Source organism: Micromonospora sediminicola (assembly GCF_900089585.1).
GTDB classification, from domain to species: domain Bacteria; phylum Actinomycetota; class Actinomycetes; order Mycobacteriales; family Micromonosporaceae; genus Micromonospora; species Micromonospora sediminicola.
Genome location: NZ_FLRH01000003.1, coordinates 3,353,162 through 3,799,980 on the forward strand (window position 1 = coordinate 3,353,162; position 446,819 = coordinate 3,799,980).

Consider the following 446,819-nt stretch of genomic DNA (forward strand, 5'->3'; position numbering starts at 1 on the left):
GACCGCCTCGCGCCACCCGGCACCCGGGCGAGCAACCTGCGCTGGTCATCGGTGTTCCGGATCAGCCACGGCATCGTCGACCGCTACCGCGACGGCCGGGTCTTCGTCGCCGGGGACGCCGCCCACCTGCACCCGCCCGCCGGCGGTCAGGGCATGAACACCGGCATCCAGGACACCTGGAACCTGGCCTGGAAGCTGGCCCTGGCGGTACGCGGGCTCGCCGCGCCCGGCCTGCTGGACAGCTACGAGACCGAGCGGCGCCCGGAGGGCGAGGAGATCGTCGGCCGGGCGGTACGGATGGCCGGCACCGAGGAGGTGGACCGCGCCGACCTGGAACGGCAGTTCCTCCAGGAGATGTCCATGCTGCTCAGCTACGCCGGCAGCCCGCTGGTCGGGGAGACCGTCGCCGACCCGGCCGCGCTCGGCGACGCGCCCCGCCCCGGCGACATCGCGCCCGACGTCGACGGCCTGCGCCGGCGCGGCGTCGGCCACCCGCTGCGGCTGCGGGACCTGACCCGGGGCACCCGGCACACGCTGCTGCTCTACGCCGACGCCACGGCCGACCCGGCGCAGCTGGCGGGGTTCACCGACCTGTGCGCCGACGCGCGTCGCCTCGCCGGTGGCGAACTCGACGCGTACCTGCTGCTCGACCCGGAGGCCGACGAACCGCGCCTGGCCGACCCGCCGGTGGTGCGCGACGCCGACCGCCGGTTCCGGGCCGGGTACGGGCTGACCGGCACCGGGCTCTACCTGATCCGCCCGGACGGGCACGTCGGGTTCCGGGGCGCGCCCGTCGACCCGGACGCGCTGCGCAAGCACCTGCATCTGATCTTCGGGAGCGCGCGGTGAGCCGGGTGCGCACGGTGCTGACGATGCGGACCCGCCAGGGGTGCGAGGCACAGTTCGAGGCGGCGTGGCTCACCGTCGCCGAGGAGATCCGGTCCCTGGACGGCTGCCTGCACCAGGACCTGGTCCGCGACGCCGACGACCCGCGCAGCTATCTGGTGATCAGCGACTGGGCGGACCGGGAGCGGCTGGACGCGTTCGGCCGCAGCGCGCACCGGGACCGGCTGCTGACCCTCATCCGCGAGCTGCGCGAGTCCGCGCAGCGCCACACCTACCAGGTGCTGCACAGCGTGGCCGGCGAGCCGGGGGAGGGGCGATGACCGACGACGACAAGGTGCCGGCCGCCGAGTTGTACACCGAGGCGTTCGCGGCCGACCCGTATCCCACGTTCGCCCGGCTGCGGACCGAACGGCCGGTCTGCCCGGTCGGCTCGCCGCGGTTCGACTCGTGGCTGATCACCGGCTTCGACGACGCGCGCGCGGCGCTGACCGACCCGCGACTGTCCAAGGACCTGTACGGGCCGGACCAGCACTACCTGCGGATCTTCGGCCCGAACTCGGAGGGGTTGAACCGCAACATGCTCAACTCCGACCCGCCCGAGCACACCCGGCTGCGCCGGGTCGTGTCGCAGGCGTTCGCGCCCCGGCGGATCGAGGCGTTGCGTCCCCGGGTGGCGGTGATCGTCGACCAGCTCATCGACAAGATCATCCCGCAGGGCGAGTCGGACCTGATGCACGACTTCGCGATCCCGCTGCCGATGACGGTCATTTGCGAGCTGCTCGGGGTGCCGCCCGCCGACCACGGGCGGGTGCTCGACTGGACCCAGGTCATCCGCACCTCCGGCTCGACCAGCCGGCCCCCGGCGGAGGAACGCGCGGCGGTCCAGGAGGCGCAGCTGCGGCTGCACCACTACCTGGCCGACCTGGTCCGGGCCAAGCGCGACGACCCGGCCGACGACATCATCGGCGCGCTCGTGCGGGCCGTCGACCAGGACAGGACGCTGTCCGAGGCGGAACTGGTCACCACCACGTTCCTGCTGCTCTTCGCCGGGCACCAGACCACCGCCGACTTCCTCGGCAACGCCGTGCTGGCCCTGCTCACCCACCCCGAGCAGCTCGAACTGCTGCGCGCCACGCCCCGCCTGCTGCCGGCGGCGATCGAGGAACTGCTCCGGTTCGACGGCCCGCTGCCGGTGGCCAGCCCGCGCATCGCCACCGAGGACATCGACTACCAGGGGGTACGCATCCCGCGCGGGTCGATCGTCGGGGTGGCGATCAACGCGGCGAACCACGACCCCGGCCACTTCGCCGACCCCGACCGGCTCGACGTGCGCCGGGTCCGGGGACCGCACCTCGGCTTCGGCCACGGCGTGCACTACTGCCTCGGCGTCTCGCTGGCCCGGATGGAGGCGGAACTCGCCCTGTCCGCGCTGCTGCGCCGGCTGCCCGGGCTGCGGCTCGGCGTCCCGCTCGCCGAGGTGCGCCGGCTGCCGGCCGCCTCGCCGTTCCGCGGCCTGCTGGAACTACCGGTCACCTTCACCGTCTAGCCCGTCCCACCCGTCTTCGAGGAGCAGTCATGGTCTTCCGGAACGTGATCGTCTGCCACATGGTCCCCGGCAGCGAGCAGATCGTCGGCGACGTCTTCGGCCACTACGACCAGGTCACCCGGCCGCAGGACCTCGGCGTCATCGGCCGGTACCTGCTGTCGCACCACGACCTCTACATCCACGTGATCGAGCGGGAGCAGGACCCGCGGATCTCCGGGCAGACCCGCGGGCTGCCCGCGTTCCAGAAGATCGCCGAGGCGATCGGCCCGTATGTGACCCCGTACCCGCGCTACTGGAAGAACCCGTCGGACTCGGTGGCCAAGGAGTTCTACCACTGGGCGCCCGAGGGTGAGCCGCCGGCGGACACCACGCTCACCGTGATCGTCGGGCGGATCAAGCCCGGCGCCGAGCCGGACGTGGCCCGGGTCTTCGGCGAGTCCGACGCCGGGTCGCTCCCGACCGACCTGGGCGTGACCGGGCGCTGGCTCTACTCGATCGACGACGTCTACGTGCACCTGCTGGAGCAGGAGTCCTCGGCCGCCGAGGCGACCCGGGACCAGCACGGCGACGCCCCGTCGTTCGGCAAGGTGATGCAGGACCTCGGCCCGTACATCGAGCCGTACCGGCCGGAGGCGTGGCACGGCCCGCAGGATTCGGTGGCCACGGTCTTCTACCGCTGGCAGGCCCAGGACTGAGCCACCCCGCGCGCTCCCGCCACCGGGTGGCGGGAGCGCCGAATCCCCCTGCCGGTCGCGGTCCGTGCGTCAGGCTGGACCCGATTCCGTACGGGGGTGTCGGGTGCCGACCAAGGAACTCATCCAGCACGTCGGCGCGCTGCTGGACCTGGCCGGGGTGCTGGTCATCGCGGTCGGCGTGGCGGTCGCCACGGTGGTCTTCGCGGTGCGCTGCGGGCGCACCCGGCAGGTGGTGGCGAACTACCGGGCCTACCGGCAGGGCGTCGGCCGGGCGATCCTGCTCGGCCTGGAGTTCCTGGTCGGCGGCGACATCATCCGCACGGTCGCGGTGTCACCCACCTTCACCAGCGTCGGCGTGCTCGCGCTGATCGTGCTGGTCCGGACGTTCCTCAGCTTCTCGCTGGAGGTCGAGTTGGACGGCCGCTGGCCCTGGCAGGGTCGCCCGCCGGTGAGCCGGCCGAGCGTGGGCGCCCGGCCGCAGCGCTGACCGTCGCACCCCCGGGGCAGGATGACGACCGTGCGCACGCTGCGGATCATCCAGGGAGACGCGACCAGCCCGCAGGCGAAGGGCCCCAAGGTGATCGCCCACGTCTGCAACGACCTGGGCGGCTGGGGGAAGGGCTTCGTCCTGGCGATCTCCCGGCGCTGGCCGGAGCCCGAGCGTGACTACCGCGACTGGCACCGGCACCGGGCCGGCAACGACTTCGGCCTCGGCGCCACCCGGCTGGTGCGGGTCGCGCCGGACCTGTGGGTGGCCAACATGGTCGGCCAGCGTGGCATGCGACGCGGCAGCGGCGGGCCGCCCATCCGCTACGACGCGGTGGAACGCTGCCTCACGGCCCTGGCCGACCACGCCGAGGAACTGGGCGCGTCGGTGCACATGCCCCGCATCGGGTGCGGGCTGGCCGGCGGCTCGTGGCAGCGGATCGAGCCGCTGGTGCTGCGCACGCTGTGCGCCCGCGACATTTCCGTGACCGTCTACGACCGGTCCTGAGCCGCACCCCGGTGGCACGCAGGTGCGCCGGCCAGGTGGCGTAGCACCTCGCGCATGCGAGGTCCGAAGCCCCTTCCCGGCCGCACGTGCGTGCCGATAGGGTGGCCGGCGTGACGGTGTTCCGGATTGGCGAGGCGGCCGAACTGCTCGGGGTCAGCGCGGACACGGTCCGGCGCTGGATCGACGCCGGTCGGTTGCCGGCCGCCCGCGACGAGCACGGCCACCGGGTGCTCGACGGCGCCGACCTGGCCGCGTTCGTCCGCGCCCCCGGCCACCCCGAGCTCACCTCGGCCCGCAACCGGCTGCGCGGCATCGTCACCGCCGTCGTCAAGGACACCGTGATGGCCCAGGTCGACATCCAGGCCGGGCCGTTCCGGGTGGTGTCGCTGATGAGCCGCGAGGCCGTCGACGACCTCGACCTCCGGGTCGGCTCCGTCGCCGTCGCCGTGATCAAGTCGACCACCGTGGTGGTGGAGCGCGCCCCCGCGCCCAAGGGAAGGACCAACCCGTGACCGTACGGCGGCCCCGCGCCACCCTCGCCGGCGCGCTCGTGGCGGCGCTCGCCCTCGCCGGCTGCGGCGGCGGGCCGGACGAACCGGCGGCCGGGCGGGACGGCGGCGGCCGGGTGACCGTGTTCGCCGCCGCCTCGCTCACCGAGTCCTTCACCCGGCTCGGCACGGACTTCGAGGCCGCCCACCCGGGCAGCACCGTCACGTTCAACTTCGCCGGCAGCTCGGCGCTGGCCACCCAGATCACCCAGGGCGCGCCGGCCGACGTGTTCGTGGCGGCGTCCCCGGCGACGATGAGGACGGTCACCGACGCCGGCGACGCGGCCGGCACGCCGGTCACCCTGGTCCGCAACCAGCTCGTCGTCGCCGTGCCGAAGGGCAACCCGGGCCGGGTCGCCGGCCTGGCCGACCTCGCCCGGCCCGGCGTCAAGGTCGCGCTCTGCGCCGAGCAGGTGCCGTGCGGCGCGGCGGCCCGGACCGCGTTGGACGCCGGCGGCGTCCGGCTCACCCCGGTCACCCTGGAACAGGACGTCAAGGGCGCGCTGGCCAAGCTGCGCCTCGGTGAGGTCGACGCCGCGCTGGTCTACCGCACCGACGTCCGCGCCGCCGCCGCCGACCTGGACGCGGTCGAGTTCCCCGAGTCCGCCCGGGCGGTCAACGACTACCCGATCGTGGTGCTGCGCGGCGCCGGCAACCCCGAGGGCGCCCGCGCCTTCGTCGACTTCGTCCGCTCCGACGCGGGTCTGGCCGTGCTCACCGCCGCCGGTTTCCAGGCCGCGTCCGGGTCGTGAACCGCGCGGTACGCCGGCAACGGGTCCCGGCCGCCCTGCTCGTCCCCGCCGGGCTGGGGCTGGTCTTCCTCGTCCTGCCGTTGGTCGGCCTGCTGGTCCGGGCGCCCTGGACCACGCTGCCCCGGCGGCTCGGCGAACCGGGTGTGCTCACCGCGCTGCGGCTGTCCCTGGAGACCGCCACCGCCGCCACCCTGCTCTGCGTCGCGCTCGGCGTACCCCTGGCCTGGCTCCTGGCCCGGGTGGAGTTCCCCGGGCGGCGGCTGGTCCGCGCGCTGGTCACGGTGCCACTGGTGCTGCCGCCGGTGGTCGGCGGCGTGGCGCTGCTGCTGGTCTTCGGCCGGCGCGGGCTGCTCGGGTCGTGGCTGGACGACACGTTCGGCGTGACGCTGCCGTTCACCACCGCCGGGGTGGTGCTGGCCGAGGCGTTCGTCGCCATGCCGTTCCTGGTCATCGCGGTCGAGGGGGCGCTGCGCGCCGCCGACCCCCGCTACGAGGAGGCAGCGGCCACGCTCGGCGCCGGCCGCTGGACCACCTTCACCCGGGTCACCCTGCCGCTGGTCGCCCCCGGCGTGGCGGCCGGCGCGGTGCTCTGCTGGGCCCGCGCGCTGGGCGAGTTCGGCGCCACCATCACGTTCGCCGGCAACTATCCCGGCCGGACCCAGACCATGCCGCTCGCCGTCTACCTGGCCCTGGAGACGGACCCGCAGGCGGCCATCGTGCTCAGCCTCATCCTGCTCGTCGTCTCCGTGGCCATCCTCGCCGGCCTGCGCGACCGCTGGGTCGGCAGCGCGTGAGCGCGAGGAGTGAGCCGGGGTTGCGAGCCCCGCAGTCGCGAACGAATGTGGTCCCGTGAGCGCGAGGAGTGAGCCGGGGTTGCGAGCCCCGCAGTCGCGAAAGAGGGTGGGCTCGGTGAGCGGGGAGGTGCTGCTCGACGCGCACCTGGTCGCCGAGCGGGACACGTTCGGGCTGGACGTGCGGCTGCGCATCGCCGCCGGGGAGGTGGTGGCGCTGCTCGGCCCGAACGGCGCCGGCAAGACCACGGCGCTGCGGGTGCTGGCCGGGCTGCACCCGCTCGCCGCCGGGCACCTCACCCTCGACGGCGTCGACCTGGACCGGCCCGACCGGCGGGTGTGGACGCCGCCGGAGCGGCGGCCGGTCGGCGTGGTGTTCCAGGACTACCTGCTCTTCCCGCACCTGAGCGCGCTGGACAACGTGGCCTTCGGGCCCCGCCGTCGGGGCGCCGACCGGCGTGCCGCCCGGGCCCGGGCGCAGGGCTGGCTGGACCGGGTCGGCCTCGGCGAGCAGGCCCGACGGCGGCCCCGGCAGCTCTCCGGCGGGCAGGCCCAGCGGGTGGCGCTGGCCCGCGCGCTCGCCGTCGAGCCGACCCTGCTGCTGCTCGACGAGCCGCTGGCCGCGCTCGACGCCCGGACCCGGCTGGACACCCGCGCCGAACTGCAACGCCACCTCGGCGCGCACCCCGGCGCGACGCTGCTGGTCACCCACGACCCGCTGGACGCCCTGGTGCTGGCCGACCGGCTGGTCATCGTCGAGCACGGCCGGGTGGTGCAGGAGGGCGACGCGGCGACCGTCACGGCCCGGCCGCGCACCGACTACGTGGCCCGGCTGGTCGGGCTCAACCTGCACCGCGGCCGGGCCGACGGGCGCAGCGTCACCGTCGGCGGCCTCGCCCTGACCACCGCCGACAGCGTGCACGGGGAGGCGTTCGTCGCGTTCCCGCCGGCCGCCGTCGCGCTGCACCCGACGCGTCCCGAGGGCAGCCCGCGCAACGTCTGGCCGGCCACGGTGACCGGGGTGCAGCGGCACGGCGACAACCTGCGGGTGCAGCTCGCCGGGCCGGTCGAGGTGGCCGCCGACGTCACACCCGCCGCGGCGGCGCAACTCGGGCTGCGCCCCGGCCAACCGGTCTGGGCGGCGGTGAAGGCCGCCGAGACGCGCGCGTACCGGGCGTGAGATATCCCGCTGGTCGGAGAATGTGCGCAGGTGGGAGGTTTGACGTCGGCTCCTCCGGTCACTGGGACGGTGAGCCACGACGGAAGGGGGACACCGGTGCCCGACGCGATCCGGACCAGGTCCAGTCAGGACGCCGCCCTGCCCGAGGGCGTCACCGATCCGCTGCTGTGGCGCGCCGCGTACGACGTGGCCGCCGCGCACCGGCCCGACCCGGCCGGCCGCTGCACCAGCCTGCTCTGCGCCGGCCGCCCGGCGCCCTGCGAGCCGTTCACCGCGGCGCACAAGGCCATGCGGCTGGCCGGGGACGCCGGCCGTCGCGCCGGATACGACGGGTCCGCCGGCCGGGCGACCCGCGACCGGCGGCGCGCCGCCTGAGCGTCGCGGGGCCGGGCGGTTCGAACCGTGGACGCCCCGCTTCCGTGTTTATGATCGACAACTCGGTCGGAATGCGGGGAAGAGGAGAGTTCGTGACGGTCGACGCCCACGCCTTCTGGCTGCGCGCTCCCGGCCAGGGCGAGATCCGGCCGGTCCGGCTCGCCCCGCCCGGACCCGACGAGGTGCTGGTCCGGGCCCGGTTCTCCGGCGTCAGCCGGGGCACCGAGACGCTGGTCTTCAGCGGTCGGGTCCCGGTCGACCAGTACGCCGCCATGCGTGCCCCGTTCCAGGAGGGCGACTTTCCCGCGCCGGTCAAGTACGGCTACCTCAGCGTGGGCACGGTCGAGGAAGGCCCGGCGGAGCTACGCGGTCGTACCGTGTTCTGCCTGCACCCGCACCAGAGCGCGTACGTGGTCCCGGCCGACGCCGTGGTGGTCGTGCCGGACGGGGTGCCGGCGGCGCGCGCGGTGCTGGCCGGCACCGTCGAGACCGCGGTGAACGCGCTCTGGGACGCCGCGCCTCTGGTCGGCGACCGGGTCACCGTGATCGGCGGTGGCATGGTCGGGTGCGGCGTGGCCGCCCTGCTGGCCCGCTTCCCCGGCGTCCGGGTGGAGCTGGTCGACGCCGACCCGGCGCGGGCCGCGGTGGCCGCGGCGCTCGGCGTCGACTTCGCCCTGCCCGCCGACGCGACCGGCGAGCGCGATCTGGTGGTGCACGCCAGCGCCACCGCCGACGGGTTGCAACGCGGCCTGGAGCTGCTCCGCCCGGAGGGCACCGTGCTGGAGCTGAGCTGGTACGGCGACCGGCCCGTCACCCTCGCGCTCGGCGGCGCGTTCCACGCCCGGCGGCTCGGCATCCGCAGCAGCCAGGTCGGCACCGTGTCGCCCCGGCGTGCCGACCGCAGCTACGCCGACCGCCTCGCCCTCGCCCTGGACCTGCTGGCCGACCCCGCGTTCGACGCGCTGCTCACCGGCCGTTCCCGCTTCACCGACCTGCCCGACGTGCTGGACCGGCTCGCCTCGGGCGAGCTGCCGGCGCTGTGCCATCTCATCACCTACGGCGAGGAGTGAACGTGTTCAGCGTGACCGTCCGGGACCACATGATGGTCGCCCACAGCTTCCGCGGCGAGGTGTTCGGCCCGGCCCAGCGGCTGCACGGCGCGACGTTCGTCGTCGACGCCACGTTCCGCCGGCCCGACCTGGACGCCGACGGGATCGTGGTCGACATCGGGCTGGCCACCGAGCAGCTCAGGGCCGTGCTCGGCGAGCTGACCTACCGCAACCTCGACGACGAGCCGGCCTTCGCCGGGGTGAACACCACCACCGAGGTGCTGGCCCGCACGGTGGCCGACCGGCTCGCCGACGCGGTGCACGCCGGCCGGCTGGGGGAGGGGGCACGAGGGCTGGCCGGGATCACCGTCACCCTGCACGAGTCGCACGTCGCCTGGGCGAGCTACGAGCGGTCGCTGTGACCGGATGACGGCCGTCCACGTGGTGCTGCCGGGCGACATCGACGACCCGGCGAACCCCAGCGGCGGCAACGCCTACGACCGGCACGTCTGCCGGGGACTGGCCGCGCTCGGCTGGGCCGTGCGCGAACACCCGGTGCCGGGTGGCTGGCCGCACCCGGCGCAGCGCGAGCGGGCCGAGCTGGCCGGGCTGCTCGGCGGGCTGCCTGACGACGCGGTCGTGCTGCTCGACGGCCTGGTCGCCTCGACCGTGCCGGACGTGCTCACCCCGCACGCCACCCGGCTGCGCCTGGTGGTGCTGGTGCACCTGCCGATCGAGGGCGAGGCCGAGGGTCGGGCGCTGGCGGCGGCGACCGCGGTGGTCGCCACCAGCGACTGGACCCGGCGGCGGCTGCTCGACCACCACGGGCTCGCCGGCGGCCGGGTGGCGGTGGCCGAGCCCGGGGTCGACCCGGCGCCGCTCGCCCCCGGCACGCCCGGCGGCGGTCGGCTGCTCTGCGTCGCGGCGGTCACCCCGATCAAGGGCCACGACGTGCTCGCCGCGGCGCTGGCCCGGGTCGCGGACCTGGCCTGGACGTGCGACTGGGTGGGGCCGCTGGACCGGGACCCGCGTTTCGTCGACCGGATGCGTCGGCGGCTGGTCGACACCGGCCTCGCCGACCGGGTGCGACTGACCGGCCCCCGTACCGGCGACGAGCTGGCCGCCGCGTACGCCGCCGCCGATCTGCTGGTCCTGCCCTCGCGGCGGGAGACGTACGGCATGGTGGTCACCGAGGCCCTGGCGCGGGGCGTGCCGGTGCTGGCCGGCGACACCGGCGGTCTGCCGGCCACGCTGGGGCACGCCCCCGACGGCGACCGGCCGGGCCTGCTGGTGCCACCGGAGGACCCGGGCGCGACCGCCGACGCGCTGCGCCGCTGGCTCACCGAACCCGCCCTGCGGGAGCGGCTGCGCCGCGCCGCCCGGCAGCGGCGGCACACCCTCACCGGCTGGCCGGTCACCGTGGACCGGCTGGCGACCGCGCTCAAGGAGGCGACCGCGGCATGACCACCTCACTCCCGCCCGACTTCGCGGACTGGCTGCGGCTGCGTGAGCCCGCCGACGCCGCCGCCCGCTCGACCGAGCTGGCCGACGCGGTCCGGGACCGGCTGCCCGCCGACCGGCCGCTGGTCGTGCACGACCTGGGCAGCGGCACCGGCTCGATGGCCCGCTGGCTGGCCCCCCGGCTGCCCGGCCCGCAGCACTGGGTGCTGCACGAACGCGACGCCGACCTGCTGGCGCTGGCCGGCGCCGGGCGGCTGACCGCCGCCGACGGCGGCCCGGTCACCGTGACCACGCGGGGCTCGGACATCACCCGGTTGACCGCCGCCGACCTGGCCGACGCCCACCTGGTCACCGCGTCGGCGCTGCTGGACATGCTCACCGCCGAGGAGATCGACCGGATGGCGGCGGCCTGCGCCGGGCACCCCACGCTGTTCGCGCTCACCGTGCTCGGCCGGGCGGAGTTCACCCCGCCGCACCCGCTGGACGCCGAGCTGACCGCCGCGTTCAACGCCCACCAGCGGCGCACCGTCGACGGGCGGGTGCTGCTCGGGCCGGACGCGGTGGACGCGACGGTGGTCGCGTTCGCCCGCCACGGCGTCGAGGTCGCGGTGCGGTCCACCCCGTGGCGGCTCGGCCCGGAGCAGGCCGCGCTGGCCGCCGAGTGGCTCGCCGGCTGGGTCGACGCGGCCGTGGAGGAACGACCGCATCTGTCCGGGCCCGCCGCGACGTATAGGAAGTGGCGGCTCGACGAGGCCGCCGCCGGCCGCGTGGAGGTCGTGCTGCACCACGCCGACCTGCTCGCCGGCTGAACCGTACGGCCCGCCGACACGTGACATCCGGTGGGAACGAGGGAGGACCGCTTGTCACACGTCGCCGTCGCCGGGTCCGTACCGGCCGTCATGCCCGCGCCCGTCGGGGCGCGCCGGGCCCGGGCCCGCCTCGCCCGGGTGGGCCGGGCCTGGGTACGTCCGCTCGCCGGGCTGGCGGTGCTGGCGGTGCTGGTCGCCTCCGTGGGCACCGGTCCGTTCCTGGCCGGACTGCGGCTGATCGACGCGCCGGCGCTCGCCGCCGCGCTCGGCATCGGCGTGGTCACCACGGTCTGCTGCGCCTGGCGCTGGTCCCTGGTCGCCGGCGGGCTGGGCGTACGGCTGCCGATGCGGGCCGCGGTGGCGCACTGCTACCGGGCGGTCTTCCTCAACTCCACCCTGCCCGGCGGGGTGCTCGGCGACGTGCACCGGGCGGTGCGGCACGGCCGCGACGCCGGGGACGTGGCCCGGGGCGTACGGGCGGTGGTCTGGGAGCGCACCGCCGGGCAGGTGGTCCAGGTGGTCATCGCGGTGGGGCTGCTGGCCGCGTTTCCGTCCCCGGTCCGCCCGTACCTGCCGGCGCTGGCCGCCGGCCTGGCCGTGGTCGCGCTGGCGCTGGTGCTGGCCGCCCGCGCGGTGCCCCGCTCCGGTGCGTCCCGCTGGGCCCGGGCGGCGCGGACCGCGCTCGCCGACGTGCGCTCCGGGCTGCTGGGCCGCCGGACCTGGGCCGGCGTGGTGGTGGCCTCGACCGTGGTGTTCGCCGGCCACCTGGCCACCTTCGTGGTGGCCGCCCGCACGGCCGGCGCGGACGCCCCGCTGTCCCGCCTGCTGCCCCTGACGCTGCTCGCGCTGCTCGCCATGGCGGTGCCGCTGAACGTGGGCGGGTTCGGCCCGCGGGAGGGGGTGGCCGCGTGGGCGTTCGCGTCGGCCGGGCTGACCGCCGCGCAGGGCGTCGCCACCGGCACGGTCTACGGCGCGCTGGTCCTGGTGGCCAGCCTGCCCGGCGCCGCGGTGCTGCTGGTGCGCCGCCTGCCGCGCCGGGAGCCCGGCAACTGTCGGTGATCCCGCCTACGGTGAGGGTGCGAGGTGTGCGTCGTCGGGTCCGCCCGGCGACCGGACGGAGGAGAACCATGGACGAAACCCTGCCCAACGCGACGGTCCGGACCCGGGTCACGGTCCCGCTCAGGTTCCCCGACGGTTACGTGACCACCGCCACGGTGCACACCTTCCACGGCCTGGTGGACGGCCGCGAGCACCTGGCGTTCGGGCTCGGCGACCACGAGGCCGCCGAGCCGCCGTTGGTCCGTCCGCACAGCGAGTGCCTCACCGGGGACGTGTTCGGCAGCCAGCGTTGCGACTGCGGCCCGCAGTTGCGCGAGGCGGTGGAGCGGATCGCCGACGCCGGCGGCTACCTGCTCTACCTGCGGCAGGAGGGCCGGGGCATCGGCCTGTACGCCAAGCTCGACGCCTACGCGCTGCAGGACGACGGCCTCGACACGTACGAGGCGAACCTGGCGCTCGGGCGGGGCGCCGACGAGCGGGACTACACCGTGGCCGCGCAGATGCTCGCCGCGCTGGGGGTGGACCGGGTGGCCCTGCTCAGCAACAATCCGGACAAGGCGGCCCAGTTGGAGCGGCTCGGCGTCCGGGTGGCCGACCGGGTGACCACCGGCGTGCACCTGTCCCCGGCGAACGCCGGCTACCTGGCGGCCAAGGTCACCCGCGCCGACCACGCCCTCGACCTGCCGTTCGTGCCGTGACCAGCCGCCCGTACGTGCTGCTCAGCTGCGCCATGTCGATCGACGGTTACATCGACGACGCGACGACCGAGCGGCTGCTGCTCTCCAACGACGACGACCTGGACCGGGTGGACGCGACCCGGGCCGGATGCGACGCGATCATGGTGGGCGCGGCGACGGTCCGCCGGGACGACCCGCGGTTGCTGGTGCGCAGTGAGCGCCGGCGTGCCGATCGGGTGGCGCGGGGGTTGGCGCCGTCGCCGGTGAAGGTCACGGTGACCGGCAGCGGCGACCTCGATCCGGCGGCCCGGTTCTTCACCGCGGGCGACGGCACGAAGCTCGTCTACTGCCCGAGCGGCGTGGTGGACAAGGCCCGGGAGCAGGTCGGCGCGGTGGCCACGGTGGTCGACGCCGGGGAGCCGGTCACCCCGGAGGCGGTCGTCGCCGACCTGGCCGGGCGTGGGGTGAGCCGGCTGATGGTCGAGGGCGGCGGCTCGGTGCACTGCCAGTTCCTCACCGCCGGGCTGGCCGACGAGCTGCACCTGGTGGTCGCGCCGTTCTTCGTGGGGGACCGGCGGGCGCCCCGCTTCGTCGGGGACGGCCGGTTCCCGTGGCACCCGGGCCGCCGCGCCCGGGTCGTCGAGGTCCGCCAGATCGGCGACGTGGTGCTCACCCGCTACGCGCTCTCCGATCGCTGCCTGGCCTGACCCGCCGTCAAGGTCCGCCCTTGTGCGAGACCACGGTCGATATTAGTTTGTTGATAATCCATACGAACTAATGTCCCGTGGACCCTTTCCGAAGGGGGACCGATGACCCACCCCGACCCGGGCTCCTCCCGTCGCCGCTTCCTCGGCCTGATGGGCCTCGGCGTGGCCGCGACCACCGCCGGCCCGCTGCTCGCCGGCTGCTCCGAGAAGCCGGCCGGTTCCGGCGGCGCCCAGCAGCTCGACGCCGTCTCCGACCTGTTGCCGACGCACAAGGACCTGACCGGCGGCGTCAAGCCCGACATCGTCGGGACCCGGCCGGTGGCCGACGGTTACACCAGCTATCCGGCCACCCTGGTCGACGCCGTCAGCGGCAAGCCGGGCACCAGCGGCAAGCAGGTCACCGCGATGACGCCCGCCTGGGGGGCGGCGCCGCCCGGCATCGCCCAGAGCGCCTACCTCCAGGCCGTCAACGCCGAACTGGGCACGCCGGTGACCTTCACCATCCAGGACGGCGTCACCTACGCCGACAAGCTCAACGCCATGCTCAGCGCACGGGACGTGCCGGAGCTGCTCTGCGTACCGGGGTGGGAGGTGGAGAAGATCCCGCGCTTCGCCGAGGCGATCAAGGTGCTCTTCGAGGACCTCACCGACCACCTCAGGGGCGACGCCGTCGACGCGTACCCGATGCTGGCCAGCTTTCCGACCGGCGCCTGGCGCGAGGCGGTCTGGAACGAGCGGCTGGTGTCCGTGCCCAACCCCACCGACTCGCCGTTCCCGTGGGTGCTGTTCACCCGCAAGGACCTGCTCGACGCGCGCGGCCTGGCCGTGCCGTCGAACCTCGACGACCTGCTCACCGTCGCCAAGCAGGTCACCGACCCGGCCCGCAAGGTGTGGGCGTTCGACGACGTCTTCGCCATGATCCAGATGTTCCACCGGGTTCCCGCCTCCAAGCAGGGCTGGCGGCTGCGCTCCGACGGGACGCCGGAGTTCAAGTACGAGACGCCGGAGTTCCGCCAGGCTCTCGAAGTGATGGCCAGGATTTACTCCGACGGCCTGGTCCACCCGGACGTCGTGGCCAGCCGGGGCGCGGACGCCAAGCAACTGTTCGCCAAGAACGGCGCCATCGTGTTCAAGCAGGACGGCATGGGCATGTGGCAGGGCGCCCAGGCCGAGCACCAGAAGACCAATCCCACGTTGAACATCCAGGCGGTGCCGGTCTTCTCCGCCACCGGCGGCGACCCGCTGGTCTGGCGGGCGGACAAGCCGATCTCCTACACCTTCGTCCGGAAGGGCCTCGGCAAGGACCGGGTCCAGGAGCTGCTGCGGATCATCAACTGGTGCTCCGCGCCGCTGGGCAGCCAGGAGGCCCAGCTGCGCGACTTCGGCGTCGAGGGCCGGCACCACACCAGGTCGCCGAACGGGCCGGTGAAGACCGACCTGGCGTTCAAGGAGATCGCCAACCAGTACTTCTTCATCAGTGGTCGCAACCCCACCATCGGGCCGTTCCCGGACACCCCCCGCTACGTCCCGGACGTGCTGACCTACTCCAACCAGATGGTCAGGTTCCTGGAGAAGGACCCCTGGGACGGGGTGAAGCTGGAGATGCCGGCCGCCTACAAGGCCAACCAGGTGCCGACGGAGGACAAGTTCACCGACCTCCTGCGCGGCCGGCGTCCGATGAGCGACGTGGACGCCATCGTCGCCGAGTGGAAGGCGGGCGGCGGGGAGGAAGCCCGCAAGCTGCTCGCCGACTCGCTGCCGAAGGCGGCCAGGTGAGCGAGCCGGCCGTCGTGGTCGGGCCCGAGCGGACCCGACCCGACGCCCCGGCCCCACCGGCCCGTGCGCCCCGCCGTCGCCGCGTGCCGCTGGGCACCCGGCTGCGCCGCGACTGGCAACTACTGGCGATGGTGGCACCCGGTTTCGGCATCCTGCTGGTCTTCAGCTACCTGCCGATCGCCGGCAACGTCATCGCGTTCCAGGACTACAACCCCTACCTGGGCGACAACCCGTGGCAGGCGTTCACGCACAGCAACTGGATCGGCTTCGGCCAGTTCCAGCTCCTCTTCGACGACCCGGCGTTCTGGGACGCGTTCCGCAACACCCTCGCCATCACCGCGTTCCAGTTGGTGTTCTTCTTCCCGCTGCCGATCGTGCTGGCGGTCATGCTGCACAACCTGCTCTCCAGCCGGCTGCGCGGGCTCGTCCAGACGGTCGTCTACCTACCGCACTTCTTCAGCTGGGTGCTGGTGGTCACCTTCTTCGTGGCCATGTTCGGCGGCGCGGGACTGCTGGCGCAGACCATGCGCGACGCCGGCATGCAGCCGTGGAACGTGATGACGAATCCGGACACGTTCATCGTCCTGGTCACCGCCGAGGCGGTGTGGAAGGACGTGGGCTGGGGCACCATCGTCTTCCTGGCCGCCCTGTCCACCATCGACCAGAACCTCTACGAGGCGGCCGCCGCGGACGGCGCCGGGCGGTGGCGACGGCTGTGGCACATCACGCTGCCCGGCCTGCGCCCGGTGATCGTGCTGCTGCTCATCCTGCGTCTCGGCGACGCGCTCTCGGTCGGCTTCGAGCAGTTCCTGCTGCAACGCGACGCGGTCGGCCGGCAGGCCGCCGAGGTGCTCGACACCTTCGTCTACCACTTCTCCATCGCCACCGGAAACTACGGCTACGGCGCGGCGGCCGGGCTGTTCAAGGCCGTCGTCGGCCTCGTGCTGATCCTCGCCGCGAACCGGGTGGCGCACCTGCTCGGCGAACGAGGGATCTACGCGAAGTCATGACCGCGACCAGCCGCCGGCCGACCGGCACGCGACCCCGCCGCCCGGTGTGGGAGGAACGACCGAACCCGGTCGGCCAGGCGCTCAAGGCCGGCCTGCTCACCCTGCTGGTGGCCGGGGTGCTCTTTCCGCTCTGGGTGATCCTGGTGACCAGCCTCTCCTCCCGCGAGACGATCGCCGCCGCCGGTGGCCTGGTGGTCGTGCCGAAGGGCATCGACATTTCGGCCTACCGGACCATCCTGGCCGGCGGCGCGGTCACCCGGGCGCTGTGGATCAGCACGCTGGTCACCGTGCTCGGCACGGGGATCGCGCTGACCGTCACCGTGCTGGCCGCGTACGGGCTGTCCCGGCCGGGCTCGCTGGGCCACCGCTGGCTGCTCGCGTACTTCCTGATCCCGTTCCTGGTCTACCCGCCGCTGGTGCCGCGCTACCTGGTGGTCACCGGGCTGGGCCTGAAGGACACCGTCTGGGCGCTGGTCCTGCCGCCGGCGATCAGCGTGTTCAACCTCGTCGTGGTGCGTGGGTTCTTCCAGGGCATCCCGCAGGAGCTGCTGGACAGCGCCCGCATCGACGGCGCGAGCGACTTCCGTACCCTCGGGCGGATCGTGCTGCCGCTGTCCCGCGCGGTGATCGCCGTGGTCGGCCTCTTCTACGCGGTCAGTTACTGGAACGTGTGGTTCGACGCGTTGCTGTTCATCGACCGCAACGACATGTACCCGATTCAGCGAGTGTTGCAGAGCTACCTGCTGGCCGGGCAGGCGCCGCACACCTCGGGCGGCACCACCGGGGTGACCATGCCACCGACCGAGGCGATCAAGATGGCGGTGGTGGTGCTGACCGTCGCGCCGATCGTCGCGGTCTACCCGTTCGTCCAGCGGCACTTCGTCAAGGGCGTGCTGATCGGCGCGGTCAAGGGCTGACGCCTGCGCTCACAGCACCTGGGACAGGAACCGCCGCAGCCGCGGGTGCTCGGGCGCCTCGAACACGGCGGCCGGCGGCCCGGCCTCCAGCACCACGCCGGCGTCCATGAACGAGACCGTGTCGGCCACGGTGCGGGCGAAGCCCATCTCGTGCGTGACCACCACCATCGTCATGCCGGCGGCGGCGAGGTCCGCCATCACCGCGAGCACGCCCTTGACCAGCTCCGGGTCCAGCGCCGAGGTGGCCTCGTCGAAGAGCATCACCTGCGGGCGCAGCGCGAGCGCCCGGGCGATGGCGACGCGCTGCTGCTGGCCGCCGGAGAGCTGCGCCGGCCGGGAGTCGGCCTTCGCGGCCAGCCCGACCAGGTCGAGCTGGGCGCGGGCGAGCGCCACCGCCTCGTCCTCGTCGAGCTTCTTCAGCCTGCGCAGCGCGAGCGTGACGTTGTGCAGCACGCTCAGGTGCGGGAAGAGGTTGAACTGCTGGAACACCATGCCGATCCGCTGCCGCAACGCGTCCGGGTCGTCGCCCAGCACGCTGCGTCCGTCCAGCAGGACGTCGCCCCGGTCCGGCTCGATCAGCCGGTTGATCGTGCGCAGCAGCGTGGACTTGCCGGAGCCGGACGGTCCGATCACGCAGGCCGTGCCGCCGCGGGCCACGTCCAGGTCCGCGCCGCGCAGCACCCGGTGCGCGCCGAAGGCCAGGTGCACGTCGCGCACGGTGAGGCTGACCGAGGTGACGGTGCCGGTGGTCATCGTGGTTTCCCTCCGGTCGGGCTGACGCCGGCCGGCGTCAGGTCGGGCTCGGGCTCGGGCGGCGCGGCCGGGCGGCCCTGCCGCAGCCGCCGGTCCAGCCAGTTGACCGCGTGCGTCAGGGGCACGGTCAGGAACAGGTAGAACAGGCCGGCAAGCAGCAGCGCGGACTGGTTGCCGGTGTTCGCGGCGTAGTCCTGGCCGATCCGGAACAGCTCGCGCTGGCTGGCCAGCAGGCCGAGGAAGTAGACCAGGCTGGAGTCCTTGATCAACGCGATCAGCTGGTTGACCCAGGCGGGCAGCACCCGGCGGACACCCTGCGGGATGACCACCAGCCGCATCGACTCGGCCCAGGAGAAGCCGAGCGCCCGAGCGCCCTCCAACTGGGCCGCCTCCACGCTCAGGATGCCGGCTCGGAAGATCTCGCCCAGGTAGGCGGCGGCGATCAGGGACAGCGCCAGCACGCCCAGCGGGTAGGGGTTCGGTCCCCACACCTCCATGCCCAGCGGCGCCAGGCCGACGCCGATGAGCAGGATGGTCGCCGCGGCCGGCAGGCCGCGGAACACGTCGGTGTAGACCCGGGCCGGCCACCGCAACCACCGGGTACGCGAGATGCCCGCGACGGCCAGCAGCATGCCCAGCACCGAACCGAGCAGGGCGGCGGAGACCGCCAGGATCAGCGTGTTGGGCAGCCCGACGGTCAGCATCTCGGGCAGCGCCTCGCGCATCGAGTCACCGTCGAAGAAGGTCTCCCAGAGGGTGCTCAGTGGATCCATCGTTCCTCCGTCCGCTCCGCTCGAATCCGGTCGTCCGCTCAGGAGGCGGCCGACGGCGACGGCACCGGGACCGAGCCGCTGCCGGGCGTGAAGTCGGCCGGGATCGGCCGGCCCGGGTAGTACTGCGCCTGCAGGCGGCTCCAGGTGCCGTCGGCGATCACCTCGTCGAGCCCCTTGTCCAGCGCCTCGCGCAGCTTGTCGTTGCCCTTGGCCACGGCGTACGCGGTCGGGGCCGGGCTGAGCTGCTTCGCCGCGACCGTGATCTTGCCGTTGCTGTCCGCGGCGGACTTGTCACCGATCTCGGCGGGCGCGATCCAGGCGTCGGCGGTGCCGGCCTTGAGCTGGTTGACCGCACCGTTGTAGTCGGGCACCCGCACCGGGTCCAGCTTCTCCCGGGTGGCGAAGTCGTCCTGCACGGTGCCCTGGACGACCACGACCCGCTTGCCGGCGAGCTGGTCGAACCCGGTGATCGGGGAGCCGGCCGGCACGTCCAGGCCGAAGTAGCCGAAGTCGTAGCCGTTGCCGAAGTCGACGGTCTTCTTCCGCGCCTCGGTGACGGTGATCGAGGAGCTGCCGACGTCGAACTTGCGGTTGTTGACCTGGGACAGCAGGGCGGAGAAGTCGGTGCCGACGAACTCGACCTTCAGGCCGACCTTGCCGGCGACGGCGGTGAGCAGGTCGTTGTCGAAGCCGGTGAACTTCCCGTCCTTCAGGTAGACGTTCGGCGGCGCGTCGGTGAGCGTGCCGGCCCGGATCACCCCGGGCTGGAGCAGGCCGTACGGGTTGGCGGCCCCGTCGGTGGAGTCGTTCCCGCCGCACGCGGTCAGCGCGGTCGCGGCGAGCACGGCGGCGGCGCCGACGACGGCGGCGCGGGTCAGGACGGTACGGATACGCACGATGTCTCTCCAGAGTGGACGGACACGCGGGGGCGTGCCGGTGCCGGCGCCGCCGGGCACGGCGGGGCCGGGAAGGGTGGATCGGGGAAGGGGGAAGCGCTCGCTCAGCGCGCGTCGCGACAGGCGTCGCTGCACACCCGCATCAGGTCGACGTGGCGACGCTTGACCAGCGCGACGCCGGCCGGGTGCGCGGCGGTGTCGCCGGTGCGGGTGGAGGGTGGTGCGAACATCGGTCTCCCTGGTCGGTCGGGCTGACCTGGGTGCCAGGCCACGCTTGCGCCGACGGCTGCCGGCGCCTGGTCCTCACCCGGAGCACCCCACCGTGGAGGAGGGTTGCCGGCCAGCGAGCCGGGGCTTGACGCTGGCGCTCATGACCTGCCCGGAAGGCTAGCAGCAGGTCCGTGCCGGCCGTCCAGCCGTTATGACCACCCTCACGCACCGCGCCTCACCCGACCGGACCTGAGGGACTTGCTATGCAACAAAGTGCATAGCATGATGGCCGGCATGTCGCTGGAGCACGCCATCCTCGTCTCGCTGCTGGAGCGGCCGGCCTCCGGCTACGAGCTGGCCCGGCGCTTCGACCGCTCGATCGGCCGCTTCTGGACCGCCACCCACCAGCAGATCTACCGCGTGCTCAAGCAGATGGCCGAGGACGACCGGATCACCGGCGAGGAGGTCGGTCAGGAGGGCCTGCCGGACAAGAAGGTCTGGTCGGTCACCCCGACCGGCCGGGCCGCGCTGCTCGGCTGGTTGCACGCCCCGGTGCGACCGGAGGCGGTCCGGCACGAGCTGGCCGTCAAGATCCGCGGCGCCGCGTTCGACGACGCCGCCGGGCGCGCCACCCTGGTCGCCGAGGTCGAGCGCTACCGCGCCGACCACGCGACCGTCCTCGCCGGCTATGTGGCCGGCGAACGCCGCGACTTCCCGGGCGCCGTCGCACCCGACGCCCGGGCGGCGCTGCAGCACGTCGTGCTGCGCGGCGGCATCGCGTACGAGCGGATGGTGCTGGCCTGGCTGGACGACGTCCTGGCCACCCTCCGCGCCCTCGACCCCGACCCGGAAAGGCCACCCGCGTGAGCGACCCGCTGCTGTTCCACCCGCACCACTACGACCCCGCCGACCTCGACGAGACCTCGCGCCGGCTGCTGCGCGCCACCGTCGACTGGTTCGAGACCCGGGGCAAGCGCGCCCTGGTCGACAGCTACAACACGCACGAGTGGTACGCCGACTTCCTCGCCTTCGCCGCCCGGGAAGGTCTCTTCGCCACCTTCCTCACCCCGTCCGCCGACGGCGGCGACGACAAGGACAAGCGCTGGGACACCGCCCGCAACGCGGCACTCAGCGAGATCCTCGGCTTCTACGGCCTCGGCTACTGGTACACCTGGCAGGTCACCGTGCTCGGCCTCGGGCCGGTGTGGCAGAGCGGCAACGCCGCCGCCCGGGCCCACGCCGCCGACCTGCTCGACCAGGGCCACGTGATGGCCTTCGCGCTCTCCGAGCGCTCACACGGCGCCGACATCTACGCCACCGACATGCTGCTCACCCCCGACGGCGAGGGCGGTTTCCGGGCCACCGGCGGCAAGTACTACATCGGCAACGGCAACGTCGCCGGCCTGGTCTCGGTCTTCGGCCGGCGCGCCGACGTCGAGGGCCCGGAGGGGTACGTGTTCTTCGCCGCCGACAGCCGGCACCCGGCGTACCGGCTGGTCCGCAACGTGGTCAACGCCCAGATGTACGTCTCCGAGTTCCGGCTGGAGGACTACCCGGTGCGGGAGCGGGACGTGCTGCACACCGGCCCGGCCGCGTTCGACGCCGCGCTGAACACGGTGAACATCGGCAAGTTCAACCTCTGCACCGCGTCCATCGGCATCTGCGAGCACGCCATGTACGAGGCGGTCACCCACGCCCACGGCCGCGTGCTCTACGGCCGGCGGGTCACCGACTTCCCGCACGTGCGCCGCGAGCTGACCGACGCGTACGCCCGCCTGGTGGCGATGAAGCTGTTCAGCGACCGGGCGGTGGACTACTTCCGCTCGGCCGGCCCGGACGACCGTCGCTACCTGCTGTTCAACCCGATGACCAAGATGAAGGTCACCACCGAGGGCGAGAAGGTGATCGACCTGCTCTGGGACGTGATCGCCGCGAAGGGCTTCGAGGCCGACACCTACTTCGACAAGGCCGCCAAGGACATCCGCGGCCTGCCGAAGCTGGAGGGCACGGTGCACGTCAACCTGGCCCTGATCCTCAAGTTCATGCCGAACTACCTGTTCCGGCCGCAGCCGCACCCGGCGGTGCCGACCCGGCGGGACGCGGCCGACGACGAGTTCCTGTTCCGCCAGGGCCCGGCCCGGGGGCTCGGCGCGATCCGCTTCCACGACTGGCGGGCCGCGTACGACGCGCACGCCCACCTGCCCAACGTGGCCCGCTTCCGGGAGCAGGCCGACGGGCTGGTCGCGTTGCTCGCCGCCCACGCGCCGGACGAGACGCAGCAGCGTGACCTGGACTTCCTGCTCACCATCGGCCAGCTCTTCGCGCTCGTCGTCTACGGCCAGCTGATCCTGGAGCAGGCCGAGCTGACCGGCCTCGACGCGGCCCTGCGCGACGAGATCTTCGACCTGCTGGTCCGGGACTTCTCCGGGTACGCCACCGAGCTGCACGGCAAGGCGGCCACCACCGACGAGCAGGCCGCCTGGGCGCTCGCCCACGTCCGCCGGCCGGTGGTCGACGCCGACCGCACGGCCCGGGTGTGGCAGCGGGTGGTCGACCTGGCCGGCGCGTACGAGATGCGACAGTGACCGGCGGAATCCGGGCGCGCGCCGGCCGGTCCGGCCGGTAGGTTGCACGGATGTTCGCGCTCGCCCTGACCGACGACGCCGAGCTGCGCCCGTTGCAGCCCTGGCACGCCGACGAGTTCCTCGCCAACCTCGACCGCTGCCGCGAGCACATCGCGCCCTGGGTCGGCGCGTCCTTCGTCGCCACCGACGCCGCGTCGGCCCGCACGGTCCTCCAGGCGTACGCCGACCGCTGGGCCCGCGACGACGGCGGCATCTGGGGCATCTGGCAGCGCGGCACCCTCGTCGGGGGAGTGCTGCTGGTGTCGCTGAGCACCGTGCGCGGGGTGTGCGAGGCCGGCTGCTGGCTGGAGCCGGCCGCCGAGGGGCAGGGTCTGGTCACCCGGGCCGCCCGGGTCGTCATCGACTGGGCGGTCCGGGAGCGCGGCATCCACCGGGTCGAGTGGGTGACCCGGGCCGGCAACGAGCGCAGCATCGCCGTGGCCCGCCGGCTCGGCATGCGCCGCGACGGGGTGCTCCGGGGCGCCGCGCCGGTGCCGGAGGGGCGGGCCGACATGGAGGTCTGGTCGGTGCTGGCACCGGAGTGGACGGCCTGACGCGAGTTCTTGTCGTACCCGGACGTCAACATGTGTCCATGGCTGTCCCCGCACTGGCCGACCGGTCTCCCCAGCCGCGCGCCCTGCCGCTGCGCGAGGTCCGCACCCGGCTCACCCAACTCGTCTCGCTCGCCGAGCTGACCGACACCGTCACCGTGGTCACCCGCGACGGCGACCCGCGTCCGATCGCCGCGATCGTGCCCGCGCCGGCGGCCCGCACCGCGGCGCAGGCCCGCGCCGACGCCGACCGGGTCACCGCCGTCAGCGCCGGATGGGCCCGCCGCCTGGAGGAGCTGCACCGGCAGTCCGGCCGGCGGCACGCCGCCGAGCTGCGCGCGCTGACCGACGCGCTCGCCGAGGCCTGGGCCGAGCTGGAGCGGCGGGCGCCGGCCGGCGATCCGGCGCTGGCCCGGCTCCGCGCCGCCCACGCCGACCTCCTGCGCCCCTGACCCGGCGTCGTCGTGCCGCGCACACCCCCGTGGCGCGCGGCACGACGACCGTCCGAGCGGCGGCCCGCGCGAGCGGCGACGCCCGGGTTCGGGTCGCTCCGGCTCAGGACTCGACCGGCCCGGCGGCGGCGTCGGCGCGCAGCCCGTGCGCGGCGATGTCGTCGGCGACCTCCAGGCCGAGGCGCACCCCGCCGACGTTGCGGCCGAGGTCGACCCGCCCGTCGTCGTCCAGCGCGAACGCGTCGAACGACCAGTGCACACCCAGGTAGACCCGGCTCAGGCCGTTCTCCTCGATCATCTGCCACAGGCCGTCGGGGAACCGGCGCGCCCAGCGCGGCCGGACCGTGCCGGTGTTGTCCACGCTGACCCCGTTCAGCTCGTCGGAGACGAACTCCAGCCCGTCGGCCAGGTCGTCCGGGCCGTGGTCGCCCTGGCCGTAGAAGCGCCGGACCGACTGCAACGCGGCGGCCCCGAAGCTGGCGTGACCGGAGGGGTACGCCGGGAAGTTCGGCGTCCGGTTCTTCTGCCCGACGCTGTTGGTGTGCGGCGCGCCGAGCGGCAGCCAGCCGATGTCGGCGGCCCCGTCGAGCGCCGCGTCGCCGGCGCCGGTCGGGCCCAGCGCGCCGTCGTGCTCCCGGATGCCGACCACCGGGCGCCACAGGTCGTGGCGATACTTCTCCGTCCAGCAGAGGATGCCGGCGTCGGCCATGGCCACGTTGACCAGCGCGAAGAGCCTCGCGTTGGCGGTCACGTCGTTGCCCCGCGCCCGGGCCACGGCCCGGACGATCTGGTTGTAGAGCCGGGGCGGGGTGCCGATCCCGCGCGCGCCGTCGTACGCCCAGAACAGCCCGACGGCGGTCTCGGCGGCCGTGCGCCGCGGCAGCCGCTCCGGCAGCGTGCCGGCCAGGTGCGGGGCGATGCCCTTGCCGCGCACCTGGCGCAGCGCCCGCTCGTACGCCCGGTCGCCCGGCCGCGGCGGCTCGTCGAGCTCGTGGCGGGTGGTGACCGCGAAGCAGCGTGACCGGGCGCCGTAGAAGGGGGCGTGGAAGCCCTGGCCCGGGTTGTCCGGGTCGACGCGGTGGCGCTGCCGGGCGAGCGACGGCACGTACCCGTCGTCGTCGAGGCCGGGGTCGGCGGCGCGCCGGCGCAGCACCTCCTCGGCGACCCGCCGGCCGTAGTCGTGCCCGGCCGCGTCGTGCTTGCCGGCGACCAGCCCGGCGGCGAGGTGACGTGCCTCCAGGAACCCCCGCTGCGCCGGGTGGAGGGCGGCCAGCGCGGTCCGGGCCGCGGCGGCGACGGCGGCGTCCGGGTCGGCCCCGGCCGGCGGCTGCGGCAGCCGGTCACCCAACCACGGCTCGTACGCGCCGGTGAGCCCGACGAGCGCGTCGTGCATGGCCAGGTGCGCCACGGCCAGCGCGCGGGCGCTGCCCACCGGGCCCTGGGACCGCGCCTCGCCGGCGTCACCCGTGGTGTGGGTGACCCGGTTCGCCTCCAGGGCGACCTCGTTCCAGTACAGGATCTGATCCACGACTTCCCCCGATGTGATCCGTTGGTGAATGGCGGCGGGGAAATGCCGTCTCCACAACGGATCGCAATTCGGGAAATGGGCGCGATCAGCGCCTGGATGCCGTCCGGATCGGCCGTCGGATCCGCCGGCGCGCGCCATCATCGGGCGCACGACGTGCGGAAACCATTCCCCGTTGGGTCCCCGTGGTCGACGGCGGCCACCGGAGGGGTGGCCCGCCGCGCCGACGTCGGAATGCGAATCGATGTCGGCTCGTCCATGGTTGCGGCGCCCCGCCGGGCGGGTCAAGGCGGGCGCGGCGGAATTGTGTCCACTGTCGGGGAATGGGCACCCGACGATGTCCTTGCAACCATGACGGGGTCGTGCGTACCCGCAGGTCACGACGGCGCCCGGGCGGAAGACCGCCCGGGCGCCGTCGGTCGGGTCAGTTCCGGCCGCGTTCGGCGCGGTAGCGGCGGATCAGTTCGGCGGTGGAGGTGTCCACGTCGGCCAGGTCCGGGTCGGGGCCGGTCAGCTTCGGCGCGAGCTGGTTGGCCATGACCTTGCCCAACTCCACGCCCCACTGGTCGAAGGCGTTGATGTCCCAGACCGCGGCCTCGGTGAAGACGATGTGCTCGTAGAGCGCGATCAGCTGGCCCAGCGTCGCCGGGGTGAGCTTCGGCGCCAGGATCGAGGTGGTCGGGTGGTTGCCCGCCATCACCCGGTGCGGCACCACCTCGGGCGCGGTGCCCTCCGCCTCCACCTGCTCGCGGGTCCGCCCGAAGGCCAGCGCGGCGGTCTGGGCGAAGAAGTTCGACATGAACAGGTCGTGCATGTCGCCCAGGTCGTGGTTGGGCCGGCTGAACGCGATGAAGTCCGCCGGGATCAACCGGGTGCCCTGGTGGATGAGCTGGTAGAACGCGTGCTGCCCGTTGGTCCCGGGCTCACCCCAGAAGATCTCCCCGGTCGGGTAGGTGACCGGGGAGCCGTCGACGCGTACCGACTTGCCGTTGCTCTCCATGGTGAGCTGCTGCAGGTACGCCGGGAACCGGTGCAGGTACTGCGCGTACGGCAGCACGGCGTGGGTCTCCGCGCCGAGGAAGTCGGTGTACCAGACGTTGAGCAGCCCGAGCAGCGCCGGCACGTTGCGCTCGACCGGGGCAGACCGGAAGTGCTCGTCGACCGCGTGGTAGCCGGCCAGCATCTCCCGGAACCGGTCCGGCCCGATCGCCAGCATCACCGACAGGCCGACCGCCGAGGGCAGCGAGTAGCGCCCGCCCACCCAGTCCCAGAAGCCGAACATGTTCTCCGGGTCGATGCCGAAGTCGCGGACCCGCTGCTCGTTGGTGCTCACCGCGACGAAGTGCCGGGCCACCGCGTCGTCGTCGGCGTCCAGCCCGGCGAGCAGCCAGCGGCGCGCCTGGTCGGCGTTGGCCAGCGTCTCCTGGGTCGAGAACGTCTTCGACACCACCACGAACAGGGTGGTCGCGGGGTCCAGGTCGGCGGTCTTGTCGTGGATGTCGGTCGGGTCGATGTTGGACACGAACCGGCAGCTGATCCCCGCGTCCCGGTACGCCTTGAGCGCCTCGTACGCCATCACCGGGCCCAGGTCAGACCCACCGATGCCGATGTTCACCACGGTGGTGATCCGCTCGCCGGTGTGGCCGCGCCACGAGCCGGAGCGCACCCGCTGCGCGAAGGCGGACATCCGGTCCAGCACGGCGTGCACGTCGGCGACGACGTCCTGGCCGTCCACGGTGAGCGAGGCGTCGCGGGGCAGGCGCAGCGCGGTGTGCAGCACGGCCCGGTCCTCGGTGACGTTGATGTGCCGCCCGGCGAACATGGCCGCGATCTTGTCGGCCAGGCCGACCCGCTCGGCGAGCGCGCCGAGCAACGCGACCGTCTCGTCGGTGACCAGGTTCTTGCTGTAGTCCACGTGCAGGTCGGCGACCTCACCGGTGAGCCGTTCGCCCCGCTGCCCGTCGGCGGCGAAGAGGTCGCGCAGGTGCGTGCCGCGCATCGCCTCGGCGTGCTTGCGCAGCGCCTGCCATTCGTCCGTGGTGGTGACGTCCACAGCCATCGGGTCGATCTTCTCCTTCGCGACGGGGCGGTCGGCGGGCCCGCGCCCGCGACCCCACCAGCCTGCCACCCGGGGCCGGTACGCGCGACGCGACGCGACATCGCCCACCCTGTGGGCTCACGCCGGGCGGGGTGGGACACACCGTTGCGACACCTGTTCGACACGCCGAACACGGGGAGACATCGAGCGGTAGCTCACCGTAAGCTCCCTCTGGCTGGCCGTGCGGAGGAGGCGTGTATGGCAACGGTGATCGGCCCCCGGCCCCCGTCCGACGGGGACGCGCCGGCGGAGGACGCGGCGGCCGGGGAGTCTCCGCTGCCGGAGCTGGCCGACGGGCACTGGATGAACCGGGCCACCGAGTTCGCGCACACCAGCTTCTGGGCGGTGGCCCGCCGGCTGCCCGCGCTCGTCCGCGAGGCCGTCGGCCTCGCCTGGGCGACCAGCCGCCGGGACACCGCCGCCTCGATCGGGCTCAACATCGCCGCCGGCGTGCTCACCACGTGCGGCCTGCTCGCCACCACCGGCGTGCTGCGGCAGCTCTTCGCCGCCGGCCCCACGCCCGACCGGATCCGCGCGGCCCTGCCGGCGCTCCTGCTCGCGGCCGCCGCCGTGACCGGCCGGGGCGCGTTGACCGTGGCCGCGGGCTGGGCCCAGGCCCGGCTCATCCCGCAGATCAACTACCAGGTGGAGCTGCGGCTCTTCGAGGCGACCACCGCCGTCGAGCTGGCCGCCTTCGACGACGCGGGCTTCGCCGAGGAGATGGACCGCGCCCGCGACCGGGGCATGGCCGAGGCGGCGTCGATCGTGGACCACACGGTCAACCTGGTGACCGGGGTGGTGGGCGTGCTGGCCACCGCCGCCGCGGTCACCGTCATCCAGCCGGTGCTGTTGCCCTGCCTGCTGCTCGCCGCGGTGCCCGAGGCGGTCACCGCGGTCAAGCTGGCCCGCCGGCAGTACCTCGCGATCCTGGCCTGGATCACCCGGCGTCGCCGGATGTTCATGCTGGCCCGGCTGATGGCCGACCGGCACACCGCCGCCGAGATCCGGGCCTACCAGATGCGCGACTTCCTGCTCGCCGAATACCACCGGATGATGACCGTGGAGACCCAGGCCCAGCTGCGGCTAGCCCGCTCGCAGACCGTCACCCGCGCGATGGGCCTGTCGGTGACCGGCGTCGCCGCGTTCGCCGTCTACGCGGTGCTCGGCGGGCTGCTGCTCACCGGCGTGGTGGCGCTGGCCGCGGCGGCCACCGCGCTGCTCGCCCTCCAGTCCGCCCGCAGCAGCCTGCGCACCGCCGTCTTCGCCACCAACTCGCTCTACGAGGACGCCCTCTACTACCAGGACTACCGGGACTTCCTCGACCGGGCCGGGCGGCGGATACCGACCGGGGGGCAGCAGGCGGTCGACGGGTTCGAGCGCATCGACCTCGACCGGGTCAGCCTGCGCTACCCGGACACCGACGGCGCCGCCGTCGACGAGGTCAGCCTCACCATCCGGCGCGGCGAGGTGGTCGCGTTGGTGGGGGAGAACGGGTCCGGCAAGACCACGCTGGCGAAGCTGATCGCCGGGCTCTACCGACCCACCGGCGGCGCGATCCGCTGGGACGGGGTGGACGCCGCCGAGCTGGACCCGCGCCAGGTCGCCGCCCAGGTGGCGGTGATGAGCCAGGACTGGTGGAAGTTCCCGTTCACCGCCCGGCAGAACATCCGGGTCGGCCGGCACGACCGGGCCGACGGCCCCGGCCCGAGCGTCGAGTCCGCCGCCCGGGAGGCCGCCGCGCACGACATGATCAGCGAACTGCCCTTCGGGTACGACACGCTGCTGGACCGGCAGTTCAAGGACGGGCAGGACCTGTCCGGCGGGCAGTGGCAGCGACTGGTGGCCGCCCGGGGCCTCTACCGCGACGCCCGACTGCTGATCTGCGACGAACCCTCCGCCGCGCTGGACGCGCGGGCCGAGCACGCGCTCTTCCAACACCTGCGGCGGCGTCCGGACCGGGCCGTCGTCCTGATCACCCACCGGTTGGCCAACGTCCGGCACGCCGACCAGATCTTCGTCCTGGACCACGGCCGGCTCGTGCAGCACGGCGACCACGACGCGCTGATGGCGCAGGCCGGGCCCTACCGGGAGCTGTTCGAACTCCAGGCGGCCGGCTACCTGGCCGGCGCCGGGGAGGCCGCCGCCGACCGTTGACCTCCAGCGCACTCGAACTCCTACGGTGACCGGACCGGCCGCCGCCCGGTCAGCGCGGCGTCACCCACCATGGAGTCCACATGCGCTATCGCGTCCTCGGCGGCACCGGCATCGAGGTCAGCGTCCACTGCCTCGGCACGATGATGTTCGGCGCCGTCGGCAACCCCGACCACGACGACTGCGCCCGCATCGTGCACGCCGCGCTCGACCGCGGCGTCAACATGGTGGACACCGCCGACATGTACTCGGCGGGCGAGTCGGAGGTGATCGTCGGCAAGGCCCTGCGGGGCCGGCGCGACGACGTGGTGCTCGCCACGAAGGTGCACTTCCCGATGGGCGAGGGACCCAACCGGGGCGGCAACTCACGCCGGTGGATCGTCCGCGCCGTCGAGGACAGCCTGCGCCGGCTGGGCACCGACTGGATCGACCTCTACCAGGTGCACCGACCCGATCACACCACCGACGTCGAGGAGACGCTCGCCGCGCTCAGCGACCTGGTCCGGGCCGGCAAGATCCGGGCGTTCGGCTGCTCGACGTTCCCGGCGGAGGAGATCGTCGAGGCGCAGCACGTCGCCGAACGGCGCGCGCTCGGCCGGTTCCGCACCGAGCAGCCGCCGTACTCGATCCTGGCCCGGGGGATCGAGGCGTCGGTGCTGCCGGTGTGCCTCCGCCACCGGATGGGCGTGCTGGTGTGGAGCCCACTGGCCTCCGGCTTCCTGTCCGGCCGGTACCGACAGGGCCAGCCGGTGGACCTCACCTCGGGCCGCCCGGCGCGGACCCCGGCCCGGTTCGACCCGGCGCTGCCCGGCAACGCCGCCAAGTACGCCGCCGTCGAGCACCTCGTCGCGCTCGCCGACGAGGTGGGCTGCACGCTGCCGCAGCTCGCCGTGGCGTTCACCGCGGCGCACCCCGCGGTCACCTCGACCATCATCGGGCCGCGCACCATGGACCAGCTGGACGCGCTGCTCGCGGGGGCGGCGCTGACGCTCGACGACACGGTGCTCGACCGGATCGACGAGATCGTCCCGCCCGGGGTGAACCTCTACCAGCCCGACGGCGTCTGGTCCCCGCCCGCGCTGACCGACCCGTCCCGACGTCGCCGCCCGATGCCGGAGCGCGCCGCCGCCTGACGGCCCCCAGCGCTGCCTACGCGGAGGGTGCCGCAGCCTGGCCGCTCATCGGCCCGTCCCACCCGGTCGCTCCGCTGGCCGAGGACCAGCCCTTCGCCAGCGCCCCACCCCATCACCGGTCCCCGCACAACCCGCGCGCGCTGACGTCTCCGCCTCCGCGCGTAGATCTTGGTAGCGAACGGCCCCCATAGGGGCCCTTTCCTACCAAGATCTTCGCGATTCCTGTGTGGTGGGAGGCGGTTCCTGGAATGCGGGAGCGGAGTCGGCCGGTGCGTGGTTGAACGGCGCGGTGTCGAGCGGGGGCGGTGAAGGGGTGGGTGGTTGCTGGGGAGAGCGGGCTGGGGCAGGATCGCCGGAATGCTCCGCCTCCGCCCTCGCCGCGCCGCTGTCGTCGCCGTGCTGGCCCTGCTCACCGCCGGGTGCTCCACCTCCGGCGCCGATCCCGACGCGTCGGGACCCGGCACCAGCGCATCCGGCAGCAACTCGTCCAGCACCGACGCATCCGGCGCCGGCGCACCGGGCGCGGCGAGAGGCGGCGCCACCATCGCGCCCGGTACCGCTGGCACGACGTCGGTGGCGCCGTCACCGGCCGCGCGTACCGGGATCGGGGCCCGGCCGAGCGCGTCGGCCGGGCCGTGCGCGGTCTTCCCGGCCGACAACGTCTGGCACGCCGACGTGACCCGGCTGCCGGTGCACGCCCGGTCGGCCGCAATGGTCGGCGCTATCGGCGCCGACGCCGCCGTGCACGCCGACTTCGGCTCCGGGACGTGGGAGGGCGCGCCGATCGGCATCCCGGTCACCGTCGTCCCGGCCGGGCAACGGCGGGTGCCGGTCACGTTCGGGTACGCCGACGAGAGCGACAGCGGGCCGTACCCGATCCCGCCCGACGCGAAGGTGGAGGGCGGCCCGTCCGGCACCGGCGACCGGCACGTGATCGTCTGGGACCGCGGCGCCTGCCGGGCGTACGAGCTGTTCGACGCGCACCGCTCCGGGGCCGGGTGGCGGGCCGGCTCGGGCGCGGTGTTCGACCTGCGGTCCAACCGGATGCGCCGGGCCGGCTGGACCTCCGCCGACGCGGCCGGGCTGTCCGTGCTGGCCGGGCTGGTGCGCTACGACGAGGTGGCGGCCGGTCGGATCGACCACGCGATCCGGGTGACCGTGCCGCGTACCCGCACCGGCTGGACGTGGCCGGCCAGCCACTCCGCCTCGTCGGCCACCGACCCGGCGCTGCCGCAGCTCGGCCAGCGGCTGCGGCTCAAGCGTTCGGTCGACCTGTCCGGGTTGCCCCGGCAGGCCCGGATCGTGGCCGAGGCGATGCGTCGCCACGGACTGATCGTGGCCGACCACGGCTCCGCCTGGTACATCTCCGGAGCCCCGGACCCGCGCTGGGACAACGACGCCCTGCACGCGCTGGACCGCCTGCGCGGCGGCGACTTCGAGGTGGTGGACGCCGCCGGCCTGATGGTCGCCCCGACGTCGGCCGCCACCCGCTGAGCGGAACGTCGACCACCGAGCCCGCCCCCGGCTGGGCGCGCTGGTCGGCCCGTCGCCGGATGAACCCGGTCGACGCGGCCGGGCCGGGCGCCCACACTGTCCGGATGGAACATCGTGACCTGGTCCGGGTGAGCAAACGCATGTCGCTGGCGCTGCGCCACCGCCCCGACCGGTTCCAGCTGACGCTCGACCGGGCCGGCTGGACGCCGGTCGCCGACCTGCTCGCCGCGCTGCGGATCAGCCGCGCCGACCTCGACGCCGTGGTGGCCGGAAACGACAAGCAGCGTTTCGCCGTCGAGGCCGGCCCGGACGGCGCCGACCGTATCCGGGCCAACCAGGGGCACTCCGTCCCGGTCGACCTCGGCCTGACCCCGGCGACGCCGCCGGGCCGACTCTTCCACGGCACCGCCGAGGACGTGCTGCCCGCCATCCGGGCCGAGGGGCTGCGCCGGGGGCGCCGGCACCACGTACACCTGTCGCCGGACGTGGCGACGGCCCGGCGGGTCGGCGCGCGCCGGGGCGGCGCGGTGGCCGTGCTCGCGGTCGACGCCGCAACCATGGCCGCGCACGGCTACCTGTTCTACCGCTCCGCGAACGGGGTGTGGCTCACCGACACCGTGCCGCCCGGCTACCTGACGGTCAGCATGCCGTGACCGGGTGCGCCACCACGGCGTCGAACAGGTACGCGAGGTCGTTCGGGGCGGCCCGGTCGGGCTGACCGGCGCCGGTGCGGTCGGTGGCGCGGGCGCGCAGCACGTGCCGGCCGGCAGCCGGTGGACGCCAGCGCGCGGTCCAGCGCTGCCAGGGGCCGCCCCGGTCGGTCGCGACCAGGTCGGCCGGTCGCCACCCGTCGCCGGTGTCCACCTCGACGCGCTCGATCGGGCCGTTGCCGGACCAGGACCGGCCGTGCAGCAGCACGTCCTCGCCGGCCGGGACGCGGGCGTCCCACGCCAGCTCGAACGCGCTCTTCACCGGCTGCGCGCCGAGCACCGTGCCGTCGGCCGGGTGCCCGGGGCCGAACAGCCGGTAGAACTGGGTGTTCCACGGTGAGAACAGGGGAGTGGTGGAAACCTCGACCGGTCCCACCCACTTGATCGAGGAGATGCCGATCCAGCCGGGCACCACCACCCGCACCGGGAAACCGTGGTCGGCCGGCAGCGGCTCACCGTTCATCTCGTACGCCAGCAGCACGTCGTCGAGGGCCTTGGCCACCGGCAGCGGGCGGCGCACCGGTCCGAGGTCGACCCCGCCGGTCACGTAGTGCGGATCGAGGCCCTCGGGCATCACGTCGACCGCCTCGTCGCGCAGCCCGGCCAGGCGCAGCACCGTGCCCAGCCGCACGCCGCGCCAGCGGGCCACGCCGACGCCGCCCAGCCCCCAGGCCACGCCGGGGGTCGGTTGGTCCTGCTGCTCGGCGAAGAACCGCCGCCCGTTGCCGGCGCACTCCAGCAGCGCGGGGCGCTCCTCGGCGGGCAGCCGGCGCAGGTCGTCGAGGCCGAACTCGACCGGGGCGTCGCGGGTGGGCGCGCCGCGCAGGCCGTCGCCGAACAGGCGCAGCCGCCAGGTCGTCGGGTCGAGGTGGGGGGTGACGGTGTGGTTGCGGACGAAGAAGCGGTCGTTGGGCACCACGTACCCCTGGCCGGCCATCGCCGACCAGCGCATCTCGGCGTTGGTGTCCAGCGGGCGCAGCAGCGCCGCCGGCAGCGGCTTGGCGATCGGCGTACCCGGGTCGACGCCGACCGGGGCCGGCGCCACCGCGACCGGCTCGCGCTCCGCGGCGGCGGCGGTCACCGCGGCCATGGCGGCACCCAGCTCCAGCAGCCGCGCGCGGTCGACGCCCGCGCCGTGCGCCTGCCCGGCGAGCCACTGCCGGCTCCGTTCGGCGTCGTGGACGGCTTCGGCGGGTGACGGGGAACGGCTCACGGGTGACCTCCGGGCTGGGCGACGCTGCCTTTCCTATTCAATCAGTAGGACTTTGCGTCGATCCAGCCCAGGTGTCGGCTCAGGTCGCGCCGATCAGCGTCACCACGCCGGCCGCCACCAGCACACCCGCCCAGAGCCGGTCGACGTTGAACCAGGCGCGGCGCAGCACGCCGACGCCGAGCACCTCGTACACCAGCAGCGCGACGGCGAGCGCGACGCCGAGCATGGCGCCGGTGTGCACGGCCGCGGCGGCCAGCCCGGTCAGCGCGCCGGCCGGCGCGGCGGACAGGTGCCCGGCGTGCGGGCCCGCGCCGACCGCCGGCTCCGCCAGCAGCACCGGCAGCAGCATCAGGCCGGCGCCGTGCGCGGCGGACATCAGGAACGACCAGGCGGTGAGCTGGGCGGCCGACAGCCGCATGCCGGCCCACCGGAAGTGCCGGTCCGACAGCAGCCGCCACATCCCGAACCCGACCAGCAGCACTCCGCCGGTCACCGCGACCGCCGTGCCGGCCGTCACCGAGCGGGTGGCGCTGACCAGCGCGGCGACCACCGCCACCGACGCCAGGTGCCCGGCCGCGATCGGTGGCAGGGCCGCGAGCAGCGCGGCCCGGCGCCGCTCCTGAAGGCCCCGGGCGACCGCGAACAGCCATCCCATCGCCGGGTTCAGGCCGTGGAACGCGCCGAGACCGGCCAGCGCCGCCCAGGTCGCGCCGGTCACGGGAAGCAGTACGAGTCGGACGAGGCGTCGCCGCCCTGCAACCGGGTCTGGTGCACGCGCAGGCCGCGGAACTCCTCCCCGCGCGGGAAGAACCGCGGGTCGGGCACCAGTCCGCCGTTCTCCGGGTCGACGTCGAGCTTCGCCACCCAGGCGCCCACCCCGTCGGGATAGAACTGGTCGTCCCAGGCGCCGTAGAGCGAGTTGCTGACGTAGACGCGGCGGCCGTCGCGGCTGATCTCCACCATCTGCGGCCCGCCGGCCAGCGGCTCGTCCGGGAACGCCGGGTGCGGCGTGCGGTTGACGATGCCACCCAGGCGCACCGATCCGACGCGTACCGGGTGGAACGGGTCGCTGACGTCGTAGCGGATCAGCTCGCCGGTGCCCCAGCAGGAGACGTGCAGGAACCGGTCGTCCACCGACAGGTCGATGTCGGTGACCAGCGGCGGCACCGCCCCGAACGGCTTGAGCAGGTCCGGCAGGTCGGCCGCGTCGGCCGGCTCGGCCGGGATGTCGATCACCTTGGTCACCGCCCAGGCGTCGCCGTCGCGGTGCCACAGCCAGATCGAGGCGGACAGGTCCTCGACGCTGATCACCACGCCGACGAAGCCGTACGACTTGGTCGGGTCGTGCGCGGGGCGCAGCTCCAGCGGCATCTGGTACTGGTCGCCGAGGTCGACGCGCTGCACGTGCCGGCGCTTGGCCAGGTCCCAGAAGTGGATCGCGTGCCCGTACCGGCGGCCCAGCAGCAGTTCCCCGACGATGCCGTCCTCGATCATCGACGGCGTGCCCCACTCGCTGGTGACCAGCACGTCCTGCGTGTAGTGCCACCAGAAGTCGTATGCCAGGAACTGCGGCCCCCGGTCGGCCTCCCACGCGCCGCGTACCTCGAACGTGGTGTGGTCGAGCACCGCGATGCCGCCCGGCCCCTCCTGCCCGTCCGCGCCGCCCAACGCGGAGACGTAGATGCCGTCCGGCCCGCAGTGCACGGTGTGCGGGCGGGAGTAGCCGGTTCGCTTGCCGAGTTCCTCCGCCTCGATCACCTTGACCAGCTCGGGGCGGCGCGGGTCCGGCTTGGTGTCCAGCACGTGGATCCGGGACGAGCGCAGGCCCGGCACGATCAGGTAGCGGCGCTCCACGTGCGGGTGCGGCGCGGTCGGGCAGAGCGCGCTGCTGCACGCGTTCCAGCCGAAGTGGTGCAGCTCGTCGCCGGTGTGCGGCAGCTCGGTCCAGCCCACCACCCGGCCGTACGAGCCGGAGTCCGGGTCGGTGTCGAGCACCGCGATGGCGTCGGGACGCTGCCCGGAGCGGTCGAACGCGGCGACGTACGCGAGCTTCTCGGCCGGCGCGGCGGCCGCCAGCGTCGGAGAGGGGTAGAACGTCGGGTCGGGGGTCCAGCGGGTCATCGGGTCTCCGTAACGGTCATGCGGTGGGTACGCCGAGGCGGTCGAGCAGGTGGCGGCGCAGCGCGCCGAGGGCCGGGTCGTCGGGGCTCGGGGCGGGGCCGAGGTGGACCGGGATCTCCTCGGCGATGACGCCGTCGTCGAGCAGCAGGACGCGGTCGGCGAGCAGCAGCGCCTCCTCCACGTCGTGGGTGACCAGCAGCGCGGCGAAGCCGTGCTGGGCGCGCAGCCGGCGCAGCAGCCCCTGCATGCGCAGTCGGGTCAGCGCGTCCAGCGCGCCGAACGGCTCGTCGAGCAGCAGCAGGTCCGGTTCGCGGACCAGCGCGCGGGCCACCGCGACCCGCTGCGCCTGCCCGCCGGAGAGCTCGGCCGGCCAGGCCCGGTCCCGGTCGGCGAGCCCGACCTCGGCCAGCGCGCGGCTCACCCGCCCGGCGACGTCCGGCCCGGTGAGCCCGAGTGCGACGTTGTCGGCCACACGTTTCCAGGGCAGCAGGCGGTGCTCCTGGAACACCACGGCGGCGGTGCCGTGCACCCGGTGCGTGCCGCCGGCGTCGTCGTCGAGCCCGGCGAGCACCCGCAGCAGCGTGCTCTTGCCGGAGCCGCTGCCACCCAGCAACGCGACCGTCTCCCCGGCGGCGATGGTCAGGTCGACCCCGGCCAGCACCACGGCGGGGCCGAAGGCCCGGGTCACCGCGCGCGCGGTGAGCACCGGCGGCATCACGTCGCCCGCAGCCCGCGTCGCCACGTCAGCGTCCTCCTCTCGGCGTACCGGAGGGCGAGGTCGGAGGCCAGACCCAGCAGCGCGTAGATGAGCAGGCCGAGCACCACCACGTCGGTCTGGCTGAACTCGCGGGCCTCCATCATCAGGAAACCGACGCCGGTCTGGGCGTTGACCTGCTCGCCGACGACCAGGCTGAGCCAGGCCGCGCCGATGGCCAGCCGCAGCCCGAGGAACAGGGCGGGCAGCGCGCCGGGCAGCACCACGTGCCGCAGCCGGGCGGCCGGGCCGAGGCCGCACGTGCGGGCCGCCTCCACCAGCCGCTCGTCGATGTCCCGGATCCCGGCGTAGGTGTTGAAGTAGATCGGGAAGAACGCGCCGAGCGCGACCAGCGTGACCTTCAGCGACTCACCGATGCCGACCCAGATGATGAGCAGCGGGACCAGGCCCAGGTGCGGCAGCATCCGGGCCATCTGCACCGGCGGGTCGACCAGGTCGTCGCCGAGGCGCAGCAGCCCGGCCGCCGCGCCGAGCACCAGCGCCAGCCCACCGCCGACCAGCAGGCCGAGCGCGGCGCGGGTGAGCGAGTCGAGCAGGTGCACGCCGAGCGTGCCGTCGGCGGCGAGCCGCCACCCGGTGGCGAGCACCGCGCTCGGCGCGGGCAGCTTCTCCGGGGAGAGCAGGCCCGACCGCGCGGCGGCCTCCCAGGCCACCACCAGCACGACCGGGCTGAGCACCCGCCGCCACCGCCGGACGGCCCGGGTCCGGGGCCGCCGCGGCGTCACCTGATCCGGTACGACCGGGGCGGACGCCTCGGCGAGCGCCGGGCCGCTCACCGGAACGCCTCGTTGAACCGGCCGTCCACCCGCCCGGCGATGTCGACCGGCCCGGGCACCAGCTTCAGGTCGACGAAGCTGTCCGCGATGGCCTGCAACTCGGCGCCGATCTCCGGGGTGACCGGGGCGAGCGGCTTGGCGCTGCGGGCCAGGGCCCGGGTGGTCACGTCGAGCGGGATCTTCAGTTCCGGGGCGAGCACGGCGGCCCGTTCGGTCGGGTGGGCGATGCCCCAGTCGGTGGTCCGCCGGTAGGTGTCCAGGAAGGCGCGGACGTCGTCGGTGCGGTTCTTCACCGCCTCCGGCGCGGCCAGCACGTACTCGCGGTTGCCGGCCAGGCCGGTGGCGTCGGCGAGCACCCGAACGTCGGGTCGCTCGGCGAGCGCGAAGTAGGGGTCCCAGATGATCCACGCGTCGACCTGCCCGTTGTCGAACGCGGGTCGTCCCTCGGCCGGCTTGAGGTACTTGACGTTGATGTCGGCGAGCGTCATCTTGTTCGCCTCCAGCAGCTTCACCAGCAGCCAGTGCACGTTGGAGCCCTTGTTCAGGGCCACCGTCCGCCCACGCAGGTCGGCGAAGCTCCGGTACCGACTGCCCGCCTTGACCAGCACCGCCTCGCCCTGGGGGATGGGCTGGGAGGTGCCGACCACGGAGAAGGGGATCTTTCCGGCGGCGGCGAAGACCGGCGGCGCCTCGCCGGTCTGGCCGATGTCGATCGAGCCGGCCTTGAGCGCCTCGGTGAGCGCCGGCCCGCTCTCGAACAGCGACCAGGTCACGTTCTTCGCGTCGCCGCGCGCCTTGACCAGGCTGAGGCCGCCGAAGCGTTGGTAACCGATCCGCAGTGGCGCGTCGTCGCCGCGGGCGTCGGCCGCCTCGCCGCCGCAGGCCGTCAGCGCCGTGGCGGCGACCAGCGCCAGGGTGGTGAGCAGCGCGCCCAGGCGGCGGCGGGGTCTCGACGGGGTACGCATGACGACTCCTCGGGGAGGGGATGGGCCCGGCCATCGGCGGGCGTCAGCAACCTACCAACCCGATAGGTTTTATGGGTAGTCTGTCGGCGCGGTCGTCCCACCCCTCAGGAGACGGCCCGACCGACCCGCGCCGGAGGCCGCCCATGTCGCTCACCTTCCACTGGTTCCTGCCGACCTACGGCGACAGCCGGGACATCGTGGGCGGCGGGCACGGCGTGCCGATCGGGACCGCCGGCGGCGCCCGCCCGGCCAGCGTCGCCTATCTGGGGCAGATCGCCCGCACCGCCGAACAGCTCGGCTTCGCCGGCGCGCTCACCCCCACCGGCGCCTGGTGCGAGGACGCCTGGCTGAGCACCGCCATGCTCACCGAGGTGACCGAGCGGTTGAAGTTCCTCGTGGCGTTCCGCCCGGGGCTGCTCTCACCCACCCTCGCCGCGCAGATGGCCTCCACCTTCCAGCGCCTGTCCGGCGGCCGGTTGCTGCTCAACGTGGTCACCGGGGGCGAGTCCGCCGAGCAGCGGGCGTACGGCGACTTCCTGGACAAGGACGCCCGCTACGCGCGTACCGACGAGTTCCTGCACGTGGTGCGGTCGCTGTGGCGCGGCGAGACGGTCGACCACGACGGCGCGCACGTGCGGGTCGAGGGCGCCCGGCTGACCCGGGTGCCGGACCCGGTGCCGCCGGTCTACTTCGGCGGGTCGTCCGCCGCGGCCCTGCCGGTGGCGGTGCGGCACAGCGACGTCTACCTGACCTGGGGCGAGCCGCCCGCACAGGTGGCCGGCAAGCTGGACCGGGTCCGCGGCCTGGCCGCCGAGGCCGGCCGTGAGCTGCGCTACGGCATCCGGCTGCACGTGATCAGCCGGGACACCGCCGAGGAGGCGTGGGCGCAGGCCCGCAAGCTGCTCGACGGCATCCCCGAGGCCGACGTGCGGGCGGTGCAGGAGGGGCTGCGGCGCAGCGAGTCCGAGGGGCAGCGGCGGATGCTGGACCTGCACGGCGGCTCCCGCGACGGCCTGGAGGTCTCGCCCAACCTGTGGGCCGGCTTCGGGCTGGTCCGCGGCGGCGCGGGCACCGCCCTGGTGGGCAGCCACACCGAGGTCGCCGACCGGATCGCCGAGTACCACGCGCTCGGGCTGGACGAGTTCATCCTCTCCGGCCACCCGCACCTGGAGGAGGCGTACTGGTTCGGGGAGGGCGTGCTGCCGATCCTGCGCCGCCGGGGGCTGTGGCGGCACCCGGCCGGCGATCCGACCGCCGACGCGCCGGCGGCCGTGCCGTTCTCCCCGCAGCCGGTGCCGGCCCGGGTCTGACCCGTCAGTCCGGGCGTTGCCCGGCGAGGAAGTCGGCCAGCACCCGGGTGTGCGTGGAGAAGGCCAGCTCGACCGGCTCGGTGAGCACCAGCCACTCGGTCGCCTCCTCGGTGGGCGCCGACGGCGGCAGGTCGCCCACCGGCCGCTCGGGCAGCACGCCGAAGACCATCATGGTGCCGCCGGCCGGGGCGCCGTGCACCGCGAACAGCCGCGCCTCGTCGGCCTCGGCGAGCAGCCCGGTCTCCTCACGCAGCTCGCGGACCAGCGCCTCGGACCACTCCTCGCCGTACTCGACGAAGCCGCCGGGGAGGGCGAGCTGCCCGCGCGCCGGCTCGATGTCCCGGCGTACGACCACCACGCCGAGCCCGTCGGGGGTGCGGACCGGCAGCACCGCCACCGCGACCGGCAGCGGGTTGCGCCACACCGTCTCGCCGCAGGTCGAACAGACACGCGGCCAGCCGGCGTCGGCCGGGTAGGCCGCGCCGCAGAACGAACAGTGCGAGTACGCGGTCACGCCGCAGCACGTTACCCGGCCGGCCGGTCGGGCGCTCGGCTGCTCGGGCGCGCGAGCGCGTCGCGCGCCTCCATCAGGGCGAAGCCGAGCAGGTTGGCACCCCGCCAGGTGGCCGGGTCACCCGCGCGCGGGTCGTCGGCGGCCAGGCCGATGCCCCAGATGCGGTCCGTCGGGCTGGCCTCCACCAGCACCCGGCTGCCCGTGCCGAGCAGGAACCGCCGCAGCTCCTCGTGCTGCCCGAACTTGGCCACGCTGCCGGCCACCACGATGTCGTAGCGGCGGGCCGTCCAGGTGGCCTCGTCGAAGTCCCGGACCTGCCGGCCGAGCGCCTTGGCCCGGTGCGGGTGCGTGGCCGTCAGCACCCGCCCGGCGATCTCGTGGTCGCCGAAGAGCGTGGCCTTGTGCCACATCATCCAGTGCTCGGCAGTGGCGTACTTTCGACCGTCCACCGTGAACGCCGCCGGCCACCACTGGCTCAGGCAGCCGGCGCCGACGCTGCCGTCGCGCTGCGGCCGGTGCCCCCAGAAGTGCAGATATCTGACCGTCTCTCCGGTGTCGAGCGTGGCGATCAGGTCGGTGACGGAACGGATCGGCATGCCCGGCAGTCTGCCCCACCCCACCGACATCCCGCCGATCTTGCAGTTTGGGACCTGGCAAGCTCCGCCAACCGGACATCCTGGGAGCCGAAACTGCAAGATCGGCGAGGGTGGGGATGGTCAGGGGGTGGGGGCGCCGGTGTAGAACGCGGTGACCCGCTCGCCCGCGGCGTGTGCCTGGTCTGCCGGGGTGCCGGCGGCGACGCTGGCCGCCGTCCACCGTTCGCCGGCCGCGATCACGAACCGGCGTCCCTCGTCCGAGGCCATCCAGTCGGCCGCCGCAGCCGGGTCCACGCCGACGCCGTCGGGGGCGAAGTGTGAGGCCAGGCCGACCAGGGCCAGGTCCCAGCCGATGCCGACCGCTCCCGGGCCGTACTCGGCCCACCGCTGGTCTTCGACGTGGGCGACGTGTTCCAGCTCGAAGCGGGTACGCCCCGGCCCGGCCTCGCGCAGGCGCACCTCGATCCAGCTGACCTCCCCGCCGAACTCCCAGGTGGCGGCGAACCCGTGCGGCGGGTCGCAGCGCTCGACGGTGCCGGCGGCGTTGCCCTCCAGCTGGTACCGGCCGCCGAGGCTCAGGTCGCCGGAGACCGGCAGGAACCAGCGGGGGATACGCTCCGGGTTGGTGCAGGCGTCGAAGACGTCTTCCACGGACGCGTCGTACGTCTGGCTGATGGTGAGCACCCGCGCCTTCCCGGCGGGGAGCGTACGGTCGCCGATCCGGCGCTCGACGGCGCTGATCTGCCCGGTCACGTCAATCATGGGTTGGTCCTCTCGTCGTCGGGTTCGTCCTCGCGCAGCCGGCGTTCACGGCGGCCCCGGGCCAGCTCGGTGGCGAGCGCGGCCAGCGGCGGCGCCCAGAACCGGCGGAAGCCGGCCAGCCACGCGTCGATCTCCCGCAGCGGGGCGGGATCGACCGCGTAGAGCCGGCGGGTGCCCACGGCGCGCACGGTGGTGAACCCGTGCTCGCGCAGCACCTTGAGGTGCTGCGAGACGGCGGGCTGGCTGATGCCGAACTCGCGCCGCACGGTCTCGCCGAGCGCCCCGGCCGGCTGCTCGCCGGCGGCGAGCAGCTCCAGGATGCGGCGGCGGACCGGATCGCCGAGGACGTCGAAGGCGTGCACGACCTCTTTATATCAGGACGAGCTTATATAAGCGAGAGGTGACGGATAACGTGGGGCGCCCGTCGCACCCGGGCGCCCCACGTACGCCGGGTTCAGCCGCCGAGCCGGGCGGCGACGGTGCGGCGCAGCTCCGGCAGCCGGTCGTGCAGCAGGCCGGGGCACTGGGTGCTGTTGAAGTCCTTGTGCCCGTAGATCTCGGTGGGCGCGATGCCGTACTGCTGGCAGGTGAACGCGCAGAACGCGACCAGGCTGTCCCAGAGCGCCTGCGGCGGCTGCACGTCCAGGTAGATGCCGTCGTTCTCGATGCCGATGGCCTGGCTGTTCTGCCCGACGCAGTGCGCGCCCTGCACCATGGTCTGCCCGTGCAGCAGGGCGTAGAGGCTGCCGTGGCGTCCCTCGGTCAGGTGGCCGCCCCGGCTGTTGGTGAAGTGCTGGCCGGAGTCGAGCCAGCCGTTGGTGTCCATGTGCAGGTTCTGGATGTCGCGGGAGTTCCGGTACGCCTGGGCGAGGCTGTAGTCGGTGGTGTTCGGGAACGCGGTGTGGTGGACGATGATCTTGTTGGGTCGGCTCTGCACCACGCTCACCGGCGACGCGGGCGGGCGGGCGCTCCAGGTCGCGCAGTTGGCGATGGTCGGTTGGTCGACGCGCGCGGCGGCGGCCCGCGCGTCGCGGCCGGGACCGGCCTGGGTCAGCGCGCCGGCGCCGGCGGCGGCGCCGAGCAGGACCGCGCCGCGCAGCACGGCCCGCCGGGGGAGGGGAACGGACATCGGGACCTCCTCGTCGGGTACGGACGGCGGGGCGGACCGGTGCGGCCCGCCCCGCCGGCGTGGGTCAGCAGGGTCCGTTGCAGGCCAGCACCCGGAGGCGGTCCAGGGTGCCGTTCCAGACGTTCTGGTCACCGGGGAAGGTGCCGGAGGAGGCCCACTGCCAGAACGAGTACGTGCCCCAGCCGGCCGGCAGCGTGCCGACGCTGCTGGAGTAGCGGGCGATCCACAGTGGGTTGTTGGCGGCGAACTGCGACGTGTTGCCGGTGCAGGTGCTCCACCAGTCGGTGGTGGTGTAGATGGTGGCCCACCGGCCCGTGCGGGCGTAGTACTGGTTGACGAACGAGGCGATCCAGCTGCGCATGGACGCCTGGCTCAGCCCGTAGCAGGTGGCGCCGTAGGGGTTGTACTCGATGTCCAGCGCGCCGGGCAGCGTCCGGCCGTCCTTGGACCAGCCGCCCCCGTGGTCGACGAAGTAGTTGGCCTGGGTCGCGCCGCTCGTGGTGTCCGGCCGGGCGAAGTGGTACGACCCGCGGATCATCCCGACGTTGTAGGAGCCGTTGTACTGCTGGGCGAAGTACGGGTTGGTGTAGTAGGTGCCCTCGGTCGCCTTCACGTAGGCGAACCGGGCCCCGTTGGCCCAGGCGCCGGACCAGTTCACGTTGCCCTGGTAGCTGGAGACGTCCATGCCGGGCAGTCCGGCCGGGGCGGCGTGGGCGGGGGCCGCGCCGAGCAGGGCCGCGGCGACGACGGTGGCGGTGGCCAGCAGCGCGGCTCCGGCCGCGCGCAGCGCCGATCGCATCGGACGGTGCATCTTTCCTCCCTGGGGGTTGCCGCCTCGCGGGCGGCGGGAGTATGACGAAAGGAACTGTCAACATTAGGTCACAGGGCGGAGAAACTTTTCAATAGAGGCATCGAAGATTTTCTCTGAACCGGGGGTGTTCAGAGCCCGGCGAGCACCTCGGCGGCGGCACGCTCGCCGGCCGTCACCGCGCCCTCCAGGTAACCGCTCCACCGGGTCGCGGTCTCCGTGCCGGCCCAGTGCAGCCGGCCCACCGGTGGCCGCAGCTGCGGGCCGTAGTCGCACCACGAGCCGGGCGGCAGGATGCCGCAGAAGCAGCCCCGCGTCCACGGGTCGGCCGACCAGTCGTACTCCACCAGGTCGTCGGGGCGGGCGGCGGCGGGCCCGAACAGCGCGGCCAGCGCGTCACACAGCGCGTCCCGGCGCTGCCCGGCCGACAGCCGGCGCAGCGCCCGGGCCTGCGCGCCGTAGCTGAACGCGGTGAGCACGCCGCCCGCGAGGCCGGGCAGCGAGTTGTCCACCGTCTCGGTGAGCGGGCCGGTGTCCGTGGTGGCCACGCCGGAGCGGCCGTCGGCCCCCCAGAACGGCTCCGGGTAGAGCGCGTGCACCTTGAACGCCGAGCCCATCGGCATCCGCTGGGTCAACCCGTCGCGCAGCGCCGGCAGCGGCGGGTCGTACCGGATCCGGCCGGCCAGCGCCGGCGCCAACGCCACCACCGCCGCGTCGGCGCGGTGCGCCTCGTCCCCGGCCCGGACCCGCACGCCGCAGGCGTCCTGGACGATCGCGTCGACCGGGGCGGCCAACCGCACCGACCCCGACGGCAGCGCGGCGGCCATCCGCTCGGCCAGCGCGGCCGGGCCGCCGACGATCCGGTCCTGCTGCGCGCCGCCGGCCATGCCCAGCAACGACCCGGTCCCCCCGCCGCTGCGCAGGTAGAACAGCAACTGCAACAGCGACACCTCGTCCGGCGAGGCGGCCAGCAGGCCGCCGGCCAGCAACCGTCCGGCGTAGCGGGCGGTGACCGGATCGGGCACGGTGGCGGCGAGCCAACCGCCGAGCGTGGTCCGGTCCCACTCCGCCGCGCCGTCCGCGCGCCACGGCGCGGCCGGGTCCAGCCCGTCGGCCAGCGCGTCGAGCCGGCCGAGCAGCCCGGTCAGCCCGGCCGGCTCCCCGGCCGCCGACCGCCCGGCCAGCCGCAGCGTCGACGCGCCCCGCGCGGGCGACGGGAACGTCTCCAGGCCGTACGCGGCGACCAGCGCGTACATCCGGTCCTGGGTGGGGCCGATCCACTGCGCGCCCAGGTCGAGCCAGCCGCCGCCGGGCAGCGGCCGGCTCAGCGTCCGCCCGCCCACCCGGTCCCGGGCCTCCAGCACCGACACCTCGACGCCGGCCGCGTCCAGGGCGAGCGCGCAGGCCAGGCCGGAGAACCCCGCCCCCACCACGATCACCCGGCCGCCGCGCACGGCCCGGCATACCCGGATCCCGGCCGGATTCTCCCGCGCCCGGCGTGTCGAAACCGGCGTCCGCCGTTCGTGTGAAGGGTGAAGGGCGGCACCGGGCCGCCCGGGACGAGGAGGAGCCGATGAGGCAGTACCTGATCAGCATGTACCAGCCGGCCGGCGCGGTCCGGCCGGACCCGGAGTTCCTGGCCGGGGTGATGCGCGAGGTCGAGGCCATCGGCCGGGACCTGCGGGAGGCCGGGTGCTGGGTGTTCGGCGACGGGCTGCACGCGCCGGAGACCGCCACCGTGCTGCGCCCGGACGGCGACGCGGTGCTGGTCACCGACGGGCCGTTCACCGAGGGCAAGGAGTACCTGGGCGGCGTCACCGTCATCCGGGCGCCCGACCTGGACGCCGCGCTCGACTGGGGTCGCCGCTACGCCCGCGCCACCACGCTGCCGATCGAGGTGCGCCCGTTCCAGGGCGAGGGATGACCGCTGTCGAACGCGTCTTCCGCGCGGAGTACGGCCGCGCGGTCGCCGTCCTGGTCCGCCTCCTCGGCGACATCGACCTCGCCGAGGAGGCGGTCCAGGAGGCGTTCACGGTCGCGGTGCGGCGGTGGGCCGTCGACGGGCCACCGCCCAGCCCGGCCGGCTGGATCGTCACCACCGCCCGGAACCGGGCGATCGACCGGCTGCGTCGCGAGTCCACCCGGGCCGCTCGCCACGCCGAGGCCGCCCTGCTGCACGCCGCCGACCCGCCCGTCGAGGAGGGGCCCGTGACCGACGACCGGCTGCGCCTGATCTTCACCTGCTGCCACCCGGCGCTCGGCGCCGCCGCGCGGGTGGCGCTGACGCTGCGCCTGCTCGGCGGCCTGAGCACCGCCGAGATCGCCCGGGCGTTCCTGGTGCCGGAGCCGACCATGGCCCAACGCCTGGTCCGGGCCAAGGCCAAGATCCGCGACGCCGGGATCCCGTACCGGGTGCCCCGCGACGCCGACCTGCCCGACCGGCTGCGCGGGGTGCTCGCCGTGGTCTACCTGATCTTCAACGAGGGGCACACCGCCAGCGCGGGGGAGCGGCTCGGTCGCGCCGAACTGGGGGCCGAGGCGATCCGGCTGGGCCGGTTGCTGGTGGCGCTGATGCCGGACGAGCCGGAGGCGCTCGGCCTGCTCGCGCTGATGCTGCTGGTCGAGGCGCGGCGTCCCGCCCGGACCGGGCCGGACGGTGTGCCGGTGCCGCTGCCCGAACAGGACCGTGACCGGTGGGACCGGGCGCTGGTGACCGAGGGGCAGGGCCTCGTGCGGCGTTGCCTGCGCCGGGGTCGGCCCGGTCCCTACCAGATCCAGGCCGCGATCAACGCGGTGCACGCCGATGCGGCCACCGCCGCCGGCACCGACTGGACCCAGATCCTCGCCCTCTACGACCAGTTGGCGGCGTGCGCGCCCGGGCCGGTGGTGGCGCTGAACCGGGCGGTCGCGCTGGCCGAGGTACGCGGACCCGCGGCTGCGCTGGCCGCTGTGGACCGACTGGACCTGGCCGGCTACCACGTGTGGCACGTCGTCCGCGCCGACCTGCTGCGACGGCTGGGCCGGCCGGGGGAGGCCCGGGCCGCGTACGAGGCGGCGATCGCCGGCACCGCGAACGAGGCGGAACGGACGTTCCTCGGTCGGGCCCGGGACCGGCTGCCGGGGCATTGACGAACGACCGGAGAAAAGTACACTCCCGATGTAAATAGATCGCCCGCGCGCCGTCGACCCGACGAGGTGACGATGAGCCCACCGGCCACCCCCAGCGACGGTCCCGGTCTGGCGCTGCACCACGTCGGCGTCCACTTCGGTGGCCTGGTCGCGTTGGACGACGTCTCGCTGCGGGTGCCGCCGGGCCGGGTGGTCGGCGTGATCGGCCCCAACGGCGCCGGCAAGACGACCCTGTTCAACGTGGTCTGCGGCTTCGTGCGGCCGGGCACCGGCACGCTCACCCTGGACGGCCGGCCGTTCCGACCCCGCCCGCACCGGCTCACCCGACTCGGCATCGCCCGCACGCTCCAGGGCGTCGGCCTGTTTCCCGGCCTGACCGTGCTGGAGAACGTGGTGACCGGCGCCAGCCACGACGCCCGGGCCGGCTTCGCCGCCGCGCTGTTCGGCCTGCCCCGCAGCGACCGCGACGAGCGGCGGCTGCGCGCCCGGGCCCTCGACCTGCTCGCCGAGCTGGGCGTCGACCGCCACGCCGGGGCCGCGCCGGCCACCCTGCCCTACCCGGTGCGCAAGCGGGTCGCGCTGGCCCGCGCGCTGATCGCCCGGCCCCGCCTGCTGCTGCTCGACGAGCCGGCCGGCGGGCTCGGCGCCGACGACGTGGCCGAGCTGGCCGACCTGGTCCGGGCCCTGCCCGAGCGCGACGACGGCTGCGCCGTGCTGCTCGTCGAGCACCACATGGACCTGGTCATGTCCGTCTGCGACGAGCTGGTGGTGCTCGACTTCGGCCGGGTGATCGCCGCCGGGCCGCCGGAGCGCATCCGCGACGACCCCCGGGTCACCGAGGCCTACCTCGGCGCCGACGTGCCGACCGGGGGCACGGCATGACCGCGGTGCTGGAGGTCGAGGCGCTCAGCGCCGGCTACGGCCCGGTGCCGGTGCTGCGGGACGTGGCGTTCACCGTGCCGGCGGGCACCGTCGCCGCCGTGCTCGGCGCCAACGGCGCCGGCAAGACCACGCTGCTGCGGACGCTGTCGGGGCTGCTGCGGCCCACCGGCGGCCGGATCCGGTACGCGGGGGAGGACCTGCGCGGCGTCCGGGTGGAGCACCTGGTCCGGCGCGGGGTGGCGCACGTGCCCGAGGGACGCGGCGTGGTGACCGAGCTGACCGTCGCGGAGAACCTGCGCCTGGGCGGGCTGTGGCGGCGGGACCGGGCCGACGCCCGGCGCGCCCAGGACGAGGTGTACGCGCTCTTCCCGGCCCTGGCCGACCGGCGCGACCACCTCGGACACCAGCTCTCCGGCGGGGAACGGCAGATGCTCGCGATCGGCCGGGCGTTGATCGCCCGCCCCCGCCTTCTGCTGCTCGACGAGCCGTCGCTCGGGCTGGCTCCCCGGGTGACCGCGCAGATCATGGCGCTGCTGCGGCGGCTGCGCGACGAGCGGGGGATGACCGTCCTGCTGGTCGAGCAGAACGTGCGCACCGCGCTCTCCGTCGCCGACCAGGGGATCGTCATGTCACTCGGCCGGGTGGTGACCGCCGCGCCGGCGGACCGGCTGCGTGACGACGACCGGCTGCGGCACGCCTACCTCGGGTTCTGACCGGCGAGCAGAAGGGTCGCGGATGCAGCGGTTCTGGTTCCTCACCTTCGACGGGCTCGCCGCGGGCGCGGTCTACGCCGCGTTCGCGCTCGCGCTGGTGCTCATCTGGCGGGCAGCCCGGGTGGTCAACTTCGCCCAGGGCGCGATGGCGGTCGCCACCGCGTACGTCGGCTACGCGGTCGCCGGCGCGACCGGCTCCTACTGGCTGGGCCTGGCCGCCGCGGTGCTGTCCGGCCTGGCCCTGGGCGCGCTGGTGGAACGGGTGCTGATGCGCTTCGTCGGCTCCGCCGGCCCGCTCAACCAGGTGATCGTCGCGCTCGGGCTGGTGCTGCTGATCCAGGCGGTGCTCGGCATGGTCTTCGGCAACGGCTACCGGCCGGCGGCCACCCCGTTCGACACCGACGCGCTCACCATCGGCGGGGTCGCCGCGCTGTCCCCGTACGACCTCTGGGTGCTCGGCGCGGCGCTGGCGGTCGTGGTGCTGCTCGCGCTGCTGTTCACCCGCACGCCGGTCGGCCTGCGGATGCGGGCCGCCGCGTTCGCCCCCGAGGTGTCCCGGCTGCTCGGCGTGAGCGTCGGCCGGATGCTCACGCTGGGCTGGGCGCTGGCCGCCGGCGTCGGCGCGCTCGCCGGCATGCTGGTCGTCCCCACCGGCCTGGGCCTGCACCCGCACGCCATGGACCTGGTCTTCGTGGTGGCGTTCACCGCCGCCGTGGTCGGTGGCCTGGACAGCCCGGTCGGCGCGGTGGTCGGCGGCCTGCTGGTCGGGCTGATCCTGTCCTACGTCACCGGCTACCTGGGACCGGACACCACGCCGCTGGCGGTGCTGGTGCTGCTGCTGGCCGTCCTGCTGGTCCGTCCCGGCGGGCTCTTCTCCGCGGCGAGAGCGAGGCACGTGTGACCACCACCCGCACCGAAGAGGCCCCGCCGTCGGCGTTGCGCCGGCTGCTGCCCGGCGCGCCGGCCGGCGCCGGCCCGCGCTCGGCGACGCTGCTGCGGCACCTGGCCGTGGCGGTGTTCGCCGGCACGCTCGTCGTGCTGCTGACCAACCAGCTCCCGCCCTACCAGAACCTCCAGGTGGCGCGGGTGTGCGCGTTCCTCTGCGTCACCGCCGGCTACACCGTGCTGGTCGGGCTCAACGGGCAGCTCTCGCTCGGCCACGGCGCGCTGATGGCCACCGGCGCCTACACCGTCGCCCTGGTCCAGCAGGGGTTCGACGACCGGGGCGTGCGCGGGTGGTGGGTCCTGCCCGGGTCGCTGCTGGCCGCCGTCGCGGTGACCGCGCTGGGCGGGCTGGTCGTCGGGCTGGCCGCGGCCCGGCTGCGTGGGCCGTACCTGGCCGGCGTGACGCTCGCCGTGGCCACGCTGGTGCCGGCCGTGACCACCATCTTCACCGGCGTGTTCAACGGCGAGCAGGGGCTGCGCTTCCCGGCGCAGACGCCGCCGGCCGGGCTCGGCGCGTACTTCCAGCCGGAACGCTGGCTGGCCTGGATCGCGCTGGCCGCCGCGCTGCTGACCATGGTGCTGCTGGCCAACCTGGTCCGCAGCCGGTTCGGCCGGTCGCTGCGCGCGGTCCGCGACGACGAGGTGGCGGCCCGGCTCGCCGGCATCCCGGTGGCCCGCACCCAGGTGCTCGCGTTCGTGGTCAGCGCCGCCTGCGCCGGGCTCGGCGGCGGCGTCTACGCGGTGCTCACCGCCACCGTCGCCCCGGGCAAGTTCCCGCTCGACCTGTCGCTGTTTCTGCTCATGGCCATCGTGATCGGCGGCCTGGGCAGCCTGGCCGGGGCGGTCTGGGGCGCGCTGCTGCTGGTTGCCCTCCAGGACCTGCCCGGCCTGCTCACCGACCACCTCGACCTGCCCGCCGCGCTGGCCCAGCGGCTGGAGGGCAACCTCGCGCTGGCCGTGTTCGGCCTGATCCTCATCGTCGTCATGCTCGCCGCCCCGGGCGGCCTGCAGGCCGGCGTACGCGCCCTCGCCACCCGGCTGCGCGCCACCGTCCGGCGTGCGCCGGACCGCTGATCCACCGGTCCCACCCACCCGCACCGGATTGGAGAACCATGCGCCCCACCACCCGCCGCGTTCTCGCGGCCGCCGCCGGCCTGGCCCTGCTGGCCGCGTCGACGGCCTGCGCCGACGACGCCAAGCAGGCCGCCGAGAACGTCCCCGGCGTCACCGACGGCGAGGTCGTCATCGGTACCCACCAACCGCTCACCGGCCCCGCCGCGCCCGGCTACTCGAAGATCTCCGCCGCCACCAAGGCCTACTTCGAGCACGTCAACAGCAAGGGCGGGGTGCACGGCCGGAAGATCGTCTACAAGGTCATGGACGACGGCTACAACCCGGCCAACACCGAGAACGTGGTCCGCAAGCTGGTCCTCGACGACAAGGTCTTCGCGCTGCTCGGCGGGCTGGGCACGCCGACGCACACCAACGTGCTGGAGTTCGTCAAGACGCAGAAGGTGCCGGACCTGTTCGTCTCCTCCGGCAGCCGCAACTGGAACCAGCCGGAGAAGTACCCGACGACCTTCGGCTGGCAGCCCGACTACACGGTCGAGGGCAAGATCCTGGCCAGCTGGGTCAAGCGGGAGTTCCCCGGCGCCAAGGTGTGCCACTTCGGGCAGAACGACGACTTCGGCCGCGACTCCCTGGCCGGGGTGGAGCAGGTCCTCGGCGCGGTGGCGGCGAAGCAGACCTACACCACCACCAACCAGCAGGTCGGGCCGGCGATCGGCGCGTTGCGGGCGGCCGGTTGCCAGGTGGTCATCTCGGCCAGCATTCCCGGCTTCACCGCGCTGGCCATGGGGCAGGCCGCCGGGCAGGGCTTCAAGGCGCAGTGGGTGGTGTCCAACGTGGGCGCCGACTACACCACGCTGTCGGCCCAGCTCGGCGACAAGAAGGTGATCCTGGAGGGCATGGTCGCCGACAACTACCTGCCCATGGTGGGCGACACCACCAACCCGTGGATCCAGGAGTTCACCAAGATCCACCAGAGGTACAACGCGGGCAACCCGGTCGACGGCAACGCCATCTACGGCTACTCGATGGCGTACACCTTCGTCCAGGCGCTGCTCGCCGCCGGACCCGAACCCACCCGGGAGAAGCTGGTCGCGGCCGTGCGCAAGGGCGGATTCCGAGGGCCCGGCCTCACCCCCTTCCGGTACGCCGAGAACGTGCACGCCGGCTACAGCGGGGTACGCCTGAGCCGGGTGACCGGCGGCGCGCAGACGTACTTCGGTCCCACGTACACCACCGACGACGGCGACGCCCCGGTCACCGAGTTCACCGAACCGCCGACCACCCCGCCGGCGGACGCCGTTCCGACCGCCTGACCAGCACGTGCACCGGGCGGCCGGGTGACGGCCGCCCGGTGGCGCGCCCGTAGAGTGGCCGCCGTCGGTCGAGAACGGGGGAGCCGTCCCATGATCGAGGTGGATACCGACCCGCCGGCCCGGGTGGACGGCCGGGCGGCGCGGGCGGAACGGACCCGGGCCGCGATCGTCGAGGCGCACCTGGCGCTGATCGACGCCGGCGACCTGCGACCCACCGGGGAGCGGATCGCCGAGCGGGCCGGGGTGTCGCTGCGCACCCTCTGGACCAACTTCAAGGACATGGAGACGCTCTTCGCGGCCACCGGCCGGCGCATCGGCGAGCGGCAGGCCAGGATCTGGCGGCCCGTCCCGCCGGGGCTGCCGCTGGCCGCCCGCATCGCCGAGTTCACCGGCCAGCGGGCCCGGATGCTGGAGGTGCTGGCGCCGTCGGCCCGTGCGTCGGCGCTGCGGGAGCCGTTCTCGCCGCAGCTGCGGCGCAACCGGGAGGCGGCCATCGCCCGGGTCCGGCAGGAGATCGAGGCGGTGTTCGGCGCCGAGCTGGCGCACGCCGGGCCCGGCCGGGGGCAGTTGCTGGACGCGGTGACCGTGGCCTGCACCTGGGCCGCCTGGTCGATGATGCGCGACGCGATGGGCCTCGACGTCGAGGCCGCCCGCGCCGCCATGGCCCGTACGCTGCACGCGCTGCTCACCGCGGGCCGGGGCTGACCCGGCGGTCTACTCCTCGCGCAGCCGGCGCAGGATCCGGGCCAGCTCCGCCCGGTCGTCCGGGTCGAGCGCGCCGAAGAAGCGCTCCGCCTCGGTGGCCCGGGCCGCCCGGATCGCGGCGCCGACCCGGTCGCCCTCGGCGGTCGGCGCGACCAGCGTGGCCCGCCGGTCGCCCGGGTCGGGGCGTCGCTCGACCAGCCCCCGCTCCTGGAGTCCGTCGACCACCTCGGTGGCGGAACGGGGCGCGATGCGCAGGTGCTCGGCGAGCGCCCCGGGCCGCAGCGCGCCGTGCCGCAGCAGGACACCGAGCGCCCGCGCCTGCCCGGGGCTGATCTCCCAGGGCTCCAGCGCGCCCTTGGTCTGGTGGCGCAGTCGCCGGGCCACCGCCCAGAACGTCTCGGCCAGGCTCTCCTCGTCGGTGCCGGTCACGGGAATACGGTAACAGCAACTCCTGTTGTTCCCTCATGATGAGGTAACCTCAGCATCATCCCCGGGACAGAGGAGCACCCCCTTGGATCGCATCCCCGACGGCCGCGGAGCCGGCCGAACCGTGTCCGCCGCCGAGAAGGCCCAGGCCCGCGACGTCTCGCTGCGCCGCATCGGCGGCCTCTTCACCGCCCACCGCCGCCCGCTCGCCGCCGTGGTGGCGATCATCGTGGCGTCCTCGGTCATCGCGATGGCCTCGCCGTTCCTGCTGCGTACCGTCATCGACCGGGCGCTGCCCGACCGTGACCTCACGCTGCTGGCCTGGCTGGTCGCCGGCATGGTCGCGGTCGCCGCGGTCACCGCGGTGCTCGGCGTCGCCCAGACCTGGATCTCCACCCGCGTCGGTCAGGAGGTCATGCACCGGCTGCGCAATGACGTCTTCGCCCACCTCCAGCGGCAGTCGATCGGCTTCTTCGTGCGCACCCGCACCGGCGAGGTGCAGTCGCGCATCACCAACGACATCGGCGGCATGCAGGCGGTGGTCACCTCCACCGCCACCTCGATCGCGGCCAACCTCACCACCGTCGTCGCCACCACCATCGCCATGCTGGCGCTGAGCTGGCGGCTCACCCTCGTCTCGGCGGTCGTGCTGCCGCCCGCGCTCTGGCTCACCCGCCGGGTCGCCCGGCTGCGCCGGGAGATCACCGCCCGGCGCCAGCGGGAGCTGGCCGACCTCACCGTGACCATCGAGGAGGGGCTGTCGGTCAGCGGCGTACGGCTGGCCAAGACGCTCGGCACCGGCACGGCCCTGGTCGACCGGTTCACCGCCTCCTCGGCCCGCCTGGTCGACCTGGAACTGCGCTCCGAGCTCGCCGGCCGCTGGCGGATGGCCGCCATGACCGTCGTCTTCGCGGCCATCCCCGCCGTGATCTACCTGGGCGCCGGCCTGCCCGGCACCGCCGGCACGCTCACCATCGGCACCCTGGTCGCCTTCACCGCGTTGCAGGGCAACCTGTTCCGGCCGCTGATGGGCCTGCTCAACGTGGGCGTCACGCTCACCGCCTCGCTGGCGCTGTTCGCCCGCATCTTCGAATACCTCGACCTGCCCGTCGAGGTCGCCGAGCCGGCCCGCCCGGTGCCGCTGGACCCGGCCACGGTCCGCGGCCACCTGCGCGTCGAGGACGTGACGTTCAGCTACCCGGGCAGCGACACCGCCGCCCTGGCCGGGGTCAGCCTGGACGTGCCCGCCGGCACCAGCCTGGCCCTGGTCGGCGAGACCGGCTCCGGCAAGAGCACCCTCGCCGCGCTGGTCAGCCGGCTGCACGACCCGGACGCTGGGCGGATCACCATCGACGGGATCGACCTGCGCGACCTGCGCCTGGCCGACCTGGCCGCCGTCGTGGGCGTGGTCAGCCAGGAGACCTACCTGCTGCACGGCACCGTGCGGGACAACCTCCGGTACGCCCGGCCCGACGCCACCGACGCCGACATCGAGGCCGCCGCGCGCGCCGCGCGCATCCACGACCTGATCGCCGCGCTGCCCGACGGCTACGACACCATGGTCGGCTCGCGCGGCCACCGCTTCTCCGGCGGCGAGCAGCAGCGCCTGGCGATCGCCCGCACACTGCTGCGCGACCCGCGGATCCTGGTGCTCGACGAGGCGACCAGCGCGCTGGACACCGAGACCGAGCGCGCGGTGCAGCGGGCCCTCGACGAGCTGACCCGGGGCCGGACCGTGGTGACCATCGCGCACCGGCTGTCCACGGTCCGCGACGCCGACCGGATCGCGGTACTCGACCACGGCCGGATCGTCGAGTCCGGCACCCACGACGCGCTGCTCGACCACCAGGGCCGCTACGCCACCCTGGTCGGCTGACCCACCCAGTCCCCGGCCCCGCCCCGCCCCGCCCCGGCCCGGCCCCGCCCCGCCCCGGCCCGGCCCCGCCCCGCCCCGGCCCGGCCCCGGCCGGCCCGGCCCCGGCTCGGCGATCTTGGACTTGTGGTGCCTCGGATGTTCCATTTCGACTGGTATCGGAGGTGCCACAACTCCAAGATCGACGTCGGTTCAGGGCTTGTGGGGTCTCGGCTCGTCCGGGGGTACGGGGCGTGGGCGTTGGCCGGGGGCCGGGCGCGGGGCGGGTGGGGGCAGCAGCGGCTCCAGCGGCGTGAACGCCTCCGCCTGCGTGCCCGGTCGTGGTCCGCGCCGCCCCGCCGGAGTTCCCTCCGACGGTCGCGCCGGCTCCCCGGCCGGCCGGCTCTCGCCCGTCGGCCGGCTCTCGCCCGTCAGGCCCGGCTCCGGTGGGTTGCGCCGGCTCTCGCCCGTCCGGCCCGGCCCCGCCGGGTCGCGCCGGTCGCGCTCCTGGGCGTACTCGCTGCGCCGGCGGGCCAGGTCCCGCTCGCACTCCAGCGCGATGCGCTGCTCCCAGTACGGCTGGAGCAGCCGGCGGACCCGCTCGTCCAGGTGCACCGTCACGTCCGGCTCGCAGGTGAACGTCACCTCGCCCCGCGCGTACGTCCACGGGGGCGGGTCGTCCTGCGCCAGGGCCGCCGACAACGCCGTGTGCAGCTCGCGCGGGCGGTGCGGCGGCACCTCCACCGAGCACCGGACCGCCAGCCGGTGCAACCGCTGCGTCGCCTGCGGCTGGAAGTAGTCGACGTACCAGCCGAACAGCTCCGGTCGCGCGGTCTCCGACGACCAGGTGAACGTGACGCGGACCAGGAACACGTAGACCTGACCCTGCGCCGGCACCACCAGCGGCTCCGGGAAGCGCCGGTCGACGGTGGTCACCGGCGTCGCCGGCTCCTCGGTCCACCACAGCTGCCGTAGCGTCGGCTGCGCGCCGGCCCAGAACCGGCGGGTCCGCGAACGGGCCGCGCCGCCCAGGGTGCGGGCCCGCTCGGCCCAGCGCCGTCGCCAGCCGTCCACCGGTTCACCGGGCCTCGGCCGTCGGTCGGTCGGACCCAGGTCCTCCGGCACGCCGGTCATCGCACCCCCTTTCGCCGGGCGGCAGCCGTCGGCCCGGGACGGACAGGGCCTCCGGGACGGCCGGGCGAGGGGTGGACGGATCGTCGCGTGCGGCGACCCCGATCCACGCTAACAACCGGAGCCGGCCGGAGCGGGCCGCCGCGCGGACGGCCCGACCACCCTGCCGGTCGGTCGGGGCGGCGCTCAGGCGGGAACCGGAGACACCGCAGCGGGCCGGGTAAGCGGTCATACTGTGGGCGATGAGCGTCACCGTGCGCACCGACGACGACTGTCTCCTGTGGGCCGAACAGACCGGGTCCGGGCCTCCGCTGGTGCTCTGTCACGGGGGCCCCGGCCTCTGGGACCACCTCGACCCGATCGCCCGACTACTCGGGGACCACGCCCGCGTCACCCGGTGGGACCAGCGCGGTTGTGGCCGCTCGCAGCGCCGTGGGCCGTACGCGGTCGCCCGCTCCGTCGCCGACCTCGACGCCGTCCGCGACCAGTTGGCCGGGCCCCGCACGGCCCTGTTGGGGCACTCGTGGGGCGCGCACCTGGCGTTGCGGTACGCCCTCGACCACCCCGAGAGGGTCAGCCACCTGATCTACGTCTCCGGGACCGGCATCGACGCCGACCGCGGCTGGCACCGGCACTACGAACGGAACCTGCGGACGCGGCTCGGGCATCACCGGCCCCGGTGGGAGGCGCTCGGCTCCCGGGACCGCACGCCGGAGGAGGAACGCGAGTGGGCGGTCCTGCAGTGGTCGGCCGACTTCGCCTACCCGGACACCGCCCTGCGGGACGCCGAGCGGATGGCCACCCCCTGGCTGGGTCTCAACCGCGACTGCAACCGGGCCGTCAACGCGGAGGTCAAGCGCGAGCTCGCCAGCGCCGAACTGGCCGAGCGGTGCCGGGCGCTCGACGTGCCCGTGCTGATCGTCGACGGCGCCGAGGACATCCGTCCCCGGTGGGGCGTCGACTCGCTGCACCGGGCCCTGGGCACCTGCCGACGGGTGGCCATCGCCGGGGCCGGACACCTGCCCTGGGTCGAGCAGCCGGAGGAGTTCCGCCAGGCGGTCACGGACTTCCTCGCGCCGGAGCGGGGAGGACGGGGCCGGTGAGCGTGTGGGGGAACCTGGCGACGCAGCTGCCCGCGCTGCTCGGCGTCCTGGTCGGTACGGCGGGCACGATGCTCGTCACCAGCCTGAACGAACGGACCCGGTGGCGGCGGAGTCAGACCGTCCGCTGGGACGAGCGGCGTCTCGACGCGTACGTGGAGCTGACGAAGGCGGTCAAGGAGATCCACGCCGTCGCCACCCAGATGCTCGGTGAGCATCGTCCGGAGGCGCGGCGGCCGGCGCTCGACCGGGCCGAGGGGCTGGCCCGGCTGGCCGAGGCGGACGTGCGGCACACGCTGGCCTGGGAGGCGGTGCTCCTGCTCGGTGACGAGGCCACCGTCGAGGCCGCCGCCGAGTGGCGGCACGCGGTCCGCGACATCGAGTCGGCGGCGCGTGGCCTGCCCCGCCCGCCGTCCGACGTGCCCGGGATGATCCATCGGGCCGACGTGGGGCGCGACCGGTTCTACCACGCGGCCCGGCGGAGCCTCGGCGTCCGCGGGGGCTCGGTGGCACAGGTGAGGCAGCTGCTCCCGGGATCCGGTGGGGCGGAGCCGGTCACGATCGCGCGGCGACGCCCGGCGGGTCGGAGAGCGGCGGACTCGGGCCAGCCATAGACAGACTGTCATTAATGGATGTTCGGCTGGTGTCGGTGCGTCGATCGTCCTGATCGGATGGCGGAACGGACATCGCCGTTCGACGATGACAGGAGGGACCGTGCGCACACCATCCCGTGCGTTGACGGGGACCACCGCGCTGCTCATGGCAGCCGGCATGGTCCTGACCGCCGCAGCCGGCGGCCAGGCGGCACCCCGGGAGGAGACCGCCACCCAGGCCTCACCCGACCACCTTCCGGGGGACCGGCACGACACCAAGGCCAAGGACAACCGGAAGGGTCGGGTCGCCGCCACCGAGCGGCAGCGGGACCGGGCCGCCGCGCTGGGCGCCCGGGTCCGCTGGACCGACTTCGGTACGCCGGCCACGCTCACCTCGACCGGCAAGCCGCTCGCCACCGGCCTGCCGGCCGACCCGGCGGCCGCCGCCCGCGCCTACGTGACGGCGAACCGGGACGTGCTCGGGCTGACCGCCGAGGGCGCCGCCGGCCTGGAGCAGCTGACCGTCGCGCCGATGGGGCAGGGCGCGACCGTGCTGTTCCGGCAGCGCTTCGGGGACCTGCCGGCCGCCGTCGACGGCATGCTGGCGATCGGCGTACGCGACGGGGCGGTGTGGCACGTCAGCTCTTCGCTGGCCCGCGACGCCGGGACACCGGCGGCGGCCACGATCGACGCCGAGCAGGCCCGGCGGGTCGCGATCGCCGACGCCGGCCGTGCCGACGCGCGGGTGATGCGTACCTCGCTGGTCGCGGTGCCCACCGCTGACCGGGGGCCGCGCGCGGCGTGGGAGGTGGTGCTCGGCGCGGACACCACCGGCGCGGACCCGGCCGCCTACTCCACCTACGTGGACGCCCGCGACGGCGCCGTGCTGGTCCGCGAGGACCTGATCGACCACGACGCGGACCACCCGTCCTGGGACGTCTTCCCGAACTCGCCGCGGGTCGACCGGTCCTCGGTCGACACCCGGGTGCGCTGGTGCGCCACACCGGCCCCCGGCTGCCGCGAGGTGGTGGGCGTGCCGGGGCACCCGGCGTGGGACGTGGACCCGGCGACCGGGGCGTCCACCACGACGACCAAGGGCAACAACGCGATCGCGGTGCAGAACTGGTTCAGCAACGACCCGTTCAGCGTCGGCACCGAGACCGCCACGCCCCGGCCGGACCGGGTCTACGCGTACCCGTGGACCAACCAGTGGCAGGAGCGGCGCTGCGACCCGGAGGTGTTCACCTCGCCGGAGGCCAACGACATCGACGCGGCCCGGGCCAACCTGTTCGCCATGCACAACCGGATGCACGACTGGACCTACCACCTGGGCTTCACCGAGGAGACCTGGAACCTCCAGCAGGACAACCTCGGCCGGGGTGGCCTCGGCGGCGACGCCGAGCAGGGCAACGCCCAGGCCGGCGGTGTCAGCGGCGGCCCGCCGACGTTCGCGGCGCGTAACAACGCCAACCAGATCACGCCGCCGGACGGGGTCGCGCCGACCACCAACATGTACCTGTGGCAGCCCATCGCCGGGGCGTTCTACGCACCCTGCGTCGACGGCGACTTCGACATGTCGGTGATCGCCCACGAGTACGGCCACGCGGTCACCAACCGCATGATCGCCGGCCCGAGCGCCGGCGTCAGCTCGCCGCAGGGCATGAGCGAGAGCTGGTCGGACCAGCTCGCCATGGAATACCTCTACGAGCACGGGTACGCCGCACCCGGCCGGCGCGGTTTCACCATCGGCGAGTACACCACCGCAGATCCGAACGCGGGCATCCGCAACTACAACATGAGCGCCAGCCCGCTCAACTACGGTGCGGTCGACTACGACCTCGTCGGCCTCCAGGTGCACGCCTCCGGCGAGGTCTGGAGCGCCACCAACACCGACATCCGCGCGGCCATGATGCGCCGCTGGGGCAGCGGCACGCCGGCCGTGCAGAAGGCCTGTGCGACCGGGGCGCGCGAGGTGACCGCCTGCCCGGGCAACCGGCGCTGGATCCAGCTCGTCTTCGACTCGTTCCTGCTGATGGCGGTCAGCCAGGTCAGCATGGTCGACGCCCGGGACGCGATGCTCGCCGCCGACCGGATCCGCTTCGGCGGGGACAACCAGGACCTGCTCTGGAACGCCTTCGCCGAGCGCGGCCTCGGCGAGACCGCGGCCAGCGTCGGCCACACCGACCCCGACCCCACGCCGGGCTTCACCTCGCCGTACGCCCGCGAGGGTTCGCTGCGGTTCCTGCCGATCGGCGAGCGCGGGCCGGTGGCCGGCGCGCAACTGTTCGTCGGGCGCTACCAGGCGCGTGCGGTGCCGGTCGCGGACACCGACGCGGCCACCCCGCTGACCGACCGGGTGGACCTGGTCCCCGGCACCTACGAGTTCGTGGTCCGGGCGCCCGGGTACGGGCACACCCGGATCGGCCCGGTGACGGTCAGGGCCGGCAAGACCCGCCCGCTGGCGGTGCCGCTGCGGCCCAACCTGGCCTCGGTCACCGCCGGCGCGACGGTCGGCGGCGACGGGATCAACCTGCCGCAGATCGCCGACGACGACGAGGCCACCAACTGGGCGTCGCTCGGCGTGCCGGTCGCCGGCCGGCAGGTCACCGTGGACCTGGCCGGCGGCCTCCAGCAGGTACGCCGGGTGCAGGTCAGCGCGATGCTGCGCCCGCCGGTCGCCGGTGACCCGGACGCCGGCACCCAGAACAGGTACTCGGCGCTGCGCCAGTTCCGGGTCCTGGCGTGCACCGCGAAGGGATCGGTGACCTGCGCCGACGCGGCCGACTTCCGGCCCGTCTGGACCAGTCGGCCGGACGCCTTCCCGGCCGTGGCGCCGCGTCCCCGGGCGCCGGAGCTGATCCTGCGGTCGTTCGACATCCCGCGCACCAGGGCCACCCACCTGCGGGTCGAGGTGCTGACCAACCAGTGCACCGGCGCGCCGGACTACGCCGGTGAGCAGGACGCCGACCCCCGGGCGGCGACCGACTGCGCCACGGCCAGCCCGCAGGCGCAGAACGTGCGGATCGCCGAGTTCCAGGCGTTCGCGCGCTGACCACGCGGCGGGTGTGGACGGTTCCCGTCCGCACCCGCCATCGTGTGTTCACCAGCGGTTCGGGGCGTGGACGCCGGACCGGGCCTGTACGCCGGGCAGGATCCTCGGCAGACTGAGCGCCGACCGTCGAACGACGTCGGTCGATGTCCAGTCGGCTCGCTCAAGGAGGATCCCTTGACCCCGTTCCGCGCCGTCGCCACCCGCGTCCGCCGGGCCCTGGCCGCGTCCGCCCTGGTCACCGCCGTGGCCGCCGCCGCGCTCGTCGCCCCGTCCACCGTCTCCACCCGGCTGGCCGAGCCGGCCCGGGCCGCCGTCTACAGCTCGTGCACGCTGTCCCGCTGCGCCGACGCCCGCACCGCCCGCTCCGGCTGGTCGGCGAAGAGCTTCCCGACCAGCCGGGGCTGGTACTCCTGGAGCGGCGGCCAGTGCAACTTCGCCGGCGGCCGGTTCTACAACTACGAGGGGCAGCTGCCCGCCAACGCCACCTACTACGAGTACGACGTCTACCCGCGCGCCTGCAACGCCTCCCGCGACGCGTACCGGATCGTGGTCAACAAGAGCACCGGGGCGACCTGGTTCTCGCCCGACCACTACGCCAACTTCTACCGGCTCTGAGCTCCGTCGGCGCCGGCCCTCCCGGCCGGCGCCGGCTCCGGAAAGGACTGACCCATGGGTGTCGCGCCCCCGCAGCCGCCGGCCTGGCTCACACTGGACGATCAGGCGGCGTCCGCGCCGGCCGGCGTGCCGGTCCCCGGCCCGGCCACCCGGACCCGGGCGGCCCTGCACGAGACGCTCGCCGACGCCCTGGCGCTGCCCTCCTGGTACGGCCACAACTGGGACGCCCTCGCCGACGCGTTGGCCGACCGGCTCGACACCGGGCCGCTCACCCTGGTCGTCACGGGCGCGGCGAACCTGCTCGCCGACGAGCCACCCGCCCAACTCGGCACGTTGCTCGACGTCCTCGGCGCGGTCGCCGCCGGTGGCCACGAGACGCTGCGGGTGGTGTTGCGTGAGCAGCCGGACCGGCTGCCCGCCCTGCGTGCCCGGATCGCCGCCGCCCTGGGCGGCCACGTCGGCGCCCCGCCCTCCGACGCGACCTGACCGCCTCGGCCGACGCTGTCCGCGGCGCCGCCGTCTGCGGCCGGGGTCCGGTCCGGCTCAGCCGCGGCTCGGCCCGACCCGGCCGGCCATGGCCCCGGTCCGGCCCGGCCGCGGCCACGTTGCCCTCGGTCCAGCGCGGCCTCTGATCCCGGCCTCACTGGTCGTCGACCCGGTCCGGTTCCGGCGCCTGATCCCCCCGGCTCTCGTCCGGAGGCGATGCCTGGTTCTCCTGCGGCCACAGCCCGCTGCCGAACCGGCCCGAGGGGCTGCTCGGTGGAGCTGAGTGGGCGGCATGATCGCGCCTGCGGGTGACCTCGCCCCGCACGCCAGAGCCCTCCGGGAGAATGGGCCGACGTTCAGTCGATATACCGCTGGGTCATAACTATGACCCAGCGGTATATCGCTCTCGATGAGTGTGTCCAGCTGCGAGGCTACGGACAGTGAGTTCTCGGCCCGGAGTGCCGTCTTCGTGCGGTGTCCGTCCTCGCCCAGCAGCGCCGTTGCCGTGCGGCGGTGCCGGGTCAGTTCGGCTGGTCGAGGATGGCGCTGAACCGCTCCTCGGCGAGGTCGAGCTGGGCGAAGATGTGCCGCTTGACCGGCGCCGAAAGCGGCGTGTCCGGCCGGGCGATCAGATCGCGGAAGACCGGCACCAGCGGCCGGTACTTGGCGGCCGAGGTCGCCACCTTGGGCCCGACCGTGTGGATCACGCCCACGCCGTTGTCGGTGAAGTCCGACACCTTGATCACCCGCGCCCAGGGCTCGCGGTCGAGGCTGGCCGCCACGTGCTCCCGGTACTGCGCGTGCCGATCCCGACCCGGGTCGTACGCCGGGTTGGTCACCGCCGCGACGAGCCGCGCCACCCGCGGGCCGAAACGGGCGGCGAGCGTGGCCAGTGCCGCCGCCGTCGGATCGCCCGCGCCGGCACCGGCCAGCTCGGCCGGGTGGTCCTCCACCGCGTCGTGCAGCAGCCCCGCGACGATCACGTCGACGTCGCGCACCTGGTAGTGGTGCATCATCCGGATCGCCACCCGGAGCAGGTGGTTGAGGTACGGCTCGCGGACCCGCCGGTCGTCGCGGTGCAGGTCGGCGGCGAGGTCGAGGGCCTCGGTCAGCCGGTCGCGGGCGGCCTCGTCGAACGCCTCGATCTCCAGCCGGAAACGGGCCAGCAGACCGGGCTCACCGTGGATCTCGGTGATCGCGTGCATCGGCATCGTGGCGAGGTACGCGGGGAACTCCATGCGTCCCTTATAGCTGATCTTCGCTCGCCGTGGATGTCGGCTGGCCGACGGCGGACTCACCACCTGCGTCGCCGGGGTAGGTCACGCCACGACATCTGCCGCCAGAACCGCTGCAGGCCGGAGGTGCGCACACCCTGCCACGGCGTCCGGGCCCGGAGGGCGTACCACCGACTCGCCAGGTCGGCCTGCCGGGCGCAGAAGTTCTGATCCATCCGATAGCGCAGCGGTTCCCCCTTCGCCGGCAGGGGACAGAGGCGGAACGCGCAGTCGTCGAGACAGGTGCCGCCGGGCGCGCAGGGCTCGGCGCTGTGCACGCTGCGGTTCGGGTCGAGCGGGTCCCGGTCGCTGGTCAGGCAGGGTGGGAGGTCGCACCGGTCGGCCCGCCGCAACCGGGAGTCACGGGCCCCGGGTGAGCCACCGCGGTCGGCGAGGTTGAGCAACAGCATCACGTCGGCGAGGAGCCGCTCCGCCGTCGGCGTCAGGACGCTCCACCCCATCGAGTCCGGAATCCACAGCCGTTGCAGGCGGCGTACCTCCGGGGACGGGCTGCACGAGCCGACCCGGCTGGCCGTCTCACCCTCGTCGATCCAGCAGAAGCGCTCGGGCTCCCGGGTGACCAGCGCCGAGACGCACAGCCGTCCCACGGCGAGCAGGAAGGGGTGGGCGTCGCACCGCTTCCGCTCCGGCACCCCGCTGCCGGCGATGCGCAACCAGTGCTGGACCAGGCCGACCGGGTCGGCGCCGTGGCCACGGGCGGGGAGTGGCTCACGCGGGTCCAGCGGCAGCGAGAGCAGGGTCAGGGCCTGGACCAGGACGAGCTGGCTGTACCAGAACCGGGAATGGGTGAGTGCCTCCTCGGCCTTCTCGACGAGGAAGCTGCGATCCGTGTTCGGTCGGCCGAGCGGCAGCCGGCGGACATTGGCCGCGAGTCGGAACCCCTGCGCCAGGGCGATCTCCCCGGCGAGGCGCAGCCGGCGGCCCGCCCGGTGCGCGGCCAACTCGTCCAACCACTCGCGCAGGTAGCGCCCGGTCTCGGCGGTCAGGTCCTCGGGGGCCTCGACGTCGCGTTGGACCGACAGGTGCAGCAGGGGCGCCAGCCACCCCCGAAGCTGCTGGTCCCGTGCCAGCACCTCGCTCGCGGTGACGTCGAGGGACAGCGGCCCGAGGCCGTCGAGGGCCCGCAACGCCCGCGCGGCCGGCTGTCCACCCAGGCCTATCTCCCGGGCGGCGGCGAGTCGAACCCGGTAGGAGCCCTCCGCGCGAGCGAGGCGGAACAGCACGTCGTACGGGGGCGGTGGCGAGCAGATCGAGCCGCCCTCGCGGCGCCGCTGCTCGGCGACGAGTCGGGCCGCGTCCCCCCACCGTCGGACGAGGCTGAGCTTGGCCTCGTCGAGCGGTCGGTCACCGAGGTCGCCCTCCTCGAACGTTCGCCAGCGCGCCTCGATGTGCCGGGTGATCCTGTCGTGATCCGGCGGGGAGGCCGCCACGTCGATCTCCAGGGCGGCGCCGTACATCTCCAACCGCCAACAGCTGTTCGGCTCCCGGTCGGCCTGCGTCATCAGCCGGTGGACCAGCCCGCCGACCGGGCCTCCGTCCGGCAGGCCGAGGCGTCGCCCCAGGCGGCGGACGCCGCGTGCCGGCGGATCCCTGTGCTTCCATTCGCCGGGGTCACGGGACAGCAGCGTCAGCGCGATGAGCAGTTCCTTGCTGGGCTGCCCGCGGAAGGACTCGTCGAGCAGGCGGGTCCGCACGTCGGACGCCGTGAGGAACTGTTCGGCGAGGAACGCCTGGACGACCCCGTGCTGGAAGCGCAGGCCCTGCGGTTCGAGTCCGATCAGCGAGAACTCCGCCGCCGTGGTGACCGTGGTGACCAGATCGGCGCGTTCGGTGACGTCCAGCCGATCTCCGACCCGGTCCCGCAGCTCCCGGAACAGCACATGGTGCAGGTGGCTCGCACTGGCCCAACCGCCCAGGTCGTCGTAACTGACGCTCAACGAGTTCCGGAGCAGGCCGACGCAGGCGAGGGCCGAGACCACATCGAGGACGTGCTGGCGTTCCGTCCGGTCGTGGGCGAAGTCCTCGCAGACGTACCCGTCCTCGACCGCGCTGCGCCAGGCGTGCAGCAATCGCAGCCGGACGGCCGACCGGTCCACCGGTCGGCTCGCCTCACCCGGGCCCGGCGTGCTGTCCAGGCCGTGCGGGAGCCGGCGGAAGCGGTGCAGGTCGCGGATCACCTTCAGGTACAGCGGGGACTCGGTGGCGTCGGCGTCGGCGATGAGCGTGGCGACGAGAGCCGAGCCGGCCACCTGGTCGTCGCTGCCCAGTCCGAACGTGAGGGCATGCCCTTCGCTCAGCGGCTCCAGGCCCACCACCACGGCCGGCATGCTGCGCAGCGGATCGTACGGACGGGCGGTCGCGACCAGTGGCAACCGGTTCTCGGCGGCACGGGTGAACGCGTCGCGCAACACGCTGTCGTGTTGACCCTCCCCGCCGTGGCCACCGGTCTCGCCGAGCTCTTCCAGCCCGTCGGCGAGCACCGCGACCTTGTTGCTCCAGCGCAGCTGTCGCCAGAGCCGGTCGCCCTGACCACCGCTGTACAGGTTCGGATCGATCCGGTCGATGAAGCGCTGACGTGCCTCCTTCTCGAAGTCCACGTCTGTCGTGACGTCCAGATCGCGGGCCCGCAGCGCGATCGGCACGATCCCGCGTCGGGCGAGTTCGTGAGCCAGCTTGACCAGGACCGCGCTCTTGCCGGCCCCGACGCCGCCCACCAGAACTATCGGGCATCGCACGTCCGGGTCGCGGATACGTTCGATCAGCACCTCGCACAACTCGTCGCGCCCCACCACGTCACCGAGCAGGTCGTTGGAGGTGCTGATGAGTTCCTCCGGCGTCCGGCGGGCGATGCGCTGGTAGGCCGGATAGACCCGGAACCGGGTGAAGAGGTAGAAGAGTGACAGCCCGATCGGCACCGGGAGCAGCTTGCCGAGCCCTTCGGTGAGCTTCTGGCACTGACCAGCCGCGTCGTCGTCGAGACAGAACTGTCGTGTCAGCCACCGTGTCGGGGGAAACGACCGGGGCGTCGGGTCGTGCGCCAGCAGGTTCCACAGCGGCAACAGCACCTGGGTGAGGAGCCAGACCAGCAGGAACCCGGCCGTGAAGAGGAAGAGCGCGTACCACCACCACGGCCGGTGCCACCAGCGGGCCGCCGCGGCCGGCCGGGCCGCCGACATCCGCTGCGCCTGCTGGGACCGGCCCGCGTACCAGGTCGTCGACCGGCGGACGGCGACGCCGACCCAGCTGCGCGGCGTCCACAGCCAGCCGCGCCAGAGCGGACCTCGCATGCGTCGCACCCCCGTCCGCGCGCCGCCGTACGGGCAGGAGCGAACAACCCTCGCCTCGGGCCGAGGCTAACCCGCGTCGGACCTGCGCAGCGGGGGTTTGCGTCAGCTGCTCGGGGTGAGGTGTTTGACCAGGCGTACGCAGGTGCCCTCCGGCGTACCGACGATGGTCGCCTCGTCCATCACCCGGGACATGATCAACCGCCCCCGGCCCCGGTCGCTGCCGTCGTCGCCGTCGGTCGGCCGCCAGCCGCCGTGGTCGCGTACCTCGATCTCCAACCGGTCGTCGTGCAGTTCCACCCGCAGCGTGGTGATCCCCTCGGGGGCGAAGCGGTAGCCGTGCTCGATGGCGTTGGCGCAGGCCTCCCCGGTGGCGATCAGGACCGTCTCGACGTCCCACTCGCCGACGCCCTGGTCGTGCAGCCAGGCACGCAGCCGTTCCCGCGTGGGTGCGAGCCGTCCGGGGTCGGCCGGCAGGTCGATGGTGAGGAGCCGGCCGGTCCCGCCGGTTGTCCCACCCGCCACGTCCGGCCCTCCGTCCCGTGCCCGCCGCCGGGCCTGGGCACCCACTCGCGCTCTCACCGCCCGATTCTCACCCTGTTGTCCCCGATCGCCGCCGAATCAATCCTCCGGCGGACAATCCGCAAAGGTGATCATCGCGCATCCGGCCTCGCATGTCAGCCGACCCCTCCGGGAACGGCGCCGGGCCGGCGCCGCCGGGGGAGACGCCGGCCCGGTCGGTGCGGGGATCAGCGGTCTGCTCAGAGCGGCAGCCGACCGGCGCCGGACCAGGCGCCGACGACCAGCGGGACCAGCGGCGTCGGCAGCGGCGGGGCGGCCCGCAGGGTGGGTGTCCAGCCGGCGTCGCCGCCGAGGTCGGGGTCGTGCGCGGCGTTGTACGCGGCGCGCAGGTCCACCGGCCGGGGCCGGCGCTCGCCCTGCCGCACCCAGCTGCCCCGCTCGGTCAGCGCGGTGCCGCCCCAGTCGTGGAGCAGGTCGGCGGGGTCCACGTCGTCGGCGAGGGTGAAGAAGTTGTTCTCCGCGTGGATGGCGGACTGCACGCCGACGCCGAGGGCGTACGCGAAGTCCGGCCCGCCGAGCCGGTAGTGGTTCTCGTGCACGTCCACCTGGCCGAACCGCACCCGGGGCAGCCGTTGCAGGTCGCCGTCGAAGAGGTTGTGGTGCACGCTGACCTTGAGCCGGCCGACGTCCGGGCCGACCGTGTTCGAGGAGCCGATCAGCATCAGCTTGTCCCGGCCGACGAACCGGTTCCAGGAGGCGGTGACCAGGCTGGCGGTGTGCGTGACGTCGAGTGAGCCGTCGTGCACCTGGTAGGGCCGGCCGAAGTGGACGGGCTGGTCCCGGTCCGGGTTGTCGCCGTCGGTGAACGTGTTGTGGTCGACCCACACGTGCTCGCTGCGCCGCACGGAGATCTGGTCGTACTGGGAGTTCCAGTTGCCGGCGTCGCCGTCGGTGGGGGACCAGGCGGGGAAGCAGTCCCGGGCGTCGGCCAGCTCCAGGTTGCGCACGATGACGTTGGCGACCCGGTCGATCATCAGGGTCAGCCCGGTCAGCCGGGCGCCGCGCAGCCCGACGATCGTGGTGTTCGAGCCGACGTTGATCTGCGTCTGCCGGGTCTGGGCGGCCACCGACCGCACCCGGGCCGCCTCCAGCGGGCCGCTCGGGTCCACCCGGCCCCAGACCGCCGGGTCGTACGCGGCCAGGTACGCCGGCAGCGAGTACTCCGGGTCGGCCAGGTCGGCGCAGTCGAGCGTCGTGCCGTCGGGTCCCTCGAAGCCGTCGACGGTGCCGGCCACGTACACGATCTTGGGGGTGGCGTCGGCGGCGTTGGTGGCGTTGTCACCGCCGAGGGCGGCGACCAGCTCGGCGCGGGTGCGCACGACGCGTACCCGGTCCGGGGTGGCGGCCGCGCCGCCGGTGGTGCCGGCGCCCTCGGCGGCCCAGCCGTCGTTCGCCGGGAGCGGCTGGCGACCGAGCAGCTCGGCGGCGCGGGACAGCCCGGCGGGCGCGGCCGGCGCCGGGGCGGGGACGGTGATCGTGAGCGCCGCGGCGAGGAGCGCGGCGGCGGCGGTTCGGGTTCGCATGACTCGTTCCGATCTCTCGACGGTGTTCACGGCAGATCCACCACGTACGGCCGGACCGCCCACGGGACGCCCGTCTCGGAGGGCAGCGCGCCGGTCCCCGCGGCGGTGCGCAGCACCGCCCCGACGCCCCGGATCACCCGGACCCGCTCGGGACCGTCGCCGACCGTCCGGACCAGGTCGCCGCCGAGCAGCGTCGGAACGGGTGCGTCCCGCAGCGCGTCCAGCACGGCGGTGAACGGCTCGGTACGCGCCAGCGGCGCGATCAGCGGCGCACCCGTCGCCCGGTGGTCCAGCAGGTTCGCCAGCAACCCCCGCCGGCCGGGCACCGCGCGGGCGGCGGGGTCGCCGGGCAGCCGCAGCCGGTCGGTCGGGTACTCCAGCAGCGCCTGTCCGCGCTCGCCGGTCACCAGCACCTCCCCGGGGACGTGTTCCTCGGCGGCGAGGGTGAGCGCGGCCAGCACCGGCGGCCCGGTGTGCGGGGTCAGCCGCAGCACCGTGGTGTCGTCCACCTCGATCGGGCGGACCCGGTAGCGCTCCACCTCGACGCGGGCCGGGCGCACCGGCGCGCCGGTCACCGCCTCGGCGACGGCCAGGCACTGCATGAGCGCGTGCGCGAGCGGGTTGGCGAGCGCGCCGTCCAGCGCCGGGCGGCCGTCGACGGTGCGCCGTCCGGCCCAGGGGGAGCGGGCGTAGTAGGCGTCCGGACGCTGCCACGCGGCGAGCGCGGCGATGCGGTCGACCGGGCCGAGCCGCTCGAGCGCGCCGGTCAGTTCGGTCAGTGCGGCCGACCCGAGCGCCTGGAAGTTGACCTGCACGGCCCGCCCGGCGGACGCGGCGAGCAGCGTGCGGTGCTCGGCCAGGTCGAGCACCGGCGGCTTCTCCAGCAGCAGGTCCGCGCCGGCGTCGAGCGCGTCGAGCGCGATCGGCAGGTGGGTGTGCGGCGGCGTGCAGACCACCACCACGTCCGGCCGGGTCGTGGCGAGCATCGCCCGGTGGTCGGTGAGGACGGCCGCCCGCGGCGGGACCGGCGCGTCCGGTTCGACCTCCGGTGGGCGCACGTCGACGAGCGCGACCAGGCGCAGCCGCCCGGCCGCTTCCAGCTCCGCGATCGTCCGGCGGTGCCACCGGCCGTGCCCGTTCGCGCCGACCAGCGCCACCCGGGGCGGCCCGCCGCCGGTCACCGGGCACCCCCGGCCCGTCGCCGCCGGCCGGGCACCCGCCGCGCGCCGCCGGTCACCGGGCACCCGCCAGCGTGGCGCGGACGCCGTGCCGCTCCAGCGCGGTCAGCCAGCCGGTGACGTCGGCGCGGACCTCGTCGTCGGCGGCCAGGTCGGCCGGGAACACCTCGCGGACCGCGAAGACGGCGTCCACCACCCCGGCCGGGGTGTGCGCTCCGGCGGCGAGCGCGGCGCGCAGCCGCTCGGCGAGCGGGTCGTCCAGCGGCAGCGGCCGGCCGTCGTCGGCGTACCCGAGCAGGAACCGCAGCCACGCGGCCACCACCAGCGCGCTCCACCGCGCCGACCGGCCGGCCGCCCGCAGGTCGGCCACGGTGTGCAGCACCCGTTGCGGCAGCTTCTGCGAGCCGTCCATGGCGACCTGGAGGGTGCGGTGCCGGATCGCCGGGTTGCCGAAGCGGGCGAGCACCTGTTCGCCGTAGGCGGTCACGTCGACGCCGGGCGGGGGAGCGAAGCTCGGGGCGACCTCCTCGACGACCAGCCGGCGCAGCACCGCGTCCAGGTGCGGCAGCGCCAGCGCCTCGGCCACCGTCTCCGCGCCGGCCAGCGCGCCCAGGTAGGCGGTGGCGGAGTGCACGCCGTTGAGCGCCCGCAGCTTCAGCCGCTCCCACGGGCCGGCGTCGTCGGTGAGCACCGCACCGGACCGCTCCCAGGCCGGTCGGCCGCCCGGGAAGTCGTCCTCGATCACCCACTGCGACCACGGTTCGGCGGCCACCGCCGCCAGGTCGGTCACGCCGAGCGCCCGCCGCGCGGTGTCCCGGGTCGCCTCGGTGCTGGCCGGCACGATCCGGTCGACCATCGTGCCGGGGCAGGTCACCGCCGCCAGCGCCCGGTCGGCGGTCGCGTCCGGCACCCGGGCCAGCGCCAGGCACTGCTCCACCAGCCCGCGCAGCCGCCTCCCGTTCGCGGGCAGATTGTCGCAGCTGACCAGCGCGACCGGCCCGCCGTCGGCGGCGGCCCGGGCGAGCAGTCCGCGCACCAGCAGGCCGGGCACCGTACGGGGTGGCCGGTCCGTGGTGAGGTCGGCGGTCAGCTCCGGGTCGACGGTCAGCGCCGCGGTCACCGGGTCGAGCCGGTACGCCTTCTCGGTCACGGTCAGCGTGACCACCCGGATCGCCGGGTCGGCGAGCAGCCGGACCACCGCGTCCGGGTCGGAGGCGGCGTGCCGGACGCCGGCCAGCGCGCCGACCACCCGGGTCGTCGGGCCGTCGGCGGCGAGCGTGGTGACGCTGAACAGCGCGTCCTGCGCGGCCAGCGCCTCGACCACGTCGGTGCTGCGCGGCGCGACCCCGACGATGCCCCAGTCGCCGCCGGCCGCGCCGACCGCCGCCTCGGTGTGCACCGCCTGGTGGGCGCGGTGGAACGCGCCGAGCCCGAGGTGGACGATGCCGGCCGGCACGGTGCCGGGGCGCAGCAGCGGCCGGGACTCCTGCGGCAGGTGGCGCAGCGTGGCCAGACCGAGCCGGTCGGCGGTCAGCGCCATGCCGGGCCGTCCGGGAAGCGGAACCGCGCGATCGACTCCGGCCGCATGGTCGCGCTGTAGCCGGGCACGGTGGGCAGCAGGTAGCGCCCGCCCCGGGTGCGGACCGGGTCGGTGAAGTGCTCGTGCAGGTGGTCGACGTACTCGACCATGCGGCCGTTCAGGCTCGTGCCGACCCGCAGGTGGTCGAAGATCGCGAGGTGCTGCACGTACTCGCAGAGGCCGACGCCGCCGGCGTGCGGGCAGACCGGCACGCCGAACTTCGCGGCCAGCAGCAGTTCGGCGAGCACCTCGTCCACGCCGCCGACCCGGCAGGCGTCGATCTGCATCACGCCGATCGCCTCGGCCTGGAGCAACTGCTTGAAGATGACCTTGTTGGCGGCGACCTCGCCGGTGGCGACCCGGCAGCGTCCGCCGGTCAGCTCGGTGACCGCGCGGGCGATCCGGGCGTGCCCGAGCACGTCGTCGGCGTGCGTGGGCTCCTCGATCCAGTACGGGTCGACCTCGGCGAGCACGCCCATCGCGGCGATCGCCTCGTCCACGTCCCACACCTGGTTGGCGTCCATCATGAGCAGCGCGTCCGGGCCGATCTCGGCCCGGATGATCCGGGCCCGCCGCAGGTCGTCCTCGATCCGCCCGCCGACCTTCATCTTCATCGCGCGCCACCCCTGCGCGTACGCGTCGCGGGTCAGCGCGCGCACCTGCTCGTCGGGGTAGCCGAGCCAGCCCACCGACGTGGTGTACGAGGGGAACCCGTCACGTTCCAGCCCGGCCAGCCGGTCGGCCAGGCCGTCGCGTCCCTTGTCCAGGATGGCCGCCGCCTCGTCAGGGGTGAGCGCGTCGGTGATGTGGTGGAAGTCGATCGTCGCGACCAGTTCGTCGGTGGGCGCCTCGGCGAGGAAGCGCCACATCGGCTTGCCGGCCAGCTTGGCGCGCAGGTCCCACACCGCGTTGACGAGCGCGCCGGTGGCCATGTGGATCACGCCCTTCTCCGGGCCGAGCCAGCGCAGTTGCACGTCGGCGGCCAGGGAGCGCCAGAACGCCACGGGTTCGGCGGCGATCTCGGCGACGGTGCGTCCGCGCACGTGGTGGGCGAGCGCGCAGACCGCCGCGCAGGTGATCTCGTTGCCCCGGCCGTTGGTGAACGTGAACCCGGTGCCGGTCGGGCCGCCGTCGGTGGTCAGCTCCACGTAGGTGGCCGAGTAGTCGCCCCGGTTGATCGCGTCCGAGCCGTCGCCGCTGGCGGCGGTGGGGAAGCGCACGTCGTGCACCTCGACGTCGACGATCGTGGTCATGCGGGCCCGCCTCCGAACTTGAAGACCTGCTTCGGCAGCCGGTACGCCAGGTCGACGATGGTCTCGGCGGCCTCGTCCCCGGTCAGCCGGTGCTCGGCGACGAGGCGGGCGAGGAAGCCGGCGTCGACCCGGCGGGCCACGTCGTGGCGTACCGGGATGGAACAGAACGCGCGGGTGTCGTCGACGAACCCGGCGGTGTTGTAGAAACCGGCGGTCTCGGTGACCGCCTCGCGGAACCGGCGCAGCACCTCCGGGGAGTCCAGGAACCACCACGGCGCGCCGAGGCGCAGCGCCGCGTAGCCGCCGGCCAGGGGGGCGAGTTCCCGGGTGAACGTGTCCTCGTCGAGCGTGTAGAGCACCACCGTGAGCCGGGGGTCGTTGCCGTGCGCGTCGAGCAGCGGCGCGAGGGCGTGCACGTACTCGGTGGCCTGCGGCACGTCGCCGCCCACGTCGCGGCCGTGCCGGGTGTGCAGCCAGCGGTTGTGGTTGCGGACCGCGCCGGGGTGCAGCTGCATGACCAGGCCGTCGTCGAGCGACATCCGGGCGAACTCCAGCAGCATGTGCGCCCGGAACGCCTCGGCGTCGGCGGCGTCGGCCAGGCCGCGCCGGCCCTTGTCGTACAGCGCCGCGGCCTGGGCCGGGCCGAGATCGAGGGTACGGGCGGTCGGGTGGCCGTGGTCGGACGAGGTGGCCCCGGCGGCGGCGAACGCCTCCCGCCGCGCCCGCAGCGCGGCGAGGTATCCGGCGTACGTGCCGGTGTCCTCCCCGGAGACCTCGGCGAGCCGGTCCACGTTGGCCGACCAGTTGTCGAACTCCATGTCCACCACGTCGTCCGGGCGGAACGTGGTGACCACCCGCCCACCCGGCCCGCCCCACCCGTCGGCGGCGAGCTTGGCGTGGCGGCCCAGGTCGTCCAGCGGCGACTCGGTGGTGGCGAGCACCTCGATGCCGAAGCGCTCGAACAGCGCCCGGGGCCGGAACTCCGGCTCGGCCAGCCGGGTCGCCAGTTCGTCGTAGACCGCGTCGGCGGTGGCCGGGCCCAGCGGGGTGCTCACGCCGAACACGTCCCGGAACGTCTGCTCCAGCCACAGCCGCGACGGGGTCCCCCGGAACAGGTGCCAGTGCGCGGCGAAGCGCCGCCAGATGGTCCGCCCGTCGGTCTCCACCGGGCTGCCGTCGACGCTGGGCACGCCCAGGTCGGCCGGGGGTACGCCCTGGCTGAGCAGCATCCGGGTCAGGTAGTGGTCGGGTACGACGAGCAGCCGGGCCGGGTCGGGGAAGGGCTGGTCCTCGGCCAGCAGCCCGGGGTCGACGTGCCCGTGCGGGGAGATGATCGGCTGCTGCGCGGCGAGCGCGTACAGCTCGCGGGCCAGGGCGCGCAGCCCGGGCTCGGTGGGCAGCAGCAGATCGCTGGGGGAGATGATCGGCACGGGTGCGGGCTCCTCGGTCAGGGCAGGGTGAGCAGGTCGGCGACCCGGACGGGCGCGCCGGTCTCCAGCGAGCGGTTGGCGGCGAGGCCGGTGAGCAGCGCGAGTGCGCCGTCGCGGGCGGTGGCGGCGCGGCCGAGCGGGTCGGGTTCGCCGCCGAGCAGCACCCGGGTCATCCGGGCGTCCGCGCCGCCGTGCCCGCGCCGGGTCCAGCCCTCGACCGGGATCTCCACCGGCGGCGCCCAGAACGGGCGCAGCGTGAGCCGGGCCGCGCCCTGCTCGGCGGCGGCCTCGTCGCCGTGCAGCGCCGCGCCCTTCAGCGCGCCGGCGACGGCCGGGCTGACGTGGTCGCTCTCGGTCACCTCCAGTTCGAGGCGGCCCCGGCTGCCGTTGACCATGACCCGGTAGCCCTCCCAGGGGGCGTACGCGGTCAGGTGGTAGGTCATCGTCGCGCCGGTGTCGTAGCGGGCCAGCACCGCGAGGTCGTCCTCGATGGTCACGCCGGGGGCGAAGACGTTGCGGTCGCGGTGGTAACCGTCCTCGGCCTCGGCGTCCAGGTACAGCTCGCGCAGCCTGGGATGGTCAGCCAGGCGCAGCGCGAACGGGTCGCCGTCGGCGGCGGGGGAGCCGTGCGCCCGGTCGTAGTCGCGGGCGTAGCCGTGCCGGCGGCCGTCCGCGCCGTAGAAGAACAACCGGCCGTACGCGTGCACCTCGACCGGGCGGGCGTCCAGCCACCAGTTGACCAGGTCGAAGTGGTGGCCGGACTTGTGCACCAGCAGGCCGCCGGAGGTGGCCTTGTCGCGGTGCCAGCGGCGGAAGTAGTCGGCGCCGTGGCGCACGTCGAGCAGCCACTCGAAGTGCACCGACCCGATCTCGCCCACCGCGCCGTCGGCGAGCACCCGCCGGACCTGCTCGTGCAGCGGGTTGTAGCGGTAGTTGAAGGCAACGGTGACGTGCCGGCCGGTTTCGGCGACCGCGTCCAGGATGCGCCGGCACCGCTCTGCGTCGACGGTCATCGGCTTCTCCACGACCACGTCACAGCCGGCGCGCAGGGCCGTCGTCACGTACTCGTCGTGGGTGACGTCGACGCTCGTCACCAGCACCACGTCGACCCGCTCCTTGGCCAGCATGGCGGCGACGTCGGCGGCGTCGTACGTGGGCACCGGCGGGTGACGCAGCTCGGCCAGCCAGCGGTTGTGCGCGTCCATCCGGGTCCGGTTGACGTCGGCGAGCGCGACCAGCTCGGCGGTGTCGGCGTGGTCGAGCGCGAGCGCGCGGACGAACATCTCGGCGCGCGCCCCGGCGCCGACCAGGGCGTGACGGACCCGTTCCCGGGCCGGTGGTGACATGACGTCGGCCTCCCCGGCGATCGACTGCAAAGGTTTGCAGCCGAAGAAACCATGGCGATGGATGCGTCGTCAACGCCTCCCGACGAAGCCGCACCATCCATCCGCATTGATGCGCTTTTGAGTACCCGGCCGGTGTCGTGCCGAAATCGAGTCGCAACAATGGACCGTTGACACGGGAGCAACCGTTTGCATTAATGGGCGACACCCCCGTGACCCCCACCACATCGGACGAGGGAGCCCACCGTGCCAGCCACCATCCGGGACGTCGCCCGGGCCTCCGGTGTGCACATCTCCACCGTCTCCCGCACGTTCTCCGCCCCGCATCTGGTCAACCCGGAGACCCGGGTCCGCGTGCTGGCCTGCGCCGAGGACCTCGGCTACCGGCCCAACCGGGCTGCCCGGGCCCTGATCACCGGCCGCACCCACAACATCGGCCTGATCGTGGCCGACATCGCCAACCCGTTCTTCCCGCCGCTGATCAAGGCGGCGGAGGGGCAGGCCCGGCACCGCGACTATCACGTCTTCGTGGCCGACACCAACGAGGACCCGGCCGCCGAGGAGGACCTGGTCCACGCGCTCGCCAAGCAGGTCGACGGCGTCCTGCTGTGCAGCCCTCGGATGAGCAACAGCCTGATCGAGCAGGTCAGCCGCGAGGTGCCGGTGGTGGTGATAAACCGCCAGGTCGCCGGTCTGCCCTGCGTGATGATGGACGTCGGGCAGGGTGCGCGGGCCGCGATCGAGCACCTGCTCGGCCTCGGCCACCGGCGGATCGCGTTGCTCGGCGGCCCGCGCGGCTCGTGGACCGCCCGGGAGATGCGCCGCGCCGCGTCCGCCGCGGCCCGGGGCGGGGGAGCGGAGTTGACCCTCCTCGGGCCCAACCAGCCCACCGAGACCGGCGGCGGCGCGGTCGCCGAGCAGGTGCGCCGCAGCGGCGTCACCGCCGTGCTCGCCTACAACGACCTGATGGCGATCGGCCTGATCGAAGGGCTGGACGCGTTGGGGCTGCGGGTGCCGCAGGACGTCAGCGTGGTCGGCGTCGACGACATCGCGCTGAGCCGGCTCACCCGCCCCAAGTTGACGACGGTGGCCACGCCGACCGCGGCCGCCGGCCGGACGGCCGTCGACATGCTCCTGCAACTCGACTCCGACGCGCCGCGCGGCGCCCGGGGTCGGGGCGCGGCATCCGGCGACCGTCGCACCACCGCACAGGTAATGCTCCAGACCGCACTGGTCGTCCGTGACTCGACCGGGCCCGTCCCCGCGCCCGGTCGGGACGGCACCGGGGCCTGAGCAGGTGGCCCGGGCCCGCACAGCACTGCGGACCCGGGCGGCCCGTGGACGGCCGCCGGTGACGTCGTCGCCTCCCACATCCGAGGAGTGAGCGCAGATGCACCCCGCAACGTCCCCCACCGCCGGCGCACCCGCCGGGCGGAATCACCGTACCCCCCTGTCCCGACGCCGATTCGTCCGCGGCCTCGCCGCCGTCGCGCTGGCCGCGCCGCTCGCCCTGGGCGCGGCGGCCTGCGGCGGCGACGAGGGCGGCGGCGACGGCGGCCCGGTCAAGCTCTCCGTCTTCTGGTGGGGCGGCGAGGCCCGGGCCAAGCTCACCGAGGACGCCCTGGCCCTCTACACCAGGAAGCACCCGGACGTGACGTTCGAGAAGACCTGGCAGGCCAACCAGGGCTACTTCGACAAGCTCGCCACGCTGACCGCCGGCGGCAACCCGCCGGACCTGTTCCAGATCGACGACAACTACCTGGCCGAGTACGCCGGCCGCAGCACCACGCTCGACCTGGGCAGCTACCGCGACTCCGGCAAGCTCGACGTGTCGAAGTTCCCCAAGAGCCTGCTGGAGTACGGCGTGGTCGACGGCAAGCTCGCCGGGGTGGCCGCCGGGGAGAACACCCAGGGCCTGGTCTACAACAAGACGCTGCTCACCAAGAACGGGCTGCCCGAGCCGACCACCGGGATGAGCTGGGAGGAGCACATCGCCTGGGCCGAGCAGGTGGCGAAGAAGACGAAGGTGCCCGGCACCCAGGACCCGAGCGCCGACTACAAGGCGCTCTGGGTGTGGCTGCGCCAGCAGGGCAAGGACTTGTACAAGGGCGAGGAGCTCGGCTTCACCGCCGAGGACGTGACGAAGTGGTTCGAGCTGTGGAAGGGCGCGCGGGCCCGGGGCGCCACCCCGACGCCGGACGTCATCCACGAGGGCAACTCCAGCGACATCACCAAGCAGCTCGTGGTCACCGGCAAGTCGGCCACCTCCTGGGTCTGGGTCAACCAGATGCCGGACCTGAAGAAGAACACCAAGGACGAGCTGGGCGTGGTCGCCTACCCGGGTGACCCGAGCGCCCAGTGGGCGCGCGCCTCGATGTACTGGTCGGTGTTCAAGGGCAGCAAGCACAAGGACGTCGCCGTCGACGTGATCAACTTCCTGAACAACGACCCGGAGGCGGTGGCGCTGCTCGGCACCGACCGCGGTCTGCCGTCGAACATGGATCTGCGCGCCAAGGTCAGCGAGACCGCCACCGACCCGGCCATGAAGCAGTCCATCCAGGTCGAGTCCGACCTGGCGCAGAAGTTCGGCGCCTCGCCCCAGGTCCCGATCAAGGGGCACAGCAAGGTCAAGTCCGAGCTCGTAAAGGCCGCCGAGAACGCCCAGTACGGCCGCGCCACCCCGGCGCAGGCGGCGGAGCAGTTCGTCGCCGCCTGCAAGTCCGCGATCGCCTGACCAAACGAAAGGACCGGTCCCGTGGCCCTCACCACGGCGCCCGGCCGGACCCCGCGCACCGGACCGGCCGGCCCTCGCCCCACGCGGCGTCGGGCCGGCCGGGCCCGGCTCGGCGAGGGCCTGGCGGGGTACGTCTTCCTCTCGCCCTGGCTCATCGGACTGATGGGCGTCACGGCGATCCCGATGCTGCTGTCGCTCTGGCTGAGCTTCACCGACTACGACATCCTCACGCCGCTGTCCGAGGTGCGGTGGGTGGGGCTGGCCAACTACGAGCGGATGTTCACCGCCGACCCGTCGTACTGGCACGCGGTCCGCGTCACGCTGACGTTCGCGCTGATCGCGGTGCCGCTGAAGCTGGCCGCCGCGCTCGGCGTCGCGCTGCTGCTCAACCGGGCCTGGCGCGGCGTCGGGCTGTTCCGCAGCCTGTTCTACCTGCCGTCGCTGCTCGGCGGCAGCGTCGCGCTGGCCATCGTCTGGGTCAACATGTTCAACCGGGACGGCGCGTTCAACTCGTTCCTCGCCCTGTTCGGCGTCGAGGGGCTGCCCTGGGTCAGCGACCCGGACTGGGCGCTGGAGACGCTGATGGTGCTGGCGATCTGGCAGTTCGGCGCGCCGATGGTGATCTTCCTGGCCGGGCTCAAGCAGGTGCCCACCGAGCTGTACGAGGCGGCGGCGGTGGACGGCGCCGGGGCGTGGCGGCGGTTCCGCGCGGTCACCCTGCCCATGCTGTCCCCGGTGATCTTCTTCAACCTGGTGCTGGAGACCATCAACGGCTTCCAGGGCTTCACCGCCGCGTTCGTGCTCAGCAACGGCACCGGCGGCCCTGTCGACTCCACCCTCATGTACACGCTGAAGCTCTACATCTCCGGCTTCACCGACCTGGAGATGGGCTACGCGTCAGCGATGGCGTGGGTGTTCCTGGTGGCGATCGGCGTAATCACCGCCGTCTTCTTCAGCACCGGGCGGTTCTGGGTGCACTACTCGGACGGAGACGACTCATGACCGCGCTCACTGTCGCTCGCCGCCGGCCCGGCAGCGGCCGGAACGTGCTGCGGCTCGTCGTGCTCGTGGCGATCGTCGCGGTGGTGCTCTATCCGCTGTTCTGGATGCTCGGCACGTCGGTCAAGTCGCAGGCCGAGATCGTCAACAACGTCGGCCTGCTGCCGGAGGAGTTCACCCCCGGCAACTACCTCGACGGCTGGACCAACTTCGACATCAGCTTCGGCCGGTTCTTCCTCAACAGCGTGCTGGTCAGCGGGCTCACCGTGGTCGGCAACGCGCTGTCCTGCCTGCTCGCCGCGTACGCCCTGGGCCGGCTGCGGTTCCGGCTGCGCAAGCTGTGGTTCACCGTGATGATCGGGACGCTGCTGCTGCCGGGCCACGTGCTGATCGTGCCGCAGTACATCCTGTTCCGCAGCCTCGGCCTGGTCGGCGGCGACTGGCCGTACCTGCCGCTGCTGGTGCCGCAGTTCCTGGCCACCGAGGCGTTCTTCGTCTTCCTCATGGTGCAGTTCATGCGCGGTATCCCGCGCGAGCTGGACGAGGCGGCCACCATCGACGGCGCGTCCCCGTACGGCGTGTTCCGGCACGTCATCCTGCCGCTGAGCCGCCCCGCGCTGGTCACCACCGCGATCTTCTCGTTCATCTGGACCTGGAACGACTTCTTCCGCCAGCTGGTGTTCCTGTCCAGCCTGGAGGACTACACGGTCCCGGTGGCGCTGACCCTGTTCATCGACTCGACGAGCCAGAGCTCGGTCGGCCCGATGTTCGCCATGTCGGTGCTGTCGCTGCTGCCGGTGTTCCTGTTCTTCCTGGCGTTCCAGCGGATGCTGGTCGAGGGCATCAACACCAGCGGGCTGAAGGGATGACCGCCGTGTCCGCCCCCACCGACGTACCCGCCCACCCCGCGCCGGCCCGTGCCGACTGGCGGGACACGCTGCGCGAGGCGAGCGACCTGGCGCTGCTCGGCTTCGCCGTGGCGGCCGCCGCGCTGCCGGTGCTCACGCTCGCCCCGGCGGTCGCCACCGCCAGCGCCGCGCTGCACGACCGTTCCGTCACCGGGTCGTGGCCCGACGCGCGGACCAGCCTGAGCCGGTTCGGCCGCGCGCTGCCCGCCGGGCTGGCGGTGAGCGCCGCCGCGCTCGCCGCCGCCGCGGTGCTCGCGGCCGACCTGCTCGCGCTCGCCGGTGGCCGGGTGCCCGGCGGCGGCCCCGCCCTGGCGCTCACCGCCGTCGTGGTGGCGGCCCTGCTCGGGTACGCGGGCCTGGTCGCCGTCGCGGTCGGGCGCACCGGTGGCCGGGGCTGGCGGGCCGCCGCCCGGCGGGTGGCGCGTGCCTGCCCGCGGCGCCCCGCCGTGTGGGCCGCCGCCTCCGGCGTCTGCGTGCTGGCCGTGCTGCTGGCGGTGCTCGTCACACCGGTCGCGGTGCCGATCCTCGGCGGGTACGCCCTCGCGGCGCTGCACGCCGTCGACGCCCGCCGCCCGCCGGAGCCGTCGTGACCGCCGACCGCCGGCCCGCCGCGCCGCACCGCGCGGCGATCGTCCGGGAGACCAAGGATGCAGGCCCGGCCGAGGTGGCACGCGACGCCGAGGAACGGCTGGTCGTGGCCGGCGTCGAGGTGGCCCGCTACGTGGTCCGGCCCGACCTTGACCCGCGGCACGGGCCCCGGCCCCACCTGCACCCGGTGCGGACCCGGGCCGGCACACCGGTCACCGACGCGCGCCCGGCCGACCACGTCTGGCACCTCGGCGCGTCCCTCGCCGTGCAGGACGTGGACGGCGCCAACCTCTGGGGCGGCCGGACGTACGTGCGCGACCTCGGCTACACCTGGCGCGACGACCACGGCGTCATCGCCCACACCGGCTGGCGGGCACGGACCACCGACCGGCTCGAGCACGACCTCGACTGGCGCGACCGCAACGGTCGGACGCTGCTGCGCGAGCACCGCACCGTCACCGCCGGGCCGGCCGGCGACGACGCCTGGTGGCTCGACCTGTCCGCCACCCTCAGCTCCGCCACCGGAGCCGACGTCCACCTGGGCAGCCCGGCCACCAACGGCCGCCCCGGCGGGGCCGGCTACGGCGGGTTCTTCTGGCGCGCGGCGGCGACCGGGGAACCCCGGGTGCGCACCGCCGACGCGGTCGGGGAGGAGGCGGTCAACGGCTCGGCCGCGCCCTGGCTGGCGCTGCTCGGCACCGGGCCCGGCGGCGGCGCGTACACCCTGGTCTTCACCGGCCTCGGGCCGGGCGACCGGTGGTTCGTCCGCACCACGGCGTACCCGGGCGTCTGCGTCGCGTACGCGTTCGACCGGCCGGCGGTGGTCGCCGCCGGGCGGCCCCGCCGCAACCGGCACCGGGTGCTGGTCGCCGACGGTCACCTCGATCCGGCGGACGTCCCGGCCCGGCTCGGCCCGGTGGGCGGCGCGTGAACGGCCCGCAGGTCGTCTGCGCGGGCGAGACCATGGCGGTGCTCGCCCCCGCCGACGGCGGGCCGCTGGAACACGCCGCGCTGCTCGCGGTCGGTGTCGGCGGCGCGGAGTCCAACGTGGCCACCGGTCTGGCCCGGCTCGGCCACCGCGTCGCCTGGGTCAGCCGGGTCGGGGACGACCCGTTCGGCCGTCGCGTGGTCGCCGAGGTCGCCGCCGCCGGGGTCGACGTCTCCCTGGTCGCGGTCGACCGGGACGCCCCGACCGGCGTCTACCTCAAGGACCCCGGACCGTCGGGCACCCGGGTCCACTACCACCGCGCCGGGTCGGCCGCGAGCCGCCTGCACGCCCGGGACCTCGCCCACCCGCGCCTGGCCGGGGCGCGGCTGCTGCACCTGTCCGGGATCACCGCCGCGCTCTCCGACTCCTGCCGGGACCTGCTCGTCCAGGCGCTGACCGGGCGGGCGCTGCCCGGCGCCCGGGTGAGCTTCGACGTGAACCACCGGCCGGCGCTCTGGCCCGCCGACCGGGCCGCCCCGGTTCTGCGGGACCTGGCCGACCATGCCGACGTGGTGCTCGTCGGGCTGGACGAGGCGGTGACGCTGTGGGGCGTCACCGCGCCGGCGGCCGTCCGCGACCTGCTGCCCGGGCCGGACCTGGTGGTGGTCAAGGACGGGCCGGTCGGTGCGACAGCGCTGCCGCGGACCGGACCGGCGGTGTTCGTGCCGGCGGTGTCGGTGGACGTGGTCGAGCCGGTCGGCGCCGGGGACGCGTTCGCCGCCGGCTTCCTCTCCGGGTCGCTGCGCGGGCTCGACCTGGGATCCTGCCTGCGGACCGGCCACCTCACCGCGGCCCGGGTGCTGGCCGTGCCCGGCGACACCGCGCCGCCGCCCGACCCGATGTGGACGGCGCGGGCGCTGGCGCTGTCGGACGCGCAGTGGGCGGCCGGGGCGTACCGGCACGACGGAGGGAGCGGCGGATGAGCGCGCACGACTTCACGCCGGTGTTCGGCGACGCGCGGGTGATGGTGATCCTGCGCGACCTGCCGCCCCCGGAGACGGTCCGCCTGGCGGAACTGGCCTGGGACCTGGGCATCGCCGTGGTGGAGGTGCCGATCCGGACCCCCGGCGCGGTGCCCGCGCTGCGCGCCGCCGTGACGGCCGGCCGGCGGCGGGACCGGATCGTCGGCGCCGGCACGGTCCGCACCCCGGCGCAGGTCCGCCAGGCGGTGAGCGCGGGCGCGGCGTTCACCGTCGCCCCCGCCCTCGACCTGGCGGTCGCCGACGCGGCGGTCAGCTACGGCATCCCGCACCTGCCTGGCGTGGCCACCCCGACCGAGGCGCAGCAGGCGCTCGACCACGGCCTGGTCTGGCTCAAGGCGTTCCCGGCGGTCAGCCTCGGCCCGGCCTGGTTCCGGGCCGTCGCCGGCCCGCTGCCGGAGGCGCGCTTCGTGGCCACCGGCGGCATCGACGCCGGCAATGCCGCCGACTTCCTGGCCGCCGGCGTGCGCGTGGTGGCGGTCGGCTCGGCGCTCACCGACCCGGCGCAGCTGCCCCGCCTGGCCGCGCTTGCCACCGCCGGCCCGGTCAGCTGACCGTCCGGCCGGACATGGTCGCGGTGGTGCGGACCGCCTTCACGATCGCCGGGATCGAGCCGATCAGCAGCACCAGCGCCCAGATCAGCGCCACCACGGCGAAGACCACCGCGCCCAGGTCGTCGAGGATGCTGACCAGGATCACCGGCACCAGACCGTGCAGGAACTGCAGCACCACCGTGCACAGCAGCGTGGTCAGCGCCAGCAGCACCAGCCCCTTGTTGCGCAGGAAACGCGGCTGGGCGGCCAGCAGCAGGCCGGCCCAGACCAGCTTGAGCAGCAGCGCCAGCCCGAGCAGCACGGCCGCGTCGCCGACCGGGAAGAACCCCCACACCGCCAGGTACGCCAGCGTGCCGAACGGCGGCGCCAGGAACAGGGAGACCATCACCGTCAGCTCCACGAACGCGACGACCAGCAGCACCAGCGACACCAGCAGCAGCACGATCGAGAAGACCAGCGTGGCCACGCCCTGCACCCGACCCTGGACCCGGTCCGGCAGCACCAGGCTCAGGCAGAACAGCCCGGTGGTCCACAGCGCCACCACGTCGATCAGCGCGAGATATCCGGTGCCCCGCCCGGACGGCTCGCTGACCCCGCCCACGTCGCCCAGTTCGACGCCGAGCTGTCCGGCGCTGTCGCGCAGCGCGCCGCCCGCGTCCCCGCCGCCGGTCAACGCGGCGGCGCCCAGCTCCACCGCTACCACCAGCGCCACCGCGAACAGCGCCAGCAGCAGGAACGGCTTGCGCAGCTCACCCATCTCGCGCCTCCACCCCGGTCAGGACCGGGCCAGCGTGACCGCGCATCCGCCACCTCCCGGACAGCGCAGGAGCACCTCGGTCTCCCGGTCCACCGCCACCTTCGCCACCGCCGCGCCGTCCGGCCCCGGCGTCACCTCGTCGGTGACCGTGACGTCCGCGTCGCCGGGCGCGCGGGCGGTCACCTCGAACGGCGTCGCGCCCCGCAGCACCAGCGTGCGCAGCGCGCCCGGATCGGCGACGCGCAGCCGGCAGGTGGCGCCGAACGCGACCACCACGCCGTCGGCGGTCGGGGCCGGATCGGCGGCCGGCGGCAGGCACGCCACGCCCACCGTCGCCGGGTCCACCGCCCCGGCGCCGCGCCCCAGCCGGCCCAGCGGCCCCGGCCCGGCGGCCGGGTCGCCCCGGTCGTCGCCCCGACCGGCGACCGCCACCACGTAGAGCCCCACCAGCAACACGGCCAGCGCGACCAGCAGCACCTTCTGCCGCCCGCTCACGGTGTTCCCTCGGTTCGCGGCTGCGGGGCTCGCAACACCGGCTCACTCCTCGCGCTCACGGTGCCTTCTCTGTTCGCGGCTGCGGGGCTCGCAACACCGGCTCACTCCTCGCGCTCACGGTGCCTTCTCTGTTCGCGACTGCGGGGCTCGCAACACCGGCTCACTCCTCGCGCTCACGGCTGCCCGGCGGGGGTGAAGCGGATCTGGTCCACCCCGGCGAAGTAGCGGTCGGTTCCCTGGGTCTTGCTCACCGCCACCAGCGTCAGCTTGTGCGTCCCCCGGGTCAGCTCCACCGTGCCCACGTCCACCTCGTCGGTGCGGACCACCGTCGGGGTGAACCCGAAGAACGTGTCGCCGACCTGCCGGCCGTCGACCAGCCAAATCGTGTTCGCGTAGTCGAACGAGGTGGTTCGCACGGTGGAGAACCGCCAGGTGCCGTCCGTCGGCAGGTCCACCTGCACGGTCACCCGGTCGCCCACCGCCCGGCCCAGGAAGAACAACTGCGCGTCGCCGGACCAGACCACGTCGCAGCAGTTCTCCTGCGCCACCACCTCCGCCTTCGCGGCGGTGGTCGACTGCACGGCGGCGCCGGCCACGAGCGTCTCCGCCTCCACCGTCACCGCCGCCTGCGGCGGCGGCTCGGTGTCCGGGCCGCGGGTCACCAACCACACCACCACGCCGGTCACCACCAGCAGCAGCACCGCCGCGGCCGCCAGCCACGGCCACGGGGAACGCTTCGGCGGTACGACCGCGCGCACGTCGTACGTCACCCGGCCGCTGGAACGGGAACTCTCCTCCGGGGCGGTGTTCGCCGAGTACGCGAACCCGGTCATGTCGTAGCGCCGCGGCGGCGTGCCGGGCGGCACGGCGAGCCGCACCAGGAACGACACCGAGCCCTGCCCGGGCACCACCCGCTGCGGCTCGGCCACCGTGAACCAGGCGCGCTGGCTGCCCTCGCCGGGCGCGACGTCGAACACCACGGTGTCCGGCGCGGTGCCCGGGTTCGACACGGTGAAGGTCAGCTCCCCGGCGTTGCGGGCGTCCAGGGTGAACTGTTCGGCGGCGGCGACGACGGTCCATTCGGTGGTCATGACGGCTCCTCGGGCGGCTGGTGGGGCGGGGGTGGGGGCACGTGCGCCCGGCCGACCGCGCGCACCGACGCCACCCCGGTCGCGCCGTCCGGGGCGGTCTCGTCGGCCTCCGGACCGGTCGGCACCGGGTCGGCCGGCCCCGGACCGGGCGGGTCGGGGTCCGGCGGCGCGGGGTCGGACGGCGAGGGGTCGGACGGTGCGTGGTCGGACGGTGCGGGGTCGGACGGTGCGGGGTCGGACGGCGCGGGGTCGGACGGCGCGGGGTCGGACGGCGCGGGGTCGGACGGCGCGGGGTCGGTCGGGGGCGGGTCCGTGGGCGGCTCCGGGTCGCCGGGCGGCGCGGCGGTGGCGGCGAGCACCTCGACGGTGACCGCGGCCGGCTTCTCCGCCTCGACGATCCGGGTGACCAGCGCGATGCGGTCCACGGCGGCCGGCGGCACCCGCACCACCAGGTGGAACGGCCGGTCGGCCGGCTCGTCCAGCACGAACCCGGTCACCCCGGTGGCCAGTTCCAGGGCGGTGCGCATCCCGTACGGGGTGCCCCGCCACCGGGCCAGCAGCGCGCCGTGCGCGACCAGGTCCCGCAGCCGGCCCACCGGCAGCGGCAGCGGCGCGTCGACGCGCGGCGCGGCGACCACATGGTCCATCGCCACCCACCGGGTCAGGTACGCCACGAACCCGTCCGGCGTCCGGTACGGCCCGAACAGCGCGTCGACGTCGGCGAGCACCGCCTCGTCCGGGGCGTGCAACGCCTCCATCACGTCCAGCAGCGCGCCCAGCACGCTGCCCGGGCCGGCGGCCCGCTGGTAGGCGGCCGGCAGCAGCCGCTCAATCGCCGTTCGACGCATCCTGCCGCACCACCTCGATGTCGTGCTCGCCGGAGCAGAGCAGCCAGGTGCCGGGAACGGTGACCACGTCGGCGGTGGCCTGGTTGGCGCTGGCCGCCCAGTCCTCGGCGTCGCCGCTGCGGAACACGCCGCGCTCACCGCCGGCCAGGACCAGTCGCCCGGCGCCCGACGGACCGGACGGCGCGGTCGCGGCGATGGCGTCCACCGGCACGAAGCGGGTCCGGTCGCGCAGCGGCAGACCGCAGTTGACCATCACCGACTGCCACTGCGGCTGCCCGGCCAGGGTGTCCAGCCGCACCACGCCGCCGCTCTGCGTGGCCGCCAGCGCCAGCGGGCCGCTGAACGCCAGGTCCCGGCAGGTGCCGCCGATCCAGCCGGCGGCCATCGACTGCCACTTGACGTCCGACTCGAACAGCCGGGTGCGGTGGCAGCCCTGGCCGGGTTTCTTCGGGTCCGGTTCGCCCGCGCCGCACCACAGCAGCGTGGCCGGGCCGTCGTACTGCACGGCGAGGACCCGGTTGTCCACGTTGGCCAGGCCGACGTGGGCGAACGTGCCGGGCCGGCCGGCCGCGGTGGACAGGTAGACGCCGAAGCCGGCCTGCGCGGCCACCGCCACCCCGGGCGCGCCGCGCTCGGAGACGAAGGACCGGACCGCGTAGAAGCCCCGGTCCGCGTCGGCCGGGTCGACCAGGATCTGCAACGGCACCGCGCCGGGCAGCAGCGGCACCTCGTAGAGGCCGGCGTCGGTGGCCAGCAGCAGCGCGCCGGTGCCGTCCCGGTCGATCCAGGCCAGGTCGCGTACGCCCGAGTCGAGGTCGGTGAGCAGCGTCCACGTCTCGCCGAGGTCGGTGCTCAGCCGTACCCGGGAACCGCCGGCGTCGCGGGCGGTCACCACCGCCACCGAGCCGGCCCGGGGCACCACGCCGGGGCGGGCCGGCGCGGGGGCGGGGACCACCCGGACCACTGTCTCGTCGTCGTCGAACCGGCCGGCCGGTTCCCAGCCCGCGCCGGCGTTGGTCGAGCGGAACAGCACCGGGCCGCCGCCGGCGTACCAGGTGTCGGGCTGGTACTGGTCCACCGCGACGGTGCGCACCCGCGCGTCCGGCGCCTCGTCGACCACGAACCGCACCGACTCGACGTAGCGCACGCCCGGCTCGGCGTGCTCCAGCATCCGGTAGACGTTCGAGGCGCGCAGCGGCTCGCCGAACGCCCACCCGGTCGGGTTCAGCGGCGTGGGCAGCGGGCTCAGCGTCTGGTGCAGCCGGTCGTGGATGCGGCGGCGGACCGCGTCGACGTCCTCCTCGCGGCGCACCACCACCCGGGCCCGGATGGAGACCGCCTTGTAGCGCGCCCAACTCGCGCGCACCGCCGTACCCAGGGCGCGCCGCCGCTCCAGGTCGGCCTCGACCCGGCGGCGGGCCTCCTCCACCTCGTGCTCGCGCAGCACCGCGACCGGCAGCCGGCCACCGGGCCGGGCCTGATCCGGCACGTACGGCACCAGCACCACCTCGACCTCGCCGGGGCGGGCGAAGCTGTAGACGGCGGCGCGGGTGAACGCCCGGGCCCGCGCCACCGCGCCCGACCCGGCGGCCAGGATCTCGAAGTCCCGGGCAGTGACCGCGCGCTGCTGGGCGAAGAACTCGTACGGCCCCCGCGCCAGCACCGACTCCAGCGACTCCAGCTCCCGGCCGCCGGTGGCCGGCTCCGGGTTGTCCACCCTCACCCCGGGCAGCGGGTCGCGCAGGCTGGTGAGCACGCCCGCCGCGACGTTGCCGGCCGGCCCGCCGCCGCACCGGTACCAGAGCCGCACCTGCCGTCCGGCCGGCGGCACCGCCGCCACCGTGGTCACCCCGGCCGCCCCCTCGACGGCCGGGGCGCCCCCGTCCGGGCGCAGGTCCAGTGCCGGGGCGAAGGTGAGCACCCCGGCCGCCCGGTCGACCAGGTAGACCTTCGCCTGCGGGCCGAGACCGGCGAAGCTGTCCACCGGCCGCCAGATCTCGTACGTGCGCCCCTCGTGCTCCCGGGCGGCGGCGCCCAGTTCCACCGAACCGGTCGGCACCTCCACGCCGAGCAGCAGGTCCAGCGTCTCCGTGGTGCGGGTCAGCGGGGCGCGGGCGGCCCGCAACACCTGACCGGGCTGGCCGGTGCCGGTGCCCAGCAGCTCCGCCTCGACCGGTTCGCAGTGGTGCACCCGTACCGTCACCGTGGTCTCGCCGGCGGGCAGCACCGCCGGTTCGGTGGTCACGAAGACGACCGGCCGGGGGTCCGCGCCCCGGGCGGCGGCGACCCGGGTGCCGGCCGGCACCCGGACCGCGCCGCGGTCCGCGCCGGTGCGGGTGAAGCGCACGTCCGCCCAGGCCGCCGCCGGTGGGTGCCGGCTCACGCCGAGCAGGTTCAGGAACGCCACGTACGCCTTCTCCGGCAACTGGTTCAGCCGGTAGATCATCACCTCGGTCAGGTAGGCGAACGCCTCCAGCAGCGCCACGCCCGGGTCGTGCGCGGACAGGTCGGTCCAGTCCGGGCAGGACCGGCGGATCCGTTCCCGGGCCTCGGTGACCAGGTCGAGGAAGGCGCGGTCGTCCAGGTGCGGCACCGGCAGCGTCATGGCGTGCCCTCCTCGTCAGGGGTGTCGCCGGGTTGCTCGTCGGCGGGGAGCAGGTCCACGGAGAACACGAGCTGGCCGGGGGAGAGGCTGGCCCGCACCCGGTAGTCCAGCCGGATCACCAGGCGCCACGGGTCGTCCGGGTCCGGTCCGGCGTCCACGTCGAGCACCTCCACCCGGGGCTCCCACCGCCGGATCGCCTGCCGCACGTAGTGGATGGCCAGCCCGGCGGTGGTGTCGTCGTTCGGCGCGAAGACCAGGCGGTGCAGCCGGGAGCCGTAGCCGGGACGCATCAGCCGCTCGCCGGGTGTGGTGGACAGCAGCAGGTACAGCGCCTGGCGTACCGTCTCGTCGCCCTCGGTCATGGCGAGGCCGCCGGCGGCGGTCAGCGCCAGGCCGCCGGCGCGACCCGCGTCGAAGCCGGCGCCGACGAAGCGGAAGGCCCTCATGCGTCCGCCCCCAGGAACGCCTGCCGCGGGTCGCGGACCTGGTGGTGCACGGTGCCCGGCGGGGTGCCGTCGGTGAGGCCGTCCAGGTGCGACAGCACCACCGGCTGGCGGTCCACCCGCAGCCAGGTGCTGTATCCCTTGGTGACGGTCTTGGTGTGCAGGCACGGTTTGATCGTCGGGCCGTAGTTCGGGCAGGCGGTGATGTCGCGCTCCTCCGGGTCGGGTCGCACCAGCACCGGGACACCCCGCACGGTGACCCAGTGCTGCGACGGGCGGTTCGCCACCCGCCCGTCGTGTCCGCAGGTGATCAGCGAGTCGCGGTGGATCCAGCGCATCAGCCACCTCCGTGGGCGCGGGCGAGCGTACGGGCCTGGGCGGCGGCGGTCTCGGCGTCCTCCGCCGTCGGGGCGTGCAGGAAGTCCACGGTGCGGGCGCGCACCACCATGGCCCGTCCGGGCGCGGAGAGCACCAGGTCCCCGGCGGCGTGCACCGTGGTCAGCTCGGGGCGCAGCTCGACGAAGCTGCCGGCGTCGGTGGCCAGCCGCAGCGTGCGCCCGTCGTCGTCGATCACGATCGACTGGCCGGTACCGGTCCGCATCGACCAGCGGCGGGACCGCCCGGAGACGATCCCCGTGTCGTACGGCTCGATCGCGCCGAACAGCGAGCCGAGCACCACGCCCGAGGCCGGCTCGCCCCCGGGCAGGGCCACCAGCACGGTGTCCTCCGGGTCGGGCAGCGCGACGATCCCCTTGCCCCGGCCCGCGCCCGGGCAGAGCACGGCGAGCCAGCCGGCGTCCAGGTCCCCGTACGCGGGCAGCGTCACCCGGGCCCGGCCCAGCCCGTCCGGGTCGTCCACGTCGGTGACCGTGCCGAGGGTGACCGTGGCCGGGGGCGGCGCGGCGGCCGAGGACGGGTCGGGCGGGACGGTGGAGAACCGGGTCAGGTGTCCGTCCGCGTCCACGGTGTGCACCACCTCGGTCAGCACGTACACGCCGGCGACCGGCTCGGGCACGCCGGCCAGCGCGATCCGTCGACCCGGCCGCAGCGCGGGATCACCCTCGGCCGTGCCCTCGGCGGTGACCAGCGCGGCGACCCGGGCGTCCAGCCCGGCCTGGGCCAGCGCGGCCAGCTCGTCGTCGCTGCGCCCGGGCTGGTCCACCGCCGTGCGTACCCCGTCCGCGCCCACGTCGCCCGGATCCGGGCGCAGCGGGATGCGCCGTCCGCTGCGGGCCTCGCCGGCCCGCTGCGCCAGCGGCTCGGCGCGTTGCGGGTGCCAGCCCAGCGCGGCGCACTCGCGGCCCGCGCGGTCCAGGTTCTCGGTGACCCGCAGCGCGTGCACGCTCTCGCCGAGCGTCAGCGCGACCGGGTCCCCGTAGCCGTCGAGGGTGAACAGCCGCAACCGGTCGCCGTCCACGGCCAGCCGCAGCCCGGCCCGACCGGCCACCTCGCGCAGCAGCTCGAGGTCGGTGTGCCGGTGCTGGAGCAGCCGGTCCAGGCGCGGCCCGTCGTCCTCGGCGGCCACACTCAGCCCCAGCCCGGCGCACAGCTCCCCGGCCAGCTCGGCGGCGGTCACCGACTCGAACACCCGCAGCTCCTGGCGCTTGCGCAGCCGATGCAGCGGGTCGTACGCCCGGATCCGGAGCAGCGCGGCGCCGTCGCCGGCGTACTCCACCTCCACGGCGGTCACCTCGCCGGCGAACAGGGTCTCCGGTTGCCCGTCCAGGCGGACGTCGACGGCGGCGCCGGGGCGTACCGGCGGGTCCAGGGCGCCCGCGCCGGGGGCGGTGGCCAGGGCCAGCTCACACTGGGTCGGCTGGTCCAGCCGGGCGGCCACCCGGATGCCGCGCAGCCGGACCGGGTCGGCCAGCGGCCGACCGTCGACGGTCACCGCCGCGGCCCGGATCACGGCCGGCCCGCTCTCGGCGTGCGGGGCTGCGGTCGCCGGTCGGCGTGCCTCTCGTCCGCGGCGCGCAGGGTGACCGGGCCGAGGGTGGCGCCGGCCCGTGTCGGGGCGGGTGGTGGTGTGGTCACGGGGCGCCTCCGGTGGTGGTGGCGTCGGGTGGTGGGCCGGCGACGCCGGTCGCCGGCACCGCCAGCGCGGTGCCGGCCGGCACCGCGAGCGGGTCGGTGATCCGGTTGTGCTCGGCGAGCAGCCGCCAGCGCAGCGGCGAGCCCAGCGCGTCGTGGGCCAGCAGGTCGAAGCGCACCCCGGACCAGCCCGGCTCGGCCGCGCCGTCGGCGGCGGCGACCACCGCCGACCCGGGCGCCACGGTCGGCGTGCTCGCCGCAGCCAGTTCCTCCTCGAAGCCGGCGCGGGCCGCGTCGGCGGTCTCCGCCACCCGCACCAGGCGCAGGCGCAGCCAGGAGCGCCGCGGTGTGCCGGTGAGGGTGAACGCGTCGAAGCGCTCCGCGATCGCCGTGATCACGCCGGGCACGTTCCAGGTCTTGCCCCAGACCAGCCGGACCAGCGGCGGGCGCGGCCAGCCGTGCTCGACGGTCGAGTTCTCCGCCAGCATCCACAGCGGACGGGTCAGCGCGCGCACGTCGGCCGGGCGGGTCGGTGACTCCACGAAGTCGATGTCGAAGAGCAGGTCCAGCACCAGCTCGGTCCGACCGCCGCCGGTGAAGACCAGTGGATCGTCGGCCCGGCCGGCGCCGACGAGCGGCCCGTCGGGGCCGCCGCGCGGGCGTACCCCGGCCAGCCGGGTCACCTGCACGGTCTCCGGGTTGAGCAGGCAGTCGACCCGGGTTCCGGACTCGTCCACGAGGAAGGCGACGCGCTCCATCAGCCACCCGCCTGTTCCCGGTCCAGCCGGGCCGTGTCGCCCCACGGCACGGCCCGCGTCACCGGGGTCCACCGCACCGGCTCGCCCGGCAGCGCCGGCCACGGATCCGCGTGCGCCGCGCCGCCCTCGGTCGCCCGGCCCGCGCCGGTCGGCGCCGGGGCAGTGGTGCGGATCGGCTCTGCGTCGGTCGGCAGGGCGGGCCAGGGGCCGGCGGACGCGGGGCGGGCGGGTCGCTGCCCCGGTCGCGCCGGGAACTCGCCGCCGGGTGCCGCGTCGTGTGCGTCCGGGTACGGCGAGCCCGTGACCTGCCCTGGGTGATGGCCGGCGGACTCGGCGAGAACACGCCGGCCGTCGCGGGTGGCCGGTGCCGGCCGCAGCGCCGGTAGCGCGGCAGCGGTCACGAACGGGTGTCCGTCCCCCCGGCTGGGCGGGAGGTCTGCACCGGCGACGTCACCCGGGTGCGGTCCGCGGCCCTGGTTGGCCGGCGCGAGGTCCTCGCGGTCGGACCGTCGGGCGGGTGACGATGTCCGCTCCGGTCCGCGCAACGGCCTACCGCCGCGCGACACGACAACGCCGGCTGCGTCGACCATGCGTGCCGAACCGACCGTGCCGGTCGTGGCCGCCGAGCCCGCGTAGCCATCCGGTCCGGTTGCGCCGGTCGCACCGGTCGCACCGGCTGCACGGGTCCCGCCGGTCGCGCCCGCGCCGCCGGCTGTGTGCGCCGTGCCGGCGATGCGCGGCGTTCTCTTCGGGCCGCCTGACCCGGGCACCGACCGGTACACCGGCGCGATGGAAGGCGCCGCGGGATCGCCCGGCCGCTCGTCACCGCCACCGCGGAGCCCGGTACCCCCCGCCGAACATCCCGTCCCGGCCGGTTCGTTCCCCACCACCGCCCAGGTGGACGCCGATCCCGGCCGCGGCGATCCCGTGTCGGGTGGTGCCGTGCCCCGTTGCGCCGGCCCGCCGTCGACCCCCGTCTCCGGCCCACCGATGGGGCCCGCCGGTGCGGCACCCCGTCCACCGATGTCCTCCCGTGCCCGGCCCTCGCGCCGACCCGTCCCGCCGCAGTCGGCACACACCCCCGACGACGCGGACCTCCCACCACCCGAGACCCCTGTCTCGCCGTCCGGGAGCTGTGGGAGATCTTGGTAGGAAACGGCCCCTCCAGGGGCCTTTTCGTACCAAGATCTCGACGGATCGGGAGCGAGGGAGCGCTGCCGGGATCGGGGCAGGCCGCGCCACAGTGCCTTCCAGCTCCGCCGCAGCCGACTCGCCCGAGCCCGTCGCGCCGGAAACCGGTCCGCGTTGCCGCGGGCAGACCGGTCCGCGTCTCCGCTCACCGGCCGACCGGCACGGGAGGAGGCGCCGGTCGGATCGGCGAGAGGTGCGTGCTCGACCCGGGGCGGGGGAAGGTCGCGCAGCAGGCCGGGCGCGTGCGCCGCCACCAGACGCCGCCAGTGCTCGGGCGGCTGGCCGGGCGGGGGCGGCACGTCCTCCGGTGACGACGGTGAGCCCGGCCCGGACAGGCGGTCGGCGGCGGCCCGCAGCGCGCGGGCCAGCCGGTCACGCGGTCGTCGGGGCGGCGGCACCGCCGGCCTCCAGCTCCAGCCCCTCGTACGCCAGGGTGAGCGCCTCGATGGCGATCTCCTGCGACAGGGTGTTGAGGTGCGCGCCCCGCCACCGGGTCGGCCAGGCGTTGATCATGTTCCAGCGCAGCACCTCGGCGGTGCCCGCCGGGTCGAGCAGCACCACCGAGACGTTGCGCCGGTTGACCGTTCCCTTCGCCGCCGCGTTCACCCAGTCCCACAGCTCGCGTGAACTGGTCAGGCCGAAGTGGAGGGTCACCGGGGCGTACTCGACCTGACCCGGCACGGCCCGGATGCGCTCGTTGCCGGCCTCCCGGTACGACAGCGCCGGTATCGCCACCTCGAAGCCGCTGACCTCGGTGAAGTGCCCGTTGGTGATGCCGTTGATGAGCAGCTTGAAGTGGTACGCGCGGTACGGGTCGACGGGTGCGCCCGGCTGCGGCGTTGCCGTGGTGGGCATGTCAGCCTCCGATCGTCTCGGTCTCGGTGCCGCCGGCCCACTGGCTCAGCTTGAACACCACGAACTCCGCGGGCTTGACCACCGCGATGCCGATGTGCGCCACCACCATCCCGGCGTCGCGGACGTCGGCCGGGTTGGTCTCCTCGTCGCACTTGACGAAGAACGCCTCCTCGGGGGTGCGGCCGAGCAGCGCGCCGTCGCGCCACACCCGGGTGAGGAACGCGCCGATGTCGCGCCGGATCGAGCGCCACAGCGTGAAGTCGTTCGGCTCGAACACCATCCACCGGGTGCCGTTGGCGATCGCCTGCTCGATGGAGATGGAGAGCCGCCGCACGTTCAGGTAGCGCCACTCGCTGGCCTCGGCGGCGAGCGTGCGCGCGCCCCAGAGCCGGATGCCCTCGCCGGCGAAGAACCGGATCACGTTGACGCCCTTGGGGTTGAGCACGTCGTGCTCCGGCCGGGTGACCCGGTACGCCAGGTCGACCGCGCCGCGTACCGGCTCGTTCGCCGGGGCCTTGTGCACGCCGCGCAGCGCGTCGGTGCGGGCCCAGATGCCGGCCACGTGCCCGCTGGGCGGGGTGAGGACGAGGTCGCCGCTGAGCGGGTCGCGGACCCGGATCCAGGGGAAGTAGAACGTGGCGAAGTCCGACTGCCGGGGCCGGTCGCCGCCGGTGCCGGGCGGCTCGTCGTCGCCGTCCTTCGGCGGGTCCTCGGCGGGCTTGCCGGCAGACGGCTCGGCCGGCTTGGCGGGCTTGCCGGGGGTGGCGACCCGGGTGAGTCGGGAGACGTCGGCCACCTCGGGCGGCGGGTCGCAGATCGCCACCATGGTGCGCAGCCGCTCGGCCATGCTGATCAGGGCCTCGTGCGAGACCGGGTCGTGGTAGCCGGGGGCGGCCAGGATGGAGATCTCGTCGATCGCCTCCAGCAGTTGCAGGCCGCCGCGCCGCCCGCCGGTGCCGGTGAGCTGGCCGCCCTCGCCGACGTTGACCACCCAGCAGCGGGTGCCGCCGTTGTCCAGGAAGCCGAACACGGCCCGGGCCAGCGGGGTGCTCTCCAGGTGCTCGCCGTCGGCGTACAGGCGCAGGAACTCGGTCCAGCTGTTCACCGCCAGCGCCCGGCCGACGTGGGCGCCACGGTTGGGCGCCACCCCGACGAACGCGGCGGTGCTCATGCCGACCGGGCCGATCGGGCGGGCCCCGCCGGGCACCTCCTCGACGTAGATGCCGGGGGAGAAGTAGGTGGGCATCGGTCCTCCTCGGGACGTCAGTCGGGGGCGCTGACGACGACCAGGTCGTCGCCGTTCGGGTCGAGTTCGGCGGTGTGGACGCGCCCCCGGCCGATCAGCCGGATCCGCACCGGAGCGTCCGGGGCGTCGGGGTCGAGCGGCACGCCGACCAGCCGGAACCGGCCGGCGGCGTCGGTCTCGGTGGCCTGGGCGGTGCCGACCAGCTCCACCCGCAGGGCGGCCAGCGGCTGGTCCTGCGGCCCGACCACCCGGCCGGCCACGGTGCGCATGTCGAGCTGCCGCAGCCGCAGCGGCTGCCGCACCGGCGGCGCGGTGGGCGCCGGCCGGTCGATCCGGGCCGGTACGTCGAGCAGCAGCGCCGGCCGGGGCGCCACACCGAGCGCCCGCCACAGCGCCGGGTCGCCGGCGGCCAGCACCAGCTCCGGCCGCCCGGCCGCGGTGGCTGCGGCGAGCACCCGGTCCAGCGCCGGCAGCGCCGCCGGCCCGCCGCCGCTGACCAGCAGCCGGACCACGAACCGGTACGGCTCGCGGGCCGCGCCGCCGGTCGCGGTCTGCCGGGCCGGCCGCAGCTCCAGCGGCCAGACCGTGAGGCCGCCGTCCGGGTCGTCGCGCGGCGGGCCGACCGGGACGGGCGCGCCCGCCGTCCCGGTCAGCCAGGCCGCGACGTCCGCGACGGCCGCCTCGATCGCACCGGTCATCGCGGCGGCGTCCCCTGGATCCGGTACGCGATGGCCTCGTTCCAGACGTGCGGGTAGACGCCGATCTCGAAGTAGCGGGTGAAGCGGTTGATCGGCGCGTTGGTGTGGTCGTGCCAGAGCAGCCACACCGGGGCGATGGTGAACAGCGCGTAGTTGAGCGCGACCAGCGGCAGGTAGAGCGGGCCGAGCAGCCGGGCCTGGAACACGTGCACGTCCTCGTGCCGCTGGATGCCCGGGCTGGACCCGGCGCAGACCGTGCCGATCGTGGTGGCGTACCGGGGGGAGACGCCCTCGACCACGTTGACCCGGCCGCTGGCGGCCGAGACGACCCGGTCGAGCTGGTGGCCGAAGACCAGGTGCAGGGCCAGGTAGAGCGCGCCGGCGAACGTGTTGAGCAGGCTCCAGGTGTGGTCGACCACGAAGAGGAAGATCCCCTTCGGGTCGGCGCCGTACGTGCCGGCGGAGGCGACCGCCCAGCCGAAGGGCGCGCCGACGAGCAGCCCGACGACCGCGCCGACCAGCAGGCCGACGGTGCCGGCGGCGGCCTGCCCGAGCACGGCGCCGAAGACGATCTGGACGGCGGCGCTGATGATGCCGAAGACCATGGGGGTCACCTCTCTCAGACCCAGGAGCGGACGAAGCGGGGCTCGTGCCCCTGGGCGAGCTGGGTCGGCGACGCCTGTGTCGCCTGCCGGTTGCCCGGGGGCAGCTGGTTGATGCCGAGCGCGGCGGAGAAGATGACCAGGCCGTTGAAGAAGGCGATGATCCACTTCTCCGGTCCGGCGTCGGCGGCGAACGCGGCGGTCAGGTAGGACAGCAGGAGCGCGAAGCCCAACGCGATCCACTTGCGCGCCTTGTCGCCGCTCGGTCCGATCAGGCCGCCGATGACGTTGGTGGCGAGCAGGGTGGCGGCGCTGGCGCCGGTGAGACTGCCCAGGGCGGCCCAGGTGAAGAGATCGTTCACGGCGATCCCCCTTTTCGATCGTGCGGTGGTGCGGTCGGGGTGGGATGGTGCGGCGGTCCGTGGCGTCGCCACGGTCGCGCCCGGGTCGGCGGTGGGGGACCGGCGAGGCCTCGCCGGTGGTGGGAGGGCCGCTGCGGCGGGACTCAGGCGGGTGGGCCGGTGGGAGGCGTCGGCGCTGCCGGGGCCGCGGGTGCGGGCGTGGCGGCGACCGGTGCGGGGGCGGCGCCGCCGCGGGAGCGACGTCGCAGCAGGACGACGACCGCCACCGCGACCAGGAGCAGCAGCACCACCACGCCGCCGATGACCAGCAGCCAGGGAAAGGAGCCGCCGGTGACCGCGGCGACGGCCGCGCTGGTGGTGGGCGCGGGTGGCGCCTCGGCGACGGCGCGCAGCTCGGCCGGCTTGGGCTGGTTGGCGACGACCTTCCAGCTCACCGAACGCCCGTTGATCGCGCCGTTCGTGTCGAGCACCCGGCCGGGGAACGTCACGGATATCTCGAACGACATCAGCGTCATGAACGCCTGCTGGTTGCGCGGATCCTGCTCGGCCACCTTTCCGCCGTATTTCTTCGGATCCAGCGGCAGCGAGAAGCGGTAGAGATCGCCGTCGCGGACAAGATTCACACTTTCGCTGGTGAATTGCGACAGCGGTGTTTTCCGGTACGCGATCTGAATGCCGTAGTAGGTGGCGTCCTCGTACCGGCTCTCGGTGCCGGCGGGAAGCGTGGGAATGTTCTGCCGCAGTTCGGCGAAGGCCGCCGCGACGTCCGGGTTCCGCTGCTTGAGCACGGACTTCTGGGCGGTCAGCAGGAGCTGGCCGGAGACCGTGTCGTCGGTGTTCACGGTCAGCCCGAGGTTGAGCTGCATGCAGCCGCTCAGTGTCGCCACGAGGGCGAGACACACCGCGAGGCGGAATGCCCGGCTGCGGCGGAGTCTCGTATTCATGCGCCCAGTGTGGGCGGTCGCGTCACGGCCGGCAGTCAGCGATCAGCCAGCGCTTTGTCGCCGATCTTACCGGCCGGCTCTCCCATTCGGACGACCCCGGATTCCCCGGCGATCGATATTCTGGAAGGTTGTTCGCGAATATCATTCCGCCGCGATGATCCGAAAGACCGGGAGGTCGGCGGCGACCCGGGTGAAGTCGGCGAGCGGGGCGTCGCGGTCCACCGGGACGTGCGGACGCGCGCCGGGGGCCAGCGCCAGGTGGCGGCGCAGGATCGGCGGCCGCTGCGCCACCGGCACCTCGACCAGCCGCACCGGTTCCCGGCGGCCCCGTCGCAGCACCGCGCGTCCGCCGGCGGCGCGGACGTTGGCCACCCAGTTGACCCGTTCGCCCAGCATGGACACCAGGTAGCGCTCGCCCTCGTGGTCGGCGACCACGAGCGGCACGGCGACGGTCCGGCCGGTGCGCCGGCCCGGCACCTCCAGGGTGACCCAGTTCCGCGGACCCAGGCCGGCGGCGTACTGCGCCGCGGTCAGGGCGTTCATCGCCCGGGCGAGCCGGTTCGGCCGGCCACCCCGGTACATCCACCTCAGCTGTCGGTGCCACGGCCCCGTACCCATCGGGATCTCCCTCCGTCCCCTCCATTACGGACCCGGCCGGGTGGCGCCGGCCAGGGTCGTCCGGCCCCGGTTGCCGGGCCCTTTACCGGATTGAAATCGACTGTTATCTTTCCGGCAAAACTTGCAAGGTCTTGCAGCAACCGGAAGTCGGCCGGCGTCCGTACGCACCATCCACCCCCGCGTCCCGTCGGAGACCGCCATGTCCAGACCCCGTCCGGTCCTCGCCCTCCTCCTCGCCACGGTGCTGGCCGCCGTGGGCCTCACCGCCGCCGCCCCACCCGCCGGCGCCGCCGTCGAAGCCCGCGCGCTCGGCGCCCGCTACGACGCCACCGGCTCGACCATCACGTTCCGGGTCCACTCGACCGCCGCCACCCGCATCGCCGTCTACCTGTACGCCACCCCCGCCGGCGCGGCCGAGAAGGTCAGCCACGTGCTGACCCGGGACGCCTCCGGCGTCTACGCCGTCACCGTCGACGTCGCCACGCTGCGCACCACCCACGGCATCACCGGCACCGTCTGGTACGGCTACCGCGCCTGGGGGCCGAACTGGCCCTACAGCAGCGCCTGGACGAAGGGCTCGGCCGCCGGTTTCGTGGCCGACGTCGACGCCGCCGGCAACCGGTTCAACCCCAACAAGCTGCTGGTCGACCCGTACGCGCGGGAACTGAGCCACGACCCGCTGCGCCCGGGCGCGACCGACGACTCGGTGTACGCCTCCGGACCGGCGTACCGGACCGTGGACAGTGGCCCGTACGCGCCGAAGGGCGCCGTGCTCGCCGCCGCCCCGACCGGCGCCACCGGCGTCAAGCCCACCCGCCCGCTCAAGGACGACGTGATCTACGAGGTGCACGTGCGCGGCCTCACCCGCGACGACCCGAGCGTGCCCGCGGCCTGGCAGGGCACCTACCGCGGCGCCGCGACGAAGGCCGGCTACCTCGCCTCGCTCGGCGTGACCGCGGTGGAGTTCCTGCCGGTGCAGGAGACGCAGAACGACACCAACGACGTCGACCCGACCGGCACCGCCGGGGACAACTACTGGGGTTACATGACCCTGAACTGGTTCGCCCCGGACCGGCGCTACGCCGCCGACCGGTCGCCGGGCGGGCCGACCCGGGAGTTCCAGGCGATGGTCAGGGCGTTCCACGACGCCGGCATCAAGGTGCTGCTCGACGTGGTCTACAACCACACCGGCGAGGGCGGGGCGCGCACCGCCGGCGGCGCGACCGTCTACGACCTGTGGTCCTGGCGTGGCCTGGACAACCCGACCTACTACTCGCTGACCGCCGACCGGCAGGCGCCGTACGACAACACCGGCGTCGGCGGCAACTACAACACCTACCACCCGGTCGCCCAGGACCTGATCGTCGACTCGTTGGCCTACTGGAAGGACACGCTCGGCGTCGACGGGTTCCGGCACGACCTCGCCACCGTCCTGGGCAACACCTGCCAGCACGGCTGCTACCGGTACAGCCGCACCGACCCGGGCACCGCGCTCAACCGCATCGTGCGGGAGATGCCGCCCCGGCCGGCCACCGGGGGCGCCGGGGTCGACTGGATCGGCGAGCCGTGGGCGATCGGCGACGGCACCTACCAGGTCGGCAACCTCCCGGCCGGCTGGTCGGAGTGGAACGGCCAGTACCGGGACACCGTGCGCAGCGACCAGAACCGGATGGGCTACGACCCGGTCACCCCGGGCCGGCTCGCCACCCGGATCGCCGGCTCCGCCGACCTCTACGGCGACGACGGCCGCCGGCCGGGCAACTCGGTGAACTTCCTGGTCGCCCACGACGGGTTCACGCTGCGCGACCTGTACGCCTGTAATGCCAAGAACAACACCCAGCCCTGGCCGTACGGCCCGTCGGACGGCGGCAGCGACGACAACCGCTCGTGGGACCAGGGCGGCGTCCCGGCCGACCAGCGTCGGGCCGCCCGCACCGGGCAGGCGCTGCTGCTGCTCTCCGCCGGCACCCCGATGCTGACCGGCGGCGACGAGGTGCTGCGCGGGGTGCGCTGCAACAACAACCCGTACAACCTGGACTCGCCGGCGAACTGGCTGAACTGGAGCCCGGACGGCAACCAGACCACGTTCCGCACCTTCACCTCGCGGCTGGCCGCGTTCCGGGCCGCGCACCCGGCGCTGCGCCCGGCGACCTTCTACTCCGCCGGTGACGGCAACGGCAACGGGATGGCGCAGCTGAGCTGGTTCACCCCGGCCGGGGCCGCGCCGGACGCCGCGTACTGGGACGACCCAAACAACCACGCGCTCGGCTGGCGGATCGACGGCACCGAGTTCGGCGACCCGGCGCCGGCGGTCTACGTCGGCTACAACGGCTGGTCCGGCGACGTGAGCTTCACGCTGCCCGCGCCCGGCCCCGGCCGGCAGTGGTACCGGGTCACCGACACCTCCACCTGGGCGGAGGGGCCGGACCAGGTGGCTCGTCCGGGCGCCGAGGTGGCGGTGGGCGGCCAGGGCACGACCTACCTGCTGCGCGGCCGGGGACTGCTGCTGCTGGTCGCCCGCTGAGCGGCGGGGCCCGGTGCGCCGGTGGTCAGCCCGGCGGCTGCCAGTCGGCGTACCGGGCCATGCCGCGCAGCGCCGTCCGGGACGGGGTCAACCGGATCGCCGTGTCGCGCAGGGCGAGCGCCACCGGGTTGCGCAGCTGCTGGCCGAACCGCGCGGTGCGCAGGGCCGCGCGGGCGACGGCCTGGGTGCGCGGTCGCCGCTGCCGGTCGTACGCGGCCAGCGCCGGCGAGGTCCGCCGCGCCGGGCACAGGCACCGCCCGCCCGACCCGGTCGGAGCGCGAGACCGGAGGATAGGTGCCGACGGCACGGGAGGTGGGCGATGGCAGCGGGAACCGGTGGCCGGACCGCGACGGCGGTCCGGGAGGCGGCCGGAAGGCTGCGGCGGGGTTGGGTGCCGGTGGTCGAGGCGACGCTGGCGGCCACCGTCGCCTGGGTCCTCGCCACCCGGATCGTCGGGCACCCGCAGCCGTTCTTCGCCCCCGCCGCCGCCCTCATCGTGCTCGGGCAGGCCCGCGGCCAGCGGATGCGCCGGGCGGTGGAGGTGGTGCTCGGCGTCGCCGCCGGCGTGCTCGTCGCCGACCTGGTGGTGCAGGCGCTCGGGCCGCGGACCACCTGGACCGTGCTCACCGTCATCCTGCTCACCGTCGCGCTGGCGGTGGCGGTCGGGGCCAGCTCGGTCACCGTGGTGCAGGCAGCGGTCTCCGCGCTCTACCTGGTGGTGGTCTCACCGCCGACCGAGTCGCTGGTCCCGTTCCGGTTCGTCGACGCGCTCATCGGCGGCGCGGTGGCGGTGGTCGCCAGCCAGCTCGTCGACGCCCGCCGGCCGCTCGCCCCGCTGGTCGCCGAGTTCCGGCACACCTTCGCCGAGCTGGCCGGCGTGCTCGACGACGTCGCCGCCGCGCTCGACGACACCGACGACGAGGCGGCCCTGGCCGCGCTGGAGCGGGCCCGGCACGCCGACGCCGGAGTGGAGCGGCTGCGGGGCGCGGTCCAGGCCGCCGGCGAGGCGCTGCGGCTCAACGTACGCCGCCGCCGGCACCTCGGCCGGCTGCGCTCGGTGGAGGGCTCGATCCGGCAGATCGACTACGCGGTCCGCAACGTGCGCGTGCTGGCCCGCGCGGCGGTCACGCTCACCCGCAGCCCGGCGCCCGTCCCGGCCGACCTCGGCGCCGCGGTACGCACGCTCGGCGACGCCGTCCGCTCGGCCGGCGACGCACTCGCCGCCGACCTCGACGGGCAGGAGCAGATCGCCGACAGCCACGCCGCCCGGGTCGACGTCGCGGCGTTGGAGGCGGTCCGGTCGGCCGGGCGGCTGTTCACCGCCGGCCCGACGCTGCCGCTCGCGATGATCATCGGCCAGGTCCGGGCCACCGCCATCGACCTGCTGCGCGGTGTGGGCGTGGACGACGACGCCACGGTGCTCAGCCGGGTCGACACGGCGGTCGGCGGGCCGGAGCGCTGAGCGCCGGTCAGGCGCTCTCCCGGGTCACCAGCGTGGACGCGAAGGCGGTCGTCGGCGCGACCGGCGCCCGGGTCAGCACGGCCGTGGCCGCGGCGGCGGCGATCCGGTCGACCGGGTGGGTCGCGGTGGTCAGCGGCGGGCTGCTCACCGCGGCGTACGGCAGGTCGTCGAAGCCGGCGACCGCGACGTCGTGCGGCACCCGCAGGCCCCGCCCGCGCAGCGCCGCGATCACCCCGAACGCGGTGGCGTCGCTGGCCGCGTAGACCGCGTCCAGCTCCGGCCACCGGCGCAGCGCCTCCAGCGCCGCCCGGCCGCCCCGGGCCGTGGTGAAGTCGCCGGTCACCACGCGCTCCGGAAGCCCCGCCGCGCGCATCAACCCCCGGTACGCGGTCACCGAACGCTCCGCGCAGACCAGCCAGCGCGGACCGGTGACCATGGCGATGCGGCGGCGGCCGGTGGCGTGGAGGTGGCGCAGCACCGCCTCGGCCCCGGCCGCGTTGTCCACGTCGAACGAGGGCACCGTCGCCGAGCCGGTGCCGATCGAGACGACCCGGCCGCGTAGCCGGGCCGGCACCGCCGCCAGCGCCGTCGGGGTGGTGTTGACCAGGATCACGCCGCAGACGCCGCGGTCGGCGCCGAGCCGGACCAGCCCCGACGGGTCGCCCAGCGGCAGCCACTCCAGCGCCACCCCGACGCCGTGCGGCGCGCACACCCGCGACGCGGCGCTCACCACCCGGTGCACGTACGGGTCGTCCAGCACCGTCCCGGCGCGGCCGATCACGGCCACCACCAGTCGTACCCCGGCGCCGCGCACCAGCGCCCTTGCCGTGACGTCCGGCACGTAGCCGAGCCGGTCGGCGGCGGCGCCCACCCGCGCCCGCGCGTCCGCCGAGGCGAAGCCGTAGCCACCGAGCACCCGGGAGGCGGTGGCCCGCGACACCCCGGCGGCGCGCGCCACGTCGTCGAGCGTGGCGGGTCGTGCGGTCGGCGTGCCCATGCCCGCATCATGCCCCGTCGGGGTCGACCGGGGTAAGGGGTGGGAGCGCTTGTGGTGGTAGCGCTCTCAGGTGTGCGATGGTCGTCGGGACCACTTCGGGGAAGGGACGACCGCACCGTGAGCAGCACCCTCGACGCACCGGCCGGGCAGCGGCCACCGGTGCCCCGGCCGGTTCTGGCCGCCCGCACCGGCGTCGCCGTCGTGTTCGCGCTCAACGGGCTGGCGGTGGCGAGCTGGTTCTCCCGGGTACCAGCGGTCCGGGAGGCGCTCGGGCTCAGCCCTGGCCGGCTCGGCCTGCTGCTGCTCTGCATGTCGGTGGGCGCGCTGCTGGCCATGCCGACCGCCGGTCTGGTCACCCAGCGGCTGGGCCCGGCCCGCACGGTGGCGGTGGCGACGCTGCTGGTCGCGCTCGGCATGACCGTGGCCGGGCTGGCCACCGGGCTGGCCGGCTGGGCGCCCGGCGTGGGGCTCGGGCTGGCCGCGTTCGGCTTCGGCTCGGGCCTGTGCGACGTGGCCATGAACGTCGAGGGCGCGGCGGTGGAGAAGCGGATCGGCCGCACCATCATGCCCCGGTTCCACGCCGCCTGGAGCCTCGGCTCGGTGGCCGGGGCCGGGCTGGGCGCCGGCGCCGCCCGCCTCGGCGTACCCATCGAGGTGCACCTGCCGGTGCTCGCGGTGCTGATCCTCGCCGGCACCCTGCTCGGCGCCCGGGCGTTCCTGTCCGCGCCGGCCGAGGCGGCCGGCGCGGGCGAGCCGGCGGCCCGCCGGCGGGCGTTGCTGGCCGCCTGGCGGGAGCCGCGCACCCTGCTGGTCGGCCTGCTGGTGCTGGTCATGGCGTTCACCGAGGGCAGCGCCAACGACTGGCTGGCGGTGGCGTTCGTGGACGGGTACGGGGTCAGCGAGGCGGTCGGCGCCGCCGTGTTCGGCGTGTTCGTGGTGGGCATGACGCTGGGCCGCACCGTCGGCACGGTCGCCATCGACCGGTGGGGGCGGGTGCCGGTGCTCTTCGGCACCATCGGGCTGGCCGCCGCCGGCGCCACCCTGGCCGTGCTGGCCGGCTCGGGCCCGCTGGCCGTGGTCGGCGTGGCGCTGTGGGGGATCGGCGCGTCGCTCGGCTTCCCGGTCGGGATGAGCGCCGCCGCCGACGACGAGGACAAGGCGCCGGCCCGGGTCAGCGTGGTCGCGGTGATCGGTTACACAGCGTTCCTCGCCGGCCCGCCGTTGCTCGGCTTCCTCGGCGACCACTTCGGGGTGCTGCCGGCGCTCGGCCTGGTGCCGCTGCTCCTGCTGCCCACGCTCGCGCTGGTCCCGGTGCTCCGCCAGCCGGCCCGCTGACGGCTCAGCCGACTCCCACCCCGCTCCCAGGCGGCTGCCAGGCCGGCGTGCTGCACTGGGACGGACGCCGAGGAGAGGAGGCGGGCATGGGCTGGTTCAGCCGACGGGCCGCCGACCCGACGACCCCGACGAAGCTCGACCGCGAGGCGAACCGGGAGGACCTGGCCCAGCTGGAGGCGTTCGTCACCAGCCGCAGCGGGGTCGAGTTCTATCTGGAACCGGAGACCACCGCCACGGACACCACGGTGGTCGCCATCGCCCACGACGGCGAGTGGATCCGCCGCCGCACCGGCTCACCCCGGGCCGCCGGCAAGATCGCGCAGCGGTACGCGGTGCCGCTCTACGAGGCGGCCCGCACCGGCTACCCGGAGCGGATGCGGGCGTGGAACCGGGCCCACCCGGAACGCCACGCCCGCTGACCCCGGCGGGTCAGAACGCCGCGACCACCGCGTAGCCGAGGAACGCCGCGCCGAGCCCGGCGACCACGCTGGCCAGCACGTTCGCGTACGCGTGCCGGCGCGCACCGGAGCGGGCCAGCCGCAGGGTCTCGTAGCTCAGCGTCGACCAGGTGGTCAGCGCGCCGCAGAAGCCGGTGCCGACCAGCGCCGTCACGCCGGGGTCGGCGGGCACGGCGAGCACCGCGCCGAGCAGCAGCGACCCGACCACGTTGACGGTCAGGGTGCCCCACGGGAAGGCCGAGTCGTGCCGGGACTGCACGGCCCGGTCGGTGAGGTAGCGCAGCGGCGCCCCGAGCGCGGCCCCGAGCGCGATCAGCAGGACGGTCACCGGGCCGCCCCGTCCCGGGCGGCGAGCATCCGGGCGGTCACCGCGTCCCCGACCGCCACCGCGACCAGCGCGCCGAGCACGGTCAGGGCCAGGTAGGCCAGCGCCGTCCCGGCCGCGCCGGCGGTGACCAGCCGCTGCGCGTCCACCGCGTACGCGGAGAAGGTGGTGAACCCGCCGAGCACCCCGACGCCGAGGAACGGGCGGGCCAGCGGGCCGGCCGGGCGGGCGGTGAGCACCGCCATCAGCACGCCGATCAGCAGGCAGCCGGTGACGTTGACGCCGAGGGTGGCCCACGGTAACCCGGTGGGCGGGTGCGGGACGGCGGCCTGCACGCCGGCGCGGGCCAGCGCGCCGAGCACGCCGCCGGCGGCGATCACGGCGAGCACCGCCGCCGGGTGCGCGGTCAGTTCACCCCGGTCCGCGGGTACGCGGAGATCGACATCCGGATCGACGCGGGACTCGGGCGGTCGTGACACGGTGCCTCCCACCAGGACGGGCATCACTGGCAGGGACCGTTGGCGTGTCCGCGGTTCTCCCGGCGCGTCCCGGGACGGCGGGCCCCACCGCCGGCTTCGTTCCCGAGCATAATCGCCCGCGTCCGGTCCCGCCGCGCCGGCGGCGCGGGACCCTCGGCGATCGTCGGCGGCGCCCGGGCCCTCTGCTGTCGTCGATCATGGAGTTGTGGCACCTCGCAAACGTCGCACGGGCGGACATCGGAGGCGCCACAAGTCCAAGATCGGCGGGCCGACCCGGACGGGGCCGGGTGGGGCGGGGTGGGGTGGGGTCAGCGGGTGGCGCCGGCCAGGTCGCGGGGGGCGGGCGTGGGGTCGTGCCGGGTGTGGCGGGCGGCGCGCTCGGCGACCAGGAGCACCGCGAGGCCGAGCAGGGTGAGCGCGGCGCCGGCCCAGATCGGGGCGGTGAACCCCAGCCCGGCGCCGATGGTGAGGCCGCCGATCCAGGCGCCGAGCGCGTTGCCCAGGTTGAACGCGGCGATGTTGGCGCCGGAGGCGAGCGTGGGCGCCTCGTGGGCGTACCGCATGATGCGCATCTGCAGCGGCGGCACGGTGGCGAAGCCGAACGCGCCCATCAGCACCAGCGCGACGACCGTGAGGGCCGGGCTCGCGGCGGTGAGCGCGAAGCCGACCAGCACCAGCGTGAGCACCGCGAGCACGGTGACCAGGGTGGTCGACAGCGAGCGGTCGGCGGCGCGCCCTCCGGCCAGGTTGCCGGCGAACAGACCGACGCCGAAGAGCACCAGCAGCCACGGCACGGTGCCGGTGGCGAAGCCGCTGACCTCGGTCAGCGTGTAGGCGATGTAGGTGAACGCGCCGAACATGCCGCCGAAGCCGAGCACGGTGACCACCAGCGAGAACCAGACCTGCGCCCGGGTGAAGGCCCGCAGCTCGCCCCGGAGCCCGCCGCCGGTGGCGGCGTCGGTGGCCGGCCCCCGGCCGGGCACCAGCAGCGCCAGCCCGGCCAACGCCAGCACGCCGATGCCGGTGATCGCCCAGAACGTCGACCGCCAGCCGAAGTGCTGGCCGAGGAACGTGCCGAACGGGACGCCGAGGACGTTGGCGACGGTCAGGCCGGCGAACATCATGGCGATCGCGCCCGCCCGGCGGGCCGGCGGGACCAGGCCGGCGGCCACCACCGCGCCGATGCCGAAGAACGCGCCGTGGCGCAGCGCCGCGACGATCCGGCCGGCGAGCATGGTGGCGTAGTCGCCGGAAAGCGCGGAGAGCAGGTTGCCGGCGATGAAGAGCACCATCAGCCCGAGCAGCACCGGCTTGCGGCGCAGCCGGGTGACCGCCGCGGTGAGCGCCACCCCGCCGACCGCGACGCTGAGCGCGTACCCGGAGATCAACCAGCCGGCGACCGACTCGCTGACCGCGAAGTCGGCGGCGACCTGGGGGAGCAGCCCCATGATCACGAACTCGGTCAGTCCGATGCCGAACGCCCCGATCGCCAGGGCCAGCAGGCCGCCCGGGAGCGCGGAGGTACGTGGTGCCATGACAGTCCATTCCATGCGTGAGAAGACAGAATGCGCGTGCAACTACCCGCGCCTGCAACGAAATAGTTGCACGCGCCTGCTACCGGCGCAAGCGTGCTAGGCTGGCGGCCGTCCAGGTCACAGCGGAGGAGGGCCGGATGGGCATCGGCGACGACGCGGTCGAGATCCGCGCCCAGGGGTGGCGCACGCTCGCTGCGCTGCACGGCCTGATCGAGACCGCCCTGGAGCGCGCCCTCCAGACCGAGCACGACCTCTCCGTCGTGGAATACACGGTGCTCGACGCGCTCTCCCGGCAGGACGGCTGGCACATGCGCATGCGGCAGCTGGCCCGCGCCGCCGCGCTCTCCGGCAGCGCCACCACCCGCCTGGTCACCCGCCTGGAGGAGCGCGGGCTGCTCACCCGGATCCTCTGCGCGGACGACCGGCGCGGCATCTACACCGAGCTGACCCCGGCCGGCTCGGAGCTGCTGGCCCGGGCCCGACCCACCCACGACCGGGTGCTCGCCGACGCGCTGGCCGAGGGCGGGCGCACCCCCGAGCTGGCCCCGCTGGTCGACGCGCTGCACCGGCTGCCGGCCGCCCGCTGAACGCGCCCGGCCCCGCCGATCCCGACGGCGCTGACCTGGCAGCACGGCCCGTACGGGCGTACGGTGATCGGCATCGCCCGGCGCGGCGGCGTCCGGGCCCGTCGCGCCAGGAGGCAACCGTGCAGGACCGCACCCCTCGTCCGGACGAGCTGGATCCCGTCGAGCGGATCGGCGTCGACGAGCTGCGGGCCCTGCAACGCGACCGGCTGCGGCACTCGCTGCGCCACGCCTACGCGCACGTGCCGCACTACCGGCGCGCGTTCGACGCCGCCGGTGCCCACCCCGACGACCTGCGGGACCTGGGCGACCTGGCCCGCTTCCCGTTCACCACCAAGGCCGAGCTGCGGGAGAACTACCCGTTCGGCATGTTCGCGGTGCCACGCGAGCGGGTCGCCCGGCTGCACGCCTCCTCGGGCACCACGGGACGCCCGACCGTGGTCGGCTACACCCGCGCCGACCTGGACACCTGGGCGACGCTGATGGCGCGCTCGATCCGCGCCGCCGGCGGTCGCCGGGGTGACCGGGTGCACGTCGCGTACGGCTACGGGCTGTTCACCGGCGGCCTGGGCGCGCACTACGGCGCCGAGGAACTGGGCTGCACGGTGATCCCGGTGTCCGGGGGCATGACCGAGCGCCAGGTCATGCTGATCCGCGACCTCGCGCCCGAGGTCATCATGGTCACCCCCAGCTACATGCTGGCCATCGTCGACGAGATGGAGCGGCAGGGCCTCGACCCGCGCGCCACGTCCCTGCGGGTGGGGGTCTTCGGGGCCGAGCCGTGGACCGAGGACATGCGTCGGGAGCTGGAACAGCGCCTGGACATGCACGCGCTGGACATCTACGGCCTCTCCGAGGTGATGGGTCCCGGCGTGGCCGTCGAGTGCGTGGAGACCAAGGACGGGCTGCACCTGTGGGAGGACCACTTCTACCCGGAGATCATCGACCCGGTCACCGGCGCGGTGCTGCCCGACGGCGAGCGGGGCGAGCTGGTGCTGACCTCGCTCACCAAGGAGGCCATGCCGGTGGTCCGCTACCGCACCCGCGACCTCACCCGCCTGTTGCCCGGCACCGCCCGCCCGATGCGCCGGATCGAGAAGATCACCGGGCGTACCGACGACATGATGATCGTGCGGGGGGTGAACGTCTTCCCGACCCAGATCGAGGAGCTGATCCTGCGTACGCCCGCCCTGTCGCCGCACTTCCAGTGCGTGCTCGACCGGCGGGACCGGCTGGACACGCTCACCGTCCACGTGGAACGGCGCGCCGGTACGGCGCCGGACGAGGCGGAGCGGGCCGGCGCGGCCCTGGCCGAGCAGGTCAAGAACACCATCGGGGTCTCCGTCGCGGTGCGGGTGATCGAGCCGGACGGGGTGGAACGCTCGATGGGCAAGATGCGCCGCATCGTCGACCAGCGGCGGGAGCGCTGAGGTGGCGGGCGACCACGGCCGCACCGCCGCGCACGACATGTTCGACGCCGACGTGGCGTCGAAGGGGCTCGGCATCGAACTCGTCTCGGCCGGCGACGGCGCCGCGGTGGCCCGGATGCGGGTCACCCCGGCGATGCTCAACGGCCACGCGATCGGCCACGGCGGCTTCGTGTTCCTGCTCGCCGACACCGCGTTCGCGCTGGCCTGCAACAGCCACGGACCGGCCACCGTGGCCGCCGGCGGCGAGATCTCCTTCCTCCGCCCGGTGCGCGAGGGCGACCTGCTGGAGGCGTACGCCAGCGAACGGGTGCGTCACGGCCGCAGCGGCATCTACGACGTCACCGTGCGGCGCGGCGACGAGGTGGTCGCCGAGTTCCGGGGGCGCAGCCGGACCATCGCCCGCGACTGACCGGCGCGCCCGACCGGGACGGGCGGCCGGTTGCGCGACGATGGGTCGATGGCCGACGTCCTGCTCCTGCACTCCGTCTACGGGCTGCGGCCCGCCGTGCCGGTCGCCGCGGACCGGCTGCGGGCCGCCGGGCACCGGGTGACCACCCCCGACCTGTACGGGGTGCCGGCCGCGCGGACGGTGGAGGCCGGGTTCGCGTTGTTCGGCGCGATCGGGCACGAGGCGGTGCTGGACCGGGCTCGCGCGGCGGTCGCCGCGATGCCCGACGAGACCGTGCTGGCCGGGTTCTCCATGGGCGCCGGCATCGCCGGGGCGCTGCTGGCCGAGCGGCCGCGGGCGGCGGCGCTGCTGCTGATGCACGGCACCGGTGGCGCGCCCGAGTCGGTCCGCGCCGGGCTGCCGGTGCGGCTGCACCTGGCCGACCCCGACGAGTACGAGACCAACGCCGAGGTGGACGAGTGGCGAGCCGCCATGGGCGACGCCGGCGCGGAGGTCGTCGTGCACCGCTACCCGGGACCGGGGCACCTGTTCACCGACCCGGACACGCCCGACTTCGACGCGCTCGCCGCCGCCCTGGCCTGGGACCGGGTCCTCACGTTCCTCGCCGACGTGTGACGCATCGGCGCCGGCCCCGGTGACGGCCGGGCCGGAGTGGCCCCGTGCCCGCTCCGACCCGGACGCACCCGCTCAGGCGGCGAGCCCGAGCGCGGCGGGCCGCTGCGACGCCGCCGTTGCCGGCCGCCGCCCCGCCCGTTCCGGCGGCCCGGTGGCCGACCCGGACCGCGCCACCGAGCCGGCCCCGAGCCGACGCACGGGCCCTGCGTCGGAGGACGCCCCGGCACCTGCTCCGAACAGCGCCACGGCAGCCGTTCCGGACCGCGCCACGGCAGCAACTCCGGACCGCGCCACGGCTGCTCGGGACGGCGCCACGGCTGCTCGGGACGGCGCCACGGCTGCTCGGGGCGGCGCCACGGCGGCCGTGCCCACTGGCATCGCGGCGTCCGGCGGCGGTGCGGCGGCCGTCGGGGGCCCGGCGCCGGACGCGACCGGCGCGGCGTACCCCGGCCGGTGCGACGCCGCCCGGATCGGCGGGACGGGCGCCGGTCGGGCCCCTCCACCCGACCGGCGCGACCGCCCCACCCCGAGCGGGCAGGTCGCCCGCCCGTCGACGTCCCCGCGGGGAACGTCGAGCCTCGACGCGGCGCCCGGCCGGCGCGTGGCGGGGACAGCCCCCGGCCGGCCGTTGGTCCCGTCGCCGCGTAGCCGCCGGGCGAAGTCGGCCCGTGCCGCGCGGGGCAACCGGTACGCGGCCATCCGGGCGACCACCGGCTCGGCGATGGTCCAGCCGCCCGCGCGGGTACGCCGGAGCAGGCCCGCCGCGGCCAGGGTGCGCAGCACCGGCCCGGCCCGGCCGGCCGCCCAGCCGAGCATCCGCTCGACCGTGGCGGGGGCGAGCGCGCCGCCCGCCGTGGCGCCGGCCATCAGCACGGCGCGCTGGGCACCGTCGAGCCGGTCCAGTCGCGCGTCCACGAGCCGGCGCGCCGCGGCGGGCACCCCGGCCGGCTCGTCGCCGGAGTCCTCGGCGGCGTACGCGGTCGCGACCGCCGGGTTGCCCCCGACCAGCGGCAGCAGCCGCGCGGCCAGCGCCGCCGGCCGGTCGGCCCGGTCGAGCAGGTGCCGCAGCAGGCGTCCGCTGTCCCGGGCCCCCAGCGGCGCCAGCCACACCCGGCGCCACCGCTCGCCCGGACCCGGTGACGGGTCGGCCCGTCCGGCGCTGTGGGTGGTGACCACCGCGAGCGCCAGCCGTCGTTCGCCGGCCGTCGCGTGCAGGTGACGCAGGAACCGGTGCAGCGCGGGCGCCGCGCGGTCCAGGTCGTCCACCGCCACCACCACCGGCGCTCCGGCGGCCCGGTCGAGCAGCAGCTCGCGGCACGCCGCCACGGCCCGGGACGCCGCGGCGGGATCGTCCGGGGCGGCGAGGAACGCGGCCAGCGCGGGGCTCGCCGCGGCCCACCCCGGGCCGCCGGCGGTGGAGCCGGGCAGCGGACGTACCGCCGGGTCCGGCGTGAGCAGCGCGCGGACCAGGTCGGCCAGCGGCGCCAGCTCCCCGTCCGGGTAGGGCGGGCAGTGCGCCACGCACCAGCGCACCTCGGCGCCGTCCACCCGGGACACCGCGCGGGTCAGCTCGTGCAGCAGCCGGCTGCGACCGCTGCCCGGCGGGCCGGCCAGGGAGATCCACCCGGGACGTCGCTCGCGCAGCGCCCGGACGACCTCGTCGGCCGCGCCGGCCAGCTCGCGCCGGCGGCCCACCAGGGGACCGTGGTGCCGGGCGGGTCGGTGCCGGGATACCCCGGTCACCCGCCACACGCCCACCGGCCCGGCCTTGCCGGCCATGGTCATCGTCGCCAGTGGACGCTGCTCGACCAGGCCGGCGACCGCGCGTCGGGTGCTCGGGCAGACCACCACCCCGCCGGGCGGGGCGTACTCCTGCAGCCGGGCGGCGGTGGTGATCACCGCGCCGCTGGCCGCCCCGTGGCCGCCGTCGCGCGCGCCGGTCAGGTCGACGAGCACCTCACCGGTCGCGACACCGACGCGGACCCGCAGCCTGGTGCCGCCCGCCGGCCGCCGGTCGAGCGCCGCCTGGATCTCCAAGCCGGCCCGCACCGCCCGGTACGCGTCGAAGCCGTCGCAGTCGTGCGCGCCGAACAGCGCCATCACCGCGTCGCCGACGTACTTCTCCACCACGCCCCGCCACCGGCGCAGCACCCCGGACACGGTGCCGAAATAGGCGCGCTGCAACGTCCGCACGTCCTCCGGGTCGAGCCGCTCCACCAGACCGGTCGAGCCGACGATGTCGACGAAGAGCACCGTGACGGTGCGGCGTTCCTCCGGCACCGGCCAGCGTGCCGCGCTGACGGCTTCCCGACTCGCCACGGGCGTGGTGATCAACATCGCACCCACCCTTTCCCTGGTCCGGTGCCTGACGACCACCGGAGACTTTCACCACCGGGTCCTCGGGGGATCGGTAGGACGACGTATGTCGACCACCCGCAACCGTTAGTCGTGTTGTCGACGCGAGGAGTACGAGTACGCCCGTAAGCCCGTAGAACGGTGCGGGGACCTGTGACTAGGCTGCGTCCCATGGCCAGCGATGTGGACACCGCACCGCTCGTCGGCCGTGTCGGGACCCTGGCGACGCTGCGGTCGGCGCTGCTCGACGACGTCGCCCCCGGGCAGACGGCCGCGGTGTTCCTCACCGGCGAGAGCGGCGTGGGCAAGACCCGGCTGCTGGCCGAGGTCGGCGAGCGGCTGCGGCAGTCGGGCGCCCTGGTGCTCACCGGCACCTGTCTGGACATCGGCGACGCCTCGCCGTTGCACCCGGTGCGCCAGGCGCTGCGCCGGCTCGACACCGACGTGGCCGAGGCGCGCACCACCTCGGCGGTCCGCGGGCTGTTGCAGGTCTTCGACGAGGAGACCCCCGGCCCGGACGGCGCCGGCGCGCTGCTGGAGCGGGTCTCACAGGGCCTGCACCTGGTCGCCGGCGGTCGGCCGCTGGTGCTCGTCCTGGACGACCTGCAGTGGGTCGACCGGAGCACCCGCCAGCTCCTGCTCTATCTGCTCGCCGGCCTGGGCGACCTGCAACTGTCAGTGCTCGCCGCGATCCGGGCCGAGTCGCTGCGCGGCGCGCACCCGCTGCGCCGGGTGCTCACCGAGCTGCGCCGGCTGCGGTCGGTGCGGGTGATCGACCTGCTGCCGCTGGACCGCGCCGGCACCGACGAGCTGGCCGCCGCGATCGTCGGTGCGCCGTTGCCCGCCGAGGCCGCCGACCAGGTGTGGCAGCGCAGCGGCGGCAACCCGTTCGTGGTGGAGGAGCTGGCCCGCGACCGGCGCGACGGCCGGGACGGGCTCTCCGACACGCTGCGCGAGGTCTTCCTGGACCGGGTCGACGCGCTGCCCCAGCCGGCGCACGCCGTGGTGCACGCGGTCGCCGCCGGGGTGGAGCCGGTCGAGCACTGGCTGCTGGCCCAGGTGGTCCGGCTGCCGGAGGACGAGCTGCTCGACGCGGTCCGCGAGGCGGTGGCGCACCGGCTGCTGGTCGGCGCCGACGACGGCTACCGGCTGCGGCACCGGTTGGTCGCCGAGATCCTCGCCCACGAGCTGCTGCCGGCCGAGCGGGCCGCGCTGCACCGCCGTTACGCCGAGGCGCTCACCGCCGCGCCGGCCGAGCTGCACCAGGCCCGGCTGGCCCACCACTGGCGGCAGGCCGGCGAGCCGGCCCGCGCGCTGCCGGCCGCGATGGCCGCGGCCCGCGAGGCGGAGCGGCTGCACGGGTACGCCGAGGCGCACCGCCACTGGTCCGTCGCGCTGGCGCTGGCCGCGACCCCGGCCCCGGTCCCGCCGGACGGCGGCCGGCCCGCACCGGTCGAGGTGGACCGCGCCGAGCTGCTCAGCCACGCCGCCGAGGCCGCACACCACAGCGGCGAGCACGCCCGGGCGTTGACCCTGCTGGAGGAGCTGGCCGCCGACGCGTCCGGCCCGCCGGCCTGCGCGCTGCACATCCGGCGGGCCCGCTACCTGGCCGCCGCCGGCCGCTCCGCCCCGGCCGAGGAGGAATACCGCCGGGTGCTGGAGTCGGCCGACTGCACGCCGCGCGAGCGGTGCACCGCCGCCGCCCGGCTGGCCGAGCTGCTGCTGCACCTGGGCCGCTACGCCGAGGCCGGCGGCCAGGCCCGGGAGGCGCTCGACCTCGCCGCCGACGTGCCCGGCTCCACCTCGGAGGTGGTGCTGGCCAGCGCCGCGCTCGGGTTCAGCGAGGCGTTCCTGGAGGACCAGACCGCCGGCCTGGCGGTGATGCGCCGGGCGCTGGAGACCGCCGAGCGTTCCGGCCGGCCGGAGGATGTGGCCTGCGCCTACCTGCACCTGGCCGAACTGCTCACCGGCCCGCTGAACATCCTCGAGGAGGGGGTGGTGGTGGCCCGCCGCGGCGCCGAACGGGTCGCCGAGCTGGGTCTCGGTCGCACCTGGGAGACCCGGCTGCTGGCCGTGGCCACCAACGGGCTGTTCCGGGTGGGGCAGTGGGCCGAGGCGGAGAAGGTCGTCGCCACCGCGTTGCGGCACCGCCCGTCCGGCGCCGACGCGGTCGAGCTGCTGCTGGCCCGGTGCCGGCTCTCCGTCGGCTACGGCGACGTCGAGGCCTCCGACCGTGACCTGGAGGCGGTCGCCACGGTGCTGGCCGGCGGTGGCGCCCGGCACGTGCTGCCGATGCTCATCCTGCGCGCCGGGCTGGCCATGTGGCAGGGCCGGCACGACCTGGCCCGGCAGGCCGTCCAGCGGGGCCTGACCGAGAGCCGCTCCGACGACGTGATCGTGCTGGCCACGCTGGCCTGGCACGGGCTGCGCGCCGAGGCCGAGGCGGCGGCCAGCCGCACGGTCGAGGTGGACCCGACCGCGGTGCGCCGGTTGCGCGAGGTGGTCGAGCGGGTGACCCGCAAGAGCGAGAAGGCCGGCGCGCCGGTGCGCTACGTCGCCGACGGCTTCCTCGCGCTCTGCGACGCCGAGCTGAGCCGGCTCGACGACGGCCGGGGCGACCCCGAGCTGTGGGGCCGGTCGGCCACCGAGTGGGACCGGCGCAACCATCCCTATCCGGCGGCGTACTCGCGGTTGCGGCAGGCCGAGGCGTTGCTGGCCCGGCGCAGCCGGGTGGCCACCGCCGGCAAGCTGCTCCGCCAGGCCCACGCGATGGCGCAGTCGCTCGGCGCGGTGCCGCTGAGCGCCGAGATCCGTACCCTCGCCGGTCGGGCCCGGGTGACCCTGGACGACGCGCCGTCGCCCGCGCCGGTGCCCCGGCCGCGGACGGCGCCGGCCGCGCCGACGGTGGACGAGCTGGCGGTGCTGACCGCGCGGGAGCGGGAGGTGCTGGCCGCGGTCGCCGAGGGGTTGACGAACAAGGAGATCGGTCAACGGCTGTTCATCAGCGAGCGGACCATCGGCGTGCACGTGTCGCACATCTTCGACAAGCTCCAGGTCCGCACCCGGGTGCAGGCCAGCGCGATCTTCCTGCGCAACCGCCCGGAATAGACGTACGTCGGCAATACGTCGTTCTACTGATCCGGCGCGTGTGCGGCGGCTGGCAGGCTGTGCCGCGGAATCGGGTGGCGTCGTGGGGGGCGCCGACCATCGTGGAGGAGAGATGACCGAACCGGTCTGGGGTCCTGTGCACCAGGACATCGTCGGGTTGCTCGCCGACCACCCCGCCGACGTGCCGGCGGTCGTCGACCATCTCACCAAGCTGCAGGACATGCTGGTCCGGCTTCCTCCGCTGGAGGCGAGCTGCCCGCTGGCCGACTTCAACAAGCTCTACCTGGTCATCACCAGCACCGTGCTCGACGGTCTCTACGAGGACCGGTTCGTCGACCCGGCCTTCCTGGCCCGGCTCGACGTGGAGTTCGCGGCGCGCTACTTCGAGGCGCTGCGGTTCTGGACCGACGCCAGCCCGAGCACGCCCAAGGCCTGGTCCTGCCTGTTCAAGCGGATGCGCGGCCCGGACGCCCGCCCGCTGCCCTCGGCCGCCGCCGGGGTCAACGCGCACATCAACTACGACCTGCCGTTCGCGTTGGTGACCACGCTGGAGAGCCTGGAGTCCGAGCCGGTCGACGGCAGCGACCAGCACCGCGACTACCTGGAGATCAACAAGATCTTCGCCGAGCGGATCCCGGAGCTGCGCCGTGGCTACCTGGACCACTGGCAGCTCATGATCGACATGGTCAACGGCGACATCGACGACTGGTACCAGGGCGAGCTGGTGGAATACACCCGGAACGTGGCCTGGCGCAACGCGCAGAAGATCTGGCGCTGCCGGCACGACCCGGACGCCCGCGAGTGTGAGCGGACGCGGTTGGACGACAACGCCGCGCTGCTCGGCCGGCTGCTGCTGTCGCCCCTCGGGGCGTTCCTGCAGTAGCCGGGACGGGGGGTCCCCGCGTCCCGCCGTCCGGGCGCGGGACGCGGGGACACCGTCCGTCGGGGTGTCGAGCCCGTCCGGCCGGGTACGACGTGGCCGTGCCGCATCCCGTCCCGACCGGCCCGCCGGGCCCGGTCCGCCGTTTCCCGTTCCGCTTCGACCCCGCGTTCCGGGCGCCGCTGGCCCTGCTCGGCGTGCGGCCCGAGACCGCCGCGGTGGAACTCGCCCCGGACGCGCTCGTCGTCCGGTTCGGCCCGTGGCGCCTGCGGACCACCCCGGGCAACGTCGCCGGTGTCGAGCTGAGCGGCCCGTACCGCTGGTGGCGGGCGATCGGCCCGCACCTGTCGCTGGCCGACGGCGGCGCGACGTTCGGCACCAGCGTCGCCGGCGGCCTCTGCCTGCGGTTCGCCGAGCCGGTGCCGGCGCTGGCGCCCGGCCCCTGGCCGCGACACCCGGCACTCACCGTGACCGTCGCCGACCCGGCGGCGCTGCGCGACGCGCTGGCTCCCGGCACTTCCGGCGGCGCTTGACCGGTTCCGCCGGGCCACGCCCCGGCCACCGCCTACCGTGATCAGGGGGCCGGAGGGGAGCAGATGGCGCAGGCAGGGGACGGGGAGCAGCCCCGGCGTACGCGGGACCGGCGGCGCGAGGCGCACGCCGCCGCCGCGGCCCGGGCGGGCCGGCACGCCGAGCACGGCGACCGGTCCGGCCGCGCGCCGGGCACGCTGCCGGAGCGGGTGGAGACGCCGGCCCGGCCGACGGCGCCGGCCGACCGCCTGCACCGCTGGCTGTTCCAGCACCGCGTCGAGCCGGTCGGCCCGGAGATACGGGAGCACCAGGCACGCGCCCACCCGTGGTGGCAGGTGATGTGCCTGACCGGCGTCGACTACTTCTCCACCCTGTCCTACCTGCCCGGCATCGCGGCGGTGGCGGCCGGCGCGCTGAGCCCGCTGGCCACCCTGCTCATCGTGGCGCTGACGCTGTTCGGGATGCTGCCGATGTACCGCCGGGTGGCCCGGGAGAGCCCGCACGGGCAGGGGTCGGTGGCCATGCTGGAGCGGCTGCTGCCGTTCTGGCGCGGCAAGATCTTCGTGCTGGTGCTGCTCGGGTTCGTCGCCACCTCGTGGATCATCACGATCACGCTCTCCGCCGCCGACGCCAGCGTGCACCTGCTGGAGAACCCGGTCCTGCCGGCGTCGTTCCCGCACGGCGCCACGGCCGCGGTGGCGGTGACCGTGGTGCTGCTGCTGGTGCTGGGCGGCGTGTTCCTGCTCGGCTTCAGCGAGGCGGTGCAGGTGGCCATCCCGCTCGTGGTGGTCTTCCTGGCGCTGAACGCGGTGGTGGTGGCCGTCGGGGTGGCCGAGATCGTCGCCGACCCCGGGCTGCTCGGCGACTGGACCGACCGGCTCACCCGGGTCGGTGGCGCGGGCGACGTGCTGACCACCAGCGTGCTCGCCTTCCCGCTGCTGGTGCTGGGCCTGTCCGGCTTCGAGACCGGGGTGAGCATGATGCCGCTGGTCCGGGGCGACGGCGACGACCCGGAGCGCCGGCTGGCGGCCCGGATCCGCAACACCCGGCGGCTGCTCACCGCCGCCGCGCTGATCATGTCGGTCTACCTGGTGGCCACCACGTTCGTCACCACCGTGCTGATCCCGCCGGAGGCGTTCCAGCCCGGCGGCGGGGCCAACGGCCGGGCGCTCGCCTTCCTCGCCCACGAACACCTGGGCGAGGCGTTCGGCACCGTCTACGACATCAGCAGCGTCCTCATCCTCTGGTTCGCCGGCGCCTCGGCGATGGCCGGGTTGATCAACATCGTGCCGCGCTACCTGCCGTCGTACGGCATGGCGCCGGAGTGGGGACGTGCGGTCCGCCCGGTGGTGCTCGTCTACACCGCGATCAGCATCGCCATCACCGTCGCCTTCCGGGCCGACGTCAACGCCCAGGCCGGCGCGTACGCCACCGGCATCCTGGCCATGATGGTCTCGGGCGCGATCGCGGTGACCATCTCGGCGCTGCGCGCCGGGCACCGGGGCGCCGGCGTCGGGTTCGCGGTGCTCACCGCCGTGCTGCTGTACGCACTCGCGGAGAACGTCGTGGCGAAGCCCGACGGCATCACCATCTCCGGGTTCTTCATCGCCGGCATCGTCGCGGTCTCGCTGATCTCCCGGGTCACCCGGACCACCGAGCTGCGCGCCGAGCGGATCGAGTTCGACGCCGCCGCCCGCCGGTTCGTCGACGAGTCCGTCGCCCGCGACCGGCGGCTGCACCTGATCGCGAACAAACGGCAGAGCGGCTCGGTCAAGGAGTACCGGGTCAAGGAGCGGGCGCAGCGGTCCATGAACCCGGTGCCGGGCGCCGCCGACGTGCTCTTCCTGGAGATCGACGTGAGCGACCCGTCCCAGTTCAGCCAGGTGCTCAAGGTGCACGGGGTGGAGGTCGGCGACTATCGCATCCTGCGGGCCAGCAGCCCGGCCGCGCCGAACGCGATCGCCGCCATCCTGCTCGCGCTGCGCGACGCCACCGGGGTCCGCCCGCACTGTCACTTCGAGTGGTCCGAGGGCAATCCCATCGCGCACCTGCTGCGCTACCTGATCCTGGGCCGCGGCGACACACCGCCGGTGGTCCGGGAGATCATCCGCAAGTCCGAGCCGGACCCGACCCGCCGCCCCGGCATCCACGTCGGCGGCTGAGCCGCGACAGCTAGCCGAGCGCGCGGACCCGGGCGAGCAGGTCGCCCGCGCAGAAGTCGAGGAAGCCGTCCGGGTCCGGGCCGGCGTTCTGCAGCACGATGTGGTCGTAGCCCGCCTCGACGTACGCCCGCGCCTTCTCCACGTGCGGCTCCGGCGCCGGGCCGACGGAGAACTGCTGCCGGATGTGATGGTCCTCGACCCAGGCGGTGGCCGCGTCGAAGTTCACCGGGTTGGGCAGCTCGCTCATCACCTTCCACCCGGTGACCGCCCAGCGGCTGGTCTCCTTCGCCGCGCGTACCGCCTGCTCCTCGTCGGTGGCCCAGGCCATCGGCACCTCGGCGTAGCGCGGGCCCTGACCGCCGGCCTCCCGGTAGTGCCCGACGATGGACGCCTTCGGCTCGGTGGCGAACAGCCCGCTGCCCAGTTCGGCGGCGAGTGTCGCGGACGCCCGGCCGCTGGCCGCGACGGCGATCACCGGCGGTTGCGCGGGCAGGTCCCACACCCGGGCGTCCTCCAGCTGGAGGTGCCGGCCCTCGTAGGACTGGTAACCGCCCTGCCAGAGCAGCCGGATGATCTCCAGCGCCTCGCGCAGCCGCTCGTGCCGGCCCCGTACGCTCGGGAAGCCCAGCCCGACCACGTGCTCGTTCAGCCGCTCGCCGGCGCCCACCCCGAGCGTGAACCGACCGTCGGAGATCAGCGCCAGGGTCGCCGCCGCCTGCGCGACGATCGCCGGGTGGTACCGGACCGAGGGGCAGGTGACCCCGGTGGCCAGGCCGAGCGTGCTGGTGCGGGCGGCGATCGCGCCCAGCGCGCTCCAGGTGAAGCAGGAGTGCCCCTGCACCTCCAGCCACGGGTGGTAGTGGTCGCTCATCTCGACGAAGTCGAAGCCGGCCTCCTCCGCGCGGACCGCCTGCCGGATGAGTTCCTGCGGCCCGAACGCCTCCGAGGCGAGCTTGTAGCCGATCTTCATGCCGGGGTTCTCCGTCCCGTCGTCAGCGGACCGCTGCCGTTCCCCCCTGGCCCCACGGCAAACCCGCACGAGCCCAGCCTCCTAGGACGCCTGACAGATGGTGCGGCTCGCGGCTCCGGGCACGGAACGGCCCGCGCTCGCCAGGCGGGCGCGGGCCGGGGAGTACGGGGGTGCCGGCCTACTTGGACGGCTCCGGGAGCTTGCAGTCGATCTTCGGGTTGGCGCCGATGTAGTTCAGCGGGCCGGCCACGATGGTGACCAGGATCGTGCCCGCCTCCGCGCAGTTGGTGTCGTCGTTGCCGTAGTAGCCGCGCTGCCCGGCGGCGATCGCGCCGATGATGAGCCAGATGACGACCAGAACGCCGACTATCGAGGTGCCGCGCATCAGTTGCCTCCACTGGGGTTGTGGTGGATTCGAGGTGGAGGGCATGTACCCCGCGCGGGTGATCCGCCAAACGGAACACCGGTGCCGGCACGGCCGATTCCGATTACCTGCCGGCGCGCTGACTCAGTGCGGCGGCGCCGGCTCCTCGGGCGGACGGCCGCGGCTGCGACGGTGGTCGGCGACGGCCACCCCGGCGAGCACCAGCATCGCCCCGACGGAGGCGTAGAGCGGCGCGAGGAACAGCGCCGCCGGCGCGATGCAGAGCAGCGCCAGAACCCCGCCGGGGCGCGACAGCGACACCCGGCTGAACACCTCGTACTCGAAGGCGGCCCGACCGGCCAGGAACAGCGCCGGGCCGCCGAGGATGATCGCCAGCCAGGCCGGCGGGGTGTGCCCGGTCGGCTCCAGCAGCACCAGGTCGAAGCCGGCCGCGCTGGTCACCACCCCGGCCACCATCAGCAGATGCGTGTACGGGGCGGTGTTCAGGAACCGGCTCGGCTGCGTCGACCGGGCGATGGCCTCCGGCAGCAGCTCACCGGACTTGTGCACGTAGATGCGCCAGAGCAGCAGCGTGGTGGCGAACGCGGTGCTGAACGCGAGGAGGTTCTCCACCTCCGAGTGGTGCAGGCTGAACACGGTGCCGGAGACCAGCACCGCGTCGCCCAGCGCGATGATGAAGAACTGCTGGTAGCGCTCGGAGAGGTGCTCGGCGGTCACGTTGCGCTGGGCGTCCGGCACAGAGCCCAGGCCGGGCACCGGATAGGCCATCCGGAAACCGAGGTAGTCGATGGCCAGTGCCAGCGCCCAGAACCACAGCCGTGCGGCGCCGTGCGCCGCCACCGCGCCGATCAGCCAGGGCACCGCCGACACCGCGAACCAGATGAAGATGCGGATGGCGCGGCGCCGGGTCTGCGGGTGGCGGCGGACGGCCGGCATGAGGAACAGGCCGCGTCCGAGATGGATCGCCACGTACGTGCCGGCGAAGACCAGCCCACGGGCGCCGAACGCCTCCGGGATGGCGGTGGTCATCAGCAGCGCGCCGAACATCACCGCCACGATGAGCAGCTTGATCTCACCGCGCTGCGGGTCGTAGAGGTCGGTGACCAGCGTGGTGATCGCCCAGGTCCACCAGATCGCCATCAGCATGACCAGTGACTGGGCGGCCCGCTCCCAGCTGACCTCGCCCATCAGGTTGCGCGAGATCAGGGCCAGCGCGACCACGTAGACCAGGTCGAAGAACAGTTCCAGCAGGGTCACCCGGCGCGGCGCCTCCGGATCGCGGACCGGCGGCCGCCGGCCGGCGGGCTCCGGTGTTCCGGTGGGCACGAGCTGCTCCTGCGGGCGGGATCGGGCGCGGCGGGCCGTCCGTCCCGGCCCTTCACCGACCGTAGCGACGCCCGTCCGTCTCCGGTCGGCTTTCCGCCATTCCGGGCAGGTGACGGGGTCCGGTACGGGACGTCGGCGGGGACGTGGGCGAACACGTCGGGCCGGCGGCGACCATCGGTCACCACCGGCCCGGTACGGGTGCGGACTACTCGCCCGCGGGCAGGACCTGCTCGGCCTCGGCGCGGGCGCCGGCGAGCACCTTCGCCTGCTGCGGCCAGGTGGCCAGCCCGGGCGCGGCCCGCAGCCCGGCGGCCTTCACGGTCTCCCGCAGCGCCGCCTCGTCCAGCTCGGCGAGCTGGCGGTAGGTGCGGATGCCCGCGTCCTGCAGCGCGGTGGCCAGCTTCGGCCCGATGCCCTGGATACGCCGGAAGTCGTCCGGCGTCGCGCCGTCCGACAGATCGTTCTCGGTCGAGGCCCGCGGCGCCGGCACCACCGCCGGCGCGGTGTCCGATCCGGTCGGTCCGGCCACCGGCTCCGCAGCGGCCACGGTGGCGGGTTCCGGCTCGGCAGCGACCGGCTCGGTGACGGCGGGCGACCGCGGGTCGGTGGTGGCGGGTTCGGCGTCGACGCCCACCGGCACGGGCTCGACGGGCGCGGAGTCCGCGGCCGGCTCGGGCGTGACCGGGGACGGCTCGGCGCTGATGCCGACCGGCTCACGGTCCGGTTCGGCCGCGGCGACCGGCTCGTCGACGGTCACGGGCTCGGCAGCGGGGGTCACGGGCTCCGACGCGGTCACGGGCTCCGCGGCGGTCACGGGCTCCGCGGCGGTCACGGGCTCCGCGGCTTCCACCGGCTCCGACGCGGTCACCGGCTCCGAGGCGGCGGCCGGCTCCGTGGTGGTCGGCGCGGCCTGGTCGGTCACGGCGGCCGGAGCCGGCGTCTCGTCGACCACCGCGGCCGGACGGGGCTCGTCGACGACGGCGGTCACCTCGGGGGCCGGGGTGGCGGCGGCGTCCACAGTGGGCGCGGAGCTGCCGGCGCCGGCCCGACGGCCGCTCACCACCCAGCCGACGACCAGTCCGATGAGCAGGGCCAGGATCACGACCAGCCACTGCCCGAAGCTCGACGGCATGGCCTACCTCCTTCTATGTGCGTGCACGACGGTCACGAGAAAACTCGGGGCAGCTTCGCACACGCGCGCACGGGGCGACAGGCAGGCCGGGGGTCGGGCGTCGACGGTGGGATCGGCCGTGTCGGCCGGTGGTCGGTGGATGACCGAGCGTGTGCCGTCGGCGATGGGGAGGGCGCCCCGGGACCTGGTGCCGTGCGGGGTCCCGGGGCGCCCCGTCCGTCGCCCGTGGCCGGTCAGCGGATCCGGTCGGGCGTGGGGGTGCCGGCGGCGTCCCAGCTGTAGAAGCAGCCGGCCACGGCGTCCCGGGGGGAGTGCCAGGTCGGCAGGTACGGCGAGGTGTGCGCGGAGAGCCGCTCGTTGACGCGTTCGTAGAGCGGGTGGTCGCGCAGGTCGGCGGCGAGGTCGGGCGCGACGTCGCCGGTCTCCATCAGGTGCACGCACAGGTCGTGCAGGTAGTAGAGGGACCGGTGCCGGATCCCGGTGAGGTGGGGCAGCTCGGTCGCGTCGGACTCGGCGAAGATCTGTGCCACCCGGCCCTGCGACCCGGGCACGATCCGGCTGACCACCAACAGTCGACTCATCGGGACCCCTCTCGCCGCGCTGCTGCTGCGTCCACGGTGCCGGCCCGGCTGTCACCTCGCCGTCACGGCGTACCCCTGGGTATTGATGGCGGTGGTGCGGCGCGTTGCGGGCGGGCGGGGCCGGCGGGCCGGCCGCGGTCGGCCCGCCGTTGCGGCGGTTCCGGCCGGCTGGCCCGGCGGATCGGGGCGAGGGTGTCGTCCAGCAGGGCCGTCATCGCCGGGGAGGGTTCCAGGCGCAGTTCGCGCAGGAGCAGGTCCCGGTAGACGTAGAAGGAGTGCACCGCCTCGAACGCGTTGCCCTCGGCCAGGTGGATGCGGACGACCAGGCGGTGCGGGGTCTCCCGCAGCGGCTCGGCCGCCATCGCCTCCAGCGCGGCCTCCAGGGCCTCGCCGTGGCGGCCGGCGGCGAGATGGTTGCCGGCCAGTTCCTCCAGCATGTGCAGGCGGAGCTGGCGCAGCCGTTCCCGTTCCAGCAGGACCCAGTCGTCGTACCAGCCGGGGAGCAGGTCGTGCCGGCCGGCGCCGGCGGCGCCCCGGGGGGTCGCGCCGTCGCGGACCCGGGCGGCGGCCACCACCAGCTCGTCCACGTCGAGGTGCACGGTCGGTCCCAGGCGTACGGTGTCGCCGTCGGTGCGCAGCGGGCAGCACGGGTCCTGGCGCAGCCGCCACAGGGCGGTCCGCAGGGAGGAGAGCGCCCGTTCCTCGGAGGTCTCGGGCCAGAGCAGCCCGGCGAGGTGGCTGCGGGTGGCGCCGGGGCGCAGCCCGATGAGGGCGATGACCCGTTGCAGGCCCCGGGGCACCACCACGGGCACGCCGTCGTGCAGCAGTTGGAAGCCGCCGAGCAGGTGCAGTGACACCCGGGGGGCGGGGTCGCCCGCCGTCGGCATCCTCGAACCACCGGACACGGCGCACCCCCCTGCACCGGAACAATTCGTCCCGACCGTCCTGTGTGTTGCCCGGCTCTGCTCGCCCGCGACCCCGGTGTCGGAACGTTCCGCCTCGGCCGGAGAGGTCCGTCGCGGCCGGGCTGACCGAGACGAAGAATATCAACGCCTGTTACTCTCAGTCAACGGCCCGCAACATCGATGACAGTCCGTAACTGACTCGTAAGTCGCCCGTGATCTGCGAAAAAGTGTCGCCAACGAGAAGCGGAATTCGATCTTCCCATAGGTCACGCACAGTTTGCGTCAACGCAGCGTCACCATGATTGCGCTCTGATCGTGCCTGGTTGACGCCCGGGTGACGCCCCCGGCGGCACCGTGAGCCATCCGTGCGGCGCGACCGGTTCGCCGCGCACCGGGACGTACGCAGGGGAGGCCGCGAATGGACCGTTCGCTCATCGTCGCCAAGGTGGTGCCCACCGCCGAGGACCGGGTCGCCGAGATCTTCGCCGAGTCCGACGCGACCGAACTGCCCGGCCTGGTCGGCGTGCGGCACCGCTCCCTCTACCGGCTGCACGACCTCTACGTCCACCTGCTGGAGACGGAGTCGCCGGCGCAGGGCGCGGTCGAGGACGCGCGGGGGCATCCCGAGTTCGTCCGGATCAGCGAGCGGCTGCGGCCGTACATCTCGCCGTACCTGCCGACCTGGCGCTCGCCGCGCGACGCCATGGCGCACTGCTTCTACCGGTACGACGCCCCGGGTCACCAGGCCCACCGGTACGACGCCGCCGGGCGGCGGCCGTGACCACCACCGCGCCCCGGGACGAGCAGCTCTGGTCGCGGTGCGACGGCTGCGCCTCGCTGCTCTACCGCAAGCGGCTGCGCCGCAACCTGGACGTCTGCCCGGAGTGCGGCTCGCACACCCGGCTGGACGCGCCGGACCGGGTGGCGCAGCTGGTCGACCCGGACTCGTTCACCCCGCTGCCGGACCGGGCGGTACGGGTGGACCCGATCGACTTCGTCGACGCGGTGCCGTACCCGCACCGGCTCGGCGCGGCGCGCGCGGGCACCGGCCTGGACGAGGCGGTGCTCTGCGGCACCGCCCGGCTGGGCGGGCACCCGGTGGCGCTGGCGGTGATGGACTTCCGGTTCCTCGGCGGCAGCCTCGGCTGCGCGGTCGGCGAGCTGATCACCCGCACCGCCGAGCGGGCGTTGGCCGACGGCTGCCCGTTGGTGCTGGTCACCGCGTCCGGCGGGGCGCGGATGCAGGAGGGCGCGCTGTCGCTGATGCAGATGGCCACGGTCAGCCAGGCCCTCGCGGGGCTGCGCGAGGCGGGACTGCTGACGGTCAGCGTGGTCACCGACCCCACGTACGGCGGGGTGGCCGCCTCGTTCGCCACCAACACCGACGTCGTGCTCGCCGAGAGCGGCGCGCGGTTGGGTTTCGCCGGTCCGCGGGTGATCCGCCAGGTGACGGGCGCCGCGTTGCCCGAGGGCTTCCAGACCGCGGAGTACCTGCTGCGCCACGGCCAGGTCGACATGGTGGTGCCCCGGCACGCGCTGCGGGGACGCCTGACCGCGCTGCTCGCCGCCGCCGACGCCGGCCGGCGACCGCCGGCGCACCGGCCCGCGCCGGCGCCGCCGCCGCGTCCGGCCGCCTCGGCGCCCCGCGACGCCTGGGAGACGGTACGCGTGGCCCGGCACCCGGGCCGGCCGACCACCCTCGACTACCTGGAGACCGCGTTCGACGGGTTCGTCGAGCTGCACGGCGACCGGCTCGGCGCGGACTGCCCGGCGATCGTCGGCGGCATCGCCCGCCTGGACGGGCGGCCGGTGATGGTGATCGGCCACCAGAAGGGACACACCACCGCCGAGCTGGTGGCGCGCAACTTCGGCATGGCCAGCCCGGCCGGGCACCGCAAGGCGTTGCGGCTGGCGCGCCTGGCGGCCCGGCTCCGGCTGCCCGTGGTGACGCTGGTGGACACGCCGGGCGCCGACCCGGGGGTGACCGCCGAGCAGCAGGGCCAGGCGGCGGCGATCGCGGAGAACATCCTCGCGCTGAGCGTCCTGCCCACCCCGGTGGTCGCGGTGGTCACCGGAGAGGGCGGCAGCGGCGGCGCGCTGGCGCTCGCGGTCGCCGACCGGGTGCTCATGCTGGAGCACGCCGTCTACTCGGTGATCAGCCCGGAGGGCTGCGCCGCGATCCTCTGGCCGGACAGCTCCGCCGCGCCGCAGGCCGCCCGGGCGCTGCGCCTCACCGGCGCCGACCTGTGCCGCCTCGGCGTGGTCGACGAGCTGGTGCCCGAGCCGTACCCGGCCGCGCACGGCGACCCGGTGGGCGCGGCGGAGCTGCTCGGCCGGGCGGTCGCGGCGAACCTCGCCCCGCTGCTCTCGGTGCCCCCGGCCACGCTGGTACGCCGCCGCCGGCAGCGCTTCCGCCGCTTCGGCGCGGCCCGCTCCACGGCGACCCCGCCGGTCGACGGCCGGGCGGAGGTGGCGTGATGGCGGACGCCGGACCCGAGCAGGTGTTGGACGGGCTGCGCCGGCAGGCCCGCAAGCTGGTCGCCGACCTCGACGGGCCGGTGCGCCGGGTGCGGCTGCGCAGCGGCGAGGCGCTGCTGGAGGTCGAGTGGCACGATCCGGTGCCGCCGCCGAGGACGGGCGCCGACCCCGCCGCGCCGCCCGGGGAACCGGCCGCGCAGGCGGCGCCGGCGACCGACCGGGCGACGGTACGGGCCCCGGTGGTCGGCACGTTCTACCGCGCCCCCGAGCCCGGGGCGATGCCGTTCGTCGCGGTCGGCGACCTGGTCCGGCCGGGCCAGGTGATCGGCATCGTCGAGGCCATGAAGCTGATGAACGAGGTGACCGCCGGCCAGGCCGGACGGGTGGCCGAGGTGCTGGTGGAGGACGGCAAGCCCGTCGAGTACGACCAGCCGCTGATCGCCCTGGACCCGATCACCGGACGGGACGCCTGATGTTCGACAAGGTGCTGATCGCCAACCGCGGCGAGATCGCGTTGCGGGTGCTGCGCGCCTGCCGGGAGATGGGCGTACGGACGGTGGTGGTGCACTCCAGCGCCGACGCCGACTCGCTGCCGGTGCGGCTGGCCGACGAGGCGGTACGGATCGGGCCGGCGGCCAGCCGGCGCAGCTACCTCAACGCCGCCGCGATCGTGGAGGCCGCCCGGCAGACCGGCGCGCAGGCCGTCCACCCCGGCTACGGCTTCCTCTCCGAGGACGCCGACTTCGCCGAGATCTGCGCCGAGAACGGGCTGGTCTTCATCGGCCCGCCGCCACAGGTGATGGCCGCGCTGGCGGACAAGTCCACCGCCCGCGCGTTGATGAGCGGCGCCGGCCTGCCGCTGCCGCCGGGCAGCGTGCGGACGCTGCCGACCGCCGCCGAGGCCCAGGAGGTGGCCGCCGAGGTCGGCTACCCGGTCATCGTGAAGGCCGCCGCCGGCGGGGGCGGGCGCGGGATGACGGTGGTGCGCACGGCCGCCGAGCTGCCCCGCGCGTACGCCCGCACCCGCGCCGCCGCGCAGGTCGCGTTCGGCGACGACCGGGTGTACGTCGAGCGGTACCTCGCCGACGCCCGGCACGTGGAGGTGCAGGTGCTCTGCGACGCGCACGGCAACGGCGTCCACCTGGGCACCCGGGACTGCTCGGTGCAGCGCCGGCACCAGAAGCTCATCGAGGAGGCGCCCGCGCCCGCGCTGCGACCGGCCACCCTGGACACGCTCGCCGAGGTCGCCCTGCGCGGCGCGCTGTCGGTCGGCTTCACCGGTGCCGGCACGGTCGAGTTCCTGGTGGACGAGGCGGAACGGGCCCACTTCCTGGAGATCAACTGTCGGATCCAGGTGGAGCATCCGGTGACAGAGATGATCACCGGCGTCGACCTGGTCCAGGAACAGTTGCACGTGGCCGCCGGCACGCCGTTGCGCCTGCGACAGTCCGACGTGCGGCCACACGGGGTGGCGATCGAGTGCCGGGTCAACGTGGAGGACCCGGACCGCGACTTCGCGCCCGCACCCGGCCGGCTGGAGCGGTTCCGGCCGCCGGGCGGCCCGTTCACCCGGGTCGACACGCACGGCCACGTCGGCTACCTGGTCAGCCCGCACTACGACTCGCTGCTGGCCAAGGTGGCGGTCTGGGCACCCGACCGGGACGCCGCGCTGGACCGGCTCGACCGGGCGCTGGCCGAGTTCGACGTGGCCGGCCCGGGGGTGCGCACGACCATCCCGTTCGCCCGGCGGGTGCTGCGCGATCCCGCGTTCCGGACCGCCCGGCACACCACCGGCCTGGTCGAACGCCTGCTCGCCCCGCCCGCCGAGAACACCGGCGGCGCCGGGCCCGTCGAGATCGCCGACATCTCCCCGCCGGGGGACGCCGACGGCGCCCCGCCCGCCCACGGCGCCCCGCCCGCCCACGGCGCCGCGGCCGACGCCGCCCTACCGAGGTTGCGCTCGGCGGTGCCCGACCCGCGCGCCGAGACCGACCCGGCCGGCCGTACCCCCGTTCCCGCCGCGCCCGCCGCCGGCCCGACCACCTGGAGGAACCGATGACCGTCGCCCCCGACCGCCCGCTCGCCAGCGAGATCACCGACATCCTGGTGACGCACTGCGGCCTGGACCCCGACGCCGCCGCCAGCACCCCGGCCGCGAGCCTGGAGGAGCTGGGCATGGACTCCCTGGCGCTGCTCGAACTCTCCGCGGTCGTGGCCGACCGGTGGCGGGTGAAGATCCCCGAACAGGCCGGCCAGCTCAGCATCGCCGGCGTCGCCGACCTGGTGGCCCGCAGGGCGGACCCGCCCGGGCACACCGAGAACGCGATCGACATCGACGCGCCGCTGCCGCTGGTCTGGGACATCACCAACGACGTGGCCCGGTGGACCGAGCTGTTCACCGAGTACGCGCTGGTGGAGATCCTGCACGCGGAGGGGGACACGGTCCGCTTCCGGCTCACCATGCACCCGGACTCCAACGGCGTGGCGTGGAGCTGGGTCAGCGAGCGCACCGCCGACCCGGCGACCCGGCAGGTGCACGCCCGCCGCGTCGAGACCGGGCCGTTCGAGTACATGCGCATCCACTGGCGGTACGAGGAGGTCGACGGCGGCACCCGGATGACCTGGGTGCAGGACTTCGCGATGAAGCCCACCGCGCCGGTCGACAACGCCGGCATGACCAACCGGATCAACACCAACAGCAAGGTCCAGCTCGCCGTGATCAAGGAGCGGATCGAGCGGGCGCACACGGGAGGCGCGCGATGACCGACATCACCACCGCCCGGGTCTCCGTCCACGACGTGTCCGCCGACCGCCGTCGCGGCGGGGAGCTGCGGGTGCTGCTCGGCCCGAAGACCGTCGGCAGCACCTCCGGCTTCATGGGCGTGGCCGCGCTCGCGCCGGGGGAGCGGATCGCCGAGCACTACCACCCGTACAGCGAGGAGTTCCTCTACGTGGCGCGCGGCGCGATCACCGTCGACCTGGACGACGTCGAGGTGCCGCTGGCCGCCGGGGAGGCGCTCTACGTGCCGAAGTACGTGCGGCACCGGCTGCGCAACACCGGCGACGAGCCCGCCGAGGTGGTCTTCCACCTGGGGCCGCTCGCGCCCCGACCGGAACTCGGCCACGTCGACACCGAGAGCGCCGCCCCACCACCGCGGGAGCCGTCGTGACCGGCCGGCGCACCGTGGTCACCGGCGTCGGCGTGGTCGCGCCCGGCGGCGCCACCCGGGACCGCTTCTGGAAGACCATCACCGAGGGGCGGACCGCCACCCGACGGATCAGCTTCTTCGACCCGTCGCCGTTCCGCTCGCAGATCGCCGCCGAGTGCGACTTCGACCCCGACGCCGCCGGGATCACGCTGGCCGAACGGCAGCGCGCCGACCGGTACGTGCAGTTCGCGCTCGCCTGCTCCGCCGAGGCGCTCGCGGACAGCGGGTTGACGCTCACCGACGCCGAGCGGGAGCGGGCCGGCGTGGTGCTCGGCACCGCCGTCGGCGGCACCATGGCCCTGGAGCAGGAGTACGTCCGGGTCAGCGACTCCGGCCGGCACTGGCTGGTCGACCACGCCCTCGGCGGGCCGTACCTCTACCAGGCGCTGGTGCCCAGCAGCCTGGCCGCCGACGTGGCCTGCCGGCACGGGCTGCACGGCCCGGCCCAGGTGGTCTCCACCGGCTGCACCTCCGGCATCGACGCGATCGGCTACGCCCACCAGCTCGTCGCTGACGGCGAGGCCGACGTGGTGCTCGCCGGGGCCGCCGACTCGCCGATCTCCCCGGTCACCGTCGCCTCGTTCGACGCGATCGGCGCGACCAGCCCGGACAACGACGACCCGGAGCACGCGTCCCGGCCGTTCGACGCCGACCGGCACGGGTTCGTCCTCGCCGAGGGCGCGGCGGTGCTGGTGCTGGAGGAGGCCGAGCACGCCCGCCGCCGGGGCGCGCACGTCTACTGCGAGGTCGCCGGCTACGCCAGCCGCAGCAACGGCTTCCACATGACCGGCCTGCGTCCGGACGGCGCCGAGATGGCGGTGGCCATCACCGATGCGCTGCGCCAGGCCCGGCTCGCCCCCTCGGCCGTGTCGTACGTCAGCGCGCACGGCTCCGGCACGCGGCAGAACGACCGGCACGAGACGGCCGCGTTCAAGCGGGCGCTCGGCCCGGCCGCGTACCGGGTGCCGATCAGCTCGATCAAGTCGATGGTCGGCCACTCGCTCGGCGCGATCGGCTCGATCGAGATGGCCGCCTGCGCGCTGGCCATCGAGTACGGCGTGGTTCCGCCGACCGCCAACTGGGCCACCCGCGACCCGGAGTGCGACCTGGACTACGTGCCGAACGAGGCCCGGGAGGTGCCGGTGGACGTGGCGTTGTCGGTGGGCAGCGGCTTCGGCGGCTTCCAGTCCGCGATGGTCTTCCGTCGGATGGCGGTGGCGCTGCCATGACGGCGCGGGCGGTGGTGACCGGCATCGGCGTGGTCGCGCCGAGCGGCGTCGGCACGGACGCGCACTGGGCCACCGTGCTGGCCGGCACCCGGCGCACCGGCCCGATCACGCTGTTCGACCCGGCGCGCTACCCGACCCGGGTGGCCGGCGAGGTGGTCGACTTCGACCCGGCCGGGTTCACCGACCCCCGGCAGCGGGTGCAGACCGACCGCTGGACCCACCTCGGCTTCGCCGCCACCCGGCTGGCGCTGGCCGACGCCGGCCTGCCCGAGGTGTCACCCGACCCGTACGGCTGGGCGGTCACGCTGGCCAGCTCGTCCGGCGGGAACCTGTTCGGGCAGCGGGAGCTGCAACGGCTCTGGGGCGGCCCGACCCGCACGGTCGGGGCGTACCAGTCGATCGCCTGGTTCTACGCGGCCAGCGTCGGGCAGCTGTCGATCCGGCACCAGTTCAAGGGGCCGTCCGGGGTCACCGTGTCCGAGTCGGCCGGCGGGCTGGACAGCCTGGCGCACGCGGTGCGCACCATCCGCCGGGGCACGCCGGTGGTCGTCGCCGGGGCGACCGAGTGCCCGCTGAGCCCGTACGCGCTCGCCTGCCAACTGCGCTCCGGGCTGCTCAGCGACGTCGCCGACCCGGAGCGCGCGTACCGGCCGTTCGACGCCGCGGCCAGCGGGTACGTGCCGGCCGAGGGCGGCGCGGTGTTCGTGGTGGAGGAGCTGGGGCATGCGCTGGGTCGGGGCGCGCGGATCTACGGGGAGATCACCGGCTGGGCGGCCACCCACGACGCCGCCCCCACCGACCCGGAGGCCGGACCCGACCCGACCCACTACGCCCGGGCGCTGCGCCTGGCCCTGGACCGGGCCGCGGTCCGCCCGCACGACGTGGACGTGATCTGGCCGGACGCGCTCGGTGTGCCGGCGTACGACCGGGCCGAGGCGAGCGCGCTGCGGACCGTGTTCGGCGACCGGACCCCGCCGGTGACCACGCAGAAGCCGTTGACCGGCCGGGCCCACCAGGGCGGGTCGGCGCTGGACGCGGCCACCGCGCTGCTGGCGTTCCAGCGGGGCGTGCTGCCCGTCTCCGCCGGCCCGGACGACCCCGCGCCCGGGTGCGAGCTGACCTTCCTGCGCGAGCCCCGCCGGCCGCGCAGCCGGATCGCGCTGGTCGGCGCGCGCGGCTTCGACGGGTTCAACAGCGCGCTGGTGCTGCGCGGCGCCGCGCCCCCGCCGACCGGGGAGGGCTGACCGGGCAGCCCGCTCCGGTGTGCCGGGTCACGACGGCCGCGCCGCCAGGTAGGCCGTCTTGGCGTCGCCGGAGAACCCGCAGGCCCGGTAGAAGGCGTGGGTCGCGGGCCGGCGTGACCCGGTCATGAGCATCGCCTTGTAACAACCGGCGTCCCAGGCGGCCTGGAGCGTGCCGGCCATGATCCGCTTGCCCAGACCGGTGCCGCGCCGCGACTCGTCGACGACGACGTTCTCGATGACCGCGTAGGGGGACGCCGATCGGCTGATGTTCGGGATCACGTTGAGGTACGTGGTGGCGACGACGGCCCCGTCCAGCTCGAGCACGAACAGGTACAGTCCCGCGGTGGCCAGGATCCGCGCGAAGGCCTGCGCGTCGGAGCCGTCGGTCAGGTGCGGGTCGTCGGGGTTCAACTGCCGGTAGAGGCGGACGATCTGCGCGAAGTCGTTGTGCCGGGCCACACGGAACATGCCCCGAGCGTAGCCATCGGCCGGACCGCGACGCACTGCGCGCAGCACAGCGTCGGGCGGCCGGCGGGCTACCTTGCCGGCGTGCGTCCGATCCTGCCTGTCCGATCGATCCTGGGCAATCCACCAGCCGCTGTTTTGGATCTAGCCATTTGCATCTGGCGATGCCGAGAAGGGCCGCCGTAGGGTTCCGTCAGCACCCCGAAAGACGTACCCGGTGGGCGGATCAGCCCACATCGAGGCTGGGCGGTGGCCGGTCGTGAGTGCACATCCCGTGGCGGACGATCCCGCGTCGACGACGGTGGACTGGGTGGACGACATCCTGTTCACCGGCCGCGACTCCGACGTGTGTCTCCGCCTGCCGGAGCCGGTCGACAAGGGCACGCTGCGCCGCCTCGTCGGCGAGGCGCAGGCCCGGCTGACCGGGGCCGGGCTGCGCCCGGGCGGCGCCGCGGCGCTGCGCCTGCCGCCCTCCCTGACGTACGTGGCGCACCTGCTGGCCACCTGGCGCGCCGGCGGCCAGGCCGTGCTGCTCGACCACCGGCTCACCGACCACGAGGTCGACCGGGCCCTGCGCCGGCTCACCCCGCAGGTGGTGGTCGCGCCGGTCCGCACCGGCGGCGGCGCGCTGCGCGTCTTCGTCGACGTCACCGCCGGCGTCACGTCCTACTCCGACCGTCCCGCCGGCAGCCCGCACGCGGTGATCCAGCTCAGCTCCGGCTCCACCGGCCCGTCCAAGGTGATCGGCCGCACCGCCGCCGACCTGGTCGCCGAGGTGCGCCGCTACACCCGGATCGACGGCGTCGCGCTGCCCGGCGAACGGATCATCCTGCTGCCGTCCATGGTGCACGTGCTCGGCCTGGTCGGCGGCCTGCTCTACGGCCTGCACGCCGGGGTCGAGCTGTGCCCGCCGGAGCGGCTCGGCGGCGACGCGATCCTCGCCGCGGTCGCCGCCCAGGACACCCCGGCCACCGTGCTCGGCGTGCCGTTCCACATCGGACTGCTCGCCTCCACCGTGCCCACCGGCCCGCTGCCGCAGCTGCGTCGCATGACCACCGGCGGCGAACTGGTCCCGGCCGCGGTCGCCCGGGCCTTCACCGACCGGTACGGCGTCCCCCTGGGCAACATGTACGGGATGACCGAGGTCGGGGTCATCGGCACCGACCTGTACGGCGCGCACCGCCCCGCCGTCGCCCCCGCCCCCGGCATCGAGGTGCGGGAACGCGACGGCGAGCTGTGGGTCAGCTGCCCGGCGAACCCGTACGTCGGGCTCGCCGACCCGACCCGCTGGGCCGACGGCTGGCTGCACACCCGCGACGCCGGCGCGGTCGACCCCGGGACCGGGCTGGTCACCGTGCGGGGGCGGCTCGACTCGCAGGTGTCGGTCGGCGGCCTCAAGGTCGACCTCACCGAGGTGGAGGCCACCGTGGCCGGGCTGCCCGGCGTCACCGCCGCCGTGGTGGTCTGGGACGACGGGATCAGCGCCTACGTGCAGACCGACGGCACACCCACCGAGGAGACGCTGGACATCCTGCTCGCCGAGCGGCTGGCCGGGTTCAAGCGGCCCCGCACGCTGCACCTGCTCGAACAACTGCCCCGCACCACCACCGGAAAGCTGGTCCGCGCGGTGCCGACCCTGCGCGAGGCGGCGTCGTGACCGGCCCGCTAGGCGAGCACGACCCCGACCGGCCCGGCGGCGCCGAGCACCGCGACCGCGAGCACCAGCTCGCCCCCGCCGGCGGGATGACCGACGCGCGCGTCCGGACACCCGGGGACCGGCCACAGCTCGCCGCCGCCCTGCGGGGGCGGCATCCGGCGGCGCAGCCCACCGCCACGCAGCCCCCGACCGAGCGCCTTACCGACCGCCTCCTTCGCCGTCCACAGGCGCAGGAAGTCCAGCTCCCGCCCGGTCTCGTCACGGGCCGCCAGCCAGTCCGCCTCGTCCGGGGCGTACCAGCGGCGGGCCAGGGACGTGGCGGGCAGCGGACGGCGCCGCTCCACGTCCACCCCGACCGGGCCGGCCGCCCGGGCGGCCACCACGACCACCCCGTCGATGTGGCTGACGCTGACCGGCAGCGTCCGCCCGTCGTCGGCGCGCACCTCCGGGCGCCCGCCGGGCCCCCGGTCCACCCCGATCCCCGCCTCGGGCCGGCCGAGCAACGCGCCACCCGCGCGCCTGAGCAACCGCCGCGTCAGCTCCCGCTGGTCGCCGGTGGCACGGCCGGTCCACACGTACACGGTGTCCCGACCGGGCACCGGTAGCTGGTTCACGGAAAGAGGTTAACCCCATGCGCGACGAGGTCCGCACCTTCGTCATCGAGCAGCTGGCCGACATGAACTACGACGTCGAGGACCTCGACGACGACACCACCCTGGGCCCGTCCGGCGTCGACCTGGAGTCGCTGGCCCTGGCCGACCTCGCGGTCCGGGTCGAGGACCGCTACGGCCTGAAGTTCGCCGACGACGAGTCGGAGAAGCTGGCCCTGATGACGGTCGGCGAGTTCACCACCATGGTCGCCGACCGCGCGGCCGCCGACGGCGACGACTCCTGATGTCCGGTCGGCCCGACCTGGGGCGAGCTGACCTGGTGAGCATGCTCGCCGAACTGACCGCGAAACCCGTCGACCGGGTGCCCGACCGGATCGGCTCCATGGAGCTGGCCTGGCTGGTCCACCTCGTCGAGCAGCGCTACGACCGCCGGCTGGAGCTGAGCGACGACCAGCTCGCCGGCATCCGCACCGTCGACGACGCGTTGGCGGTGTTCCGCAGCTCGCTGACCGCTCCCGCAGATGGCTGAGCGGGAGACCGTACGGATCACCGGCACGCACGCGCTCAGCGCCCTCGGCAGGGGCGCCGACGCGCTGCTGTCCGGGGTGCTCTCCGGCACCCCGGCGTTCGGGCCGGTGCGCCGCTTCGACACCGCCGGCCGCCGGGTCACCGTGGCGGCCACCCTGCCGGAGGTCGGCACGCTCGCCGCCGAACTCACCGACGCGATCGACGCCGCCGCCCGGGCCGCCGGGCTGGGCCGGGCCGACCGGGCCGGGTGCGCCCTGTTCCTGGCCACCCACGGCGGGCCGCACTCGCTGCCCGTACCCCAGGGGCGGGACGAGCCGACGGTGCCGGCGCTCGCCGGTCACCTGGCCGCCCGCTGCGGGCTCGGCGGGCCCACCCGGGTCTACACCACCGCCTGCGTCTCGGCCAGCACCGCGGTCGCCGACGCGGCCGCGCTGATCCGCCGCGGCGACCTGGACCGGGTCGTGGTCGCGGCCGGCTACCTGGTCGAACCCGACCAGTACGCGCTCTTCGACGCCGGCCGGGCGCTCGCCGCCGACGGCGCGGTCCGGCCGTTCAGCGCCGGCCGCACGGGGCTGCTGCTCGGCGACGGGGTGGCCGCGGTGGTGCTGGAGTCGGCGGGCGCCGCGGCCCGGCGGGACGCCGAGACGCTCGCGACGGTGGCCGGGTGGGGCCGGGCGGGGGACGCGTACCACCCGTGCCAGCCGCATCCGGACGGGACCGGGCTGGCCCGGGCGGTCGAGGCGGCGCTGCGCCGGGGCGGGCTGCCCCCGGACGCGGTCGGCTACGTCAACGCCAACGCCACCGGCACCCCGTTCAGCGACGCCTCCGAGGCGGCGGCGCTGACCCGGGTGTTCGGCGCGGACGCCGGCCGGCTGCCGGTCAGCTCCACCAAGTCGGTGCACGGGCACGCGCTGGAGGCGTCCGGGCTGCTGGAACTGCTGGTCACCGTGCTGGCCCTGCGGCACGGCAAGCTGCCGGTCACCGCCGGCTGGCTCGGCTGCGACCCGCGGTGCCCGCTGGACGTCATCCGCGACGCCCCCCGCCCCGCGCGTACCGCACACGCCCTGACCCTCAACGCCGCCTTCGGCGGCGCCAACACGGCCCTCCTGGTGAGCACCTCATGACCACCCCCACCCCCACCCCCCACCCTGGCTCCCCGCGATCTTGCACTTCCGGCCCCGGCGAAACGGGCACAACGCCCGCCGAGGGGGCACCAACCGCAAGATCGCGCAACGACGGGGTGGTGGTGCTCGCGGAGGCGCGGTGGCCCGAGGACGGGGGCGGGGGCGCGGGGGCGGCGGGGGTGCCGGGGTTCGTGCACTCGCCGTTCGCGCCGCTGGTGGTAGCGGTGGCGGAGCGGTGCCTCGCGCGGCGGTACGGGGACGGGCCGCTGCCCCCGGGCAACCGGACGGCGGTGGTGCTGGTCAGCGCCGGCGGGGACTCCGTCAGCGCGGCGCACGTGCGCGCCACGGTGGCCGCCGGTGGGCGGGTCGGGCCGCTGTTCTTCTTCCAGTCGGTGCCGAACAGCGTGGCCGGGCACGTCGCGGCGCGCCGGGGACTGGACGGGCCGGTGGTGTGCCTGAGCCCCACGGGGGACCCACGGGCCGAGGGTGAGGCCGAGGCGGACCTGCTGCTGCACGACGGCGACGCCGCGCAGGCGTTGCTGATCCTGATCGAACTGGCACCGGACGGCACGTCGGGCGAGGCGACCGCGGTGCTGCTGGGGGAGGAGACACGTCAATGAGGACGAAGGGACTGCGCGGCGCGCTCGCGGCCGACGCCGAGCTGGGCGCGGGCAACGTGCTCGCCCGGGTGCTGGCCCACGGCGCCGACCCGGACGGCCCGGGGCTCACGTTCGACACCGAGGTGGACGGCCACCCGGCCGAGACCCCGCTGACCCTGGGCCGGCTCGACCGGATGGTCGCCGCCCGGGCGGCCTGGCTGCACGAGCGCGGGGTGAAGCCACGCGACCCGGTGGCGGTCTGGGCCGGCACCGCCGCCGACATGGTGCTGTCGTTCCTGGCGCTGACCCGTCTCGGCGCGATCCCCGCGCTGATGAACGGCAGGCTGCGCCCGGAGATCGCCGCCGAGTACATCCGCCGGCTGCGGGCCGCCGGGGTGCTCGCCGACGCCGACCGGGCCACCGCCCTGGCCGGCCACGACCTGGGCGCGCCGATGCTCGGCGAGCCGGCACGGGCCGGCGCCGGCGACCCGGACGCCGCGCCCGCGCACTACCGGCACCACCCCGACGACCCGATCGTCATCACCCACACCTCCGGCACCACCGGCGTGCCGAAGGCGGTGCTGCACTCGCACGCCAGCCTCTTCGCCGCCACGCGGCACCTGCTGTCCATGCCGCAGGCGCAGGGCACCGGCCGGATCCTCAACGCGCTGCCCGCCCCGCACACCGCCACCGTGCTCATGGTCAACCAGGCGCTGGGCAACCGGGCGGAGATGTACCTGCTCTCCGAGCAGGGCGGCGAACGGGTGCTGGACGCGATCCAACGCTGGCGGCCCGACGGCGTCTTCGGGTTCTCCGTGACCTGGGCCGAGCTGGCCCGCTTCGACCTGTCCGGCTACGACCTGGACTCGGTGCGGCTGTGGTTCAACACCGGCGACTGCTCGCACGAGCCGCACGTGCGGCGGCTGGTCGCGGTCGGCTCCCGGGACGTGGTCACCCGCGACGGCGTCACCCGGGTGCCCGGCTCGGTCTTCATCGACGGGCTCGGCTCCAGCGAGATGGGGCATTCCATGTTCCACGTCACGCACACCGTCGACACCAACCGGTACGGGCGCTGCGTCGGCCGGCCGTACCGGTTCACGAAGGTGGCGGTGCTCGACGCCGAGGGCAACGAACTGCCCGCCGGCCAGGTCGGCTGGCTGGGCATCGACTCGCCGTCGCTGTTCCGCGGCTACTGGAACGACTCGGCCACCACCTACCGGTTCCGGCTGCGCGGCTGGTACCTCACCGGCGACCTGGTGTACGCCGACGACGACGGCCGCTACTACCACCTGGACCGGGCGGTCGACTCGGTCGAGGTCGGCGACGGGAAACGGTTCTTCACCGCGCTGTCCGAGGAGCGGATCCTCGCCGCCTGCGCCGACGTCACCGACTGCACGGTGGTGATCGTCAAGGCGGACGACGGCACGGTCACCACCGACGTGCTGCTGGAACTGGCCGCCGGGGCCGACCCGGACGCGGACCGCACCGCGCGCATTCGCGCCGCGCTCGGCCCGGACGTGGCCGCCACGCTGCGCCGGGTGGTGCCGGTCCGCGCCGACGACATCCCGGTCACCGTCACCGGCAAGGTCCGCAAGGTGGCGCTGCGCGAGCGCTACCTGACCGAGGCCCCGTCGTGACCGCGCTGATCACCGGCATGGGCCTGTTCACCCCGGCGGGGCGGGGCGTCGAGGAGACGTTCGCGGCGCTCCTGTCCGGCCGCTCCGGGCTGCGCCGCCCACCCGAGGGCCACCCGGCGCGGGACAGCCTGGAGGTCGCCGGGGTGCTGCCGGAGATCGACCCGCGCACCGTCGCGTCCGGGCCGGAGACCAGGGTGCTCGACCGGATCGTGCTGCTCGCCCTGCTCACCGCCGCCGAGGCGCTCGCCGACGCCGGGATCGAGGTGGGGCGCGACGTCGACCCGGACCGGATCGGGGTGATCATCGGCGGCGTCGGCGGGATGTCCACCCTGGAGAGCCAGGTGCTGGCCCGGGCCGCGCGCGGCCGGGCGGCGGTCAGCCCGTACCTGCTCACCGGGATCCTGCCGAACATGCCCTCGGCCCGCGTCGCGATCGCGCACGGCATCCGCGGCTACAGCTCGGCGGTCGGCACGGCCTGCGCCTCCGGCGCCCAGGCCGTCGCCGACGGGGTACGCCTCATCCGCGCCGGCGAGGCCGACGTGGTGGTGTGCGGGGCGAGCGAGGCGCCACTGTTCCCGACGTTCGCCGACACGTTCGGCAACGCCCGGGCGCTGGCCCGGGGCTGGGACGAACCCACCGAGGCGAGCCGGCCGTTCGACAAGCGGCGCAACGGGTTCGTGCTGGCCGAGGGCGCGGCGCTGCTGGTGCTGGAACGGGCCGGGCACGCCGCCGCCCGGGGCGCGACCGGCTACGCCGAGGTCGCCGGCTACGGGGTGAACACCGACGCCTACCACCCGACCGCGCCCCGGCCCGACGGCGCGGGCGCGGCCGCGTGCATGCGTCGGGCGCTGGCCGGCGCCGGTGTCGGGCCGGACGACGTCGGTTACGTCAACGCCCACGGCACCGGCACGAAACGCGGAGACGTCGCCGAGACCACCGCGCTGGCCGAGGTGTTCGGCGTCGGCGCGGTGCCGGTCAGCTCCACCAAGGCACTCACCGGGCACCTGCTCGGCGCCTCCGGGGTGCTGGAGGCCGCGGTCACCGCGCTGGCGCTCGGGCGCGGCCTGCTGCCGCCCACCTACCACCTGGACGACCCGGACCCGGAGTGCGAGGCGGACCACGTCCGCGCCGCGCCCCGGCCCACCCGGACCGACCACGCGCTGACGAACTCGTTCGGGTTCGGCGGCCAGAACGTCAGCCTGCTGCTGCGCCGGCTCCCGGAGCCGGCCCGCCGGGCCGCCACCCCGGTCGCCGCCGGCTGACCGTACTCCATCCCGGGCGTCCGCCCGGGTCGTGATCACGGGGGGAACAGGGGGAAACCCGTCCATGCACATCAACGGCATCGACCATCTCGAACTGTACGTGGGGGACGCCCGGCAGGCGGCCTTCTACTTCGACACCGCGGTCGGGTTCCGGCTGCGCGGCCAGGGCGGACCGGAGACCGGGCTGGCCGGGCAGCGCTCGCTGCTGCTGGCCCAGGCCGGCATCCGGCTGCTGCTGACCACCGGCCTGTCCGCCGAACATCCGGCCGCCACGTACGTGCACCGGCACGGCGACGGCATCGCGGTGGTCGCGCTGGCCGTCGACGACGCCGCCGGGGCGTACGCGGAGCTGGTGGCCCGGGGTGCGACCGGGGTGACGCCACCGCGCACCTTCACCGACGGGAAGGCCGAGGTGGTGCTCGCCGAGGTCGGCGGCTTCGGCGACGTGCTGCACCGCCTCGTCGAGCGGCGCGGTGACCACGACGTGTTCCTGCCCGGCGCGATCGAGCCGGTGGCCGCCCCGGACGGCGACGCGCTGCTGGCCGAGGTCGACCACCTGGCGGTCTGCGTGCCACCCGGGCAGCTCGACGAGACGGTCGCGCACTACGAGAAGGTGTTCGGCTTCGCCGAGATCTTCACCGAACACATCGAGGTCGCCGGCCAGGCGATGAACTCCAAGGTGGTGCAGAGCCCGTCCGGGCAGGTCACCTTCGTGCTGCTGGAGCCGGACACGGGCGCCCGGGCCGGGCAGATCGAGGACTTCCTGCGCTGGCACGCCGGCGCCGGGGTGCAGCACCTGGGGCTGCGCACCGACGACATCGTCACCGCGGTCGGCGCGCTCGCCGGCCGGGGGGTGCGGTTCGCCCGCACGCCCGGTGCCTACTACGACCACCTGGAACAGCGGGTCGGTCGGCTGGACGCGCCGGTGGACCGGCTGCGGGAGCTGAGCATCCTGGTCGACTCCGACCACGACGGGCAGCTGCTGCAGATCTTCACCGAGTCGATGCACGTGCGCCGCACCCTCTTCCTCGAACTCATCGAGCGGCGCGGGGCGCGCACCTTCGGCAGCGGCAACATCAAGGCGCTCTACGAAGCGAAGGAACGCGAACTGACCGCGGCGGGGGCGATCCCCGCCGCCGCGGCCGGAGGGGTGACGGCATGAGGGAACGCACCGAGCGAAGCGAGGGCCGTGAGGCCATGCCCGGCCGGCACGGCATGACCACCATCGATCCCGGACTGACCGCCGAGGAGGAGGCGCTGCTGCCCTCCGACGACGACGTCCGGCACTACGCCGAGCACGGCTGGTACCTGTCGAAGAAGCTGCTCACCGACGACGAGGTGGACGAGCTGGTCGCCGCCACCGACCGCTACTACGCCGGGGAACGCGACCGGCGGCTGCCGGTGCGCCCGCCGAAGCTCGCCTACTGGGAGCCGGCCAAAGGCGACGTGCAGCGGCACAACGACTACGTGCACCACGAGCACGACGGCATCGCCCGGATCCTGCGCAAGCCGCTGATCGGGGCGGTCGCCGCCCGGCTCGCGCGGGCCGCCGAGATCCGGGTCTTCCAGTCGACGCTGATCTGGAAGCCGCCGATCGCCGGCGAGCCGTCCAACATCGTGCCCTGGCACTTCGACAAGCACTACTGGGCGTCCTCGTCGTCGGAGCGCATGCTCACCGCGTTCATCCCGTTCCACGACTGCGGCGAGGAGATGGGCACCATCACCATGGTCGACGGCTCGCACCGCTGGCGGGAGATCGGCGCCGACGACACCGTGGTCCGGCACTTCGCCGACCGGGACCGCGGCCAGCTCGAGGCGATGCTCGCCGAGAACGCGGCCCACAACCACGCCGAGATCCGCAAGATCCCGATGGTGATCCCCAAGGGACACATGAGCTTCCACCACTGCCGCACCTACCACGGAAGCGGCGCGAACGTCAGCGGGCGCCCCCGGCGGGCGATCTCGCTGCACCTGCAGGACGGCGACAACGCCTGGCGGGAGTATCCGCTCTCCGACGGCACGCTCGCCGCGTACAACCACGACGTGCTGGTCCGCCGCACCCACGAGGGGCGGCCGGACTACGCGGACCCCGATTACTGCCCGGTCATCTGGCGCGACCGCGCCCAGCAGGGAGGCTGACAATGTCACGGTACGACTGGGGTAGGACGCACCCGGGCATCGAGCGGCTGGAGCGGGCGGTGACCGAGCGCCGCGACGTGGTGGTCAAGCACCCGCTCTACGCCAACCTGGACACCCACGACGCGCTCGTCACGTTCATGGAGCACCACGTCTTCGCGGTCTGGGACTTCATGTCCCTGCTGAAGTCGTTGCAGCGCCAGCTGACCTGCGTCACCGTGCCGTGGATCCCGACCGGTCCGACCGGCAGCCGCCGTCTGATCAACGACATCGTCATGGTCGAGGAGAGCGACGAGCTGGGCGAGGGCTACATCAGCCACTTCGAGCTGTACGTGCGGGGCATGACCGAGGCCGGCGCGGACACCACGGCGGTGGAGAAGCTGGTCGAGCTGCTGCGGGCCGGCCGGCCGGTGACCGAGGCGCTCGGCGCGGCCGGCGTGCCCGCGCCCTCGGCGGCGTTCGCCGGCACCACCTGGCGGATCATCGAGACCACCCCGGTGCACTGCCAGGCGGCTGCGTTCGCGTTCGGCCGGGAGGACCTCATCCCGGAGATGTTCACCCAGGTCGTCGCCGTCAACGAGCGCAGCAACCGGTTGAACACGTTCGTCGACTACCTGGAGCGGCACATCGAGGTCGACGGGGAGCAGCACACCCCGATGGCCATGCAGATGCTCGCCGACCTGTGCGGCGACGACGACACGAAGTGGCAGGAGTGCGCGGACACGGTGAACGCGGCGCTGACCGCCCGCGCCCGCCTCTGGGACGACATCCTCGCCGCGATCAAGGAGGGCCGTCCGGCGTGACCGACTCCGACCCGGTCCGGCTCTACCGGACGGTCCGGCTGATCCGCCGCTTCGAGGAGCGGGCGATCGAGCTGGTCGACTCCGGGGAGATCGTCGGCGGCATCCACCCGTACCTCGGGCAGGAGGGGGTGGCCGCCGGGGTCTGCGCGGCGCTCGCCGCCGACGACCTGGTCACCGGTACCCACCGCGGGCACGGGCACGTGCTGGCCAAGGGTGCCGACCCGGCCCGGATGCTGGCCGAGCTGTGCGGCCGGGTCACCGGGCTCAACCGGGGCCGGGGCGGGTCGATGCACGCCGCCGACTTCGGCGTCGGTGTGCTCGGCGCCAACGCCATCGTCGGGGCCGCCGGCGCGATCCTCACCGGTGCGGTGTGGGAGCGCCGGCGGCGCGGCGCCGACATCGTCGGCGCGACGTTCTTCGGCGACGGCGCGGTCAACGAGGGCATGCTGCTGGAGGCGTTCAACCTGGCCGCGCTCTGGCGGATACCGGTGCTGTTCGTCTGCGAGAACAACGGCTGGGCCACCACCATGCCGGTCGCCGGCGCGGTCGCCGGCACGATCGGCGGCCGGGCCGCCGCGTTCGGCATGCCGGCGGCCGCCGTCGACGGGCAGGACCCCGAGGCGGTACGCGAGGTCACCGCCGCCGCCGTCGCGCGGATGCGCGCCGGCGGCGGCCCCGAGCTGATCGAGGCGCACACCCACCGGTTCGACGCCCACCACACCTTCGAACACCGGGTACGCCTCGACTACCGCCCGCCCGAGGAGGTGGCGGCCGGGCGTTCCCGGGACCCGGTCGACATCCAGGGCGCCCGGCTGCCCCCGGCGGTACGCGCCGACGTCGACGCCGCCGTCGAGGCGGTCCTCGACGCGGCCGTCGACTTCGCGCTGGCCGGACCGCACCCCGACCCGGCGACCGCCCTGGACCACCTGTACGCCAGCGGGCTCACCGCCCGGACCGGAGGTGGCTGATGCCCCGGCTCTCCTACCGCAGGGCGCTCACCCGGGCGCTCGCCGACGAGATGACCCGCGACGAGTCGGTCGTGGTGCTCGGCGAGGACATCCGGGTGGCCGCCGCCAACGTCACCACCGGCCTGCTCAAGCGGTTCGGCCCGGACCGGGTCCGCGACACACCGCTGTCCGAGCAGGCGTTCACCAGCTTCGCCACCGGCGCGGCGCTGGCCGGGGCCCGCCCGGTGGTGGAGTTCCAGATCCCGTCGTTGCTGTTCCTGGTCTTCGAGCAGATCGTCAACCACGCGCACAAGTTCCCGCTGATGACCGGCGGCCAGTGCGCGGTGCCGGTCACCTACCTGGTGCCCGGCTCCGGCTCCCGTACCGGCTGGGCCGGGCAGCACTCCGACCACCCGTACGCGCTGTTCGCCCACGTCGGGGTGACCACCGTGGTGCCGGCCACCCCGGCCGACGCGTACGGCCTGCTGGTCTCCGCGATCCGCTGCGACGACCCGGTGGTGGTCTTCGCCCCGGCCGGCGCGCTCGACCTGCGGGCGGACGTCACCGACCTCGCGCCGGTGCCGTTGGGCCGGGGCGTGGTCCGCCGGCCGGGTGACGACGTCACCGTGGTCGCCGTCGGGCACCTGGTGCACGACGCGCTCGCGGTCGCCGACGAGCTGGCCGACCAGGCGTCGGTGGAGGTCTTCGACCCCCGCACGCTGTACCCGTTCGACTGGGACGGGCTGGTGGACTCGGTGACCCGTACCGGGCGTCTGGTCGTCGTCGACGACGGCAACCGGTCCTGCGGCATCGCCGGGGAGATCATCGCGACGGTGGTCGAGCGGGTCCGGCTGGCCGCGCCACCCCGCCGGGTCACCCGGCCCGACGGCGCCGTGCTGCCGTTCGCGCCGGCCCTGGACCGGGCCGTGCAGCCCGGCCGGGACCAGCTCGCCGCCGCCATCCAACTGACCCTCAAGGACGGATGAACCATGGACCCGAACTACCCGTGGCCGCCGCTCGGCCAGGCGTGGACCGACCTGCCCGAGTCCACCCGCGCGGCGATGGTGGCGGCCGGCGCCGAGACGTGGGAGAAGATCTTCCACGGCCGGGCCACCTACAACAGGCAGTGGCGGCTGGCCCGCCCGCCGGTGCTCACCGCGGACGCGTTCGGTGAGCTGAACGAGGTCTGCGACCGGATCGCCCAGCTCATCCTGGAGGCGTGCCGGCGCCGCGCCGGCACCGCCGGTGAGCTGCGCCGGCTGCTCGACGTGCCGGAGGGGGAGACCCGCCTGCTCGACCCGGACGAGGCGCTGCACGACGGGCTGCTCGCCGCGTACCGCCCGGACGTGCTCTTCTCCGGCGGCGTGCCGTGCATCGTGGAGTACAACATCGACAGCAGCCTCGGCGGCGGCTTCGACGCCGACACGGTGATCCAGCGCTACGCGGAGCTGTACCGCTCGCGCGACCTGCTCGACGGCCTGCGGCCTGCGCCGTCCCTGCTGGACCAGCGGTTCGTGGCGATCCGGGACACGCTCGGCCTGCCCGAGGGCGCCCGGGTGGCGCTGCTGATGGACTTCGAGGCGGACTATCCCGGGCTGGACGATCCGGAGACGTTCATCCGGATCCTCTCGCCGCTGGTCGACCAGGCCCGGCCGTTCGGCATCGACCTGGTCATCGCCCCGCTCGCCACCGCCACGCTGGACGAGGAGAGTCGGCTCGTCGTCGGCGGCGCGCCGGTGGACGCGCTGTTCCGGTTGTTCGTGCCGAACCGGGTCACGCCCAGCGCCGGCCTGGACGCGGTGGCCGGCGCGCTGGCCGCCGGGACGCTGCCGATGTTCGTCAGCAGCGCGGCCTGGCTGCTCAGCAACAAGCTCAATTACGCCTGGCTCTGGGCCGACCTCGACCTGCTGCCGGAGCCCGACCGGGCGTTGATCCGCCGGTACGTGCCGCACACCGTCGCGCTCACCGCCGACCAGCTCGACCGGGCGCTGGCCGGGCAGGCCGACCTGGTCGCTAAGCCGGCCGGCGGCTCGGCCGGGCACGGGGTGCTGATTGGCCGGGAGATGAGCGCGGTGGCCTGGGAGGACGGGGTGCGCGCCGCGATCGACGCGGGCGGCAACATCCTGCAGCGCTATCACGAGGCGGACCGGGTGGCGATGGACTTCGTGCAGATCGAGACCGGGGAGACGGTCAGCGCCGAGGTGCCCTGGAGCCTCGCCCCCTACCTGTTCGGGCGCACCGGCTCCGGCGCGCTGGCCCGGGTCGGCTATCCCGGCTGCGAGGGTGTGCTCAACCTGGCCCGGGGTGTCCTCATGACCGGCGTCCTCCTCACCGACTGACCCCGCCGGCGGCCGGGGTGGTGAAGAAGGCGGCCAGCGGGGTGGTGAGGGCCGGCGGGGCGACGGCGATGCCGTTGTGCGGGCTGCCGGGAACGCGCAGCGTGCGGGCCCGGGGGAGGACGGTGGCAAGGAGGTCGTTGGTCTCGGTGAAGAACGGTGCGGCCTTGGCTCCGCTGATCAGCAGCGTCTCGGCGGTGATGCCGGCGTACTGCTCGGCCGGCCCCTCGTGGGCCACGATCTGGCGTGACTCGACGAGCGTCATGCCCACCAGCGAACCCATCGTCCGGCCGACCTCGGTGCGCAGGAACGCACGGGTGAGGGCCGTGCGCACCGCCAGCGGAAGCCGGGACGCGGCGGACTGCGGGTTGACGGCGGCGGCCACGATCGCGAGGGCGCGGGCGGTGTCGCCGGCCCGGACGGCGGCCTCGGCCGGATCCAGGAACGCCGTCGACATGCCGTGGCCGTCGAGTCGCAGCGGGGCGTCGTAGACCGCGATCCGCTCCAGCGGCAGCCGCAGCGCGGCGCGCAGCACCACGAACGCGCCGTAGCTGTGCCCGATCGCCCAGTGGGTGCCGGTGTGCGCGAGCACCGCGCCGAGGTCGTCGATCTCCTGCTCCACCGTGTACGGCTCACGCCGTGGCGGCGCGTCCGCCCGACCCCGCCGGTTGTACAGGTGCACGGTGAACCGGTCGGCGAGCCGGGCGGCGAGGCGACGGTACTCCGCGATCGTCACCCCGCCGCCGTGCACCACCACGAGCCCCGGCCCGGTGCCCGTGGAGTGCACGACGATGCCCGCGCCGTCCGGCGCCGTGATCCGGTGCATGACTGTCCCCTCTCCGACCCCTCAAACTGCGAACGACGTTTGCAGTTTACAGTGGGAGGGTGAGCGACGCATCCACCGGAGGGTCGATCTGGGCCCGGCCCCGGCGCGGCACCCGCGGCCCGACCCCGACGCACGGCCGGGACGAGATCGCCGCCGCCGCGGTCGCGCTGGCCGACGCCGACGGGCTGGGCGCCGTGTCGATGCGGGCGGTGGCCGGCGCGCTCGGCATGGCCGCCGGCTCGCTCTACCGGCACCTGTCCTCCCGCGACGACCTGCTGGACCTGATGGTCGATCGGTGCGTGGGAGAGTTGCGGCCGTACCCGACCGACGACGGGAGCTGGACCGACCAGTTCCTCCTGCTGGCCCGCCGCCAACTCGCGCTGCACCGTCGCCACCCGTGGCTGCCGGACGCGCTCTCCCGACGGGCGGTGCCCGGGCCGAACACGCTCGCCTACTTCGACGTCTGTCTGCGCATCCTGGCGCCGGTCCCGGCCGGCGTCGCCGCGAAGTTCGAGGCGATCGCCATGGTCACCGGCGTGGTCTCGCTCTTCGCCCGCAGCGCGGCGGCCACCGGCACGGTGACGTTCGACCACGTCGACCTGGCGGACCACCCGCACCTGGCGGCGGCGTTCGCCGCCCCCTCGCCGGCCCCGCCGCCCGGGGACGACCTGTTCGCCCGCACGCTGCGCGCGCTGCTCACCGGCCTCCTGACCGCCGACCGGCCCTGAGGTGCCCTGCCCCGGCCACCGATGGGCGGTTCCCGGTGTGCCCGACCGTGCCTGGGCCGTGTCCGGCGTCGGTGGTGGTGTTCGGGTGGGGCGGTGTGATGTGTCTTCGACTGTCTTTCGAGGGGGCGGTTCCTGGTGTCCGGCCGCGCCTGGTCGTGTCCGGTCTCGGTGGTGGTGTTCGGGTGGGGCGGTGTGATGTGTCTTCGACTGTCTTTCGAGAGGGCGGTTCCTGGTGTCCGGCCGCGCCTGGTCGTGTCCGGTCTTCGTGGTGGCGTTCGCGTCGGGCAGCGCGATGCGTTTCCGCTGCCTTTCGAGCTGATATCAGAAACGACTCAGAGCGTGCCGGCCACGGGCGGATCCCGGCGACGGCGTCGGTGAGTCGTTGGTGATATCAGCTCGAAAGGCACTCGCAGGCGATCAGTCTCCGCCACAGGCTCCGGGAGTCGTCCAGCCCTGTCGGGCCCGGCGTGTGTGCTCGCGCGAACCCGGCCGTGCCGGAGTCGCCGGCCCGACCGAGCAGCGAGCCGCACGCCTGAGCCGCGCCGCGAGCCGCACGCCTGAGCCGCTCACGTTCGGACCGGACCGGCGCGCAGAGCCGCGCCACGGACGGCGTCGGGCCGGGCCGGTGTGGCCGGCTATGTGGCGGGGGTCGGTCCGTGCCGGAGATCGTCGCCGGCGGGTGGCCGGGAGGTCTCGCGGGTGGCGAGGACGCGCAGCGTCTCGGCGGTCGCGATCGCGTCGCTGCGAGCGCTGCCGTGCCGGCCGTCGCCGCTGTAGAGCGACGGGTCCGCGACCAGCGGATGGTCGGTCAGGTGCACGTGCAATGTGCCGAGGCGCTGCGCCACCACCCGGGTGTGCGTGGACAGCCGGCGCATCCGCTCGCCCAGGCCGGCCCGCAGCGCGTCCGGCACGGCCGGGCTGTGCGACACGTCGAACATGCCCACCGTGATCACGTCCGCCCCGGCGTCGCGCAACGCGGTGACCATCGCGGACAGCTCGGCGTCGACCGCGTCCGGGTCGTACCCGGGCCGGAACGCGTCGTTGCCGCCGCACACCACCAGCGCCAGGTCCGGGCCGAAGGCCAGCGCGTCGGTCAGTTGGGTGGCCCGTACCTCGTGCGCGCGCAGCCCACGCCGACCCAGGTTCAGGTATGCCAGATCGGGCCGCACCCCGCGTAGCTCGGCCGCGATCCGGTCGGCCCACTGGACGTCCGGGTAGCCGTCGACCGGCTCGCAGAGCCCTTCCGCGACGCTGTCGCCCAGCACCACGAACCGGTGCCACGGATGCCCGCGCAACAGCTCGCCGGCCTCACCGGGGCGCAGGCACCACGGGTCCGTCGCCTCGGTCAGCGTCGATGGCATGCCCGGCAGGCTAGCCGAGCCGACGCGCCGGAGGAAGACCGTCAGGCGCCGGCCCGGTGCGCGGCGGCGAGCCGCTTCGGGGCGCGGGCATACCACGCCTCGGTGAGCAGCTCGGTCAGCTCGACCGCCCCGATCCGGTCGAGCCGCACCAGCACCGCCGGATAGCCGTCGAGGTGGGGCACGGTGAAGTAGACCGCCGGGTCGTCGGCGAGCAGCGCCTCCTTGGCGCCCAGGTCGGGCACCCGGGCGGCGAGGATCGGCCCGTCGGGGGCGGCGTCGCCGAGCGCGTCGAGGTCGGCGCGGCGCAGCGGCCGTTCCCAGGCGAACATCTTGTCGCGCACCCGCCAGGCCGGCAGGTCGTCGTAGGACCCGCGCTCGGTGGTCTCGGGCAGGGCCAGCGCGACCCGCCGGACGTCGTCCCAGCTCGCCATGGGCCGACCCTACGCCCACCCACCGACACCGCCGGTCAGGCCGGCGTGGCCGCGACCGGCTCCGACGCCGGGCGGTCGGTCGACGAGCGGGTGAACAGCAGCGGCACCACGGTGAGCACCAGGCAGGCCACCGCCATCACCAGCAGCGCCCGGTGCAGCCCGAGCACCGCCACCGACCAGCCGCCGAGCAACGCGCCCACCGGAAGGCCGAGAAAGGCCACCGAGCCGGAGATGCCCAGCACCCGGGTCTGCAACGTCTCCGGCACCCGCTGGTAGAGCGCCGCGCCGAGCAGCGGGTTCACCGCCGCGATCCCGATGCCGGACAGGAACGTCACCACCAGCACCACGACCAGGTCGTCGCTGAGCGCCAGGGCGAGCAGCCGGGGCGTGCCGCTGAGCGCCAGCCCCAGCGCGAACACGGCCTGCCCCGGCAACCGCGTGCCGAGCACGGTGAACAGCAGGTTGCCCAGCAGCGCGCCGGCGGAGAACACACCCAGCAGCAGCCCGAACCCGGCCGGGTCGCCGAGCACCTCGCTCACCCAGAGCGGAATCCAGACCGCGACGCTGGCGTTGGCGAACATGTTGGACGCCGACACCACGATCAGCATGGTCAGCAGCGTCCGGTCGGTGCGCAGGTACGCGAAGCCGCCGCGCAGCGCCCGCAGGTAACGCTCCCGGGGCGCCGGGTGCGCCGGCGCCTGCGGCCGGACCAGGAGCCCGATCAGCAGCGCGCACACCGCGAACGTGGCCGCGTCGATCCAGATCGCCCGGGTCAGCCCCACCCAGTCGATGAGCAGACCGCCCAGCACCGCGCCGAACAGCGTCATCCCCCGGGCCAGCCCGTCGTAGGCGGAGGTGAGCCGGATCAGCGGCACCCCGGCCCGCTCCGCGGCCGGTTTGAACAGCACGTGCTTGACCCGGTCGCCGATGCCGCGCAGCCCGCCCGCGACGGCCACCAGCACCAGCAGCGTGCCGAACCCCAGCCAGGGCGCCAACGCCACCACCGCCATCGCGGCGGCGCTCGCGGCGTCCACGACGACGGAGGTACGGCGTACCCCGAACCGGTCCGCCCACGGGGTGGCCAGCGCGCTGGAGAGCATGTACGGCAGCGTCTCCGCGGCCGCGACCAGGCCCATCCGGGTCGGGCTGCCGGTGGTCTCCAGCACCAGCCAGGGGATGGCGACCACCGAGATCCGGGTGCCGAGGTTGGACAGCAGGTCGGCGCCGACCAGGGTGTACAACTCCCGGCGCGGGTTCACGCCGAGGTCCCCACCGCGTCGGTGTCGGCCGGGTGCGCGGCGGCGTACCAGGCCCGCAACGCCCGTTTGTCGACCTTCGCGGACCGGTTCAGCGGCAGTGCGTCGACGAACTCCACCGCGCCCGGCGCCCACGTCCCGCTCAGTTCCCGGGTCACCAACGCGATCAGCTCGTCGCCGGTGACGGTCGCGTCCGGCGCGGGCACCACGTACGCGTGGGGCAGTTCCCCGGCCACCGGGTCCGGCACGCCGATCACCGCGGCGGCGCGGACCTCGGGGTGGCCGGCGAGCACGTCCTCGATCGGGCGGGAGTAGATCGGCCAGCTGCGCTGCCGGGTGAGGATCCGGTCCTGCAGCCGGTCGACCAGGTAGAGGAACCCGTCGGCGTCGAGGTGGCCGATGTCGCGGGTGCGCACCCAGCCGTCGACGAGCGACTCGGCGGTCAGCTCGGGCTGCCCGTGGTAGCCGGCGAAGCTGAGCTTCGTGCGCACCCACACCTCGCCGTCGACGTCGGCCGGCAGCACCCGCCCGTCGGCGTCGCGGATCTGCACCGTCACGTCCCCGTACGGCCGGCCGCAGGACCGCAGCCGCTCCGGATGCTCCGGGTCCTCGGTGAGCCCCGGCAGCGCGCAGATGACCACCGCCTCGCTGAGGCCGTAGACGATCCGCAGGCACGGGCCGAACCGGGCGATCGCCTGACGCAGCCGGGCCGGCGCGGCCGGCCCGGCACCCACGTTGAACATGAACATCGCGGAGAAGTCGGCGCCCGGCAGGTCGGGGTGGTCGAGCACCTCGTAGAGCATCGGCGGGGTGACGAACGTGGAGGTGAGCCGCTCGGCGTCCACGGTGGCGACGAACGCGGCCGGGTCCCACCGCTCGCGCAGGAACAGCACCCCGCCGGTGAACAGGTTGAACAACGTGGTGATCTGGCCGCTGGCCAGCCACATCGGCGAGTGCGACAGGTGTCGCAGCAGCGGGAACCCGGCGCCCCGGAAGTCGGCGGCCAGCGCGAGCACCTGCCGGTAGAAACTCTCCCGGTGGTGCACCAGCTTCGGCGTGCCGGTGGTGCCGCTGGTCTGCAGGAACGACTCCGGCGCGGGCACGTCGGCCGGCGGCGGCGCCGCCGGCTCCGCGCCGCCGGCGGTCAGGTCCGGCCCGGCGCCGCCCGGCCCGAGGCAGAGCACCGGTACGCCGGCCAGGCCCGCGGCGAGTTGCCCGCCCAGCGGGTCGCGCGGGTCGTGCACGAAGACCTCCGGTTCGGCCAGCGCGACGAACTCGTCGATCTCGCGGCGGGAGGTGACCGGGGCGATCCACATGCTGCGGCAGCCGAGCAGGTGCAGCGCGAGTTGCAGCAGCGGCCCCTCGAGCGTGTTGCCGAGCATCACCAGCACCGCCGCGCCCGGCCGTACGCCGTGCCGGCGCAGCGCGGCGGCCAGGGCGCGCACCTCGGCGGCGACCTGGGTGTAGGTCAGCCGGCGGTCACCCGCGACCAGCGCCTCCCGGTCACCGAATCCGGCGAACAGGTCCAGCGCCTCGTGCACGTAGTTCGGGCGGTCGGTCATGGCAGCCCCCATCGTGGTCCGCGAACGGCGTCCGGGCAGGTCGGAGCCGGGATACGACGGCAGGTGCCAGGGTCGGCGACCGCACCGCCGCCGGTTCCGAGCCTAGGCAGCGACGGTCCACCGCGGACAGAGCCGATCGGCGTCGCCTCACGTCCCCCGGGCATTTGATCAGGTCGATCAGGTTGATTGACGCTCGTCATCGCAGACGGCTAGTTTCCCGTCCATCGACCGGGCGGTGGCGCCGACCGCGCCACGCCCGGGGCTGCCGACCATGGAGGATCGATGCCGACCCCGAAGAGATGGCACGTCATAGCTTCCGCCGCAACGCTGCTGCTCGCCGGTACCCCGGCGGTCACCGCGAGCGCCGGTCCCACCGACACCGACCGCGCCGGGCACGGGCGCGCGGAGTGGGCCGGGAGCTGGGCCGCGGCGGTGACCCGCGGGAACACCGTGGGGCTGACCAACACCGGCCTGAACGACCAGAGCATCCGGATGACCGTGCAGACCACGGTGGGCGGTCCCCGGCTGCGGGTCCGGCTCACCAACCTCTACGGCGAGCAGGCGGTGAAGGTGGGCCACGCGACGATCGCCCGGCCGAACACCGCCACCACCGACGACCTGTCCGACGTCGACCCGGCCAGCGTCCGCGAGCTGCGGTTCTCCGGCGGCACGTCGGCGACCATCAACAAGGGCGCGGAACTGCTCAGCGACCCGCTGCCCTATCCGGTGGCCGAGCAGGAGGACCTGGTGGTCACCCTGTACTTCCCGGTGCTCACCGGCCCGGTCACGTTCCACGGCCAGTCCCGGGTCACCAACTTCATCGGCGCGACCGACCTGACCACGACCCCGGGCGGCGCCGGATTCACCATCAAGCCCAACTGCTGCTGGATGTTCCTCTCCGGCATCGACGTCGAGCGGCGGGCCACCCCGGGCTCGGTGGTGGTGCTCGGCGACTCCATCGGCGACGGCAACGGCAGTACGGTCAACGCCGACCAGCGGTGGCCGGACCTGCTCGCCGAGCGCCTGATCGACGCCCGCCCGGAGGTCCGCACCCCGGGTGTGCTCAACCTCAGCCTGGCCGGCAACCGGCTCAACCACGAGGGCACCGAGCCCGGCGCGGGCGGCTTCCCCGGCTACTACGAGCTGGGCCCGAACGCGTTGGCCCGGCTCAACGAGGACGTGTTCCCGCAGACCGGGGTGCGCACCGTCATCACCCACCTGGGCATCAACGACATCTGGATGAGCGGCGACAGCGCGGAGGCGATCATCGCCTCGCTGCGGCAGCTCAACCAGCAGGTCAAGGCCCGCGGCCTGACCAGCCTGGTCGGCACGATCACGCCGTACGAGGGCAACGGCGGGCCGGGGGTGTGGACCGAGGAGAAGGACGCCACCCGCAACGCGGTCAACGCCTGGCTGCGTGGTGCCGGGCGGGCCGAGTTCGACGGCGTGCTCGACTTCGACGCCGTGCTGCGGGACCCGGCGCGGCCGAGCCGGCTGCTGCCGGCGTACGACGCCGGGGACCACATCCACCCGAACGACGCGGGCGCGCGGGCGATGGCGAACGCCGTCCCGTTGCGGCTGCTCGGGCTGTGACACCGGGCGGGGGCGGCGTCGGCACGGCGGCCGCCCCCGCCGCCTTTCCTGGGGAGGAACGACCGCCGTGGACGTCAGCGAGATCCTCACCGGCCTGTACAGCGAGCAGGGCCGGCAGAACCCCTATCCCTTCTACGCGGCCCTGCACGCGCACGGGCCGATCAACCACATTCCCGTCCGGGCCGAGCACAGCACCGTGACCGCCGTCGCCGGCGGCTACGACGTGGTGGACCGGATCCTGCGCGATCCCGGCTGGTACAAGGGCCTCCCGCCGGGCTGGGAGGAGCAGGAGATCCTGCGCACCTTCCTCACCTCGATGATGTTCGTCAACCCGCCGGACCACACCCGGATGCGGGGCGTCTTCGCGAAGACCTTCACGCCGCGTCGGCTCGGCGCGCTGGAGCCGGTGGTGGTGCGGATCGTGGAGGAGCGGCTGGACCGGATGGCCGAGGCCGGCGGGCACGGCGCGGAGGTCGACTTCGTCGCCGACTTCGCGTACCCGGTCCCGGCCCTGGTGATGGCCGAGTTCGTCGGCCTGCCGGCGGCGGACCTGGCCTGGTACCGGCAGCGGGTCGACTGGATCGACGAGTACATGGACGTCTCCGGCAAGACGCCGGAGCGGCTGGCCCGGGCCAACCAGGCCGCCGAGGAGCTGCGGGTCTACTACCGGGACCTGATCGCCCACCGGCGCCGCTCACCCGCCACCGACCTGATCAGCGGGCTGGTCGAGGTGCTCGACGCGGGCGACGTCGACCTCACCGAGGACGAGCTGATCAGCAACCTGATCGTGCTGTTCAACGCCAGCTTCGTCACCACCGTCTACATGTTCAGCAACGGGCTGCCGCTGCTGCTGGACCACCCCGAGGTGACCGCCGCGCTGCCCGGCGACGACGCGCTGGCCCGCGGCTGCGTGGACGAGGTGCTGCGGATGGAGAGTCCGGTGCACTTCCTGGCCCGCTCCGCGCCCGCCGACGCCGACGTGGACGGCGTCCCGGTCGCGCGCGACGACAACGTGCTGCTGCTGATCGCCGCCGCCAACCGCGACCCGGCCCGGTTCCCCGACCCGGACCGCTTCGATCCGCGCCGCGACGGCCCGCCGTCGCTGGCGTTCGGCGTCGGACTGCACTTCTGCCTCGGCTCGGCGGTGTCCCGGCTGGAGGGACGGATCGCGCTGCCCCGGCTGTTCGCCCGGTTCCCCCGCCTCGCCGTCACCCAGCCCTACACCTACAGCGGGAGTCTCTTCCTGCGCGGCATCGACAAGCTCTTCGTCACCACCGGGGAGGCCGGATGACGCTCGACCCGCAGGTCCTCGCGTGGCGGGCCGCGCGCGCCGCCACCGGCGCCGCGCCGCTCTACACCCAGACCCTCGCCGAGGCCCGCGCCGCCGACCTCGCCGCGATCCGCGCCGGCTCCGGCGCGGTCGAGCCCGTCGCCGAGGTACGCGACACGCAGGTGCCCGGCCCGGGCGGGCCGCTGCCGGTGCGGATCCACCGGCCGCCCGGCGACGGCCCGCTGCCCACGCTGGTCTGGTTCTTCGGCGGTGGCTGGACGCTCGGCAGCGTGGACACCGCCGACGGGATCTGCCGCCGCCTGGTCAACCTGGCCGGCTGCCAGACCGTGACCGTCGGCTACCGGCTCGCCCCGGAACACCCGTTCCCGGCCGCGGTGGAGGACTGCCACGCCGGGCTGCGCCACGTCGCCGCGCGGGCCGACGAGTTCCGCGTCGACCCGGACCGCCTCGCGGTCGGCGGCGACAGCGCCGGCGGCAACCTGGCCGCCGCGGTGACGCTGCTGGCCCGCGCCGACGGTGGTCCCCGGCTCGCCGCCCAGGTGCTGGTCTACCCGAACACCGACCAACGCCCCGGCGAGCGCCCGACCGACGACGAGGACCCGCTGCTGTTCAACCGGCACTCGGTGCGGTGGTACCGGGACCACTACCTCGCCGACCCCGGCGACGCGGCCCACCCGCTCGCCTCGCCGCTGCTCGCCGAGAACCTGTCCGGACTGCCCCCGGCGCTCGTGGTCACCGCCGGGCACGATCCGCTGCGCGCCGAGGGCCGGCGGTACGCCGAGCGGCTGCGGGAGGCCGGCGTGCCCACCGAGACGGCCGACTACCCGGGCATGGTGCACGGCTTCTTCGTCATGCCGGGCGTGTTCGACGCCGGTCGCGAGGCCCAGGAACGGGCCGCCGCGTTCCTGCGCGAGCGGTTCGGCCCCGACCCGGCCGCTCCGCCGGCGGGCGGGACGTCGGCCGGGAGCGCGGCGGGGGTGGGCGCCCATGGCTGAGGCGCCCGGCGCGGCGACGGGCGGGGCGCCCCGGGTGGCCGACCCGGCGCCGGGGTTCGTGCCGCCGGTCAGCCTGGCCGACTTCGCCGCGTTGGCCCGGTCGGCGCTGCCGGCCGACGTGTGGGACTTCGTCGACGGCGGCAGCGGCACCGAGACCGCGCTGGCCGCGAACCGGGCCGCGCTGGACCGGGTGGCGGTGCTGCCCCGGATGCTGGCCGGCGTGGACGACCCGTCCACCGGGGCGGCGCTGCCGGGCGGCCCGGCCGCGCTGCCGGTGGCGGTCGCGCCGATGGCGTACCAGCGGTTGCTGCACCCCGACGGCGAGCCGGCGCTCGCGGCGGCGGCCGGCGCGGCCGGCGTGCCCTACGTGGCCAGCACGCTGTCCAGCACGCCGATCGAGGAGATCGCCGCCACCGGCGCGACGGTCTGGTTCCAGCTCTACTGGCTGCGCGACCGGGGTCTGGTCGCCGATCTGCTGGACCGGGCGGCGGCCGCCGGCTGCGCCGCGCTGATGGTGACCGTGGACGTGCCGGTGCTCGGCCGCCGGCTGCGCGACGCCCGCAACGGCTTCGCGCTGCCGCCGCACGTCACCGCCGCCAACCTGCCCGGCGACCGGGACGACCTGGCCCACCAGGGCACTCCCGGCGTGTCCGCGGTGCAGGCGCACACCGGCGCGGTCTTCGCCCCGGCGCTGGGCTGGGCCGACCTGGCCTGGCTGCGGGCGCGTACCCCGGTGCCGTTGCTGGTCAAGGGCATCCTGGACGCGCGCGACGCGGTCCGCGCGGCGGACGCCGGCGTGGACGCGGTGGTGGTCTCCAACCACGGCGGCCGGCAGCTCGACGCCGCCCCGGCCACCGCCACCGTGCTGCCGGAGGTCGTCGACGCGGTGGCGGAGCGGTGCGCGGTGATGCTGGACAGCGGCATCCGCAGCGGCACCGACGTGCTGCGGGCGCTCGCCCTCGGCGCCACCGGTGTGCTGGTCGGCCGGCCGCTGCTCTGGGCGCTCGCCGCCGGCGGCCGGGCCGGCGCCGAGGCCGCCCTGGCGCTGCTCGCCGCCGAGCTGCGCGACGCCCTCATCCTCAGCGGCTGCCCGGACCCGGTCGCGGCCCGGCGGCTGCGCACCCGGATCGGAGGCTGACGTGGAGCCGGTGGACCTGGCCGTCACGACGCTGCACGGCAGCGTCGACGACCCCGCGCTGAACTCGATGAACTTCCTCAACGAGGTGGCGCAGCACTACCCGGAGGCGGTGTCACTGGCAGCCGGCCGGCCCTACGAGGAGTTCTTCGACTCGGCGCTGCTGCACGCGCACCTGGACCGGTTCCGCCGGCACCTCGCCGACGACCTCGGGCTGGACCGGGCGCAGGTCGACCGCACGCTGTTGCAGTACGGGCGGACCAAGGGGATCGTGCACCACCTGATCGCCCGACACCTGGCCGTGGACGAGCGGATGACCGTCGACCCGGAGACGATCGTGGTGACGGTCGGCTGCCAGGAGGCCATGTTCCTGGTGCTGCGCGCGCTGCGGGCCGACCCGGCCGACGTGCTGTTCGCGGTCGCACCCACGTACGTCGGGCTCACCGGCGCGGCCCGCCTGGTCGACCTGCCGGTGCGCCCGGTGGCCGGCGGGCCGGACGGGGTGGACCTGGCCGACCTGCGCGCCGGGGTGCGCCGGGCCCGCGCCGAAGGGCTGCGGCCCCGGGCCTGCTACGTGATGCCGGACTTCGCCAACCCGTCCGGGGTCAGCATGGACACCGCGCACCGCCGCCGGCTGCTGGACCTGGCCGCCGCCGAGGACCTGCTGCTGATCGAGGACAACCCGTACGGCCTGTTTCCGGCGGCCGGCACGGACCGGCGGCCGACGCTCAAGGCGCTGGACACCGCGCGGCGGGTGGTCTACCTCGGCTCGTTCGCCAAGACCGTGCTGCCCGGCGCGCGCGTCGGCTACGTGGTCGCCGACCAGCGGGTGGGTGGCTCCGACGGCACGGTCGGCCCGCTCGCCGACCAGCTCGCGAAGATCAAGAGCATGGTCACGGTGAACACCTCGCCGATCAGCCAGGCGGTGATCGGGGGCGCGCTGCTGGCGCACGACTGCTCGCTGGTGGCCGCGAACGTGCGGGAGCGGGCCGCGTACGCCCGCAACCTGGGTCACCTGGTCGACGGCCTGGCGCGGCGCTTCCCGGCCGGCGGGCCGGTGCGCTGGACCGTGCCGGCCGGCGGCTTCTTCGTGGTGGTCACCGTGCCGTTCCCGGTGGACGACGCGCTGCTGCACCGCTCGGCCCGCGAGTACGGCCTGCTCTGGACGCCGATGGCGCACTTCTACGACGCCGGCACGCCGGTGCGCGCGCTGCGCCTGTCGGTGAGCGCGGTCACGCCGGCGCAGATCGACCTGGGCCTGGACCGGCTCGCCGCGCTGGTCGGCGACGTGACGGCCGGCGTGGGCGCACCGGCGTGACGGCGCACTGTCGCCGTTCCGGCACCACCCGTGTTCCCCGGGACGGTGCGGTCCGTTGATAATGGACGGATGGTTGCCTGGGAGTACGCGTTGCTGGTCCGTCGCTATCAGGGGCAGGGCCGCAATTTCCACGTCACGTTCGTCTGGTACGGCCCGGACGGCTCGCGCTCCGACGTGACCGCGTACGGCGACACCGCGATCGCCCACCTCAACCGGGTCGGCCGCGAGGGCTGGGAGCTGGTCTCCGCCGCCGAGGACGTGAACAACGTGCAGGGCAGCACCGAGGTGCACCGCTACCACCTCAAGCGCCCGCTGCGCTGACCCGATAGCGTCTCCCCGCCGGCAGGGGAGGGGACAGCCATGGGTCGGTTCGTGGTCGGGGTGGACCTGGGCACGCTCTCCGGGCGGGCCGTCGTGGTCGACGTGGTCGACGGCGCCGAGCGGGGCAGCGCGGTGCACACCTACCGGCACGGGGTGCTGACCGAGCGGCTCCCCGGCGGGCCGGCGCTGCCGCCCGGCTGGGCGCTGCAGGACCCGGCCGACCACGTGGAGGTGCTGCGGACCGCCGTGCCCGCCGCCGTCCGCGCCGCCGGGATCGACCCGGCCGAGGTGGTCGGCGTCGGGGTGGACGCCACCTCGTGCACGGTGCTGCCCACCCTGGCCGACGGCACCCCGCTCGCCGAGCTGCCCGACCTGCGGGACCGGCCGCACGCCTGGCCGAAGCTCTGGAAGCACCACGCCGCCCAGCGGCAGGCCGAGCGGATCACCGCCCTGGCCGGGGCGCGCGGCGAGGGCTGGCTGACCCGCTACGGCGGCCGGGTGTCCGCCGAGTGGCAGCTGGCCAAGGCGCTGGAGGCGCTGGAGGAGGACCCGGCCGTGTTCCACCGGGCCCAACACTGGGTGGAGACGGCGGACTGGCTGGTCCGGCGGTTGTGCGGGCGGGCCACCCGCAACGCCTCCGCCGCCGGGTTCAAGGGACTGCGGCAGGACGGCCGCGACCCGGACGCCGGCTTCCTCGCCGCGCTGCACCCGGAGCTGCCCGACCTGCTGGCGAAGCTGGACCACGGCCCGCTGCTGCCGCCGGCCGCCCGCGCGGGCCTGCTGACCGAGGAGGCGGCCGGCTGGACCGGCCTGCCCGCCGGCGTCCCGGTCGCGGCCGGGGCCATCGACGCGCACGTGACCGCGGCGGCGGCCCGGACGGTCGCGCCGGGCCGGATGCTCGCCGTCCTCGGCACCAGTACCTGCCTGATCCTGAACGCGGAGCACCGGCACGAGGTGCCCGGCGTCTGCGGGGTGGTCGCGGACGGGGTGACCGCCGGCCACTGGGGGTACGAGGCCGGGCAGAGCGGGGTCGGCGACATCTTCGCCTGGTACGTCGAGCGCGGGCTGCCCGCCGCGTACGCCGAGGAGGCCGCCCGGCGCGGCCTGTCGCCGCAGGACCTGCTGGACGCGCTCGCCGCCGACCAGCCGGTCGGCGGGCACGGGCTGCTGGCGCTGGACTGGCACAGCGGCAACCGTTCGGTGCTGATGGACCACGAGCTGAGCGGCGTGCTGGTCGGGCTCACGCTGGCCACCCGGCCGGAGGACATCTGGCGGGCGTTGCTGGAGGCGACCGCGTTCGGCGCCCGCACCGTGCTCGAGGCGTTCGGGTCCGCCGGGCTGGCCGTGGACGAGCTGACCGTGGCCGGTGGTCTCACCGCGAACCGGTTGCTGCTGCGCGTCTACGCCGACGTGCTGCGCCGCCCGCTGCACGTGCTGGCCACCGCGCACCCGGCCGCGCTGGGCGCGGCGATCCACGCGGCGGTCGCCGCCGGCGTGTACCCGGACGTGGAGCGCGCCTCGGCGGCCATGGGCGCTGCCCACCGCGAGACGGTCCAGCCGGACCCGGCCCGCGCCGACGCCTACGACGACCTGTACGCCGACTACCGCGCCCTGCACGACCACTTCGGCCGGGGCGGCACCGACCTCCTGCACCGCCTCCACGCCCGCCGCGCCCCCCGTCCCGCCCCGGCCGACCCGTCCTCCCCGGGGTGACCAGGGAGTTCGGGTCGGCGGCGGCGGTGGCTGGTCGGGTCGAGGTCAGGCCAGGTCGACGGTGGGGTAGAGGGGGAAGGGGGTGAGCAGGTCGGCGGCCTGCTTGCCGACCTGCTCGGCGACCGCCGGGTCGAGGACGTACTTCGCCTTCGACGCGGCGCCGTCCGGGCCGGTGCCGGCCGTGGTCTGGCTGAGCACGGTGTGGATCAGCTCGGCGGTGGCGTCCATCTCGGTGGTGCCGAGCCCCCGGGTGGTCAGCGCCGGGGTGCCGATCCGGATGCCGGAGGTGTACCAGGCGCCGTTCGGGTCCTGCGGCACCGCGTTGCGGTTGGTCACGATGCCGGAGTCGAGCAGCGCCTGCTCGGCCTGCCGCCCGGTCAGCCCGTAGTTGGACACGTCGATGAGCACCAGGTGGTTGTCGGTGCCGCCGGTGACCAGCGTCGCGCCCCGGCGCAGCAGCCCGTCGGCGAGGGCCTGGGCGTTGTCGACGATCCGCTGGGCGTAGTCGGCGAAGTCGGGGCGCCGGGCCTCGGCCAGCGCGACCGCCTTGGCGGCCATCACGTGCGGCAGCGGGCCGCCGAGCACCATCGGGCAGCCCCGGTCGACCTGGTCGGCCAGCTCCGGACCGCAGAGCACCATGCCGCCGCGCGGGCCGCGCAGCGACTTGTGCGTGGTGGTGGTGACGATGTGCGCGTGCGGCACCGGGTCGAAGTCGCCGGTGAAGACCTTGCCGGCGACCAGCCCGGCGAAGTGCGCCATGTCCACCATGAAGGTGGCGCCGACCGAGTCGGCGATCTCCCGCATGATCCGGAAGTTGACCTTCCGGGGGTACGCCGAGTAGCCGGCGACCAGGATCAGCGGCCGGAACTCGCGGGCCGCCTCGGCCACCCGGTCGTAGTCGATCAGCCCGGTCGCCGGGTCGGTGCCGTAGCTGCGCTGGTCGAACATCTTGCCGGAGATGTTCGGCCGGAAACCGTGGGTGAGGTGGCCGCCGGCGTCCAGCGACATGCCGAGCATCCGCTGGTCGCCCAGCTCCCGGCGCAGCGCGAACCAGTCCGCCTCGGTGAGGTCGTTGACGTGACGGGCCTGGGCCCTCTTCAGCGCGGGGGACTCGACCCGGTCGGCCAGGATCGCCCAGAAGGCGACCAGGTTGGCGTCGATGCCGGAGTGCGGCTGCACGTACGCGTGGGTGGCGCCGAACAGCTCCCGGGCGTGCTCGGCGGCGAGCGCCTCGACGGTGTCCACGTTCTGGCAGCCGGCGTAGAAGCGCCGACCGACGGTGCCCTCGGCGTACTTGTCGCTGAACCAGTTGCCCATGGTCAGCAGGGTCGCGGGGGAGGCGTAGTTCTCGCTGGCGATGAGCTTCAGCGACTCGCGTTGGTCGGCCAGCTCCGCGCCGATGGCGTCGGCCACCCGCGGCTCGACGGCGCGGATCACCTCCAGCGCGCTGCGGAAGGCGGTGGACTCGGCGTTGGGCGACATGCGACCTCCTGGTGACGTGCGGAAGGCCCAGGCGCTCGGCATGCGTCCTCATGACGAGGCCGCTCCCCGATGGTGCTCCATCTCCGCGCGCCAGTCACGGCCCGCGCCGATCCTACCGGGTGGGCCCGCGCCGGACCTGCGGGGTTGGGCCGCCCCTCGTGGGGCACATCCGGTGCGGGGCCGGTCCGCGACGGCGGGTCGCCCCGCCGGAGAGGAGGCACGAGCATGACCACACCGACCACCGGGCGGCCGCTCGCCGTGGTGACCGGCGCGTCCAGCGGCATCGGGTACGAGTTGGCCGTCCAGTTCGTCGAGCACGGGTACGACGTGGTGGTCGCCGCCGAGGACGCGGCGATCGAGACTACGGCCCGCGACCTGCGGCGCGACGGCGGCCCGGAGGTGCATCCGGTCCGGGCGGACCTGGCCACGCCGGAGGGGGTGGAGCAGCTGGCCGGGGCGGTGACCGGGCAGGGGCGTCCGGTCGACGCGCTGGCGCTGAACGCCGGGCGGGGCGCGGGCGGGGACTTCGTCGGCGGCACCGACCTGGCCGACGAGCTGACCGTGATCGACCTGAACGTGCGCTCGACCGTGCACCTGGCCAAGCTGCTCCTGCCGGACATGGTGCGCCGGGGCGCCGGGCGGGTGCTGTTCACCTCGTCCATCGCGGCCACCATGCCGGGGGCGTACCAGGCGGTCTACAACGCCTCGAAGTCGTTCGTGCAGTCCTTCGCCGAGGGGGTGCGCAACGAGCTGAAGGACAGCGGCGTCACGGTGACGTCGTTGATGCCGGGCCCGACCGACACGCAGTTCTTCGACCGGGCCGACATGGAGGACACCCGGGTCGGCCAGGGGAAGAAGGACGACCCCCGGAAGGTGGCCGAGGATGCGTTCGAGGCCCTGATGAAGGGGGAGCACAAGGTGGCCGCCGGGTCGCTGGTGAACAAGGTCCAGGTGGCGGCCGGCAAGATCGTCCCGGACCGGTTGAAGGCCGAGCAGCACCGGAAGATGGCCGAGCCCGGCTCGGGCGACTGAGCGATCGGATGCAAGGAAGGGTCCCTTATTAACGCCAGGCGTTAATAAGGGACCCTTCCTTGCATTCTCAGGCGACCACGGCGTCCCGCGACTTCTTCAGCGCCTTCGGCTCGGTCGGCGTCGTCGGGGCCTTCGGCCGCAGGTCGAGCATCCGCTGGCCGATCTCCTGGAGCTGGTTACGCCCGAGCGCCTCCCGGACCTTCGGGAACCACTCCTGCTCCTCCTCCTCGACGTGGTGCAGCACGTTCTCGATCAGCACCGTCGTCTTCGCCACGTACCGTTCGTCGTCGGCGTCCATGGTGAACAGCTCGAAGCAGAGCACGTCCGCGACGTGGTGCTCCTCGTACGACTCGAGGATGTCGTCCTCGACGTCCGGCACCAGCTTGCGGACCTCGGGGTACATCACCTCGTTCTCCAGGTAGGTGTGCACCGTCAGGGCTTCGAGGATCTGCGTGACGATCTTCCCGCGCGCGCTCGCCGGGCCGTCCTCGGCGTCCTGGAACGCCTTGAACAGGCGGCGGATCTCCTTGTGGTCCTCCTTGAGCAGGACGATCGCGTCGGTGGACACCGGTGCCTCCTAGGGTCGACTGATGTCGGCCCCCCTACCCCCGACCGGATCGGCACAAACCGCGCGGATCACACCGTGGCCAGCGTGTACGGGATCTCGTCGAGCAGCTCGCGGGCGAGGAAACCGATCCGGCCGTAGCGGGGGACCAGCCGCTGCCCGCTGACCGCGTGCGCGAACGCGGCCCAGCAGGCGGCCTGCGCCGGGTCGGCGCCCCGGGAGAGCAGCCCGGCCAGCAGGCCGGCGCGCACGTCGCCGCTGCCGGAGGTGCCCAGCCCGGCGTCCCCGCTCTCCTCCCGCCAGGCCCGGCCGTCCGGGGTGGCGATGTGGCCGTAGAGCGAGACCACCGCGTCGTAGCGGCCGGCCAGCTCGATCGCCTCGGCGTCCAGGTCGTCGCCGGGGTCGCGGTCGAGCAGGTGACGGGCCTCGGTGAGGTTGGGGGTCAGCACCACCCTGCGGCCCGAGCCGACCAGCAGGTCCGGCTCGTGGCTGAGCGCGCCGAGCGCGTACGCGTCGAGCACCAGCGCGGTCTCCGGGCCGGCCGCGTCGAGGACCAGACGCAGCAGCTCCGTGGTGGTGTCGATGTCGTTCAGCCCGGGGCCGACCGCCACCACGTCCGCGTCGGCGACCAGCCCGCCGAGCAGGTCGCCGGGATCGCCCCGGACCGCGCCGTCGCGGTTCTCCGGCAGGCCGACCACCAACGCCTCGGGCACCTGGATGCTGAGCGCGGCGGCGGTGGACTCGGCGGCGGCGAGTTGCAGCACGCCGGCGCCGGCGCGCAGCGCGGCCACGCCGGCCAGCAGCACCGCCCCGGGCGTGAACCGGGAGCCGCCGACGACCAGCACCGTGCCCCGTGCCTCCTTGCCGCCGGTCGGTACGGGCAGCGCCCAGTCCCGCAGCAGCGCGGGGGTGATCACGTCAGACCGGCTCGGCATGGACCTCGTCCTCCCTGGTGGGTTGCGCCCCCTGCCGGTGCAGGTGGGTGACGTCGTTGAACAGCTCCGGCGTGAGGCGGCCGGACTCGTCGGCGCGCCAGCCGGTGACCGAGCAGTTGGCGATCACGTGGTCACGGGTGAGCGCCATCAACTCCTCCTCGGTGAGCCCTTCCACCAGGTAGCGCAGCAGGAACACCAACGCGTCGTGGCCGAACAGCAGCACCCGTCCGCCCTCGTGGTCGCGGCGCAGGTCGCCCAGCAGGGCCCGCAGCCGCAGCGCCACGTCGGTCCAGGACTCGCCGCCCGGCGGGCGGTAGTAGAACTTGCCGAGCCGGGCGCGTCGCTCGGCCTCCTCGGGGTGGCGCCGGCGCACGCCGTGGCCGGTCAACCCGTCGAGGATGCCCAGCTCCCGGTCGCGCAGCCGTTCGTCGCGGCTCATCGGCACGCCGGTCCCGGCCAGGGCCAGCTCGGCGGTGCGCACCGCCCGCAGGTACGGCGACACCACCGCCACGTCCGGCCGGCGCCCCTCGGGCAGGCCGGCCAGCCACCGGCCGGTCGCCCGGGCCTGCTCCTCGCCGGTCGACGACAGCGGCACGTCCGCGTCCCGGTGGGTGAGGTCGATCAGCTCGGCGCCGGACGTCTCGGCCGCGGTGGCCGCCACGTTCGCCGTGCTCTCGCCGTGCCGGACGATCCAGAGCGATGCCAACTCCGCCATGCGGCCTCCGGTACCCGGGGTCCGGGACGGGTAACCGTGCCGGTCGCCACCGTGCGTGAACGGGGCGGGAAGGGGTAAGCGGCCGGTTCCGGAAGTCGACACAGGGAGGTGTGCCGTGGCGACCATGGTCCGTGAGCCGATGAGCCCGGTGAAGGACAAGAACTACGACCTGATCCACGCGCTGCAGATGTCACTCCAGCACATCTGGCAACTGGAGACGTACATCGCGGACGCGGAGGACCGGGGCGACTCCGAGCTCGCCACCTGGTTCCGCAAGATCCAGGAGAACAACCGCAAGGCCGGCGACCAGGGCAAGAAGCTGCTGGCCGAGCGCCTGCAGCGGGAGAACGGCTGACCGTCTTCCCGATCGGCCGGGTGGGTGCGCCCACCCGGCCGACGCGTGCCCGGGCGAGGGACAGCGCGGCACGCATCGATCCGGCAGGATGTCCGGCAGGCCGGGGCGGTCCCGGTCGCCGGGGGGCTGGCATGTCGACGGTGGTCCGGGGTCTGCGCGAGGCGCTGGTGCTCTTCGTGATCGCGGCGGTGGTGATCGCGGTGGCGGTCGGCGTCTGGGTCGCGGTCGCCGGTGGCGACTTCACCGATCGGCTCGGCTTCTCGTTCATGCTGGTCGGCCTGCTCATCGGAATGACCGGCGACCTGACGCTGAGCCGGATCGGCATGCTGGACGCGCGGTCCGCGTTCGGCCTCGCCCCCGAGCGCGACGACGCCGGCGGCGGGCGGGTCCTGACCGGGGTCGGCGTCTTCCTCTTCGTCTCGGTGCCGCTGATCGTGGTCGGGGCCCTGCTGATCACCTGACGAGATGCCCGCGTGCGGCCGGTCCACGTCGTACGGTGTGGGGCGTGGCGACCACGGCGGCCGAGGAACTCCGGGTGGGGGAGCGGCTGGTCCGCGTCTCCAGCCCCGACAAGCCCTACTTTCCCGAGCGCGGGCTGACCAAGCTGGACGTCGTGCGCTACTTCCTGGCCGTCGGTGACGGCATCCTGCGCGCGCTGCGGGACCGGCCGACCATGCTGGAACGCTGGCCGCGCGGGGTGTTCGAGGGCGCGAAGGTGGCCACCCGGCAGACGAACAAGGGCGACGCGTTCTACCAGAAGCGGCTGCCGGCGGGCGCGCCCGACTGGGTGCGCACCGCGCACATCACGTTCCCCAGCGGCCGGACCGCCGACGAGGTGGCCCCGAGCGAGCTGGCCGTGGTGATCTGGGCGGCCAACCTGGGCACGCTGCGGTTCCACCCCTGGCCGGTGTCGAAGGCCGACGTCGAGCGCCCCGACCAGCTGCGCATCGACCTCGACCCGATGCCGGGGGTGGACTTCGCGCAGGTGGTGCCGGTGGCCCACGAGGTGCGGGCGTTCCTCGCCGAGCTGGGCATGGAGGGCTTCCCGAAGACCACCGGCGGTCGTGGCATCCACGTCTACCTGTCGATCGAGCCGCGCTGGAGCTTCGGGGAGTGCCGGCGGGCGGTGCTGGCGCTCGGCCGGGAGATGCAGCGCCGGCTGCCCGACCTGGTCACCACCACCTGGTGGCGGGACCAACGCGACCGGCCGGTCTTCGTCGACTACAACCAGATGGCCCGCGACCACACCATGACCTCGGCGTACTCGATCCGGCCGACGCCGCGGGCGCTGGTCTCGGCGCCGCTGGACTGGGCCGAGCTGGACGACGCCCGCCCGGAGGACTTCGACGTGGTGAGCATGCCGGCCCGGTTCGCCGAGCGGGGCGACCCGCACGCCGGCCTGGACACACGGCGATATTCCCTGGAACGCCTGCTGGAGCTGGCCGATCGCGAGGGCCTGGAGTCCCCGCCGGAGCGTTGAGCGCTCAGGCCCAGGGGCTCAGCGTGCCGTCGAACTCCTCGAAGACCAGCCAGGTGCGAGTGGAGAGCACCCCGGCGATGCTCTGCACCCGGTCCAGCACCACGTCGCGCAGCGTGGCGTTGTCCGGCGCGCGCACCAGTGCCAGCACGTCGTGCTCACCGCTGAGCAGCGCCGCGTGCTCGATGTAACGCACCTGGGCCAGCTCGGCGGAGACCTCCCGCCAGGTGTTCTGCTCGATGGTCAACGCGATGTAGGCCGACGTGCCCAGGCCGGCCGGCTCCGGGGCGACCCGCGCGGTGAAGCCGGTGAGCACGCCGTCGCGCAGCAGCCGCTCCACCCGGGCGTACGCGTTGGTGCGCGAGACGTGCACCCGTTCGGCGAGCGTCCGGATGGACAGCCGGGCGTCGGCGACCAGCTCCCGCAGGATCCGCCGGTCGACCTCGTCGAGCGGCCCGACCGAACGTCCCGTTCCGCCCGCCCCGCCCGGTGTGGTGCCGGTCTCCTGGCTCACCCCGCCCACCTCCCCGCGCCATTCGTCCCGCGTTCATCCCGGATGTTGAGTCAATCATCCCTGAGCAGGAGCATAGGGCCACCACACGTCCAGGAGGTCCCCGCCGTGACGACCACACCCCAGGCGGTCCGCAGGGCATCCCCGCGCACCCGCCGGCCGGCCACCCCGGCCGCTCCCGACCCGACGGCCGGCCTGCTGCCGCAGTCCGAGCCGGTCCGGCTGCTGAATCCGGACGGCACTCCGCTGCCGCCCCGCGACGACTACCCCGAGCCGCCGGTCGAGACGCTGCGCGAGATGTACCGCCGCATGGTCGTCGGCCGCCGCTTCGACACCCAGGCCACCGCGCTGACCAAGCAGGGCCGGCTCGCCGTCTACCCGTCCGCCCGGGGCCAGGAGGCCTGCCAGGTCGGCGGCGTGCTGGCGCTGCGCGACACCGACTGGGTCTTCCCGACCTACCGGGAGTCGATGGCGCTGACCGCCCGCGGCCTCGACCCGGTCGAGGTGCTCACCCTGCTGCGCGGCGACTGGCACTGCGGGTACGACCCGGCCGTCACCCGCACCGCGCCCCAGTGCACCCCCCTCGCGACCCAGTCCGTGCACGCCGCCGGCCTCGCCTACGGCGAGTCGTACCAGGGGCGGGACACCGTCGCGCTGACGTTCATCGGCGACGGCGCCACCAGCGAGGGCGACTTCCACGAGGGCGTCAACTTCGCCGCCGTGTTCAAGGCCCCGGTGGTCTACCTGGTGCAGAACAACAAGTACGCGATCAGCGTGCCGCTGTCCCGGCAGACTGCCGCGCCGACCCTGGCCTACAAGGGCGTCGGCTACGGCGTGCCCAGCGAGCAGGTCGACGGCAACGACCCGGTGGCCGTCCTCGCGGTGCTGAACCGCGCCGTCGCGCACGCCCGCGCCGGCAAGGGCCCGTACCTGATCGAGGCGCACACCTACCGGATGGAGCCGCACACCAACGCGGACGACCAGACCCGCTACCGGGACGCCGAGGAGGTCGAGGCGTGGCGCGACCGCGATCCGATCGCCCGCCTGGAGGCCTACCTGCGAGCCCGCGGCGTGCTGGACGACGCGGCCGTCGCGGCCGTCGCGCAGGAGGCCGAGGAGTACGCCGCAGCGCTGCGCCGCCGGATGGACGCCCAGCCCACCGTCGACCCGCTGAGCCTGTTCGACCACGTCTACGCCGAGCCGACACCGCAGCTGGTCGAGCAGCGTGAACTGGTCCGGGCCGAGCTGGAAGCGGCCCGCGACGAGGAGGGGAACGCCTGATGGCCACCATGACCATGGCGAAGGCGCTCAACGCCGCGCTCGCCGACGCGATGCTCGACGACGAGCGGGTGGTCGTCTTCGGCGAGGACGTCGGCCAGCTCGGCGGCGTCTTCCGGATCACCGACGGGTTGCAGGCCCGCTTCGGCGACAAGCGCTGCTTCGACACCCCGCTCGCCGAGGCGGGCATCGTCGGCTTCGCCGTCGGCCTGGCCATGTCCGGGCTGCGGCCGGTGGTCGAGATGCAGTTCGACGCGTTCGCGTACCCGGCGTTCGAGCAGATCGCCTCGCACGTGGCGAAGCTGCGCAACCGCACCCGCGGCGCGCTCAGCGTGCCGATCGTGATCCGGGTCCCCTACGCCGGCGGCATCGGCGGCGTCGAGCACCACTGCGACTCCTCCGAGGCCTACTACGCGCACACCCCGGGGCTGAAGGTCGTCACCCCGGCCACCGTCGAGGACGCGTACTCCCTGCTGCGCGCCGCGATCGACGACCCGGACCCGGTCGTGTTCCTGGAGCCGAAGAAGCTCTACTTCGGAAGCGGCGAGGCCGAGCTGCCGGCGCGCACCGCGCCGATCGGCACCGCCGTCGTGCGCCGCCCCGGCACCGACGCCACGCTCGTCGCGTACGGGCCGGCGGTGCCGGTGGCGCTGGCCGCGGCCGAGGCGGCCCGGGAGGAGGGCTGGGATCTGGAGGTGGTCGACGTGCGCAGCATCGTGCCGTTCGACGACGCCACCGTCACCGCCTCGGTACGCCGCACCGGACGGTGCGTGGTGATCCAGGAGGCGCAGGGCTTCGCCGGCGTCGGCGCCGAGATCGCCGCCCGGGTGCAGGAGCGCTGCTTCCACGCGCTGCACGCCCCGGTGCTGCGGGTGTCCGGGCTGGACATCCCCTACCCGGCGCCGATGCTGGAGCACACCCACCTGCCGTCGGTCGACCGGGTGCTGGACACCGTCGCCCGGCTGCAGTGGGACGACCAGCCCGACACCCGGTGGGTGGCGGCATGAGCGAACGCACCGCTGTCGGTACACGCGACTTCCTCCTGCCGGACCTGGGGGAAGGGCTGAGCGAGGCGGAGATCGTCGAGTGGCGGGTCGCCGTCGGTGACGTGGTCACCGTGGACCAGAGCGTGGTCGAGGTGGAGACCGCCAAGGCCGTCGTCGACGTGCCCTGCCCGTACCCGGGCCGGGTGGTGGCCCTGCACGGCGCGGCGGGCGAGGTCCGCCCGGTCGGCCAGCCGCTGATCACCATCGCGCCGCTCGACGGCGCGGACGCCCCGGACCCGCACGCCACCTACCGCGAGGAGGAGCGGGCCGGCTCCGGCAACGTCCTGATCGGGTACGGCACCGGCCACGGCGGCCCGGGTCGGCGGCGACGTCGGCCCCGCCTCGCGGTGGCTCCCGAGCCCGCCCCGACGGCCCCCGCGGCCGTCCCGGCCGGCCCTGCGGCCCCGACGGGTCGCGCGGTCCCGGGTGCCTCGTCGACGCCGACCGGCTCGCTCGCGGCCGCGGACCGGGAGCCCGAACCGGCGCCGGCCGGTGGACCGGCGGCGGCGCCGCTGGTCATCTCGCCGATCGTGCGGCGGCTGGCGAAGGAGCACGGGATCGACCTGGCGTCGGTGCGCGGCACCGGCCCGGGCGGCGTGATCCGCCGGGTCGACGTGGAGGCGGCCCGGACCGCACCGGCCGCCCGGTTGGCGGCCGTGCCGGACGCCCCGGACGCGCACGTCGGGCTCGCCCCGACCGGCGACGGCGACGTGGTCGTCCCGCTCACCGGCATCCGCAAGGTGATCGCCGACAAGCTCTCCCGCAGCCGGCGGGAGATCCCCGAGGTGACCATCTGGGTGGACGTGGACGCCACCGGGCTGCTGGAGACCCGGGCCGCGATCAACGCCGCCTCCCCGGACGCGCCGGTGAGCATCCTGGCCCTGCTGGCCCGGATCTGCCTCAGTGGGCTGCGGCGGTACCCGCAGCTCAACGCGCGGGTCGACACCGAGGGTCAGCGGATCGTCCAGTCCGCCGGCGTGCACCTGGGCATCGCGGCGCAGACCGACCGCGGGCTGGTGGTGCCGGTGCTGCGCGACGCCCAGCGGCTGACCACCCGGGAGCTGGCCGCCGCGCTCGCCGAGACCACCGCGTCGGCCCGGGCCGGCACGCTGCCCCCGGCGCGGCTGAGCGGCGGCACGTTCACGCTCAACAACTACGGCGTCTTCGGGGTGGACGGTTCCACGCCGATCATCAACCACCCGGAGGCGGCGCTGCTCGGCGTCGGCCGGATCGTGGACAAGCCCTGGGTGGTGGACGGGCAGCTCGCCGTCCGCAAGGTGACCCAGCTCAGCCTCACCTTCGACCACCGGGTCTGCGACGGTGGGGTGGCCGGCGGGTTCCTGCGCCACGTGGCCGACTGCGTCGAGCAGCCGGCCCTGCTGGTCGCCAACGTCTGACCGTCCCCCCCCGGCCCCGGCCCCGGCCCCACCGAGAGGGCCGGGGCCGCTCGCGTCCCCGCCGCCGTGCCCGCGATCTTGCACTTGCTGCCCTCGATGTGCCCGATTCGCACCCTTCTCGAGGGCCGCAACTGCAAGATCGCGGCAGTGGTGCAGGTGGCGTGGGGTGTGAGCCGGCTCCGGCGTGCGACGTCCAGCGCTGCCCGTCTCGCCGGGCCGGCCCCCTCACGCCCGCCCCTCATCCGTCGATCATGAGGTTGGCGGGGACGAATCGGACGCCGTGCGCCGTCAACCTCATGATCGACGGATGAGGGGCGGGCGGGGCGCGGGGCGGGCGGTGGTACGGGAATCGGGCGGAGGGGGCGTGGGGCGCAAGCCGGGACGGGAATTACCTGTCCGGCACGATTCGCGCAGCTGTTTCCGAGCAATTCCGCCGAAGGTGCCACAGCGTGATGCCGGGCCTACAGAATGTGGGCGAGGGGATGCGGAAATGGGGGGCGAAATATGTTTGTGAGGCGACGACTGACGCTTTTCGCGATGACTGTCGCAGTCGCGCCACTGGCGGTCGGCGCGTGCACCGCCGGCCCGAAGTCGGTGGCGCGCAAGGCCGAGGCGGCCCCGCCGTCGGTGGCCGTGACACCGGTCGACCGGGCCCGGGACGTGCCGATCAGCGCGGAGGTGGGCACGAAGGTCAGCAACGGCAGGGTGACCGCCGTGAAGCTCACCGACGACAAGGGCCGCCCGGTGCCGGCGCAACCGCGCGAGGACGGTTCCGGCTGGGTGCCGGACCGCCCGTTGGCGAATTCGCGGGCGTACACGGCCGAGGTGACCGTGACCGGCGATTCCGGAAAGACCACCACGCGCAAGACGACGTTCACGACGATGGCCAAATCCACCAAACCGGCCGTCACCAGCGAATTGTATTTCCGGGACAACCAGACGTACGGGACGGCGATGCCGGTGGTGCTCGGTTTCGACCCGCCGATCCCGGAGCAGGCCCGTGCGGACGTGCAGCGGCGGCTGTTCGTCAAGACCGACCCGCCGCAGCCGGGCACCTGGTCCTGGGTCGCCGACGGCAAGCAGGCCGAGTACCGGGCGCCCGACCGGTGGAAGCCGGGTACGAAGATCAGCGTGCGCAGCGCGCTGGAGGGGCTGCCCATCGGCAAGGAGGCGGTGGGCGACGCGGACCGGGTGGCGTCGGCCAAGGTGGGGCGGCAGGTGTCGCTGGACATCGACAACACCACCAAGCAGATGGCCGTCTACCAGGACGGCAAGCTGCTCAAGAAGGTCCCGGTCAGCCTCGGCAAGCCGAGCACGCCGAGTTCCAGCGGCACCATGGTGATCATGGAGAAGCACGAGCACACCACGTTCGACACCCGGGGTGAGCCGGACGGCGGCTACGTGGTCGACGTGGACGACGCCCAGCGACTGACCTGGGGCGGCGAGTTCATCCACTCGGCGCCGTGGTCGGAGGGGGAGCAGGGCTTCAACAACACCTCGCACGGCTGCACCAACGTCTCGGCCACCGCCGCGGACTGGCTGATGGGCATCACCCAGGTCGGTGACCTGGTGACCGTCAAGGGCACCGAGGTGCAGCTCCAGCAGGGCAACGGCTTCACCGCCTGGAACGTCGGGTGGAACGAGTTCGCCAAGGGCAGCGCGCTGCCCGTACCGGCGGGCCTGAAGCCCACGCAGAGTCCGACGCCGCACCCGGGCGCGGTGGCCGGCGGGTCGTCGCCCGCCCCGGCCCCGAGCCGGAGCAACAGCGGCGGCTGAACCGGGGGAGGAACGGCCCCGGGGTCGGCGTCGCGTCCGCGGCGCCGGCCCCGCGCCGTCTCAGTCCAGGTCGACGCGGGCCACGCCGGTCGCGGTCAGGCTGCCCAGCCAGAGCTGCCGGCCGTGCTGCCGCACGCCGGTGACCATCGGGTACGCCCCGCTCGGGCCGTGCAGCGTACGCAGCACCCGTCCCGCGTCGTCGACCAGCGCGACCAGCCCGTAGCGGCGGGGCTGCGGCTGCACCGCGCCCGGCAGCAGGGCGACGATCTGCCGCACCCGGGGATGGGGCAGCAGCCGCTCCATGATCGGCAGGCGAGGGCTGGGCAGCGCGATCCAGTACGTCCCGTCGCCGACCGCGGAGACGTTGTCCGGGTAGGCCGGCAGGTCGGCCAGCACGGTGGCCCGCCCGCCCGGAAGCTCGACCCGCAGCAGCCGGTGGGTGGCGGTCTCGACCAGCATCAGCGCCGACTCGTCCGGGGTGAGCGCCAGCCCGTTGGGGAAGTAGAGCCCGTCCGCCACCACGTCGGTGCGCCCGCTGCGCCGGTCGTAGGCCAGCACCCGGCCGTTGGGCCGGTGCTCCAGCAGGTCGCGTTTCCACTGGGACAGCGGGAACCGGTCGGAGGAGTCGGTGAAGTAGACGGTGCCGTCCCGGGCGACCGCCGCGTTGTCGGCCAGGTGCACCGGCGGCCCGCTGCCGGTCAGCTCATGCACCGCGCCGGCCGGGTCGACCCGCAGCAGCCCCCGGTAGGCGTCGCAGACCAGCAACCCGCCGTCGACCGGGTCCAGCTCGATGCCGAGCGGCCGGCCGCCGGTCTCGGCGAGCAGCGTGGGCCGGGTGCCGGCCGGGGCGTCCGCCGGCCACCACCAGAGCCGGCCGTCCTCGTCGCCACTGATCGCCCGGCCCTCGCCGTCGACGACCACGTCCTCCGGCCCGTGCCCGCCGGCGGGCAGCGGCAGCAGGTCGGCACGATCGAGCCGGGTGTCGCCGGGGGCCCAGGGCCCGTCCAGCGGCGGCGGCACGGTGGCCGGCTCACGGACCGGCCGGATCAGCAGGGGCGCACGCGGGCGGGGCACAGACACGGCCATCGGCTCATTGTGGCCCGGTCGACGCGTCGACGGCAGTCCCGGCCGGCGTGTCCGCGTGGCGGACCGGTCCCTGGGGTCCGGCTGCCCACGCTCAGAGGGCTGCCGTCGGCGCGGCCGGGCGGGCTGCGGTCTCGCGCGGGCCGGTCCGGAGGGGCTCCGCGCACGCCGCCGGCGAGGGGTTGCGGGATGACCCTGAGCGGCCTCGGGGTCGGCACCCGGGCGCTACCCGGAACCCCCGCGCGGACGTGGCGGAACTGTCGGTGGGCGCCGGTAGGTTTGCCGCATGGCAGACAGCGGCGACCGCTTCCACGTGGCGACGGAGGTGCACGACCAGGTGGTCGTGCTGCGCCCGGTCGGCGAGATCGACATCGCCACCGTGACGGCGTTCCGGGCCGCGCTCTGGGCGGCGCCGGCGCGGCCGGTGCTGCGGGTCGACCTGTCCGGCGTCCGGCTGCTCTCCGCGGCCGGGGTGCGCGCGTTGGTCGCCGCGCACCTGCGGGTGCGGGCGCGCGGCGGCGAGCTGGTGCTGGTCGACCCCGACCCGGTGGTCTCCCGGGTGCTGCGGGTGACCGGGCTGCACCGGGTGCTCCCGGTGCGCGAGTCGACCCGCCCGCCGGAGCTGCTCGCCTGCGCGGCCTGACCGCCGCCGGCAAGCCGCCGGGCCGCAGGCAAGCCGCCGGGCCGCCGGCAAGCCGCCGGGCCGCCGGCAAGCCGCCGGGCCGCCGGCAAGCCGCCGGGCCGCCGACAAGCCGCCGGGCCGCCGGCGCGATGCCGACGGCCCGGGGGACGGGGAGCGCTCAGCGCACGCCGAGCAGGTCCACCACGAAGACGAGCGTCTCGTTCGGCTTGATGACGCCGCCGGCGCCGCGGGCGCCGTAGCCCAGGTGCGGCGGGATGGTGAGCCGGCGCCGGCCGCCCACCTTCATGCCGATCACGCCCTGGTCCCAGCCGGCGATGACCTGGCCGCCGCCGAGCGGGAACTCGAACGTCTCGCCCCGGTTCCACGAGGCGTCGAACTCGCGGCCGGTCGAGTGCGCCACGCCCACGTAGTGCACGCTGGCCAGCTGGCCCGGGCGGGCCTCCGGGCCGTCGCCGACCGTGATGTCCTCGATGACGAGATCGGCGGGCGGCGCGCCCTCGATCGGGCCAACCTCGGGCTTGTCCATGAGCGGGTCTCCTCGGTGCTGACGGTGTGGTCACCGTCGATCCTGCCCGATCGCGACCGGCCGATACGCGCCGGTCCCCGCCGGGGCGCGGCGGGGGCGTACGACCGGGCGGGCGCCGCCTGTCGGCGACGCCCGCCCGGGGCGACCTGCTCTCGGTTACCTCACTTCAGCCAGGGGAGGCGCTGGACCAGGGGGAGCTTCGCCCAGGCGCGGCCGAGGCCGAGGGTGTTGCCGGCGCCGACCAGAGCCAGACCGGCGAGCAGGCCCGCGTAGATGAGGTGGTCGTCCATGAAGGGGTTGTTCTCGGGAGGCAGCACCGCCGTCCACATCAGGACCAGGAGCAGCCCGCCGGTGGCGGCGGCGATCCGGGTGCCGATGCCGAGCAGCAGGGCCACGCCGATGCCGAGCAGGCCGAGCATGAACAGCCAGTCCGCCCAGGCCGCGCCGGCGATGTCGTGGTAGATGTCCGCGAACGGGCCGGCCACCGCGTTGCCCAGGAAGCCCTTGGTCGGGCTGCCTCCGTTGATCCAGGCGTTCTTCGCCGGGGTCTCGTGTCCCAGGCCGAACATCTTGTCGAGGAAGGCCCAGAGGAACGTCCAGCCCAGGGCGAGCCGCAGCCCGGCCCAGACGTACCGGGTGGCCTTCTGGCGGGGGGTCTCGGCCGCCGGAGCGATGGTGGCGGCGGGGGTCCGCTCGATTGTCGCGGTCATGGTGTCCACGTCCCTTCCTGTGCCTCGCACCGCGTTCCCGGTGGCACTTTCATTCCACTCCCCGGCGGCGTCCGGCAGCAGGGCCGACGGTGCCCCCGGGACCGGGTCCTTGGTCCCGTCCCGACCCGGTCCGGAGGGCCCCCGAGGGACCGGTCCGCCGCCTCTGCCCGGTGCCCGGGCGGCGGCCTAGCGTCACTGGTGCAGGCCCGGCACGAGGAGGTCGTGATGAGGACGTGGCAGGTGGCCGACGTGATGACCAGGGACGTCGCGACGGTGGGCGAGGACACCCCGTACCGCGACGTCGTCGACGTGCTGGTCCGGGAACGGGTCAGCGGGGTTCCGGTGGTGGACTCGTTCCACCGCGTGCTCGGGGTGGTCTCCGAGGCGGACCTGCTGCACAAGGTGGAGCGCTCCGGCCACCCGGACGAGCGGCGGGTCTTCGAGGGGCGGCGCCGGCGTGCCGCCCGGGAGAAGGCGGGCGCGCTGGTGGCCCGCGACCTGATGACCGCGCCGGCGGTCACCACGCACGAGCGGGCGTCGCTGGCCGCGACGGCCCGGCTGATGGACCGCGAGGCGGTCAAGCGGCTGCCCGTCCTCGACGACCTGGGCCGGCTGGCCGGCATCGTGACCCGGGGCGACCTGCTCCGGGTGCACCTGCGCACCGACGCGGAGATCCGGGAGGACGTGGTGCACGAGGTGCTGCGTCGGGTGCTCTCCGTGCGGGACGGCCTGGTGACGGTCCAGGTCCGCGGCGGGGAGGTCACCATGGACGGACGGCTGGACCGGCGCAGCGCCGTCGACCTCGCCGGACGCCTGGCGGGCCAGGTCGCCGGCGTGGTCGCGGTGCACAACGCCGTCGGGTACGACGTGGACGACACCACCCTGATGGAGCTGGACCCGGTGCACGCCACCCCGATCGCCTGACCGTTCCCGTTCCGGGCCCCGCCGACGCCGGTGGGGCCCGGAACGTGTCGGACGTCCGACCCCCGCAACCGGCGACGGCCGCCCCACAGTTGGGGCGGCCGTCGCCGTGTCGACGGTCAGCCGCGCAGCGCCGGCTCGGTGGAGGCCCGGGCCGCCGGGACCGGCACCGGGACCACGACCACCGGGCAGCTCGCCTTGCGGACGCACTCCTCACTGACCGAGCCGAGCACGGTGTGCCGCAGCCGGTTGTGCCCGTGGCTGCCCAGCACCAGCAGGTCGGCCGTACGGGCGGCGGCGGTCAGCACGTCCGCCGGCCGGCCCTCGGCCACCTCCCCGGCGACCGGGTGGCCGGCACCCTGCCGCCGGACGAGGTCCGCGATCGCCCGGTCGAGCAGCTCCTCCGCGTGTCGCCGCTCGTCGGTCGGGTTCGTCGCGGTGGTCGGCCCCGCCTCGATGCCGTCCCACCGCCAGGCGACCACCGCCTGCACCGTGCCGCCACGCGCCGCCGCCTCGTCGGCGGCCCAGTCCAGGGCGCGCCGGCCGCCGTCCGACCCGTCGACGCCCACCACGATCAGTCGGTTCTGTTTCATGGCCCACTCCCTTCGTCCTGCCCGCAGTGCACACCCGCGGCGGCGACCCCGGACAGGCGCGAAGGACCCGATCGGGCGGGCCGTCCGCCCCGCCCGCGGCGGCGACGGGTCAGACCGGGGCGGCGAGCTGGGCGGCGAGCAGCGCCGGCGCCTCGGCCAGCGAGGGGCCGTACCAGGTCAGGTGCCGGCCCGAGACCAGCACCGAGGGCACGCCGGGGAACGCCTCCGGCCCGTCGTCGGCGGTGAACCGGTACGGCTCGTCGGGCAGCACCACCAGCTCGGGCGCGCGGGCGCGCAGGACGTCCAGCGCCGGTCGGGGATAGCGCTCCGGATCCCCGGCCCAGCCGTTGACCACACCGAGCCGGCGCAGCACGTCCCCGGCGAACGTGTCCCGACCCAGCACCACCCAGGGGCGCCGCCACACCGGCACCACCGCGGTGCGGACCCGCGCCGGCGCGGGCGGGGCGGCCCAGGCCCGGCGGGCCGCCCGCAACCACGGCGGCTCGTCCGGCGCGCCGATCGCGGCGACCAGCTCGCCGAGCTGGTCGAGGGCCTCCGGCACGGTACGCGGGAAGGTGACCCGCACCGGCACCCCGGCCGCGCGCAGCGCCTCCGCGTCGGCCAGCCGGTTCTCCTCCTCGTTGAGCAGCACCAGGTCGGGCGCGAGCGCCAGGACCCGGTCCAGGTCGGGATATTTCGTCCCGCCGACCCGGGTCACGTCCAGCCCGTCCGGGTGGGTGCACCAGTCGGTCGCGCCGACCAGCACCTCCGGGCGGGTCGCCGCGACCGCCTCGGTCAGCGAGGGAACCAGTGACACCACGCGCACGGTCGTCCTCCTCGTACCGCCCATCCTGGCGCATCGACGGCCGCCGGTCGGGTGGCCGGCGCCGGCGGACCGGTCGACAATGAGCGGATGCCTCCCCGCCCCGCCGCCCTGCCGGCCCCCGACTACGGCGTCCCACCGGCCGAGGCGCTGCCCCGGGCCCGTGAGTTCGCCGACCAGCTGGTCCGCCGACGCACCGTACGCGACTTCAGCGACCGGCCGATCCCACCCGGGGTGCTGGCCGAGGCGTTGCGGGCCGCCGCGTCGGCGCCGAGCGGGGCGAACCGGCAGCCGTGGCGGTTCGTGGTGCTGACCGACCCGGCGCTGAAGCGACGCCTGCGGGCCGCCGCGGAGGCCGAGGAGCGCGTCTTCTACGAGCGGCGTGCGCCGGAGGAGTGGCTGGCCGCGCTGGCCCCACTGGGCACCGACGCCAGCAAGCCGTTCCTGGAGACCGCGCCGGCGGTGATCGTGGTGTTCGAGGTACACCGCGGGCCCGGGTCGCCCCGGCCCTACTACGTCAAGGAGTCGGTGGGGATCGCCGTCGGGTTCCTGCTCGCCGCGCTGCACCGCGCCGGGCTGGCCACGCTCACCCACACGCCGAGCCCGATGCGCTTCCTCAACGAGCTGCTCGACCGGCCGGCCGAGGAGCGGGGCAACCTGATCATCCCGGTCGGCTATCCCGCGCCCGACGCGACCGTGCCGGACATCGACCGGAAGCCGCCGACCGAGGTGGTGCTCTGGCGCTGACGGGTCAGCGCACGGCGGGCGCCGGCTCGGGTTCCAGGCCCGCCACCGGCACGCCCTGCCGCACCGCCCACTCCACCGCGGCCCGCAGGTCCGCCGTGGGCAGCGGCCGCCGGGTGGTCACCGCCACGGCCGCGTGCACGGTGTACGCGAGGAACGGGTACGACCGGGCCAGCTCGCCGATCGCCTCGTGCAGACGCGCCACCACGGCCAGCGCCTCCGGCTCGCCGAGCGCCGGCAGGACGAGCTGGAACTCGTTGTCGGCGACGCGGACCGCCCGGTCGATCGGGCGCAGCACGCCGGTGACCGCGGCGAGGACGGCCTGACCCTCCCGGGCGACGCTGCGCCGGCCGAAGCGTTCCGGCGCGCCGGCCGGCTCGTCCACCCGCAGGCCGACCAGGGCCACCGGCAGCGTGCCGGAGGCGGTCACCCCGTCCGCGTCCGTCCAGCGGCGCAGGCCCGGCTCGTCGAGCATGCCGTCGGTCGGCTCGAGCGCGCGCACGCCCCGGTCGCCGCGCCGGGCCAGCAGCCGCAGCGCCGCCTCGGCCCGGGACTCGCCCGGCCCGGCCGGGATCTCCCGTACCCGGGCGACCGCCTCGTCCAGCGCGGACCGGGCCGCGGCGGGCAGCCGCTCGGCGAGCCGCTCCCGCAGCCGGATCACCTCGTGCAGCGCCTCGTCCCGGCGGAATCCCCACCGCCCGTCGAAGAGCCGGCCGGACTCCAGGGTCGGCGCCGGACCGACCTCGCCCCGGTCGTACGCCACCAGCGTGGCGCCGAAACGGGGGGTCAGCGCCACCACGCTCCACTCCCGGGCCAGGTCCTCGGCCTCGTCCAACGCCACCCCGTACGTCCCGTCGGGCAGGTCGGGCGGGGGGCCGCCGACCACGCCGACCACGGTGGCCGCGGCCCGACCGGCGATGCGCCGGTAGACCGCGCGCTCCCGGTCGAAGTACGGCAGCCGCTGGAAGAGCGCGAGCACCACCAGCGGGCCGTCCTCGGCCTCGGCCAGCGCGGCGCGTTCGATGGCGTGGGATACGGCGACGAGACTGCGTTTGGTGAATCGCTCCGGGGTCCGTCCGCTGTGCACCCGCCGAGCCTAGAGGGCAGGACCGGGTGGCGCACCGGCCGGCGGGTGCCCGGATTCGCCCGCACCGCCGAGGCGGTCACCATGATCGACGCCCTACACTCGGTCGTCGAGGCGAACGACGGACGGATTGTGGCGAGATGACGAGCACCGGCAGCGTGGCCGTGTCCTGGTTGCGGCCGGTCCCGCCCGGCGTGCCGTCCCGGTTCACCCGGGCCGGCCAGGTCGGCTACGCCGACCGGCGCCTCGGCGAGCTGGTGCAGGGCCGCCCGCCGGGGGTCACCGGCAGTCAGTGGAGCACCGCCGGCCGGGCCGGCCTCGACCTGGTGGTGTGCGCGGCCGACACGGGACTTCCGCGTTTCGCGGTCAGGTTCACCACGCCGGCGGCCGACGGGTCGCCGGCCCGCCGCGCGGAACGGCTGACCGACGCGGTCTGCGCCGCCGTCGGGCTGCCGCTGGTGCGGGTCGAGTCGCCGACGCTCGGCGGTGCGGACCAGGCACGCCGGTTCGCCGAGTACGTCGTCGACGCCCGGGCCTACGCCGCCGGGACCGACCCGGACGACGGAGACACGATCGGGTTCCGGGACATCGAGGGCCGGCTCCCGGACGGCCGGCGGGGTCCGGTCAACGACCTCGGCGCGTTGGCCCGGGTCGACGCGGTCGAGGCGTACGTGGCGGGCCGGCTGGCCGACCCGATCGTGCGCGGCCTGCACGTGCGCTGGACCGACGGCCCGGCGGAGGGCTGGGGCTGGGTCGAGGTGCGGCCCGGCCGGTGCCTCGTCGAGCGGGTCCGGCTGACCACCCGGGGTTTCGCGTGCGGGGTGGAGCCGGGTCGGCTCGCCGAGGACCTGGCCGTGGCGGCGCTGGGGGAGCGGCTGCGTGACCTCGACGCGGCGGCGCCGTCCCTGGTGGACCGGGGCGACCTGCGCGGGCAGGTGCGACGCCTCGCCGAGCGGCGGGCCTCGTTCGACGGCGGCTTCGCGTTCGACCACCTCTGGGTCGACTGAACCGGGCCGTCGCGACCCGCCGATTTTTTTTCCGATCTCCGGTTGAACCTTCGCCGTCGGCGCTCCGTACCTAAGCGGGAATGGACGCAGATCTTCCCGCCGCGCCCGGACGGCGCGGAGACGGTGCGGAAAGGGCACCGTCGGCCATTGACGCGCGACCCGTACGTCGCAGTGATCTCACCCCGAGGATTCGTCGTTCCGCCGGGATCACCAGTCAACTACCGGATCGAGAAGGAGAGCAATTCGATGCGCAGGTCCACACGGGCGCGCCGGTCATCCGGTAGCGCACGGAGCAAGCGGATGCTGGCCGTGGTCGGCACGCTCGCGGTCTTCGGCGGCATCGTCGCCGTCACCCAGATCTCGTCCGCCCAGGACCGGCGGACGAGCACCCGTGCCGCCTCGGCGTCCTGTGTGGCCCCGAGCCCGGGGGCGACCGCCCCGGGCGGCCAGGGCAGCACCACCCGCACCTGGCAGAACGGCCGCTGGGTCCGTAACCACTGGGGTGACGGGCAGATGTCGTCGGCCGAGTGCCAGCAGACCCGGGGCGGCGGCGCGGGCGCCGGCACCCCGACCGTGGCCTGCCCGGATGTCCGCGGCAAGCTGCCGCAGGTGCCCGGCCGGGCCCGCGCCGAGGTGGACCGCAACCTGGCGTTGCTGGAGAGCCAGATCGCCGAGGCGAACCGGCGGCTCGCGCGGGACGGCCGCAACGGTGGCGACTTCATCAACAACGCCATCCTCCGTCCGCTCGCCGACAAGCGCACCGCGACGATCAACCGGATCGCCACCGCGATCGGCCGGGGCGGCCAGCGTCCGCAGGGCCTGGAGCAGCTCGCCGCGTGCGCCCTCGCCGACAACGCCCAGAACGGCGGCGGTCAGAACGGCGGCGGTCAGAACGGCGGCGGTCAGAACGGCGGCGGTCAGAACGGCGGTGACAACGGCGGCCAGAACGGTGGTCAGAACGGCGGCAACAACAACGGCGGCCAGAACGGCGGCCAGAACGGTGGTCAGAACGGCGGCAACAACGGCGGGAACAACGGGGGCCAGAACGGCGGCAACAACGGCCTTGAGGTGCTCGCCAAGGACTGCAGTGGCAGCCAGCTGGAGGCGCACAACGGTTTCCAGAACGGCAACCGGTGCGTGAGCACCGCGTTCGGTGAGGTCGGCGCCGCGGCGAACAACCCCTCGCTGCTCATCACCCAGTTCCCGAACCAGGTGCAGCGCAACCAGCCGTTCACGCTCCGGGTCACCACGAAGAACCTGGTGCGGGACCGCTTCCTCGCCGCCGGCCAGGGTGGCTACTACCTGGAGAGCTCGCTGCTCAACGGCCAGGGCCTGGTGCGCGGCCACTTCCACACCGCCTGCCGGATGCTCGGCAGCACCCGGCAGCCCCCGAACCCGCAGGACGTGCCCGCGTTCTTCGTCGCGACCGAGGACGGCCGGGGCGGATCCCAGCCGGACGACGTGCTGATCCAGATCCCGGGCCTGCCGGAGTCCGGCCTGGCGCAGTGCTCGGTCTGGGCCGGTGACGGCTCGCACCGCATCCCGATGATGGAGCGGGCCAACCAGACCCCCGCCATCGACGTGGTGCGCATCCAGGTCAACTGACCCGATCCACCGACGGCCGGAGCCGCCCGGGACCCCTCCCGGGCGGCTCCGGCCGTCGGTGCGTCCGGGTCGTCGATCAAGGAGTTCGCGTCCCGGCCCGCGCCGACTCCCGACGCGAACTCCTTGATCGACGGAGGACGGGCGGGGTGCGTTGGGGTGGGGAAAATTGGTGCCGGTGGGATCGGGGGGTGTGAAAATTGTCGACCTGGAAAAAGTCGACGGGGTCACGCCGATTTCTCAGCGTGACCCCGGGATGCCCGACGGTGAACCGGGAGGGTTCAGCGGTTCTTGTAGGCCTCGACGACGGAGACCGGGATGCGACCCCGCTCGGAAATCTCGTAGCCGTTCTTGGTGGCCCATTCGCGGATGGCGCGGTTCTGCTCGCGGTCCATTCCCGAGGTGCTCGGCCGGGTCGCGCGCCGGGCCGCCCGGCCGGTGTCGGCCGGGCCGCGACCGATCCGCCTGCCAGCGCTGATGTACGGGTCCAGCGCCTTGCGCAGGACGCCGGCGTTCTCGTCGGAGACGTCGATCGTGTAGGCCACGCCGTCCAGGCTGAACTCGACGGTCCGATCGGCCTTTCCGCCGTCGAGGTCGTCGGTCAGAACGGTGATTACTTTCCTTGCCATCGCCATTACTCCCTGTGTCGGGCGGGGTGTGGCTAAGAGTTTGACCTACCAAGCGGTAATTTCGCAACAATACCCGACTCCTGCCATTCGGCGGGTCGCGTAAACGGCGGCGCGGCAAATGGGTCGGCACGCGGGAGAGTCGATGCGGGCGGGGCGTGGACGTGGCGTGGGTCACAAGCCGGAACAAGGGGCACGGTTTGTTACTTGCGCCAGACACGCTCAACCAACGTGATGGCAGGTGTTCGATGGCAACTCTTCCGGTACTTCCCCTGACCGACGCCGTCCTGCTGCCCGGGATGGTCGTCCCGGTGACCCTCGACCCGACCACCCAGGCCGCGGTCGACGCGGCCCGGGCCACCGGCGACAAGCAACTTCTGGCCGTACCCCGCATCGACGGCGAGTACGGCCCGGTCGGCGTGGTCGCCACCATCGAGAAGGTCGGCCGGCTGCCCGACGGCGAACCCGCCGCCGTGGTGCGCGGTATCGCCCGCGCCCGCATCGGCTCCGGCGTACCCGGCCCCGGCGCGGCCCTCTGGGTCGAGGCGACCGCCCTCGACGAGCCCGCCCCCGCCGGCCGGGCCCGGGAACTGGCCCGCGAGTACCGGGCGCTGATGACCTCGGTGCTCCAGCAACGTGGCGCCTGGCAGGTCATCGACGCCATGGAGCGGATGACCGACCTCTCCGAGCTGGCCGACTCGGCCGGCTACGCGCCCTGGCTCAGCCTGGCGCAGAAGACCGAACTGCTCGCCGCGCCGGACGTCACCGCCCGGCTCGAGCTGCTGGTCGGCTGGGTGAAGGAGCACCTGGCCGAGCAGGAGGTCACCGAGCAGATCACCAGCGACGTCCGCGAGGGGCTGGAGAAGTCCCAGCGCGAGTTCCTGCTCCGCCAGCAGCTCGCCGCGATCCGCAAGGAACTGGGCGAGGACGAGCCGGACGGCTCCGCCGACTACCGCTCCCGGGTCGAGTCCGCGGACCTGCCCGAGAAGGTGCGCGAGGCGGCCCTGCGCGAGGTCGGCAAGCTGGAGCGGGCCAGCGACGCCTCACCGGAGGCGGGCTGGATCCGTACCTGGCTCGACACCGTCCTCGAGATGCCGTGGAACACGCGTACCGAGGACAACACCGACCTGGCCGCGGCGCGGGCGGTGCTCGACGCCGACCACGCCGGGCTGACCGACGTGAAGGACCGCATCCTGGAGTACCTCGCGGTGCGCAACCGCCGCGCGGAGCGCAACCTCGGCGTGGTCGGCGGTCGCGGCTCCGGCGCGGTGCTCGCCCTCGCCGGCCCGCCCGGCGTCGGCAAGACCAGCCTCGGCGAGTCGGTCGCGCGGGCGCTCGGGCGTACCTTCGTCCGGGTCTCGCTCGGCGGCGTCCGCGACGAGGCGGAGATCCGGGGCCACCGGCGCACCTACGTCGGCGCGCTGCCCGGCCGGATCGTGCGGGCCCTGCGGGAGGCCGGCTCGATGAACCCGGTCGTGCTGCTCGACGAGGTCGACAAGCTCGGCGTGGGCTACTCCGGCGACCCGGCGGCGGCCCTGCTGGAGGTGCTCGACCCGGCGCAGAACCACACCTTCCGCGACCACTACCTCGAGGTCGACCTCGACCTGTCCGACGTGCTGTTCCTGGCCACCGCCAACGTGGTGGAGTCGATCCCCGGCCCGCTGCTGGACCGGATGGAGCTGGTCGGTCTGGACGGCTACACCGAGGACGAGAAGGTGGCGATCGCGCGGGACCACCTGCTGCCCCGGCAGCGGGAGCGGGCCGGGCTCACCGCCGAGGAGGTGACCGTCGCCGACGAGGCGCTGGCGCTGATCGCGGGTGAGTACACCCGGGAGGCCGGGGTCCGGCAGCTCGAACGGGCCCTCGCCAAGATCCTGCGCAAGGTGACCGTGGCGTTGGCGTCCGACCCGGCGCCGGTCCGGGTCGACACCGGCAACCTGGCCCGCTACCTGGGCCGGCCCAAGTTCACCCCGGAGTCGGCCGAGCGGACGGCGGTGCCCGGCGTGGCGACCGGCCTGGCGGTCACCGGCGCCGGCGGCGACGTGCTCTTCATCGAGGCGACCAGCATGGAGGGCGAGCCGGGCCTGACCCTCACCGGTCAGCTCGGCGACGTGATGAAGGAGTCGGCGCACATCGCGCTGTCGTACCTGCGCTCCAACGGTCGACGCCTCGGCATCGACCCGAACGCGCTCGCCGGGCGGCGGATCCACGTGCACTTCCCGGCTGGCGCGGTGCCCAAGGACGGGCCGAGCGCCGGCATCACCATGGTGACCGCGCTGGCCTCCCTGGTGACCGGCCGCCCGGTGCGGCCGGAGTTCGGGATGACCGGCGAGGTGACGCTCTCCGGCCGGGTGCTGCCCATCGGCGGGGTGAAGCAGAAGCTGCTCGCCGCGCACCGGGCCGGCCTGACCGAGGTGATCATCCCGAAGCGCAACGAGCCGGACCTGGACGACCTGCCGGCCGAGGTGCGCGAGGCGCTGACCGTGCACACCCTGGCCGACGTCGCGGACGTGCTCGCGCTGGCGCTGCGCCCGGCCGACGTCGACGCGCAGACGCTCGGCGGCCAGCCCGTCGCCGCCTGAGGTGAAAGGAGGGGCCCCCTGTCAACGCCTCGTGCGTGGCAGGGGGCCCCGCTTAACCGCCTTACCGGTGGTCGTCGCCGTCGCGGTCGCGGCGGACGGTGGCCTTGCGCCCCTTGATGGTGCTGCCCCGCAGCCCTCGGATCACCTCGTCGGCCATCGCCTGCGGCACCTCGACCAGCGAGAACCGGTCCGCGATCTCGATCGAGCCGATGTCGCGCCCGTTGATCCGGGTCTCGCCGGTGATCGCGCCGACCAGGTCCTGCGGCCGTACCCCGGCCCGCCGGCCCAGCCCGATGAAGACCTGCGTGGTGCCCGCGCCCCGGGACCGGGTGCCACCGCGCCGGTCCCGGCTGTCGTACCCCGGTCGCGCCTCCCGGTTCGGACGGACGGCGACCTGGGGGATCTCCTCCTCGTCGGCGGTGCCGGGCAGGGTGGCCTCGTGGGCCAGCCGGACCGCGGCGAGCGCCACCTCCATCAGGTCGAACTCGTCGGTCAGCGACTCGACGACCGCCCGGAACGGCTCCAGGTCGTCCTCCAGCAGCGACTCCCGCACCGCGGCCTGGGTCAGCTCGAAGCGCCGGGTCCGCAGGTCTGCCACCGTGGGGATCTTGTCGACCGAGATCCGCTGGCCGGTGACCCGCTCGATGGTCTTGAGCATCCGATGCTCGCGCGGCTCGGCGAGGGTGATCGCCACGCCCTCCCGCCCGGCCCGGCCCACCCGGCCGATGCGGTGCACGTACGACTCGGGCGCCGAGGGCACGTCGTAGTTCACCACGTGGGTGAGCTGCTCGACGTCCAGCCCGCGGGCCGCCACGTCGGTGGCGACCAGCAGGTCCGCGGTGCCGGCGCGCAGCCGACCCATCACCCGGTCCCGCTGTTCCTGGCTCATCCCGCCGTGCAGCGCCTCGGCCCGGTAGCCCCGGCCGTTCATCGTCTCGGTGAGCCGGTCGACCTCCTCCCGGCTGCGGCAGAACACGATCGCGGCGGTCGGCGACTCCACGTCCAGCACCCGACCCAGCGCGGCCGGCTTGTGCGCCCGCGCCACCAGGTAGGCGCTCTGCCGCACCCGCGGCGCCGCCCCGGCCACCGGCTGCTCCCGCTCGATCCGGATCCGGACCGGGTCGGTCAGGTGCTGGCGGGCGAGCCCGTCGATGCGGGCCGGCATGGTGGCCGAGAAGAGCACCGTCTGGCGGCCCTCGGGGGCGTGCTCCAGGATCGCCTCGATGTCCTCGGCGAAGCCCATGTCGAGCATCTCGTCCGCCTCGTCCAGCACCACCGTGGCCACCGAGCCCAGCCGCAGCGTGCCCCGGGCGATGTGATCGAGGGCCCGGCCGGGCGTCGCCACCACCACGTCCACCCCGTGGTCGAGCGCGCGCAACTGCCGGCCGATCGGCTGCCCGCCGTAGATCGGCAGCACCCGGGCGCCGAGGTCCTTGCCGTAGCGGTGGAACGCCTCGGAGACCTGCACGGCCAGCTCCCGCGTCGGCACCAGCACCAGCGACACCGGGTCGCCGCCCGGCCGGTCCGCCGGCATGCGCTGCAGCAGCGGCAGGGCGAACGCGGCGGTCTTGCCGGTGCCGGTGGCCGCCTGCCCGAGCAGGTCCCGACCGGCCAGCAACGGTGGGATGGCCTCCCGCTGGATCGGGGTCGGCTCCTCGTAGCCGAGGGCGGACAGCGCGCCCAGCAGTTCGGTGCGCAGCCCGAGATCCGCGAAGGCGGTGGCGTCCTCGGCGTCTGCGGGAAGGGCGGGGTCGGTCGGGGTCGGTGCGGAACTCATGTGGCAAGCCTTTCATCACCGCCGGACGGTGGTCGCGGCGACCGGCGTAAACGTTCGCCGCGCCACCCCGGCGTCCGTCCGGGGTGAGCCGGCCCGGCCCCGTGACCGGGCCGGCTCACCCGGACGCGACGGCCAGCAGGGTGGTCACCCCCACCGCCACGTCCAGCGCGATGCACCACTGCGCGTACCCGCGTGGCACCACCCCGTCGGCGCGGTGGTGCCACAGGTCCCAGCCGGCGTGCCCGAGCCAGCCCAGGCCGACGAGCGTGCCGGCGACCCCGGCCGGCGCGGCCAGCGCCACGGCCGCCAGACCGCCCCAGACGGCCAACCCCACGAGCTGGACGGCGAGCTGACGCCGGTCGCCGAACCGCCGTCGCCAGGCGCCGAGGACCAGGTAGCCCCCCGGCAGCACGAGCAGCGTCCACGCGGAGAAGACCGTCGGGGCGAACCACAGGTCGGCGGTCATGAGCAGCGCCAGCCCGACCGGCCAGCGACGGGCCACGGCCGCCGCCACCGGGTGCCGCCGGGGCGGCGCGGCGACCGGGTGGCGGTGCCGCAGCGCCACCAGCGCCATCGCCGGCACCATCAGCAGGTGCCCGCCGAGCAGCAGCGCGTCGTCCCCGACCCACCCCGCCCACCAGGGCGGCAGGAGCAGCAGGAACGGCACGTACATGGCCGCGCTCATCTCCCCGGTGGCGGCCCACGCGTCGCCCCGGTACCACATCCAGGCGACCATGCCCAGCGCCATGTCGGTCGCCATCACCAGCGCGCCCACGTCCGGCCGGGCCAGCACGCCCGCGCCGCCCAGCAGGTCCCCGCCCACCCGCCACAGCGGGCCGAGCAGCACCATCCCGGCCACCATCGCCACGACCATCCCGGCCAGGTGCCGGGTCCGTCCCCACCCGGCCCACCGCCGGGGTACGCCCACCGTCATCTCCGTCATGCCCCGACCCTGCCCGGGCCGGGCGCACCGGGACAGGCGCGTCCGTCACCGGAAATCCGTGCGGGACGCACGGGTGGACCGTGACATTCCGCAGCGGTCCGCCGGCCCCGGCACCACCTAGGATCGGCGGGCATGACAGTCGATTCGGCGGACCACCGGCTGCGCCGGGCCCGGCGGGTCACCCTGCTGTCGCTGGCCACGAACGTGTGGACCACGGTGCTGCTGCCCGCGGCCGGCCTGGCCCGGGAGCCGGATCCGCTGCGGGCGACGCTCGGCGCCGTCGGCCTGCTCGCCTTCACGGTGGCGCAGGTGGCGGTGCTGCACGCGGCGGTGACGCCGTGGCTCGCCACCGCCGCCCGGCGGCGCCGGCACCTCGCCCTGGTGGCGGCCGCGCTGCTCAGCCTGCCCCTGCTCGGCCCGGTCGCGGCGGGCGCGTGGCCCACCTGGGCCTGGTTGGGCGCTTCCCTGGTCGGCATGACACCGCTGCTGCTCCGGCCCGCTGCCGGGGTCCTCGCCGCGACGGGCGTGCTCGCGGTCTCGGCGGTGGTCACCGCGGCGACCGGTGGACCGGTGCCCACCGCGCTGCTGGTCACCGGCGGGGTGGGCGCCGGCATCGCCGCGCTCACCGGGGTGCAGGTCTGGTTCTGGGACGTGCTCGTGGAGGCCCGGCAGGGTCAGGCGGCCCAGGCCCGGCTGGCCGCGGCCGAGGAGCGGCTGCGCTTCGCCCGCGACGTGCACGACCTGCTCGGGCACGACCTCACGGTGATCGCGCTCAAGGCCGAGCTGGCGGAACGGCTGGCGCCGGTGGACGGTGAGCGGGCCGGCCGGGAGGCGGCGGAGGCCCGGCGACTCGCCGCGTCGGCGCTGACCCGGGTACGCGCGGCCGTGCACGGCTACCGCACCGTCGACCTGGCCGAGCAGGTGGCCGCGGTGGGGGAGGTGTTGCGCTCCAGCGGGGTCCGCTGCACCGTGGTGTCGCCGGCGGGCGACCTGCCGGCCCCGGTCGCCGCCGACCTCGCCGCCGTGCTGCGGGAGGCCGGGACGAACGTGCTGCGGCACAGTCGGGCCGGCTGGTGCCGGATCGAGATCACCCGGGAGGACGGCCTGGTGACCCTGACCGTACGCAACGACGGGGTCCGTGACGCCGGACCGGACCGGCTCAGCGGCGGCCTGCGCGGGCTGGCCGACCGGCTCGCCCCGGCCGGCGGACGCGTGCGGGCGTCCGTCGAGGACGGCGTGTTCAGCCTGGTGGCGACCGTGCCGGTGACGTCGTGATCCGGGTCCTGCTGGCCGACGACGAGGAGCTGATCCGGCTGGCGCTGGCCGCCCTGCTCGACCTGGAACCGGACATCGAGGTGGTCGCGCACGCCGCCGACGGCCGCGCCGCCCTGGCCGCGGCGCTGGCCCACCGCCCCGACGTCGCCGTGCTCGACCTGGAGATGCCGCCGCCGGGCGGCGTGGCGGTCGCCGCCGAGCTCGCCCGGGCGCTGCCCGCGTGTGCTCCGGTGATCCTCACCGGGCACGGCCGGCCCGCCCAGCTCCGGCCGGCGCTGGCCGCCGGCGCCCGTGGCTTCCTCGCCAAGGGTGCTCCGGGCGGCGCGCTGGCCGACGTGATCCGCCGGGTGCACTCCGGCGCGCGGTACGTCGACCCGGCCCTCGCCGCCGACGCGCTGACCCTGCCCGAGTGCCCGCTGACCCCGCGCGAGCTGGAGACGCTCCGGCTGGCCGAACTCGGCACCCCGGTCGCGGTGATCGCCCGACGTACCCACCTGGCCGCCGGGACGGTCCGCAACCACCTGAGCGCGTGCGTGCAGAAGCTCGGCGCCGCCGACCGGGCCGAGGCGGTCCGGCGGGCCCGGGAGGCGGGATGGCTCTGATCCGTCCCGGTCGGCCTGCCCTTCGGGGCGTCGTGGCTGACCGGCGGCGACTAGCCTGATCATGTGCGGACGGTCGAGTTGCTCTGCTCGCCGGAGCTGGACGCGGCGGTGCGGGCGGCCTGGGACCGGCTCGCCGCCGCCGGCCTTCCCAGCCTGGCCCGCAACACGCACCCGACGAACCGGCCGCACCTGACGCTCGCCTCGGTCGACGAGTTCCCGCCCGGTGCCGAGCAGCGCCTGGCCGACCTCTGCGACGCCGCGCTGCCGCTGCCGGTGCGGCTGGACCGGCTGGCCGTCCTCGACGGCAGCGCCCCGCTGGTCTGGCTGGTCCACCCGACACCGCAGCTGGTCGCGCTGCACGGCGCGGTCTGGGACGTGCTCGCCGAGGCGTCCGGCCCGCACCCCTGGCACCTGCCCGGGCGCTGGGTGCCGCACCTGAGCCTGGCGCTGCGGTTCCGGGGCGCGGACCGCCGCCTCGCCCGGGCGGTCGCCGGAGCGGACCGTCCGGGCGGCGCGTTCGTGGCGGCCCGCAGCTACCACGGGGACACGCGCACGGTCACCGAGCTGGCCGGGACCTGCCCGCGTCCGGACCGCTGAGCCGGGGCCGCCCGCGAGGTGCGGACGGCCCCGGCGGGTCAGCGGTGGAAACGCAGGTAGTCGAACTCGGCCGTCACGGCGGGCGTGGCGCCGCCGTGCGCGACCAGGCCGATGCGGGGCGTGGTGTCGGCCGGGAACGTCCACACCGCTCCCCACGTCCAGTGCTTCCCGTCGCGGCTGGAGCCGGCGCGGAACTCGTGTTCCCCGGTGACCCGGTCGACGTGGTGGGCCAGCCGCAGCCAGGTGGTGGTGCCCGGCGTGCCGACGATGCTGCCGCCGTACACCGGCTGCCCGGCGAAGGGCAGCTCGTAGCCGTACTCGACCTGGCGGGTGTTCCAGATCGCCACCTGGGTCAGCCGGGCGAACCGGTCGTCGTCGACGTACGCGACCAGGCCCGCCTGCTGGTAGTTGCGGACCGTGTCCTCGCCCAGGTCGAGCGTCACCTTCGTCTCGGCCACGTAGTCGCCGGTGGGCGCGTCGCGCAGCAGCACCCCGGCGGTGTTGCCGGTGCCGGACAGGTCGGCGTCCTGCACCGGCCAGCGCAGCGCGCCGCCGGTCACGGTCGCGGCCGGGTCCTGGCGCACCCACTGCCAGGCCGGGTCGAGCCCACCGGTGAACTCGTCGGAGAAGCCGCGCAGCACCGGGCCGACCCGGGGCGGCGCGACCGGGTGCCGGACCGGGCGGTACAGCCGGGCGACGCTGACGTTGTCGAACTCGGCCGGTCCGTCCTGGGCCCGCAGGGTCAGCGCGCCGGTCGCGGGGCGGGGGAGCCGGAGCGACACCCGGGCGACCGGGTCGCCGAGGCGGGACGGGCTGAGCGTGGCGACGAGCTGCCGGCCGCGTACCTCGATCGCGAGGGTGTGCCGGTCGGTCAGATCGGCGCCGGCGGGCAGCGGTGTGCCGGCGCTGCCGGCGGTCAGCCGGCCGCCGCCGACCCGGACGTCAACGCCGCCGAGCCGCAGCCCGGCGGTGGTCGCGCCGGTCAGTCGCAGGTCGGTCTCCGCCCGCAGGTCGCCGCCGATCCGGGTACGCGAGGCCAGCGCCCCGGTGCCGGTGAGCACCCCGCCGGCCGCCCGCCACGTGCCGCTCTCGACCCGCCAGTCGCGCAGGTCGGCAGTGGCGAAACGGGCGTCGATCCGGCCCGTGGTGACGGGTGCGGGGCGGGCGCCGTCGGAGGGGCCGGCGCCGGCGTTCACCGTCGGCCAGCCGTCGATCCAGTCGAGCCGGTCCAGCAGCATCGGCCGCTCGTTGACGCCGAACGGCTCGTCCAGGTAGGGGTCGGCCCGGTCGATCGCGTGGTAGGCGATCCAGTCCTGCCCGGACAGGTCGGTGAGCACGGCGTTGTGGCCGGTGCCGATCCAGCGGTTGCCGTTCTGGGTCAGCACCGGGGTGCCGCCGGCGCGGGAGACGTCGAGGCGCTGGCCGTCGCGGTCGGTGAACGGGCCGCGTGGGTCACGGGCCCGGCCGACCTGGACGGAGTAGCCGGTGGCCGGACCGGCGCAGCAGTTGGCGGTGGAGGCGAAGAGGTAGTACCAGCCGTCGCGGCGCAGTACGTAGGCGCCCTCGAACTTGTTGTCGACGGCGACCGGGGTCGGCGTGCCGACCGCGCGCAGGCCGTCGGGGGACAGTTCGGTGACCGCGATGCCGCCGTAGTAGCTGCCGTAGTAGAGCCAGGACCGGCCGTCGGCGCCGGTGAGCTGGCTCGGGTCGATGGTCCACAGGTAGCCGCCGCCCGCGCCGGGGCGCGGGGCGACCACCGGCTCGTCGGCGAACGTCCACGGTCCGGCGGGGCTCGGCGCGGTGGCCACCCCGACCGCGGTGTCGAAGGTGTCGGCGGAGACGGTGGTGTCGGTGACGGTCATGTACATGACCCACCGCCCGCCGAGGCGGCGGACGTCGGGCGCCCAGAACGCGGCGCCCGGCGCGGCGTACGCGGGCCGCTGGTCGGGGGCGAACGCGTCGCCGACGTAGCTCCAGTCGACCAGGTCGGCGGAGCGGGCGATCGGCACCCGGTGCGGTGTTCCCTCGCCCTCGCGCAGCGGGTCGGAGGTGCCGAAGGCGTACCAGAGTCCGTCGTCGCCGCGGACCACGACCGGGTCGGCGAAGGTGTCGGCGAACCCGGCGGAGACCGGGTTGCGGTAGCGGTCGGGCCCGGCGGCGGGCGCGGGTGACGCGCCGGCGAGCAGAAGGGTGAGGACGGCGGCGAGCACGCCGCCGCGGCGGAGGTGTCCCATCAGGCCTGCCTTGGAGGTAGACGGAGGTCACTGCGGTGCACCCGTTTGTACAACGTTGGATACAACGATGTAAAGAACCGCCGCGCGCCACCTTCCGGTCCGGCCCGAACCGTGGCCGTGCCAGCATGGTCCGATGACCACCCGCGCCGACGGCCGAGGGCTGGCCGGACTCGCCGCCCTGCTCGCCGATCCCACCCGGGCCGAGTTCTGTCTCGCCCTGCTCGACGGACGCGCCTGGACCGCCGGTGAGCTGGCCCGCCGCGCCGGCGTCGCGGCCTCCACCGCCAGCGACCACCTCACCCGGCTGGTGCGCGGCGGCCTGCTGGCCGAGGAGCGGCAGGGCCGGCACCGGTACGTCCGCCTCGCCGACCCGTCGGTCGCCCAGCTCCTCGAGGACCTGACCGCGCGGGCGCCCGCCCCGGCCACGTCGCCCCGCACGTTGCGCGCCGCGTCGGCCGGCGCCGCCCTGGCGTACGCCCGGACCTGCTACGACCACCTCGCCGGGCGACTCGGCGTGCTGCTGCACGACGCGCTGCTCGCCCGCGGTGTGCTGGACCGGGCCGGCGGCCTCGCGCTCACCCCGGCCGGGATGTCCTGGCTGGCCGAGATGGGCGTGCCGGTCGAGCCGCTGCGCGCCGCCCGTCGACCGTTGGTGCGCGACTGTCTGGACTGGACCGAACGACGGCCGCACCTGGCCGGCGCGCTCGGCGCCGCGTTGTGCGGGCGCTTCCTCGACCTCGGCTGGACCGCGCGGGGGACCGGTCGGGCGGTGCGGCTCACCCCGGCCGGGCGGGACGGGCTCGCCGCCGCCCTCGCGCTCGACCCGGCGCTCCTCGCCCCGCCCGCCTCCCGCGACACCGGCCCCGCCCGCGCCTGACCCGTCCGGCTCGGCCCGTCCGGCTCGGCCCGTCCGGCTCGGCCCGTCCGGCTCGGCCGTCCGGCTCGGCCCGTCCGGCTCGGCCGTCCGGCTCGGCCCGTCCGGCTCGGCCGGGCGGGGTCCGGGTGATCGACTCCAGTTCGGCGAGGTGGTGGGGTCGGCGTGCCCCTGATGCCGCCACCTCCCCGATCTGGCGCGCCGATCGTTCGGTCGGGACCGAACGATCACCGCCCTACGGTCGGGTGGTGGACCTACCGACGATCACGGCCGCTCCGGGCACGCCGACCTGCGGACCGCCGACCCGAGGCGACGACGGCTGGCTGGTCACCCGGCACGCGGACGTCACCGCCGCCCTGACCGATCCCCGCTGCGTGGTGCCGCCCGCCGGGCCGCCCGGCGCCGCCGGCTCGCTGGCCTGGCTGCGCGCGTCCGTCAGCCGCTTCAGCCCACCGGAGCGCCACCCCGGCCGGCGGGCGATCGCGGTGGCGGCGCTGGACGACCTCGACCCGCGGGACCTGTCCCTGGCCGCCGCACGGCGGACCGGCGAGATCCTCGACCGGTCGGCGTCGCCCGTACCGCCCCTGTTAAGAGGGGTCCCCTCCTCTACCGGAGGCGTTAACAGGGGGCCCTTCCTTACATCCCGGGTGGAGGTGATGGGGGCGCTGGCGCGGGGCGTGCCGCTGGTGGTGCTGGGGGAGCGGCTCGGCCTGGCGGATCCGGCGGCGGCCGCGTCGGCGGTGACGACGGTGGCCGCCGCCTACCATCCCGGCGCCGAGCCGGCGGCGGTCACGCGGGCCGACCGGGCGGTGGCCGCGTTGGTGGCGATGTCGCCGGCGGCCCCGCCCGAGGTGACCGCGAACCGGATCGGGCTGCTGGTGCAGGCCGCCGACGCCACGGCCGGGCTGATCGGCGCGGCGGTCCGGCACGGGCTCGCCGCGCCGGCCGGGCTCGCCACCGCCGCGCTGCTCGCCGAGGTGCTGCGGCTCGACCCACCGGTACGCGCCACCCGCCGGGTCACCACCGCCGCACTCGACCTGGGCGGCCGGCCGATCCGGGTCGGCGAGCCGCTGCTGCTCCGCTTCGACGCGGCGAACCGGGACCCGGCCGTCCATCCGGAGCCGGACCGGTTCGTGGTCGACCGGGCCGGTGGGGTGCTGACGTTCGGCGCCGGCGTCCGGGGCTGCCCGGGGTCGCGGCACGCGCTCGCCCTGGCCGCCGGCGTGGTCGACGTGCTGCGCCGCCGCTGCGCACCGGTCGACGCTCCGGTCAGCTACGCCCCGCATCCGACGCTGCGCGTCCCGACCCGTCTCGAGGTGACCCTGCGATGACCGACCGCCACGCGGCCTTCCGCGCGCTGCACCGGCCCGGCCGCCCCCTGCTGCTGCCCAACGCCTGGGACCACGCGTCCGCGGCGGCGCTCGCCGCCCGGGGTCACGCCGCGATCGGCACGACCAGCCTCGGCGTCGCGGCGGCCGCCGGCCGGCCGGACGGCGCCGGGGCGACCCGGGCCGAGACCCTGGACCTGGCCCGTCGCCTGCGGCACCTGCCGGTGCTGCTCACCGTCGACGTGGAGGACGGCTTCGACGAGGAGCCGGCGGCCGTGGCCCGCTACGTCGGCGAGCTGGCCGCCCTGGGGGTGGTGGGGGTGAACCTGGAGGACGGCCGCCCGGACGGCACCCTGACCCCGGCGCCGCTCGTCGCGGCGAAGATCGCGGCGGTACGCGCGGCGGCGCCAGGGCTCTTCGTCAACGCCCGCACCGACGCGTGGTGGCTGGACGTGCCGGCGCCGCTGGCCGAGGCACGGCGCCGGGCGGCGGCGTACCGGGCGGCGGGGGCCGACGGCTTCTTCGTTCCCGGCGCGCCCGACGACACGATCGGCACGCTGGTGGCGGAGGCCGGACTGCCGCTGAACGTCCTGCACCGGCCGGGCGGGCCGGACCTGGATCGCCTGGGCCGGCTCGGGGTGGCCCGGGTGAGCACCGGTTCGCTGCTGTTCCGGGCGGCCCTGGGCGCGGCGTTGCGCCGGGTCGACGCGGTCGCCGCCGGGGCGGACACCGGCGAGCCGATCCCGCCGGGGTACGCCGAGGTGCAGCAGCTGTCGCGGCGGTTCGCCACCTGATCGGGCACCTTCGGAGGAGATAGGAGGATTGTTCTCGGCGGTACCTTCTCTGGCGATTACGGTGAGTGCAGGTTTCATCACGCCGTGTCCTGCCCGAGAGGGGACGGAGACCATGCGAGTGCCCAGCCGAAGCCCCGGTCACCAGCCCGGTCCCGCCGTCGCGTCCACCGCCCCCGCCGCCCGCCGGCTGCCCGCCGGAGGGCGGCGGACCACCGCCGCGCCCGACCTGGCCGCGTACCGGTCGGCCGTGGCGGAGCTGCTGGTCGAGGTGGGCGCGCTGGCCGACGCGCCGTCGACCACCGCCCGACAGGTGCTGCTCGACCAGCGGCTGCGCGAACCGGCCGTCGCGGCGGTCCTCGACGCCACGCCCCAGGGACTGGTCGGCGCCCGGGAGACGCTGCTGCTGGAGATGGCCCGCTACCAGCCCAACGCGCGCAGCTCCGCGCACGACCTCACCGCGCTGGTCCGGATCTACCTGCTCTCCCGCATCGACGTGCTGTGGTGGCGGGACAGCCCCACCTTCCTCACCGACGAGCAGGTCCGCACCAGCACCGAGCTGGTCGACCTGGAGTGGCTGCGCCGCCGCGGCCTGCTCGACTTCCGCTACCAGGAGCAGCCCGCCACGGTGCTCGGGCGGGGCCTGCGGGCGGTCCGCCGCCGGCTGCGCCCGGACGCCACGCCCCGCACCGCGGGCCTGCTGTTCCGCCGCGCCCGCCGCGAGATGATCGCGTTCCTCAACGACCTGGGCCGGGAGTTCGCCGCGGCCGGCCCGCCCGGCACGCCGCCGCTCTGGGTGACCAGCCTGGCCCGCAGCGCCGAGCACCAGTACCGGCTGCGCCGGCTGGGGTACGCCGCCATGGTGCCCAGCGGGCACTGCCTCGGCTGGGCGGCCGACGTCGAGCTGGCGTGGTACGAGCGCTTCGGCGCCCGCACCACCCTGGCCGGGCTGCTGCTGGCCCGGCAGGAGGCCGGCGAGATCAACGTCATCGACGAGGGGCAGGCCTGGCACGTCTGCCTCGCGCCGGCGGCCCGCCGCCGGTTCCGGCGGGCGTACGAGGCCGAGATGGGGGTGTGACCCGGTGTGCGGGATCGCGCTGAGCATCGGCCCCGAGGCCGACCCGGCCACCTTCCGGCGGATGCTGGCCGCGCTCGCCCCGCGCGGGGAGGTCACCGAGACCCGGCAGGAGAACGGGCTGCTGGCCGGCGTGCGCCGGTTGCGGATCGTGGACCGGGACCGGGCCGTGCAGCCCTGGGTCGCGCCGGACGAACGGCACCTGCTCTGCTTCAACGGCGAGATCTTCAACCACCACGAGCTGCGCGCCGAGCTGACCCGGCTCGGGCACGAGTTCCGCACGCTCGGCGACACCGAGGTGGTGCTCGCCGCGTACCGCCAGTGGGGCGGGGACGCGGTGCGCCGGCTGCGCGGCGAGTACGCGTTCGTCGTGGTCGAACGCGACGGTGGCCGGGCGTACCTGGCCCGCGACCCGCTCGGGGTGAAGCCGCTCTACTGGTCCCGCGTGCCCGGCTGCCTGCACCTCGCCTCCGAGGTGAAGGCGCTGGTCGGGCACGGCGCCCCGATCAATGAGGTGCCGCCCGGGCACCACGGCTGGGTCGAACCCGACGGCCCGGTCCGGCCGCGCCCGCACGTGGACCTGCTCACGCTCGGCGCCGGGCTGCCGGTGATCGACGACCCGGACGAGGCCGCCCTGCTCGTCCGGGTCGCGCTCACCGACGCCATGCGGATCCGGTTGGACACCGACCTCACCGTCGGGGTGGTGCTCTCCGGCGGCCTGGACAGCTCGCTGGCGCTGCTGCACGCCCGGGAGCTGCACCCCGACTGCGTGGCGGTGACCATCGGCGTCCCGGACAGCCCCGACGTGGCGTACGCGCGGCGGCTCGCCGCCGACCTCGGCGTGCCCCACGAGGTGATCGAGCTGCGCCCGCGCGACATCCGGCTGGCCGACGTGCGCGAGGCGATCCGGATCTCCGAGCTGACCGAGTACGGCGACATCATCAATGCCGTGGTCTCGATGCCGATCTTCCGGCGGTTGCGGGAGCTGGGCGTGAAGGTGGTGCTCACCGGCGACGGCTCGGACGAGGTGTTCGGCGGCTACCCGATGTACCACCGGGTCGGGCCGGAACGCTCCCGCCGGCTGTTCCTGCACAAGATCCGCAACCTGTGCCGGACCGAGTTGCAGCGGGTGGACCGGGCGAGCATGGGACACGGTGTGGAGGCGCGGGTGCCGTTCCTCGACCTCAGCGTCGTCGAACTGGGGATGCGACTGCCGCTGGACCTCAAGCTGCGCGACGGGCAGGAGAAGTGGATCGTCCGGCGGGCGTTCGCCGACCTGCTGCCCGACTACGTCCGGCGACGGCCGAAGAACCCGATGTCCTACTCGTCGGGCCTGCACGAACGCGCCCGGCTGTACAAGCCGCTCTTCGCCCGGCTGCACCGCTCCTTCGGCTACGACCTGCTCGAACCGGTCCGGCGGGACTTCGACAGGCTGCTCACCCGGTGCGGCAACGACCTCGACCGGGCCCTCGCCGAGGGCCTGGCCCGGCCCGACTACACGGTGCTGGAGCACGCCCGCGACCTGGTCGGCGCCGCCCGGTGGAACGCCGCCCCGATGGTGCGCCGGCTGGTCAACCCGCGCCACACGCGGGGTGGGGACGAGGCGCCCCTGCCGGGGTAGGCCGGTGCTCAGCGGCGCAGGTCGACGGTGGTGACCGTGCCGGTGACCGGGTCGACGCTGCGGACCGTCCCGTCCGGGCGCAGCCGGGTGTCCGACGCGTACCGGTCGGCCAGCTCCCGCTCGGCGGCGGCGTCACCGGCGTCGGCGGCGAGCAGCAGCGCGGCGATCTCGTCGGTGAGCGCGAGGTCGGCCTCGGTCGGGTCGTCGCTCATCGTGCCGAAGCCGTCCCAGAGCAGCAGCTCGTCCTTGCGCCGGTGGGCCAGCTCGTGCAGCACGTAGACGCGGACGAACCAGGCGCCCCGGATCGGCAGCGCCGGGTCCACCCCGTACCGGTCCGGGTCGACCCGGCCCGCCCGGTACGCCGTCCAGACCCGGGCCGCCGAGTCGAAGTGCCCCGCCTCCGGGTCGATGTCGTAGCCGTCGAACGGCCGGGGGTCGGCGGGGTTCAGCTCCGGATCGGCCCAGACCCAGCGCTCGCCGTTCCACCACTCCGCCAGCACGTGGTCGTGGTGCCAGCCCGGCACGAAGTAGCTCGCGAAACCGACCCGGCTGCGGGCGGGCACGCCGTGCTGGCGCAACGCGGCGACGGTGAGCAGCGTGTGGTCACGGCAACAGCCCGCGACCCGCTCCGCGACGGGTCGCGGCGCGCTCAGCGGCAGCGGGAACCGGGACTGGTCGGTGTCGAGGATCCGGTCCAGCCAGCGCAGGTTGGCCTCGCCGCGCCGGGCGTCGGACAGCTCGACGCCGCCGGCGCGGTAGTGGACGATCACGTTGCGGGCGGCCGCCGCGGCGCCGGCGACGTCGCCGGGGACCGCGTCGAGCAGCGCGGCGTGGTGGCGGGGATCGCTGTACGGGGAGTGGGTCCGATAGTCCATCAGTCGATTGTCGACCGGGGCGGCGGTGCCGCGGGTGCCCGGACGGCGGCCGGGCGGCCGGAATCTCCGGCGGGTGACGCCAGGTCCGATGGCCGCCAGCGCCACGGCCGGCGCCGGGCCACGCTGGACGGGTGACGACGACCCGTACCGCCTTCCTGATCCGCCCGCTGCCGGCCGAGTTCCTGGCCGACCTGCGCCGCACCGACCGCGACGCCGGCGGGCAGCCGCCGCAGCGGCACCGGGCCGGCGGCGGCGAGCCGCTGCGCTGCTGCCTGCGCGACGCCGAGGCGGGCGAGCCGCTGCTGCTGTTCGGCTACGCGCCGCCGCTGCCGCCCGGCCCCTACCGGGAACTCGGGCCGGTCTTCGCGCACGACGCGGCCTGCGCCGGGCCGGCGGAGGTGACGGCCTACCCGGTCGGCTGGCGCGGACGGCCGCAGGTGCTGCGGGCGTACGACCGGCGGGGCCGCATCGTCGGCGGCCGCCGGCACGACGGCGACGCGCCGGAGGCGGTGGTCGCCGAGCTGTTCGCCGACCCGGCGGTGGACGTCCTGCACAGCCGCAACGTGGTGTACGGCTGCTGGATGTTCGCGGTCGTCCGCGGCTGACCGGTTCCTCGATGGACACCGGCCGCCGTCTCTCCTAGCGTCGCGGGTATGCGCAGGACGCTGGTCGCCACCGGGCTCGCGGTGCTCCTGCTCGCCCCGGCCTGCGCCGACGGCCGTGGGGCGGGCGGCGCGCCCGCGGCCGGCACCCCGACCGCCTCCCGGCAGGACCCCGACCAGGTCGCGCGGACCCTGGCCAGCCTGCGCCGGGTCGACGACCTGCCGCTGTACGAGATGACCTACGTCGGCGACTACGACCCGACCGTGGGGGTGCCGGGCGCCACCCCGCCCAGCCCGTTCGGTTGCTCGCTGTTCGCCGCGCTGGCCGACCGGGACCGCCCGCTGTTCGCCCGCAACTTCGACTGGGAGCCGAACCCGGCGCTGGTGCTGCGCACCGACCCGCCGGACGGGTACGCCTCGATCTCGCTGGTGGACATCTCCTACCTCGGGGTCGCCGCCGACCCGGCCGGGGACCGGCGGCTGCTCGACGCGCCGCTGCTGCCCTTCGACGGGATGAACGAGCGGGGCCTGGCGGTCGGGTTGGCCGCCGACGACGGCGCGCGGGCCGACCCCGTGCCCGGACGCCCCACAGTGGGTTCGGTGCGCATCCTGCGGCTGGTGCTCGACGGGGCCGCCACCGTGGACGAGGCGGTCGGCGTCTTCGCGCGGCACAACCTGGACTTCGCCGGCGGGCCGGCGTTGCACTACCTGCTCGCGGACGCGACCGGGGCGTCCGCCGTGGTCGAGTTCGTCGACGGGAGCATGCGCGTCGACCGCCGCCGGGATCCGTGGCAGGCGCTGACCAACGTGCCGACCGTCGGGGTCAGCGACCGGGACCTGCGGCGCGACCACCGGTACGGGGTGCTGGCGACGGAGCTGGACCGGGTCGGTGGCGCGCTGGACGCCGCCGGGGCGCTGCGCCTGCTCGCCGCCGTCCGGCAGGCGCACACCCGCTGGTCGGTGACGTACGCGCTACGCAGCGGTGAGGTGCGGGTGGTCACGGCGGGCGGCGGGATCCGGGACTACCGGTTACCGATGAGCTGACCCGGGCCCGGCGCCCCGAGGGGGTGCCGGGCCCGGCGACGGTCAGCGGGTCACCAGCTCAGGTAGCCCGTCTGGGTCTGCACGTTCAGCTCCGGCACCAGGAGGAACTGGGCCAGCCAGGTGCGCGGGTCACGCAGCTCCAGCACGTCCAGTCCCTTCTGGATGTCGCTGGAGTAGATGTGACCGTTGTACCAGTAGGCCGACCAGGACCCGCCGGTGCGCAGCTGCGTGGCGTCCAGCGGCCCGCGCTCCCAGTAGGCGATCTCCTTCGGCTGACGGGAGTCGGTGAAGTCCCACACCGAGATGCCGCCCTGGTACCAGGCCTGGACCATGATGTCGCGGCCGGGCACCGGGATCAGCGAGCCGTTGTGCGCCACGCAGTTCTCGGTGTCCGCGTTGACCCGCGGGATCTTGTAGTAGCTGCGGAACTCCAGCTTGCGGGCGTCGCCGCGGCCGGTGATGTCGTAGATGGCGTCCGCGCCGCGGTTCGGCCCGACCACCTCGTTGCAGGTGGCCGCGCCGCCGCCGCCCAGCTCGTCGGTGAAGACGACCTTGGTGCCGGCGTTGTTGAACGTGGCCGAGTGCCAGAACGCGAAGTTCTCCGCGTCGGTGATCCGTTCGATCACCCGGGGCGCCTCGCGGTTCTTGATGTCCAGCAGGACGCCGTCACCCATGCACGCGCCCGCCGCCAGGTCCTTCGACGGGTACGCGGTGATGTCGTGGCAGCCGGTGGTCGCGGACGTCTGGCCCGGGATGCCCGGGTAGCCGCCGTCCGGGAAGAGGTTGGGGGTGGCGACCACGGACGCCGAGGTGGGGCTCTTCACCGGGACCTTGACGATGGAGATCGAGTCGTGCGGCGGCTGGCAGTCCGGGAACTCGGCCCGCGGGCTGTACGAGGAGACGTACAGGTAGACGTTGCGCCGGTCCTTGCCCGGCACCAGCGTGTGGGTGTGCGAGCCGCAGGCCGTCTCCACCGACTTGATGTAGCGCGGGTTGCGCTTGTCGCGGATGTCGAAGATCTTGATGCCCTCCCACGACTCCTTGACCGACGCCGGCTGGCTGGTGCTGGCGCACGAGTCGTCGTTGCGGGAGGAGTCGGTCGACAGGAAGAGCAGGTTCCCGTGGACCGAGATGTCGTTCTGCGAGCCGGGGCAGAGCACCTGCGAGACGATGGTCGGCCGGCTCGGCCGGGAGACGTCGTAGATGACGAAACCCTCGTAGTTGCCGGCGAACGCGTACCGGCCCTGGAAGGCGATGTCGGTGCCGAGGGCGGACGTGGTGTCGAAGGGCGCCTGCTTCGGCAGGTTGGCCACCTGCCGCAGGTTGGGGCTGCTGGAGATCTCGTCGACACCGGGGACGGCGCTGTCCACGGTGGCCGGGGCCGCCCGGGGGACCTCCTGCGCGCTGCTCGGCGGCGCGGCGATCACGCCGGCGAGCAGCAGGCCGGCGGCGGCGAGACCGACGATACGGGTACGGGACGTGCGGATGCTGATCATCGGCAACACCCTTCGAAAGGGGGATGATGATTCGCCACACCTTACCGACTTACGACGTCCATCAATGTGATCCCGGTCACATCCGGGAACTTTCGTCTATGGATAGGATCGCTGTCACCTCGACCGGAGGGAGGGTTGTATGACCGGCCGGCAGGCACGCGTGTGGTGGGCCGTCACAGCGCTCGCAGCGCTCCTGGTGATCGGCGGGCTGGCCCTGACCGGGCGCGGCGACACCCGCCCGGCGGCGACCCGGCCGAGCCCGGCCGGCGCCGTCCCGAGCCCGACGGGCGAGTTCTCCGCCCCGCCCGTGCTGGTCCCCGGCCGCCCGGGCGAGTCGGCGGCCACCCGCCCCGCCGCCGAGGTCCGCGACGCCGCCCCGCCGCGGTGGAACGGCCTGGACGTCTGGTACGTGCGGATGATGATCCCGCACCACGAGCAGGCGCTGGAGATGGCGAAGCTCGCCCCCGACCGGGCCGCCGACCCCCGGGTGCGGGCCGTCGCCGACCGGATCCGGGCCGCCCAGGGGCCTGAGGTCGGCGTGCTGCGCGCCTGGCTGAGCACCCGTGACCTGCCGGCCGAGGTGGCCGGCCACGACCACGCCACCATGCGCGGGATGCAGTCCGCCGAGGCCATGCGGCAGCTCGCGGACGCCCGGGGCGCGGCGTTCGACACGTTGTTCGTGCGGATGATGACCGCCCATCACCAGGGCGCGGTGGTGATGTCCACCGATCTGCTCAAGGTGGGCGCCGACCAGGTCATGCAGGAGTTCGCCAACGCCGTCGCGGTCGAGCAGTCCGCCGAGATCACCCGCATGCGCACCCTCCTCCCGTCCTGACCCACCCCACCCACCCCGCCGAACCCGTCGATCATGAAGTTGGCGGCGACAAATCGGACGGTGGAGGTAGTCAACTTCATGATCGACGGCGTACTTCCGGAGGGCGACCGGGCGTCGGTACTCTCACCGCTCATGATCAGTCTGCCCGGGAGGTGGCGGAAGCGCGACGGGGCGCAGCCTGCGGCGGCGCCGTGGGTGGGGCTCGCCGTCGGGATCGGGAGCGAGCTGCTGCCGTCCGCCACGGCCGACCTTCTCGCGCACCTCCGTCGTACGGTTCCTGCCGTGCCTGTCACGCCCGACGAGGGCACTCGGATCCGGGCCGTGGTCGGGTCCCGGTCCGACGCCGACCTGGTGGCCGCCGGGCTCCGTGACTGGGCGGCCGGGGCCGAGGACGGGTGGACGTTGACCGTGACGGGTTCTGGTCTTCCGGCGGGCGAGTGGACCCGGTTCTCCCAGCTGCGCGGCAGCTTCGCCGCCGAGAACCTGGCCTGGGCCGTGTCGGAGGCGGCCGGCGTCGGCGGCTGACGCGGTGGGCATCGACGCGCACGCCACCCCGTACGCTGGGTGACCGTGGACCGCCTGATCCTCGGCCGCCCGCTGCGCGGTGTCGCCTTCGACGCCGCCGTCTCCGGGCTGGTCGTCCTCGTCGCCGTGCTGGGCCTGCTGGCCGAGCAGGGCGGCCTGCCGGCGTTCGCGGTCGGCGTGGCGATGGCGGCGGTGCTGTTCTTCCGGCGGACCCACCCGTCCCTGGTCGCCGTGGCGGTGGCCGCGCTCGCGCTGGCCCAGGTGGTCGTCGGCTGGGGGCCGCTCGGCTACGACATCGGCGTGCTGATTGCCCTCTACAGCGTGGTCAAGTACGCCGACCGGGCGCGCGACGGCATCCTGGCCGGGATCGGCGCGGCGATCGGCGTGCTGCTCTCCGCGCTCTCCTGGCCCGGGCCGGCGCCCTGGTGGGCGGGGGCGCTCTACTACGGCCTGGTCACCGGCGCGGTCTGGCTGGTCGGGCTGAACGTGCGGACCCGCCGGCTCTACGTGCTCAGCCTGGAGGAGCGGGCCGCGACGCTGGAGCGGGAGCGGGAGGCGGAGTCCCGGGCGGCGGTGGCCGAGGAGCGCACCCGCATCGCCCGGGAGCTGCACGACGTGGTGGCGCACAGCATGGCCGTGATGATCGTGCAGGCCGACGGCGTGCGGTTCACCCTGGACCGGGACCCGGCGACCGCGCGGGAGGCGGCGAAGGTGGTGGCGGACACCGGCCGGCAGGCGCTGGAGGAGATGCGGCGGCTGGTCGGGGTGCTGCGCGAGCCGAGCCGCCCGGAGCCGCCCCCGGTGACCGACGAGCCGGCCGCCGAGCCGGCGCACCGCCGTCCCGCGCTGGTGGAGTTGCCCGCGTTGCTCGACCGGTTCCGTGCCGCCGGGTTGCGGATCGCCTGCGCCGGCGCCGGCACCCCGGTGGCGCTGCCGCCGGGCCTGGAGCTGACCGTCTACCGGGTGGTGCAGGAGAGCCTGACCAACGCGCTCAAGCACGCCGGCGTGGGGGCGTCGGTCGAGCTGACGCTCGACTGGGACGCCGACGCCGTCGTGGTCCGGGCCGTCGACGACGGGCGCGGCCGTCCGGTGGTGCGGCCGGCGCCGTCCGGCGGGCACGGCCTGGTCGGCATGCGGGAACGGGTCGGGGTGTACGACGGCAGCCTCGCCGCCGGACCGACGCTGGCCGGGGGTTGGCGGGTGGAGGCGCGACTGCCGCTGCCCGCGCCGGCCGGCACCGAGGAAGGGAGCGCGGCGGCGTGACCGTGCGGGTGATGATCGTCGACGACCAGGCGCTGGTCCGCGCCGGATTCCGGATGGTGCTCGACTCCCAACCCGACCTGGCCGTGGTCGGTGAGGCGATCGACGGCGCGGACGCGCTGCGGGTCCTGGAGCGGGTCGAGGCCGACGTGGTGGTGATGGACCTGCGGATGCCCACCATGGACGGGGTGGAGGCGACCCGGCGGATCTGCGCCCGTTCCACCGGCGGGCGTCCCCGGGTGCTGGTGCTCACCACGTTCGACACCGAGGCCGACGCCTTCGCCGCGCTGCGCGCCGGGGCGAGCGGCTTCCTGCTCAAGAACGTGCCGCCGGAGGACCTGCTCGCCGCGATCCGGGTGGTCGCCGAGGGTGACTCGGTGGTCGCCCCGTCGATCACCCGGCGACTGCTCGACCGCTTCGCCGGCCAGCTCGGCCCCGCTCCGGTCCAGGACCCGCGACTGGCCCAGCTGACCGAGCGGGAGCGGGAGGTGCTGCTGCTCGTCGCGCAGGGGCTGTCCAACGCGGAGATCGCCGGGCGGGTGCACGTCGCGGAGGCGACGGTGAAGACGCACGTGGGCCGGATCCTGGCCAAACTCCAGCTCCGCGACCGGGTCCAGGCCGTGGTGCTGGCGTACGAGAGCGGGCTGGTCACACCCGGCGGATGACCCGGCGTACGCCTCGGGTCGTACGGGTCCGCCGGTCGGGGGCGACCGGGGGAGTACCGAGGTCGCGCGCGCAGGTGGAGATGGCCGCCCGGGTGCCGGCCATAGCGTCGGAAGGGTCAGCAGACCGTCTCCGACAGGAGCACCACGTTGTCCGCAACCCCGACCACCGGCGTCGCCGTCGCCGCCCGTGCGCTGCACATGGAGTACGGCGCCGGGCCGAACCGGGTCGTCGCCCTCGACGGCGTCGACCTCGACCTGGGCGCCGCCCGGTTCACCGCCGTGATGGGTCCCTCCGGCTCCGGCAAGTCCACCCTGCTGCACTGCCTCGCCGGCCTGGACCGGCCGTCGGCCGGCACCGTCCGCATCGGCGAGGCCGACCTGGCCCGCCTCGACGACCGTCGGTTGACCCGGCTGCGCCGGGACCGGATCGGCTTCGTCTTCCAGAGGTTCAACCTGCTGCCCACGCTCACCGCGCGGGAGAACATCGTCCTCCCGTTGGCCATCGCCGGCCGGCGACCCGATCCGGCCTGGTTGCGGCAGGTGGTGGCCGCCGTCGGCCTGACCGACCGGCTCGACCACCGGCCGGCGGAACTCAGCGGCGGGCAGCAGCAGCGCGTCGCGGTGGCCCGCGCCCTGGTCACCCGGCCGTGGGTCGTCTTCGCCGACGAGCCGACCGGCAACCTGGACTCCCGTTCCGGCGCCGAGGTGCTGCGGCTGCTGCGCGAGGCCGTGGACGCCCTCGGTCAGACCGTCGTCATGGTCACCCACGACCCGGCCGCCGCCGCGTACGCCGACCGGGTGGTCTTCCTGGCCGACGGCCGGCTCGTCGACGACGTGCACGCCCCGACCACCGCCCGGGTCCGCGAGGCGCTGAGCCGGCTCGAACCGGCCGCGACGCCGGTGGGGCGGTGACCGGGATGCTGCGCCTGACCCTGCGCCAGATCCGCGCCGACGGCCTGCGGCTGCTGCTGTCGTCGCTGGCGGTCGTGCTCGGCGTCGCCTTCGTCGCCGGCACCCTGATGGTCACCGACGGCATGCGGGCCGGGGCGTACGCGCGCGCCGGCGCGTTCGACCGGCACACCGACCTGGCCGCCTACGCCGGCCGGGTGCCCCTGTCGCCGGCCCTGGTCGACCGGGTCCGCGCGGTGGACGGGGTCGCCGCGGCCGCGGGGGAGCTGACCGGCAGCGCCGGGGTGGTCGGCGCCGACGGCCGGCCCGTGCTCGGCTACGCCGTGCTCGCCGCGATCCCCACCGAGCCGGCCCTGCAGTCGTACGACGTGGTCGCCGGCCGGCTACCGCAGCGCGCGGGCGAGCTGGTGCTGGACGAGAAGACCGTCGCCGAGCAGCGCTTCACCCTCGGCGGGCCGGTGTCGGTCGGCGGGGTCGGCGGGGCGGCCCGGGCGTACACCCTGGTCGGCGCGGTCGACGTCGCCGGCACGTCGCGCGACGTCGGCGGGCCGTTCATCGGCCTGGTGGGCGCCGACGCCCTCGCGGTCGGCGGCGACGGTGGTTACGGGCGGATCATGGTGGCCGCGCGCCCCGGGGTGGACACCCGGGCGCTGGCCGACCGGGTCCGGGCGGTGGTCGGCCCGGGCGTCACGGTCCGGGACCGCGCGGCCGTCCTCGACGCGGCGGTCGCCGACGCCGTGCGCGACCTGCGGCAGTTCGAGCTGCTGCTGGGCACCTTCGCGGCGGTGGCGGTGGTGGTCGCCGGCTTCGTGATCGCCAACACGTTCGCCATCGTGCTCGCGCAGCGGTCCCGGCGCACGGCGTTGCTGCGCCTGGTCGGCGCGACCCGGGGGCAGGTCTACCGGGCCACGCTGGTCGAGGCGGCGCTGACCGGGCTGGTCGCCTCGACGGTCGGGGTGGCGGTGGGCACGGCGCTGGCCGCCGGTCTCGGCGCGTTGCTCGGGGCGACCGGAGCGACGGCCGCCGGCGGGGTCACGGTGACGACCCGGACGGTGCTGCTCTCCCTGGCCCTGGGCACGCTGCTCACCGTGCTGGCGGCCGCGTTGCCGGCCTGGCAGGGCACCCGGATCGCGCCGGTGGCCGCGCTGACCGACGCGGCGACCCGGCCCGCCCGCCCGGCCGGCCGGATCCGGCTCGGCGTCGGGGCGGTGGTGCTCGTCGCCGGGGTGGCGGCGCTGCTCGGCGCGGGGGCGACCGGCCAGGTGCCGTTGGTGGCGGCCGGCGGGTTGCTGGCCTTCGGCGGCATCGTGGCGTTCGGCCCGGTGCTGGTGCCGGCGCTGGTGCGGGCGCTCGGCGCGCCGGTGCGCGCGGTGGTCGGCGCGCCGGGCACCCTGGCCGTGGCGAACGCGGTGCGCAACCCGCGCCGGGTCGCGGCCACCGCCACCGCGATGGTGATCGGGATCGGTCTGGTCTCGGCCTTCGTGGTCGGCGCGGGCAGCGTCAAGACCGGCATCGAGCGCGCGGTGGACGCCCGGATCGGCGTTGACTTCCTGGTCACCGGCATCGGCGGGAAGCTGCCGGCGCCGCTGGCCGGCGAGCTGGCCGCCCGGCCGGAGCTGGGCGTCGTACACGAGCAGCGCAGCCGGGTGTCCGACGGCGTGCAGGTGCGGGCCGCCCACCCGGCCCTGGTCCGGCGGACACTGTCCGCGGTGGACGCCGGCGACCTCGGCGCGTTCGGGCCGGGCTCGGTGCTGGTGCACCGCGAGCTGGCCGCCGCCCGGGGCTGGACCGTCGGGGACACCGTCACCGTCGCCGGGCGTCCGTTCCGGGTCGCCGCCGTGGTGGCCGAGGACCGGCCGGCCCTGGCCGGCAGCCCGGTGCCCGACGGGCATGTGGTGGACGTCGTCGACGCGGACTTCACCCGGTTCTTCCCCACCGAACGCGGCCACCTGGCCGAGGTGGATCCGGCCGCCGGGGTGGACGTGGACGTCGCCCGGGCCGCCGTGGAGTCGGTGGTCGCCCGCTACCCGACGGTCAACGTGATGGACCAGGCCGCCTACAAGAAGATGCTGACCGGCACCGTCGACATGGTGCTCGGTCTCGTCACGGCGCTGCTCGGCCTGGCCGTGGTGATCTCGCTGGTGGGGGTCGCCAACACGCTGAGCCTCTCGGTGGTGGAGCGGACCCGGGAGAACGCCGTGCTGCGGGCGGTCGGCCTGAGCCGGGGCGGGATGCGGGCGGTGCTCGCGGTCGAGGCGGTGCTCACCGCGTCGGTCGGCACGCTGCTCGGCGTCGCGCTGGGCGTCGGGGTCGCCGCCGGGGCGATGGCCGTGGTGGCCCGCATCGGCGGGGACTTCACGCTGGTGCTGCCGTGGGGACGGCTCGGTCTGATCGTCGCGGTGGCGGTGCTCGCCGCCCTGCTCGCCTCGGTCCTGCCGGCCCGGCGGGCGCTGTCCCGGCCGGTGGTGGCGTCGCTCGGCGCCGACTGACGTCGGCCACCGTCGTCCGGACGCCGACGGGCCGGTCCCGCCTCGACGGCAGGACCGGCCCGGTGCGTGCCTGCGGACGGGTCGGTCCCGACGCGCGGTCGGGCCGGCCCGGATCGCTCAGGGGCGGGAGACGGGTTGGCCGCCGGTCCCGCCCTCGCCTTCACCCTCGCCACCGCCGGCGGGGGCGGTCGTGGTGGTGGTCTCGGTCGGCGTGGCAGGATCGGTCGGCGTCGAGCTGGTGGCCGGCGGGCTGCTGGGCGCGGTCGGCGGCGTCGACGGGGCGCTCGACGGGCTGGGCTGGCCCGAGGCGCTCGGCGAGGCGCTCGGCGTCACCGAGGTGGACGCCGAGGGCTTGCCGCCCGGGCCGACCGGGCGGTAGGTGTAGTCGTCCTCGACCGTCGACGGCCCCTCGGTGACGGCGGTGTCGGCGACGGAGTTACTCGGCGCCACCGCGGGCGCCGTGGAATCGAGCTGGGTGGCCGGCGCCTCCGCGTCCTTGGCGGCGGCCACCAGCGCGCCCAGCGCGGTCACCGCCACCAGCACGGCGCCCAGTGCGCCGACCAGGGTGCCGCGACGACTGCGGCGGCGCGCCGGCGCGACCGCGGCGGCCGGCCGGGCGACCGGCTGGTCGTCGCGGGTCCGCCCCGGCCCGGCCGCGCCGCGCAGGGCGACCGGCACCGTCGCGGCGGGCGACTCGGCGCGCGCCGCCCGGGCCGCGTCGGCCATCGCGGCGGCGCTCGGGTAGCGGTCGGCCGGGTCCTTCGCCAGCGCCCGGGCGACCAGCTCGCGCACCGCCGCCGGGATCTCCGCCGGCAGCTCCGGCGGCGCGTCGTCGAGGTGCCGCACCGCGACCTGGAGCGGGTTGTCCCCGGTGAACGGCGGGCTGCCGGTGAGGCAGCAGTAGGCGACCGCGCCGAGCGCGTAGACGTCCGTGGCGCCCGAGACGGGGCGGCCGGCGGCCTGCTCGGGGGCCATGTAGAGGGCGGTGCCGGGCACCGCGTTCGTGCTGGTGATGCTGGTGACGTTGGTCGACCGGGCCACCCCGAAGTCGACCAGGACCACCGTGCCGTCCTCCTGCACCAGCAGGTTGCTCGGCTTGACGTCGCGGTGGACGATGCCGCGGCCGTGCGCCCCGTGCAGCGCCTGGGCCACCTGGGCCACGATCGACATGGTCTCGGCGACCTCGAGCTGCCCGGCCGCCTCGATCCGCCGGGACAGCGGCTCACCGGCGACGAACTCCATGACCAGGTAGTCGGCCCGGCTGCCGTCGGGCAGTTCGTCCTCGCCGCAGTCGAACACCTGCACCACGCCGGGGTGGCGCAACGACGCCATGATCCGCGCCTCGGAGCGGAACCGGGCGATGAAGTCGGGATCGGAAACCAGCGCGGGAAGGAGCACCTTCACCGCGACCGGCCGACCGAGCACCAGGTCGGTGGCACGCCAGACGTCGCCCATGCCGCCGGTGGCGACACGGTCTTCCAGGCGGTACCGACCGCTGAGTACGACGTCGGAGGTGAGCATTCCCATACCGTACCCACCGCGGCCCCGGAGTATTTCCCGCGATCTCTCCCGTCGCGGCCGGCGAGCGGTTCCGGCCCGATCATCCGAACGGCCGAGGCCGGTTTCGGCCGTGGGCGCACCGTGACCGACCGGGTACGATCGGCCAGAATGTGTCCGGACGGCGGCGGATGTCCGGCTCGGTGAGTCGGGAACCGCCCGTTTCCTCCGGATCGGCAGCGACCGGGCGGTGGTCTTCGTTACACCGACACGCCGATCCACTCGGTAGACATTTCTCTCCCTTTTCCCGGCTCTTCGTGGCTTGCCGGTCAGCGGGATCCCCTCCTAGCGTTGGCCCGGCTCCCGGCCGCCCCACGACGTCGGTACGGTATGTCCGCCGACGGCCGCGCTGCGCGGCAGTGTCCATGCGCATCGGTCCCGGGCCGGTGCCGATCAGCTCAGCGGGGGGCGGGGGTGCGAATGACGGTGCGGTGCCCCGCGTGGGCCGACGCCCGGCCGGCGACCCCGGTTCCGCCGGGGCGGCGCCCGTGACCCCGGACCTGAACGAGGCGGTCGCCGCCGCGCGGGCGGGCGACGAGGAGGCGTTCCGTCACCTCTACCGCAGCCTCCAGCCGGCCCTGCTGCGCTACCTCACCGCCCTGGTCGGCGCCGACGCCGAGGACGTGGCGTCGGAGACCTGGCTGCAGATCTCGCGCGACCTGCCGTCGTTCACCGGCGGCGAGTTCCGGGCCTGGGCGGTGACCGTCGCCCGTAACCGGGCCATGGACCACCTGCGCCGGCAACGACGGCGACCCGCCGTGCCGGTGCCCGTGCAGGCCCTCAACGACCTGGCCTCGGACGCCGACACCGCCGACCGGGCGGGGGAGGCGATCGGCACCGAGAGCGCGCTGGCGCTGATCCGCACGTTGCCGCCAGCCGAGGCCGAGGCGGTGATGCTGCGGGCCGTCATCGGCCTCGACGCGGAGACCGCCGGGCGGGTGCTGGGCCGGCGCGCCGGCGCGGTGCGTACCGCCGCCCACCGCGGGCTGCGCCGCCTGGCGGCGATGTTGGAGCGCTCGGCCGACGGCGTCCCGAACGGTGTCCGGGAGACGTCCGCGCCCCGCCCCCGCACCGACCGCCGCGCGCCGCACGCGCCCGAGGCCGAGCCGGCGGAGGGCTGACGTGAGGAGAGACGGCATGCACCCGCGCCGGCCCGACGACCGGGCGGAATCCGACCGCCTTCTCGACGCGGCACGCCTCGGCGCGCCGGCGCCCGACGACGGCGATCCCCTGATCCGGCTGCTCGCCGCCGCGGCCGCCCCGGCCTCCGCCGACGAACTCGCCGGCGAGGAACGGGCACTCGCCGCGTTCCGGGCCGCCCGCGCGGCGCCCCCGCCGGCCCCCGCGCCACGCGCCCGCCGGCGTCTCCGGGTCGCCGCCGCGCTGTCCGGGCTCGCCGCCACCGCGGTCGCCGGGGTGGCCTTCGCGGCCGTGGGTCTCGACCGGAACCAGGAGCCGACGGCCCCGCCGGTACCGACCACGGCGGGCCCGTCCGGCGCCGGCCCGTCCGGCGCCGGCCCGTCGCGACCGGCCCCCAGCACCCCGACCGGTGAGGCGTCCGGCGCGGCGACGTCCCCGGCGCCGCCGCCGCCGTCGCGCTCGGCCACCGCGCCGCCGGTCGACCGCCGGCTCGCCGGTCACTGCCGCGCCTATCTGGCGAAGCCGGAGCCGCAGCGCGCCAAGGCCCTGACCACCCCCGGCTTCGCCGAGCTGGTGGCCGCCGCCGGTGGCGCCGACCGGGTCGAGGGCTACTGCCGGGCGCTGGAGCCGTCGGCTGCCGGGAAGCCGCCCAAGCCCAAGCCCACCCCGGAGTCGAAGTCGAAGTCGAAGCCTCCGGGCCCGCCCGACGACGAGGACGACGACCAGGACTGAGCGTCCGGCGCAATCGGATTCCGGACAAAATTTCATCTTCCCGGGCGCGCGAAATCCGTCTGCTAGACAGAGGATGGGGGGACGCGCGGACCCGTGCCGAACCCGGCCGGGTCCCGGGCGACAACGACGTCGTCCGTCTCCGGGAGAGGAGCCGTCACGTGGTGATGTCGCCGGAGCTGGACCGGGTCACCGTCCTGGGGGACGAGGCCGCGGCCCGCGGGCATCTGGCCCGCATCTGCTTCAAGACCGGGCCACCCACGCTCACCGGCGTCGAACTGGAATGGACCGTGCACGACGCCGCGGACCCGACCCGTCGGGTCGACCGCGAGCGACTGCGCGAGGCGTTGGGACGGCACAGCCCCGTCACCGTCGACCCCACCAGCCCGGCCGACGAGCTCCGGCGCGGCGGTACCGTGACCGTGGAGCCCGGCGGGCAGGTGGAGATCTCCGCCGCGGCGCGACCGTCGGTCGCCGCGCTCATCCTGGCCACCGAGGCCGACGTCGCCGAGCTGCGCGCCCTGCTGGACGCCGCCGGACTGGTGCTGGGACGCACCGGGATGGATCCCTGGCGGTCCCCGCGACCGGTCGTGGAAACTCCGCGCTACCGCGCCATGCGCCGCGTCTTCGACCGGCGGGGCCCGGCCGGGCGGGCCATGATGTACAGCACGGCCGGGCTCCAGGTCTGCCTGGACGTCGGCGAGCCCGGGCAGGTGGCCGAGCGGTGGGCCACCGCGCACGCCGTCGGGCCACCGCTGCTGGCCGCCTTCGCCACCGCCGACCGGCACGCCGGCCGGCGCACCGGTTGGGTGTCCGCCCGGATGGCCGCCTGGCTGGCCATCGACCCGGCGCGTACCCGCCCGGTCTGGTCACCGGGCCGCGCCGACCGTGACCCGGTGGCGGCCTGGACCGAGTACGCGCTGGCCGCGCCGCTGCTCTGCGTCCGTGACGACGGCCCGGACTGGTCCACGCCGCCGGGCGTCACCTTCGCCGACTGGCTGGCCGGGGCGCTCGACCGCCCACCCACCACCGACGACCTCGACTACCACCTCAGCACGCTGTTCCCGCCGGTGCGCCCGCGCGGCTACCTCGAGCTGCGCTATCTGGACGCCCAGCCCGGGCGGGAGTGGACCGTACCGCTGGCGGTGCTGGCCGCGCTCTTCGCCGACCCGGCGACCACCAGGCAGGCGCTGGCCGCGGCCGGGCCGGTGGCCGACCGGTGGAGCGCGGCGGCCCGGCGCGGGTTGGCCGAGCGCCCGCTGGCGACCGCCGCGGCGACCCTGTTCGACCTGGCCCTCGCGGCCCTGCCCCGGCTCGACCTGCCGGCCGGGCTGCACGACGAGATCGACCGAGAGATCCGGCGGCGCCGTGCCGTCGCGGAGAGGGGACACCGGTGACCACGACCGAGCGCCCGGGTACGGACGCCGAGCAGCTGCGCGGCCGGATCGCCGCGGAGTTGGAGCGCACCCGCGCCCGCACCGCCCTGCTGACCGACGCGGTGGACGACGACGACCTGGTCCGGCAGCACTCCACACTCATGTCGCCGCTGGTCTGGGACCTGGCGCACGTGGGCAACCAGGAGGAGCTGTGGCTCGTCCGCGACGTCGGCGGCCGTGAGCCCGTGCGCCGCGACATCGACGACCTCTACGACGCCTTCAAACAACCGCGCAAGGACCGGCCCGCGCTGCCGCTGCTGCCCCCGGCCGAGGCGCGTGCCTACGTGCGCACGGTCCGGGACAAGGTCCACGACCTGCTCGACGGCATCAGCTTCACCGACCGCCGGCTGGTCGAGGACGGTTTCGCGTTCGGCATGATCGTGCAGCACGAGCAGCAGCACGACGAGACCATGCTCGCCACCCACCAACTGCGTGCCGGAGCGCCGGTGCTGGACGCCCCGCCCCCACCCGAGCCCCGGACCCGGGTCGGCGGGGAGGTGCTGGTGCCGGCCGGCCCGTTCACCATGGGCACCTCGACCGACCCGTGGGCGCTGGACAACGAGCGGCCCGCGCACACGGTCGACCTGCCCGCGTACGCCATCGACGCGGCGCCGGTCACCAACGGGCAGTACCGCGCGTTCATCGCCGACGGCGGCTACGACGAGCCGCGTTGGTGGAGCGAGGCCGGTTGGCGGCACCGGGTCGAGGCGGACCTGAGCGCGCCGCTGCACTGGCGGCGCGACGGCGACGGGTGGGCGTACCGCCGGTTCGGCCGCTGGTCCACGGTCCGCGACGACGAGCCGGTGGTGCACGTCTGCTGGTACGAGGCCCAGGCGTACGCGGCCTGGGCGGGCCGGCGGCTGCCCACCGAGGCGGAGTGGGAGAAGGCCGCCCGGTGGGATCCGGCGACCGGCCGCTCCCGCCGCTACCCGTGGGGCGACCAGGACCCGACCACCGACCACGCCAACCTCGGCCAGCGGCACCTGTGGCCGGCGCCGGTCGGCGCGTACCCGGACGGCGCCTCGCCGCTCGGCGTGCACCAGCTCGTCGGCGACGTGTGGGAGTGGACGTCGTCCGCGTTCCGCGGGCATCCGGGATTCACCGCGTTCCCCTACCGGGAATACTCGGAGGTCTTCTTCGGCGACGACCACCGGGTGCTGCGCGGCGGCTCGTTCGGCACCGACCGGGCCGCCTGCCGGGGCACGTTCCGCAACTGGGACTACCCGATCCGGCGGCAGATCTTCAGCGGATTCCGCTGTGCCCGCGACGCCGGCGGAGAGGAGTGAGCCGGCCCGATGTGCCGCCACCTCGCGTACCTCGGTCCACCGGTGCCCCTGGGGAGCCTCCTGTTCGACCCGCCGTACGGGCTGCTGCGACAGTCCTGGGCGCCGCGGGACATGCGCGGCGGCGGCACCATCAACGCCGACGGCTTCGGCGTCGGCTGGTACCCGGGCGGCGGCGACCCGGTCCGCTACCGGCGGGCCCAGCCGATGTGGAGCGACACCACCCTGCCGGAGCTGGCCGCCGTGACGTCGACCGGGGCGGTGCTGGCCGCCGTCCGCTCCGCCACGGTGGGGATGCCGCTGCACGAGACCGCCGCCGCGCCGTTCGCCGAGGGGCGCTGGCTGTTCAGCCACAACGGCGTGGTGCGCGGCTGGCCGGACAGCCTCGTCCCGCTGGCCGAGGGTCTGCCCGTGCGTGACCTGCTCACGTTGGAGGTGCCCACCGACTCGGCCCTGCTCTGGGCGCTGGTCCGGCACCGGCTGCGCGGCGGCGCGGCGCTCGACGAGGCGGTGGCCGACACCGTCGCGGCGGTCGCCGCGGCCGCTCCCGGCTCCCGGCTGAACCTGCTGCTCACCGACGGCACGACGGTCGTCGCCAGCGTGGCCGGGCACGCGCTGTCCGTACGACGCGGGCCGGGTTCGGTCCTGCTGGCCTCCGAACCGTTCGACGACCACCCCGACTGGCAGCCGGTGCCGGACGGGCGGCTCGTGGTGGCCACCACGGCCGGGCTCGACATCCGGGAACCGACCACCGCCTGACCGGCCGATTCCACCGGTAGGACAGAGAGGACACGTGATGGGCGCGGAACCGCTGGAGATCCACCTGGAGGAGCAGGACCTCGACCGAGGGCTGCGGGAGGACGTACGGGTCGGGCTGAGCGCCGCACCGAAGTGGCTGCCGCCGAAGTGGTTCTACGACGCCCGGGGCAGCGAGCTGTTCGAGGAGATCACCCGCCTGCCGGAGTACTACCCGACCCGGGCCGAGCGGGCGATCCTCGCCGCGCACGCCGACGACGTCGCCACGACCACCGGGGCGAAGACGCTGATCGAGCTGGGGTCGGGCTCGTCGGAGAAGACCCGGCTGCTGTTGGACGCGTTCACCCGGCACGGCGACCTGGGCACCTTCGTGCCGTTGGACGTCTCGGTCAGCGCCCTGCGGCAGTCCACCGAGCAGATCGCCGCCGCGTACCCGGGATTGCGGGTGCGGGGGATCGTCGGTGACTTCACCCGCCACCTGGACCGGCTGCCCACCGGTGGCCGGCGCCTGGTGGCGTTCCTCGGCGGCACGATCGGCAACCTGCTGCCGGTGGAGCGGGCCGAGTTCCTCACCGCGATGCGCGCGGCGCTGGAGGCCGGCGACTGGCTGCTGGTCGGCACCGACCTGGTCAAGGACCCGGCCGTGGTGGTGCCCGCCTACGACGACGCGGCGGGCGTGACGGCCGAGTTCAACCGCAACGTGCTCCGCGTGATCAACCGGGAGCTGGGCGCGGACTTCGACCTCGGCGCGTTCCGCCACGTGGCGCGCTGGGACCCGGAGCGGGAGTGGATCGAGATGCGGTTGCGCGCCGAGCGTCCGACCCGGGCGCGGGTGCTCGACCTGGACGTGGCGTTCGCCGAGGGTGAGGAGCTGCGCACCGAGGTCTCGGCGAAGTTTCGCCCGGAGGGGATCGCGACCGAGCTGACTGCCGCCGGGTTCGACCGGCAGGCGTTCTGGACCGACCCCGACGGCCTGTTCGGGGTGAGCCTGGCCCGGGCCGACTGAGGCCGCGACCACACCCGGCGACCGGGCCCGCGGGTGATCGGCTAGGCTGGCGGCGCGAAGGGGAGTAGCCCCCAATGTCGTGGTCGACACACTGGTGCGTTCCGCATCCGGCCACGCGGCCTCGGTTCCCGGGGCGGGCGAGACCTTCGACTCAGGCTGTCGCAGCCGGGTCGAGGGCGCCCCTGTCTCTCCTCCCGGCTTGATCGGGAAGGTTCACATGGAGGGTTTCCTCGTCGCGCTGGTGGTCAGCTTCGGCGTCATCTTCGTCGCCGAGCTGGGGGACAAGTCCCAGCTCATGGCCCTGACGTTCGCCACGCGTTTCCGGCCCGTGCCGGTGCTCATCGGCATCACGATCGCCACAGCGGTCGTCCACCTCGCCTCGGTGGCCATCGGCTACGGCCTGAACGCGGCCCTGCCCACCGGGTGGATCTCGCTCATCGCCGGCCTGGCGTTCCTCGGCTTCGGCGCCTGGACGCTGCGCGGCGACAAGCTGACCGAGGAGGAGAAGCGCAAGGTCGAGCGCAGCACCAAGTCGGCGATCGTCGCGGTCGGTGTGGCGTTCTTCCTGGCCGAGCTGGGTGACAAGACCATGCTCGCCACCATCACGTTGGCGACCAAGTACGGCTGGTTCGGCACCTGGCTCGGGTCGACGCTCGGCATGGTCGCCGCGGACGCGTTGGCGATCCTGGTGGGCCGGATGCTCGGCCGGCACCTGCCGGAACGGGCGATCCGCTACGGCGCCGCCGTGCTCTTCGCCATCTGCGGCCTGTGGCTGGTCTTCGAGGCGATCAGGGAGCTGAACTGACGCCGGTGGCGTTCGGATGATCGGGCCCGGTCCCGGTGGGTAAGTGTCCGGGAGGCGGCGCCGTGGCGCGCCGCCGCCAGGATTCGGACGACCGGGAGGTTCCGCGCATGAGCAGGCACGACGAGCCCAACGAGTACGGCTTCGCAGGCGGTGCGACCGCCCCGGAGCCGCCGGCCGGCGGACGCGCGGACGAGCGGGACCGCGCCGAGCAGGTCGCGGTGCCCGGTGACGATCTGACCGAGCCGGTCGCCGACGCGCTCGAGGAGGAGACCCAGGACGAGCGCGAGGCCCGTCCGGCCGAGCGCCGGCGCTGACGCCCGCGACGCCGGCCGTCGATCCCGCACCGGGGTCGGCGGCCGGCGCCTTCGCGTCAGGCGGATTCCTGCTGGTAGACGTCCGGAATGCCGTCGCCGTCGTCGTCGCGGCTCTCCCGCTCGCTGATCCGCCGGTAGACCCGGTTGCGCCGGACCAGCACCAGGGCGGCCAGAGCGGCGGAGACCACCGAGCCGAGCAGCACGGCCACCTTGACGCCGTCCTCCTCGGGACTTCCCGCGCCGAACGCCAGCTCACCGATGAGCAGTGACACGGTGAAGCCGATGCCGGCGAGGAGCGCCAGGCCCACCAGGTCCGCCCAGGTGATCTCCTCGTCCAGTTCCGCGCGGGTGAACCGGGCGAGCAGGTAGGTCGAGCCGAACACCCCCACGACCTTGCCCAGCACCAGACCGGCCGCCACCGCCACCACCACCGGGTTGGTGAGGGTTTCGCCCAGGTCCACGCCGACCAGGGTCACGCCCGCGGCGAAGAAGGCGAACAGGGGCACGGCGAAGCCGGCGGAGACGGGCCGCCATCGGTGCTCCAGTCGCTCCGCCAGCCCGGGCGCCCCGCTCCGGCTGGGCAGGACCGGGACGGTGAAGCCGAGCAGCACCCCGGCCACCGTGGCGTGCACACCGGAGGCGTGCACCAGCGTCCAGGCCGTCACCGCCAGCGGGATCAGCGCCCACCACCAGGTCCGCCGCCGCTGCACCAGCAGTCCGAACGCGGCGATCGGCAGCAGCGCGCCGAGCAGGGGCAGCGGGTGGAAGTCGGCGGTGTAGAAGATCGCGATGATGGTGATCGCGAAGAGGTCGTCGACCACCGCGAGGGTGAGCAGGAAGGCCCGCAGCCCCTGCGGCAGGTGCGAGCTGACCACGGCCAGCACGGCGAGTGCGAACGCGATGTCGGTGGCGGTGGGGATCGCCCACCCCCGCGCGCCGGCGCCGCCGGCGCTCGACGTCACCGCCAGGTAGATCAGCGCCGGCGCCGCCATGCCGCCGATCGCGGCCACCACCGGCAGGAGGGCGCGTCGCGGGTCACGCAGATCACCGGCGACGAACTCGCGCTTGAGCTCCAGCCCGACCACGAAGAAGAAGATCGCCAGCAGCCCGTCCGCCGCCCAGGTGGCGAGGCTGAGGTCGAGGTGCAGCGACGCGCCGCCGGGCCAGGGAACCCAGTCGCCCAGCGCCGCGTACGCCGCGCGCCACGGTGAGTTGGCCCAGACCAGGGCGATGACCGCGCCGAGCAGCAGGAGCCCGCCGCCGACCGTCTCGGTGCGCAGCACGTCGGCCAGGAAGCGGGCCTCGGGCCAGGAGCGGCGGGACAACAGACGGGGAGACTGCGGGGTGCGGTCGGGCATGCGGCATCCGATCGGGAGCAGGGGTCGACGACGGAATCGCCGACCAGGCTTCCCGGCACACCATGGTCAACCCTAACGGCGGTTCCGGTCGTCGGCGAGCCGAGCCGGTGGGACGCTCCTCTCATCAGGTGAACGGGGCGTCCCACCGTCGGTGGCTCAGCGCTGTCCCGGCAGGGCCGGCAGGGAGGAGCCGATCGCCTCGCAGAACGCCGCCATCCGCTTGATCAACTCATCGGGGTCGGCGTACGGGTCGAGCGCGCGCACCTCGTCCGGGTCGAGCGCCGGCACGGGTACGTGCGAGATCAGCGGGTGCAGCGGGCGGGTGTCCACCTCGTCGGCGCCGAACAGGTGCTCGTGCAGTTTCTCGCCCGGCCGCAGCCCGGTGTAGACGATGTCGACCGGGTGGTCCGCCTCGGCGGCGAGCCGGCGGGCCACGTCGGCGATCCGCACCGGCTCGCCCATGTCGAGCACCAGCGCCTCGCCGCCGCGTCCGATCGTCGCGGCCTGCAGGACCAGGTGCACGGCCTCCTGAACGGTCATGAAGTAGCGGGTCACGTCGGGGTGGGTGACCGTGATCGGCACTCCGGCCCGGATCTGGGCCTGGAACGCGGTCAGCACCGACCCCCGGCTGCTGAGCACGTTGCCGAACCGGACACTGAGGTAGGTGCCGTCCATCCGCTCGGCCTGGTGGGCGGTGAGCCGTTCGGTGATCCGCTTCGAGTAGCCCAGCACACTGGTCGGGTTCGCCGCCTTGTCGGTGGAGATGTTGACGAACTCGGCGACGTCCCGGCACGCCTCCAGCACGTTCAGCGTGCCCAGGATGTTCGTCTTGATCGCCTCGCCCGGGTGTCGCTGGAGCATGGTCAGGTGCTTCAGGGCGGCGGCGTGGAACACCACGTCGGGCTGCCGGTCGGCGACGATCCGGGCGATCCCCTCGGCGTCCCGGATGTCGGCCAGGATCAGTTCGGGGCCGTCCAGCAGGGCGCGGCCGTGCAGCGACATCTGGAGCGCGTGCAGCGCGGACTCGTCCCGGTCGAGCATCATCAGCTCGTCCGGCTCGCAGCGGGCGATCTGCCGGCACAGCTCCGAGCCGATCGAGCCGCCCGCGCCGGTGACCAGCACCCGCCGGCCGGCCAGCCCGCCGCGCTCGACGGTCAGCTCGGCCACCCGCTGGGCGCGGCCCAGCAGGTCGGTGAGCTGGAGGTCGCGGACGTCGGTGGCGGCGACCGGCCGGTCGAGCAGCTCACGCACCGGGGGCAGGACCTTGAACGCGGCCCCGGCCTCGAGGGTGCGGGTCCGCACGTCGCGCAGCAGTTGCGGGTCCGAGCCGCTCATCGAGAAGATGACGGTACGCGCCTGGGTGGCGCGGATCACGGCGCCGACCTGTTCCCGGCCGCCCAGCACGCGCAGCCCCTCCAGCCGCAGTCCCCGGCTCTCCGGGGCGTCGTCGAGCAGCCCCACCGGCCGGTAGCTGCTGTCCGGGTCGTGCAGCAGCGCCCGGACCAGCCGTTCGCTGGCCGCGTCGACGCCGTAGACCAGGCAGCGCTCGGCGTGTCGCGCCGCCGGTCGGTGCCGGTCGGCGTGGGCCCGCCACAGTCCGCGGGCGGTCGCCATCAGGACCAGCGCGACGGCGCCGCCGACCAGCGGCGTGGTCGCGGGGACCGGTCGCTCGGCCCAGGGGAGCACGCCGGCGACGGTGATCAGGGCGGCCAGCGCGACGGTGGCGGCCAGTCCTCGGGCATCGCCGGCGCTGCCGATCGGGTAGCGGCCGTAGACCCGCGAGCGCAGCAGCGTGAGCAGCGCGTACAGCACGGCGCAGGCGAGCGCCACGCCGAGGATCCGGCCGCTGAGGGCGGCGGTCAGGTCGAACTCGTACCGGGTCCACGCCGCGCCGAGAAATCCTCCGCACCACGCGGCCGTGTCCAGCGTTAACAGGGAGAGGGTGGCGGCGCGGTGGGTGGTTCGTCCGCGGGGTCGCACGACGTCGGCGGTGGTTTCACGATCCATGGGCTGCCTCGGTGTCCTATCCAGATTGAAAGGATTTAGACCGTCTGTGCCTGTTCGGTCGTTTACATTCGTCCAGTCACCTAACGTGGCGAATAGGCGATTCGATCCTGGCACGGCTACTGGTGTTTTTAGGGGGCTTTCGTGCAGTTTCATCGGCAGACCGGCGTGTCGCGAGGGGGAGCGTGATGGACGTTCTCGGCTACCTGCGCCTGGTCCGACGCCACTGGTGGATCGTGCTGGTCACGGTGATGCTCGCGCTGGGCACCGCCGCGCTGGTGACGGTCCGGACGGCGCCTCGTTACGAGGCCTCGGTGACGTTCTTCGTCACCACACCCAGCCAGGGCGTCACCGACGCGTACCAGGGCGGCCTCTTCCTCCAGCAGCGGGTGAAGTCCTACGGCGACCTGCTCACCAGTGACCGGCTGGCGCAGAGCGTGGTGGCCGAGGCGCCGCTCGGCCTCACCGCCGACCAGGTGCGCAACCGGATCACCACCGTCGCCACCACCGGCACCGTCCTGCTCAAGGCCACCATCACCGACACGGACCAGACCCGGGCGCTCAAGACCACCGAGACGCTCGCGGCCAAGTTCACCGAGCTGGTCCGGAAGGTGGAGACACCGCCGGACGGCAAGTCCCCGCCGATCAAGATCGAGGTGGTGAGCGGCCCTCGGGTGACCTCCAGCCCGGTGTCCCCCCAGCCGGTGCGCAACCTGGTCCTCGGCGGCCTGCTCGGCCTGCTGGCCGGTGCCGCGCTCGCCGTGCTGCGCGGGCTGGCCGACGTGCGGATGCGCGACGCCGCCGCGTTGCAGCGGGTCACCGGCAGCCCGCTGTTGGGCGAGATCCCGTTCGAGTCCGGCGCGAAGGCGGCCCCGTTGATCGTCGGCGACGCGGCCAACTCGCCGCGGGCCGAGGCGGTCCGCAAGCTGCGCACCAACCTGCGCTTCGTGGACGTGCACGAGCCGGCCCGGGTCATCGCGGTCACCAGCGCGTTGCAGGGCGAGGGGAAGACCACGATGGCCTGCAACACGGCCATCGCGCTGGCCGAGGCGGGGTGGCGGGTGCTGCTGATCGACGCCGACCTGCGCCGGCCCAAGGTGGCCGACTACCTCGGCCTCGACGGCGGCGTCGGCCTCACCGACGTGCTGGTCGGCGACGTGCAGGTCGGTGACGTGGTGCAGCGTTGGGGCGAGAAGTCGCTGCTGGTGCTGCCCAGTGGCGCCGCCCCGCCGAACCCCAGCGAACTGCTCGGCTCCAAGGCGATGGCCGACCTGCTGGTGGCGCTGCGCGAGTCGGCGGACATCGTGGTCATCGACACCGCGCCGCTGCTGGCGGTCACCGACGGCGTGGTCGTGGCGGTGCAGGCCGACGGCGCGTTGCTGGTCACCCAGCAGGGGCGGACCTCACGCAGCCAGGTGGCCGCGGCGGCGCACGCGCTCAGCTCGGTCTCGGTGCGCCTGCTCGGCTGCGTGCTCAACATGGCCAAGGTGGCCAAGGCGGACGCCTATCAGTACGAGGCGTACAAGGTCGTCGTGCCCGCCGCGCCGTCCGTGCCCACGGACCGGGCCGGCACCCGGCGGGGTGGGCAGCCGGCCGTGGGCGACCGGACGCAGGAACTCACCCGGCTGTCGCGATGAGCGCCAGCACCGGCCGGATCGACCGCTCGATCTCCTCGGCGCAGCGGCGGAAGTCGGCCGGCGAGCCACCGATCGGGTCGCGCAGGTCGTCCGCGCCGGGGGCGGCGGGTTGCATCCGCCCCCGGGCGCGGACGGCCGCCGCCACCGCCGCCCGCAGCGGCGTGTCCGCCGTCGCCCCGGCCGGTTCGGCCGCGGCGGCGAGCCGGGCGAACTGGCGCAGCGTGAAGGTCCGGGTCAGCGCCGCCGGGGCCAGTGCGGTGCAGGCCGAGCGCTGCCGCCGGGTCGCGGTCAACACCAGCGCCGCCCCGGCCAGGTGTTCCGGACGCAGCCGGCGGGTACGGAACGCCGCCGCGTCGGCCCCGGTGCCGGCCGCCACCTCGACGGCGTACGGGTGCATGGCGGCGCCGTCGACCGCGTCGGTCCCGGCGCTGGTCACCACCACCGGTAGGTCGGCCAGCAGGCGGCGGGCGATGAACTCGGCCATCGGGGACCGGCACATGTTGGCGTGGCAGACGAAGAGCACCCCGTCGACCATCTGCACCCCTCTCGTCGGCGTGGTCGCGGGACGCGGTGCCGCGACGGCGTTCTTCCGGCGGTCGCGGCCGGACGCAGAGGGGATGCGGGCATCGTACGCGGTGCGGACGGCGACGGTCTCGCAGGCCGCGCCGGGAGCGCGGCCATGAAGATCGGCATCCTGTCCTACCACTTCCCGCCGGAGCCGGCGTTCATCCCGGGCAGCCTGGCCGAGGAGTTGGCGGCCCGCGGCCACGAGGTGCGGGTGCTCACCGGCTTCCCGGACTACCCGGGTGGTCACGTCTATCCCGGTTGGCGACAGCGGTGGCGGCACCAGACCCACAGCGAGCGGCTGACCGTCCGTCGGGTGCCCCGGTACGCCCGCGGCGACGCCTCGCCCGGGGCGCGCACGGCCGCCTGGCTCTCCTTCGCCGGCAGCGTGGCGGTCGCCGGGCGGCGCTACCTGCGGGACGTCGACGCCCTCTACGTCTTCCAGCACCCGGCGGTGACCTTCGCCGCGGCGGGTCTGCTGCGGCTGCTCGGCCGGGTGCCGACGGTGCTGCACGTGCAGGACGTGTGGACGGGGGAGGAGCCGTCCCGGCCGGGGGAGAACCGGCGCTGGTCGGACCGGTTCGACACGAGCCTGCGCCGGCTCTACCGGGAGGCCGCCGCGGTGGCGGTCACCGCGCCGTCCATGCGCGACCTGGTGGTCGCCGCCGGGGCGGGGCCGGACCGGGTGCGTACCGTGCTCAACTGGACCGACGAGCGGATCTTCCGCCCGGCCGAGCCCGGTCCCGCGGCCCGTCGCCTGATCCGCCGGGACGACCGCTGCCTGGTGATGCACGCCGGCACGATCGGCGTACGGCAGGGTCTGGAGACCGCGGTCCGCGCGGCGGCCGCGCTGGGCGACCGGATGGACCTGGTCCTGGTCGGTTCCGGTGCGCAGGAGCGGCGGGTGCGGGGGCTCGCCGCCGACCTCGGCGCCGACAACGTCCGGTTCGTCGAGTGGCGGTCCCCGGTGGACATGCCGCAGTTGTACGCGACCGCCGACTACCAGCTCGTCATGCAGCGCGACGTGCCCGAGTTGCGCGGCACCGTGCCGGGCAAGCTGCAGGCCGCCTTCTCCTGTGCCGCGCCGGTGGTCGCCTCGACCGGCGGGGACACCGCCGAGCTGGTGGAGCGGGCGCGCGCCGGGCTGTCCTGCCCGCCGGAGGACTGGGCCGCGCTGGCCGACCGGTTCTGGCTGGCCGCGGCCATCCCGCGGGCGGCGCGGGTGGAGATGGGCCGTCGCGGTCGGGACGCCTACCTGCGGGAGATGTCGCTGCGGGCCGGGGTGGACCGGATCGAGGGCTTGTTACGCGAGGCATCCACCCCCATGGCGAAGCGAGCAAACCTCGCAGTGGGGCGATAAAGCTTCAAGGGACCCCAAAACCCGACGAACGCCTGCATTTTCGTGCTAGAAAGCAGTCAATGCGCTCGGTGTCCGGTTCGACACGTAGGGGGAACAGTGACGGAACGCGGTGCTTCGCCTGGCCGGCGGCGGCGCTCGCGGCGGCGTAGCCGGGCCCGGGTCCGCCGGATCCTGCTCGTCGGCCTGGTCGTGGTCTCGGTGCTGCTGACCACCGGAGGCTGGGTCGCGTTCCGGGGCTGGCAGGCCCGTGCCCATCTGGTGAACGCCGCCGGGCTGGCCAAGGAACTCAGCTCCCAGGTGCTCGACGGCGACGTGGCCCGCGCCCAGCGGACCCTCGCCGCCCTGCAGGAGCAGGCCACCGCGGCGCGCGGCGCGACCGGGGATCCGGTCTGGTGGGTCGGCCAGCGGACGCCGTACGCCGGCGACGACCTCACCGCCGTGCGGGAGATCTCGGTGGCGGTGGACGACCTGGCCCGGCTCGCCTTTCCCACCCTCCTCCGGGTCGATCTCGCCTCGCTGGTGCCGAAGCAGGGCAAGCTCGACCTGAACCGGCTGCGCGCGGTCTCGGCGGAGGTGTCCACCGCCGACCAGGCGGTCCGGCGGACGGCGCAGCGGCTGGCGGCCGTCCCGACCACAAACCTGGTGGCGCAGGTGCGCGACGCGGTCACCGCCCTGCGTTCGGAGCTCGAGCAGTTGGGTGAGCTCACCTCGGCCGCGGATCGTGGCGCCCGCCTGCTGCCGCCGCTGCTCGGCGCCGGCGGCCCGCGCACCTACCTGCTCGTCTCGCAGAACCCGGCCGAGTTGCGGTCCACCGGGGGCATGTTCGGCGCCTACGCCGTGCTGCGGGCGGAGGACGGGCGGATCCGGATGGTCACCCAGGGCACGTCGACCGAGTTGAAGTTCTTCGACCCGCCGCTCAAGGTCGCGCCGGAGACACGCCGGCTCTGGGCGGACCTGCCGGGGATGTATCCGGCCGACGTCAACCTCGATCCGGACTTCCCGACCGCCGCCGCGCTCTACCGGGAGATGGTGCGCCGCCGCACCGGGACCACCGCGGACGGGGTGCTGGCCGTCGACCCGGTGGTGTTGTCCTACCTGCTCGGCGCGATCGGTCCGGTGCCGGTGCCCGGCGGTCCGGCGTTGGCCGGCAGCACCGCGGTGCGGACCCTGCTCAGCGACGTCTACCGGGACCTGGACACGAATGCCCAGGACGAGTTCTTCGCCACGGCGGCCGCCCGCGTCTTCGATGCGATGTTCACCAAGACGGTGGATCCGCGGTCACTTTTGACCGTTTTCAACCGTTCAATCAGTGAACGTCGGATATTGTTCTGGAGTGCCCGACCTGAGGAGCAGCGCGCGCTCGCCGGCAGCCGGCTGGCCGGGCAGCTTCCGGAGAAGGACACGGTGCCGACGGTCGGCGTGTTCCTCAACGACGGCAGCGGCGCGAAGCTCGGCTACTACCTGAGGTTCTCGGCCACCCTCACGGTCGGCGACTGCCAGCCGGACGGGCGCCGCGAGCTGCGGCTCCGGATCACGGTGGGCTCCACCGCCCCGCGATCGGGACTGAGCCGGTCGGTCACCGGCCTGGCCATGTCCGGCGACAAGTACACACCACGCACCTTCGTCTCGGTGTTCACGCCGACCGGTGGCGCCGTCCTCACCGGACGGCTGGACGGACGCGACACCGCGATGGGTAGCGGAACCCACGGCCGCCGCCAGGTGGCGGTGGCGACCGTCGAGGCCAAGCCGGGGCAGACCCGGACCCTCGACGTCACGCTGCTCACCGGCCAGACCGGCGCCGGCAGTGCCGAACTGGTGCTCACACCCACCGTCACCCCATGGACCACCCGAACAGTCAACGCACCAAGCTGTGAACAGTAGGAGGGAATCCATCATGCGGCTATCCCGCATCATCATGGCGCTCACGGTCGGCCTGGCCGTGGCGGCCGTGCCGACCGCGGCCGGCGCGGCGCAGCCGCAGCCACCGTACGTGCCGCCGGGCGCGGCGCTGACGGTGTCGCCCACGACGATCCGTCTCGGCGAGACCTTCACGCTCCGGGGCACCGGCTTCCAGGCCGGCGAGACGGTGCGGATCGACGTCGCCATCTCGAACCTCCCGGCCGCGGCCCCCGCCGAGGGGACCGCGCGGCGCAGCGACGGCAGCACGGTGGCGATGGCGGCGGTCGCCTACACGCCCAACCGCGCCCAGCCGCAGCCCGCGCCGACCACCTTCACGGTGACGGCCGACGGCGACGGCGCCTTCACCGTGCAGTACCGGCCGACGCGTACCGGCCGGCACACCTTCACCGCCACGGGGCTGACGTCGGGTCGGATCGCCAGCGCCACCGGCACCGTCCTGCCCGTGCACGGACGGCCGACGACCCGGCCGCCGCACCACGGCGGTCTGCCGGTCACCGGTGACAGCATCGGCACGCCATTGAAGCTCGGTGGTGGCCTGGCCGCCGCCGGCGCGGTCCTGCTGCTGGCCTCCCTGGCCTGGCGCCGCCGTCGCCTCGGCTGAGCCGAGGCGCGCCGGGGAGGACCCGGCCGATCGTGAGTGCCCGCCGGACCCGCTCCGGCGGGCACTCACGCGTCCGGAACACGAGGCAGAATGACGTCGTGGCACCGACGCGACCGTGGGCCGACCCGACCGGCCTGCTCACGCTCCCCGGCGGCGCTGTCGTGCGCGGGCGTCGCGTCGCGGCGCTCGGCACACCCGCCGACTTCGCCCTGCTGCTCGCGCCCGGCCCCGACCCGGCCTGGCCGGCCCGGCGGATCGACTGGCCCGACTTCTGGGTCCCGCGGGACCGGGCGGACGCCCTCGACGCGCTGCGCGAGGGCCGGCGGCGCGCGTACGCGGGCGAGCGCGTCGAGGTCGCCTGTCGCGGCGGGATCGGCCGGACCGGCACCGCCCTGGCCGCCCTCGCGGTGCTGGACGGGCTCGCGCCGGGCCCGGCGGTGGCGTGGGTGCGTGCCCACTACCACCCTCGTGCGGTGGAGACCCCCTGGCAGCGGTGGTGGCTGCGCCGCGTCGACTGACCACGCCACGCAGCCGCGGGTTGGGCGCAGCGTCACCGGCCGGGTGAGCCGCGCCGGTCCGGGTCCCGGGCTGGGTAGGGTGCCTCCTCATGAGAGCCCGGGTCCTGGCCGTCGCCACCGCCGTCACCCTGCTCGTCACCGGGGCGCCCGTCCCGGCGCAGGGCGCTCCCGTGGTCAACGCCGCGCCGGTGGCCACCGCGCCCTGCCCCCGACTGCCCGCGCCGAAGGTCTCCCGGCCGCCGCGCCCCGTCCCGCCGGAGCCGGTGCCCGACCAGCAGGTCGTCGGCGGTGACGCGCTGGCCGCTCCGGGGCTGGTCGCCCCGCCCGGCAGCGCCGCGCCACCGGCGGTGACCGCCACCACCTGGCTGGTCGCCGACCTGGACAGCGGCGCCGTGCTCGGCGCGTGCGGGCCGCACGTGTACGGCACCCCCGCCAGCACCCAGAAGCTGCTGCTCGCCGCCACCATGCTGAGCCGGCTCGACCCGAAGCAGGTGGCCGTCGCCACCCGCGCCGACCTGGACATCGAGCCGGGCAGCTCGGCCGTCGGCCTGCTCGTCGGCGGGCGGTACGCGGTGGAGACGCTCTGGTTGGGCCTGCTGCTGCAGTCCGGCAACGACGCGGCGAACATGCTGGCCCGGCTGGGCGCCGGCAACGCCCGGGCCGGGGTCACCGAGATGAACGCCGAGGCCCGCCGGCTCGGCGCGCGGCAGACCCACGCCGTCACCCCGTCCGGCCTGGACGGTCCGGGCCAGTTCACCAGCGCGTACGACCTGGCACTGATCGCCCGGGCCTGCTTCGCCGACGAGCGGTTCCGCCGGTACGCGCTGACCGAGCGGGCGCAGATCCCGGCCCAGCCGGCGCTGAAGAAGGGCGGATTCCAGATCCAGAACGAGAACCAGTTGATCTACCGCTATCCGGGGGCGCTGGGCGGCAAGACCGGGTTCACCGAGCTGGCCCGGCACAGCTACGTCGGCGCCGCCCAGCGCGGCGGTCGTCGGCTGGTGGTCACCCTGCTCGGGGCCGAGGCCCGGCCGATGCGGGGCTGGCAGCAGGGCGCCCAACTGCTCGACTGGGGCTTCTCGCTGCCTCGCGACGCCTCCGTCGGCCGGCTGGTCGAGCCCGGCGAGCTGGACGCCGCGAAGGCCGAGCCGGCGCCGGCCCCGGCCGCCGCGGCGGCCCGTCCGGAGCCGTCACCGTGGCGCGGGCCGGCCGGCACCGCGCTGCGTCGGGTCGCCGACGGGGACTGGCGGGTCATCGTCCCGCTGGCCGGGCTGCTCGCACTCGTCGTCGGCGGGACGGCAGCCGTGCTCGCCGCCCGCCGGGGCCGCTCCCGTCGAGCGGGTCGCCGCCGCGCCTGATCGCCCGGGCGCGGCCGTCGCCGCGCCTGATCGCCCGGTGGCGGCCGTCGCCGCGCCCGGCCCGTCGGCTGTCCGCCGGTTCCGGTCGCGTGGACGTCGCCGTCGTGGGTATGCGCGGCGGATGGAGCACCCGGGACGCGTCGTGGTGGTCTCCGCGGACATCGGCGCCGGGCACGACCGGGCCGCCGACGAGCTGGCGGAGCGGCTGCGCGCCCGGGGCTTCGCGGTGGACCGGCTCAACGTTCTGCACCTGCTGCCCGGTCCGCTGCACCGGGCCGTGCGCGAGGCGTACCGGGGACTGCTGCACCGGCTGCCCGGGGGCTACCACCTGCTGTTCCGGCTCACCAGCCGGTCGTTGGTCCCGGTACGCGCCGTACGCGCGCTGCTGCGCCCGTTCCGCCGGGCGATGCGGCGGCGCATCCCGCCGGACACCCGGGCGGTGGTGACCACCTATCCGTTCGCGAACCAGCTCCTCGGGCCGTTGCGCCGCCACGGGCGGCTCCGGGTGCCGGTGATCACGTACGTGACCGACCTCGTGGTCCACCCGGCCTGGCTCGCCCCGGGCGTCGACGTGTACTGCACGGTCCGGCACGCGGAGCTGCGGCCCTCGGACGGCGTCGACGTGACGGTGGTCGAGCCGCTGGTGTCGCGGGCGTTCGGCGTGGGCGACGGGGCCGACCGTCGGCGTGCCCGGCACCGGTTCGGCCTGCCCCCCGACGGTGTCCTTGCCCTGGTCGTGGCGGGTTCCTGGGGTGCGGGGGAGGTGGCGGCCACGGTCGCGGAGGTCGGCGCGACCGGGGCACGGCCGGTGGTGGTGTGCGGGCGGAACCGGGCGTTGCGCCGGCGGCTCAGCGGGGCCGGCCGGGACGTCCTGGGCTGGGTGGACGACATGCCCGCGCTGATGCGGGCCGTCGACGTGGTGGTGGAGAACGCGGGCGGCATCACCTGCCAGGAGGCGCTCGCGGCCGGGGTGCCGGTGGTCACCTACCGCCCCATCCCCGGTCACGGACGGGCCAACGCCGCCATCCTGGCCCGTTCCGGCCTGACCCGGTGGGCCGGCTCGCCCGACCAGCTCGGACCCGTGCTCGCGGCGGTCACCGGGGCGGGCCCGGCGTCCCCGGCCCGCGACGCGCGGTCCCTGGAGGACCCGGCCGGGCTGGTCGCCGAGGCTGCCCGCGCCGCCGTGCCCGCCGGGCCGGCCGCCGCGGGCCGCCGGTCGCTGCTGGAACCGGTCGGCGACGCGATCGCCGTCGTCGCCGCGCTGCTCCAGGCCGGCGGCGGACTGCGATGAGGACCGCCGCCCTCGCCGGGCTCGCGACGGCGGCGTTCCCGGCGGTCCAGGTGGCGCCGGCGCTGACCGTGCTGCCCGGCCTCCGCCGCCGCCTGCTGCCCGGCCTGCACGGCCTCGGCCCGCCGGACCGGGTCGCGCTGACCTTCGACGACGGCCCGGACCCGGAGTCCACGCCGTGCTTCCTGGACCTGCTCGCCGCGCACCGGGTCACGGCCACGTTCTTCGTCCTCGGCGCGATGCTGCGGCGCCGCCCGGACCTGGGCCGCCGGCTGGTCGACGCCGGCCACGAGGTCGCCGTGCACGGCTGGACGCACGACAACCTGCTGCTGCGCGGGCCGGCCGGCACCGTCCGCGACCTGACCCGGGCGTACGACCTGGTGGCGGAGGTGACCGGACGGCGACCGCGGTTCCTCCGCCCGCCGTACGGGGTGCTCACCGGCGCGACCCTGCTGGCGGCCCGGCGGCTGCGCCTGCGGCCGATGCTGTGGAGCTGCTGGGGGCGGGACTGGACCGCCACGGCGACCGCCGACACGGTCGCGGCGACCGTCCGGGCCGGGCTGGCCGGCGGGGGCACGATCCTGCTGCACGACTCGTCCCACGCCGCCGTGCCGGGCGCGTGGCGCGCCGGGCTGGCCGCGCTGCCCGACATCCTGGCCGAGTGCCACCGCCGAGGGTGGCGGGTGGGCCCGCTGGGCGCGCACCGGCTGCCCGCGCGTTGACCGGCGCACCCTACCCCGCTACCCCGGGCCCGGGACGCGAATCCCGGAGCCGGCGACCCGTTCGGGTCGGCGTGGCTAGCCTGCGGGTCATGAGGACCTGGGGACCGTCCGTGGCGCTCGCCGCCGCCCTGCTCCTGCCGCTGTCCACGCCCGCCGTGGCCGCGGCCCGCCCGGGCGCCGCGTCGGCGCGCCGGCTGCCGGCCGCGGCGCCGCCCTGCCCGAACGTGCCCGCCCCGTCGACCCGGCCGCCGCAGCCGCCGCCCCCGCCCGGCCCGGCGGACCGGGCCGTGGGGGGCGCCGCGCTGGACACCTCGGGCCTGGTCGTCCCGCCGGTCGCGACGGTGCCGCCCGCGGTGGCGGCGACGTCGTGGGTGGTCGCGGACCTGGACACCGGCGCGGTGCTCGGCGCCTGCGGCCCGCACGAGTACGCCGTGCCGGCCAGCGTGCAGAAGTTGCTGCTGGCCGCCACCATGCTGCCCCGGCTGGACCCGAACCGCGAGGTCACCGTGACCGCCGGCGACGTGGCGATCGAGCCGGGCAGTTCGGCGGTGGGGCTGGCCGAGGGCGGGCACTACCGGATCGAGACGATCTGGCTGGGCCTGCTGTTGAAGTCCGGCAACGAGGCGGCCAACGCGCTGGCCCGGCTCGGTGGCGGCCCGGACGGGCTGGCCGGCGGGGTCCGGGCGATGAACGCCGAGGCCCACCGGCTCGGCGCCCGGCAGACCCACGCCGTCACCCCGTCCGGCCTGGACGGTCCGGGGCAGTTCACCAGCGCGTACGACCTGGCGCTGATCGCCCGGGCCTGCTTCGCCGAGCCGGCCTTCCGCCGCTACACCGCCACCCGCACCGCGCAGGTGCCCGCCCAGCCGGCGCTGCGGGAGAAGGCCTTCCAGATCCAGAACGACAACATGCTGCTGGACCACTATCCGGGCGCGATCGGCGGCAAGACCGGCTTCACCGACCTGGCCCGGCACACGTACGTCGGTGCGGCCGAGCGCGGTGGACGGCGCCTGGAGGTCACCCTGCTCGGCGCGGAGGTCACCACCCAGCGCGGCTGGCAGCAGGGGGCCGCGCTGCTGGACTGGGGTTTCGGGCTGCCCCGGGACGCCGCGGTCGGCCGCCTGGTCGAGCCGGGGGAGCTGGACCGCGCCACGCCCCCCGCCACGGGGGCGGCGTCGGCCCTGGCCGGGCACGCCGACCTGCGCGGCGGCGCCCCGGCCCCCGGCTACCGGCCGGGCGCGGGGCTGTCGGTCGCGGTGGGCGCGGTGCTGGTGGCCGGGGGAGCGGTGCTGCTGGCCCGGCGTCGTCGGCACGCCGCCGCGGTCGCCGCGTCGACCGCCGTGGTGGTGCGGGAGGGCGAACTTCCGGAAGTCGACTGAAACGACCCGGGCCGGTCAGTGGCCGGCCGGCCCGGCGGTGCTGTCCCGCACCACCAGCTCGGTGGCCAGCTCCACCCGGGGCGACTCGATCTCCTCGCCCTGGGCCAGGCGCAGCACCGTGCGGGCGGCGAGCCGGCCCATCTCCACCAGCGGCTGGCGCACGGTGGTCAGGGGCGGCGAGGCCCACCGGGCCTCGGGCAGGTCGTCGAAGCCCACCACGCTCACGTCGTCGGCGACGCGCAGGCCGCGCCGGCGTACCGCCTCGTAGACGCCGAAGGCCATCTGGTCGCTGGCCGCGAAGATCGCCGTCGGCGGGTCGTCGAGGTCGAGCAGGGCTCCACCGGCGGCGAAGCCGGAGGCGTGGTAGAAGTCGCCCGGCTGGACCAGGCGGTCGTCGGCCGGCACGCCGGCGGCCGCCAGCGCGGCGCGGTAGCCGTCGAGTCGGGCGCGGCTGCACAGCAGGTGCGGCGGGCCGGCGACGAAGCCGATCCGGCGGTGGCCCCGGCTGAGCAGGTGTTCGGTGGCGGCCAGGCCGCCGGTCCAGTTGGTGGCGCCGATCGCCGGCACGTCCGTCCCGGCCACCCCGGCGTCCGGGTCGACCACCACCACCGGCACGTTGAGCCGGCGCAGTTGCGCCTGGACCGCCGGGCTCAGGTGCGAGGTCACCATGATCACGCCGTCCGAGGCCCGCCCGCGCAGGTTGTGCAGCCACTGTCGGGTGGAGCTGGACTCGCGGTGCACGGCCGAGACCACCGTGCCGATTCCGGCGGCGTGGTTGACGTCCTCCACCCCACGGATGATCTCCACGGCCCACGGGCTGTCCAGGTCGTTGAAGACCAGGTCGACCAGGTTCGCCCGGCGTACGGTGCGGCTGCCGCGGCGTCGGTAGCCGTGGTGGCGCAGCAGTTCCTCGACGCGTTCCCGGGTGTCCGGCGCGACGTCGGACCGCCCGTTGAGCACCCGCGACACGGTGGGCACGGAGACGCCGGCCTCCCGTGCGATCGCGGTGATGGTCACCCTGCGCTCGTCGTCCGCGTTCACCCCGAGTCCCCTTCGCCGGCTGCCCGGAACCGACCGGCAAGCCGTGCCGCCCCACCGACATCTTGCCGTACGGCGTGGTCTTGACGACAGGTCGGGCCGGTCCTAGCGTTCGCACGGGTTGCGGAAAGCTTCCGGAACGCGGCGGGGTGCCTTTCGGCGACCCGTCGTCGTCCTCCCCACCACCGGACGACGAGGAAACGTCAGGCGTGTTGACCGACCTGCCCGAGGCGGAACTCCGCCGCCACCGCAGCGACCTGCGCGAACCATCCGACTTCGATGCCTTCTGGGCCGACACGCTCGCGCAGGCCCGCTCCTGCGGCGAGCCCGTCGAGGTGACACCCGTGCCCACCCCGCTGGCCGGGGTGGACGTGTTCGACGTGACCTTCCCCGGGTTCGCCGGCCAGCCGGTGCGGGCCTGGCTGCGGGTGCCCCGCGGCGCCTCCGGCCCGGCGCCGACGGTCGTGCAGTACGTCGGCTACGGCGGCGGGCGCGGCCACCCTCTGGAGAACCTGCTCTGGTCCGCGGCCGGGTTCGCGCACCTGCAGATGGACACCCGGGGCCAGGGTTCCGGGTGGAGCCGGGGCGACACCCCGGACGTGGCCGCGGCCGGACCGCAGGCCCCCGGGATGGCCACCCGCGGGGTGGAGGACCCGCGCCGGTACTACTACCGGCGCTTCCTCACCGACGCCGTCCGCGCGGTGGACGCCGCCCGCGGCCTGCCGGCCGTCGACCCGGACCGGGTCGCCGTGCTCGGCCACAGCCAGGGCGGCGCGGCCGCGCTGGCCGCCGCCGCGCTCGCGCCCCGGCTCCGCGCCGCGGTGGTCCACGTGCCGTTCCTCTGCGACGTGCCGCGCGCCGTGACGCTCACCGACTCGGCGCCCTACCGGGAGATCCGGGACTACCTGGCCGTGCACCGCGACCGGGAGGAGCAGGTGCTGCGCACGCTCGGCTACGTCGACGGGGTGGCGTTCGCCCGCCGCGCGACCGTGCCGGCCCGCTTCTCCGTCGCGCTGATGGACGACATCGTGCCGCCGTCGACGGTCTACGCCGCCTACCACGACTACCGCGGCGACAAGGAACTGGCGGTGTGGCGGTGGAACGGCCACGAGGCGGGCGGCGTCGACGACGACGCGGCCGCGCTGGACTTCCTCCGCGCCGCCCTGCACGGCTGACCGCCGGTCGATGCCGGCCCGGGCGCCGGGCCGGGCTGGTAGACACGGCAGGGTGGGCACCGGCAGACGCGCGGCGACGGTCCTGGCCGTGGCCGCCGTGGCGCTCGCCGCGGCCTGCCAACGGCCGGCGCCGCGTCCGGCCCCGCCGTCGCCCACCCCGAGTGGCCCACGCGCCCCGGCCGACGTGGTCGACCTGGCCGCCGTCGACCCGACGATCCGCACCGACATCCGGTACGCCGGCGCGCACAACTTCGTCGGCCGGCCGATCGACGGCTACCCCGAGCCGCTCTGCCTGCTCACCCGCCGGGCCGCCGAGGCGTTGCACCGGGTGCAGACCGCGGCGCTGGCCGGCGGCCACAGCCTGAAGGTCTACGACTGCTACCGGCCGCAGCGGGCGGTGGACGAGTTCGTGGCCTGGGCCAAGCGCCCCGACGAGCAGCAGATGAAGGGCGAGTTCTATCCCGCCGTGCCCAAGGACCGGCTCTTCGCCGACGGGTACATCGGCGCGCCGACCGCGCACAGCCGGGCCAGCACGCTCGACCTGACCCTGGTCCCGGTGCCCGGCCCCGAGCCGGCCCGGTACGTGCCCGGCCAGCCCCTGGTGTCGTGCACCGCGCCCGCCGGCCGTCGCTTCGCCGACGACTCGGTCGACATGGGCACCGGGTTCGACTGCTTCGACCCGCGCGCCCACACGGACGACGCCCGGGTCACCGCCGCCGCCCGGGACAACCGGGAACTGCTGCGGGAGCTGATGAGCGCGCAGGGCTTCGAGAACTACCCGCGCGAGTGGTGGCACTACCGCTACGTCGACGAGCCGTACCCGGACACCTGGTTCGACTTCCCGGTGGCCCGGTCCTCGCTGCGGTAATTGCCGGCACCTCATGATCCACACCGGCTAGGCTGCCGGCGACCGCCGCCGTCCACCATCGGCGGGCCATCGGCCCGCCCGGAGAGGATCCACCGTGCCGACCGAACGGATCGGCCCGCCGCTGCGGGCCGGTGAGCGGGAGACGCTGCGCGCGTTCCTCGACTTCCACCGCGCCACCCTGGCCCTCAAGTGCGAGGGGCTGACCGAGGAGCAGCTGCGCCGGCCGGCGTCGCCGCCGTCCACTCTCTCCCTGCTCGGGCTGCTGCGGCACATGGCCGAGGTGGAGCGCACCTGGTTCCGCCGGGTCATCGCCGCCGAGGACGTGCCGCTGATCTGGTCGGAGACCGGCGACTTCCAGGCGGCGTACGACGTGCGGGAGGCCGACGGCGCGCAGGCGTGGGAGGCGTGGCGGCGGGAGGTCGCGCACGCCCGCCGCATCGAGCGGGAGGCCGAGTCGCTGGACGTGACCGGCCACCAGGCCCGGTGGGGCGAGGACGTGTCGCTGCGCCTGGTGATGCTGCACATGATCCACGAGTACGCGCGGCACAACGGCCACGCCGACCTGATCCGCGAGGCCGTCGACGGCACCGTCGGCGCGTAAGGCCGGGCCCCCTGTTAACGCCTCCGGTAGAGGAGGGGCCCCCTTTTAACACGTCGATCACCGTGCGCGGGACCGAGGTCCCGCGCACCGGGCCCTCCGGCCCTGCCCCCGCCCACCGCCGCGGAGAAGCGTGGGAGGTGACAACGGCGTGAGGAGGAGCCATGAAGGCACTCGTGTACGGCGGGCCGGGCGAGAAGTCCTGGTCCGAGATCCCGGACCCCACCGTCGCCGGCCCCCGCGACGCGATCGTCCGGGTCGACGCGGTCACCATCTGCGGGACCGACCTGCACATCCTCGGCGGTGACGTGCCCGAGGTCCAGCCGGGCCGGGTGCTCGGCCACGAGGCGGTCGGCACGGTCGTGGCGGTCGGTGACGGCGTCGCCAACCTCACCGAGGGCGACCGGGTCCTCGCCTCCTGCATCTCCGCGTGCGGCGTGTGCCGCTACTGCCGCGAGGGCGTCTACGGGCAGTGCCTCGGCGGCGGCGGATGGATCCTCGGGCACACCGTCGACGGCGTGCAGGCCGAGTACGCGCGTATCCCGTTCGCCGACCTGTCCACCTACCGGCTGCCCGAGACGGTCTCCGACGAGGCCGCCGTGCTGCTGGCCGACATCCTGCCCACCTCCTACGAGGTCGGCGTGCTCAACGGCGGGGTGCGCCCCGGCGACACCGTGGTGGTCGTCGGCGCCGGCCCGATCGGCCTGGCCGCGATTCAGACCGCCCGGCTCTTCTCGCCCACCCACGTCATCGCCGTGGACAAGGCGCAGAGTCGGCTCGACGCGGCCAAGCGGTTCGGCGCCGACCTGACCGTCCTCGCCGACGACGACCCGCTCGAGGTGGTCCGTTCGGTCACCGCCGGACTCGGCGCGGACGTGGCCATCGAGGCGGTCGGGGTGCCGGCCAGCTTCGAGCTGTGCACCACGCTGGTCCGTGCCGGCGGACGGGTGGCCAACATCGGCGTGCACGGTGCGCCGGCCACGCTGCACCTGGAGCGGCTGTGGATCCGCGACGTCACCATCACCACCGGCCTGGTCGACACCCGCACCACGCCGAAGCTGCTGGACATGCTGGTCGCCGGACAGCTCGACACCGCGCACATGGTGACCCACCGGTACGCGCTCGACCAGATCGTCGAGGCGTACGACGTGTTCTCCCGCCCGGCCGAGACCGGCGCGCTCAAGGTCGTGCTGACCCGTCGCTGAGGGAGGTGCCCGATGACCCCACGAACCAGGTGGACCCTGGCCGGGCTGGCCGCCATGGCGGTGGCGGCGGTGGTCGCGTACCCGGTGCGGGTGCGCCGACCGCGACGAGCCCGGCGGTGAGCCCACCGTGCCGCGTCCCCGGCCGCGCGCCGGGGGCGCGGCACGCCGGTCAGGGCCGGCGCAGCGGCAGCCAGGCCAGCACGTCCTGGATCCGGGCGTCCCAGTAACCCCACTCGTGGTCGCCGGGACCGAAGTCGACGGTGAGCGGCACCCCGCGTCGCCGGGCGGCGTCGACGAACCGGACGTTGTCCTCGTGGAGGAAGTCCTCGGTGCCGCAGGCGACGTAGAGCGCCGGCAGGTCGGCGCCGGCCCGGTCCAGCAGGCCCACCGTGTCGTCGTGCTTCGGCGCCGGCTGGTCTCCCCACACGGTGTGCCACACCGCCGGGTCGACCGGCCGGGTCGGGTGGTCCCGCCGGCGCACCACGTCGAGCGCCCCGGAGAGGCTGGCCGCCGCGGCGAACCGGTCCGGGTGGCGCAGCGCCCACTTCACCGCGCCGTAGCCGCCCATGGACAGGCCCGCGACGAACGTGTCCTCGCGCCGGGCGGAGAGGCGGAAGAACGATCGGCACACCTCGGGCAGCTCCTCGGTGAGGAACGTCCAGTACCGGTTGCCGTGCGCCTCGTCGCAGTAGAAGCTCCGCTGCACCTGCGGCATCACCACGGCCAGGCCGAGCGGGGCGACGTAGCGCTCGATCGAGGTGCGCCGGGTCCAGACCGTGTCGTCGTCGGTCAGGCCGTGCAGCAGGTAGAGCACCGGCGGGTCGCCGTCGGTCACGGCGCCCGGCATGCCGATGCCGGCCGCGCCCGCATCGGGCAGCAGCACGGTCATCGAGGTGCCCATGCCGAGGGCTGCGGAGAAGAAGTCACACCTGATCCGGGCCATGAGCCGGCAGCGTACCCCCGGCGGGGGACCGGAGGGGCCCGACGGAGTTCGGATCGACCGTTCCTATTGCCCTGGGCGGTCGGTCGGGACAGGATGGCCATGCGTGCCGGAAACATGACCGTAACCTGCACGCGCTGCTGGTCTCTGTCACGAGGAAGTGGGAGTCAGTCATGAGCGACGTCTCGGCGGCACTGGGTGTGCGCCTCTACCCGGACCTGGTCGAGCCCGGCGGTCTGGCTCCCGCGCTCGCGCAGACCGCGACCGCCCACCAGCTCGAGGTCGGCCGGGTCACCGCCCCCGAGCAGGGGCGCAGCCGGTTCACCTGCGCCGAGATGACCTCCGACCGGGGCGTCGTCTGCGTCAGCCTCGGCGCTCAGGCCCGCTACTTCATGATCGACCTGCGGGTGGACGGCGAGGTCCAGGCCCGGGGCGACGCCACCGACCTGCTCCAGGTCGCGCAGGTGGCCGCCGCCTGGCGGGCCGGCACCACGCTCGCCGAGCTGACCGCCCGCTACCCGTTCATGGAGGAGATGAGGCGCCACCCGGTGGCGCACGCCGGCTAGGGGCGACCGGTTCCGCCGCCCGCGTCGGCTAACGTGTCGCCGTGGAGCACACGGCCCGACTGATCACCCGGAGCTGCACCACCGGTTGGGCGGACTGGATCCACGGTGAACTCTGGTTGTTGCCGCACCTGCTGGTGCGCCGTCGGCTGAGCCTTCGGGAGACCCGCGCGCACGCCAACGGGCGGACGGTTCCGCACCCGCTGCCCGAGGTGCCGGCGTCGACCCTGGATCTGGCCGCCGTCGTCGCCGCCCACCCCTCCAACAAGGTCCTGGCGCTGGACGACGTGACCGGGGCCCGCCTGCACCGGGGGGTCCTCAGTGACCGGCTGGCGCTGACGATGCGCGACGGTGGCCGCCACAAACTGCTCTGGCTCCGGGTCGATCCCGCGTGCGAGGTGTTGGGCGCCGTGCTCGCCGAGTCGCTGGGCGACCGTCTCCGGCGGGACTGACCGCGCGGATATCGGGTTGCCGCCATGTCCGCAGCGCCCGTACCGTGAGCGGGCATCGTCGACCTGATCCACCCGGGGGAGCCCACCGTGTCGCAGCAGAATCGCACCCGAGCCGAGCGGCCCGCGCCGCGCGGTGGTGCCCTGCTGTCCGAACCGGGCACGTGCCGCCGCCGTCGGCAGTGGCAACCAGGGTGGTGGCGCGTCTAGCGCCGGCGCGACGATCCGCGCGAACCGCCCGCCCCCAGACCGGAGCCGGGCGGTTCTCCGTGTCCGGGGCACCTTCGAGACGGCGTCGGCCGTCCCGGGGCCGTTGGAGCAACTGGCAGCTCACCCGGTTCTCAGCCGGGAGGCTACGGGTTCGAGTCCCGTACGGCCTACGTCAGACGGACACGAGCAAGGAGACGACGATGGGTTTCACCCCGCTGGCCGGTACCCGGGCGCCGGTCCGGGTCTGGACCGACCCGTACACGATCGAGGCGCAGGCGGCCCGGCAGCTGCGCAACATCGGCGCGCTGCCCTGGGTGCACGGCGTCGCGGTGATGCCGGACGTGCACTTCGGCAAGGGCGCGACGGTCGGGTCGGTGATCGCCATGCGGCAGGCGGTGTCGCCGGCCGCGGTCGGCGTCGACATCGGCTGCGGCATGTCCGCGGTGCGTACCTCGCTGACCGCTGTCGACCTGCCCGACGACCTCGCGTCGCTGCGCTCCGCGATCGAGGCGGCGATCCCGGTCGGCTTCGCGATGCGCGAGGACGCGGTGGACCCGCGCCGGATCCGCGGTCTGGAGCAGGCCGGCTGGGACGACTTCTGGCGCCGGTTCGGCACGCTCGACCGGAAGGTGGCCCAGCTCGAGACCCGGGCGCGGCGTCAGCTGGGCACGCTCGGCGGCGGCAACCACTTCATCGAGGTCTGCCTGGAGCAGGGCGGCCCGGACGACGGTCGGGTCTGGCTGATGCTGCACTCCGGGTCCCGCAACATCGGCAAGGAGCTGGCCGAGCGGCACATGGCGGTGGCGCGCGGGCTGCCGCACAACACCGACCTGCCCGACCGGGACCTCGCGGTGTTCCTCGCCGGCACGCCGGAGATGGAGGCCTACCGCCGGGACCTGTGGTGGGCGCAGGAGTACGCCCGGCGCAACCGGGCCGTGATGCTCGCCCTGCTCTGCCAGGTGGTCCGGGAGGCGTTCCCGCGGGTGGGTTACGACGAGCCGATCTCCTGCCACCACAACTACGTGGCGGAGGAGAGCTACGACGGGGTGGACGTGCTGGTGACGCGGAAGGGTGCGATCCGGGCCGGCCGGGGGGACCTGGGCATCATCCCCGGCTCGATGGGCACCGGCTCGTACATCGTGCGCGGCAGGGGCAACCCCGACGCGTACTGCTCGGCGTCGCACGGCGCCGGCCGGCGGATGTCGCGGGGGCAGGCGAAGCGGACGTACAGCACGGAGGACCTGGCCGCGCAGACGGCCGGGGTGGAGTGCCGCAAGGACGCCGGGGTGGTCGACGAGATTCCCGGCGCGTACAAGGACATCACCCAGGTGATGGCCCAGCAGGACGACCTGGTCGAGGTGGTCGCCCACCTCAAGCAGGTCGTCTGCGTGAAGGGCTGAGCGGAGGGGCCGGCGTCGAGGGGGCGCCGGCCCTACCGGGCGCGGCGGCGCAGGCGTACGCCGATGGCGACCGCGCCGATGACGAGCAGCGCGGACAGCAGTTGCAGGCCGGGGGAGTCGTCGGCCTCGCCGTACACGAGGCCGGCGACGCCGAGCGCGACGGCCAGCAGCGCGACGGCGGCGAGCAGCGGTCTCACGGCTCCTCCCCGTCCTCGACGTATTCGAGCAGGTCGCCGGGCTGGCAGCCGAGCACCCGGCACATGGCCTCCAACGTGCTGAACCGGACCGCCTTGGCGCGGCCGTTCTTCAGCACCGCGACGTTGGCCGGGGTCAGCCCGACCCGCTCGGCGAACTCGCCGACGCTCATCTTGCGCTTGGCCAGCTCGACGTCGATGCGGACCACGATGGGCATCAGATCACCGCTTCCATGTCGGTGCGCAACGTCGTGGCCTGCCGCAGCAGCGCGCGCATCACGACCATCAGCAGCCCCAGCACGCTGACGCCGGTGGTCAGCAGGAACAGCAGCAGCGGCAGCCCCGGGTCGTCGGCGTGGAAGCCGACGTAGAGGAAGACGCCCACCAGCACCACCCAGGCGGCGGCGATCGCCCAGACGATCCCGTCGACCCAGGCCAGGGACGCCGGGGTGAAGATCCGGTCGTTCTTGACCAGGGTGAGCAGCTGCCAGGTGCAGACGATCACCACCTGCACGCAGAGCACCCAGAAGATGGTCACGGCGGTGGCCGGCCACCTCAGGTACGCCATGTCCGGGTCCTCCCGCGCCATGTGCGCGAACTGCCCGGGCAGGGACATGGTCTGGAACAGGACCAGGATCCCGAACAGCAGGACGAGGAAGGCGCGGAGAGGTGTCACCGCGCGTTGCGCTGTCAACATGCATCGACTATCGCGCGGAAGCTATCGAAAGTCAATCGGTACCGTGCGGTAGGCGCTTGCGGGTGAGATAGAGGGGCAGCCAGGTCAGCGCGGCGCCGGCCGCCCCGACCCAGAGCGGGGCGCGTGGCCCGGCGTACTGGCCCAGCAGGCCGGCGAGCCCGGCGCCGACCGCGATCGCGCCGGTCAGGAGGAACCGGAACGTGGCGTTCATCCGGCCGAGCAGCCGGTCCGGGGTCACCCGCTGCCGCAGACTCACCCCGATGACGTTGCCGATGCCGGTCCGCCACGCCAGGGCCAGCCAGCCGAACCCGGCCAACCACAGCCAGGGTCCGTGGTCGACCAGCGCCACCAGCGCGCCGGCCGGCGCGACCAGCAGGCCGGGCAGCCACAGCGCGCGTCCGGCGCCGATCCGGGCCGCCAGCGGGCGGGCGGTCACCGCGCCGAGCAGCGCCCCGACCCCGCCGACGCCGAGGAAGAGGCCGAGCGCGCCGGCGTCCAGCCGCAGCTCACGCAGGAAGACCACCGGCAGCATGGTGGTCATCAGGTTCACCGTGAGGTTGATGCCGGCCAGGGAGACGGCGAGTGGGCGCAGTACGCCTCCGCCGAGCACGTGTCGCACTCCCTCGCCCAGCTCCCGGCCGAAGCCACCGGCCGGCCGCTTCCCCACCGGGGCCGTCACGGGACGGATCCGGCTCAGCGCCAGCGCGGCGAGCAGGTGGGTGACCGCGTTCAGGGCCAGCGCGAAGGGCGCGCCGAGCGCCTGCACCAGCAGGCCGCCGAGCCCTCGGCCGCCGATCTGGACCACGGCGTTGGTGGTCATCAGCAGCGAGTTCGCCGCGACCAGGCGCTCGCGGCCGATCAGCTCCGGCAGGACGCTCTGCGCCGCCACGTCGCCGAAGACGGTGGCGACGCCGACGAGCAGCACCACCGCGTACAGCTGGCCGAGCGTCAGGGCATCCGCCCACCAGGCGAGCGGGACCGAGGCGTAGAGCACCGCGCGGGTTCCGCCGGCGGCCACCAGCACGGTCCGTCGGGGGGTCCGGTCGACCCACACTCCGGCGGGCAGCCCGATCAGCAGGAACGCGGCGGTGCCGAGCACCGCCAACAGACCGACCTGACCGGGCGTGGCGGCCAGCGCCACCACGGCCAGCACCGGTATCGCCAGGTAGCCCACCTGGAAGCCGACGCTCTCGGTGAGGCTGGCCGCGTAGACGTAGCGGAAGGCGCGGGGCCAACGGGTGGACGAGACGGAGGTGGTCGCGGTCATGCCAGGACCCTGTCCGGCACCTCGGACGACGGTCGATAATTCTGAGCCTGGTCGAATGCGGGAGGCGCCGGTGCTGCGGGTCGCGTTGGGAGTGCGGGACCTTGCCGGGGTGCGCTTCGCGATCTCGCCGCTCTGGGAGGTCGTCGCGAGCGTCCGGGCGCTGCGGTCGCCCGAGTCCTTCCCCGCCCACCAGCTCTGGCGCGACCAGGTCGCGCCGCGCCTGGCCGGCGTCGACTGGCGCCTGCTCGCCGACCTGGTGCCGGTGCCCACCGTGGTGATCCCGGGCTTCGTCTGCCCGGCGCCGCCGGCCGCGCTGCCGGAGCTGGAGACGGAACTGACCGCCCTCGTGGCCACCCCACCGGACCTGGTGCGCGCCGGGTTGGCCGAGCTACCGCCGACCCGCTCGCCCCGGCTCGCCGCCCTCCACGACGATCCGACGACCGGGCTCGCCCACCTCGCGTCGGTGATCGACGACTACGCCGCGGTGGCGATCGCCCCGTACTGGCCGCGGATGCGGACCCTGTTGGAGCGCGAGATCATGGTGGCCGCCGGGCGGATGGCCGCAGACGGGCTGCGCGGCCTCCTCGACGGGATCGACAGGCATGTGTCCTGGGACGACGGCACGCTGCGCGTCGACCACCTGACCCGGGCCGGTGCGGTCGATCTCGGCGGGCGTGGCCTGGTGCTCGTCCCGTCGGTCTTCGCCGGGGCGCGGGTCTGGTCCAACCTGACCGAGCGCCCGGCCCAACCGCTGCTGCGGTACCCGGCCGGCGCCGTCGGCACGCTCTGGGAGCGCAGCGTCGCCCCGCCGAGCACGGCGCTCGCCCGCGTGCTCGGCCGGACCCGCGCCGTCCTGCTGCACGAGCTGGCGGTGCCGGCGTCCACCACCGAGCTGGCCCGACGGCGAGGGTTGAGCGCGGGCACGGTCTCCCACCATCTCACCGCGCTGCGCGATGCCGGCCTGGTCGGCACGCACCGGGCGGGGCGGTTCCTGCTGTACGCCCGGACCGGATCGGGAGAGGCCCTGGTCGACGGCGCCGGACCGGGGTGACGTGGCTCAGCCGTACACCGGGTGTTCGGCCTGGAAGGCGAGCCGGCGGTCCGCGTCGGCGGCCAGTTCGGCGAGCACGTCGTCGAGCTCCAGGAACGTCTGCCAGCGTTCCTGGCCGGTGATGCCGGCGAGGCGGTCCACCACGAGCTGCTCCAGGTCGGTGACGCGGCGGCCCTTCCACACCTTGTCGGCGAGGCTGACCAGCAGGTCCTCCAGCTGCACCCCGGGCGAGTGCCAGGCGGCGTGGGTGACCGCGAAGCGGGCCCGCTCCTCGGGCACACCGAAGCGCAGCAGCAACTGGTAGCCGGCCTCCTCGTGCTCCGCGCCGGGGCCGGTCAGCTCGGCCGGGTGTTCGACCTTGCCGAGGTCGTGCACGGCCGCGCCGAACAGCACCGCCTGCCGGTCGAACGGCACCGCGGGGAAGCGGTCGGCGAACGCGGCGGTGAGGTGCCACGCGACGTCGTGCACCAGCCGCAGGTGCGCGCCGAGGCGCGGCGGCGCCGCCAGGGCGGCCAGCAGCTCGGTGGCCACGCCGGGCAGCGGGAGCAGCGGCGGGTCACCCGGGTCGGTCAGGGCGCGGTGCAGCGCGTCGGAGGTCACCGGGGCGAGGGTACCCGCCGCCCGGCCGGTCACCGTGCGTGATGACCGAGAGGCCGAAGGTGAATGGTCCACTCGTCCGATGCCGGAACGACTGTCCTCTCCGGAGGGTGGACGAGACTTCTACCACGGGGGTTCCTCATGACCGCAATGAACAGGCGCGCCCTGCTGCGTGCCGCCGCCCTGACCGGGGCGGCCGCCGCGACCGGCGTCGCCGGCGGGATCGCCGGCTCGCCCGCCGCCGCCGCCGAGATCGTGAACGGGCCGTGGATCGTCACCGGCCCGGGTGTGCTCCAGATCAACCGGGGCCGCACCACCCCGCAGGTCCTGCTGCCCGACGGCACCGACGCGACCGTCTCGCCGGACGGGCGTTACCTGGCCGTGGTCGACCAGAAGCCCGCTCCCATCTTCGACCCGGTCCTCAACCTGCACGATCGGGTGACCGGGCAGAGCCGCACCCTGATCACCGACCCCTTCGGCGCCCAATACGGGTGGCCGACCTGGTCACCCGACGGCACCGAGATCGCCATGGTCATCCGCAACACCACACTGGTCGCGGTGAACGTCGCCACCGGCGCCCGGCGGATCCTCGTCGAAGGCCACCGCATGTTGCGGCCCAACTGGTCCCGCGACGGCTCGATGATCGTGATGGAGTGGATCAGCCGCTCGGAAGGGCACCAGCTCCGGGCGCTGGAACTGGCCACCGGGAAGGTGCGCCGGGTCTACCAGCCCGAGCCGGGTGAGACCTTCGGCTGGCCGGTGTTCACGCCCGGGTCGAACCGCGTGGTGTTCAGCACCAACCGGTGGACCCGGGACGTGGAGATCGTCGGTGGGTCCCTCGGCTCGGTGCGCGTCGGCGGCACCGGCCTCAAGCGGCTGACCGACGAGCCCCGGGTGTTCCTGTCGCCGGTGTTCTCCCCGGACGGGCGCTACTGCGCCGCGCTGTCGGTGCCGCCCACGAACGAGTACCCGGACGGCGGCAACATCATCGTCTTCACCAGTGGCTTCGGCGAGCCGTGGTGGATCCCGGGCGACGAGTACGACGACAGCATGCGAGTGGACTGGGCGCGGGCGATCTGACGCCCGCCGGGACGCGGCGGCCGGCGTGCCGGCCGCCGCGTCCCCCGTGTCCGGGGTGGAGTTCCAGCCCGACGGCCGGCGGCGATGCGAGGCTGGAGGGCGGACGCCGCCGACGGGGCCGGGTCCGCCGTGGAGGGATGATGTCCGAGCCGCCGACCGGGACGTCGTCGCACCGCGCCCAGGCGCACGGCCGGCGCGCCAACCATCGCCGCTACCACGACGGCGCGGAGGTCGACGGGTACGTCGACGACCCGTACCACCGGGTGCGTCGCGCGGTCGCGGCCCGGCTGGTGACCGAGGGGGTGACCGGCGACGGGCCGGTGCTGGAACTCGGCTGCGGACCGCGCGGCATGCTCGACCCCACCGCACTGGCCGGCCCGCTCGTGCTCGCGGACGCGGCCGAGGCCGCGCTGGGCACCGCCCGGCGGGCGGCCGGCGGCCGGGCGGTGCCGGTCTGCCTGGACGCCACCCGGGGGCTGCCGTTCCGGGCCGGCAGCTTCGCCGGGCTGCTCGCCGGCGAGCTGATCGAGCACGTCTACGACCCCCTGGCGCTGCTGCGCGAGTGCCACCGCGTCCTGGCGCCGCACGGCCTGCTGGTGCTGACCACCCCGAACCTGGCGCCGGTGCAGGACCGGCTGGCGTTCCTCGCCGGGCGCGCGCCACGCCAGGTCGACCCCCTGCACCCCTACCTGTGGCTGCACATCCGTCCCTTCACCGCGTCGCTGCTGCGGCGGACGTTGCGCCGGGCCGGGTTCACGCCGCTGGCGATGCGTTCCAACGAGGTCGGCTGGCGGCTGCCCGGCGGGCGGTGGGTCGCCTCGCGGTGGCTGGCCCGGGCCGCGCCCGGCCTCGGCGGATCGCTCATCTGCGCGGCCCGTCGCGGCGGCGCACCGCCACCGCCCCGAAACGCGCCGTGATCGCGACATTGACAAAGGGCTATCATGGAGGTTCCGTCGTCGACCGGGGGATGTCATGACGCGCCTGTTCGCCTGGGTCGTCACCAATCTCGACGCGTTCATCGGCCTGCTGCTGGCCGTCACGGTGGCCGTGCTGGGCCTGACCAACACGGTCAGCCAGGACGTGGTCAACAGCGCCATCCTGCTGGTCCTCGGCCTGCTCGCCCAGGCGGTGCTGCGCGACCGTCTGCGCCGGCGGACCGCCGAGCAGCAGGTGCGTCAGGTCATGGTGGACACCCGGGACCGGCTCACCGACCTGGTGCCGCAGATGCGCGAGATCACCGGCCCCGAGGGCGCGCTGAACCGGGCCCGGGAGGCCATCGACAGCGTCTCCATGGTGCGGGTGCTGCACGGCAGCGAGGTCGGCCAGACGCTCGCCGAGGCCCGCCGGCACACCGACCGCTGGACCTTCAAGGGCGGCACCGGCACCTACCTGCGCGCGGTCACGTTGCCGGAGTGCCTGGAGCACGCGCGCCGCCGCAACGCCACCCTGACCGTCGCCGTCGAGATCATCGACCCGACCGACGAGGACGTCTGCGAGCGGTACGCGCGGTTCCGCCGCAGCCTCGACCCGGACGCGCCGGGGGAGCGGTGGACGGTCGACCGGACCCGCAAGGAGTCCTACGCGACGGTGCTCGCCGCCTGCTGGCACCTGCAGCGCTCCGGCCTGCTCACGGTCGAGGTCCGGCTCTCCGCCCAGATGACCACGTTCCGCTACGACCTCTCCTCCTCCTGTGTGGTGATCACCCAGGAGAACCCGCAGACCCCGGCGCTGCGCATCGACCGGGGCGAGCTCTACTACAACCGGTTCAACATCGAACTCGACTACAGCCGCAAGCAGAGCCGGCGGGTGCCGATCGAGGCGGCCGGTCAGGTCAAGCTCGACGACGAGCCGTCGGTCGAGCAGGTACGCCGGCTGTTCGCCGCACTCGGGCTGACGCTGCCCCGGTCCTTCGGCGACCGCGAGGTCGCCGACATCGTCGGCAAGGCCATCCAGGCGAGGAATCCGTACGCATGACGAGCTACGCCGACCTCGAACGGGAGATCGACCGGGGCACCCGGCCGGACCTGCTGCGCGGCTGGGTGCTGGACGTGCTCGCCGATGTCGCCGACGGGCGGCGGGCCCTGCGGGCCGTCCGGCACCCGCTCGGGTTCACCTGCCTGCCGGTCGAGCGCGACGGGCCGGACGGGATCTGCGTGCACGCCTGGCCGGCCGACCCGCCGCCGGTGCGGCCGACCACCTCGACCATGCACTCGCACAGCTGGGACCTGCTCAGTCACGTGCTGCACGGCACGGTCCGCAACGAGCTGATCGACATCGACGACGCCGCCGCCGACCCGGCCTGGCGGATCTACGAGGTGCACAGTTTCGGCGAGGTGGACGAGATGGCCGCCACCGACCGGTTGGTCACCGCGACGACCGCCACCGTGGAGACGCACTCGGCCGGCGACTCGTACGCGCTGCGCGCCGGCGGATTCCACACCTCGGAGGTCGACGCCGGCGCGCCGGCGGTGACCGTGGCGCTCGGCCGGACCACTCCCGGCGCGTGCGACCTGAGCCTCGGCGCGGTGGACGGGCGCAGCCACCGGGTACGCCGGGACCGCTGCGACGCGGCGGAGACCGCGCGGATGGCGCGGGAGATCGCGCGACTGGTGGCACGGGGCTGACTGGCTGGAGGAGCCGTGGACGTGGAGCCGAACAGAGGCGGGCCCGACCTGCGCGACGCGCACCGGTTCGCGGTGGAGGCGGCCCGGGCGGCGGGCCGGCTGCTGCGCCGGGGCACCCGGGGCGAGATGCACGCCCGGGCCAAGAACGACTCCGGTGACCTGGTCACCGATCTCGACCTGGCCGCCGAACGGCTGATCGTGGACCGGATCCGGGCCCGCTGGCCGGAGCACGGGGTGATCGCCGAGGAGGGCGGCGAGTACGCCCCGGACACCACCTGGGCGTGGCTGGTGGATCCGCTCGACGGCACCAACAACGTGGCGATCGGGCTCCCCGCGTACGTGGTGGGTATCGCCCTGTGCGAGCGCGGCTCGCCGGTGCTCGGCGTGGTGCACGACCCGGTCGCCGGCCACACCTGGTCCGCGGTCCGGGGCCGGGGCGCGTTCGTGCACGCCTCCGGCCCGGTGGGCCGCCCGCTGCGCGCCGCCCACCGGCCGGTGCCGGCCGCGCCGGTGCTGGCCTGGACCCAGGGGCACGAGGTACGCCGGGACGACAGCACCGCCCGGGCGCTGAAGGTGGTCCTCGACACCACCGCCCGCCGGGTGCTCCAGCTCTGGGCGCCGCTGCTGTCCTGGGTGATGCTGGCCCGGGGCGACATCGACGGCATCGTCGGCTACCGTCCCGAGTCGATCGACCTGCCGGCCGGGGTGCTGCTGGCCGTCGAGGCCGGCATGGCGGTGCGGGCTCTGGACGGCGGCACGTTCGACGACCGCTACGGCTGCCCGGCCGAGCGGCGCAGCTTCGTGGCCGGCCCGCCGGAGACGATCGACCGGCTGGTCAAGCTGGTCACCGCGGCACAGTGGATCGAGCCGCAGGTGCGCCGGCTCACCCCGGTCGGTCTCGGCTCGGTCGGTTGGTGAGCTGACCGTCGCCGGGGGCGGCCCAGCAGTGGGCGCCCCGGAACCGCACCCCCGGCACGTCCGTGAGCAGGCGCTCGGGGTCGACCAGACCGGCCAGCGCGGACGGCAGGTCCGCCCGCAGCGCGGCGGCGGCCTCGTCGAGCGTGTCCGCCTCGTCCGCCCAGTCGATGTCGGCCTGCCGCAGCTGACGCTCGGCGAGCGTCGTCACCGCGCCCGGGTCGTCGACCACGACCTCGACCCGGCAGTAGACGTGCACCACCACCGGCTCGTCGTCCCGCACGCCCGGCAGGATCCCATCCGGCGCGCCCTCGGCGCCACCCGGATCCGCTAGCCTCCTCCGGCAGTTCCGCCCGGTGACGCGGGCCCGACCGGGTTCACCGGTCCACAGTGCGCGCCAAGGTCTCCAACAGGCGCTCCAGGTCCGCCCGCTCGCGGTCGGTGAGGCCACGCAGGAGGGCCGCCTCGTTGGCCAGATGCTCCTCCACGAGCCGGTCGATCAGCTTCAGCCCGGCGGGGGTCAACCCGACCACCCGGCCGCGCGCGTCGGTCTCGTGCGTCGCCCGGTACACGAGCCCGCGGGCGATCAGCCGGTCCACCCGCTTGGTCACCGCTCCGGTGGTGACGAGCATCCGGTGGCTCAACTGTCCGGGCGTGAGCGTGTGCGGCGCGCCCGCCCGGCGCAGCGCCGCGAGCACGTCGAACTCGCCGTTGCCGAGACCCGCGGCGGCGAACGGCGGACGCAGGGCCGCGTCGAGGGCGTCCGCCAGCCACTGGATCCGGCCGATGACCAGCATCGGGCTCGGATCGAGGTCCGGCCGCTCGCGACGCCACTGGCTGACGATCTCGTCGATGTGGTCAGTGTTCACTGTTGCATCTTACCTTCCATGGAAGATAAGTTCTCTTCCATGGAAGATGCTCTGGTCGATGCGTCGTCGCCGACGGTCACGGCCTACGTGGACCCGTCCTGCCCGTTCGCCTGGATCACCTCCCGCTGGCTCCTGGAGGTGGCCCGCCTCCGTCCGATCGCCCTGCGCTTCGAGGTGATGAGCCTGGCCGTGATCAACGAGCACCGCGAGCTGGAGCCCTGGTATCGCGAGTTCAACGACCGGGCCTGGGGGCCGGCGCGGGTGTGTGCGGCCGCAGCCGCGCACCACGGCCCCGCCGCCCTCACGCGTCTCTATCCGGCGCTCGGTCGCCGGATCCACGACGAGGGCGACAAGAACCTGGACACCGTCGTTCCGGCAGCCCTGGCCGAGGCGGGTCTTCCCCTCGACCTGGCCGACGCCGCCCACCACGGCGACGTCGATGCCCTGATGCGGGCGAGCACCGCACGCGCGCAGGAACTCGTCGGCGAGGACCTCGGGACGCCGACCGTGGTCGTCGACGACGTGGCCTTCTTTGGCCCGGTGCTCACCTCGATCCCTCGCGGCGACGAGGCGCTGCGGGTCTTCGACGGGGCCCGCCTGCTCGCCACCTGCGGCGCCTTCTCCGAACTCAAACGCGCCCGCGCGGAGGGGCTCAGCTTCGCCTAGCCCCGTCGCCACGGCCGCTGAGCCCGCCGCGCCAGGAAGTCGTCCCAGGTCCGTACGCCGACCGTCGCGCCCGGCCGGGCCAGGTTGGCCCCCTCCCGGTAGGCCCGGCCCGCCCGCCCGGGAACCCGCACCGGCAGCCGTGGCCGACGCCGGCCGGTGGCGGTCAGGTAGCCCGTCAGCAGCTCGTCGACGCCGTGCGTACCAGGGCCGGCCAGGTCGGGCGTCAGGCCGGCGGGCGCGCCGAGCGCCAGCTCCACCAGTCGCGCCGCCACCTCGCCGGCGTCGACGGGTTGCAGCCGCAGCCCGCCGGGGACCGGGACCACCGGCAGCCTCGCCATCGTCGCCAGCATGGTCAGCACCAGGTCGTGGAACTGGGCGGCCCGCAGCACCGTCCACGGCAGCCCCGAGTCGACCACCGCGCGCTCGGCGTCGAGCTTGGACCGCATCCAGGCCAGCGGCACCCGGTCGGCGCCGACGACGGAGACGTGCACCAGGTGCGTCACGCCGGCCCGGCGCGCCGCCCGGACCAGGTTGCCGGCGGCCCGGTCGTCGCCCTTGGCGCCGCCGGCCAGGTGCAGCACGGTGTCCACTCCGCGTGTCGCGGGGACGAGGTCCGCGTCGGTGAGCAGGTCGGCGGTGACGTGGGTGACGCCGTCACCGGTCCGGCCGCCGCGGCGGCTGAGCACCCGGACCGGGTGCCCCGCCGCCCGCAGCAGCGGTACGACGTGCCGGCCGAGCGTGCCGGTGCCGCCGGTGACCAGAATGGGTGTCGCCATGGTTCCTCCCCGTCAGCTTCGTGGTGTCACCTCCCCGACCCGGCGCGGCGGGCCGGTGTGACCGATGTGATCGCGGTCACCTGCCGTCACGTCCGCGTGCCGGCGCGGGTCGGGACGGTAGGCGGAAGGGGAGGCTGTGACGGTGGGTGACACCCTGGCGGAGCGGTTCGAACGGCAGCGGCCCCGGCTGCGGGCGGTGGCCTACCGGCTGCTCGGTTCGCTGTCCGAGGCCGAGGACGCCGTGCAGGAGACCTGGCTGCGGCTGGCCCGCGCCGACGCCGGCGCGATCGACAACCTGGACGCCTGGTTGACCACAGTGGTCGCCCGGGTCAGCCTGAACACGTTGCGGTCCCGTGCCGCCCGTCGGGAGGACCCGTTCGACGGCCACCTGCCCGACCCGGTGGTGGAACCGGACGCCGACCCCGCGCACGCGGCGGTGCTCGCCGACGCGGTGGGCCTGGCGCTGCTGGTGGTGCTGGACACGCTCACCCCGACCGAGCGGCTGGCGTTCGTGCTGCACGACATGTTCGGGGTGCCGTTCGACGAGATCGGCCCCCTGGTCGACCGCTCGCCGGCGGCGGCCCGGCAGCTCGCCAGCCGGGCCCGCCGTCGGGTACGCGGGCAGGCGCCCGCCCCGGACCCGGACCTGGCCCGTCAGCGCGCGGTGGTGGACGCGTTCCTGACCGCCGCCCGCGACGGCGACTTCGACGCGCTGATCGCGGTGCTCCACCCGGACGTCGTGCTCCGCTCCGACGGCGGGACCGCGCGGGCCCGGCACACCACCGTGCTCACCGGCGCGCCGGCGGTGGCCGCGCAGGCGACGACGTTCGGCCGGCTGTCCCCGTACGCCCGACCCGTGCTGGTCAACGGCGCCGCCGGGGTGCTGGTGAGCGCCGGCGGGCGGACGCTGTCGGTGATGGCGTTCACGGTCGTGGCCGGACGCGTCGCCGCCGTGGACGTGATCGCCGACCCGCGCCGGCTGGCCGCGCTCGGCCTCGCCGGCTGACTCGGAAGCGGCGTCAGCGCACGACGACCAGGTTGGCCATGTCGACCACCGGCCGGAAGCCGAGCCGTGCGTAGAGCCGGTTCGACGTCGGGTTCGCCTGGTCGGTGTAGAGGCACACCCGGGCGCCCTCGGCCCGCAACAGGCGGCTGACCTCGGCGACCGCGGCGGCGGCCCAACCCCGACCGCGCTGCTGCGGCGGCGTGTAGACCGGGCCGACCCGGGCCACGCCGAACGACGTCGGGTTGGCGGCGGTGAGGTGCACCGGCCGGCCCGCCGGGTCGGTCCACAACCAGACCCGGCCGCCCCGGATGCGGCGGAGCAGCTCCTCGCGGTCGGGCGTCTCGTGGGCGCTGGCGCCGCGCGCGCGGCCCGCCTGCTCGTCGGCGTCGGCCATGAACGCGTCGTACCACGCGGCGACCAGGTCGACGTCGTCCTCCGCGGCGACCCGCAGCGCGCCCGGGGCCGACGCGGGCGGCATCAGCTCGTCGAGTTCGTGCAGCCGGGTGTGCTGGGCGACCTCGACCCGGCCGCCACCGAGCCGGGCCACCTCGGCGGCGCACTCGCGGGCCGCCGGCAGGGCACCGTTGACCGCGGTCACCTCCTCGCCGCGCCCGTGCCACGTCCGGGCCAGCGCGACGGCCGCCTCCGTCGGCATCGGCAGCAGGAACGGCGGGCGCGGCGGGAAGGGGGCGGCCCGCATCCCCACCCCGACCACCGCGCCGCGGGCGTCCCGGACCACCAACCACCAGTCGCCGTCGGGTGTCGCGACCCCTTCGGCCCGGCGGGCGGCGGCCCGGTTCGTGACGCTGGCGACCACGGTGCCGACCACCGGGTCCGCGGCCAGGTGGTCGCCGGCGACGGCGAGGAACTCGCCCGGGTCGGCATGGAAGTGGAGGGTGGGGGCGGCGGTCATGGACGCACGCTAGCGGCCGGCCGGCGCCCCGCCGAAACCCTTTTCCGCGACGCCCGGCGCGAGGGCTCGTCCGGCGGCCAGCTCCGCGAACCAGCGTCCGCCGGCCGGTCGCACGTCGCGTACGGCCAGGCCGGCCGTCGCGGCGGGACTGTGCACCGCCCGGGTGTCCAGCCGCGCCCAGCCGAAGCTGGGCCCCCGGCGTCGCCCGGAGACCACGTACGCCTGACCCTGCCAGGCGCCGCTGCCCGGCGGCTCCAGCTCGACCAGGACCGTGCCGTCCGGGTGCAGCAGCTCCCGGCACCGGCGCAGCAGGCGGCCCGGATCGCCGCCGATGCCGATGTTGCCGTCCAGCAGCACCACGTGCCGCCACCGGCCCTCGGCGGGCAGCGGATCGAACAGGTCGGCCCGCACCGCGACCGCGCCCCGGGACCGGGCCAGCGCCACCGCCCGGGCGCACACGTCGACCCCGAGCGTGGTCACGCCGGAGCGCGTCAGCGCCGCGGTGAGCCGGCCCGGGCCGCAGCCGAGGTCCAGCGTCGGTCCGTGGCAGCGGTCCACGACCGCGGCGATCGCCGGCTCCGCCCGGCCGTGCCACCGCTCCACCGGCAGCCGGCGCCGCACGCCGTCGGCCTGCACCAGCCAGTGCGCGCCGGCCCGCCGCCGCAGCGCGGCCCCGAAGCCGTCCCGCGGCTCCACCGCGGTGCTGAGCCGGCTCACCGGTCGCCGCCGGGCACCAGGACCGGCCGCAGCGCGGCCACCTCGCGGGCGAACCGTCCGCCCGGCGCGGCGCGGGCCACCGCCCGCGCGTCGGCCCAGTCGTCCACGTCGCGCAGCGTCGGCAGCGCCGCGACCCGCAGGCCGGCGCCGACCAGCGCCGCGTGGGTGAGCCGGCCGGTGTCGACGGTCGACATCGGCACGTCGCGCAACGCCGCCGCGCGCCTCGGGTCCCGCAGCCCCAGCGCCCACCAGCCGCCGTCCGCCGCCGGCCCGAGCACCGCGTCGGTCCCGGGCAGGGCCAACCGGCGTACGGCGGCGGCCAACCGCGCCGGGGTCAGCTGCGGGGTGTCCATGCCGATCTGGAACACCGGCCGATCCGGGTACGCGTCGGCCACGTCGGCGTGCGCCTGCGCGAGCCGGTCGGCCAGGCCGTCACCGCGCTGCGGCAGCACCGGCCACCCGGCCACGGCGGCGGCCAGGTCCGCCCCGTCCTCGGCGTCGGCGAGACGCCCGGCCAGCGCCAGGACCGGCACGACACCCGGGGTGGCGGCGACCGCGTCCACCGTGTCGCGCAGCGCGGCGGCGGCGATCCGGGCCGCCCGCACCGGGGACGCCGGTGGGCAGAGGCGGGTCTTCACCGCGCCGGGCACCGGCGCCTTCGCCACCACCAGCAGGACGGTCACCGACGGCCGTCCACGGTGCGCAGGACCGTCAGGAAGTCGCGGGTGGCCCGGACCGTGCCGCGTACCGAGCCGGACACCTTGGACCGCGTGCCGGCGGCCCGCGGGGCGTAGCGCACGTCGTGTTCGTGGATCCGCCAACCGGCCGCCGCCGCCCGGATCATCAGCTCCAGGGGGTAGCCGAACGCGCGGTCGGTGACCCCGAGCGCGAGCAGCGCCTCCCGCCGCGCCACCCGGATGGGGCTGAGGTCGCGCAGCGGCACCCCCCGCTGCCGCAGCAGCGCGGCGACGACCGCGGTGCCGGCCCGGGCGTGCCACGGCCAGGCCGAGGTGGACACCGGCCGCCGGCGGCCCACCGACAGGTCGGCCGTGCCGGCCGCCACCGGGGCGACCAGCGCCGGCAGCTCACCGGGATCGAACGAGCCGTCCGCGTCCAGCACGCAGACCAGCTCGGTCTCGGCGTGTTCCAGCCCGGTGTGCACGGCCGCGCCGTAACCGCGCCGGGGCTCGCGTACCACCCGGGCGCCGTGCCGGGCGGCCACCTCGGGCGAGCCGTCCCGGGAGCCGTTGTCCACCACGATCGCCCGGTAGCCGGGCGGCAGCGCGCCCAGCACCCCGGGCAGGGCGGCGGCCTCGTCCAGGCACGGCAGCACCACGTCGATCTGTGTCCGCATGCCGCCGACGCTAGGCCGGGACGCGTCGCCCCGTACCCCGATCGGGCTTACGGAACCCTTACCGAGCAGGCATTTCTTACCATCCGGTGACGCGCCTGCGGCTACCGCCCCACGGTGCGCCGGCCGGCCGTACCGTGCGGTCGTCATGAGATCCGCACCCACGCTGCGCCGCACCTCGGCCGCGGACCGGACCGGAGCCCCGCACCGGGGCGACCTGGTCGTGGTCGCGGTCGAGGCGGCCCTGCTCGCCGCCGCCGTCGTGGTCGGCCTGGCGCTCAACCGGCGCGGCGTGGGGTTGCACGCCGACGCCGCGCCGCTCTACGCCACCTGGCGTCCGCACGTCGGCTGGGGTACGCCGCTGGCGGTCCTGGTCGCGCTGGTCGTGCTCGGGCCCGGGCTGCGCTGGGCGCGGACCGCGCGCTGGGGCCCGCTGCTCGCCGCCGGCTGGCTGGCGGCGGTGGCGTGGACGCTGGCGCTGGCCCTCGTGGACGGCTGGTCGACCGGGCTGGCCCGGCGGCTCACCCCCCAGGCCGAGTATCTGCACGAGGTGCCCGGGGTGACCGACATCCCCCGGATGCTGGCCGGCTTCACCGACCGGATCCTGGACTTCCAACCCGACTCCTGGTCCACGCACACCGCCGGACACCCGCCGGGCGCGCTGCTGGTCTTCGTCTGGCTGGACCGGGTCGGTCTCGGCGGCGGCGCCGCCGCCGCGCTCTGCTGCGTGCTGGTCGGCGCGACCGTCGCGGTGTCCGTGCCGGTCACGCTGCGGGCGCTCGGCGCCGCCGACGCCGCCCGGGCGGTGCTGCCGTTCCTGGTGCTGCTGCCCGGGGCGGTGTGGCTGGGCGCCTCCGGCGACGCGGTGTTCACCGGCGTGGTCGCCGCCGGGCTGGCCCTGCTGGCGGTACGCGGACCGGCGGCCGCGCTGGCCGGCGGGCTGCTGCTCGGCTTCGCGCTGCACCTGTCGTACGGGTTCGTGCTGGTGGGCGCGCTGGCGGTGACCGTGCTGGCGCTGCGACCCGACCGTCGCCGGTCGGCGCTGCTCGCCGCGACCGCCGGTGTCGCCGCCGTCACCACGCTCTTCGTGCTGGCCGGTTTCCGCTGGTGGGAGGGGTACGACCGGGTGGTCGACCGCTACTACCAGGGCTGGGCGGCCGACCGCCCGTACGCGTACTGGGTCTGGGCGAACCTGGCGGCGTTGCTGCTCTCCGCCGGGCCGGTGCTCGGACCGGCGCTGCGTCGCGCCGCCGTGGCCGCCCGGGCGGGCTGGCGGACCGGCGTCGACCGTGTCGGAAGCACGCGGGTCACCGCCGGGGCGGACGCCGGCGGGACGGACCCGGTCGGCACGTCCTCGTCACCCGGTCGGTCGGCGGGCCGGCTCGCCCGGCGGGTCGTGGCGCTGGGGCCGACCGTCCTGCTGCCGGCCGCCGCCGCGCTGGTGGTGGCCGCCGCCGACCTGTCCGGAATGAGCAAGGCCGAGGTGGAGCGGATCTGGCTGCCGTTCGTGGTCTGGCTGCTGGTCGCCGTCGCGCACCTGCCGGCACCGGCCCGCCGCCGCTGGCTCGCCGCCCAGGCCCTGACCGCCCTCCTGGTCAACCATCTCCTCCTCACCGTCTCCTGACCCCGCGTCGGCGGAGCGGGGGAGTCAGGCGGGGGAGAGGGCGGCGGGGGCGCGGAGGGGATCGGTGGCGAAGGCGGTGACGCCTTCGACGAAACCGACCCGCGCGGTGTAGCCGAGCAGCTCCCGGGCGCGGGCCGGATCGGCCACCACGTGCCGCACGTCGGCCGCCCGCGCGCCGCCGACCACCTCCGGCGCCGGGCCGTCCATCGCCCGGGCCAACGCCACCGCCAGGTCGCCGACCGTGTGCGGCTCGCCGGAGCAGACGTTCACCGCGACCAGACCCTCCGGCGGCGGCGCGGTCAGCGCCAGCAGGTTCGCCCGGGCCACGTCCGTCACGTGCACGAAGTCGCGCCGCTGGTGTCCGTCCTCCAGCACGACCGGCGCCCGCCCGGCGGCCAGCGCCGAGCGGAACAGCGAGGCCACCCCGGCGTACGGGGTGTCGCGGGGCATCCGCGGCCCGTACACATTGTGGTAGCGCAGCGCCCACACGCCGCCGCCGGTCTGCCGGGCCCACGCCGCGGCGTAGTGCTCCTGGGCCAGCTTGCTCGCCGCGTACGTGCTGCGCGGCTCCAGCGGCGCGTCCTCGGGCACCAGGGCCGGGGCGAGCGTGCCGCCGCACGCCGGGCAGGTCGGGTCGTAGCGGCCGGCGGCCAGGTCGGCGGTGCGGCGCGGGGCCGGACGGACCACCCCGTGCCGGGCGCAGGTGTAGCGCCCCTCGCCGTAGACCACCATGGAGCTGGCCAGCACCAGCCGCCGCACCCCGGCCCGGTGCATGGCGGCCAGCAGCACCGCCGTGCCGAGGTCGTTGTGCCCCGCGTAGTCGGGAGCGTCGGACGGGTCCAGCCCGTGGCCGACCATCGCCGCCTGGTGGCAGACCGCGTCCACGCCCGGCAACAGGCGGTCCAGCAGCGCGGCGTCGCGCACGTCGCCGACCACCGGGTCGTGCCGGCGGGCCCACTCCGGCAGCGTCCCGCCGTGCGCCTGCGGCAGCAGGGCGTCCAGGCAGACCGGCTGGTGGCCCTCGGCGGCCAGCAGGTCGGCGATCTGCGATCCGATGAACCCGGCCGCGCCGGTGACCAGTACCCGCATACCGGCCCACGCTAGGGCACCCGGCAGCGGCCGGGGGCCGGTTCGCCCGGGACGTCAGCGGTCCGTAAGGGACGGCGACGGTAAGGCTTCGGTAATGCGGCAAAAGCCGTCGTGAGGTGGCGTCGACGTCTAGCGTCCGAACCCGGGAGCACCGGCCGTCCGGCCGGCGCCGTCGCCCAGGGAGGTGCCGTGCCCACCGATGCCGCGACCGCGGGAGGCGGCGGGTCCGACGTCCCGCCGCCGCCCGGACCCGGGTACGCCGCCCCGGCCCGGCTCTGGCGCGCGCTGGACCGGCGCCGTCCGCCCGGCGTCGACGCGGTGGACCGGTCCTGGCGCAGTCCGGTACGCGGCCCGTGGCTGACCTCGGTGCTGGGCGCCGCGCTGCTGGTCACGCTGCCGCTGGTGATCGTCACCGGGCTGCTCGACTGGATCGCCTACGGCCCCCGTCTCGGGCAGGCGTTTCCCCGGGACGTGGGCTGGCTGCACCCACCGGTGTTCGACTGGCCGACCCGCCCGGTGTGGCTGTTCCGCCTCACCCAGGGGCTGCACGTCACGCTCGGGATCGTGCTGGTGCCGGTGGTGCTGACCAAGCTCTGGTCGGTGGTGCCGAAGCTGTTCGCCTGGCCGCCGGCCCGCTCGCTCGCGCAGGTGCTGGAACGCCTGTCGTTGTTGCTGCTGGTCGGCGGGATCCTGTTCCAGAGCGCCACCGGCCTGCTCAACGTCCAGTACGCGTACCTGTTCGGCTTCGACTTCTACACCGCACACTGGTACGGCGCCTGGGTGTTCACCGTCGCGCTGGTGGTCCACGTGACGATCAAGCTGCCCCGGCTGGTGACCGCGCTGCGCGGGCCGGGCTTCGCGCGTACCCCGGTGGCGCGGACCCGGGCGGAGCCGCTCGATCCGGACGGCCTGGTGGCCCGCCACCCGGGCCCGGCGACGATGAGCCGCCGAGGCGTGCTGGCGCTGGCCGGCGGGGGCGCGCTGCTGCTGGCCGCGCTGGCCGTCGGGCAGAGCGTGGACGCGTTGCGACGGACCGCGTTGCTGCTGCCCCGCGGCCGGCGGGTCGACGACGGACCGACCGGTTTCCCGGTCAACCGCACCGCCGCCGCGGCCGGCGTCACCCCGGACCGGACCGGTGCCGACTGGCGGCTGACGCTGCGCGCCGGCGACCGGACGCGGACGCTGGACCGGGCCGGGTTGCTCGCGCTGCCCCAGCACACCGCCACCCTGCCGATCGCCTGCGTGGAGGGCTGGTCCACCTCGCAGACCTGGACCGGCGTACGCCTGCGGGACCTGGCCGCGCTGGTCGGTGCCGACGCGCCCGCCGCCGCCCGGGTCCGGTCGCTGGAGCGCGGCGGGCAGTTCAACCGGGCCACCCTGCACGGCGGTCAGGTCGACGATCGGGACGCGCTGCTCGCGCTGCGGGTCAACGGCGTCGACCTCAGCCCCGACCACGGCTTCCCGGCGCGGATCGTGGTGCCCGCGCTGCCCGGCGTGCACTGCACCAAGTGGGTCGAGGAGATCGTGTTCGATGGCTGAGTTCCGGCGGGCGTACGGCGCGGCGCCCTGGCACCTGCTGCTCCTGGTCGGCTGCTTCGCGGTGACCGGGTGGATCGCGTTGCGGCTGGCCGGCGAGCCGACCGCCGGCCGGATGCTGCTGTGGTTCCTCGGCGCGGTGGTCGCGCACGACCTGGTGCTCTTCCCGGCGTACGCGGCGGTCGACCGGCTGCTGGGACGGGTCGGCCCGACGCCGCGCAACCACGTCCGGGTCCCGGCGCTCGGGTCGGGGCTGCTGTTCCTGGTCTACCTGCCCGGCATCCTCGGACTGGGCGACGGCACCTACACGGCGGCCACCGGCCTGGCGCCCCGGCCCCTGCTCGGCCGCTGGCTGGCGGTCACCGCCGTGCTCTTCGCCGCCAGCGCGCTGCTCTACGCGCTCCGCCGGAGCCGACACCGTCCGCCCGCACCACCGCCGTGACCCCGCCCTCCGGCGTGCGTGCGATGGCCTGGCGTGCGGTGGTCTGGCGTGCGACGTCTCGGCGGGTGGCGGTCGAGCCTCCGACGGCCTGCCGCGCGACGTTCCGGCGCGCGGCCCACGGCGCGCGGCGCGGCTCACGGCGGGCGGCGCGCGGCGCGCGGCGCGGCTCACGGCGGGCGGCGCGCGGCGCGGCTCACGGCGGGCGGCGCGCGGCGCGCGGCGCGGCTCACGGCGGGCGGCGCGCGGCCCACGGCGCGCGGCGCGGCTCACGGCTCACGGCGCGCGGCTCACGGCGCGACCAGCGGGCAGATGCGTCGTCGTCCGCCGCCCCCGAGCGTGGCGGTGTTCGGCGGTTCCGACGGCCTCTCGTTGTCCCGCCCGTGGCCAGGACGGTTGACCTCCCGAGACCGATATACCGGGTAGGCATAATTATGACTCTCCGGTATATCGGTGAAAGCGAGGGCCTTCCCGCCCCGAGTCACGCTCCGTGACCTCCTCGGTGGAGGGTCGGGGTCGGAGTCCGCAGCCCACCACCGGCCACCCACCACCGGCCACCCACCACCGGCCACCGGCCACGGGCCACGGGCCACCGGCCACGGGCCACGGGCCACAGGCCACGGGCCACGGGCCACGGGCCACAGGCCACGGTCACGGTCACCGGCCATGGGCCCCGACCACGGTCACCGGCCATGGGCCCCGACCACGGTCACCGGCCATGGGCCCCGACCACGGGCGCCGGTCACGGGCGCCGGTCACGGGCGCCGGTCATCGGCCCCGGCCGCGGTCACCGGTCACCGGTCATCGGCCCCGGCCGCGGGTGCCGGCCGCGGGCGCCGGGCACCGGCCACGGGCTGCCGGTGGTCCGGGAGCTGCGGCGACGGCTGGCGGGCCGGGCGGGGCAGGGGAGAACGTCACGATGGAAACGGGGGGCGGGCCGGACAGGAACGGGACCGGTCAGGCGCCGGGGCCGACCAGCAGGGCCGCGACCGTGGCCGCCGTGGCGAGCGCGGCCAACGCGGCGCTGGTCGCCACGAACCGGCCGAGCGGCACCGCCACGCCGGCGGCGCGGCAGCGTTCGTACCAGATCAGGGTGGCCAGCGACGCCCACGGCGTGGCCAACGGGCCGACGTTCGTGCCGACCAGCAACGCCAGCAACTGGGTGTGTCGGTCGACGGCGATGACCGCCTCGCCGGCCAGGTAGGCCGGCAGGTTGTTGACCACGTTGCTGAACAGCGCCCCGACCGCGCCGGCCCGCAGCGCCCCCTCCGCCCCCGGGTCGGTGCCGATGAGCGTGCCCATCACGGTGTCCAGGCCGTGCCGGCCGATGGTCTGCACCACCAGGAACAGCCCGGTCACGAAGACCAGCAGCCGCCACGGCACCAGCGCCGGCCGCAGCCGGTGCCGGGCCCGCACGGCGAAGCCGGCGACCAGGATCGCGGCGGCCACCCCGGAGGCGATCCCGATCTCGATTCCGGCCAGGACGGCGGCGACGAACAGCAGGCAGGCGGCGAGCGCGGTCCGGTAGAGCGTCCGGTCCGGCGGCGCGTACGGCGGCGGCGGGACGAACGGATCGGCGCCGGCGCGGGCCGGTCGCCAGTACCACCACCAGAGCAGCAGCATGGTGATCGCGATGGCGACCAGCTGCGGCCACCACATCCGGGCCGCCCAGGGCAGCGGGTCGAGACCGATCCGGTCGCTGGCCAGGATGTTGGTCAGGTTGGACACCGGCAGCAGCAGGCTCGCCGTGTTGGCCAGCCACACCGTGGTCATCGCCAGCGGGGTCGGCGGCACGTTCAGGGTGCGGGCCAGGGCGATCATCACCGGCGTCAGCAGCACCGCCGTGGTGTCCAGGTTGAGCGCGATCGTGGTCAGCGAGGCGACGGCGACGCAGAGCCAGAACAACGCCCGGAAGCTGCCCCGGGCGGTGATCGCCACCCGGGCGGCGAGCGCGTCGAAGACCCCGGCCACCGCGGTCAGCTCGGCCAGCACCACCACCGTGCCGAGGAAGATCAGGATGGGGACGATCCGCCGCACGGTGGCCTCGGCGTCGGCGCGGGGGAGCAGCCCGGTGAGCACGCAGCCCACACCGACCACGGCCAGCCCGATCGCGATCCAGTCCAGCGTGTGCAGGCGCCGCCGACGGGGCCGGTCCGGCGCGGCGGACGGCGGATCGCCGACGGTCTCCACGAGGGATGATCCTCGCACACCCGGCCGCGCCCGGTCCGACCCGACGCGATCACGGCCCGGGCAGCCGAGGGTGTCGATCTGTTGACCGTCGGTGGCCATAATGACCACGTGGCTGTAGGCGCGCACCCCACCCGGTCCGACCGCCCCATCGACTTCTTCATCAGCTACTCACCCGCCGACGAACGCTGGGCGACGTGGCTGGCCTGGGAGTTCGAGGCCGCCGGTTACCGCACCCTGCTCCAGGCGTGGGACTTCGTCGCCGGCACCAACTTCATCGACTTCATGGACCGGGGGGTCCGTGAGGCCGAGGTGGTGGTGGCGGTGCTGTCCGAACGCTACCTGCACTCGACGTACGGCAAGCTGGAGTGGCAGGCGGCGCTGCGCGCCGACCCGGACGGCACCGGCAACAAGCTGGTCACCGTGCGGGTGGAGGACTGCCCGATCGACGGCCTGCTCGCCACCATCACCTACGTCGACCTGGTCGGGGTGAACGACCCGGCGCAGGCGCGCGCCCGGGTGCTGGACCGGATCCGGGAGGCGCTCGACGGTCGGGCCAAGCCGATGCGGCAGCCGGCCTTCCCGCACCACCCCGACGACCCGCACGGCGTGCTCGCCGCCCCCGCCGGCGGCGCGCCCGCCCAGCGCCGCGCCCGGCGTACGCCGATCAACCCGCCGCCGTTCCCACCGGCCGCGGTCGCGCCGCCGGCCGCCCGCGACACCGTCACCGTGCTCCAGGTCGCCGGTCCCCGCTTCGGCCGGGGGGTGATCTCCCCGGGTGACCCGGTCACCCCGGGCGAACGCCAGGAGCACCTGATGGGTGACCTGACGCTGCTGATGAACGACGGGGTGCCCCGGCCCGACCTGCTCGTGGTGGCCGGCAACCTGACCGAGTCCGGCAGCCCGCGCGAGTTCTCCGACGCGCTGAGCTTCCTCACCGGGCTGCGCGTGCTGCTCGGGCTGGAGCCGCACCGCCTCGTCGTGGTGCCCGGCCCGCGGGACGTGACGATGGCCGCCTGCCGGGCCTACTTCGCCACCTGCGAGGCCGACGACGTCGACCCGCAGCCGCCGTACTGGCCCAAGTGGCGGCACTACGCCCGACTCTTCGACGAGCTCTACCAGGGTCTCGACGACCGGATCTTCGACAGCGAACAGCCGTGGACGCTGTTCGGCGTGCCCGACCTGCGGGTGGTGGTGGCCGGGCTGAACTCCACCATCGCCATCACCCACCGCGAGGAGGACCGGTACGGCTACCTCGGCGAGGCGCAGTCCAGCTGGTTCGCCCAGCGGCTGCGCCACTACCAGCAGTCCGGGTGGCTGCGGCTGGGCGCGATGGCGCACGCCCCGGGCCCGCGCAGCCCGTACGCCGACGAGGCCCCGCCGGACGGGGTGTCGCTGCGCGACCGGGGCTCGGTCAACCGGCTCGTCGGCCCGATGCTCAACCTGCTGCTCTCCGACGCCGCGCCGGCCGCCCGGGTCGACCCGGTGGTGCCCCTGGCCACCGCGCCCCGCGACGCCCGGGCGCAGGTGCTGCGGCTCGGCGCGGACGGGATGACCCGGTGGGTGCTCGGCCGCGACGACCGGCTGGAGGTCGGCGAGTCGACGGCGGTGAGCTGGCCGCGGGCCGAGGCCACCTTCGGCGCGGCCGGGCCGGCCCAGGTGCCCGACCCGCGCCGTCCGGCCGCCGTGGAGGGGCCCACCCAGAGCGAGCCCGCCGTCCCGGTGGCGACGCCGCGGTCGCCGGTGGACCGGCTGCTCGACCGCCTCGGTGAGGTCTGCGAGGCCCGCTACGACCGGGTGGTGGTGCGCCGGATCGACGCCGACCCGCCGCACCTGTACGTCAGCTACCGCTCCGACGGCGTCGTCCGGCAGCAGCGGGTCGGCGCGCACGTGGGCACCCCCGGGCCGGCCGACGTGGACCGGTTCGCCCGCCGGGTCCACGCCACCGACCCGGACCTCGGCTCCGAGCTGGTGTACGACGGCGACCGGGCACCGCGCGGGCTGGCCGAGGAGGCGCAGCGGCGCGGCGTACGGCTGCTGCATCTGACCGAGTTCCAGGGTCTGCTCGACCTGCGCGACTACGTGGCGGCGCAGACCGCCCGGCTGCAGGCCGACCGGCTCTACCCGCCCGGGCAGTACGTGCCGCAGCGCTACCGTCACCTGGTCGGCGCCGACCAGCGGGTCCGCGACGACGTGGTGGACGAGCTGCTGGAGACCGTGTCCGCCCCGGACGGCCGGTTCGTGCTGGTGCTCGGCGACTTCGGGCGCGGGAAGACGTTCGCGCTGCGTGAGGTGGCCCGCCGGCTGCCCACCGCCGCGCCGGACCTGATCCCGATCCTGGTCGAGCTGCGCGCGCTGGACAAGGCGCACTCCGTCGACGGGCTGGTCGCCGCGCACCTGGCCAACCACGGCGAGCAGGTGATCGACCTCAAGGCGTTCCGCTACATGCTGCGGCAGGGCCGGATCGTCCTGCTCTTCGACGGGTTCGACGAGCTGGTGGCCCGGGTGACCTACGACCGGGCGGCCGACCACCTGGAGACGCTGCTCCAGGCGGCCGAGGGCAACGCGAAGATCGTGGTGAGCAGCCGTACCCAGCATTTCAAGACCAACTCGCAGGTGCTGACCGCGTTGGGCGAGCGGGTCGGCCTGCTGCCGCACCGCCGGGTGCTGGCCGTGGAAGACTTCACGCCCGGCCAGATCGAGGCGTTCCTGCGCAACCGCTACGGCGGCGACGAGCAGGCCGCCCGGGAGCGGCTCAACCTGCTCGCCGGCGTGAAGGACCTGCTCGGCCTCTCCCGTAACCCGCGCATGCTCGGCTTCATCGCCAACCTCGACGAGGGCCGGCTGGCCGCCGTCGCGGGGGCCGGTGGCACGTTCAGCGCCGCCGCCCTCTACCGGGAGATCCTGGAGTCCTGGCTGGACTTCGAGGAACGGCGCACCCAGGGCATCCCGGGGGCGCCGGTGAACCTGCGCCGGCCCGAGCTGTGGCAGGCGGTGAGCCGGCTGGCGTTCCAGCTGTGGGAGAGCGGCGAGTCCTACCTGCGGCTGTCCGAGCTGACCGAGGCCACCGGCCAGCTCGCCGGGCGGGCCGAGTCCCGGCTGTCCGGGCCGCAGGCCGCGCACGCGGTCGGCGCCGGCAGCCTGCTGGTGCGCACCGACGACGGCCTGTTCGGGTTCATCCACACCTCGGTGATGGAGTGGCTGGTCGCCGAGGGCGTCGCCGAGCAGCTCAACCGGGGCGAGGAGCCGGCCGCGCTGGCGGTCCGGTCGTTGTCCGCGCTGGCCGTGGAGTTCCTCGGCGACCTCGCCGACCCGGCCCGGTGCACCGCGTGGACCGCCCGGGTGCTCGGCGACGAGACGGCCGGCGAAACGCTGCGCGCCAACGCGCTGCGGCTCAGCGCGCGGCTGCGCCTGCCCGACCGGGCCGACCTGCGCGGCGCGGTGCTGCGCGGCGAGGACCTGTCCCACCGGGAGCTGGCCGGGGCCGACCTGACCGGCGCCGACCTGACCGACACCCGGCTGGTCGCCACCAACCTGACCGAGGCGCGGCTGGAGCACGCCCGGCTGCGCGGCGCCCGCCTGGACCAGACCCGCCTCGCCGGGGCGGACCTGCGCGACGCGGAGCTGGCCGGCGCCCGCCTGTTCCGCGCCGACCTGCGGGGGGCCCGGATCGCCGGCAGCAGGTGGCACCGGACGGCGCTGATCGACGTCAGCGCGGACGCGGCGCTGTTGCGGGCCCCGGAACTGCGGGGCGCCGTCGTCGCGCCGGGCCGTGCGGTGGCGCCGGGCCTGGCCCCGCCCGCGGTGGGCGTCGGGTACGGCTTCGAGGTGGGCCGGCTGCCGGTGCCGGTGGCGTACAGCCCGGACGGCGCGGTGCTGGCCGTGGGCAGCGACGACGGTGGTGTGCTGCTGTGCGACACGGCCACCGGGCTGCCGGTGCGCACGTTGCCGGGGCACCGGTCGCGGGTCTACGCGGTGCGCTACGACGCCGCCTCGCACCAGCTCGTCACCGGCGCGGCCGACCTCACCGTCCGGCTGTGGGACGCCGACCACGGCGACGTGCGGCACGTCATCGAGGACGTCTTCGCCGGCTGGGTGTGGCCGCTGCTCACCGACGGCCGCCGGGGCCGGCTGGTGGTCGGCGACGCGGCCGGCGTGGTCCGGCTCTTCGACACCCGTACCGCACGGATGCGCCACGAGTGGCCCGGGCACGCCGCGCCGATCTGGGGCACCTCGTTCAGCCCGGACGGCCGGCGGGTGGTGGTCGCCGACAGCGCCGGCGCGGTGCGCGGCTGGGACATCCACACCGGCAAGCTGGCGTTCGAGGTGCGCGAGCCGGAGGTGGTCTACCGGGTGGTGCACTCACCGGACGGCCGGCTGCTGGTCGCCGTGGGGCAGCACGGCCGGGTGTGGGTCCGGCGGGCCACCGACGGCGCGACGGTGCGCCAGCCGCGCGGCCACGAGGCCGATGTGTACGCCCTGGACATCCACCCCGACGGCACGCTGATGGCCACCGGCGACACGCACGGCGCGCTGCGCCTGTGGGAGACCGAGACCGGCCGGCCGGTCCGGGTGCTCGGCCGGCAGCGCGGCGCGATCTACAGCGTCCGCTTCAACGGTGACGGCAGCCTGCTCGCCACCGCCGCCAGCGACGGCGCGATCCAGATCTGGGACACCGACGACGGTCAGGTGCGGCACGAGCTGACCCGGCACCGCGGCTCGGTCTGGCCGGTGGTCTGGCGGCCCGACCAGGCGCAGGTGGCGACCAGCAGCAACGACGGCACCACCCGGCTGTGGGACGTGCGCAGCGGGCAGCTCCAGCACACGTTGCGCGGGCACGGGCGGCGGGTCACCGCGCTGTCGTTCCGGGACGACGGCGAGGTGCTGGCGGCCTGCGGCAACGACGGGGTGATCCGGCTCTGGGAGCCGCGGACCGGCCGGTTGCTGCGGCAGCTCGCCAGCCCGGCGGACCGCCTGCTGTCGGTGGTGTTCTGCCCGGAGGAGCCGCTGGTCGCCACGCCCAGCGGCGACGGCGGTGTGCACCTGTGGAACACCGACACCGGCGCGGACGAGCGGGAACTCAACGTCGACACCGACCACGTCTGGGCGGTCGCGTTCAGCCCTGACGGCGACGCCCTGGCCACCGCGAACGACGACGACACCGTCCGCCTCTGGTACCGCCGCACCGGCCGGCACTTCGCCACGCTCACCCCGCACCGGGGCCGCGTGCGCACCGTGGCGTTCAGCCCGGACGGCGAGACCATCGCCACCGGCTGCGACGACCAGACCGTACGTCTCTGGGACGCGGCCACCGCCACCTGTCGGATGACGTTGGAGCACCACACCGACCGGGTCTACTCGGTCGGCTTCAACAGCGAGGGCACGCTGCTGGCCAGCGCCGGCAACGACGGCACCGCGGTGGTGTGGGACGTGGCCACCGGGGAGGCGCGCACCGTGCTCACCGAGCACACCGGTCGGCTCTGGTCCTGCGCGTTCAGCCCGGACGGCAACCTGCTCGCCACCGCCGGCGACGACCTGGTGATCCGGCTCTGGGACCCGGGCACCGGGCGGCTGCACGGCACCCTCGCGGCGCACACCCGGCGGGTCTGGTCGGTGCACTTCAGCCCGGACAGCAGCCTCCTGGCCAGCGCCGGCGACGACGGCACCATCCGGTTGTGGGACGTGGCCGACCCGGAGCACGCCCAGTTGCGGACCACGCTGATCGGCCTGCCGGACGGTTGGGCGGCGGTCAGCCCGGACGGCCGGTACAAGCTGGACGGCGACCCGGGCGGCCAGTTCTGGCACGTCATCGGCACCTGCCGGTTCGAGGTCGGCGAACTCGACCCCTACCTCACCCAGGTCCGCCGTCTGGCCATCGACGCCCCCTTCTGACCCCGCTGACCCCCGTCGCGACGGTCCGGGCTTGATCCACGCCGCTTCGGCGAAGTGGCGGGGTCCGGGCGCGTTCGACACCGCCACTTCGGCGGCCTGGTGTCGATCATGCCGGTCGCTCGCCGCCACGGCGGCGAGCCGGCCCGACCCAGCGGACCTCGCCGTCGTGCCACACGTCGGTGGGGGCCAGGCCGCAGGCCGTGGCCACCGCCGCCGACGCGCGGTGGTCGGGGTGGATGTGGGCCACGAGAGTACGCACACCGCCCCGCCCCAGCCAGCCGGCCATCGCGCGGGCGGCCTCGGTGGCGATCCCGCGCCCCTGCCAGGGTGTGCCCACCACCCAGGCGATCTCCGCGACCGGCCCGGCGGCGGCCGGGTCCGCGTCGCTGAGGTGCCGGTGTCCGACCGCCCGTGCGCCGCCCGTCGCGCCGTCCGGCGCCGGCCCGGAGGGCTCGGTGACGGTGGCCTGCACGGTGCCGGTGAGGTGGCCCGAGTGGCGTAGCTGGATCACCCAGTTGCACCACGACTCGGCCGGATCGGGCGAGCCGGCGACCAGCCGCTCGTAGCGGGCCCGCAGCGCCGTCGCCGCCGCAGGCGCGCCGCCGATGAAGGTGTGCAGCGCCGGGTCGGCGAGCGCACCGGCCATCTCCTCGGCGTGGTCGGCGCGCAACGGCAGCAGGAGCAGGCGGGAGGTGTGGATCGTCCCGGGGGTGAACCCGCTCATCGGCGTCAGCGTCGGGGCGCGAGGTGGGCGACGAACGCCCGCCAGGCCGGCGGCGTGAAGACGAGGACCGGTCCGCCCGGATCCTTCGAGTCGCGCACGCCGACCACCCCGGCCACGCCGTCGGCCACCTCGACGCAGTCGCCGCCGTTGTTTCCGCTCTTCGTGCTCGTGCGCCACCGCGCACCGGTCAGGTCCATGAACGTGCCGCTTCCCTTATGACGTCGAGGGAGTGTGCTCTGGACAGAGCCTCGCCGCGCAGCCGCTCCCAGCGCCGCTCCAGGGTAGCAACGTCCTCGGCTTTGTCGATGATGTGCGCCTGGGCCTGACTGTCCACGTGCGCGACCCGTCCGCCGTCGGGCAGTTCCGCCAGGGTGAAGGGGCCGCCGAGTCCCGGGTACATGCCGGCCGACAGCGGGACGACGTAGACCTGGACCGCGGACAGTGTGGCGCACTCGGCCAGGTGAGCGAGCTGCTCGGCCATCATCGCCCGATCGCCGCCGGCGGTGCGCCGGAGAACGGACTCGTCGATGACGGCGATCAGGAGCGGAGGACGCTCACGGCGCAGGATCGCGTGCCGGGCGATGCGCGCGGCGGTCAGCCCGGCGACCTCGGACTCGGACAGTGCCTCTCCCGCCAGGGTCGCCCGCGCATATGCCTCGGTCTGCAACAGACCCGGAATCCAGGCGAGCTGAAAGCTTCGAAGCGACGTCGCTTCTCGTTCGATGTCGGCCCAGGGGCGGAACCAGGCCGGCTCCTTGCGCTTGAGCGCGTCCGGCCACAGCTCCGCCGCGTCCCGGCCGAGCAGTTCGGCGACCTGGGCCCGGTGCCTGGTCTGCGGGATGCGGCCCTGGCTGGCCCACCGGGCCGCGGTCTTCGGGTCGACGCCGACCCGCTCGGCGAGGCTCTCGGCGGTGTGGCCCGCCTCGGCCATCGCGGCCGCCACGGCGCGGTTCATCCTGACGTCCTCCTCGAACATCCCGGGCATCCCGCAGCCATCCTGCAACGCAGTGTGATTGTCCCGCAACGCTCGGCAGGGTTCTGGTCGACGGCATGTCGCCGCGACGAGAGGGGACGGACGATGCCGGAGGAACGGGCCCGCGTGGTGCGGCCGGACGTACCCGAGGGGGAGCGGGACGGATCGCCGGGCCGGCACCGGGCGACCGGCCCGGCCTGGGTGTGCGACGCCTGCGGCGCGGACTGGCCGTGTCCGGCGTGGACGGCGACGCCCACGGACGCGGCGCGGCGGGCGGAGCTGCTGCCGGAGTTCGTCCGGCTGGCCCGGCGGGCGATCCGTGACCTGCGCGGCCGTCCCGGTGGGCCGCAGCCACCGGAGATCGTGCGGCGGTTCCTGTGGTTCCTGCCGTTGACCGACGAGGAGGCGCGCGCGGTCGCGCTGAGGCTGCGGTGAGCCGGGGTCGCCGGGAGCACGTCCCGTCGCGGCCGACCTGGCGGTGCCGGGCGTGCGGGATCGCCTGGCCGTGCTCGCCGGCGAAGTTGCGGCTGCTCGCGGCCTACCGGGAGGCGCGTCCCGCGCTGCTGGTCCATCTGGCCACGCTGTATGCACAGGCCGAGGCGGACCTGCCCGCCCCGGCGCGGGGCGGGCAGGCGGTCGACCGCTACCGGCGTTTCGTCGGTTGGGTGGGACGCCGGGGCGGGCGGTGAGCGCCGCCCGTCCGGGCGGGGGATCCGGTCAGCGCCGCCACTTCTGGTTGGCGGTGCCGCCGCACTCCCAGATCTGCAACCGGGTGCCGTCGGCCGAACTGGGGCCGGTGGCGTCCAGGCACTTGTTGGCCTGCGGGTTGACGATGTCGCCGGCGGAGCTGAACACCCACTTCTGCGCTCCGGTGCCGTTGCAGTCCCACAGTTGCACCTTGGCGCCGTTGGCGGTCGAGCCGGAGGTGACGTCGAGGCACTTGCCGAGCGCGCGCACCGAGCCGTCGGCGTTCCAGGTCCAGCGCTGGGCGGCGGTGCCGTTGCAGGTCCACAGTTGCACGGCGGTGCCGTTGGCGGTGTTGGCGCCGGCCACGTCGACGCACTTGTCGCCGTAGCCGACGATCGGGCCGCCGGTGCCCCCGCCGCCGTTGTCCCAGGCCTGCACCCGGACGTAGTCGATCGTCATGGTCTGCGGGAACGTGGTGGAGCCGTCCGGCGAGCCGGGCCAGTTGCCGCCGACCGCCACGTTCATGATCATGAAGAACGGGTGGTCGAAGACCCAGCGGTTGCCGCCCGCGTCGGCCGGGGTCTTGCGGGAGTACGCGACGCCGTCGAGATACCAGGTGATCGAGTCGGGCGCCCAGTCCACGGTGAACGTGTGGAACGCGTCGGCGAGGGCCTGGCCGCCGGGCAGCGAGGTGGACGCGCCGATGCCGTTGCCGCCGGAGTAGCCCGGGCCGTGCAGCGTGCCCCACACGGTGGACGGCGCGTAGCCGACGTTCTCCATGATGTCGATCTCGCCGCTGTTGGGCCACGGGTTGGTGCCGATGTCGTTGCCGAGCATCCAGAACGCCGGCCACAGGCCCTGCCCGCGCGGGACCTTGATGCGGGCCTCGAACCGCCCGTACGCCTGGGCGAACGTGCCGTTGGTGAGCAGGCGGGCCGAGGTGTACTGGCAGCTGCCGTACCAGCAGTTGTAGCCGGCCGGGTTCTCCTTGCGGGCGGTGATGACCAGGTTGCCGTTGCCGTCGAGCGCGGCGTTGCGGGTGCTGGTGGTGTAGTACTGCAACTCGTTGTTGCCCCAACCGCTGCCGCCCACGTCGTAGCGCCACTTGCTCGCGTCGGGCGCGGCGCCGGCCGGGCCGTTGAAGTCGTCGGACCAGGTGACCGCGCCGGGGGCGGCCATCGCGGGGGTGCTCGGAACGGTGGTGAGGGCGGCGGTGAGGCCGACCGCCGCCATCGCCAGTGCGGCGACGGTACGGATGCTGCGCACGGGGTGCCTCCTGCGGTGGTGGGGGTGGGTCGTTCCCGTGCCGGCGGCCGGGCCCGCCGAACGGTAAACAAACCATAAAGATAGGCTTCGATGAAGGTATGAACGAAGCCGTCCCCTGTCAAGAGAGCGCTCCCCGTCGATGCGTGCCGTCGTCAGGCGGCGTCGGCCGGCACCGGCTGTCGATCCGGCGCCGACGGCGGCCGGCGCATCTCCCGCCACGGCCCGCCGAGCAGCGGCGTCAGCACCACCAGCAGGTAGCAGGCGCCGATGGTGACCAGCGTGGAGGTGGTGCCGAACCGGTCGGCCGCCAGGCCCGCGCCGAACGCGCCGACCGGCATGGCCGCCCAGGCTCCGGCGCCGATCACCCCGAACACCCGGGCCCGCATGCCCGGCGGCACCCGCTCCACCTCCACCGCGCCCATCAGCGGGTTGAGCGCGCCGGCGGCCAGCCCGGCCACCGCCACCACCGCGACCACCACCGGCAGCGGCGGCGCGGCGGCGAGCGCCCACAGCGGCGGCGCGCCGCACACCGCGAAGGCGGTGACGAACGTGGCCCGGCGGGGCAGCCGGTGGCCGATGGCGCTGAACACCAGCGAACCGACCAGCGCGCCTCCGCCCATGGTGCCCACCAGCAGGCCGAACGCGGCCGGCCCGCCGAGTTCCCGGTCGGCGACCACCGGCAGCAGCACCTGGCTCTTGGCCGCGTCGAACAGGTTGGTCACCAGCACCAGCAGGACCATGGCCCGCAGCAGCGGCTCGCGGACCAGGAACCGCAGCCCGGCCGCGAACTCCGGCCAGTAGCCGCGCCGGTCGGGCTCCGGCTCCTCGGCGGCCGGGCGCAGGCCGCGCGGCACCAGCAGCGCCACGACCAGCGCCGACACGGCGAACGTCACCGCGTCGATGGCCAGCACCGGCACCGCGCCCAGCACGCCGACCAGCAGGCCGGCGACCGGCGCGCCGATCATGCGGGCGCCGCGCGAGGTCGCCTCCTCCCAGCCGATCGCCCGCTCGATCGGCACCCCGGCGGCGGCCGCGGCCTCCGGCATCAGCGCGGTCCGGGCGGTCTGGCCCGGGGTGTCCAGCAGCCCGCTGACGAAGACCAGCGCCAGCAACGCCGGGAACGGCAGGCCGACGGTGGCGTGCAACAGGGGTACGGCGGCGATCGTCACGCCGGAGACCACGTCGGCCAGGACGCTGGACCGGCGGTAGCCGATCCGGTCGACCAGCACGCCGCCGAACGCGCCGCCGAGGATCACCGGCGCGGTGGCGAACGCGCCGGCGAGCCCGGTGGCCGCCGGCGAGCCGGTCTCGGCCAGCACGTAGAGCGGCAACGCGATCAACGTCAGCACGTTGCCGGTCAGCGAGACGGCGTGCCCGATCAGCAGCCCGGCGAGCGGCCGGCGGTCGCGCGTCACCGCGGGCCCCGGTAGGCCTGCCAGATCAGCGTCACCATCTCCGCGTCCGGCCGCCCGGGCGCGCCGCGTGCCTGCCACCGGGCGCCCAGCTCGGACAGCTCCCGGCGCAGCTCCACCAGCTCGTCCGGGGTCAGGTGCAGCACCGTGTCGCTGCTGGTGGTGCCGCGCACCCAGGCCCGGTCGAGGTCGGCCTCGGACTCCAGGTATGCCAGGTAGCGGTCCACATAGCGCTGCATTGCGGCCCGGCGCAACAGGTCCGAGGCGAGCCGGCGCTCCGGGTCGTCGAGCAGCTCGACCGGTTCCCACTGGGTGCGGGCGTGCGCCGCCTGCCACCACCGCTCGCGACGGTCGCGGGCCAGGTCGGGCGCCTCTGTCACGAAGCCGTGCTCGGCCAGCTTGCCCAGGTGGTAGCTGACCGAGCCGACCGCCTCGCCGGTGTGTTCGCTCAGCAGGCCGACGGTCAGCGGACCGCGCCGGCGCAGCTCGCCGAGCAGACGCAGCCGGGTGGGATGGGCCAGCGCCCGCATGGCCCGCGCGTCGGTCAGGTGCACGGTGCTCGGATCGTCCGCCATGCCGCCACGCTAGACCAACAAGAAGTGATGTACAAGGAGTGTTGTATGTTGCCGCCTCGATCAGTCGAGGCAGAACTCGTTGCCCTCCGGGTCGGTCATCACGATGTGGCCGGCGGCCAGCGGGGGAGCGGGCTCGTGCCGGTCCCCCCGGGTCGCGCCGAGCGCGACCAGCCGGTCGGCCGCCGCCTCCAGCGCCGCCATCCGGGCCTCGCCGGTGAGCCCCGGCGCGGCCCGCACGTCCAGGTGCACCCGGTTCTTGGCCCGCTTCGGCTCCGGCACCCGCTGGAAGAACAGCCGCGGACCGGCGCCCTCGAGGTCGACCACCGCCGACGCGTCGTTGTGCCGCTCCGGCGGCACACCCATCGCGGTCAGCGCCTGCTCCCACGAGTCGAAGCCCTCGGGCGGGCCCTGGACCCGGTAGCCGAGGGCCTCGGCCCAGAACGCCGCCAGCTTCGCCGGGTCGGCGCAGTCGAAGGTGATTTGCACGTCGCGGGCCATCTCAGCTCGCCTTCCGTCCGGTCCGCCGGCGAGGCGGCGGCGCGTGTGATCGGTCGCCGTCCAGCTTGCCCGAGCCAGCGGACAGGAACTGTCCGCAACACGTGGCGCACCGATCAGGCGCGGCGGCCGACCGTACGGCCCTTGAGGCGGCGGCCCATCTCCCGGGCGATCTCCCGGTTGGCGTCGCGCTCGGCGAGCGCCTGGCGCTTGTCGTACGAGCGGCGGCCCCGGGCCAGCCCCAGCTCGACCTTGGCCCAGCCGTCCGCGAAGTACATCGACAGCGGCACGAGCGTGATCCCGCCGTCGCGCAGCCGCTCCAGGATCCGGGCGATCTCCACCCGGTGCAGCAGCAGCTTGCGGGTGCGGCGGGGCGCGTGGTTGGTCCAGGTGCCGAAGCCGTACTCGGCGATGTGCAGGCCGTGCAGCATGATCTCGCCGTCGTGCTCCTGGGCGAACGCGTCGACCAGCGACACCCGACCCTCGCGCAACGACTTCACCTCGGTGCCGGCCAGCACGATGCCCGCCTCGTAGGTCTTGAGCACGTCGTAGTCGTGCCGCGCCTTCTTGTTCGAGGCGATCAGCTTGCGCCCGTTCTCCCTGGCCACGCCGGCAGGATACCCGCCGGCGCCGGCACGGAGCCGACGCCGGCGGGCGTGGTGGGGAGGATCAGAGGCGGCACTGCCAGGAGTACGGGTCGCCGAAGCGGACGAAGCGCTCCACGGTCGCGTACCCGAGGGTGGTCTCCCGGCAGGCGGCCAGCACGTCGATGTCGGAGTAGGTCACCCCGGCCCGGCTGTAGCGCACGCAGCGCCAGTCGTAGACCGTGCCGCCGCGCAGCTCCGCGGCGGAGTTGCCGGTGACCTGGCACCAGCGGGTCAGGTCCGGCGTCACCACGTCGGCGCGGACCCGCCAGCAGCGCACCGAGGTCGGATCGTAGAAGTCGCCGATCCGGTCCGTCGCCGCGTCGGTCCGGTAGGTCCACCGGCACGCCGCCTCGAAGGTCAGGTCGCCGAGGCGGCCGTCGCCGGCCCGGCAGTGCCAGTCGTACGCGGTCGGACCGGTCAGCACCGCGTCGGCCGCGCCGACTGACCGGCAGTAGGCGCCCAGGTCGAGGCCGCCCAGCTCCTGTGGGGGCGGCGGGGAGGCGTGCGCCGCGGCGGGCCCGCCGAGCGCGGCGGCGAGCAGGGCCAGCGTGGTGAGCAGTGCGCGCAGTGTGCGTCGCATGGTCGTCCTTCCGGTCACGGGGTGAGGCGGTGGTGGCGGCGGTGCGGTGGTCAGCGGTCGCAGGGCGGGACGCCCCGGAACCCGGTGGTGAGGTCGGCGACGACCTGGACGGTGCCGGGCGCGCCGGCGGTGACCGTCCGGTCGGCGACGTCGACGCAGCCGGCGTCGCTGTCGGTCCAGGTCTGCTCCACGTGCGCCCAGTCGCCGAGCGTGTACTTGTAGGCCAGCTCGGTCCCGGCCGGCACGGTGAGCACCGTGCGGTACGGGCCGGTCCGGTCGACCGGGCGCAGCGGCACGCCGGACGGATCCCAGTCCGGCAGGCCGGTGCCGAGCCGGCTCAGCGTGCCGGCCAGGCGTACCCCGGCGTTCTCGACCGTCGGCTCGCCGGGGCGCACCCCGGCCCGCACCAGCAGGCGGGTGGTCGTGCCGGGCCGGCCGGTGGCGGCGCGCAGCGCCAGGTCGACGTCGAGCACCCCGGCGCCGCAGCGGCACTCGTCGGGTCGGGCGCTGGGCCGGGCGGTCGCGGTGAGCAGCGCCGACGTCTCGGCGGGACGCAGGTCGGGGCGGCGGTCCAGCAGCAGCGCCACGGCGGCGCTGACGTGCGGCGCGGCCATGCTCGTGCCGGCGTACGCCGCCCAGCCGTCGCCCTCGGGCACGGTGCGGCCGGTGTCGACGGTGGACCGTACGCCGTGCTCCCGGTCGCCGCCGGGGGCGGCCAGCTCGACCGCCGTACCCCGGTTGGAGTAGCCGGCCCGTTCACCGTCGACGGTGCTGGCCGCGACCGTGAGCACCCCGGCGCAGCTCGCCGGCGTCTGCTGGGCGGCGTCGGCGCCGGCGTTGCCGGCGGACACCACCACTGTCGCGCCCCGCGCCACGGCGTCGTCGATCGCGGCCTGCGTGGCCGGGTCGCACGGGCCGGGCGCACCGAGGCTGAGGTTGAGCACCCGGGCCGGGGTGGGGTTGTCCGGCACCCCCGGCACGCGTCCGCCGGCGGCCCAGACGATCGCGTCGACCAGGTCGGCGGTGGTACCACCGCACCGGCCCAGGACGCGCACCGGCTGGACCCGCGCGCCGGGTGCGAGCCCGGCCACCCCACCCTCGTCGCGCGCCGCGACGGTGCCCGCGACGTGGGTGCCGTGCCAACTGCTCGGGCGGAACTCCGGGCCGCAGTCGCCCGGCTCGGCCCAGTCGCCCTGGTCGGTGGCGTCCGGGTCGCGTCCGTCGCCGTCGCGGGCGTCGTCCGGCGCGCTGACGAAGTCGTAGCCGGCGCGCAGCCGCCCGGCCAGGTCGTGGTGCCGGGTGACACCGGTGTCGAGCACCGCGACCGTCACGCCGGCGCCGTCCGCGCCGGTGGCCCAGGCCGCGTCCGCGTACACGCCGCCGACCGGGTCGTGCAGGTCCCACGCGACGGGCGGGACCGGGTCGGTGTCGGCGCGCAGTCGGGTCTCCCGGCCGGCCCAGGCCACGTCGGCGCGGGCGCGCAGCCGCTCGAGCAGCGCCGCCGCGCCGCGGGCGGGCAGGGCGTGGTCGGCGCGCACCAACAGGTCACCGGTGGCGAGCGTGCGCCGGACGGTCAGCCGGACGCCGTCGACCCGCCCCACCGCGGCGAGATCGTCGGCGAGCGCGGCCGGCCCGGCGGCCGGTCGCACCAGGAACGTGGGCGCAGCGGCCGGCGGGGGCCCGGCGGCCGCCGGGGCAGGCGTTGGTACGGCGGCGAGAACGACCACCGCGAGCGGGAGGGCGAGACGACGAAGCACGCCATCACGCTAGGAGTGCGTGGAAGTCCTTTCAAGGCTTGCAAGTGGACAGTCTTGATAAGAAAGGATTTCCAGAATCTTGCGAAAGTGAACGATGGTCCGGTGAGCTGCCGACCGACAAGTCGTCCGATCCGGAGTGTGGGACGCCGCCGTCCGGCCCCGCGCCTAGGCTGGCCCGGACGGGCGACGACGGGAGCGGTGGATGACACGGGTGGCGATGCTCGGCCTCGGCGGCATGGGGACGCCGATGGCGGCCAACCTGCTCGGCGCCGGCCTGGACACGGTGGTGTGGAACCGGCACCCGGAGCCGGCCCGTGCGCTCGCGGATCGGGGCGCCGAGGTGGCGGCCGATCCGGCCGACGCGGTCCGGCGGGCGGACGTGGCGGTGACCATGGTGACCGACGCCGCCGTGGTCCGCGCGATCGCCGTCGACCAGGGCATGCTCGCCGCGCTGCCGGCCGGGGCGGTCTGGGCGCAGATGAGCACCATCGGGGTCGCCGAGACCGGACGGCTGGCCGAGCTGGTCGCCGCCGAGCGCCCCGACGTCACGCTGGTCGACGCGCCGGTGGCCGGCAGTCGGGGCCCGGCCGAGCAGGGCAGGCTCGTGGTGCTCGCCTCCGGGCCGGACCAGGCCCGCGAGCGGGTCGCGCCGGTCTTCGACGCGGTCGGGCAGCGGACGCTGTGGCTCGGGCCGACCGGCGCCGGCTCGCGGCTCAAACTCGTCAACAACCTGCTGCTCGCGTTCGTCAACGAGGGCGTCGCCGCGGCGGTCGCCCTCGGCGACACGCTCGGCCTCGACCGCGACACCGTACGGGAGGCGCTGGGCGGCAGCCCGCTGGTGTCGCCGTGGGCGGCCGAGAAGCTGGGCCGGATCGTCCGCGACGAGCACGACGCGCAGTACGCGCTCGCGCTGGCGCTCAAGGACGTCGAGCTGGCGCTGCGGGAGGCGCCGCCGGGCAGCTTCCCGGCCGGCGAGGCGCTGGCCGCCGAGTGGCGGCACGCGGTGGACCAGGGCCTCGGCGGCGACGACCTGACCGTGGTGACCCGGGTGCTCGGATCCGGCGCGACCCGCCGACCTTAACCTCGGCGAGAGCTTCTCTTAGCCCGGCCCTGGGGTGCGGGTTCCTACCGTGGCCCGGTCGCATCCACAAGGGATACGGGGCCCCCAGGAGGAGAAGTGGTCAACCGACAGTTCGCCCGGATCGCCGTCGCGGTTCCGGGCGTGGTCGCCCTGCTGGCCGTCAACGCGGCGGGCGCGTCCGCCGCGGCCGACGCGCCGGCCAACGACAACCTGGCCGGCGCGCTGCCGGTCGGCGCGCTGCCGTTCGTCGACGGCCAGGATCTCAGCGCCGCCACCGTGCAGGAGGGCGAGCCGTCGTCCTGCTTCGAGGCCGGCCGGACGGTCTGGTACTCGTACACGCCCACCGCGGATCAACTGGTCACCGCCGGCACCGGGCCGGACTACCTCGGGGTCGCGGTCTACACCGGCGACTCCCTCGGGACCCTCGCCGAGGTCACCTGTCGCCCCACCTACGGCGGCACGCCCGTGACGTTCCCGGCGCGGGCCGGCACGACGTACCTTCTCCGGGTCGGCGCGGACTACGCCGAGCAGACGACGTTCCGGCTGGACGTGGCACCCGGCCCGGAGGTCGACTTCGACGTGGCCGACGTGGAGTGGAGCGTCTTCGACGAGGTCGCGTTCTGGCCCCGGCTGTACGACCCGGCCGGCCTGGGCATCGACCTGGGTTCGCTGGTCTGGGACTTCGGCGACGGCACCACGTCGACCGAGCAGTTCCCCCGGCACCGCTTCGCGTCCGACGGCGACCACCGGGTGCGGCTGACCGCGCGCACTGTCGACGGGCGGACCGCCTCGGCCACCCACACGTCCGTGGTCCGCACCCACGACGTGGCGGTGGTCAAGGTGAACACCCCCTCGACCGCCCGTGCCGGACAGCGCGTCGGCATCACCGTCGAGGTGCGCAACAACCGCTACGACGAGCACGTGGAGGTCCGCCTCGAACGCAGCAACCCGTGGGGATTCGAGCAGGTGGACGCCGCCACCAAGCCGGTTCCGGCGACGGACGGAGGCGGACGGACCTCGTTCTCGTTCACGTACGCCGTGACGCCGGAGGACGCGGCGATGGGCAAGGTGACCTTCCGCGCGGTGGCCGCGGTGCGGGACCACCGCGACGCGCTCCCGGCGGACAACCAGCTGCTCTCGGCCCCGGTCCGGGTGCGCTGACGGCTCCCGTGGGCGGCGGCACGACCTCGCGCCGCCGCCCACGTCGGGGTCAGGCCGGGGCCGGCGCCGGGTCGCGGGCCGGGCCGGCGGCGGCGTGGTCGGCCGCCCAGCCGGTGGTGATCAGCAGCAGCGCGGCGCTGTAGGTGCCCATCACCAGCAGGCCGGCGCCGGGCAGGTCCCCGCCGGCCGCGCCGACGCCGATCAGCAGGTCGGAGACGAGGAACAACGCGCCGCCGGCAGCGGTCCGCGCGGACACGCCGGTCGCGGCGGCGGCCATCAGGCACAGGGCCAGGCTGTAGCCGAGCACGGGCACCCGCAGCGGCCCCAACGCGCTCCACAGCAGGGCGTTGCCGGTCGCCCAGGCGAGCAGGTAGCCCACCCACGCCAGGGTCGGCGGGCGTCCGCGCCGCAGGAACCCGGTGAGGAACGCCAGCTGCGCCACCAGGAAGAACCCCATGCCGAGCAGGAACGCGGCCCGGCCCGGCACGAGCAGGGCCACGTCCCCGGCGGTGGCGGCGACCAGACCGACCGTCACCGCGTCCACCCGCCGTCGCCGCTGCCACAGGTACGCCAGCAGCACCGGCGCCAGCAGTGGCTTGGCCAGCCACTGGAGCGCCGTCGAGTCGAGCGCGACGCCGACCAGCTCGACCGCGGCGACCAGCCCGAACAGGGTCAGCCAGGAGCGCCTCACCGGGCCGGCTGCCAGCCGGGTCGGCCGAACAGGTAACCGAGGCGGTGCCGCCAGCACGTGGCCCGGCGCACGTCGGACCAGATCGCGGCGAACTCGTGGGTGGCCACCCGCAGCGGGTTGTAGGTGCCGATGTTCTTCGTGAGCCCGTAGCGCGCGGTGGCCCGCTCCGGCTCGAAGGTGCCGAACAGCCGGTCCCAGATGATCAGAATGCCGCCGTAGTTGCGGTCCAGGTATTCGGTGTTCGAGCCGTGGTGCACCCGGTGGTGCGACGGCGTGTTGAAGATCCACTCGATCGGCCGGGGCAGTACGTTGATCCGCTCGGTGTGCAGGAAGAACTGGTACAGCAGACTGACCGACTGCTGGAGGAGGATCATCCACGGCGGGATGCCGAGCAGCGCCAGCGCCAGCCAGAACGGCAGCGAGGTCATCGGCGTCCAGCTCTGCCGCAGCGCGGTGGAGAGGTTGTAGTAGACGCTGGAGTGGTGCACGACGTGGCTCGCCCAGAGCACGCGCACCTCGTGGTGGGAGCGGTGGAACCAGTAGTAGGCCAGGTCGTCGGCGAAGAAGAGGATCACCCAGGTCCACCAGTCGCCGGGGGAGAGGTGGACCGGCGCGACCGTCCACAGGGCCGCGAAGACACCGACCGTGAGCAGCTTCCACGGAAAGCCGATGATCTGGCTGCCCAGCCCCATCGACAGGCTGGTGGTGGTGTCGCGCAGCTCGTAGCCGCGTTCCTCGTCGTCGGGCAGGAAGCGGTAGGAGACCGCCTCGATGATGATCAGGAGCAGGAACGCCGGTACGGCGTACAGCACGGCGGGGATCATGCGCGCGCTTCCCTTCCGGTGGTGGGGGTGGTGGGGGTGGTGACCGGGGCGGTCAGCAGCGCCCGGGCGTGCCGGGCGGCCGCCGCACCCTGACCGGACGCGATCGCGGCGGCGAGGCGGCGGTGGCCGGCGACGTCGAGCAGTTCGGCGGTACGGGTGTCCGGGGGGACGTCGCCGACCGCGAACGTGCCGGCGACCAGGCTGTTGAAGGCCAGCTGGTAGGCGGTGTTGCCGCTGCCGCGCACGACCAGGCGCCAGATCGCGATGTTCGCCTCGGCCATCCGGTCCAGGTCGGGGGCGAGTGAGCCGTACTCCTCGGCGGCCCGGACCAGGGCGGCGACGACCGCCGTGTCGCCGCGCTCGGCGCAGAGCCGGGCCGCGTCGATGCCGACGCAGGCCCGCATCTCCAGCATGTCGCGCACCAGCGTCGCGACCGGAAGCACGTCACCGGAGCGGGCCAGCGACAGCGCCAGGTCGAGCCCGGCGTGCACCCGCCAGTCCAGCACCCGGGTCGCGCCGCCCTGGCTGACCCGGACCAGGCCGAGCTGTTGCAGCCGGCGCAACGCCTCCCGGACCGCGTGCCGGTTCACCGCGAAGGCGGCGGCCAGCTCGCGCTCGCCCGGCAGGGTCTCGTCCGGGCGGTAGCGACCGGACACGATCGCGTCGCGGAGCTGGCCGAAGACGTGGTCGGAGACCGAGGCGCGGGGGGCGGGGGCGAAGGCCATGGCCAGCAGTGTGGCCCCGCACACATCAACCCGTCAACTGGTTGGACCAGTCAGGTTTCGTTCGGCACCGGTCCGGCCGGTGGGTGCCGTCCCGGTCACCCCTCGTATCCTTTCCGCCGTAGCCCCGCAACCGGGAAGGGAGTCGGTGTGAGCGACCGGGTCGAGACGCTGGAGTTCCAGGCCGAGGCGCGTCAGCTGCTGCAGCTGATGGTGCACTCGATCTACTCGAACAAGGACGTCTTCCTGCGCGAACTGATCTCGAACGCGTCCGACGCGCTGGACAAGCTGCGGCTGACGTCGCTGGTCGACAAGGACCTGTCGGTCGACGCGTCCGACCTGCACATCGAGATCGAGGTGGACAGGGACGCCCGCACGCTGACCGTGCGGGACAACGGCATCGGCATGTCCCGCGACGAGGTGGTCGGCCTGATCGGCACGATCGCCAAGTCCGGCACCGCCGAGCTGCTGCGTACGCTGCGCGAGTCCAAGGACGCCGCCGCCGACCAGGACCTGATCGGCCAGTTCGGGGTCGGCTTCTACGCCACCTTCATGGTCGCCGACCGGGTGACGCTGCTGACCCGGCGGGCCGGGGAGACCGGCGGCACCCGTTGGGAGTCCTCCGGCGAGGGCACCTACTCCGTGGAGGCGGTCGACGAGGCGCCGCAGGGCACCTCGGTCACCCTGCACCTCAAGCCGGTCGACGCCGACGACAACCTGCACGACTACACCGCCGAGCGGACCATCCGCGAGATCGTCAAGCGCTACTCCGACTTCATCGCCTGGCCGATCCGGATGAGCGTGGACGTCCCCGGCGAGGACGGCGCCGCCACCCGCGAGGTGCAGACGCTCAACTCGATGAAGGCGCTCTGGGCGCGCTCGCGCGACGAGGTGGACGAGGCCGAGTACAAGGAGTTCTACCGGCACGTCGCGCACGACTGGGCCGACCCCCTCGAGACCATCCACATGCGCGGCGAGGGCACGTTCGAGTACGAGGCGCTGCTCTTCCTGCCCTCGCACGCCCCGCTCGACCTGTTCGCCCCGCAGGGCCGTCGTGGCGTGCAGCTCTACGTCAAGCGCGTGTTCATCATGGACGACTGCGAGGCGCTGATCCCCAACTACCTGCGCTTCGTCAAGGGTGTGGTGGACGCGCACGACCTGTCGCTGAACATCTCCCGGGAGATCCTGCAGCAGGACCGGCAGATCCGCGCGGTGCGCCGGCGGCTGGTCAAGAAGGTGCTGGGCACGCTCAAGGACATGTCGGCCGAGTCGTACCGCACGTTCTGGACCGAGTTCGGGCCGGTGGTCAAGGAGGGTCTGCTGGAGGACCCGGACAACACCGAGGCGCTGCTGGACCTGGTCCGCGCGGCCAGCACCCACGACCCGGCCGAGCCGACCACGCTGCGCGCCTACGTGGAGCGGATGAAGGACGGCCAGACCGAGATCTACTACGCCACCGGCGAGAACCGGGCCACCATCGAGAACTCGCCGCACCTGGAGGCGTTCCGGGCCAAGGGTTACGAGGTGCTGATCCTCACCGACCCGGTGGACGAGGTGTGGGTCGAGCGGGTCGGCGCGTACGACGGGAGGACGCTGCGCTCGGTGGCCAAGGGCCAGGTCGACCTGGAGACCGAGGAGGAGAAGGAGAAGGCCGAGGCCGAGCGGCAGGAGTACGCCGACCTGCTCACCTTCCTCGGCGGCGCGCTCACCGACAGCGTCAAGGAGGTGCGGCTGTCCACCCGGCTGACCACCTCGCCGGCCTGCGTGGTGGGCGACGCGCACGACATGACGCCGACGCTGGAGAAGATGTACCGGGCGATGGGTCAGGAGGTGCCCCGGGTCAAGCGGATCCTGGAGCTGAACCCGACCCACCCGCTGGTCACCGGCCTGCGCAAGGCGCACGGCGAGGGTGGCGACACCGCCGCGCTGACCGAGACCGCCGAGCTGCTGTACGGCATGGCGCTGCTGGCCGAGGGTGGCGACCTCGCCGACCCGGCCCGCTTCACCCGGATCCTCGCCGACCGCCTCGCCCGCGGCCTGTAGGTGTAAGGAAGGGCCCCTTCTTATCGCCTGGGCGATAAGAAGGGGCCCTTCCTTACACGCGGACGCTCAGGGGAGGTCGGGGTAGAGGGCGGCCACGCCGCCGGACAGTCCGGCCTGGACCCGGCGGGCGACGTCGTCGGCCAGGATCTCGTAGCTGTCGGACTCGATGCCGTCGGCAGCCATCCGGGCGACCTCGGCCGGGTCGGCCTTGGGTCCGGTGACGGCGGCGGCCATGTCGGTGTCCATGTAGCCGACGTGCAGGCCGGCGACCCGGACGCCCCGGTCGGCGAGCTCGACGCGCAGCGCGTTGGTCATCGACCACTCGGCGGCCTTCGCCGCCCCGTACGCGCCGACGCCGGGGAACGTGAACCAGGACAGGGCCGACATGACGTTCAGGATCGTCCCGCCGCCGTTCGCCGCGATCCGGGGCGCGAACGCCCGCACCACCGACAGCGTGCCGAGGTAGTGCGTCTCCAGCTCCAGCCGGATCTGGTCGAGGTCGCCGTCGAGCAGGTCGGCGCCGGTGCTCACGCCGGCGTTGTTGACCAGCAGCGTCACGTCGCCGGCGCGCTGCGCGGCGGCGGCCACCGAGGCGGGGTCGGTGACGTCCAGGCGTAGCGGGGTGACGCCGGGCAGGTCGACGCTGTCCGGGTTGCGCGCGCCGGCCCAGACCGTGGCGCCCCGCGCCACGAGTTCCGCGGCCAGGTGCCGGCCGAAGCCGCGGTTCGCGCCGGTGACCAGGGCGGTGCTTCCAGCGATCTTCATGTCTCGCTCCGAGGGTGCTGAGGGTGGGTGGATCAGGAGGCCCGCAGGCCCGGACCGGGCAGCACGGCCAGCTCGTCGGCCGGCACGTCGTGCCCGGCGTCGCAGCGCAGCCGGGCGTGCACGTCCGCCCCGCAGTCGTGATGGGTGACCAGGACGGACGGGCCGACCTCGTCGGCGGCGTACGCGTCGCCCCACTGGCGGAGGGCGACGAGCACGGGCAGCAGGTCGCGGCCCTTGGCGGTGAGCACGTACTCGTCGCGGGTGCGCTGCCCGGGCTCCCGGTAGGGCCGCCGGTCGAGCAGGCCGTCGGCGACGAGCTGCTTGAGGCGGGTGGCGGCGACCGGTTCGCTCACGCCGACCCGGCGGGCGAAGTCGTCGAAGCGCCGGGTGCCGAACGACGCCTCGCGCAGCAGGAGCAGCGTGGTGCGGTTGCCGACCACCTCGAGCGCCCGGGCGATCGAGCAGTTGGCGGTGGACCAGGAGTCGCGCTGCGCGAGGAAGTCCGTCATGGGCCCGACGCTACCGCGCTGACTTAGGGAAACAAAAGCCAGCTATCTCACGTCGCGGCTCGGGAATATCCGTCGGTCACAGCTGACCGGGGTAGAAGCCGTGCCGGGCCAGCGGCTCGACGATCTGGTGCTCCTCGTACGACAGGTGTGACAGCAGCGTGTCGGTGAGCAGGTCCGCCGCCTCCTGGAGCCCGGTGAAGTCACCCGGTCGGCTGATCAGCTCCACCAGCGCCCGGTCGACACCCTCCACCACGCCGTGGATCACCACGTGCTCCTCCTCCAGCCGGTCCAGCACCGCCGCCAGCCCGGCGTCGGCGCGGCGCAGGTGCGGGAAGACCGAGGCGTCCTCCAGTCCGTGGTGCTGGGTCACCACGGTGCAGTACGCGGCGCAGTACGCGCCCAGCGTCCAGTTGTTCTGCCGCAGGGTCATCTCGTTCAGCGCGGCCCGCGCCCCGCCCGGCGAGACCGCGCCCCGCGTGACCTGTTCCAGCAGGTCCCGCACCTGGGCCAGCTCCCGGCGCAGGTGGTCGTGCACGTCCACCAGATGTTGCCCCGCGGCCTGCGCGTGGGCCGGGTAGACGTGCCCGGCCGGCGCCGGCGGGGCGGTCGGACGGGTCGACTCGTCCCAGAGGCGGCGCGCGCTCAGGCGTACCCCCGGGTCGGGCGTGGGGGTGACCGCGAGGGTGGTCGGAACGCCGCCGGCGGCCTGCTCCCGCGCGACGGCGCGGGCGCCGCTGCCCGACGTGGTGCGCTCGGCCGCGACCAGCTCCCGGACCGCCGGCGCCACCTCCTGGGCGAAGAGCTGGATGGCGCGCGGCTCGTCGCTGCCCAGGACGAAGGTGGTGATGCCGTGCTCCAGGGTGAGCCCGGCCAGGTCCTCCACCCACCGCTGCGGCGGCCCGGCCAGGAACCCCGTGGACGAGCGGGTGAAACTGCCGGTCACGTTGAGCATCCGGCGGATCTCGCCGGGGTCCCGCCCGGCGGCCCGCGCGCCCTCGTCGACCAGCGCGTTGAGTGCGGGCAGCTCGTCGGGCCCGTTCGGCAGGTAGGCCAACGACGGCAGCCAGCCGTCCGCGGCGCGACCGACCAGGCGCAGCATGCGTGGCTTGTACGCGCCCACCCAGATGCCCACCGGATGGGCCGGCGCCGGTCCGCGCTTCGCGCCGACCACCCGGTAGTGCTCCCCGGCGACGCGGATCATCCCGCGTCGGTCGGTGCCCCAGACCTCCCGGATGACCTGGATCGCCTCGTCGAGCGCGTCGACCGCCGCGCCGGGGGAGAGCCGCCGCCCGCCGGCCGCCTCGATCGCGTCCCAGAACGCGCCCGCGCCCAGCCCCAGCTCGACCCGGCCGCCGGTGAGCAGGTCCAGGCTGGCCACGCTGCGGGCGAGCACCACCGGCTGGCGCAGCGGCAGGTTGAGCACGTTGCCGGCCAGTCCGATCCGGTCGGTGGCGGCGGCCACGTACGACATCAGCGTCCACGTGTCCAGGAAACCCGGCTGGTAGGGGTGGTCCTGGAAGGTGACCAGGTCCAGCCCGACCTGCTCGCAGAGCGAGGCGAGGGCCACCACCTGGTCCGGCCGTCCGGCGGTGGGGGTGAGGAAGCCGCCGAAGGCCAGCTCGTGTCCGTGCTCGGTCATCCGTGCCGCTCCTCGTGCGATCTTGCCGGTCCCGCCCACGGTAGCCCGGGGCCGGGACGCCCGGGCGGGGCGTCCGGATCCGGCCCGGACGTCCCGCTACCACGTCGTCGTGTCCCGTGTGCGCGGTCGCCCACGTGGGTGACGAACATCCCAAGAAGTGGGCGATCGCCCGAAATCGTCCCTAGCGTCGGTGGCGTCCGCGGTCGCGGACACCACGGGCCGGTAACGCCTAATCCCGCCGCCGGCCCGGCGGTAACCGAACCTCGGCGGGAGCGGGGGACCCAACGTTCCTCGGTGCACGTCACCTCGGGGTGAAGCCGCCAGCGGCGGCCGGGCTCCTCGGCCCGAACCCGACAGCTCACCTCGTCGGCGTGGAGGAATCCCCATGGCAACTGCATACGCAGCCCGTCGTACCGCCGTCGGCGTGGTCCTGGCCGGCGCCGCGGTCCTGTTCGCTCCGGCCGTCCCGGCCAGCGCCTCCGGCGTCAACTGGGACGCCGTCGCGCGGTGCGAGTCCGGCGGCAACTGGCACATCAACACCGGCAACGGCTACTACGGCGGGCTCCAGTTCTCGCGCGGCACCTGGAACGGCCACGGCGGGAAGAAGTACGCCGCCCGGGCGGACCTGGCCAGCCGGTCGGAGCAGATCGCCGTCGCCGAGCGGGTCCTGGACGGGCAGGGCATCGGCGCCTGGCCGGTCTGCGGCCGCAAGGGCGGATCCGGCTCGTCCCCGAAGAAGGCGGCCGACCGTCCCACGCCGCGGAAGGCGGACCGCCCCGCGCCGAGGAAGGTCACCGACCGGCCCACCACGACGAGGTCCACGGTGGACCGACCGGCCGGGCGGGGCGGCGCCGGCACCTACCGGGTGCGCTCCGGCGACACACTCTCCGGCATCGCCGTCGCGGCGCACGTCGCCGGGGGGTGGCGGGCGCTGCACGAGCGCAACCGCGCCGTCGTCGGCGACGATCCGGGCCTGATCTTCCCGGGTCAGCGACTGCGCCTGCGCTGAGCCGACGAACGCCCGGCCGGGGCTCCGGCCGGGCGTTCGCGGTCGCGCGACACGCCGGGCGCGCGGCGCCCGACCTGCTCGCTTGCGGGCGGGGCCGGCCGGTGACCGCGCTCGGTCGGTGCCGGTTGCTATGGTCACGATGCTCGGCTAAGACGTGAAGAAAGCGCGGATATGACCATCGACCCGTTCTCGGCCGCCGCGAGCCTCGACGAGCTCCTGAGCCGGACGCAGCAGGCGCTCGCGGCGATGCGGTCCCGGGCCGGCGTGCACCCCGACGGCGAGCCGGGCGAGTTGCTCCGGGCCGAGGGCGCCGCGGCCGACGGCCGCGTCCGGGCGGTCGCCGTCCAGGGTGGCCGACTGGACTCGGTCGCCGTCGACCCGGACCTGGCCGGCGAGCCGCTGGAGGTCCTCTGCGGACACGTCGTCGCCGCCGTCAACGCCGCGCTGGCCGAGCTGGACGCCCGGGTCAGCGACTCGGCCCGGGCCGACGCCGACGCCCTGGCGGCCCGCCTCGGCGGCCTGCCCGACCAGGCGGAGCTGTTCAGCCGGGCGATGCACGAGGTGGCCGCGCGGATCCCGCGCGACCGGGGCGCCGCGTCCCGGGCCGGCCGCCCGGCCTGACCGACCTGCCGACGCGACGAAGCGGCCGGCCGCCCGGAGGACGACGACCGGCCGCTCGCCCTACGGTCAGCTCAGGGTGACCGCGGTGTCGTCGACGACGAAGGACGTCTGCAGGGAGCTGTCCTCCACGCCGCTGAACGAGATGGTCGCCGTGGTGCCGGCCAGCGACGAGACGTCGAAGGACCGCTGCACGTAGCCGGTGGCCTTGTTCAGGTTCGAGTAGGTCGCCAGCGTGGTGCTGCCGGCCTTGACGGTGAGCTTGTCGTACGCGGTGGTCGTGGTCGACTCCGCGCTGTCGATGTGCAGCCAGAAGCTCAGCGTCGCGCGGCAGCCGGCCGGAACGGTCACCGACTGGCTCAGGGTGTCGGTGTGCGACGAGCCGTAGCCGTCGAGCCAGGCCTTGTACGAGCCGCCGTGCGCGGCCTGGCCGCTGTCCGTGGTGATGACGCCGGACGAGGCGGTCCAGTTCACGGCGCCCGACTCGAAGCCGGGGTTGGCCAGCTTGTTGCCGGAGCAGCCGCCCGACGGCGGGGTGGTCGTGGTGGTCGGCGTGGGCGTCGGGGTGCCGCCGGCGCACGTCGGGTCACCGGACTGGGCCGGCACGCTGACCGCGTTCCAGGCCGCCTTGACCGTGTCGAACTCGGCGCAGCTGCCCGGGTAGAGGTTCTTCGCCGCCTGCAGCGTCCAGGTGCGGTACTTCAGGTACGACGAGGACGAGGTCTTCAGCAGCATCGCGTTGTACATGATCTTGATGGCCTTCTGGATCCCCAGACCGGTCACGCTGCTGCCGTTGCAGGTCGAACTGGTCGGCTGCCCGTTGGTCGGGCTGCTGCCGTTGGCCAGCAGGTAGAACCAGTGGTTGCCGGGGCCGGCGGAGGCGTGCACCTCGCCGCCCGGGACGCTGCTGGAGTAGCAGTTCGGGTCGCCGAGCGCGGACGGGTTGTACATGTTGCGGATCGGGCCGGAGCCGACCAGATTGATCTTCTCGCCGACCAGGAAGTCCGGCGCGTCGTAGCTGGACGGCTCGTTGGCGAACCACTCGGTGGCCGCGCCGAACGTGTCCGCCACGAACTCCTGGGTGCCGCCGCCGGAGATGCCGCCCGGGGTGTGGTCGTCGATGCCGTGGCCGATCTCGTGCGCCACCACGTCGAGCGAGCCGATCCACTGACCGGCGGTGTTCTTGCCGATCTGCACCTGGGTGCCGTCGTAGTAGGCGTTCTGGTCGTTCAGGCCCACCCGGATCGGCCAGTAGCCGCCGTTGCCGTCGGCGCCGTTGCGGCCCAGCCACTGGCTGAGCATCTTGTGCTCGGTCTGCGCGGCGAAGAGCGCGTCGACGCAGCCGGTCTCCTTGTTGGTGGCGGTGCCGTTGCCCCAGGCGTCGTCGGAGCCGCTGAACGTGGTGTTGTTCGCCGCGTCCTGGCAGCTCAGGTTCGTGACGGTCGGGTCCTTCATGGAGTAGGTGCCGCCGGACTGGGTGGTGTTGAGCGTGAGCGGGCTCGGGCCGTTCCAGGCGCCGGTGCCGGTGCCGTGCACGATGTGCTCCTGCGTGCGCAGCACCGCCCCGGTGCGGGCGTCGACGTCGACGGTGAGTCGGCTCGGGCCCTCGGCGTCCGTGCCGCGCACGGTGGTCTCCCAGGCCAGCGTCGGGCTGGCGCCGAGCGTGTAGACGACGAGTGCGGTGCCCTCGACCGAGCTGACGGTCCGGAGCTGGGCGCGCGCCTTCTTCGCGCCCGCGGCCGGGGTCAGCGTGGGGGTGGTGACGAGGGCGCCGATGGGCCGCTGCTGGGCGACGGAGGCGTACTTCAGGTTGCCGGCGGCGTCGGTGGCCAGCACGAAGTCGCCGCCGACCACCGGCAGGCCCTTGTAGGTGCGCTCGTAGGGCACGTACTGGGTGCCCTCGGAGGAGATGACCGGCTTCTGGACGAACGCGTCGTCGGAACCGGCCTGGAGGTAGGCGGGGCGGTTCGCGACCAGCGCGCGGGCCGAGTCGGCGGCGGCCGCGCGGGCCTGCGCCGGGTTGGGGGCGGCGGGGCCCGGTGGGGCGGCCTGCACGGCCGCGGCGGTGCCGGCGGCGATCACGCCGGCCGCGACCGCGCCGGAGAGCGCGGCGAGGCGAGGTGAGAGCTTCACGAGGGTTCGCTCCTGTTCTGAGGCGCGCAGCACGGAGCCCGGTGGGGACGGGCGGCGCGGTGATGCGAGGCGGGGTGACGGTCGGTCACCGGAGCTGCCGGCGTGGCTCCGGGTCGACAGATCGACCGTCCGGGTCGCCGGGGGTCGACGACTCGTGGGTGCACGATCACACGCCGCCGGAGCCGGGATCAATGGGTGACCGGGGCAACCGACTTCCGCCGGACACCCGGCCGTCGGCCGGAATTCAGGAAGCCATGATCTTCAATAGCCCCTGATCAGGCCGAATATCGTCCGCAGTGGATGGATGCGAAGGCGTCATACGGCTTTTGCCGTGGTGTGCGGATGGCGCACATAGGTTCGATCGTCCCCCGGGGTCAGCGCGGTCCCCGGCTGCGCGTCGGCGATCCGGTCGGCGACGGCGACGGCGACGACGTCGGACGCACGGTCGGCCGGCCGGTCGGGCGCGGGCTCGGACTCGACGGCGTCGGGCGGGGCGTCGCCGACGCCGACGCCGACGGGCTCGGCGCGGAGGTGGTCGGGGCCGGCGTCGACGGGGAGGGCTCCGGCGCGTCCCCCGGGAAGCTCGGCTCCCGGAACCGGTACCGGTCCGGGTCGAGCTTCATCGCCTCGGTGGCCCGGGACATGAACTGCCGCCAGATCGGCGCGGCCCCGGTCGAGCCGTACACCTCGTAACTGCCGCCCCGGGTCCGCAACGGCTTGCCGTCGGTGGTGCCCAGCCAGACGGCCGAGGCCAGCGCGCCGGTCCAGCCGACCATCCAGGTGTGCACGTTCTGCGTGGTGCTCTGCCCCGCCTGCCAGGTGCCGGTCTTGCCGGCGGAGTCCCACCCGTTGTCCAGTCGGGCCGCCCGGACCCGACGTAACGTCCAGTCGAGCTGATCGATCGCCTCCCGGTCCAGGCCGAGGTCGGTCTGGCGCACCTGCTCCGTCCACACCTCCTCGTCGCCCTTGGTCACCGAGCGGACGAAGTGGGCGTCGGCCCGCTTGCCGCCGGCAGCGAAGGTGGCCATCCCGTTGGCGTGGTCCTGCACCGTGACGCCGTACTGGCCGATGCCGACCTCGGTGGAGAACCGCTTCGCCACCTGGTCGGCCGGGTCGCCGCGCAGGTCGACGCGCTGCGGCTGCGGGTTGCCGCGCACGGTCTCCCACATCGACTCGACGCCGGCCCGCCGGGCCATGTCGATCACCCGGGCGGTGCCCAGCTTCTCGGTCAGCTCGAAGTAGGTGACGTTCAGCGAGGCGACGGTGGCCTCCCAGAGCGCGCAGTCCGGCTGGCAGGGCGCGTGCTCGGCGTTGCGGATCGGCCCGGCCGCGCTGCCCCGGGTGCGACCCGAGGCGGGGAACTCCTTGGTGTCCGGCGAGTCGAACCGCTGCTTCACCGAGATGCCGTCGCGCACGGCGGCGGCCAGGTCGTAGACCTTGAACGAGGAGCCCGGCGGGTGCTGGCCGAACCCGCGCGCCTGGCCCTTCTCGTCGTAGTACCAGCCCGCGTAGTCGGCGCCGGAGCCCCGGTCACCGCCGTAGTAGCCGAGCACCCGTCCGGTGCCCGGCTCCACCGCCACCAGCGCCGCCTGCCAGTTCTTCGGCTGCCCCCGCACCGCCTCCGGCGCGCTGTCCCGGCGGATGTCCGCCGACGCCTCCGCCGCGTCCTGCACCCGCTTGTCGACGGTGGTGACGATCCGGTAGCCGCCGTCACGGATCACCTCGTCCGGCTTGCCCCGGAACGGCTCCGTCCGCCGCAGCTCGGCCAGCACGTGGTTGACCACCAGGCCGGTCGGTCGGTCCAGGTCCGACCGGCCGGCGTCCGGGTCGACCGGGCGCACCGTGTCCGGGTACGCGAGATCCGCCGCCTGCCGCGGCGTGAGGTAGCCCAGCTTCACCATGCCGTCCCGGATGTAGTTCCACCGGTCGATCGAGTTCTGTTTCGCGGTCGCGTTGCGGGCCGGGTCGTAGCCCGGCGCGCCCTGCGGATCGGCCGGGTCCGCCTCCGGCTGCTTCACCATCGCGCACAACACCATCGCCTCGGCCTGGGTGAGCTGCTGCGCCGCCGGCGCGTCCCGGCGCACGGTCTTGCCGAAGAACGTCTGCGCGGCCGCCTCGATCCCGTACGCGCCCCGGCCGAACGGCACCGTGTTCAGGTAGAAGCCGAGGATCTCCTCCTTGCTGTACGTGTCGTCGAGCTTCCAGGCGATCACGGCCTCGCGCAGCTTCCGCGAGTAGGTCACCCCCCGCAGGTCCGCGGCGACCCGCGCGTACTGCTGGGTGAGGGTGGAGGCGCCCTGCCGCTGCCCGCCGGTGACGTTGGCCCAGGCCGCCCGGAGCACGCCCTTGACGTCAATGCCCTGGTTGGTCCAGAACGTGCGGTCCTCGGCCGCGACGATGGCCTGCTTGGCCGAGTCGTTCATCTCGTCGTACGGGACGATGGTGCGGTTCTGCGCACCGAGCTTCGCCATCGGCGTGCGCCCGTCGGCGTAGAAGACGGTGGTCGACTCCGGCAGCTTCAGGTCGGTGGGCGTGGGGACGCTGTCGAAGTAGTAACCGCCGGCGACCAGGCCGCACCCGGCCAGCAACGTGCAGATCGCCAGGAAGACCGCCACCCGCCGTCGTCGGCGTCTCGGCCGGGCCGGTGTGGCGCCGCCAGGTCCCCGGACCTCTCCGTTGTGCCGCACGCGACACCTCCGAACTGATCGGCCGAATCGTGTCCCTGCCCGGCTCGCAGGCTAACCGAGCTGCGCCGACGGCACCGGCCTGCGGGCGTCGACCGGTGTGGCGGCGGCCCGTCGCGGGCCGCGCGCCGGGCGGCACGGCGCCGCACGGCGCGGCCCCGTGCGGTACGGCGCCGGGCCGCGCGGGTCGGGGCGGCACGGCGCCGCCCCGACCCGGTCCGCCGGTCAGTGCGTCGCCCATCCCGCCGCGCGGCCGTTGCGCCCCCGCCGGCCGATCCGGCGTACCGGCCAGCGGTCGTTGCCGCCCGGATGCGCCGGTGCCGGCCGCCACATCGACCGCAGTTCGGTGCCGTCCGGCGCCGGGAAGATCCCCCGGTCGAGATAGCCGAGCCGGCGCAGCAGCGACCCGTACGGCTCGTCGTCCACCTGCGCGTACGTGGGCAGGCTCAGCGTGTCCATCCGGCGTTGCGCGCCGGCGAGCGCCTCCGCCGCCCCACCACCGGGCGCGGCGAGCAGCGCCAGGTGGTTGTGCGGCTCGACCGGCCGTCGCGCGGCCAGCTCGTCGTCGAGCCGGCGGAACCGGTCCACGTCCGGGCCGGCGACCGCGCCGAGGCGGTCGACGTACCGGCGGGGCGGGGGGATCGGGCGGTAGCGGTGGAACCACACCGTGGCGGCGGTGCCGTCGGGCAGCAGGAACGCGTCGCCGAAGAGCAACGCGTGTTCGGTCCAGATCCGCGCCACGGCGGCGAGGACGGCGGAGCGGCGCGGCGCGTCGGGGACGAGCCACGCCGCCAGGGCGGTGGGGGAGAGGGCCTCGGCGACGAGGTCGGCGATCCGGCCGACGTCGCACCATCTGGCCCGGATGACGGGCATTGCTCCGGTCATGGTGGAACTCCTGGTCACCAGTGTGATCGAGGAAGGATGCCGGGCGCCGGACGGTGGTCGACGGCGCCGCCGCGCGCGGTCGCGCGGCCCCGGGCGCGCACGCCCGGTCACCGGATCGAGGGTGCTGCCGGTGCGCGCCGGTCAGGCCGGGCGGGTGCCCGGACGCGACGAACGGGACGCCGGCAGGCGGTCGGCGGCCGGATGTCCGAACGGGTCTGCCAAGGGCGGGCAGGCCCAGGCGGCGGCGTCGGCGTCCGCCGGGTCGCCGTGCCCGGCGCCGCGGGGGTGCACCGCGCCGTCCGGCGGCAGCGGCACGACCGGTGCCGGCGCGAGGTCGACCGGACCGGGCCGGGCGACGGTCGCCGCCGCGGCGCGGGCCGGAACCATGACGACGGTCGCGCCGCCGGGAGCAGCGGCCGGCGCCGCGACCCGGACGGCCACCGGCCCGACGCCCCCGGCTCCGGGAGCCCGGCGGGCCGGAGCCGTCGCCGTGCCGGCCGGCGCGGCGGCGTCCGGTGGTCGTGCCCCCGGTGCCCCGGGCGCCCCGGGAGCGGTGGGCGGGGGCGCGGGCGCCGACGGCGCGGGGGGATCGAGCAGGTCGGTGATCGGGTGGAGCGGGGCGAGTACCGGGTCCAGCGGTCGCAGCACCGGCTCCAGCACACGCCGCACCGGACCGAGGACCGGGCGCAGCGGGCGGACCACGGGGGCGAGCGCGCCGGCGACCGGCGTGAGCACGTCCGCCGCCACCGGGTCGGTGACCGGCCGCAACGCGTCCGCGACCGGGGTGAGCACGCGGGCCCGCGCCGGCTCGGTGACCGGGCGCAGGGCGTCCGCGACGGGGGCGAGCACCTGGTCCGGCGCGGGTTCGGTGCCCGGGCGCGGAGTGCCGGTGGTCGGGGCGCGCACCCGGTCGCGCGCCGGGGCCGCCGCCGCCGGGTCCACCCGCGGGCGCGGCGCCCCGCGCACCGGACGGGCACGCGCCGGTCGGTCGACCGCCGACCGGACCGCGGGCGGCGTGGTCCGAGCCGTCGGCGGCGGTGGCGTCCCGGGCGCCGGTGGCGGTGCCTCCGGAACGGTCGCCCGGACCTCGTCGAATCCGGACGGTGACACGCCCAGCACCGGACCCAGCGCGCCGGTGAGCAACCGGACGACGCCGGGCGGCGACGCGGATGGTGGGCGCTCGGCGGCGTGGGCGGCGCCGGCGGCGGCGACCTCGTGCGCCGCCCAGACCGCGACGACGCCGCCGAGCAGCAGGCCGAGGCGCAGCGCCCAGCGTGCCGGCGGCCCGACCCGTCGCGTCATCCCCGCACCCCCCGGGACCCGGCGTGCAGCGACGCCGGTCACTGCCCGAACTCTACCGAACGTGGCGGTCCGGGCACAGCATGCCGCTGATCGGTTTCGGGCGCGGCCCCCACCGACAGGCGTGGCACGCGGGCCGTCCGGGTACCACCGTCGGCATGAGTACGAGCACGGCGGACCGCGCCGACACCGACACCGTGGCCGCCCCCGCCGGCGTGGTGGCGGTCGTCGCCCACCGGAAGAAGACGTTCGGCGGCGGCCTCGACGAGCTGCGCGCCCGGCTGGCCACCGCCGGCGTCGAGCGGCTGATCTGGCACGAGGTGCCGAAGAGCCGTAAGGCCCCGAAGCGGGTCCGCGCGGCGCTCGACGAGGGCGCCGACCTGGTGCTGGTCTGGGGCGGGGACGGCATGGTGCAGCGGTGCGCCGACACGCTGGCCGGCACCGGCGTGCCGATGGGCATCCTGCCCGCCGGCACCGCCAACCTCTTCGCCGCCAACCTCGGTATCCCCGCCGACCTGCCGGAGGCGGTGCGCATCGCGCTGCACGGCCGGCGGCGCCGGCTGGACCTGGGCCGGCTCAACGGGGAGCACTTCGCGGTGATGGCCGGCGCCGGCTTCGACGGCGACCTGATCCGCGACGCCGACCGCAAGCTCAAGGGCCGGTTCGGCCGGGTCGCGTACGTCTGGACCGCGTTGCGGCACGTGCGCGGCGAGTGCGTCCGCACCCGGATCCGGGTCGACGGCTCGGACTGGTTCGACGGCGAGGCGAGCTGCGTGCTGTTCGGCAACGTCGGCACCATCACCGGCGGCATTCCGGCCTTCGACGACGCCCGGCCCGACGACGGGGTGCTCGAGGTCGGCGTCGCCACCGCCAGCGGCGCCGTGGACTGGGCGCGCACGTTGGGCCGGATGGCCGCCGGCCGCTCCGACGACTCACCGTTCGTGCGGATCACCCGGGGCCGCAAGATCCGGGTCCGGTTCGCCGCGCCGAAGACGTACGAGCTGGACGGCGGCGCGCGGGGCACGGCGAAACGGCTGAAGGTCACGGTGGTACCGGGCGGATTGACGGTCTGCTGCCCCGACCCGCTGGACTGACCCGGCCGGCGCCGGGCCGGACGCGCCCGGCAGGATGCGGGCATGCGCGACGACGTACGCGACTACCTCGCCGACCTGGTGCGGCGCTCCCGGGACGTGCTCGGCGACGACCTGGTCGGGGCGTACGCGGCCGGTTCGGTCGGATTGGGCGCCTACCAGCCGGGCCGCAGCGACGTGGACGTGGCGCTGCTGGTCGCCGCGTCGCCCGCCGGGGCCGCCCGGCGGGCGCTGGTGGACCGGCTGCGGCACGAGGCGCTGCCCTGCCCGGCGCGCGGCCTGGAGCTGGTCGTCTACCGCCGCGACGTGGCCGCCTCCGGCACCCCGGAGCCCGGCTTCGAGGTGGAGCTGAACACCGGGGCCACCATGCCGTTCCGGGCCACCTACGACCCGGCCGACCGGCCCGCCGCCGACGGGCGGTTCTGGTACGCGCTCGACCGCAGCATCCTGCGCCAGTCCGGCCTGACCCTGCTCGGCCCGCCCGCCGCCGAGGTCTTCGCCGACCCGGCGCCGACCGTGCTGCGGGCGCTGCTGGTCGACGCGCTGCGCTGGTGGCTGGCGCTGCCCACCCCGCCCGGCGACGCGCCCGCACCCGGGGCCGAGGACGCCGTGCTCGGGGCCTGCCGCGCGCTGGTGCGCTGCCGCGACGGCGTCTGGCTGGGCAAGGTCGACGCCGGCCTGCGGGTGGCGGCCGACGACCCGGACGCGCCGCTGATCCGGGCCTGCGTCGCCGCCCGCCGGGGCGGCCCGCCCCCGTCCGGCGCGGCGGCCCGCGCGTTCCAGCGGCGGGTGCTGGCGCAGCTCGACGACGGCTGAGGAAAATCGATGTCGTCCGGGCCCGCCGTGTGGTTAGGGTCGGACGATGATCGAGGTGCGCGACCTCGCCAAGCACTTCCGGGTGCACCGGCGGCAGCCCGGCCTGGCCGCGTCGCTGCGCTCCCTGGTCCGTCGCGAGCACGTCACCGTCCGCGCGGTCGACGGGGTCGGCTTCACCATCCCCGCCGGTGAGGTGGTCGGCTTCCTCGGCCCCAACGGCGCCGGCAAGACCACCACGCTGAAGTGCCTCACCGGCCTGCTGCACCCCAGCGCCGGCACGGTCCGGGTGCTGGGGCACACCCCGCACCGCCGGGAGCCGGCCTTCCTGCGCCGCGTCTCGCTGGTGATGGGCCAGCGCAACGGGCTGTTCTGGGACCTGCCGGCGGCCGACGCGTTCGAGGTCAACCGGGCGGTCTACGGCCTCGCCGAGGGACCGTACCGGGCCGCGCTCGACGAGCTGGTCGACCTGCTCGGCCTCGCCCCGCTGCTCGGTCGGCAGGTGCGCGTGCTGAGCCTCGGCGAGCGGATGCGCTGCGAGCTGGCCGGGGCGTTGCTGCACCGCCCGGACGTGCTCTTCCTCGACGAGCCGACTCTCGGCCTCGACGTCAACGGGCAGGCCGCGGTCCGTGCCTTCCTCCGCGACTACAACGCCCGCCACGGCGCGACCGTGCTGCTGACCAGCCACTACATGGGCGACGTGACCGCGCTGGCCCGCCGGGTGCTGGTCATCGACCGGGGCGCCCTGCGGTTCGACGGCGACCTCGCCGCGCTGGTCGAGGCGCACTCGCCGCACCGGCTGGTCCGGGTCACGCTGCGCGAGCCCGCCCCCGCCGGCGCCTGGGCCGGGCTCGGCGAGCCGGTCGACGTCGACGGCGCGGTCGTCACGCTGGCGGTGCCCCGGGCCGAGACGGCGGCGGTCGCCGCCCGGCTGCTGGCCACCCTGCCGGTCGACGACGTGGCGATCGGGGACCCACCGGTCGAGGAGATCATCCGGGCGGTCTTCGCCGGTGCGTGACACCCTCACCGCCTACCGGGCGCTGGCGCGCGGCGGCACGCTGGTGGCCGTCACCTACCGGGGCCGGCTGGTGCTGCGCGTGCTCACCGGCTTCTTCCCGCTGCTCATGATGGCGGTCTGGCTGACCGTGGTCGCCGAGGCCGGCCCGCCGGCCGGCTGGACCAGCGCCGACTTCCTCGCCTACTACGCGGCCGCGACGCTGATGGCGAACCTCTCCGGCGACCACGTCGTCTGGCAGTGGGACGCCGACCTGCGCAGCGGCGACCTGTCGCTGCGGCTGCTGCGCCCGCTGCACCCGTTCCACCAGTACGCCGCCGCCGACCTCGGGCAGCGCCTGGTGATCCTGGTGGCGCTCGCGCCGGCCCTGGCGCTGGCCGCGGTGCTCAGCCCCGACCTGGACTACCCGGTCACCCCGGCCCGACTGGCCGCCGTCGCGGCCGCGGCGGCGCTGGCGTACGCGTTGGGTCTGCTGACCGCGTCCACGTTCGCGTTGCTCGGCTTCTGGAGCACCCAGACCGCGAACGTGTGGTTGCTCTGGTGGGGGCTCGGCTCGTTCGCCTCCGGCTGGGTCGCCCCGCTGGAGCTGCTGCCGCCGTGGCTGCGCACCGCCGCGGTGGTGCTGCCCTTCCGCAGCATGATGGGCTTCCCGGTGGAGCTGGTGACCGGCCGGCTGGACGGTGGTGAGACCGCGCTCGGCTTCGCCGTCGGTCTCGGCTGGCTCGGGGTGTTCGCGCTGCTCTACCGGATCGGCTGGCGTCGGGCCGTACGCCGGCACCAGGCGGTGGCCGGGTGATCCGCCGGCAGCTGCGGGTGCTGCGGATCTGCTGGCGCGCGGCGGTCGCCGCCGACCTGGAGTACCGGTTGCAGTTCCTCTCCGCCGCCGCGTTGAGCGCGTTCTGGATGGTGTGGGCCGTGGCCGGGGCCTCGGTCTACTTCCGCTTCGCCGGGTCCGTGGCCGGTTGGACGCACGGCGAGGTGCTGGTCGTCATCGGCCTGTTCTTCACGCTCAACGGCCTGCGCCAGACGCTGCTGCAACCCAACCTGGAACTGATGAGCGACCACGTCCGCCGCGGCACCCTCGACTTCCTGCTCACCAAGCCGTTCGATGCCCAACTGCTGGTGAGCCTCGGACGGGTGCGGGTGACCAACCTGCTCGACCCGGCGCTGGGCCTGGTGCTCGTCACGGTGGGCGTGGTGCTGTCCGGGCGCGGGGTCTCGCCGGGCCGGCTGGCCGCCTTCCTGCTGCTGTTGGGCTGCGCCGCGGTGCTGCTGTACGCGCTGACCGTGCTGCTGATGGCGGCGACCGTGGTGCTGGTGGCGGCGGAGGACCTGGACCGGGTCTCGTTCGCCTTCGTCGAGCTGTCCCGCTTCCCGGTCGACCTCTACCGCGACCCGGCCCGCACGCTGCTCACCGTCGTCCCGGTCGCGTTCCTCACCACGTACCCGGGTGCGGCCCTGCTGGGCCGGCTCGACGCCCGGATGCTGCCGGTCGCGGTGGCGGTGGCCGCCGGCGCGGTGGTGGTGGCCACCGGGGCGTGGCGGCGGGCGCTGCGGTCGTACGCCGGGGCGGGCGGCTGACCGGCGCGCCGCCGGGCCGTCCCCGCCGGTGACTAGGGTGGGCGGGGGAGGTGCGGTGATCATGGAGCTGAGCGCGGAGATCCGGGCCGGGCTGGAGTCGGTGGTGCCCGGCGGGGTGGCGACCCGGGCGGCGGACCGGCTGCGGCTGGCCCACGACGCGTCGCACTACCTGCTGCACCCCGGCGCGGTGGTCACCCCGACCGACGCCGGCCAGGTCGCCGCGCTGCTCGCGCAGAGCCGGCGCGGCGGCGTCCCGCTGACCTTCCGCTCCGGCGGCACCAGCCTCAGCGGCCAGGCGGTCACCGACCGGCTGCTGGTCGACGTCCGCCGACACTTCCGCGACCTGACCGTGCTCGACGACGGGCGGCGGGTCCGGGTGCAGCCCGGCGTGGTGCTGCGCCAGGTCAACGCGCGGCTCGCGCCGTACGGCCGCAAGCTCGGCCCGGACCCGGCCAGCGAGTCCGCGTGCACCGTCGGCGGCGTGGTCGCCAACAACTCCAGCGGCATGACCTGCGGCACCGAGTTCAACACCTACCGGACGCTGGAGTCGCTGGTGCTGGTGCTGCCCAGCGGCACCGTGCTGGACACCGGCGGCGCGGACGCCGACGCCCGGCTGCGCGCCGCCGAGCCGGACCTGCACGCCGGGCTGCTGCGGTTGCGCGACCGGGTGCGCGGCAACCCCGACTCGGTGCGCCGGGTCCGCGCCCAGTACGCCATGAAGAACACCATGGGGTACGGCGTGAACGCGTTCCTCGACCACGACGACCCGGTCGACCTGCTCACCCGGCTGGTGGTCGGCAGTGAGGGCACGCTCGCGTTCGTCGCGTCGGCGACGTTCCGCACCGTACCGGTGCACCGGCACGCCGCGACCGGTCTGCTGGTCTTCGACTCGCTCGGCGCGGCGACGGCCGCCATGCCGGAGCTGGTGGCCGCCGGGCCGGCGGCGGTCGAGCTGCTCGACGCCGCCGCCCTGCGGGTCGCCCAGCGGGACCCGAAGGCGGACGCCGCGCTGCGCGGCCTGGCCGTGCGCGGGCACGCCGCGCTGCTGGTCGAGTGGCAGGAGTCCGACCCGGACGCGCTGGCCGGGCGGGTCGCCGCCGCCGAGCCGGTGCTGGCCGGGCTGCCGTTGACCGCGCCGGCCCGGCTCAGCGGGGAACCCGCCGCCCGCGCCGCGCTCTGGCACATCCGCAAGGGTCTCTACGCCGCGGTGGCCGGCGCCCGCCCGTCCGGCACCACCGCGCTGCTGGAGGACGTCGCCGTGCCGGTCGAGGCCCTCGCGGGCACCTGCGCGGCGTTGGCCGAGCTGTTCGACCGGCACCGCTACGCCGACAGCGTGATCTTCGGCCACGCCAAGGACGGCAACCTGCACTTCATGCTCAACGAGCGGTTCGCCGACGGCGCGGCCCCCACCCGCTACGCCGACTTCACCGAGGAGATGGTCGACCTGGTCCTCGGCCACGGCGGCACGCTGAAGGCCGAGCACGGCACCGGCCGGGTGATGGCCCCCTACGTGCGCCGCCAGTTCGGCGACGAGCTGTACGACGTGATGCGGCAGGTGAAGACGCTCTGCGACCCGGACGGCGTGCTCAACCCCGGCGTGCTGCTCAGCGACGACCCGGAAATCCACCTGCGGCACCTGAAGACCGTGCCGACGGTGGAGGAGGAGGTGGACCGGTGCGTCGAGTGCGGCTACTGCGAGCCGGTCTGCCCCAGCCGCGACCTCACCACCACGCCCCGGCAGCGGATCGTGCTGCGCCGCGAGATCGCCGCCGCCGAGGCCGCCGGCGACCGGGCGCTGGCCCGGGAGCTGACCGACGCGTACGACTACGACGCGGTGCAGACCTGCGCCGTGGACGGCATGTGCGCCACCGCCTGCCCGGTCCTGATCAACACGGGTGACCTGGTCAAGCGGCTGCGCGCCGAGGAGCACGGGCGGGCCACGCGCACCGGCTGGCGGGGCGCGGCCCGACGCTGGGACGCCACCACCCGGGGCATGGCCCGGGGGCTGGACCTGGCCGGCGCGCTGCCGCCCGCGCTGCCCGAGGCGGCCACCCGGGCCGCCCGCGCCGTGCTCGGCGCGGACCGGGTGCCGCAGTGGCGGCGGGACCTGCCGCGCGGCGGCACGCCCCGCCAGGCCCACCCGGCGGACGACCCGGACGCCGTCTTCGTGCCGTCCTGCCTCGGCACGCTGTTCGCCCCGGCCGAGGGCGGCGTCGGCGTGGCCGCCGCGCTGCTCACGCTCGCCGACCGGGCCGGCGTCCGCCTGCTCGTGCCGGACGGGATCGGCGACCTCTGCTGCGGCACGCCCTGGTCGTCCAAGGGCCTCACCGACGGCTACCGCGCGGTGCGCGACCGGGTCCCGCCGGTGCTGCGCGCGGCCAGCCGCGACGGGGCGCTGCCGGTGGTCAGCGACGCCGCCTCCTGCACCGAGGGCTTCGACCGGCTGCTCGCCGACGCCGGTGACCTGCGGGTGGTCGACGCCGTCTCCTACACCGCCGCCACGCTGCTGCCGCGACTGACCGTACGCCGGCGGCTCGGCTCGCTCGCGCTGCACCCGACCTGCTCGTCCACCCGGCTCGGCCTGGACGACGCGCTGCTCACGGTGGCCCGCGCGATCGCCGACGAGGTGGTGGTCCCGGATGGCTGGCAGTGCTGCGGCTTCGCCGGCGACCGGGGCCTGCTGCACCCGGAGCTGACCGCGTCGGCCACCCGGGCCGAGGCCGCCGCCGTCACCGCGCGCCCCTTCGACGGGTACGCCTCGGTGAACCGCACCTGCGAGATCGGCCTGGCCCGGGCCACCGGGCAGCCGTACCGACACCTGCTGGAGCTGCTGGCCGAGGTGACCGCCTGATGGGGCGCAGCTGGTGGCTCGCCGGGCTGATGCTCGTCGTCGGCGTGCTGGTGGGCGTCGCCCAGGAGGGCGTGGCGTCGTCCGTGCTGGGCTTCGCGGGCTTCGCCGTCCTGGCCGCGCTTTTCTCGCCGCTGGCCTTCCCCCGGTCGCTGAGCGCGGCCGAGGCGCGCCGGCGCAGCGCGCGCGACGGCCGCCCGGTCGTCTACTGGCGTCCCGGCTGCACCTACTGCCTCCGGTTGCGCCTGCGACTGGGCCGGCACGCCGGGCGGGCGCACTGGGTGGACATCTGGCGTGACCCGGAGGCAGCGGCGGCGGTCCGGGCGGTCACCGGCGGCGACGAGACCGTCCCGACGGTGGTGCTGCCGGACCAGGCCGTGGTGAACCCCGACCCGGCCTGGCTGCGCGCGCGGCTCCGGGCCTGACGGCGGGGCCGGCCGGGGCCCGACGGCCGGCTTCAGAGCGGGCGGGTCAGCTCCGCGACCAGGTCGGCGACCGGCGCCGCCCGGGCGCCGCGCCAGCCGGTGCCGGCCCACAGGTGCAACCGGTCGGCGTCACCGGCCCCGGCGGCGGCGACCCGCAACGGCCGGGTCAGGTGGTGCAGCGCCGGATAGCCGAGCGGGGCCGCCGCGTCGTGCCGCTCGACGAAGCGGTTGCGCAGCGCCCGCGCGGGACGGCCGGTGAACGCGCGGGTGACCACGGTCCGGTCCCGGGCCGGGTCGCCGAGCGCGTCCCGGTGGGTCCGCCCGGTGCCGCTCTCGTCCGCCAGCAGCAACAGCGTGCCGACCAGCACCCCGACCGCGCCGGCGGCGAGCGCGTCGGCGACGTCCCGCCCGCCGCCCACCCCGCCCGCGGCGAGGACCGGCAGCCCGGTGCGTCCGGCCACCTGCCGGACCAGGTCCGGCAGCGGACGCGGCGCGGGTGGGGCCGCCGGGGTGAACGTGCCGAGGTGGCCGCCGGCCGCCCCGCTCTGCGCCACCAGCCCGTCCACCCCGAGGTCGGCAGCGGCCGCCGCCTCCTCCGGCCCGGTCACGGTGACCAGCACCCGGCTGCCGGCCCGGCGCAGGTCCCGGACCACGGCTGCCGGCGGTGGGCCGAACGTGAAGCTGACCACCGGCACCGGTTCGCGGCGCAGCAGGTCGAGCTTGCCGTCCCAGTGGTCGTCGTCGGCGACCCGGTCGGCCGTCGCGAGGTCCAGGCCGTAGGGCGCGCCCTCGGGCGCGATCCGGTCCGCGTAGCGGCGGAACTCCGCCTCCGTGACCGGCACCGGGGTGGGCACGAAGACGTTCACCCCGAACGGGTGGCCGCCGGCCCGCAACTCGGCGATCTCCGCCGCCACCGCCTCGGGGGTGCGGTAGCCGGCGGCGAGGAAGGCGAAGCCGCCGGCCGTACCCACCGCCGTCGCGAGCCGGGTGGTGGACGGCCCGCCGGCCATCGGCGCCGCCACCACCGGCAGGTCCACCCCGAGCAGATCCCGAATTCCCGTCACCGCCCCAGTCTGCCGCCTCCGCGACCCGGAACCGGGGCTGCCGGCGGGAGCGGTCGTGGTTAGGCTCGGGCGATGCATCGATCCCGGCTGTACGCCCTGATCATCGACGCGCCCCAGAAGTCCGCGGGGGAGGTCACCGCGTTCTGGTCCGCCGCGCTCGGCGCCGACGTCCGCACCCACCCGAGCGAGCCCGAGTTCACCGGCCTGGCCGACGTGGTGCCGGGTCTGGTCACCGCCGTGCAGGCGGTGGACGACGCGCCCCGCCACCACCTCGACATCGAGACCGACGACGTGCCGGCCGAGGTCGAGCGGTTGCGGGGGTTGGGCGCCATCCCGGTCTCCCGGTGGCAGGACTGCCACGTGCTGCGGGCGCCGGGGGGTCACCTGGTCTGCGTGATCCCGGTGGCCAGCGACCCGGAGCTGTTCGCGTCGACCGCCACCCGCTGGCCGTGAGGCCGGCGCCCCGGCCGGTGAGGGCCGGGGCGCCGGAGCCGGTCAGGCGGTGTAGGGCAGGGTGACCGTCGAGCGGTCCCCGGTGCCCAGTGTGGTGGCGCCGGCGCCGATGGCGTTCCACACCTCCACGGTCACCGTGCCGCCGGCCAGGTCACCGAGCGTCCCGACGCCGGAGAGCAACCCCCGGGCCTGGGTGTAGTGCTCCCACCCGGACACCGGGTCGGTGGCGAAGTACTGGTACGTCTCCACCCGGTCGGCGGTGCCGTCGCCGGTCAGGTCGTAGGAGACCCGGACGTGGGTGCCGTTGCCGACCGTCGTGCCCGCGTCCAGCAGCAGGTCGAACCGGGTCGCCTGGCCGGTGTAGCGGGCGGTCAGACCGGAGGCGGTGAACCGCAGCGGTTCCCCGCCCGTCGCCGGGACGGTCACCGTGGCCGACGCGCCGGCCGCGCCGGCCAGGCCGGCCGGGCCGACCAGGTGACGTTCCGCGGTGAATCCGCCCGACGCCGGCGGCGTCGTGGTGGCGGTGCTCCCGGCGTACGGCAGCACCAGGCGGGACGCGTCACCGATGCCGAGCGTGGTGGGCCCGGAGCCGATGGCGTTCCACACCTCGATCCGGACCGTGCCGCCGGACAGGTCGCCCAGCGTGCCGGTGGCCGAGGTGAGGCCCTGCGTCTGCCGGTAGTGCTCCACGCCGGTGACCGGGTCGGTGGCGTAGTACCGGTAGGTCTCCACCCGGTCGAAGCTGCCGTCGCCGGTGAGGTCGTAGGAGACCCGGGCCTGGACCCCGTTGCCGACCGCGGTGCCCGCGTCGACGGCCAGGTCGAACGCCGTGTTCCCGCCGGTGTACGTGCCGGTCAGCCCGGTGGCGGTGAAGACCTGCGCGTTGGCCGGCGCGCCGTCGTGGTTGCCGTTGGCCGCGGCCACCGTGACCGTGCCGGCCGGGCCGGCGGCGTCGCCCAGTGCCCCGCCGGAGCCCAGGTAGCGGGTCGGCTCCAGCGCCGGCGGCGGGGTCGTCGGCGTCGGGCTCGGGGTGGTCGGCGTCGGGCTCGGGGTGGTCGGCGTCGGCGTGGGGGTGCTGGGCGTCGGGGTCGGCGTCGACGTCGGCGGGGGACCGGTCGGCACCGTCACGCCGCCGGTGGCGCTGCCCCCGCTCCAGGTGTACGCCCCGGAGGTGACGGTCTTCCCGGCCGGCACCGCCAGCGTGGTGCCGTCGGAGAACGTGACCGTCAGCGGCGCCGCGGTGATGTTCGACGCCACGTACGTGCGCTCGGTGCCCGTGCGGAACACCTTCGCCAGCGGGTGGTTCGCGGTGACCGAGGTGTCCACCGTGCCGAGCGCGGCGAGGTTGCGGATCCAGTGGAACGTGTGCGCCTTGCTCTCGCCCTCCTCGCTGGCGAAGGTGCTGTTGGCCCGGAAGTTGCGCAACGCCTGCTCGCCGTCGCCGAGGGCCAGGAACTCCCAGATGATGTCCTGCCACACCGTCGGCGGGCCGTTCTTGTTGGCGAGCAGCTCCGCGTAGTTGGCCTTGACGTACTCCGGGTGGTCGCCGAGGTAGAGGTGACCGCCGGTGATCGGCAGCATGTTGATGCCCTGGATCATCTCCGGCGCCGAGGAGAACCAGGTGGCGTACGCGCCGCCGTCGCCCCACACCATGCCGACGGTCTTGTGGCCGAAGGCGGCCGGGAAGTTCTCGTCGTGCACGTCGAACCAGTACTCGGAGATGGCCGCCGACTGGGTGGTCCACAGGTAGACGCCGGCGTCACGGACGGCGGTGTTCCCGGTGGCCTGACCCCACTGGATGAGCGCGTTGGCGAAGTTCATGCCCTCCGAGGAGGACTCCTGGTTGTTGCCGGCGAAGAACGGCGCCAGGCCGGAGGCCCAGTCGTGGCCGGCGTAGATGTCGAAGTCCCGCAGGTAGGGGAACCGGTTGTCGGCGCGGTCGTAGTTGTTGGCGTCGCGGATGAGCAGGTCCACCATGCCGCCGTAGCGGGTGTCGTCGGCCCAGCCCGGGTCGAACTTGGCGACCGTGGCCGCGGCGGCGACGAAGTAGCCGTAGTGGAAGTGGTGGTCGTTGAGGTCCTCGTCGGAGCCGTACGAGGCGGGGTAGCCGATGAGCGTGCCCCAGTTGCGGTCGTAGTAGAACAGCTGGCCGGTCTCGCCGGAGCTCGCGGTGAGCCAGTTGGTCAGCCGCGCCTTCATGGCGGTCACCGCCGCGTCGCGGACGGCGGTGAGGCCGAGCTGGTCGGCGATCTCGGCGATCCGGGCGGCCCGGCCGAGGCCCTTGCCGGCCCAGTAGGTGTCGCGTCCGCTGATCCCCTCCGGGTTGGCCAGTTCGGCGTTGAGGTAGTTGGTGACGGTGGTCAGGTCCGCGCCCGTCGCGTCACCCACCGCCGGCACCTCCGGCAGCACGCCGGTGTAGCGCATCGAGGTGGTGAAGGACGGCACCCCGACCAGCACCCGCATGGCGCCGCGCGCGGAGACGTACGTGCCGGTGATCGGGGTGGCGCCGGTGAGGCTGCGCCACTGGTGCGGGTAGAGCGCCACCACCGTCTTCGTCTCGGTGCCCTCGCGGGGCGTGGTGGTGAACGCGTACGTGGTGCGCACCGTGCCGGCGGACTGGTCGTACGCGTAGCTCATCCGGGTGCCGGTGACGTGCGCGTGGGCGTACCTGCCGTACTCGTCGGCGAGGGCGGCTTTGTCCGCGCCGCCGGGCAGCACGGCCACGGAGAAATAGCCCTTGCCGGCGAGCGTCGAGCTGATGCCGGCGCCGTTGACGGTCCAGGTCGCGCCGGTCGGCGCGTACGCGACGTAGTCGTGGCCGTTGACGGTGAAGCCGATGGTGGCCCCGGAGTTGCGCCAGACCGTCGGCGTCGCGGTGGCGGTGAGCTGCGCGGCGCCGCCGCCGGTGACGGTGTAGTAGCTGAACGGCAGCCCGTGGCCGATGGTGGCCCGCATGCTCCGGTTGCCGTCGCTCCAGTCGGCGGTGACCGTCCAGTCGGTCCAGTCGGCGGCCTTGACCACGGGCGCGGCGAGGCCGGCCACCCCGACCCGGACGTCCTCGGTGTACGGGTAGTGGAACTCGCCGACCCCGGTGGCGGTGCCGCTGATCGCCGGCGTGGTGGTGTACGACAGCCCGAGCCCGTTGTTCTCGGCCTTGAACGCCAGCGGGTGGGCCTGGAGGTTCTCGCTGCCGCCGCAGTTGTTGCGCTTCCAGATCAGCGACGACCACCAGTCGTTGGTGGGGATCGCGCCGGCCGGGGCGTCCGCGGTGGCGAAGATCCGCGGGTTGGTGCTGACGGTGCCGCAGCCCTTGGGCAGCACGGCGCCGGGCGGCAGCGTCTCGGTGTAGCTGCCCGCGCCGACGGTGCCGGCGGCGGCGGTGCCGCCACCGCCGACCACGACGCCGAGCAGTCCGGCCGCGAGCACGGACACGGCGGCGAGGGCGACCACACGACGGGGGCGTCGGCGGGCGGGGGACGGAACCGGTTCCGGCAGCGGTGCGGCGCCGGGGGAGAAGTCCCGCAGGGGGAGTGTCATGGAGGTCCCCTTCAGAGGAGAAGGCGGGGTACGGGTGGTGGTCCGATGGTCGAGAGAGCGCTCTCTTGAGAAGCGAGATTAGGTTCCGGTTACGCGTCCGTCAATGTCTCGTTACCGAAGAGAGCGCTCTCTCGACCATCCCCGACGCCCCCCGGTGGACCTCCGAAACGCCTCTGACCAGGGGCGACGGGAACAGCACGGCACCACCCTCCGCCGTACCCGATGCGGCGGCGGAGGGCGGTGCGCGGCTTTTGCGAGTTGCGGCGCTCAGGCGGCGGTCGCGGCGAGCCGGTCCATACCGGACACCGGCGCCGGGGCGATGCCCGGCTGCTCGCCGCCGCCGGTGCGGCGCGGCCCGGGCGCGACGGCCGACCGCGGCGTGCGGGCGGCGGTCAGGCCGAGCTGCGCGGCGTCCCAGGCGGCGCAGGGCCACGCGGCGCCGGCGCAGCTCGGGCTGGCGCACACCCGCTCCGCGTCGGGCTGGTGCGCGTCGGCCACCGCGGTGGCCAGATCCCACAGCAACGGATCGGTCACCTCGTCGGGACGGTCGGTGACGCGGTCTGTGCTGGCTTCGGACATGTTCGGTCCCCCCTGTCGTGAACGGCCCCCACCTGTTTCCGGAACCGGCCCCCGGCAAACCTGCGCCCGGCCCGCCACGGGCATAGGCTGGCCGGCGTGGCGAGGTACTACGACCTGCATCCGGACAATCCCCAACCCCGGGTGATCCGGCAGGTGGTGAGCCTGCTGCGCGACGACGGGGTGATCGTCTACCCGACCGACTCCTGCTACGCGTTGGGCTGCCGGCTCGACAACCGGGCCGGCGTGGAGCGGATCCGGGAGATCCGGCGGCTCGACGACCGGCACCCGTTCACGCTGGTCTGCGCCGACTTCGCCCAGCTCGGCCAGTTCGTCAAGCTCAGCAACGCCGTCTTCCGGCAGGTGAAGTCCGTCATCCCGGGCAGCTACACGTTCATCCTGCCGGCGACCGCGGAGGTGCCCCGCCGCTTGCAGGACCCGCGCCGACGGGTGGTCGGGGCTCGCGTGCCGAGGCACACGGTGACCCAGGCGCTGCTCGCCGAACTGGGTGAGCCGCTGCTCTCCAGCACCCTGCTGCTGCCCGGTGAGGAGGAGCCGATGACCCAGGGCTGGGAGATCAAGGAGCGGCTCGACCACCTGGTCGACGCCGTGGTCGACGCCGGCGACTGCGGGCTCGAACCCACCACCGTGGTCGACCTGTCCGGCCCGGAGCCGGAGATCCTGCGCCGCGGCGCCGGCGACCCCGCCCGCTTCGAGTAGCGATCGGCCCGTTCCGCCCCGCCGGACCCGCCTCGTGCGGCACGGTGGACCCGGCGGACGGTGACGGGGGTACGGCGTGGACGCACTCGTGCTGATCACGGTGCTCGGCGTCACCGTGCTCGTCGGCACGACCATCGGCGGCCGCTACAGCGTCGCCCCGCCCGTGCTGCTCATCTCCATGGGCGCGCTGCTCGGGCTGCTGCCGCCGTTCGACAACGTGGTCCTCGAGCCCGAGGTCGTGCTGGTGCTGTTCCTCCCGGCGATCCTCTACCGGGAGAGCCTGGTGACCAGCCTCCGGGAGATCCGGGCCAACCTCGCGGTGATCGTGGGGCTGGCCGTCGCGCTGGTGATCATCACGATGGTCGCGGTCGCGTACGTGGCGCAGGCCCTGGGTGTCGAGCCGGCCGCCGCCTGGGTGCTCGGCGCGGTGCTGGCGCCCACCGACGCCGCCGCCGTCGCCGGCCTGGCCAAGCGGATGCCGCGCGGCATCCTCACCACGCTGCGCGCGGAGAGCCTGGTCAACGACGGAACGGCGCTGGTCCTGTTCGCGGTGACGGTCGGGGTGATCGCGGGCGGGACGGTGCCCGGCCCGTTGGTGCTCACCGGAGAGTTCGTCGGCAAGTCGCTCGGCGGGGTGGCCGCCGGGCTGCTCGTCGGCGGGGTGGTGGTGCTGATCCGCAAGCACGTCGACGACCCGATGCGTGAGGGCGGCCTGAGCATCCTCACCCCGTTCGTCGCGTTCCTGCTCGCCGACGCGGTACGCGCCAGCGGGGTGCTCGCGGTGGTCGTCTCCGGGCTGCTGCTGTCCTACGCCGGTCCCCGGGTGATCCGGGCCCGCTCCCGGGTCACCGCGTACGCGTTCTGGGACCTCTCCACCTTCATGATCAACGGCAGCCTGTTCGTGCTGCTCGGCATGCAGGTGCCCCGCTCGTTGCGCAGCATCACCAGCCACTCGCCGATGGCCTCGCTGGGCATCGCGGTGCTGGTCGCCCTGGTCGTGGTGGTCACCCGGCTGGCCTGGGTGCACCTGTCGGTGACCGCGCTGCAGCGCGTCGACCGGCGGGAGTCGCGGCGGTCCCGTCACTTCGACGCCCGGATGCGGACCGCCGCGGGCTGGGCCGGCTTCCGCGGCGCGGTCTCCCTCGCCGCGGCGCTGGCCGTGCCGGTCACCATGCACGACGGGACCCCGGTGCGCGAACGTGACCTGATCATCTTCGTCACCGTGGTGGTGATCGTGCTGATCATGGTGGTGCAGGGCACCACGCTGCCGGCGGTCGTCACCTGGGCCGGCCTGGTCGGCGACCGGGAGCGCGACCACGAGGTGCGGTGGGCCCGGATCCGGGCCACCGAGGCGGCCCTGGAGGCGCTGCCCCAGGTCGCGGCCGAGCTGGGCGCCTCGTCTGACACGGTGGACCGGCTCCGGTCGGACTACGAGGACCACCTCGCCGACGTCCGGCGGCCGCCCGACGAGGCGACGGGGGAGGAGCGGGAGGCAACCCGCAGGTTGAAGCTGGAGTTGCTGGACCGCAAGCGGCGGGAGGTCACCCGGCTGCGCAACAGCAACCAGATCGACGACGCGGTGCTACGGCAGCTCCAGGCCGGCGTCGACATCGAGGAGATCCGGCTGCTCGGCCCCGAGGTGGAGGACTGAGCCGGACGGCCGCGCCGGACCGGCGCGGCCGCCGGTGGCTCAGCGCCCGTCGATCGCGACCACCGTGTACGGCGTGGTCGGCGTCGGCGGCGTGGTGAAGCGGGCGTTGGGCAGGTAGAGCCGGCCCAGGGCGGCGGCGACCGTGGTCGGCACGTCGAAGTCCGGATCGGTCAGGATCCGCCGCACCGTGCCGGCGGTGCCGGTGCGGTTCAGCTCGACCAGCGCGACCTGGTTGAGCCGGTTCTGCACCACGACCAGCGTGCGGCCGAGCAGCAGCAGGCCGTCACCGTTGTCGAACCGGTGCCCCGGCACGTCGACGGCGGTGGTGACGCCGGTGGCCGGGTCGACCCGGAACAGGGTGCCGGTGTTCGACTGCACCACGATCAGCGCCCGCCCGTCCGGGGTGGGCGCGATGCCGTTCAGGTTGACGCCGGTGCCGCTCTGCTGGAAGTCGCCGGTGAGCCCGAGCGTGGTGAACCCGTCGGCCGGCGGCAGCGCGCCGCCGTGCCCCAGCGGCAGCCGGTGGAGCACCGGTCGGTTCGAGTCGGTGAACCAGGCGGCGTCCCGGGTGAGCACCACGTCGTTGACGAACGTGGGGGCGCTCGCGAACTGGTAGCGGGCGAGGACGGCGCCGGTCCGGGCGTCGACCACCCGCGCGTCCCCGGCGGTGCCGCCGGCCACGAAGAGCCGGCCCCGGGGGTCGACCTTCAGGCCCAGCGACGGGGTGCCGGTGGGCGGGCTGAGTCGGGCGCCGGCGCCGGTGACCAGGTCGGCGCGGTAGATCTCGCCGGTGGCCCGCGAGCCGAGGTAGGCGTACCGGCCGGCGGCCGCGATGCCCTCCGGCTGGAAGCCGTCCGGCAGCGCGAGGACGGTCGGCCGGCGGTCGTGGGCGGCGGCGGGGGTGGGGGCGACGGTGCTGACGAGCGCGGCGGTCAGGGCGACGCCGAGGGCGGCGCGGATGCGTCGGTTCACTGTGCACCTTCCGGGTCGACGGTGGGGCCGGAACCCGCCCCACTGTACGTTCGCCGACCGGCGCTTGAACGGATGCGGCCCGGGGGTCGATGCTTGACGGCATCGACCGACAACAATGAGAGAGGTGCCCCGGATGCGCCGACCCACGCTCCTCGCCCTCGTCCTGACCGCCCTGCTGGCCGCCACCCCGGCCGCCGCCCGGGCCGCCGCGGCCCCGCACCCCGACCCGGGGGCGCTCGCCGCGATCCGGACCGCCGGCACCGCCTGGGGGCACGACCCCGCCACCGGCCGCCCGGCCGTCACCGTCGACGACACGGTACGCGGGCCCGCGCTGGCCGCCGTGCGCCGCGACGCCGCGCGGGCCGGGGCGGTGCTGCGCCACGAGCCCGGCCGGCTGCGCACGCTCATCGCCGGCGGTCAGGCGATCTACGGCGGCGGCGGACGCTGCTCGCTCGGCGCGAACGTGCGCAGCGGCAGCACGTGGTACCTCGTCACCGCCGGGCACTGCACGAACCTCGCCGGCACCTGGTACGCCGACAGCGCCCGCACCACGGTGCTGGGCAGCCGCGCCGGCAGCAGCTTCCCCGGCAACGACTACGGCGTGGTGCGCTACACCGGCACGGTCGCGCACCCGAGCGCCGTGTACACCCACCCGGGCCAGGTCACCGTCTACGGCGCCGGCTCCGCGTACGTCGGGCAGGCGGTCTGCCGCAGCGGCGCCACCACCGGCGTGCGGTGCGGCACGGTGACCGGGCTGAACCAGACCGTCAACTACGCCGAGGGCGCGTCAGCGGGCTGATCCGCACGAACATCTGCGCCGAGCCCGGCGACAGCGGCGGCCCGCTCTACGTGGCCGCCACCGGCACGGTCCTCGGGATCCTCTCCGGCGGCAGCGGCAACTGCACCAGCGGCGGGACCAGCTACTACCAGCCCATTCTGGAGATCCTCGCCGCGTACGGCCTGAGCATCCCCTGACCGGCGCGGCTCACTCGTCGCCGGGCACGGCCATCTCGCCCAGGCGGGACCAGTCCTGCTGTGGCACGGTCGCGTTGACGATCCGCGGCGTCTCGGCCAGGTGCGGCGGCAGCGTGCGCTGCGCCTCGCGGAAGTGCGCCGACTGCACGTGCGCCGCGCCGGCCGCGTCGTCGCGGAACGCCTCGACCAGCACGTACTCGGTCGGGTCGTCGAGACTGCGGGACCAGTCGAACCACAGGCAGCCGGGCTCGGCCCGGGTCGCCTCGGTGAAGTCGGCGGCGATCCGCGGCCAGGTGTCGGCGTCCTCCGGGCGGACCCGGAACTTGGCGGTGATGAAGATCATGGCCTCAGGCTACCCAGGTCGGGTGGCCGACGCGCGGGTCAGCCCTTCGTCGCCGACCCCAGCAGCTCGGCCGCCCGGCGGTCCGCGAAGGCGGTGACCGCCTGCTGCCCGGCGCCGAACACGATGGCCACCCCGAGCAGCGCGGCGGTGCTGTTCACGGTCGTCTCGACCAGACCGCCGATCACCAGCATGATGCCGACGACCGCCACCAGCGGGCCGATGGCGAGCTTCAACAGGCCCTGCTGGAACGGCAGCTTGTAGGGCAGCCCGCCGGACCGGGACGTGATCATCGAGGGCAGGGCGCTGATGAACGCGCCGAGCGCGCCGGCGATCAGCACGAAGAACAGCAACCGCCAGGCCGGCACGCCGGCGGCGTCGACCGGTGCCTTGAGCAGCCGCACGTCGTGGCTGCGCCACTGCACCAGCACCACCAGGACCTCCGCGACCAGCGCGAACACGGACAGCCCGAGCATCCGGTTGCGCAGCCGGCGCACCGACTCGTGGAACTCGTCCGACACGGAGTGGTAGCGCAGCAGCAACGCCTGGGCCTTCGCCCGGATCAGGGCGGGCGTCGCCGCGTCGGCCACCGGGTCGAGGTCGGTGAGCACCTTGTCGTCGGCGGCGAGGAACTGCGCCGCCGCGCCCCGGTACGCGCCCAGCAGGCCGACCAGCTCCTCCGGGGTCCGCAGCTCCACCATGGCCCGCTCGACCGAGTGGACGGTCTGCCAGGCGTACTCCAGGTTGCCGCCGCGCAGCCACTCGACCACGCCGCTGCGGCCGAGCACCGCCTCCACCCCGGACAGTTGGGCACGCAGCGCGGCGGCCCGGTCGGGATCACGCGCCGCCAGCGCGGTGAGCTGCTGGTACAGGTCGTCGAGCTTGGTGCGGACCCGGACCTGCCACACCGCGGTCGGCACCCCGCCGCCGGGCGGGAGCACCGGCCGGCTCGCCGGCGCCGTCCCGGGCTGCTCGGGTACGGCCTCGGGCTGGGTCTCCTGGTCGATCATCGCGTCCACCTTCCCCCACGCCGCGCGGCGTCACGCGCGACCCCTGCGACCAGTATCCGCAGGTCAGAGCCATGATGGCCAGAGCACTTCGGACATCCGACGCTGGTGCGCGCGGACGTCGACCCGGTCCCCACGGAGGACACCGTCGACGTCTACCGATCGGTAGCCTGACCCGGTGACCGTCTACGCCCTCGCGCAGCTCACCGTTCACGACCGGGCGCGCTACGACCGGTACGTCGCCGCCTTCCTGCCGGTGCTGGCCCGCCACGGCGGCCGCCTGCTCGCCGCCGACACCGCCCCCCGGGTGGTGGAGGGCGAGTGGTCGCACGACAAGGTGGTCCTCATGTCCTTCGACAACCGAGAGGACTTCGAGCGCTGGTCCACCTCGCCGGAGTACCGCGCGATCTCCCGCGACCGGGAGGCCGCCACCGAGGGGGTGGTGCTCCTGCTCGACGGCATCGGCCACGCCTGGCCGGCCTGAGTCCGCGCGGTGCGGCCGGTCTCAGAGCCGGTGCCGCACCCACACGTTGGCCTCCACGTACGCCGCGTGGTCGTGCGCGACGTCGACCAGCACCGGCGCCAGCGCGCCGGGCACGTGCACCGGGCCGCTGGTGTCGAACGGCAGGCCGGTCCAGCGCCGCCAGTCGGCCAGCGTGCCGGTGACCGCCATCGACCTCGGCGCGACCCGCTCGACGACGCCGCCGGCCCGCACGTGCACCCGCAGCCACGGGTCCTCCGGCAGCCCGTCCGGGCGCCGGCGCGCCGCGTACTCGGCCATCGGCACGTCCGGGACGGCTGCCTTGCCGCTGGGTCGCACCGGCGCCACCAGCGTGTCGAAGCCGTGCCGCGCGACGGCGGCCCGCATCGCCGCGAGCATCAGCGCGGACACGCCGCCGCCGCGCCGGTCCGGGCGGACGCAGATCTCCAACGCCGAGACCAGGTTGGGGGTGGACCCGGTGAGCCGGCCGAGCGTGGCCCGCTGGATCATCCGGTCCCAGCCGCCGTCGGGCAGCTCGTCCTCGGTCCAGCGCAGCGGCACCGCGTACGCCCGGGCGACGACGCGGTCCGGCTCGGCCGGGTCCACGGCGGCGAAGACGAACTCGGGATAGAGCTCGTCGGCGACGCTGTAGTAGACCGAGCCCATCGGGTCCCAGAGCATGAACGGCGGCCACGCGCCGTCGAAGCCGTCGTCGAGCAGCGGCGCGAGGTCGGGACGCTCGGCCAGGGTCATGATCGTCAGAGTCACGGCGGGCACGGTAGGCGGTCGCGGCGGAACTCGCACGCCGGTTTCCCGCTGGTGGGCTATGGTGGTCGGGTCCCGCCGAGGAGTGGAGTGATCATGGCAGGTGACGACGACATCTCCGGGTGAGAGCCCCGGAGGGCCGCCGACGCGCATCCCGCGCCGTCGCCGCGGCCCCCTTCGTCGTCCCCCTGTCTCCCGCCGAGCGCCGTATCGCGCTCCGGCGTTCCTTACCTCCGAGGTCGATCATGTCCGACGCCTACGTCGTCAGCTCCGCGCTCTCCTTCTCCTGGCCGGACCAGACTCCGGTCTTCACCGACCTGTCCTTCTCCGTGCCCGCCGGCCGAACCGGCCTGGTGGCGCCCAACGGCACCGGCAAGACCACGCTGCTGCGGCTGATCGCCGGCGAGCTGCGCCCGAGCGCCGGCACGGTCACCGTGCGGGGCGTGCTCGGCTACCTGCCCCAGCACCTGCCCTTCGCCGTCGAACAGACCGTCGCCCAGGTCCTCGGCGTCGACCGGGCCATCGCCGCGCTGCACGCCATCGAGGGCGGCGACGCCCGCGAGGAGCACTTCACCGCCGTCGGCGACGACTGGGACGTGGAGGAACGCACCCACGCCGAGCTGGACCGGCTGGGCCTGGGCGAGATCGCGCTGGACCGCCGCCTGGGCACGCTCAGCGGCGGTCAGGTGATCTCCCTCGGCCTGGCCGCGCAGCTGCTGCGCCGCCCGGACGTGCTGCTGCTCGACGAACCGACGAACAACCTCGACGAGGACGCCCGGAACCGGCTGACATCGGTGCTGCGCGGCCGGTCCGGTTGCCTGCTGGTGGTCAGCCACGACCGGGCGCTGCTCGACGAGATGGACCGGATCGCCGCGCTCGAAGGCGACGAGATCCGCTGGTACGGCGGCAACTACACCGCCTACGAGCAGGCCGTACGCGCCGAGCGGGAGGTCGCCGAGCGGCAGGTCCGCAGCGCCGAGCAGGACCTCAAGCGGCAGAAGCGGGAGCTGCAACAGGCCCGCGAGCGGGCCGCCCGCCGCGCCTCCACCGCGGCGCGGAACCTGCCCGACGCCGGTCTGGCCCGGATCGTCGCCGGCGGCCTGAAGCGGGACGCCCAGGTCTCCGCCGGCCGCGCCGCCGAGACGCACGCGGCGCGCGTCGGTGACGCCCAGAGCCGGCTGGACCAGGCCAGCCGGGCCGCCCGCCAGGACGACCGGATCGTCATCGACCTGCCCGACACCACCGTCCCCGCCGGCCGCACCGTCTTCCACGGCGAGCGGCTGCGCGCCGGATACGACGGACGTCAGGTGTTCGGCGGCGACGGGATCGACCTGAGCATCCGGGGGCCGGAGCGGATCGCGCTCACCGGACCCAACGGCGCCGGCAAGTCCACCCTGCTGCGCCTGGTCCACGGCGACCAGCCGCCGGTCTCCGGCACCGCGACCCGGGTCGAGGGCCGGGTGGCCTACCTGTCGCAGCGCCTCGACCTGCTCGACCCGGAGCGGACGGTCGCCGAGAACCTGGCCGTGTTCGCGCCCGGGCTCGCCGACGCCGAGCGGATGAACCTGCTGGCCCGGTTCCTGTTCCGCGGCGACCGGGCGCACCTGCCGGTGCGGGTGCTCTCCGGCGGCGAGCTGCTGCGCGCCACATTGGCCTGCGTGCTGAACGCCTCGCCCGCGCCGCAGCTGCTGCTGCTCGACGAGCCCACCAACAACCTCGACCTGGACAGCGTCGCGCAACTGGAGAGCGCGCTCGGCGCGTACCGGGGGGCCCTGCTCGTGGTCAGCCACGACTCCCGCTTCCTCGCCGCGATCGGCGTGGACCGCTGGCTGCGGCTGGCCGACGGCACGCTGGTCGAGACCGCCGCTCCGGAGGTCGCTGACTAGGCTGCCGACCATGGCAGATCCGTTCCGGGTCCGCGTCACCGTGCGCGGCTACGAACTCGACACCCAGGGGCACCTCAACCAGGCGGTCTACCTGCAATATGCCGAGCACGCCCGCTGGGAGTGCCTGCGCGCCGCCGGCATCGCCCAGGACCGGCTGATCGCCGGCGGCGTCGGGCCGGTCGCCCTGGAGGTGACCGTGCGCTTCCAGCGGGAGCTGCGCGGCGGCGACGAGGTCGACGTGACCTGCGAGTTCCGCTGGTGCGAGGGGAAGACGTTCCAGATCGTGCAGGACTTCACCCGCCCCGACGGGACCCCGGTCGCCTCGGTGACCGGGGTCGGCGGGCTGCTCGACCTGACCGCCCGGCGGCTGGTGCCCGACCCGCGCGAGCGGTTCCGGGCGCTGGCCACCGACCCGACCCCGATGGGCCTGTGAGCCGGCCCGGGCCCGTCGCCACGTGCCGCACCGTCGCGGGCCTCTGACCCGCCGTGCCGCCGGCTCGACCTATGCCCGGCCGGTGGTGCCGCGACGATGCTCGGCGATCAGCGCCGCCACCCGGCGCTCCCAGTCCTCGACCGGATACCGCGCCGGATCGTAGGGCGCCAGCGTCGGTGGCTGGACACCGAGCTCGCGCAGCAGCGCCGCCGCCTGGTCCAGCTCGAACCGCCAGACGTACGGCTCACCGTCCGCCCACGCGCGCGCGTAGGCGGCCCGGGCGTGGGCGACGGCCGACCCGGTCTCGCCGAGCAGCCGCCAGATGGTGGCGAGCGGCAGGTGGGGGGCGTCGTGTCGTGGGGACAACCGGGTCGCCACGTCACGCGCGGCGGCGCGCCGGTCGGGACGGGCCCCCAGGTTCGCCAGTGCGAGGTAGGCCTCTGCCGCCAGGTCCGGCACGTCGACCTCGTTGGCCATGCGGACCGCGTCCTCGAGCGGGGCGGCGGCATCCGCCGGGGCGCCCGTCGACAGCAACCACTCGCCACGCAGCCGGCGCAGATTACGCAGTACCGGCCGGGACCGTCGTTCCGTGGCGATCCGCTCGGCTGTCGTCAGCTCCCGGGCACTTAGCAGCCCTCGTGGGTATCGAACGTATCGAAGATAATAGAGTTGTGCCGCAGCGGGCTGCATGACTGCCCCGGGCGCGTCCTGGTCCATAGGCTCGATCAGCGTCCACAATCGCTCGGCCTCCTGCCAGCTTCCCTGCCGGCCAAGGAAGGCCATGAGGTTGATGCGGGTCTGAAGGGCGCTGCTTGGGTCGGTCAGAGGAAGGGCGATGAGCTCGTTAGCGAGCGCGTAAGCGCGCTGGGCGAGGGCCGGCCGATTCAGCCGGGCCTGGGCGGTGCCGTAGTTTGTGAGGTCGAGCCGCAGGGCGCTCGCGGCCTGAGACTCCAACGCGAGCGCGATGCGAAGCCGGACGAGGGCCGCTGCCTGCTCGTACATTTCCAGCTGGAAGAGCGCGCTGGCCATCGCAACTAACAAGTGTGTGACCTCGCTCGGCGGGACCGCCGAAGCCAGGGACCAGTCCGATCGGAAGAGGGGGCGGGTCAGGGCGACGATCTCGTGGTAAGCCTCCAGTCGCGTTGTCATCGCCGCTGTTAGTCCCGCCCCCATCATCTCGTTGGCGTCCGCGAACCGACCGAGTTCGATCATCGTCCGCACCACAGTGATGGGGTCGCTGAGGTGGTCGAGGGTGGTGGCGTTCTCGTACGGGTCGTCGTGTGCCTGACGGGAGAAGTGGTCGATGATCCGGTCACCGACGCTCGCCAGGTCGGCGCCGCGAAGGGTGGTGCGGGCGGTGGCCCGCACCACCGGGTGCAGATCCCACCGTCCCGCCTGCCGGTCGTACTGCACCAGCCCGCGCCGCTCCAGGTCACCCACGGTCCGGCGGAGGGCCGAGGTGGCGCCGGCGGCGGTCGGGTGCGGCCTGAGGGCGTCCAGTGCCTCCAGGGTCGCGTAGTCGACGGACGTGACCAGGAGGCTGAGTGTCCAGAGCAGTTGCCGGCTCTCCGCGTTCAGCGCGTCCAGCGCGTCGCGCAGGATGTGGTTGCGTTTCTGGACTAGGTCGAGGTCACCGACGTCCAGCCGGCCCCCGTGCTCCGGCGCGGCGGCCCATCTGTCGAAGTTGCCCCGGTCGGGCAGATAGTCGTTGATCAGCCCGGCCACCACGCCGATGACCAGCGGGTGGCAGTCGCAGTGGCGCTGGAGGAAGTCCTGGATCCGGTACGAGTCGCCCCGGATGCCGCACGAGCGCAGCAGCGCCTCGGCCTCCGGCGGACGGAGGCCGGGCAGGCGTTCGACCACCACCCCGGGAATCGGCTGACCGGCGGCGTTGACGAGGACGCGGGGAGTGAGCCGGGACGTGACGAGGATCTTCGACGGCCCCACCCCGGCGAGCTGACGCAGGAGTTCGTCGTCCAACGGACGGATCGCGCTGCGCGGGTCCCGGCTGGCGATCTCGTCGGTCCGGCCCGCCGTCTCGTCCGCCAACCGGCTGGCGTCGGAGCGGTGGTAGGCGACGAGCACGCGTTCCAGGCCGTCAAGCACCAGCAGCCACGGCTTGCGGTCGAGGTGGTGCAGGAGCAGTTCGGTCAACCGCGCCTGCGGCACACCCTCGAAGGACTCCACCGACCGGCCGGTCATGTACGCCAGGGCGCGGCGGCAGAAGTCGGCCATCATCGCGCCCTTGTCGTAGAACGAGTACCACATGCGACCGGCCCAGTCGGTGCGCGCGCCCGGGGCGTGGTTCGTGATCCACTCCCAGGTCAGCATGCTCTTCCCGGTGCCGCCGATGGCCTCGTAGAGCAGGACGGGGTGCGGCTGCGCGGGCATGGCCCAGTCGGTGAGGCTGGCCAACTGGGCGGCACGGCCGGTGAAGGCGTGCGATCCGATGTACCGGGGCTCGGCGTACAGGGCGGGCCGGGTCGGAAGGTTCCGCTCCGTCTCCTCGGACTCGGCGAGGACGAGCGGGGCGCGGGGCCGGGGGACGTGCCGTCTGTTGCGCAGCCACGGGAGCTGCCGGGCCCAGGCGACGTCGTTGTGGACGGGCTGGTTGTCGGGCGGCAGGAGCGCGGCGGCCGCCTGCCAGAGCTGGGTCGGGGTCAGGTGGACGTCCGCCTCCGGGTCGCCCTCCATCGCGCGGAGCAGGGCCGCGGTGAACAGGGTCGTCTCCGCCGACGGGGGCGCGGAGGCGGTCGAGGACCGGTCGGCGGCTCCCAGCAGGTACCAGCCCGCCGACTCCCCGGCGCGCACGGCGACGCCGGGGAGGTGGGCGGCGGCCCGACCGGAGTAGCAGCAGTCCAGGATCACCATGCGCTTGTCGGCCCGGCTGCCGCCCGCCGCCCGGACCAGGTCGGTGACGGCGACGCCGGTGGCGCGCGGGTTGGTGCGGTCGGAGTCCCGCACCGCCAGGCAGAGTTCGGCGCCGACCGGCTCGGCGTGCCCGACGAAGTAGATGAGGAGGACGCCCTGGCGATCGACCAGCCGGCCGGCGTCGGCGACCACACGCAGGACCGTCGCCCGGTCCGGGTCGACGAGTTCCACCAGGCGCATCGGGCGGGGCAGGCCCCAGACGTCGTCGCGGGCCAACTCGTCGGCCAGGCGCCGGACGTTCTCCCGGGCCGCCGGCACGGACGGGTAGTCGGAGCGGGGATAGTCGGTCACGCCGACGAGGACCGCCACCGACTGCATGGGGTCGGCCCGCCCGTGCGGCCACGTCACCGTCAGTCCGCCAGGGCGTCGCGGGCGATCCGCTCGGCCGCCTCCGCCGAGCCGGTGAAGTCGATCTCGACCTGTCTCGTCCCGTCCGCCAGATCGGTGCGGGTCAGCAGCAGGCGGGTCTCCGGACGGCGCAGGTTACCGCGGACGAAGTCCCACAGCGCGTTGACCACCAACCCCAGGCTCACGTTCGACGCCACGAATTCGAGCACCTCGACGACGCCGAGCGCGCCCGGCGGCACGGCCGGCCGGCCCCGCTGGAGACGGACGTCGTCCAGCCTCGGGTCCCGGCTCAGGTAGGTCTCCAACTCCGCCAGCTCGCCCTCGACGTCGTCGAGCCACGCGACCTCAACTCGCAACCCGTCCTCCACAGTGTCCGGTCTCCGACTGGGTACCCCAACGTGGCAGACATGAACGCGATCCACTGTCGCGAATCGGTCAGTGGAGGCGGGCGAGGCGCAGGCCAGGGGCTCAGCCTCCGGCACGCAGGTAGGCGAGCACGGCCAGCACCCGGCGGTTGGTGTCCTCGTCCGGCGGCAGGTCGAGTTTCGCCAGGATGTTGCCGACGTGCTTGCCGACCGCCGCCTCGGTGACGTGCAGGCGGGCCGCGATCGCCGCGTTGGAGTGGCCCTCCGCGACCAGCCCCAGCACCTCGCGCTCCCGCCGGGACAGCGCGTCCAGCGGGTCGCGCGGGCGGCGCAGCAGGTGCCGCACCACGTCCGGGTCGACGGCGGTGCCGCCGGCCACCACCCGGCGCAGCGTGTCGGCGAACTCGGCGACGTCGGCGACCCGGTCCTTGAGCAGGTAGCCGACGCGCCGGCCATCGCCGCTGTCCAGCAGCGCGGCCGCGTACCCGCTCTGCACGTGCTGGCTGAGCACCACGACGGCGAGGTCGGGGCGTTCGGCGCGGAGCGTGACGGCCGCGCGCAGGCCGTCGTCGCGGTGCTCCGGCGGCATCCGGATGTCGGTCACCAGCAGGTCCGGGCGGTGGGTGCGGGCCGCGTCGAGCAGTGCCGGGGCCGAACCGACGGCCGCCACCACCGCGAAGTCGAACCGGGTCAGCAGCCCGACCAGCCCCTCGCGGAGCAGGACCTCGTCCTCGGCCAGGACGACCCGGGTCACGGACGGCACGGCAGCTCCACCCGCACGAGGGTAGGTCCGCCGGTCGGGCTGGCCAGCAGCAGCCTGCCGTCCGCGGCGGCCACACGGTCCGCCAGCCCGGTCAACCCGGTGCCGCGGTCCGGGTCGGCGCCGCCGCGCCCGTCGTCCTCGACCTCCACCACCAGCCCTCGGTCGCCGCGGGTCAGCCGCACCTCGGCGCGCGTCGCCCCGGCGTGCCGTACCACGTTGCCCAGCGCCTCGGAGACCACGTACCAGGCGGTGGTCTCGACCGGCTCCGGCACCGGGCGGGCCAGGTCCGCCCGGACGGCGACCGGCACGACCGACCGGGCCGCCAGCTCGCCCACCGCGCCGGCCAGACCGAGTTCGGTGAGCTGCGGCGGCCGGATGCCCTGCACGATCCCGCGTAGCGTCACCATCAGCTCCTTGGCCTGCTCGTGCGCCACGGCGAGCGGTCCGGCGGCGGGGGAGTCCTCCGGCACGTCGAGACGGGCCAGCCCGAGTTGCAGGGTGAGGGCGGTCAGCCGCGGCTGCGCCCCGTCGTGCACGTCACGCTCGATCCGCCGGCGCTCGGCCTCGTAGGCGCCCACCAGGCGCGCCCGCGACCGGGTCACCTCGCGCAGCGCCGCCCCGTCGGGCGCGGCGTCCAGCAGCCACCGGGCCACCGCCGCCTGGCCCGCGACCAGCAGGCCGGCCAGGTAGAGCAACGCCGGGGCCGCGAGCACGCCGGCGACCGCCCACGGGACGGCCTCGGTCGGCGAGTCGATGGTCACCCGGACCAGCACGATCCGCTCCTGGCCGCCGGCCAGCCAGGGGCCGGCGACCAGCGCGAGGTCGAGCAGCACGAGCAGCGCGTACGTCCCGTACGCCAGCGGCACGACGGTGCCCAGCCAGGCGACGTACGCGACCTCCCGCCACGCGGCGCCGCCGGTGAAGCGGGCGGCCGGGCCACGCCATCGCGGCCCGACCACCGGCCGGTCGTCGACCAGGCCGAGCCGCCACCGCTCGAACGCCGCCACCGGCGCGCTGACCAGCGGGGCCACGCCCAGGCCGGTCACCGTCACGGCGGCGAGCACGGTCAGCGCCGCGACGTCGACCGGCCGGTCCCGTCGCAGCGCGCCGACCACCAGGAGCAGCGGTCCGGCGAGCACGCCGGCCGCCACCGCCAGGACACCGGCGACCGGCACGGTCGTCACTGCGTACGACAGGGCACGCCACGGCCAGGCGGAGAGCGGGTAACGCCGGCGGCGCAGGGCCCCGGCCAGGTGCGACGGTCGGTCCACGGTCATGCCGTGACGCTAGCCAGGCGGCGTCGCCCCGGCCCAGCCGTCCAGGCCCCCGGTCCGGGGTATGCCCAGCCCCACCCCGGACCGGCCCGCCACGCCCCGTGCGCGGGGACCGGCACCGGCGGTGGACTCGACGGATGACCCGTGACCGCATCGCCGCCACCTGCTGGCTGCTCGCCGCCGCCCTGTTCCTGACCGCCAACGTCGTGGTCGGGCTGGCCTGGCGGCACCCCCGGTTCAGCTGGGCCGAGCACAACATCAGCGACCTGGGCAACGTGGGCTGCGGGGTGTGGGACACCACCCGTCCCCGTCTGGTCTGCTCGCCGTGGCACCCGGTGATGAACGCCGCGTTCGTCGCCGTCGGGGTGCTGCTCGCGCTCGGCCTCCTGCTCGCCCGGACCGCCCCCGGGTCGGGCCGGGCGGCCGGCGCGACGCGGTGGCTGACGCTGGCCGCCGCCGTCGGGTACGTGCTGGCCGGCGCTCGCCCGGCCGATGTGGACGAGAACGGGCACCTGTTGGCCGCGCTGCTGATCTTCCTGTGCGGCAACGCCGGCATGCTGGTCGCGGCCACGGCGGCCCGCCCGCCGCTGCTGCGCGCGATGCGCGGCGCGAGCGTGCTGCTCGGCGCGACCGGAACGGTCGGTGTCGCGCTGTTCTGGGCCCGGGTGGACGTCGGCATCGGGGTGGGGGGCATGGAGCGGGTCGCCGTCCTCCCGCTGTTGGGCTGGGTGACGCTGGCCGGCCTGCGGCTGCTCCGGTTCCGTCGGGGTCGGCCCCTATCCTGACCGGATGGAGCTGGCGTTCAGCGGAGAGGTCTGGTTCTGGCGCGGCCCGGCGCCGTACCACTTCGTCACCGTGCCCGACGAGCAGAGCGCGGCCATCGAGGCCGCCTCGGCGTCGGTCACCTACGGCTGGGGGATGATCCCGGTGGCCGTCCGGATCGGGGGCACCGACTGGCGGACCTCGCTGTGGCCGAAGGACGGGCGGTACGTGGTGCCGCTGCGGGTCGCGGCGCGCCGGGCCGAGGGCATCGAGGTGGGCGACCGGGTGGACGTGCGGTTGACGGTGGACGTGTGACCGGCCCGGAGCTGGCGGAGGCGGGCCGGCTGCTCGCCGCCGCGACCCGTCCGGTGGTCTTCACCGGTGCCGGCATGTCCGCGGAGAGCGGCGTGCCGACGTTCCGCGACGCCCGGACCGGCCTCTGGCAGCGGTACGACCCGGCGGAGCTGGCCACACCCGCCGCGTTCCGCGCCGATCCGGCCCTGGTCTGGGGCTGGTACGAGGGCCGCCGGCACGGCGTGCGCCGGGCCGAGCCGAACGCCGGCCACCGGGCGGTGGCCGCGATCCAGGCGCGGCTGCCGGAGACCGTGGTGATCACGCAGAACGTCGACGACCTGCACGAGCGCGGTGGCGCCGCCGCCCCGGTCCGCCTGCACGGCAGCCTGTTCGCGCCCCGCTGCGCGGCCTGCGACCACCCCGCGCCGCTGCCCGACGACGCCCCGGAGCCGCCGGCCGGGCGGCTGGACCCGCCCGCCTGTGCCCGCTGCGCCGCCCCGGTCCGTCCGGGGGTGGTGTGGTTCGGCGAGGCGTTGCCGGAGGCGGCCCTGGCCGCGGCGGTCGAGGCGGCCTCCCGGTGCGACCTGCTGCTCACCGTGGGCACCTCCGCGCTGGTGCACCCCGCCGCCGAGGTCCCGCTGGTGGCGGCCCGCCTCGGCGCGCCGGTGGTGCAGGTGAACCCGGTCGAGACGCCACTGGACGCGGTCTGCGCGGTCAACCTGCGCGGCCCGGCCGGCGAGGTGCTGCCGGCGCTGGTGCGCGCCGCCTGGCCGGCGGACGTCGGGCGCTGAACGGTCCCGGGTCGACCGGACGCGGTCCCGCCCGGGCCCGGCGGCCCGGTGCCGTTGCGGGTCGGGGCTCGGTGCGATCGGCGGAATCCCGTCGTCGCCCGCGTCGGGCCGCCTACCGTCGGCGGGGACGGCGCGGCGGCGAGGGGGGCGGACGGTGGGACCGGACGGGACGCGACGGCGCCCCGGCCGACCGCGTCCGCCCCGGCCGGCGGCGAGCGAGCGGCGGGTCACCCCGTTCGAGATCTTCTTCGACCTGGTCTTCGTCTTCGCGCTCACCCGGATCATGGCGCTGGTCGGGCCGCACCCGGAACCGGCCGGCATGGCGCAGGGGCTGCTCCTGCTCGTGCTGCTCTGGTTGGCCTGGTCGTCGTACACCTGGTTGGGCAACCACACCCGGGCCGACGTGGGGGTGGTGCGCGCCGGCTTCCTGGTCGCGATGGCCGCGCTGTTCCTGGCCGCGCTGGTCATGCCGCAGGCGTGGACGTCCGGCCCGGGTCTGGACGGGCCGCTGCTCGTCGCGCTCGCCTACGTGCTGCTGCGGGCGGTGCACCTGGCGCTGTTCCACTGGGCGGCGGCCGGCGACCCGGCGCTGCGGGCGCGGATCCGGTTCTTCGCCCTGGCCAGCGTCGCGGGCTGGGTGCCGCTGCTGCTCGGCGCCCTGCTGGAGGGCGCCGCGCACGCGGCGCTGTGGGTGCTGGGGTTCGTCGTCGAGGTGGCCGGGCAGCGCCTGTCCTACGCCCGCCGGGGCAGCTGGCCGCTGCGCAGCCCGACACACTTCGCCGAGCGGCACGGCCTGGTGCTGATCATCGCGCTGGGGGAGTCGGTGGCCGCCGCCGGGACGGGCGCCGCCTCGGCGGTGACCGCGCTGCCGGTGCTGGGCGTGGCGCTGGTCGGCTTCGTGATCACCGTTGCCCTCTGGTGGCTCTACTTCCACCGGACCGCCCCGGCGGCGACCCGCGCGCTCGCCGTGGCGCCGGCGGACCGGCGGGACCGGATCGCCGCCGACGCCTACAGCCAGACCCACCTGCTGCTGGTGGCCGGCGTCATCTACCTGGCGCTCGGCGCCGAGCAGGTGCTGGCGCACGTCGCCGGGGCCGAGCCCGGGTCGCGGCTGAACCGGTCCGCGGCCGTGGCCCTGTACGGCGGCGCGGCGCTCTACCTGGCCGGGCGGCTGCTCTTCCGCCGCCTCACCGGGCAGGCGGTCGGGCCGGCGCGCGTCGCCGTCACCGTGGCGACCGTGCTCCTGGCACCGCTCGGGGTGGTGCTGCCGCCGGCCGCGGCGCTGCTGGTGCTGGCCGCGCTGCTGGTGACCGCCGTCGGCCTGGACCGGCTCGACGGCGCACCCGCCGGCCGCGCGGGGTGAGGCTCAGGCGCCGCGCGGCGCCCGCTTGGGGAACACCGTGTACGCCACCGGCCAGAACACCAGCCAGGCGGCCATGGCCAGGGTGAGCCGCCCGGCCCAGGCCCACAGCTCCTCGGTCCGCTCGGCGTCGCCGACCAGCGCGATGCCGCCCAGCAGCACGGCGCAGGCGACCGCCCAGCCGAGCATGCCCTTGCCCCACTCCCGCCACTCGTGCCGGGCCCGGGCCATCCCGTAGCGGGGGGCCCGGCGCGGCGGCGGACCACCGGCGAACCGGTGGGCGAAGCGCTCGTCGGCCCAGCGCACCATGCTGTGCCCGAACGCGACCGAGAAACCGAGGTACGCGGCGGCGAGGCCGTGCGCGAAGGTGGCGGTGCCCCCGCGGCGCAGGTCGATCATCGTGGCGGCGAGCAGCACGAGGTCGACGGCGGGCACCGCGAGGAGCAGGGCGGCGCCGAGGCGGGGCCGGCGCAGCGGGTAGCGGGCGACCAGCCCGGCGGCCAGGACCACCCAGAACGCCACCTCGCAGGCGACGATCACTCCGACCAGCATGGGCCCTCCCCGTTTTAGTACGCTGTGCGACAACCGTAGCAACCGCCGTCCACGACCCGCCGGAGGGGCCCGTGCCCAAGATCGTCGACCACGACGCGCGCCGTGCCGAACTGGCCGCGGCGATGTGGCGGGTCGTCTACCGCGACGGCGTCGGCGCGGCCACCGTCCGCAGCATCGCCGCCGAGGCCGGCTGGTCGCCCAGCGCCCTGCGGCACTACTTCGCCACCCAGACCGAGCTGCTGGTCTTCGCCATGGAACACGTGATGGCCGAGGCGGCCGGCCGGTTCACCGCCGAGGCCCGCACCGGCCCGCCCCGGGAGGTCGCCCAGCGGATGCTGGAGGAACTGCTGCCGCTGGACCGGCAGCGGGTGCGGGAGGCGGAGGTGTGGCTCCTGCTCGCCGCGCGGGCCCAGGTCGACCCCGCCGCCCGGGAGCGGATGACCGAGGCCGACGAGGGCGTCCGACTCGCCGCCGAACTGGCTGTCACGCTGCTCAGTGGCGGGCAGCCGGCCGACGACGCGGCGACCGCCCGGCTGCACGCCCTGCTCGACGGCCTGACGCTGCACGCGCTGCTGCACCCCGACCGGATGCCGCCGCACCGGATCCGCGACCTGCTCGCCGCGCACCTCGACCAGCTCGCCGCCGCGGGCGCACCGTCCTGAGTCGCCGATCCGTGTCGGGCCCGGCGCCGGTCACCGGCACCGACGGCCGGATAGGGTCGCAACCGTGCGGACAAAGCAGGAGCTGTCCACGGCGATCCGGGAACGACGGCGCGCGGCGCTGGTCGTCAACGCCCACTCCCGCCGGGGTCGCCGGCTCTACGACGCCGTCCACGCGCGGCTGCGCGCGGCCGGCTTCGAGCTGCTCGGCGCATACCCCGTGGACCGGCCGGGCGACCTGGACCGGGTGCTCGCCGAGGCGGCCGAACTCGGCCCGGACCTGCTGGTCACCGGCGGCGGCGACGGCACGGTCGGCGCGGCGGCCCGGCTGCTCGCCCACCGCGACATCGCGCTGGGCCTGCTGCCACTGGGCACCACCAACAACTTCGCCCGCACCGTCGGCGTCCCACTCGACCTGGACGCGGCGATCGGCGTGCTCACCGGCGGCAAGGTGATCGACGTCGACCTGGGCCTGATCGGCGACACCCGGTTCACCAACCATGTCGGGATCGGACTGTCGGCCGACATCATGCTGACCGCGCCGCCCCGGCTCAAGCGCGCCGTGGGCCGGCTCGCCTACCCGCTGACCGCGCTCGGGCTGCTGGCCCGGCACCGGCCGCTGCGCGTGACCGTCCGCGCCGAGGGGCGCGACCACACGTTCCACACCCACCAGGTGTACGTGGCCAACGGCGGGTTCCACGCCGGCCGGCCGATCACCGCCGACGCCACCGCCGACGACCGGCTCCTGGTCGCGTACCCGGTCGGTGGGCAAAGCCGGCGCGGGCTGCTGCGCGAGACGGCGCGCAACGCGGCCGCCGGCCACCGCCGCACGCTCGGCGACGAGCCGTTCCTGGCCGTCCGCCAGCTCTGGCTGGAAACCGACCGGCCGGCCCGGATCGAGGTGGACGGCGAGCCGTACGGGCAGACGCCGGTGCGCATCGGGCTGGACCCGAACGCGCTGCGGCTGATGGCCGCGGCGGACAGCCCGGACCACTGACCGGTCAGGCCCAGCGCTCCTCGTCGGGCAGCGGGATCTCCTGGTTCTGCTCCACGGCGTCGGCCGCGGTGAGGTCGTCGCGCACCGACTCGCCCAGGCCGGCGCGGTCGCTCGGCGGGCGCAGGACGCCCTGCTCCGCCAGGTCCGCCTCGGTCGCCTCGGGCACCGCGTCCCCGACCCGGTCGGGCGGGCCGACCAGCGTCTCGTCCTGCCGCTGTTCCTGCGCGTCGGCCTCGGGCGGGCGACGCAGCGCGTCCTCGCTCATCGCGCCCCCGTCACGCCGTGCGCCGCACGTACGGGGCGCTCTGGTCGGCCACGTCGCCGAACTCGGCGGGGAGCTGGGCCACGGCCTGGGCGTAGGCGGCCGGGTCGACGGCGTCGCGCAGCACGTCGAAGACCGCGGTCACGCCGTCGCGGGCCGCGTCCACGTCGACGTCCGCGCGCTCGCTCACCCGCTGCACGAACACGTCCAGCCCGAACGGCTCCGCCGCCTCGGCCGGTCCGAACGCGTACGCCCGCAGCGCCTCCGGGAGCCGGTCGGCCAGGTCGCGGGCCTCCCCGCCGTCGATCCGCTCGGCCAGCGTGGTCAACGTGGCCCGGGTGACCGCGGTGGCCTGCTCCGCGGACGTCCCGCAACGCTCCGCCACCGCGCCGATGAACTGGTCCTGGTCCATCTCGCCGCCTCCCTCTGCCGGGACAGCGGGATTCCCGCGCGCGGCCGCCGCAAACGGCGGGCCCCAGCATGCCCGAGCGCCGCCGCGACCGGAAGGCCCGAGGTGCCACGCTCCCCGGCCGGGAGTAGCGTGCGTCGCGGAACCCGCAGCGAGGAGGTCCGGCCCGTGCAGCCGACGAACGTGGACGTGCCCACCGCCGACGGGACGGCGGACGCCTACCTGGCCCGACCGGACTCCGGCGGCCCCTTCCCGGGCGTCCTGCTCTTCATGGACGCGTTCGGGTTGCGGCCCCGGCTGGCCGAGATGGCCGCCACGATCGCCGCCCGCGGCTACGTGGTGCTGGCGCCCAACCTGTTCCACCGCTCCGGCCGCTCCCCGCTGGTCGACCTCTCCGCCCTCACCGACGACAGCCGCCGGGGCGAGCTGTTCGAGCGGCTCGGCCCGATGATGGCCGCCCTGACGCCGGACGCCGTGGCCCGGGACACCGCCGCCTACCTCGACTTCCTCGCCGCGCAGCCGGACGTCGCGCCCGGCCCGGCGGCGATCACCGGCTACTGCATGGGCGGCACGAACGCGCTGCGCGCGATCGAGGCGCACCCGGACCGGATCGCCGCGGTGGCCGCCTTCCACGCCGGCCGGGTGGTCACCGACGCCCCGGACAGTCCGCACCTGGGCGTCGGCGCGGTGACCGGCGAGCTGTACTTCGGCCACGCCGACCAGGACGCCTCGATGACGGCCGAGCAGATCGAGACGCTGGAGAAGGCCCTGGACGCGGCCGGTGTCACCTACCGTTCCGAGGTCTACCCGGGCGCCCGGCACGGCTACACCCAGGCGGACACCCCGATGTACGACGCGCGGGCCACCGACCGGCACTGGGCCGCGCTGTTCGACCTGCTCGACCGCACGTTCCGCGGCTGACCGCGGTGACCGGCCACGGTGGCGCCGACCCGCGCCTGCTGCCGATGATCGCCGCCGAGCGACGCCGCACGGCCGACCTGGTCGACGCGCTCACCCCGGCCCAGCTGGACACACCCAGTCTCTGCGGCGCGTGGACCGTCCGCGAGGTCGTCGGGCACCTGGTGTCGCCGCTGGTCGAGAAGCCGTGGCGGCTGGTGCCGGTGCTGGTCGGGGCCGGCTTCCGGCCGCACGTGGCCAACGCCCGGCTGGCCCGGCGGGTGGCGCGCCGGCCGCCCGCCGAGCTGGCCGCCGCGCTGCGCGAACACGCCGGGCACCGGTTCCGCCCGCCCGTGGTCGGCTGGCTCGGCCAGCTCACCGACCTGCAGGTGCACGGGCAGGACATCCGCCACCCGCTCGGCCTCCCCGCCGACCTGGACCCGGAGCGCCTGCGGGTCTCGCTGGACTTCCTCACCGGCGGCCGGGCGGTCGGTTTCGTCGACCGTCGCCGGGTCGCCGGGCTGCGCTTCGAGGCGACCGACCTCGGCTGGTCGGCGGGGCAGGGACCGGTGGTCCGCGGCACCGGCGCGGCGCTCCTGCTGGCGCTGACCGGCCGTCGGGCGGCGCTGGCCGACCTCACCGGCGACGGGGCGGCCACGCTCGGCGTCCGCTGATCCACGCCGGCCCACCCCGCGACGATTCGCAGGGGCCGGCGGCGGGTAACCGCCGCCATGACCGACCGCCGTGCGGACACCGTGCGCTCGCCGATGGACCGGGCCGTCGAGCGGAGCGCTCACGCCCTGGCCCGGGCCCGCGCCGAGGGCGGCACCGCCGGCCGGGTCCGGCTGCGCCAGCTGGAGGTCACCGCGGTGATCGCCGTGCAGGCCGGGCTGGCCGCCGCGCTCGCCGCGCTGCTCGCCCAGTGGCTGCTCGGTCCCGGCGCGCACGTCTTCGCGCCCGCCGCCGCGGTCGGCACCATCGCCACCGCCATCGGCCAGCGCGCCCGCCGCACGTTCGAGCTGCTGGTCGGCGTCGGCCTCGGCATCGTGGTCGGCGACCTGCTGCGCTACCTGCTCGGTTCCGGTTCCTGGCAGACCGGCCTGGTCGTCACCCTGGCCATCGCGACCGCGTTGCTGGTGGCCGGGCGCGGTGGCGCGCTGGTCGGCCAGGCCGGCGGTACGGCCGTGCTGATCGCCACGCTCGCCCCGGTCCAGCCCGGTCTGGAACTACCCCGGATCTTCGACGCGCTGGTCGGCGGTCTGGTCGGCCTGTTCGTGGTGGCGCTGCTGCTGCCGGTCAACCCGATCCGGGTGCTGGACCGGGCCACCGAGCCGGTGGTCGCCCGGCTGACCGCCCAGCTCGACGCCGTGGCCCGGGCCCTGACCCGGCGGGACGCCGACGCCGCGCAGCGCGCCCTGGAGGACCTGCGCGGGCTGGAACCCGACGTCGGGCGGCTCAACGAGGCGCTCAGCGGGGCCGAGGAGGTGGTCACCATCGCGCCGGTCCGGTGGCACCGCCGGGCCCAGTACCACCGCTACGCCGACGCCGTCGCGCATCTGGAACGGCTGATCCTGTACGCGCGGTCGGTGGCCCGCCGCTCGGCCACCGCCCTGCAGTACGACGAGCCGGTTCCGCCGGCGCTGCCGGACGCCGTGGGTCGTCTCGGCGACGCGGTCCGCGAGCTGCACCGGGCGTGCCGGGTCGGCGCCGACTTCACCCGCACCCGGCAGCTGGTGGAGGAGGGCGCCGCGCTGGCCGGGCGCGCGTGGGGGCAGGGCGTACGCACGTTCGGCGAGGCGATGATCAGCGACCTGCGTACGGCCGACAGCGAGCTGTTGCGCGCCACCGGTTGCGTCGCGGAGGAGGCGAACCGGGCCGTGCGCCGGGCGGCCGGCGCCGGAGAGGCCGAGGTGCGCCCACCGGCGCGGGCCCGGATGCGCCGGCGAGTGCGGGCCGACGGGCGGGGCGTTCCCGGCCGCGCCGGCGTGCCGCGCCGTCCGCCGAGCCGGACCTCGGGCGCCGCCTGACGCTCCCGGCCCGTCGGTCGGGCAGGCCACCGGACGGGAACTGGCGCCTGCCCGCGCCGGTCCGGCTGGCTAGCGTCGGGCCATGGACACCGATCACCGCCCCCCGGTCGACCGTCTCACCGGGTTGACCACCGCCCACGTCGCCGACGCGTGCCTGCGGGCCGGGGTGGTCGTCCGCTGCGCCCCGGCCGCGCTCCGGCCGGTGCTGCCCGGGCGACGGCTGGCCGGCCCGGTACGCCCGGCCCGGCACGCCGGAAGCGTCGACGTGTTCCTGGAGGCGATCGACCTGGCGTCACCGGGGGAGGTGCTGGTGGTGGACGACGGCGGGCGCACCGACCGGGCCTGCGTCGGGGACCTGGTGGTGCGGGAGGCGTACGCCGCCGGCCTCGCCGGCCTGGTGGTCTGGGGGCTGCACCGGGACACCGGCGACCTGGCGGCCGTCGGGCTGCCCGTGTTCAGCCTGGGCGCCGTCCCGACCGGGCCGCTGGAGCTGGACCCGCGACCGGCCGGGGCGCTGGACGCGGCCCGGGTCGGTCCGTGGACGGTGGACCCGGGCGACCTGGTGCTGGCCGACGACGACGGCGTGCTCTTCGTGCCGGCGGACCGCGTCGACGAGCTGGCCGACCTGGCCGGGTCCATCCGGGACACCGAGCGGCGGCAGGCCGACCGGATCCGGGGCGGCGAGACGCTGCGGACGCAGCTCGGGTTCGACGGCTACCTGAGCGCCCGGGCGGCCGACCCGACGCTGACGTTCCGGGCGCACCTGCGAACGGTGGGCGGCGCGATCGAGGAGTGACCCGTCTCAGCCGCCGCGCGCCCACAGCGCGAGGCGTACCCGGTTGGGACTGCCGGTCTTCGTCATCAGGCTGGTGATGTGGGTCTTCACCGTGGTCACGCCGATGTGCAGCCGGTCGGCGATCTCGGTGTTGGACAGCCCTTCGGCGACCAGGTCCAGCACGTCCCGCTCCCGGCCGGTCAGGTCGGCCGCGTGCCGGGGCGCGCCGGCCCGGGCGTGCACCGCCCGCCGGACCAGCCGCCGCAGCACCTCGGGGCTGAACGGGCTGTCCCCGGCGGCGGCGCGGCGGACCCCGTCGAGCAGGTCGGCCGGGGGCGCGTCCTTGAGCAGGAAGCCGCAGGCGCCGGCGGTCAACGCCGGATAGAGGTGGTCGTCGTCGCCGAACGTGGTGAGCACCATGATCCGGGTGGCCGGCCGGTCGGCCAGGATCCGGCTGGTCGCGGTGATCCCGTCGACCCCGGGCATCCGCAGGTCCATCACCACCACGTCCGGTCGCAGCCGGGCGGCGAGGGCGACCGCCTCCCGGCCGTTGTCGGCCTCGCCGACCACCTCGAGGTCGGGCTGGGCGTCGCAGAGCATCCGCAGCCCGGCCCGGATGAGGTGCTGGTCGTCGACCAGCAGCACCCGGATCACGCCGGCTCCGGCGTGACCGGACGCGGCCGGGGCGCCGCGCCGGGCGTCCGGTCCGGCGCGGCCGGCGGCAGAACCGTGCGGACCCGCCAGCCCTCGCCGGTCGGCCCGGCCTCCAGCCGCCCGCCCAGCACCTCGACCCGCTCCCGCATGCCGACGATGCCGTGACCGCCGCCGGCCGGCACCACGGCCGACGCCGCGCCCCGCCCGTCGTCGGAGACCGCCCAGTGCACCGCCCCGTCGACCACGGTGACGGTGAACCGCGCCCGGGCCGCCGCGCCCGCGTGTTTGGCCACGTTGGTCAACGCCTCCTGGGTCAGTCGCAGCACCGCCTGGCTCCGGACCGCGTCCAGCGTGCCGACGGCCGGGTCCACGTCGGCCTCCACGGTGACCCCGGCCTGACGGGCCCGGTCCACCGCCGCGCCGAGCGCGGCCGGCAGCGCGGCCGGCTCGATCGCGGTCAGCGCCGCGTCGCCGCGGACGCCGTCGGGGTCTCGCAGCACCGCCACCAGCCGCCGCAGGTCGGTCAGGGCCGCCGTGCCGGTGCGGTGCACGTCGTCGAAGACCTCACCGACCCGCGGGTCGAGGTCGGTCAGCACGTGCCGGGCCACCCCGACCCGCAGCACCATCGACGCGACGTGGTGGGCGAGCACGTCGTGCAGCTCCCGGGCGATGGCGGCGCGTTCGTCGGCGCGCGCGGCGCGGCTCTCCGACTCGTGTCGGCGCTGGTCCGCCGCCGCCCGTTCCTCGGCCTGCCGGGCCAGCTCCCGGGTGGTCCGCACGACCAGGCCGAGCAGCAGCGGCAGGCCGACGGTGACGGCCAGCCCGAACACACCGGTGAGGGCCTGCCGGATCGGGTCGCCGATCACGTGGCTCAGGTCGATCGCGGCCACCAGGCCGGCCGCGAGCCAGAACGTCCGGGGTCGGGCGGCCCGCATGGTCAGCTCCAGCAGCGCCCAGCTCGCGCCGACCTGGTTGATCGTCACGTCGTCGACCAACGGCAGCGCCGCCACCAGCAGCGCGGACTGGAGCAGCAGGTTCAGCAGCGGCCGGCGGTGGCACAGCAGCGCCACCGTGAACGCCGCGAGCGCGAGCAGCCACTGCGTCGCCGTCGGGGCGGGCCGGCCGTGCGCGCCGACGACCAGGTAGCCGACGCCGCTGAGATCCAGCAGCAGCATCCGCGCGAGCGTGTCGCGCGCGTCGAACAACCGACCGACCCAGCCCACGACGTCAGCCTAGGCAACGGGCGCGGCCGGGGCCACCACGCCCACCGACGCCCGCCACCGGGCGCGCAGTCCGAGGTGGACGGCCAGGCCGAGCGGGCCCAGCAGGACCGTCAGCACCAGCACCGGCGCGAGCACCGCCGCCGGTACGCCACGGTCCCGGGCGTCCTGCCAGATCCACCGTCCCACGAACAGGTCGAAGCCGATCATGTGGGCCCAGGCGGCCGCCGCTCCGTCGGCGGTGCCGAGCAACTCCCGCAGACCGTCCAGCGTGGGCGCGGTGACCACCGGCAGCACCGCGCCGAGCGCCGGCAGCACCAGGACCGCGTAGACCAGCAGGACCGGCGCCACGATCAGCGGCGAGCCGACGATCCGCGCGGTCCACGACCAGCGGGGCGCCAGGATCATCAGCGCCCAGAACGGCGCGGCGAGGGCGAAGGTCAGGCCGAACAGCGTGGCGCTCATCCGACCAGCACCACCCCGGCGCGGCGGGACCGGCGACCCAGGACCAGGCCGACCGCCGTCGCGGTGGCGAGCGCCAGCACCGCCGCCACGGTCAGGGTCAGCGCGTCCGGGCGCAGCAGCGGCTGCCCGCGCAACGCCTGCCCGGTGAGCAGCAGCGTGACCCCGGCGTACGCGACGCCGCCGACGAGCACCAGCCGGGCCCGGGTCAGCTCGTCCAGCCGCGCGCCGAGGAACCGGTCCAGCAGGATCGCCAGCAGGGGCAGCGCCTGCAACGCGTGCAGCCCGACGAAGTGACCGACGCGCAGGTCGCCGCCGGTGGTGCTCCAGCCGACCAGGGGCAACCCCGGGCCGCCGTCCGGCACGCCGACGCTGTGCGCGCCGGTGATCCCGGCCGGCGCCCCGGCCGGGCGCTGCGCAACCATCGGGAACGCCACGAGCATGCCGAGCAGGGACACGACGAGGCCGAGGCGGACGGCGTACCCGCCGGCCCGGTCCGGCGTGGCGCGGCGCAGCAGCACCACCGCGAGCACCGCCTGGGCCAGGAACAGCACCATGATGGCCGCGCCCATGACGTCGAACAGCGCCTCGTTCAGCGGCGTCGTGCCGTTGAAGTGGCTGGTCGTGCCGCGCAGCACCTGGCCGACGATGACGACCATCTCCAGCACCGACATGGCCACGATCACCGTGGCCGCCCGCTCGGCCAGGCGGCTGCGTCGCGGCAGCAGCGAGAGCATCCAGGCGAGGGTGACGCCGTAGAGCACGAACGAGATCGCGAACTTCAGCGGCTTGAGCCAGGCGGGCGCGCCGGTGAGCACCCGGGGGTCGGCCACCAGGCCGATCGCGGCGACGACGGTAAGCACCGCCATCGCGGACACGAGGAGCATCAGGGGGCGGTGCCAGCGGACCGCCCGGTTCACCACGGTAGTCATGCCTGTAGATGCTGGCGGCCGGCGACGGCGGTCGCGCCCGACCGGCGGCCGAGGTCGCGGCCGCGGGTCCGACCCGCGCCTCCTACCGGGGTAGGAGACGCTCAGTCGGGCAACCGGGGCATCTCGACGCCGGGGTCGCGGCCGAGCAGCACCCCGCGGGTCAGCGCCCGGGAGCCGAAGCGGTCCCGGACGGCGTCGACCGCGGCGTCCAGAGCGGGCCCCGGTTCGGCGGTGAACGGCAGCGTGAGCTGCGTGTGCCCGCCGTCCAGGTTGCCCACCGAGACGCCGAGCAGGGTGATGCCGCGCAGCGCGATCTGCGGCAGCGCGGCGCGCAGCAGCGTGCGGGCGGCGGCCCGCAGCGGCGCGGTCTGCGCGGTCGGCTTGTCCAGCGTGTGCGACCGGGTGGCCCGGGTGTAGTCGCCGAAGCGCAGCCGCACCGTCACCGTGCGGCCGGTGCGTCGGTCGGCGCGCATCCGCCCGGTAACCCGGTCGACCAGCCCGGCCAGCACGGCGTCGAGCTCGGCGGGGGAGTGCGGCTCCCGGCTCAGTGCGTGCTGCGCGCCCATCGAGGATCGGCGGCGCCCCACCTGCACGGCACGCGGGTCGCGGTTGTGCGCGAGAGCGTGCAGGTGCCGCCCGGCGCCGCCGCCGAGCAGCGACACCAGCGAGGGTTCGTCGAGGCGGGCCACCTGGCCCACGGTGCGCAGGCCGCGCTCGCGCAGCCGGGCGGCGGTGACCGGGCCGACGCCCCACAGCCGCTCGACCGGCAGCGGGTGCAGGAAGGCCAGCTCCCGCCCCGGCTCGACGACCAGCAGACCGTCGGGCTTGGCCACGCCGCTGGCCACCTTGGCCAGGAACTTCGTGCGGGCCACCCCGACCGTGATCGGCAGGCCGACCTCCCGGCGGACCCGGGCACGCAGCGCGGCGGCGATGTCGGCCGGCGGGCCGACCAGACGCCGCAGGCCGCCCACGTCGAGGAACGCCTCGTCGATGCTGAGGCCCTCGACCAGCGGGGTGGTGTCGCGGAAGATCTCGAACACCGCCCGGCTGGCCGTCGTGTACGCGGCCATCCGCGGCGGGACCACGACCGCGTCCGGGCAGAGCCGTCGCGCCTGCCGGCCCCCCATCGCGCTGCGCACGCCCCGGGCCTTCGCCTCGTAGCTGCAGGCGAGCACCACCCCGCCGCCGACGATCACCGGGCGGCCGCGCAGCGCGGGGTCGTCGCGCTGCTCGACCGAGGCGTAGAACGCGTCCAGGTCGGCGTGCAGGATGGTGGCCTCGCTCGACACCGGCCCATCTTCGCACACATGTTCGACTCATGGTGGCTGACCTGCCCGGACAGCGGCCGGCCGGCGGAGGGGGCCCCGCCGGCCGGCCGTCGGCGTCACCGCCCGTAGACCTCGAACTCGTAGAGCGAGAAGCCGTACGAGGTGGCCCGCTTGACCCCGTACACCCGCACGTAACGGGCGCTGACCGGGGTGAAGGTGGCGTTGTCGACGCCGCCGTTGCCGGTGGTGGTGGCGAACACCGGCGTCCAGGAACTGCCGTCGCCGGAGACCTCGATCCGGTACGAGGTGGCGTAGGCGGACTCCCAGCGCAGCACCGCCCGGCTGACGGTGCGGGCCGACCGGAGGTCCACCCGCAGCCACTGGTTGTCGTTGTAGCTGCTGGCCCACCGGCTGCTCAGGCTGCCGTCGACCGCCTTGTCCGGGGTGTAGCTGGTCAGGAACTGGGTGCTCGACGCGCTGGCCGGGCGGCCCTGGGCCAGGTTGGCGACGTCGTCGCCCCGGCGCGCGGGGAACGAGACGACCTGCTGGTAGGTGGGACGGTTCTGCCAGGCGATCAGCGGGTGGGTGATGCCGCCGAGGCCGGACTGGGCGATCGAGTCGGCGCACCACTGGTCGCCGGCGCCGCAGGACTTGTCGCCGGGGTAGACCGTGGTGGCCGGCACCGAGGCGGCCTGGCCCAGCGTGTCGAGCAGGGCCTGCCGGCACGCGCCGAGGTTGCCGTTGCCGCAGTACGCGCGACCCGGCCCGCCGGCCACCAGGTCGCCGAGCACGGTGCGGACGTCCTTGTCGACGTAGCCCCACCAGCCGTACTGGAACGACGAGCCCTTGTGCGCCTGACCCTGCAGGGCCCAGCTCGCCGCGCCGTCGCGCCCGCCGTTCTGGCCGCCCGACGGCGCCTCGTTCACCTCGATGGCGTCGACAAGCGCCGCGTACAGGTCGGGCCCGAGGCCGGGACGGAACTCGGCCGAGGCGAGCAGCGGCCACCAGGCGTCGAAGATCCGGATCGCCTCGGCGTGCTGGTAGACCTTCGAGCCGGGGGAGGTCTCCACCCGGCGGGCGCCGGCCTGCTGCCAGGCCCGCAGCTTGCCCACCGCGTCGGCCAGCGCCGGGTCGGTGACCGGCGTGCTGTCGAGGACTCGCAGCAGGTCGCCGAGGACCTGCTGGCCGCGCAGGTCGGTCACCGCCGCGTCCGCCATGATCTTGACGACGTCGGCGCGGCCGAGCTTGCGCTGGGCGATCGCGGCGCGCACCGGGCCGTCGAGCAGCTGACCCCGGTGCACCGAGCCGAAGCTGAAGTTGCCGTCGGCCGCGCCGAAGTCCCGCGCCTGCTTGTTGTTCCAGCTGACGTAGTAGTCCTGGTTGACCGACTGGGGGTGGGTCGACGCCGGGGTGTAGGTGGCGTCGTTGGTGTCCGGGTTCCAGCCGACCCACTCGTACGCCGGTTCGGCCTTCGCCGGCAGGTTCGGGTCGGTGACCGACGACCGGACCGGGTTCGCGCCGGAGTTGTAGTACGCCGCCTCGGTCGAGTTGACGTAGAACCAGTTGAACGCGTAGCCGACGCTCGCCGCGGACGCCTGGAACGCCGCCGCGCTGCCCATCGCCGCCGGGTCGTTGTAGGCCTGGAAGCCGATCGCCGAGTCGGCCTCGTGCCGGTAGGTCGAGCGCAGCTTGGTGAACGCGGTCGGCTGCCCGTTCACCAGCCCCCGGTACGCGACCAGTCCGTACTTCGTACGCAGCGCGCGCAGCGTGTACGAACCGGCCGGGGTGGAGTCGGCCAGGGTCGGCGACCAGGAGTTGCGCTGCTCCAGCGCCTCCATGGCGAGGCACTGCCCGTGGTAGAGGTAGCGGTTGGACCGCAGCGTCGGGGCGGTGCCGTCGGTGGTGCACAGCGGCACCGCGTACGTGTCGGTGAGGTCCTGGGAGGCGGAGGTGGCGCTCCACGCGTAGTCCTGGCCGCGGCCGAGCAGCACGTAGAGGTTCAGCCCGGCGAACGCGGCGCCGCGCGCGCTGATGCCCGGGCCCTGCAACTCCTGGAGCATGAGCAGCTGCGGCGCGAAGTAGCCGGTCTGCGGGCCGAACACGGCGACCGGGTTGCCGGTGGTGGTGTGCCGCCCGGAGACCACGACCGCGTTGGACATGCCGTGCGCGCGCAGGTTGGCCAGGCCGCCGAGCAGGTCCTTGGTGGCGGTGCTGGCGCCGGTGCGCGCGGCGGCCCCGCCGGTGGCGTCGTAGGCGAGCGGCTCGGCGACCACCGTGCCGGCGTCGGGGAGCACCGCGCTGGTCGCGCCCGGCGGCGTCGCCCCGTACGGGAAGCTCTGCCCGTCGTGCAGGGTGAGCACGGTCTCCGGGTCGTTCTGCGACCGGAACGCCGCCCACACCTTGTCGCCCTCGGTGGCGCCGTACTTGGCCCGGGCGGCCACCCGGACCAGCGCGGACTGGATCTCGCTGCCACCGCCGCCGCCGAACAGCCCGCCGATCACGCCGGCGGTGGCGATCAGGTCGGTCATGGTGAAGTGCTTCGGCTTGCCGGCGCCGGCGAGCACGTACTCACCCGGGTAGTTGTCGTCGGCGATCGACTTGTCGATGTAGGCGTTGATGCCGGCGATGTAGTCGACCACGTCGGTGTAGAGCTGCTGGCCCCGGGTGCCCTTGGTGCGCAGCGCGTCCACCTGGGCCTGCAGGTCCGCCTCGGTGTAGGGCGAGTTGGCCCAGACGCTCTGCTCCAGCTCCCGGTTGCCGGGGGCGCCGCCGGCGAACGAGGTGACGTTGCCGCGGCCGACGTGCCGCAGCAGGTCCATCACCCACAGCCGGTCCTGGGCTCCGGCGTAGCCGGCGCCGAACATGGTGCCGGCGCGGGTGGTGCCGGTGATGTGCGGGACGCCGGTGGCCTTGTCCCGCACGATGGTGACGTCCGCGCGCGGTGAGACGGTGCTCTCGACCTGCGCGGCCGGTACGCCGAACGAGGCGTCGTTGTAGAAGTGGGCGATCTGCTCGTCGGTCAGCCCGGCGTAGTTGTAGACCAGGTTCGCGTACTCGTCGAGCTGGTCGCTGGAGTGCGCCGGGCGGGTGCCGAGCGCCTGGTGCGCCAGGATGGCGACCAGCGTGGCGTTGCCGTTCTGCCCGGGGGGCAGGATGTCGGCGCACTGGCCGAGGCAGTAGTCGTTGGGGGCGAACGTGCTGGCGGCCAGCGCCGGTGACGGCGGGGTGACGGTCAGGACGCTCGCGGTCAGGGCGGCGGCGGTGAACGCCGCGAGGCGGGCACGGAGAGCGGGACGGGGCATGGCGATCCTCCGGGGACGCGGAGTCGGGCCGAACGGTACGCCCGGCTTCCGGTGCCGACGTCTCGCCCTCCGCGCCCGGGCGTTCCACCCGGAGGTGAGAATGACTCATATCTATCTCCGGGCAATGATTGGCGGAGGACCGCCGCCCGGGATACCCGTCGTTCACCACCCGCGAATGCCGACGTTTCGCCCGCTGGCTGTCCACGCCGGACACGGCGGTGGGGGGTGGCGCCGTTGCCACCCCCCACCGCTCTCCCCGCCGGTGCGCCGTCAGTGCTTGTGGAACGACTGGCGCACCACACCCCCCACCAGGGCGCACCAGGTGGTGGTGCTGAGCTTGCCGGTGGGCGGCAGCCCGTGCAGGCGCTGCAGGTCCTTGACCGCGGTGCGGGTGGCGTGGTCGTACTCGCCCGTCGGGAGGACCTCCGCGTAGCCCTTGGAGTTCAGCATGAACTGCGCCGCCGTCACCGGGACGCCGCTGTCGCGCTGGTCCAGCTCCGGCGCGAGCGTCTCCCAGGTCGGCGCGGTGAGCGTGGCGTCGACGTCGACCGGGATGCCGTTGCGCGCCTGCCAGTCCTGCACCGCCGCCACGGTGGCGGCGTCGAACACGCCGGTGACCGGCACGGCGTATCCCCGGAACGTGAGCAGGTGCTGCGCGACCTGGACCACCGGACCGCCGACGAAGCGCCAGATGTCCGGCCACCGTCGCGCCGGCACGTCGCCCAGGCGGGTGCCGAGCCTGCGGAAGACCTGGCGGCGCAGCGCGGGGAACTCCCGGTAGAACATCGCGCCCGGGCACTGGGTGGCGCGGAAGTCCCAGTGGCCGAAGATGTCGTGCGCGTGCAGGCCGTACTGCCGGCAGATCGCGGTGCACAGCCGCACCAGCCCGGCGATCAGCTCCTCGGGCGGCGTCTCGGTGACGTAGGTGCCCTCGTTCTCGATGCCGATGGCCCGGCCGTTCTCACCCGGGCAGTGCGCGGCGATCATCTGCCGGTCGCCGGCCTGGAGCCGCTCCAGGCTGCCGTGCCGTCCCTCCAGGACGTGGCCGCCCCGGCTCACCGTGAAGTGCTGCCCGGTGTCGGACCAGCCGTTGCCGTCCATGTGCAGGTCCTGGCAGTCGCGGGCGAGCTGCTTGGCGTGTTCCTCGGAGTAGTCGGTGACGTTCGGGAACGCCATGTGGTGCACGATGATCTTGTTGGTCGGGATGGCGCTGACCGACAGCGGGTCCGCCGGCGGCCGGGCCGCCCACTCGTCGCAGCTGATGATCCAGTCGAGGTCCGCGCCCGGCGCGGCCTGCGCGGCGGAGGGCAGGGCGAGCTCGCTCCCGACGACCGCGACCGCGGCGGCGCCGAGGCCGGCCCGCAGCAGCGTACGGCGGTCCAGCTCGGGGTGGTCGAAGTGCATGGCATCTCCTCGATGGCCCGGCCGGACCGGGCGATGTAAAGGAACTCCAACTGCTGCGCGCGAGTTGGAGAATATTGCCACGAACGGGCGGCGCGCCAGAGGACAAATGCCACCGGCGGCCGGCGACTCCTACCACCGGAGTAGGCGATGTCACGTCCGCTGACCGGGACGGACCATGTCGTGCCGCCGCCCGGCGTGGCAACCTGGTGCGGTGCGCCCGCCCAGCCTGACCGGAGTCCTCGTGCTCGTCGCCGTGCTCGCGGTCGCCGGCGCGTTCGGCTGGTGGCGCCGCCGCCACGACGGTCGGCTGCGGGCTGTCCGCGAACGCCCGCCGGGCGCGGCGGACCGCGACGCGTCGGCCGCCGTCGGCGACGCCCCGCACCGGGCCACCCTCGCCGCCCTCGGGGTACGCCCCGGCGTGGTCACGCTGGTGCAGTTCTCCGCCCCGGTCTGCGCGCCGTGTCGGGCCACCCGCCGCGTCCTCGACGACGTCACCGGCCGCCTCGACGGGGTGGCGCTGCGGGAGGTCGGCGTGGACGAGCACCTCGACGCGGCCCGCGACCTGGACGTCTGGCGTACCCCGACGGTGCTGGTGGTGGACGCGGCCGGACGCGTCGTGCGCCGGGCCGCCGGCGTGCCCGACCGGGCCGAACTGCTCGCGGCGCTCGCCCCGCTCACCGCCGGCGCCGCCCGGTGACCGGTCGGCGCTCGGCGGGCGTGCGGTTGACCCGGCGGCGGGTGGTGGACCACGGCCGCCTCGCGGCGAGCCTCTGTGCGTCGGCCAGTCCCGCCTGACCGACCGCCCCGCCGTCCGAACGGAAACCCCATGCTGCTCGACCCCCGGGGGCCGCGCTTCGCCGCCGCCCTCACCACCGTCGTTCTCGCCGTCGCCCTGGTCACCGGCTCAGGGCTGCTCGTGCTCGCCCAGGCCGTGGTCTTCGCGCTCACCGCCGCCAGCCCGCGCCTCGGTCCGTACGGCCTGCTCTTCCGGGCCCTGGTCGCGCCCCGGCTGGGCCCGCCGGACGAGTGGGAGCCGGCCGCCCCGGTGCGGTTCGCCCAGATCGTCGGGCTGGTCTTCGCCACCGTCGGCGCCGTCGGCTTCCTCGCCGGCGCGCCCGTGGTCGGCCTGATCGCCACCGCCGCGGCGCTGGCCGCCGCGTTCCTCAACGCGGCGTTCGGGCTCTGCCTCGGCTGCGAGGCCTACCTGGCGGTCCGTCGGCTGACCGGCCGCCCGCTCGCCGCCCGGGTCGCCGTCCCGCCCCGCTGACCACCCCGCCCGATCGCCGGATGCCGCCCCGGCCCGTGCCGCCCGTACGCTGGCCCGGCCGGCACGGGGACGGGGGAGTGGCATGGGTGGTCGGGCGCGACTGGACCGGCGCAGCGTGCTCGCCGCCGCCGGCGGGCTGGCGCTCGCCGGGATCGGCGTTCCGGTCGGGCTGGCCGCCACCGCCGACCGGCCGCCGGCGCCGCGCGGACGGCGGCCGATCAGCATGGCGATGCACCTGCACGCCTCGTTCAGCGAGGGCATCGCCAGCTACGCCGCCCACCTCGACCAGGCCCGCCGCAACGCCGTCGACGTGCTCTGGTGGACCGACCACGACTTCCGCGTCGCCGCCCACGACCACCGCCGGGTCGTCCACTTCGACGGCCCGCAGGAGCTGGAGGGCGGGTTGGCCTGGACCTGGACGGCCGCCACCGAGGGGCGGCTCACCGGGTCGGCCGCCGAGTTCGTGGCCGCGCCGGACGCCGCCGACGGTCCCGGCCGCGCGCTGCGCCTCAGCGCCGCCGGCACGGGCACCCACTGGTACGCCGGCAAGGCCTGGAACTGGACCCACACCGGGAACATCTCCGACACCACACTGCACCTCGACGTGCGGCCCGAGGCGGCCGGGCCGGACGCCACGCTGACCGTCGAGATCGCGTTGTCCCACCACCCGGCCGGTCCGGGACGGCCCGCCGGCCAACTGGTGCTGCGCTACCGGCTGGGCGCGACGGACACGGTCCGGCACACTCCCGACGGCCGGCACGGCACCGTCGACCTGCCCGCGCCCGTCGGCGCCTGGCGGCGGCACACGCTGGACCTGCTCGCCGACGCGCGGCGGCTCTGGCCCGACCTGGTGGCCGGCGACAACTCGCTGCGCGGGCTGCGCCTCGGCGTGACGGTGGCCGGCGGCGCACGCGGCGCGTACCTGGTCGACCGGCTGGTCTTCGACCGGGCCCGCCGCGCCGGGCAGGCCGGCGAGGAACTGCGCGCCGAGGTGCTGGCCGGCTACGCCGACGCCTACCCGGGCGTGACCCACCACCGCGCCTACGAGGTGTCGATGGTCCGGCACCTCAACTGGTTCGGCGGCGACGGCACGCTGCCGCGCTTCCCGTCCCCGCCGTACCGGGACGACGACGTCGAGGCGACCGAGCGGATGGTGGAGTTCCTGCACGGCCACGGCGGCGTGGTCTGCTGGAACCACCCGCTGGACGTGGAGCGCCGCGAGTCCCTGGCCCGGCTGCTGGTGGCCCGGGACGCGCTCGGCGTCGACCTGATCGAGATCGGACGGGCCCCGGTCGCTGACCATCTCTGGGCGTACGACGTGGCGGCCCGCAACGCGATCCCGCTGACCGCCGTCGGTGTCACCGACGACCACAACGGCACCGACTGGCGGACCGGCCGGGACCGGTTCGTCACCTCCGTCTGGGCGGCGTCGACCGACCGTGAGGACCTGGTCGCCGCGCTGCGCGCCGGGCAGGCGTGGTTCGCCGACCTCGCCGTCTACCGGGGCGCCCTGGACCTGGAACTCGGCGGGCGCAGCGCCATGGGCGCGCTGCCGACGGTCGCCGAGGACGCCGTGACGGTGCGGCTGCGGGCCACCGACCTGCCGGCCGGGTCCACCCTGGAGGTGGTCACCGGCGACGTCGACCGCGCCGGCGCGGCGGACCCGACCCCCGCGATCCGGACCGGTCAGGTGCCGTGGCGGGAGCTGCGACAGGGCTGGCACGACCTGCCGGTGCGGGTGGGCGCCGGGGCGTACGTGCGCACGCAGGTCCGGGACCGCGAAGGCGCGATCGTCGGGGCCAGCAACCCGGTCTGGCTGCTCCGCGAGCCTCCGCCTGGAGGTGTCCCGCCCGCCCGCCGGTTCTGACCGGTCGGCCGTCCTTGATCGACTCCATGTCGCCGAAGTGGTGCCGTCCGAGGGCCTCTGATGGCGCCACTTCGCCGAGGTGGAGTCGATCAAGGACGATCCGGTCCGGGACGACCGCGCCCCACATATACCGGTGAACGGTATATGCTCTCGCCATGAGTGACGCTCCGCTGCGGGAACCGACGTTCCTGGTGCTCACCGCGTTGGCCGAGGCGCCCCGCCACGGCTACGCGGTCATCGAGGACGTGCTGCGCATCTCCGACGGCCGGGTCCGGTTGCGTGCCGGCACCCTCTACGCCGTCCTCGACCGACTGCGGTCCGACGGTCTGATCGAGGTGGACCGTGAGGAGGTGGTGCAGTCCCGGCTGCGCCGCTACTACCGGCTCACCGCGCTGGGCGCCACCCGCCTCGCCGACGAGGTGGCCCGGCTGCGCCGCCACGCCGACACCGCCGGCCGCCGGCTGCGCGCCGCCGGCCTGCTCCCCGAGGGGGGTCCCGCGTGAGCGCGAGGAGTGAGCCGGTGTTGCGAGCCCCGCAGTCGCGAACGGACGGAGGCCCCGCGTGAGTGCGAGGAGTGAGCCGGTGTTGCGAGCCCCGCAGTCGCGAACGGATGGAGGCCCCGCGTGAGCGCGAGGAGTGAGCCGGAGCCCGGTGTGAGCGTGACGAGTGGGAGCGACGTCGACCTGGAGCGCCGCTACCGCCGGTTGCTCGCCGTCCACCCCTGGGCCCACCGCCGGGTGTACGAGGAGGAGATGCTGGCCGTCCTGATGGCGGACGCGCGCCCGGGGCAGACCCGGCCGGGTCTGCGGGACACGGTGGATCTGGTGGTCGCCGGCCTGCGGGCCCGGCTCCGGGTGGGCGCACGGGGGTTCACCGAGCCGGCCTGGTCCGACGCGGCGGCCGTCACCGGTCTGCTGGTGGCCCTGGCGCTGACCGCCGTGGCCGGGAAGAACCTGCTCGACCAGGTAGTGGTGGACGCGTCGCTGCCGCCGCCGCTGCGGCCCGCCGCGCCGGACGTGGTCGACTGGCTGCGGGTGCTCGGCTGGGCGGCGGTCGCGGTGACCGCCGCGGTCGGCCTGCGTCGGGTCGCCGCGGTGCTGGCCTGGGGCGGGGTGGCGGGCTGGCTGGTGCTGGTCGGCCCGGGCGTGGTGGACCAGCCGGGCTACGTGGTGGACACGCTCCCGCAGTTCACCCTGGCGGTGATCGCCGCCGCGGCGCTCACCGTGCCCGCCCCGCCCCGACGGGCGGTCGGGCTGCTCGGCCCGCGCCGGCTCGCCGCCGTGGTGAGCGGTCCGGCCCTGGTCGCGGGGTTGCTGGAGCTGAACCGGGCGACCAGCCCGCTCTTCGGCGGCGGCCCGGCGTCCTACCAGAGCTTCTACGGGCTGACCGCCGGCAGCGAGCCGGTGATGTGGCTCTACCTCGCCGGGCTCGCGGTGGCGGCGCTCGCGGTCTGCGTACCGGTGGCGGGGCTCGCCCCGGCCGTCCGCCGCCGGATCCTGGTGGTGCTGGCGCCGGTCGCGGCCCTGGTGCTGGTGATCGACGAAGCGTTGGCCGGTTGGGCGACGTCGACGGTCCACATGGGCCACGTCGTCCCGCTGGTTCCGGCGCAGTGGGCGATGCTGGCGCTCGTCCCGCCGGTCACGTTCCTGGCCGGCGTGCTGCTGGTCCGGCGGCGGGAGGAGCGGCAGCGGATGGTGGCGCTGGGGCGGGCCGCCGACCGGGAGCGACCCACCGGCTGAGGGTTGCGCGGGTCTGCTGCAGTGGCGGTGTGTCCGTTACCGACCATCCGCCGCCCGGCCCCGGACCGGCGGGACACCGCCGGTCCGGGGCCGCCGTCCGGCGTACGGAAGCGTCCGTTGCGCCGATGGCCGGCGGCGCCGGCGCGACCAGAATGACCAGCGAGGCGGCAACCGGCTGCCGTCCCTGGAACGCGGTGGGGTTCGTCGCATGAGCGGCTGGCAGCTGTCCGGCTACACGCCGGTTCGTACGCTCGGCTCCGGGGCGTCGGGCAGTGTCGTGCTCGCCACCCACGACGACACCGGCACCCCGGTCGCGATCAAGTATCTGGTTCGCGACCTCGGTGCGGACTCCTCGTTCCACACCGCCTTCCGCGACGAGGCCCGGTTGCTCGGCGAGATCGACGACCAGCACGTCAGCCGGCTCTACGAGTACGTCGAGTCACCGCACGGCGCGGCCATCGTGATGGAGCTGGTCGACGGGGTCTCGCTGCGGCAGATGCTGCGCGCGCACGGCCCGACCACCCCCGAGGCGGCGCTCTGCGTGTTGAAGGGCTCGCTCGCCGGGCTCGCCGCCGCACACGCGCACGGGGTCGTGCACCGTGACTACAAGCCGGAGAACGTGCTGGTCACCGGCGCCGGGTCGAGCAAGCTCGCCGACTTCGGCATCGCCATGCCGATCGGCCGGGGCTCGGACACCACCGTCTCCGGCACGCCCCGCTACATGGCCCCCGAGCAGTGGACCGGCGCCCCGGCCAGCCCCGCCTGCGACATCTACGCCGCCACCGCCACGTTCTTCGAGTGCCTCACCGGGCGGCCCCCGTACCAGGGTCCGGACCTGCTCTCCCTGCGCGAGCAGCACGCCACCGCGCCGATCCCCACCGACCCGGCGCCCGCCCCGGTGCACGAGCTGCTGCGGCACGGGATGGCCAAGAGCCCCGACGACCGGCCGCAACCGGCCCAGGTCTTCCTGGAGCTGCTCGACCGGGTGGCCGGCGCCGGGTACGGGCCCGAGTGGGAGGAACGCGGGTTGCGCGAGCTGGCCCGCCGGGCCGCGCTGCTCGCCGCGCTGTGGCCGTTCCCCGACCGGGCGGAGGGCGCCACCGCGGTGGCCAGCACCGCGCTCGGCGCCTCGACCGGCCGGGGCGGCCTGTTCCGGCGGGGACGCAAGCGCACCATGCTGGCGGCCGGTGCCGTGGTCGCCGCCGTGCTGGCCGGCGGCGCCGGCTACAGCTACGCCGCCCGCGAGAGCCCGGCCGCCGCCGGGGCTCCCGCCGGCCCGTCGCCCGCCGGTCCCACCCCGACCGACCCGCCCACACCGGACCCGACGGCCGTCACGCCCCCGGACGTCACCCCGACCGCGTCGCCGCCGGCCACGCCGTCCGTCCTGCCCACCCCGCCGGCCGGCACGCCGTCCGCCACGCCGGACGGAACCCGGGCGCCGACCCGCCCGCCGGTCCGCACCAGCGCACCGACCCCCACCCCGTCGCGCAGCACCACGCCGCCGCCCCCGCCGGACGTCACCGCGCCGGTCGTCGGCGGCGTCAGCGCCGATCCGGGTCAGCTCGAACCGAGGGGCTGCCCGTTCGGGATCCAGAGCAGCACCGTCTCCGTCCCCGTCACCGACGACCGCAGCGGTCCGGCCGCCCTGAAGGTCACATTCCGTTACACAGTGGAGGGCGCCACCGGAACGGTCCGGATGGCCGCCGCCGGGCGCGGCGTGTTCACCGGCACGCTCGGTCCGTTCGCGGCACCGAAACAGAGCAGCCGCATCCCGGTCCAGGTCACCGCCGTCGACGCCGCCGGCAACGCGACCACCTCGGCGAAACCGGTGTACGTGACGCTCTACAACTACTGCACCCCCGGCTAGGAGTACGACGTGCCCGTTGCCCAGCACCGCAGTCCGGACCGGGGACGGCCGGCGTGACGCGGCCGGAGGAGCCCACCGAGGCGCTGCCCACCCGCGCCCTGCCCGCCGACCCGGCCCGCGACGCGCAGGCCGCCGCGCCCACCGTCCACCTCGTCCCGCCCCGACCACCGGCCGACGCGGATGCCACCGCGCCCCTGACCGTCGACCAAGCGGGCGCGGCGGAACCGACCGTGCACCTCGCCGGCCAGGGAGCGGGCCCGCCCGCCGACGCCGATGCGACGGTGCACCTGGCTGGTCGGGGAGTGACGCCGCCCGCCGACAGCGATGCGACGGTGCACCTGGCTGGTCGGGGAGCGACGCCGCCCGCCGACAGCGATGCGACGGTGTACCTCGCCGGTCCGGGGGCGGCCCGGCCCGGCGACGCCGATCCGACGGCGCGTCTCGTCGGCCCGCGTCAGCCCGGCCGGCCCGACGCCGACGGGACGGTGGACCTCGGTGGTACGGGCGTGGCCGGGGCGGTCCGGGCCGAGCCGACCGTGCACCTCGCCCCGCCGCAGCAGGTCACCGGGCCGCCGACCGCCGTGTACCTGCCGGGGTCCACCGGCCCGGCCGCCCCGACCGCGGGGGCGTACCGGGATCCGACCGCGCGGGCGGTGAGCGGCGTGCCCGCGCCGGCGTCCGGCGGCGAGCTGCGGTTCGGCCCGGGCGTGCCGGCGACCCCGCCACCGCCGCCGGCCTGGCCGGTCGCGCCGCCCATCCGTCCGCCGCGACCGCTCTGGCGTCGCGTCGTCTCGGTGCTGTCCACCCTGCTCACCGCCGTGCTGCTGGTGACGGTCGGTCTCTACCTGTGGCAGCGGCTGCGGCCGTTGGAGGTCGAGCAGGTCGCGGTGGCGGTGCCCCGGCCGCCCGGCATCGCGTGCGACGTGACCGTCGACGTGGTGGCCACGGTCCGCACCAACGGGCGCGCCGGCACGATCCGCTACCAGTGGTTCCGCTCCGACGCGCCGCCCGGCGCGCTGCTCAGCGAGCGGGTCGGCAGCGGGCAGCGGACCGCCACGCTCACCCTCAGGTGGACGTTCAGCGGGGTCGGCGCGACCACCGGGACGGCCACCGTGAACATCATCGAGCCCGCGCCGGTGCAGGCCGGCACGCGGGTCAGCTACCGCTGCCCCGGGGGCTGACCGCGTTTCCGCGCGTGTGGGCCCGGGTAGGCCTTCCGGAACGATCCTGACCACATGCGTGGAGGCCCTTCGATGAGAGACAACTTCGGCGACGCGGTGGGCGACGCGTTCCGTTCGGTGATGCTGTTCCTGCCCAAGGCGGTCGCGTTCGTCGCCATCCTGGTCGTCGGCTGGCTGATCGCCAAGGCCGTGCTCAAGCTGGTGGACAAGGTCCTCGAGCGGGTGCACTTCGACCGGGCGGTCGAGCGCGGCGGCATCAAGACCGCGCTGGCCCGCTCGAAGTACGACGCCAGCGACATCGTCGCCAAGCTCGCCTACTACGGCGTGCTGCTGGTCACGCTGCAGCTCGCGTTCGGCATCTGGGGTCCGAACCCGATCTCCGACCTGATCGCCGGCGTCGTCGCCTGGCTGCCCCGGGCGTTCGTCGCCATCGTCATCGTCGTGGTGGCCGCGGCCATCGCCCGCGCGGTGAAGGACATCATCTCCAGCGCGCTCGGCGGTCTCTCCTACGGTCGGGTGCTGGCCAACCTCGCCTCGGTGTTCATCCTGGGCCTGGGCGTGATCGCCGCGCTCAACCAGATCGGCGTCGCCACCGCGGTGACCACCCCGGTGTTGATCGCGGTGCTCGCCACCGTCGGCGGCATCCTGGTCGTCGGCGTCGGCGGCGGGCTGGTCCGGCCGATGCAGAGCCGCTGGGAGACCTGGCTGACCCGGGCCGAGGAGGAGTCCCGGACCATCGCCACCCACGCCCGCGCCTACCAGGCCGGTCGACGTGACGTGGCGGCCCGCATGGCCACGTCGGACCCGTACGGCGAGGCGGAGCTGACCCAGCCGGTGGCCCGGGACGCCGAGGCCGACCGCACCCAGCCGGTGTCGGCGTACGCGGGTTCCGAGCCGACCCAGCCGGTGCCGGCCCGGACCGGCGCGGAGGCCAGCCCGGCGGCGTCCACGGACGTCACCCAGGCGATCCCGTCGTTCTCCGACTCCGAGCGCACCCAGCCGACCGCACCCCGCCAGCCCACGGCCGAGCAGGCCGCGGACAGCGAGGCCACCATGGTCATCCCGCCGGCGGACGTGGACAAGTTCCGCCGCTGACCCCTCGTCGCGCGACACCGGGGCGGGATCCGACGTCGGGTCCCGCCCCGGTCGCGTGTCGCACGGGACCACCCGCCGGCGCGGGTCCGGCTACGATCGTCGGCATGACCTGGCGATGTTGATGCCTTCCTGAGCGACGAGGCCGCGGGCCACCGCGGACGCCGTGCACTGCGACCGGTGTCCGTCACGTCCCGTGGGAAGGCCTCATGCTCGTCGCACCTGCCCGCGTGCCCGCGACCCGCCGCCTGGCGGCGACGCTCTACGGCTACGCGTTCCTCACCGACCTCGTCCTGCTCTACCCGCTCTACGTGCTGCTGTTCGCCGACACCGGGCTGTCGGTCGGGCAGATCTCGACGCTGTTCGTCCTCTGGGCGGTCGCCGGCATCCTGTTGGAGGTGCCGTCGGGGGCCCTGGCCGACGCGCTCTCCCGCCGGCTGCTGCTCTGCCTGGCGCCGCTGCTCACGGCCGCCGGTTTCGCGCTCTGGGTGCTGCTGCCGTCCTACCCGGCGTTCGCCGTCGGGTTCCTGCTCTGGGGGGCCGGCGGCGCGTTGCGCTCCGGTGCGCTGGAGGCGCTGGTCTTCACCGAGCTGGACCGTCTCGGCGCGGCCGACCGCTACGCCCGGCTGATCGGCCGCACCCGCACCGCCGAGGTCCTCGGCGCGGTCGGCTCGGGGGTGCTCGCCGGGCCGGTGTTCGCGGTCGGCGGCTACCTCGCCGTCGGCGCGGCCAGCGTGGCGACCTGCCTGCTCGCCGCCGCGGTCGCGGCCCGCTTCCCGGAGCACCGCACCGCGCCGGCCGCCACCGCGCCGGCCGCCGTCGCGCCGCTCGCCACCCCGTCGGCCGCCACCCCGTCGGCCGCCGCCCCGCCGTCGGGCCCGGGGGAGGCGCCGGACGACGACGAGCCCGGCTGGCTGGACAGCCTGCGCGGGGGTCTCGCCGAGGTGCGGGCCGACCGCGCCGTCCGCGCGGCCGTGCTGCTGGTCGCCGCGGTGGCCGCGATCTGGGGTGGCCTGGACGAGTACACCGGGCTGCTGGCCCGGGACACCGGGGTGGCCGAGGTGACCGTGCCGCTGCTGCTCCTGCTGGTGTGGGCCGGGATGTCGGTGGGCGGACTGCTCGCCCCGTGGGGCGAGCGGTTGTCCCGTCGCGGGTACGCCGGCCTCCTGGTGTTCGCGGCGGGGGCGCTGGCGGCCGGGGCGCTGGCGCGGCACCCGGGGGGTTTCCTGCTGCTGGCGGTGGCGTTCGCCGCGTTCCAGCTCGCCACCGTGCTGGCCGACGTCCGGCTCCAGGCCAGGATCAGTGGTTCCGCGCGGGCCACGGTCACCTCGCTGGCCGGGATGGCCACCGACCTGACCACCGTCGCCTTCTACGGCGCGTACGGGCTGCTCGCCGGCGCGGTGGGCAATCCGGTCGCCTTCGCGGTGGCCGTGCTGCCCTATCTGCTGGTGGCGCTCTGGCTGTTCGCCGGACGGGGGTGAGTTGCCAGAAAAGGGATGAATCATCGCATTCAGGATTACGGTGGGTCCGGACACGACCGACCGCGGGGAGACGATAGCGGTGACGTTGGAAGCAGAGCGCACGCTGCGCGACGAGGACCTGACCGGGCTGGCGGAGCTGGCCGCCCAACTGCGGGTGGACGCGATCCGGTGCACGACGATGGCCGGCTCCGGGCACCCCACCTCCAGCCTCTCCGCCGCCGACCTGCTCGCGGTGCTGGTCGCCCGGCACCTGCGCTACGACTGGTCCTACCCGGGCAACCCCGGCAACGACCACCTGATCCTCTCCAAGGGGCACGCGTCGCCGCTGCTGTACGCGGTGTTCCGGGCCACCGGCGCGATCAGCGAGCAGGAGCTGCTGGAGACGTACCGCCGGTCCGGCTCGCGCCTGCAGGGCCACCCCACCCCGGTCCTGCCCTGGGTGGACGTGGCCACCGGCTCGCTCGGCCAGGGCCTGCCGGTGGGCGTCGGCGTGGCCCTGGGCGCCCAGTACCTCGACCGCTCGCCGGCCCACGTCTGGGTGCTGTGCGGCGACAGCGAGATGGCCGAGGGCTCGATCTGGGAGGCCCTGGACAAGGCGGGCCACTACGGGCTGCGCGCCCTGACCGCGATCGTCGACGTCAACCGGCTGGGGCAGCGCGGCCCGACCGAGCTGGAGTGGGACCTGGACAGCTACCGGCGGCGGGTCGAGGCGTTCGGCTGCCGGGCGATCGTCGTCGACGGGCACGACCTCGGCGCGATCGACGACGCGTACGGGCAGGCGCGGGAGGCCACCGGACCGACCGTGGTGCTGGCCCGCACGGTCAAGGGCCGCGGGGTGCCCGAGATCGAGAACGACCCGTCCTGGCACGGCAAGGCGCTCGACCCCGAGCTGGCCGACCGGGCCGTGCGGGCGCTCGGCGGACCCCGGCGGATCCGGGTCGCCGGGCCGAAGCCGCCCGCCGCGCCGCGCGCCGACCCGGTCGAGCACCGGCGACCCGAGCTGCCCCGTTGGTCGCGCGGCGCGAAGGTCGCCACCCGGGACGCGTACGGGGACGCGTTGCGCGCGCTCGGCGCGGTCCGGCCGGACGTGGTCGCCCTCGACGGCGAGGTCAGCGACTCCACCCGGGCCGACCGCTTCGCCGACGCGTACCCGGACCGGTTCTTCCAGATGTTCATCGCCGAGCAGCAGCTCGCCGCCGCGGCCGTGGGCCTGGCGGTACGCGGCCGGCGGCCGTTCGCGGCGACGTTCGCCGCGTTCTGGTCCCGCGCCTACGACTTCATCCGGATGGCCGGCGTCTCCCGCGCCGACATCACGCTGGTCGGCTCGCACGCCGGAGTGGAGATCGGCCCGGACGGCCCGTCCCAGATGGGGCTGGAGGACATCGCCGCGCTGCGTGCGGTGCCCGGCTCGACGGTGCTCTGCCCCGCCGACGCCGTCTCCTGCGCGGCCCTGGTCGCCCAGCTGCCCGACCGCCCCGGCGTCAGCTACCTGCGCACCACCCGCGGCGCCTATCCGGTGCTCTACGACGACGGCGAGGAGTTCCCGGTCGGCGGCAGCCGGGTGGTCCGTGACGGCGGTGACGTCGCGCTGCTCGGCACCGGCGTCACCGTGCACGTCTGCCTCGCCGCCGCCGACGAGCTGACCCGGGAGGGGATCGACGCCCGGGTGGTGGACCTCTACTCGATCAAGCCGGTGGACCGGGACCGCCTGCTGGAGGCGGTCCGCGACACCGGGGGGCGGCTGGTGGTGGTGGAGGACCACTACCCGGAGGGCGGCCTCGGCTCCGCGGTGCTGGAGGAGCTGGCCGACCTGGGCGCGCCGGCGCGGGTCCGTCACCTGGCGGTGCGCGGGTTGCCCGGCTCCGGCACGCCCACCCAGCAGCTCGACCGCGCCGGGATCGGCGTGCACGCGGTCGTCTCGGCGGCCCGCGCCCTGGCCTGACCGGGTTTGCCCGCGTCGCCGGCGGGTAGCCACGCTGCCGCCGACGGGAGGACCGACCATGGCCGAACCGGAGTTCTACGCGCGGGTGTCCGCCCGCGCGGGCGTGTCGGAGGCGTCCGCGCGGGCGCTGACCGAGGCGACGCTGCGCACGCTCGCCGAGCGGCTTAGCGGCGGCGAGGCCGCCGACCTGAGCGAGCACGTGGCGCACGAGCTGCGCCCGCTGCTGGCCCGGGCGCGGGTCGAGGACCCGCAGGCCTTCGGGTACGACGAGTTCCTGCGCCGGATCGCCGAGCGGGCCGGCGCGACCCCGGCCGACGCCGAGCGCGGCGCGCGTGCGGTGCTGCAGGCACTGCACCGGGTGGTCGGGCCCGCGGAGTTCAACCGGGCCATGGCCCAGCTGCCCCGGGAGATCGGCGAGCTGGCCCAGCCCGCCCCACGGGTGTAAGGAAGGGGCCCCGCTTAACGCTTCCGGTAGAGGCGGGGCCCCCTCTTAACGCACCTGCCCGGGCATCAGCCGGCCAGGTGCAGGAACGACCACTGGTGGCCGTCGGGATCCCGGAAGCCGCGCATGGAGAGGTGCCCGAGGTCCTGGACCGGCCCGAGCGCGGTGCCACCCGCGGCGACCGCGCGTGCGACCAGCGCGTCGACCTGCTCGGGCCGGTCCACGCCGAGGCCCACGATCACCTCCCGGGCGGTCGCGGTGTCGCAGACGTCGGCGCCGGCGAACGCGGCGAAGGCGTCGGGGAGGTGCAGGACCAGGTGCGTGGTCGCGCCGAAGCTGAGCTGCGCGCTCGGCGCGCCCGGTGGCCGGGGCGCCGCGACGAAGCCGAGGGCGGTGAAGAACGCCACCGCGGCGTCGAGGTCGCGCACCGGAAGGTTGACGAACGTCGCACCGGTCATCGGGCCGCCTCCCGCTCCAGCAGCGCCTTCAGCGCGCCCAACCGGTCCCGCCAGTACGCCCTGAGCCGTTCCGCCTCGCCGGCGTCGGCCAGCTTCTCGTGCAGCACCGCCACCCGCGCCTTCGACGCGCCGACCGCGGTCAGGCCGACCACGATCCGGCTCGGGCCGCCCGCCCAGTCCGCCCGGAACGTCTTCGGCCCCGTCGCGGTGCGTACCCGCACCTCGACGTCGGGCAGCCAGCGCCGGCGGGTCGCCTCGTCGGCGAACGCGTGGAACAGCGTCTGCACCGGCACGGCGACGGTCCGGCTGCCGCCGGCCTCGAACCCGCCGCCCCGCCGCTGACCCGGTGCGCGCAGGCCGCGCGCCTGCTCGTAGCCGACGGTGACGGTCTGCGCCCACCAGCCCGGCACCCCGTGCGTGTCGACCAGCCACCGGGCGGTCTCGGTGTGGGTCCGCTCGACCGCGCCCCACGCGTCGAGCCGGTCGAACCAGCCGGCCCAGTCCTGCCCGGTCCGCTCGCGCAGCAGCGCGTCGGAGATGCGGTCCTGTTGGGTCCGTCCCCCGGCCGGGGCCACCGGCGGGGTGCGGGCGGGTTCGGCCTTGGCGAGCATCTGCCGGCGGGCGGTGGTGTAGCTCTCGCCGGTCTTGTCCATCCGGGTGCGTACCCGGGACTTGAAGGACTTCTGACGGGTCATCGCGCGCTCCCTGTCACGACCCGGTCGGGAACCCACGCTTCCGGCGACCGTGCCGTGCGGCTGCCGCGCGGTGGTCAGGTGTCGCGTCCCGAGGGCTCGAAGCCCCCTTTGCCTCCGCGTGCCGGTGGCGTGGGCACCGGATCGGAGGTGGGGCGCGGGACCGCGCCGAGCCCCAGTCTAGGCCGGATCCTGCTGCCGGGGGAGGCCGGCGCGCCGGCCCGCCTCATTCCGGCAGCGCGTCGAGGTAGACCCAGCGGCCGTCCTCCCGGGCGAAGCGGCTGTGCTCGGCGAGCGTCCCGGCCCGGCCGCCCTCGGTGTAGTGGGCCCGGAAACGGACCGTCCCGGTGCTGTCGAACAGACCGCCCTGTGCGGTCTCCAGCACCTCCAGGCGGGTCCACCGGGTGCCCGGGTCCAGCTCCAGCCGGGCCGGCCGGGTGCGGGAGTGCCAGCTGTGCCGCAGGTAGTCGGCGTCGCCGCGGGCGAACGCGCTGAACCGCGAGCGCATCAGCGCCTCCGCGGTGGCCGCCGTCGCGACGCCCCGGTGGACCGGCGCGCAGCAGTCCTCGTACGGCCGGCCCGACCCGCACGGGCAGGCCGTGTTCTGCTTCCCCATCCGACGATTCTCACCCGCCGCCCGGCCGCGCCCGCGACGGGTCCCGCCGGGCGCCGCCATCCGTGCGCGGGGCAGCGCCGGCGGGGAAGCCGCACTACCCTCCGAGGACCATGAGCGCGAGCCCGACCCGGCGCGACCTCGACCCGGCACGGGTCCGCCGTTACCTGACCGCCTCGCTCGGGCCGGCCGGCGAGGTGGCCGACTGCGGCCCGTTGAGCGGTGGCGGCTTCGCCGCGGTGTGGTGGGTGCGCCTGGCCGACGGCCGTGACGTGGTGCTCAAGGTCGGGCCACCGCCGCACGTGCCGCTGCTGCGCTACGAGACGGACATGATCGGCGCGGAGGCGCGCTACCTGCGCCTGGTGGCCGCCCGCGCGCCGGCGGTGCCGGTGCCGGCGTTGCTGCACCACGGCCGCCATCCCGAGCTGGGCGACTGGCTGCTCACCGCGCGGCTGCCCGGCCGTACCCTGTGGGACCTGACCCGGGCCGGCGCGGACGTCGGGCCGCTGCGCGCCGAGTTCGGCCGGGCGCTGGCCGCGCTGCACGCCGTCACCGGCGACCGGTACGGCTACGACGGCGGCCGCGCCACCGCCCCCACCTGGCGGGGCGCCTACACCGCGATGGTGGACGACCTGCTCGCCGACGCGGCCGACTGGGCGGTGCCGCTGCCGGTGCCCGCGTCCCGGATCCGCGCGCTGGTCGCCCGGCACGCGGCCGTCCTCGACGTGGTGCGCCGCCCGGCGTTGCTGCACTTCGACGGCTGGGCCGGCAACGTGCTGGCGGTGGACGGTCCGGACGGCACGCCCCGGCTCAGCGGCCTGGTCGACGGCGAGCGGCACCTGTGCGGCGACCCGCTGCTGGACCTGGTGTCGCCGTTGCTGTTCCGCCGCGCCGAGGACGAGCCGGACGACCCGCTGGTCCGGGCCTACCGGGCGGCCGCGCCGTTCGCCCTGGACGAGGGCGCGCGGCGACGGCTCGGGCTCTACCGGCTGCACCTCTACCTGCTGATGACGGTGGAGATGCCCAGCCGGGGCATCACCGCGGAGTCCGACCCGGGCCGGGTGGCGCTGCTGGCCGAGTTGCTCGACGCCGAGCTGGCCGACCTGGCCGGATCCAGGCGCTGAGCGCCCGGCGCGCGGCGGGTGCTCACGGGACGGTGTCGGGGTGGACCTCGACGTCGTAGAGCAGCCGCACGTGCCGGCGGCCGTTCGTGACGCCGACGAAGACCGGGTCGCCGGCGGGGGTGCGGCCCTGCCGCCACACCTCCTGCCGGGCCGCCTCCCGGGAGTCGTGGTGGATCCGGCCCTGCCGGTGCAGGTGCAGGACGCGCCGCGCGGTGCCGGGGTCGCTGGCGAGCTGGATGCGCAGGAGCGTCATGGCGATGGCCTCCCTACCCGCCGAATCGACGACTCCCAACTTACCGGCGTTAAGTTGCCTGTACAGCGTTTATTCTGGGCGGCATGAGCAGCGGCGAACCGGTCTGGCTGCGGGCGCAGCCGAGCCGGACCCGGCACCGGCGGCCCCTGACCCGGGAGGGCATCGTCGACGCGGCGGTGGCCCTGCTCGACGAGCACGGAGCCGACGGCCTCACCATGCGCCGCCTCGCGGAGCGTCTGAACGTGACCGCCACCGCGCTGTACTGGCACGTGCGGACCAAGGACGACGTGCTGGACCTGGCGGTCGACCGGATCTTCGGCGACGTGCCGATCCCCGAGCCGACCGACGCCTGGGCGGACGACCTGCGGGTCCTCGTCCGGGGGTGGCGTGCCGCCATGCTCGACCACCCCTGGGCGCCGGGGCTGGTCGGGCGCCCGATGCTCGGGCCCAACGTGCTGGCCCGCACGGAGTTCCTGCAGGCCGCGCTGGTGCGCGGTGGCTACCGCGGACGCCGACTCGCCGTCGTCACGCGCCTGCTGGCGAACGTCGTCGTCGGTTCCTCGCTGACCGAGGCCACGTGGCGACGCGCCAGCGACCCGGAGGCGCGGACAGCCGCCCGCGCCCACGTCGCCTCGCACCCCGACGCCTACCCGACTCTGGTCGCCTCCGGCCACCTCGACGACGCCAGGTGGAACGACGACCTGCTGTTCGAGGAGGGCCTCACCGCCGTCCTCGGGGCGGCGCCACCATGACTCTCTGGTGGATCAGAGCCAGCCGGAGCGGCGGAACAACCGGTGCAGCGTCACCGCCGACGTCGCCATGAGCAGCAGCGCGCCGGCGTAGCCGTACCGCCAGTGCAGCTCGGGCATGTGCGCGAAGTTCATCCCGTAGACGCCGGCCACCGCGGTCTGCGAGGCGGCGATCGCCGCCCACGACGCGATCTTGCGCATGTCGTGGTTCTGCTCCACCGCGAGCTGCGCCAGCCGCGACTGGACCAGCGACGTGAGCAGCTCGTCGTACGCGCCGATCCGCTCGACCGCCCGGCCCAGCCCGTCGGACACGGCGGTGAACCGGTGGCGCAGCGCGGGCGGCGGGCCGCCGTCGGGGGAGTCCTGCAGCGCGCGCAGCGCCGCCGGCAGCGGCAGCACCGCCCGCTTGAACTCCACCACCTCGCGCTTGAGCTGGTAGAGGTGCTGGATGTCGGCGCCGCGCTCGCGGGCGAACACGCTCTCCTCCACCCGCTCCAGGTCCCGTTCCAGGTGCTCGGCGACCTCCAGGTAGAGGTCGACCATCCGGGCGCAGACCGCGTAAGCCACCGCCCACGGCCCCTCGGCCAGCACCTCCGGGCGGCGTTGCACGTCCTCGCGTACGGGCGCGAGCGCGCCGGTGGCGCCGTGCCGGACGGTCACCGCGAACCGGTCACCGACGAACACCAGCACGTCCCCGGTGTCCACCACCTCGGAGGTGGCGGTCAGCTCGGTGTGCTCGACGTAGCCGGCGCTGCGCAGCACCAGCAGCGTCACGTCGCCGTAGCGCCGCAGGGTCGGCCGGTGCCCGTCGGCGAGCGCCTGCTCCACCGCCGGCTCGTCCAGCCCGAACGTCCGCCCGACCGCGGCCATCACCGCCGCGCCCGGCTCGTGCAGCCCGAGCCAGACGAAGGTACGCCGGCCGTGGCGGGCCCGGGCGTACGCGTCGGCGTAGTGCGGCCGGCCCGGCTCCCGTCGCCCGCCGACGTAGACCGCGCAGTCGACCACCGCGTCCGGGTTGACCCGCCGCGGCCGACGCGCGCTGGTCGGGTCGACGCGCCCGAGCAGCCGTCCGACCACACCGGGCAGCCGCGGCCGCCACCGGATCCGGTCCACCCCACACCTCCGCCGCCCGGGAAACCGACGGCCTACCGTACGGCCCGCGGCGCGGCGGCGGTGTCCGGCCCGCGTCAGCGGACGGCGGTGGCGAAGACGACGATGTTGTCGGGATAGTTTCCGGTGCGCGGGTCGAAGCGCCCGCCGCAGGTGATCAGGCGCAGCCGGGACGCCGCGCCGCCGCCGTACACCCGCTCGGTGGGGAACCGCTGCTTCGGGTACGCGCCGACACCGTCCACCGTGAACACCGCGGTGCGGCCGTCGGCGCGGACCACCCGGACGGTGTCGCCGGGGCGCAGCCGGCCGAGGTCGAAGAAGACCGCCGGGCCGTGCTGCGAGTCGACGTGCCCGACCAGCACGGCGTTGCCGGCCTCGCCGGGCGCGGGGCCGGGGTGGTACCAGCCGGCGACCTCCGGGCGCTCCAGCGGCGGCACCTCCAGCGCGCCGTCGTCGTCGGTGGCGACCGGGACGATGTCGGCGTCCACCCCGATGCGGGGGATGACCACCCGCACCGGGGTCGATCGGGGGAGCGCCGGGCCGGCCGCGCCCGGGCGTTCGGTGGTCGGCGCGGCGGAGGTGCCGGGCTGGGGCGGTGACGCCGAGGTGCTGCCGAGACCGGCCGAGACCAGCCCGGCGCCGGTGGCGCCGGCGAGGGTGACGGCGGTGACGACGGCGACGGTGCGGACCCGTGACGGGCCGCCCGTCCGGCGGTCTGACGAGGACAGATCCCACCTCCGTGCGACGGGGACGGGGCGCCCGCGCCGGCCGTGCCGGCGCGGGCGCCCCCGTTCGACGATGCCGCGGCGAACCGTCAGGCGGTGGCGCCCGCCCGCCGCCGGCGACGGAACACCACGTACGCCCCGCCGGCGAGCGCGCCGGCGGCCAGCGCGCCGCCCGCGACCAGGACGCCGGTGTCGCCGTCCCGGCCGCCGGCGCCGGCCTGCGCGCCACCGATCGGGGTCACGGTGAACGTGGCGCTGCCGCCGTCGCTGCCGTCGCCGCAGGTCGAGGCGACCGTGTACGTGCCGAGCGTGAAGCCGGCGGTGAACAGTTCGGCGCTCAGCCCGCCCCCCGCGGCCGCCGTGGTGGACCGGACGTTCTGGTCGCGGTCGGGCCCGGTGACCCGGAAGATCGCGTCACCGGCGTTCGGGTTGCACGTCGTGGTGAGCACCACGGTGCCGCCGACCGGGGTGGTGGCGGGTGAGACTCTGGTGTCCGCCAGCGCGGCGGCCGGGAGCAGCAGTGCGCCGAGGCCCACGCCGACCGCCGCCGGTCCGAGAAATGACTGTGCCTTCATCCGCGTCTTCCCTCACTTTTCGTCCGCTGTCTGCGTGGGACGTCGTTCGGGTGGCCAACTCCGTGACTAGCACCGGTGTGGCCAACACTAGGAGGGTTGCGGCGGTCACTGGGGGTAATTGAGAAATCTTCGTTGCCGTCCGGTGTCCACCCTCCCGCCTCCCCGACGAGGACGGCCCGCACCTGCGTACGGCGTGCCTGTTCGTCACCGACCGTCCGTTCCCGTCGGCTTTCGGCGGAGTTCGTGGGCGGGGTCAGGTCGGGCCGTGCGAGGTCATCGCGGCGACCAACAGTGCCCTCGCCCGGTCCCGCCGGCGCCTCGCCAGCAGCGCGAAGCACACAGTGAGCACGACGAGATCGGGGTGCCGCCCGATCAGGTCGACGTCGACCGGCGCGCCCGCACGGGTCGAGGTGCGGGCGGCGACCCGGCCGCCGGGACGGGTCAGGACGCCCTCGTACCGCCGGAAGCCGCGCGGCGTGCTCCACCCGGCCGGTGCGTCCGTGCCGGCCCACCGGGCCAGCGGCGGCTCCAGGACGAGTACCGGCGCATCCGGTGGCCCGGCGGTGATCCGGAGCTGCCGCCGGCCCAGCGCCCGCAACGTCCAGGTGCCCTCGGCGGTGGTCGCGTCGGCGCAGACCAGGCCCCGACCGGCGCGCAGCGTGCCGCGCGGTGTGCCCGCCGTGGTCAGCGTCCAGAGTCGACGTCCGGTGCGGTGCAGTGTCATGTCGCTCATGTCGTCCCCCGTGGTCGTGTGCGTGCGGCTCACCCGGCCGGCGGCTCCGGCCGGACCAGTCCGGTGTCGTAGGCGAGGACCACCGCCTGGATCCGGTCCCGCAGGCCGAGCTTGGTGAGGATCGCGGAGACGTGGGTCTTCACCGTGGCGGTGCTCAGGTGCAGCCGGGCGGCGATCTCCGCGTTGGACAGCGCCCGGGCGGTCAGCGTGAGCACCTCCACCTCACGGGCGGTCAACGCCGCGAGCGCGCGGTCGGCGGTGGGCGCCGGGCCGGGCAGCCGGCCGGCGAACCGGTCCAGCAGCCGCCGCGTCACGGTCGGCGCCAGCAGGGCGTCGCCCCGGGCCACCACCCGTACCGCCTCGGCCAGGTCGGCCGGTCGGGTGTCCTTGAGCAGGAAGGCGCTGGCCCCGGCGCGCAGCGCGGCGTAGACGTGTTCGTCGACGTCGAACGTGGTGAGCATGACGACCCGGGCGGGACTGCCGGCGGCCACCAGCTCCCGGGTGGCGGCGATGCCGTCCTGGCGGGGCATCCGCACGTCCATCAGCACCACGTCCGGTCGGGTACGGGTCGCCACCGCGACCGCCTCGACGCCGTCCGCGGCCTCACCGACCACGGTCAGGTCCGGCCGGGCGTCGAGGACCATCCGTAACCCGGCGCGGATCAGCTCCTGGTCGTCGGCCACCACCACGCGGATGCGCGCCCGCCCGCCGTCCGGCTCGCTCATCGGCCACCTTCCGTTCGCGACTGCGGGGCTCGCAACACCGGCTCACTCCTCGCGCTCACCGGCCACCTTCCGTTCGCGACTGCGGGGCTCGCAACACCGGCTCACTCCTCGCGCTCACCGGCCACCTTCCGTTCGCGACTGCGGGGCTCGCAACACCGGCTCACTCCTCGCGCTCACCGGGCCGCGCCCACCGGCAGCTGCGCCCGTACCCGGAAGCCGCCGCTGGGCAGCGGGCCGGCGTCGAGCGTGCCGCCGAGCAGCCGGGCCCGCTCCCGCATGCCGACGATGCCGCGCCCCTCGCTCGTCCCGGACCGGCGGGCCGGCGCCGCGCCGTCGTTGACCACCTCCAGGCGGAGCACGCCCCCGTCGTACCGGACGTCGACGTCGGCGCGGGTGGCGTGCCCGTGCCGCAGCGCGTTGGTCAGCGACTCCTGCACGATCCGGTACGCCGACAGCTGCACCCCGCCGGGCAGCGCCTCGCCGTTTCCCTCGCGGCGCAACGTCACCGGCAGGCCCACCGCCCGCACGGCGTCGACGAGCGCGTCGAGCTGGGCCAGCCCCGGCTGCGGCGCGTCCGGATCGGATCCGTCGTCGGCGGTCAGCGCGTGCAGCATGGCCCGCAGCTCGGTCAGCGCCGACCGGGCCGCCACGTGGATCGACCCGAGCGCCGCGCGGGCCTGCTCCGGCTGCTGGTCGAAGACGTCCTCGGCGGCGACGGCCTGCACCGCGATCACCGCCACGTGGTGGGCGACCACGTCGTGCAGCTCCCGGGAGATCCGTTCCCGCTCGACCGCGCGTACCTGCCGCTCCCACGCGCAGCGGCGCTGCTCCTGGGCGCGCAGCAGCTCGCCGACCGACCAGCCGAGGCCCAGCCCGGTCGCGGCGAGCAGCATGTCCCGCCAGTCGCCGGTCACCAGCTTCCACGGCGTGGGCGCCACCAGCAGCCCGAGGGCGACCAGCGAGAACCGGGGTCGCCGCAGCCGGGCGACGTAGGACAGCGGCGCCGCCACCAACCCGAGCCAGCCGAGCTGCGGGCAGAGCGCCTCCAGGCCGACGCCGGCCAGCGCGGCGAGCGCGAGGGCGTACCCGGGTCGGCGCCGGATCCACAGCAGACAGCTGGCCTGCAGCGCGGCGAGGCCGACCGCGACGGCGGTCCCGCCGGTCGTGGCCGGGCCGGCGTCGGACGTCAGCAGCACGAGCAGGGACACGCCGAGGCAGGCGGCGGCGATGCCGCCGTCGAGCAGCAGCAGGAACCGTGGCCGGGAAGACGCACACCTCATGTCCCGGATGCTAGGCGGCCGGCCGGCCGGCCCTCATCGGCCGCGAGACGGAGATCCCGGCCGTCAGTGGTCCCCGGGACGGAGTCGGGAACCGGTCGCCGGCGCGATCCGCCCGACCCGTCGCCGGCCCTAGCGTCGTCGCCAGTCGATCCCACCGCACCGGAGGTACGCGCCGATGGAGACCACGATTTCGAGCACCGCCGTCCGCCCGGCCCGCCGCCGCGACCGGCTGCTCACCGTGCTCGCCGCCACCGCCGCCACGCTGCTCGGCTGGGTGGTCGCGGTGCCGCTCGCCGGGGTGGAGCTGGCCGCGCGTGGTGGCGACGGCGCCGCGCAGCGGGTCACGCCGGTGGCCGTCGCCGTCAGCACGCTGCTCGCCGGGCTGGCCGGTTGGGCGTCGCTGGCCCTGCTGGAGCGGCTCACCGCCCGGGCCCGGCCGGTCTGGACGGTGGTCGCCGTGCTGGTGCTGGCGCTGTCGCTGCTCGGGCCGGTGGGCGCGGGCGTCGGGTCGGCGGCGACGGTCACGCTGGTGGCCCTGCACCTGGTGGCCGCCGCCGTGCTGGTGCCCGGGCTGCGGCGTACCGCCGGCCGTTGACCGGCCGGGCCCGGGACCGCCGCGACGGGGGCGGGCGGCTCCGGGCTCGGCCGCGCGGGTCAGCCTGCCGCGACCGGCTCCGGCAGCGGCTCGCCGGTCTCCAGCAGGCTCTTGAGGCTGGCCAGCAGTTCCGGCCAGCCTCCGCTGCCGTCGAGTTGGCCGCTGATCGCCCGGTACATCTCGCTGTCCGGCGAGAAGTCGTCGTGGATCACGGTCAGCCGGACGGTCCCGCCCTGCGGCACGAGGTCGAACGTGACAGTGGACCGGCGCTCGCCGAGCCGGGCGGCCAGTTCCTCGTCGGACCACCCGAAGTGCGCGGCGTGCTCGGGCTGGAAGCCGTGCCAGGTGTACGCGAGCCGCCGGTACGGTTCGGCGACGAGCACCCGTTGACCGAGGTCGCGCGGCTCGTCGTCCGGCGTGTCCTGCCAGAGCAGCGGTGAGCCGGCCCGCCAGTCGGAGACGAGCGTGACGCCGCCCCAGTAGCGGCGGGTGAACGCGGGTTCGGTCAGGGCCTGCCAGAGCCGCTCGGGCGTGGTCCGGACGTAGGTGGTGTAGACGAACGTGGGGCTCTCCATGGGCTGCCGCTCCAATGCTGTCTGCAGGTCGGCGAGGGCGCGGGCGCGCTCCCGGTGGTAGCGGCCGATCCAGCGGTCGGCCACCGCGTTGATGGGGGCGGCGTCGAGGTGGTGCAGCTTCTCCCGCCCCCGCCTGATGGTGGTGACCAGGCCGGCGGCCTCCAGCACCGCGAGGTGCTTGCTCACCGACTGCCGGCTCATGTCCAGCCCGGCGCACAGCTCGCGCAGGCTCTGGCCGTTGCGGGCGTTCAGGCGGTCGAGCAGGCGTCGCCGGCTGGGGTCGGCCAGCGCCCGGAAAACCTCGTCCACCCGTCACCCCACTCACCGGGGAAAGGCAACCCCACGGCTGCTCTTCCGGAGCATATGCACCCTGGCGGCTGCCTGTCCATCCGAAGCTAGCCTCCTAGGATGCTTAAGGGGGAGTGAGGCCGGCGACGATTTACGGCGCCGCGTATGTCGAGAACGTGTGGTCGGCTCCGTCCCCGGGGTGAACGCGGTCAGAATGGCCGCACCCGATCCGAGGAGAGTCACCATGGCGAAGTACCTGCTGCTGAAGCACTACCGCGGCGGCCCGACCCCGGTCGTCGACATGCCGCAGTTCGATCGGTGGACGCCGGAGGAGTTCTCGGCGCACGTGCAGTACATGAAGGACTTCGCGGCCCGGCTGGAGGAGTCCGGCGAGTTCGTCGACTCCGAGGCGCTCGCCCCGGAGGGCACGTTCGTGCGCTACGACGGCGAGGGGCGCCCGCCGGTGACCGACGGCCCGTTCGCCGAGACGAAGGACCTGATCGCCGGCTGGATGGTGATCGACGTGGACAGCTACGAGCGGGCCCTCGAACTCGCCGCCGAGCTGTCGGCCGCGCCGGGACAGGGCGGCCGACCGCTCCACGAGTGGCTGGAGATCCGGCCGTTCATGACCGCGCCGCCCACCGTCACGGAGTGACCGCTCCGATGGACGAGGTTCTGCTCCGGAGCCTCACCCCGGTCGCCCTCGGGGTCCTCGTCCGCCGCGGGGTCGACTTCGCGGCGGCCGAGGACGCCGTGCAGGACGCGCTGGTCGAGGCGTGGCGCGTCTGGCCGGCCGACCCGCCGCGTGACCCGAGGGCGTGGCTGGTCACCGTGGCCTGGCGCCGGTTCCTCGACACCGCCCGCGCCGACGCCGCCCGGCGTCGACGGGAGGACGTGGTGGACGAGGAGCCGCCGCCGGGCCCGGTGTCCGGCGTGGACGACACACTCCAGCTCTACTTTCTCTGCGCCCACCCGTCGCTGACGCCGTCGGCGGCGGTCGCGCTCACGTTGCGCGCCGTCGGCGGCCTCACCACCCGCCAGATCGCCCGGGCGTACCTGGTGCCGGAGGCGACCATGGCGCAGCGGATCAGCCGGGCCAAGCGCACCGTCGCCGGCGTACGGTTCGACCAGCCCGGTGACGTCGCCACCGTGCTGCGCGTGCTCTACCTGGTCTTCAACGAGGGCTACTCCGGCGACGTCGACCTGGCCGCCGAGGCGATCCGGCTGACCCGGCAGCTCGCCGCCGCTGTCGACCACCCGGAGGTGGCCGGGCTGCTCGCGCTGATGCTGCTGCACCACGCCCGCCGGGCCAGCCGGACCGCGCCCGACGGCAGCCTGGTGCCGCTGGCCGAGCAGGACCGCCGCCGCTGGGACACCGGCCTGATCACCGAGGGGGTGGCGATCCTGCAGACCGCCCTGTCCCGCGACCGGCTGGGCGAGTTCCAGGCCCAGGCCGCCGTCGCCGCCCTGCACGCCGACGCGCCCACCGCGGCGGAGACCGACTGGGTGCAGATCGTCGAGTGGTACGACGAACTGGTCCGCCTCACCGACAGCCCGGTCGTCCGGCTGAACCGGGCGGTGGCGGTCGGCGAGGCGGACGGCCCGCGGGCCGGGCTGGCCGCGCTCGCCGCGCTCGACGACACGGTGCCCCGGCACACCGCGGTCGCCGCGTACCTGCACGAACGCGACGGCGACCGGTCCACGGCCGCGCGGCTCTACGCCGAGGCGGCCCGCAAGGCCCTCAACCTGGCCGAACGCGACCACCTGACCCGCCAGGCCGCCCGCCTCAACACGACCCCGCCCCCGACCCCGCCCTCGTGACCGACGGACCGGGGACAACCGGGGTGCGGGAAGCGGGGTGGGTCGGGCACCCTGGGCGGATGGGACCGGGGTCGCGGGGGAGCGGCGGGCTCGTGCGGGCGACGCTGCCGGGCGGGCTCGGCGTGTCGCTGACGGCGACCACACCGGCCCGTCCGGGGCTGCGGGTGGAGGCGGCCGGGGGCGGTCGGCTCCTCATCCGGCAGGCGGAGCGGATCGTCCTGCTCGCCCGCCAGGGCGCGCGCCACCACGGCGTGCGCTACGCCCGGACCGGCGGATACCGCTCGCCGCTGCCCCCGATCACCGCCGCTGCCGCGAGACGGGTCCAGGAGACCAGTCCGGACGCCGCCGTGTGGGCGATGCGCTGGACGCATCGGTTCGCCGACTGGCTGGGCGCGGCCGACCAGGACGGGCCGTTGCACCGGGGTCGATGGACGTTCGCCGCCGGCATGCCCGGGTGGAGCATCTCCACCCACTGGGACCGGCTCACCCGGGTCGACCCGGATCGCGGACACGTCACGTGGTTCGGTTACGGCGACCCCGACGACGACCTGCGGGACGTGCTCCCGTTGCGCCGGCTGACGCCGGCCGGTCACGGTCGGGTACGCGCCTGGCGGCGGCAGGCCCGCGCCGGCGTCCTTCCGCCCGTGCTGCTGTGGTGGGTGAGCGGGTTGCAGACCCTGGTGCTGCTCGACGGCCACGACCGGACGGTCGCCGCGCTGGCCGAGGGCGGCCCGCCCGACGTCGTGGTGCTCGCGCCGGCCGATCAGGGTGCCGACCGGATGCGTCACGAGATCAACGGCTACGTGCGGCGGATGCGCCACCTTGAGGCGGCCGACGTCCCGGCGGCCCGACTCGCCGTCGAGTCCCGAGGGCTCGCCGAGGGGGTGGCCGGGGCGGTCCGCGCCGAGGGCCGGACCACCGCGTGGCCGGTGCGCGGGGGATCGCGGGAGTGGGAGCGGCTCGCCGTCCGTCTCGCGCCCGGCTGGGACACCGGGAGCCGTCCGTGAGCAGCGCCCCGGGGAGCGGGCCGACGTGGTGCTCGACCTGACCGATCCGCTGGCCCCGGCGGTGTTGGCCGGGCGGCGGTAATCCGCTCGGCTCGGCGCGTCGCCGCTGGTAGCTTGCCTCGTCGTGACGGGGGAACGGCTCGGCGGGCGCTTCGCCCGCCTGTGGACCGCGAGCACGCTGTCCGCGCTGGGCAGCGGCACGGCCACCGTGGCCGCCCCGCTGTACGTGGCGTCGCGCACCGACGACCCGCTGGTGGTCTCGGCCGGCGCGGCGGTGTCGTGGCTGCCGTGGCTGCTGTTCGCGCTGCCCGGCGGTGTGCTGGCCGACCGGGTGGACCGGCGTCGGCTGATGGTGCTCATCGACTGGGTGCGGGTCGTCGCGCTGGTCGTGCTGGCCGCCGCGATGCTCACCGAACGGGCCGGGGTGGCGCTGCTCTACGTGGTGCTGTTCGTGGTCAACACCGGCGAGGTGGTGTTCCGCACCGCCGCCCAGGCGGTCCTGCCGGCGGTGGTGCCCCGGTCCCGGCTGGAGCGGGCCAACGGCTGGCTCAACGGCGGCACCCAGGTCACGCAGAACATGGTCGCCGGTCCGCTGGGCGGCTTCCTGTTCGTGCTCGCGGCGGCGGCGCCGTTCGCGCTCAACGCCGGCACGTACGCGTTGAGCGCCGTGCTCGTCGGTCTGCTCGCCGGCACGTACCGGGGGGAGGGGAAGCCGACCGGGCCGCGCTCGGCGCGCGCGGAGATCGCGGAGGGGTTCCGGTGGCTGCTGTCGCAGCGGCTGCTGCGCACCATGACGATGCTGATCGGGCTGCTCAACGTCACGTTGACCGCGGCGCTCGCGGTGCTGGTGCTGTTGGCCACCGAACGGCTGGGTCTCGGCTCGGTCGGCTACGGGGCGTTGTTCACGTGCATGGCGGTGGGCGGCCTGCTCGGCTCGGTGGTCGGCGACCGGTTGGTCGCCGCGATCACCGCCACCTGGACGGTCCGGGTGGGTCTGCTGACCGAGGCCGTCCTGCACCTGGCGCTGGCCGCCTCCCGCAGCGCGGTGGTGGTCGGGCTGGCGTTGTTCGCGTTCGGGGTGCACAGCGCGCTGTGGAACATCGTGGCGAACTCGTTGCGTCAGCGCCTCACCCCGACGGCTCTGATGGGTCGGGTGGGCAGCACGAACCTGTTCATCGCGGCCGGCGGCAACTGCGTCGGCGCGCTGCTCGGCGGGGTGGTGGCCGCCCGCTACGGCATCACCGCGCCGTACTGGGTGGGGTTCGTGGTGGCGGTCGCGGTGACGGCCGCGACATGGCGGGTGTTCGACCGGGCGGTCGTGGCCGCCGCGTACGTCGATCCGGCGCCGGAGCCGTCGCTGCCGGCGGCCCGGTGACGCTCAGGGCAGCGGTGGCACCGGCAGCGTGACGCCCTGCGCGGCGGCCCGGTGGGCCAGCTCGATCAGCTCGACCACGGCGACGGAGTCCGCCGGGTCGACGGGCAGCGGCCCGCCGTCGCGCAGCGCCGCCGCCACGTCGGCGTAGAAGTCCTGGTAGCGGCCGGCCTCGGTGGGCACGGCCCGCAGGTCGCCGTCGGCGCCGAGCCGGCCGTAGCGCTCCGGGTCGACCTCGCCCCACCCGGGCTCGCCGGGCCGCCGGCCGTCGCGCAGCGCGGCCTCCTGCGGGTCCAGTCCCCAGCTGGTCCAGGCGGCCCGGTCGCCGAGCACCCGGAAACGCGGGCCGAGCTGGGCGGTCACCGCGCCCATCCACAGGTGCGAGCGCACGCCGCTGCGGTGGGTGAGCGCGACGAACGCGTCGTCGTCGACCTCGGCGCCCGGCCGTCTCCGGTCCACCTCCGCGTAGACGCGGTCCACCGGGCCGAAGAGCTGCACCGCCTGGTCGACCAGGTGGGCGCCGAGGTCGAACAGCGCGCCACCGGCCTCGTCGGGCGCGGCGCTCTCCCGCCAGCCCGGCTTGATCTCCGGCCGCCAGCGTTCGAACCGCGACTCGAACCGGTTGACCCGGCCCAGCTCACCGGCCTCGACGAGGCGGCGTACGGTGCGGAAGTCGCCGTCCCAGCGCCGGTTCTGGAACACCGTCAGCGGCACCCCGGCGGCCGCGGCCTCGGTCACCAGCGAGCGACCCTGCGCGGCGGTGGGCGCGATCGGCTTGTCCACCACCACCGGCAGCCCGGCCGCGACCGCGGCGCGGGCCAGCGGCACGTGCTGCCGGTTCGGCGTGGCCACCACCACCAGGTCGAGTGTGGCGGCGGACCGCCACAGCGCCTCGGCGTCGTCGACCACGCGGGCGTCGGGGTGCTCGGCGTGGGCCTGCGCGCGACGCTGCGGGTCGCGGGTCACCACCGCGTCCAGCCGCAGCCCGTCGGTGGCGGCGATCAGCGGGGCGTGGAACACCCGTCCGGCGATGCCGTACCCCAGCAACCCCACCCGCAGCGGCGCCCGTGTCATGCGGCCGAATCTACGCGGCGCGCCGGCGGCGGGCGGCGGGGTCCCCGGCGGCGCTCACCGGCCGTGTGACAGCGTGGGCGGGTGCACGCATCCTCCCCGGCCGACGTCGACCTCGCGCTGGTCGGCGGCGGTGGCGCCGCCTCCCTGGTCCTGGCCGCCCTGGACCGGCACGGGGTGCGCGGCCTGCGGGTCGCCGTGGTCGACCCGGTGCGCAAACGTGGTCAGGACCGCACCTGGGCGTTCTGGGGCACGCCCGGCGACGACCTCGACCCGCTGCTGAGCGCGAGCTGGTCGCAGGTCGACGTGGTCACGGCGGCCGGCCGCCGCGTCCTGTCGCTGGACCCGCTGCGGTACGCCATGCTCCGCTCCGCCCCGGTCTACGACCGGGCTGCCGAGGCGGAGCGGCGGCTGGACGCGGTCCGCATCGGCGTGCCGGCGGGGGAGTTGCGCGACGACGGGCACCGGGTCACCGTGTGCGATCCGGAGGGACGCCCGCTGGTGCGGGCCGGCTGGGTGCTCGACTCCCGTCCGCGCCCGCCGTCCCGGCCGGGGCGGACCAGCTGGTTGCAGCACTTCCGGGGCTGGTGGCTGGCGGCCGACCGGCCGACGTTCGACCCGGGCCGGGCGGTGCTGATGGACTTCCGGACGCCGCAGCCGCGGCGCGGGGTCTCCTTCGGCTACGTGCTGCCGGTCGACGACCGGTTCGCGCTGGTCGAGTACACCGAGTTCGGGCCGGCGGTGCTCGACGACGCCGGCTACGACGCGGCGCTGCGCGGCTACGCCGCCCTGACCGGGTTGGACCTGACCGCGCTGCGGGTGCGGGAGGTGGAGAACGGCGTCATCCCGATGACCGACGGCCCGTTCGTCGCCCGACCGAGCCCGCGTGTGGTGCGGCTGGGCACCGCCGGCGGGGCCACCCGCCCGTCCACCGGTTTCACGTTCTCCGCGATGCTCCGCCAGGCCGACCAGGTGGCCCGCGCGGTGGCCGCCGGCCGGCCGCCGGTACCCGCGCCGGCGTACCCGGGGCGGCACCGCTGGATGGACGCGGTGGCGCTGCGCGCGCTGGACCGGGGGCACGTGGACGGGGTGGGGTTCTTCGACCGGCTGTTCGACCGGAACCCGCCGGAGCGGGTGCTGCGCTTCCTCGACGGCGCCACCACCCCGGCGGAGGACCTGGCGGTGATGCGGTCCAGCCCGCTGCTGCCGATGACCGGCGCGGTGTTCGGGGACGCAGCCGGGCGGCTGCGCGCCCGACTGCGCCGCGCCTAGCCCCGGCCCAGTTCGGCGGCCACCCGGTCGCGGACCAGCATCCGCAGCCGTTCCATCGGGTCGCCGTCGCCCGCGCCGAGCCGGTTGCGCACCGCCGCCACGGTCAACCCCAGTTCCGGGTACGCGAACGCGAGGCTGCCGCCGCTGCCGGCGGTGCCGAACGACCCGTCGTCGTCGACGGCGTAGCCCAGCCCGAACGTGCTCTCCTGCCCGAACACCCACTCCGGCGCGCGGACCGCCGGGGCGGACATCGCGCGCAGCCGGTCGGGGGAGACGAGTCGGACGCCGTCGACCGGGCCGAGCAGCGCCGCGTACATCCGGGCCGCCGCGCGGGCGCTCATCGTGCCCACCGACGGCACCTCGGCACGCAGCACGTCGGGACGGCTGCCGATGACCGTGTCCGGGCGGACCCCCGGCGGGGCCACCGCGTCGAAGTGGGGCAGGTTCGCCCCGGCCCAGGTCATCAGCGCGGACAGGCCGGCGTCCTCCAGCCGCGCCAGCCGGGGCAGCTCCGCCTCCGGTACGGCGAGGAACAGCTCCCGGGTCACGCCGAGCGGCCCGGCGATCTCCTCGGCGAGCACCTGCGACACCGATCTGCCGGTGACCCGGCGGACCACCTCGCCGACCAGCCACCCCCAGGTCCAGGCGTGGTACGCCAGTCGCTCGCCGGGCGCCCACAGCGGCTCCGCGTCGGCGAGCAGCGCGCACATCCGGGACCAGTCGGTGAAGTCGTCCGGGGTGACGTCGGCGGGCAGGGCGGGCAGGCCGGCGGTGTGGGTGAGCACGTGCCGCAGCGTGATGCCGTCCTTGCCGTGCCGGGCGAACTCCGGCCACACCCGGGCCAGCGGCAGGTCCTCGTCGAGCCGGCCCTGCTCGGCCAGCACGTGCACCACGGTGGCGGTCAGGCCCTTGCCGGTGGAGACCGCGTGCACCGGGGTGTCCGCGGTCATCGGCCGCCCGGTGCCGGTGTCGGCGAGCCCGGCCTGCTCCTCGACGATCGGGGTGCCGTCGAGGTAGGCGGCCACCTGGACGCCGGCCTCCCGTCCGGAGGTGACCAGGTCGTCGAGCGCGGCGCGTACCTCGGCCCGCAGGCCGTCCCACCGGTTGTCCATGATCAGGGAGCCTGCCAGAGCGCGGTGTCGTCGTCGTCCGGTTTTCCGTCGTCGGTGAGCAGCCGGGCGCGCAGCGCCGCGATCGTCTCCTCGCCGACACCCAGCCGCCCGGTGACGTAGCCGCGCACCGAGCCGTGCGCCGCCACCAGGTCGGCCAGCACCAGCCGGATGATCTCGGCCGGCGCCCGCCCGTACGCGGGCCAGCGCGGCGACGCGCCCCCGTTGCGGTCCCGCCACTCGGCGACCAGCCGCCCGGTCGCCTCCTCGGTCGCCGCGAAGTCGGCAGCGATCTGGTCGTCGTCCACCCCGAGCAGGGCCAGCACCAGCGCGGCGAGCAGCCCGGTGCGGTCCTTGCCGGAGGCACAGTGGAACACCAGCGGGTGCTCGCCGTGGGCGATCACCTCCAGCGCCTCGCGCAGCTCGACCACGCCGTCCTCGGCCACCTCGGCGTACCGGTCGGCCAGGTGGCGCCACGGGTCGACGTCGGGGTCGATGTCGGCCTGCACGTAGGGGCGGTGCTCGATGCTCAGGTTGTGCCAGGTCACGCCGAGGCTCTCCGGGGCCCGGCCGCGCTCGGCGATCTCCCACGGGTAGCGCAGGTCGATCACGGTGCGGACACCGAGCGCCGCGAACCGGGTCAGGTCCTCTCCGGCGAGCTTGGCCAGGGAGTCGGAGCGGTAGAGCCGGCCCCGGGCGACGGCACGGCCGTCGACGGTGCGCCGGCCACCGAGGTCACGGAAGTTGCACAGGGTGTCGAACCGCGGGGGTACGGGCATGTCGGCACGCTAGCCGCCGGCGGCGGGTCGGGTGGTCCCGCCGGACGGCGTACCCGGTAGGTTGCCGGGCATGGCGGAGGCGGATTCCGGCCGGGTCGTGGAGATCTGGACCGACGGCGCGTGCAGCGGCAATCCCGGGCCGGGCGGCTGGGGCGCGGTGCTGCGCTGGGGCGGGCACGAGCGGGAGCTGTGCGGCGGCGAGGCGACCCCCACCACCAACAACCGGATGGAGCTGACCGCCGCCATCCGGGCGCTGGAGAGCCTGACCCGCCCGGTCACCGTGCGGCTGCACACCGACAGCACCTACGTGCGCAACGGCATCACCGGCTGGCTGAACGCGTGGAAGCGCAACGGCTGGCTGACCGCGGCGAAGCAGCCGGTGAAGAACGCCGACCTGTGGCAGCAGCTGGAGGCCGCCTGTGCCCGGCACGACGTCACCTGGCTGTGGGTCAAGGGGCACAACGGGCACCCGGAGAACGAACGCGCCGACGCGCTGGCCAACCGGGGCATGACCGAGGCGCGGGGCGGCGCACCGGCCACCCCGCGCGCGGCGTCCGCTCAGCGCAGCGGGCGGCCCTCCTCGATCTCCTCCGGCCCGTCGGCCGGGTCGGCGGTGCCGGAGACCGCGTCCACGTCGTAGCCGGCCCGGCTGGTGTCCCGCGCCGAGCGCCGGTCCTCGGCCGGCAGGTCGGCGAAGTCGTCGCCGGTGTCGTCGGTGCTGTGCAGGGACTCACCCGGCGGCCGCAGGGACGCCTCGTACGCGGTGGCGCCGTCCGGTTCGTCGGTGGTGGCGCGGCCGAAGGACTCTTCACTGGTCATGTCGCACTCCTGCCCGAAGCGGGTGGCGGCAAACGTTCAGCGGGCCGCGTCGGGGTGGGTCGGCATCGAGGAGCCGCCGGAACTGCTGCCGGAGGCCCCGCCGGCCATCCCGGACCCGTCGTCCTCGGTCACCTCGTCCGGCGGCGGCGCGTCCGGTGCGGGGGCCGGCACGTCCGTGTCCGCCGCCACCTGGACCAGGGGGACCTGCCCCGCCTCGTCCTCGGCGTGCGCCGGGTCGACCGGTTCCTCGCCGTCGCGTGCCCGATATCCCACCGGTCCGCCTCCCGTCGGTCGAGCGCCGTCCCCGCCGCCTACCCGCCCCCACCCCAGAAAAACCCACCCCCGCGCCCCCGCCCCAGTCCTCCCGCCCTCGCCCTCCCGACCCGCCGCCCCTTCCCGCAGCACGGGACCAGCGCCCCGAATTCCGGAACACCCAGGAGATCGTGGTACGCAGGCGCCCCTATGAGGGCCGCCCCGTACCAAGATCTCGGACCAGGCCGTCGGGGCGCACGACCGTCCCGCCCGCGTTGATCAAGGAGTTTCCGTCATGGATCGCGTGCGAACCGACGGAAACTCCTTGATCAAGGCGAGTGCGAGGCTGTCGCGAGGCCGTGTGTCCGTGTCGGTGGGTGGGGTGGCGGGCCGACGGGCGGGTGGGGAGGGGTGGGGTCAGCGGGGTCGTCGGCGGGCTCGGGGCGGGCGCGCCGGGGTGACGGTCAGGGACCAGTGGGCGGGGCGGCGCAGGCCGGGCGGAAGGACCGTGCGGTGGTCGCCGCGCGCGGCGTCGAGCTGCGACTGGTGCGTGAACAGGCACTCGCCCAGGTCGGCGCCGCGCAGGTCGGCCCCGCGCAGGTCCGCGCCGGTCAGGTCGGCGGCGCCGAGCCGTACGCCGCGCAGGTCCGCCCCGATCAGACAGGCGCCCCGCAGGTTCGCCCCGGTCAACGCGGCGCCGCGCAGGTCGACGCCGATCAGCGTCGCGCCCCGCCGGTCGGCCCCGGCCCGGCCGGCGCGGGCCTGCTCGCCGGCGCGCGACAACAGCCGGTTGACCGTGTTCCGGTGGGCGTCGACGTCGAGGGCGAGCAGTTCCTCCGGGGTCCCGTCGGTGAGCCGGCCGGTCTCGTCGAGCGCGGCGGTCAGGTCGTCGCGCAGCGGGCCGGGCGGGGTGAGGCGGACCGCCTCGGTCAGGTACCAGAGCAGCTCGTGCAGCGGTCGCAGCACCGCGAACGTGTCGAACATCCGCCGCGCGGTGGCCGGGTCGGTCCGCCAGTCGCGGCCGGCGAAGGTGCCCTGGGTGAGGTGCTGGCCGGCGCCGAAGCAGTCGAAGACGGTGCACCCCGGGAAGCCCCGTTGCCGCAGCTCGCCGTGGATGCCGCAGCGCGAGTCGGCGCGCAGGTTCGGGCACGGCTGCCCGGCCGGCTTGTCGACGGCGAAGTCGGCCGACGCGGCGAACGCCGGCGCGACGCAGCAGACGCCCGCGCATCGCGCGCAGTCCGCTCGCAGCTCCCGCGTTCCCGCGACCCCACCGCTCGCCACCACCGCATCTCCTCCCGCACCAACGCCCCGCCCAGCTCCCGCCCATTCTCCGCCCGCCGATCCCACACCCCCACCCACCCCCGCCGAGAGCGTCGATCATGAAGTTGGCGGCGACATATCGGTCACCGGATGCCGCCAACTTCATGATCGACGGAGTCGGGTGGGTCCCGGGGTGGGTCGGGCGGGTCAGAAGGTGAAGAGGGTGGCGGTGGCGCGGCGCAGCAGGCAGGCGTTGGCGAAGGTGCGGGTGTAGGTGACCGGGCGGTCCTGCCAGAAGCCCACCGCCCGGGCGACCACCGGGGCGTACTGGGAGGTGCAGGGGTCGGCATCGACGTCGAGCGCGTCGAGGTGGCCGTCGACGCGGGCGACCAGCCGGCAGGCGGCGACCGGGTCGGGGTGCAGGCCGCCGGCGGGCCCGCAGACGAGCACGGTGGCGCGGACGTCGGTGTCACCGGCGTCGACGGTGAGCAGCAGCACCGAGGGCGTCTCCGGGCCGGGGCGCGGCGCCGCGGCGGCCGGACCGGCGGCGGTCACCGCGGCGAGGGCGCCGAGCGCGGCGGCCAGGGCCAGGGCGGCGGTACGTCGGGCGAAGGGCATGGGTGGTCCTTCCGTCGGGGCCCGGGTATGGGCCGATGGGTGGCCCGGACGTCGGGTGAACCGGGCCGCCGAGAACCCTAGGTGGACGGTGTGAACGCGAAGCGTCACGAAGTGTTACACCACCCGACCCGAGCGGCCGGTGCCTGTGACATCGGCGCGCGGGAATGCCCGATCGGCTGACAACCGTGTCCGCGCTCCGGCGCACCGCATTCCGAAAACGGGGAAGGGATGCCTGAACGGCTGACAACCGAATCGCGCCGTTATTGCGCCGATGCTTTCCGTAGGCCGGATCGTTGTCTATGCGCGACAACCGGAACGGCCGTTACCGTAACGATTCCTTTCGGTGTCGGAGTGCGCATTACCGTCGGGTGGCAGGGCGTTTTCGACCCGTCGGGAGGACTCCCCCATGAGCGACCTTTCCCACCCGCCGTCCTTGACCGAACCCGGCCGTCCGGGCGCGGGGGAACCGGCGGTCGAGGCCGGGAACACGCCGCCCACCGGCCGCCGCGAATTTGTCGGTCGGTCGCCGAACCAGCTCGCCTGGCTGCGTCTCAAGCGGGACCGTACGGCCCGGGCCAGCGCCGTCACGCTGACCGTCGCCGCCCTGGTCGCACTCGGGGCGCCGCTGCTGAGCCGCCTCACCGGAATCGACCCGACCGACAAGTTCGTCGGCCGGCTCAACGATTTCGGAATGCCGATCGGTTACGCCGGTGGAATCAGCGCCGACCATTGGCTCGGGCTGGAGCCGGGCAGTGGTCGCGACATCCTGCTCCAATTGGTCTACGGCCTGCGCACGTCGCTGTTCATCGCATTCGCCTCGGCTGCCGTGGCGTCGTGCATCGGGGTCGCGGTCGGCATCCTGGCCGGGTGGGCCCGAGGGTGGCTGGACAGCGTCGTCAACTGGCTGATCGACCTCACCCTGGCGTTCCCGTTCCTCATCTTCGCGCTCGCCGTGATTCCGATCCTGCAGGACCGCTTCTACACCGACCGGGAGGCGCCGTCGCTGGCCTTCCGGGTGGCCCTGATCGTCGCCACCTTCGGGCTGTTCAGCTGGACGTACACGGCGCGCCTGGTGCGCGGGCAGGTGATCTCCCTGCGGGAGCGGGAGTTCGTCGAGGCCGCCCGAGCGGCCGGCGCCGGCACCGGGCACATCCTGCTGCGTCAGCTGCTGCCGAACATCTGGGCGCCGATCCTGGTCACCGTCTCGCTGATGGTGCCCCAGTTCATCGCCATCGAGGCTGCCCTGGCGTTCGTCAACATCGGCGTCACCGAACCCACGCCCGACCTGGGCCGCATGATCTTCAACAGCATCGGCTACGTCGCGAGCGACCCCTGGTACACCCTGTTCCCCGGGTTGACGATCTTCCTGCTGGTCCTGGCGTTCAACCTGCTCGGTGACGCCCTGCGCGACTCGCTGGATCCCCGCTCCACCCGGTAGTCCCCACGGCCATTCACGTGCCCGGCCGGCGGGGGCCGACCGGGCGAGGAAGGGAGCACACCGTGCGCGCACGAACCCGGACACTGACCGGTGTCCTCGCCGCGGCGGCACTGGTCGCCGCCGGCTGCAGCCCCACCACCGACGACGGCGGCGGCGACGACCAGGAGACGAAGACCCAGAGCGGCTCGATCTCCTACGAGGCCGCCGACAACAAGGGCCCGGCGAAGGCCGTGGACGGGGCGACCCGGGGCGGCACGCTGACCGTCATGCAACCGGCCGACTTCGAACACCTCGACCCGGCCCGCAACTACGTCAACGTGCAGCAGGTCGCCGGCGGCCTGCTCTACCGCGCCCTCAACGGTTACAAGGAGGACGGCAGCGGCAGGCTGCTGCTCGTCGGCGACCTGGCGACCAACCCCGGCAAGGACGTCAACGGCGACTGCAAGGTCTGGGAGTTCACCCTCCGCGACGGCGTGAAGTACGAGGACGGTTCGGCGGTGACCAGCAAGGACGTCGCCCACGGCATCGCCCGGTCGTTCGCGTCGAACCTCAACGAGGGCCCGCACTACATCCAGCAGTGGCTCTACCCGGGCGGGGTGTACAACGCCACCTACAAGGGGCCGTACGACGGGGGCAGGCCGGTGCCCGACGGCGTCGAGACGCCCGACGACCGGACCGTGCGGTTCACCTTCCCGCAGGCGCACTGCGACCTGCCGTACGCGGCCGCGCTGCCCACCAGCGCGCCGGTGCCCGCCGCGAAGGACACCCGGGCCGGCTACGATCTGCGGCCCTTCTCGTCCGGTCCGTACCAGGTGAAGTCCTACCAGCGCGACGTCGCCCTGGAGCTGGAGCGCAACCCGAACTGGGACCCGGCGACCGACCCGATCCGCAACGCCTACCCGGACGCGATCCGGATGACGTTCGGGCTCGAGCAGGCCCAGATCGCCGAGCGCCTGGTCGCCGACGGCGCGGCCGACCAGGCGGCGCTGAGCTGGTCCGACGTGCCGCCGTCCGTGCTGCCCCGGACCACCGGGGCCGGCGTCGTCGACCGGGTGGTGAAGGGCCCGACGCAGTACAACTGGGTGCTGAGCATCAACACGCAGCGGGTCACCGACCTGAGCGTACGCCGGGCGCTGAACTACGCCGTCGACAAGGACGCGCTGCTGAAGGTGCTCGGCGGTCAGGCCGCCGGCACGCCGGCCACCACGCTGATGTCGCCGACCACCGCCGGCTTCGCCAAGTACGACCTGTTCAACGCCCCGGTCACCGGGGACAAGGCCAAGGTCACCGAGCTGCTCGCCGGCAAGCGGCCCAAGCTGGTGCTGGCGCACTCCAACCTGGAGCTGCGGACCCAGCAGGCCGAGGCGTTGCGCAAGAACCTCACCGACATGGGCTTCGACGTCGTGATGAAGCCGATCGACAACAGCAGCTACTACGACGAGATCGGCCGCAAGGACAACCCGTACGACATCTACCTCAGCGGCTGGGGTTCCGACTGGCCGACCGGCTCGACCGTCATCCCGCCGGTCTACGACGGCCGCGAGATCGTGGCCGAGGGCAACCAGAACCTGTCGTACCTGAACCAGCCGTCGGTCAGCGCGGAGATCGACCGGGTCCGCAACCTGCCCGCCGCGGAGCAGGACGCCGGCTGGATGGCCCTCGACCGCAAGATCATGGAGGAGTACGCCCCGGTCGTGCCCTGCTACTACGACGCCACCTACGAGTTGCACGGCTCGAAGGTCGGCAACGCCTTCCTCAGTGACGCGTTCGGCATCATCTCGCTCAACGGCATCTACGTGAAGCAGTGACCGTCGGCGGGGGCGGCCGCGCCGGCCGTCCCCGCCCCACCCGGGGGAGGTGTTTCCCGTGCTCCGTTTCGTCGTCCGACGGCTGCTCGTCGCCGTCTTGACCCTGGTCGTCATCAGCCTGGTCACCTTCGGTCTCTTCTTCGCGGTGCCGAGCAGCCCGGCGAAGGTGATGTGCGGCAAGAACTGCACGGCCGCGGACATCGCCCAGGTCGAGCAGCGGCTCGGCATCGACCGTCCGCTGCCCCGGCAGTACACGGACTTCGTCCGAGGCGTGTTCGTCGGTCGCACCTACGGCGAGGGCGACTTCCGCCAGGACTGTCCGGCGCCCTGCCTCGGTTTCTCGTTCCGCAACAACCAACCGGTCACCGAGATCGTCGCCCAACGCGCCCCGGTGACGTTCAGCATCGTCCTCGGCGGCGCCGTGCTCTGGCTGGCCCTGGGCGTCTCCCTGGGCATGGTGTCGGCGCTGCGCCGGGGTACGGCGTTCGACCGCGCCGCGATCGGCGTCACGCTCGCCGGGGCGTCCATGCAGGTCTACTTCTTCGGGCTGATCCTGCTCTACCTGCTGGTCTACTCCACCGGGCTGTTGCCGTTCCCCAGCTACACGCCGCTGACCGAGAGCCCGCTGCGGTGGGCGGCCGGTCTGCTGCTGCCCTGGATGACGCTGGGCTTCCTCAACTCGGCGCTCTACGCCCGGCTGTCCCGGGCGCAGATGCTGGAGACGCTGTCCGAGGACTTCGTGCGGACCGCCCGGGCCAAGGGGCTCTCCGCGCGGCAGGTGCACACCCGCCACGCGTTGCGCGCGGCGATCACCCCGATCGTCACCATCGCCGGGCTGGACATCGGCACCAGTCTGGGCGGCACGTTCATCACCGAGACCATCTTCGGCCTCCAGGGTCTCGGCAAGGCCACCGTGGAGGCGGTGCAGTTCCTCAACCTGCCGGTGGTGATGGCGACCGTGCTGCTGGCGGCGGTGTTCATCGTGGTCGCCAACATCGTCGTCGACGTGCTGTACGCGGTCATCGACCCGCGGGTCCGGCTGAACTGACGGGAGGGTTCGACATGGTGGAGTTTCCGGCGCCGCGACGCGGCGAGGATCCGTACCTGCGGGTCCGGGATCTGCGGGTGCGGTTCGACACCGAGGACGGTGTGGTCCGGGCTGTGGACGGGGTGTCGTTCGCCGTGGAGCGGGGTCGCACGCTCGGGATCGTGGGCGAGTCCGGTTCCGGTAAGAGCGTGACGTCGTTGGCGATTCTGGGTCTGCACAACTCCAGGCGGGCGTCCATCTCGGGGGAGATCTCGGTGGGTGGGCGTCAGTTGGTGGGTCTGCCGGAGGAGGAGGTGCGGCGGCTGCGGGGTCGGGACATGGCGATGATCTTCCAGGATCCGTTGTCGGCGTTGCATCCGTACTACACGGTCGGGAAGCAGATCGCCGAGGCGTACCGGGTGCACCACCCGAAGGCCGGTAGGCGGGAGGCGCGTGCGCGGGCGGTGGACATGTTGGGCCGGGTGGGGATTCCGCAGCCGGCGCGGCGGTTCGAGCAGTATCCGCACGAGTTCTCCGGTGGTATGCGGCAGCGGGCGATGATCGCGATGGCGTTGGTCAACGACCCGGATCTGGTGATCGCCGACGAGCCGACGACGGCGTTGGATGTGACGGTGCAGGCGCAGATCCTGGACCTGCTCAATGATCTTCAGGAGGAGTTCCGTTCGGCGATCATCCTGATCACCCACGATCTGGGTGTGGTGGGTCAGGTGGCCGATGACGTGCTTGTCATGTACGGCGGTCGGGCGGTGGAGCACGGCAGTGTGGAGCAGGTGTTGCGGCGGCCGCAGCACCCGTACACGTGGGGGTTGTTGTCGAGCGTGCCGTCGTTGCACGGTGACGCGGACGCGGACCTGGTGCCGATCCCCGGCAACCCGCCGTCGTTGATCAACCTGCCGCCGGGCTGTGCGTTCCATCCCCGTTGCCGCTATGCCGACGTCAACGGCGACCGCTCCCGCACCGAGGTCCCCGAACTGCGGGCGGCCGGCGAGACGGGACACCTGGTCGCCTGTCATCTGTCGGCGGCGGAGCGGACCCGGATCTATCAGCAGGACATCGCCCAGGTGGGAGTGGCCCGATGAGCGTCGAGACCGAGCCGCTGCTGTCGGTGCGAGGGCTGACCAAGCACTTCCCGGTGCGCGAGGGCTTCCGCGCCCGGGGCGCCGTGCGGGCGGTCGACGGTCTGGACTTCGACGTCCGCCCCGGCGAGACGTTGGGTCTGGTCGGCGAGTCGGGGTGTGGGAAGACCACGACCGGGCGGATGCTGGTGCGACTGCTGGAACCCACCGCCGGCAGCATCACCTTCGCCGGGCGGGACATCACCCACGCCCGCCGGGGCGCGTTGCGGCCGCTGCGCCAGGACCTGCAGATCATCTTCCAGGACCCGTACGCGTCGTTGAACCCCCGCCACACCGTCGGGCGGATCGTGGCCATGCCCCTGCAGGTCAACAACATCACCCCACCCGGCGGCGTCAAGAAACGCGTGCAGGAACTGCTGGAACTGGTCGGACTCAACCCCGAGCACTACAACCGCTACCCGCACGAGTTCTCCGGCGGACAACGCCAACGCATCGGCATCGCCCGCGCCCTGGCCCTCAAACCCAAACTCATCGTCGCCGACGAACCCGTGAGCGCCCTCGACGTGTCCATCCAGGCCCAGGTCATCAACCTCCTGCGCGACCTGCAACGCGACCTCGACCTGGCGTTCGTGTTCATCGCCCACGACCTGGCCGTGGTCCGGCACTTCTGCCACCGCGTCGCCGTCATGTACCTCGGCACCATCGTCGAGATCGGCGACCGCGACACCATCTACACCCGCCCCCAACACCCCTACACCCGCGCCCTGCTCTCGGCCATCCCCGACGTCACCACCCTCGGCCCCGCCGGCCGCATCCGCCTCACCGGCGACGTCCCCACCCCCCTGGCCCCACCCAGCGGCTGCCGCTTCCGCACCCGCTGCTGGAAAGCCACCGACCGCTGCGCCACCGAAACACCCGCCCTGACCACCCGCGACGGCGGCACCCAACTCACCGCCTGCCACCACCCGGAGAGCGGAACACCGCTCGACGCGGCGGAGGCCGGACGCACCTGACCCGGGCCGGGAGGCGACCGCGGTCGGGCGAGGCTCACGGCGGGGCGCGGACCGGCGGTCGGGTGGCCTCCCCGACTTCCCCGTACGCTGGCGACCGTCACCACGGTGAGCCGTCCCCGGTTCGACCCGGCCGTACTGAGAGGGAACCACAGCATGACGGCGGTACCAGGCCAGCGACCCGCTCCAGCGACTCGACCGAACGCGGGCCATGCCGCGGAGGACGATCTGCGGCAGCTGTTCGGGCAGTCCATCGCCGTCTTCGCCGCGCTTGCCGGACCCACGCACGTGGTGGAGGCAGCGAATCCGGCGTTCCTCGCCACCATCGGTGAGGAGCGGGCGCGCACCGGGGTGGCCATCGCCGAGTTGATGCCCGAGTTGGCGGAACAGGGCTTCCTCGCGCTGTTGGACGAGGTCTACCGCACGGGAGAGCTTTACACCGGTCGGGACGCCCGGGTGGTGCTCGGCGCCGGCGCACAGGCGCGGGAGGCATTCTTCGACTTCACCTACGAGCCGCGTCACGACGCCGACGGCGCCGTGACCGGGATCCGGGTGATCGGCGTGGAGACCACCCAGGTCAAGCACGCCCAGCGGCTGATGGCCGAGCACCGTGCCCTGCTGGAGCAGATTGCCCGCCAGGCGCCCCTGCCCGAGGTGCTCGACGGCATGGCCCGCTGCATCGAGAACCTGGCCCCGCAGGAGGTGCTCGTCTCCGTTCTGCTCGCCGACCCCGACGGCCGGCACCTGCGCCACGGCGCCGCGCCGAGCCTGCCCGACTTCTACAACCAGGCCATCGACGGGATCGCCACCGGCGAGGGCGTGGGCTCCTGCGGCACGGCCGCCCACCGGCGCGAACCGGTCATCGTCACCGACATCGCCGCCGATCCGTTCTGGGACGACTTCCGCGGGCTCGCCGAGCGGGCCGGGCTGGCCGCCTGCTGGTCGACACCGATCCTGGCGCGCGACGGCAGCCTGCTGGGCACCTTCGCCATCTACCACCGCACGCCGCGGATCCCGAAGGACACGGATCTCGCCCTGATCCAGGTCTTCACCGGCACCGCGGCCCTGGCCATCGAACGCCACCACATCGAACAGGCGAAGGTGGCCGCCGAGGCCCGCGCCAGAGCCGCCCACGACCAGCTGGCCGAGGCGGTGCGCGCGGAGCGGGAACTGCGCGGCGAGGCCGAGCGGCGCGCCGCCACCGCCGCGGAACTCGCGGCCCGAATGCGTGCCGCCGCCGCCGCGCAGGCCGCCCGGCCACGCCCCGAGCGTTGCCAGCTCGGCGGGGACCCGGGATGCACCGCCGCGGCCGAGATCAAGGTCGCCGATTCGTGGGGCGACTCGGCGTGGGGCTGCCCGATCCACGTCGAGGAGGCGATTCTCCACGTCCGGTCGGTGTTCATCGCCAGCGAGGAACTCGGCGGCCTCGCCGGCTACCTCAACCGCTGACGACCTCAGCCGCGGAGCACGTTGGCGTAGATGAGCCAGGCCAGCGCGGACTTGGCCGCCAGGCTGAGCACGAGGTACGAGACCTCGCCGTAGCGGTAGTCCCGCCACCGGCCGCGCCGGGTGTACTGCAGCGCCATGTTGACCGCGAAGGTCGCGAAGAGCAGGAACTGCACGATGATGATCGCCCACACGAAACCGGGAATCTCCGGCGGCTGGGCGACGTAGACGGCGATCGCGAGCCAGGGCGCCGCGCCGACCAGCGAACCGAACCAGAACGCGCTCCAGTCGGCACGGCCCGGTGTCTGCTGCCGCTCCATCAGGAGACCGAACAGGATCATCGCGGTGTTCGCGGCGAAGATCCCGATCACCGCCGCGAGATCACGGATCCCGACGAACAGACCGATCAGCACGATCATGATCGACGCGCTGACCGAGTACTCGATCCATCGCGCGTAGTTGGCCCGCCGATCCAGGTTGCGCTCGTACCAGCGGTGCACGCGTGGGGCGGCGGTCACGACGTGGTCGACCGCGGCGAGCAGCAGGAACACCGCCACCGCCGGCCCGACGGCGATCCGGAAGGCCACGTCCGGGACGGTGGCGTCCCGCAGGGTCACCGGGTCCGCCGTCAGGTACGACGCGGTCACCGGCAGGGACAGGTCGTTGCTGGCCGCCCACATCCAGGCACCTTCGGCGGCCAGCAGCGCACCGACCAGCACGTTGACGACACGCAACCGCCGGTAGCGGTTCCCGCCCGCCTCGGCGTGATGCCCCATGGGCGTCACCTTAGGCAGCCCGGGTGGCCACCAACCCGCATTCCGCTCGGGCCGGTCACCCGGAAGAGGTGACGCGAACCCGCGTGTAGCGGTCCGGGGGGCGGGTAGCCGGCCCACCATGGACCTGGTCGAGGAGTCGCCGTACCGGTTCCGGATCGACCGGCGCGAGGAGATGCGGGTCCCGGGCGTGGTGTACGCCTCGCCCGCGCTGCTGCCCGACGCCGGGTCGGACCGGTCCCTGGAGCAGGTCGCGAACGTGGCCACGCTGCCCGGCATCGTCGGCGCCTCGTACGCCATGCCGGACGTGCACTGGGGCTACGGTTTCCCCATTGGCGGGGTGGCGGCCACCGACGTGGCGGCCGGTGGTGTGGTCTCGCCCGGCGGCGTCGGCTTCGACATCTCCTGCGGGGTGCGGCTGCTCACCGCGGACCTGGACCGGGCGGCCCTGCGCCCCCGGCTGGCCGCGCTCATGGACGGACTCGGGGAGTCCACCCCGCGCGGCATGGGCCGCGGCGCGGTGTGGCACCTGGGCGACCGGGCCGAGCTGGACGCGGTGCTGCGCGGCGGCTCCCGGTACGCGGTCGAGCGTGGCTTCGGCGTGCCCCGGGACCTGGACCGCTGCGAGGACCGGGGCGCGGTCGCCGACGCCGACCCCGCGCGGGTGAGCACGCGGGCGGTCGAGCGCGGCGCCGGCCAGGTCGGCAGCCTCGGCTCGGGCAACCACTTCCTGGAGGTGCAGGCCGTCGAGGAGGTCTACGACGAGCCGGTCGCCGCCGCGTTCGGGCTGCGCGCCGGGCAGGTGTGCGTGATGATCCACTGTGGTTCGCGCGGGCTGGGCCACCAGATCTGCACCGACCACGTGCGGGCCATGGAAGGCGTGATGCCGGGGTACGGCATCGACGTGCCGGACCGGCAGCTGGCCTGCGCGCCGGTCACCTCGCCCGAGGGGCGCGCGTACCTGGGGGCGATGGCGGCGGCGGCCAACTACGCCCGGGCCAACCGGCAGCTGCTGGCCCACGCCGCGCGCCAGGTCTTCGCCCGGGTCGTCGGCTGCGACCTCGACCTGGTGTACGACGTGTCGCACAACCTCGCCAAGATCGAGGAGCACCGGGTGGACGGGACGTCGCGCCGGCTCTGCGTACACCGCAAGGGTGCCACCCGGGCCCTGCCGCCCGGCCATCCCGACCTGCCCGATGATCTGCGTCCGGTGGGCCAGCCGGTGCTCATCCCGGGCTCGATGGGCACCGCCTCGTACGTCCTCACCGGCGTGCCGGACGCGCCGGCCTGGGCCTCGACCTGCCACGGCGCGGGCCGCGTCCGCAGCCGCACCCAGGCCAGCCGGGCGGTACGCGGGCACGACCCGCGGCGCGAGCTGGCGGCGCGGGACGTCGAGGTGCGCGGAGCGTCCCGGCGCGGCCTGGCCGAGGAGATGCCGGAGGCGTACAAGGACGTGGCCGCCGTGGTGGCCGTGGCCGAGGGCGCCGGCCTGTGCGCGAAGGTGGCCCGGCTGGTCCCGCTCGGCGTGGTCAAGGGCTGAGCGGGCTCACACGTCCAGCGTCACCGCGCACTCCCAGCCGCCCGGCGCCGGCCCGAACCGCAGCTCGTGCAGCGACACCGCCTTCGGCACGGCGCCGACCAACTCGACCGCGTCCGTGCCGGTGGTGCGCCACCGCACCGTGAGGCCGCCGTCGGCGGCCGGGTGGACCTCCGTGCCGAGCGGCAGTTCGCCCTCGGTCTCCATCCGGAAGATCACCTCGTCGAGGACGCCGACCAGCAGGTCACCGTCGTGGGCCGGCGGCACCCGGAACTCCGAGGACCCGGTCGCCGTCGCCGAGGCGGTGTCCACGAACGTGTCGACGAGCGCCGCCACCGCCTCGGCCACGCAGCCCTCCCGATCCGGCGCCCACGCCTCGATCCGGACGTCGGCGGTGTGCGGCACGCAGCGGTGTCCCCGGGCCGGTCGGTGCGCCATGTCCCGATCATCGCGCCCCCGGGCGGAGGCGGCCGGGGTTTCGTCGTACCGGGCGGTTAGGGTGCGCCCGTGATCGCCGACGACTCCGATGCCGTGACCGTGGTCTTCCTGCGCATGATGCGCGCCGAGCTGCGGGCCGAGCGGGTGGGGGAGGACTCCCTCGGCCGCACCGTCGAGCTGGCGCGACGGTGGTGGGGCACCGCCGACGCGCGACTGGCCGACGCGCTGCGCGAGCTGCACGCCGAGCCGGTCGACGACACCGACCCGTCCGCGTCGGCCGCCGCCGGCCCGCTCACCCCGCCCGATCCGCGCGGCGCCGCGCTGGCCCGCTTCGCCGCCAACGCCCGCCGGCTGCGCACCGGCGAGATCAGCCCGGCCGAGTTCGACGAGATCATGGGCGCCGACGACCCGGACCGGCCGGCGACCTGACCCGCTGCTCCCCAACCGCGCCGTTGCCACCCTCGCCCATCCATCTGTCGATCATGAAGTTGACCGCGTCGAATCAGGCAATTCGCGCCGTCAACTTCATGATCGACCTGTGAAGGGCAGGGCCGGACGGGCGGCGTGGAGGCGTTTTAGCGTGCGGTGAGGGCCAGGCCGAGACCCAGCGCGAGGAAGCTGCCCGCGAAGCCGTGTCGCAGCAGCGCGGTGAGCCGAGGTCGGGACAGCACACGCCGGCGCAGCGCGCCGGCCAGGAGCGCGTACCCGGCGAAGACCACCAGCGTGACCAGCATGAACACCAGGCCGCAGAGCAGCATGCGGGCGGGGGCGGCGGGGGCGTCCGGGGGCACGAACTGGGGCAGGAACGCCACGAAGAAGACCGTGACCTTCGGGTTCAGCAGGTTCAGCAGGACCCCGTCACGGAACACGGTCGCCGCCGGGCGGGGCGCCCGCTCACCGTCCACCACCAGCGGTCCGCGTTCGCGCAGCGCCGACCAGGCCATCCAGAGCAGGTATGCCACCCCCAGCCAGGTCACCACCCGGAACGCCGGGGTGCCGGCGCGCAGCAGGGCGGCCAGACCGGTCACCGCGGCGATCAGGTGCGGGACGAGGCTGAGCGTGCAGCCGGCGGCGGCGACGAGACCGGCCCGGCGTCCGGCGGCGACCGCGGAGGCGATCGTGTGCACCACCCCGGTTCCGGGGGTGATCACCACGACCAGCGTGGTCAGCAGAAAGGCGATACTCATGCCGTCCAGCCTGCGGCCATAATGGCCCCATGGGCAGGGCCAAAGACACCACGTCGGAGGGGTCCATAACGGCCGGTGCCGACTTCCTTCAGCTGGACATCGGCCAGGCGCCGCCGGGCGGCCGAGCGGACTGGCTGGCCGCCCGGCTGCGGGCCGCCATCGCCGACGGCCGGGTGCCGGTGGGCGCACGGCTGCCGGCCACCCGGGTGCTCGCCGGTGAGCTGGGCGTCTCCCGGGGCGTGGTCACCGAGGCCTACCAGCGGTTGGGCGAGGACGGCCACGTGGCCGGCCGGGGCCGGGCCGGGACGGTCGTGGTGGCCACCCCGGCCGCCGTGGTGGGCCGGCCGCCCACGCCGCGCCGCCCGCCGCAGGTGTTCACCGGCCGGCCGGGCGTCGAAGTGTTCGACGCGCTGCGGGCGGCGCCGGCGGAGGTGGACCTGACGCCCGGCGTACCGGACCTGGCGGCCTTCCCCCGCGCGGCCTGGCTGCGCGCCGAGCGGACCGTGCTGGACCGGCTGACGCCCGCCGCCCTCGGCTATGGTGACCCGACCGGCACGCCGGCGCTGCGGCTCGCGGTCGCCAACTGGCTGGCCCGCAACCGGGGCATCCGGGTCGACCCGGCCGAGGTGGTGGTCGTCGCCGGGGTGTCGCAGGCGCTCGGGCTGCTCGCCCAGGTGCTGCACGCCCACGACGTGCACACGGTCGCGGTGGAGGATCCCGGGTCGCTCGGCGTCCGGCAGCACCTGGCCAACTGGGGGCTGGCGATCCCCCCGGTGCCGGTGGACGACCAGGGCCTGCGGGTCGACCTGCTGGCGGCCACCGGGGCCCCGGCCGTGCTGCTGACGCCGGCGCACCAGTTCCCGACCGGGGTGGTGCTCGACGGCGAGCGGCGTCGCCGGCTGCTGGCCTGGGCCCGCGACGGCGGCCTGGTGGTGGAGGACGACTACGACGCCGAGCACCGCTACGACCGACCGCCGGTGCCGGCGTTGCGCGGCATGCTGCCGGACCGGGTCTGCTACACCGGCAGCGTCTCGAAGCTGCTGGCGCCGGCGCTGCGGATCGGTTGGATGCTGGTGCCGCCCCGGCTGCACGCCGACGTGGTGGCGGCCAAGCGGATGGCGGATCTCGGCAACGCCGCGCTGCCGCAGCTCGTGCTGGCCGAGCTGATGGAGTCGGGTGCGATGGAGCGGCACCTGCGGATGCTGCGGCACCGGCACGTGCGCCGCCGCGACGCGATGATCCGGGCGGTCCGGGCCCACCTGCCCGGCGCGGTGGTGCACGGCGCCGCCGCCGGCCTGCATCTGCTGGTCACACTGCCCGACGCGGTGGACGACGTCGCGTTGGCGGCCGAGGCGTTGCGCCGGGGCGTCAAGGTGCAGCCGCTGTCCTGGCACGGCCAGCGTCCGCAGCCGCCCGGCCTGGTCCTCGGCTACGCCGCCACCGCCCCCTCGGAGATCGACCGCGCCGTGGCCACCCTGGCCCACTGCCTCCCCTGACCACCCTCGCCCGTCGATCAAGGAGTTTGCGTCGAGTTCAGGCGCCCGAGAAGACGCAAACTCCTTGATCGACGAGGGCTGGGGAGGGGGCGGGGTCAGGGTGAGGGGTAGAGGGCGGTCAGGGCGGCTGCGGTTTCGGTCAGGCGGCGGCGCAGCGGCTCGGGGGAGAGGACCTCCACCTCGGCGCCGAGGCGGAGCAGGTCGCCGTGCGCGTGGGTCAGCGACTCGATGGGAATCACCGCCCGCACCCAACCCGCCTCGTCGGGCGGGCCGGCGCTCGCCTCGGCCGCGGCGACCACCACGTCGCTGCCGACCTCACGCAGCCGCGCGAACCCGCGTGGCGAGAGCCGCACGGCGGCCTCGTCCCGGTGCAGGCCGGCCCGGAACGCGACCACGTGCGCCCGCCACCAGCCCGGCAGGTCGAACTCGGGCCGGTCGAACGGTTCGTCGAGCGGGGTGAGGTCGAGGATCTGGTTGACCCGGTAGGTGGCCGGCTCGGCCCGGTCCGGCCGGGCCGCGACCACGTACCAGCGGCCGCCCTTGAGCACCAGGCCGTACGGTTCGAGCACCCGCGTCACCTCGCCCCGCCAACCGCGGTAACGCACCCGGATCCGGTGCTCCCGCCACACCGCCTCGGCGGCCTCGGCCAGGTGCGGCGAGGGGTCACCGTCGGAGTACCAGCCCGGCGTGTCCAGGTGGAACCGCTGCTCCAGCCGCGCGGCCCGGTCGGCCAGCGGGGTCGGGAGCGCGGCACGCACCTTGAGCTGCACGGCGGCCACGACCGACTGGTAGCCCAACTCGGCGGCCGGACCGGGGAGCCCGGCGAAGAGCAGCCGGTCGGCCTCCTCGGCGGTCAGGCCGGTCAGCCGGGTCCGCCAGCCCTCCACCAACCGGTAGCCGCCGGCGTGCCCGGCCTCGCCGTACACCGGGATGCCGGCGGCGTGCAGCGCCTCGACGTCCCGGTAGATCGTGCGGACCGACACCTCCAGTCGGGCGGCCAGGTCGGCGGCGGTGAGCCGGCCGTGCGCCTGCAGGAGCAGCAGGATGGACAGGAGTCGACTGGCCCGCATCCACTGACACTAGCTGTCAGGGGAGTGGTCGTACCGTCCGGCCATGGCTTTCCACGACAAGGAGCTGACCGTGCCGGGAACCGTCGAGGTCGCCGGCCGGCACGTCAAGCGCTACCACATCGACCAGCCGGACCGCCGGCTCGAGGCGCGGGTGGTCGACGCCGCCTACGCGTACCTGCCGTCCCTGCTGCCCGCGCCGGACCCCACCACCCCGCCGGCGAGCTGGGTGGTGCTGCACCGGGGCGCGGACACCGGCGCGTACCTGCTGGCGTACAGCTGGTTCTTCGACAACGTCGTCCAGTGCCGCATCGCGATCGCCGGGCAGCCCGCGCTGGACTGCCCGGACGACGACCCGGCGCACTTCGTCGACCTGGACCGGCCCGGCGTGGGCTGCGTCTGGGAACTGGGCGTGCTGGAGCACGAGCGGACCGCCTGGATCCGGCACGTGCTCGCACCGGACACACCCGACCTGGCCGGCTACCTGGCCGACGCGCGCGTCGAGGGGCCGGTGGGACGCTGATGGGCGACTTCGACTTCTTCGTCGGCACCTGGGACGTGACCAACCGGCGGCTGCGGGAGCGCCACGTCGGCGGCGACGACTGGGACGAGTTCCCCGGCACCAGCGAGGCACGCTCGTTCTTCGACGGCGCCGGCAGCTTCGACGAGATCCGCTTCCCGACCCAGGGCTTCTCGGGCTCCACCGTGCGGCTGCTCGACCCGGCGACCGGGCTGTGGTCGATCTGGTGGATGAACAGCCGGCGCGGGGTGCTGGAGCAGCCGCCGGTGGTGGGCCGGTTCACCGACGGCGTCGGCACGTTCTACGCCGACGACAGCGACGAGGGGCGGCCGGTGCGCTGCCGGTTCCTCTGGTCGGCGATCACGCCGACCTCCTGCCGTTGGGAGCAGGCGTTCTCCACCGACGGCGAGCGCACCTGGGAGACCAACTGGATCATGGAGTTTCGGCGGGCGGCCTGACCGGTGGCGTGGTGGTCCGGTAGATCGCGGTCAGCCAGACGTCCAGCAGCACGTCGACCACGTCCCGCTCGGCCACGGCCGGGCCGTCGCCGGCGAAGGTCGCGTACCAGACCCGTTCGTTCATCGAGTTGAGCGCGATGGCGAGGTCCCGGGCGGGCAACCCGTCCGGGGCCGCGCCGCGCGCGCGTTCCACCTCGATCGCGGCCTGCACCGCGCGCACCCAGCGTTCCAGGACCTCGGCCCAGAGCCGCCGCACCTCGGCGTTGGTGCCGCGCACCTGGGCGCAGGCCAGCACCACGTCCCGGTGGCCGCCGAAGGCGGCGTGGAACCGGGCGATCAGCTCCCGCCAGCGGGCGCGCGGGTCCTCGGCGAGGCGGTCGAGCACGTCGCCGGCGGCGGCGTTCGCCTCCTCGGTCACCCGGTCGAGCAGGGTGAGCAGCACCGCGTCCTTCGACGGGAAGTAGAAGTAGAACGTGGGGCGGGAGATGCCGGCGCCCCGGGCCAGGTCGTCGATGGAGATGTCGCCGAACGGGCGCTCGCGCAGCAGCCGCTCGGCGGTGGCCAGGATCGCCGTCTCCCGGTCGTCACCGGTGGACCGGCCGGCCCGCCGCCCGCGCGGTACGGCCCCGGTCGGCGTGCGCGCACTGGTCATGTCGGCCGATGCTACACCCGCTCGACACCCTGTCGAATCAACTCGACAGGGTGTTGACTGGCCTCGACGCCGGTGGATAGTGTCCGGGCCACCGCCGGGAGAACCGCGGGGAGAACGGGAGAAGCCATGGCCTCCGACCACGTCGACGTCCTCATCGTCGGTGCCGGCCTGTCCGGCATCGGGGCCGCCGTCCACCTGGGACGCGAGTGTCCCGGCAAGACCTACGCGGTGCTGGAGGCCCGGGACGCCATCGGCGGCACGTGGGACCTGTTCCGCTACCCGGGCATCCGCTCCGACTCGGACATGTACACCCTCGGCTACGCGTTCAAGCCGTGGACCGACCCGAAGGCCATCGCCGACGGCGACTCGATCCGGGCGTACGTGCGGCAGACCGCCCGCGAATACGACGTGGAGCGGCACATCCGCTTCCGCCACCGGGTGGTGCGCGCCGAGTGGGACAGCGCCACCGCCCGCTGGACCGTGCGCGCGCACCGCGACGACACCGGCGAGGACGTGACGCTCACCTGCGCGTTCCTGTTCACCAACTCCGGCTACTACCGCTACGACGAGGGCTACACGCCCCGGTTCCCCGGCGTCGAGCGCTACGCCGGCACACTCGTGCACCCGCAGCACTGGCCCGACGACCTGGACTACGCCGGTAGGCGGGTGGTCGTGATCGGCAGCGGCGCCACCGCGGTCACCCTGGTCCCGGCGATGGCCGAGCGGGCCGCCCACGTCACCATGCTCCAGCGCTCACCCACGTACGTGATCTCGCTGCCGTCGCGCGATCCGTTCGCCGACGCCGCGCGACGCTGGCTGCCCCCGAAGGCCGCGTACGCGGTGGCGCGGTGGAAGAACGTCACGCTCGGGGTGGCCAACTTCCAGCTCAGCCGGCGCGCCCCCGGCCTGGTGAAGCGGTTCCTGCGGCGGGCCGCCAAGGGTCGCCTCCCGGTCGGCTACGACGTCGACCGGCACTTCTCGCCCCGCTACGACCCCTGGGACCAGCGGCTCTGCGTGGTGCCCGACGGGGACCTGTTCACCGCGCTGCGCGAGGGCCGGGCCGCGGTGGTGACCGACACCATCGAGACGTTCACCGAACACGGCGTCCGGCTCGCCTCCGGCACGGAACTGCCGGCCGACGTCGTGGTCACCGCCACCGGCCTCAACCTGCTCGCGCTGGGCGGCATGACGCTGGTGGTCGACGGCGCCGAGGTCGACCTGGCCCGGACGATCGCCTACAAGGGCATGATGCTCTCCGGGGTGCCCAACTTCGCCATGACCATCGGCTACACCAACGCCTCCTGGACGTTGAAGGCCGACCTGGTCGCCACCTACGTCTGCCGGCTGCTGCGGCACCTCGACGACACCGGCCAGCAGATCGTCACCCCGCTCGCCCCGGACACCGACGACCTGGAGCCGATCATCGACCTGAAGTCCGGGTACGTGCTGCGCGCCGTCGACCAGCTGCCCAAGCAGGGCCCGCAGGCGCCGTGGCGGCTGCACCAGAACTACCCCCGGGACGTACGGCTGATGCGGCACGGTCCGCTGACCGACGGCGTACGGTTCGCCCGGGCCGGCACGCCGGTCGCCGCGGCGGTGGCGACCTCGGGAGGAACCGATGCGTGACCTGGAGTTCGCCGGCGGCACGGCGGTGCTCACCGGCGCGGCGAGCGGCATCGGCGCGGCGCTGGCCCACGGGCTGGCCCGGCGCGGCGCGGACCTGGTCCTGCTCGACCGGGACGCCGACGGCCTGGCGACGGTCGTCGCGGCGATCCGGGCCGCCCACCCCGACCGGCGGGTGCAGACCCACGTGGTCGACCTCGCCGACGCCGACGCCACCGACCGGGTGGCCGCGGAGATCCACCGCGCGCATCCCCGGATCCGGCTGCTGGTCAACAACGCCGGCGTCGCGCTGGGCGGCCGGTTCGACCAGGTGACACTGGAGGAGTTCCTCTGGGTCATCGAGATCAACTTCCGGGCGGTGGTGCGGTTGACCCACGCGCTGCTGCCCGCGCTCAAGACCGAACCGGGTTCCCACCTGGTCAACGTCTCCAGCCTGTTCGGCCTCATCGCCCCGGCCGGACAGGCCGCGTACGCGGCGAGCAAGTTCGCCGTGCGCGGCTTCACCGAGGCGCTGCGGCACGAGCTGGTCGACGACGGCATCGGCGTCACCTCGGTGCATCCCGGCGGCATCCGGACCCGGATCGCCGCCAGCGCCCGGGTGGGCAGCGGCGTCTCCGTCGAGGAGTACGAGGTCGGCCGCCGCCAGTTCGAGAAACTGCTCACCATCGACCCGGCGACCGCCGCCGAGGTGATCCTGCGCGGCGCGCGGCGGCGTCGGGGCCGGGTGCTGATCGGCTGGTCGGCGAAGCTGCCCGACCTGCTCGCCCGGATCGCGCCGGCCGGGTACGGCAAGGTGCTGGCCCTGGGCATGCGCCCGCGTCCGGCCCGGGTGCCGGCACCGCGCCCGCCCGCCACCGACCCGGCCCCGACGGCCGCTGCGGAGCCCGGACGGCCGGCGTGACCGTCGCCCTGCCGCCGGCCGACGACCGCGCCGTCGACGGGCGGCGGATGCGCTGCCGGATCACCGGCGACGGCCCGCCGGTGCTGCTGCTGCACGGCATCGGCCGCACGCTCGACGACTTCACCGCGCTGCACACGGCGCTGGCCCGGGACCACCGGGTGCTCGCCGTCGATCTGCCCGGGCACGGCGGTTCCGCGCCGCTGGACGGGACGCACACGCTGCCGGCGCTCGCGGCGGCGGTGGCCGGGTTCCTGGACGCGGCCGGCGTCACCGGCCCGGCCCACCTGGTCGGCAACTCCCTCGGCGGGGCGGTGGCCATGCGCCTGGCCGTGGACGCGCCGCACCGGGCGGCCAGCCTGGCGTTGCTCAACAGCGCCGGCTTCGGCCAGGAGGTGACCGTCGCGCTGCGGCTGCTCGCGGTGCCCCCGCTGGCCCGGCTGCTGCTGCGCCCGCACCCGGCGATCGCCCGCCGCACCGAGCGGGCCATCTTCGTCGACCCGGCGTACGTCACCGAGGAGCGGATCGCCGCCGCGCTCGCGGTGGCCCGGCAGCCGCACGCCGCCCGGGTGATGCGGGAGCTGGTCCGCGACCTGGGCACCTGGCGTGGGGTACGCCCGCAGTGGCGCGCCGAGCTGCTCGACGCGGTCGCCGCGCTGGACCTGCCCATCCTGCTCGTCTGGGGCGACCGTGACCTGATCCTGCCCGCCGCGCACCTCGGGTATGCGCGGAGCCGGCTGCCCCGGGCGCGCAGCCACCTGTTCCGCGACACCGGGCACATGCCGCAGATCGAGCGCACCGCCGAGGTGGAGGGTCTGCTCCGGGATCTCTGGACGGGCGACCCGGCCGGCTGAGCCGCCGCGTGGCCCGCGCCACGCTCCCCGGTGCCGGCGGCGCCCGCCCGCTCGCGGCGGCGCATCATAGATACATGACGCATCCCAGCCCGGTCGCCGGTGCGCGCCCCGCCGTCCCGTCCGCCGCCGAGCGGGCCTACCGGCACCTCAAGCAGGCGATCCTGGAGCAGGTCTACCCGGGTGGTCAGCTCGTCAGCGAGGGCGAGATCGCCGAGGCCACCGGGGTCTCCCGCACCCCGGTGCGGGAGGCGCTGCTGCGGCTGGAGTCCGAGGGTCTGGTCCGGCTCTACCCGAAGCGGGGCGCGTTGATCCGACCGGTCTCCGCCCGGGAGATCGCCGACGTCATCGAGGCCCGCCGCCTCGTCGAGCTGCACGCCGCCGAGCGGGTCTGGCCACGTCGCGCCGCGCTCCGCGCCGACCTGGCCCGTTGGCTCGACGAGATGCGCCGGGCACACGCCGCCGGCGACCTCACCGCGCTGATGGCCGCCGACCGGGCCTTCCACGCGGCCGTCGTGGAGGCCGCCGGCAACGAGATCCTGGCCGAGCTCTACCACCGGCTGCGCGACCGGCAGCTGCGGATGGGCGAGGCCAGCTTCCGGCTCTCGCCCGGCTGGGCCGAGGTCGCCCTGGCCGAGCACGCCGACCAGCTCGCCGCGCTCGACGGCGACGACCCGCAGGCGTGGCGCGACGCCGTCGCCGGCCACATCGACACCGCCGCGACCATGCTCGGGGCGTTGCGGTGAGCGTCGCCCGCCGGCCGGCCGCCCTGATCTACGCGGTGGCCGTGACCGCGTACGTGGCCGCCGTCTTCCACCGCAGCTCGCTCGGCGTCACCGGGGTCGACGCGGCGGACCGTTTCCACATCAACGCCGCCGCGCTGGCCACCTTCTCCGTCGCCCAGCTCGCCGTCTACGCGGCCATGCAGATCCCGGTCGGGGTGCTGCTGGACCGTTACGGCTCGCGCCGGCTGCTGCTGGCCGGCGCCGCGCTGATGGTGGCCGGGCAGCTCGTGTTCGCCGTCGCCACCGACGTACGCCTCGCGGTCGCGGCCCGGGTGCTGGTCGGCCTCGGCGACGCGATGACGTTCATCAGCGTGCTGCGGATCGTGGCGTTCTGGTTCCCCGGCCGGCGCAACCCGTTGCTGGTGCAGCTCACCGGCACCATCGGGCAGCTCGGCGCGGTGCTCGGCGCCGTACCCCTGGTGGCGCTGCTGCACCACGCGGGCTGGACCCCGGCGTTCCTCACCGCGGCGGCGCTCGGCGTCACCGTGCTGTTGCTCGTCCTCGTCGCGGTCCGCGACACCCCGCACGCCGAGCACACCACCGCGCTCGCCCCCGACCTGGCCACCGTACGCCGGCAGCTGGCCGACGCCTGGGCGCAGCCCGGCACCCGCCTGGGCCTGTGGACGCACTTCGTCACCCAGTTCTCCGGCGCCGTGTTCGCGCTGCTGTGGGGCTACCCGTTCCTCGTGCAGGCGCAGGGCTTCTCACCCACCGCGGCGGCCGGGCTGCTCACCCTGATGACGCTGGTGACCCTGGCGTGCGGCCCGGTGGTGGCGCACCTGTGCGCCCGGCACCCGTTCCACCGCTCGGTGGTCGTCTTCACCATCACCGCCGCCACCGCCGCCGTCTGGGCGGTGGTGCTGGCCTGGCCCGGCCGCGCGCCGCACGGGCTGCTGGTGGCGCTGGTGGTGGTCCTCGCGGTCAACGGCCCCGGCTCGGTGATCGGGTTCGACTACGCCCGGACGTTCAACCCGGTGCACCGGATCGGCAGCGCCACCGGGATCGTCAACGTCGGCGGGTTCGTCGCGTCGATCGTGCTGATCCTCGCCGTCGGCGTGGTGCTCGACCTGGCCACCCCGGCCGGCGCCGGTACCCCGCCGCTGTCGGCGTTCCGCTGGGCGTTCGCCGTGCAGTACCTGCTCTGGGCGCTCGGCGCGGTGCAGGTGCTGCGTTACCGCAACGCCGCCCGCCGCCGGCTGGTCGCCGAACGCGCCGCGGTGCCCGTGCCGGCCTGAGGGGTCAGCGCCGCCGGCGGGTGAGCGAGTCCAGCACCAGCGTCAGGCCCGCACCGACCAGCCACACGTCCTTGGCCAGCCCGATGCCCGCCTGGCTGGGGCGCAGGCTGGTGCCCTCCCGCATGCCGGGCGTCTTGAGGTAGAGCTGCACCAGCCCGGCGCCGAACGCGGTCAGCCCGGCGCCGGCCAGCAGGGACGGCACGAACGGCGCCAGCAACGCCACGCCCAGCGCCGTCTCGGCGCGGGACAGCAACATGGCGAACCGGTCCGGCGGGATCTGGCGCAGCTGCGGCAGCGCGCCGACCGCCATGCCGTGCATCCCCGCCGCGGCCTCGCCCTCCAGGTTCCGCTTGGAGAGCCCGGAGTTCAGGATGTACGCGCCGATGGCGATGCGCAGCGGGGCGTGCGTCAACCTCATGATCACTCCTTGTCCGAGGTGCGGGCCCTGCGCGTACCCGGTGACGGGCGGGGCATTCCGCCGGTCGGCGTCGGGCCGCCGGCGATGATCAGCGGTAGGTTCGGCACAGGACCTGAACGAAGGAGACGACCGTGAGCCAGCAAGTCCGGGGAGTCGTGTCGCGGCGCAAGGGCGCGCCCGTGGAGGTCACCACGATCGTGGTGCCCGACCCGGGGCCGGGCGAGGCGGTGGTCCGCGTCCAGTCCTGCGGCGTGTGCCACACCGACCTGCACTACCGCGAGGGCGGCATCAACGACGACTACCCGTTCCTGCTCGGCCACGAGGCCGCCGGCATCGTCGAGCAGGTGGGCGACGGCGTCACCGACGTGGCCCCCGGCGACTTCGTGGTGCTCAACTGGCGGGCGGTCTGCGGGCAGTGCCGGGCCTGCCGGCGCGGCCGCCCCTGGTACTGCTTCGCCACCCACAACGCGGCGCAGAAGATGACCCTGACCGACGGCACCGAGCTGTCGCCCGCGCTCGGCATCGGCGCGTTCGCCGAGAAGACGCTCGTGCACGCCGGCCAGTGCACCAAGGTCGACCCGTCGGCCCGGCCCGCCGCCGTCGGCCTGCTCGGCTGCGGCGTGATGGCCGGCCTCGGCGCGGCCATGAACACCGGCGGGGTGACCCGGGGCGACTCCGTCGCGGTGATCGGCTGCGGCGGCGTCGGCGACGCCGCGGTGGCCGGCGCGGCCCTGGCCGGCGCGACCACGATCGTCGCGGTGGACACCGACTCCCGCAAGCTCGACTGGGCGCGCCGGTTCGGCGCCACCCACACCGTCAACGCCTCCGAGGACGACCCGGTCGAGGCGATCCGCGCCGCCACCGGCGGATTCGGCGCCGACGTGGTGATCGACGCGGTCGGCCGCCCGGAGACCTGGAAGCAGGCCTTCTACGCGCGCGACCTCGCCGGCACGGTCGTGCTGGTCGGCGTGCCCACCCCGGAGATGACCGTCGACCTGCCGCTGCTCGACGTGTTCGGGCGCGGCGGCGCGCTCAAGTCCAGCTGGTACGGCGACTGCCTGCCCAGCCGCGACTTCCCGATGCTCACCGAGCTGTACCGGCAGGGCCGGCTGGACCTGGACGCGTTCGTCACCGAGGAGATCGCGCTGGACCAGGTCGAGGAGGCGTTCACCCGGATGCACCACGGCGACGTGCTGCGCTCGGTGGTGGTCTTCCCGTGACCGCCCACGTCGACCACGCCGTCACGTCCGGCACGTTCTCCCTGGACGGGCAGACCTTCGACGTGGACAACAACGTCTGGGTGATCGGCGACGACACCGAGTGCGTCGTCGTCGACGCGCCGCACGACGTGGCCGCGATCCGCGCGGTGGTCGGCGACCGCCGCGTGCTGGCGATCCTGGCCACCCACGCCCACGACGACCACGTCCGGGTCGCTCCCGAGCTGGCCCGGGCCACCGGCGCGCCGGTCCTGCTGCACCCGGCCGACCGGGTGCTGTGGGACCAGGTCCACCCCGACACGCCACCGGACGGCGACCTCACCGACGGGCAGACCGTCACCGTCGGCGGGGCCACGCTGCGGGTCCTGCACACGCCCGGCCACAGCCCGGGAGCGTGCAGCCTGTACGCCCCGGAGCTGGGCGCGGTCTTCACCGGCGACACCCTGTTCGCCGGCGGTCCCGGCGCCACCGGCCGTTCCTACAGCGATTTCGGCGCCATCGTCGAGTCCATCCGCACCCGGCTGCTCACCCTGCCGCCGGAGACGGTGGTGCACACCGGGCACGGCGACGACACCAGCGTCGGCGCCGAGGCGCCGCACCTTCAGGAGTGGATCGCCCGGGGCCACTGAGCCGGGCGGCTCAGCGTTCCCCGTCGAGCACCGGCTTGAGGTCGACGACGGGCGTGCCGTCCAGCGCCTCCAACGCGTCCACCCGCACCCGGGCGCCGGTCACCTCGAGCAGGCGTACCCGGTGCACGCCGACCGGGTTGGGGCGGTGCGGCGAGCGGGTGGCGAACACCCCGGCCTCCGCGCGGGTGAGGTCACCGCGCGGGTGCACCGTGAGGACGTCCCGCCGGGCCCGGTCCAGCCAGGTCAGCACCAGCACCTCCGCGCCCGGGCGCAGGCCCGCCAGCGCCGGGAGGTACGCCTCGTCGAACACCAGCCACGCCTGCGGCGCGCCCTCGTCGCCCTGACAGGGCGCGGTGGCCGGATCGGTCAACGACGACTCCACCCGGCCGACCGGGCGGAGCAGGTGTGCGGGCGTCGTCACGCGGTGTCCCCTCTCCGCAGGTGCAGCCGGACGGTGGTGCCGGCGACCCCGGTGTGCACCCGCACCAGGTCGCACAGGGCGTGCACGATGACCAGGCCGCGCCCGCCGATGCCGTCGTGCCCGGGAGCGAGCCGACCGGCCAGCGGGTCGGACAGCCGGCCGTCGTCGTGGACCTCGCACACCACGTGCCGGTCGGTGAGCCAGAACCGCAGCGTCCCCGACCCGGCGGCGTGGGCGACGCTGTTGGTGGCCAGCTCGGTGACCGCGATCTGCAGGTCGGCCACCCGGTCCGCGTCCAGCCCGCCGGCGCTCGCGTGCCCGGCGACGAAGCGGCGGACCTCCGGCAGCGTGTCCAGGGTGTAGCGGAGCACCGACACCGGCCCGTCGGGTGCGGGCAGCGGTCGGTTGTGCCGCGCGGTCACCTCCGCCGGCGCGTACCCGGCGACGCGGCGGCGCCCACCACGCTCCACGAGCGTCGGATGGGTGCAGCGGGCCTCGGCGAGCACCCCCGGCTCGAGCCGGCCGGCGTCGTACGGGCACAGGACGGTCATCGCCCGGTCCGCCAGGGCCCCGTTGATCGCGGCCTCGTGCTGGGCGCAGGCCGGGTACTCCTCCACCGAGCGTCCGGCCCAGATCGGCTCGCCGATGACCCGCACCCGCCGGCCGGGATGCCGGTCGGCGAACGCCTGGAGCACCCAGGGAATGATCCGTCCCGGGTTGCGCCCGGCCTCGCCCATGTCGGCCCATCCGACCGTGTCCGCGGCCGGCCCGAGCGCGGCGCGCAGCAACGCCAGCCGGGGCGCCGGCGCGGCCACCAGCACCGGCTCACCGGCCGCCAGTCCCTCCTGGACGAACGGCACCGCGACCGCCAGCAGGCTCGCGGCGTCGGTGTAGAACGACAGCTCGTGCCGCAGCCCCACAGCGGTCGGCGCGCTCATGCCGGGGCCCCGGAGGTCACGCCGCCCAGCACGTGCAGCAGCCGGTGCAGCGCCGGTCGGCAGCCGACCAGCCGGATGCCGGTGTGGCTGGCCCGGTCGGCCCGGGCCAGCTCGGTGGCGGCGCCGGCGTCGGCGAAGCTCAGGTCGGTCAGGTCCAGCACCGGCGGCCCGGCCGGCGCGCGTTCCCCGGCGGTCAGGTCGGCGAGCAGCGCGATGAACGCGTCGCGGTTGCTGCGGTCCACCTGCCCCACCAGCCTCAGGCCGGGCGGATCACCCACCCGGTACGCGCGCAGCAGCGGGGACCAGGTGCGCGGCGGACGCGGCCCGGCGGTGCCCGGGTGGGCCGCCGCGAGGATCCGCAACTGCTCGGCGGGGAACCGGCGCCGGTCGTACAGGCACAGACCGGCGACCCGGCTGTCCGGGAAGAGGGGATTGAGCGCCTGTTCGTAGCGGCGCAGCTCGTCGAGGCTCACCGCGGTGCCCAGCACCCACGCCATGTCGCCGCTGAGGCGTACCCCCGGATAGCCCTCCCGCCGGGCCCGGGTGACCTCGTCGCGCACGGCCTCGGCCATGGCGGCCGGGGTCGGCCGGCCCCCGACCAGGAATGCCTCCACGGCGGGCAGGATGCGCAGCTGGCCCGCCGCCACCGCGGCCTCGGTCGGCACGCCGACGGCGTCGACCCGGGCGCGGACCGCCTGCGGCGTGGACGTCTCGGTGAAGCAGACCACCTTGTGGCCGCGGCGCAGCCCGGTGGCGGCGAAACGGCCGACGGTGTCGAGCGCGTCGCCGTCGTCGTCGTGGATCCAGCAGACGTGGTCCCCCAGATCGACCTGGTCGACCACGGTCGTAGCAGTCACGGTGCGAGCCTTCCCGGTGGACGCGTGCCTCACTGTAACGCCGCGCCGGGGCGCCGATCCGCTTGCCCGCCGCGCCGCCGAGGGGTTAGCCTGCCTGTGGACCCGGAAGCCGGCGCACGGCGCCGCCCGACGTCCGATCTCCCCAGGTGGCCGGTCCTGTCCGGCTCTCCGCCCGTGGTCGCATCCCCGGCTTTCCGCCCGGCGGGTTCCCGCAGGCACTCCTTCCCCTGCCGTCCGCACCGGCCGGCACGGTCCCGAAAGGCAACCCCCATGACCTCCGCATCACGTCCCGTCAGCGGTGTCGTCGACATCGTCGACGGGCACGCGTGGCTCCGGGTGGACGGCTACCTGCCGTCCGCCGCCGACGTCCACCTCGCCGCCGGTCAGCTGCGCCGGCACGGCCTGCGCCGCGGTGACCTGGTCACCGGCACGGTCCTCGCCGCCCCGCGTCCGGGCCGGCCGGTGCCGTTGGAGCGGCTGGACGGCATCAACGGCGTGCCGCCGGAGCAGGCCCGCCGGCGGCGTGACTTCTACCAGCTCACGCCGGTGTACCCACGGGAGCGGCTGCGGCTGGAGACCGAGCCGCACATCCTGACCACCCGGGTGATCGACCTGGTGATGCCGATCGGCAAGGGTCAGCGGGCGCTGATCGTGTCGCCGCCGAAGGCCGGTAAGACGATGGTGCTGCAGGCGGTCGCGGACGCGATCACCCGCAACAACCCGGAGTGCCACCTGATGGTGGTGCTGGTCGACGAGCGGCCGGAAGAGGTCACCGACATGTCTCGGTCGGTGAAGGGCGAGGTCGTCGCGGCCACTTTCGACCGTCCGCCGCAGGACCACACCACGGTGGCGGAGCTGGCGATCGAGCGGGCGAAGCGTCTGGTCGAGCTGGGGCACGACGTGGTCGTGCTGCTCGACTCGCTGACCCGCCTCGGCCGTGCCTACAACCTCACCGTCCGCTCGGCCGGGCGTACGCTCTCCGGCGGTGTCGACGTGGCCGCGCTGACCCCGCCCAAGCAGCTGCTCGCCGCAGCCCGCGCGATCGAGGAGGGCGGTTCGCTGACCATCCTGGCCTCGGCCCTGGTGGAGACCGGCTCGGCCGCCGACACCCTCATCTTCGAGGAGTTCAAGAGCACCGGCAACGCCGAGCTGAGGCTGGACCGGGCGCTCGCCGACCGGCGGACCTTCCCGGCCGTCGACCTGCGGGCCTCCGGCACCCGGCGGGACGACCTGCTCTGCACCGACGTCGAGCGGCACCGCCTGCGGGCACTGCGATCGGCGCTGTCCACGCTGGACCGGCAGGCCGCCCTGGATCAGCTGCTGCGCCAACTCGCGGCCACCGGCGGCAACGCGCACCTGCTGGCCCGCCTCGGCGCCGCCGCCCACGGTTAGGATCGTCGGCCACGGTGGAGCAGGGATACACCGCCCCGCCGTCCTCCAGGAAGAAACCCCTCGCCGCCCGGACGCCGGCCCGCGATACTCGACGCCGTGCCGGCGACCGTCCTGACCGAAGCCCAGTCCGCCGCGCTGCGACACGTGCGTGACGTCGCCCTGCGCGACCGCCCGGCGGCGCTCGCCGTCATCGCGAAGCATCTCGCCGGTTCGGGCACGTCCTACCGGTACGAGGAGGTCCTCGCGGCGGTGACCGCGCACGGCCGGTTGACGCTCAACTTCCACCCGGACCGGCTGCTGCGCGACGGCCGCACCGTGGCCGAGGCACTCGACGAGGAGGGCGTCTACCGCAGCCAGTTCGAGACCGGCATCGGCAACGGTGGGCTGACCGCGTTCCCCGGCGGCGACCGGGACGTGTGGGAAGCCGCGCTGTTCGGCGGCGCGTACCAGCGTCCCGGTGTGCTCCCCGCCGAGCGTCCCAGGTACGGCGGCCTGAACCTGCTCGACCATCCGGACGGCGCCTGTCCCCGGTTCGGCTCCTGTCACCTGCGGCTGCGTCCGGAGGCGTTGGCCCGCGCCACGTTCTGTTTCGGCGACAGCCACCTCGGGCCGACCGAGGTCGGCACCGCCGTCGTCTTCGAGCCGGTCCTCGCCGCGCTGCTGAGCGCGACCGAGGGAACGGGCGTCAGCCTGGGGGTGGCCGGAATGGACACCGGCACCCTGCTGCGGGCACTCCTGCGCCGGCGTGAACGGGCATCAGAGCAGGCCGGTCGCGCGCTGGACGACTACATCGAGGCGCAGGTGCACGGCGAGCTGAGCCTCGCCCGCGACGTCGAGGCCGTGGTCTGCGACCCGTCCTTCCGCGGCACCCGCGAGGGACGGCTGCTGGCCGCGACGGCCGCCCGGCACGGCTTCGCGCTGCGCTGGCACCCCGGCTTCGAACTGGCCGTGGACGACGTCGACGCCGAGTTCCGCGGACCGGACATCCCGCCGTTGGCGGCCCGCGTGCACGCCGAGTTCGCCCGGCCGGGGGAGCCGCTGCACGCGGCGCTCGTCGGTCGCGCCGCCGCATCCCTGGTGCGCGAGCCGCGGCGCTGGGCCGACCGCGGGCCGGCCGAGGTGACCCACCAGCACCTCAAGCAGCTCTGGCACGTGCTGGTCCGGTTCGGCCGTCCGGCCTGATCGTCCCGTTCCGGCACTGGCCCGGCCCGGCTGTCCGATACCCCGGGTGACCTGGACCGCAGCTCTCGCCGCGCCTGGCATATCCGGAATGACCGACACGTCGAGCGGGTTGTGTTCCCCGTACCGCCGGCACCGCAAACCCCGTACCCGCCGGTAGTCCGTCCAAGGGGCGCTCACCCCGGAGCGCGTCGTAACGATCGAAAGGGCAACCATCGTGAAGCAGCACTTCACCCGATGGCTCCCCGCCATCGCGAAGACCGCCGTCGCCAGGACCACCGACCTCGCCCAGAACCGCCGCGCCGTGCTGACCGTCGCGGGCGTGGCCGCCCTGGGCGGGCTGGCCTTCGGCCCCACCGCCGTCGCCGCCCCGGTGACCAGCGGACCGCACGCCGGCGCCAAGGCCGCCATCGACCTGGCCACCGGCAAGAAGACCGCCACCGAGACGGTGAAGTCCGGCCTGACCACCGGCAGCGACAAGGTGCCGAGCAAGGCCGACCGGCCGGCGCGGGACCGGCTCATGCCCCACGGCGTCGAGGGCGCGCAGTCGCGCATCCCGCTCGACGACGCCCAGCTCGACAACGCCAAGGCCATCGTCAAGGCGGCCAAGGAGTCCGGCGTGGGGGAGCGGGGCGCCGTGATCGGCGTCGCCACCTCCCTGCAGGAGTCCAAGCTCTACAACCTCGGTCACCTCGGCGCGTACAACGACCACGACTCGGAGGGTCTGTTCCAGCAGCGCCCGTCGTCCGGTTGGGGCACGTCCGAGCAGATCACCGACCCCGAGTACGCCAGCAAGGCGTTCTTCGGCGCGCTGAAGAACGTCGGCGGCTGGCAGGACCTGCCGCTGACCACCGCGGCGCAGACGGTCCAGGTGTCCGCCTACCCGTACGCGTACGCGCAGTGGGAGGAGCAGGCCGCGGACATCGTCCAGCAGGTGTGGTGACCCCGTGACGCGTGAACGGCCGGCCCCGGCTTCCGGGGCCGGCCGTTCCACGTCCCCGTCCGTCGCGCTCGGGGCCAGGCCGTCGTTCGGCGAGACGATGTCGCGGCTGGTTCCGGCCGGAAACGGGCGGGGCGCTGTCGTCCCGCCGCCGCTGTTCGGCGGCGGGTGCCGGTCGACGTTCCCTTCCTCAGGGACTGGGACCTGGGTGTCCATGCGCGGTTGAGGGACCCATGGCGTTCCACTCGTCGGCTGGTGGGCCGGTGGGTGGAACGTCATGGGTGTCTCCGAGGTCGGGAGGCACCCATAGCGTTCCACCGACGAGATCAACGGGCGGTGGGTGGAACGCCATGGGTGTCTCCGAGGCCGGTACGCACCCGTGGCGTTCCACCGACGGGAGTCAACGGGTGACGGGTGGATCGGCGTGGGTGTCTCCTGTGTCGGGATCACCCATGGTTGCCCGGCTGCCCGGGTGGGGTGGGTGTCCGGTTCGGTGGTGGTGGGCGGCACCCCGGGCGTGGAATCGGCGGCGGGTCGGGGGCGTTGTAGACGGGTGAACGACCGAGCAGGCAGCGAGCCCCCGAGCCCCCCGCCCCCGGGGAATGACGGCAGGCTAGCCGGTCGTTACACATCATCCGGCGCCGCGTGCAGGCCCACCGCCCCGCGAGCCAGCCGGACATCCCCGGCCCCGTGAGCTGGCCCCCCGGCTCCACGAGCGTGCCGGATCCCCCTTCAAGACTTTTTCGCGCGCCTGACGGTGCCCACACCCCCCGGGTGTGTTGACCCCCGAATGGAGCCCCCTGATGAACACGATCCTGCGTAAGAGCATCCTGGGTATTGCTGGTCTGGCCTTCACCGGTGGTGTGTTCGCCGGTCCGGTCGCCGCCCACGCCGACACCCCCGCCCACGCCGCTGGTAAGCCCGTCGCGGTCGCCACCGTGCAGGGTGAGCAGTCCCGCATCACCCTGAACGACGAGCAGACCGCCAACGCCAAGGCGATCATCGCCGCCACGAAGAAGGCCGGCCTGCCCGAGCGGGCCGCGGTCATCTCGATCGCCACCAGCCTGCAGGAGTCGAAGCTGGAGAACCTCGGGCACCTCGGCGACAAGAATGACCACGACTCGCTGGGCCTGTTCCAGCAGCGCCCGTCGAGCGGTTGGGGCACGCCGGAGCAGATCACCGACCCCGAGTACTCCACCCTGGCCTTTCTCAAGGGCCTGAAGCAGGTCGACGGCTGGGACAAGATGCCGCTGACCGACGCCGCCCAGACCGTCCAGGTCTCCGCATACCCCGACGCCTACGCCCAGTGGGAGAAGCAGGCCACCGACATCGTGAACCAGCACTGGACCAAGTGACACCGAAGGCCGGCACCCCGAACCCGGGGTGCCGGCCTTTTCGTGCGCGTACCGGAAAGGGGTCAGGCCGGCGCGGCCTCGGCCCGCAGCCGGGACGACCCGGCCCCCACCGACCAGCCGGCCACCCACCGGCTGCCGCTGGTGCTGCTGGTGCGGTCGGCCAGGTGGTACCAGTCCATCCGGCAGCGCTGCGGGGTCACCTCGAAGACCCCGTACCCGTGTCCGTCGAGTTCGGTCCACCGCACGTGCGGGTTGGTGGACCGGATCAGGCCGGCGCCGAGCTGGCTCAGCGCGTTGCCCGCCGGCAGCTTCAGGAAGTCGTTGACGTTGTCGCTGGTCACCGACGGCACCACGAACTCAGCCGCGGCCGGATTCGCCGACCCGGTGGCGCGGGTGGTGACCTCGTTGGCCCACGAGGTGTGGATGTCGCCGGTCAGGAACACCACGTCCCGCGTGCCGGTGGCCCGGATGTGGTCCACCAGCTCGTTGCGGTCGGCGTTGTATCCGTCCCACTGGTCGGCGTTGAGCACCGCGCCGTTCTCCGGGATGCCGAGCAGCTTGCCGAGCGGGCCGAGCAGCCACGCCGGCAGCGCGCCCACGTCCACCCGGGCGATCATCACCGGGTTGCCGACCAGCTTCCAGCGGGCCGTGGACCCGGACAGGCCGGCCTTCAGCCAGGCCATCTGGGCGTCACCGGTGATGGTGCGGGCCGGGTCGTCGACGGCCGTGCCGGTGGCCTGCGCCGACCGGTACGAGCGCAGGTCCAGCATGGACAGCTCGGCCAGCTGGCCGAAGCGGAACCGCCGGTAGATCGCCCCGTTGACGCCGACGCGCACCGGCATCCACTCCAGGTACGCCTGCCGCGCGGCGGCGAGCCGGTCGGCGAACGGTCCCTCGGTGCCGGGCGTGTGGTTCTCCGCGCCACCGGACCATTCGTCGTTGGCCACCTCGTGGTCGTCCCAGGTGATGATCCACGGCACCGCCGCGTGCAGCGCCTGCAGGTGCGGGTCGGTCTTGTAGAGCGCGTGCCGGATCCGGTAGTCGGCCAGCGTGAGCACCTCGTGCGGCGGCTGGGTGGGCCGCACCACCCGGCCGGCGGCGGCGAACTCGCCGGTCCCGTACTCGTAGAGGTAGTCACCGAGGTGGACGACCAGGTTCAGGTCGTCCCGGTCGGCCAGCCGTCGGTACGCCGCGAAGTAGCCGGCCTCCCAGTTGGCGCAGGACACCACGCCCAGCCGCAGCCGGTCCACCGCCGCGTCGTCGGGCGGGGCGGTGGTGGTGCGGCCGGTCGGCGACCAGGCGTCGGCGTAGCCGAAGCGGTACCAGTAGGTGGTCGCCGGGGCGAGGCCGGAGACGGCGATCTTCACGGTGTGGTCGCAGGCCGCCCCGGTGGGGAACGTGCCGGCGGCCACCGGCGCGGCGAAGTCCGGGTCGGCGGCGACCTGCCAGGTCACCTCCACGTCCGGGCCGGCGCCGGAGCCGGGCAGCGCGTCGGGGGTGGGGGTGACCCGGGTCCAGAGCAGGATCCCGTCCGGCAGCGGGTCACCGGAGGCGACGCCGTGGCGGAACGCGGCGGTGGCCGCGCCGGCGGGGGCGGTGCCGGCCAGGGTGGCGCCGGCGAGCACGGCGGTGCCGGCGGAGGCTCCGGCCAGGCGCAGCAGGGTACGACGGTCGAGGGTGTTCGTCATGACCCTTGTATCTACCGCCGTCGACCTGTCCGGCGCTGCCCCTGTCGCGCAGAGTTTCCCGGGTCTTCCGCCCCGGTTGGCCGACCGGCACGCGTCACGCCGGCCCGGCGACGGCGGTCAGGAGCGGCGGTGACCGAAGAGGACGTCCACCAGGGCGGCGACCAGCGCCAGCACGATGATGCCGGCGGCCAGCAGCAGTGAGTGCCGGAACGCCACCGACCAGTCGCCCCGGTTCGCCGCCAGGGTGGAGAAGAACAACGCGCCGACCGCCGCGATCCCGGCGGCCGAGCCGATCCGCTGCCCGGTCTGGAGCATGCCGGCGCCGCTCCCGGCCATCGGCACCGGCACCTCGGAGAGCGTGAGCGTCTGGTTCGGCGCGATCACCAGGCCGCTGCCGAGGCCGGCGACGAGCAGCGGCAGCGCGGTCCGCAGCGGCACGTCGTCGTGCGGCCCACCGGTCAGCACCAGGTCCGTCGCGACCAGCCCGAGCACCACGGCCGCCAGCCCGACGGCGACCAGCGGCCGGCCGTAGCGGGTGACCACCCGTCCGCCCAGCGCCGACGCGACCGCCGAGCCGAGCGCGAACGGGGTGATCGCCAGGCCGGCGACCAGCGCGCTGTAACCCAGGCCCATCTGCAGGTAGAGCGTGAAGATGAAGAAGATCGCGGTGAAGCCGGCGAAGTAGATCAGGCCGATCAGCGCGCCCAGCGTGTACGAGCGCAGCGTGAACAGCCGCAGGTCGAACAGCGGCTGGGTGTGCCGGGCGTAGCGGCGTTCCCAGAGCGCGAACGCGGCCAGCAGCAGCAGGCCGACCGGGATCAGCAACCACTTGGCCGAGCCCTGCCACTGTTCCCGCTGTACCAGCGGCAGCAGGATCGCGGTGACGCCGACGCCGAGCAGCAGCACGCCGACCGGGTCGAGCCGGTGCCGGTCGGGCTGGCCGGCCGGTCGGGCCGGCACGAGACGCCAGCCGAGCACCATGGCCACGATGCCGACCGGGATGTTCACGAAGAACACCCACCGCCAGCCGTGTTCGGCGCCGCCGAGCTGGATGAGCAGCCCGCCGAGCAGGGGGCCGACAGCGGTGGAGATGCCGATGGTGGCGCCGAGCAGCCCGAACGCGCGGCCCCGGTCGGCGCCCCGGAACAGCTGCTGGATCATGCCGCTGACCTGAGGGTTGACCACGCCGGCGGCGGCGCCCTGCACCAGCCGGGCGATGATCAGCCACGTCGGTGAGGTGGCCAGGCCGGCCAGCGCGCTGGTCAGCGTGAACAGACCCACCCCGACCACGAAGGCGGTACGCCGGCCGCGCGCGTCGCCGAACCGCCCGGCGGGCACCAGCACCAGGCCGAACGTCAGCGCGTACCCGGAGAGCACCCACTGCAGGTCGCTCGGGGTGGCGCCGAGCGCCCGGTCGATGGACGGCACGGCGACGTTGACGATGCTGACGTCCAGCAGCGTCATGAACGCCGCGACCAGGCCGACGCCGAGTGCGCGCCAGCGGCGCCGGTCGTCGTACCCGGTGTCCCGCCCCGGCGTCGACGACCGGTCCCCGCTCATCGCGCCCCCCACCGACCGTCGATCACGCATCCCCGATCGCTACCCGGCCCCCGGTGGGGCAAACGACGCGATCAGGCCGTCTGACGTGCGCACCACCGCGGTCCGAAGTCCAGGCCGGACATCGGCGAGTCCTCCCGGTGCAGCAGCCCCCGCTCGGTGAGCGCGTGCAGCGGTTCCCGCAGTTCCTCCTCGGTCATTCCGGTCTCCTCGGCGATCAGGTCCGGGTAGGGGACGTGTCCCCGCACCTCCAGCGCGGAGACCGCCTGGTACACCCGTTCCTCGACCGCGGACAACTGGACCTGAGGCATCGCGTCCCTCCTCGGGGTGGACCGTCCGATCGGCGGACGGCCGGCGACCGGCGGTTACCCGGGCCGCCGGCGTTGATGCCCACCCGATCGAGGGTCCTGGCGGGGGGTGCCGGCTAGGCTGCACCCGTGATCATCTGGGACCTCGTCGTGGTCGGTGGCGGGCCCGCCGGACTCTCCGCCGCCGTCGCGGCGGCCCGGGCCGGTGTGCGCACGCTGGTGGTCGAGCGGGCCACCCATCCCCGGTACAAGACCTGCGGCGGCGGCCTGATCGGCACCTCGCTGGCCGAGGTCGACGGTCGGATCGAGGTGCCCGCGCACGACCGGGTCGACCGGGTCACGTTCACCCGGGACGGGCGACGGGCGTTCACCCGCCGGCATCCCGCGCCGCTGGTCACCATGATCCGCCGGGAGGAGTTCGACCATCGGTTGCGCGCCGCCGCGGTCACGGCCGGCGCCCAGGTCCGCGAGGGCGTCGCGGTCCGCGCGGTGGAGCAGGACCCCGACGTGGTACGCCTGCGGCTGGCCGACGGCGAGGTGGTGCACGCCCGCACGGTGGTCGGCGCGGACGGCTCCTCCGGGGTGACCGCCCGGCACGTCGGGGTGCGGTTCCGCCAGGTCGACCTCGGGCTGGAGCTGGAGCTGCCGGCGTCCGCCGCCGACCAGCAGCGGTGGCGGGGTCGGCTGCTGATCGACTGGGGGCCGGTGCCCGGCTCGTACGCCTGGGTCTTCCCCAAGGGCGACCGGCTCACCGTCGGCGTCATCTCCGCCCGGGGTGAGGGCGAGCGAACCCGGGCCTACCTGCGCGACTTCGTCGAGCGGACGGGGCTGTCCGGGGTGGCCCCCGAGCACGACTCCGGCCACCTCACCCGTTGCCGCGCCGACGACTCACCGCTGCGCCACGGGCGGGTCCTGGTCGCCGGCGACGCGGCCGGCCTGCTGGAGCCGTGGAGCCGGGAGGGGATCAGCTACGCGCTGCGCTCCGGTCGGCTGGCCGGCGAGGCGGTCGCGGCCGGCGACCTCGACGCGTACGGGCGGGAGGTCCACCGGCGGCTGGTGCCGGAGATGCGCGCCGGGCACCGGCTGCTGGAGGTCTTCGAGCGCCGCCCCGACGTGTTCCACGCGATGCTGGCCAGCCCGCCCGGCTGGCGGATGTTCGCCCGCTTCTGCCAGGGGCGGGCCAGTTTCGCCGAGGTGCTCGACCGGCGGCCGGTGCGGGCCGCGCTGGCCGTGCTCGACCGGCTGCCCCCGCTCAGGGGACGATGACCGCCCGGCCGTGGATGTCGCCCCGGCGCAACGCCTCGTACGCCTCGGGCGCCTCGGCCAGCGGGAACGTCTGCACGTCGGCGTGCAGCCGGCCGTCCCGCGCCAGCGCGACGACCTCCTGGAGTTCCGCGCGGGTGCCCCAGAACGGGACCACCACGCCGGTCTCCAGCGGCACCGTTGGCGGTTCGTCGGCGACCGGCCGGACCGGCAGCGTGCCACCGGCCAGGCCGACGAGCAGCAGCTGACCGCCGGTCGCGACGACCTGCCGGGCGGTGTCCAGCGTGGGCTGCGCGCCGACGAAGTCGAGCACCACGTCCGCGCCGTCCGGCGGCGGGCCGACCAGGTCGCGGATCTTGTCGACCGAGTCGGGGCCGGCCTGCACCACGTGGTGGGCGCCGAGGCGGCTGGCCAGGTCCAGCGCCGCGACGTTGGTGTCCACCGCGACGATCCGCACCGCCGTGGTGGCGAGCAGGATCTGCACCGCCATGTGGCCCAGCCCGCCGATGCCGATCACCACGCAGGTGGTGCCGGGCCGCAGCCGGGGCCGGGCCAGCTCCACCGCGTGGTACGGGGTCAGCCCGGCGTCGGTCAGCGGGGCCGCCTGGGTCAGGTCCATGTCGCCCACGTGCAGCAGCCGGGACGCGGGCACCACCACGTACTCGGCCAGCCCACCGTCGCGGCTGAGCCCGATGCCGCCGACCGGCGTGACCCGGCAGCGGTTCTCCTCGCCGCGCAGGCAGGCCCGGCAGCGCCCGCAGCCGATGATGCCGTAGACCGCGGCCCGGTCCCCGGACGACCAGCCGTCCACGCCGGGCCCGGCCGCCTCGACCGTGCCGGCGATCTCGTGGCCCAGCGTCATCGGGGTGGGGAACATCCCCGCCGCCGCGTCGAGGATGTGCAGGTCGGAGTGGCAGGCGCCGACCGCGCCGACGCGCAGCAGCACCTCACCGGGCCCGGCCTCGGGCGTCGGGACCTCGGCCAGCTCCAGCACCCCGGGTGCGGTCATCCGTACCGCGCGCATGTCGCCCTCCACCTCGTCGCCGTCGGTCTCGCGGCGGCATACCCGTGCCGTCCCGGTTGATACCGGTCCCGGCCGGGCGGGCGCACAATGCGGGCATGAGCGAGCGGGGCGAGTCGTTCACCGACGAGGAGTACGCGTTCCTGCGGCACGTCCGCTTCGGCGAGCTGCCGAACCGGGTCCGCCCCGAGGAGCGTGCGGAGTCCACCGAGACGGACACCCGCCCGGACCGGCCGGACCCGGCGGGCGGCGAGTCCGAGTGGCACCTGCGCGCCGGCGGCTGACGGGGCGTTCCCCGCCAGCCGCCGGGGTGGATCAGAAGACCGGCACGCCCTCGCGGACGAGCTTCCAGTTGGGCACGAAGAAGTCGGCCGGGTCGATGACGCCCTTGGCCTGCGCCCAGTCGATGAGCAGCTGGCGAATCTCCTGCTGCGCGTTGTAGACCTGCGTCTTGACGATGCCGGGGAAGTTGCCGCCGCCGCTGCGCCGGTAGTTGTTCACCGCCACCACGAACTGCGCGTCCGCCGCCACCGGGGTGTCGGTGCCGGCCAGCACCAGCCGGGTGATCCGCTGGCCGACCGGCTTGGAGATGTCGATGTCGTAGTCGACGCCGGAGAAGACGTCGTAGTTGTAGTCCGGCACCGCCGGGTCGCTGATGGTCTCCGGGTTGACCGGCGCGCCCACCGGGACCGTGACGAAGTACTTCGCCGAGTACTCCAGGTACGCCTTCACCTCGGCGCCGGTCAGCACGACCGCCTCCAGGGTGTTGTCGTAGACGTAGAGGCCGGCCACGTCGCGGATCCGCACGTCACCCTGCGGGAAGACCGCGGTGCGGCTGAACGGCGCGGCGATCGACAGCACCGGCAGGCCCGCGTACGCGCCGCCGGCCAGCGCCGCGGTGACCACCTCGGTCTGCACGTGGTTGATGAAGTCGAGGATCGGGGTGTCCTTGTAGCGCGACTCGGCGGCGGACAACTCCACGCTCGACTGCGCGACCACCCGGTTGACGTACTCGACGGTCTTGGCGTGCTGACCACGGACGGCCGCGAGCACCGCCGGGTCCTCGACCACGGTGTTGGTGTTGAGCGTGGTGGCCGACGAGTCGACGACCTTCCAGCAGCCCTTCTCCCGGGTCAGCGTGAAGTCCATCCGGGTGAGCCGCTGGCCCCACTTCGACGGCTCGGACGTGAGCACGGCCTTGCCGGTCTTCAGGTTGGTGACGAACTTCTCCGGCACCTCGTTGTGCGCGTGGCCGAACAGGATCGCGTCGATCCCGGGGACCTGCTCGGCGATCAGCGCGGTCGGGTTCTCGTTCGGCAGCTCCGGGCCGTAGCTGGAGGTGCCGCTGTCGCCGCCGTGCGCGGAGATGATGACCACGTCGGCGCCACGCCGGCGCATCTCCGGCACCCACTTGGCGGCGGTGGCGACCATGTCGGCGAAGACCAGGCGGCCCTCGACGTTGGCCTTGTCCCAGATGGCCACGCCGGGGTTGGTCAGGCCGAGGATGCCGACCCGCAGCTTCGGCGCGCCGTGGCCGCCGAGCCGGACCTCCTTGATCACGTACGGGAGGAACGCCGGCTTGCCGGTCTTCGCGTTGATCGCGTTGGCGGCGAGGGCCGGGAAGCCGAGCTGCTCGATCCAGGTGGCCAGCAGCGGCAGGCCGTAGTTGAACTCGTGGTTGCCCAGCGTGACCGCGTCGTACTTGAGCACGTTCATCGCGTTGGCCATCGGGTGCGTCTCACCGGTGCTGGTGATCGGCTCCTGCTTGGCGTAGTAGGTGGCCAGCGGGGTGCCCTGGATCGTGTCACCGGCGTCCAGGACCAGCGTGGCCCGGCCCTTGCGCTCGGCGCGGATCTGGTTGACCAGGGTGGCCAGCTTCGCGACGCCGACGTCGTTGTGCTTGCTGTCGTCGAACTCGGCGTCCTTGTAGTAGTCCCAGTTGTAGACGTTGCCGTGGGTGTCCGAGGTGCCGAGGACGGTCAGGTCCCAGGTCTTCGGCTGCTTCGGCTTCGCCTCGGCGGGCGCGCCGGCGAGCAGGGGAGCGGTCGCGGCGGCGGCCGCCACGGCCAGCACCTGTCGGCGCGAGGCGCCGGAGGAGGAGGTCATGAGGTGCCTTTCCATGGGGGGTACGCGCCTCGTGGGCGCCGTTGCGCACCATAACCACCACCTGTCACGCACGCCACACCGGCCCGAGATGTTCCGCCATCCGTCACCGGCTGCTGTTTTCCGCCGGCCCGCCGGGGTAGGGGCGCAGTCATGACCGAGGACCAGTTCACCCCGCAGCACCCCACCGAGCAGTACGGCCAGCGCGAGGGTCAGCCGGCGCAACAGCAGTCCGCCCCCGGGTCGACGCGGGAGATGGGCCCGAAGCCTGATCACGGCGAGGAGTCGTACCGGGGCAGTGACCGGCTCAGCGGCAAGCGGGCGGTCATCACCGGCGGCGACTCCGGCATCGGTCGCGCCGTGGCGATCGCCTTCGCCCGGGAGGGCGCCGACGTCCTGGTCTCCTACCTCGGCGAGGAGGAGGAGGCGGACGCCCGCGAGACGGTCGCCCTGATCGAGCAGGCCGGGCGCAGGGGTGTCGCGGTCCGCACCGACCTGCGTGAGGAGGCCAACTGCCGCGAGCTGGTCGAGCGCGCGGTCGCCGACCTCGGCGGCATCGACATCCTGGTCAACAACGCGGCCTACCAGATGTCGCAGGACAACGGCCTGCTCGACATCAGCACCGAGCAGTTCGACCGGGTCTTCAAGACCAACGTGTACGCCATGTTCTGGCTGTGCAAGCTCGCCGTGCCGCACATGAGGGAGGGCTCGACGATCATCAACACCTCGTCGATCCAGGCCTTCGACCCGTCGCCGCAGCTGCTCGACTACGCCACCACCAAGGCGGCCATCGCCAACTTCAGCAAGGCGCTCGCGCTGAACCTGGCCGAGCGGGGCATCCGGGTGAACGCCGTCGCGCCCGGCCCGATCTGGACGCCGCTGATCCCGGCCACCATGCCCGAGGAGAAGGTGAAGCAGTTCGGCACCGACGTGCCGCTGGGCCGCCCCGGCCAGCCCGCCGAGCTGGCCCCGGCGTACGTCTTCTTCGCCTCACAGGAGTCCAGCTACGTCACCGGCGAGATCCTCGGCGTCACCGGCGGCAAGCCGACGAAGTGACGGTGCCGCCCCACCGGCCGTCCGGCTCTGCCGCTCAGCGGGGCCAGACGGCCATCCGCCGGCGCACCTCGGCGATCCGCGCGGCGTCCAGGCCGTAGCGGGTGAACCGCCGGTCGGCCAGGCCGTCCAGGTAGCGGCCGGCGGCGCGCACGTCCTCGTCGTCCAGCGCCGGGTCCACCTGCCGGGCCAGGTCCAGCAGGTCGGCCACGTCGTAGCGGTCCAGCGCGGCGGCGACGTCGATGTAGTCGCGTACCTCGCGTCTGTTGACCAGCGCGGCGGTCTTGTTGGCGATCAGGTCCCGCACGTCCATCACCGGCCCGAGGTCCATCACCACCGGGCTGCGGTGCCGGTCCAGGCGGGCCAGGCTGAGGCGGATCTCCCGGCCGTCCCGGCGCACCACGAAGTCGCGCAGGTCGCGGTCGAAGCCGTCGAACACCTCGCCCAGGCCACCGGGGTCGGCGTCCTGCACCTGGTATCCCGCCCGCTCCAGCGCGGCGCGCACGCCGTCCGCCGCCGCCGCGGGGGCGCCCTCCACGTCGGCGAACAGGTCGACGTCCTCGGTGGGGCGGGTGACCAGGCCGTGCGCCGCCCACGCCACCCCGCCGCCGAGCACGAACCGGTGCCGGCCGGCGGCGGCGAGCGCGACCCGGGCCACCTCCCGGTAGAAGTCGTGCGGATGTGTCACGCGGCGCGCAGGCTCCCGTGCCGGCCCTCCCAGGCCAGGCGGACGCCCCGGGGCAGGTTGAGCAGCGGCCACACCCGGCGCAGCGTCCCCGCGTGGATCAGCTCGCGCAGGTCCGCCACGCGGGTGGTCTCGCGCAGCACGTTCTCGTACATCCAGAGCAGCTCGTCCGGGTCGCCGAGGTCGAAGGCGCGTTCGCTGCTCCACATCAGGCGCACCGGCAGCTCGACGATGCCGGTGGTGGGGCCGGCCAGCTCGTCCAGGGTGCGCGCCACCACGGCGGGTCGCCCGGGCCGGGCGAGGTACGCGCTGGTGGTGGCCGACATGGCATCAGGGTAACCCCTCCCGCGTGCTCCGCCCCCGCCCGAGGCGTAAGGAAGGGCCCCCGCTTAACGCCTCCGGTAGTAGAGGGGCCCCCGCTTAACACGCGCCATCCCCACGCGCGCCGTGCGCGGTTTGGGGGCATTTGAGGTGGTGGGGGTCACCCGGAAGGCGGAATCGGTGTGGGGGCGGGGGCGTTGTACAGGGGGTACGGCCGCGCAGGCGCGCACCGCGCCCCGCCGGAATGACGGCGGGCAGCCGGTCGTTACATCTGGTCCCGGTGCTCACGAGCAGGCCCCCCGCGCCCCGTGAGCGCCCCGCCGGAATCCCCCTCGAAGACTTCTCCGAGCGCCTGACGGCTGCTCGCGTGCCCACCCCCGGGCGCGTCGACCCCCGAACGGAGCCCCCATGAACACCATGCTGCGCAAGAGCATCCTCGGTATCGCCGGTCTGACCGTCGCCGGTGGCCTCGCCGCCGGCCCGCTCAACCACTCCGACGGCACCCCCGCGCCGCGGGAGAGCGCCGTGGCCGTGCAGAGCCGCCTCGACACCGCCGCGCTGATCCCGCACGGCGTGCAGGGCGCCCAGTCGCGCATCGACCTCACCGACGAGCAGACCGCCAACGCCAAGGCGATCATCGCCGCCACGAAGAAGGCCGGCATGGACGAGCGCGCCGCGGTCGTGTCGATCGCCACCGCCCTGCAGGAGTCGAAGCTGGAGAACCTCGGGCACCTCGGCGACCGCAACGACCACGACTCCCAGGGCCTGTTCCAGCAGCGCCCGTCCTCCGGCTGGGGCACGGTCGAGCAGATCACCGACCCCGAGTACTCGACCACCGCGTTCCTCAAGGCCCTCAAGCAGGTCGACGGCTGGCAGGACATGCCGCTGACCGTCGCCGCGCAGACCGTCCAGGTCTCGGCCTACCCCGACCACTACGCCCAGTGGGAGCAGCAGGCCGCCGACATCGTCGCCGCCCACTGGAACAGCTGAGACCGGCGGTGACCGGGGTCACGACGGCCAGCGGAAGAACCGTGGCCCCGGTACCGTTGTGCAGAGCGTCGGTGTGTCCAGTGTCCCCGGGCCTCACCTAAATTGCCTTCGCGGAATACCGTTCGGCTGGAGCCGCGTCGTGCCACTCGCCGAGAGGCGACCTGCACACCGACGCCCAGCGCCGCCCCGACCGACAGGTCGGGGCGGCGCTGTTTCGTGCTCGACTCGCGGGGGTCGGCCGCCTGCCCTAATGTGCAGGAGGTGAGCCGTTCTCGACGGGGAGGGGGTGCCCGGGTGGGTCTGAAGACGTTCATTCAGGGGTGGCCGGTCTACCGGCAACTCACCGGCACCGACCCGCTCGGTCGCGGCGCCGCCGCCCAGTCGGCCCGCTCCGCCGACCTGACCGCGCGCACCGAGACCGCCGACGGCATGGCCCGCTCGGTCTGCCCCTACTGCGCGGTCGGCTGCGGCCAGCGGGTCTTCCACAAAGACGGGCAGGTCACCCAGATCGAGGGCGACCCGGACAGCCCGATCTCCCGCGGCCGGCTCTGCCCGAAGGGCGCGGCCAGCAAGAGCCTGGTGACCAGCCCGCTGCGCCAGACCACGGTCCGCTACCGCCGGCCGTACGCGACCGACTGGGAGGACCTGGACCTCGACGTCGCGCTCGACATGATCGCCGACCGGATCCTCGCCGCCCGGGCGGAGACCTGGGAGGACGTGGACGACGAGGGCCGACCGCTCAACCGGACGCTCGGCATCTCCAGCCTCGGCGGCGCGACGCTGGACAACGAGGAGAACTACCTCATCAAGAAGCTGTTCACGGCGATGGGGGCGCTCCAGATCGAGAACCAGGCCCGCATTTGACACTCCGCCACCGTCCCCGGTCTGGGGACCAGCTTCGGTCGCGGCGGCGCGACGGACTTCCAGCAGGACCTCGCCAACGCTGACGTCATCGTCATCCAGGGCTCCAACATGGCCGAGGCCCACCCGGTGGGCTTCCAGTGGGTGATGGAGGCGAAGAAGCGCGGCGCGAAGGTCTTCCACGTCGACCCGCGGTTCACCCGCACCAGCGCGCTCGCCGACACCTACCTGCCGATCCGGGCGGGCACGGACATCGCGCTGCTCGGCGGCGTGGTGCGCTACATCCTGGACAACGAGCTGGACTTCCGGGAGTACGTGCTGGCCTACACCAACGCGGCCACCATCGTCAGCGAGCAGTTCGCCGACACCGAGGACCTGGACGGCCTCTTCTCCGGCTACAACCCGGAGACCGGCTCGTACGACCACGCCAGCTGGCAGTACGAGGGTCAGGAGGGCAACGCCAAGGTCCGGGGCACCGGCAAGGAGCGCGACTCGGCCTCCGGGCTGGAGCACGAGTCGCACGGCGAGCCGGTGCCGGCGCAGACCCAGCGGGACGAGACGTTGCGGCATCCGCGCTGCGTCTACCAGATCCTCAAGCGGCACTTCGCCCGCTACACCCCGGAGATGGTGGCCCGGGTCTGCGGCATCCCGGAGGAGAAGTTCCTGGAGCTGGCCCGCGCCTGGACGGAGAACTCCGGCCGGGAGCGCACCGGCGCGCTGGTCTACTCCGTCGGGTGGACGCAGCACAGCGTCGGGGTGCAGTACATCCGGACCGGGTCGATCATCCAGACGCTGCTGGGCAACATGGGCCGGCCGGGCGGCGGCATCCTGGCGCTGCGCGGGCACGCCAGCATCCAGGGCTCCACCGACATCCCGACGCTGTTCAACCTGCTGCCCGGCTACCTGCCGATGCCGCACCACGCCGACCACCCGACGTTCGACGAGTGGGTGGACAGCATCCGTCACCCCGGGCAGAAGGGCTTCTGGGGCAACTCGCGCGCGTTCGCGGCGAGCCTGCTCAAGGCCTACTGGGGTGACGCGGCGACGCCGGAGAACGACTTCTGCTACGGCTACCTGCCCCGGATGACCGGCGACCACGGCACGTACCAGCAGGTCCTCAACATGATCGACGGCGGGATCAAGGGCTACTTCCTGCTCGGCCAGAACCCGGCCGTCGGCTCGGCGCACGGCCGCGCCCAGCGCCTGGGCATGGCCAACCTCGACTGGCTGGTCGTGCGCGACCTGTTCCTGATCGAGAGCGCCACGTTCTGGAAGAACAGCCCGGAGATCGCCACCGGGGAGATCGTGCCGCAGGAGTGCCGCACCGAGGTCTTCTTCCTGCCGGCGGCCTCGCACGTGGAGAAGGAGGGCACCTTCACCCAGACGCAGCGGATGCTGCAGTGGCGGGAGAAGGCGGTCGAGCCGCCGGGCGACGCCCGCTCCGAGCTGTGGTTCTTCTACCACCTTGGCCGGAAGCTGCGGGAGAAGCTGGCCGACTCCACCGAGCCCCGCGACCGGGCGCTGCTGGACCTGGCGTGGGACTACCCGACGCAGGGCCCGCACGCCGAGCCCAGCGCCGAGGCGGTGCTCAAGGAGATCAACGGCTACGAGGTGGCCACCGGCCGTCCGCTGAACGCGTTCGGCGAGGCCAGGGCCGACGGCTCCACCGCCATCGGCTGCTGGATCTACTCCGGCGTCTACGCCGACGGGGTCAACCAGGCGGCCCGCCGCAAGTCCCGGCACGAGCAGGACTGGGTGGCCGCCGAGTGGGGCTGGGCCTGGCCGGCGAACCGGCGCACGCTCTACAACCGCGCCTCCGCCGACCCGGAGGGCCGGCCGTGGAGCGAACGCAAGAAGTACGTCTGGTGGGACCCGGACGCCGGCGAGTGGACCGGCTACGACGTGCCGGACTTCGAGAAGACGAAGCCGCCGTCGTACCGCCCACCGGCCGACGCCTCCGGGCCGGAGGCGCTCGCCGGTGACGACCCGTTCGTCATGCAGGGCGACGGCAAGGCCTGGCTGTACGCGCCGAGCGGCGTGCTCGACGGCCCGCTGCCGACGCACTACGAGCCGGCCGAGTCGCCGATGCGCAACCCGCTCTACGGGCAGCAGGCGAACCCGACCCGGAAGATCTACGAGCACCCGGTGAACCGGATCAACCCGAGCCCGCCGGAGCCGCACAGCGGCGTCTTCCCGTACGTGTTCACGGTCAGCCGGCTCACCGAGCACCACACCGCCGGCGGGATGAGCCGGACCGTGCCGCGCCTGGCCGAGCTGCAACCGGAGATGTTCGTCGAGGTGTCCCCGGAGCTGGCCGCCGAGGTCGGCCTGGCGCACCTGGGCTGGGCGCACCTGGTCAGCGGGCGGGCGGTGATCGAGGCGCGGGTGCTGGTCACCGACCGGCTCACCCCGCTGCGGGTGGACGGCCGGATCATCCACCAGGTCTGGCTGCCCTACCACTTCGGCAGCGAGGGCCTGGTCACCGGCGACTCGGCCAACGACCTGTTCGGCATCACCCTGGACCCGAACGTGCTCATCCAGGAGAGCAAGATCGGCACCTGTGACGTCCGGCCGGGCCGGCGTCCCACCGGGCCGGCGCTGCTCGACCTGGTCGGCGACTACCAGCGGCGGGCCGGCATGGCCCCGGACCGGAAGGTGCCGATCGTGACCACCGACGTGCTGGGTGGGGAGAACGCGGCCGGCAGCACCGACGAGCAGACCCCCGAGGCCGCGGCGCGCGACGGAGAGAACGATGCCTGACGCCAACAGCCTCTACGGCCCGCTCGACCCGGCCCCCGACGCGGGCTGGACGCAGGCGCCGCCCCGGATGGGGTTCTTCACCGACACCAGCGTCTGCATCGGCTGCAAGGCGTGCGAGGTCGCCTGCAAGGAGTGGAACGGCGTCCCGGACTCGGGCTTCGACCTGCTCGGCATGTCGTACGACAACACCGGCGCGCTGACCGCGAACTCCTGGCGGCACGTGGCGTTCATCGAGCAGCCCCGGCCGGCCGGGCACCGCACCGCGCCGTTCGCCGGCGACCCGACCGGTCCGGCGACCAGCCCGGCGTCGGCGTCGGTCGGCGCCGCCACCGCGCCCGACACCGGCACCAACCCGGGTCTGCCGGCGGGGCGTCCCGAGGCGGCGGCGCGGATGGCGGCCGGCCCGGAGTTCCTGGGCATGCCCGGCGCGCAGCCACCCGGGCGGGGCAGCGGCGCGGAGAGCCGGACCGACTTCCGCTGGCTGATGATGTCCGACGTGTGCAAGCACTGCACGCACGCGGCCTGCCTGGACGTGTGCCCGACCGGCTCGCTGTTCCGCACCGAGTTCGGCACCGTCGTGGTGCAGGAGGACATCTGCAACGGCTGCGGCTACTGCATCTCCGCCTGCCCGTACGGCGTCATCGACCAGCGCAAGGACGACGGCCGGGCGTGGAAGTGCACGCTCTGCTACGACCGTCTCGGCGCCGGGATGACCCCGGCCTGCGCGCAGGCGTGCCCCACCGAGTCGATCCAGTACGGCCCGCTGGACGAGCTGCGCGAGCGGGCCGCCGACCGGGTCGCCGCGCTGCACGAGCGGGGGGTCCCGGAGGCGCGCCTCTACGGTCACGACCCGACCGACGGGGTGGGCGGCGACGGCGCGTTCTTCCTGCTGCTCGACGAGCCCGAGGTGTACGGGCTGCCGCCGGATCCGGTGGTCACCACCCGGGACCTGCCGAAGATGTGGAAGCGGGCCGGGCTGGCCGCGCTGGCCATGGCGGCGGCGACCGTCGCCGCGTTCGTCGGAGGATCGTCGTGAGTCCGGACCGCCCGGTGGGTGCCCTGTTCCGCCGCTTCCGGGAGCGGCTGGCCGCCGAGCCGGGCAGCGCCGCCGGAGGGGACCGGGCCGTCGACCCGGGTGACGCCGCCGCAGAGCAGGGCCCGGGCGGCCGCGACAACGGCAGCCGGGCCAACGGCACCGGCCCGGGCGGGGGCCACACCGACGCCGGCGCCCGCGAGGCCGGGCTGGCGCCGCACCCGCCCCGCGACGCCGCGCCGACCACCCGTCGCCGCCGTGGCGGCAAGGGCGGCGGCGAACAGCTCACCGTCCCGCCGGCCGAGTTCACGTCCTACTACGGCCGGCCGATCCTGAAGCCGCCGGTGTGGCGGTGGGACATCGCCGCGTACCTGTTCACCGGCGGGCTCGCCGCCGGTTCCTCGCTGCTGGCCGCCGGCGGTCAGCTCACCGGGCGTCCGGCGCTGCGCCGCGCGGGCCGGGTCACCTCGCTCGCCGCGGTGAGCGCCAGCGCCTACTTCCTCGTCAACGACCTGGGCCGACCCAGCCGGTTCCACCACATGCTGCGGGTGGCGAAGCTGACCTCGCCGATGTCGGTGGGCACCTGGATCCTCAGCGCGTTCGGCCCGGCCGCCGGGCTGGCCGCGATCGCCGAGGTCGCACCCCGGCTGCCGCGCCACGGCGTGCCCGGGCTGGGCCGCCGGCTGCTGCCCCCGGTCGGCGACGCCGCCGGGCTGGTCGCCGCCGTCACCGCGCCGGCGCTGGCCACGTACACCGGGGTGCTGCTGGCCGACACGGCGGTGCCGTCGTGGCACGAGGCGTACCCGGAACTCCCGGCCATCTTCGCCGGCAGCGCGCTGGCCAGCGGCGCCGGCGTGGGGCTGCTGGCCGCGCCCTGCGCGCAGGCCGGCCCGGCCCGGCGCCTCGCGGTGGCCGGCGCGGCGCTGGAGCTGTGGGGCTCGCACCGGGTGGAGAACCGGCTCGGCCTGCTCAGCGAGCCCTACACCGAGGGCACGCCGGGCGCGTTGTTGCGGGCCGGCCGGTCGCTGACCGCGGCCGGGGTGGTCGGCGCGCTGGTCGGCCGCCGCAGCCGGCTGCTGTCCGCGATCTCCGGCGGCGCGCTGCTCGCCGCGTCCGTCTGCACCCGCTTCGGCATCTTCCACGGCGGCGTCGCCTCGGCCCGGGACCCGAAGTACACGGTCGTGCCGCAACGCGAGCGCGCCGACCGGCGGGCCTGACACCTCGCCGGGCAGTTGGTCCGCCCCTGTGGTTGACTGCTGCGTGGAGGCGTTCAGGCGGCTGGTGCCCCTCCCGGTCTTCAAAACCGGTGTGGTCCGGGACCCGGGCCAGGCGGGTTCGATTCCCGTCCGTCTCCGCCACACCGTCCGGGGGAGCGCCGATGCGTGAGGTCGACCCGCGGCGGCGGGTGCCGCGCACCGACGCGCTGCTCGCCGACCCGGCGCTGGCGGCCGCCGCCGGCACGGTCGGCCGGGACCGGGTCAAGGCCGCGATCGTGGCGGCCCAGCACCGCGCCCGCCAGGGCGAGATCAACCCCGAGGCGGTACGCGACGCGGCGCTGGCCGCCCTGCCGGTCCGCACGCCGCGCGCGGTGCTCAACGCCACCGGCGTCGTGCTGCACACCAACCTGGGCCGCGCCCCCCTTGCGCCGGCCGCCGTGCAGGCGCTGGTCGCCGCCGCCGGGCACACCGACGTGGAACTCGACCTCGGCACCGGCCGCCGGGCCCGACGCGGCCGGGAGGCGCTGGCCGCGCTCGCCGCCGCGGTGCCCGACGCGCCCGCCGTGCACGTGGTCAACAACGGCGCCGCCGCGCTGGTGCTGGCCGCCACCGCGCTCGCCGCCGGCCGGGAGATCGTGGTCAGCCGCGGCGAGCTGGTCGAGATCGGCGACGGCTTCCGCCTGCCCGACCTGCTGGCGAGCACCGGCGCCCGGCTGCGCGAGGTGGGCACCACCAACCGCACCACCCGCGCCGACTACGCCGCCGCGATCGGCCCGGACACCGGCTTCGTGCTCAAGGTGCACCCGTCGAACTTCGTGGTCACCGGCTTCACCTCGGCGGTGCCGGTGGCCGACCTGGCCACACTCGGCGTGCCGGTGGTCGCGGACATCGGCTCGGGGCTGCTCGCCCCGGACCCGCTGCTGCCCGACGAGCCGGACGCCGCCACCACGCTGCGCGCCGGCGCCCACCTGGTCACCGCCAGCGGCGACAAGCTGCTCGGCGGGCCGCAGGCCGGCCTGCTGCTCGGCGCGACCGACCTGGTGGAGCGGCTGCGCCGGCATCCCCTCGCGCGGGCGCTGCGGGTGGACAAGCTCACCCTCGCCGCGCTCGCCGCCACGCTGCACGCGCCGACCACCCCGACCCGGGAGGCGCTGCACGCCGATGCCGGCCGGCTGCGCGCCCGGGTGGAGCGGTTGCGCGACCGGCTCGGCGAGGACGGCTGCAAGGCCGAGGTGACACCGGTCGCCGCCGTGGTCGGCGGGGGCGGCGCGCCCGGCGTCGACCTGGACTCGTGGGCGCTGAGCCTGCCCGAGCGGTACGCGGCGCCGCTGCGCGCCGGCGACCCGGCGGTCCTCGGCCGGGTGCTGCACGGGCGGCTGCTGCTCGACCTGCGCGCCGTGCCGGAGGCCGACGACGACCGCGTCCGCGCGGCGATCCTGTCCGTGGAGGGCTGAGCGGGTGTGGGTCGTGGCCACCGCCGGGCACGTCGACCACGGCAAGTCCACCCTGGTGCGGGCGTTGACCGGGATGGAACCGGACCGGTGGGCGGAGGAACGCCGCCGGGGCATGACCATCGACCTCGGCTTCGCCTGGACCACGCTGCCCTCCGGCGGCACCCTGGCGTTCGTCGACGTGCCCGGGCACGAGCGGTTCGTGCCGAACATGCTGGCCGGTGTCGGCCCGGTCCCGGCCGCGATGATCGTCGTGGGCGCCGACGAGGGCTGGATGCCGCAGTCGGCCGAACACCTGGCCGCGCTGGACGCGCTCGGGGTGGGGTACGGGCTGGTGGTGGTGACCCGCGCCGACCTGGCCGACCCGGGGCCGGCCCTGGTCCGCGCCCGCGCGGAGGTCGCCGCGACGTCGCTGGGTGAGGTGGAGGCGGTGGCGGTGTCCGCGGTGACCGGCGCCGGCCTGCCCGAGCTGCGGGCCGCGCTGGACCGCCTGGTCGCCCGGTTGCCCGACCCGGCCCGCGACGCCCCGGTCCGGCTCTGGGTGGACCGGTCGTTCACGGTGCGCGGCAGCGGCACGGTGGTCACCGGCACCCTCGGCGGCGGCCGGCTGCGGACCGGCGACGAACTCGAACTGGCCGGCACCGGCGAGCCGGTGCGGGTACGCGGCCTGCACTCGCTGGGCGCCTCCCGGCCGCACGTCGACGCGGTGGCCCGGGTGGCGGTCAACCTGCGCGGCCTGCCCCGCGAGCGGGTGGGTCGCGGCGACGCCCTGCTCAGCCCCGGCCGGTTCGGCCGCACCGACCTGCTCGACGTGCGCCTGGTCGGGGATCCGGCCGCCGACCTGCCGGCGACGCTCACCCTGCACGTCGGCTCGGCGGCGGTGCCCGCCCGGGTCCGGCCGCTCGGTCCGGACACCGTGCGGCTGCGCCTGGCCCGGCCGCTGCCCCTGCTGATCGGCGACCGCGCCCTGCTGCGCGACCCGGGCCGGCACCACGTGGCCGGCGGGGTGACCGTGCTGGACGTGGACCCGCCGGCGCTGCGTCGCCGGGGCGCGGCGGTCGCCCGGGCGGCCGTGCTGGCCGGGCTGGACGGGCGACCCGACCCGGCTGGGGAGCTGCGCCGGCGGCGGCTGGTCCGGGCCGGGCAGCTGACCCGGATGGGCGTGCCGCCGAACGCGGTCCCGGTGGCCGGGGACTGGCTGGCCGACCCCGACCACTGGCGGGACCTCGGCCGGCGGCTCGCCGAGGAGGTCACCCGGCACGCCGGGGAGCACCCGCTGGCGGCGGGTGTACCGGTCGACGTGCTGCGCCACCGCCTCGGCCTGCCCGACCGGACGCTGGTGACGGCGCTGCTGCGCCCACCGCTGCGGCTCCGCGACGGCCTGGTCACCGCCGCGCCCGCCGACACGCTGCCGGAACCGGTCGCCCGGGCCGTGGCCCGGGTCCGCGCCGAGTACGGCGACCGCCCGTTCCAGGCGCCCGAGGCGCACCGGTTGGCCGACCTCGGCCTGGGGCCCCGGGAGATCGGCGCGGCCGTGCGGGCGGGCGCGTTGCTCCGGCTCGCCGAGAACGTCGTGTTGCTGCCCGGCGCCCCGGACGACGCGGTGCGGGTGCTCGCCGGGCTGCCGCAGCCGTTCACGCTCAGTGCCGCCCGGCAGGCGTTGGACACCACCCGTCGGGTGGCGGTGCCGCTGCTGGAGCTGCTGGACCGGCGCGGGGCGACCCGCCGGCTGCCCGACGACGCGCGTCAGGTGGTCCGCCCGCCGGGTTGACGGGTGGCGTCCGGGTGACAGGGTGACGGCATGATCGACGCCCCTCGTCCCCGCCCGGCCGACGGTGCCCGGCTGCGCCACCGCGCGCTGCCGCTGGCCGTGCTGGGCTGCTGGCTGGTCTGGGCGGCGCTGGCCTGGTGGACCGCGCCGCGCTCGGTCGACGCGGTCGACCTGGAGCGCGACCTGGCGGCGGGCCGGGTGGTGACGCTCGCCCGGGCCGACGGCTGGGACGACAGCGGTCCCTGGGGCCGCCGACCCGAGCTCCGGTACACCCAGAACGGGTCGACCGTCGTCTGGGCCCGACCCGACGGGCAGTTCCGGTACACGTACGTGCCCGCGCCGGTCCCGCGGGGCGGCGCCGTCGAGGACGCCGCCGACCCCGACCCGGTTACCGAACCCGGCCCGGGCCAGGAGGCCGACCCGCTCGCCGACCCCCGGGCGCGCGCCGCCGTCGCCCGGAGTGGGGACAGCCTGGCCGACACCCTGGCGGACGCGGCGGCGCTGCTGGCGCTGACCATCGGCGTCGGCTGGCTGCTCATGCTGGTCGCCGGCCCACCGCCGGTGGCCGGGTCGCGCTGGTACTGGTTCTGGATCGGGCTGCTGCCGTACGCGCTCGGCGTGCTGGCCTGGGCCTGGCGCGAGCGGTGGCGGGCGGAGGCGCCGCTGACCGGCACGCGTGGCTCGGGCTGGCGCGGGTTCGGTGGGCTGATCGTCGGCGGCATCGTGGTGTCGCTGGCGGTGGCGGTGCTCGGCCTCCTGCTCGGCGGTTACGTCGTGCCGGGCGCCTGAGCCAACCCGCACCGGGGACCCGCCCCGGTCACCTACCGTGACGCCATGGACCCTTCCGCGGTCTGGCGGGACAAGAACCACCGGTGGCGGATCGAGGCGTACCGGGCGCCGGACCTGCGGTTCGCCATCTTCGCCACGAACGGCACCACCGAGTCGGCGCCGCTGTGGCTGTTCGGGATGGCCGCGCTGGCCCGCTGGCTGATGACCCATGCCATCTCCCTCGACGACCTGGAGACGGACTGATGGCCGGGCAGGTCGCGCTGGTGCTGGTCCTGGTGCTGGTCAACGCCGCCCTGTCCGGCAGCGAGATGGCGTTGGTGACGCTGCGCGAGGGGCAGCTGCGCCGGCTGGGCCGCACGGGGCGCTCCGGGGCCCGGTTGAGCCGGCTGGTCCGGGAGCCGAACCGCTACCTGGCCACCATCCAGCTCGGCATCACCCTGGCCGGGTTCCTCGCCTCGGCCGCCGCGGCGGTGTCGCTGGCCGAGCCGCTCGTCGGTCCGCTGGGCTTCCTGGGCCGGGCCGCCCGCCCGGTCGCGGTGCTGCTGGTGACCGTGCTGCTGACGTTCCTCACGCTGGTGGTGGGGGAGTTGGCGCCGAAGCGGCTGGCCATGCAGTCGGCGGAGCGGTGGGCGCTGCTCAGCGCCGGGCCGCTGGACCTGCTGGCCCGGTTGTCCCGGCCGGCGGTGTGGCTGCTCGGCCGCGCCACCGACCTGCTGGTCCGGGTCGCCGGCGGGGATCCGCGCGCGAGCCGGCAGGAGGTGACCGAGGAGGAGCTGCGGGAGCTGCTGGTCAGCCAGCGCGGACTCTCCGCGCAGCAGCGGGAGATCCTCGCCGGCGCGTTCGACATCGCCGGTCGCACGTTGCGGGAGGTGCTGGTCGCCCGCCGGGACGTGATGACGCTGCCGGCCGACCTGCCGGCCGGTGCGGCGATGCGCCGGCTGGCCGCCGCCGGCCGGTCCCGGGCGCCGGTCACCGGCCCGGGCGGGCTCGACGACGTGCGGGGCGTGGTGCACATCCGCGACCTGGTGGACGCCGGGGCGACCGCCGTCGCCGGGTGCGTCCGCCCGCCGGTGCTGCTGCCCGGCACGCTGCCGGTGGCCGACGCGATGCGGCAGCTGCGCCAGCGCCACGAGCAGATGGCCCTGGTGATCGACGAGTACGGCGGCGTCGACGGGCTGGTCACCATGGAGGACCTGCTCGAGGAGGTGGTCGGCGAGCTGTACGACGAGACCGACCGGGACGTCCGTCGGGCCGTGCGGGAGCCCGACGGCGCGTTGGTGCTGCCGGGCGACTTCCCGCTGCACGACCTGCCCGACGCCGGGGTGCGGCTGACGTTCCCGCTGACCCGCGAGTACACCACCGTGGCCGGGTTGGTGCTGGCCGGCCTGGGCCGGCTGCCCGACGGGCCGGGGGAGCGGGTCCGCCTGCCCGGTCTCACCGTCGAGGTGGTCGAGGTGGCCGGCCGGGCGATCCACCGGGTCCGGCTGCGCGGTTCCGCCGTCGGCTGCCCGCCCGACTGACCCGGACGGGGGACACCCGCCCGAACCGTGCCCGCGCGGCGGCCGCCGGCCGTACCGTCCGGGACGTGAAGGACCGAGGACTGCGGACGTTCGTCACCGTGCTCGCCGGGCTGGCGGTGATCTACTTCGGGGCCACCGGCCACCGGGAGAGCGGCGGGGAGGGCAGCGGCGTCTCCGGCGGCGTGGTGCTGCTCGCCCTGCTCGCGTCGTTGCTGGCCTGGAACCTCACCAAGCCCGGCCCGGCCAAGTAGCCCGCCGGCTCAGCGGGCCGCCGCGGCGGTGCGGCTCACCTCGCCCGCCGACTCCTCGCCGAGCGCCACCCGCACCAGCGCCGACGCCAGCCGGCCGAAGTCGGCCTCGCCGACCAGCCCGACCAGGCTCCCCGGGTTCGCCGGCAGCCCCAGTCGCCGCGCGCCGGCCAGCGTGCGCCGGTCGGCGTACGGGCGTACGTCGGGCCAGACCGCCTGCGCCTCGCGCAGGAAGATGTCCGCCCCGGTCGGGCCGATGCCGGGGAACTCGACGAGCAGGCGGCGCAGCGCGGCCCGGTCCGCCCCGGCCTCCCGGTGCAGCCGGCGCAGGTCGCCGTGCCACCGGTCCAGGCAGAGTCGGGCGCCGGTGCCGAGCATGGTGGCGGTCCGCTCGTCGTAGCGCCGGTAGTGGCCCCGGCCCAGCGCGTCGACCCGGTCCTGCCAGGTCGCCGCCTCCATGGCCTGCGGGGTGCGCCAGCCGGCGGTGAACAGCTCCCGGGCCGCCGCCACCGCCACGCTCGCCCGGATCCGGGTGCTCAACAGCGTGGTGAGCACCAGCAGCTGGTAGAGCGGACCGGGCCGGTCGGCGAGCGTGATCCCGGCCTCCTCCGCGTACGTGCGGGACTGCCGGTCCAGCAGGGCCCGCGCCACGTTCCGATCGTCCGCCATTCGTTCCGGTTACCCGCCCGGGCGCGGCCCAGACCCGGGGGCGGCGCCGGAATGCGCCGGTCGGCGGCGGGTACCCGGGTCAGGTGCGCGGTCCACGCCGTGCGCCCCACCGGGAAGGAGAGACCCGTGGTCAAGCCGCAGCAGGAGGAACTGCGCCGGAACGACCTCGGCGCCACCAGCCAGGACAGCCGCAAGGGTGTCGTGGGAGCGGCCGGACACCCACGTCACAAGGGTACGTCCAACGCGGACGTGGGCCGGCCGGTGCCCAAGGGGCAGGTCTCGCCGTACGGCCCGGCAGGTGAGCCGGTGGCCGAGGACGAGAGCGACCGCTAACCGCGCCGCGACGACGGCCGCAGCCTCCGCCAGGTGGCTGCGGCCGTCAGTCCGTACGCCAGGTGGGGCACCAGGTCGGAGGCCCAGTCGATCCGCCGCCAGGTGCGCGGGTCGGTCACCCCGAGCAACGTCATCGAGCCGTCGGAGGTGGCCATCACGCCGCCGCCGAGCAGCACCACGGCCAGGGGCAGGGGCACCCGACGCCGGGCCGCGAACGCGCCGAAGACCGCGCCGGCGGCGATGCCGGTGACATAGCCGAGGACCGGCCCCAGGCCGGCCCGACGGTTCGCCGCCTCCTCGGCCGGCCCGAGGTCGACGTGCGCCACGTCGGCCAGCTTCCCGGCGGTGGTTTCCGGGGTGGTGCTGGCCGGGCGGGCCCGCGTCGCCATGTCCAGGTAGCTGACCAGGTTGAGCACGGCACTGCCGACGGCGCCCGCGATGGCGCCGTCGACCAGGGGTGCCGCCCTCACTTCGGGTCGCCCGGCTCGCGTTCGCCCTTGGGCCCGTAGGTGCGTTCGCCCCGCACGACACCGCGTTGACCCCGGTCGTCCTGCAGGATCCGGTTGGCCACCTGGTTCGCCTCCTTGTCGGCGGCCCGTCCGGACTGTTCGACGAGGTCGCGCAGCCGTGCCCGCTGCTTGTCGTACGCGTTGCTGCCCGGCCGTGGTCCTGGCATGGTCGCCTCCTGCGGTCGCTGTGGCTGTCGGCACCGTCTACCCGCCCGGGGCCGGGCCAACCGTTGCGCCCGCGGCGCTCAGTCGGGCGCGCGGACCACCGCGACCGGGCAGGCGGAGCGGTGCAGCATGGCCTGGCTGACCGACCCCAGCAGCAGCCCGCTCAGCTCGCCGCGGCCCTGCCGGCCCAGCACGAGCAGTTGGGCGTCGCGGGAGGCGGTGGTGAGCGCCGCGACCTGGCGGGCGTGCACCGCCTCCCGGGTCACCGGTACGTCCGGCCAGCGCTCCTCGACGCCGGCGAGCGACTCGGCCAGCACCCGGTCCTCCTCGCCGCGCAGCTGACCCTCGTCGTACACCAGCGGTTGCATGTCCCCGGGGCCCTGGGACCTCGGATGGGTGTACGCGTGCACCGCGTGCAGCCGCGCGCCCCGCGACGAGGCGGTCTCCGCGGCGAACTCGACGGCCGGTCGGGACAGCTCCGAGCCGTCCACCCCGACCACCACCGGACCGCCGTCGTGAGCCGTCCCGCGCGCGATCAGCACCGGGCAGTCGGCGTACGAGGCGACCTGCACGGCGACCGAGCCGACCACCAGCGCGGCGAAACCGCCGAGTCCGCGGTCGCCGAGCACCACCATGGCCGCGGTGGGGGACTCGCCGAGCAGCACGGCGGCGGCCTCCCCGTCGATGATCTCGCCGGTGATCCGCAGCCCCGGGCACTCCGCCTCGGCCTCCCGCACCGCCTCGGCGACCAGCTGTTCGGCCTGGTTGCGCAGGCCGGCGCCGGGTGGGCTCTGCGCGGGCGCCGACACCGGCACGCGCAGCAGCGGCCAGATGAATCCGTGCACCACCCGCAGCGGACGGTTGCGGCGGGCCGCCTCGCGGGCCGCCAGGCGCACCGCCCGGGAGGCCGGTTCCGAGCCGTCCACCCCGACCACCACGGCCGCGCCGTTCGCGGAGTTCACAGCGGTACCTCCTCGTCGCCGGCCGTCCCGGCCAGTATCGCGGCCGGCGGGTCCCGCCGGAGCGATACCGCCGGAGCCGACCGGTCGGTACGCTTGCCAGCAGCGCCCAGGGGAGGGAGCCTCGTCGATGGCCCAGCCGGAGCGACCGAGCACCGCCCGCATGATCGACCACTGGCTCGGCGGCCGGCACCACCGTCCGGTGGACGTGGCCGCCGCCGCGGCCTTCGAGGCGGCGTACGGGCCCTGTGCGGCGATCTTCCGGTCGTTGCGGGACTTCCTCGGCCGCGCCGTGCGGGCTGCCGCCGCCGACGGGGTGGACGGCTTCCTGGTCTTCGGCGCCGGCGTGCCGACCTGCGGCAACGTGCACGAGGTCGCGCCGGACGCCACGGTCCTCTATACCGACGTGGACCCGGAGACGGTCCGGCTCGGTCAGCGCCTGCTGGCCGGCAGTGACCGCGCCGGTTACGGGTACGGTGACGCCGCCGACATCGGCACGGTCGACCCGGCCCAGCTGCACCGGTTCGTACCGGGGTGGGGGAGGCGGCCGGTGGGGGTGGTCTTCCTCGGGCTGGCCGCGTTCCTGGACGACGACACGCTGGCCCGTACGCTGGACGAGCTGTACGCGGCGGCCGCGCCGGGCAGTTGGTTGGCGATCGACTTCGACAGCGAGGAACTGGCCGGGCACCCGGAGGCGCTGGCGATGATGGGGCCGGATTTCCGGATGCGGGCGCCGGAGGAGTTCGCGCCGCTGCTGGGCCGGTGGCGACCGAGCGCCGACGGCATCGTGCCGGTGGCCCGGTGGCGGCCGGTGGGGGAGCCGGAGCCGGTGCCCGACGCGTTCTACGGCGCGCTGGCCTCGCGGTCGGCCGACTGAGCCAGGTGGGGGCGGGGCGTTGTCGGTGGCCCTCCGTATGATGTTTGCCTTGTAGCAATAGTCGTCATCGGAGGATGAGCATGCCGGAGGCGTCCGGATCGGTGTCGCGTGCCCTGCGCACGGCGCCGCCCGACCAGGTGGCGGAGACCGCGGACGCGGTGCTCCGCCAGACGCTCGGCGCCACGCGGACGGAGGTGTTCGTCGCCGACTACCGCGCCAGCGGCCTCTGGCCGGTGCGGGAACCGGACCGGCCCGACGGCGTCCGACTCCGCTCCGACGGCGTGGCGCAGCGGTGTTTCAGCAGCCAGCAGCCCGTGCTCGACATCGTCGACGACGGCCGCTGCCGGGCCTACCTGCCGCTGTCGGTGTGGGGGGAACGACTCGGTGTGCTGATGGTGGAGCTGCCCGCCGCGCCGGACGCGGCGACGGTCGAGGAGGCCCGCGACGCCGCCGGCGAGGTGGCGATGGCCATGCGCGCGGCCGACCGGGAGACCGACCGCTACCGCCGGGCCCGCCGCCGGGAACGGTTGAGCATGGCCGCGGAGATGCAGTGGGACCTGCTGCCCGGGCGCAGCGTCCGGCACGGCGACGTGCTGCTCGCCGGGCAGCTCGAGCCGGCCTACACCGTCGGCGGGGACCACTTCGACTGGTCGGTCGACGGCGACCGGCTCACCGTCACGGTGCTCAACGGCACCGGCAGCGGACTGGCCGCGTCGATGCTGACCGCGATGACCGTGAACGCCATGCGCAACGCGCGCCGGTCCGGGGGCAGCCTGGTCGAGCAGGCGGAGCTGGCCTCGGACACCATCTTCTACCAGCACCGGGGCAACCGGCACGTGGCGACGCTGCTGCTGGAGCTGGACGACCGCCGGGGTGTGGTGCGGGCGGTGGACGCCGGCTCCCCGCACGTGTTGCGGCTGCGCGGCGGCCGGGTCACCCGCGTCACCCTGGAGCAGCAGCTGCCGCTGGGCATGTTCGCCGAGACCCGCTACGACGTGCAGGAGTTCCCGCTGGAGCCGGGGGACCGGCTGTTCGTGGTCAGCGACGGCGTGTACGCGGCCGAGCCGGGTGAGCAGGAGCCGTACGGTGTGCGGGCGATGGCGCGGTCGATGCGGTCCACTCGGTTGCAGCCGGCGACCGAGGCAGTTGGTACGGTGATGCGCGAACTGCACGCGTACCATGCCGACGCGGATCTTCGCGACGACGCGGTCGTCGTCTGCCTGGACTGGCACGGTTCCGACCGGTCGGGCGACAGCGCCGGGCAGTGAGCGGAGCGGCGGAGCGAACACGAGCGGGACGATCCCAGGGGACAACGGGTGGAGCGACCTCCGAATCTTGCCGCAGCCGTCGAGGCGGCTGCCGAGGCGCTCATCGGTGTGCTCGACTCCGCCACCTCGCGCCACAACGTCAGCGTCTCGCCCACCCAGCTGCGGGTGCTGTCGCTGATCGTGTCGCACCCCGGCACCAACGTGAACCGGCTGGCCGAGCTGCTGGACGTGGTGCCCTCGTCGGCGAGCCGGCTCTGCGACCGCCTGGAGGCGGTCGGGCTGCTGCGCCGGGTGGCCGACCCTCGGGACCGGCGCGAGGTGCGGCTGGTCCCCACCGCGGCGGCCGAGACCCTGCTGCGCGAGCTGCAGGAGCGGCGGCACCGGGCCGTCCAGGCGGTGCTGGACCGGATGCCCAACCGGGTGCAGCACGAGCTGCTGCTGGCGCTCCTGGCGTTCGGGCAGGCGGCCACGACGACGACGGTGCCCCAGACGGGGTCGGACGCCACCGCCCGCACGGCCTGATCCCCTCCCGCGTCCCGCGGGTGCCACCTTCCGCAGCGGCGGTCAGCTAGTGTCCTAGGATGCCGTAGCGGTTGTGACGCTGCCCACCGTGACAACGCTGAGCAGCGACGCAGCGCGGCGACCGAAGCGGACCGGACGGCCCGATATAGTGGCAGCGCAACTGGCCGGCCCATGATCGAAGCGATGGTGGGCCGCATCGGGGAGGTCCCAGCCCGGGATCGCAGAGGGCGCCGGCGTCAGACCGGCCGGCAACGCGCACGTCCCTCCGGCGGCCGCACGTTCGGCTGCCGGACCGTGCTGCGGAGGGAGGGTTCGGTGTCGCGTCGGCCGGCTCCAGCGGAGCACCCGGAGGATGCGGCGACGGCCGCGGGGGACCGCGTCCTCACGTTGCCCAACCTGATCAGCTTCGTCCGGCTCCTGGGTGTGCCGCTGTTCCTGTACCTGTTCCTGGTGGTCCGCGCCGACGTGGTCGCCATCGTGGTGCTGGCCGTGGGCGGCACCAGCGACTGGGTCGACGGCTGGATCGCGCGCCGACTGCGCCAGGTGAGCCGGTTGGGCGAGCTGCTGGACCCGTTGGCCGACCGGCTCTACATCCTGGCCACGCTGCTCGCGTTCACCGCCCGCGAGGTGGTGCCCTGGCAGTTCACCGCGGCGCTGCTGGCCCGCGAGCTGCTGCTGCTCGGCTCCCTGGGGGTGCTGCGCCGCTACGGCTACGGCCCGCCGCCGGTGCACTACGTCGGCAAGACCGCCACGTTCCTGCTGCTGGCGGCGTTCCCGCTCCTGCTGTTGGCGGACGCGGCGCCGAGTGTGTCCACGGCGGCCGGCGCGATCGGCTGGGGGCTGGCGTGGTGGGGCCTGGTTCTCTACTGGGTGGCCGGCGCGATGTACGTGGTGCAGGCTCGCCGCCTGGTCCGGGGGATGCGGGCGCGGGGTACGGGGGCGGCGGCGTGACGGCGCCGTCGCCGCGTGACGGCGAGCGCGACCCGTCCGCCCGGGTGTACGCGCCGGACTTCCTGACCGAGCTGTTCCGCAATCCGCTCGATCCGGGTTACGGGGACGCGGCGGCGCGGCGGGCGGTGGGTCCGGTGTCGCGGGTGCGTGCGGTGCTGGGTCGTCCGGTGAGCCTGGTGGTGCTGCTGGTGATCGGGTTCCTGTTCGCGGTGGCGTACCGGGAGACGATGGCCGAGGAGCCGAGCCGGGCGACGGCGCGGGCCGGGCTGATCGCCGAGATCAAGCAGCGGGAGGCGGAGACCGACCGGTTGACCGAGCGGGCGGAGCGGTTGCGCGAGGAGGTCGGCCGGCAGCGGGACGCGGCGTTGAGCGGGTCGCAGGCGTCCCGGTTGCGCAACCTGGAGGCCGGTACGGGCGTGGGGCGGGTGCGCGGGGACGGTGTGGTCGTGCGGTTGACGGACGCGCCGCGGGACAAGGACGCGGTGACGGGCGAGGAGGCGGGTCCGTCGCAGGTGTTGTACTCGGATCTGCAGAAGGTGGCGAACGCGCTGTGGGCGGCGGGCGCGGAGGCGGTGGCGGTCAACGGGCAGCGGTTGACGGCGACGACGACGATCCGGCAGGCGGGCGAGGCGATCCTGGTGGACTACCGGCCGGTGACGAGTCCGTACGAGGTGCAGGCGATCGGGCCGGGGTCGATGCGGGACCGCTTCGACGACAGCCGGGCGGCGGAGTTGATGCGGTACCTGGCGCGGACGGCGGGGTTGTCGTTCGCGGTGAAGGAGGTCGACGACCTCACCCTGCCGGCGGCTCCTGAGCCACAGCTACGCTACGCCGAACCTCCGGCGAGTCCGAGCCCTCGTCCGTCGGGTTCCGGTGTCGCCGGTTCGTCCAGTCCCGGGCCGTCCGGCTCGGGTTCTCCCAGCCCTTCCGGAGGTGGCCGATGATCGCGGTGCTGGCGTTGCTCGCCGGTGTGGTGCTCGGGGTGTATCTGGACCCCACGGTGCCGGCGGCGTTGCAGCCGTATCTGCCGATCGCGGTGGTGGCCGCGTTGGACGCGGTGTTCGGTGGGGTGCGGGCGAAGCTGGACCGGATCTTCGACGACAAGCAGTTCGTGGTGTCGTTCATCTCGAACGTGCTGGTGGCTGGTCTGATCGTGTACCTGGGTGACCAGTTGGGCGTGGGTGGTCAGTTGTCCACGGGTGTGGTGGTCGTGTTGGGCGTGCGCATCTTCGGAAACGTCGCGGCGATCCGCCGGCACCTGTTCCGGGCGTAGGTTGGTGGCGATGAGCGAGGAGCACAGGGAGACGGGTACGGGGTGGCCGCAGCCGGCGGGGCCGGGGCGGCCGTCGGGTCCGGCGGGTGAGCCGGATCCGCGTCCGGACGCGCCGGATCCGGACGAGTTGAGCCCGTTGGCGCCGGAGGCTGAGCCGGCGGCGCCGGTGGAGCGGGAGGACGTGCCGGCGCCGGCGGAGGAGCCGGGCGCGGTCGTGTCGCCCGAGCCGGAGCCGGACCCGGGGGAGCCGGACCCGGGGGAGCCGGACCCGGTGTCGCGGCCGGAGCGGGTCTCGGTGTCGCGGCGGTTGACGTCGGCGGGCGCGATGATCGCGGTGTTGCTGGCGTTGTTGGGTTTCACGTTGGTGGTGCAGCTGAAGACGACGTCGACGGATCCGACGCTCGCGGCGACGCGGGAGGAGGACCTGGTCCGGATCTCGTCGGATCTGGATTCGCGGGAGCGGCGTCTGCGGCAGGACATCGAGGCGTTGGAGGACAGCCAGCGGCAGTTGCGTTCGGGTGAGCAGGGTCGGCAGGCGGCGTTGGAGGAGGCGACGCGGCGGGCGGACGAGCTGGGCATCCTGGCGGGGACGCTGCCGGCGGTGGGGCCGGGCCTGGAGGTGGAGTTCCGCGGGCCGGAGAAGGCGACGTCGTCGACGCGGATCCTGGACGCGGTGCAGGAGTTGCGGGGTGCGGGCGCGGAGGCGATGCAGATCCAGGGTGCGGACGGCACCGCGGTGCGGATCATCGCGTCGACGTATTTCGTGGACGGCTCGGGTGGTGGCCTGGTGGTGGACGGGCGGCGGTTGAGTGGTCCGTACACGATCCTGGTGATCGGTGATCCGGCGACGATGCGTACGGCCTTGAACATTCCGGGCGGGGTGGTCTCATCGGTGCGGGACGCCGGCGGTAACGTGACGTCCGAGGATCGTGAGGTTGTGGAGGTTTCGCAGCTGCACGCGCCGATCAAGCTGGACCACGCCCGGCCGGTTTCCTGACCGGTCGCGGCCGCGCCGGTTTCTCCGGTGCACCGATGACGAAGGACGCAGTTGGTGATTCCTGAGGATCTGCGGTACACCGCCGAGCACGAGTGGGTGGTCGGTGGTGACGGTGGTGTCGTCCGCGTCGGTATCACGCACTTCGCGCAGGACGCCCTGGGTGACATCGTGTTCGTGCAGCTGCCGGACGCCGGTGCGGTGGTGGCGGCGGGTGAGTCGCTGGGCGAGATCGAGTCGACGAAGAGCGTGTCGGAGATCTACGCGCCGTTGAGCGGTACGGTGGCGGCGCGCAACGAGGCGTTGGCCGACACCCCTGAGGTGATCAACACGGATCCGTACGGTGCGGGGTGGTTGGTGGAGATCACTCCGGATGATCCGGCGGCGGTCGAGGGTCTGTTGACCGCTGACGCGTACCGCGAGCTCACCGAGAGCTGAGTTCGTGTCGTTCCGGGCGGTGGGCTTGGTTCCGCGCGTCCGGTTGCCCTGCATTTCGGCGCTGGCTAGGCTCGCCCAGTCGACCGAGAACCAATAGTTTGAGCGTTGCGGAGTGCGCCTTCCCGGGCACGGGGAGCCAGCCGCCGGGTGTGGGTTTGCCCGGCGGCCAGACCCGCCATTCCCCGACGCCGACCGAACAGATCCGTGAGGTGGTCCCATGACGCGCCCAGACGACGAGTTCCCCCCGCTCGACGTCACTTCGACGCTCAATCTCGGTTCGCTCGACGAAGTGCTGGAGGGCCCGGACACCGATGTGGTGCCGAGCCGTATGTCCGGCTCGTTGCCGCCGGGTATGGCGTTGCTGGTGGTTCGCCGGGGCCCGAACGCGGGTGCCCGGTTCCTGTTGGACCACGACGTGACGACGAGTGGGCGGCACCCGGACAGTGACATCTTCCTCGACGACGTGACGGTGTCGCGGCGGCACGCGGAGTTCCACCGCGACGGTGGGACGTTTACGGTGCGGGACGTGGGGAGCCTGAACGGCACCTACGTGAACCGGGAGCGGGTCGAGGCCGCGACGTTGAGCAACGGTGACGAGGTGCAGATCGGCAAGTTCCGGGTGGTGTTCATCGCCGGTCCGCGCCCGGAGGAGGAGGCCGGCCGGGGGTGAACGAGCCTGCGGCTTCGACGCCGTCCGGGGCGGCGCGGGCGCCGGCGCTGATGAGTATCGGCGAGGTGCTGGCGCAGTTGCGGGCGGAGTTCCCGGACGTCACGATCTCGAAGTTGCGGTTCCTGGAGGCCGAGGGCCTGGTGGAGCCGCAGCGCACGCCGGCGGGTTATCGCAAGTACGGCTGGGACGACGTGGCTCGGCTGCGGTTCGTGTTGACGGCGCAGCGGGATCAGTATCTGCCGTTGCGGGTGATCCGGGAGCAGTTGGCGGAGTGGGACGTCTCGGATGAGCCGGTGGGGCGGTCGCGGCCGAATCTGGTGGCGGTCGGTCCGGGTGGTGAGGTTCCGGGTCGGGAGTCGGTGGAGCCGGTCGGGTCGTCGGAGGTGCGGCTGGATCGGGCGGAGCTGATCTCCCGCAGCGGGGTCGACGAGTCGACGTTGGTCGAGTTGGAGCGGCTCGGTGTGCTGGTGTCGGATCCGCCGGGGTGGTACGACGCGGACGCGTTGATCATCGCGAGTGCGGTGGCGGGTTTGGCGGCGTACGGGTTGGAGCCGCGGCACCTGCGGGCGTACCGGTCGGCGGCGGATCGGGAGGTCGGTCTGTTCGCGCAGTTGGTGGCGCCGTTGGTGCGGCAGAGTGATCCGGCGGCGCGGGCCCGGGCGGCGGAGACGGCGCGGGAGTTGACGGCGTTGTCGCAGCAGTTGCACGCGGCGTTGGTGCGGGTGGGGCTGCGGTCGACGTTGGGCCGGTGAGGTCGGTGGTGGGGCCGGGTGCCGTGGGGTGCCCGGCCCTTCGTCGTGGGTGGGCGCGGAAAGATCTGGTGCGGGAAGCGTGTCGTAGGCTTGCCGGGGTAAGCCCGTCCGTCGAGGCGTGGTGCACGTAGCGCGTGGGACTCCCGTGTCCTGGTCCGTGTACCGTGCAGGGAAGGGCGCGGTGCGAAGGTGACGACGACACGGAGGCGGCGGTGCGCGAGCTGAGCGTGGTCGGAGTTCGGGTGGAGTTGCCCAGCAACCAGCCGATCGTCCTGCTGCGGGAGGTCGAGGGGGACCGTTATCTGCCGATCTGGATCGGTGCGGTCGAGGCGACGGCCATCGCCTACGAGCAGCAGGGGGTCAAGCCGGCGCGGCCGTTGACGCACGATCTGCTGCGGGACGTGTTGGCGGCGTTGCAGGCGCCGTTGCGGGCGGTGGAGATCACCGAGTTGAAGGAGAACGTCTTCTACGCGGATCTGCTGCTCGGTGACGGGGTGCGGGTGTCGGCGCGGCCGAGTGACTCCATCGCGTTGGCGTTGCGGGTGGGGGCTCCGATTCGTTGTGCGGAGCAGGTCCTCAGCGAGGCGGGGATCGTGATCCCGGACGAGCAGGAGGACGAGGTGGAGAAGTTCCGCGAGTTCCTGGACCAGGTGCGGCCGGAGGATTTCGCGGGTTGAGTGTGCCGGCCGGGTGGCCGGGGTGCGCGGCGGTGGTGGTCACGGTGGGTGGCGACTGGCCGCCGTGTGTGCTGTCGTGGGCCGGTGGCGCGGCGTGTCGGGTGTCTCCTGCGGGTGTGGGGGCGGGGCCGGCGTTAGGGTTGCCGTGTCGAGGGGTGCGCGTACGGGGAGTCGACGTGGCACCGCACGGGCGCGGGGAGGTTGGTCCGGATGCACGAGCCGCGGGATCCTGGTCCGAGTGCGGAACAGCAGGCCGGTGACGGCGAGGTGGGTTACCGGGGTGTGACCGCGTGTTCGGCGGTGGGCATCAGTTACCGGCAGTTGGACTACTGGGCCCGCACGGCGCTGGTGGTGCCGAGTGTGCGGGACGCGTCGGGTTCGGGGACGTCCCGGTTGTACTCGTTCCGCGACCTGGTGGTGTTGAAGGTCGTGAAGCGGCTGCTGGACGCCGGGGTGTCGTTGCAGAACATCCGTAAGGCGATCGAGGCGTTGCGGTCGCGTGGTGTGGACGATCTGGCGGGCATCACGTTGATCTCCGACGGGACGACGGTGTACGAGTGCCGGTCGCCGGAGGAGGTGGTCGACCTGTTGCAGGGCGGCCAGGGCGTGTTCGGGATCGCGATCGGTGGCGCGTTCAAGGAGATCCAGGGTTCGTTGTCGCACCTGCCGGCGGAGCCGGTGGGTGTCCCGGAGCAGGACGTCGCCGCGGTGGTGGAGCCGGAGGCGGATTCGGTGGGGGACGAGTTGGCGGCGCGGCGGGCGCGGCGTCGCGCCGGGTGATTCGTCGGCGTCTCGTGCACGGGATCGCGTCGTGGCCTTTCGGCTCGGCGCGATTTCTCGTTTGGTGACGGGGTGTGTGGGCGGCGGCGCGGTGGGGGTCGTCGTGGCCGGTGGGTCCGGGCCGTTGCGGGTGTGTGCAGGTCACGGCCGGTCCGGGTGCAATGTCCGAAAGGGACCGCGGGCGCGCAGTGTTGACCTTGTGTGTCGGGCTGCTCGCGGTGTGTTCACCGTCCCGGGTGGACGTGTTGACTGTCCGTAGTTGACAGGTGTCGGGAACCCGATAGGCCAGGCGTGAAGTGTCGCGGCGGGCGCGCTATGGTCCGTCTCGGTCGTCGGTGTGTCGACGTCATCGCGGAACGCTGTGTGACGCCGCGCCGGCTGGCGACACCCCTGCCGCGGCGCTGCCGCGGACCCCTGTCGGAAGGACCGAGCATGACGGTGACGAACGAGACCACCCCGATCTCCCACTACGAGCGCATCGGCGGCGCGGCGGCGGTGAAGGCCGCGGTGGAGCTGTTCTACGACAAGGTGCTCGCCGACCCGGATCTCGCCGGCTACTTCACCGACGTGAACATGGCCGACCAGCGGCGGCACCTGGCGCTGATGCTGGCGGTCGTGCTGGGCGGCCCGAACGAGTACACGGGTCGGGGGTTGGCCGAGGCGCACCAGCCGTTGCGCATCCCGGGGGAGCACTACGCGAAGGTCGGGCAGCACCTGAGCGCCACGCTGGTGGAGTTGGGTGTGCCGGCGGATGTGATCGCCGACGTGCAGGTGGTGCTCGGTCAGGTGCGGGAGCAGGTCGTGTCGGCGGGGAACGCCTGAGCGTGGACGCGGCACGGCTCAAGCAGAGCTGGGCCCTGGTCGCCGCGCACGGCGACCAGGTGCCGCTCTACTTCTATTCGACGCTGTTCCTGGCGCATCCGGAGACCCGGCAGATGTTCGGCACGAACATGGCCGGGCAGCGTGACCGTCTGGTGTCGGCGTTGGGGCACGTCGTGTCCCACGTGGACCAGGTGGACCGGCTGGTCGGGTTCCTGCAGCAGCTCGGCGCGGACCACCGCAAGTACGCGGTGCGCGCCGAGCACTACCCGGCGGTCGGTGCGGCGCTGCTGGAGACGTTGCGGCACTTCTGCGCGGAGGCGTGGACCGACGAGCTGGCCGCGGACTGGGCGGCCGCGTACGGGCTGGTGGCGCAGGTGATGACGGAGGCCGCGCAGGCGGCGGAGGCGCACTCCCCGCCGTGGTGGGTGGCGGAGGTGCTGACCCACGAGCGGCGCACGTTCGACGTGGCGGTGCTGACGGTGCGACCGCAGTACCTGCTGCCGTTCACCCCGGGGCAGTCGATCGGGGTGTCCCATCCGGCAGTGCGGTCGTGGCGGTACTACTCGCCGGCGAACGCGCCGCGCCCGGACGGCACGGTGGAGTTGCACGTGCGTGCCGCGCCGGGTGGCGCGGTGTCGTCGCGGCTGGTGTACGGGTGCGCGGCCGGTGACCAGATCCACCTGGCGTCGCCGGTGGGGGACCGGTTGACGTTGTGGCCGGCCGGGTCGTCGGATCTGTTGCTGCTGGCCGGTGGCACCGGCTGGGCGCCGGTGAAGGCGTTGGTGGAGCAGGTCGCGGCGGAGGGTTCGGGGCGGCGGGTGGACCTGTACGTGGGGGCGCGTTCGCGGACCGAGTTCTACGACAGCGAGGCGATCGACAAGTTGGCGGCGACGCATCCGTGGCTGCGGGTGTCGTACGTGGCCGGGTCGGATCCGGCGCGGCCGGGGGAGCCGGTGCGGCTCGCCG

Annotated in this window: 440 protein-coding genes, 2 tRNA genes, 3 pseudogenes and 3 riboswitches (2 of these 448 running past the window's edge); of the genes and pseudogenes, 263 read left to right on the forward strand and 182 right to left on the reverse strand. The window is 74.8% G+C overall.

The window, feature by feature from the left end; translation table 11 throughout:
- The 21 genes from GA0070622_RS15945 to GA0070622_RS16045 form a co-directional block, all read left to right on the forward strand.
- Positions 1-849 carry the 3' portion of an FAD-dependent monooxygenase gene (locus GA0070622_RS15945; protein ID WP_091574024.1) on the forward strand. 1,428 nt of this gene lie to the left of the window's left edge, so 849 of the gene's 2,277 nt are visible here — the last part of the coding sequence; its start codon lies beyond the left edge, outside the window; its stop codon occupies positions 847-849.
- Positions 846-1,166, forward strand: a complete 321-nt coding sequence (locus GA0070622_RS15950) for a putative quinol monooxygenase (protein WP_091574025.1) — start codon at positions 846-848, stop codon at positions 1,164-1,166. Before GA0070622_RS15945 ends, GA0070622_RS15950 begins: the two co-directional genes overlap by 4 nt.
- A complete protein-coding gene (locus GA0070622_RS15955; RefSeq protein ID WP_091574026.1) occupies positions 1,163-2,392 on the forward strand; it encodes a cytochrome P450 family protein in 1,230 nt (409 codons plus the stop codon). Before GA0070622_RS15950 ends, GA0070622_RS15955 begins: the two co-directional genes overlap by 4 nt.
- A gap of 29 nt (positions 2,393-2,421) precedes the next feature.
- Positions 2,422-3,087, forward strand: a complete 666-nt coding sequence (locus tag GA0070622_RS15960) for a TcmI family type II polyketide cyclase (RefSeq protein ID WP_091574027.1) — start codon at positions 2,422-2,424, stop codon at positions 3,085-3,087.
- A gap of 103 nt (positions 3,088-3,190) precedes the next feature.
- The gene (locus GA0070622_RS15965; protein WP_091574028.1) at positions 3,191-3,574 is read left to right on the forward strand and encodes a DUF1622 domain-containing protein; all 384 of its coding nucleotides are present in this window, start codon (positions 3,191-3,193) and stop codon (positions 3,572-3,574) included.
- Between the two features lie 30 nt (positions 3,575-3,604).
- On the forward strand, positions 3,605-4,081 hold the full coding sequence (locus GA0070622_RS15970; protein WP_091577487.1) for a macro domain-containing protein: 477 nt from the start codon (positions 3,605-3,607) through the stop codon (positions 4,079-4,081).
- A gap of 110 nt (positions 4,082-4,191) precedes the next feature.
- The gene (locus tag GA0070622_RS15975) at positions 4,192-4,593 is read left to right on the forward strand and encodes a TOBE domain-containing protein (RefSeq protein ID WP_091577490.1); all 402 of its coding nucleotides are present in this window, start codon (positions 4,192-4,194) and stop codon (positions 4,591-4,593) included.
- On the forward strand, positions 4,590-5,381 hold the full coding sequence (modA, locus tag GA0070622_RS15980; RefSeq protein WP_091574029.1) for a molybdate ABC transporter substrate-binding protein: 792 nt from the start codon (positions 4,590-4,592) through the stop codon (positions 5,379-5,381). The genes GA0070622_RS15975 and modA overlap by 4 nt, the downstream gene beginning before the upstream one ends.
- The gene (locus tag GA0070622_RS15985; RefSeq protein ID WP_091574030.1) at positions 5,378-6,175 is read left to right on the forward strand and encodes an ABC transporter permease; all 798 of its coding nucleotides are present in this window, start codon (positions 5,378-5,380) and stop codon (positions 6,173-6,175) included. Before modA ends, GA0070622_RS15985 begins: the two co-directional genes overlap by 4 nt.
- A gap of 115 nt (positions 6,176-6,290) precedes the next feature.
- Positions 6,291-7,352, forward strand: a complete 1,062-nt coding sequence (locus GA0070622_RS15990; RefSeq protein WP_091577492.1) for an ABC transporter ATP-binding protein — start codon at positions 6,291-6,293, stop codon at positions 7,350-7,352.
- Between the two features lie 96 nt (positions 7,353-7,448).
- Entirely contained in the window at positions 7,449-7,727 is a 279-nt protein-coding gene (locus tag GA0070622_RS15995) for a hypothetical protein (protein ID WP_245666342.1), read from the forward strand.
- A 50-nt stretch (positions 7,728-7,777) separates the two neighbouring features.
- Positions 7,778-8,797 (forward strand): zinc-dependent alcohol dehydrogenase, encoded by a 1,020-nt coding sequence (locus tag GA0070622_RS16000; protein WP_425412766.1) that lies wholly within the window; start codon positions 7,778-7,780, stop codon positions 8,795-8,797.
- A gap of 2 nt (positions 8,798-8,799) precedes the next feature.
- Complete coding sequence (locus GA0070622_RS16005) at positions 8,800-9,198, forward strand: 6-pyruvoyl trahydropterin synthase family protein (RefSeq protein WP_091574032.1); 399 nt, start codon at positions 8,800-8,802, stop codon at positions 9,196-9,198.
- A 4-nt stretch (positions 9,199-9,202) separates the two neighbouring features.
- Complete coding sequence (locus GA0070622_RS16010; protein WP_091574033.1) at positions 9,203-10,240, forward strand: glycosyltransferase family 4 protein; 1,038 nt, start codon at positions 9,203-9,205, stop codon at positions 10,238-10,240.
- Positions 10,237-11,046 (forward strand): small ribosomal subunit Rsm22 family protein, encoded by an 810-nt coding sequence (locus tag GA0070622_RS16015; protein WP_091574034.1) that lies wholly within the window; start codon positions 10,237-10,239, stop codon positions 11,044-11,046. The genes GA0070622_RS16010 and GA0070622_RS16015 overlap by 4 nt, the downstream gene beginning before the upstream one ends.
- A gap of 90 nt (positions 11,047-11,136) precedes the next feature.
- Positions 11,137-12,105: a lysylphosphatidylglycerol synthase transmembrane domain-containing protein gene (locus GA0070622_RS16020; RefSeq protein WP_176710551.1), complete on the forward strand. Its 969-nt coding sequence runs from the start codon at positions 11,137-11,139 to the stop codon at positions 12,103-12,105.
- A 68-nt stretch (positions 12,106-12,173) separates the two neighbouring features.
- Positions 12,174-12,803, forward strand: a complete 630-nt coding sequence (locus GA0070622_RS16025; RefSeq protein WP_091574036.1) for a GTP cyclohydrolase II — start codon at positions 12,174-12,176, stop codon at positions 12,801-12,803.
- Positions 12,800-13,489: a RibD family protein gene (locus GA0070622_RS16030; protein ID WP_091574037.1), complete on the forward strand. Its 690-nt coding sequence runs from the start codon at positions 12,800-12,802 to the stop codon at positions 13,487-13,489. The genes GA0070622_RS16025 and GA0070622_RS16030 overlap by 4 nt, the downstream gene beginning before the upstream one ends.
- 102 nt (positions 13,490-13,591) lie before the next feature.
- Complete coding sequence (locus tag GA0070622_RS16035) at positions 13,592-15,265, forward strand: extracellular solute-binding protein (RefSeq protein ID WP_091574038.1); 1,674 nt, start codon at positions 13,592-13,594, stop codon at positions 15,263-15,265.
- Positions 15,262-16,275, forward strand: coding sequence for an ABC transporter permease (locus GA0070622_RS16040; RefSeq protein ID WP_091574039.1), 1,014 nt, complete (start codon positions 15,262-15,264; stop codon positions 16,273-16,275). Before GA0070622_RS16035 ends, GA0070622_RS16040 begins: the two co-directional genes overlap by 4 nt.
- Entirely contained in the window at positions 16,272-17,192 is a 921-nt protein-coding gene (locus GA0070622_RS16045; RefSeq protein ID WP_091574040.1) for a carbohydrate ABC transporter permease, read from the forward strand. Before GA0070622_RS16040 ends, GA0070622_RS16045 begins: the two co-directional genes overlap by 4 nt.
- 9 nt (positions 17,193-17,201) lie before the next feature.
- Here GA0070622_RS16045 and GA0070622_RS16050 read toward each other — a convergent pair whose 3' ends face one another.
- From GA0070622_RS16050 to GA0070622_RS33465, 4 genes are all read right to left on the reverse strand, one after another.
- Positions 17,202-17,945, reverse strand: a complete 744-nt coding sequence (locus GA0070622_RS16050) for an amino acid ABC transporter ATP-binding protein (protein WP_091574041.1) — start codon at positions 17,943-17,945, stop codon at positions 17,202-17,204.
- Entirely contained in the window at positions 17,942-18,718 is a 777-nt protein-coding gene (locus tag GA0070622_RS16055) for an amino acid ABC transporter permease (RefSeq protein WP_091574042.1), read from the reverse strand. Before GA0070622_RS16055 ends, GA0070622_RS16050 begins: the two co-directional genes overlap by 4 nt.
- Before the next feature lie 38 nt (positions 18,719-18,756).
- The gene (locus GA0070622_RS16060) at positions 18,757-19,614 is read right to left on the reverse strand and encodes an ABC transporter substrate-binding protein (RefSeq protein WP_091574043.1); all 858 of its coding nucleotides are present in this window, start codon (positions 19,612-19,614) and stop codon (positions 18,757-18,759) included.
- Positions 19,615-19,718: 104 nt separating this feature from the next.
- Positions 19,719-19,844, reverse strand: coding sequence for a hypothetical protein (locus GA0070622_RS33465; protein ID WP_256386030.1), 126 nt, complete (start codon positions 19,842-19,844; stop codon positions 19,719-19,721).
- 35 nt (positions 19,845-19,879) lie between these two features.
- A riboswitch (SAM riboswitch) is annotated at positions 19,880-19,990 on the reverse strand.
- A gap of 128 nt (positions 19,991-20,118) precedes the next feature.
- Here GA0070622_RS33465 and GA0070622_RS16065 point away from each other — a divergent pair.
- From GA0070622_RS16065 to GA0070622_RS16080, 4 genes are read left to right on the forward strand one after another with little or no spacing between them, the layout of a single operon-like run.
- On the forward strand, positions 20,119-20,691 hold the full coding sequence (locus GA0070622_RS16065) for a PadR family transcriptional regulator (RefSeq protein WP_091577495.1): 573 nt from the start codon (positions 20,119-20,121) through the stop codon (positions 20,689-20,691).
- Positions 20,688-22,409, forward strand: a complete 1,722-nt coding sequence (locus GA0070622_RS16070) for an acyl-CoA dehydrogenase family protein (RefSeq protein WP_091574044.1) — start codon at positions 20,688-20,690, stop codon at positions 22,407-22,409. The genes GA0070622_RS16065 and GA0070622_RS16070 overlap by 4 nt, the downstream gene beginning before the upstream one ends.
- Positions 22,410-22,459: 50 nt before the next feature.
- On the forward strand, positions 22,460-23,002 hold the full coding sequence (locus tag GA0070622_RS16075; RefSeq protein ID WP_091574045.1) for a GNAT family N-acetyltransferase: 543 nt from the start codon (positions 22,460-22,462) through the stop codon (positions 23,000-23,002).
- A 38-nt stretch (positions 23,003-23,040) separates the two neighbouring features.
- A complete protein-coding gene (locus GA0070622_RS16080; RefSeq protein ID WP_091577498.1) occupies positions 23,041-23,451 on the forward strand; it encodes a hypothetical protein in 411 nt (136 codons plus the stop codon).
- A gap of 103 nt (positions 23,452-23,554) precedes the next feature.
- Here GA0070622_RS16080 and GA0070622_RS16085 read toward each other — a convergent pair whose 3' ends face one another.
- Positions 23,555-24,979: a vanadium-dependent haloperoxidase gene (locus GA0070622_RS16085; protein WP_091574046.1), complete on the reverse strand. Its 1,425-nt coding sequence runs from the start codon at positions 24,977-24,979 to the stop codon at positions 23,555-23,557.
- A 421-nt stretch (positions 24,980-25,400) separates the two neighbouring features.
- Complete coding sequence (pgi, locus tag GA0070622_RS16090; RefSeq protein ID WP_091577501.1) at positions 25,401-27,035, reverse strand: glucose-6-phosphate isomerase; 1,635 nt, start codon at positions 27,033-27,035, stop codon at positions 25,401-25,403.
- Positions 27,036-27,272: 237 nt separating this feature from the next.
- Between pgi and GA0070622_RS16095 the strand changes: the two genes are divergently transcribed.
- From GA0070622_RS16095 to GA0070622_RS16110, 4 genes are all read left to right on the forward strand, one after another.
- The gene (locus GA0070622_RS16095) at positions 27,273-29,228 is read left to right on the forward strand and encodes an ABC transporter ATP-binding protein (RefSeq protein WP_091574047.1); all 1,956 of its coding nucleotides are present in this window, start codon (positions 27,273-27,275) and stop codon (positions 29,226-29,228) included.
- Positions 29,229-29,308: 80 nt separating this feature from the next.
- Positions 29,309-30,358 (forward strand): aldo/keto reductase, encoded by a 1,050-nt coding sequence (locus tag GA0070622_RS16100; RefSeq protein WP_091574048.1) that lies wholly within the window; start codon positions 29,309-29,311, stop codon positions 30,356-30,358.
- A gap of 357 nt (positions 30,359-30,715) precedes the next feature.
- Positions 30,716-31,852 (forward strand): hypothetical protein, encoded by a 1,137-nt coding sequence (locus GA0070622_RS16105; RefSeq protein ID WP_091574049.1) that lies wholly within the window; start codon positions 30,716-30,718, stop codon positions 31,850-31,852.
- Between the two features lie 104 nt (positions 31,853-31,956).
- Positions 31,957-32,505: an RNA 2'-phosphotransferase gene (locus tag GA0070622_RS16110; RefSeq protein ID WP_091577504.1), complete on the forward strand. Its 549-nt coding sequence runs from the start codon at positions 31,957-31,959 to the stop codon at positions 32,503-32,505.
- Here the strand turns inward: GA0070622_RS16110 and GA0070622_RS16115 are convergent.
- From GA0070622_RS16115 to GA0070622_RS16140, 6 genes are all read right to left on the reverse strand, one after another.
- Positions 32,492-33,775, reverse strand: a complete 1,284-nt coding sequence (locus GA0070622_RS16115) for a sulfite oxidase (protein WP_091574050.1) — start codon at positions 33,773-33,775, stop codon at positions 32,492-32,494. The two genes, GA0070622_RS16110 and GA0070622_RS16115, sit on opposite strands and share 14 nt — an antisense overlap.
- 79 nt (positions 33,776-33,854) lie before the next feature.
- Positions 33,855-34,493, reverse strand: a complete 639-nt coding sequence (locus GA0070622_RS16120) for a hypothetical protein (RefSeq protein ID WP_091574051.1) — start codon at positions 34,491-34,493, stop codon at positions 33,855-33,857.
- Entirely contained in the window at positions 34,490-35,896 is a 1,407-nt protein-coding gene (locus tag GA0070622_RS16125; RefSeq protein WP_091574052.1) for a selenium-binding family protein, read from the reverse strand. Before GA0070622_RS16125 ends, GA0070622_RS16120 begins: the two co-directional genes overlap by 4 nt.
- A 16-nt stretch (positions 35,897-35,912) precedes the next feature.
- Positions 35,913-36,638 carry an ABC transporter ATP-binding protein gene (locus tag GA0070622_RS16130; protein WP_091574053.1) on the reverse strand — a complete coding sequence of 242 codons (726 nt, stop codon included), beginning with the start codon at positions 36,636-36,638 and terminating at the stop codon, positions 35,913-35,915.
- Positions 36,611-37,447, reverse strand: a complete 837-nt coding sequence (locus GA0070622_RS16135) for an ABC transporter permease (RefSeq protein ID WP_091574054.1) — start codon at positions 37,445-37,447, stop codon at positions 36,611-36,613. The genes GA0070622_RS16130 and GA0070622_RS16135 overlap by 28 nt, the downstream gene beginning before the upstream one ends.
- On the reverse strand, positions 37,444-38,412 hold the full coding sequence (locus GA0070622_RS16140; RefSeq protein ID WP_091574055.1) for a sulfonate ABC transporter substrate-binding protein: 969 nt from the start codon (positions 38,410-38,412) through the stop codon (positions 37,444-37,446). Before GA0070622_RS16140 ends, GA0070622_RS16135 begins: the two co-directional genes overlap by 4 nt.
- A gap of 143 nt (positions 38,413-38,555) precedes the next feature.
- Here GA0070622_RS16140 and GA0070622_RS16145 point away from each other — a divergent pair, with 143 nt between their 5' ends.
- The gene (locus GA0070622_RS16145; protein WP_091574056.1) at positions 38,556-39,722 is read left to right on the forward strand and encodes an LLM class flavin-dependent oxidoreductase; all 1,167 of its coding nucleotides are present in this window, start codon (positions 38,556-38,558) and stop codon (positions 39,720-39,722) included.
- 4 nt (positions 39,723-39,726) lie between these two features.
- On the opposite strand, the gene GA0070622_RS16150 is transcribed toward GA0070622_RS16145, so the two are convergent.
- The 7 genes and pseudogenes from GA0070622_RS16150 to GA0070622_RS16180 form a co-directional block, all read right to left on the reverse strand.
- Complete coding sequence (locus tag GA0070622_RS16150; protein ID WP_091574057.1) at positions 39,727-40,236, reverse strand: NUDIX domain-containing protein; 510 nt, start codon at positions 40,234-40,236, stop codon at positions 39,727-39,729.
- A gap of 11 nt (positions 40,237-40,247) precedes the next feature.
- On the reverse strand, positions 40,248-40,832 hold the full coding sequence (locus tag GA0070622_RS16155) for a riboflavin biosynthesis intermediates N-glycosidase (RefSeq protein WP_245666344.1): 585 nt from the start codon (positions 40,830-40,832) through the stop codon (positions 40,248-40,250).
- A gap of 120 nt (positions 40,833-40,952) precedes the next feature.
- Entirely contained in the window at positions 40,953-41,594 is a 642-nt protein-coding gene (locus tag GA0070622_RS16160) for an SRPBCC family protein (protein WP_091574059.1), read from the reverse strand.
- The gene (locus GA0070622_RS16165) at positions 41,591-41,956 is read right to left on the reverse strand and encodes an ArsR/SmtB family transcription factor (RefSeq protein WP_091574060.1); all 366 of its coding nucleotides are present in this window, start codon (positions 41,954-41,956) and stop codon (positions 41,591-41,593) included. Before GA0070622_RS16165 ends, GA0070622_RS16160 begins: the two co-directional genes overlap by 4 nt.
- A 92-nt stretch (positions 41,957-42,048) precedes the next feature.
- On the reverse strand, positions 42,049-42,723 hold the full coding sequence (locus GA0070622_RS16170) for a peptidoglycan recognition protein family protein (protein ID WP_091574061.1): 675 nt from the start codon (positions 42,721-42,723) through the stop codon (positions 42,049-42,051).
- Between the two features lie 64 nt (positions 42,724-42,787).
- Positions 42,788-43,534 (reverse strand): lysozyme, encoded by a 747-nt coding sequence (locus GA0070622_RS16175; protein WP_091574062.1) that lies wholly within the window; start codon positions 43,532-43,534, stop codon positions 42,788-42,790.
- Between the two features lie 128 nt (positions 43,535-43,662).
- Positions 43,663-45,090: pseudogene (locus GA0070622_RS16180) on the reverse strand (flavin monoamine oxidase family protein); the annotation flags it as partial.
- A 14-nt stretch (positions 45,091-45,104) separates the two neighbouring features.
- On the opposite strand from GA0070622_RS16180, the gene GA0070622_RS16185 reads away from it, so the two are divergent.
- The 8 genes from GA0070622_RS16185 to GA0070622_RS16220 all read left to right on the forward strand — a co-directional run bounded on the left by GA0070622_RS16185 (position 45,105) and on the right by GA0070622_RS16220 (position 52,289).
- Positions 45,105-45,455 carry a YciI family protein gene (locus GA0070622_RS16185; protein ID WP_091577506.1) on the forward strand — a complete coding sequence of 117 codons (351 nt, stop codon included), beginning with the start codon at positions 45,105-45,107 and terminating at the stop codon, positions 45,453-45,455.
- A complete protein-coding gene (locus GA0070622_RS16190; protein WP_091574064.1) occupies positions 45,452-46,660 on the forward strand; it encodes an RNA polymerase sigma factor in 1,209 nt (402 codons plus the stop codon). Before GA0070622_RS16185 ends, GA0070622_RS16190 begins: the two co-directional genes overlap by 4 nt.
- A gap of 72 nt (positions 46,661-46,732) precedes the next feature.
- A complete protein-coding gene (locus GA0070622_RS16195) occupies positions 46,733-47,542 on the forward strand; it encodes an ABC transporter ATP-binding protein (RefSeq protein ID WP_091574065.1) in 810 nt (269 codons plus the stop codon).
- Positions 47,539-48,255 (forward strand): ABC transporter ATP-binding protein, encoded by a 717-nt coding sequence (locus GA0070622_RS16200; RefSeq protein WP_091574066.1) that lies wholly within the window; start codon positions 47,539-47,541, stop codon positions 48,253-48,255. The genes GA0070622_RS16195 and GA0070622_RS16200 overlap by 4 nt, the downstream gene beginning before the upstream one ends.
- 22 nt (positions 48,256-48,277) lie before the next feature.
- Positions 48,278-49,156: a branched-chain amino acid ABC transporter permease gene (locus tag GA0070622_RS16205; protein ID WP_091574067.1), complete on the forward strand. Its 879-nt coding sequence runs from the start codon at positions 48,278-48,280 to the stop codon at positions 49,154-49,156.
- Positions 49,153-50,274, forward strand: a complete 1,122-nt coding sequence (locus GA0070622_RS16210; protein WP_091574068.1) for a branched-chain amino acid ABC transporter permease — start codon at positions 49,153-49,155, stop codon at positions 50,272-50,274. Before GA0070622_RS16205 ends, GA0070622_RS16210 begins: the two co-directional genes overlap by 4 nt.
- Before the next feature lie 38 nt (positions 50,275-50,312).
- Positions 50,313-51,584, forward strand: coding sequence for an ABC transporter substrate-binding protein (locus GA0070622_RS16215; RefSeq protein WP_091574069.1), 1,272 nt, complete (start codon positions 50,313-50,315; stop codon positions 51,582-51,584).
- Between the two features lie 90 nt (positions 51,585-51,674).
- Positions 51,675-52,289, forward strand: coding sequence for a TetR/AcrR family transcriptional regulator (locus tag GA0070622_RS16220; RefSeq protein ID WP_091574070.1), 615 nt, complete (start codon positions 51,675-51,677; stop codon positions 52,287-52,289).
- Positions 52,290-52,298: 9 nt separating this feature from the next.
- On the opposite strand, the gene GA0070622_RS16225 is transcribed toward GA0070622_RS16220, so the two are convergent.
- Positions 52,299-52,718 carry a MarR family winged helix-turn-helix transcriptional regulator gene (locus tag GA0070622_RS16225; protein WP_091574071.1) on the reverse strand — a complete coding sequence of 140 codons (420 nt, stop codon included), beginning with the start codon at positions 52,716-52,718 and terminating at the stop codon, positions 52,299-52,301.
- A gap of 121 nt (positions 52,719-52,839) precedes the next feature.
- Here GA0070622_RS16225 and GA0070622_RS16230 point away from each other — a divergent pair, with 121 nt between their 5' ends.
- The gene (locus GA0070622_RS16230; protein ID WP_245666346.1) at positions 52,840-54,591 is read left to right on the forward strand and encodes an ABC transporter ATP-binding protein; all 1,752 of its coding nucleotides are present in this window, start codon (positions 52,840-52,842) and stop codon (positions 54,589-54,591) included.
- 189 nt (positions 54,592-54,780) lie between these two features.
- Here the strand turns inward: GA0070622_RS16230 and GA0070622_RS16235 are convergent, their stop codons facing one another.
- The gene (locus GA0070622_RS16235; RefSeq protein ID WP_091574073.1) at positions 54,781-55,701 is read right to left on the reverse strand and encodes a hypothetical protein; all 921 of its coding nucleotides are present in this window, start codon (positions 55,699-55,701) and stop codon (positions 54,781-54,783) included.
- 239 nt (positions 55,702-55,940) lie between these two features.
- Here GA0070622_RS16235 and GA0070622_RS16240 point away from each other — a divergent pair, with 239 nt between their 5' ends.
- From GA0070622_RS16240 to GA0070622_RS16260, 5 genes are all read left to right on the forward strand, one after another.
- The gene (locus tag GA0070622_RS16240; protein WP_091574074.1) at positions 55,941-56,801 is read left to right on the forward strand and encodes an alpha/beta fold hydrolase; all 861 of its coding nucleotides are present in this window, start codon (positions 55,941-55,943) and stop codon (positions 56,799-56,801) included.
- Positions 56,798-57,412 (forward strand): hypothetical protein, encoded by a 615-nt coding sequence (locus GA0070622_RS16245; protein ID WP_176710499.1) that lies wholly within the window; start codon positions 56,798-56,800, stop codon positions 57,410-57,412. Before GA0070622_RS16240 ends, GA0070622_RS16245 begins: the two co-directional genes overlap by 4 nt.
- A gap of 121 nt (positions 57,413-57,533) precedes the next feature.
- Positions 57,534-60,443 carry a M36 family metallopeptidase gene (locus tag GA0070622_RS16250; RefSeq protein WP_245666348.1) on the forward strand — a complete coding sequence of 970 codons (2,910 nt, stop codon included), beginning with the start codon at positions 57,534-57,536 and terminating at the stop codon, positions 60,441-60,443.
- A gap of 174 nt (positions 60,444-60,617) precedes the next feature.
- Positions 60,618-61,058: a ribonuclease domain-containing protein gene (locus GA0070622_RS16255; protein WP_091574076.1), complete on the forward strand. Its 441-nt coding sequence runs from the start codon at positions 60,618-60,620 to the stop codon at positions 61,056-61,058.
- Between the two features lie 54 nt (positions 61,059-61,112).
- Positions 61,113-61,544 (forward strand): barstar family protein, encoded by a 432-nt coding sequence (locus tag GA0070622_RS16260; protein ID WP_091574077.1) that lies wholly within the window; start codon positions 61,113-61,115, stop codon positions 61,542-61,544.
- Between the two features lie 521 nt (positions 61,545-62,065).
- Here the strand turns inward: GA0070622_RS16260 and GA0070622_RS16265 are convergent.
- The 9 genes from GA0070622_RS16265 to GA0070622_RS16305 all read right to left on the reverse strand — a co-directional run bounded on the left by GA0070622_RS16265 (position 62,066) and on the right by GA0070622_RS16305 (position 75,014).
- The gene (locus GA0070622_RS16265) at positions 62,066-62,782 is read right to left on the reverse strand and encodes an HD domain-containing protein (protein WP_091574078.1); all 717 of its coding nucleotides are present in this window, start codon (positions 62,780-62,782) and stop codon (positions 62,066-62,068) included.
- A 56-nt stretch (positions 62,783-62,838) separates the two neighbouring features.
- Positions 62,839-66,126 (reverse strand): ATP-binding protein, encoded by a 3,288-nt coding sequence (locus GA0070622_RS16270; protein WP_091574079.1) that lies wholly within the window; start codon positions 66,124-66,126, stop codon positions 62,839-62,841.
- Between the two features lie 102 nt (positions 66,127-66,228).
- Positions 66,229-66,648, reverse strand: a complete 420-nt coding sequence (locus GA0070622_RS16275; protein ID WP_091574080.1) for an ATP-binding protein — start codon at positions 66,646-66,648, stop codon at positions 66,229-66,231.
- A gap of 236 nt (positions 66,649-66,884) precedes the next feature.
- Positions 66,885-68,228 (reverse strand): pectate lyase family protein, encoded by a 1,344-nt coding sequence (locus GA0070622_RS16280; protein WP_091574081.1) that lies wholly within the window; start codon positions 68,226-68,228, stop codon positions 66,885-66,887.
- Positions 68,229-68,254: 26 nt separating this feature from the next.
- Positions 68,255-69,409 (reverse strand): Gfo/Idh/MocA family protein, encoded by a 1,155-nt coding sequence (locus tag GA0070622_RS16285; RefSeq protein WP_091577509.1) that lies wholly within the window; start codon positions 69,407-69,409, stop codon positions 68,255-68,257.
- A gap of 52 nt (positions 69,410-69,461) precedes the next feature.
- The gene (locus tag GA0070622_RS16290; RefSeq protein WP_091574082.1) at positions 69,462-70,946 is read right to left on the reverse strand and encodes a mannitol dehydrogenase family protein; all 1,485 of its coding nucleotides are present in this window, start codon (positions 70,944-70,946) and stop codon (positions 69,462-69,464) included.
- Positions 70,937-72,238: an enolase C-terminal domain-like protein gene (locus tag GA0070622_RS16295; protein WP_091574083.1), complete on the reverse strand. Its 1,302-nt coding sequence runs from the start codon at positions 72,236-72,238 to the stop codon at positions 70,937-70,939. The genes GA0070622_RS16290 and GA0070622_RS16295 overlap by 10 nt, the downstream gene beginning before the upstream one ends.
- Entirely contained in the window at positions 72,235-73,668 is a 1,434-nt protein-coding gene (gene uxaC, locus GA0070622_RS16300; RefSeq protein ID WP_091574084.1) for a glucuronate isomerase, read from the reverse strand. The genes GA0070622_RS16295 and uxaC overlap by 4 nt, the downstream gene beginning before the upstream one ends.
- 17 nt (positions 73,669-73,685) lie before the next feature.
- Positions 73,686-75,014, reverse strand: a complete 1,329-nt coding sequence (locus tag GA0070622_RS16305) for a Gfo/Idh/MocA family protein (RefSeq protein WP_091577511.1) — start codon at positions 75,012-75,014, stop codon at positions 73,686-73,688.
- 243 nt (positions 75,015-75,257) lie between these two features.
- Here GA0070622_RS16305 and GA0070622_RS16310 point away from each other — a divergent pair, with 243 nt between their 5' ends.
- The 8 genes from GA0070622_RS16310 to GA0070622_RS16345 all read left to right on the forward strand — a co-directional run bounded on the left by GA0070622_RS16310 (position 75,258) and on the right by GA0070622_RS16345 (position 82,762).
- Positions 75,258-76,304, forward strand: coding sequence for a LacI family DNA-binding transcriptional regulator (locus GA0070622_RS16310; RefSeq protein WP_091574085.1), 1,047 nt, complete (start codon positions 75,258-75,260; stop codon positions 76,302-76,304).
- A 97-nt stretch (positions 76,305-76,401) separates the two neighbouring features.
- Positions 76,402-77,745, forward strand: coding sequence for an ABC transporter substrate-binding protein (locus GA0070622_RS16315; protein WP_091574086.1), 1,344 nt, complete (start codon positions 76,402-76,404; stop codon positions 77,743-77,745).
- A gap of 21 nt (positions 77,746-77,766) precedes the next feature.
- Positions 77,767-78,747 (forward strand): carbohydrate ABC transporter permease, encoded by a 981-nt coding sequence (locus GA0070622_RS16320; RefSeq protein WP_091574087.1) that lies wholly within the window; start codon positions 77,767-77,769, stop codon positions 78,745-78,747.
- Entirely contained in the window at positions 78,744-79,613 is an 870-nt protein-coding gene (locus GA0070622_RS16325; RefSeq protein WP_091574088.1) for a carbohydrate ABC transporter permease, read from the forward strand. The genes GA0070622_RS16320 and GA0070622_RS16325 overlap by 4 nt, the downstream gene beginning before the upstream one ends.
- Before the next feature lie 5 nt (positions 79,614-79,618).
- Positions 79,619-80,242, forward strand: a complete 624-nt coding sequence (locus GA0070622_RS16330) for a hypothetical protein (protein WP_425412767.1) — start codon at positions 79,619-79,621, stop codon at positions 80,240-80,242.
- Positions 80,239-81,171, forward strand: a complete 933-nt coding sequence (locus tag GA0070622_RS16335) for a DUF6807 domain-containing protein (RefSeq protein ID WP_091574090.1) — start codon at positions 80,239-80,241, stop codon at positions 81,169-81,171. Before GA0070622_RS16330 ends, GA0070622_RS16335 begins: the two co-directional genes overlap by 4 nt.
- Positions 81,168-82,151 carry a sugar kinase gene (locus tag GA0070622_RS16340; RefSeq protein WP_245666350.1) on the forward strand — a complete coding sequence of 328 codons (984 nt, stop codon included), beginning with the start codon at positions 81,168-81,170 and terminating at the stop codon, positions 82,149-82,151. The genes GA0070622_RS16335 and GA0070622_RS16340 overlap by 4 nt, the downstream gene beginning before the upstream one ends.
- Entirely contained in the window at positions 82,148-82,762 is a 615-nt protein-coding gene (locus GA0070622_RS16345) for a bifunctional 4-hydroxy-2-oxoglutarate aldolase/2-dehydro-3-deoxy-phosphogluconate aldolase (RefSeq protein WP_091574091.1), read from the forward strand. The genes GA0070622_RS16340 and GA0070622_RS16345 overlap by 4 nt, the downstream gene beginning before the upstream one ends.
- Here the strand turns inward: GA0070622_RS16345 and GA0070622_RS16350 are convergent.
- The 17 genes from GA0070622_RS16350 to GA0070622_RS16430 form a co-directional block, all read right to left on the reverse strand.
- A complete protein-coding gene (locus GA0070622_RS16350) occupies positions 82,755-83,519 on the reverse strand; it encodes a hypothetical protein (protein ID WP_091574092.1) in 765 nt (254 codons plus the stop codon). The two genes, GA0070622_RS16345 and GA0070622_RS16350, sit on opposite strands and share 8 nt — an antisense overlap.
- An 18-nt stretch (positions 83,520-83,537) precedes the next feature.
- Positions 83,538-84,014: a hypothetical protein gene (locus GA0070622_RS16355; RefSeq protein ID WP_091574093.1), complete on the reverse strand. Its 477-nt coding sequence runs from the start codon at positions 84,012-84,014 to the stop codon at positions 83,538-83,540.
- A gap of 173 nt (positions 84,015-84,187) precedes the next feature.
- Positions 84,188-85,105, reverse strand: coding sequence for a carbohydrate-binding protein (locus tag GA0070622_RS16360; RefSeq protein ID WP_091574094.1), 918 nt, complete (start codon positions 85,103-85,105; stop codon positions 84,188-84,190).
- Positions 85,102-85,953: a phage tail protein gene (locus GA0070622_RS16365; protein WP_091574095.1), complete on the reverse strand. Its 852-nt coding sequence runs from the start codon at positions 85,951-85,953 to the stop codon at positions 85,102-85,104. The genes GA0070622_RS16360 and GA0070622_RS16365 overlap by 4 nt, the downstream gene beginning before the upstream one ends.
- Positions 85,934-88,558, reverse strand: coding sequence for a putative baseplate assembly protein (locus tag GA0070622_RS16370; RefSeq protein WP_091574096.1), 2,625 nt, complete (start codon positions 88,556-88,558; stop codon positions 85,934-85,936). The genes GA0070622_RS16365 and GA0070622_RS16370 overlap by 20 nt, the downstream gene beginning before the upstream one ends.
- Entirely contained in the window at positions 88,555-89,004 is a 450-nt protein-coding gene (locus GA0070622_RS16375) for a GPW/gp25 family protein (protein WP_091574097.1), read from the reverse strand. The genes GA0070622_RS16370 and GA0070622_RS16375 overlap by 4 nt, the downstream gene beginning before the upstream one ends.
- On the reverse strand, positions 89,001-89,339 hold the full coding sequence (locus GA0070622_RS16380) for a hypothetical protein (RefSeq protein WP_091574098.1): 339 nt from the start codon (positions 89,337-89,339) through the stop codon (positions 89,001-89,003). The genes GA0070622_RS16375 and GA0070622_RS16380 overlap by 4 nt, the downstream gene beginning before the upstream one ends.
- A complete protein-coding gene (locus GA0070622_RS16385; protein WP_091574099.1) occupies positions 89,339-90,910 on the reverse strand; it encodes a phage baseplate assembly protein V in 1,572 nt (523 codons plus the stop codon). The genes GA0070622_RS16380 and GA0070622_RS16385 overlap by 1 nt, the downstream gene beginning before the upstream one ends.
- 121 nt (positions 90,911-91,031) lie before the next feature.
- Complete coding sequence (locus GA0070622_RS16390) at positions 91,032-91,790, reverse strand: CIS tube protein (RefSeq protein WP_091574100.1); 759 nt, start codon at positions 91,788-91,790, stop codon at positions 91,032-91,034.
- Complete coding sequence (locus GA0070622_RS33135) at positions 91,790-92,191, reverse strand: hypothetical protein (protein ID WP_245666352.1); 402 nt, start codon at positions 92,189-92,191, stop codon at positions 91,790-91,792. Before GA0070622_RS33135 ends, GA0070622_RS16390 begins: the two co-directional genes overlap by 1 nt.
- 1,162 nt (positions 92,192-93,353) lie before the next feature.
- Complete coding sequence (locus tag GA0070622_RS16400) at positions 93,354-93,836, reverse strand: phage tail protein (RefSeq protein ID WP_091574102.1); 483 nt, start codon at positions 93,834-93,836, stop codon at positions 93,354-93,356.
- A 1-nt stretch (position 93,837) separates the two neighbouring features.
- The gene (locus GA0070622_RS16405) at positions 93,838-95,082 is read right to left on the reverse strand and encodes a phage tail sheath family protein (protein ID WP_091574103.1); all 1,245 of its coding nucleotides are present in this window, start codon (positions 95,080-95,082) and stop codon (positions 93,838-93,840) included.
- Between the two features lie 17 nt (positions 95,083-95,099).
- A complete protein-coding gene (locus tag GA0070622_RS16410; protein ID WP_091574104.1) occupies positions 95,100-95,780 on the reverse strand; it encodes a carboxypeptidase-like regulatory domain-containing protein in 681 nt (226 codons plus the stop codon).
- The gene (locus tag GA0070622_RS16415; protein WP_091574105.1) at positions 95,777-96,385 is read right to left on the reverse strand and encodes a glycine zipper family protein; all 609 of its coding nucleotides are present in this window, start codon (positions 96,383-96,385) and stop codon (positions 95,777-95,779) included. The genes GA0070622_RS16410 and GA0070622_RS16415 overlap by 4 nt, the downstream gene beginning before the upstream one ends.
- A 14-nt stretch (positions 96,386-96,399) precedes the next feature.
- Complete coding sequence (locus GA0070622_RS16420; RefSeq protein WP_091574106.1) at positions 96,400-96,744, reverse strand: hypothetical protein; 345 nt, start codon at positions 96,742-96,744, stop codon at positions 96,400-96,402.
- Positions 96,745-96,887: 143 nt separating this feature from the next.
- A complete protein-coding gene (locus GA0070622_RS16425; protein ID WP_245666354.1) occupies positions 96,888-97,688 on the reverse strand; it encodes an LppM family (lipo)protein in 801 nt (266 codons plus the stop codon).
- Positions 97,689-97,829: 141 nt separating this feature from the next.
- Complete coding sequence (locus GA0070622_RS16430) at positions 97,830-98,306, reverse strand: nitroreductase/quinone reductase family protein (RefSeq protein WP_091574108.1); 477 nt, start codon at positions 98,304-98,306, stop codon at positions 97,830-97,832.
- A 199-nt stretch (positions 98,307-98,505) separates the two neighbouring features.
- On the opposite strand from GA0070622_RS16430, the gene GA0070622_RS16435 reads away from it, so the two are divergent.
- The gene (locus tag GA0070622_RS16435) at positions 98,506-100,830 is read left to right on the forward strand and encodes a glycogen debranching protein (RefSeq protein WP_091574109.1); all 2,325 of its coding nucleotides are present in this window, start codon (positions 98,506-98,508) and stop codon (positions 100,828-100,830) included.
- Positions 100,831-100,855: 25 nt separating this feature from the next.
- Here the strand turns inward: GA0070622_RS16435 and GA0070622_RS16440 are convergent, their stop codons facing one another.
- Positions 100,856-101,137 (reverse strand): hypothetical protein, encoded by a 282-nt coding sequence (locus GA0070622_RS16440; RefSeq protein ID WP_176558775.1) that lies wholly within the window; start codon positions 101,135-101,137, stop codon positions 100,856-100,858.
- Between the two features lie 12 nt (positions 101,138-101,149).
- On the opposite strand from GA0070622_RS16440, the gene GA0070622_RS16445 reads away from it, so the two are divergent.
- On the forward strand, positions 101,150-102,292 hold the full coding sequence (locus tag GA0070622_RS16445) for an FUSC family protein (RefSeq protein ID WP_091574110.1): 1,143 nt from the start codon (positions 101,150-101,152) through the stop codon (positions 102,290-102,292).
- A 7-nt stretch (positions 102,293-102,299) separates the two neighbouring features.
- Here the strand turns inward: GA0070622_RS16445 and GA0070622_RS16450 are convergent, their stop codons facing one another.
- On the reverse strand, positions 102,300-103,289 hold the full coding sequence (locus GA0070622_RS16450; protein ID WP_091574111.1) for a LacI family DNA-binding transcriptional regulator: 990 nt from the start codon (positions 103,287-103,289) through the stop codon (positions 102,300-102,302).
- A 117-nt stretch (positions 103,290-103,406) separates the two neighbouring features.
- On the opposite strand from GA0070622_RS16450, the gene GA0070622_RS16455 reads away from it, so the two are divergent.
- Entirely contained in the window at positions 103,407-104,624 is a 1,218-nt protein-coding gene (locus GA0070622_RS16455; RefSeq protein WP_091574112.1) for an MFS transporter, read from the forward strand.
- Between the two features lie 86 nt (positions 104,625-104,710).
- Positions 104,711-105,043 carry a hypothetical protein gene (locus GA0070622_RS16460; protein WP_091574113.1) on the forward strand — a complete coding sequence of 111 codons (333 nt, stop codon included), beginning with the start codon at positions 104,711-104,713 and terminating at the stop codon, positions 105,041-105,043.
- 10 nt (positions 105,044-105,053) lie between these two features.
- Here GA0070622_RS16460 and crcB read toward each other — a convergent pair whose 3' ends face one another.
- The 3 genes from crcB to GA0070622_RS16475 form a co-directional block, all read right to left on the reverse strand.
- Positions 105,054-105,410, reverse strand: a complete 357-nt coding sequence (crcB, locus tag GA0070622_RS16465) for a fluoride efflux transporter CrcB (protein WP_091574114.1) — start codon at positions 105,408-105,410, stop codon at positions 105,054-105,056.
- A complete protein-coding gene (locus GA0070622_RS16470; RefSeq protein ID WP_091574115.1) occupies positions 105,407-105,910 on the reverse strand; it encodes a FluC/FEX family fluoride channel in 504 nt (167 codons plus the stop codon). The genes crcB and GA0070622_RS16470 overlap by 4 nt, the downstream gene beginning before the upstream one ends.
- Positions 105,911-106,194: 284 nt before the next feature.
- Entirely contained in the window at positions 106,195-107,421 is a 1,227-nt protein-coding gene (locus GA0070622_RS16475; RefSeq protein WP_091574116.1) for an MFS transporter, read from the reverse strand.
- Positions 107,422-107,558: 137 nt separating this feature from the next.
- On the opposite strand from GA0070622_RS16475, the gene GA0070622_RS16480 reads away from it, so the two are divergent.
- From GA0070622_RS16480 to GA0070622_RS16495, 4 genes are all read left to right on the forward strand, one after another.
- Entirely contained in the window at positions 107,559-108,008 is a 450-nt protein-coding gene (locus tag GA0070622_RS16480; RefSeq protein ID WP_091574117.1) for a MarR family winged helix-turn-helix transcriptional regulator, read from the forward strand.
- 119 nt (positions 108,009-108,127) lie between these two features.
- Positions 108,128-109,435, forward strand: coding sequence for a phenylacetate--CoA ligase PaaK (paaK, locus tag GA0070622_RS16485; RefSeq protein WP_091574118.1), 1,308 nt, complete (start codon positions 108,128-108,130; stop codon positions 109,433-109,435).
- Between the two features lie 37 nt (positions 109,436-109,472).
- A complete protein-coding gene (gene paaI, locus GA0070622_RS16490; protein ID WP_091577516.1) occupies positions 109,473-109,844 on the forward strand; it encodes a hydroxyphenylacetyl-CoA thioesterase PaaI in 372 nt (123 codons plus the stop codon).
- 48 nt (positions 109,845-109,892) lie between these two features.
- Complete coding sequence (locus tag GA0070622_RS16495) at positions 109,893-110,459, forward strand: dienelactone hydrolase family protein (protein ID WP_091574119.1); 567 nt, start codon at positions 109,893-109,895, stop codon at positions 110,457-110,459.
- A gap of 72 nt (positions 110,460-110,531) precedes the next feature.
- Here GA0070622_RS16495 and GA0070622_RS16500 read toward each other — a convergent pair whose 3' ends face one another.
- On the reverse strand, positions 110,532-112,796 hold the full coding sequence (locus GA0070622_RS16500) for an adenylate/guanylate cyclase domain-containing protein (protein WP_091574120.1): 2,265 nt from the start codon (positions 112,794-112,796) through the stop codon (positions 110,532-110,534).
- Between the two features lie 189 nt (positions 112,797-112,985).
- On the opposite strand from GA0070622_RS16500, the gene GA0070622_RS16505 reads away from it, so the two are divergent.
- The 4 genes from GA0070622_RS16505 to GA0070622_RS16520 all read left to right on the forward strand — a co-directional run bounded on the left by GA0070622_RS16505 (position 112,986) and on the right by GA0070622_RS16520 (position 119,495).
- Positions 112,986-115,922 carry a helix-turn-helix transcriptional regulator gene (locus tag GA0070622_RS16505; protein ID WP_091574121.1) on the forward strand — a complete coding sequence of 979 codons (2,937 nt, stop codon included), beginning with the start codon at positions 112,986-112,988 and terminating at the stop codon, positions 115,920-115,922.
- A gap of 112 nt (positions 115,923-116,034) precedes the next feature.
- Positions 116,035-116,805 carry a DUF5995 family protein gene (locus GA0070622_RS16510; RefSeq protein ID WP_091574122.1) on the forward strand — a complete coding sequence of 257 codons (771 nt, stop codon included), beginning with the start codon at positions 116,035-116,037 and terminating at the stop codon, positions 116,803-116,805.
- A 98-nt stretch (positions 116,806-116,903) separates the two neighbouring features.
- On the forward strand, positions 116,904-117,335 hold the full coding sequence (locus tag GA0070622_RS16515) for a hypothetical protein (RefSeq protein ID WP_245666356.1): 432 nt from the start codon (positions 116,904-116,906) through the stop codon (positions 117,333-117,335).
- 63 nt (positions 117,336-117,398) lie between these two features.
- Positions 117,399-119,495: an APC family permease gene (locus GA0070622_RS16520; RefSeq protein ID WP_091574124.1), complete on the forward strand. Its 2,097-nt coding sequence runs from the start codon at positions 117,399-117,401 to the stop codon at positions 119,493-119,495.
- Positions 119,496-119,505: 10 nt separating this feature from the next.
- On the opposite strand, the gene GA0070622_RS16525 is transcribed toward GA0070622_RS16520, so the two are convergent.
- From GA0070622_RS16525 to GA0070622_RS16550, 6 genes are all read right to left on the reverse strand, one after another.
- Positions 119,506-120,465 (reverse strand): TIGR03557 family F420-dependent LLM class oxidoreductase, encoded by a 960-nt coding sequence (locus tag GA0070622_RS16525; RefSeq protein ID WP_091574125.1) that lies wholly within the window; start codon positions 120,463-120,465, stop codon positions 119,506-119,508.
- Positions 120,466-120,643: 178 nt separating this feature from the next.
- On the reverse strand, positions 120,644-120,850 hold the full coding sequence (locus tag GA0070622_RS16530; protein ID WP_091574126.1) for a hypothetical protein: 207 nt from the start codon (positions 120,848-120,850) through the stop codon (positions 120,644-120,646).
- A 123-nt stretch (positions 120,851-120,973) separates the two neighbouring features.
- A complete protein-coding gene (locus tag GA0070622_RS16535; RefSeq protein ID WP_091574127.1) occupies positions 120,974-122,176 on the reverse strand; it encodes a low temperature requirement protein A in 1,203 nt (400 codons plus the stop codon).
- 205 nt (positions 122,177-122,381) lie between these two features.
- Entirely contained in the window at positions 122,382-123,308 is a 927-nt protein-coding gene (locus tag GA0070622_RS16540) for a helix-hairpin-helix domain-containing protein (RefSeq protein WP_091574128.1), read from the reverse strand.
- A gap of 233 nt (positions 123,309-123,541) precedes the next feature.
- Positions 123,542-123,889 carry a TcmI family type II polyketide cyclase gene (locus tag GA0070622_RS16545; RefSeq protein WP_091574129.1) on the reverse strand — a complete coding sequence of 116 codons (348 nt, stop codon included), beginning with the start codon at positions 123,887-123,889 and terminating at the stop codon, positions 123,542-123,544.
- Between the two features lie 62 nt (positions 123,890-123,951).
- Positions 123,952-124,776 carry an AfsR/SARP family transcriptional regulator gene (locus GA0070622_RS16550; protein WP_369700177.1) on the reverse strand — a complete coding sequence of 275 codons (825 nt, stop codon included), beginning with the start codon at positions 124,774-124,776 and terminating at the stop codon, positions 123,952-123,954.
- Positions 124,777-125,212: 436 nt separating this feature from the next.
- Between GA0070622_RS16550 and GA0070622_RS16555 the strand changes: the two genes are divergently transcribed.
- The 8 genes from GA0070622_RS16555 to GA0070622_RS16590 are packed head-to-tail and all read left to right on the forward strand — an operon-like array spanning position 125,213 to position 132,954.
- The gene (locus GA0070622_RS16555) at positions 125,213-125,575 is read left to right on the forward strand and encodes a TcmI family type II polyketide cyclase (RefSeq protein ID WP_091574131.1); all 363 of its coding nucleotides are present in this window, start codon (positions 125,213-125,215) and stop codon (positions 125,573-125,575) included.
- Complete coding sequence (locus GA0070622_RS16560) at positions 125,572-127,272, forward strand: acetyl-CoA carboxylase carboxyltransferase subunit alpha (protein ID WP_091574132.1); 1,701 nt, start codon at positions 125,572-125,574, stop codon at positions 127,270-127,272. The genes GA0070622_RS16555 and GA0070622_RS16560 overlap by 4 nt, the downstream gene beginning before the upstream one ends.
- A complete protein-coding gene (gene accB, locus GA0070622_RS16565; protein WP_091574133.1) occupies positions 127,272-127,745 on the forward strand; it encodes an acetyl-CoA carboxylase biotin carboxyl carrier protein in 474 nt (157 codons plus the stop codon). Before GA0070622_RS16560 ends, accB begins: the two co-directional genes overlap by 1 nt.
- Positions 127,745-129,331 carry an acetyl-CoA carboxylase biotin carboxylase subunit gene (locus GA0070622_RS16570; RefSeq protein WP_091574134.1) on the forward strand — a complete coding sequence of 529 codons (1,587 nt, stop codon included), beginning with the start codon at positions 127,745-127,747 and terminating at the stop codon, positions 129,329-129,331. Before accB ends, GA0070622_RS16570 begins: the two co-directional genes overlap by 1 nt.
- The gene (locus tag GA0070622_RS16575) at positions 129,328-130,035 is read left to right on the forward strand and encodes an SRPBCC family protein (RefSeq protein WP_091574135.1); all 708 of its coding nucleotides are present in this window, start codon (positions 129,328-129,330) and stop codon (positions 130,033-130,035) included. Before GA0070622_RS16570 ends, GA0070622_RS16575 begins: the two co-directional genes overlap by 4 nt.
- On the forward strand, positions 130,032-130,442 hold the full coding sequence (locus tag GA0070622_RS16580) for a cupin domain-containing protein (RefSeq protein WP_091574136.1): 411 nt from the start codon (positions 130,032-130,034) through the stop codon (positions 130,440-130,442). Before GA0070622_RS16575 ends, GA0070622_RS16580 begins: the two co-directional genes overlap by 4 nt.
- The gene (locus GA0070622_RS16585; RefSeq protein ID WP_091574137.1) at positions 130,439-131,710 is read left to right on the forward strand and encodes a beta-ketoacyl-[acyl-carrier-protein] synthase family protein; all 1,272 of its coding nucleotides are present in this window, start codon (positions 130,439-130,441) and stop codon (positions 131,708-131,710) included. The genes GA0070622_RS16580 and GA0070622_RS16585 overlap by 4 nt, the downstream gene beginning before the upstream one ends.
- Positions 131,707-132,954, forward strand: a complete 1,248-nt coding sequence (locus GA0070622_RS16590; RefSeq protein ID WP_091574138.1) for a beta-ketoacyl synthase N-terminal-like domain-containing protein — start codon at positions 131,707-131,709, stop codon at positions 132,952-132,954. Before GA0070622_RS16585 ends, GA0070622_RS16590 begins: the two co-directional genes overlap by 4 nt.
- A 27-nt stretch (positions 132,955-132,981) precedes the next feature.
- Here the strand turns inward: GA0070622_RS16590 and GA0070622_RS16595 are convergent, their stop codons facing one another.
- A complete protein-coding gene (locus GA0070622_RS16595; RefSeq protein WP_091574139.1) occupies positions 132,982-133,422 on the reverse strand; it encodes a GNAT family N-acetyltransferase in 441 nt (146 codons plus the stop codon).
- A 256-nt stretch (positions 133,423-133,678) separates the two neighbouring features.
- Here GA0070622_RS16595 and GA0070622_RS16600 point away from each other — a divergent pair, with 256 nt between their 5' ends.
- Complete coding sequence (locus GA0070622_RS16600; protein WP_091574140.1) at positions 133,679-135,076, forward strand: class I adenylate-forming enzyme family protein; 1,398 nt, start codon at positions 133,679-133,681, stop codon at positions 135,074-135,076.
- Positions 135,077-135,084: 8 nt separating this feature from the next.
- Here the strand turns inward: GA0070622_RS16600 and GA0070622_RS16605 are convergent, their stop codons facing one another.
- Entirely contained in the window at positions 135,085-135,690 is a 606-nt protein-coding gene (locus GA0070622_RS16605; protein WP_091574141.1) for a 4'-phosphopantetheinyl transferase family protein, read from the reverse strand.
- Positions 135,691-135,707: 17 nt separating this feature from the next.
- Here GA0070622_RS16605 and GA0070622_RS16610 point away from each other — a divergent pair, with 17 nt between their 5' ends.
- The 12 genes from GA0070622_RS16610 to GA0070622_RS16665 all read left to right on the forward strand — a co-directional run bounded on the left by GA0070622_RS16610 (position 135,708) and on the right by GA0070622_RS16665 (position 147,062).
- The gene (locus GA0070622_RS16610) at positions 135,708-135,971 is read left to right on the forward strand and encodes an acyl carrier protein (protein ID WP_091574142.1); all 264 of its coding nucleotides are present in this window, start codon (positions 135,708-135,710) and stop codon (positions 135,969-135,971) included.
- Positions 135,971-136,216, forward strand: a complete 246-nt coding sequence (locus tag GA0070622_RS16615) for a hypothetical protein (protein WP_091574143.1) — start codon at positions 135,971-135,973, stop codon at positions 136,214-136,216. Before GA0070622_RS16610 ends, GA0070622_RS16615 begins: the two co-directional genes overlap by 1 nt.
- Positions 136,209-137,339, forward strand: a complete 1,131-nt coding sequence (locus tag GA0070622_RS16620; RefSeq protein WP_091574144.1) for a beta-ketoacyl-[acyl-carrier-protein] synthase family protein — start codon at positions 136,209-136,211, stop codon at positions 137,337-137,339. Before GA0070622_RS16615 ends, GA0070622_RS16620 begins: the two co-directional genes overlap by 8 nt.
- Before the next feature lie 119 nt (positions 137,340-137,458).
- Positions 137,459-137,959: a beta-ketoacyl synthase chain length factor gene (locus GA0070622_RS16625; protein WP_091577519.1), complete on the forward strand. Its 501-nt coding sequence runs from the start codon at positions 137,459-137,461 to the stop codon at positions 137,957-137,959.
- Positions 137,956-139,575 carry a class I adenylate-forming enzyme family protein gene (locus tag GA0070622_RS16630; protein ID WP_091574145.1) on the forward strand — a complete coding sequence of 540 codons (1,620 nt, stop codon included), beginning with the start codon at positions 137,956-137,958 and terminating at the stop codon, positions 139,573-139,575. The genes GA0070622_RS16625 and GA0070622_RS16630 overlap by 4 nt, the downstream gene beginning before the upstream one ends.
- Positions 139,572-140,837, forward strand: coding sequence for a beta-ketoacyl-[acyl-carrier-protein] synthase family protein (locus tag GA0070622_RS16635; RefSeq protein ID WP_091574146.1), 1,266 nt, complete (start codon positions 139,572-139,574; stop codon positions 140,835-140,837). The genes GA0070622_RS16630 and GA0070622_RS16635 overlap by 4 nt, the downstream gene beginning before the upstream one ends.
- A gap of 64 nt (positions 140,838-140,901) precedes the next feature.
- The gene (gene hppD, locus GA0070622_RS16640) at positions 140,902-141,999 is read left to right on the forward strand and encodes a 4-hydroxyphenylpyruvate dioxygenase (protein WP_091574147.1); all 1,098 of its coding nucleotides are present in this window, start codon (positions 140,902-140,904) and stop codon (positions 141,997-141,999) included.
- Positions 142,000-142,052: 53 nt separating this feature from the next.
- Complete coding sequence (locus tag GA0070622_RS16645; RefSeq protein WP_091577522.1) at positions 142,053-142,976, forward strand: phytanoyl-CoA dioxygenase family protein; 924 nt, start codon at positions 142,053-142,055, stop codon at positions 142,974-142,976.
- Positions 142,977-142,978: 2 nt separating this feature from the next.
- The gene (locus GA0070622_RS16650) at positions 142,979-143,776 is read left to right on the forward strand and encodes a DUF3050 domain-containing protein (protein ID WP_091574148.1); all 798 of its coding nucleotides are present in this window, start codon (positions 142,979-142,981) and stop codon (positions 143,774-143,776) included.
- On the forward strand, positions 143,773-144,744 hold the full coding sequence (locus GA0070622_RS16655; protein ID WP_091574149.1) for a thiamine pyrophosphate-dependent dehydrogenase E1 component subunit alpha: 972 nt from the start codon (positions 143,773-143,775) through the stop codon (positions 144,742-144,744). Before GA0070622_RS16650 ends, GA0070622_RS16655 begins: the two co-directional genes overlap by 4 nt.
- Positions 144,744-145,709, forward strand: a complete 966-nt coding sequence (locus GA0070622_RS16660) for an alpha-ketoacid dehydrogenase subunit beta (protein WP_091574150.1) — start codon at positions 144,744-144,746, stop codon at positions 145,707-145,709. Before GA0070622_RS16655 ends, GA0070622_RS16660 begins: the two co-directional genes overlap by 1 nt.
- Positions 145,710-145,712: 3 nt before the next feature.
- On the forward strand, positions 145,713-147,062 hold the full coding sequence (locus tag GA0070622_RS16665; protein ID WP_091574151.1) for a hypothetical protein: 1,350 nt from the start codon (positions 145,713-145,715) through the stop codon (positions 147,060-147,062).
- On the opposite strand, the gene GA0070622_RS16670 is transcribed toward GA0070622_RS16665, so the two are convergent.
- Entirely contained in the window at positions 147,052-147,885 is an 834-nt protein-coding gene (locus GA0070622_RS16670) for an alpha/beta fold hydrolase (protein WP_091574152.1), read from the reverse strand. The two genes, GA0070622_RS16665 and GA0070622_RS16670, sit on opposite strands and share 11 nt — an antisense overlap.
- A 59-nt stretch (positions 147,886-147,944) precedes the next feature.
- On the opposite strand from GA0070622_RS16670, the gene GA0070622_RS16675 reads away from it, so the two are divergent.
- Positions 147,945-148,613, forward strand: a complete 669-nt coding sequence (locus GA0070622_RS16675; protein ID WP_091574153.1) for a TetR/AcrR family transcriptional regulator — start codon at positions 147,945-147,947, stop codon at positions 148,611-148,613.
- 635 nt (positions 148,614-149,248) lie between these two features.
- Here GA0070622_RS16675 and GA0070622_RS16680 read toward each other — a convergent pair.
- From GA0070622_RS16680 to GA0070622_RS16695, 4 genes are read right to left on the reverse strand one after another with little or no spacing between them, the layout of a single operon-like run.
- Complete coding sequence (locus GA0070622_RS16680) at positions 149,249-149,974, reverse strand: SGNH/GDSL hydrolase family protein (RefSeq protein ID WP_091574154.1); 726 nt, start codon at positions 149,972-149,974, stop codon at positions 149,249-149,251.
- 41 nt (positions 149,975-150,015) lie between these two features.
- Positions 150,016-150,405 carry an MmcQ/YjbR family DNA-binding protein gene (locus GA0070622_RS16685; protein ID WP_091574155.1) on the reverse strand — a complete coding sequence of 130 codons (390 nt, stop codon included), beginning with the start codon at positions 150,403-150,405 and terminating at the stop codon, positions 150,016-150,018.
- A gap of 35 nt (positions 150,406-150,440) precedes the next feature.
- Positions 150,441-151,664 (reverse strand): MFS transporter, encoded by a 1,224-nt coding sequence (locus GA0070622_RS16690; protein WP_091574156.1) that lies wholly within the window; start codon positions 151,662-151,664, stop codon positions 150,441-150,443.
- Positions 151,661-153,223, reverse strand: a complete 1,563-nt coding sequence (locus GA0070622_RS16695) for a class I adenylate-forming enzyme family protein (RefSeq protein WP_091574157.1) — start codon at positions 153,221-153,223, stop codon at positions 151,661-151,663. Before GA0070622_RS16695 ends, GA0070622_RS16690 begins: the two co-directional genes overlap by 4 nt.
- Positions 153,224-153,532: 309 nt before the next feature.
- On the opposite strand from GA0070622_RS16695, the gene GA0070622_RS16700 reads away from it, so the two are divergent.
- The 7 genes from GA0070622_RS16700 (at position 153,533) to araB (ending at position 161,589) form a co-directional block, all read left to right on the forward strand.
- A complete protein-coding gene (locus GA0070622_RS16700) occupies positions 153,533-154,816 on the forward strand; it encodes an SGNH/GDSL hydrolase family protein (RefSeq protein WP_176710552.1) in 1,284 nt (427 codons plus the stop codon).
- A 67-nt stretch (positions 154,817-154,883) separates the two neighbouring features.
- Positions 154,884-156,107, forward strand: a complete 1,224-nt coding sequence (locus GA0070622_RS16705) for a cytochrome P450 (protein WP_091574159.1) — start codon at positions 154,884-154,886, stop codon at positions 156,105-156,107.
- Positions 156,104-157,102: an alpha/beta hydrolase gene (locus tag GA0070622_RS16710; RefSeq protein WP_091574160.1), complete on the forward strand. Its 999-nt coding sequence runs from the start codon at positions 156,104-156,106 to the stop codon at positions 157,100-157,102. The genes GA0070622_RS16705 and GA0070622_RS16710 overlap by 4 nt, the downstream gene beginning before the upstream one ends.
- Positions 157,095-158,240 carry an alpha-hydroxy acid oxidase gene (locus tag GA0070622_RS16715; RefSeq protein ID WP_245666368.1) on the forward strand — a complete coding sequence of 382 codons (1,146 nt, stop codon included), beginning with the start codon at positions 157,095-157,097 and terminating at the stop codon, positions 158,238-158,240. Before GA0070622_RS16710 ends, GA0070622_RS16715 begins: the two co-directional genes overlap by 8 nt.
- A 1-nt stretch (position 158,241) precedes the next feature.
- Positions 158,242-159,555: an aminotransferase-like domain-containing protein gene (locus GA0070622_RS16720; protein ID WP_091574161.1), complete on the forward strand. Its 1,314-nt coding sequence runs from the start codon at positions 158,242-158,244 to the stop codon at positions 159,553-159,555.
- Positions 159,556-159,624: 69 nt separating this feature from the next.
- Positions 159,625-159,876: a hypothetical protein gene (locus GA0070622_RS16725; RefSeq protein WP_091574162.1), complete on the forward strand. Its 252-nt coding sequence runs from the start codon at positions 159,625-159,627 to the stop codon at positions 159,874-159,876.
- Between the two features lie 39 nt (positions 159,877-159,915).
- Positions 159,916-161,589, forward strand: a complete 1,674-nt coding sequence (gene araB, locus GA0070622_RS16730; protein WP_091574163.1) for a ribulokinase — start codon at positions 159,916-159,918, stop codon at positions 161,587-161,589.
- Positions 161,590-161,634: 45 nt separating this feature from the next.
- Here the strand turns inward: araB and GA0070622_RS16735 are convergent, their stop codons facing one another.
- Positions 161,635-163,071, reverse strand: a complete 1,437-nt coding sequence (locus GA0070622_RS16735) for a glycine hydroxymethyltransferase (protein WP_091574164.1) — start codon at positions 163,069-163,071, stop codon at positions 161,635-161,637.
- Between the two features lie 18 nt (positions 163,072-163,089).
- Positions 163,090-163,179, reverse strand: a riboswitch (ZMP/ZTP riboswitch).
- 117 nt (positions 163,180-163,296) lie between these two features.
- Between GA0070622_RS16735 and GA0070622_RS16740 the strand changes: the two genes are divergently transcribed.
- Positions 163,297-164,103 (forward strand): SDR family NAD(P)-dependent oxidoreductase, encoded by an 807-nt coding sequence (locus tag GA0070622_RS16740; RefSeq protein ID WP_091574165.1) that lies wholly within the window; start codon positions 163,297-163,299, stop codon positions 164,101-164,103.
- Between the two features lie 67 nt (positions 164,104-164,170).
- Here the strand turns inward: GA0070622_RS16740 and GA0070622_RS16745 are convergent, their stop codons facing one another.
- From GA0070622_RS16745 to GA0070622_RS16755, 3 genes are all read right to left on the reverse strand, one after another.
- Entirely contained in the window at positions 164,171-164,671 is a 501-nt protein-coding gene (locus tag GA0070622_RS16745; protein WP_091574166.1) for a hemerythrin domain-containing protein, read from the reverse strand.
- Positions 164,672-164,739: 68 nt separating this feature from the next.
- Positions 164,740-165,603, reverse strand: coding sequence for an NAD(P)H-hydrate dehydratase (locus tag GA0070622_RS16750; RefSeq protein ID WP_091574167.1), 864 nt, complete (start codon positions 165,601-165,603; stop codon positions 164,740-164,742).
- Positions 165,587-166,318, reverse strand: a complete 732-nt coding sequence (locus GA0070622_RS16755; RefSeq protein WP_091574168.1) for a histidine phosphatase family protein — start codon at positions 166,316-166,318, stop codon at positions 165,587-165,589. Before GA0070622_RS16755 ends, GA0070622_RS16750 begins: the two co-directional genes overlap by 17 nt.
- Before the next feature lie 124 nt (positions 166,319-166,442).
- On the opposite strand from GA0070622_RS16755, the gene GA0070622_RS16760 reads away from it, so the two are divergent.
- The 3 genes from GA0070622_RS16760 to GA0070622_RS16770 all read left to right on the forward strand — a co-directional run bounded on the left by GA0070622_RS16760 (position 166,443) and on the right by GA0070622_RS16770 (position 168,153).
- Positions 166,443-166,673, forward strand: coding sequence for a hypothetical protein (locus GA0070622_RS16760; RefSeq protein ID WP_091577528.1), 231 nt, complete (start codon positions 166,443-166,445; stop codon positions 166,671-166,673).
- A 131-nt stretch (positions 166,674-166,804) separates the two neighbouring features.
- Positions 166,805-167,134, forward strand: coding sequence for a hypothetical protein (locus GA0070622_RS16765; protein ID WP_091574169.1), 330 nt, complete (start codon positions 166,805-166,807; stop codon positions 167,132-167,134).
- Between the two features lie 35 nt (positions 167,135-167,169).
- Positions 167,170-168,153, forward strand: a complete 984-nt coding sequence (locus GA0070622_RS16770) for a DNA polymerase domain-containing protein (RefSeq protein ID WP_091574170.1) — start codon at positions 167,170-167,172, stop codon at positions 168,151-168,153.
- Positions 168,154-168,157: 4 nt separating this feature from the next.
- Here the strand turns inward: GA0070622_RS16770 and GA0070622_RS16775 are convergent, their stop codons facing one another.
- Positions 168,158-168,664: an Lrp/AsnC family transcriptional regulator gene (locus GA0070622_RS16775; protein WP_091577530.1), complete on the reverse strand. Its 507-nt coding sequence runs from the start codon at positions 168,662-168,664 to the stop codon at positions 168,158-168,160.
- 72 nt (positions 168,665-168,736) lie between these two features.
- On the opposite strand from GA0070622_RS16775, the gene pdhA reads away from it, so the two are divergent.
- The 4 genes from pdhA (at position 168,737) to GA0070622_RS16795 (ending at position 174,158) form a co-directional block, all read left to right on the forward strand.
- Complete coding sequence (gene pdhA / locus GA0070622_RS16780; protein WP_091577532.1) at positions 168,737-169,942, forward strand: pyruvate dehydrogenase (acetyl-transferring) E1 component subunit alpha; 1,206 nt, start codon at positions 168,737-168,739, stop codon at positions 169,940-169,942.
- Positions 169,942-170,946 (forward strand): alpha-ketoacid dehydrogenase subunit beta, encoded by a 1,005-nt coding sequence (locus GA0070622_RS16785; protein WP_091574171.1) that lies wholly within the window; start codon positions 169,942-169,944, stop codon positions 170,944-170,946. Before pdhA ends, GA0070622_RS16785 begins: the two co-directional genes overlap by 1 nt.
- On the forward strand, positions 170,931-172,382 hold the full coding sequence (locus tag GA0070622_RS16790; protein WP_369700178.1) for a dihydrolipoamide acetyltransferase family protein: 1,452 nt from the start codon (positions 170,931-170,933) through the stop codon (positions 172,380-172,382). Before GA0070622_RS16785 ends, GA0070622_RS16790 begins: the two co-directional genes overlap by 16 nt.
- Positions 172,383-172,886: 504 nt before the next feature.
- Complete coding sequence (locus GA0070622_RS16795) at positions 172,887-174,158, forward strand: L,D-transpeptidase (protein WP_176558777.1); 1,272 nt, start codon at positions 172,887-172,889, stop codon at positions 174,156-174,158.
- A gap of 60 nt (positions 174,159-174,218) precedes the next feature.
- Here the strand turns inward: GA0070622_RS16795 and GA0070622_RS16800 are convergent, their stop codons facing one another.
- On the reverse strand, positions 174,219-175,244 hold the full coding sequence (locus GA0070622_RS16800; protein ID WP_245666370.1) for an SMP-30/gluconolactonase/LRE family protein: 1,026 nt from the start codon (positions 175,242-175,244) through the stop codon (positions 174,219-174,221).
- Positions 175,245-175,527: 283 nt separating this feature from the next.
- Between GA0070622_RS16800 and GA0070622_RS16805 the strand changes: the two genes are divergently transcribed.
- Positions 175,528-175,884 carry an STAS domain-containing protein gene (locus tag GA0070622_RS16805; RefSeq protein WP_091574173.1) on the forward strand — a complete coding sequence of 119 codons (357 nt, stop codon included), beginning with the start codon at positions 175,528-175,530 and terminating at the stop codon, positions 175,882-175,884.
- A 157-nt stretch (positions 175,885-176,041) separates the two neighbouring features.
- On the opposite strand, the gene GA0070622_RS16810 is transcribed toward GA0070622_RS16805, so the two are convergent.
- Both GA0070622_RS16810 and GA0070622_RS16815 read right to left on the reverse strand, forming a co-directional pair.
- The gene (locus GA0070622_RS16810) at positions 176,042-176,410 is read right to left on the reverse strand and encodes an FKBP-type peptidyl-prolyl cis-trans isomerase (protein ID WP_091574174.1); all 369 of its coding nucleotides are present in this window, start codon (positions 176,408-176,410) and stop codon (positions 176,042-176,044) included.
- Positions 176,411-176,571: 161 nt separating this feature from the next.
- The gene (locus GA0070622_RS16815) at positions 176,572-177,120 is read right to left on the reverse strand and encodes a DoxX family membrane protein (protein ID WP_091577539.1); all 549 of its coding nucleotides are present in this window, start codon (positions 177,118-177,120) and stop codon (positions 176,572-176,574) included.
- Between the two features lie 225 nt (positions 177,121-177,345).
- Here GA0070622_RS16815 and GA0070622_RS16820 point away from each other — a divergent pair, with 225 nt between their 5' ends.
- Positions 177,346-178,044: a CBS domain-containing protein gene (locus tag GA0070622_RS16820; RefSeq protein WP_091577542.1), complete on the forward strand. Its 699-nt coding sequence runs from the start codon at positions 177,346-177,348 to the stop codon at positions 178,042-178,044.
- Between the two features lie 116 nt (positions 178,045-178,160).
- Here the strand turns inward: GA0070622_RS16820 and GA0070622_RS16825 are convergent, their stop codons facing one another.
- Both GA0070622_RS16825 and GA0070622_RS16830 read right to left on the reverse strand, forming a co-directional pair.
- Positions 178,161-178,634 carry a universal stress protein gene (locus GA0070622_RS16825; RefSeq protein WP_091574175.1) on the reverse strand — a complete coding sequence of 158 codons (474 nt, stop codon included), beginning with the start codon at positions 178,632-178,634 and terminating at the stop codon, positions 178,161-178,163.
- Positions 178,635-178,743: 109 nt separating this feature from the next.
- Positions 178,744-179,460 carry a helical backbone metal receptor gene (locus GA0070622_RS16830; RefSeq protein ID WP_091574176.1) on the reverse strand — a complete coding sequence of 239 codons (717 nt, stop codon included), beginning with the start codon at positions 179,458-179,460 and terminating at the stop codon, positions 178,744-178,746.
- A gap of 87 nt (positions 179,461-179,547) precedes the next feature.
- Between GA0070622_RS16830 and GA0070622_RS16835 the strand changes: the two genes are divergently transcribed.
- Positions 179,548-180,204 carry a nitroreductase family protein gene (locus GA0070622_RS16835; protein WP_091577545.1) on the forward strand — a complete coding sequence of 219 codons (657 nt, stop codon included), beginning with the start codon at positions 179,548-179,550 and terminating at the stop codon, positions 180,202-180,204.
- Between the two features lie 4 nt (positions 180,205-180,208).
- Here GA0070622_RS16835 and GA0070622_RS16840 read toward each other — a convergent pair whose 3' ends face one another.
- Complete coding sequence (locus GA0070622_RS16840) at positions 180,209-181,288, reverse strand: DICT sensory domain-containing protein (RefSeq protein WP_091574177.1); 1,080 nt, start codon at positions 181,286-181,288, stop codon at positions 180,209-180,211.
- A 137-nt stretch (positions 181,289-181,425) separates the two neighbouring features.
- Between GA0070622_RS16840 and GA0070622_RS16845 the strand changes: the two genes are divergently transcribed.
- Entirely contained in the window at positions 181,426-182,292 is an 867-nt protein-coding gene (locus tag GA0070622_RS16845) for a PDDEXK family nuclease (RefSeq protein WP_091574178.1), read from the forward strand.
- A gap of 300 nt (positions 182,293-182,592) precedes the next feature.
- Entirely contained in the window at positions 182,593-183,897 is a 1,305-nt protein-coding gene (locus GA0070622_RS16850; protein ID WP_091574179.1) for a hypothetical protein, read from the forward strand.
- Positions 183,898-184,175: 278 nt separating this feature from the next.
- Here the strand turns inward: GA0070622_RS16850 and GA0070622_RS16855 are convergent, their stop codons facing one another.
- Positions 184,176-184,523: a histone-like nucleoid-structuring protein Lsr2 gene (locus GA0070622_RS16855; protein WP_091577548.1), complete on the reverse strand. Its 348-nt coding sequence runs from the start codon at positions 184,521-184,523 to the stop codon at positions 184,176-184,178.
- A gap of 245 nt (positions 184,524-184,768) precedes the next feature.
- Between GA0070622_RS16855 and lon the strand changes: the two genes are divergently transcribed.
- Entirely contained in the window at positions 184,769-187,102 is a 2,334-nt protein-coding gene (gene lon / locus GA0070622_RS16860) for an endopeptidase La (RefSeq protein ID WP_091574180.1), read from the forward strand.
- 61 nt (positions 187,103-187,163) lie between these two features.
- Here the strand turns inward: lon and GA0070622_RS16865 are convergent, their stop codons facing one another.
- Complete coding sequence (locus GA0070622_RS16865) at positions 187,164-188,879, reverse strand: DEAD/DEAH box helicase (protein WP_091574181.1); 1,716 nt, start codon at positions 188,877-188,879, stop codon at positions 187,164-187,166.
- Positions 188,880-188,994: 115 nt separating this feature from the next.
- Positions 188,995-189,822, reverse strand: a complete 828-nt coding sequence (locus GA0070622_RS16870; RefSeq protein ID WP_091574182.1) for a hypothetical protein — start codon at positions 189,820-189,822, stop codon at positions 188,995-188,997.
- A gap of 132 nt (positions 189,823-189,954) precedes the next feature.
- Here GA0070622_RS16870 and GA0070622_RS16875 point away from each other — a divergent pair, with 132 nt between their 5' ends.
- The 3 genes from GA0070622_RS16875 (at position 189,955) to GA0070622_RS16885 (ending at position 192,296) form a co-directional block, all read left to right on the forward strand.
- Positions 189,955-191,097, forward strand: a complete 1,143-nt coding sequence (locus tag GA0070622_RS16875; protein WP_091574183.1) for a sensor histidine kinase — start codon at positions 189,955-189,957, stop codon at positions 191,095-191,097.
- Complete coding sequence (locus tag GA0070622_RS16880; protein ID WP_091574184.1) at positions 191,094-191,699, forward strand: response regulator transcription factor; 606 nt, start codon at positions 191,094-191,096, stop codon at positions 191,697-191,699. Before GA0070622_RS16875 ends, GA0070622_RS16880 begins: the two co-directional genes overlap by 4 nt.
- A gap of 63 nt (positions 191,700-191,762) precedes the next feature.
- Complete coding sequence (locus GA0070622_RS16885; protein ID WP_091574185.1) at positions 191,763-192,296, forward strand: 2'-5' RNA ligase family protein; 534 nt, start codon at positions 191,763-191,765, stop codon at positions 192,294-192,296.
- Positions 192,297-192,334: 38 nt separating this feature from the next.
- On the opposite strand, the gene GA0070622_RS16890 is transcribed toward GA0070622_RS16885, so the two are convergent.
- Entirely contained in the window at positions 192,335-194,530 is a 2,196-nt protein-coding gene (locus GA0070622_RS16890; protein ID WP_091574186.1) for a glycoside hydrolase family 43 protein, read from the reverse strand.
- A gap of 133 nt (positions 194,531-194,663) precedes the next feature.
- Here GA0070622_RS16890 and GA0070622_RS16895 point away from each other — a divergent pair, with 133 nt between their 5' ends.
- The 5 genes from GA0070622_RS16895 to GA0070622_RS16915 all read left to right on the forward strand — a co-directional run bounded on the left by GA0070622_RS16895 (position 194,664) and on the right by GA0070622_RS16915 (position 200,219).
- Positions 194,664-195,407 (forward strand): ArsR/SmtB family transcription factor, encoded by a 744-nt coding sequence (locus GA0070622_RS16895; RefSeq protein ID WP_091574187.1) that lies wholly within the window; start codon positions 194,664-194,666, stop codon positions 195,405-195,407.
- Positions 195,408-195,652: 245 nt separating this feature from the next.
- Positions 195,653-196,735 carry a cytochrome P450 gene (locus GA0070622_RS16900; RefSeq protein WP_245666372.1) on the forward strand — a complete coding sequence of 361 codons (1,083 nt, stop codon included), beginning with the start codon at positions 195,653-195,655 and terminating at the stop codon, positions 196,733-196,735.
- Entirely contained in the window at positions 196,732-197,526 is a 795-nt protein-coding gene (locus tag GA0070622_RS16905) for an isocitrate lyase/PEP mutase family protein (protein WP_091574188.1), read from the forward strand. Before GA0070622_RS16900 ends, GA0070622_RS16905 begins: the two co-directional genes overlap by 4 nt.
- A 112-nt stretch (positions 197,527-197,638) precedes the next feature.
- Positions 197,639-198,601, forward strand: a complete 963-nt coding sequence (locus GA0070622_RS16910; protein WP_091574189.1) for a hypothetical protein — start codon at positions 197,639-197,641, stop codon at positions 198,599-198,601.
- Positions 198,602-198,605: 4 nt separating this feature from the next.
- The gene (locus GA0070622_RS16915) at positions 198,606-200,219 is read left to right on the forward strand and encodes an asparagine synthetase B family protein (protein WP_091574190.1); all 1,614 of its coding nucleotides are present in this window, start codon (positions 198,606-198,608) and stop codon (positions 200,217-200,219) included.
- Positions 200,220-200,227: 8 nt separating this feature from the next.
- Here the strand turns inward: GA0070622_RS16915 and GA0070622_RS16920 are convergent, their stop codons facing one another.
- Complete coding sequence (locus GA0070622_RS16920) at positions 200,228-201,094, reverse strand: transglutaminase domain-containing protein (RefSeq protein WP_091577552.1); 867 nt, start codon at positions 201,092-201,094, stop codon at positions 200,228-200,230.
- Positions 201,095-201,225: 131 nt separating this feature from the next.
- Between GA0070622_RS16920 and GA0070622_RS16925 the strand changes: the two genes are divergently transcribed.
- On the forward strand, positions 201,226-201,699 hold the full coding sequence (locus GA0070622_RS16925; protein WP_091574191.1) for a DUF1203 domain-containing protein: 474 nt from the start codon (positions 201,226-201,228) through the stop codon (positions 201,697-201,699).
- 48 nt (positions 201,700-201,747) lie between these two features.
- Positions 201,748-202,740 (forward strand): carcinine hydrolase/isopenicillin-N N-acyltransferase family protein, encoded by a 993-nt coding sequence (locus tag GA0070622_RS16930; protein ID WP_091574192.1) that lies wholly within the window; start codon positions 201,748-201,750, stop codon positions 202,738-202,740.
- 50 nt (positions 202,741-202,790) lie between these two features.
- On the opposite strand, the gene GA0070622_RS16935 is transcribed toward GA0070622_RS16930, so the two are convergent.
- Positions 202,791-204,236, reverse strand: a complete 1,446-nt coding sequence (locus tag GA0070622_RS16935) for an LVIVD repeat-containing protein (protein ID WP_091577555.1) — start codon at positions 204,234-204,236, stop codon at positions 202,791-202,793.
- A 139-nt stretch (positions 204,237-204,375) separates the two neighbouring features.
- Here GA0070622_RS16935 and GA0070622_RS16940 point away from each other — a divergent pair, with 139 nt between their 5' ends.
- The 6 genes from GA0070622_RS16940 (at position 204,376) to GA0070622_RS16965 (ending at position 210,919) form a co-directional block, all read left to right on the forward strand.
- On the forward strand, positions 204,376-205,071 hold the full coding sequence (locus GA0070622_RS16940; protein WP_091574193.1) for a DUF305 domain-containing protein: 696 nt from the start codon (positions 204,376-204,378) through the stop codon (positions 205,069-205,071).
- Between the two features lie 282 nt (positions 205,072-205,353).
- Positions 205,354-205,596, forward strand: a complete 243-nt coding sequence (locus GA0070622_RS32055; protein WP_141684584.1) for a hypothetical protein — start codon at positions 205,354-205,356, stop codon at positions 205,594-205,596.
- A gap of 39 nt (positions 205,597-205,635) precedes the next feature.
- Positions 205,636-206,859: a sensor histidine kinase gene (locus GA0070622_RS16950; protein WP_091574195.1), complete on the forward strand. Its 1,224-nt coding sequence runs from the start codon at positions 205,636-205,638 to the stop codon at positions 206,857-206,859.
- Positions 206,856-207,521: a response regulator gene (locus GA0070622_RS16955; protein ID WP_091574196.1), complete on the forward strand. Its 666-nt coding sequence runs from the start codon at positions 206,856-206,858 to the stop codon at positions 207,519-207,521. Before GA0070622_RS16950 ends, GA0070622_RS16955 begins: the two co-directional genes overlap by 4 nt.
- Positions 207,522-207,668: 147 nt before the next feature.
- On the forward strand, positions 207,669-208,433 hold the full coding sequence (locus tag GA0070622_RS16960) for an ABC transporter ATP-binding protein (RefSeq protein ID WP_091574197.1): 765 nt from the start codon (positions 207,669-207,671) through the stop codon (positions 208,431-208,433).
- Positions 208,434-208,438: 5 nt separating this feature from the next.
- Positions 208,439-210,919 carry an FtsX-like permease family protein gene (locus GA0070622_RS16965; RefSeq protein ID WP_091577557.1) on the forward strand — a complete coding sequence of 827 codons (2,481 nt, stop codon included), beginning with the start codon at positions 208,439-208,441 and terminating at the stop codon, positions 210,917-210,919.
- A 117-nt stretch (positions 210,920-211,036) separates the two neighbouring features.
- On the opposite strand, the gene GA0070622_RS16970 is transcribed toward GA0070622_RS16965, so the two are convergent.
- A complete protein-coding gene (locus GA0070622_RS16970; RefSeq protein WP_176558779.1) occupies positions 211,037-212,440 on the reverse strand; it encodes a serine/threonine-protein kinase in 1,404 nt (467 codons plus the stop codon).
- A gap of 524 nt (positions 212,441-212,964) precedes the next feature.
- Here GA0070622_RS16970 and GA0070622_RS16975 point away from each other — a divergent pair.
- From GA0070622_RS16975 to GA0070622_RS17010, 8 genes are all read left to right on the forward strand, one after another.
- Positions 212,965-213,597: an RNA polymerase sigma factor gene (locus tag GA0070622_RS16975; protein ID WP_091577560.1), complete on the forward strand. Its 633-nt coding sequence runs from the start codon at positions 212,965-212,967 to the stop codon at positions 213,595-213,597.
- A gap of 16 nt (positions 213,598-213,613) precedes the next feature.
- On the forward strand, positions 213,614-214,348 hold the full coding sequence (locus tag GA0070622_RS16980) for a hypothetical protein (RefSeq protein WP_245666374.1): 735 nt from the start codon (positions 213,614-213,616) through the stop codon (positions 214,346-214,348).
- Positions 214,349-214,506: 158 nt separating this feature from the next.
- Positions 214,507-215,742, forward strand: coding sequence for an ergothioneine biosynthesis glutamate--cysteine ligase EgtA (gene egtA, locus GA0070622_RS16985; RefSeq protein ID WP_091574199.1), 1,236 nt, complete (start codon positions 214,507-214,509; stop codon positions 215,740-215,742).
- Positions 215,739-217,067 (forward strand): ergothioneine biosynthesis protein EgtB, encoded by a 1,329-nt coding sequence (gene egtB / locus GA0070622_RS16990; RefSeq protein WP_091574200.1) that lies wholly within the window; start codon positions 215,739-215,741, stop codon positions 217,065-217,067. The genes egtA and egtB overlap by 4 nt, the downstream gene beginning before the upstream one ends.
- 9 nt (positions 217,068-217,076) lie before the next feature.
- The gene (egtC, locus tag GA0070622_RS16995; RefSeq protein WP_091574201.1) at positions 217,077-217,823 is read left to right on the forward strand and encodes an ergothioneine biosynthesis protein EgtC; all 747 of its coding nucleotides are present in this window, start codon (positions 217,077-217,079) and stop codon (positions 217,821-217,823) included.
- 37 nt (positions 217,824-217,860) lie between these two features.
- Complete coding sequence (egtD, locus tag GA0070622_RS17000) at positions 217,861-218,826, forward strand: L-histidine N(alpha)-methyltransferase (RefSeq protein ID WP_091574202.1); 966 nt, start codon at positions 217,861-217,863, stop codon at positions 218,824-218,826.
- Between the two features lie 217 nt (positions 218,827-219,043).
- Positions 219,044-219,631: a TMEM165/GDT1 family protein gene (locus tag GA0070622_RS17005; RefSeq protein ID WP_091574203.1), complete on the forward strand. Its 588-nt coding sequence runs from the start codon at positions 219,044-219,046 to the stop codon at positions 219,629-219,631.
- Positions 219,632-219,738: 107 nt separating this feature from the next.
- On the forward strand, positions 219,739-219,945 hold the full coding sequence (locus GA0070622_RS17010) for a hypothetical protein (RefSeq protein ID WP_091574204.1): 207 nt from the start codon (positions 219,739-219,741) through the stop codon (positions 219,943-219,945).
- 56 nt (positions 219,946-220,001) lie between these two features.
- On the opposite strand, the gene nhaA is transcribed toward GA0070622_RS17010, so the two are convergent.
- Both nhaA and GA0070622_RS17020 read right to left on the reverse strand, forming a co-directional pair.
- Positions 220,002-221,303: a Na+/H+ antiporter NhaA gene (gene nhaA / locus GA0070622_RS17015; RefSeq protein WP_091574205.1), complete on the reverse strand. Its 1,302-nt coding sequence runs from the start codon at positions 221,301-221,303 to the stop codon at positions 220,002-220,004.
- A 156-nt stretch (positions 221,304-221,459) separates the two neighbouring features.
- A complete protein-coding gene (locus GA0070622_RS17020) occupies positions 221,460-223,310 on the reverse strand; it encodes a nucleoside-diphosphate sugar epimerase/dehydratase (RefSeq protein ID WP_091574206.1) in 1,851 nt (616 codons plus the stop codon).
- Positions 223,311-223,495: 185 nt separating this feature from the next.
- On the opposite strand from GA0070622_RS17020, the gene GA0070622_RS17025 reads away from it, so the two are divergent.
- Positions 223,496-224,944 carry a tyrosine-protein kinase domain-containing protein gene (locus GA0070622_RS17025; RefSeq protein WP_091574207.1) on the forward strand — a complete coding sequence of 483 codons (1,449 nt, stop codon included), beginning with the start codon at positions 223,496-223,498 and terminating at the stop codon, positions 224,942-224,944.
- Here GA0070622_RS17025 and GA0070622_RS17030 read toward each other — a convergent pair.
- The gene (locus GA0070622_RS17030) at positions 224,925-225,479 is read right to left on the reverse strand and encodes an arsenate reductase/protein-tyrosine-phosphatase family protein (protein WP_091577562.1); all 555 of its coding nucleotides are present in this window, start codon (positions 225,477-225,479) and stop codon (positions 224,925-224,927) included. The genes GA0070622_RS17025 and GA0070622_RS17030 overlap by 20 nt on opposite strands.
- 144 nt (positions 225,480-225,623) lie before the next feature.
- On the opposite strand from GA0070622_RS17030, the gene GA0070622_RS17035 reads away from it, so the two are divergent.
- The 8 genes from GA0070622_RS17035 (at position 225,624) to GA0070622_RS17070 (ending at position 234,654) form a co-directional block, all read left to right on the forward strand.
- On the forward strand, positions 225,624-226,868 hold the full coding sequence (locus GA0070622_RS17035; protein ID WP_091574208.1) for a glycosyltransferase family 4 protein: 1,245 nt from the start codon (positions 225,624-225,626) through the stop codon (positions 226,866-226,868).
- Between the two features lie 96 nt (positions 226,869-226,964).
- Positions 226,965-228,749 (forward strand): DUF4012 domain-containing protein, encoded by a 1,785-nt coding sequence (locus GA0070622_RS17040; RefSeq protein ID WP_091574209.1) that lies wholly within the window; start codon positions 226,965-226,967, stop codon positions 228,747-228,749.
- A 13-nt stretch (positions 228,750-228,762) separates the two neighbouring features.
- Positions 228,763-229,389, forward strand: a complete 627-nt coding sequence (locus GA0070622_RS17045; RefSeq protein ID WP_091574210.1) for a hypothetical protein — start codon at positions 228,763-228,765, stop codon at positions 229,387-229,389.
- A gap of 98 nt (positions 229,390-229,487) precedes the next feature.
- On the forward strand, positions 229,488-229,907 hold the full coding sequence (locus GA0070622_RS17050) for a protein-tyrosine phosphatase family protein (protein WP_091574211.1): 420 nt from the start codon (positions 229,488-229,490) through the stop codon (positions 229,905-229,907).
- An 89-nt stretch (positions 229,908-229,996) separates the two neighbouring features.
- Positions 229,997-231,265 carry a D-alanyl-D-alanine carboxypeptidase family protein gene (locus GA0070622_RS17055; protein ID WP_091574212.1) on the forward strand — a complete coding sequence of 423 codons (1,269 nt, stop codon included), beginning with the start codon at positions 229,997-229,999 and terminating at the stop codon, positions 231,263-231,265.
- A 121-nt stretch (positions 231,266-231,386) separates the two neighbouring features.
- Positions 231,387-232,556, forward strand: a complete 1,170-nt coding sequence (locus GA0070622_RS17060) for an MGDG synthase family glycosyltransferase (RefSeq protein ID WP_091574213.1) — start codon at positions 231,387-231,389, stop codon at positions 232,554-232,556.
- Positions 232,553-233,275 (forward strand): polysaccharide deacetylase family protein, encoded by a 723-nt coding sequence (locus GA0070622_RS17065; protein ID WP_091574214.1) that lies wholly within the window; start codon positions 232,553-232,555, stop codon positions 233,273-233,275. The genes GA0070622_RS17060 and GA0070622_RS17065 overlap by 4 nt, the downstream gene beginning before the upstream one ends.
- An 89-nt stretch (positions 233,276-233,364) precedes the next feature.
- The gene (locus tag GA0070622_RS17070; RefSeq protein WP_091574215.1) at positions 233,365-234,654 is read left to right on the forward strand and encodes a D-alanyl-D-alanine carboxypeptidase family protein; all 1,290 of its coding nucleotides are present in this window, start codon (positions 233,365-233,367) and stop codon (positions 234,652-234,654) included.
- 15 nt (positions 234,655-234,669) lie between these two features.
- Here the strand turns inward: GA0070622_RS17070 and GA0070622_RS17075 are convergent, their stop codons facing one another.
- On the reverse strand, positions 234,670-235,695 hold the full coding sequence (locus tag GA0070622_RS17075; RefSeq protein ID WP_091574216.1) for a LacI family DNA-binding transcriptional regulator: 1,026 nt from the start codon (positions 235,693-235,695) through the stop codon (positions 234,670-234,672).
- Between the two features lie 206 nt (positions 235,696-235,901).
- Between GA0070622_RS17075 and GA0070622_RS17080 the strand changes: the two genes are divergently transcribed.
- From GA0070622_RS17080 to GA0070622_RS17095, 4 genes are all read left to right on the forward strand, one after another.
- The gene (locus GA0070622_RS17080; protein WP_091574217.1) at positions 235,902-236,867 is read left to right on the forward strand and encodes an acetylxylan esterase; all 966 of its coding nucleotides are present in this window, start codon (positions 235,902-235,904) and stop codon (positions 236,865-236,867) included.
- A gap of 10 nt (positions 236,868-236,877) precedes the next feature.
- Complete coding sequence (locus tag GA0070622_RS17085) at positions 236,878-237,735, forward strand: M15 family metallopeptidase (RefSeq protein ID WP_091574218.1); 858 nt, start codon at positions 236,878-236,880, stop codon at positions 237,733-237,735.
- 94 nt (positions 237,736-237,829) lie between these two features.
- On the forward strand, positions 237,830-238,336 hold the full coding sequence (locus GA0070622_RS17090) for a DinB family protein (protein WP_091574219.1): 507 nt from the start codon (positions 237,830-237,832) through the stop codon (positions 238,334-238,336).
- Positions 238,337-238,497: 161 nt separating this feature from the next.
- A complete protein-coding gene (locus GA0070622_RS17095; protein WP_091574220.1) occupies positions 238,498-239,538 on the forward strand; it encodes a zinc-dependent alcohol dehydrogenase family protein in 1,041 nt (346 codons plus the stop codon).
- Between the two features lie 169 nt (positions 239,539-239,707).
- On the opposite strand, the gene GA0070622_RS17100 is transcribed toward GA0070622_RS17095, so the two are convergent.
- Positions 239,708-240,481: an alpha/beta hydrolase gene (locus tag GA0070622_RS17100; RefSeq protein ID WP_091574221.1), complete on the reverse strand. Its 774-nt coding sequence runs from the start codon at positions 240,479-240,481 to the stop codon at positions 239,708-239,710.
- Positions 240,482-240,651: 170 nt separating this feature from the next.
- Between GA0070622_RS17100 and GA0070622_RS17105 the strand changes: the two genes are divergently transcribed.
- The 4 genes from GA0070622_RS17105 (at position 240,652) to GA0070622_RS17120 (ending at position 243,100) form a co-directional block, all read left to right on the forward strand.
- Positions 240,652-241,044 (forward strand): hypothetical protein, encoded by a 393-nt coding sequence (locus tag GA0070622_RS17105; RefSeq protein WP_091574222.1) that lies wholly within the window; start codon positions 240,652-240,654, stop codon positions 241,042-241,044.
- A gap of 41 nt (positions 241,045-241,085) precedes the next feature.
- Complete coding sequence (locus GA0070622_RS17110) at positions 241,086-241,493, forward strand: hypothetical protein (RefSeq protein ID WP_091574223.1); 408 nt, start codon at positions 241,086-241,088, stop codon at positions 241,491-241,493.
- A gap of 304 nt (positions 241,494-241,797) precedes the next feature.
- Positions 241,798-241,870, forward strand: a tRNA-Glu gene (locus tag GA0070622_RS17115).
- A gap of 30 nt (positions 241,871-241,900) precedes the next feature.
- Entirely contained in the window at positions 241,901-243,100 is a 1,200-nt protein-coding gene (locus GA0070622_RS17120; RefSeq protein ID WP_091574224.1) for an RtcB family protein, read from the forward strand.
- 32 nt (positions 243,101-243,132) lie between these two features.
- On the opposite strand, the gene GA0070622_RS32605 is transcribed toward GA0070622_RS17120, so the two are convergent.
- From GA0070622_RS32605 to GA0070622_RS17135, 4 genes are read right to left on the reverse strand one after another with little or no spacing between them, the layout of a single operon-like run.
- Positions 243,133-243,297: a hypothetical protein gene (locus tag GA0070622_RS32605; protein WP_176710501.1), complete on the reverse strand. Its 165-nt coding sequence runs from the start codon at positions 243,295-243,297 to the stop codon at positions 243,133-243,135.
- Positions 243,294-243,512 (reverse strand): helix-turn-helix domain-containing protein, encoded by a 219-nt coding sequence (locus GA0070622_RS17125; RefSeq protein WP_091574225.1) that lies wholly within the window; start codon positions 243,510-243,512, stop codon positions 243,294-243,296. Before GA0070622_RS17125 ends, GA0070622_RS32605 begins: the two co-directional genes overlap by 4 nt.
- On the reverse strand, positions 243,512-243,991 hold the full coding sequence (locus GA0070622_RS17130; RefSeq protein ID WP_091574226.1) for a DUF2975 domain-containing protein: 480 nt from the start codon (positions 243,989-243,991) through the stop codon (positions 243,512-243,514). Before GA0070622_RS17130 ends, GA0070622_RS17125 begins: the two co-directional genes overlap by 1 nt.
- Positions 243,992-244,022: 31 nt before the next feature.
- Complete coding sequence (locus tag GA0070622_RS17135) at positions 244,023-245,258, reverse strand: MFS transporter (protein WP_091574227.1); 1,236 nt, start codon at positions 245,256-245,258, stop codon at positions 244,023-244,025.
- Positions 245,259-245,313: 55 nt separating this feature from the next.
- On the opposite strand from GA0070622_RS17135, the gene GA0070622_RS17140 reads away from it, so the two are divergent.
- Positions 245,314-246,309 (forward strand): ArsR/SmtB family transcription factor, encoded by a 996-nt coding sequence (locus GA0070622_RS17140; protein WP_091574228.1) that lies wholly within the window; start codon positions 245,314-245,316, stop codon positions 246,307-246,309.
- A gap of 6 nt (positions 246,310-246,315) precedes the next feature.
- Here the strand turns inward: GA0070622_RS17140 and GA0070622_RS17145 are convergent, their stop codons facing one another.
- Positions 246,316-246,909 (reverse strand): HD domain-containing protein, encoded by a 594-nt coding sequence (locus tag GA0070622_RS17145; protein ID WP_091577565.1) that lies wholly within the window; start codon positions 246,907-246,909, stop codon positions 246,316-246,318.
- 138 nt (positions 246,910-247,047) lie between these two features.
- Between GA0070622_RS17145 and GA0070622_RS17150 the strand changes: the two genes are divergently transcribed.
- The 5 genes from GA0070622_RS17150 to GA0070622_RS17170 all read left to right on the forward strand — a co-directional run bounded on the left by GA0070622_RS17150 (position 247,048) and on the right by GA0070622_RS17170 (position 251,528).
- Positions 247,048-247,986 (forward strand): TolB family protein, encoded by a 939-nt coding sequence (locus GA0070622_RS17150; RefSeq protein WP_091574229.1) that lies wholly within the window; start codon positions 247,048-247,050, stop codon positions 247,984-247,986.
- Positions 247,987-248,126: 140 nt separating this feature from the next.
- Positions 248,127-248,903, forward strand: coding sequence for a class I SAM-dependent methyltransferase (locus GA0070622_RS17155; RefSeq protein WP_091577567.1), 777 nt, complete (start codon positions 248,127-248,129; stop codon positions 248,901-248,903).
- Between the two features lie 55 nt (positions 248,904-248,958).
- Entirely contained in the window at positions 248,959-249,960 is a 1,002-nt protein-coding gene (locus GA0070622_RS17160; protein ID WP_091574230.1) for a hypothetical protein, read from the forward strand.
- Entirely contained in the window at positions 249,957-250,610 is a 654-nt protein-coding gene (locus GA0070622_RS17165; protein ID WP_091574231.1) for a hypothetical protein, read from the forward strand. The genes GA0070622_RS17160 and GA0070622_RS17165 overlap by 4 nt, the downstream gene beginning before the upstream one ends.
- 21 nt (positions 250,611-250,631) lie before the next feature.
- Positions 250,632-251,528: an inositol monophosphatase family protein gene (locus tag GA0070622_RS17170; RefSeq protein WP_245666376.1), complete on the forward strand. Its 897-nt coding sequence runs from the start codon at positions 250,632-250,634 to the stop codon at positions 251,526-251,528.
- Here GA0070622_RS17170 and GA0070622_RS17175 read toward each other — a convergent pair.
- The gene (locus tag GA0070622_RS17175) at positions 251,494-251,808 is read right to left on the reverse strand and encodes a hypothetical protein (RefSeq protein WP_091574233.1); all 315 of its coding nucleotides are present in this window, start codon (positions 251,806-251,808) and stop codon (positions 251,494-251,496) included. The genes GA0070622_RS17170 and GA0070622_RS17175 overlap by 35 nt on opposite strands.
- A 94-nt stretch (positions 251,809-251,902) precedes the next feature.
- On the reverse strand, positions 251,903-252,394 hold the full coding sequence (locus tag GA0070622_RS17180) for a MarR family winged helix-turn-helix transcriptional regulator (protein WP_218060597.1): 492 nt from the start codon (positions 252,392-252,394) through the stop codon (positions 251,903-251,905).
- Positions 252,395-252,433: 39 nt separating this feature from the next.
- Between GA0070622_RS17180 and GA0070622_RS17185 the strand changes: the two genes are divergently transcribed.
- Positions 252,434-253,060 (forward strand): mycothiol-dependent nitroreductase Rv2466c family protein, encoded by a 627-nt coding sequence (locus GA0070622_RS17185; protein ID WP_091574234.1) that lies wholly within the window; start codon positions 252,434-252,436, stop codon positions 253,058-253,060.
- Here GA0070622_RS17185 and GA0070622_RS17190 read toward each other — a convergent pair.
- Complete coding sequence (locus tag GA0070622_RS17190) at positions 253,057-253,836, reverse strand: SDR family oxidoreductase (protein ID WP_091574235.1); 780 nt, start codon at positions 253,834-253,836, stop codon at positions 253,057-253,059. The genes GA0070622_RS17185 and GA0070622_RS17190 overlap by 4 nt on opposite strands.
- Before the next feature lie 142 nt (positions 253,837-253,978).
- Between GA0070622_RS17190 and sigJ the strand changes: the two genes are divergently transcribed.
- On the forward strand, positions 253,979-254,842 hold the full coding sequence (sigJ, locus tag GA0070622_RS17195) for an RNA polymerase sigma factor SigJ (RefSeq protein ID WP_425412768.1): 864 nt from the start codon (positions 253,979-253,981) through the stop codon (positions 254,840-254,842).
- Between the two features lie 13 nt (positions 254,843-254,855).
- Here the strand turns inward: sigJ and GA0070622_RS17200 are convergent, their stop codons facing one another.
- The 4 genes from GA0070622_RS17200 to GA0070622_RS17215 are packed head-to-tail and all read right to left on the reverse strand — an operon-like array spanning position 254,856 to position 257,826.
- Positions 254,856-255,755 carry a GNAT family N-acetyltransferase gene (locus GA0070622_RS17200; RefSeq protein ID WP_091574236.1) on the reverse strand — a complete coding sequence of 300 codons (900 nt, stop codon included), beginning with the start codon at positions 255,753-255,755 and terminating at the stop codon, positions 254,856-254,858.
- Positions 255,756-255,764: 9 nt separating this feature from the next.
- A complete protein-coding gene (locus GA0070622_RS17205; protein ID WP_176710503.1) occupies positions 255,765-256,472 on the reverse strand; it encodes a methyltransferase domain-containing protein in 708 nt (235 codons plus the stop codon).
- Positions 256,469-257,155: a TIGR04282 family arsenosugar biosynthesis glycosyltransferase gene (locus GA0070622_RS17210; protein ID WP_091574237.1), complete on the reverse strand. Its 687-nt coding sequence runs from the start codon at positions 257,153-257,155 to the stop codon at positions 256,469-256,471. The genes GA0070622_RS17205 and GA0070622_RS17210 overlap by 4 nt, the downstream gene beginning before the upstream one ends.
- Positions 257,152-257,826, reverse strand: a complete 675-nt coding sequence (locus tag GA0070622_RS17215; RefSeq protein ID WP_091574238.1) for a glycosyltransferase family 2 protein — start codon at positions 257,824-257,826, stop codon at positions 257,152-257,154. Before GA0070622_RS17215 ends, GA0070622_RS17210 begins: the two co-directional genes overlap by 4 nt.
- A gap of 145 nt (positions 257,827-257,971) precedes the next feature.
- Here GA0070622_RS17215 and GA0070622_RS17220 point away from each other — a divergent pair, with 145 nt between their 5' ends.
- Complete coding sequence (locus GA0070622_RS17220; protein WP_091574239.1) at positions 257,972-259,447, forward strand: hypothetical protein; 1,476 nt, start codon at positions 257,972-257,974, stop codon at positions 259,445-259,447.
- 24 nt (positions 259,448-259,471) lie between these two features.
- Here the strand turns inward: GA0070622_RS17220 and GA0070622_RS17225 are convergent, their stop codons facing one another.
- Positions 259,472-260,536, reverse strand: coding sequence for an NAD-dependent epimerase/dehydratase family protein (locus GA0070622_RS17225; protein ID WP_091574240.1), 1,065 nt, complete (start codon positions 260,534-260,536; stop codon positions 259,472-259,474).
- A 189-nt stretch (positions 260,537-260,725) separates the two neighbouring features.
- Here GA0070622_RS17225 and GA0070622_RS17230 point away from each other — a divergent pair, with 189 nt between their 5' ends.
- Both GA0070622_RS17230 and GA0070622_RS17235 read left to right on the forward strand, forming a co-directional pair.
- Complete coding sequence (locus GA0070622_RS17230; protein WP_091574241.1) at positions 260,726-262,075, forward strand: molybdopterin-dependent oxidoreductase; 1,350 nt, start codon at positions 260,726-260,728, stop codon at positions 262,073-262,075.
- Positions 262,068-262,514: a hypothetical protein gene (locus GA0070622_RS17235; protein WP_091574242.1), complete on the forward strand. Its 447-nt coding sequence runs from the start codon at positions 262,068-262,070 to the stop codon at positions 262,512-262,514. The genes GA0070622_RS17230 and GA0070622_RS17235 overlap by 8 nt, the downstream gene beginning before the upstream one ends.
- Positions 262,515-263,468: 954 nt before the next feature.
- On the opposite strand, the gene GA0070622_RS17240 is transcribed toward GA0070622_RS17235, so the two are convergent.
- Entirely contained in the window at positions 263,469-264,701 is a 1,233-nt protein-coding gene (locus GA0070622_RS17240) for an ArsB/NhaD family transporter (protein ID WP_091574243.1), read from the reverse strand.
- Between the two features lie 108 nt (positions 264,702-264,809).
- Here GA0070622_RS17240 and GA0070622_RS17245 point away from each other — a divergent pair, with 108 nt between their 5' ends.
- Positions 264,810-270,590, forward strand: coding sequence for a WD40 domain-containing protein (locus GA0070622_RS17245; RefSeq protein ID WP_091574244.1), 5,781 nt, complete (start codon positions 264,810-264,812; stop codon positions 270,588-270,590).
- Positions 270,591-270,696: 106 nt separating this feature from the next.
- Here the strand turns inward: GA0070622_RS17245 and GA0070622_RS17250 are convergent, their stop codons facing one another.
- From GA0070622_RS17250 to GA0070622_RS17260, 3 genes are read right to left on the reverse strand one after another with little or no spacing between them, the layout of a single operon-like run.
- Entirely contained in the window at positions 270,697-271,314 is a 618-nt protein-coding gene (locus tag GA0070622_RS17250) for a GNAT family N-acetyltransferase (RefSeq protein ID WP_091574245.1), read from the reverse strand.
- A 5-nt stretch (positions 271,315-271,319) separates the two neighbouring features.
- Complete coding sequence (locus GA0070622_RS17255; RefSeq protein ID WP_091574246.1) at positions 271,320-271,511, reverse strand: DUF397 domain-containing protein; 192 nt, start codon at positions 271,509-271,511, stop codon at positions 271,320-271,322.
- Positions 271,502-272,269 carry a Scr1 family TA system antitoxin-like transcriptional regulator gene (locus GA0070622_RS17260; protein WP_091577576.1) on the reverse strand — a complete coding sequence of 256 codons (768 nt, stop codon included), beginning with the start codon at positions 272,267-272,269 and terminating at the stop codon, positions 271,502-271,504. Before GA0070622_RS17260 ends, GA0070622_RS17255 begins: the two co-directional genes overlap by 10 nt.
- A gap of 123 nt (positions 272,270-272,392) precedes the next feature.
- On the opposite strand from GA0070622_RS17260, the gene GA0070622_RS17265 reads away from it, so the two are divergent.
- The gene (locus tag GA0070622_RS17265; RefSeq protein WP_245666377.1) at positions 272,393-272,722 is read left to right on the forward strand and encodes a hypothetical protein; all 330 of its coding nucleotides are present in this window, start codon (positions 272,393-272,395) and stop codon (positions 272,720-272,722) included.
- Complete coding sequence (locus GA0070622_RS32610; protein ID WP_176558783.1) at positions 272,719-272,976, forward strand: flavin reductase; 258 nt, start codon at positions 272,719-272,721, stop codon at positions 272,974-272,976. The genes GA0070622_RS17265 and GA0070622_RS32610 overlap by 4 nt, the downstream gene beginning before the upstream one ends.
- Before the next feature lie 28 nt (positions 272,977-273,004).
- On the opposite strand, the gene GA0070622_RS17275 is transcribed toward GA0070622_RS32610, so the two are convergent.
- From GA0070622_RS17275 to GA0070622_RS17305, 7 genes are all read right to left on the reverse strand, one after another.
- Positions 273,005-274,240 carry a glycoside hydrolase family 16 protein gene (locus tag GA0070622_RS17275; RefSeq protein ID WP_091574247.1) on the reverse strand — a complete coding sequence of 412 codons (1,236 nt, stop codon included), beginning with the start codon at positions 274,238-274,240 and terminating at the stop codon, positions 273,005-273,007.
- Positions 274,241-274,392: 152 nt separating this feature from the next.
- On the reverse strand, positions 274,393-275,655 hold the full coding sequence (locus tag GA0070622_RS17280; protein ID WP_091574248.1) for an MFS transporter: 1,263 nt from the start codon (positions 275,653-275,655) through the stop codon (positions 274,393-274,395).
- Positions 275,652-276,227, reverse strand: coding sequence for a winged helix-turn-helix domain-containing protein (locus GA0070622_RS17285; RefSeq protein WP_091574249.1), 576 nt, complete (start codon positions 276,225-276,227; stop codon positions 275,652-275,654). The genes GA0070622_RS17280 and GA0070622_RS17285 overlap by 4 nt, the downstream gene beginning before the upstream one ends.
- A 60-nt stretch (positions 276,228-276,287) precedes the next feature.
- Positions 276,288-276,725, reverse strand: coding sequence for a VOC family protein (locus tag GA0070622_RS17290; RefSeq protein ID WP_091574250.1), 438 nt, complete (start codon positions 276,723-276,725; stop codon positions 276,288-276,290).
- Between the two features lie 113 nt (positions 276,726-276,838).
- Positions 276,839-277,330 carry an SsrA-binding protein SmpB gene (smpB, locus tag GA0070622_RS17295; RefSeq protein ID WP_091574251.1) on the reverse strand — a complete coding sequence of 164 codons (492 nt, stop codon included), beginning with the start codon at positions 277,328-277,330 and terminating at the stop codon, positions 276,839-276,841.
- A gap of 61 nt (positions 277,331-277,391) precedes the next feature.
- A complete protein-coding gene (locus GA0070622_RS17300; RefSeq protein ID WP_091574252.1) occupies positions 277,392-277,949 on the reverse strand; it encodes a hypothetical protein in 558 nt (185 codons plus the stop codon).
- Positions 277,950-277,999: 50 nt separating this feature from the next.
- Positions 278,000-279,598: a S8 family serine peptidase gene (locus tag GA0070622_RS17305; protein ID WP_091574253.1), complete on the reverse strand. Its 1,599-nt coding sequence runs from the start codon at positions 279,596-279,598 to the stop codon at positions 278,000-278,002.
- A 310-nt stretch (positions 279,599-279,908) separates the two neighbouring features.
- Between GA0070622_RS17305 and GA0070622_RS17310 the strand changes: the two genes are divergently transcribed.
- Positions 279,909-280,787 (forward strand): NAD(P)-dependent oxidoreductase, encoded by an 879-nt coding sequence (locus GA0070622_RS17310; RefSeq protein WP_091574254.1) that lies wholly within the window; start codon positions 279,909-279,911, stop codon positions 280,785-280,787.
- A 96-nt stretch (positions 280,788-280,883) separates the two neighbouring features.
- Positions 280,884-281,948 carry a PKD domain-containing protein gene (locus GA0070622_RS17315; RefSeq protein WP_091574255.1) on the forward strand — a complete coding sequence of 355 codons (1,065 nt, stop codon included), beginning with the start codon at positions 280,884-280,886 and terminating at the stop codon, positions 281,946-281,948.
- A gap of 49 nt (positions 281,949-281,997) precedes the next feature.
- On the opposite strand, the gene GA0070622_RS17320 is transcribed toward GA0070622_RS17315, so the two are convergent.
- The 3 genes from GA0070622_RS17320 to GA0070622_RS17330 are packed head-to-tail and all read right to left on the reverse strand — an operon-like array spanning position 281,998 to position 284,188.
- Positions 281,998-282,639, reverse strand: a complete 642-nt coding sequence (locus GA0070622_RS17320; protein ID WP_091574256.1) for a lysoplasmalogenase — start codon at positions 282,637-282,639, stop codon at positions 281,998-282,000.
- Positions 282,636-283,463, reverse strand: coding sequence for a sterol desaturase family protein (locus GA0070622_RS17325; protein WP_091574257.1), 828 nt, complete (start codon positions 283,461-283,463; stop codon positions 282,636-282,638). The genes GA0070622_RS17320 and GA0070622_RS17325 overlap by 4 nt, the downstream gene beginning before the upstream one ends.
- Complete coding sequence (locus tag GA0070622_RS17330; protein ID WP_091577582.1) at positions 283,460-284,188, reverse strand: FadR/GntR family transcriptional regulator; 729 nt, start codon at positions 284,186-284,188, stop codon at positions 283,460-283,462. The genes GA0070622_RS17325 and GA0070622_RS17330 overlap by 4 nt, the downstream gene beginning before the upstream one ends.
- Before the next feature lie 147 nt (positions 284,189-284,335).
- On the opposite strand from GA0070622_RS17330, the gene htpG reads away from it, so the two are divergent.
- Positions 284,336-286,228 (forward strand): molecular chaperone HtpG, encoded by a 1,893-nt coding sequence (htpG, locus tag GA0070622_RS17335; protein ID WP_091574258.1) that lies wholly within the window; start codon positions 284,336-284,338, stop codon positions 286,226-286,228.
- Positions 286,229-286,294: 66 nt separating this feature from the next.
- Here the strand turns inward: htpG and GA0070622_RS17340 are convergent, their stop codons facing one another.
- The 3 genes from GA0070622_RS17340 to GA0070622_RS17350 all read right to left on the reverse strand — a co-directional run bounded on the left by GA0070622_RS17340 (position 286,295) and on the right by GA0070622_RS17350 (position 289,141).
- A complete protein-coding gene (locus tag GA0070622_RS17340) occupies positions 286,295-286,993 on the reverse strand; it encodes an SDR family oxidoreductase (RefSeq protein ID WP_091574259.1) in 699 nt (232 codons plus the stop codon).
- Positions 286,994-287,025: 32 nt separating this feature from the next.
- Complete coding sequence (locus GA0070622_RS17345; RefSeq protein ID WP_091574260.1) at positions 287,026-287,502, reverse strand: winged helix-turn-helix transcriptional regulator; 477 nt, start codon at positions 287,500-287,502, stop codon at positions 287,026-287,028.
- Positions 287,503-287,578: 76 nt separating this feature from the next.
- The gene (locus GA0070622_RS17350; RefSeq protein ID WP_091574261.1) at positions 287,579-289,141 is read right to left on the reverse strand and encodes an LLM class flavin-dependent oxidoreductase; all 1,563 of its coding nucleotides are present in this window, start codon (positions 289,139-289,141) and stop codon (positions 287,579-287,581) included.
- Between the two features lie 254 nt (positions 289,142-289,395).
- Positions 289,396-289,522: riboswitch (cyclic di-AMP (ydaO/yuaA leader) on the forward strand.
- A gap of 4 nt (positions 289,523-289,526) precedes the next feature.
- On the opposite strand from GA0070622_RS17350, the gene GA0070622_RS17355 reads away from it, so the two are divergent.
- Together GA0070622_RS17355 and GA0070622_RS17360 are read left to right on the forward strand one after the other, a co-directional pair.
- Entirely contained in the window at positions 289,527-290,150 is a 624-nt protein-coding gene (locus GA0070622_RS17355; protein WP_091574262.1) for a LysM peptidoglycan-binding domain-containing protein, read from the forward strand.
- Between the two features lie 171 nt (positions 290,151-290,321).
- On the forward strand, positions 290,322-290,771 hold the full coding sequence (locus GA0070622_RS17360) for a YbaB/EbfC family nucleoid-associated protein (RefSeq protein WP_091574263.1): 450 nt from the start codon (positions 290,322-290,324) through the stop codon (positions 290,769-290,771).
- Positions 290,772-290,837: 66 nt separating this feature from the next.
- Here GA0070622_RS17360 and GA0070622_RS17365 read toward each other — a convergent pair whose 3' ends face one another.
- From GA0070622_RS17365 to GA0070622_RS17380, 4 genes are all read right to left on the reverse strand, one after another.
- A complete protein-coding gene (locus tag GA0070622_RS17365; protein ID WP_091574264.1) occupies positions 290,838-292,901 on the reverse strand; it encodes a M4 family metallopeptidase in 2,064 nt (687 codons plus the stop codon).
- A gap of 374 nt (positions 292,902-293,275) precedes the next feature.
- Positions 293,276-295,516: a transglycosylase domain-containing protein gene (locus tag GA0070622_RS17370; protein ID WP_245666378.1), complete on the reverse strand. Its 2,241-nt coding sequence runs from the start codon at positions 295,514-295,516 to the stop codon at positions 293,276-293,278.
- A 294-nt stretch (positions 295,517-295,810) separates the two neighbouring features.
- On the reverse strand, positions 295,811-296,470 hold the full coding sequence (locus tag GA0070622_RS17375) for a hypothetical protein (RefSeq protein WP_091574266.1): 660 nt from the start codon (positions 296,468-296,470) through the stop codon (positions 295,811-295,813).
- Between the two features lie 141 nt (positions 296,471-296,611).
- Positions 296,612-297,772 (reverse strand): hypothetical protein, encoded by a 1,161-nt coding sequence (locus GA0070622_RS17380; RefSeq protein WP_091574267.1) that lies wholly within the window; start codon positions 297,770-297,772, stop codon positions 296,612-296,614.
- Between the two features lie 155 nt (positions 297,773-297,927).
- Here GA0070622_RS17380 and GA0070622_RS17385 point away from each other — a divergent pair, with 155 nt between their 5' ends.
- The 7 genes from GA0070622_RS17385 to GA0070622_RS17415 all read left to right on the forward strand — a co-directional run bounded on the left by GA0070622_RS17385 (position 297,928) and on the right by GA0070622_RS17415 (position 305,542).
- Positions 297,928-298,863 carry a diacylglycerol/lipid kinase family protein gene (locus tag GA0070622_RS17385; protein ID WP_091577585.1) on the forward strand — a complete coding sequence of 312 codons (936 nt, stop codon included), beginning with the start codon at positions 297,928-297,930 and terminating at the stop codon, positions 298,861-298,863.
- Positions 298,864-298,905: 42 nt separating this feature from the next.
- Positions 298,906-299,676 carry a nucleotidyltransferase gene (locus GA0070622_RS17390; protein WP_091574268.1) on the forward strand — a complete coding sequence of 257 codons (771 nt, stop codon included), beginning with the start codon at positions 298,906-298,908 and terminating at the stop codon, positions 299,674-299,676.
- Positions 299,677-299,722: 46 nt separating this feature from the next.
- Positions 299,723-300,691, forward strand: a complete 969-nt coding sequence (locus GA0070622_RS17395; RefSeq protein WP_091574269.1) for an ABC transporter ATP-binding protein — start codon at positions 299,723-299,725, stop codon at positions 300,689-300,691.
- A complete protein-coding gene (locus GA0070622_RS17400) occupies positions 300,684-301,484 on the forward strand; it encodes an ABC transporter permease (RefSeq protein WP_091574270.1) in 801 nt (266 codons plus the stop codon). Before GA0070622_RS17395 ends, GA0070622_RS17400 begins: the two co-directional genes overlap by 8 nt.
- On the forward strand, positions 301,481-302,269 hold the full coding sequence (locus GA0070622_RS17405; RefSeq protein ID WP_091574271.1) for an ABC transporter permease: 789 nt from the start codon (positions 301,481-301,483) through the stop codon (positions 302,267-302,269). Before GA0070622_RS17400 ends, GA0070622_RS17405 begins: the two co-directional genes overlap by 4 nt.
- Positions 302,270-302,330: 61 nt before the next feature.
- Complete coding sequence (locus GA0070622_RS17410) at positions 302,331-305,120, forward strand: FAD-binding and (Fe-S)-binding domain-containing protein (protein ID WP_245666379.1); 2,790 nt, start codon at positions 302,331-302,333, stop codon at positions 305,118-305,120.
- A complete protein-coding gene (locus GA0070622_RS17415) occupies positions 305,120-305,542 on the forward strand; it encodes a glutaredoxin family protein (protein WP_091574272.1) in 423 nt (140 codons plus the stop codon). Before GA0070622_RS17410 ends, GA0070622_RS17415 begins: the two co-directional genes overlap by 1 nt.
- A gap of 32 nt (positions 305,543-305,574) precedes the next feature.
- Here the strand turns inward: GA0070622_RS17415 and GA0070622_RS17420 are convergent, their stop codons facing one another.
- Positions 305,575-306,606, reverse strand: a complete 1,032-nt coding sequence (locus GA0070622_RS17420; protein WP_245666380.1) for a nitronate monooxygenase — start codon at positions 306,604-306,606, stop codon at positions 305,575-305,577.
- A gap of 72 nt (positions 306,607-306,678) precedes the next feature.
- Between GA0070622_RS17420 and GA0070622_RS17425 the strand changes: the two genes are divergently transcribed.
- On the forward strand, positions 306,679-307,059 hold the full coding sequence (locus tag GA0070622_RS17425) for a VOC family protein (protein ID WP_091574274.1): 381 nt from the start codon (positions 306,679-306,681) through the stop codon (positions 307,057-307,059).
- A 42-nt stretch (positions 307,060-307,101) separates the two neighbouring features.
- Here GA0070622_RS17425 and GA0070622_RS17430 read toward each other — a convergent pair whose 3' ends face one another.
- Entirely contained in the window at positions 307,102-310,596 is a 3,495-nt protein-coding gene (locus tag GA0070622_RS17430) for a glycosyl hydrolase (protein ID WP_245666381.1), read from the reverse strand.
- 267 nt (positions 310,597-310,863) lie between these two features.
- Positions 310,864-311,175, reverse strand: coding sequence for a hypothetical protein (locus tag GA0070622_RS17435; RefSeq protein ID WP_091574275.1), 312 nt, complete (start codon positions 311,173-311,175; stop codon positions 310,864-310,866).
- Between the two features lie 96 nt (positions 311,176-311,271).
- Here GA0070622_RS17435 and GA0070622_RS17440 point away from each other — a divergent pair, with 96 nt between their 5' ends.
- A complete protein-coding gene (locus GA0070622_RS17440; protein ID WP_091574276.1) occupies positions 311,272-311,892 on the forward strand; it encodes an L-threonylcarbamoyladenylate synthase in 621 nt (206 codons plus the stop codon).
- Between the two features lie 76 nt (positions 311,893-311,968).
- Positions 311,969-313,543, forward strand: a complete 1,575-nt coding sequence (locus GA0070622_RS17445; protein ID WP_176710504.1) for a Na+/H+ antiporter — start codon at positions 311,969-311,971, stop codon at positions 313,541-313,543.
- A 39-nt stretch (positions 313,544-313,582) separates the two neighbouring features.
- On the opposite strand, the gene GA0070622_RS17450 is transcribed toward GA0070622_RS17445, so the two are convergent.
- Positions 313,583-314,515: an NHL repeat-containing protein gene (locus GA0070622_RS17450; RefSeq protein WP_091574277.1), complete on the reverse strand. Its 933-nt coding sequence runs from the start codon at positions 314,513-314,515 to the stop codon at positions 313,583-313,585.
- A gap of 133 nt (positions 314,516-314,648) precedes the next feature.
- Between GA0070622_RS17450 and GA0070622_RS17455 the strand changes: the two genes are divergently transcribed.
- Together GA0070622_RS17455 and GA0070622_RS33715 are read left to right on the forward strand one after the other, a co-directional pair.
- On the forward strand, positions 314,649-315,314 hold the full coding sequence (locus GA0070622_RS17455) for a S1 family peptidase (RefSeq protein ID WP_425412769.1): 666 nt from the start codon (positions 314,649-314,651) through the stop codon (positions 315,312-315,314).
- A 50-nt stretch (positions 315,315-315,364) separates the two neighbouring features.
- Positions 315,365-315,490, forward strand: coding sequence for a hypothetical protein (locus GA0070622_RS33715; RefSeq protein WP_425412770.1), 126 nt, complete (start codon positions 315,365-315,367; stop codon positions 315,488-315,490).
- A gap of 10 nt (positions 315,491-315,500) precedes the next feature.
- On the opposite strand, the gene GA0070622_RS17460 is transcribed toward GA0070622_RS33715, so the two are convergent.
- Both GA0070622_RS17460 and GA0070622_RS17465 read right to left on the reverse strand, forming a co-directional pair.
- On the reverse strand, positions 315,501-315,833 hold the full coding sequence (locus GA0070622_RS17460; protein WP_091574278.1) for a putative quinol monooxygenase: 333 nt from the start codon (positions 315,831-315,833) through the stop codon (positions 315,501-315,503).
- Positions 315,834-315,871: 38 nt separating this feature from the next.
- The gene (locus tag GA0070622_RS17465; protein ID WP_091574279.1) at positions 315,872-316,840 is read right to left on the reverse strand and encodes a hypothetical protein; all 969 of its coding nucleotides are present in this window, start codon (positions 316,838-316,840) and stop codon (positions 315,872-315,874) included.
- A 175-nt stretch (positions 316,841-317,015) separates the two neighbouring features.
- Here GA0070622_RS17465 and GA0070622_RS17470 point away from each other — a divergent pair, with 175 nt between their 5' ends.
- Positions 317,016-317,321 carry a DUF1330 domain-containing protein gene (locus GA0070622_RS17470; protein WP_091574280.1) on the forward strand — a complete coding sequence of 102 codons (306 nt, stop codon included), beginning with the start codon at positions 317,016-317,018 and terminating at the stop codon, positions 317,319-317,321.
- 21 nt (positions 317,322-317,342) lie between these two features.
- Here GA0070622_RS17470 and GA0070622_RS17475 read toward each other — a convergent pair whose 3' ends face one another.
- Positions 317,343-318,086, reverse strand: a complete 744-nt coding sequence (locus GA0070622_RS17475) for an N-acetyltransferase (protein WP_245666382.1) — start codon at positions 318,084-318,086, stop codon at positions 317,343-317,345.
- A 242-nt stretch (positions 318,087-318,328) separates the two neighbouring features.
- On the opposite strand from GA0070622_RS17475, the gene GA0070622_RS17480 reads away from it, so the two are divergent.
- Both GA0070622_RS17480 and GA0070622_RS17485 read left to right on the forward strand, forming a co-directional pair.
- Positions 318,329-319,969, forward strand: coding sequence for an ABC-F family ATP-binding cassette domain-containing protein (locus GA0070622_RS17480; protein ID WP_091574281.1), 1,641 nt, complete (start codon positions 318,329-318,331; stop codon positions 319,967-319,969).
- Positions 319,970-319,979: 10 nt separating this feature from the next.
- Positions 319,980-320,402, forward strand: coding sequence for an acyl-CoA thioesterase (locus tag GA0070622_RS17485; protein WP_091574282.1), 423 nt, complete (start codon positions 319,980-319,982; stop codon positions 320,400-320,402).
- Between the two features lie 69 nt (positions 320,403-320,471).
- Here the strand turns inward: GA0070622_RS17485 and GA0070622_RS17490 are convergent, their stop codons facing one another.
- The 4 genes from GA0070622_RS17490 to GA0070622_RS17505 all read right to left on the reverse strand — a co-directional run bounded on the left by GA0070622_RS17490 (position 320,472) and on the right by GA0070622_RS17505 (position 326,086).
- Positions 320,472-323,681 carry a caspase, EACC1-associated type gene (locus GA0070622_RS17490; RefSeq protein ID WP_091574283.1) on the reverse strand — a complete coding sequence of 1,070 codons (3,210 nt, stop codon included), beginning with the start codon at positions 323,679-323,681 and terminating at the stop codon, positions 320,472-320,474.
- Between the two features lie 2 nt (positions 323,682-323,683).
- Complete coding sequence (locus tag GA0070622_RS17495) at positions 323,684-324,037, reverse strand: effector-associated constant component EACC1 (RefSeq protein ID WP_141684587.1); 354 nt, start codon at positions 324,035-324,037, stop codon at positions 323,684-323,686.
- Between the two features lie 112 nt (positions 324,038-324,149).
- Positions 324,150-324,809, reverse strand: a complete 660-nt coding sequence (locus GA0070622_RS17500) for a response regulator transcription factor (RefSeq protein WP_091574285.1) — start codon at positions 324,807-324,809, stop codon at positions 324,150-324,152.
- Positions 324,797-326,086 carry a sensor histidine kinase gene (locus tag GA0070622_RS17505; RefSeq protein WP_091574286.1) on the reverse strand — a complete coding sequence of 430 codons (1,290 nt, stop codon included), beginning with the start codon at positions 326,084-326,086 and terminating at the stop codon, positions 324,797-324,799. The genes GA0070622_RS17500 and GA0070622_RS17505 overlap by 13 nt, the downstream gene beginning before the upstream one ends.
- A gap of 134 nt (positions 326,087-326,220) precedes the next feature.
- Between GA0070622_RS17505 and GA0070622_RS17510 the strand changes: the two genes are divergently transcribed.
- The 4 genes from GA0070622_RS17510 to GA0070622_RS17525 all read left to right on the forward strand — a co-directional run bounded on the left by GA0070622_RS17510 (position 326,221) and on the right by GA0070622_RS17525 (position 329,293).
- Positions 326,221-326,868 carry a DUF998 domain-containing protein gene (locus tag GA0070622_RS17510; RefSeq protein ID WP_091574287.1) on the forward strand — a complete coding sequence of 216 codons (648 nt, stop codon included), beginning with the start codon at positions 326,221-326,223 and terminating at the stop codon, positions 326,866-326,868.
- A 4-nt stretch (positions 326,869-326,872) separates the two neighbouring features.
- Positions 326,873-327,160 (forward strand): DUF1905 domain-containing protein, encoded by a 288-nt coding sequence (locus GA0070622_RS17515; protein ID WP_091574288.1) that lies wholly within the window; start codon positions 326,873-326,875, stop codon positions 327,158-327,160.
- Positions 327,157-327,930, forward strand: coding sequence for an SIR2 family NAD-dependent protein deacylase (locus tag GA0070622_RS17520; RefSeq protein ID WP_091574289.1), 774 nt, complete (start codon positions 327,157-327,159; stop codon positions 327,928-327,930). The genes GA0070622_RS17515 and GA0070622_RS17520 overlap by 4 nt, the downstream gene beginning before the upstream one ends.
- 154 nt (positions 327,931-328,084) lie before the next feature.
- Positions 328,085-329,293, forward strand: a complete 1,209-nt coding sequence (locus tag GA0070622_RS17525; RefSeq protein WP_091574290.1) for a low temperature requirement protein A — start codon at positions 328,085-328,087, stop codon at positions 329,291-329,293.
- A gap of 3 nt (positions 329,294-329,296) precedes the next feature.
- On the opposite strand, the gene GA0070622_RS17530 is transcribed toward GA0070622_RS17525, so the two are convergent.
- Positions 329,297-329,842 (reverse strand): hypothetical protein, encoded by a 546-nt coding sequence (locus tag GA0070622_RS17530; protein ID WP_091574291.1) that lies wholly within the window; start codon positions 329,840-329,842, stop codon positions 329,297-329,299.
- 71 nt (positions 329,843-329,913) lie between these two features.
- Here GA0070622_RS17530 and GA0070622_RS17535 point away from each other — a divergent pair, with 71 nt between their 5' ends.
- On the forward strand, positions 329,914-330,504 hold the full coding sequence (locus GA0070622_RS17535; protein ID WP_091574292.1) for a TetR/AcrR family transcriptional regulator: 591 nt from the start codon (positions 329,914-329,916) through the stop codon (positions 330,502-330,504).
- Positions 330,505-330,568: 64 nt separating this feature from the next.
- Complete coding sequence (locus tag GA0070622_RS17540; protein WP_091574293.1) at positions 330,569-331,498, forward strand: diacylglycerol/lipid kinase family protein; 930 nt, start codon at positions 330,569-330,571, stop codon at positions 331,496-331,498.
- Between the two features lie 4 nt (positions 331,499-331,502).
- On the opposite strand, the gene GA0070622_RS17545 is transcribed toward GA0070622_RS17540, so the two are convergent.
- Positions 331,503-331,763 (reverse strand): hypothetical protein, encoded by a 261-nt coding sequence (locus GA0070622_RS17545; RefSeq protein ID WP_091574294.1) that lies wholly within the window; start codon positions 331,761-331,763, stop codon positions 331,503-331,505.
- Positions 331,764-331,773: 10 nt separating this feature from the next.
- Positions 331,774-332,172 carry a DUF2267 domain-containing protein gene (locus tag GA0070622_RS17550; protein ID WP_091574295.1) on the reverse strand — a complete coding sequence of 133 codons (399 nt, stop codon included), beginning with the start codon at positions 332,170-332,172 and terminating at the stop codon, positions 331,774-331,776.
- Positions 332,173-332,337: 165 nt separating this feature from the next.
- On the opposite strand from GA0070622_RS17550, the gene GA0070622_RS17555 reads away from it, so the two are divergent.
- The 4 genes from GA0070622_RS17555 (at position 332,338) to GA0070622_RS17570 (ending at position 335,889) form a co-directional block, all read left to right on the forward strand.
- A complete protein-coding gene (locus GA0070622_RS17555) occupies positions 332,338-333,090 on the forward strand; it encodes a dienelactone hydrolase family protein (RefSeq protein WP_091574296.1) in 753 nt (250 codons plus the stop codon).
- A 5-nt stretch (positions 333,091-333,095) separates the two neighbouring features.
- Complete coding sequence (locus GA0070622_RS17560; RefSeq protein WP_218060599.1) at positions 333,096-333,740, forward strand: maleylpyruvate isomerase family mycothiol-dependent enzyme; 645 nt, start codon at positions 333,096-333,098, stop codon at positions 333,738-333,740.
- 57 nt (positions 333,741-333,797) lie between these two features.
- Positions 333,798-335,093 (forward strand): FUSC family protein, encoded by a 1,296-nt coding sequence (locus GA0070622_RS17565; protein WP_091574297.1) that lies wholly within the window; start codon positions 333,798-333,800, stop codon positions 335,091-335,093.
- Positions 335,094-335,175: 82 nt separating this feature from the next.
- The gene (locus GA0070622_RS17570) at positions 335,176-335,889 is read left to right on the forward strand and encodes an RraA family protein (protein WP_091574298.1); all 714 of its coding nucleotides are present in this window, start codon (positions 335,176-335,178) and stop codon (positions 335,887-335,889) included.
- A 6-nt stretch (positions 335,890-335,895) separates the two neighbouring features.
- Here the strand turns inward: GA0070622_RS17570 and GA0070622_RS17575 are convergent, their stop codons facing one another.
- From GA0070622_RS17575 to GA0070622_RS17605, 7 genes are all read right to left on the reverse strand, one after another.
- Positions 335,896-336,522 (reverse strand): response regulator, encoded by a 627-nt coding sequence (locus tag GA0070622_RS17575; protein ID WP_091574299.1) that lies wholly within the window; start codon positions 336,520-336,522, stop codon positions 335,896-335,898.
- A complete protein-coding gene (locus GA0070622_RS17580; RefSeq protein ID WP_091574300.1) occupies positions 336,519-337,745 on the reverse strand; it encodes a sensor histidine kinase in 1,227 nt (408 codons plus the stop codon). The genes GA0070622_RS17575 and GA0070622_RS17580 overlap by 4 nt, the downstream gene beginning before the upstream one ends.
- A 9-nt stretch (positions 337,746-337,754) precedes the next feature.
- Entirely contained in the window at positions 337,755-338,207 is a 453-nt protein-coding gene (locus GA0070622_RS17585; protein ID WP_091574301.1) for an ABA4-like family protein, read from the reverse strand.
- Positions 338,204-339,136 carry a hypothetical protein gene (locus GA0070622_RS17590; RefSeq protein ID WP_091574302.1) on the reverse strand — a complete coding sequence of 311 codons (933 nt, stop codon included), beginning with the start codon at positions 339,134-339,136 and terminating at the stop codon, positions 338,204-338,206. Before GA0070622_RS17590 ends, GA0070622_RS17585 begins: the two co-directional genes overlap by 4 nt.
- Positions 339,137-339,237: 101 nt before the next feature.
- Positions 339,238-340,425 (reverse strand): DNA polymerase IV, encoded by a 1,188-nt coding sequence (dinB, locus tag GA0070622_RS17595; protein WP_091574303.1) that lies wholly within the window; start codon positions 340,423-340,425, stop codon positions 339,238-339,240.
- A 95-nt stretch (positions 340,426-340,520) separates the two neighbouring features.
- A complete protein-coding gene (locus tag GA0070622_RS17600) occupies positions 340,521-343,706 on the reverse strand; it encodes a penicillin acylase family protein (RefSeq protein ID WP_091574304.1) in 3,186 nt (1,061 codons plus the stop codon).
- Positions 343,707-343,976: 270 nt separating this feature from the next.
- A complete protein-coding gene (locus GA0070622_RS17605) occupies positions 343,977-345,110 on the reverse strand; it encodes a peptidoglycan recognition protein family protein (protein WP_091574305.1) in 1,134 nt (377 codons plus the stop codon).
- A gap of 211 nt (positions 345,111-345,321) precedes the next feature.
- Here GA0070622_RS17605 and GA0070622_RS17610 point away from each other — a divergent pair, with 211 nt between their 5' ends.
- From GA0070622_RS17610 to GA0070622_RS17660, 11 genes and pseudogenes are all read left to right on the forward strand, one after another.
- The gene (locus tag GA0070622_RS17610; RefSeq protein WP_245666383.1) at positions 345,322-345,807 is read left to right on the forward strand and encodes a TlpA family protein disulfide reductase; all 486 of its coding nucleotides are present in this window, start codon (positions 345,322-345,324) and stop codon (positions 345,805-345,807) included.
- 129 nt (positions 345,808-345,936) lie between these two features.
- On the forward strand, positions 345,937-346,377 hold the full coding sequence (locus GA0070622_RS17615) for a DUF4395 domain-containing protein (protein WP_091574307.1): 441 nt from the start codon (positions 345,937-345,939) through the stop codon (positions 346,375-346,377).
- Positions 346,378-346,459: 82 nt separating this feature from the next.
- Entirely contained in the window at positions 346,460-348,244 is a 1,785-nt protein-coding gene (locus tag GA0070622_RS17620; RefSeq protein WP_091574308.1) for a CehA/McbA family metallohydrolase domain-containing protein, read from the forward strand.
- A 155-nt stretch (positions 348,245-348,399) separates the two neighbouring features.
- Positions 348,400-348,747 (forward strand): PadR family transcriptional regulator, encoded by a 348-nt coding sequence (locus GA0070622_RS17625; RefSeq protein ID WP_091574309.1) that lies wholly within the window; start codon positions 348,400-348,402, stop codon positions 348,745-348,747.
- A gap of 120 nt (positions 348,748-348,867) precedes the next feature.
- On the forward strand, positions 348,868-349,983 hold the full coding sequence (locus GA0070622_RS17630; RefSeq protein WP_141684588.1) for a hypothetical protein: 1,116 nt from the start codon (positions 348,868-348,870) through the stop codon (positions 349,981-349,983).
- Between the two features lie 208 nt (positions 349,984-350,191).
- Positions 350,192-351,850: a serine/threonine-protein kinase gene (locus GA0070622_RS33470; protein WP_091574311.1), complete on the forward strand. Its 1,659-nt coding sequence runs from the start codon at positions 350,192-350,194 to the stop codon at positions 351,848-351,850.
- A gap of 53 nt (positions 351,851-351,903) precedes the next feature.
- Positions 351,904-353,031 carry a hypothetical protein gene (locus tag GA0070622_RS17640; protein ID WP_091574312.1) on the forward strand — a complete coding sequence of 376 codons (1,128 nt, stop codon included), beginning with the start codon at positions 351,904-351,906 and terminating at the stop codon, positions 353,029-353,031.
- 54 nt (positions 353,032-353,085) lie between these two features.
- Positions 353,086-353,826 (forward strand): annotated as a pseudogene (locus GA0070622_RS17645) (membrane protein); the annotation flags it as partial.
- A gap of 506 nt (positions 353,827-354,332) precedes the next feature.
- Positions 354,333-355,604, forward strand: coding sequence for an MFS transporter (locus GA0070622_RS17650; RefSeq protein WP_091574314.1), 1,272 nt, complete (start codon positions 354,333-354,335; stop codon positions 355,602-355,604).
- Between the two features lie 79 nt (positions 355,605-355,683).
- A complete protein-coding gene (locus GA0070622_RS17655) occupies positions 355,684-357,546 on the forward strand; it encodes a transketolase (RefSeq protein WP_091574315.1) in 1,863 nt (620 codons plus the stop codon).
- A 58-nt stretch (positions 357,547-357,604) separates the two neighbouring features.
- On the forward strand, positions 357,605-357,991 hold the full coding sequence (locus GA0070622_RS17660; RefSeq protein ID WP_091574316.1) for a DUF2267 domain-containing protein: 387 nt from the start codon (positions 357,605-357,607) through the stop codon (positions 357,989-357,991).
- 65 nt (positions 357,992-358,056) lie between these two features.
- Here the strand turns inward: GA0070622_RS17660 and GA0070622_RS17665 are convergent, their stop codons facing one another.
- The 3 genes from GA0070622_RS17665 to GA0070622_RS17675 form a co-directional block, all read right to left on the reverse strand.
- A complete protein-coding gene (locus GA0070622_RS17665) occupies positions 358,057-358,446 on the reverse strand; it encodes a VOC family protein (protein ID WP_091574317.1) in 390 nt (129 codons plus the stop codon).
- A complete protein-coding gene (locus tag GA0070622_RS17670) occupies positions 358,443-359,141 on the reverse strand; it encodes a hypothetical protein (protein WP_245666384.1) in 699 nt (232 codons plus the stop codon). The genes GA0070622_RS17665 and GA0070622_RS17670 overlap by 4 nt, the downstream gene beginning before the upstream one ends.
- A gap of 223 nt (positions 359,142-359,364) precedes the next feature.
- Positions 359,365-359,754 carry a YchJ family protein gene (locus tag GA0070622_RS17675; protein WP_091574318.1) on the reverse strand — a complete coding sequence of 130 codons (390 nt, stop codon included), beginning with the start codon at positions 359,752-359,754 and terminating at the stop codon, positions 359,365-359,367.
- Positions 359,755-359,864: 110 nt separating this feature from the next.
- Here GA0070622_RS17675 and GA0070622_RS17680 point away from each other — a divergent pair, with 110 nt between their 5' ends.
- On the forward strand, positions 359,865-360,875 hold the full coding sequence (locus GA0070622_RS17680) for an aminoglycoside phosphotransferase family protein (protein ID WP_091574319.1): 1,011 nt from the start codon (positions 359,865-359,867) through the stop codon (positions 360,873-360,875).
- A gap of 22 nt (positions 360,876-360,897) precedes the next feature.
- Here the strand turns inward: GA0070622_RS17680 and GA0070622_RS17685 are convergent, their stop codons facing one another.
- A complete protein-coding gene (locus GA0070622_RS17685; protein ID WP_091574320.1) occupies positions 360,898-361,128 on the reverse strand; it encodes a hypothetical protein in 231 nt (76 codons plus the stop codon).
- Between the two features lie 83 nt (positions 361,129-361,211).
- Between GA0070622_RS17685 and GA0070622_RS17690 the strand changes: the two genes are divergently transcribed.
- The gene (locus tag GA0070622_RS17690) at positions 361,212-361,880 is read left to right on the forward strand and encodes a TetR/AcrR family transcriptional regulator (protein WP_091574321.1); all 669 of its coding nucleotides are present in this window, start codon (positions 361,212-361,214) and stop codon (positions 361,878-361,880) included.
- A 12-nt stretch (positions 361,881-361,892) separates the two neighbouring features.
- On the opposite strand, the gene GA0070622_RS17695 is transcribed toward GA0070622_RS17690, so the two are convergent.
- From GA0070622_RS17695 to GA0070622_RS17720, 6 genes are all read right to left on the reverse strand, one after another.
- Positions 361,893-362,990, reverse strand: a complete 1,098-nt coding sequence (locus GA0070622_RS17695) for a magnesium and cobalt transport protein CorA (RefSeq protein ID WP_091574322.1) — start codon at positions 362,988-362,990, stop codon at positions 361,893-361,895.
- 74 nt (positions 362,991-363,064) lie between these two features.
- Positions 363,065-363,715 (reverse strand): class F sortase, encoded by a 651-nt coding sequence (locus GA0070622_RS17700; protein WP_091574323.1) that lies wholly within the window; start codon positions 363,713-363,715, stop codon positions 363,065-363,067.
- Positions 363,716-363,801: 86 nt separating this feature from the next.
- Positions 363,802-364,287 carry a hypothetical protein gene (locus GA0070622_RS17705; protein WP_091574324.1) on the reverse strand — a complete coding sequence of 162 codons (486 nt, stop codon included), beginning with the start codon at positions 364,285-364,287 and terminating at the stop codon, positions 363,802-363,804.
- A 253-nt stretch (positions 364,288-364,540) separates the two neighbouring features.
- The gene (locus tag GA0070622_RS17710; protein WP_091574325.1) at positions 364,541-365,020 is read right to left on the reverse strand and encodes a hypothetical protein; all 480 of its coding nucleotides are present in this window, start codon (positions 365,018-365,020) and stop codon (positions 364,541-364,543) included.
- 29 nt (positions 365,021-365,049) lie between these two features.
- Positions 365,050-365,745 carry a response regulator gene (locus tag GA0070622_RS17715; protein ID WP_091574326.1) on the reverse strand — a complete coding sequence of 232 codons (696 nt, stop codon included), beginning with the start codon at positions 365,743-365,745 and terminating at the stop codon, positions 365,050-365,052.
- A 173-nt stretch (positions 365,746-365,918) separates the two neighbouring features.
- Entirely contained in the window at positions 365,919-367,025 is a 1,107-nt protein-coding gene (locus GA0070622_RS17720; protein ID WP_091574327.1) for a sensor histidine kinase, read from the reverse strand.
- A gap of 175 nt (positions 367,026-367,200) precedes the next feature.
- On the opposite strand from GA0070622_RS17720, the gene GA0070622_RS17725 reads away from it, so the two are divergent.
- Positions 367,201-367,620, forward strand: a complete 420-nt coding sequence (locus GA0070622_RS17725) for a DUF6069 family protein (RefSeq protein WP_091574328.1) — start codon at positions 367,201-367,203, stop codon at positions 367,618-367,620.
- Between the two features lie 59 nt (positions 367,621-367,679).
- Here GA0070622_RS17725 and GA0070622_RS17730 read toward each other — a convergent pair whose 3' ends face one another.
- Positions 367,680-368,504: an ArsR/SmtB family transcription factor gene (locus GA0070622_RS17730; protein ID WP_091574329.1), complete on the reverse strand. Its 825-nt coding sequence runs from the start codon at positions 368,502-368,504 to the stop codon at positions 367,680-367,682.
- A gap of 223 nt (positions 368,505-368,727) precedes the next feature.
- Here GA0070622_RS17730 and GA0070622_RS17735 point away from each other — a divergent pair, with 223 nt between their 5' ends.
- The 4 genes from GA0070622_RS17735 to GA0070622_RS17750 all read left to right on the forward strand — a co-directional run bounded on the left by GA0070622_RS17735 (position 368,728) and on the right by GA0070622_RS17750 (position 372,686).
- A complete protein-coding gene (locus GA0070622_RS17735; RefSeq protein ID WP_091574330.1) occupies positions 368,728-369,138 on the forward strand; it encodes a YciI family protein in 411 nt (136 codons plus the stop codon).
- 8 nt (positions 369,139-369,146) lie between these two features.
- A complete protein-coding gene (locus GA0070622_RS17740) occupies positions 369,147-370,304 on the forward strand; it encodes an RNA polymerase sigma factor (RefSeq protein WP_091574331.1) in 1,158 nt (385 codons plus the stop codon).
- Between the two features lie 59 nt (positions 370,305-370,363).
- The gene (locus GA0070622_RS17745; protein ID WP_141684589.1) at positions 370,364-371,311 is read left to right on the forward strand and encodes a hypothetical protein; all 948 of its coding nucleotides are present in this window, start codon (positions 370,364-370,366) and stop codon (positions 371,309-371,311) included.
- A 124-nt stretch (positions 371,312-371,435) separates the two neighbouring features.
- Positions 371,436-372,686: an MFS transporter gene (locus GA0070622_RS17750; RefSeq protein ID WP_091574333.1), complete on the forward strand. Its 1,251-nt coding sequence runs from the start codon at positions 371,436-371,438 to the stop codon at positions 372,684-372,686.
- A 3-nt stretch (positions 372,687-372,689) separates the two neighbouring features.
- Here the strand turns inward: GA0070622_RS17750 and GA0070622_RS17755 are convergent, their stop codons facing one another.
- Positions 372,690-373,757 carry a Gfo/Idh/MocA family protein gene (locus GA0070622_RS17755; RefSeq protein ID WP_091574334.1) on the reverse strand — a complete coding sequence of 356 codons (1,068 nt, stop codon included), beginning with the start codon at positions 373,755-373,757 and terminating at the stop codon, positions 372,690-372,692.
- Between the two features lie 81 nt (positions 373,758-373,838).
- Here GA0070622_RS17755 and GA0070622_RS17760 point away from each other — a divergent pair, with 81 nt between their 5' ends.
- Positions 373,839-375,026, forward strand: coding sequence for a lycopene cyclase family protein (locus GA0070622_RS17760; RefSeq protein WP_091574335.1), 1,188 nt, complete (start codon positions 373,839-373,841; stop codon positions 375,024-375,026).
- Here the strand turns inward: GA0070622_RS17760 and GA0070622_RS17765 are convergent.
- Positions 375,023-376,138, reverse strand: a complete 1,116-nt coding sequence (locus GA0070622_RS17765; protein ID WP_245666385.1) for a serine hydrolase domain-containing protein — start codon at positions 376,136-376,138, stop codon at positions 375,023-375,025. The two genes, GA0070622_RS17760 and GA0070622_RS17765, sit on opposite strands and share 4 nt — an antisense overlap.
- A gap of 2 nt (positions 376,139-376,140) precedes the next feature.
- Positions 376,141-376,914 carry a tyrosine-protein phosphatase gene (locus GA0070622_RS17770; RefSeq protein WP_091574336.1) on the reverse strand — a complete coding sequence of 258 codons (774 nt, stop codon included), beginning with the start codon at positions 376,912-376,914 and terminating at the stop codon, positions 376,141-376,143.
- Positions 376,915-376,984: 70 nt separating this feature from the next.
- Here GA0070622_RS17770 and rnhA point away from each other — a divergent pair, with 70 nt between their 5' ends.
- Positions 376,985-377,554 carry a ribonuclease HI gene (rnhA, locus tag GA0070622_RS17775; RefSeq protein ID WP_091574337.1) on the forward strand — a complete coding sequence of 190 codons (570 nt, stop codon included), beginning with the start codon at positions 376,985-376,987 and terminating at the stop codon, positions 377,552-377,554.
- Here rnhA and GA0070622_RS17780 read toward each other — a convergent pair.
- The 4 genes from GA0070622_RS17780 to GA0070622_RS17795 form a co-directional block, all read right to left on the reverse strand.
- The gene (locus GA0070622_RS17780; protein ID WP_091574338.1) at positions 377,473-377,733 is read right to left on the reverse strand and encodes a hypothetical protein; all 261 of its coding nucleotides are present in this window, start codon (positions 377,731-377,733) and stop codon (positions 377,473-377,475) included. The two genes, rnhA and GA0070622_RS17780, sit on opposite strands and share 82 nt — an antisense overlap.
- A gap of 36 nt (positions 377,734-377,769) precedes the next feature.
- Positions 377,770-378,006: a preprotein translocase YidC gene (locus tag GA0070622_RS17785; protein ID WP_091574339.1), complete on the reverse strand. Its 237-nt coding sequence runs from the start codon at positions 378,004-378,006 to the stop codon at positions 377,770-377,772.
- Between the two features lie 396 nt (positions 378,007-378,402).
- Complete coding sequence (locus tag GA0070622_RS17790; RefSeq protein ID WP_091577604.1) at positions 378,403-379,266, reverse strand: pentapeptide repeat-containing protein; 864 nt, start codon at positions 379,264-379,266, stop codon at positions 378,403-378,405.
- Between the two features lie 186 nt (positions 379,267-379,452).
- Positions 379,453-379,863, reverse strand: a complete 411-nt coding sequence (locus GA0070622_RS17795; protein WP_091574340.1) for an SSI family serine proteinase inhibitor — start codon at positions 379,861-379,863, stop codon at positions 379,453-379,455.
- A gap of 406 nt (positions 379,864-380,269) precedes the next feature.
- Here GA0070622_RS17795 and GA0070622_RS17800 point away from each other — a divergent pair, with 406 nt between their 5' ends.
- The 6 genes from GA0070622_RS17800 to GA0070622_RS17825 all read left to right on the forward strand — a co-directional run bounded on the left by GA0070622_RS17800 (position 380,270) and on the right by GA0070622_RS17825 (position 387,692).
- On the forward strand, positions 380,270-381,301 hold the full coding sequence (locus GA0070622_RS17800; RefSeq protein ID WP_091574341.1) for an ABC transporter permease: 1,032 nt from the start codon (positions 380,270-380,272) through the stop codon (positions 381,299-381,301).
- Between the two features lie 62 nt (positions 381,302-381,363).
- A complete protein-coding gene (locus tag GA0070622_RS17805) occupies positions 381,364-383,109 on the forward strand; it encodes an ABC transporter substrate-binding protein (protein WP_091574342.1) in 1,746 nt (581 codons plus the stop codon).
- Positions 383,110-383,167: 58 nt separating this feature from the next.
- A complete protein-coding gene (locus GA0070622_RS17810) occupies positions 383,168-384,157 on the forward strand; it encodes an ABC transporter permease (RefSeq protein WP_091574343.1) in 990 nt (329 codons plus the stop codon).
- Positions 384,158-384,171: 14 nt separating this feature from the next.
- Positions 384,172-385,236 carry an ABC transporter ATP-binding protein gene (locus GA0070622_RS17815; protein ID WP_091574344.1) on the forward strand — a complete coding sequence of 355 codons (1,065 nt, stop codon included), beginning with the start codon at positions 384,172-384,174 and terminating at the stop codon, positions 385,234-385,236.
- The gene (locus GA0070622_RS17820; protein ID WP_091574345.1) at positions 385,233-386,246 is read left to right on the forward strand and encodes an ABC transporter ATP-binding protein; all 1,014 of its coding nucleotides are present in this window, start codon (positions 385,233-385,235) and stop codon (positions 386,244-386,246) included. The genes GA0070622_RS17815 and GA0070622_RS17820 overlap by 4 nt, the downstream gene beginning before the upstream one ends.
- A gap of 153 nt (positions 386,247-386,399) precedes the next feature.
- Positions 386,400-387,692 (forward strand): GAF domain-containing protein, encoded by a 1,293-nt coding sequence (locus tag GA0070622_RS17825; RefSeq protein WP_091574346.1) that lies wholly within the window; start codon positions 386,400-386,402, stop codon positions 387,690-387,692.
- Between the two features lie 5 nt (positions 387,693-387,697).
- Here GA0070622_RS17825 and heR read toward each other — a convergent pair whose 3' ends face one another.
- Positions 387,698-388,465, reverse strand: a complete 768-nt coding sequence (gene heR / locus GA0070622_RS17830) for a heliorhodopsin HeR (RefSeq protein ID WP_091574347.1) — start codon at positions 388,463-388,465, stop codon at positions 387,698-387,700.
- 118 nt (positions 388,466-388,583) lie between these two features.
- On the opposite strand from heR, the gene GA0070622_RS17835 reads away from it, so the two are divergent.
- Positions 388,584-390,002, forward strand: coding sequence for an RtcB family protein (locus tag GA0070622_RS17835; protein WP_091574348.1), 1,419 nt, complete (start codon positions 388,584-388,586; stop codon positions 390,000-390,002).
- A gap of 6 nt (positions 390,003-390,008) precedes the next feature.
- Here the strand turns inward: GA0070622_RS17835 and GA0070622_RS17840 are convergent, their stop codons facing one another.
- Positions 390,009-390,437: an archease gene (locus tag GA0070622_RS17840; RefSeq protein WP_091574349.1), complete on the reverse strand. Its 429-nt coding sequence runs from the start codon at positions 390,435-390,437 to the stop codon at positions 390,009-390,011.
- Positions 390,438-390,506: 69 nt separating this feature from the next.
- On the opposite strand from GA0070622_RS17840, the gene GA0070622_RS17845 reads away from it, so the two are divergent.
- Positions 390,507-390,866 carry a hypothetical protein gene (locus GA0070622_RS17845; RefSeq protein WP_091574350.1) on the forward strand — a complete coding sequence of 120 codons (360 nt, stop codon included), beginning with the start codon at positions 390,507-390,509 and terminating at the stop codon, positions 390,864-390,866.
- Between the two features lie 146 nt (positions 390,867-391,012).
- Here GA0070622_RS17845 and GA0070622_RS17850 read toward each other — a convergent pair whose 3' ends face one another.
- A complete protein-coding gene (locus GA0070622_RS17850; RefSeq protein ID WP_091574351.1) occupies positions 391,013-391,624 on the reverse strand; it encodes a LysE family translocator in 612 nt (203 codons plus the stop codon).
- Positions 391,625-391,653: 29 nt separating this feature from the next.
- Here GA0070622_RS17850 and pdxR point away from each other — a divergent pair, with 29 nt between their 5' ends.
- A complete protein-coding gene (gene pdxR, locus GA0070622_RS17855; protein WP_091574352.1) occupies positions 391,654-393,120 on the forward strand; it encodes a MocR-like pyridoxine biosynthesis transcription factor PdxR in 1,467 nt (488 codons plus the stop codon).
- A 95-nt stretch (positions 393,121-393,215) separates the two neighbouring features.
- Here pdxR and GA0070622_RS17860 read toward each other — a convergent pair whose 3' ends face one another.
- Positions 393,216-394,190: a helix-turn-helix transcriptional regulator gene (locus GA0070622_RS17860; protein WP_091574353.1), complete on the reverse strand. Its 975-nt coding sequence runs from the start codon at positions 394,188-394,190 to the stop codon at positions 393,216-393,218.
- 43 nt (positions 394,191-394,233) lie between these two features.
- Between GA0070622_RS17860 and GA0070622_RS17865 the strand changes: the two genes are divergently transcribed.
- Complete coding sequence (locus tag GA0070622_RS17865; RefSeq protein ID WP_091574354.1) at positions 394,234-394,710, forward strand: hypothetical protein; 477 nt, start codon at positions 394,234-394,236, stop codon at positions 394,708-394,710.
- Positions 394,710-395,165 carry a hypothetical protein gene (locus GA0070622_RS17870; protein WP_091574355.1) on the forward strand — a complete coding sequence of 152 codons (456 nt, stop codon included), beginning with the start codon at positions 394,710-394,712 and terminating at the stop codon, positions 395,163-395,165. Before GA0070622_RS17865 ends, GA0070622_RS17870 begins: the two co-directional genes overlap by 1 nt.
- Here the strand turns inward: GA0070622_RS17870 and GA0070622_RS17875 are convergent.
- Positions 395,140-395,817: a TetR/AcrR family transcriptional regulator gene (locus GA0070622_RS17875; protein WP_091574356.1), complete on the reverse strand. Its 678-nt coding sequence runs from the start codon at positions 395,815-395,817 to the stop codon at positions 395,140-395,142. The two genes, GA0070622_RS17870 and GA0070622_RS17875, sit on opposite strands and share 26 nt — an antisense overlap.
- A 126-nt stretch (positions 395,818-395,943) precedes the next feature.
- On the opposite strand from GA0070622_RS17875, the gene GA0070622_RS17880 reads away from it, so the two are divergent.
- From GA0070622_RS17880 to GA0070622_RS17900, 5 genes are all read left to right on the forward strand, one after another.
- On the forward strand, positions 395,944-397,443 hold the full coding sequence (locus GA0070622_RS17880; RefSeq protein ID WP_091574357.1) for a flavin-containing monooxygenase: 1,500 nt from the start codon (positions 395,944-395,946) through the stop codon (positions 397,441-397,443).
- Positions 397,436-398,341 carry an SDR family NAD(P)-dependent oxidoreductase gene (locus GA0070622_RS17885; protein WP_091574358.1) on the forward strand — a complete coding sequence of 302 codons (906 nt, stop codon included), beginning with the start codon at positions 397,436-397,438 and terminating at the stop codon, positions 398,339-398,341. The genes GA0070622_RS17880 and GA0070622_RS17885 overlap by 8 nt, the downstream gene beginning before the upstream one ends.
- Entirely contained in the window at positions 398,338-399,192 is an 855-nt protein-coding gene (locus GA0070622_RS17890; RefSeq protein WP_091574359.1) for an alpha/beta fold hydrolase, read from the forward strand. Before GA0070622_RS17885 ends, GA0070622_RS17890 begins: the two co-directional genes overlap by 4 nt.
- Before the next feature lie 74 nt (positions 399,193-399,266).
- On the forward strand, positions 399,267-399,935 hold the full coding sequence (locus GA0070622_RS17895) for a GntR family transcriptional regulator (RefSeq protein WP_091574360.1): 669 nt from the start codon (positions 399,267-399,269) through the stop codon (positions 399,933-399,935).
- Positions 399,932-401,209 carry an MFS transporter gene (locus GA0070622_RS17900; protein WP_091574361.1) on the forward strand — a complete coding sequence of 426 codons (1,278 nt, stop codon included), beginning with the start codon at positions 399,932-399,934 and terminating at the stop codon, positions 401,207-401,209. The genes GA0070622_RS17895 and GA0070622_RS17900 overlap by 4 nt, the downstream gene beginning before the upstream one ends.
- 4 nt (positions 401,210-401,213) lie before the next feature.
- On the opposite strand, the gene GA0070622_RS17905 is transcribed toward GA0070622_RS17900, so the two are convergent.
- Positions 401,214-401,627 carry a hypothetical protein gene (locus tag GA0070622_RS17905; protein ID WP_091574362.1) on the reverse strand — a complete coding sequence of 138 codons (414 nt, stop codon included), beginning with the start codon at positions 401,625-401,627 and terminating at the stop codon, positions 401,214-401,216.
- 131 nt (positions 401,628-401,758) lie between these two features.
- Between GA0070622_RS17905 and GA0070622_RS17910 the strand changes: the two genes are divergently transcribed.
- Together GA0070622_RS17910 and GA0070622_RS17915 are read left to right on the forward strand one after the other, a co-directional pair.
- A complete protein-coding gene (locus tag GA0070622_RS17910) occupies positions 401,759-402,847 on the forward strand; it encodes an S-(hydroxymethyl)mycothiol dehydrogenase (protein WP_091574363.1) in 1,089 nt (362 codons plus the stop codon).
- Positions 402,844-403,473: an MBL fold metallo-hydrolase gene (locus GA0070622_RS17915; protein ID WP_091574364.1), complete on the forward strand. Its 630-nt coding sequence runs from the start codon at positions 402,844-402,846 to the stop codon at positions 403,471-403,473. The genes GA0070622_RS17910 and GA0070622_RS17915 overlap by 4 nt, the downstream gene beginning before the upstream one ends.
- Before the next feature lie 10 nt (positions 403,474-403,483).
- On the opposite strand, the gene tsaA is transcribed toward GA0070622_RS17915, so the two are convergent.
- From tsaA to GA0070622_RS17930, 3 genes are read right to left on the reverse strand one after another with little or no spacing between them, the layout of a single operon-like run.
- Complete coding sequence (tsaA, locus tag GA0070622_RS17920) at positions 403,484-403,894, reverse strand: tRNA (N6-threonylcarbamoyladenosine(37)-N6)-methyltransferase TrmO (RefSeq protein ID WP_091574365.1); 411 nt, start codon at positions 403,892-403,894, stop codon at positions 403,484-403,486.
- Positions 403,891-404,832 (reverse strand): sensor histidine kinase, encoded by a 942-nt coding sequence (locus tag GA0070622_RS17925; protein ID WP_091574366.1) that lies wholly within the window; start codon positions 404,830-404,832, stop codon positions 403,891-403,893. The genes tsaA and GA0070622_RS17925 overlap by 4 nt, the downstream gene beginning before the upstream one ends.
- Complete coding sequence (locus GA0070622_RS17930; protein WP_176558785.1) at positions 404,829-405,689, reverse strand: MEDS domain-containing protein; 861 nt, start codon at positions 405,687-405,689, stop codon at positions 404,829-404,831. Before GA0070622_RS17930 ends, GA0070622_RS17925 begins: the two co-directional genes overlap by 4 nt.
- 288 nt (positions 405,690-405,977) lie before the next feature.
- Between GA0070622_RS17930 and rho the strand changes: the two are divergent.
- From rho to GA0070622_RS17950, 4 genes and pseudogenes are all read left to right on the forward strand, one after another.
- Positions 405,978-407,081, forward strand: a pseudogene (gene rho / locus GA0070622_RS17935) (transcription termination factor Rho); the annotation flags it as partial.
- A gap of 96 nt (positions 407,082-407,177) precedes the next feature.
- The gene (locus GA0070622_RS17940) at positions 407,178-408,263 is read left to right on the forward strand and encodes a DUF3626 domain-containing protein (RefSeq protein WP_091574369.1); all 1,086 of its coding nucleotides are present in this window, start codon (positions 407,178-407,180) and stop codon (positions 408,261-408,263) included.
- A 214-nt stretch (positions 408,264-408,477) separates the two neighbouring features.
- Entirely contained in the window at positions 408,478-409,203 is a 726-nt protein-coding gene (locus GA0070622_RS17945; protein WP_091574370.1) for a hypothetical protein, read from the forward strand.
- Positions 409,204-410,003: 800 nt separating this feature from the next.
- On the forward strand, positions 410,004-410,555 hold the full coding sequence (locus GA0070622_RS17950; protein ID WP_091574371.1) for a hypothetical protein: 552 nt from the start codon (positions 410,004-410,006) through the stop codon (positions 410,553-410,555).
- A 62-nt stretch (positions 410,556-410,617) separates the two neighbouring features.
- Here the strand turns inward: GA0070622_RS17950 and GA0070622_RS17955 are convergent, their stop codons facing one another.
- From GA0070622_RS17955 to GA0070622_RS17965, 3 genes are all read right to left on the reverse strand, one after another.
- Positions 410,618-412,243, reverse strand: coding sequence for an alkaline phosphatase D family protein (locus tag GA0070622_RS17955; RefSeq protein WP_091574372.1), 1,626 nt, complete (start codon positions 412,241-412,243; stop codon positions 410,618-410,620).
- A gap of 117 nt (positions 412,244-412,360) precedes the next feature.
- The gene (locus GA0070622_RS17960; protein ID WP_091574373.1) at positions 412,361-413,803 is read right to left on the reverse strand and encodes an MFS transporter; all 1,443 of its coding nucleotides are present in this window, start codon (positions 413,801-413,803) and stop codon (positions 412,361-412,363) included.
- 71 nt (positions 413,804-413,874) lie between these two features.
- Complete coding sequence (locus GA0070622_RS17965; protein ID WP_091574374.1) at positions 413,875-414,111, reverse strand: hypothetical protein; 237 nt, start codon at positions 414,109-414,111, stop codon at positions 413,875-413,877.
- A 126-nt stretch (positions 414,112-414,237) separates the two neighbouring features.
- Here GA0070622_RS17965 and GA0070622_RS17970 point away from each other — a divergent pair, with 126 nt between their 5' ends.
- Complete coding sequence (locus tag GA0070622_RS17970) at positions 414,238-415,374, forward strand: geranylgeranyl reductase family protein (protein ID WP_091574375.1); 1,137 nt, start codon at positions 414,238-414,240, stop codon at positions 415,372-415,374.
- On the opposite strand, the gene GA0070622_RS17975 is transcribed toward GA0070622_RS17970, so the two are convergent.
- On the reverse strand, positions 415,361-416,395 hold the full coding sequence (locus GA0070622_RS17975; protein WP_091577607.1) for an NAD(P)-dependent alcohol dehydrogenase: 1,035 nt from the start codon (positions 416,393-416,395) through the stop codon (positions 415,361-415,363). The genes GA0070622_RS17970 and GA0070622_RS17975 overlap by 14 nt on opposite strands.
- 95 nt (positions 416,396-416,490) lie before the next feature.
- Here GA0070622_RS17975 and GA0070622_RS17980 point away from each other — a divergent pair, with 95 nt between their 5' ends.
- Positions 416,491-416,676 (forward strand): hypothetical protein, encoded by a 186-nt coding sequence (locus tag GA0070622_RS17980; RefSeq protein ID WP_091574376.1) that lies wholly within the window; start codon positions 416,491-416,493, stop codon positions 416,674-416,676.
- 31 nt (positions 416,677-416,707) lie between these two features.
- Here GA0070622_RS17980 and GA0070622_RS17985 read toward each other — a convergent pair whose 3' ends face one another.
- Positions 416,708-418,498 carry a bifunctional metallophosphatase/5'-nucleotidase gene (locus GA0070622_RS17985; RefSeq protein ID WP_091574377.1) on the reverse strand — a complete coding sequence of 597 codons (1,791 nt, stop codon included), beginning with the start codon at positions 418,496-418,498 and terminating at the stop codon, positions 416,708-416,710.
- A 150-nt stretch (positions 418,499-418,648) separates the two neighbouring features.
- Here GA0070622_RS17985 and GA0070622_RS17990 point away from each other — a divergent pair, with 150 nt between their 5' ends.
- Positions 418,649-419,551 (forward strand): SDR family oxidoreductase, encoded by a 903-nt coding sequence (locus tag GA0070622_RS17990; protein ID WP_091574378.1) that lies wholly within the window; start codon positions 418,649-418,651, stop codon positions 419,549-419,551.
- Between the two features lie 34 nt (positions 419,552-419,585).
- On the opposite strand, the gene GA0070622_RS17995 is transcribed toward GA0070622_RS17990, so the two are convergent.
- Together GA0070622_RS17995 and GA0070622_RS18000 are read right to left on the reverse strand one after the other, a co-directional pair.
- Positions 419,586-420,236, reverse strand: a complete 651-nt coding sequence (locus GA0070622_RS17995; RefSeq protein WP_091574379.1) for a nucleotidyl transferase AbiEii/AbiGii toxin family protein — start codon at positions 420,234-420,236, stop codon at positions 419,586-419,588.
- On the reverse strand, positions 420,233-420,559 hold the full coding sequence (locus GA0070622_RS18000) for a hypothetical protein (RefSeq protein ID WP_091574380.1): 327 nt from the start codon (positions 420,557-420,559) through the stop codon (positions 420,233-420,235). Before GA0070622_RS18000 ends, GA0070622_RS17995 begins: the two co-directional genes overlap by 4 nt.
- 403 nt (positions 420,560-420,962) lie before the next feature.
- On the opposite strand from GA0070622_RS18000, the gene GA0070622_RS18005 reads away from it, so the two are divergent.
- The 11 genes from GA0070622_RS18005 to GA0070622_RS18055 all read left to right on the forward strand — a co-directional run bounded on the left by GA0070622_RS18005 (position 420,963) and on the right by GA0070622_RS18055 (position 433,197).
- A complete protein-coding gene (locus GA0070622_RS18005; protein WP_091574381.1) occupies positions 420,963-421,544 on the forward strand; it encodes a hypothetical protein in 582 nt (193 codons plus the stop codon).
- A 294-nt stretch (positions 421,545-421,838) separates the two neighbouring features.
- A complete protein-coding gene (gene fdh / locus GA0070622_RS18015; protein WP_245666386.1) occupies positions 421,839-425,165 on the forward strand; it encodes a formate dehydrogenase in 3,327 nt (1,108 codons plus the stop codon).
- A complete protein-coding gene (locus GA0070622_RS18020; RefSeq protein ID WP_091574384.1) occupies positions 425,158-426,201 on the forward strand; it encodes a 4Fe-4S dicluster domain-containing protein in 1,044 nt (347 codons plus the stop codon). The genes fdh and GA0070622_RS18020 overlap by 8 nt, the downstream gene beginning before the upstream one ends.
- Positions 426,198-427,415: an NrfD/PsrC family molybdoenzyme membrane anchor subunit gene (gene nrfD / locus GA0070622_RS18025; protein ID WP_091574385.1), complete on the forward strand. Its 1,218-nt coding sequence runs from the start codon at positions 426,198-426,200 to the stop codon at positions 427,413-427,415. Before GA0070622_RS18020 ends, nrfD begins: the two co-directional genes overlap by 4 nt.
- A 45-nt stretch (positions 427,416-427,460) precedes the next feature.
- Positions 427,461-427,556: transfer RNA gene (locus tag GA0070622_RS32615), tRNA-Sec, on the forward strand.
- A gap of 20 nt (positions 427,557-427,576) precedes the next feature.
- The gene (selA, locus tag GA0070622_RS18030; protein WP_091574386.1) at positions 427,577-428,869 is read left to right on the forward strand and encodes an L-seryl-tRNA(Sec) selenium transferase; all 1,293 of its coding nucleotides are present in this window, start codon (positions 427,577-427,579) and stop codon (positions 428,867-428,869) included.
- 4 nt (positions 428,870-428,873) lie between these two features.
- Positions 428,874-430,637 carry a selenocysteine-specific translation elongation factor gene (gene selB / locus GA0070622_RS18035; protein ID WP_091574387.1) on the forward strand — a complete coding sequence of 588 codons (1,764 nt, stop codon included), beginning with the start codon at positions 428,874-428,876 and terminating at the stop codon, positions 430,635-430,637.
- A 30-nt stretch (positions 430,638-430,667) separates the two neighbouring features.
- The gene (locus GA0070622_RS18040) at positions 430,668-431,426 is read left to right on the forward strand and encodes a hypothetical protein (protein WP_091574388.1); all 759 of its coding nucleotides are present in this window, start codon (positions 430,668-430,670) and stop codon (positions 431,424-431,426) included.
- A 45-nt stretch (positions 431,427-431,471) separates the two neighbouring features.
- Positions 431,472-431,669, forward strand: coding sequence for a hypothetical protein (locus GA0070622_RS18045; protein ID WP_091574389.1), 198 nt, complete (start codon positions 431,472-431,474; stop codon positions 431,667-431,669).
- Positions 431,669-432,946, forward strand: a complete 1,278-nt coding sequence (locus tag GA0070622_RS18050) for a hemolysin family protein (RefSeq protein ID WP_091574390.1) — start codon at positions 431,669-431,671, stop codon at positions 432,944-432,946. The genes GA0070622_RS18045 and GA0070622_RS18050 overlap by 1 nt, the downstream gene beginning before the upstream one ends.
- A gap of 65 nt (positions 432,947-433,011) precedes the next feature.
- Positions 433,012-433,197 (forward strand): hypothetical protein, encoded by a 186-nt coding sequence (locus GA0070622_RS18055; RefSeq protein WP_091574391.1) that lies wholly within the window; start codon positions 433,012-433,014, stop codon positions 433,195-433,197.
- A 9-nt stretch (positions 433,198-433,206) separates the two neighbouring features.
- Here the strand turns inward: GA0070622_RS18055 and GA0070622_RS18060 are convergent, their stop codons facing one another.
- Positions 433,207-433,863 carry a hypothetical protein gene (locus GA0070622_RS18060; RefSeq protein WP_091574392.1) on the reverse strand — a complete coding sequence of 219 codons (657 nt, stop codon included), beginning with the start codon at positions 433,861-433,863 and terminating at the stop codon, positions 433,207-433,209.
- A 126-nt stretch (positions 433,864-433,989) separates the two neighbouring features.
- Between GA0070622_RS18060 and GA0070622_RS18065 the strand changes: the two genes are divergently transcribed.
- A complete protein-coding gene (locus GA0070622_RS18065) occupies positions 433,990-434,196 on the forward strand; it encodes a hypothetical protein (protein WP_091574393.1) in 207 nt (68 codons plus the stop codon).
- Here GA0070622_RS18065 and GA0070622_RS18070 read toward each other — a convergent pair.
- The 3 genes from GA0070622_RS18070 to GA0070622_RS18080 all read right to left on the reverse strand — a co-directional run bounded on the left by GA0070622_RS18070 (position 434,193) and on the right by GA0070622_RS18080 (position 435,832).
- Positions 434,193-434,666 (reverse strand): hypothetical protein, encoded by a 474-nt coding sequence (locus GA0070622_RS18070; RefSeq protein ID WP_091574394.1) that lies wholly within the window; start codon positions 434,664-434,666, stop codon positions 434,193-434,195. The two genes, GA0070622_RS18065 and GA0070622_RS18070, sit on opposite strands and share 4 nt — an antisense overlap.
- Entirely contained in the window at positions 434,663-434,872 is a 210-nt protein-coding gene (locus GA0070622_RS18075) for a phosphatidylethanolamine-binding protein (protein ID WP_091574395.1), read from the reverse strand. The genes GA0070622_RS18070 and GA0070622_RS18075 overlap by 4 nt, the downstream gene beginning before the upstream one ends.
- Positions 434,873-434,950: 78 nt before the next feature.
- A complete protein-coding gene (locus GA0070622_RS18080) occupies positions 434,951-435,832 on the reverse strand; it encodes a universal stress protein (protein WP_091574396.1) in 882 nt (293 codons plus the stop codon).
- A 127-nt stretch (positions 435,833-435,959) separates the two neighbouring features.
- Here GA0070622_RS18080 and GA0070622_RS18085 point away from each other — a divergent pair, with 127 nt between their 5' ends.
- The 14 genes from GA0070622_RS18085 to GA0070622_RS18150 all read left to right on the forward strand — a co-directional run.
- A complete protein-coding gene (locus GA0070622_RS18085; protein ID WP_091574397.1) occupies positions 435,960-436,706 on the forward strand; it encodes an SAM-dependent methyltransferase in 747 nt (248 codons plus the stop codon).
- An 80-nt stretch (positions 436,707-436,786) separates the two neighbouring features.
- Positions 436,787-437,974, forward strand: a complete 1,188-nt coding sequence (locus GA0070622_RS18090; RefSeq protein ID WP_091574398.1) for a PP2C family protein-serine/threonine phosphatase — start codon at positions 436,787-436,789, stop codon at positions 437,972-437,974.
- Between the two features lie 48 nt (positions 437,975-438,022).
- Positions 438,023-438,496 carry a MarR family transcriptional regulator gene (locus GA0070622_RS18095; protein ID WP_091574399.1) on the forward strand — a complete coding sequence of 158 codons (474 nt, stop codon included), beginning with the start codon at positions 438,023-438,025 and terminating at the stop codon, positions 438,494-438,496.
- 315 nt (positions 438,497-438,811) lie between these two features.
- Positions 438,812-439,447, forward strand: a complete 636-nt coding sequence (clsA, locus tag GA0070622_RS18100) for a cardiolipin synthase ClsA (protein WP_091574400.1) — start codon at positions 438,812-438,814, stop codon at positions 439,445-439,447.
- Positions 439,444-440,391, forward strand: a complete 948-nt coding sequence (locus tag GA0070622_RS18105; protein ID WP_091574401.1) for a DUF881 domain-containing protein — start codon at positions 439,444-439,446, stop codon at positions 440,389-440,391. Before clsA ends, GA0070622_RS18105 begins: the two co-directional genes overlap by 4 nt.
- A complete protein-coding gene (locus tag GA0070622_RS18110) occupies positions 440,388-440,720 on the forward strand; it encodes a small basic family protein (RefSeq protein WP_007071104.1) in 333 nt (110 codons plus the stop codon). Before GA0070622_RS18105 ends, GA0070622_RS18110 begins: the two co-directional genes overlap by 4 nt.
- 10 nt (positions 440,721-440,730) lie before the next feature.
- Positions 440,731-441,717, forward strand: a complete 987-nt coding sequence (locus GA0070622_RS18115) for a DUF881 domain-containing protein (RefSeq protein ID WP_091577609.1) — start codon at positions 440,731-440,733, stop codon at positions 441,715-441,717.
- Positions 441,718-441,771: 54 nt separating this feature from the next.
- Entirely contained in the window at positions 441,772-442,152 is a 381-nt protein-coding gene (gene gcvH / locus GA0070622_RS18120) for a glycine cleavage system protein GcvH (protein ID WP_091574402.1), read from the forward strand.
- 217 nt (positions 442,153-442,369) lie between these two features.
- The gene (gene odhI, locus GA0070622_RS18125) at positions 442,370-442,822 is read left to right on the forward strand and encodes an oxoglutarate dehydrogenase inhibitor Odhl (protein ID WP_007071101.1); all 453 of its coding nucleotides are present in this window, start codon (positions 442,370-442,372) and stop codon (positions 442,820-442,822) included.
- Positions 442,823-442,872: 50 nt separating this feature from the next.
- Entirely contained in the window at positions 442,873-443,574 is a 702-nt protein-coding gene (gene ftsR / locus GA0070622_RS18130) for a transcriptional regulator FtsR (protein ID WP_176710555.1), read from the forward strand.
- A gap of 212 nt (positions 443,575-443,786) precedes the next feature.
- Entirely contained in the window at positions 443,787-444,251 is a 465-nt protein-coding gene (locus GA0070622_RS18135) for a bifunctional nuclease family protein (protein WP_091577612.1), read from the forward strand.
- Positions 444,252-444,461: 210 nt separating this feature from the next.
- Entirely contained in the window at positions 444,462-445,031 is a 570-nt protein-coding gene (locus tag GA0070622_RS18140; protein WP_091574404.1) for a MerR family transcriptional regulator, read from the forward strand.
- A gap of 432 nt (positions 445,032-445,463) precedes the next feature.
- Positions 445,464-445,853, forward strand: coding sequence for a group I truncated hemoglobin (locus GA0070622_RS18145; RefSeq protein ID WP_091574405.1), 390 nt, complete (start codon positions 445,464-445,466; stop codon positions 445,851-445,853).
- Between the two features lie 2 nt (positions 445,854-445,855).
- Positions 445,856-446,819: the 5' portion of a globin domain-containing protein gene (locus tag GA0070622_RS18150; protein ID WP_091574406.1), read on the forward strand. It continues 197 nt past the right edge of the window; only the first 964 of its 1,161 coding nucleotides appear in the window; its start codon is at positions 445,856-445,858; its stop codon lies beyond the right edge, outside the window.

What these genes read in the sequence shown, in the direction of transcription:
- GA0070622_RS15955 (WP_091574026.1), top strand. Translation starts at nt 1,163, where the DNA reads ATGACCGACGACGACAAGGTGCCGGCCGCCGAGTTGTACACCGAGGCG.
- GA0070622_RS15960 (WP_091574027.1), top strand. Translation starts at nt 2,422, where the DNA reads ATGGTCTTCCGGAACGTGATCGTCTGCCACATGGTCCCCGGCAGCGAG.
- GA0070622_RS16000 (WP_425412766.1), top strand. Translation starts at nt 7,778, where the DNA reads ATGATCGACAACTCGGTCGGAATGCGGGGAAGAGGAGAGTTCGTGACG.
- GA0070622_RS16010 (WP_091574033.1), top strand. Translation starts at nt 9,203, where the DNA reads ATGACGGCCGTCCACGTGGTGCTGCCGGGCGACATCGACGACCCGGCG.
- GA0070622_RS16015 (WP_091574034.1), top strand. Translation starts at nt 10,237, where the DNA reads ATGACCACCTCACTCCCGCCCGACTTCGCGGACTGGCTGCGGCTGCGT.
- GA0070622_RS16020 (WP_176710551.1), top strand. Translation starts at nt 11,137, where the DNA reads ATGCCCGCGCCCGTCGGGGCGCGCCGGGCCCGGGCCCGCCTCGCCCGG.
- GA0070622_RS16025 (WP_091574036.1), top strand. Translation starts at nt 12,174, where the DNA reads ATGGACGAAACCCTGCCCAACGCGACGGTCCGGACCCGGGTCACGGTC.
- GA0070622_RS16035 (WP_091574038.1), top strand. Translation starts at nt 13,592, where the DNA reads ATGACCCACCCCGACCCGGGCTCCTCCCGTCGCCGCTTCCTCGGCCTG.
- GA0070622_RS16045 (WP_091574040.1), top strand. Translation starts at nt 16,272, where the DNA reads ATGACCGCGACCAGCCGCCGGCCGACCGGCACGCGACCCCGCCGCCCG.
- GA0070622_RS16050 (WP_091574041.1), bottom strand. Translation starts at nt 17,945, where the DNA reads ATGACCACCGGCACCGTCACCTCGGTCAGCCTCACCGTGCGCGACGTG.
- GA0070622_RS16055 (WP_091574042.1), bottom strand. Translation starts at nt 18,718, where the DNA reads ATGGATCCACTGAGCACCCTCTGGGAGACCTTCTTCGACGGTGACTCG.
- GA0070622_RS33465 (WP_256386030.1), bottom strand. Translation starts at nt 19,844, where the DNA reads ATGTTCGCACCACCCTCCACCCGCACCGGCGACACCGCCGCGCACCCG.
- GA0070622_RS16065 (WP_091577495.1), top strand. Translation starts at nt 20,119, where the DNA reads ATGTCGCTGGAGCACGCCATCCTCGTCTCGCTGCTGGAGCGGCCGGCC.
- GA0070622_RS16075 (WP_091574045.1), top strand. Translation starts at nt 22,460, where the DNA reads ATGTTCGCGCTCGCCCTGACCGACGACGCCGAGCTGCGCCCGTTGCAG.
- GA0070622_RS16080 (WP_091577498.1), top strand. Translation starts at nt 23,041, where the DNA reads ATGGCTGTCCCCGCACTGGCCGACCGGTCTCCCCAGCCGCGCGCCCTG.
- pgi (WP_091577501.1), bottom strand. Translation starts at nt 27,035, where the DNA reads ATGGCTGTGGACGTCACCACCACGGACGAATGGCAGGCGCTGCGCAAG.
- GA0070622_RS16095 (WP_091574047.1), top strand. Translation starts at nt 27,273, where the DNA reads ATGGCAACGGTGATCGGCCCCCGGCCCCCGTCCGACGGGGACGCGCCG.
- GA0070622_RS16100 (WP_091574048.1), top strand. Translation starts at nt 29,309, where the DNA reads ATGCGCTATCGCGTCCTCGGCGGCACCGGCATCGAGGTCAGCGTCCAC.
- GA0070622_RS16105 (WP_091574049.1), top strand. Translation starts at nt 30,716, where the DNA reads ATGCTCCGCCTCCGCCCTCGCCGCGCCGCTGTCGTCGCCGTGCTGGCC.
- GA0070622_RS16110 (WP_091577504.1), top strand. Translation starts at nt 31,957, where the DNA reads ATGGAACATCGTGACCTGGTCCGGGTGAGCAAACGCATGTCGCTGGCG.
- GA0070622_RS16125 (WP_091574052.1), bottom strand. Translation starts at nt 35,896, where the DNA reads ATGACCCGCTGGACCCCCGACCCGACGTTCTACCCCTCTCCGACGCTG.
- GA0070622_RS16140 (WP_091574055.1), bottom strand. Translation starts at nt 38,412, where the DNA reads ATGCGTACCCCGTCGAGACCCCGCCGCCGCCTGGGCGCGCTGCTCACC.
- GA0070622_RS16145 (WP_091574056.1), top strand. Translation starts at nt 38,556, where the DNA reads ATGTCGCTCACCTTCCACTGGTTCCTGCCGACCTACGGCGACAGCCGG.
- GA0070622_RS16155 (WP_245666344.1), bottom strand. Translation starts at nt 40,832, where the DNA reads ATGCCGATCCGTTCCGTCACCGACCTGATCGCCACGCTCGACACCGGA.
- GA0070622_RS16160 (WP_091574059.1), bottom strand. Translation starts at nt 41,594, where the DNA reads ATGATTGACGTGACCGGGCAGATCAGCGCCGTCGAGCGCCGGATCGGC.
- GA0070622_RS16170 (WP_091574061.1), bottom strand. Translation starts at nt 42,723, where the DNA reads ATGTCCGTTCCCCTCCCCCGGCGGGCCGTGCTGCGCGGCGCGGTCCTG.
- GA0070622_RS16175 (WP_091574062.1), bottom strand. Translation starts at nt 43,534, where the DNA reads ATGCACCGTCCGATGCGATCGGCGCTGCGCGCGGCCGGAGCCGCGCTG.
- GA0070622_RS16185 (WP_091577506.1), top strand. Translation starts at nt 45,105, where the DNA reads ATGAGGCAGTACCTGATCAGCATGTACCAGCCGGCCGGCGCGGTCCGG.
- GA0070622_RS16190 (WP_091574064.1), top strand. Translation starts at nt 45,452, where the DNA reads ATGACCGCTGTCGAACGCGTCTTCCGCGCGGAGTACGGCCGCGCGGTC.
- GA0070622_RS16195 (WP_091574065.1), top strand. Translation starts at nt 46,733, where the DNA reads ATGAGCCCACCGGCCACCCCCAGCGACGGTCCCGGTCTGGCGCTGCAC.
- GA0070622_RS16200 (WP_091574066.1), top strand. Translation starts at nt 47,539, where the DNA reads ATGACCGCGGTGCTGGAGGTCGAGGCGCTCAGCGCCGGCTACGGCCCG.
- GA0070622_RS16205 (WP_091574067.1), top strand. Translation starts at nt 48,278, where the DNA reads ATGCAGCGGTTCTGGTTCCTCACCTTCGACGGGCTCGCCGCGGGCGCG.
- GA0070622_RS16215 (WP_091574069.1), top strand. Translation starts at nt 50,313, where the DNA reads ATGCGCCCCACCACCCGCCGCGTTCTCGCGGCCGCCGCCGGCCTGGCC.
- GA0070622_RS16220 (WP_091574070.1), top strand. Translation starts at nt 51,675, where the DNA reads ATGATCGAGGTGGATACCGACCCGCCGGCCCGGGTGGACGGCCGGGCG.
- GA0070622_RS16235 (WP_091574073.1), bottom strand. Translation starts at nt 55,701, where the DNA reads ATGACCGGCGTGCCGGAGGACCTGGGTCCGACCGACCGACGGCCGAGG.
- GA0070622_RS16240 (WP_091574074.1), top strand. Translation starts at nt 55,941, where the DNA reads ATGAGCGTCACCGTGCGCACCGACGACGACTGTCTCCTGTGGGCCGAA.
- GA0070622_RS16260 (WP_091574077.1), top strand. Translation starts at nt 61,113, where the DNA reads ATGGGTGTCGCGCCCCCGCAGCCGCCGGCCTGGCTCACACTGGACGAT.
- GA0070622_RS16265 (WP_091574078.1), bottom strand. Translation starts at nt 62,782, where the DNA reads ATGGAGTTCCCCGCGTACCTCGCCACGATGCCGATGCACGCGATCACC.
- GA0070622_RS16270 (WP_091574079.1), bottom strand. Translation starts at nt 66,126, where the DNA reads ATGCGAGGTCCGCTCTGGCGCGGCTGGCTGTGGACGCCGCGCAGCTGG.
- GA0070622_RS16280 (WP_091574081.1), bottom strand. Translation starts at nt 68,228, where the DNA reads ATGCGAACCCGAACCGCCGCCGCCGCGCTCCTCGCCGCGGCGCTCACG.
- GA0070622_RS16290 (WP_091574082.1), bottom strand. Translation starts at nt 70,946, where the DNA reads ATGGCGCTGACCGCCGACCGGCTCGGTCTGGCCACGCTGCGCCACCTG.
- GA0070622_RS16295 (WP_091574083.1), bottom strand. Translation starts at nt 72,238, where the DNA reads ATGACCACGATCGTCGACGTCGAGGTGCACGACGTGCGCTTCCCCACC.
- GA0070622_RS16305 (WP_091577511.1), bottom strand. Translation starts at nt 75,014, where the DNA reads ATGTCACCACCGGCCCGGGAACGGGTCCGTCACGCCCTGGTCGGCGCC.
- GA0070622_RS16315 (WP_091574086.1), top strand. Translation starts at nt 76,402, where the DNA reads ATGCACCCCGCAACGTCCCCCACCGCCGGCGCACCCGCCGGGCGGAAT.
- GA0070622_RS16325 (WP_091574088.1), top strand. Translation starts at nt 78,744, where the DNA reads ATGACCGCGCTCACTGTCGCTCGCCGCCGGCCCGGCAGCGGCCGGAAC.
- GA0070622_RS16345 (WP_091574091.1), top strand. Translation starts at nt 82,148, where the DNA reads ATGAGCGCGCACGACTTCACGCCGGTGTTCGGCGACGCGCGGGTGATG.
- GA0070622_RS16350 (WP_091574092.1), bottom strand. Translation starts at nt 83,519, where the DNA reads ATGGGTGAGCTGCGCAAGCCGTTCCTGCTGCTGGCGCTGTTCGCGGTG.
- GA0070622_RS16360 (WP_091574094.1), bottom strand. Translation starts at nt 85,105, where the DNA reads ATGACCACCGAATGGACCGTCGTCGCCGCCGCCGAACAGTTCACCCTG.
- GA0070622_RS16365 (WP_091574095.1), bottom strand. Translation starts at nt 85,953, where the DNA reads ATGCGTCGAACGGCGATTGAGCGGCTGCTGCCGGCCGCCTACCAGCGG.
- GA0070622_RS16370 (WP_091574096.1), bottom strand. Translation starts at nt 88,558, where the DNA reads ATGACGCTGCCGGTGCCGCACCTGGACGACCGCGCCTTCCTCGACCTG.
- GA0070622_RS16375 (WP_091574097.1), bottom strand. Translation starts at nt 89,004, where the DNA reads ATGAGGGCCTTCCGCTTCGTCGGCGCCGGCTTCGACGCGGGTCGCGCC.
- GA0070622_RS16380 (WP_091574098.1), bottom strand. Translation starts at nt 89,339, where the DNA reads ATGCGCTGGATCCACCGCGACTCGCTGATCACCTGCGGACACGACGGG.
- GA0070622_RS16390 (WP_091574100.1), bottom strand. Translation starts at nt 91,790, where the DNA reads ATGGAGCGCGTCGCCTTCCTCGTGGACGAGTCCGGAACCCGGGTCGAC.
- GA0070622_RS16400 (WP_091574102.1), bottom strand. Translation starts at nt 93,836, where the DNA reads ATGCCCACCACGGCAACGCCGCAGCCGGGCGCACCCGTCGACCCGTAC.
- GA0070622_RS16405 (WP_091574103.1), bottom strand. Translation starts at nt 95,082, where the DNA reads ATGCCCACCTACTTCTCCCCCGGCATCTACGTCGAGGAGGTGCCCGGC.
- GA0070622_RS16410 (WP_091574104.1), bottom strand. Translation starts at nt 95,780, where the DNA reads ATGACCGGTGCGATCGAGGCGGCCGTCGCGGACGTCGCGGCCTGGCTG.
- GA0070622_RS16415 (WP_091574105.1), bottom strand. Translation starts at nt 96,385, where the DNA reads ATGGTCTTCGGCATCATCAGCGCCGCCGTCCAGATCGTCTTCGGCGCC.
- GA0070622_RS16425 (WP_245666354.1), bottom strand. Translation starts at nt 97,688, where the DNA reads ATGAATACGAGACTCCGCCGCAGCCGGGCATTCCGCCTCGCGGTGTGT.
- GA0070622_RS16430 (WP_091574108.1), bottom strand. Translation starts at nt 98,306, where the DNA reads ATGGGTACGGGGCCGTGGCACCGACAGCTGAGGTGGATGTACCGGGGT.
- GA0070622_RS16435 (WP_091574109.1), top strand. Translation starts at nt 98,506, where the DNA reads ATGTCCAGACCCCGTCCGGTCCTCGCCCTCCTCCTCGCCACGGTGCTG.
- GA0070622_RS16445 (WP_091574110.1), top strand. Translation starts at nt 101,150, where the DNA reads ATGGCAGCGGGAACCGGTGGCCGGACCGCGACGGCGGTCCGGGAGGCG.
- GA0070622_RS16450 (WP_091574111.1), bottom strand. Translation starts at nt 103,289, where the DNA reads ATGGGCACGCCGACCGCACGACCCGCCACGCTCGACGACGTGGCGCGC.
- GA0070622_RS16460 (WP_091574113.1), top strand. Translation starts at nt 104,711, where the DNA reads ATGGGCTGGTTCAGCCGACGGGCCGCCGACCCGACGACCCCGACGAAG.
- GA0070622_RS16470 (WP_091574115.1), bottom strand. Translation starts at nt 105,910, where the DNA reads ATGCCCGTCCTGGTGGGAGGCACCGTGTCACGACCGCCCGAGTCCCGC.
- GA0070622_RS16475 (WP_091574116.1), bottom strand. Translation starts at nt 107,421, where the DNA reads ATGGCACCACGTACCTCCGCGCTCCCGGGCGGCCTGCTGGCCCTGGCG.
- GA0070622_RS16480 (WP_091574117.1), top strand. Translation starts at nt 107,559, where the DNA reads ATGGGCATCGGCGACGACGCGGTCGAGATCCGCGCCCAGGGGTGGCGC.
- paaI (WP_091577516.1), top strand. Translation starts at nt 109,473, where the DNA reads ATGTTCGACGCCGACGTGGCGTCGAAGGGGCTCGGCATCGAACTCGTC.
- GA0070622_RS16495 (WP_091574119.1), top strand. Translation starts at nt 109,893, where the DNA reads ATGGCCGACGTCCTGCTCCTGCACTCCGTCTACGGGCTGCGGCCCGCC.
- GA0070622_RS16500 (WP_091574120.1), bottom strand. Translation starts at nt 112,796, where the DNA reads ATGTTGATCACCACGCCCGTGGCGAGTCGGGAAGCCGTCAGCGCGGCA.
- GA0070622_RS16505 (WP_091574121.1), top strand. Translation starts at nt 112,986, where the DNA reads ATGGCCAGCGATGTGGACACCGCACCGCTCGTCGGCCGTGTCGGGACC.
- GA0070622_RS16510 (WP_091574122.1), top strand. Translation starts at nt 116,035, where the DNA reads ATGACCGAACCGGTCTGGGGTCCTGTGCACCAGGACATCGTCGGGTTG.
- GA0070622_RS16520 (WP_091574124.1), top strand. Translation starts at nt 117,399, where the DNA reads ATGGCGCAGGCAGGGGACGGGGAGCAGCCCCGGCGTACGCGGGACCGG.
- GA0070622_RS16525 (WP_091574125.1), bottom strand. Translation starts at nt 120,465, where the DNA reads ATGAAGATCGGCTACAAGCTCGCCTCGGAGGCGTTCGGGCCGCAGGAA.
- GA0070622_RS16530 (WP_091574126.1), bottom strand. Translation starts at nt 120,850, where the DNA reads ATGCGCGGCACCTCGATAGTCGGCGTTCTGGTCGTCATCTGGCTCATC.
- GA0070622_RS16540 (WP_091574128.1), bottom strand. Translation starts at nt 123,308, where the DNA reads ATGCCGTCGAGCTTCGGGCAGTGGCTGGTCGTGATCCTGGCCCTGCTC.
- GA0070622_RS16545 (WP_091574129.1), bottom strand. Translation starts at nt 123,889, where the DNA reads ATGAGTCGACTGTTGGTGGTCAGCCGGATCGTGCCCGGGTCGCAGGGC.
- GA0070622_RS16550 (WP_369700177.1), bottom strand. Translation starts at nt 124,776, where the DNA reads ATGCCGACGGCGGGCGACCCCGCCCCCCGGGTGTCACTGCACCTGCTC.
- GA0070622_RS16555 (WP_091574131.1), top strand. Translation starts at nt 125,213, where the DNA reads ATGGACCGTTCGCTCATCGTCGCCAAGGTGGTGCCCACCGCCGAGGAC.
- accB (WP_091574133.1), top strand. Translation starts at nt 127,272, where the DNA reads ATGGCGGACGCCGGACCCGAGCAGGTGTTGGACGGGCTGCGCCGGCAG.
- GA0070622_RS16570 (WP_091574134.1), top strand. Translation starts at nt 127,745, where the DNA reads ATGTTCGACAAGGTGCTGATCGCCAACCGCGGCGAGATCGCGTTGCGG.
- GA0070622_RS16575 (WP_091574135.1), top strand. Translation starts at nt 129,328, where the DNA reads ATGACCGTCGCCCCCGACCGCCCGCTCGCCAGCGAGATCACCGACATC.
- GA0070622_RS16580 (WP_091574136.1), top strand. Translation starts at nt 130,032, where the DNA reads ATGACCGACATCACCACCGCCCGGGTCTCCGTCCACGACGTGTCCGCC.
- GA0070622_RS16590 (WP_091574138.1), top strand. Translation starts at nt 131,707, where the DNA reads ATGACGGCGCGGGCGGTGGTGACCGGCATCGGCGTGGTCGCGCCGAGC.
- GA0070622_RS16595 (WP_091574139.1), bottom strand. Translation starts at nt 133,422, where the DNA reads ATGTTCCGTGTGGCCCGGCACAACGACTTCGCGCAGATCGTCCGCCTC.
- GA0070622_RS16610 (WP_091574142.1), top strand. Translation starts at nt 135,708, where the DNA reads ATGCGCGACGAGGTCCGCACCTTCGTCATCGAGCAGCTGGCCGACATG.
- GA0070622_RS16615 (WP_091574143.1), top strand. Translation starts at nt 135,971, where the DNA reads ATGTCCGGTCGGCCCGACCTGGGGCGAGCTGACCTGGTGAGCATGCTC.
- GA0070622_RS16620 (WP_091574144.1), top strand. Translation starts at nt 136,209, where the DNA reads ATGGCTGAGCGGGAGACCGTACGGATCACCGGCACGCACGCGCTCAGC.
- GA0070622_RS16630 (WP_091574145.1), top strand. Translation starts at nt 137,956, where the DNA reads ATGAGGACGAAGGGACTGCGCGGCGCGCTCGCGGCCGACGCCGAGCTG.
- hppD (WP_091574147.1), top strand. Translation starts at nt 140,902, where the DNA reads ATGCACATCAACGGCATCGACCATCTCGAACTGTACGTGGGGGACGCC.
- GA0070622_RS16645 (WP_091577522.1), top strand. Translation starts at nt 142,053, where the DNA reads ATGACCACCATCGATCCCGGACTGACCGCCGAGGAGGAGGCGCTGCTG.
- GA0070622_RS16650 (WP_091574148.1), top strand. Translation starts at nt 142,979, where the DNA reads ATGTCACGGTACGACTGGGGTAGGACGCACCCGGGCATCGAGCGGCTG.
- GA0070622_RS16660 (WP_091574150.1), top strand. Translation starts at nt 144,744, where the DNA reads ATGCCCCGGCTCTCCTACCGCAGGGCGCTCACCCGGGCGCTCGCCGAC.
- GA0070622_RS16665 (WP_091574151.1), top strand. Translation starts at nt 145,713, where the DNA reads ATGGACCCGAACTACCCGTGGCCGCCGCTCGGCCAGGCGTGGACCGAC.
- GA0070622_RS16670 (WP_091574152.1), bottom strand. Translation starts at nt 147,885, where the DNA reads ATGCACCGGATCACGGCGCCGGACGGCGCGGGCATCGTCGTGCACTCC.
- GA0070622_RS16680 (WP_091574154.1), bottom strand. Translation starts at nt 149,974, where the DNA reads ATGCCATCGACGCTGACCGAGGCGACGGACCCGTGGTGCCTGCGCCCC.
- GA0070622_RS16685 (WP_091574155.1), bottom strand. Translation starts at nt 150,405, where the DNA reads ATGGCGAGCTGGGACGACGTCCGGCGGGTCGCGCTGGCCCTGCCCGAG.
- GA0070622_RS16695 (WP_091574157.1), bottom strand. Translation starts at nt 153,223, where the DNA reads ATGACCGACCGCCCGAACTACGTGCACGAGGCGCTGGACCTGTTCGCC.
- GA0070622_RS16710 (WP_091574160.1), top strand. Translation starts at nt 156,104, where the DNA reads ATGACGCTCGACCCGCAGGTCCTCGCGTGGCGGGCCGCGCGCGCCGCC.
- GA0070622_RS16715 (WP_245666368.1), top strand. Translation starts at nt 157,095, where the DNA reads ATGGCTGAGGCGCCCGGCGCGGCGACGGGCGGGGCGCCCCGGGTGGCC.
- GA0070622_RS16725 (WP_091574162.1), top strand. Translation starts at nt 159,625, where the DNA reads ATGGTTGCCTGGGAGTACGCGTTGCTGGTCCGTCGCTATCAGGGGCAG.
- araB (WP_091574163.1), top strand. Translation starts at nt 159,916, where the DNA reads ATGGGTCGGTTCGTGGTCGGGGTGGACCTGGGCACGCTCTCCGGGCGG.
- GA0070622_RS16735 (WP_091574164.1), bottom strand. Translation starts at nt 163,071, where the DNA reads ATGTCGCCCAACGCCGAGTCCACCGCCTTCCGCAGCGCGCTGGAGGTG.
- GA0070622_RS16740 (WP_091574165.1), top strand. Translation starts at nt 163,297, where the DNA reads ATGACCACACCGACCACCGGGCGGCCGCTCGCCGTGGTGACCGGCGCG.
- GA0070622_RS16750 (WP_091574167.1), bottom strand. Translation starts at nt 165,603, where the DNA reads ATGCCGAGCCGGTCTGACGTGATCACCCCCGCGCTGCTGCGGGACTGG.
- GA0070622_RS16755 (WP_091574168.1), bottom strand. Translation starts at nt 166,318, where the DNA reads ATGGCGGAGTTGGCATCGCTCTGGATCGTCCGGCACGGCGAGAGCACG.
- GA0070622_RS16760 (WP_091577528.1), top strand. Translation starts at nt 166,443, where the DNA reads ATGGTCCGTGAGCCGATGAGCCCGGTGAAGGACAAGAACTACGACCTG.
- GA0070622_RS16765 (WP_091574169.1), top strand. Translation starts at nt 166,805, where the DNA reads ATGTCGACGGTGGTCCGGGGTCTGCGCGAGGCGCTGGTGCTCTTCGTG.
- GA0070622_RS16785 (WP_091574171.1), top strand. Translation starts at nt 169,942, where the DNA reads ATGGCCACCATGACCATGGCGAAGGCGCTCAACGCCGCGCTCGCCGAC.
- GA0070622_RS16795 (WP_176558777.1), top strand. Translation starts at nt 172,887, where the DNA reads ATGTTTGTGAGGCGACGACTGACGCTTTTCGCGATGACTGTCGCAGTC.
- GA0070622_RS16800 (WP_245666370.1), bottom strand. Translation starts at nt 175,244, where the DNA reads ATGGCCGTGTCTGTGCCCCGCCCGCGTGCGCCCCTGCTGATCCGGCCG.
- GA0070622_RS16805 (WP_091574173.1), top strand. Translation starts at nt 175,528, where the DNA reads ATGGCAGACAGCGGCGACCGCTTCCACGTGGCGACGGAGGTGCACGAC.
- GA0070622_RS16810 (WP_091574174.1), bottom strand. Translation starts at nt 176,410, where the DNA reads ATGGACAAGCCCGAGGTTGGCCCGATCGAGGGCGCGCCGCCCGCCGAT.
- GA0070622_RS16815 (WP_091577539.1), bottom strand. Translation starts at nt 177,120, where the DNA reads ATGACCGCGACAATCGAGCGGACCCCCGCCGCCACCATCGCTCCGGCG.
- GA0070622_RS16820 (WP_091577542.1), top strand. Translation starts at nt 177,346, where the DNA reads ATGAGGACGTGGCAGGTGGCCGACGTGATGACCAGGGACGTCGCGACG.
- GA0070622_RS16825 (WP_091574175.1), bottom strand. Translation starts at nt 178,634, where the DNA reads ATGAAACAGAACCGACTGATCGTGGTGGGCGTCGACGGGTCGGACGGC.
- GA0070622_RS16835 (WP_091577545.1), top strand. Translation starts at nt 179,548, where the DNA reads ATGCCTCCCCGCCCCGCCGCCCTGCCGGCCCCCGACTACGGCGTCCCA.
- GA0070622_RS16845 (WP_091574178.1), top strand. Translation starts at nt 181,426, where the DNA reads ATGACGAGCACCGGCAGCGTGGCCGTGTCCTGGTTGCGGCCGGTCCCG.
- GA0070622_RS16850 (WP_091574179.1), top strand. Translation starts at nt 182,593, where the DNA reads ATGCTGGCCGTGGTCGGCACGCTCGCGGTCTTCGGCGGCATCGTCGCC.
- GA0070622_RS16855 (WP_091577548.1), bottom strand. Translation starts at nt 184,523, where the DNA reads ATGGCAAGGAAAGTAATCACCGTTCTGACCGACGACCTCGACGGCGGA.
- lon (WP_091574180.1), top strand. Translation starts at nt 184,769, where the DNA reads ATGGCAACTCTTCCGGTACTTCCCCTGACCGACGCCGTCCTGCTGCCC.
- GA0070622_RS16865 (WP_091574181.1), bottom strand. Translation starts at nt 188,879, where the DNA reads ATGAGTTCCGCACCGACCCCGACCGACCCCGCCCTTCCCGCAGACGCC.
- GA0070622_RS16870 (WP_091574182.1), bottom strand. Translation starts at nt 189,822, where the DNA reads ATGACGGAGATGACGGTGGGCGTACCCCGGCGGTGGGCCGGGTGGGGA.
- GA0070622_RS16875 (WP_091574183.1), top strand. Translation starts at nt 189,955, where the DNA reads ATGACAGTCGATTCGGCGGACCACCGGCTGCGCCGGGCCCGGCGGGTC.
- GA0070622_RS16890 (WP_091574186.1), bottom strand. Translation starts at nt 194,530, where the DNA reads ATGGGACACCTCCGCCGCGGCGGCGTGCTCGCCGCCGTCCTCACCCTT.
- GA0070622_RS16895 (WP_091574187.1), top strand. Translation starts at nt 194,664, where the DNA reads ATGACCACCCGCGCCGACGGCCGAGGGCTGGCCGGACTCGCCGCCCTG.
- GA0070622_RS16905 (WP_091574188.1), top strand. Translation starts at nt 196,732, where the DNA reads ATGACCGACCGCCACGCGGCCTTCCGCGCGCTGCACCGGCCCGGCCGC.
- GA0070622_RS16910 (WP_091574189.1), top strand. Translation starts at nt 197,639, where the DNA reads ATGCGAGTGCCCAGCCGAAGCCCCGGTCACCAGCCCGGTCCCGCCGTC.
- GA0070622_RS16920 (WP_091577552.1), bottom strand. Translation starts at nt 201,094, where the DNA reads ATGGACTATCGGACCCACTCCCCGTACAGCGATCCCCGCCACCACGCC.
- GA0070622_RS16930 (WP_091574192.1), top strand. Translation starts at nt 201,748, where the DNA reads ATGCGCAGGACGCTGGTCGCCACCGGGCTCGCGGTGCTCCTGCTCGCC.
- GA0070622_RS16935 (WP_091577555.1), bottom strand. Translation starts at nt 204,236, where the DNA reads ATGATCAGCATCCGCACGTCCCGTACCCGTATCGTCGGTCTCGCCGCC.
- GA0070622_RS16940 (WP_091574193.1), top strand. Translation starts at nt 204,376, where the DNA reads ATGACCGGCCGGCAGGCACGCGTGTGGTGGGCCGTCACAGCGCTCGCA.
- GA0070622_RS16965 (WP_091577557.1), top strand. Translation starts at nt 208,439, where the DNA reads ATGCTGCGCCTGACCCTGCGCCAGATCCGCGCCGACGGCCTGCGGCTG.
- GA0070622_RS16970 (WP_176558779.1), bottom strand. Translation starts at nt 212,440, where the DNA reads ATGCTCACCTCCGACGTCGTACTCAGCGGTCGGTACCGCCTGGAAGAC.
- GA0070622_RS16980 (WP_245666374.1), top strand. Translation starts at nt 213,614, where the DNA reads ATGCACCCGCGCCGGCCCGACGACCGGGCGGAATCCGACCGCCTTCTC.
- egtC (WP_091574201.1), top strand. Translation starts at nt 217,077, where the DNA reads ATGTGCCGCCACCTCGCGTACCTCGGTCCACCGGTGCCCCTGGGGAGC.
- egtD (WP_091574202.1), top strand. Translation starts at nt 217,861, where the DNA reads ATGGGCGCGGAACCGCTGGAGATCCACCTGGAGGAGCAGGACCTCGAC.
- GA0070622_RS17005 (WP_091574203.1), top strand. Translation starts at nt 219,044, where the DNA reads ATGGAGGGTTTCCTCGTCGCGCTGGTGGTCAGCTTCGGCGTCATCTTC.
- GA0070622_RS17010 (WP_091574204.1), top strand. Translation starts at nt 219,739, where the DNA reads ATGAGCAGGCACGACGAGCCCAACGAGTACGGCTTCGCAGGCGGTGCG.
- nhaA (WP_091574205.1), bottom strand. Translation starts at nt 221,303, where the DNA reads ATGCCCGACCGCACCCCGCAGTCTCCCCGTCTGTTGTCCCGCCGCTCC.
- GA0070622_RS17020 (WP_091574206.1), bottom strand. Translation starts at nt 223,310, where the DNA reads ATGGATCGTGAAACCACCGCCGACGTCGTGCGACCCCGCGGACGAACC.
- GA0070622_RS17025 (WP_091574207.1), top strand. Translation starts at nt 223,496, where the DNA reads ATGGACGTTCTCGGCTACCTGCGCCTGGTCCGACGCCACTGGTGGATC.
- GA0070622_RS17030 (WP_091577562.1), bottom strand. Translation starts at nt 225,479, where the DNA reads ATGGTCGACGGGGTGCTCTTCGTCTGCCACGCCAACATGTGCCGGTCC.
- GA0070622_RS17035 (WP_091574208.1), top strand. Translation starts at nt 225,624, where the DNA reads ATGAAGATCGGCATCCTGTCCTACCACTTCCCGCCGGAGCCGGCGTTC.
- GA0070622_RS17045 (WP_091574210.1), top strand. Translation starts at nt 228,763, where the DNA reads ATGCGGCTATCCCGCATCATCATGGCGCTCACGGTCGGCCTGGCCGTG.
- GA0070622_RS17055 (WP_091574212.1), top strand. Translation starts at nt 229,997, where the DNA reads ATGAGAGCCCGGGTCCTGGCCGTCGCCACCGCCGTCACCCTGCTCGTC.
- GA0070622_RS17060 (WP_091574213.1), top strand. Translation starts at nt 231,387, where the DNA reads ATGGAGCACCCGGGACGCGTCGTGGTGGTCTCCGCGGACATCGGCGCC.
- GA0070622_RS17065 (WP_091574214.1), top strand. Translation starts at nt 232,553, where the DNA reads ATGAGGACCGCCGCCCTCGCCGGGCTCGCGACGGCGGCGTTCCCGGCG.
- GA0070622_RS17070 (WP_091574215.1), top strand. Translation starts at nt 233,365, where the DNA reads ATGAGGACCTGGGGACCGTCCGTGGCGCTCGCCGCCGCCCTGCTCCTG.
- GA0070622_RS17085 (WP_091574218.1), top strand. Translation starts at nt 236,878, where the DNA reads ATGCCGGCCCGGGCGCCGGGCCGGGCTGGTAGACACGGCAGGGTGGGC.
- GA0070622_RS17095 (WP_091574220.1), top strand. Translation starts at nt 238,498, where the DNA reads ATGAAGGCACTCGTGTACGGCGGGCCGGGCGAGAAGTCCTGGTCCGAG.
- GA0070622_RS17100 (WP_091574221.1), bottom strand. Translation starts at nt 240,481, where the DNA reads ATGGCCCGGATCAGGTGTGACTTCTTCTCCGCAGCCCTCGGCATGGGC.
- GA0070622_RS17105 (WP_091574222.1), top strand. Translation starts at nt 240,652, where the DNA reads ATGAGCGACGTCTCGGCGGCACTGGGTGTGCGCCTCTACCCGGACCTG.
- GA0070622_RS17120 (WP_091574224.1), top strand. Translation starts at nt 241,901, where the DNA reads ATGGGTTTCACCCCGCTGGCCGGTACCCGGGCGCCGGTCCGGGTCTGG.
- GA0070622_RS17125 (WP_091574225.1), bottom strand. Translation starts at nt 243,512, where the DNA reads ATGCCCATCGTGGTCCGCATCGACGTCGAGCTGGCCAAGCGCAAGATG.
- GA0070622_RS17130 (WP_091574226.1), bottom strand. Translation starts at nt 243,991, where the DNA reads ATGTTGACAGCGCAACGCGCGGTGACACCTCTCCGCGCCTTCCTCGTC.
- GA0070622_RS17135 (WP_091574227.1), bottom strand. Translation starts at nt 245,258, where the DNA reads ATGACCGCGACCACCTCCGTCTCGTCCACCCGTTGGCCCCGCGCCTTC.
- GA0070622_RS17140 (WP_091574228.1), top strand. Translation starts at nt 245,314, where the DNA reads ATGCGGGAGGCGCCGGTGCTGCGGGTCGCGTTGGGAGTGCGGGACCTT.
- GA0070622_RS17150 (WP_091574229.1), top strand. Translation starts at nt 247,048, where the DNA reads ATGACCGCAATGAACAGGCGCGCCCTGCTGCGTGCCGCCGCCCTGACC.
- GA0070622_RS17155 (WP_091577567.1), top strand. Translation starts at nt 248,127, where the DNA reads ATGTCCGAGCCGCCGACCGGGACGTCGTCGCACCGCGCCCAGGCGCAC.
- GA0070622_RS17160 (WP_091574230.1), top strand. Translation starts at nt 248,959, where the DNA reads ATGACGCGCCTGTTCGCCTGGGTCGTCACCAATCTCGACGCGTTCATC.
- GA0070622_RS17165 (WP_091574231.1), top strand. Translation starts at nt 249,957, where the DNA reads ATGACGAGCTACGCCGACCTCGAACGGGAGATCGACCGGGGCACCCGG.
- GA0070622_RS17185 (WP_091574234.1), top strand. Translation starts at nt 252,434, where the DNA reads ATGGAAGATGCTCTGGTCGATGCGTCGTCGCCGACGGTCACGGCCTAC.
- GA0070622_RS17190 (WP_091574235.1), bottom strand. Translation starts at nt 253,836, where the DNA reads ATGGCGACACCCATTCTGGTCACCGGCGGCACCGGCACGCTCGGCCGG.
- GA0070622_RS17200 (WP_091574236.1), bottom strand. Translation starts at nt 255,755, where the DNA reads ATGACCGCCGCCCCCACCCTCCACTTCCATGCCGACCCGGGCGAGTTC.
- GA0070622_RS17215 (WP_091574238.1), bottom strand. Translation starts at nt 257,826, where the DNA reads ATGCGGACACAGATCGACGTGGTGCTGCCGTGCCTGGACGAGGCCGCC.
- GA0070622_RS17220 (WP_091574239.1), top strand. Translation starts at nt 257,972, where the DNA reads ATGAGATCCGCACCCACGCTGCGCCGCACCTCGGCCGCGGACCGGACC.
- GA0070622_RS17225 (WP_091574240.1), bottom strand. Translation starts at nt 260,536, where the DNA reads ATGCGGGTACTGGTCACCGGCGCGGCCGGGTTCATCGGATCGCAGATC.
- GA0070622_RS17235 (WP_091574242.1), top strand. Translation starts at nt 262,068, where the DNA reads ATGGCTGAGTTCCGGCGGGCGTACGGCGCGGCGCCCTGGCACCTGCTG.
- GA0070622_RS17250 (WP_091574245.1), bottom strand. Translation starts at nt 271,314, where the DNA reads ATGAGCGGGTTCACCCCCGGGACGATCCACACCTCCCGCCTGCTCCTG.
- GA0070622_RS17255 (WP_091574246.1), bottom strand. Translation starts at nt 271,511, where the DNA reads ATGGACCTGACCGGTGCGCGGTGGCGCACGAGCACGAAGAGCGGAAAC.
- GA0070622_RS17260 (WP_091577576.1), bottom strand. Translation starts at nt 272,269, where the DNA reads ATGAACCGCGCCGTGGCGGCCGCGATGGCCGAGGCGGGCCACACCGCC.
- GA0070622_RS17265 (WP_245666377.1), top strand. Translation starts at nt 272,393, where the DNA reads ATGCCGGAGGAACGGGCCCGCGTGGTGCGGCCGGACGTACCCGAGGGG.
- GA0070622_RS17285 (WP_091574249.1), bottom strand. Translation starts at nt 276,227, where the DNA reads ATGGCGGACGATCCGAGCACCGTGCACCTGACCGACGCGCGGGCCATG.
- GA0070622_RS17290 (WP_091574250.1), bottom strand. Translation starts at nt 276,725, where the DNA reads ATGGCCCGCGACGTGCAAATCACCTTCGACTGCGCCGACCCGGCGAAG.
- GA0070622_RS17300 (WP_091574252.1), bottom strand. Translation starts at nt 277,949, where the DNA reads ATGCGACGCACACTGCGCGCACTGCTCACCACGCTGGCCCTGCTCGCC.
- GA0070622_RS17310 (WP_091574254.1), top strand. Translation starts at nt 279,909, where the DNA reads ATGACACGGGTGGCGATGCTCGGCCTCGGCGGCATGGGGACGCCGATG.
- GA0070622_RS17325 (WP_091574257.1), bottom strand. Translation starts at nt 283,463, where the DNA reads ATGATCCCCGCCGTGCTGTACGCCGTACCGGCGTTCCTGCTCCTGATC.
- GA0070622_RS17330 (WP_091577582.1), bottom strand. Translation starts at nt 284,188, where the DNA reads ATGGCCTTCGCCCCCGCCCCCCGCGCCTCGGTCTCCGACCACGTCTTC.
- GA0070622_RS17340 (WP_091574259.1), bottom strand. Translation starts at nt 286,993, where the DNA reads ATGAAGATCGCTGGAAGCACCGCCCTGGTCACCGGCGCGAACCGCGGC.
- GA0070622_RS17345 (WP_091574260.1), bottom strand. Translation starts at nt 287,502, where the DNA reads ATGACGGACTTCCTCGCGCAGCGCGACTCCTGGTCCACCGCCAACTGC.
- GA0070622_RS17350 (WP_091574261.1), bottom strand. Translation starts at nt 289,141, where the DNA reads ATGACCGAGCACGGACACGAGCTGGCCTTCGGCGGCTTCCTCACCCCC.
- GA0070622_RS17355 (WP_091574262.1), top strand. Translation starts at nt 289,527, where the DNA reads ATGGCAACTGCATACGCAGCCCGTCGTACCGCCGTCGGCGTGGTCCTG.
- GA0070622_RS17360 (WP_091574263.1), top strand. Translation starts at nt 290,322, where the DNA reads ATGACCATCGACCCGTTCTCGGCCGCCGCGAGCCTCGACGAGCTCCTG.
- GA0070622_RS17375 (WP_091574266.1), bottom strand. Translation starts at nt 296,470, where the DNA reads ATGACCGGAGCAATGCCCGTCATCCGGGCCAGATGGTGCGACGTCGGC.
- GA0070622_RS17380 (WP_091574267.1), bottom strand. Translation starts at nt 297,772, where the DNA reads ATGACGCGACGGGTCGGGCCGCCGGCACGCTGGGCGCTGCGCCTCGGC.
- GA0070622_RS17385 (WP_091577585.1), top strand. Translation starts at nt 297,928, where the DNA reads ATGAGTACGAGCACGGCGGACCGCGCCGACACCGACACCGTGGCCGCC.
- GA0070622_RS17390 (WP_091574268.1), top strand. Translation starts at nt 298,906, where the DNA reads ATGCGCGACGACGTACGCGACTACCTCGCCGACCTGGTGCGGCGCTCC.
- GA0070622_RS17395 (WP_091574269.1), top strand. Translation starts at nt 299,723, where the DNA reads ATGATCGAGGTGCGCGACCTCGCCAAGCACTTCCGGGTGCACCGGCGG.
- GA0070622_RS17410 (WP_245666379.1), top strand. Translation starts at nt 302,331, where the DNA reads ATGGAGCTGAGCGCGGAGATCCGGGCCGGGCTGGAGTCGGTGGTGCCC.
- GA0070622_RS17415 (WP_091574272.1), top strand. Translation starts at nt 305,120, where the DNA reads ATGGGGCGCAGCTGGTGGCTCGCCGGGCTGATGCTCGTCGTCGGCGTG.
- GA0070622_RS17425 (WP_091574274.1), top strand. Translation starts at nt 306,679, where the DNA reads ATGCATCGATCCCGGCTGTACGCCCTGATCATCGACGCGCCCCAGAAG.
- GA0070622_RS17430 (WP_245666381.1), bottom strand. Translation starts at nt 310,596, where the DNA reads ATGACACTCCCCCTGCGGGACTTCTCCCCCGGCGCCGCACCGCTGCCG.
- GA0070622_RS17435 (WP_091574275.1), bottom strand. Translation starts at nt 311,175, where the DNA reads ATGTCCGAAGCCAGCACAGACCGCGTCACCGACCGTCCCGACGAGGTG.
- GA0070622_RS17455 (WP_425412769.1), top strand. Translation starts at nt 314,649, where the DNA reads ATGCGCCGACCCACGCTCCTCGCCCTCGTCCTGACCGCCCTGCTGGCC.
- GA0070622_RS17460 (WP_091574278.1), bottom strand. Translation starts at nt 315,833, where the DNA reads ATGATCTTCATCACCGCCAAGTTCCGGGTCCGCCCGGAGGACGCCGAC.
- GA0070622_RS17465 (WP_091574279.1), bottom strand. Translation starts at nt 316,840, where the DNA reads ATGATCGACCAGGAGACCCAGCCCGAGGCCGTACCCGAGCAGCCCGGG.
- GA0070622_RS17480 (WP_091574281.1), top strand. Translation starts at nt 318,329, where the DNA reads ATGTCCGACGCCTACGTCGTCAGCTCCGCGCTCTCCTTCTCCTGGCCG.
- GA0070622_RS17485 (WP_091574282.1), top strand. Translation starts at nt 319,980, where the DNA reads ATGGCAGATCCGTTCCGGGTCCGCGTCACCGTGCGCGGCTACGAACTC.
- GA0070622_RS17505 (WP_091574286.1), bottom strand. Translation starts at nt 326,086, where the DNA reads ATGACCGTGGACCGACCGTCGCACCTGGCCGGGGCCCTGCGCCGCCGG.
- GA0070622_RS17510 (WP_091574287.1), top strand. Translation starts at nt 326,221, where the DNA reads ATGACCCGTGACCGCATCGCCGCCACCTGCTGGCTGCTCGCCGCCGCC.
- GA0070622_RS17515 (WP_091574288.1), top strand. Translation starts at nt 326,873, where the DNA reads ATGGAGCTGGCGTTCAGCGGAGAGGTCTGGTTCTGGCGCGGCCCGGCG.
- GA0070622_RS17530 (WP_091574291.1), bottom strand. Translation starts at nt 329,842, where the DNA reads ATGCTGGTCGGAGTGATCGTCGCCTGCGAGGTGGCGTTCTGGGTGGTC.
- GA0070622_RS17545 (WP_091574294.1), bottom strand. Translation starts at nt 331,763, where the DNA reads ATGAGCGAGGACGCGCTGCGTCGCCCGCCCGAGGCCGACGCGCAGGAA.
- GA0070622_RS17550 (WP_091574295.1), bottom strand. Translation starts at nt 332,172, where the DNA reads ATGGACCAGGACCAGTTCATCGGCGCGGTGGCGGAGCGTTGCGGGACG.
- GA0070622_RS17565 (WP_091574297.1), top strand. Translation starts at nt 333,798, where the DNA reads ATGACCGACCGCCGTGCGGACACCGTGCGCTCGCCGATGGACCGGGCC.
- GA0070622_RS17570 (WP_091574298.1), top strand. Translation starts at nt 335,176, where the DNA reads ATGGACACCGATCACCGCCCCCCGGTCGACCGTCTCACCGGGTTGACC.
- GA0070622_RS17585 (WP_091574301.1), bottom strand. Translation starts at nt 338,207, where the DNA reads ATGAGCGCCACGCTGTTCGGCCTGACCTTCGCCCTCGCCGCGCCGTTC.
- GA0070622_RS17590 (WP_091574302.1), bottom strand. Translation starts at nt 339,136, where the DNA reads ATGACTACCGTGGTGAACCGGGCGGTCCGCTGGCACCGCCCCCTGATG.
- GA0070622_RS17600 (WP_091574304.1), bottom strand. Translation starts at nt 343,706, where the DNA reads ATGCCCCGTCCCGCTCTCCGTGCCCGCCTCGCGGCGTTCACCGCCGCC.
- GA0070622_RS17605 (WP_091574305.1), bottom strand. Translation starts at nt 345,110, where the DNA reads ATGCACTTCGACCACCCCGAGCTGGACCGCCGTACGCTGCTGCGGGCC.
- GA0070622_RS17615 (WP_091574307.1), top strand. Translation starts at nt 345,937, where the DNA reads ATGCTGCTCGACCCCCGGGGGCCGCGCTTCGCCGCCGCCCTCACCACC.
- GA0070622_RS17620 (WP_091574308.1), top strand. Translation starts at nt 346,460, where the DNA reads ATGGGTGGTCGGGCGCGACTGGACCGGCGCAGCGTGCTCGCCGCCGCC.
- GA0070622_RS17625 (WP_091574309.1), top strand. Translation starts at nt 348,400, where the DNA reads ATGAGTGACGCTCCGCTGCGGGAACCGACGTTCCTGGTGCTCACCGCG.
- GA0070622_RS33470 (WP_091574311.1), top strand. Translation starts at nt 350,192, where the DNA reads ATGAGCGGCTGGCAGCTGTCCGGCTACACGCCGGTTCGTACGCTCGGC.
- GA0070622_RS17650 (WP_091574314.1), top strand. Translation starts at nt 354,333, where the DNA reads ATGCTCGTCGCACCTGCCCGCGTGCCCGCGACCCGCCGCCTGGCGGCG.
- GA0070622_RS17660 (WP_091574316.1), top strand. Translation starts at nt 357,605, where the DNA reads ATGGCCGAACCGGAGTTCTACGCGCGGGTGTCCGCCCGCGCGGGCGTG.
- GA0070622_RS17665 (WP_091574317.1), bottom strand. Translation starts at nt 358,446, where the DNA reads ATGACCGGTGCGACGTTCGTCAACCTTCCGGTGCGCGACCTCGACGCC.
- GA0070622_RS17670 (WP_245666384.1), bottom strand. Translation starts at nt 359,141, where the DNA reads ATGACCCGTCAGAAGTCCTTCAAGTCCCGGGTACGCACCCGGATGGAC.
- GA0070622_RS17675 (WP_091574318.1), bottom strand. Translation starts at nt 359,754, where the DNA reads ATGGGGAAGCAGAACACGGCCTGCCCGTGCGGGTCGGGCCGGCCGTAC.
- GA0070622_RS17680 (WP_091574319.1), top strand. Translation starts at nt 359,865, where the DNA reads ATGAGCGCGAGCCCGACCCGGCGCGACCTCGACCCGGCACGGGTCCGC.
- GA0070622_RS17685 (WP_091574320.1), bottom strand. Translation starts at nt 361,128, where the DNA reads ATGACGCTCCTGCGCATCCAGCTCGCCAGCGACCCCGGCACCGCGCGG.
- GA0070622_RS17690 (WP_091574321.1), top strand. Translation starts at nt 361,212, where the DNA reads ATGAGCAGCGGCGAACCGGTCTGGCTGCGGGCGCAGCCGAGCCGGACC.
- GA0070622_RS17705 (WP_091574324.1), bottom strand. Translation starts at nt 364,287, where the DNA reads ATGAAGGCACAGTCATTTCTCGGACCGGCGGCGGTCGGCGTGGGCCTC.
- GA0070622_RS17710 (WP_091574325.1), bottom strand. Translation starts at nt 365,020, where the DNA reads ATGAGCGACATGACACTGCACCGCACCGGACGTCGACTCTGGACGCTG.
- GA0070622_RS17715 (WP_091574326.1), bottom strand. Translation starts at nt 365,745, where the DNA reads ATGAGCGAGCCGGACGGCGGGCGGGCGCGCATCCGCGTGGTGGTGGCC.
- GA0070622_RS17720 (WP_091574327.1), bottom strand. Translation starts at nt 367,025, where the DNA reads ATGAGGTGTGCGTCTTCCCGGCCACGGTTCCTGCTGCTGCTCGACGGC.
- GA0070622_RS17725 (WP_091574328.1), top strand. Translation starts at nt 367,201, where the DNA reads ATGGAGACCACGATTTCGAGCACCGCCGTCCGCCCGGCCCGCCGCCGC.
- GA0070622_RS17735 (WP_091574330.1), top strand. Translation starts at nt 368,728, where the DNA reads ATGGCGAAGTACCTGCTGCTGAAGCACTACCGCGGCGGCCCGACCCCG.
- GA0070622_RS17740 (WP_091574331.1), top strand. Translation starts at nt 369,147, where the DNA reads ATGGACGAGGTTCTGCTCCGGAGCCTCACCCCGGTCGCCCTCGGGGTC.
- GA0070622_RS17745 (WP_141684589.1), top strand. Translation starts at nt 370,364, where the DNA reads ATGGGACCGGGGTCGCGGGGGAGCGGCGGGCTCGTGCGGGCGACGCTG.
- GA0070622_RS17755 (WP_091574334.1), bottom strand. Translation starts at nt 373,757, where the DNA reads ATGACACGGGCGCCGCTGCGGGTGGGGTTGCTGGGGTACGGCATCGCC.
- GA0070622_RS17765 (WP_245666385.1), bottom strand. Translation starts at nt 376,138, where the DNA reads ATGGACAACCGGTGGGACGGCCTGCGGGCCGAGGTACGCGCCGCGCTC.
- GA0070622_RS17770 (WP_091574336.1), bottom strand. Translation starts at nt 376,914, where the DNA reads ATGCCCGTACCCCCGCGGTTCGACACCCTGTGCAACTTCCGTGACCTC.
- rnhA (WP_091574337.1), top strand. Translation starts at nt 376,985, where the DNA reads ATGGCGGAGGCGGATTCCGGCCGGGTCGTGGAGATCTGGACCGACGGC.
- GA0070622_RS17780 (WP_091574338.1), bottom strand. Translation starts at nt 377,733, where the DNA reads ATGACCAGTGAAGAGTCCTTCGGCCGCGCCACCACCGACGAACCGGAC.
- GA0070622_RS17795 (WP_091574340.1), bottom strand. Translation starts at nt 379,863, where the DNA reads ATGCCCTTCGCCCGACGTACCGCCGCCCTGGCCCTGGCCGCCGCGCTC.
- GA0070622_RS17800 (WP_091574341.1), top strand. Translation starts at nt 380,270, where the DNA reads ATGAGCGACCTTTCCCACCCGCCGTCCTTGACCGAACCCGGCCGTCCG.
- GA0070622_RS17815 (WP_091574344.1), top strand. Translation starts at nt 384,172, where the DNA reads ATGGTGGAGTTTCCGGCGCCGCGACGCGGCGAGGATCCGTACCTGCGG.
- GA0070622_RS17820 (WP_091574345.1), top strand. Translation starts at nt 385,233, where the DNA reads ATGAGCGTCGAGACCGAGCCGCTGCTGTCGGTGCGAGGGCTGACCAAG.
- GA0070622_RS17825 (WP_091574346.1), top strand. Translation starts at nt 386,400, where the DNA reads ATGACGGCGGTACCAGGCCAGCGACCCGCTCCAGCGACTCGACCGAAC.
- heR (WP_091574347.1), bottom strand. Translation starts at nt 388,465, where the DNA reads ATGGGGCATCACGCCGAGGCGGGCGGGAACCGCTACCGGCGGTTGCGT.
- GA0070622_RS17835 (WP_091574348.1), top strand. Translation starts at nt 388,584, where the DNA reads ATGGACCTGGTCGAGGAGTCGCCGTACCGGTTCCGGATCGACCGGCGC.
- GA0070622_RS17840 (WP_091574349.1), bottom strand. Translation starts at nt 390,437, where the DNA reads ATGGCGCACCGACCGGCCCGGGGACACCGCTGCGTGCCGCACACCGCC.
- GA0070622_RS17850 (WP_091574351.1), bottom strand. Translation starts at nt 391,624, where the DNA reads ATGAGTATCGCCTTTCTGCTGACCACGCTGGTCGTGGTGATCACCCCC.
- pdxR (WP_091574352.1), top strand. Translation starts at nt 391,654, where the DNA reads ATGGGCAGGGCCAAAGACACCACGTCGGAGGGGTCCATAACGGCCGGT.
- GA0070622_RS17860 (WP_091574353.1), bottom strand. Translation starts at nt 394,190, where the DNA reads ATGCGGGCCAGTCGACTCCTGTCCATCCTGCTGCTCCTGCAGGCGCAC.
- GA0070622_RS17865 (WP_091574354.1), top strand. Translation starts at nt 394,234, where the DNA reads ATGGCTTTCCACGACAAGGAGCTGACCGTGCCGGGAACCGTCGAGGTC.
- GA0070622_RS17870 (WP_091574355.1), top strand. Translation starts at nt 394,710, where the DNA reads ATGGGCGACTTCGACTTCTTCGTCGGCACCTGGGACGTGACCAACCGG.
- GA0070622_RS17875 (WP_091574356.1), bottom strand. Translation starts at nt 395,817, where the DNA reads ATGACCAGTGCGCGCACGCCGACCGGGGCCGTACCGCGCGGGCGGCGG.
- GA0070622_RS17880 (WP_091574357.1), top strand. Translation starts at nt 395,944, where the DNA reads ATGGCCTCCGACCACGTCGACGTCCTCATCGTCGGTGCCGGCCTGTCC.
- GA0070622_RS17885 (WP_091574358.1), top strand. Translation starts at nt 397,436, where the DNA reads ATGCGTGACCTGGAGTTCGCCGGCGGCACGGCGGTGCTCACCGGCGCG.
- GA0070622_RS17895 (WP_091574360.1), top strand. Translation starts at nt 399,267, where the DNA reads ATGACGCATCCCAGCCCGGTCGCCGGTGCGCGCCCCGCCGTCCCGTCC.
- GA0070622_RS17905 (WP_091574362.1), bottom strand. Translation starts at nt 401,627, where the DNA reads ATGAGGTTGACGCACGCCCCGCTGCGCATCGCCATCGGCGCGTACATC.
- GA0070622_RS17925 (WP_091574366.1), bottom strand. Translation starts at nt 404,832, where the DNA reads ATGAGCGCGCCGACCGCTGTGGGGCTGCGGCACGAGCTGTCGTTCTAC.
- GA0070622_RS17950 (WP_091574371.1), top strand. Translation starts at nt 410,004, where the DNA reads ATGAACACGATCCTGCGTAAGAGCATCCTGGGTATTGCTGGTCTGGCC.
- GA0070622_RS17955 (WP_091574372.1), bottom strand. Translation starts at nt 412,243, where the DNA reads ATGACGAACACCCTCGACCGTCGTACCCTGCTGCGCCTGGCCGGAGCC.
- GA0070622_RS17960 (WP_091574373.1), bottom strand. Translation starts at nt 413,803, where the DNA reads ATGAGCGGGGACCGGTCGTCGACGCCGGGGCGGGACACCGGGTACGAC.
- GA0070622_RS17965 (WP_091574374.1), bottom strand. Translation starts at nt 414,111, where the DNA reads ATGCCTCAGGTCCAGTTGTCCGCGGTCGAGGAACGGGTGTACCAGGCG.
- GA0070622_RS17975 (WP_091577607.1), bottom strand. Translation starts at nt 416,395, where the DNA reads ATGCGCGCGGTACGGATGACCGCACCCGGGGTGCTGGAGCTGGCCGAG.
- GA0070622_RS17980 (WP_091574376.1), top strand. Translation starts at nt 416,491, where the DNA reads ATGAGCGAGCGGGGCGAGTCGTTCACCGACGAGGAGTACGCGTTCCTG.
- GA0070622_RS17985 (WP_091574377.1), bottom strand. Translation starts at nt 418,498, where the DNA reads ATGACCTCCTCCTCCGGCGCCTCGCGCCGACAGGTGCTGGCCGTGGCG.
- GA0070622_RS17990 (WP_091574378.1), top strand. Translation starts at nt 418,649, where the DNA reads ATGACCGAGGACCAGTTCACCCCGCAGCACCCCACCGAGCAGTACGGC.
- GA0070622_RS18000 (WP_091574380.1), bottom strand. Translation starts at nt 420,559, where the DNA reads ATGTCGGCCACCACCAGCGCGTACCTCGCCCGGCCCGGGCGACCCGCC.
- GA0070622_RS18005 (WP_091574381.1), top strand. Translation starts at nt 420,963, where the DNA reads ATGAACACCATGCTGCGCAAGAGCATCCTCGGTATCGCCGGTCTGACC.
- GA0070622_RS18020 (WP_091574384.1), top strand. Translation starts at nt 425,158, where the DNA reads ATGCCTGACGCCAACAGCCTCTACGGCCCGCTCGACCCGGCCCCCGAC.
- selA (WP_091574386.1), top strand. Translation starts at nt 427,577, where the DNA reads ATGCGTGAGGTCGACCCGCGGCGGCGGGTGCCGCGCACCGACGCGCTG.
- GA0070622_RS18040 (WP_091574388.1), top strand. Translation starts at nt 430,668, where the DNA reads ATGATCGACGCCCCTCGTCCCCGCCCGGCCGACGGTGCCCGGCTGCGC.
- GA0070622_RS18045 (WP_091574389.1), top strand. Translation starts at nt 431,472, where the DNA reads ATGGACCCTTCCGCGGTCTGGCGGGACAAGAACCACCGGTGGCGGATC.
- GA0070622_RS18050 (WP_091574390.1), top strand. Translation starts at nt 431,669, where the DNA reads ATGGCCGGGCAGGTCGCGCTGGTGCTGGTCCTGGTGCTGGTCAACGCC.
- GA0070622_RS18060 (WP_091574392.1), bottom strand. Translation starts at nt 433,863, where the DNA reads ATGGCGGACGATCGGAACGTGGCGCGGGCCCTGCTGGACCGGCAGTCC.
- GA0070622_RS18075 (WP_091574395.1), bottom strand. Translation starts at nt 434,872, where the DNA reads ATGCCAGGACCACGGCCGGGCAGCAACGCGTACGACAAGCAGCGGGCA.
- GA0070622_RS18085 (WP_091574397.1), top strand. Translation starts at nt 435,960, where the DNA reads ATGGCCCAGCCGGAGCGACCGAGCACCGCCCGCATGATCGACCACTGG.
- GA0070622_RS18090 (WP_091574398.1), top strand. Translation starts at nt 436,787, where the DNA reads ATGCCGGAGGCGTCCGGATCGGTGTCGCGTGCCCTGCGCACGGCGCCG.
- GA0070622_RS18110 (WP_007071104.1), top strand. Translation starts at nt 440,388, where the DNA reads ATGATCGCGGTGCTGGCGTTGCTCGCCGGTGTGGTGCTCGGGGTGTAT.
- GA0070622_RS18115 (WP_091577609.1), top strand. Translation starts at nt 440,731, where the DNA reads ATGAGCGAGGAGCACAGGGAGACGGGTACGGGGTGGCCGCAGCCGGCG.
- odhI (WP_007071101.1), top strand. Translation starts at nt 442,370, where the DNA reads ATGACGCGCCCAGACGACGAGTTCCCCCCGCTCGACGTCACTTCGACG.
- ftsR (WP_176710555.1), top strand. Translation starts at nt 442,873, where the DNA reads ATGAGTATCGGCGAGGTGCTGGCGCAGTTGCGGGCGGAGTTCCCGGAC.
- GA0070622_RS18140 (WP_091574404.1), top strand. Translation starts at nt 444,462, where the DNA reads ATGCACGAGCCGCGGGATCCTGGTCCGAGTGCGGAACAGCAGGCCGGT.
- GA0070622_RS18145 (WP_091574405.1), top strand. Translation starts at nt 445,464, where the DNA reads ATGACGGTGACGAACGAGACCACCCCGATCTCCCACTACGAGCGCATC.